Origin of the sequence: Streptomyces coeruleofuscus, assembly GCF_039532725.1 — a bacterium.
GTDB lineage: Bacteria > Actinomycetota > Actinomycetes > Streptomycetales > Streptomycetaceae > Streptomyces > Streptomyces coeruleofuscus.
In genome coordinates this window covers 170,213-624,660 of sequence record NZ_BAAASE010000002.1, presented here as the reverse complement: position 1 = coordinate 624,660, position 454,448 = coordinate 170,213, and the positions used below count along the sequence as shown (strand labels likewise).

At 71.6% G+C, this 454,448-nt stretch carries 409 protein-coding genes, 5 tRNA genes and 7 pseudogenes (2 of these 421 running past the window's edge); 235 read left to right on the top strand and 186 right to left on the bottom strand.

From position 1 onward, the window contains the following. Window positions 1–97 carry the 5' portion of a 50S ribosomal protein L34 gene (gene rpmH, locus ABFX81_RS09945; protein WP_005482975.1) on the bottom strand. The gene continues 41 nt to the left of window position 1, outside the view, so the window shows 97 of its 138 coding nt (coding positions 1–97); its start codon is at window positions 95–97; its stop codon lies beyond the left edge, outside the window. A 374-nt stretch (window positions 98–471) separates the two neighbouring features. Between rpmH and dnaA the strand changes: the two genes are divergently transcribed. The 9 genes from dnaA (at window position 472) to ABFX81_RS09900 (ending at window position 13,561) form a co-directional block, all read left to right on the top strand. Continuing rightward, on the top strand, window positions 472–2,511 hold the full coding sequence (dnaA, locus tag ABFX81_RS09940; RefSeq protein WP_086850641.1) for a chromosomal replication initiator protein DnaA: 2,040 nt from the start codon (window positions 472–474) through the stop codon (window positions 2,509–2,511). Between the two features lie 904 nt (window positions 2,512–3,415). Beyond that, on the top strand, window positions 3,416–4,546 hold the full coding sequence (dnaN, locus tag ABFX81_RS09935) for a DNA polymerase III subunit beta (RefSeq protein ID WP_086850645.1): 1,131 nt from the start codon (window positions 3,416–3,418) through the stop codon (window positions 4,544–4,546). A 163-nt stretch (window positions 4,547–4,709) separates the two neighbouring features. Beyond that, complete coding sequence (gnd, locus tag ABFX81_RS09930) at window positions 4,710–5,585, top strand: phosphogluconate dehydrogenase (NAD(+)-dependent, decarboxylating) (protein ID WP_086850647.1); 876 nt, start codon at window positions 4,710–4,712, stop codon at window positions 5,583–5,585. A 37-nt stretch (window positions 5,586–5,622) separates the two neighbouring features. Then, window positions 5,623–6,744 (top strand): DNA replication/repair protein RecF, encoded by a 1,122-nt coding sequence (gene recF / locus ABFX81_RS09925; RefSeq protein WP_086850649.1) that lies wholly within the window; start codon window positions 5,623–5,625, stop codon window positions 6,742–6,744. Beyond that, window positions 6,741–7,343: a DciA family protein gene (locus ABFX81_RS09920; RefSeq protein WP_086850651.1), complete on the top strand. Its 603-nt coding sequence runs from the start codon at window positions 6,741–6,743 to the stop codon at window positions 7,341–7,343. Before recF ends, ABFX81_RS09920 begins: the two co-directional genes overlap by 4 nt. A gap of 452 nt (window positions 7,344–7,795) precedes the next feature. Next, window positions 7,796–9,868, top strand: a complete 2,073-nt coding sequence (gene gyrB, locus ABFX81_RS09915; protein ID WP_086850654.1) for a DNA topoisomerase (ATP-hydrolyzing) subunit B — start codon at window positions 7,796–7,798, stop codon at window positions 9,866–9,868. A gap of 42 nt (window positions 9,869–9,910) precedes the next feature. Then, a complete protein-coding gene (gene gyrA / locus ABFX81_RS09910) occupies window positions 9,911–12,505 on the top strand; it encodes a DNA gyrase subunit A (RefSeq protein WP_086850657.1) in 2,595 nt (864 codons plus the stop codon). 18 nt (window positions 12,506–12,523) lie between these two features. Beyond that, window positions 12,524–13,351: a DUF3566 domain-containing protein gene (locus ABFX81_RS09905; RefSeq protein ID WP_086850659.1), complete on the top strand. Its 828-nt coding sequence runs from the start codon at window positions 12,524–12,526 to the stop codon at window positions 13,349–13,351. A 133-nt stretch (window positions 13,352–13,484) separates the two neighbouring features. After that, window positions 13,485–13,561 (top strand) — tRNA-Ile (locus ABFX81_RS09900). A gap of 195 nt (window positions 13,562–13,756) precedes the next feature. On the opposite strand, the gene ABFX81_RS09895 is transcribed toward ABFX81_RS09900, so the two are convergent. Beyond that, the gene (locus tag ABFX81_RS09895; RefSeq protein WP_086850661.1) at window positions 13,757–14,131 is read right to left on the bottom strand and encodes a DUF6344 domain-containing protein; all 375 of its coding nucleotides are present in this window, start codon (window positions 14,129–14,131) and stop codon (window positions 13,757–13,759) included. Between the two features lie 337 nt (window positions 14,132–14,468). On the opposite strand from ABFX81_RS09895, the gene ABFX81_RS09890 reads away from it, so the two are divergent. Continuing rightward, on the top strand, window positions 14,469–14,597 hold the full coding sequence (locus ABFX81_RS09890; protein ID WP_003999697.1) for a DLW-39 family protein: 129 nt from the start codon (window positions 14,469–14,471) through the stop codon (window positions 14,595–14,597). 230 nt (window positions 14,598–14,827) lie between these two features. Then, window positions 14,828–16,111, top strand: a complete 1,284-nt coding sequence (locus ABFX81_RS09885) for a hypothetical protein (RefSeq protein WP_346137920.1) — start codon at window positions 14,828–14,830, stop codon at window positions 16,109–16,111. A 27-nt stretch (window positions 16,112–16,138) separates the two neighbouring features. On the opposite strand, the gene ABFX81_RS09880 is transcribed toward ABFX81_RS09885, so the two are convergent. Next, on the bottom strand, window positions 16,139–17,647 hold the full coding sequence (locus tag ABFX81_RS09880; RefSeq protein ID WP_346137919.1) for a serine/threonine-protein kinase: 1,509 nt from the start codon (window positions 17,645–17,647) through the stop codon (window positions 16,139–16,141). Window positions 17,648–17,968: 321 nt separating this feature from the next. Beyond that, complete coding sequence (locus ABFX81_RS09875) at window positions 17,969–18,517, bottom strand: helix-turn-helix domain-containing protein (RefSeq protein WP_086560503.1); 549 nt, start codon at window positions 18,515–18,517, stop codon at window positions 17,969–17,971. Between the two features lie 182 nt (window positions 18,518–18,699). On the opposite strand from ABFX81_RS09875, the gene ABFX81_RS09870 reads away from it, so the two are divergent. Further along, a tRNA-Ala gene (locus tag ABFX81_RS09870) sits at window positions 18,700–18,772 on the top strand. A 193-nt stretch (window positions 18,773–18,965) separates the two neighbouring features. Here the strand turns inward: ABFX81_RS09870 and ABFX81_RS09865 are convergent. Continuing rightward, entirely contained in the window at window positions 18,966–19,667 is a 702-nt protein-coding gene (locus ABFX81_RS09865) for a DUF5324 family protein (protein WP_086846248.1), read from the bottom strand. A gap of 385 nt (window positions 19,668–20,052) precedes the next feature. Between ABFX81_RS09865 and ABFX81_RS09860 the strand changes: the two genes are divergently transcribed. Together ABFX81_RS09860 and ABFX81_RS09855 are read left to right on the top strand one after the other, a co-directional pair. Further along, the gene (locus ABFX81_RS09860; protein ID WP_086846250.1) at window positions 20,053–20,580 is read left to right on the top strand and encodes a peptidylprolyl isomerase; all 528 of its coding nucleotides are present in this window, start codon (window positions 20,053–20,055) and stop codon (window positions 20,578–20,580) included. Window positions 20,581–20,668: 88 nt separating this feature from the next. Further along, a complete protein-coding gene (locus tag ABFX81_RS09855) occupies window positions 20,669–21,559 on the top strand; it encodes a rhomboid family intramembrane serine protease (RefSeq protein ID WP_086846252.1) in 891 nt (296 codons plus the stop codon). 257 nt (window positions 21,560–21,816) lie between these two features. Here the strand turns inward: ABFX81_RS09855 and crgA are convergent, their stop codons facing one another. After that, window positions 21,817–22,071 (bottom strand): cell division protein CrgA, encoded by a 255-nt coding sequence (crgA, locus tag ABFX81_RS09850; RefSeq protein ID WP_086846254.1) that lies wholly within the window; start codon window positions 22,069–22,071, stop codon window positions 21,817–21,819. A gap of 139 nt (window positions 22,072–22,210) precedes the next feature. Here crgA and ABFX81_RS09845 point away from each other — a divergent pair, with 139 nt between their 5' ends. From ABFX81_RS09845 to ABFX81_RS09815, 7 genes are all read left to right on the top strand, one after another. Continuing rightward, entirely contained in the window at window positions 22,211–22,993 is a 783-nt protein-coding gene (locus tag ABFX81_RS09845; protein WP_086846256.1) for a DUF881 domain-containing protein, read from the top strand. A gap of 22 nt (window positions 22,994–23,015) precedes the next feature. Further along, entirely contained in the window at window positions 23,016–23,711 is a 696-nt protein-coding gene (locus ABFX81_RS09840; RefSeq protein ID WP_086846258.1) for a class E sortase, read from the top strand. A gap of 17 nt (window positions 23,712–23,728) precedes the next feature. Next, a complete protein-coding gene (locus tag ABFX81_RS09835; protein WP_167407433.1) occupies window positions 23,729–23,926 on the top strand; it encodes a hypothetical protein in 198 nt (65 codons plus the stop codon). Further along, window positions 23,923–24,561: an aminodeoxychorismate/anthranilate synthase component II gene (locus tag ABFX81_RS09830; protein ID WP_086846260.1), complete on the top strand. Its 639-nt coding sequence runs from the start codon at window positions 23,923–23,925 to the stop codon at window positions 24,559–24,561. Before ABFX81_RS09835 ends, ABFX81_RS09830 begins: the two co-directional genes overlap by 4 nt. Then, window positions 24,558–25,805 (top strand): class E sortase, encoded by a 1,248-nt coding sequence (locus ABFX81_RS09825; protein ID WP_086846262.1) that lies wholly within the window; start codon window positions 24,558–24,560, stop codon window positions 25,803–25,805. The genes ABFX81_RS09830 and ABFX81_RS09825 overlap by 4 nt, the downstream gene beginning before the upstream one ends. Before the next feature lie 13 nt (window positions 25,806–25,818). Continuing rightward, a complete protein-coding gene (locus tag ABFX81_RS09820; protein WP_086846264.1) occupies window positions 25,819–26,571 on the top strand; it encodes a class E sortase in 753 nt (250 codons plus the stop codon). Window positions 26,572–27,061: 490 nt separating this feature from the next. After that, on the top strand, window positions 27,062–27,595 hold the full coding sequence (locus tag ABFX81_RS09815; RefSeq protein ID WP_346137918.1) for a hypothetical protein: 534 nt from the start codon (window positions 27,062–27,064) through the stop codon (window positions 27,593–27,595). A 136-nt stretch (window positions 27,596–27,731) separates the two neighbouring features. On the opposite strand, the gene ABFX81_RS09810 is transcribed toward ABFX81_RS09815, so the two are convergent. The 7 genes from ABFX81_RS09810 to ABFX81_RS09780 form a co-directional block, all read right to left on the bottom strand. After that, window positions 27,732–28,124: a hypothetical protein gene (locus ABFX81_RS09810; RefSeq protein ID WP_086846269.1), complete on the bottom strand. Its 393-nt coding sequence runs from the start codon at window positions 28,122–28,124 to the stop codon at window positions 27,732–27,734. Between the two features lie 164 nt (window positions 28,125–28,288). Next, on the bottom strand, window positions 28,289–30,316 hold the full coding sequence (pknB, locus tag ABFX81_RS09805) for a Stk1 family PASTA domain-containing Ser/Thr kinase (protein WP_086846272.1): 2,028 nt from the start codon (window positions 30,314–30,316) through the stop codon (window positions 28,289–28,291). Window positions 30,317–30,484: 168 nt separating this feature from the next. Continuing rightward, entirely contained in the window at window positions 30,485–31,963 is a 1,479-nt protein-coding gene (locus tag ABFX81_RS09800; RefSeq protein WP_086846274.1) for a penicillin-binding transpeptidase domain-containing protein, read from the bottom strand. Beyond that, on the bottom strand, window positions 31,960–33,399 hold the full coding sequence (locus ABFX81_RS09795) for an FtsW/RodA/SpoVE family cell cycle protein (RefSeq protein WP_086846276.1): 1,440 nt from the start codon (window positions 33,397–33,399) through the stop codon (window positions 31,960–31,962). Before ABFX81_RS09795 ends, ABFX81_RS09800 begins: the two co-directional genes overlap by 4 nt. Window positions 33,400–33,426: 27 nt before the next feature. Continuing rightward, window positions 33,427–34,980 carry a Stp1/IreP family PP2C-type Ser/Thr phosphatase gene (locus ABFX81_RS09790; protein WP_346137917.1) on the bottom strand — a complete coding sequence of 518 codons (1,554 nt, stop codon included), beginning with the start codon at window positions 34,978–34,980 and terminating at the stop codon, window positions 33,427–33,429. A 132-nt stretch (window positions 34,981–35,112) separates the two neighbouring features. Further along, window positions 35,113–35,622: an FHA domain-containing protein FhaB/FipA gene (locus ABFX81_RS09785; RefSeq protein ID WP_020273104.1), complete on the bottom strand. Its 510-nt coding sequence runs from the start codon at window positions 35,620–35,622 to the stop codon at window positions 35,113–35,115. A 10-nt stretch (window positions 35,623–35,632) separates the two neighbouring features. Beyond that, the gene (locus ABFX81_RS09780) at window positions 35,633–36,496 is read right to left on the bottom strand and encodes an FhaA domain-containing protein (protein ID WP_086846280.1); all 864 of its coding nucleotides are present in this window, start codon (window positions 36,494–36,496) and stop codon (window positions 35,633–35,635) included. Between the two features lie 474 nt (window positions 36,497–36,970). On the opposite strand from ABFX81_RS09780, the gene ABFX81_RS09775 reads away from it, so the two are divergent. Continuing rightward, window positions 36,971–37,054: transfer RNA gene (locus ABFX81_RS09775), tRNA-Leu, on the top strand. 103 nt (window positions 37,055–37,157) lie between these two features. Here ABFX81_RS09775 and ABFX81_RS09770 read toward each other — a convergent pair. Genes ABFX81_RS09770 through ABFX81_RS09760 form a run of 3 tightly spaced genes read right to left on the bottom strand, consistent with a single transcriptional unit; the run spans window position 37,158 to window position 40,916 of the window. Then, window positions 37,158–37,691 (bottom strand): winged helix-turn-helix transcriptional regulator, encoded by a 534-nt coding sequence (locus ABFX81_RS09770; protein ID WP_086846283.1) that lies wholly within the window; start codon window positions 37,689–37,691, stop codon window positions 37,158–37,160. A 58-nt stretch (window positions 37,692–37,749) separates the two neighbouring features. Further along, window positions 37,750–40,197 (bottom strand): FtsX-like permease family protein, encoded by a 2,448-nt coding sequence (locus ABFX81_RS09765; protein ID WP_346137916.1) that lies wholly within the window; start codon window positions 40,195–40,197, stop codon window positions 37,750–37,752. Then, window positions 40,191–40,916: an ATP-binding cassette domain-containing protein gene (locus tag ABFX81_RS09760; protein ID WP_086852259.1), complete on the bottom strand. Its 726-nt coding sequence runs from the start codon at window positions 40,914–40,916 to the stop codon at window positions 40,191–40,193. The genes ABFX81_RS09765 and ABFX81_RS09760 overlap by 7 nt, the downstream gene beginning before the upstream one ends. Before the next feature lie 184 nt (window positions 40,917–41,100). Between ABFX81_RS09760 and ABFX81_RS09755 the strand changes: the two genes are divergently transcribed. The 4 genes from ABFX81_RS09755 (at window position 41,101) to ABFX81_RS09740 (ending at window position 45,377) form a co-directional block, all read left to right on the top strand. Beyond that, window positions 41,101–42,345 (top strand): sensor domain-containing protein, encoded by a 1,245-nt coding sequence (locus tag ABFX81_RS09755; RefSeq protein WP_086852261.1) that lies wholly within the window; start codon window positions 41,101–41,103, stop codon window positions 42,343–42,345. Then, window positions 42,335–42,994: a response regulator gene (locus ABFX81_RS09750; protein ID WP_346137993.1), complete on the top strand. Its 660-nt coding sequence runs from the start codon at window positions 42,335–42,337 to the stop codon at window positions 42,992–42,994. Before ABFX81_RS09755 ends, ABFX81_RS09750 begins: the two co-directional genes overlap by 11 nt. 126 nt (window positions 42,995–43,120) lie before the next feature. After that, window positions 43,121–43,870 (top strand): ScbR family autoregulator-binding transcription factor, encoded by a 750-nt coding sequence (locus tag ABFX81_RS09745; RefSeq protein WP_086852265.1) that lies wholly within the window; start codon window positions 43,121–43,123, stop codon window positions 43,868–43,870. A gap of 166 nt (window positions 43,871–44,036) precedes the next feature. Further along, window positions 44,037–45,377, top strand: coding sequence for a cytochrome P450 (locus tag ABFX81_RS09740; RefSeq protein WP_086852267.1), 1,341 nt, complete (start codon window positions 44,037–44,039; stop codon window positions 45,375–45,377). On the opposite strand, the gene ABFX81_RS09735 is transcribed toward ABFX81_RS09740, so the two are convergent. Then, window positions 45,322–46,257: an NAD-dependent epimerase/dehydratase family protein gene (locus ABFX81_RS09735; RefSeq protein ID WP_086852269.1), complete on the bottom strand. Its 936-nt coding sequence runs from the start codon at window positions 46,255–46,257 to the stop codon at window positions 45,322–45,324. The two genes, ABFX81_RS09740 and ABFX81_RS09735, sit on opposite strands and share 56 nt — an antisense overlap. Then, complete coding sequence (locus ABFX81_RS09730; protein WP_086852271.1) at window positions 46,254–47,369, bottom strand: ScbA/BarX family gamma-butyrolactone biosynthesis protein; 1,116 nt, start codon at window positions 47,367–47,369, stop codon at window positions 46,254–46,256. Before ABFX81_RS09730 ends, ABFX81_RS09735 begins: the two co-directional genes overlap by 4 nt. A gap of 159 nt (window positions 47,370–47,528) precedes the next feature. On the opposite strand from ABFX81_RS09730, the gene ABFX81_RS09725 reads away from it, so the two are divergent. From ABFX81_RS09725 to ABFX81_RS09710, 4 genes are all read left to right on the top strand, one after another. Next, window positions 47,529–48,227, top strand: a complete 699-nt coding sequence (locus ABFX81_RS09725; RefSeq protein WP_086852273.1) for a ScbR family autoregulator-binding transcription factor — start codon at window positions 47,529–47,531, stop codon at window positions 48,225–48,227. Window positions 48,228–48,361: 134 nt separating this feature from the next. Continuing rightward, the gene (locus ABFX81_RS09720; protein ID WP_086852275.1) at window positions 48,362–49,795 is read left to right on the top strand and encodes a DUF2252 family protein; all 1,434 of its coding nucleotides are present in this window, start codon (window positions 48,362–48,364) and stop codon (window positions 49,793–49,795) included. Between the two features lie 71 nt (window positions 49,796–49,866). Then, complete coding sequence (locus tag ABFX81_RS09715; protein WP_086852276.1) at window positions 49,867–50,778, top strand: hypothetical protein; 912 nt, start codon at window positions 49,867–49,869, stop codon at window positions 50,776–50,778. 58 nt (window positions 50,779–50,836) lie between these two features. Then, window positions 50,837–51,166: a rhodanese-like domain-containing protein gene (locus tag ABFX81_RS09710; protein WP_086852278.1), complete on the top strand. Its 330-nt coding sequence runs from the start codon at window positions 50,837–50,839 to the stop codon at window positions 51,164–51,166. 86 nt (window positions 51,167–51,252) lie between these two features. Here ABFX81_RS09710 and ABFX81_RS09705 read toward each other — a convergent pair whose 3' ends face one another. Continuing rightward, window positions 51,253–52,386 carry an acyl-CoA dehydrogenase family protein gene (locus tag ABFX81_RS09705; protein ID WP_086852280.1) on the bottom strand — a complete coding sequence of 378 codons (1,134 nt, stop codon included), beginning with the start codon at window positions 52,384–52,386 and terminating at the stop codon, window positions 51,253–51,255. A 430-nt stretch (window positions 52,387–52,816) separates the two neighbouring features. Here ABFX81_RS09705 and ABFX81_RS09700 point away from each other — a divergent pair, with 430 nt between their 5' ends. From ABFX81_RS09700 to ABFX81_RS09690, 3 genes are read left to right on the top strand one after another with little or no spacing between them, the layout of a single operon-like run. Continuing rightward, window positions 52,817–53,590, top strand: coding sequence for a DUF5819 family protein (locus tag ABFX81_RS09700; protein WP_086852282.1), 774 nt, complete (start codon window positions 52,817–52,819; stop codon window positions 53,588–53,590). Continuing rightward, window positions 53,587–54,798: an HTTM domain-containing protein gene (locus tag ABFX81_RS09695; RefSeq protein ID WP_086852285.1), complete on the top strand. Its 1,212-nt coding sequence runs from the start codon at window positions 53,587–53,589 to the stop codon at window positions 54,796–54,798. Before ABFX81_RS09700 ends, ABFX81_RS09695 begins: the two co-directional genes overlap by 4 nt. After that, a complete protein-coding gene (locus ABFX81_RS09690; RefSeq protein WP_346137915.1) occupies window positions 54,795–55,610 on the top strand; it encodes a TrmH family RNA methyltransferase in 816 nt (271 codons plus the stop codon). Before ABFX81_RS09695 ends, ABFX81_RS09690 begins: the two co-directional genes overlap by 4 nt. On the opposite strand, the gene paaN is transcribed toward ABFX81_RS09690, so the two are convergent. After that, window positions 55,607–57,298 carry a phenylacetic acid degradation protein PaaN gene (gene paaN / locus ABFX81_RS09685; RefSeq protein ID WP_086846914.1) on the bottom strand — a complete coding sequence of 564 codons (1,692 nt, stop codon included), beginning with the start codon at window positions 57,296–57,298 and terminating at the stop codon, window positions 55,607–55,609. The genes ABFX81_RS09690 and paaN overlap by 4 nt on opposite strands. Window positions 57,299–57,458: 160 nt before the next feature. Between paaN and ABFX81_RS09680 the strand changes: the two genes are divergently transcribed. Both ABFX81_RS09680 and ABFX81_RS09675 read left to right on the top strand, forming a co-directional pair. Beyond that, entirely contained in the window at window positions 57,459–58,976 is a 1,518-nt protein-coding gene (locus ABFX81_RS09680) for a 3-hydroxyacyl-CoA dehydrogenase (RefSeq protein WP_086846917.1), read from the top strand. Continuing rightward, a complete protein-coding gene (locus tag ABFX81_RS09675) occupies window positions 58,973–59,563 on the top strand; it encodes a TetR/AcrR family transcriptional regulator (RefSeq protein ID WP_086846919.1) in 591 nt (196 codons plus the stop codon). The genes ABFX81_RS09680 and ABFX81_RS09675 overlap by 4 nt, the downstream gene beginning before the upstream one ends. Window positions 59,564–59,565: 2 nt before the next feature. On the opposite strand, the gene ABFX81_RS09670 is transcribed toward ABFX81_RS09675, so the two are convergent. After that, window positions 59,566–60,051 carry a winged helix-turn-helix transcriptional regulator gene (locus ABFX81_RS09670; protein ID WP_086846922.1) on the bottom strand — a complete coding sequence of 162 codons (486 nt, stop codon included), beginning with the start codon at window positions 60,049–60,051 and terminating at the stop codon, window positions 59,566–59,568. Window positions 60,052–60,242: 191 nt separating this feature from the next. Here ABFX81_RS09670 and pdhA (ABFX81_RS09665) point away from each other — a divergent pair, with 191 nt between their 5' ends. The 6 genes from pdhA (ABFX81_RS09665) to ABFX81_RS09640 all read left to right on the top strand — a co-directional run bounded on the left by pdhA (ABFX81_RS09665) (window position 60,243) and on the right by ABFX81_RS09640 (window position 67,311). After that, a complete protein-coding gene (gene pdhA, locus ABFX81_RS09665; RefSeq protein WP_086846924.1) occupies window positions 60,243–61,394 on the top strand; it encodes a pyruvate dehydrogenase (acetyl-transferring) E1 component subunit alpha in 1,152 nt (383 codons plus the stop codon). Continuing rightward, on the top strand, window positions 61,391–62,395 hold the full coding sequence (locus ABFX81_RS09660) for a transketolase C-terminal domain-containing protein (RefSeq protein ID WP_086846926.1): 1,005 nt from the start codon (window positions 61,391–61,393) through the stop codon (window positions 62,393–62,395). Before pdhA (ABFX81_RS09665) ends, ABFX81_RS09660 begins: the two co-directional genes overlap by 4 nt. Beyond that, window positions 62,395–63,768: a 2-oxo acid dehydrogenase subunit E2 gene (locus ABFX81_RS09655; protein ID WP_086846928.1), complete on the top strand. Its 1,374-nt coding sequence runs from the start codon at window positions 62,395–62,397 to the stop codon at window positions 63,766–63,768. Before ABFX81_RS09660 ends, ABFX81_RS09655 begins: the two co-directional genes overlap by 1 nt. An 86-nt stretch (window positions 63,769–63,854) precedes the next feature. Further along, a complete protein-coding gene (locus ABFX81_RS09650) occupies window positions 63,855–64,829 on the top strand; it encodes an NTP transferase domain-containing protein (protein WP_346137914.1) in 975 nt (324 codons plus the stop codon). Further along, window positions 64,826–66,208, top strand: a complete 1,383-nt coding sequence (locus ABFX81_RS09645; protein WP_086846930.1) for a molybdopterin-binding protein — start codon at window positions 64,826–64,828, stop codon at window positions 66,206–66,208. The genes ABFX81_RS09650 and ABFX81_RS09645 overlap by 4 nt, the downstream gene beginning before the upstream one ends. Then, entirely contained in the window at window positions 66,205–67,311 is a 1,107-nt protein-coding gene (locus ABFX81_RS09640; RefSeq protein WP_346137913.1) for a potassium channel family protein, read from the top strand. Before ABFX81_RS09645 ends, ABFX81_RS09640 begins: the two co-directional genes overlap by 4 nt. 65 nt (window positions 67,312–67,376) lie before the next feature. Here the strand turns inward: ABFX81_RS09640 and ABFX81_RS09635 are convergent, their stop codons facing one another. Together ABFX81_RS09635 and ABFX81_RS09630 are read right to left on the bottom strand one after the other, a co-directional pair. Further along, window positions 67,377–68,225 (bottom strand): ABC transporter permease, encoded by an 849-nt coding sequence (locus ABFX81_RS09635; RefSeq protein WP_086846934.1) that lies wholly within the window; start codon window positions 68,223–68,225, stop codon window positions 67,377–67,379. Further along, entirely contained in the window at window positions 68,222–69,247 is a 1,026-nt protein-coding gene (locus tag ABFX81_RS09630) for an ATP-binding cassette domain-containing protein (RefSeq protein WP_086846936.1), read from the bottom strand. The genes ABFX81_RS09635 and ABFX81_RS09630 overlap by 4 nt, the downstream gene beginning before the upstream one ends. A 169-nt stretch (window positions 69,248–69,416) precedes the next feature. On the opposite strand from ABFX81_RS09630, the gene ABFX81_RS09625 reads away from it, so the two are divergent. After that, window positions 69,417–70,406, top strand: a complete 990-nt coding sequence (locus tag ABFX81_RS09625) for a zinc-binding dehydrogenase (protein WP_086846938.1) — start codon at window positions 69,417–69,419, stop codon at window positions 70,404–70,406. A gap of 31 nt (window positions 70,407–70,437) precedes the next feature. On the opposite strand, the gene ABFX81_RS09620 is transcribed toward ABFX81_RS09625, so the two are convergent. Beyond that, window positions 70,438–70,920 (bottom strand): hypothetical protein, encoded by a 483-nt coding sequence (locus ABFX81_RS09620; RefSeq protein WP_346137912.1) that lies wholly within the window; start codon window positions 70,918–70,920, stop codon window positions 70,438–70,440. A 253-nt stretch (window positions 70,921–71,173) separates the two neighbouring features. Between ABFX81_RS09620 and ABFX81_RS09615 the strand changes: the two genes are divergently transcribed. Then, the gene (locus ABFX81_RS09615) at window positions 71,174–71,725 is read left to right on the top strand and encodes a proteasome activator (protein WP_086846942.1); all 552 of its coding nucleotides are present in this window, start codon (window positions 71,174–71,176) and stop codon (window positions 71,723–71,725) included. A gap of 67 nt (window positions 71,726–71,792) precedes the next feature. On the opposite strand, the gene ABFX81_RS09610 is transcribed toward ABFX81_RS09615, so the two are convergent. After that, a complete protein-coding gene (locus ABFX81_RS09610) occupies window positions 71,793–73,439 on the bottom strand; it encodes a protein kinase domain-containing protein (RefSeq protein ID WP_346137911.1) in 1,647 nt (548 codons plus the stop codon). A 354-nt stretch (window positions 73,440–73,793) separates the two neighbouring features. Between ABFX81_RS09610 and ABFX81_RS09605 the strand changes: the two genes are divergently transcribed. From ABFX81_RS09605 to ABFX81_RS09580, 6 genes are all read left to right on the top strand, one after another. Continuing rightward, on the top strand, window positions 73,794–75,383 hold the full coding sequence (locus ABFX81_RS09605) for a protein kinase domain-containing protein (protein WP_086855021.1): 1,590 nt from the start codon (window positions 73,794–73,796) through the stop codon (window positions 75,381–75,383). A 416-nt stretch (window positions 75,384–75,799) separates the two neighbouring features. Continuing rightward, window positions 75,800–76,993, top strand: a complete 1,194-nt coding sequence (pdhA, locus tag ABFX81_RS09600; protein WP_086855022.1) for a pyruvate dehydrogenase (acetyl-transferring) E1 component subunit alpha — start codon at window positions 75,800–75,802, stop codon at window positions 76,991–76,993. A gap of 1 nt (window position 76,994) precedes the next feature. After that, complete coding sequence (locus ABFX81_RS09595; RefSeq protein WP_346137910.1) at window positions 76,995–77,972, top strand: alpha-ketoacid dehydrogenase subunit beta; 978 nt, start codon at window positions 76,995–76,997, stop codon at window positions 77,970–77,972. Window positions 77,973–77,982: 10 nt separating this feature from the next. Then, window positions 77,983–79,416 carry a dihydrolipoamide acetyltransferase family protein gene (locus ABFX81_RS09590; protein WP_346137909.1) on the top strand — a complete coding sequence of 478 codons (1,434 nt, stop codon included), beginning with the start codon at window positions 77,983–77,985 and terminating at the stop codon, window positions 79,414–79,416. Window positions 79,417–79,568: 152 nt separating this feature from the next. Then, window positions 79,569–81,803 carry a glycoside hydrolase domain-containing protein gene (locus ABFX81_RS09585; protein ID WP_086851739.1) on the top strand — a complete coding sequence of 745 codons (2,235 nt, stop codon included), beginning with the start codon at window positions 79,569–79,571 and terminating at the stop codon, window positions 81,801–81,803. Between the two features lie 40 nt (window positions 81,804–81,843). Continuing rightward, on the top strand, window positions 81,844–82,668 hold the full coding sequence (locus ABFX81_RS09580) for a twin-arginine translocation signal domain-containing protein (RefSeq protein WP_346137908.1): 825 nt from the start codon (window positions 81,844–81,846) through the stop codon (window positions 82,666–82,668). 64 nt (window positions 82,669–82,732) lie between these two features. On the opposite strand, the gene ABFX81_RS09575 is transcribed toward ABFX81_RS09580, so the two are convergent. Continuing rightward, window positions 82,733–83,632 (bottom strand): serine hydrolase, encoded by a 900-nt coding sequence (locus ABFX81_RS09575; RefSeq protein ID WP_086851737.1) that lies wholly within the window; start codon window positions 83,630–83,632, stop codon window positions 82,733–82,735. A 209-nt stretch (window positions 83,633–83,841) separates the two neighbouring features. Between ABFX81_RS09575 and ABFX81_RS09570 the strand changes: the two genes are divergently transcribed. Then, window positions 83,842–84,492: an FCD domain-containing protein gene (locus tag ABFX81_RS09570; RefSeq protein ID WP_086851734.1), complete on the top strand. Its 651-nt coding sequence runs from the start codon at window positions 83,842–83,844 to the stop codon at window positions 84,490–84,492. After that, window positions 84,489–85,784 carry an MFS transporter gene (locus tag ABFX81_RS09565; protein WP_086851731.1) on the top strand — a complete coding sequence of 432 codons (1,296 nt, stop codon included), beginning with the start codon at window positions 84,489–84,491 and terminating at the stop codon, window positions 85,782–85,784. Before ABFX81_RS09570 ends, ABFX81_RS09565 begins: the two co-directional genes overlap by 4 nt. 1 nt (window position 85,785) lies before the next feature. Here the strand turns inward: ABFX81_RS09565 and ABFX81_RS09560 are convergent, their stop codons facing one another. Next, a complete protein-coding gene (locus ABFX81_RS09560; RefSeq protein ID WP_086851727.1) occupies window positions 85,786–86,529 on the bottom strand; it encodes a methyltransferase domain-containing protein in 744 nt (247 codons plus the stop codon). 190 nt (window positions 86,530–86,719) lie between these two features. Continuing rightward, complete coding sequence (locus tag ABFX81_RS09555) at window positions 86,720–87,544, bottom strand: maleylpyruvate isomerase family mycothiol-dependent enzyme (protein ID WP_086851725.1); 825 nt, start codon at window positions 87,542–87,544, stop codon at window positions 86,720–86,722. Between the two features lie 192 nt (window positions 87,545–87,736). On the opposite strand from ABFX81_RS09555, the gene ABFX81_RS09550 reads away from it, so the two are divergent. Then, window positions 87,737–88,534, top strand: coding sequence for a nitrilase-related carbon-nitrogen hydrolase (locus ABFX81_RS09550; RefSeq protein WP_086851723.1), 798 nt, complete (start codon window positions 87,737–87,739; stop codon window positions 88,532–88,534). 10 nt (window positions 88,535–88,544) lie between these two features. On the opposite strand, the gene ABFX81_RS09545 is transcribed toward ABFX81_RS09550, so the two are convergent. Continuing rightward, complete coding sequence (locus tag ABFX81_RS09545; protein WP_086851720.1) at window positions 88,545–89,036, bottom strand: LURP-one-related family protein; 492 nt, start codon at window positions 89,034–89,036, stop codon at window positions 88,545–88,547. Continuing rightward, window positions 89,033–90,031 (bottom strand): helix-turn-helix domain-containing protein, encoded by a 999-nt coding sequence (locus ABFX81_RS09540; protein WP_086851718.1) that lies wholly within the window; start codon window positions 90,029–90,031, stop codon window positions 89,033–89,035. Before ABFX81_RS09540 ends, ABFX81_RS09545 begins: the two co-directional genes overlap by 4 nt. Window positions 90,032–90,083: 52 nt before the next feature. Between ABFX81_RS09540 and ABFX81_RS09535 the strand changes: the two genes are divergently transcribed. From ABFX81_RS09535 to ABFX81_RS09525, 3 genes are all read left to right on the top strand, one after another. Beyond that, a complete protein-coding gene (locus ABFX81_RS09535) occupies window positions 90,084–90,476 on the top strand; it encodes a cupin domain-containing protein (protein ID WP_086851716.1) in 393 nt (130 codons plus the stop codon). Between the two features lie 68 nt (window positions 90,477–90,544). Next, window positions 90,545–91,939, top strand: a complete 1,395-nt coding sequence (locus tag ABFX81_RS09530) for a recombinase family protein (protein ID WP_086851714.1) — start codon at window positions 90,545–90,547, stop codon at window positions 91,937–91,939. Continuing rightward, window positions 91,831–93,636 (top strand): thioredoxin-like domain-containing protein, encoded by a 1,806-nt coding sequence (locus ABFX81_RS09525; RefSeq protein ID WP_086851712.1) that lies wholly within the window; start codon window positions 91,831–91,833, stop codon window positions 93,634–93,636. Before ABFX81_RS09530 ends, ABFX81_RS09525 begins: the two co-directional genes overlap by 109 nt. 12 nt (window positions 93,637–93,648) lie before the next feature. Here ABFX81_RS09525 and ABFX81_RS09520 read toward each other — a convergent pair whose 3' ends face one another. The 4 genes from ABFX81_RS09520 to ABFX81_RS09505 form a co-directional block, all read right to left on the bottom strand. After that, window positions 93,649–93,897 (bottom strand): DUF6458 family protein, encoded by a 249-nt coding sequence (locus tag ABFX81_RS09520; protein ID WP_010032488.1) that lies wholly within the window; start codon window positions 93,895–93,897, stop codon window positions 93,649–93,651. Window positions 93,898–93,983: 86 nt separating this feature from the next. Then, window positions 93,984–95,282 carry a M18 family aminopeptidase gene (locus ABFX81_RS09515; RefSeq protein WP_086851710.1) on the bottom strand — a complete coding sequence of 433 codons (1,299 nt, stop codon included), beginning with the start codon at window positions 95,280–95,282 and terminating at the stop codon, window positions 93,984–93,986. Between the two features lie 73 nt (window positions 95,283–95,355). Beyond that, window positions 95,356–97,182 carry an acyl-CoA dehydrogenase C-terminal domain-containing protein gene (locus tag ABFX81_RS09510; protein WP_086851708.1) on the bottom strand — a complete coding sequence of 609 codons (1,827 nt, stop codon included), beginning with the start codon at window positions 97,180–97,182 and terminating at the stop codon, window positions 95,356–95,358. Window positions 97,183–97,316: 134 nt separating this feature from the next. Next, a complete protein-coding gene (locus ABFX81_RS09505) occupies window positions 97,317–98,153 on the bottom strand; it encodes a dioxygenase family protein (RefSeq protein WP_086851706.1) in 837 nt (278 codons plus the stop codon). A gap of 132 nt (window positions 98,154–98,285) precedes the next feature. On the opposite strand from ABFX81_RS09505, the gene ABFX81_RS09500 reads away from it, so the two are divergent. Next, window positions 98,286–98,750: an SseB family protein gene (locus ABFX81_RS09500; RefSeq protein WP_020270440.1), complete on the top strand. Its 465-nt coding sequence runs from the start codon at window positions 98,286–98,288 to the stop codon at window positions 98,748–98,750. 56 nt (window positions 98,751–98,806) lie between these two features. Here the strand turns inward: ABFX81_RS09500 and ABFX81_RS09495 are convergent, their stop codons facing one another. Continuing rightward, window positions 98,807–99,544 (bottom strand): TetR/AcrR family transcriptional regulator C-terminal domain-containing protein, encoded by a 738-nt coding sequence (locus ABFX81_RS09495; RefSeq protein ID WP_086851701.1) that lies wholly within the window; start codon window positions 99,542–99,544, stop codon window positions 98,807–98,809. A 144-nt stretch (window positions 99,545–99,688) separates the two neighbouring features. Between ABFX81_RS09495 and ABFX81_RS09490 the strand changes: the two genes are divergently transcribed. From ABFX81_RS09490 to ABFX81_RS09480, 3 genes are all read left to right on the top strand, one after another. After that, window positions 99,689–101,212, top strand: coding sequence for an MFS transporter (locus ABFX81_RS09490; RefSeq protein WP_086851699.1), 1,524 nt, complete (start codon window positions 99,689–99,691; stop codon window positions 101,210–101,212). Between the two features lie 174 nt (window positions 101,213–101,386). Then, window positions 101,387–102,364, top strand: coding sequence for a pirin family protein (locus tag ABFX81_RS09485; RefSeq protein WP_086851697.1), 978 nt, complete (start codon window positions 101,387–101,389; stop codon window positions 102,362–102,364). 598 nt (window positions 102,365–102,962) lie between these two features. Next, the gene (locus ABFX81_RS09480; RefSeq protein ID WP_086851694.1) at window positions 102,963–104,057 is read left to right on the top strand and encodes an AI-2E family transporter; all 1,095 of its coding nucleotides are present in this window, start codon (window positions 102,963–102,965) and stop codon (window positions 104,055–104,057) included. Here ABFX81_RS09480 and ABFX81_RS09475 read toward each other — a convergent pair. Further along, complete coding sequence (locus tag ABFX81_RS09475; RefSeq protein ID WP_346137907.1) at window positions 104,012–106,153, bottom strand: SpoIIE family protein phosphatase; 2,142 nt, start codon at window positions 106,151–106,153, stop codon at window positions 104,012–104,014. The two genes, ABFX81_RS09480 and ABFX81_RS09475, sit on opposite strands and share 46 nt — an antisense overlap. A 154-nt stretch (window positions 106,154–106,307) precedes the next feature. Between ABFX81_RS09475 and aspS the strand changes: the two genes are divergently transcribed. Continuing rightward, complete coding sequence (gene aspS, locus ABFX81_RS09470) at window positions 106,308–108,071, top strand: aspartate--tRNA ligase (protein ID WP_086841888.1); 1,764 nt, start codon at window positions 106,308–106,310, stop codon at window positions 108,069–108,071. Window positions 108,072–108,282: 211 nt separating this feature from the next. Next, entirely contained in the window at window positions 108,283–109,626 is a 1,344-nt protein-coding gene (locus ABFX81_RS09465; protein WP_086841890.1) for an MFS transporter, read from the top strand. Window positions 109,627–109,696: 70 nt separating this feature from the next. Here the strand turns inward: ABFX81_RS09465 and ABFX81_RS09460 are convergent, their stop codons facing one another. The 4 genes from ABFX81_RS09460 to ABFX81_RS09445 form a co-directional block, all read right to left on the bottom strand. Next, a complete protein-coding gene (locus ABFX81_RS09460) occupies window positions 109,697–110,575 on the bottom strand; it encodes a hypothetical protein (protein ID WP_086841892.1) in 879 nt (292 codons plus the stop codon). A 98-nt stretch (window positions 110,576–110,673) separates the two neighbouring features. Beyond that, window positions 110,674–111,039, bottom strand: a complete 366-nt coding sequence (locus ABFX81_RS09455) for a PH domain-containing protein (protein ID WP_059417055.1) — start codon at window positions 111,037–111,039, stop codon at window positions 110,674–110,676. 243 nt (window positions 111,040–111,282) lie between these two features. Next, window positions 111,283–112,998, bottom strand: a complete 1,716-nt coding sequence (gene metG / locus ABFX81_RS09450) for a methionine--tRNA ligase (RefSeq protein WP_086841895.1) — start codon at window positions 112,996–112,998, stop codon at window positions 111,283–111,285. 150 nt (window positions 112,999–113,148) lie between these two features. After that, window positions 113,149–114,882, bottom strand: coding sequence for a VWA domain-containing protein (locus tag ABFX81_RS09445; RefSeq protein WP_346137906.1), 1,734 nt, complete (start codon window positions 114,880–114,882; stop codon window positions 113,149–113,151). A gap of 280 nt (window positions 114,883–115,162) precedes the next feature. Here ABFX81_RS09445 and ABFX81_RS09440 point away from each other — a divergent pair, with 280 nt between their 5' ends. Further along, a complete protein-coding gene (locus ABFX81_RS09440) occupies window positions 115,163–117,256 on the top strand; it encodes a PhoX family protein (protein WP_346137905.1) in 2,094 nt (697 codons plus the stop codon). Between the two features lie 43 nt (window positions 117,257–117,299). Here ABFX81_RS09440 and ABFX81_RS09435 read toward each other — a convergent pair whose 3' ends face one another. Further along, window positions 117,300–118,298: an endonuclease/exonuclease/phosphatase family protein gene (locus ABFX81_RS09435; RefSeq protein ID WP_346137904.1), complete on the bottom strand. Its 999-nt coding sequence runs from the start codon at window positions 118,296–118,298 to the stop codon at window positions 117,300–117,302. Between the two features lie 76 nt (window positions 118,299–118,374). After that, window positions 118,375–119,214: an alpha/beta fold hydrolase gene (locus ABFX81_RS09430; RefSeq protein ID WP_086849738.1), complete on the bottom strand. Its 840-nt coding sequence runs from the start codon at window positions 119,212–119,214 to the stop codon at window positions 118,375–118,377. A 79-nt stretch (window positions 119,215–119,293) separates the two neighbouring features. On the opposite strand from ABFX81_RS09430, the gene ABFX81_RS09425 reads away from it, so the two are divergent. Further along, complete coding sequence (locus ABFX81_RS09425; RefSeq protein WP_086849740.1) at window positions 119,294–120,640, top strand: aminotransferase class I/II-fold pyridoxal phosphate-dependent enzyme; 1,347 nt, start codon at window positions 119,294–119,296, stop codon at window positions 120,638–120,640. Here the strand turns inward: ABFX81_RS09425 and ABFX81_RS09420 are convergent. Next, a complete protein-coding gene (locus ABFX81_RS09420; RefSeq protein WP_086849743.1) occupies window positions 120,537–121,508 on the bottom strand; it encodes a hypothetical protein in 972 nt (323 codons plus the stop codon). The genes ABFX81_RS09425 and ABFX81_RS09420 overlap by 104 nt on opposite strands. A 97-nt stretch (window positions 121,509–121,605) precedes the next feature. Continuing rightward, window positions 121,606–122,049 (bottom strand): hypothetical protein, encoded by a 444-nt coding sequence (locus ABFX81_RS09415; protein ID WP_086849745.1) that lies wholly within the window; start codon window positions 122,047–122,049, stop codon window positions 121,606–121,608. A 575-nt stretch (window positions 122,050–122,624) separates the two neighbouring features. On the opposite strand from ABFX81_RS09415, the gene ABFX81_RS09410 reads away from it, so the two are divergent. From ABFX81_RS09410 to ABFX81_RS09390, 5 genes are all read left to right on the top strand, one after another. Beyond that, a complete protein-coding gene (locus ABFX81_RS09410; RefSeq protein WP_086849747.1) occupies window positions 122,625–123,686 on the top strand; it encodes a hypothetical protein in 1,062 nt (353 codons plus the stop codon). Between the two features lie 137 nt (window positions 123,687–123,823). Then, window positions 123,824–124,159 carry an effector-associated constant component EACC1 gene (locus ABFX81_RS09405; RefSeq protein ID WP_346137903.1) on the top strand — a complete coding sequence of 112 codons (336 nt, stop codon included), beginning with the start codon at window positions 123,824–123,826 and terminating at the stop codon, window positions 124,157–124,159. Between the two features lie 4 nt (window positions 124,160–124,163). Beyond that, the gene (locus ABFX81_RS09400) at window positions 124,164–126,665 is read left to right on the top strand and encodes a substrate-binding domain-containing protein (RefSeq protein ID WP_086849751.1); all 2,502 of its coding nucleotides are present in this window, start codon (window positions 124,164–124,166) and stop codon (window positions 126,663–126,665) included. Then, on the top strand, window positions 126,665–128,077 hold the full coding sequence (locus ABFX81_RS09395; RefSeq protein ID WP_086849754.1) for an extracellular solute-binding protein: 1,413 nt from the start codon (window positions 126,665–126,667) through the stop codon (window positions 128,075–128,077). The genes ABFX81_RS09400 and ABFX81_RS09395 overlap by 1 nt, the downstream gene beginning before the upstream one ends. A gap of 107 nt (window positions 128,078–128,184) precedes the next feature. Further along, window positions 128,185–128,667, top strand: coding sequence for a hypothetical protein (locus ABFX81_RS09390; RefSeq protein ID WP_086849756.1), 483 nt, complete (start codon window positions 128,185–128,187; stop codon window positions 128,665–128,667). Window positions 128,668–128,903: 236 nt separating this feature from the next. On the opposite strand, the gene ABFX81_RS09385 is transcribed toward ABFX81_RS09390, so the two are convergent. Further along, the gene (locus ABFX81_RS09385) at window positions 128,904–129,341 is read right to left on the bottom strand and encodes an ATP-binding protein (protein WP_086849760.1); all 438 of its coding nucleotides are present in this window, start codon (window positions 129,339–129,341) and stop codon (window positions 128,904–128,906) included. 86 nt (window positions 129,342–129,427) lie between these two features. Here ABFX81_RS09385 and ABFX81_RS09380 point away from each other — a divergent pair, with 86 nt between their 5' ends. Together ABFX81_RS09380 and ABFX81_RS09375 are read left to right on the top strand one after the other, a co-directional pair. Further along, the gene (locus ABFX81_RS09380; protein WP_086849763.1) at window positions 129,428–130,276 is read left to right on the top strand and encodes a Scr1 family TA system antitoxin-like transcriptional regulator; all 849 of its coding nucleotides are present in this window, start codon (window positions 129,428–129,430) and stop codon (window positions 130,274–130,276) included. Then, window positions 130,236–130,433, top strand: coding sequence for a DUF397 domain-containing protein (locus ABFX81_RS09375; protein WP_086849765.1), 198 nt, complete (start codon window positions 130,236–130,238; stop codon window positions 130,431–130,433). Before ABFX81_RS09380 ends, ABFX81_RS09375 begins: the two co-directional genes overlap by 41 nt. Here the strand turns inward: ABFX81_RS09375 and ABFX81_RS09370 are convergent. From ABFX81_RS09370 to ABFX81_RS09360, 3 genes are all read right to left on the bottom strand, one after another. Further along, a complete protein-coding gene (locus ABFX81_RS09370; RefSeq protein ID WP_086849767.1) occupies window positions 130,423–132,423 on the bottom strand; it encodes a YncE family protein in 2,001 nt (666 codons plus the stop codon). The two genes, ABFX81_RS09375 and ABFX81_RS09370, sit on opposite strands and share 11 nt — an antisense overlap. A 159-nt stretch (window positions 132,424–132,582) precedes the next feature. Next, the gene (locus ABFX81_RS09365; protein WP_346137902.1) at window positions 132,583–133,254 is read right to left on the bottom strand and encodes an HAD family hydrolase; all 672 of its coding nucleotides are present in this window, start codon (window positions 133,252–133,254) and stop codon (window positions 132,583–132,585) included. Between the two features lie 366 nt (window positions 133,255–133,620). Beyond that, window positions 133,621–133,791, bottom strand: coding sequence for a hypothetical protein (locus ABFX81_RS09360; protein WP_346137901.1), 171 nt, complete (start codon window positions 133,789–133,791; stop codon window positions 133,621–133,623). Window positions 133,792–133,906: 115 nt separating this feature from the next. On the opposite strand from ABFX81_RS09360, the gene ABFX81_RS09355 reads away from it, so the two are divergent. The 4 genes from ABFX81_RS09355 to ABFX81_RS09340 all read left to right on the top strand — a co-directional run bounded on the left by ABFX81_RS09355 (window position 133,907) and on the right by ABFX81_RS09340 (window position 138,165). Beyond that, on the top strand, window positions 133,907–135,250 hold the full coding sequence (locus ABFX81_RS09355; protein ID WP_086850888.1) for a tetratricopeptide repeat protein: 1,344 nt from the start codon (window positions 133,907–133,909) through the stop codon (window positions 135,248–135,250). 88 nt (window positions 135,251–135,338) lie between these two features. Then, window positions 135,339–136,328, top strand: coding sequence for a permease (locus ABFX81_RS09350; protein WP_086850890.1), 990 nt, complete (start codon window positions 135,339–135,341; stop codon window positions 136,326–136,328). Further along, complete coding sequence (locus ABFX81_RS09345) at window positions 136,325–137,155, top strand: TIGR03943 family putative permease subunit (protein WP_086850892.1); 831 nt, start codon at window positions 136,325–136,327, stop codon at window positions 137,153–137,155. Before ABFX81_RS09350 ends, ABFX81_RS09345 begins: the two co-directional genes overlap by 4 nt. Window positions 137,156–137,376: 221 nt before the next feature. Continuing rightward, window positions 137,377–138,165, top strand: a complete 789-nt coding sequence (locus tag ABFX81_RS09340) for a GAF domain-containing protein (RefSeq protein ID WP_086850893.1) — start codon at window positions 137,377–137,379, stop codon at window positions 138,163–138,165. 17 nt (window positions 138,166–138,182) lie between these two features. On the opposite strand, the gene ABFX81_RS09335 is transcribed toward ABFX81_RS09340, so the two are convergent. Beyond that, window positions 138,183–138,986 carry a hypothetical protein gene (locus ABFX81_RS09335; protein ID WP_086850895.1) on the bottom strand — a complete coding sequence of 268 codons (804 nt, stop codon included), beginning with the start codon at window positions 138,984–138,986 and terminating at the stop codon, window positions 138,183–138,185. Between the two features lie 361 nt (window positions 138,987–139,347). Here ABFX81_RS09335 and thrS point away from each other — a divergent pair, with 361 nt between their 5' ends. Further along, window positions 139,348–140,574, top strand: a complete 1,227-nt coding sequence (gene thrS / locus ABFX81_RS09330) for a threonine--tRNA ligase (RefSeq protein WP_346137991.1) — start codon at window positions 139,348–139,350, stop codon at window positions 140,572–140,574. A gap of 6 nt (window positions 140,575–140,580) precedes the next feature. Here thrS and ABFX81_RS09325 read toward each other — a convergent pair whose 3' ends face one another. Further along, complete coding sequence (locus tag ABFX81_RS09325) at window positions 140,581–141,138, bottom strand: pyridoxamine 5'-phosphate oxidase family protein (RefSeq protein WP_086850898.1); 558 nt, start codon at window positions 141,136–141,138, stop codon at window positions 140,581–140,583. Window positions 141,139–141,267: 129 nt separating this feature from the next. On the opposite strand from ABFX81_RS09325, the gene ABFX81_RS09320 reads away from it, so the two are divergent. Continuing rightward, window positions 141,268–142,224 (top strand): nucleoside hydrolase, encoded by a 957-nt coding sequence (locus ABFX81_RS09320; RefSeq protein WP_086850900.1) that lies wholly within the window; start codon window positions 141,268–141,270, stop codon window positions 142,222–142,224. A 74-nt stretch (window positions 142,225–142,298) separates the two neighbouring features. Here ABFX81_RS09320 and ABFX81_RS09315 read toward each other — a convergent pair whose 3' ends face one another. Continuing rightward, window positions 142,299–143,240, bottom strand: a complete 942-nt coding sequence (locus ABFX81_RS09315) for an LAETG motif-containing sortase-dependent surface protein (protein WP_346137900.1) — start codon at window positions 143,238–143,240, stop codon at window positions 142,299–142,301. A 319-nt stretch (window positions 143,241–143,559) separates the two neighbouring features. On the opposite strand from ABFX81_RS09315, the gene ABFX81_RS09310 reads away from it, so the two are divergent. Beyond that, window positions 143,560–145,221, top strand: coding sequence for an alpha-amylase family glycosyl hydrolase (locus ABFX81_RS09310; RefSeq protein ID WP_086850387.1), 1,662 nt, complete (start codon window positions 143,560–143,562; stop codon window positions 145,219–145,221). Between the two features lie 304 nt (window positions 145,222–145,525). Then, window positions 145,526–146,254 carry a hypothetical protein gene (locus tag ABFX81_RS09305; RefSeq protein ID WP_086850386.1) on the top strand — a complete coding sequence of 243 codons (729 nt, stop codon included), beginning with the start codon at window positions 145,526–145,528 and terminating at the stop codon, window positions 146,252–146,254. Here ABFX81_RS09305 and ABFX81_RS09300 read toward each other — a convergent pair. Together ABFX81_RS09300 and ABFX81_RS09295 are read right to left on the bottom strand one after the other, a co-directional pair. Then, on the bottom strand, window positions 146,248–146,736 hold the full coding sequence (locus ABFX81_RS09300; protein ID WP_086850385.1) for a hypothetical protein: 489 nt from the start codon (window positions 146,734–146,736) through the stop codon (window positions 146,248–146,250). The two genes, ABFX81_RS09305 and ABFX81_RS09300, sit on opposite strands and share 7 nt — an antisense overlap. A gap of 101 nt (window positions 146,737–146,837) precedes the next feature. Continuing rightward, the gene (locus ABFX81_RS09295) at window positions 146,838–147,212 is read right to left on the bottom strand and encodes a DUF6479 family protein (protein ID WP_086850384.1); all 375 of its coding nucleotides are present in this window, start codon (window positions 147,210–147,212) and stop codon (window positions 146,838–146,840) included. A gap of 140 nt (window positions 147,213–147,352) precedes the next feature. Between ABFX81_RS09295 and ABFX81_RS09290 the strand changes: the two genes are divergently transcribed. Both ABFX81_RS09290 and ABFX81_RS09285 read left to right on the top strand, forming a co-directional pair. Continuing rightward, window positions 147,353–148,204, top strand: coding sequence for a hypothetical protein (locus tag ABFX81_RS09290; RefSeq protein ID WP_086850383.1), 852 nt, complete (start codon window positions 147,353–147,355; stop codon window positions 148,202–148,204). 133 nt (window positions 148,205–148,337) lie between these two features. Continuing rightward, window positions 148,338–148,751, top strand: a complete 414-nt coding sequence (locus ABFX81_RS09285) for a DUF5994 family protein (RefSeq protein WP_086850382.1) — start codon at window positions 148,338–148,340, stop codon at window positions 148,749–148,751. A 9-nt stretch (window positions 148,752–148,760) separates the two neighbouring features. On the opposite strand, the gene ABFX81_RS09280 is transcribed toward ABFX81_RS09285, so the two are convergent. Next, complete coding sequence (locus ABFX81_RS09280; protein ID WP_086850389.1) at window positions 148,761–149,123, bottom strand: DUF1304 domain-containing protein; 363 nt, start codon at window positions 149,121–149,123, stop codon at window positions 148,761–148,763. Between the two features lie 884 nt (window positions 149,124–150,007). On the opposite strand from ABFX81_RS09280, the gene ABFX81_RS09275 reads away from it, so the two are divergent. Together ABFX81_RS09275 and ABFX81_RS09270 are read left to right on the top strand one after the other, a co-directional pair. Further along, window positions 150,008–151,906, top strand: coding sequence for a hypothetical protein (locus tag ABFX81_RS09275; RefSeq protein WP_086850380.1), 1,899 nt, complete (start codon window positions 150,008–150,010; stop codon window positions 151,904–151,906). A 211-nt stretch (window positions 151,907–152,117) separates the two neighbouring features. Then, on the top strand, window positions 152,118–152,666 hold the full coding sequence (locus ABFX81_RS09270) for a tellurite resistance TerB family protein (RefSeq protein ID WP_086850379.1): 549 nt from the start codon (window positions 152,118–152,120) through the stop codon (window positions 152,664–152,666). A gap of 93 nt (window positions 152,667–152,759) precedes the next feature. Here ABFX81_RS09270 and ABFX81_RS09265 read toward each other — a convergent pair whose 3' ends face one another. Both ABFX81_RS09265 and ABFX81_RS09260 read right to left on the bottom strand, forming a co-directional pair. Further along, on the bottom strand, window positions 152,760–153,653 hold the full coding sequence (locus ABFX81_RS09265) for a serine hydrolase (RefSeq protein ID WP_086850378.1): 894 nt from the start codon (window positions 153,651–153,653) through the stop codon (window positions 152,760–152,762). After that, window positions 153,650–154,645: a LysR substrate-binding domain-containing protein gene (locus ABFX81_RS09260; RefSeq protein ID WP_086850377.1), complete on the bottom strand. Its 996-nt coding sequence runs from the start codon at window positions 154,643–154,645 to the stop codon at window positions 153,650–153,652. The genes ABFX81_RS09265 and ABFX81_RS09260 overlap by 4 nt, the downstream gene beginning before the upstream one ends. Window positions 154,646–154,729: 84 nt before the next feature. Between ABFX81_RS09260 and ABFX81_RS09255 the strand changes: the two genes are divergently transcribed. From ABFX81_RS09255 to ABFX81_RS09240, 4 genes are all read left to right on the top strand, one after another. Next, on the top strand, window positions 154,730–156,364 hold the full coding sequence (locus tag ABFX81_RS09255) for a penicillin-binding transpeptidase domain-containing protein (RefSeq protein WP_086850376.1): 1,635 nt from the start codon (window positions 154,730–154,732) through the stop codon (window positions 156,362–156,364). A 14-nt stretch (window positions 156,365–156,378) separates the two neighbouring features. Next, on the top strand, window positions 156,379–157,335 hold the full coding sequence (gene bla / locus ABFX81_RS09250) for a class A beta-lactamase (RefSeq protein WP_086850375.1): 957 nt from the start codon (window positions 156,379–156,381) through the stop codon (window positions 157,333–157,335). 66 nt (window positions 157,336–157,401) lie between these two features. Then, a complete protein-coding gene (locus ABFX81_RS09245; RefSeq protein ID WP_086850374.1) occupies window positions 157,402–157,767 on the top strand; it encodes a DUF952 domain-containing protein in 366 nt (121 codons plus the stop codon). 21 nt (window positions 157,768–157,788) lie between these two features. After that, complete coding sequence (locus tag ABFX81_RS09240; RefSeq protein WP_346137899.1) at window positions 157,789–158,505, top strand: DUF4328 domain-containing protein; 717 nt, start codon at window positions 157,789–157,791, stop codon at window positions 158,503–158,505. Here ABFX81_RS09240 and ABFX81_RS09235 read toward each other — a convergent pair. Continuing rightward, a complete protein-coding gene (locus ABFX81_RS09235) occupies window positions 158,502–159,380 on the bottom strand; it encodes a putative RNA methyltransferase (RefSeq protein WP_086855405.1) in 879 nt (292 codons plus the stop codon). The genes ABFX81_RS09240 and ABFX81_RS09235 overlap by 4 nt on opposite strands. Before the next feature lie 193 nt (window positions 159,381–159,573). Beyond that, on the bottom strand, window positions 159,574–161,136 hold the full coding sequence (locus ABFX81_RS09230; protein ID WP_086855404.1) for a carbohydrate-binding protein: 1,563 nt from the start codon (window positions 161,134–161,136) through the stop codon (window positions 159,574–159,576). A 167-nt stretch (window positions 161,137–161,303) separates the two neighbouring features. Here ABFX81_RS09230 and ABFX81_RS09225 point away from each other — a divergent pair, with 167 nt between their 5' ends. Both ABFX81_RS09225 and ABFX81_RS09220 read left to right on the top strand, forming a co-directional pair. Next, window positions 161,304–162,323, top strand: coding sequence for a cytochrome c oxidase assembly protein (locus tag ABFX81_RS09225; protein ID WP_086855403.1), 1,020 nt, complete (start codon window positions 161,304–161,306; stop codon window positions 162,321–162,323). Further along, window positions 162,310–163,056, top strand: coding sequence for a methyltransferase domain-containing protein (locus tag ABFX81_RS09220; RefSeq protein WP_086855402.1), 747 nt, complete (start codon window positions 162,310–162,312; stop codon window positions 163,054–163,056). Before ABFX81_RS09225 ends, ABFX81_RS09220 begins: the two co-directional genes overlap by 14 nt. On the opposite strand, the gene ABFX81_RS09215 is transcribed toward ABFX81_RS09220, so the two are convergent. The 11 genes from ABFX81_RS09215 to ABFX81_RS09165 form a co-directional block, all read right to left on the bottom strand. Beyond that, complete coding sequence (locus tag ABFX81_RS09215; RefSeq protein ID WP_346137898.1) at window positions 163,029–163,556, bottom strand: hypothetical protein; 528 nt, start codon at window positions 163,554–163,556, stop codon at window positions 163,029–163,031. The two genes, ABFX81_RS09220 and ABFX81_RS09215, sit on opposite strands and share 28 nt — an antisense overlap. Then, entirely contained in the window at window positions 163,540–164,031 is a 492-nt protein-coding gene (locus ABFX81_RS09210; RefSeq protein WP_059420328.1) for an RNA polymerase sigma factor, read from the bottom strand. Before ABFX81_RS09210 ends, ABFX81_RS09215 begins: the two co-directional genes overlap by 17 nt. After that, the gene (locus tag ABFX81_RS09205) at window positions 164,028–164,669 is read right to left on the bottom strand and encodes a class F sortase (protein WP_086855432.1); all 642 of its coding nucleotides are present in this window, start codon (window positions 164,667–164,669) and stop codon (window positions 164,028–164,030) included. Before ABFX81_RS09205 ends, ABFX81_RS09210 begins: the two co-directional genes overlap by 4 nt. Then, entirely contained in the window at window positions 164,666–165,115 is a 450-nt protein-coding gene (locus tag ABFX81_RS09200; protein ID WP_346137897.1) for a sortase-dependent protein, read from the bottom strand. The genes ABFX81_RS09205 and ABFX81_RS09200 overlap by 4 nt, the downstream gene beginning before the upstream one ends. A gap of 135 nt (window positions 165,116–165,250) precedes the next feature. Continuing rightward, on the bottom strand, window positions 165,251–168,352 hold the full coding sequence (locus ABFX81_RS09195; protein ID WP_346137896.1) for a hypothetical protein: 3,102 nt from the start codon (window positions 168,350–168,352) through the stop codon (window positions 165,251–165,253). Between the two features lie 88 nt (window positions 168,353–168,440). Next, the gene (locus ABFX81_RS09190; RefSeq protein ID WP_346137895.1) at window positions 168,441–168,563 is read right to left on the bottom strand and encodes a hypothetical protein; all 123 of its coding nucleotides are present in this window, start codon (window positions 168,561–168,563) and stop codon (window positions 168,441–168,443) included. Between the two features lie 627 nt (window positions 168,564–169,190). After that, on the bottom strand, window positions 169,191–169,847 hold the full coding sequence (locus ABFX81_RS09185; RefSeq protein ID WP_346137894.1) for a response regulator: 657 nt from the start codon (window positions 169,845–169,847) through the stop codon (window positions 169,191–169,193). Continuing rightward, window positions 169,844–171,034 (bottom strand): sensor histidine kinase, encoded by a 1,191-nt coding sequence (locus tag ABFX81_RS09180; protein ID WP_346137893.1) that lies wholly within the window; start codon window positions 171,032–171,034, stop codon window positions 169,844–169,846. Before ABFX81_RS09180 ends, ABFX81_RS09185 begins: the two co-directional genes overlap by 4 nt. A 5-nt stretch (window positions 171,035–171,039) precedes the next feature. Further along, a complete protein-coding gene (locus tag ABFX81_RS09175) occupies window positions 171,040–173,244 on the bottom strand; it encodes an MMPL family transporter (RefSeq protein WP_346137892.1) in 2,205 nt (734 codons plus the stop codon). Window positions 173,245–173,354: 110 nt separating this feature from the next. After that, window positions 173,355–175,337: a glycoside hydrolase family 97 N-terminal domain-containing protein gene (locus ABFX81_RS09170; RefSeq protein ID WP_086842552.1), complete on the bottom strand. Its 1,983-nt coding sequence runs from the start codon at window positions 175,335–175,337 to the stop codon at window positions 173,355–173,357. 193 nt (window positions 175,338–175,530) lie between these two features. Continuing rightward, on the bottom strand, window positions 175,531–177,066 hold the full coding sequence (locus ABFX81_RS09165; RefSeq protein WP_428837159.1) for an alpha/beta hydrolase: 1,536 nt from the start codon (window positions 177,064–177,066) through the stop codon (window positions 175,531–175,533). 476 nt (window positions 177,067–177,542) lie between these two features. On the opposite strand from ABFX81_RS09165, the gene ABFX81_RS09160 reads away from it, so the two are divergent. Continuing rightward, window positions 177,543–178,055: a hypothetical protein gene (locus ABFX81_RS09160; protein ID WP_086842555.1), complete on the top strand. Its 513-nt coding sequence runs from the start codon at window positions 177,543–177,545 to the stop codon at window positions 178,053–178,055. Between the two features lie 106 nt (window positions 178,056–178,161). Here the strand turns inward: ABFX81_RS09160 and ABFX81_RS09155 are convergent, their stop codons facing one another. Continuing rightward, window positions 178,162–178,680, bottom strand: coding sequence for a hypothetical protein (locus ABFX81_RS09155; RefSeq protein ID WP_346137891.1), 519 nt, complete (start codon window positions 178,678–178,680; stop codon window positions 178,162–178,164). 104 nt (window positions 178,681–178,784) lie between these two features. On the opposite strand from ABFX81_RS09155, the gene ABFX81_RS09150 reads away from it, so the two are divergent. Continuing rightward, window positions 178,785–180,128 carry a BTAD domain-containing putative transcriptional regulator gene (locus ABFX81_RS09150; RefSeq protein WP_086842557.1) on the top strand — a complete coding sequence of 448 codons (1,344 nt, stop codon included), beginning with the start codon at window positions 178,785–178,787 and terminating at the stop codon, window positions 180,126–180,128. Between the two features lie 25 nt (window positions 180,129–180,153). Here ABFX81_RS09150 and pip read toward each other — a convergent pair whose 3' ends face one another. Next, window positions 180,154–181,122 carry a prolyl aminopeptidase gene (gene pip, locus ABFX81_RS09145; protein WP_086842560.1) on the bottom strand — a complete coding sequence of 323 codons (969 nt, stop codon included), beginning with the start codon at window positions 181,120–181,122 and terminating at the stop codon, window positions 180,154–180,156. A 57-nt stretch (window positions 181,123–181,179) separates the two neighbouring features. Between pip and ABFX81_RS09140 the strand changes: the two genes are divergently transcribed. From ABFX81_RS09140 to ABFX81_RS09125, 4 genes are all read left to right on the top strand, one after another. Next, entirely contained in the window at window positions 181,180–181,686 is a 507-nt protein-coding gene (locus ABFX81_RS09140) for a MarR family transcriptional regulator (RefSeq protein WP_086842562.1), read from the top strand. 223 nt (window positions 181,687–181,909) lie between these two features. Then, window positions 181,910–182,083 carry a hypothetical protein gene (locus ABFX81_RS09135; protein WP_346137890.1) on the top strand — a complete coding sequence of 58 codons (174 nt, stop codon included), beginning with the start codon at window positions 181,910–181,912 and terminating at the stop codon, window positions 182,081–182,083. A gap of 165 nt (window positions 182,084–182,248) precedes the next feature. After that, complete coding sequence (locus ABFX81_RS09130) at window positions 182,249–183,631, top strand: erythromycin esterase family protein (RefSeq protein WP_086842565.1); 1,383 nt, start codon at window positions 182,249–182,251, stop codon at window positions 183,629–183,631. Window positions 183,632–183,775: 144 nt separating this feature from the next. Further along, window positions 183,776–184,705 (top strand): amidohydrolase family protein, encoded by a 930-nt coding sequence (locus ABFX81_RS09125; RefSeq protein WP_086842591.1) that lies wholly within the window; start codon window positions 183,776–183,778, stop codon window positions 184,703–184,705. Window positions 184,706–185,111: 406 nt separating this feature from the next. Here the strand turns inward: ABFX81_RS09125 and ABFX81_RS09120 are convergent, their stop codons facing one another. Further along, entirely contained in the window at window positions 185,112–186,104 is a 993-nt protein-coding gene (locus ABFX81_RS09120) for a substrate-binding domain-containing protein (RefSeq protein WP_086842568.1), read from the bottom strand. Window positions 186,105–186,415: 311 nt separating this feature from the next. Between ABFX81_RS09120 and ABFX81_RS09115 the strand changes: the two genes are divergently transcribed. Then, window positions 186,416–188,467, top strand: a complete 2,052-nt coding sequence (locus ABFX81_RS09115; RefSeq protein WP_086842570.1) for an RICIN domain-containing protein — start codon at window positions 186,416–186,418, stop codon at window positions 188,465–188,467. Window positions 188,468–188,620: 153 nt separating this feature from the next. Beyond that, window positions 188,621–189,490, top strand: coding sequence for an LLM class flavin-dependent oxidoreductase (locus ABFX81_RS09110; RefSeq protein WP_086842572.1), 870 nt, complete (start codon window positions 188,621–188,623; stop codon window positions 189,488–189,490). A 74-nt stretch (window positions 189,491–189,564) separates the two neighbouring features. On the opposite strand, the gene ABFX81_RS09105 is transcribed toward ABFX81_RS09110, so the two are convergent. Beyond that, a complete protein-coding gene (locus ABFX81_RS09105) occupies window positions 189,565–190,185 on the bottom strand; it encodes a TetR/AcrR family transcriptional regulator (protein ID WP_346137889.1) in 621 nt (206 codons plus the stop codon). Window positions 190,186–190,344: 159 nt separating this feature from the next. Between ABFX81_RS09105 and ABFX81_RS09100 the strand changes: the two genes are divergently transcribed. The 3 genes from ABFX81_RS09100 to ABFX81_RS09090 are packed head-to-tail and all read left to right on the top strand — an operon-like array spanning window position 190,345 to window position 194,594. After that, a complete protein-coding gene (locus tag ABFX81_RS09100) occupies window positions 190,345–191,115 on the top strand; it encodes a glucose 1-dehydrogenase (protein WP_086842576.1) in 771 nt (256 codons plus the stop codon). Between the two features lie 60 nt (window positions 191,116–191,175). Beyond that, window positions 191,176–192,978, top strand: coding sequence for an FAD-dependent oxidoreductase (locus tag ABFX81_RS09095; RefSeq protein WP_086842578.1), 1,803 nt, complete (start codon window positions 191,176–191,178; stop codon window positions 192,976–192,978). After that, window positions 192,975–194,594, top strand: a complete 1,620-nt coding sequence (locus ABFX81_RS09090; RefSeq protein ID WP_428837153.1) for an SMP-30/gluconolactonase/LRE family protein — start codon at window positions 192,975–192,977, stop codon at window positions 194,592–194,594. Before ABFX81_RS09095 ends, ABFX81_RS09090 begins: the two co-directional genes overlap by 4 nt. Before the next feature lie 33 nt (window positions 194,595–194,627). Here the strand turns inward: ABFX81_RS09090 and ABFX81_RS09085 are convergent, their stop codons facing one another. Next, window positions 194,628–196,061: a DEAD/DEAH box helicase gene (locus ABFX81_RS09085; protein WP_086842580.1), complete on the bottom strand. Its 1,434-nt coding sequence runs from the start codon at window positions 196,059–196,061 to the stop codon at window positions 194,628–194,630. A 155-nt stretch (window positions 196,062–196,216) separates the two neighbouring features. Next, window positions 196,217–196,420, bottom strand: coding sequence for a cold-shock protein (locus tag ABFX81_RS09080; RefSeq protein ID WP_010032345.1), 204 nt, complete (start codon window positions 196,418–196,420; stop codon window positions 196,217–196,219). Window positions 196,421–196,769: 349 nt separating this feature from the next. Between ABFX81_RS09080 and ABFX81_RS09075 the strand changes: the two genes are divergently transcribed. The 3 genes from ABFX81_RS09075 to ABFX81_RS09065 all read left to right on the top strand — a co-directional run bounded on the left by ABFX81_RS09075 (window position 196,770) and on the right by ABFX81_RS09065 (window position 201,023). Further along, complete coding sequence (locus tag ABFX81_RS09075) at window positions 196,770–198,983, top strand: MMPL family transporter (protein ID WP_346137887.1); 2,214 nt, start codon at window positions 196,770–196,772, stop codon at window positions 198,981–198,983. A gap of 109 nt (window positions 198,984–199,092) precedes the next feature. Next, complete coding sequence (locus ABFX81_RS09070) at window positions 199,093–200,346, top strand: histidine kinase (protein WP_086842583.1); 1,254 nt, start codon at window positions 199,093–199,095, stop codon at window positions 200,344–200,346. Then, complete coding sequence (locus tag ABFX81_RS09065; protein ID WP_086842585.1) at window positions 200,343–201,023, top strand: response regulator; 681 nt, start codon at window positions 200,343–200,345, stop codon at window positions 201,021–201,023. Before ABFX81_RS09070 ends, ABFX81_RS09065 begins: the two co-directional genes overlap by 4 nt. Before the next feature lie 9 nt (window positions 201,024–201,032). Here the strand turns inward: ABFX81_RS09065 and ABFX81_RS09060 are convergent, their stop codons facing one another. From ABFX81_RS09060 to ABFX81_RS09035, 6 genes are all read right to left on the bottom strand, one after another. Next, entirely contained in the window at window positions 201,033–202,205 is a 1,173-nt protein-coding gene (locus ABFX81_RS09060; protein ID WP_346137886.1) for a serine hydrolase domain-containing protein, read from the bottom strand. A 98-nt stretch (window positions 202,206–202,303) separates the two neighbouring features. Further along, window positions 202,304–203,011, bottom strand: a complete 708-nt coding sequence (locus tag ABFX81_RS09055) for a response regulator (protein ID WP_346137885.1) — start codon at window positions 203,009–203,011, stop codon at window positions 202,304–202,306. Beyond that, on the bottom strand, window positions 203,008–204,171 hold the full coding sequence (locus tag ABFX81_RS09050) for a sensor histidine kinase (RefSeq protein ID WP_346137884.1): 1,164 nt from the start codon (window positions 204,169–204,171) through the stop codon (window positions 203,008–203,010). The genes ABFX81_RS09055 and ABFX81_RS09050 overlap by 4 nt, the downstream gene beginning before the upstream one ends. Before the next feature lie 2 nt (window positions 204,172–204,173). Further along, a complete protein-coding gene (locus ABFX81_RS09045; RefSeq protein ID WP_086854200.1) occupies window positions 204,174–205,025 on the bottom strand; it encodes an ABC transporter permease in 852 nt (283 codons plus the stop codon). Next, window positions 205,022–205,996: an ATP-binding cassette domain-containing protein gene (locus ABFX81_RS09040; RefSeq protein ID WP_086854201.1), complete on the bottom strand. Its 975-nt coding sequence runs from the start codon at window positions 205,994–205,996 to the stop codon at window positions 205,022–205,024. Before ABFX81_RS09040 ends, ABFX81_RS09045 begins: the two co-directional genes overlap by 4 nt. Window positions 205,997–206,094: 98 nt before the next feature. Further along, window positions 206,095–206,748 (bottom strand): MerR family transcriptional regulator, encoded by a 654-nt coding sequence (locus ABFX81_RS09035; protein ID WP_086854202.1) that lies wholly within the window; start codon window positions 206,746–206,748, stop codon window positions 206,095–206,097. Window positions 206,749–206,899: 151 nt separating this feature from the next. On the opposite strand from ABFX81_RS09035, the gene ABFX81_RS09030 reads away from it, so the two are divergent. Then, window positions 206,900–207,871, top strand: a complete 972-nt coding sequence (locus ABFX81_RS09030; RefSeq protein ID WP_428837152.1) for a hypothetical protein — start codon at window positions 206,900–206,902, stop codon at window positions 207,869–207,871. Beyond that, window positions 207,868–208,338, top strand: a complete 471-nt coding sequence (locus tag ABFX81_RS09025) for an abscisic acid-deficient protein Aba4 family protein (RefSeq protein ID WP_086854203.1) — start codon at window positions 207,868–207,870, stop codon at window positions 208,336–208,338. Before ABFX81_RS09030 ends, ABFX81_RS09025 begins: the two co-directional genes overlap by 4 nt. Here the strand turns inward: ABFX81_RS09025 and ABFX81_RS09020 are convergent. Next, on the bottom strand, window positions 208,323–208,982 hold the full coding sequence (locus ABFX81_RS09020) for a response regulator (protein ID WP_086854204.1): 660 nt from the start codon (window positions 208,980–208,982) through the stop codon (window positions 208,323–208,325). The two genes, ABFX81_RS09025 and ABFX81_RS09020, sit on opposite strands and share 16 nt — an antisense overlap. 13 nt (window positions 208,983–208,995) lie before the next feature. Beyond that, complete coding sequence (locus ABFX81_RS09015) at window positions 208,996–210,180, bottom strand: sensor histidine kinase (RefSeq protein WP_346137883.1); 1,185 nt, start codon at window positions 210,178–210,180, stop codon at window positions 208,996–208,998. A 111-nt stretch (window positions 210,181–210,291) separates the two neighbouring features. On the opposite strand from ABFX81_RS09015, the gene ABFX81_RS09010 reads away from it, so the two are divergent. Together ABFX81_RS09010 and ABFX81_RS09005 are read left to right on the top strand one after the other, a co-directional pair. Beyond that, window positions 210,292–211,065, top strand: coding sequence for an ATP-binding cassette domain-containing protein (locus ABFX81_RS09010; protein WP_086854206.1), 774 nt, complete (start codon window positions 210,292–210,294; stop codon window positions 211,063–211,065). Then, complete coding sequence (locus tag ABFX81_RS09005; protein WP_086854207.1) at window positions 211,062–213,443, top strand: FtsX-like permease family protein; 2,382 nt, start codon at window positions 211,062–211,064, stop codon at window positions 213,441–213,443. Before ABFX81_RS09010 ends, ABFX81_RS09005 begins: the two co-directional genes overlap by 4 nt. Before the next feature lie 30 nt (window positions 213,444–213,473). Here ABFX81_RS09005 and ABFX81_RS09000 read toward each other — a convergent pair whose 3' ends face one another. Genes ABFX81_RS09000 through ABFX81_RS08990 form a run of 3 tightly spaced genes read right to left on the bottom strand, consistent with a single transcriptional unit; the run spans window position 213,474 to window position 216,195 of the window. Next, on the bottom strand, window positions 213,474–214,901 hold the full coding sequence (locus tag ABFX81_RS09000; RefSeq protein ID WP_086854208.1) for a hypothetical protein: 1,428 nt from the start codon (window positions 214,899–214,901) through the stop codon (window positions 213,474–213,476). After that, window positions 214,898–215,350, bottom strand: coding sequence for a hypothetical protein (locus ABFX81_RS08995; RefSeq protein WP_346137882.1), 453 nt, complete (start codon window positions 215,348–215,350; stop codon window positions 214,898–214,900). The genes ABFX81_RS09000 and ABFX81_RS08995 overlap by 4 nt, the downstream gene beginning before the upstream one ends. A 5-nt stretch (window positions 215,351–215,355) precedes the next feature. Continuing rightward, the gene (locus ABFX81_RS08990; RefSeq protein WP_086854210.1) at window positions 215,356–216,195 is read right to left on the bottom strand and encodes a LamG domain-containing protein; all 840 of its coding nucleotides are present in this window, start codon (window positions 216,193–216,195) and stop codon (window positions 215,356–215,358) included. A gap of 293 nt (window positions 216,196–216,488) precedes the next feature. Here ABFX81_RS08990 and ABFX81_RS08985 point away from each other — a divergent pair, with 293 nt between their 5' ends. Further along, window positions 216,489–220,301 carry an nSTAND1 domain-containing NTPase gene (locus ABFX81_RS08985; RefSeq protein WP_346137881.1) on the top strand — a complete coding sequence of 1,271 codons (3,813 nt, stop codon included), beginning with the start codon at window positions 216,489–216,491 and terminating at the stop codon, window positions 220,299–220,301. Between the two features lie 6 nt (window positions 220,302–220,307). On the opposite strand, the gene ABFX81_RS08980 is transcribed toward ABFX81_RS08985, so the two are convergent. Continuing rightward, complete coding sequence (locus ABFX81_RS08980; protein ID WP_346137880.1) at window positions 220,308–221,228, bottom strand: hypothetical protein; 921 nt, start codon at window positions 221,226–221,228, stop codon at window positions 220,308–220,310. Window positions 221,229–221,360: 132 nt separating this feature from the next. Then, entirely contained in the window at window positions 221,361–221,741 is a 381-nt protein-coding gene (locus ABFX81_RS08975; RefSeq protein WP_086839656.1) for a helix-turn-helix transcriptional regulator, read from the bottom strand. Between the two features lie 118 nt (window positions 221,742–221,859). On the opposite strand from ABFX81_RS08975, the gene ABFX81_RS08970 reads away from it, so the two are divergent. From ABFX81_RS08970 to ABFX81_RS08915, 12 genes are all read left to right on the top strand, one after another. Next, window positions 221,860–223,065 (top strand): MFS transporter, encoded by a 1,206-nt coding sequence (locus ABFX81_RS08970; RefSeq protein WP_346137879.1) that lies wholly within the window; start codon window positions 221,860–221,862, stop codon window positions 223,063–223,065. Between the two features lie 245 nt (window positions 223,066–223,310). Beyond that, window positions 223,311–225,350: an FAD-dependent oxidoreductase gene (locus tag ABFX81_RS08965; RefSeq protein WP_086839654.1), complete on the top strand. Its 2,040-nt coding sequence runs from the start codon at window positions 223,311–223,313 to the stop codon at window positions 225,348–225,350. Then, window positions 225,347–227,185, top strand: coding sequence for a thiamine pyrophosphate-binding protein (locus ABFX81_RS08960; protein ID WP_086839653.1), 1,839 nt, complete (start codon window positions 225,347–225,349; stop codon window positions 227,183–227,185). Before ABFX81_RS08965 ends, ABFX81_RS08960 begins: the two co-directional genes overlap by 4 nt. 57 nt (window positions 227,186–227,242) lie before the next feature. Then, on the top strand, window positions 227,243–227,752 hold the full coding sequence (locus ABFX81_RS08955; protein ID WP_086839651.1) for an AidA/PixA family protein: 510 nt from the start codon (window positions 227,243–227,245) through the stop codon (window positions 227,750–227,752). A gap of 51 nt (window positions 227,753–227,803) precedes the next feature. Next, window positions 227,804–228,352: a GNAT family N-acetyltransferase gene (locus tag ABFX81_RS08950; protein ID WP_086839648.1), complete on the top strand. Its 549-nt coding sequence runs from the start codon at window positions 227,804–227,806 to the stop codon at window positions 228,350–228,352. A gap of 10 nt (window positions 228,353–228,362) precedes the next feature. Continuing rightward, window positions 228,363–229,274 carry a LysR family transcriptional regulator gene (locus tag ABFX81_RS08945; RefSeq protein WP_086839658.1) on the top strand — a complete coding sequence of 304 codons (912 nt, stop codon included), beginning with the start codon at window positions 228,363–228,365 and terminating at the stop codon, window positions 229,272–229,274. 167 nt (window positions 229,275–229,441) lie between these two features. Further along, complete coding sequence (locus ABFX81_RS08940; protein ID WP_086839646.1) at window positions 229,442–230,611, top strand: CoA transferase; 1,170 nt, start codon at window positions 229,442–229,444, stop codon at window positions 230,609–230,611. A gap of 27 nt (window positions 230,612–230,638) precedes the next feature. Beyond that, window positions 230,639–231,415 carry a crotonase/enoyl-CoA hydratase family protein gene (locus tag ABFX81_RS08935; protein ID WP_346137878.1) on the top strand — a complete coding sequence of 259 codons (777 nt, stop codon included), beginning with the start codon at window positions 230,639–230,641 and terminating at the stop codon, window positions 231,413–231,415. A gap of 6 nt (window positions 231,416–231,421) precedes the next feature. Then, window positions 231,422–232,168 (top strand): acetoacetate decarboxylase, encoded by a 747-nt coding sequence (locus ABFX81_RS08930; RefSeq protein ID WP_086853131.1) that lies wholly within the window; start codon window positions 231,422–231,424, stop codon window positions 232,166–232,168. After that, window positions 232,165–233,115 (top strand): 3-hydroxyacyl-CoA dehydrogenase NAD-binding domain-containing protein, encoded by a 951-nt coding sequence (locus ABFX81_RS08925; protein ID WP_086853129.1) that lies wholly within the window; start codon window positions 232,165–232,167, stop codon window positions 233,113–233,115. The genes ABFX81_RS08930 and ABFX81_RS08925 overlap by 4 nt, the downstream gene beginning before the upstream one ends. 1 nt (window position 233,116) lies before the next feature. Further along, window positions 233,117–234,319, top strand: a complete 1,203-nt coding sequence (locus tag ABFX81_RS08920; RefSeq protein WP_086853127.1) for an acyl-CoA dehydrogenase family protein — start codon at window positions 233,117–233,119, stop codon at window positions 234,317–234,319. A gap of 183 nt (window positions 234,320–234,502) precedes the next feature. Then, window positions 234,503–234,925 carry a hypothetical protein gene (locus ABFX81_RS08915; protein WP_086853125.1) on the top strand — a complete coding sequence of 141 codons (423 nt, stop codon included), beginning with the start codon at window positions 234,503–234,505 and terminating at the stop codon, window positions 234,923–234,925. 68 nt (window positions 234,926–234,993) lie between these two features. Here ABFX81_RS08915 and ABFX81_RS08910 read toward each other — a convergent pair whose 3' ends face one another. Beyond that, window positions 234,994–236,934 (bottom strand): protein-arginine deiminase domain-containing protein, encoded by a 1,941-nt coding sequence (locus tag ABFX81_RS08910; protein ID WP_428837158.1) that lies wholly within the window; start codon window positions 236,932–236,934, stop codon window positions 234,994–234,996. A 118-nt stretch (window positions 236,935–237,052) separates the two neighbouring features. Next, window positions 237,053–238,018, bottom strand: coding sequence for a helix-turn-helix domain-containing protein (locus ABFX81_RS08905; RefSeq protein WP_086853123.1), 966 nt, complete (start codon window positions 238,016–238,018; stop codon window positions 237,053–237,055). Between the two features lie 123 nt (window positions 238,019–238,141). Here ABFX81_RS08905 and ABFX81_RS08900 point away from each other — a divergent pair, with 123 nt between their 5' ends. After that, a complete protein-coding gene (locus ABFX81_RS08900) occupies window positions 238,142–239,191 on the top strand; it encodes a saccharopine dehydrogenase NADP-binding domain-containing protein (RefSeq protein WP_086853121.1) in 1,050 nt (349 codons plus the stop codon). Window positions 239,192–239,438: 247 nt separating this feature from the next. Here the strand turns inward: ABFX81_RS08900 and ABFX81_RS08895 are convergent, their stop codons facing one another. After that, entirely contained in the window at window positions 239,439–239,903 is a 465-nt protein-coding gene (locus ABFX81_RS08895) for a hypothetical protein (protein ID WP_086853118.1), read from the bottom strand. A 53-nt stretch (window positions 239,904–239,956) separates the two neighbouring features. Beyond that, window positions 239,957–241,309, bottom strand: a complete 1,353-nt coding sequence (locus ABFX81_RS08890; RefSeq protein WP_346137877.1) for a hypothetical protein — start codon at window positions 241,307–241,309, stop codon at window positions 239,957–239,959. A 114-nt stretch (window positions 241,310–241,423) separates the two neighbouring features. Between ABFX81_RS08890 and ABFX81_RS08885 the strand changes: the two genes are divergently transcribed. After that, window positions 241,424–242,659 carry a molybdopterin-dependent oxidoreductase gene (locus ABFX81_RS08885; RefSeq protein ID WP_086848374.1) on the top strand — a complete coding sequence of 412 codons (1,236 nt, stop codon included), beginning with the start codon at window positions 241,424–241,426 and terminating at the stop codon, window positions 242,657–242,659. Window positions 242,660–243,044: 385 nt separating this feature from the next. Here ABFX81_RS08885 and ABFX81_RS08880 read toward each other — a convergent pair whose 3' ends face one another. The 3 genes from ABFX81_RS08880 to ABFX81_RS08870 are packed head-to-tail and all read right to left on the bottom strand — an operon-like array spanning window position 243,045 to window position 245,196. Then, window positions 243,045–243,809: a methyltransferase domain-containing protein gene (locus tag ABFX81_RS08880; protein WP_086848372.1), complete on the bottom strand. Its 765-nt coding sequence runs from the start codon at window positions 243,807–243,809 to the stop codon at window positions 243,045–243,047. Beyond that, window positions 243,806–244,495 (bottom strand): TIGR04282 family arsenosugar biosynthesis glycosyltransferase, encoded by a 690-nt coding sequence (locus tag ABFX81_RS08875; RefSeq protein WP_346137876.1) that lies wholly within the window; start codon window positions 244,493–244,495, stop codon window positions 243,806–243,808. The genes ABFX81_RS08880 and ABFX81_RS08875 overlap by 4 nt, the downstream gene beginning before the upstream one ends. Further along, on the bottom strand, window positions 244,492–245,196 hold the full coding sequence (locus ABFX81_RS08870; RefSeq protein ID WP_086848370.1) for a glycosyltransferase: 705 nt from the start codon (window positions 245,194–245,196) through the stop codon (window positions 244,492–244,494). Before ABFX81_RS08870 ends, ABFX81_RS08875 begins: the two co-directional genes overlap by 4 nt. A gap of 123 nt (window positions 245,197–245,319) precedes the next feature. On the opposite strand from ABFX81_RS08870, the gene ABFX81_RS08865 reads away from it, so the two are divergent. Further along, window positions 245,320–246,060, top strand: a complete 741-nt coding sequence (locus ABFX81_RS08865) for a response regulator (RefSeq protein ID WP_086848368.1) — start codon at window positions 245,320–245,322, stop codon at window positions 246,058–246,060. After that, window positions 246,057–247,169 (top strand): sensor histidine kinase, encoded by a 1,113-nt coding sequence (locus tag ABFX81_RS08860; RefSeq protein ID WP_346137875.1) that lies wholly within the window; start codon window positions 246,057–246,059, stop codon window positions 247,167–247,169. The genes ABFX81_RS08865 and ABFX81_RS08860 overlap by 4 nt, the downstream gene beginning before the upstream one ends. 346 nt (window positions 247,170–247,515) lie before the next feature. On the opposite strand, the gene ABFX81_RS08855 is transcribed toward ABFX81_RS08860, so the two are convergent. From ABFX81_RS08855 to ABFX81_RS08840, 4 genes are all read right to left on the bottom strand, one after another. Further along, a complete protein-coding gene (locus ABFX81_RS08855) occupies window positions 247,516–248,556 on the bottom strand; it encodes an NAD-dependent epimerase/dehydratase family protein (protein ID WP_086854602.1) in 1,041 nt (346 codons plus the stop codon). 78 nt (window positions 248,557–248,634) lie between these two features. Then, entirely contained in the window at window positions 248,635–249,261 is a 627-nt protein-coding gene (locus ABFX81_RS08850; protein WP_086854603.1) for a glyoxalase, read from the bottom strand. 96 nt (window positions 249,262–249,357) lie between these two features. Then, window positions 249,358–249,555 carry a hypothetical protein gene (locus ABFX81_RS08845; protein ID WP_346137997.1) on the bottom strand — a complete coding sequence of 66 codons (198 nt, stop codon included), beginning with the start codon at window positions 249,553–249,555 and terminating at the stop codon, window positions 249,358–249,360. A 14-nt stretch (window positions 249,556–249,569) separates the two neighbouring features. Beyond that, a complete protein-coding gene (locus ABFX81_RS08840; protein ID WP_086854605.1) occupies window positions 249,570–249,926 on the bottom strand; it encodes a PRC-barrel domain-containing protein in 357 nt (118 codons plus the stop codon). A 342-nt stretch (window positions 249,927–250,268) separates the two neighbouring features. Here ABFX81_RS08840 and ABFX81_RS08835 point away from each other — a divergent pair. Together ABFX81_RS08835 and ABFX81_RS08830 are read left to right on the top strand one after the other, a co-directional pair. Further along, window positions 250,269–250,467: pseudogene (locus ABFX81_RS08835) on the top strand (acyl-CoA desaturase); the annotation flags it as partial. Between the two features lie 41 nt (window positions 250,468–250,508). Beyond that, the gene (locus ABFX81_RS08830) at window positions 250,509–250,907 is read left to right on the top strand and encodes a DUF5994 family protein (RefSeq protein WP_346137874.1); all 399 of its coding nucleotides are present in this window, start codon (window positions 250,509–250,511) and stop codon (window positions 250,905–250,907) included. 43 nt (window positions 250,908–250,950) lie between these two features. Here the strand turns inward: ABFX81_RS08830 and ABFX81_RS08825 are convergent, their stop codons facing one another. Continuing rightward, the gene (locus tag ABFX81_RS08825; protein WP_150482101.1) at window positions 250,951–251,202 is read right to left on the bottom strand and encodes a hypothetical protein; all 252 of its coding nucleotides are present in this window, start codon (window positions 251,200–251,202) and stop codon (window positions 250,951–250,953) included. 168 nt (window positions 251,203–251,370) lie between these two features. Between ABFX81_RS08825 and ABFX81_RS08820 the strand changes: the two genes are divergently transcribed. The 4 genes from ABFX81_RS08820 (at window position 251,371) to ABFX81_RS08805 (ending at window position 253,325) form a co-directional block, all read left to right on the top strand. After that, window positions 251,371–251,883, top strand: a complete 513-nt coding sequence (locus tag ABFX81_RS08820) for a DUF5994 family protein (RefSeq protein ID WP_086855670.1) — start codon at window positions 251,371–251,373, stop codon at window positions 251,881–251,883. A gap of 149 nt (window positions 251,884–252,032) precedes the next feature. After that, on the top strand, window positions 252,033–252,629 hold the full coding sequence (locus ABFX81_RS08815; RefSeq protein ID WP_346137873.1) for a DUF5994 family protein: 597 nt from the start codon (window positions 252,033–252,035) through the stop codon (window positions 252,627–252,629). A 5-nt stretch (window positions 252,630–252,634) separates the two neighbouring features. After that, window positions 252,635–252,850, top strand: coding sequence for a hypothetical protein (locus tag ABFX81_RS08810; protein ID WP_346137872.1), 216 nt, complete (start codon window positions 252,635–252,637; stop codon window positions 252,848–252,850). 34 nt (window positions 252,851–252,884) lie between these two features. Next, window positions 252,885–253,325 carry an STAS domain-containing protein gene (locus tag ABFX81_RS08805; protein ID WP_346137871.1) on the top strand — a complete coding sequence of 147 codons (441 nt, stop codon included), beginning with the start codon at window positions 252,885–252,887 and terminating at the stop codon, window positions 253,323–253,325. Here the strand turns inward: ABFX81_RS08805 and ABFX81_RS08800 are convergent. Next, on the bottom strand, window positions 253,302–254,288 hold the full coding sequence (locus ABFX81_RS08800) for an AraC family transcriptional regulator (protein ID WP_346137870.1): 987 nt from the start codon (window positions 254,286–254,288) through the stop codon (window positions 253,302–253,304). The two genes, ABFX81_RS08805 and ABFX81_RS08800, sit on opposite strands and share 24 nt — an antisense overlap. 82 nt (window positions 254,289–254,370) lie before the next feature. On the opposite strand from ABFX81_RS08800, the gene ABFX81_RS08795 reads away from it, so the two are divergent. Beyond that, window positions 254,371–255,210, top strand: a complete 840-nt coding sequence (locus ABFX81_RS08795) for an NmrA family NAD(P)-binding protein (RefSeq protein WP_346137869.1) — start codon at window positions 254,371–254,373, stop codon at window positions 255,208–255,210. Window positions 255,211–255,226: 16 nt separating this feature from the next. On the opposite strand, the gene ABFX81_RS08790 is transcribed toward ABFX81_RS08795, so the two are convergent. From ABFX81_RS08790 to ABFX81_RS08720, 15 genes are all read right to left on the bottom strand, one after another. Further along, window positions 255,227–255,580, bottom strand: a complete 354-nt coding sequence (locus tag ABFX81_RS08790; protein WP_346137868.1) for a MerR family transcriptional regulator — start codon at window positions 255,578–255,580, stop codon at window positions 255,227–255,229. 453 nt (window positions 255,581–256,033) lie between these two features. Next, the gene (locus ABFX81_RS08785) at window positions 256,034–256,345 is read right to left on the bottom strand and encodes an SCO5918 family protein (protein ID WP_086847775.1); all 312 of its coding nucleotides are present in this window, start codon (window positions 256,343–256,345) and stop codon (window positions 256,034–256,036) included. A 46-nt stretch (window positions 256,346–256,391) separates the two neighbouring features. Further along, a complete protein-coding gene (locus tag ABFX81_RS08780) occupies window positions 256,392–256,739 on the bottom strand; it encodes a CBS domain-containing protein (RefSeq protein ID WP_428837151.1) in 348 nt (115 codons plus the stop codon). Window positions 256,740–256,785: 46 nt separating this feature from the next. Next, window positions 256,786–258,276: a DEAD/DEAH box helicase gene (locus ABFX81_RS08775; protein WP_086847778.1), complete on the bottom strand. Its 1,491-nt coding sequence runs from the start codon at window positions 258,274–258,276 to the stop codon at window positions 256,786–256,788. Between the two features lie 197 nt (window positions 258,277–258,473). Next, complete coding sequence (locus tag ABFX81_RS08770) at window positions 258,474–258,677, bottom strand: cold-shock protein (RefSeq protein ID WP_030730357.1); 204 nt, start codon at window positions 258,675–258,677, stop codon at window positions 258,474–258,476. Window positions 258,678–259,125: 448 nt separating this feature from the next. Then, complete coding sequence (locus tag ABFX81_RS08765) at window positions 259,126–260,367, bottom strand: SpoIIE family protein phosphatase (RefSeq protein ID WP_086847780.1); 1,242 nt, start codon at window positions 260,365–260,367, stop codon at window positions 259,126–259,128. 21 nt (window positions 260,368–260,388) lie between these two features. Next, window positions 260,389–260,691 carry a hypothetical protein gene (locus ABFX81_RS08760; RefSeq protein ID WP_086847782.1) on the bottom strand — a complete coding sequence of 101 codons (303 nt, stop codon included), beginning with the start codon at window positions 260,689–260,691 and terminating at the stop codon, window positions 260,389–260,391. Window positions 260,692–260,840: 149 nt separating this feature from the next. After that, on the bottom strand, window positions 260,841–261,293 hold the full coding sequence (locus ABFX81_RS08755) for a DUF5990 family protein (RefSeq protein WP_346137867.1): 453 nt from the start codon (window positions 261,291–261,293) through the stop codon (window positions 260,841–260,843). A gap of 43 nt (window positions 261,294–261,336) precedes the next feature. After that, on the bottom strand, window positions 261,337–262,155 hold the full coding sequence (locus tag ABFX81_RS08750; protein ID WP_086847786.1) for a hypothetical protein: 819 nt from the start codon (window positions 262,153–262,155) through the stop codon (window positions 261,337–261,339). A gap of 215 nt (window positions 262,156–262,370) precedes the next feature. After that, window positions 262,371–263,906, bottom strand: a complete 1,536-nt coding sequence (locus ABFX81_RS08745; protein WP_428837150.1) for a fused MFS/spermidine synthase — start codon at window positions 263,904–263,906, stop codon at window positions 262,371–262,373. Window positions 263,907–264,050: 144 nt separating this feature from the next. Next, on the bottom strand, window positions 264,051–267,959 hold the full coding sequence (locus tag ABFX81_RS08740) for a hypothetical protein (RefSeq protein ID WP_086847790.1): 3,909 nt from the start codon (window positions 267,957–267,959) through the stop codon (window positions 264,051–264,053). Further along, complete coding sequence (locus tag ABFX81_RS08735; protein ID WP_086847792.1) at window positions 267,956–268,921, bottom strand: hypothetical protein; 966 nt, start codon at window positions 268,919–268,921, stop codon at window positions 267,956–267,958. The genes ABFX81_RS08740 and ABFX81_RS08735 overlap by 4 nt, the downstream gene beginning before the upstream one ends. A 4-nt stretch (window positions 268,922–268,925) precedes the next feature. Continuing rightward, window positions 268,926–269,849, bottom strand: coding sequence for an AAA family ATPase (locus tag ABFX81_RS08730; RefSeq protein ID WP_086847794.1), 924 nt, complete (start codon window positions 269,847–269,849; stop codon window positions 268,926–268,928). An 8-nt stretch (window positions 269,850–269,857) separates the two neighbouring features. Then, window positions 269,858–271,126: a TIR domain-containing protein gene (locus ABFX81_RS08725; protein WP_086847796.1), complete on the bottom strand. Its 1,269-nt coding sequence runs from the start codon at window positions 271,124–271,126 to the stop codon at window positions 269,858–269,860. Between the two features lie 43 nt (window positions 271,127–271,169). Beyond that, a complete protein-coding gene (locus ABFX81_RS08720; RefSeq protein ID WP_346137866.1) occupies window positions 271,170–272,411 on the bottom strand; it encodes a hypothetical protein in 1,242 nt (413 codons plus the stop codon). Window positions 272,412–272,637: 226 nt separating this feature from the next. On the opposite strand from ABFX81_RS08720, the gene ABFX81_RS08715 reads away from it, so the two are divergent. Continuing rightward, on the top strand, window positions 272,638–273,666 hold the full coding sequence (locus tag ABFX81_RS08715) for a hypothetical protein (RefSeq protein WP_346137865.1): 1,029 nt from the start codon (window positions 272,638–272,640) through the stop codon (window positions 273,664–273,666). A 117-nt stretch (window positions 273,667–273,783) separates the two neighbouring features. Here ABFX81_RS08715 and ABFX81_RS08710 read toward each other — a convergent pair whose 3' ends face one another. Then, a complete protein-coding gene (locus ABFX81_RS08710) occupies window positions 273,784–275,157 on the bottom strand; it encodes a hydrolytic protein (protein ID WP_086847802.1) in 1,374 nt (457 codons plus the stop codon). Window positions 275,158–275,407: 250 nt separating this feature from the next. Between ABFX81_RS08710 and ABFX81_RS08705 the strand changes: the two genes are divergently transcribed. The 4 genes from ABFX81_RS08705 to ABFX81_RS08690 all read left to right on the top strand — a co-directional run bounded on the left by ABFX81_RS08705 (window position 275,408) and on the right by ABFX81_RS08690 (window position 282,476). Next, window positions 275,408–276,079: a helix-turn-helix transcriptional regulator gene (locus ABFX81_RS08705; protein WP_346137988.1), complete on the top strand. Its 672-nt coding sequence runs from the start codon at window positions 275,408–275,410 to the stop codon at window positions 276,077–276,079. Window positions 276,080–276,268: 189 nt separating this feature from the next. Further along, on the top strand, window positions 276,269–279,508 hold the full coding sequence (locus tag ABFX81_RS08700) for a hypothetical protein (protein WP_346137864.1): 3,240 nt from the start codon (window positions 276,269–276,271) through the stop codon (window positions 279,506–279,508). Continuing rightward, window positions 279,505–280,212 (top strand): Pvc16 family protein, encoded by a 708-nt coding sequence (locus ABFX81_RS08695; protein ID WP_086853781.1) that lies wholly within the window; start codon window positions 279,505–279,507, stop codon window positions 280,210–280,212. Before ABFX81_RS08700 ends, ABFX81_RS08695 begins: the two co-directional genes overlap by 4 nt. Window positions 280,213–280,361: 149 nt before the next feature. Further along, a complete protein-coding gene (locus ABFX81_RS08690; RefSeq protein ID WP_428837149.1) occupies window positions 280,362–282,476 on the top strand; it encodes an ATP-binding protein in 2,115 nt (704 codons plus the stop codon). Here the strand turns inward: ABFX81_RS08690 and ABFX81_RS08685 are convergent, their stop codons facing one another. Beyond that, complete coding sequence (locus ABFX81_RS08685; protein WP_086853783.1) at window positions 282,477–284,162, bottom strand: eCIS core domain-containing protein; 1,686 nt, start codon at window positions 284,160–284,162, stop codon at window positions 282,477–282,479. It lies immediately after the preceding gene. Between the two features lie 247 nt (window positions 284,163–284,409). Between ABFX81_RS08685 and ABFX81_RS08680 the strand changes: the two genes are divergently transcribed. The 13 genes from ABFX81_RS08680 to ABFX81_RS08620 are packed head-to-tail and all read left to right on the top strand — an operon-like array spanning window position 284,410 to window position 298,333. Continuing rightward, window positions 284,410–285,969 carry a phage tail sheath subtilisin-like domain-containing protein gene (locus ABFX81_RS08680; protein ID WP_086853785.1) on the top strand — a complete coding sequence of 520 codons (1,560 nt, stop codon included), beginning with the start codon at window positions 284,410–284,412 and terminating at the stop codon, window positions 285,967–285,969. 35 nt (window positions 285,970–286,004) lie between these two features. Further along, the gene (locus tag ABFX81_RS08675; protein ID WP_086853787.1) at window positions 286,005–286,445 is read left to right on the top strand and encodes a phage tail protein; all 441 of its coding nucleotides are present in this window, start codon (window positions 286,005–286,007) and stop codon (window positions 286,443–286,445) included. After that, window positions 286,442–286,936: a hypothetical protein gene (locus tag ABFX81_RS08670; RefSeq protein WP_086853790.1), complete on the top strand. Its 495-nt coding sequence runs from the start codon at window positions 286,442–286,444 to the stop codon at window positions 286,934–286,936. The genes ABFX81_RS08675 and ABFX81_RS08670 overlap by 4 nt, the downstream gene beginning before the upstream one ends. Then, on the top strand, window positions 286,933–287,091 hold the full coding sequence (locus tag ABFX81_RS08665) for a DUF6760 family protein (protein ID WP_166681600.1): 159 nt from the start codon (window positions 286,933–286,935) through the stop codon (window positions 287,089–287,091). Before ABFX81_RS08670 ends, ABFX81_RS08665 begins: the two co-directional genes overlap by 4 nt. A gap of 4 nt (window positions 287,092–287,095) precedes the next feature. Further along, on the top strand, window positions 287,096–290,329 hold the full coding sequence (locus ABFX81_RS08660) for a hypothetical protein (protein WP_346137863.1): 3,234 nt from the start codon (window positions 287,096–287,098) through the stop codon (window positions 290,327–290,329). A 41-nt stretch (window positions 290,330–290,370) separates the two neighbouring features. Beyond that, window positions 290,371–290,796: a phage tail protein gene (locus ABFX81_RS08655; protein ID WP_086854629.1), complete on the top strand. Its 426-nt coding sequence runs from the start codon at window positions 290,371–290,373 to the stop codon at window positions 290,794–290,796. A gap of 51 nt (window positions 290,797–290,847) precedes the next feature. Then, on the top strand, window positions 290,848–291,570 hold the full coding sequence (locus ABFX81_RS08650) for a CIS tube protein (protein WP_086854628.1): 723 nt from the start codon (window positions 290,848–290,850) through the stop codon (window positions 291,568–291,570). Then, window positions 291,567–293,390, top strand: a complete 1,824-nt coding sequence (locus ABFX81_RS08645) for a VgrG-related protein (protein ID WP_086854627.1) — start codon at window positions 291,567–291,569, stop codon at window positions 293,388–293,390. The genes ABFX81_RS08650 and ABFX81_RS08645 overlap by 4 nt, the downstream gene beginning before the upstream one ends. 31 nt (window positions 293,391–293,421) lie before the next feature. Then, window positions 293,422–293,739, top strand: a complete 318-nt coding sequence (locus tag ABFX81_RS08640; protein WP_086854626.1) for a PAAR domain-containing protein — start codon at window positions 293,422–293,424, stop codon at window positions 293,737–293,739. Further along, on the top strand, window positions 293,739–294,161 hold the full coding sequence (locus ABFX81_RS08635) for a GPW/gp25 family protein (RefSeq protein ID WP_086854625.1): 423 nt from the start codon (window positions 293,739–293,741) through the stop codon (window positions 294,159–294,161). The genes ABFX81_RS08640 and ABFX81_RS08635 overlap by 1 nt, the downstream gene beginning before the upstream one ends. Continuing rightward, window positions 294,161–296,122 carry a putative baseplate assembly protein gene (locus tag ABFX81_RS08630; RefSeq protein WP_086854624.1) on the top strand — a complete coding sequence of 654 codons (1,962 nt, stop codon included), beginning with the start codon at window positions 294,161–294,163 and terminating at the stop codon, window positions 296,120–296,122. The genes ABFX81_RS08635 and ABFX81_RS08630 overlap by 1 nt, the downstream gene beginning before the upstream one ends. Next, window positions 296,119–296,682, top strand: coding sequence for a phage tail protein (locus ABFX81_RS08625; RefSeq protein ID WP_086854623.1), 564 nt, complete (start codon window positions 296,119–296,121; stop codon window positions 296,680–296,682). The genes ABFX81_RS08630 and ABFX81_RS08625 overlap by 4 nt, the downstream gene beginning before the upstream one ends. 4 nt (window positions 296,683–296,686) lie before the next feature. Beyond that, on the top strand, window positions 296,687–298,333 hold the full coding sequence (locus tag ABFX81_RS08620) for a zinc ribbon domain-containing protein (protein WP_346137862.1): 1,647 nt from the start codon (window positions 296,687–296,689) through the stop codon (window positions 298,331–298,333). A 20-nt stretch (window positions 298,334–298,353) separates the two neighbouring features. Here the strand turns inward: ABFX81_RS08620 and ABFX81_RS08615 are convergent, their stop codons facing one another. Then, on the bottom strand, window positions 298,354–299,664 hold the full coding sequence (locus ABFX81_RS08615) for a hypothetical protein (protein ID WP_086852109.1): 1,311 nt from the start codon (window positions 299,662–299,664) through the stop codon (window positions 298,354–298,356). Between the two features lie 334 nt (window positions 299,665–299,998). Between ABFX81_RS08615 and ABFX81_RS08610 the strand changes: the two genes are divergently transcribed. The 6 genes from ABFX81_RS08610 (at window position 299,999) to ABFX81_RS08585 (ending at window position 307,092) form a co-directional block, all read left to right on the top strand. Next, window positions 299,999–300,637, top strand: coding sequence for a 2Fe-2S iron-sulfur cluster-binding protein (locus ABFX81_RS08610; protein ID WP_086852111.1), 639 nt, complete (start codon window positions 299,999–300,001; stop codon window positions 300,635–300,637). A 13-nt stretch (window positions 300,638–300,650) separates the two neighbouring features. Beyond that, on the top strand, window positions 300,651–301,631 hold the full coding sequence (locus tag ABFX81_RS08605) for an FAD binding domain-containing protein (RefSeq protein WP_086852113.1): 981 nt from the start codon (window positions 300,651–300,653) through the stop codon (window positions 301,629–301,631). Further along, window positions 301,628–303,823, top strand: coding sequence for a molybdopterin cofactor-binding domain-containing protein (locus ABFX81_RS08600; RefSeq protein ID WP_086852115.1), 2,196 nt, complete (start codon window positions 301,628–301,630; stop codon window positions 303,821–303,823). Before ABFX81_RS08605 ends, ABFX81_RS08600 begins: the two co-directional genes overlap by 4 nt. 19 nt (window positions 303,824–303,842) lie before the next feature. After that, on the top strand, window positions 303,843–304,976 hold the full coding sequence (locus ABFX81_RS08595) for an XdhC family protein (RefSeq protein WP_346137861.1): 1,134 nt from the start codon (window positions 303,843–303,845) through the stop codon (window positions 304,974–304,976). 78 nt (window positions 304,977–305,054) lie between these two features. Continuing rightward, the gene (locus ABFX81_RS08590; protein WP_086841558.1) at window positions 305,055–305,429 is read left to right on the top strand and encodes a hypothetical protein; all 375 of its coding nucleotides are present in this window, start codon (window positions 305,055–305,057) and stop codon (window positions 305,427–305,429) included. Between the two features lie 367 nt (window positions 305,430–305,796). Then, a complete protein-coding gene (locus ABFX81_RS08585) occupies window positions 305,797–307,092 on the top strand; it encodes a phosphatase PAP2 family protein (protein ID WP_428837157.1) in 1,296 nt (431 codons plus the stop codon). Window positions 307,093–307,132: 40 nt separating this feature from the next. Here the strand turns inward: ABFX81_RS08585 and ABFX81_RS08580 are convergent, their stop codons facing one another. From ABFX81_RS08580 to ABFX81_RS08560, 5 genes are all read right to left on the bottom strand, one after another. Then, complete coding sequence (locus ABFX81_RS08580) at window positions 307,133–307,570, bottom strand: hypothetical protein (protein ID WP_346137859.1); 438 nt, start codon at window positions 307,568–307,570, stop codon at window positions 307,133–307,135. A gap of 137 nt (window positions 307,571–307,707) precedes the next feature. Beyond that, window positions 307,708–309,114 carry a hypothetical protein gene (locus ABFX81_RS08575; RefSeq protein ID WP_346137858.1) on the bottom strand — a complete coding sequence of 469 codons (1,407 nt, stop codon included), beginning with the start codon at window positions 309,112–309,114 and terminating at the stop codon, window positions 307,708–307,710. After that, complete coding sequence (locus ABFX81_RS08570) at window positions 309,111–309,917, bottom strand: ATP-binding cassette domain-containing protein (protein ID WP_086841562.1); 807 nt, start codon at window positions 309,915–309,917, stop codon at window positions 309,111–309,113. Before ABFX81_RS08570 ends, ABFX81_RS08575 begins: the two co-directional genes overlap by 4 nt. A gap of 68 nt (window positions 309,918–309,985) precedes the next feature. Beyond that, on the bottom strand, window positions 309,986–310,807 hold the full coding sequence (locus ABFX81_RS08565; RefSeq protein WP_086841564.1) for a zf-HC2 domain-containing protein: 822 nt from the start codon (window positions 310,805–310,807) through the stop codon (window positions 309,986–309,988). Then, window positions 310,804–311,343, bottom strand: coding sequence for a sigma-70 family RNA polymerase sigma factor (locus ABFX81_RS08560; RefSeq protein WP_086841566.1), 540 nt, complete (start codon window positions 311,341–311,343; stop codon window positions 310,804–310,806). Before ABFX81_RS08560 ends, ABFX81_RS08565 begins: the two co-directional genes overlap by 4 nt. A 191-nt stretch (window positions 311,344–311,534) precedes the next feature. Here ABFX81_RS08560 and ABFX81_RS08555 point away from each other — a divergent pair, with 191 nt between their 5' ends. The 3 genes from ABFX81_RS08555 (at window position 311,535) to ABFX81_RS08545 (ending at window position 314,675) form a co-directional block, all read left to right on the top strand. Further along, window positions 311,535–312,095, top strand: a complete 561-nt coding sequence (locus ABFX81_RS08555) for a sigma-70 family RNA polymerase sigma factor (protein ID WP_086841568.1) — start codon at window positions 311,535–311,537, stop codon at window positions 312,093–312,095. Continuing rightward, window positions 312,092–313,294, top strand: coding sequence for a CU044_5270 family protein (locus ABFX81_RS08550; RefSeq protein WP_086841570.1), 1,203 nt, complete (start codon window positions 312,092–312,094; stop codon window positions 313,292–313,294). Before ABFX81_RS08555 ends, ABFX81_RS08550 begins: the two co-directional genes overlap by 4 nt. Before the next feature lie 70 nt (window positions 313,295–313,364). Further along, window positions 313,365–314,675 carry a hypothetical protein gene (locus ABFX81_RS08545; protein WP_346137857.1) on the top strand — a complete coding sequence of 437 codons (1,311 nt, stop codon included), beginning with the start codon at window positions 313,365–313,367 and terminating at the stop codon, window positions 314,673–314,675. 96 nt (window positions 314,676–314,771) lie between these two features. Here the strand turns inward: ABFX81_RS08545 and ABFX81_RS08540 are convergent, their stop codons facing one another. Genes ABFX81_RS08540 through ABFX81_RS08525 form a run of 4 tightly spaced genes read right to left on the bottom strand, consistent with a single transcriptional unit; the run spans window position 314,772 to window position 318,442 of the window. Then, window positions 314,772–315,638 carry a TIM barrel protein gene (locus ABFX81_RS08540; RefSeq protein ID WP_086841575.1) on the bottom strand — a complete coding sequence of 289 codons (867 nt, stop codon included), beginning with the start codon at window positions 315,636–315,638 and terminating at the stop codon, window positions 314,772–314,774. After that, window positions 315,635–316,471 carry an alpha/beta fold hydrolase gene (locus ABFX81_RS08535; RefSeq protein ID WP_086841577.1) on the bottom strand — a complete coding sequence of 279 codons (837 nt, stop codon included), beginning with the start codon at window positions 316,469–316,471 and terminating at the stop codon, window positions 315,635–315,637. Before ABFX81_RS08535 ends, ABFX81_RS08540 begins: the two co-directional genes overlap by 4 nt. Window positions 316,472–316,481: 10 nt before the next feature. Next, the gene (locus ABFX81_RS08530) at window positions 316,482–317,558 is read right to left on the bottom strand and encodes a mannose-6-phosphate isomerase (protein WP_086841601.1); all 1,077 of its coding nucleotides are present in this window, start codon (window positions 317,556–317,558) and stop codon (window positions 316,482–316,484) included. Window positions 317,559–317,599: 41 nt separating this feature from the next. Continuing rightward, window positions 317,600–318,442 (bottom strand): SDR family oxidoreductase, encoded by an 843-nt coding sequence (locus ABFX81_RS08525; RefSeq protein WP_086841579.1) that lies wholly within the window; start codon window positions 318,440–318,442, stop codon window positions 317,600–317,602. A gap of 199 nt (window positions 318,443–318,641) precedes the next feature. Between ABFX81_RS08525 and ABFX81_RS08520 the strand changes: the two genes are divergently transcribed. From ABFX81_RS08520 to ABFX81_RS08500, 5 genes are all read left to right on the top strand, one after another. Next, window positions 318,642–320,351 carry an oxaloacetate-decarboxylating malate dehydrogenase gene (locus ABFX81_RS08520; protein ID WP_086841581.1) on the top strand — a complete coding sequence of 570 codons (1,710 nt, stop codon included), beginning with the start codon at window positions 318,642–318,644 and terminating at the stop codon, window positions 320,349–320,351. A gap of 201 nt (window positions 320,352–320,552) precedes the next feature. After that, window positions 320,553–320,906 carry a cupin domain-containing protein gene (locus tag ABFX81_RS08515; protein ID WP_086841582.1) on the top strand — a complete coding sequence of 118 codons (354 nt, stop codon included), beginning with the start codon at window positions 320,553–320,555 and terminating at the stop codon, window positions 320,904–320,906. Between the two features lie 94 nt (window positions 320,907–321,000). Continuing rightward, window positions 321,001–321,204 (top strand): DUF6174 domain-containing protein, encoded by a 204-nt coding sequence (locus tag ABFX81_RS08510; protein ID WP_346137856.1) that lies wholly within the window; start codon window positions 321,001–321,003, stop codon window positions 321,202–321,204. A 76-nt stretch (window positions 321,205–321,280) separates the two neighbouring features. Continuing rightward, on the top strand, window positions 321,281–321,730 hold the full coding sequence (locus tag ABFX81_RS08505; protein ID WP_086841584.1) for a hypothetical protein: 450 nt from the start codon (window positions 321,281–321,283) through the stop codon (window positions 321,728–321,730). Between the two features lie 105 nt (window positions 321,731–321,835). Further along, window positions 321,836–322,492 (top strand): DUF3105 domain-containing protein, encoded by a 657-nt coding sequence (locus ABFX81_RS08500; protein ID WP_086841586.1) that lies wholly within the window; start codon window positions 321,836–321,838, stop codon window positions 322,490–322,492. Between the two features lie 142 nt (window positions 322,493–322,634). Here ABFX81_RS08500 and ABFX81_RS08495 read toward each other — a convergent pair whose 3' ends face one another. Further along, window positions 322,635–323,480 (bottom strand): DUF4394 domain-containing protein, encoded by an 846-nt coding sequence (locus tag ABFX81_RS08495; RefSeq protein ID WP_346137855.1) that lies wholly within the window; start codon window positions 323,478–323,480, stop codon window positions 322,635–322,637. A gap of 365 nt (window positions 323,481–323,845) precedes the next feature. On the opposite strand from ABFX81_RS08495, the gene ABFX81_RS08490 reads away from it, so the two are divergent. Beyond that, window positions 323,846–325,111 carry a PucR family transcriptional regulator gene (locus tag ABFX81_RS08490; RefSeq protein ID WP_346137854.1) on the top strand — a complete coding sequence of 422 codons (1,266 nt, stop codon included), beginning with the start codon at window positions 323,846–323,848 and terminating at the stop codon, window positions 325,109–325,111. Window positions 325,112–325,437: 326 nt separating this feature from the next. Here the strand turns inward: ABFX81_RS08490 and ABFX81_RS08480 are convergent. Then, a pseudogene (locus ABFX81_RS08480) lies at window positions 325,438–325,627 on the bottom strand (ATP-binding protein); the annotation flags it as partial. 316 nt (window positions 325,628–325,943) lie between these two features. On the opposite strand from ABFX81_RS08480, the pseudogene ABFX81_RS08470 reads away from it, so the two are divergent. After that, window positions 325,944–326,222, top strand: a pseudogene (locus tag ABFX81_RS08470) (hypothetical protein); the annotation flags it as partial. 84 nt (window positions 326,223–326,306) lie between these two features. Here the strand turns inward: ABFX81_RS08470 and ABFX81_RS08465 are convergent. After that, on the bottom strand, window positions 326,307–326,831 hold the full coding sequence (locus ABFX81_RS08465) for a GtrA domain-containing protein (RefSeq protein ID WP_086841591.1): 525 nt from the start codon (window positions 326,829–326,831) through the stop codon (window positions 326,307–326,309). 561 nt (window positions 326,832–327,392) lie between these two features. On the opposite strand from ABFX81_RS08465, the gene ABFX81_RS08460 reads away from it, so the two are divergent. The 4 genes from ABFX81_RS08460 (at window position 327,393) to ABFX81_RS08445 (ending at window position 330,711) form a co-directional block, all read left to right on the top strand. Then, window positions 327,393–327,911 (top strand): toxin-antitoxin system HicB family antitoxin, encoded by a 519-nt coding sequence (locus tag ABFX81_RS08460; protein ID WP_086841593.1) that lies wholly within the window; start codon window positions 327,393–327,395, stop codon window positions 327,909–327,911. A gap of 83 nt (window positions 327,912–327,994) precedes the next feature. Then, entirely contained in the window at window positions 327,995–328,843 is an 849-nt protein-coding gene (locus tag ABFX81_RS08455; RefSeq protein ID WP_086841595.1) for a DUF4097 family beta strand repeat-containing protein, read from the top strand. Between the two features lie 60 nt (window positions 328,844–328,903). After that, a complete protein-coding gene (locus tag ABFX81_RS08450; RefSeq protein WP_346137852.1) occupies window positions 328,904–329,896 on the top strand; it encodes an ATP-binding cassette domain-containing protein in 993 nt (330 codons plus the stop codon). Then, window positions 329,893–330,711 carry an ABC transporter permease gene (locus tag ABFX81_RS08445; RefSeq protein ID WP_346137851.1) on the top strand — a complete coding sequence of 273 codons (819 nt, stop codon included), beginning with the start codon at window positions 329,893–329,895 and terminating at the stop codon, window positions 330,709–330,711. Before ABFX81_RS08450 ends, ABFX81_RS08445 begins: the two co-directional genes overlap by 4 nt. A 449-nt stretch (window positions 330,712–331,160) precedes the next feature. Here ABFX81_RS08445 and ABFX81_RS08440 read toward each other — a convergent pair whose 3' ends face one another. From ABFX81_RS08440 to ABFX81_RS08420, 5 genes are all read right to left on the bottom strand, one after another. Continuing rightward, window positions 331,161–331,793 carry a potassium-transporting ATPase subunit C gene (locus tag ABFX81_RS08440; protein ID WP_086844309.1) on the bottom strand — a complete coding sequence of 211 codons (633 nt, stop codon included), beginning with the start codon at window positions 331,791–331,793 and terminating at the stop codon, window positions 331,161–331,163. A 5-nt stretch (window positions 331,794–331,798) separates the two neighbouring features. Beyond that, the gene (gene kdpB, locus ABFX81_RS08435; protein ID WP_346137850.1) at window positions 331,799–333,928 is read right to left on the bottom strand and encodes a potassium-transporting ATPase subunit KdpB; all 2,130 of its coding nucleotides are present in this window, start codon (window positions 333,926–333,928) and stop codon (window positions 331,799–331,801) included. Beyond that, window positions 333,925–335,589, bottom strand: a complete 1,665-nt coding sequence (kdpA, locus tag ABFX81_RS08430) for a potassium-transporting ATPase subunit KdpA (protein WP_086844321.1) — start codon at window positions 335,587–335,589, stop codon at window positions 333,925–333,927. Before kdpA ends, kdpB begins: the two co-directional genes overlap by 4 nt. Window positions 335,590–335,594: 5 nt before the next feature. Beyond that, a complete protein-coding gene (gene kdpF / locus ABFX81_RS08425) occupies window positions 335,595–335,684 on the bottom strand; it encodes a K(+)-transporting ATPase subunit F (RefSeq protein WP_086844305.1) in 90 nt (29 codons plus the stop codon). A 679-nt stretch (window positions 335,685–336,363) separates the two neighbouring features. Then, on the bottom strand, window positions 336,364–338,322 hold the full coding sequence (locus ABFX81_RS08420; protein ID WP_086844302.1) for an APC family permease: 1,959 nt from the start codon (window positions 338,320–338,322) through the stop codon (window positions 336,364–336,366). A gap of 712 nt (window positions 338,323–339,034) precedes the next feature. On the opposite strand from ABFX81_RS08420, the gene ABFX81_RS08415 reads away from it, so the two are divergent. The 4 genes from ABFX81_RS08415 to ABFX81_RS08400 all read left to right on the top strand — a co-directional run bounded on the left by ABFX81_RS08415 (window position 339,035) and on the right by ABFX81_RS08400 (window position 341,484). After that, window positions 339,035–340,327 carry a hypothetical protein gene (locus tag ABFX81_RS08415; RefSeq protein WP_346137848.1) on the top strand — a complete coding sequence of 431 codons (1,293 nt, stop codon included), beginning with the start codon at window positions 339,035–339,037 and terminating at the stop codon, window positions 340,325–340,327. A gap of 66 nt (window positions 340,328–340,393) precedes the next feature. Then, a complete protein-coding gene (locus ABFX81_RS08410; RefSeq protein ID WP_346137847.1) occupies window positions 340,394–340,870 on the top strand; it encodes a hypothetical protein in 477 nt (158 codons plus the stop codon). Next, window positions 340,867–341,166, top strand: coding sequence for a hypothetical protein (locus tag ABFX81_RS08405; protein ID WP_346137846.1), 300 nt, complete (start codon window positions 340,867–340,869; stop codon window positions 341,164–341,166). The genes ABFX81_RS08410 and ABFX81_RS08405 overlap by 4 nt, the downstream gene beginning before the upstream one ends. Window positions 341,167–341,295: 129 nt before the next feature. Next, window positions 341,296–341,484, top strand: coding sequence for a hypothetical protein (locus ABFX81_RS08400; RefSeq protein ID WP_086844300.1), 189 nt, complete (start codon window positions 341,296–341,298; stop codon window positions 341,482–341,484). A 596-nt stretch (window positions 341,485–342,080) separates the two neighbouring features. Here the strand turns inward: ABFX81_RS08400 and ABFX81_RS08395 are convergent. The 3 genes and pseudogenes from ABFX81_RS08395 to ABFX81_RS08385 form a co-directional block, all read right to left on the bottom strand. Continuing rightward, window positions 342,081–342,821: a methyltransferase domain-containing protein gene (locus ABFX81_RS08395; RefSeq protein ID WP_086844317.1), complete on the bottom strand. Its 741-nt coding sequence runs from the start codon at window positions 342,819–342,821 to the stop codon at window positions 342,081–342,083. A gap of 185 nt (window positions 342,822–343,006) precedes the next feature. Beyond that, window positions 343,007–344,374 (bottom strand): cytochrome P450, encoded by a 1,368-nt coding sequence (locus ABFX81_RS08390; RefSeq protein WP_086844298.1) that lies wholly within the window; start codon window positions 344,372–344,374, stop codon window positions 343,007–343,009. A 108-nt stretch (window positions 344,375–344,482) separates the two neighbouring features. Next, window positions 344,483–344,653 (bottom strand): annotated as a pseudogene (locus tag ABFX81_RS08385) (transposase); the annotation flags it as partial. 113 nt (window positions 344,654–344,766) lie between these two features. Between ABFX81_RS08385 and ABFX81_RS08380 the strand changes: the two are divergent. Continuing rightward, window positions 344,767–345,060 (top strand): annotated as a pseudogene (locus ABFX81_RS08380) (tyrosine-type recombinase/integrase); the annotation flags it as partial. Window positions 345,061–345,223: 163 nt separating this feature from the next. Here the strand turns inward: ABFX81_RS08380 and ABFX81_RS08375 are convergent. Then, a tRNA-Gly gene (locus ABFX81_RS08375) sits at window positions 345,224–345,297 on the bottom strand. A gap of 527 nt (window positions 345,298–345,824) precedes the next feature. On the opposite strand from ABFX81_RS08375, the gene dcd reads away from it, so the two are divergent. Continuing rightward, window positions 345,825–346,400: a dCTP deaminase gene (gene dcd / locus ABFX81_RS08370; protein WP_086844296.1), complete on the top strand. Its 576-nt coding sequence runs from the start codon at window positions 345,825–345,827 to the stop codon at window positions 346,398–346,400. A gap of 11 nt (window positions 346,401–346,411) precedes the next feature. Beyond that, complete coding sequence (locus ABFX81_RS08365; protein ID WP_086844295.1) at window positions 346,412–346,924, top strand: phosphoribosyltransferase family protein; 513 nt, start codon at window positions 346,412–346,414, stop codon at window positions 346,922–346,924. 71 nt (window positions 346,925–346,995) lie between these two features. Here ABFX81_RS08365 and ABFX81_RS08360 read toward each other — a convergent pair whose 3' ends face one another. From ABFX81_RS08360 to ABFX81_RS08325, 8 genes are all read right to left on the bottom strand, one after another. Continuing rightward, window positions 346,996–348,012, bottom strand: a complete 1,017-nt coding sequence (locus ABFX81_RS08360) for a YIP1 family protein (RefSeq protein WP_086844293.1) — start codon at window positions 348,010–348,012, stop codon at window positions 346,996–346,998. A 95-nt stretch (window positions 348,013–348,107) separates the two neighbouring features. After that, window positions 348,108–349,544: an FG-GAP-like repeat-containing protein gene (locus ABFX81_RS08355; RefSeq protein ID WP_086844291.1), complete on the bottom strand. Its 1,437-nt coding sequence runs from the start codon at window positions 349,542–349,544 to the stop codon at window positions 348,108–348,110. Between the two features lie 135 nt (window positions 349,545–349,679). Next, entirely contained in the window at window positions 349,680–351,032 is a 1,353-nt protein-coding gene (locus ABFX81_RS08350) for an FG-GAP-like repeat-containing protein (protein ID WP_086844289.1), read from the bottom strand. 18 nt (window positions 351,033–351,050) lie between these two features. Next, window positions 351,051–352,499 carry an FG-GAP-like repeat-containing protein gene (locus ABFX81_RS08345; protein ID WP_086844287.1) on the bottom strand — a complete coding sequence of 483 codons (1,449 nt, stop codon included), beginning with the start codon at window positions 352,497–352,499 and terminating at the stop codon, window positions 351,051–351,053. A 23-nt stretch (window positions 352,500–352,522) separates the two neighbouring features. Then, window positions 352,523–353,950: an FG-GAP-like repeat-containing protein gene (locus ABFX81_RS08340; RefSeq protein ID WP_086844285.1), complete on the bottom strand. Its 1,428-nt coding sequence runs from the start codon at window positions 353,948–353,950 to the stop codon at window positions 352,523–352,525. 71 nt (window positions 353,951–354,021) lie between these two features. Then, the gene (locus ABFX81_RS08335; protein ID WP_086844283.1) at window positions 354,022–355,425 is read right to left on the bottom strand and encodes an FG-GAP-like repeat-containing protein; all 1,404 of its coding nucleotides are present in this window, start codon (window positions 355,423–355,425) and stop codon (window positions 354,022–354,024) included. Window positions 355,426–355,495: 70 nt separating this feature from the next. Then, window positions 355,496–355,666, bottom strand: a complete 171-nt coding sequence (locus ABFX81_RS08330) for a hypothetical protein (RefSeq protein WP_346137845.1) — start codon at window positions 355,664–355,666, stop codon at window positions 355,496–355,498. 191 nt (window positions 355,667–355,857) lie between these two features. After that, a complete protein-coding gene (locus ABFX81_RS08325; RefSeq protein ID WP_086844281.1) occupies window positions 355,858–356,094 on the bottom strand; it encodes a dihydrofolate reductase family protein in 237 nt (78 codons plus the stop codon). Between the two features lie 109 nt (window positions 356,095–356,203). On the opposite strand from ABFX81_RS08325, the gene ABFX81_RS08320 reads away from it, so the two are divergent. After that, window positions 356,204–357,025, top strand: a complete 822-nt coding sequence (locus tag ABFX81_RS08320) for a DUF2382 domain-containing protein (protein WP_086844279.1) — start codon at window positions 356,204–356,206, stop codon at window positions 357,023–357,025. A gap of 192 nt (window positions 357,026–357,217) precedes the next feature. On the opposite strand, the gene ABFX81_RS08315 is transcribed toward ABFX81_RS08320, so the two are convergent. From ABFX81_RS08315 to ABFX81_RS08305, 3 genes are read right to left on the bottom strand one after another with little or no spacing between them, the layout of a single operon-like run. Beyond that, window positions 357,218–357,895 (bottom strand): DUF3618 domain-containing protein, encoded by a 678-nt coding sequence (locus ABFX81_RS08315; RefSeq protein WP_086844277.1) that lies wholly within the window; start codon window positions 357,893–357,895, stop codon window positions 357,218–357,220. Beyond that, the gene (locus ABFX81_RS08310; RefSeq protein ID WP_086844274.1) at window positions 357,871–358,287 is read right to left on the bottom strand and encodes a phage holin family protein; all 417 of its coding nucleotides are present in this window, start codon (window positions 358,285–358,287) and stop codon (window positions 357,871–357,873) included. Before ABFX81_RS08310 ends, ABFX81_RS08315 begins: the two co-directional genes overlap by 25 nt. 3 nt (window positions 358,288–358,290) lie before the next feature. Continuing rightward, entirely contained in the window at window positions 358,291–358,929 is a 639-nt protein-coding gene (locus tag ABFX81_RS08305; protein WP_086844272.1) for an ATP synthase subunit B family protein, read from the bottom strand. Window positions 358,930–359,256: 327 nt separating this feature from the next. On the opposite strand from ABFX81_RS08305, the gene ABFX81_RS08300 reads away from it, so the two are divergent. Continuing rightward, window positions 359,257–360,285, top strand: coding sequence for a CPBP family glutamic-type intramembrane protease (locus ABFX81_RS08300; RefSeq protein WP_346137844.1), 1,029 nt, complete (start codon window positions 359,257–359,259; stop codon window positions 360,283–360,285). A 90-nt stretch (window positions 360,286–360,375) separates the two neighbouring features. Here ABFX81_RS08300 and ABFX81_RS08295 read toward each other — a convergent pair whose 3' ends face one another. From ABFX81_RS08295 to ABFX81_RS08285, 3 genes are read right to left on the bottom strand one after another with little or no spacing between them, the layout of a single operon-like run. Next, window positions 360,376–360,810, bottom strand: a complete 435-nt coding sequence (locus ABFX81_RS08295; protein WP_086844270.1) for a VOC family protein — start codon at window positions 360,808–360,810, stop codon at window positions 360,376–360,378. Between the two features lie 43 nt (window positions 360,811–360,853). Next, window positions 360,854–361,516, bottom strand: a complete 663-nt coding sequence (locus tag ABFX81_RS08290) for a response regulator (protein WP_086844268.1) — start codon at window positions 361,514–361,516, stop codon at window positions 360,854–360,856. Beyond that, on the bottom strand, window positions 361,513–362,640 hold the full coding sequence (locus ABFX81_RS08285; RefSeq protein ID WP_086844266.1) for a histidine kinase: 1,128 nt from the start codon (window positions 362,638–362,640) through the stop codon (window positions 361,513–361,515). The genes ABFX81_RS08290 and ABFX81_RS08285 overlap by 4 nt, the downstream gene beginning before the upstream one ends. 231 nt (window positions 362,641–362,871) lie before the next feature. Here ABFX81_RS08285 and ABFX81_RS08280 point away from each other — a divergent pair, with 231 nt between their 5' ends. Together ABFX81_RS08280 and ABFX81_RS08275 are read left to right on the top strand one after the other, a co-directional pair. Further along, a complete protein-coding gene (locus ABFX81_RS08280) occupies window positions 362,872–363,267 on the top strand; it encodes a DUF6223 family protein (RefSeq protein WP_086843995.1) in 396 nt (131 codons plus the stop codon). Between the two features lie 260 nt (window positions 363,268–363,527). Beyond that, complete coding sequence (locus ABFX81_RS08275; protein WP_086843997.1) at window positions 363,528–364,592, top strand: hypothetical protein; 1,065 nt, start codon at window positions 363,528–363,530, stop codon at window positions 364,590–364,592. A gap of 25 nt (window positions 364,593–364,617) precedes the next feature. On the opposite strand, the pseudogene ABFX81_RS08270 reads toward ABFX81_RS08275, so the two are convergent. From ABFX81_RS08270 to ABFX81_RS08260, 3 genes and pseudogenes are all read right to left on the bottom strand, one after another. Continuing rightward, window positions 364,618–364,776, bottom strand: a pseudogene (locus tag ABFX81_RS08270) (flavoprotein); the annotation flags it as partial. Beyond that, entirely contained in the window at window positions 364,757–365,560 is an 804-nt protein-coding gene (locus ABFX81_RS08265; protein WP_086844000.1) for a UTRA domain-containing protein, read from the bottom strand. The gene ABFX81_RS08265 and the pseudogene ABFX81_RS08270, both read right to left, overlap by 20 nt. Next, window positions 365,557–366,099 carry a UTRA domain-containing protein gene (locus ABFX81_RS08260; RefSeq protein ID WP_086844002.1) on the bottom strand — a complete coding sequence of 181 codons (543 nt, stop codon included), beginning with the start codon at window positions 366,097–366,099 and terminating at the stop codon, window positions 365,557–365,559. The genes ABFX81_RS08265 and ABFX81_RS08260 overlap by 4 nt, the downstream gene beginning before the upstream one ends. Before the next feature lie 393 nt (window positions 366,100–366,492). Here ABFX81_RS08260 and ABFX81_RS08255 point away from each other — a divergent pair, with 393 nt between their 5' ends. Together ABFX81_RS08255 and ABFX81_RS08250 are read left to right on the top strand one after the other, a co-directional pair. Next, window positions 366,493–366,792: a hypothetical protein gene (locus tag ABFX81_RS08255; protein WP_086844006.1), complete on the top strand. Its 300-nt coding sequence runs from the start codon at window positions 366,493–366,495 to the stop codon at window positions 366,790–366,792. After that, entirely contained in the window at window positions 366,789–367,004 is a 216-nt protein-coding gene (locus tag ABFX81_RS08250) for a hypothetical protein (protein WP_086844008.1), read from the top strand. The genes ABFX81_RS08255 and ABFX81_RS08250 overlap by 4 nt, the downstream gene beginning before the upstream one ends. A 39-nt stretch (window positions 367,005–367,043) precedes the next feature. Here the strand turns inward: ABFX81_RS08250 and ABFX81_RS08245 are convergent, their stop codons facing one another. Further along, window positions 367,044–369,359: a heterodisulfide reductase-related iron-sulfur binding cluster gene (locus ABFX81_RS08245; RefSeq protein ID WP_086844010.1), complete on the bottom strand. Its 2,316-nt coding sequence runs from the start codon at window positions 369,357–369,359 to the stop codon at window positions 367,044–367,046. 241 nt (window positions 369,360–369,600) lie between these two features. Here ABFX81_RS08245 and ABFX81_RS08240 point away from each other — a divergent pair, with 241 nt between their 5' ends. The 7 genes from ABFX81_RS08240 to ABFX81_RS08210 all read left to right on the top strand — a co-directional run bounded on the left by ABFX81_RS08240 (window position 369,601) and on the right by ABFX81_RS08210 (window position 377,593). After that, complete coding sequence (locus ABFX81_RS08240; protein WP_086844012.1) at window positions 369,601–370,611, top strand: MraY family glycosyltransferase; 1,011 nt, start codon at window positions 369,601–369,603, stop codon at window positions 370,609–370,611. Between the two features lie 93 nt (window positions 370,612–370,704). Continuing rightward, window positions 370,705–372,570, top strand: a complete 1,866-nt coding sequence (gene dnaK, locus ABFX81_RS08235; RefSeq protein WP_086844015.1) for a molecular chaperone DnaK — start codon at window positions 370,705–370,707, stop codon at window positions 372,568–372,570. After that, the gene (gene grpE, locus ABFX81_RS08230; RefSeq protein ID WP_086844017.1) at window positions 372,567–373,226 is read left to right on the top strand and encodes a nucleotide exchange factor GrpE; all 660 of its coding nucleotides are present in this window, start codon (window positions 372,567–372,569) and stop codon (window positions 373,224–373,226) included. The genes dnaK and grpE overlap by 4 nt, the downstream gene beginning before the upstream one ends. A gap of 36 nt (window positions 373,227–373,262) precedes the next feature. Continuing rightward, window positions 373,263–374,444, top strand: coding sequence for a molecular chaperone DnaJ (gene dnaJ / locus ABFX81_RS08225; protein WP_086844019.1), 1,182 nt, complete (start codon window positions 373,263–373,265; stop codon window positions 374,442–374,444). Between the two features lie 5 nt (window positions 374,445–374,449). Beyond that, window positions 374,450–374,902, top strand: coding sequence for a heat shock protein transcriptional repressor HspR (locus tag ABFX81_RS08220; protein ID WP_086844021.1), 453 nt, complete (start codon window positions 374,450–374,452; stop codon window positions 374,900–374,902). 269 nt (window positions 374,903–375,171) lie between these two features. Beyond that, complete coding sequence (locus ABFX81_RS08215) at window positions 375,172–376,281, top strand: sugar ABC transporter substrate-binding protein (RefSeq protein ID WP_346137843.1); 1,110 nt, start codon at window positions 375,172–375,174, stop codon at window positions 376,279–376,281. A 268-nt stretch (window positions 376,282–376,549) separates the two neighbouring features. After that, the gene (locus tag ABFX81_RS08210; protein WP_346137842.1) at window positions 376,550–377,593 is read left to right on the top strand and encodes a helix-turn-helix transcriptional regulator; all 1,044 of its coding nucleotides are present in this window, start codon (window positions 376,550–376,552) and stop codon (window positions 377,591–377,593) included. Here the strand turns inward: ABFX81_RS08210 and ABFX81_RS08205 are convergent. Both ABFX81_RS08205 and ABFX81_RS08200 read right to left on the bottom strand, forming a co-directional pair. After that, window positions 377,556–378,542, bottom strand: coding sequence for a helix-turn-helix transcriptional regulator (locus ABFX81_RS08205; RefSeq protein ID WP_346137841.1), 987 nt, complete (start codon window positions 378,540–378,542; stop codon window positions 377,556–377,558). The two genes, ABFX81_RS08210 and ABFX81_RS08205, sit on opposite strands and share 38 nt — an antisense overlap. After that, window positions 378,539–379,561, bottom strand: a complete 1,023-nt coding sequence (locus ABFX81_RS08200; protein WP_346137840.1) for a helix-turn-helix transcriptional regulator — start codon at window positions 379,559–379,561, stop codon at window positions 378,539–378,541. Before ABFX81_RS08200 ends, ABFX81_RS08205 begins: the two co-directional genes overlap by 4 nt. Before the next feature lie 104 nt (window positions 379,562–379,665). Between ABFX81_RS08200 and ABFX81_RS08195 the strand changes: the two genes are divergently transcribed. Together ABFX81_RS08195 and ABFX81_RS08190 are read left to right on the top strand one after the other, a co-directional pair. Next, window positions 379,666–379,863, top strand: a complete 198-nt coding sequence (locus ABFX81_RS08195; protein ID WP_346137839.1) for a hypothetical protein — start codon at window positions 379,666–379,668, stop codon at window positions 379,861–379,863. Between the two features lies 1 nt (window position 379,864). Continuing rightward, complete coding sequence (locus tag ABFX81_RS08190; RefSeq protein ID WP_086604769.1) at window positions 379,865–380,200, top strand: Rieske (2Fe-2S) protein; 336 nt, start codon at window positions 379,865–379,867, stop codon at window positions 380,198–380,200. Between the two features lie 191 nt (window positions 380,201–380,391). On the opposite strand, the gene ABFX81_RS08185 is transcribed toward ABFX81_RS08190, so the two are convergent. Beyond that, window positions 380,392–380,808 carry a TIGR03618 family F420-dependent PPOX class oxidoreductase gene (locus tag ABFX81_RS08185; RefSeq protein ID WP_086839341.1) on the bottom strand — a complete coding sequence of 139 codons (417 nt, stop codon included), beginning with the start codon at window positions 380,806–380,808 and terminating at the stop codon, window positions 380,392–380,394. A gap of 104 nt (window positions 380,809–380,912) precedes the next feature. On the opposite strand from ABFX81_RS08185, the gene clpB reads away from it, so the two are divergent. The 5 genes from clpB (at window position 380,913) to ABFX81_RS08160 (ending at window position 387,280) form a co-directional block, all read left to right on the top strand. Then, complete coding sequence (gene clpB / locus ABFX81_RS08180; RefSeq protein WP_086839339.1) at window positions 380,913–383,510, top strand: ATP-dependent chaperone ClpB; 2,598 nt, start codon at window positions 380,913–380,915, stop codon at window positions 383,508–383,510. A 731-nt stretch (window positions 383,511–384,241) separates the two neighbouring features. Beyond that, entirely contained in the window at window positions 384,242–384,769 is a 528-nt protein-coding gene (locus ABFX81_RS08175; RefSeq protein WP_086839337.1) for a hypothetical protein, read from the top strand. 47 nt (window positions 384,770–384,816) lie between these two features. Next, window positions 384,817–385,521, top strand: coding sequence for a peptidase inhibitor family I36 protein (locus ABFX81_RS08170; protein WP_086839335.1), 705 nt, complete (start codon window positions 384,817–384,819; stop codon window positions 385,519–385,521). Window positions 385,522–385,669: 148 nt separating this feature from the next. After that, complete coding sequence (locus ABFX81_RS08165; RefSeq protein WP_010032094.1) at window positions 385,670–386,197, top strand: YbjN domain-containing protein; 528 nt, start codon at window positions 385,670–385,672, stop codon at window positions 386,195–386,197. Window positions 386,198–386,560: 363 nt separating this feature from the next. Further along, window positions 386,561–387,280, top strand: coding sequence for a response regulator (locus ABFX81_RS08160; protein WP_086839333.1), 720 nt, complete (start codon window positions 386,561–386,563; stop codon window positions 387,278–387,280). 10 nt (window positions 387,281–387,290) lie between these two features. Here the strand turns inward: ABFX81_RS08160 and ABFX81_RS08155 are convergent, their stop codons facing one another. Then, window positions 387,291–388,925, bottom strand: a complete 1,635-nt coding sequence (locus ABFX81_RS08155) for an ATP-binding protein (protein WP_086839331.1) — start codon at window positions 388,923–388,925, stop codon at window positions 387,291–387,293. 290 nt (window positions 388,926–389,215) lie between these two features. Here ABFX81_RS08155 and ABFX81_RS08150 point away from each other — a divergent pair, with 290 nt between their 5' ends. Then, a complete protein-coding gene (locus ABFX81_RS08150; protein ID WP_086839329.1) occupies window positions 389,216–389,575 on the top strand; it encodes a hypothetical protein in 360 nt (119 codons plus the stop codon). A gap of 105 nt (window positions 389,576–389,680) precedes the next feature. On the opposite strand, the gene ABFX81_RS08145 is transcribed toward ABFX81_RS08150, so the two are convergent. The 5 genes from ABFX81_RS08145 to ABFX81_RS08125 form a co-directional block, all read right to left on the bottom strand. Beyond that, window positions 389,681–390,862: an FtsX-like permease family protein gene (locus ABFX81_RS08145; RefSeq protein WP_086839345.1), complete on the bottom strand. Its 1,182-nt coding sequence runs from the start codon at window positions 390,860–390,862 to the stop codon at window positions 389,681–389,683. A 125-nt stretch (window positions 390,863–390,987) separates the two neighbouring features. Beyond that, a complete protein-coding gene (locus ABFX81_RS08140; RefSeq protein ID WP_346137838.1) occupies window positions 390,988–391,698 on the bottom strand; it encodes an ABC transporter ATP-binding protein in 711 nt (236 codons plus the stop codon). Then, window positions 391,695–392,993, bottom strand: coding sequence for a peptidoglycan-binding protein (locus tag ABFX81_RS08135; RefSeq protein ID WP_346137837.1), 1,299 nt, complete (start codon window positions 392,991–392,993; stop codon window positions 391,695–391,697). The genes ABFX81_RS08140 and ABFX81_RS08135 overlap by 4 nt, the downstream gene beginning before the upstream one ends. A 17-nt stretch (window positions 392,994–393,010) precedes the next feature. Then, the gene (locus ABFX81_RS08130; protein ID WP_086854376.1) at window positions 393,011–393,589 is read right to left on the bottom strand and encodes a hypothetical protein; all 579 of its coding nucleotides are present in this window, start codon (window positions 393,587–393,589) and stop codon (window positions 393,011–393,013) included. Between the two features lie 207 nt (window positions 393,590–393,796). After that, window positions 393,797–394,987, bottom strand: a complete 1,191-nt coding sequence (locus ABFX81_RS08125; protein WP_346137836.1) for a pyridoxal phosphate-dependent aminotransferase — start codon at window positions 394,985–394,987, stop codon at window positions 393,797–393,799. 1,027 nt (window positions 394,988–396,014) lie between these two features. On the opposite strand from ABFX81_RS08125, the gene ABFX81_RS08120 reads away from it, so the two are divergent. The 18 genes from ABFX81_RS08120 to ABFX81_RS08035 all read left to right on the top strand — a co-directional run bounded on the left by ABFX81_RS08120 (window position 396,015) and on the right by ABFX81_RS08035 (window position 414,694). After that, window positions 396,015–396,545 (top strand): DUF2617 family protein, encoded by a 531-nt coding sequence (locus ABFX81_RS08120; RefSeq protein ID WP_346137835.1) that lies wholly within the window; start codon window positions 396,015–396,017, stop codon window positions 396,543–396,545. A 120-nt stretch (window positions 396,546–396,665) separates the two neighbouring features. Beyond that, window positions 396,666–398,321 (top strand): polyamine aminopropyltransferase, encoded by a 1,656-nt coding sequence (locus tag ABFX81_RS08115; protein WP_346137834.1) that lies wholly within the window; start codon window positions 396,666–396,668, stop codon window positions 398,319–398,321. 124 nt (window positions 398,322–398,445) lie between these two features. Beyond that, window positions 398,446–399,495 carry an SRPBCC domain-containing protein gene (locus ABFX81_RS08110; protein ID WP_346137833.1) on the top strand — a complete coding sequence of 350 codons (1,050 nt, stop codon included), beginning with the start codon at window positions 398,446–398,448 and terminating at the stop codon, window positions 399,493–399,495. Between the two features lie 51 nt (window positions 399,496–399,546). Then, window positions 399,547–400,335 carry an aldose epimerase family protein gene (locus ABFX81_RS08105; protein ID WP_086854908.1) on the top strand — a complete coding sequence of 263 codons (789 nt, stop codon included), beginning with the start codon at window positions 399,547–399,549 and terminating at the stop codon, window positions 400,333–400,335. Window positions 400,336–400,345: 10 nt separating this feature from the next. Beyond that, on the top strand, window positions 400,346–400,894 hold the full coding sequence (gene pyrE / locus ABFX81_RS08100) for an orotate phosphoribosyltransferase (protein WP_086854907.1): 549 nt from the start codon (window positions 400,346–400,348) through the stop codon (window positions 400,892–400,894). 144 nt (window positions 400,895–401,038) lie between these two features. Beyond that, the gene (fbaA, locus tag ABFX81_RS08095) at window positions 401,039–402,061 is read left to right on the top strand and encodes a class II fructose-bisphosphate aldolase (RefSeq protein WP_086854906.1); all 1,023 of its coding nucleotides are present in this window, start codon (window positions 401,039–401,041) and stop codon (window positions 402,059–402,061) included. A gap of 66 nt (window positions 402,062–402,127) precedes the next feature. Then, window positions 402,128–403,597, top strand: coding sequence for an MFS transporter (locus ABFX81_RS08090; RefSeq protein ID WP_346137832.1), 1,470 nt, complete (start codon window positions 402,128–402,130; stop codon window positions 403,595–403,597). Window positions 403,598–403,776: 179 nt separating this feature from the next. Further along, window positions 403,777–404,190 (top strand): DUF3151 domain-containing protein, encoded by a 414-nt coding sequence (locus tag ABFX81_RS08085; protein WP_150482163.1) that lies wholly within the window; start codon window positions 403,777–403,779, stop codon window positions 404,188–404,190. 152 nt (window positions 404,191–404,342) lie between these two features. Further along, window positions 404,343–405,173 carry a tryptophan 2,3-dioxygenase family protein gene (locus ABFX81_RS08080; protein ID WP_346137831.1) on the top strand — a complete coding sequence of 277 codons (831 nt, stop codon included), beginning with the start codon at window positions 404,343–404,345 and terminating at the stop codon, window positions 405,171–405,173. Then, window positions 405,166–406,350 (top strand): kynureninase, encoded by a 1,185-nt coding sequence (kynU, locus tag ABFX81_RS08075; RefSeq protein ID WP_086854736.1) that lies wholly within the window; start codon window positions 405,166–405,168, stop codon window positions 406,348–406,350. Before ABFX81_RS08080 ends, kynU begins: the two co-directional genes overlap by 8 nt. 163 nt (window positions 406,351–406,513) lie before the next feature. Next, window positions 406,514–407,380 (top strand): alpha/beta fold hydrolase, encoded by an 867-nt coding sequence (locus ABFX81_RS08070; protein ID WP_086854737.1) that lies wholly within the window; start codon window positions 406,514–406,516, stop codon window positions 407,378–407,380. A gap of 145 nt (window positions 407,381–407,525) precedes the next feature. After that, window positions 407,526–408,527 (top strand): alpha/beta hydrolase, encoded by a 1,002-nt coding sequence (locus tag ABFX81_RS08065; RefSeq protein WP_346137830.1) that lies wholly within the window; start codon window positions 407,526–407,528, stop codon window positions 408,525–408,527. Further along, window positions 408,520–409,776: an acyltransferase family protein gene (locus tag ABFX81_RS08060; protein ID WP_346137829.1), complete on the top strand. Its 1,257-nt coding sequence runs from the start codon at window positions 408,520–408,522 to the stop codon at window positions 409,774–409,776. The genes ABFX81_RS08065 and ABFX81_RS08060 overlap by 8 nt, the downstream gene beginning before the upstream one ends. Further along, entirely contained in the window at window positions 409,769–411,130 is a 1,362-nt protein-coding gene (locus tag ABFX81_RS08055) for a histidine kinase (RefSeq protein ID WP_086850228.1), read from the top strand. The genes ABFX81_RS08060 and ABFX81_RS08055 overlap by 8 nt, the downstream gene beginning before the upstream one ends. Window positions 411,131–411,140: 10 nt before the next feature. After that, complete coding sequence (locus tag ABFX81_RS08050; RefSeq protein ID WP_086850229.1) at window positions 411,141–411,824, top strand: response regulator; 684 nt, start codon at window positions 411,141–411,143, stop codon at window positions 411,822–411,824. Window positions 411,825–411,921: 97 nt separating this feature from the next. Next, complete coding sequence (locus ABFX81_RS08045; protein WP_086850231.1) at window positions 411,922–413,256, top strand: histidine kinase; 1,335 nt, start codon at window positions 411,922–411,924, stop codon at window positions 413,254–413,256. Next, entirely contained in the window at window positions 413,253–413,918 is a 666-nt protein-coding gene (locus tag ABFX81_RS08040) for a response regulator (RefSeq protein ID WP_086850233.1), read from the top strand. The genes ABFX81_RS08045 and ABFX81_RS08040 overlap by 4 nt, the downstream gene beginning before the upstream one ends. Before the next feature lie 116 nt (window positions 413,919–414,034). Continuing rightward, window positions 414,035–414,694 carry a DUF1326 domain-containing protein gene (locus tag ABFX81_RS08035; protein WP_086850235.1) on the top strand — a complete coding sequence of 220 codons (660 nt, stop codon included), beginning with the start codon at window positions 414,035–414,037 and terminating at the stop codon, window positions 414,692–414,694. 66 nt (window positions 414,695–414,760) lie between these two features. On the opposite strand, the gene ABFX81_RS08030 is transcribed toward ABFX81_RS08035, so the two are convergent. Further along, window positions 414,761–415,597 carry a copper chaperone gene (locus tag ABFX81_RS08030; protein WP_086850237.1) on the bottom strand — a complete coding sequence of 279 codons (837 nt, stop codon included), beginning with the start codon at window positions 415,595–415,597 and terminating at the stop codon, window positions 414,761–414,763. A 120-nt stretch (window positions 415,598–415,717) separates the two neighbouring features. Then, window positions 415,718–415,915, bottom strand: a pseudogene (locus ABFX81_RS08025) (ATP-binding protein); the annotation flags it as partial. Between the two features lie 67 nt (window positions 415,916–415,982). On the opposite strand from ABFX81_RS08025, the gene ABFX81_RS08020 reads away from it, so the two are divergent. Beyond that, on the top strand, window positions 415,983–417,203 hold the full coding sequence (locus tag ABFX81_RS08020) for a cytochrome P450 (RefSeq protein WP_346137828.1): 1,221 nt from the start codon (window positions 415,983–415,985) through the stop codon (window positions 417,201–417,203). A 37-nt stretch (window positions 417,204–417,240) separates the two neighbouring features. Here ABFX81_RS08020 and ABFX81_RS08015 read toward each other — a convergent pair whose 3' ends face one another. Further along, the gene (locus ABFX81_RS08015; protein WP_346137827.1) at window positions 417,241–418,839 is read right to left on the bottom strand and encodes an ABC transporter permease; all 1,599 of its coding nucleotides are present in this window, start codon (window positions 418,837–418,839) and stop codon (window positions 417,241–417,243) included. Continuing rightward, the gene (locus tag ABFX81_RS08010) at window positions 418,836–419,732 is read right to left on the bottom strand and encodes an ATP-binding cassette domain-containing protein (RefSeq protein ID WP_086854274.1); all 897 of its coding nucleotides are present in this window, start codon (window positions 419,730–419,732) and stop codon (window positions 418,836–418,838) included. Before ABFX81_RS08010 ends, ABFX81_RS08015 begins: the two co-directional genes overlap by 4 nt. Window positions 419,733–419,806: 74 nt before the next feature. On the opposite strand from ABFX81_RS08010, the gene ABFX81_RS08005 reads away from it, so the two are divergent. Then, window positions 419,807–420,304, top strand: coding sequence for a MarR family transcriptional regulator (locus ABFX81_RS08005; protein WP_086854275.1), 498 nt, complete (start codon window positions 419,807–419,809; stop codon window positions 420,302–420,304). A 13-nt stretch (window positions 420,305–420,317) separates the two neighbouring features. Here ABFX81_RS08005 and ABFX81_RS08000 read toward each other — a convergent pair whose 3' ends face one another. Continuing rightward, entirely contained in the window at window positions 420,318–421,178 is an 861-nt protein-coding gene (locus ABFX81_RS08000) for a diacylglycerol kinase family protein (RefSeq protein WP_086854273.1), read from the bottom strand. Between the two features lie 185 nt (window positions 421,179–421,363). Here ABFX81_RS08000 and ABFX81_RS07995 point away from each other — a divergent pair, with 185 nt between their 5' ends. Then, a complete protein-coding gene (locus tag ABFX81_RS07995) occupies window positions 421,364–422,647 on the top strand; it encodes an adenylosuccinate synthase (protein ID WP_086854272.1) in 1,284 nt (427 codons plus the stop codon). A 107-nt stretch (window positions 422,648–422,754) separates the two neighbouring features. After that, on the top strand, window positions 422,755–423,048 hold the full coding sequence (locus ABFX81_RS07990) for a hypothetical protein (protein ID WP_086854271.1): 294 nt from the start codon (window positions 422,755–422,757) through the stop codon (window positions 423,046–423,048). A 10-nt stretch (window positions 423,049–423,058) separates the two neighbouring features. On the opposite strand, the gene ABFX81_RS07985 is transcribed toward ABFX81_RS07990, so the two are convergent. The 3 genes from ABFX81_RS07985 to ABFX81_RS07975 all read right to left on the bottom strand — a co-directional run bounded on the left by ABFX81_RS07985 (window position 423,059) and on the right by ABFX81_RS07975 (window position 426,028). Beyond that, entirely contained in the window at window positions 423,059–423,709 is a 651-nt protein-coding gene (locus tag ABFX81_RS07985) for a phospholipase D-like domain-containing protein (protein WP_086604371.1), read from the bottom strand. A gap of 122 nt (window positions 423,710–423,831) precedes the next feature. Next, the gene (locus ABFX81_RS07980; protein WP_086854270.1) at window positions 423,832–424,533 is read right to left on the bottom strand and encodes a GntR family transcriptional regulator; all 702 of its coding nucleotides are present in this window, start codon (window positions 424,531–424,533) and stop codon (window positions 423,832–423,834) included. A gap of 139 nt (window positions 424,534–424,672) precedes the next feature. After that, the gene (locus ABFX81_RS07975; protein ID WP_086854269.1) at window positions 424,673–426,028 is read right to left on the bottom strand and encodes an aminotransferase class III-fold pyridoxal phosphate-dependent enzyme; all 1,356 of its coding nucleotides are present in this window, start codon (window positions 426,026–426,028) and stop codon (window positions 424,673–424,675) included. 161 nt (window positions 426,029–426,189) lie between these two features. Between ABFX81_RS07975 and ABFX81_RS07970 the strand changes: the two genes are divergently transcribed. The 4 genes from ABFX81_RS07970 to ABFX81_RS07955 all read left to right on the top strand — a co-directional run bounded on the left by ABFX81_RS07970 (window position 426,190) and on the right by ABFX81_RS07955 (window position 431,112). Next, window positions 426,190–426,807 carry a DJ-1/PfpI family protein gene (locus ABFX81_RS07970; protein ID WP_086854268.1) on the top strand — a complete coding sequence of 206 codons (618 nt, stop codon included), beginning with the start codon at window positions 426,190–426,192 and terminating at the stop codon, window positions 426,805–426,807. Then, complete coding sequence (locus ABFX81_RS07965; RefSeq protein ID WP_086854267.1) at window positions 426,804–427,298, top strand: MarR family transcriptional regulator; 495 nt, start codon at window positions 426,804–426,806, stop codon at window positions 427,296–427,298. The genes ABFX81_RS07970 and ABFX81_RS07965 overlap by 4 nt, the downstream gene beginning before the upstream one ends. An 80-nt stretch (window positions 427,299–427,378) precedes the next feature. Continuing rightward, on the top strand, window positions 427,379–429,418 hold the full coding sequence (locus tag ABFX81_RS07960) for a serine/threonine-protein kinase (protein ID WP_346137826.1): 2,040 nt from the start codon (window positions 427,379–427,381) through the stop codon (window positions 429,416–429,418). 131 nt (window positions 429,419–429,549) lie between these two features. Next, window positions 429,550–431,112 carry a substrate-binding domain-containing protein gene (locus ABFX81_RS07955; protein ID WP_346137825.1) on the top strand — a complete coding sequence of 521 codons (1,563 nt, stop codon included), beginning with the start codon at window positions 429,550–429,552 and terminating at the stop codon, window positions 431,110–431,112. A 159-nt stretch (window positions 431,113–431,271) separates the two neighbouring features. Here ABFX81_RS07955 and ABFX81_RS07950 read toward each other — a convergent pair whose 3' ends face one another. Beyond that, a complete protein-coding gene (locus ABFX81_RS07950; RefSeq protein ID WP_086848815.1) occupies window positions 431,272–432,021 on the bottom strand; it encodes an SLATT domain-containing protein in 750 nt (249 codons plus the stop codon). Window positions 432,022–432,264: 243 nt separating this feature from the next. Between ABFX81_RS07950 and ABFX81_RS07945 the strand changes: the two genes are divergently transcribed. The 3 genes from ABFX81_RS07945 (at window position 432,265) to ABFX81_RS07935 (ending at window position 433,957) form a co-directional block, all read left to right on the top strand. Next, a complete protein-coding gene (locus ABFX81_RS07945; RefSeq protein ID WP_086848809.1) occupies window positions 432,265–432,606 on the top strand; it encodes a YbaB/EbfC family nucleoid-associated protein in 342 nt (113 codons plus the stop codon). 99 nt (window positions 432,607–432,705) lie between these two features. After that, entirely contained in the window at window positions 432,706–433,305 is a 600-nt protein-coding gene (gene recR, locus ABFX81_RS07940) for a recombination mediator RecR (protein WP_003991835.1), read from the top strand. Then, a complete protein-coding gene (locus ABFX81_RS07935) occupies window positions 433,298–433,957 on the top strand; it encodes a DUF5063 domain-containing protein (RefSeq protein WP_086848808.1) in 660 nt (219 codons plus the stop codon). Before recR ends, ABFX81_RS07935 begins: the two co-directional genes overlap by 8 nt. 14 nt (window positions 433,958–433,971) lie before the next feature. Here ABFX81_RS07935 and ABFX81_RS07930 read toward each other — a convergent pair whose 3' ends face one another. Then, window positions 433,972–434,808 carry a PhzF family phenazine biosynthesis isomerase gene (locus ABFX81_RS07930; RefSeq protein WP_086848806.1) on the bottom strand — a complete coding sequence of 279 codons (837 nt, stop codon included), beginning with the start codon at window positions 434,806–434,808 and terminating at the stop codon, window positions 433,972–433,974. A gap of 173 nt (window positions 434,809–434,981) precedes the next feature. Here ABFX81_RS07930 and ABFX81_RS07925 point away from each other — a divergent pair, with 173 nt between their 5' ends. Further along, entirely contained in the window at window positions 434,982–435,509 is a 528-nt protein-coding gene (locus ABFX81_RS07925) for an SgcJ/EcaC family oxidoreductase (protein WP_086848804.1), read from the top strand. Here ABFX81_RS07925 and ABFX81_RS07920 read toward each other — a convergent pair. Together ABFX81_RS07920 and ABFX81_RS07915 are read right to left on the bottom strand one after the other, a co-directional pair. Then, complete coding sequence (locus tag ABFX81_RS07920) at window positions 435,475–436,860, bottom strand: ATP-binding protein (RefSeq protein WP_086848802.1); 1,386 nt, start codon at window positions 436,858–436,860, stop codon at window positions 435,475–435,477. The two genes, ABFX81_RS07925 and ABFX81_RS07920, sit on opposite strands and share 35 nt — an antisense overlap. Continuing rightward, on the bottom strand, window positions 436,857–437,600 hold the full coding sequence (locus ABFX81_RS07915; protein ID WP_086848800.1) for a response regulator: 744 nt from the start codon (window positions 437,598–437,600) through the stop codon (window positions 436,857–436,859). The genes ABFX81_RS07920 and ABFX81_RS07915 overlap by 4 nt, the downstream gene beginning before the upstream one ends. A 235-nt stretch (window positions 437,601–437,835) precedes the next feature. Here ABFX81_RS07915 and ABFX81_RS07910 point away from each other — a divergent pair, with 235 nt between their 5' ends. The 4 genes from ABFX81_RS07910 (at window position 437,836) to ABFX81_RS07895 (ending at window position 442,490) form a co-directional block, all read left to right on the top strand. Further along, a complete protein-coding gene (locus ABFX81_RS07910) occupies window positions 437,836–439,113 on the top strand; it encodes an aspartate kinase (RefSeq protein ID WP_086848798.1) in 1,278 nt (425 codons plus the stop codon). Then, window positions 439,113–440,198: an aspartate-semialdehyde dehydrogenase gene (locus ABFX81_RS07905; RefSeq protein ID WP_086848796.1), complete on the top strand. Its 1,086-nt coding sequence runs from the start codon at window positions 439,113–439,115 to the stop codon at window positions 440,196–440,198. The genes ABFX81_RS07910 and ABFX81_RS07905 overlap by 1 nt, the downstream gene beginning before the upstream one ends. A 553-nt stretch (window positions 440,199–440,751) precedes the next feature. Next, on the top strand, window positions 440,752–441,327 hold the full coding sequence (locus ABFX81_RS07900; RefSeq protein WP_059415010.1) for a SigE family RNA polymerase sigma factor: 576 nt from the start codon (window positions 440,752–440,754) through the stop codon (window positions 441,325–441,327). A 116-nt stretch (window positions 441,328–441,443) separates the two neighbouring features. Continuing rightward, the gene (locus tag ABFX81_RS07895; protein WP_346137824.1) at window positions 441,444–442,490 is read left to right on the top strand and encodes a hypothetical protein; all 1,047 of its coding nucleotides are present in this window, start codon (window positions 441,444–441,446) and stop codon (window positions 442,488–442,490) included. A 113-nt stretch (window positions 442,491–442,603) separates the two neighbouring features. Here the strand turns inward: ABFX81_RS07895 and ABFX81_RS07890 are convergent, their stop codons facing one another. Together ABFX81_RS07890 and ABFX81_RS07885 are read right to left on the bottom strand one after the other, a co-directional pair. Then, complete coding sequence (locus ABFX81_RS07890; RefSeq protein ID WP_086847225.1) at window positions 442,604–443,398, bottom strand: SURF1 family protein; 795 nt, start codon at window positions 443,396–443,398, stop codon at window positions 442,604–442,606. A gap of 53 nt (window positions 443,399–443,451) precedes the next feature. Continuing rightward, on the bottom strand, window positions 443,452–443,826 hold the full coding sequence (locus tag ABFX81_RS07885; RefSeq protein WP_086847223.1) for a nuclear transport factor 2 family protein: 375 nt from the start codon (window positions 443,824–443,826) through the stop codon (window positions 443,452–443,454). 253 nt (window positions 443,827–444,079) lie between these two features. On the opposite strand from ABFX81_RS07885, the gene ABFX81_RS07880 reads away from it, so the two are divergent. Further along, on the top strand, window positions 444,080–445,933 hold the full coding sequence (locus tag ABFX81_RS07880) for a prolyl oligopeptidase family serine peptidase (protein WP_086847221.1): 1,854 nt from the start codon (window positions 444,080–444,082) through the stop codon (window positions 445,931–445,933). 466 nt (window positions 445,934–446,399) lie between these two features. Here the strand turns inward: ABFX81_RS07880 and ABFX81_RS07875 are convergent, their stop codons facing one another. Continuing rightward, entirely contained in the window at window positions 446,400–448,295 is a 1,896-nt protein-coding gene (locus ABFX81_RS07875; RefSeq protein ID WP_346137823.1) for a potassium channel family protein, read from the bottom strand. A 176-nt stretch (window positions 448,296–448,471) separates the two neighbouring features. Here ABFX81_RS07875 and ABFX81_RS07870 point away from each other — a divergent pair, with 176 nt between their 5' ends. The 3 genes from ABFX81_RS07870 (at window position 448,472) to ABFX81_RS07860 (ending at window position 450,780) form a co-directional block, all read left to right on the top strand. Then, window positions 448,472–449,518 carry a permease gene (locus tag ABFX81_RS07870; RefSeq protein ID WP_346137822.1) on the top strand — a complete coding sequence of 349 codons (1,047 nt, stop codon included), beginning with the start codon at window positions 448,472–448,474 and terminating at the stop codon, window positions 449,516–449,518. Continuing rightward, window positions 449,515–450,222 carry a TIGR03943 family putative permease subunit gene (locus tag ABFX81_RS07865; RefSeq protein ID WP_346137821.1) on the top strand — a complete coding sequence of 236 codons (708 nt, stop codon included), beginning with the start codon at window positions 449,515–449,517 and terminating at the stop codon, window positions 450,220–450,222. Before ABFX81_RS07870 ends, ABFX81_RS07865 begins: the two co-directional genes overlap by 4 nt. An 81-nt stretch (window positions 450,223–450,303) precedes the next feature. Further along, window positions 450,304–450,780, top strand: a complete 477-nt coding sequence (locus ABFX81_RS07860) for a Pycsar system effector family protein (RefSeq protein WP_086854520.1) — start codon at window positions 450,304–450,306, stop codon at window positions 450,778–450,780. Window positions 450,781–451,022: 242 nt separating this feature from the next. On the opposite strand, the gene ABFX81_RS07855 is transcribed toward ABFX81_RS07860, so the two are convergent. Then, complete coding sequence (locus tag ABFX81_RS07855; protein WP_086854521.1) at window positions 451,023–452,048, bottom strand: substrate-binding domain-containing protein; 1,026 nt, start codon at window positions 452,046–452,048, stop codon at window positions 451,023–451,025. Window positions 452,049–452,167: 119 nt separating this feature from the next. Between ABFX81_RS07855 and ABFX81_RS07850 the strand changes: the two genes are divergently transcribed. After that, a complete protein-coding gene (locus ABFX81_RS07850) occupies window positions 452,168–452,950 on the top strand; it encodes a TIM barrel protein (RefSeq protein WP_086854522.1) in 783 nt (260 codons plus the stop codon). Between the two features lie 112 nt (window positions 452,951–453,062). On the opposite strand, the gene ABFX81_RS07845 is transcribed toward ABFX81_RS07850, so the two are convergent. The 3 genes from ABFX81_RS07845 to ABFX81_RS07835 form a co-directional block, all read right to left on the bottom strand. Further along, window positions 453,063–453,136, bottom strand: a tRNA-Pro gene (locus tag ABFX81_RS07845). Window positions 453,137–453,183: 47 nt separating this feature from the next. Then, window positions 453,184–453,957, bottom strand: a complete 774-nt coding sequence (locus ABFX81_RS07840; protein ID WP_346137820.1) for a Pr6Pr family membrane protein — start codon at window positions 453,955–453,957, stop codon at window positions 453,184–453,186. Between the two features lie 179 nt (window positions 453,958–454,136). Then, window positions 454,137–454,448, bottom strand: partial view of a metallophosphoesterase gene (locus ABFX81_RS07835; RefSeq protein WP_086845468.1) — the end only. It continues 615 nt past the right edge of the window; only the last 312 of its 927 coding nucleotides appear in the window; the start codon falls outside the window, past its right edge; the stop codon is at window positions 454,137–454,139.

Sequence of the window (454,448 nt, the reverse complement as noted above, 5' to 3'; positions counted from 1 at the left end):
CGAGAATCGCGCGACCGGCACGGGTACGCATCCGCAGGCGGAAGCCGTGGGTCTTCGCGCGACGACGGTTGTTCGGCTGGAAGGTGCGCTTGCTCACTCGGGGGCTCCAGAAAGAATCGGTAGTTGCGGGGTGCCGTCCTGGCTGTCACCGTGCGCCCACGAGTAGCTCGCAGTTACGCCCGTGTGCACCGCTGACCGATCACCCAAATGATCTGTGCCCATCGGAGGCAGGCGGCAGCAGCCATCGACAACTCGACCTGGTTACGGTACGCGCGGCTACGCCATCCGGTCAAACCGGCAGCAGCCCGGAGACACTTGTCCACAGGCTGGGGACAACAACTTGAACCGTAGTGGCCGCCCTGACTACCGTGACGGAACTCCGATTCGTTCCCTTATCCCTGCCCCACCCGATTTACATCCCGAGCCGTCCCAGAACCACACGTTCGTGGGACCTGTGAGAGAGCGTGCCCTGTGGCTGACGTACCTGCCGATCTTGCCGCAGTGTGGCCACGCGTATTGGAGCAGCTCCTCGGGGAGGGCCGCGGCCAGGGCGTCGAGGCGAAGGACGAGCACTGGATCCGCCGCTGCCAGCCGCTCGCGCTGGTCGCGGACACGGCCCTGCTCGCCGTACCGAACGAATTTGCGAAGGGCGTACTCGAGGGCCGCCTGGCGCCCGTCGTCAGCGAGACCCTGAGCCGCGAGTGCGGCCGCCCGATCCGGATCGCGATCACCGTCGACGACTCCGCGGGCGAGCCCCCGGCCGCACCGGCGCCCCAGGCCCGTCCCCAGCCGCGTTACGAGGAGCCCGAGATTCCGGCGGCGCGCCAGGACCGCGACCGCGACGGTTATGAGGGGTACGGCCGCCACCGCGCCGACCAGATGCCGGGAACGGCCGGTGACCAGCTCCCGCCTACGCGCGGAGATCAACTTCCCACCCCCCGTCCCGCGTACCCGTCCGAGTACCAGCGCCCCGAGCCCGGCTCCTGGCCGCGGCCGACGCAGGACGAGTACAACTGGCAGCAGCAGCGCCTCGGCTTCCCCGAACGTGACCCGTACGCGTCACCGAGCCAGGACACCTACGGCTCACAGGACTCGTACGGATCCCAGGACTCGTACGGATCCCGTGGGTCCTCGCAGGAGTCGTACGGATCCCGTGGATCACAGGGATCACACCGGTCACAGGGACATGGGTCGCAGGACTCCTACGGCTCGTCCTCCCAGGACGCCTACGGCTCCCCGTCACAGGACTACCGCCCGCAGTCCATGGAGCGCCCCTCCTACGACCAGCCGCGCTCCGACTACGACACATCACGCCCCGACTACGACCAGCGCGACCCGGTCCGCCGGGAGCTGCCCGAGCCCCCGGCCGGTTCCGGGCACGTGCACCGCGGCGGTCCCGTCGGCCCGAACCTGCCCACGACCGGTGCGCCCGGCCCGCTGGCCGCGCAGCCCGCGCCGGCGACCGGCCCGGGTGAGCCCACCGCGCGCCTGAACCCGAAGTACCTCTTCGACACGTTCGTCATCGGCGCCTCCAACCGCTTCGCGCACGCCGCCGCGGTCGCCGTCGCCGAGGCACCGGCGACGGCGTACAACCCCCTCTTCATCTACGGGGAGTCCGGGCTCGGCAAGACCCACCTGCTGCACGCGATCGGGCACTACGCGCGCAGCCTCTACCCGGGCACGCGGGTGCGGTACGTGAGCTCGGAGGAGTTCACCAACGAGTTCATCAACTCGATCCGCGACGGCAAGGGCGACAGCTTCCGCAAGCGCTACCGCGAGATGGACATCCTGCTCGTCGACGACATCCAGTTCCTGGCGGACAAGGAGTCGACGCAGGAGGAGTTCTTCCACACCTTCAACACGCTCCACAACGCCAACAAACAGATCGTGCTGTCCTCCGACCGGCCGCCCAAGCAGCTGGTCACGCTGGAGGACCGGCTGCGGAACCGTTTCGAGTGGGGGCTGATCACCGACGTGCAGCCGCCCGAGCTGGAGACGCGTATCGCGATCCTCCGCAAGAAGGCGGTGCAGGAGCAGCTGAACGCGCCGCCCGAGGTGCTGGAGTTCATCGCCTCCCGGATCTCGCGCAACATCCGCGAGCTGGAGGGCGCGCTGATCCGGGTCACGGCGTTCGCCTCGCTCAACCGGCAGCCGGTGGACCTCGGCCTGACGGAGATCGTCCTCAAGGACCTGATCCCCGGCGGCGAGGACTCGGCCCCCGAGATCACGTCCACGGCCATCATGGGCGCGACGGCGGACTACTTCGGACTGACCGTCGAGGACCTGTGCGGCACCTCGCGCGGCCGCGCCCTCGTCACCGCCCGGCAGATCGCCATGTACCTGTGCCGTGAGCTCACGGACCTGTCGCTGCCGAAGATCGGCGCGCTGTTCGGCGGCCGTGACCACACGACGGTCATGCATGCGGACCGCAAGATCCGCAATCTGATGGCCGAGCGCCGCTCCATCTACAACCAGGTCACCGAGCTGACCAACCGCATCAAGAACGGCTGACAGAGCCGGCCGTACGACGTCGAGGGCGCCCCCGGAGCACGTTTCCGGGGGCGCCCTTCGTCATGCGGCGGCCGTCCGTTCGTCGTGTCACGGCCGTCCGTCGTCATGTCGCGGTCGCCGGCTGTTCGAATTACCTGCCGGGTTACGGTCCCTCTCCACAGATTCGGCGACTTTCTCCCGTCCACACCCTGGGGACTGGAAAGTTGTCCAGACTGTGTCCACAGAGGCTTCTGTTGAAGGACCATCAGGCCAGGTCACCCGGGTGTGGATTCGTGGACGAAGGATCTCCACAGGCTGTGGACAACGAAAGCGTCCACAGCCTGTGCATCGAGTTGTCCACCGGCAACCCACAGGCTGGGGCCGGTTGTCCCCAGCGATCCCCAGCTTCTCCACATCGCTGTCCACTGTTCGGCAACATGACGCGCCCCCTCACCGGGTCGAGTGAAAGGCGTCACACGAAGGTGCCGGGTTGGGCTGTGGGAAAGGTGGGTAAACCTGGGGACGGCACTGGGGAGAACTCGGCTCTCCCTGTGCACGGGGTGTGCAGAACTTTCCGTTCTCCACAGATACCCCTGGTTGTCCACCGCCGTCACCCACAGGGCCAGTGGACAAAATTCCCGCTCTGAGCTGGGCAAACGTGGTTATCCACCGTATCCACAGGCCCTACTACTACTCCCGACTAGAGAGAGCTGGGAATTCGTTTCGAAGCGGGTCCTGTGCACAACTCGCCCTCCGGCGCCCGGCCGCCCCTCGTCACGACTTGACCCCGAGAGGCACCTACTGTCAGTGCGGTGCGTCAGACTGGTCCCCGGTGTCCTCCCCATCCCAGGGACCGTCGACACCGAGACAGACGACGAGGGCCAGGCAGAGCGAGAAGCGCCGGCAACAGCAGGAGGCGGCAACAGTGAAGATCCGGGTGGAACGCGACGTACTCGCGGAGGCAGTGGCCTGGGCGGCACGCAGCCTCCCGGCCCGTCCGCCGGCGCCTGTCCTCGCCGGCCTGCTGCTGAAGGCCGAGGAAGGCCAGCTGAGCCTGTCCAGCTTCGACTACGAGGTCTCCGCGCGTGTGTCCGTGGAGGCCGAGGTCGAGGAGGAGGGCACGGTGCTCGTCTCCGGCCGCCTCCTCGCGGACATCTGCCGCGCCCTCCCCAACCGGCCGGTGGAGATCTCCACAGACGGTGTACGGGCGACCGTGGTCTGCGGCTCCTCCCGGTTCACACTCCACACCCTGCCTGTGGAGGAGTACCCGGCGCTGCCGCAGATGCCGAACGCGACGGGCACGGTCCCCGGCGAGGTCTTCGCCTCCGCGGCCGCCCAGGTGGCGATCGCCGCCGGCCGCGACGACACGCTGCCCGTCCTCACGGGTGTCCGCATCGAGATCGAGGGCGACACGGTCACGCTGGCGTCCACCGACCGCTACCGCTTCGCGGTCCGCGAGTTCCTGTGGAAGCCGGAGAACCCGGAGGCCTCCGCGGTCGCCCTGGTGCCCGCCAAGACGCTGCTGGACACCGCCAAGGCCCTGACGAGCGGCGACCAGGTCATCCTGGCGCTGTCCGGCTCGGGCTCGGGCGAGGGCCTGATCGGCTTCGAGGGCGCCGGCCGCCGTACGACGACCCGCCTGCTGGAGGGCGACCTCCCGAAGTACCGCACGCTGTTCCCGACGGAGTTCAACAGCATCGCCGTGATCGAGACCGCCCCGTTCGTGGAGGCCGTCAAGCGCGTGGCCCTGGTCGCCGAGCGGAACACGCCGGTGCGGCTCAGCTTCGAGCAGGGCGTGCTCATCCTGGAGGCCGGCTCCAGCGACGACGCACAGGCTGTGGAAAGGGTCGACGCCCAGCTCGACGGCGACGACATCTCCATCGCCTTCAACCCGACGTTCCTGCTGGACGGCCTGAGCGCCATCGACTCCCCGGTCGCGCAGCTGTCCTTCACGACGTCCACGAAGCCCGCGCTGCTCAGCGGCAAGCCGGCGCTGGACGCCGAGGCGGACGAGGCCTACAAGTACCTGATCATGCCGGTGCGCCTCAGCGGCTGAGGTCCGGCGGCTGTCCACAGGCTGGGGGCAAAGCCGCAGGTGAGGGCGTACGACTGAGCGCGTATGCCCACAGATGTGCGCGAGCGTCCGGGTTTAGGCTCGGCACGGTACGAAAGTGCCGCAACGCCATGTCGGACACCTGCAAACCTAAGGAACACAACTGATGGAGCTCGGTCTCGTCGGCCTCGGCAAGATGGGCGGCAACATGCGCGAGCGGATACGCCGCGCGGGCCACACCGTCTTCGGATACGACCGCAACCCGGACCTCGCCGATGTCCACAGCCTGCCGGAGCTTGTGGGCAAGCTCAGCGGCCCGCGTGTGGTCTGGGTGATGGTCCCGGCGGGCGAGCCCACGCAGTCCACCATCGACGAGCTGGCCGAACTGCTGGAGCCGGGTGACGTCGTCGTGGACGGCGGCAACTCCCGCTGGACCGACGACGAGAAGCACGCCGGGGAGCTGGCCGCCAAGGGCATCGGCTTCGTCGACTGCGGTGTCTCCGGCGGCGTCTGGGGCCTGGAGAACGGCTACGCGCTGATGTACGGCGGCGACGCGGAGAACGTCGCGAAGGTGCAGCCGGTCTTCGACGCGCTCAAGCCGGAGGGCGACTTCGGCTCGGTGCACGCCGGCAAGGTCGGCGCGGGCCACTTCGCGAAGATGGTCCACAACGGCATCGAGTACGCGATGATGCAGGCCTACGCCGAGGGCTGGGAGCTCCTGGAGAAGGTCGACTCCGTGACCGACGTCCGGGAGGTCTTCCGCTCCTGGCAGGAGGGCACGGTCATCCGCTCCTGGCTGCTGGACCTCGCGGTCAACGCGCTCGACGAGGACGAGCACCTGGACAAGCTCCGGGGTTATGCACAGGACTCCGGTGAGGGACGCTGGACTGTGGAAGCAGCCATCGACCACGCGGTGCCGCTGCCGGCGATCACGGCGTCGCTGTTCGCGCGGTTCGCCTCCCGCCAGGAGGACTCGCCCCAGATGAAGATGATCGCGGCGCTGCGGAACCAGTTCGGCGGCCACGCGGTCGAGACCAAGTAAGCAACACCCGACGGTTGGGGAGGTCGGCGAAACGACCATGCACGTCACGCATCTGTCGCTGGCCGACTTCCGCTCGTACCCCCGGGTCGAGGTCCCGCTCGACCCGGGAGTGACGGCCTTCGTCGGCCCGAACGGGCAGGGCAAGACCAACCTCGTCGAGGCCGTCGGCTATCTCGCCACGCTCGGCAGCCACCGCGTCTCCTCCGACGCCCCCCTGGTCCGCATGGGCGCCGAGCGCGCGATCATCAGGGCTCAGGTGCGGCAGGGTGAGCGGCAGCAGCTGGTCGAGCTGGAGCTGAACCCGGGGCGCGCCAACCGGGCCCGTATCAACAGATCCTCGCAGGTCAAACCGCGTGACGTGCTGGGGATCGTACGGACCGTGCTGTTCGCCCCCGAGGATCTCGCCCTGGTCAAGGGCGACCCCGGTGAGCGCCGCCGCTTCCTCGACGAGCTGATCACCGCCCGTTCCCCGCGCATGGCCGGAGTCCGCTCCGACTACGACCGGGTCCTCAAGCAGCGCAACACCCTCCTGAAGTCGGCTGCGCTCGCCCGCCGGCACGGCGGCCGCAACGTGGACATGTCCACGCTCGACATCTGGGACCAGCATCTCGCGCGCGCGGGCGCCGAGTTGCTCGCCCAGCGCCTGGACCTGATCGCCGCGGTCCAGCCGCTGGCCGACAAGGCGTACGAGCAGCTCGCCCCCGGCGGCGGTCCGGTCGCCCTGGAGTACAAGCCGTCCGCGCCGGGCGAGGCGCACACGCGCGAGGACCTGTTCGAGCAGCTGACGACCGCGCTCGCCGAGGCCCGCAAGCAGGAGATCGAGCGGGGCGTCACCCTGGTCGGACCGCACCGCGACGACCTCCAGCTCAAGCTCGGCCAGCTCCCCGCCAAGGGGTACGCCTCGCACGGCGAGTCCTGGTCCTACGCCCTGGCGCTGCGCCTCGCCTCGTACGACCTGCTGCGCGCGGAGGGAAACGAGCCGGTGCTGGTGCTGGACGACGTGTTCGCCGAGCTGGACACCCGCCGCCGGGAGCGCCTCGCCGAGCTGGTCGCGCCCGGCGAGCAGGTCCTGGTGACGGCCGCGGTCGACGACGACGTCCCCCATGTGCTGTCCGGGGTGCGGTTCGCCGTGTCCGAGGGGACGGTGGAGCGCGTATGACGGAAAACACACCGAGGAACGCGCCGGAGAACTCTCCGAGGAACACAGCGGAGAGCACACCGGAGAACCCGTCCGGGAAAGCCCCCGGGCCCCGGTCGCCCGAGCCGTCCGGCGTCGACCTCGCGCGCGTGGCGCTCCGCGCCGCCAAGGAAGCCGCACGTGCGCGTGGGGACGCGGCGCAGCAGAAGAAGCAGGCCCGCCGCGGCGGACTGCGCTCCGGCGCTCGCGCCGACGGCCGCGACCCCATGGCGCTCGGCTCCGCGATCAACCGGCTGATCACCGAGCGCGGCTGGGAGGCCCCGGCCGCCGTGGGCGGGGTGATGGGCCGCTGGCCGCAGATCGTCGGCGAGGACGTGGCCAAGCACTGCGTGCCGGAGAGGTACGACGAGGACGAGCACGTCCTGTCCGTGCGCTGCGACTCGACGGCCTGGGCGACGAACCTCCGGCTGCTCGCGCCAACCCTCGTCGCGCGCCTGAACGAGGATCTGGGCCACGGCACGGTGAAGATGATCAAGGTGCAGGGCCCCGGCGCCCCCACCCGCCGGTACGGCCCGCTGCGGGCTCCGGGCAGCACCGGTCCCGGCGACACGTACGGCTGACGGGAGGCCTCCCGGAGCCTGTCGGGAGGCCCTGCGAGGGCCCGATCGGCGCCCGTTTCCCACCGGTCGGCAACAAGTGACTGACATCACAAAAGTGGGTGTCGATGGCCCGCTGGGAGCCCCGGCGCCCCTCTCTTCGCACCACCGCACACGGTTGCGAATCGCCACCTGACTCCGAAGTAGCCAAGGGTTGACGGCCGGAAGCGCTGAGTGCCTCTGTGAGCCTCTTGGAGCCCCCATCCGTATATCGGGAGTCGGGGAAGACCGGTTGAGGGCGGCACATGCGGACTCAGGTACCGGCAAACCCCCATCAGTGTCAGTGCTACCGGTAGACTGGAGGCAATCCCGCCCCAATCGTGGGGACCGTCCGGGAAAAGCTGAGCAACGCTGATCAAGGCTTACCAACGCAACATGCCGCAGCCGCTCCGGCAACCCGCCGACGAGCCTGGCTCGTGCTGTGCCAGAAAGGGCGCTTCGTGGCCGATTCCGGCAACCCCAACGAGAACATCCCGTCCACCGAGGCCCCGGCCGGAGTCGCCGAGGCCTCCGTAACGGCGTCGTACGACGCCAGTGCCATCACCGTCCTCGAGGGTCTGGACGCGGTCCGCAAGCGACCCGGCATGTACATCGGTTCGACCGGTGAGCGAGGACTGCACCACCTCGTGTACGAGGTCGTCGACAACTCGGTCGACGAGGCGCTGGCCGGCCATGCGGACACCATCGACGTGACGATCCTCGCCGACGGCGGTGTCCGGGTCGTCGACAACGGCCGTGGCATCCCGGTGGGCATCGTCGCCTCCGAGGGCAAGCCGGCCCTCGAGGTCGTGCTGACCGTGCTGCACGCGGGCGGCAAGTTCGGCGGCGGGGGCTACGCGGTCTCCGGCGGTCTGCACGGCGTGGGTGTCTCCGTCGTGAACGCGCTGTCCTCGAAGGTCGCCGTCGAGGTCAAGACCGACGGCCACCGCTGGACGCAGGACTACAAGATGGGCGTCCCCACGGCGCCGCTCGCCAAGCACGAGGCCACCGAGGAGACCGGCACCTCGGTCACCTTCTGGGCTGACCCGGACATCTTCGAGACCACCGACTACTCCTTCGAGACGCTCTCGCGGCGCTTTCAGGAGATGGCGTTCCTCAACAAGGGCCTGCGCATCAACCTCACCGACGAGCGTGAGTCCGCGAAGGCCACCTCCGGGGCGGACGAGGCGGGCGCGGACGAGACCGCCGAGGTCAAGACGGTCAAGTACCACTACGAGGGCGGCATCGTCGACTTCGTGAAGTACCTCAACTCCCGCAAGGGCGAGGCGGTCCACCCGACCGTCATCGACCTGGAGGCCGAGGACAAGGACAGGCAGCTGTCCCTCGAGATCGCCATGCAGTGGAACGGCGGCTACACCGAGGGCGTGTACTCCTTCGCGAACATCATCCACACCCACGAGGGCGGTACGCACGAAGAGGGCTTCCGGGCCGCGCTGACCTCCCTGATCAACAAGTACGCGCGCGACAAGAGGCTGCTGCGCGAGAAGGACGACAACCTCACGGGTGACGACATCCGCGAGGGTCTGACGGCGATCATCTCGGTCAAGCTGAGCGAGCCGCAGTTCGAGGGCCAGACGAAGACCAAGCTGGGCAACACCGAGGCCAAGACCTTCGTTCAGAAGGTCGTCTACGAGCACCTCGCGGACTGGCTGGACCGCAACCCCAACGAGGCCGCGGACATCATCCGCAAGGGCATCCAGGCGGCCACCGCGCGCGTGGCGGCCCGCAAGGCCCGTGACCTGACCCGCCGCAAGGGCCTGCTGGAGACCGCGTCCCTGCCGGGCAAGCTCTCCGACTGCCAGTCGAACGATCCCACCAAGTGCGAGATCTTCATCGTCGAGGGTGACTCCGCAGGCGGCTCGGCCAAGTCCGGCCGCAACCCGGAGTACCAGGCGATCCTCCCGATCCGCGGCAAGATCCTGAACGTCGAGAAGGCGCGGATCGACAAGATCCTTCAGAACCAGGAGATCCAGGCGCTGATCTCGGCCTTCGGCACCGGCGTCCACGAGGACTTCGACATCGAGAAGCTCCGCTATCACAAGATCATCCTGATGGCGGACGCAGACGTCGACGGCCAGCACATCAACACCCTGCTGCTGACCTTCCTGTTCCGCTTCATGCGGCCCCTGGTCGAGGCCGGGCACGTGTACCTCTCCCGCCCGCCGCTCTACAAGATCAAGTGGGGCAAGGACGACTTCGAGTACGCGTACTCCGACCGCGAGCGCGACGCCCTGATCGAGATGGGCCGCAACGCCGGCAAGCGCATCAAGGACGACTCCGTGCAGCGCTTCAAGGGTCTCGGCGAGATGAACGCCGAGGAACTGCGCATCACGACCATGGACCAGGAGCACCGCGTCCTCGGCCAGGTCACCCTCGACGACGCCGCCCAGGCCGACGACCTGTTCTCGGTCCTCATGGGCGAGGACGTCGAGGCCCGCCGCGCGTTCATCCAGCGCAACGCCAAGGACGTCCGCTTCCTCGACATCTGAGTCGGTCTCAGCTGACCGCATCAGGAAGGATCTTCACCAGCAATGACCGACGAGAACACTCCCGTGACGACGCCTGACGGTGACGCCCTGGCCATGCGCGTCGAGCCCGTCGGGCTCGAGACGGAGATGCAGCGCTCGTACCTCGACTACGCGATGTCCGTCATCGTGTCGCGTGCGCTGCCGGACGTCCGCGACGGCCTCAAGCCCGTTCACCGCCGTGTGCTGTACGCCATGTACGACGGCGGCTACCGCCCCGAGCGCGGCTTCTACAAGTGCGCCCGCGTCGTCGGCGACGTCATGGGCAACTACCACCCGCACGGCGACTCCTCCATCTACGACGCGCTGGTGCGCCTGGCCCAGTCATGGTCGATGCGCATGCCGCTCGTCGACTCCAACGGCAACTTCGGCTCTCCGGGCAACGACCCGGCCGCGGCCATGCGGTACACCGAGTGCAAGATGGCGCCGTTGTCGATGGAGATGGTCCGTGACATCGACGAGGAGACCGTCGACTTCACGGACAACTACGACGGCCGCTCCCAGGAGCCGACCGTCCTGCCGGCCCGCTTCCCGAACCTGCTGATCAACGGCTCGGCCGGTATCGCGGTCGGCATGGCGACCAACATCCCGCCGCACAACCTGCGCGAGGTCGCCGCCGGTGCCCAGTGGTACCTGGAGAACCCCGAGGCCTCCCACGAGGAGCTGCTGGACGCACTCATCGAGCGCATCAAGGGCCCGGACTTCCCCACCGGCGCGCTCGTCGTCGGCCGCAGGGGCATCGAGGAGGCGTACCGCACCGGCCGCGGCTCCATCACCATGCGCGCGGTCGTCGAGGTCGAGGAGATCCAGAACCGCCAGTGCCTGGTGGTCACCGAACTCCCTTACCAGGTCAACCCGGACAACCTCGCCCAGAAGATCGCCGACCTGGTCAAAGACGGCAAGATCGGCGGCATCGCGGACGTCCGCGACGAGACGTCCTCCCGTACCGGCCAGCGCCTGGTCATCGTGCTGAAGCGGGACGCGGTCGCCAAGGTCGTGCTGAACAACCTCTACAAGCACACCGACCTCCAGACGAACTTCGGCGCCAACATGCTGGCGCTGGTGGACGGCGTGCCGCGCACGCTCTCGCTCGACGCGTTCATCCGCCACTGGGTGGCGCACCAGATCGAGGTCATCGTCCGCCGTACGCGCTTCAGGCTGCGCAAGGCCGAGGAGCGCGCGCACATCCTGCGCGGTCTGCTGAAGGCCCTGGACGCCATCGACGAGGTCATCGCGCTGATCCGGCGCAGCGACACCGTCGAGATCGCCCGCGGGGGCCTGATGAGCCTCCTGGAGATCGACGAGATCCAGGCCAACGCCATCCTCGAGATGCAGCTGCGCCGACTGGCCGCCCTGGAGCGCCAGAAGATCGTCCAGGAGCACGACGAACTCCAGGCGAAGATCACCGAGTACAACGAGATCCTGGCCTCCCCGGTCCGTCAGCGGGGCATCGTCAGCGCGGAGCTGGCCGCGATCGTCGAGAAGTTCGGCGACGACCGCAAGACCAAGTTGATCCCGTACGAGGGCGACATGTCCATCGAGGACCTGATCGCCGAGGAGGACATCGTCGTCACGGTCACCCGGGGCGGCTACATCAAGCGCACCAAGACCGACGACTACCGCGCCCAGAAGCGCGGCGGCAAGGGCGTCCGCGGCACGAAGCTCAAGGAAGACGACATCGTCGACCACTTCTTCGTGTCCACGACGCACCACTGGCTGCTGTTCTTCACCAACAAGGGCCGCGTCTACCGCGTCAAGGGTTACGAACTGCCCGACGCCGGCCGGGACGCGCGCGGTCAGCACGTAGCGAACCTGCTCGCCTTCCAGCCCGACGAGGCGATCGCCGAGATCCTGGCGATCCGCGACTACGAGGCGGTTCCGTACCTGGTCCTGGCCACCAAGGCCGGACTTGTGAAGAAGACGCCTCTGAAGGATTACGATTCGCCGCGTTCCGGCGGTGTGATCGCGATCAACCTCCGCGCGGGAGAGGACGGTTCGGACGACGAACTGATCGGAGCCGAACTCGTCTCGTCGGACGACGATCTGCTTCTGATCAGCAAGAAGGCGCAGTCGATCAGGTTCACCGCCTCGGACGAAACCCTGCGTCCCATGGGCCGTGCCACCTCGGGTGTCAAGGGCATGAGCTTCCGCGAGGGCGACGAGCTGCTCTCGATGAATGTTGTTCGACCCGGTACGTTCGTGTTCACTGCCACCGACGGCGGGTACGCGAAGCGGACCAACGTCGACGAGTACCGCGTCCAGGGTCGCGGCGGCCTCGGCATCAAGGCCGCCAAGATCGTGGAGGACCGTGGATCTCTCGTCGGCGCTCTGGTGGTCGAGGAGACCGACGAGATCCTCGCCATCACGCTGGGCGGCGGTGTGATTCGTACGCGAGTCAACGAGATCAGGGAAACCGGCCGTGACACCATGGGCGTCCAACTGATCAATTTGGGCAAGCGCGATGCCGTTGTGGGCATCGCACGCAACGCCGAGGCGGGACGCGAGGCGGAGGAGGTCGACGGCGATGTGGTCGTCGACGAGACCGCCGAAGGTGCCGCGACCACCGGCACGGACGAGGGTGAGGCGCCCTCGGCCGAGTAGCACGAGGAGTGAGTCAGCGTGAGCGGAGCCACGGGCGCCGGACCGAGGGGTACCTCGAAGGGTACGGACACGGACGACGGCGGCCGTGGCTCCGCCGCGCGTGCGGCGGACCCGCACACGACCAACCTGAAGGCGATCAAGTCCCCGACCAAGGACTCGCCCTCGCCCTCGCCTGACACGCATGGATCACAGGGGGGAACTGTGACGGACACCAGAGGTCCGCAGACCCAGCACCACACCGCTGGAGCGGGCCCGTCCGCATCCGGCGCCCAGCCGCAGCCCGAGCCGGCCGCGCAGGAGAAGGGCGCCGCGCAGACGGCCTCGCCCCTGCCGGGGGAACGGCAGGCGCAGCAGCAGGCCGGGCCGTACCACCCGCCGCAGGCCTACCCGGCGCAGCCCGCCGCGGGCGGTGCCGGAGCCGGTACGGCCGCCGCGGCCGCACGGCGTCCCCGCACGGGTGCTCGCACCACGCCGCGCGTCCGCAAGGCCCGCCTGCGCGTGGCCAAGGCCGACCCGTGGTCGGTGATGAAGGTCAGCTTCCTGCTCTCCATCGCCCTGGGCATCTGCACGATCGTGGCGTCCGCCGTGCTGTGGATGGTGATGGACGCGATGGGCGTCTTCTCCACGGTCGGCGGCACGATCTCCGAGGCGACCGGCTCGAACGAGTCGAACGGCTTCGACCTCCAGGCCTTCCTGTCGCTGCCCAACGTCCTGATGTTCACGTCGGTCATCGCGGTCATCGACGTCGTCCTGGCGACGGCCCTCGCGACGCTCGGCGCGTTCATCTACAACCTGTCCGCGGGCTTCGTGGGCGGTGTGGAGCTGACGCTCGCCGAGGACGAGTAGATCCCTCGTGGATCCCTCGTAGACCCCTTGGTGACGGCGGATGCCGGTGTCCCGACAACCGATTTTGGGACTGCCCATGTCGTGCGCTAATCTTCAGGAGTCAGCGCGCGGGACACACACCGCAGAGCGCGGCGGGGCTATAGCTCAGTTGGTTAGAGCGCATCCCTGATAAGGATGAGGCCACAGGTTCAAATCCTGTTAGCCCCACCAGCGAAAAGACCCTCGGTCCACCAGGACCGGGGGTCTTTGACATTCACAGCGGACATCGGCCGCCGTCCCGTGCCGCCGCGATGAGCCGGGGGCCCTTTCCTGACACTGTCCGGCCGGCGTCACCGACTGAAAAGGCCCGGCAGCTCCTGGGAGCTGCCGGGCCTGTACGCAGGTCGCCGGGACGTGCTGGGGATCTCAGCGCTGTAGCGGAGTGAGATGGTCCGCTGGGTCGCCGTCGGTGTCGGAACCGTGGTCGGTGCAGTCGGCGGTGGGGGACGCCGTCGTGTCCGCGAGCGTGCGGTGGCGGCAGGTCGGGGACTTGCCGTGGGCCTCGGCGTGGATGCGCTGCTTCATCGTGGGGGGCAGGGCCTTGGCGTAGGACAAGGACCAGGGGGCCGTCGCCGGCGCCGGCGACGTTCGCTGCTGCGGGATGAGCGCGCTGTTGCGCTTCTGCTCGGGCTGCGGTACCGCCGCGGCGGCGGTCGTGGTGACGAATCCGAGAGACGTGCACACCGCGAGGAAGGCGGTGACGATGGCGGTCCACAGCTTCATGACCTTGTTCCGGGCCATAACCCCTCACTTTCGGGTCGGGCGATTTGCGTACTTTCCTCATGATGTGTATGGGGACCGAGAAGTGGTGGACCGACGCCCGTGGCGCGTCGATGTTCGGATGAACACCACCCGTATGGACGCAAGAGGGGTGAAAAGGTGAGGAAACGGGAGGAGAGCGGTCGAAGTAACCGTCCGTCGGTGTGTGATCACTCTCCGGCTGGAGCGGGGTACTCCGCTTCTATCGTGGTTTCCGGGAAGGGAGTTGAGGGCCGACTCAGGTCACCGATCGGTATCGGTCGGTGTGTATAGTCGGGCGGCAGAGGTCCCCTACGTCAAGGAAAGACGAGGTCGCGCGGTGAAGAAGCTTCTCCTGGTCGCACTGGCCGCCATCGGCGGGCTCCTCGTGTACCGCCAGATCCAGGCGGATCGCGCCGAGCAGGATCTGTGGACGGAGGCGACTGACTCCGTGCCCACGGGTTCGTGAGTCACGACATCCCAAACCGAGCACACCCCGGCCGCCTCGCGGTCGGGGTTTTGTGTGTTCATGGGGACGGCGGGACGGTGGGTGTGACGGCGGTGCAGGATGGGGCACGGTTCCACGGTTTGCGGTTTCACGGCGGTTCTGCGGTCCGGTGACGTGAGGGGTGGCGCGTGAGGGGACGGTGTCGTACGGCGTGCGCGCGTGCGGGCGTGTGGCGCGGTCGTAGCCGGTCGGTGGTGGTACGCCTGGGTGTCGTGGCGGTGGTGCTGGGAACGACGGCCGCCGTGGTGCCCGGACAGGCCGCCCTGGCGGCCGGTACGGCGGTGTCGCCGGGCCCGTACGCCTTCGCCGACGGCGCCCGGAGCATCGAGGGGGCGAGGAGCACCGCTGACGCCGTACCGCTGACGCCCGGCACGGCCTACAAGAGCTCCCTCCCGAGCAGCGGCAAGGTCATCTACAGCCTCCAGCTCGACGCCACGTCGAACGCGTACGTCTCCGTCACCGCCGTCCCCTCCCCCGGCAGCACCGTCTCCGTCATCGACGGGCTCAGGGTGTCCGTGCAGGACAACGACGGCACCCCCTGTTCCAGCGACACCGCGAATTTCGGCGCCGCCCGCAGCCCGCACCCGATCGCGGCGTGGGGCCGGCGCGAGATCTCGCCCACCAAGCCGCTGTGCCGGGAGGCCGGGACCTACTACGTGTCCGTCGAGCGCGTCGACCCGAAGGGCGAGGGCTCCTCGCCCGACGCCTGGGATCTGGAACTCTTCGCCACGACGGAGCCACGGACGGCGAAGACCGGGCCGACCAGCGCACCCGAGGTGTGGAACTCCGCCTCGCCCCAGCCGCTCCAGGGGAAGGCCGAGCGCCGCCCGGGCGGCGCGGGATTCGCCGGGGCCACCCCGATGGACCAGGGGGTCTGGCGGGACGACATCCGCCCCGGCCAGACGCTCTTCTACGAGGTGCCGGTCGACTGGGGCCAGCAGCTCCAGGTCACCGCCGAGCTCGCCAGCTCGGCCTCCGGCGGCACCGGCTATACGACCGACGCGCTGGACCTGGACCTGTACAACCCCGCGCGCGGCCGCGTCGCCGACGTGGGCGTCGGCTACAACGGCGACCAGAAGTCCGGGAGTCTGCCTCCCCTGCCGCCGGTCGACCACGCCAACCGTCACTCCGCCATCGGCCAGGTCGGTGCGATGCGCTTCGCCGGCTCCTACTACCTCGTCGCGCACCTTTCGGAGAGCGTCGCCGACAGCTTCGGGGACGGGCCGTTCGACGTGATACTGCGGGTCCGAGTGAGCGGGGCGGCGCAGGGTGGGCCCGAGTACGTGGGGGAGTCCCAGCCGAAGGGCGTCTTCGAGGTCTCCGACCAGGACCGGGAGGCGGCTGCCGAGGGCGTGGCCGGGGGTGACGACACCGCGATGCGGGTCGTCGCCGTGGGCGGCATCGGCACCGGGAGCGCACTGCTCGTGGGGCTCGGGATGTGGACCGTGCTGGCTCGGCGGAGGAGCGCCGCGTAGGGGCGCCGGGCTGATGCCCGCAGGTGCTCAGATGCGGGTCAGGGCCCAGAACCCTACGGCGTAGCAGACCAGGGCGAGGAGCAGCAGCGGGACCGCCACCTTGGCCGGGGGGCCGGGGCGGCGGGGAGGGCGTGGTGCTCGGTGCCGTGAGGGCGACTGTCCGGAGGGCGGGGCTTGCGGGGTCAGCGGGGTTTGAGCGGTGTAGGGGGCGGTGGAGGTGTGGGTGGGCTGCTGTGTTGCGGGGGGCAGCGGTTGGCCGGGATGGCCGGCGTGGCTCGGGTACGGCGGTGGGAGCGGTTGGGACGGGGACAGGCGGTGTGTGGAGTCGTAGGGGGAGTACAGGGCCTGTTGGTGCGAGGGATGCGCCTGTGCGTCGTGGCCCGCTGTGGGGGAGTCGGTGACGGTGGCCTGGGGTGGCGGCAGGTGGAAGCTGCCGGTGTCCGACATGGAGGGCGGCTGAGCCGGGGTGGCCGGCGGGGCGGTGTCCTGGCGGGGGCCGGGCGGCACGACTGCTGCGTCCGGGGCGGACCAGGCGTCGCCGCTGCCGGCGGTGTTCTGCGGGGCCCGCCCCTCGTCCGCCGCCGGACCGGACCTCTCCTCGACCGCCACCGGGCTGGGCGGTCCGTCCTCTCTCGGACCCAGCCCCCGGGCTCTCTCCAGCGGGCCTTCCGGAGCGAACCCCGCTGGAAGCGGGCCGAGTTGGTCGAAGATCTCGATCAGTTCGTCGTCCGGACCGGGCTCGGGGAGGAGCTCCGTGGCGGCGGCGAGCGCCTTGCGCGCCCCCGTGGCCGTACGGAACCGGGCCTGCGGGTCCGGCTGGAGCAACATGGCCACCACCTGCCACAGCGGCTCCGGAATGCCCTTGGGCGGGCCCGGAGTTCCGTGCTCGGCGAAGTACTGGATGAGCGCCTTGCTGTCCGGCTTGGCGCCTTCCAGCAGATACAGCGCGACCAGGCCTACGGCGAACAGGTCGGCGGGAAAGTCGGGCTCCGCGCCCATCATCTGCTCGGGCGCGAGATAGCCGGGCGTCCCCACCACGAGGTTGGTCTCCGTCAGGCGGGGTTCGCCCAGCCGCATGGCGATGCCGAAGTCGGACAGCCGCAGCCGCGGCCGGCCCGTGCCGGTTGCTTCCAGCAGGATGTTGGCGGGCTTGACGTCGCGGTGCACGACGTCCTCCGCGTGCACCGCGGCCAGCCCCGCCAGCAGCTGGTCGAGCAGCGTGCAGACGAAGGCCGGCGGAAGAGGGCCGTAGTCCCCGACGAGGTGGACCAGTGAGCCGCCCGCGACCAGGTCCATGGTGAAGAGGACCTTGTCGTCGTCGGCGGCCCAGCTGGTGGGGGCGAGCACATGGGGGTGGTCGATCCGCAGGGCCTGTTCGCGGACGAAGCGCAGCAGCGAGTGCGCGTCGCTCTGGAGCAGGACCTTGGCGGCCACATAGCGGCGGCGGCGGTGGTCCCAGGCGCGCCAGACGGCGCCGACCCCTCCGCGTCCGATCGGGTCGACCAGTTCGTACCGGCCGGCGAAGACCTCACCCATGGCTGTACGTCGCTCCTCCCCCTGTGGTTTTCCCCCTTGCTTCCCCCTCGACGAGCGTTACGACTCCCCGACGGGCGAAACGGCTCCCCCGATGAGCAATACCGATCAGCGACACCGGTCAGCGACACCGGTCAGCGACACCGGTCAGCGACACCGGTCAGCGACACCGATCAGCGATACCGATGAGATACACGTCCCCCTCGCGTCGACCGGTCCCCCGTACGGCACACGCCCCCTCGTGCCCGCCCGTACCGTGACGCAACCCCCGTCACATCGCCCGTTGCCCGGTGCCGAACCCCCTTCGGCGGCCGGGTGGCGGGGTCAGTTCTGGTGGGACTGGTAGTGCGCGACCGCGTCCGAGGTGCGGCCGGCGCCGTACACCCGGAGGAACTCGGCCAGTTCCGGGTGGGTCGGGGCGAGGGTCTCCGCGGCGTCGATGATGTCGCCCGCCGCCGCGACCGAGCGCAGCAGCGACTGGATCTCCCGGACGACGCGCTTGACCGTGGGCGCCCCCGAACTGCTCGTCGTCTGTGTGGTGTTGCTGAGCACCGAGCCCCCCTGTGACTTCTTGATCTCCTCCATGCGTTCGGTGGCCTCGGCCGCGCTCACGCTGCCGTCCGCGACCTGCCCCGCCAGGTCCTGGAGCAGCTGTACCCGCTGCACCACAGCGGGGTTGCCGATCTTCGCCCGCTGACCGCTCATCAGCTGCGACAGCATCGGCGCGGACAGTCCCAGAACCCCCGCGAGACGAGCCTGGTTGAGACCAAGATCGTCGATAAGCTTACGGAAGAGCGCCCCCAGCGGCTCCCCGTACCAGTTCCGCTGCAGTTCCCGCGCTCTTGCGGTGGCTTCCTGCTGTGCGGCGTCCATTGCGTCTCCCCATCGCTTCCCCAAGTACGGCGGTTCGCGGTAGCGAACCACGCCGAGCATCTTACGGAGAGTGGTCGGCGACGGGGACCCCCAATCTTTTTGCGGAATCCCGGGGGTGACCCGGTAGTCTGGTGTCCGACGCTCGTCGGGACGTGGTTTCTTCCGGCGGACGTTCCTCTTCCGGGGCCTTAGCTCAGTTGGTAGAGCGCTGTCTTTGCATGGCAGATGTCAGGGGTTCGACTCCCCTAGGCTCCACTCTGGAAGGCCCTCCGAGCTGCGGAAACGCGGCTGGGAGGGCTTTTTCTTGGTCTGACAGGTGTCGCCGACGCATGTTTCACGTGAAACAGCACGGCGGGGCGGGAGACTCCCGAGGCTCTCCAGATCGAGCCTCAAGTCTCCCGCCCCGCCGTGCCGTTAAGTCGTGGCCGGGCCTTCGGATCCGCGTCCGTCAGGAACGGTCGTCGCGCCGGGCGGACTCGTCCTCGGCCTGCTTCGCCTCGACCTCCGGGTCCAGAACGGACGCACCAGTGCCGTCCACAGAGGCCAGACGGCCCGACTCGGGAACCTCCGTCGCGGCGGGCGGCTCCACCAGCCAGTCCGGGTTGGCCTGCTTGTCCCACCACTTCCAGGCCGCGAAGGCACCGCCGGCGACGGCGCCCAGGATGACCAGCGTCTTCATGGCCCGGCCGGCCCTCGCCCGCCGTTCATGCTTGCGGATCAGCTTCTGGACCTCCTTAGACGAGACCTGACCGCGCAGCGCGGCCATCGCGGCCACACTCCGGGCAGCGGCCTCGGTCGTGACGGGCACGGCCGCGGCCACCGCCTGCTCGAGCCTCGGCCTGGAGTAGTCCGCCGCCTGCCGGGCGGCCTTGCGTGTGCGGACGGCGGCCTCGTGGGCGGCCTGGTCGACCTTCGGCGGCACATGCGTGCGGGCCTGCTCCAGATACGGCTGCACATGGGCGCCGTACTGGACGCGCGCCTGCCCGGCGGCCTGCGTCACCTTGGGCGCTAGCCGTACGCGTGCCTCGTGTGCGTAGTGCGCGGCCCTGTCCTTGGCCGTGTCGGCGTAGGGCGCCACCACTTCCGCGGCGTGCAGCACGCTGTCCTTCGCCGAACCAGTCGCGGCGCGCACGCTGTCGATGCGGGTCACGGGTTCCTCCTCCTCGGTGGCGTACGGTATTTCGACTTTCCACCCTTTTACGGATCATGCCTCCCGGTGCGCCGCCAGGCATGCGCGGGCGGGCATCCGGGTCACGGGCGCCGGCCCCGGGCCCTCTCCGGTCGAAAACCGATCAAGAGCGGACCGAGCGCTGATCAGGAGCCGATCGCATGCAATAGCGGATGAATAGGGGGCAACAGGAGCTTGTCGTCGACAATGCCACGGATCGACGTCGCGCGCCCCCGCCCCGGGACTACTCGACTGGTTTTCTGCGAGTGATCGGCCCCGTTTACCCCCGGTGAACGGAGGTCGGGCGACGCGGAGCCCCGTCCATGCGAGGATCAGGGAGTCACGGAAAGACAACGGAAGGCAGATCGTGGCTGAGCAGCTCTACGCCACCCTGAAGACCAATCACGGCGACATCGAAGTCCGGCTTCTGCCGAACCACGCCCCGAAGACGGTCAAGAACTTCGTCGAGCTCGCCCAGGGCGAGCGGGAGTGGACCCACCCGGAGACGGGTCAGAAGACCACGGACAGGCTCTACGACGGCACGGTCTTCCACCGGGTGATCAGTGGCTTCATGATCCAGGGCGGTGACCCGCTGGGCAACGGCACCGGCGGCCCCGGCTACCAGTTCGAGGACGAGTTCCACCCGGACCTCCGCTTCGACAAGCCCTACCTGCTGGCGATGGCCAACGCCGGCCCGGGCACCAACGGCTCGCAGTTCTTCATCACCGTCTCCCCGACGGCGTGGCTGAACCGCAAGCACACCATCTTCGGCGAGGTCACCGACGCGGCCAGCCAGAAGGTCGTGGACACCATCGCCACGGCCCAGACGAACCCGCGCACCGACCGCCCGCTCAACGACGTGGTCATCGAGTCGGTCGTCATCGAGACCCGCTGAGCGCGGAAGCCCCCACAGGGAACCAATCGCCCCGCTCGTCCGTAAAGATGAGCGGGGCGGGCTTTCTCATCACGACCTAGGGGATCTCATGGACGACCAGGCTGCGGGCAGCCCGCAGGACGCCCACAGCGTCCCCATGTGCTACCGCCACCCGGGCCGCGAGACCGGCATCCGCTGCACCCGCTGCGAGCGCCCGATCTGCCCCGAGTGCATGGTCAACGCCTCCGTCGGCTTCCAGTGCCCCGAGTGCGTCCGAGGCGGCTCCGGCACCGGTCACGCGCCCACGGCCGCCATGCCCCGGACGATCGCGGGCGGCGCCGTCACCGCCGACCCCCGCCTGCTGACCAAGATCCTCGTCGGGATCAACCTGGCGGTGTTCATCGCCGTCTCCGTCCGCGAGTCGCTCCTGACCGACCTTGTCCTGCTCGGCGCGTGGCCGCCCGCGCCCTTCACGCCCACACAGGGCGTGGCGGGAGGCGAGTGGCACCGCATGGTGACCTCGATGTTCACCCACCAGGAGATCTGGCACATCGCGTTCAACATGCTCAGCCTGTGGTGGCTCGGCGGCCCGCTCGAAGCGGCTCTCGGCCGCGTCCGCTACCTCGCGCTCTACTTGATCTCGGGCCTCGCGGGCAGCGCCCTGGCCTATCTGCTGACCTCCCCGAACACGGCGACGCTGGGCGCCTCCGGCGCCATCTTCGGCCTCTTCGGCGCCACGGCCGTGCTGATGCGCCAGCGCAATTACGACATGCGGCCGATCGTCGCGCTGCTGGTGATCAACCTGATCTTCACCTTCAGCCCGGGCTTCAACATCTCCTGGCAGGCCCACATCGGCGGCCTCGTCGCCGGTGTCGTCGTCGGATACGCCATGGTCCACGCCCCGCGCGAGCGACGCGCCCTGATCCAGTACGGCACGTGTGCGCTGGTCCTCGGCCTTGTCGTCCTGTTGACCCTGTTGAGGACGGCCCAGCTCAGCTGAGCGCGGACGTTGTCCACAGCGGGTGGCGGATCTTGTGCACAGTGTGCGGGAACACATGTACCCCCTGTCACTGACCCACGTTTCCGCAGGTCAGGCAGGGGGCGAACAAGTTTTCGACTCCCGGTACTTCCGTCATACCGGCGTCAACACTCAACGAGTTATCCACAGATCGTCGTTTCTTTTCCACCTGTGGAAAACGGCTGTGGATAACTCAGCGAACAGCCCTGGGCAGAGCTGCGTTCACCTGCGGGTTACCGCTACTTCCACTGGGTCGAGACGCCGAATCCGGCGGCGATGAAGCCGAAGCCCACCACGATGTTCCAGTTGCCCAGCGCGTCGATGGGCAGCGAGCCGTCGGTGACGTAGAAGACCACGATCCAGGCCAGGCCGATGAGGAACATGGCCAGCATGACGGGTGCGACCCAGGCACGGCTGTTCAGCTTGATGGCGGTCGTCTGCTTCGCAGGCGGCGGCGTGTAGTCGGCCTTCTTGCGGATACGTGACTTCGGCACGAGGGTCTCTCCTGTCGATGCGCTGCGTGGCCGCGCAGGGAACTGAGTCGGTCTCGGGGCAGCGTAAGGGGACTCTGAGTGCTCCCCCGGGCGTCCGTTAGCGTAGTGCTTCCGTGGCGCCGAAGGAGATAAGGGTACGTTGAGCAATTCTGCCGACTCCCCCGGGACGGGATCCACCCCTGAGCGCGCGCGCCGTTTCCGGCCCGTGCGGATCCTCACGGCGGCCGTGTTCGCTCTCGCGGGACTCATTTTCTTCACCAGCTTCAACACCGCCAAGGGCACCAACATCCGTACGGACGCCTCGCTGCTGAAGCTGTCCGATCTCATCGAGGAGCGCAGCAGGGAGAACGGCGAGCTGGACGAGACCAACGGGATCCTGCGCGAGGAGATAGAGGCACTCGCCGAGCGCGACGACGGCAGCACCAAGGCGGAGGACGAGAAGCTCGCCGCCCTGGAGAAGCGCGCGGGCACGCAGAAGCTCAAGGGCGAGTCGCTCTCGGTCACCCTCAACGACGCCCCGCCGGACGCCACCGCCAAACTGCCCGGCTATCCCGAGCCGCAGCCCGACTACCTGGTCATCCACCAACAGGACCTCCAGGCCGTGGTGAACGCGCTGTGGCAGGGCGGGGCCAAGGGCATCAAGGTCATGGACCAGCGGCTGATCTCCACCAGCGCGGTGCGCTGCGTGGGCAACACCCTGATCCTCCAGGGCCGCGTCTACTCACCGCCGTACAAGATCACGGCGGTCGGTGACCCGGACAGGCTCCAGAAGGCGCTCGCGGCGTCCCCGGCGATCCAGAACTACATGGTCTACGTCAACGTCTACGGGCTCGGCTGGAAAGTCGAGGAGAACGGGCCGGTGACTCTTCCCGGCTACTCGGGCACAGTGGATCTGCACTACGCGAAGCCCGTGGAGGAGTAGAGCCTGGCCGGGGGAGCCGCCGGTGCGTGTGATCGTCAGGACCGTCAGCGAACTCTGTATCACCGTCGGCAGCGTGATCGTGCTGTTCGTCGTCTACGTGCTGTTCTGGACCGGCGTGAAGGCCGACGGTGTCATGGACGACCAGATCGAACTGCTCCAGGAGCAGTGGGCGCGGTCGAGCGCGCCCCCCGCGGGGGGCGGCTCCTCCACCGCGAACACCGCGAGCCCTCCGAAGCCCGCGCCCTACGCCAAGGGCAAGCCCTTCGCGATCATGTACATCCCGCGTCTTGGTTTCACGTGGAACAAGCCGGTGCTCGAGGGCACGGCGACCGGCACCCTGAAGAAGGGCCTGGGCCACTACGCGGAGACCGCCCGGCTCGGGCAGAAGGGGAACTTCGCGGTCGCCGGCCACCGCCGGACCCATGGCGACCCCTTCAAGGACTTCCCCCAGCTGAGGCGGGGTGACGCCGTGGTGCTGACCGACGGCACGACGTGGTTCACGTATCGGATCGACAAAGGCCCGTACAAAACAGTGCCCTCCGACATCGAGGTGATCGACCCTGTCCCACGTACATCCGGGTACACGCGTCCGGGCCGTTATCTGACGCTGACGACGTGCGAACCGGAATGGGGACACAGTCATCGGCTGATCGTCTGGGCGCACCTGGACTCCACCCAGCCTGTGGAGGCCGGGAAACCTGAGGCGTTGCGCCGTTAGTCTGGTGGCTGTACGGCGTGGGTCTGGTGCCGTGGTACGACGGAAGGGACGGCATGTACGGCTGGATCTGGCGGCATCTGCCGGGGAGCACGTGGGTGAAGGCGCTGATCTCACTCGCCCTGGTCGTGGCCGTGGTCTACGTCCTCTTCCAGTACGTCTTCCCGTGGGCGGAACCGCTGCTGCCCTTCAACGATGTGACGGTGGACAACCAGTGAGCGCGCGCATTCTCGTCGTCGACAACTACGACAGCTTCGTTTTCAACCTGGTCCAGTACCTGTACCAGCTGGGCGCCGAGTGCGAGGTCCTGCGCAACGACGAGGTGTCGACGGCACACGCCCAGGACGGCTTCGACGGGGTCCTGCTCTCTCCGGGCCCGGGCACGCCGGAGGAGGCGGGCGTCTGTGTCGACATGGTCCGGCACTGCGCCGCCACGGGCGTCCCGGTCTTCGGCGTGTGCCTCGGCATGCAGTCGATGCAGGTGGCGTACGGGGGTGTGGTGGACCGCGCGCCCGAGCTGCTGCACGGCAAGACCTCGCCGGTCGAGCACACGAGCCGGGGTGTCTTCGCTGGCCTGCCGTCGCCCTTCACGGCGACGCGTTACCACTCGCTGGCCGCCGAGCCCGCGACGGTCCCGGCGGAGCTGGAGGTCACGGCCCGGACGCACGACGGCATCGTCATGGGCCTGAGGCACCGGGAACTTCCGGTCGAGGGCGTGCAGTTCCATCCCGAGTCGGTGCTCACCGAGCACGGGCACCGGATGCTGGCCAACTGGCTGGTGGAGTGCGGCGACGAGGGTGCGGTGGCGAGGTCGGCGGGGCTCGCCCCGGTGGTGGGCAGGGCCACGGCGTGACGGCGCTGCGCCCCGAGCGCGAGTCCGACACCTCGTACGGGCAGCAGTCGTACGGGGCGTCGGGTGCGTTCGAGGACTGGTCGGGTGGAGGGGCGTACGGTGCTTCTCCGCGGCCGGAACCGCGGCCGCAGCCGCAGGCGCAGTCACAGCCGCAGTCACCGCCGTACATGTCAGGGCCGGAGCCGCAGCCGTACGCCCAGGAGCCGGAGCCGTTCACGCCGGAGCCGTACGCGTCCGGGCCGGAGCCGTACCCGGCGTCGTACGAGACCGTCCCGGACGAGCCGTATCCGCCTGTCGTCGACGAGGAGACGGTGGCGCTGCGGATACCGGATCCGCCGCCCGCTGCCGATGACCCCGTATCCGGTTCTGCGGGCTCTTCCGCCACCCGGCACGATGGACCTGCCCACGGCGGCCGCGCGGCCCGCAGAAAGGCCTCCAAACGCCGTCACGGGCGCCATGGCGGCGCTTCGGACACCCGCTCGGCCCAGGACTCGGCCCAGGAAGCGACTCCGGAGGGGCGGCGGGCGCCGCTGTCGCGGGTCGAGGCGCGACGGCAGGCGCGGGCGCGCAAGCCGGGTGCGGCGGTGGTGGCCAGCCGGGCGATTGGTGAGGTGTTCATCACGACCGGCGTACTGATGCTGCTGTTCGTCACCTACCAGCTGTGGTGGACGAACGTCCGGGCGCACGCGCAGGCCGGCAAGGAGGCCAGCAGCCTCCAGGACGACTGGGCGAACGGCAAGCGCAACCCGGGGGCCTTCGAGCCGGGGCAGGGCTTCGCCATCCTGCACATCCCCAAGCTGGACGTGGTGGTGCCGATCGCCGAGGGCACGAACAGCAAGGGTGTGCTCGACCGGGGCATGGTCGGCCACTACGCCGAGGGCGCGCTGAAGACCGCGATGCCCGGTGACAAGACCGGGAACTTCGGGCTCGCGGGCCACCGCAACACCCACGGAGAACCGTTCCGGTACATCAACAAGCTCGCTCCGGGCGATCCGATCGTCGTGGAGACGCAGGACGAGTACTACGTCTACAAGATGGCGTCGATCCTGCCGGTCACCTCGCCCAGCAACACAAGCGTCCTGAACCCCGTCCCCGCGGGGTCGGGGTTCACCAAGCCCGGCCGCTACATCACGCTGACCACGTGCACGCCGGAGTTCACCAGCAAGTACCGGATGATCGTGTGGGGCAAGATGGTCGAGGAACGGCCGCGCAGCAAGGGCAAGCCGGATGCGCTCGTCAGTTAAGGGCAGATGACCAGTGGCAGCGACCACCGACACGGAGCACGAAGAGCACACCGGCGCGGCGGCGTCCCGGCCGTCCGCGGCCCGGCGCCGTCCCGGCCCGATCGCCATGGCGGTGAGCGTCTTCGGGGAACTCCTCATCACCGCGGGACTGGTCCTGGGCCTGTTCGTCGCCTACTCGCTCTGGTGGACGAACGTGGTCGCCGACCGTGCGGCCGGGAAGCAGGCGGACAAGGTCCGTGACGACTGGGCTCACGGCCGGGGTGGGCCCGGTGCGCTGGACACGAAGAACGGCATCGGGTTCCTGCACGTGCCGGCGATGAGGAACGACGAGGTCCTGGTCGAGAAGGGCACGTCGAACAAGATCCTCAACGACGGTGTCGCCGGGTACTACACCGATCCCGTCAAGTCGGTCCTGCCGATGTCGGGCAAGACCGGCAACTTCTCCCTCGCCGCCCACCGGGACGGTCACGGCGCCGCGTTCCACAACATCGACAAGATCGAGAAGGGCGATCCGATCGTCTTCGAGACGAAGGACAAGTGGTACGTCTACAAGGTCTACGGCATCCTCCCCGAGACCTCGAAGTACAACGTCAAGGTCCTCTCGGCGGTGCCGAAGGAGTCCGGCAAGAAGAAGCCGGGCCACTACATCACGCTGACGACGTGCACGCCGGTGTACACGAGCACGTACCGGTACATCGTGTGGGGCGAGCTGGAGCGGGTCGAGAAGGTCGACGGGGACCGGACACCGCCGAAGGAACTGCGCTGACTGCGCTCCTTGGTGCGGGAGCGGGCCGGGCCAACGGCTCGCCCGCCCCGCCCTGCTGATGAACCGTCCGGTACCCGTCCGACGCCCTCCGGGGCGCGTTGCCCTGCTGCGGGAGAGGCCGAAAGTCGCGGGGATTTCGCGAGTGCCCTTGGTAAGGTAATCGAACGGTTGACCACCTGGGGGGAATGGGTTTTCTGTGGATCTCGCTGTGCTGTCGACACCGAAGTCATCGGTGCATCCGGTGGAGGCGACCGACCTTTCCTTCCCGGCGTTGTCACGGCCAGTGCGACTGGGTCCTTCCTCGGTGCGTCCGGGGCCGGTGGCGTCGTAGCGCGTCTCATCTCCGTGGCCATACCGCCGATGTGACCGTGCCTGGCCGCTCAGGGCTGATCGGCCCTGGAACATCGGCCTTTTCCAGACCCTGTCGGCGGGGCGTTCCCGCAATCCCTCGTGTGGCGTGTCAGGAACACGCCAAGAAGGAGTTATGCGCATGATCAAGAAGTCCGTAGCCGTCGGCGTCTCCGCTCTGACCGCCGTCCTCCTCGGCCTGAGCAGCGCTTCGGCCCAGGCCGCGGCCCCCAGCGAGTCGACCCGCGCGCCGCGTGTGGCCGCCGGGGCCGACACCGAGACTCGGCAGTGGGTCGAGGACAACGCCGCCATGCTGCGCGCCGCGGCCAACCCCTGCGGTGGCCCCTACCAGACCATCGCTTACGTCGACGGACGCCTGCCGGGAGACGGCGGCAACGACGACGGCAGCATGGTCGCCTACGCGGGCGGCACCGGCTACCTCTGCGTCGTCTTCTACAACGAGACGCCGGGCGGGGCGAACGAGATGTACTTCAACGTCTGCCCGGGCAAGACGAGCGGCCCCGGATGCGGCACCGACGACGGGAAGTTCGGGTCACACGCCGGTCCGATCACGATCTCCGACACAGGTTGCTTCACCGCCGCGTACAAGATGCGGAACGAGAAGGACACCGTCTGGCTCATCAACGGCAAGCGCAGCTACGGGGCGCGCTGCTGATCCGTGACGGTGGGCGGAGTGGAAGGGTCTCCGACGAGATGCCGTGCACGACGGGTGACCTGTAAGGGGGCCCTGCCCGCAGGACATGCGGGCAGGGCCCCCTTAGGTCACTCGTCACTCGTCGTTCCGCCGAGGCTCAGGTGGTGAGGTCGTGCTTGAAGCCGCTGAACTTGTCGCCGCTCTTGATGAGCGAGACACGCACGCCGACCTTGATGTTCTCGGGCACCTGGCTCCCGAAGCACTGGTACTTGTGCGACTGGGCGGGCTGCGTCGTCCTCAGTTCGGCGATCGTCTTGTAGTCGCTCATCCTGAAGAGGTGGATCTCGACGGCGTAACCGTCACTCTGGTCGTCGTAGACCGTGAGGCAGTCCCCGTCGTGACCGAAGGCGCCCTTGCCGCCCGGGTCCCAGTCCGTCGTGTAGACGAAGCCGCTGTTGGTCCCGGCGTTCGCGGTCCCCGTGGCAAGGAACGTCAGGGCGCAGGCAGCGCCGACGACGGCCAGAATTCGCTTCTTGATGATGTCCCCCATTGGTCATGTCGCGTTCAAAACGCGATCAAGACGCATCTTAACCGATCATCGAACTCCGAGGCTCGAACAGCCTGTTCGGACACCCCGCTGCCCGGCTCCGAGGACAGCACAGCGCCCCAGCGCTCTGAGAGTGCTGGGGCGCTCGCCGTACGAGAGGCGACCAGTCAGCCGTCTTCGTTGCGGCTGATGGTGCCTCCGAAGATGCCGCCTCCGCCGTTGCCTCCGCCGTTGTCGCCTCCGCCGTTGTCGCCACCGCCGGCGGTCGTCAGCGTGATGGCCTGACCGCCCGGGTTGTCGACCTCGGTACCCGGCTGCGGATCCTGCTGGGTGACCACGGCATTGTCGTCCTGCGCTCCGGCCACCTGGATGTTGGTGAACCCGTTCTGCTGGAGGATCTGCTTGGCCTGGCCCAGGGTCCGCAGCCGGACCTCCGGCACCTTCGCCTTCTGCTGCTGCTTGGCCTTGCCGACGACGATCTGCACCGACGAGTTCTTGTCGACCTGCTGATTGGCCTGCGGGGTGGTGGAGATGACCTTGCCGACCTGGTTGGGGTCGTCGGTCTCCTGCTCGGTGCACTGACCGGTCAGGTCGTTGGCCTCCATCTGGGACTTCGCCGCGTCACAGGTCTGGCCGACGACGTCCGGCACGGTGGCCTTCTCCTCGGCCTTGGCGATGGTCAGGGTGATCGTCGAACCCTTCTCCACCTCTTCGCCCGTGGTCGGGTTCTGCTCGAGCACGGTGCCCGGGTCCTCGGGGGACGTACGGGTCTCCGTCTCGACCTGGAGCTCGTACTTGCCGTCCTCCAGCTTTTCCTTCGCCTCGTCGAGACTCAGGCCGGTGACGCTGGGGACGGACACCTTCGGCGCGCCCGTCGACACCACGACCTCGACGGTGGAGTTCTTCTTGACCTTGGTCGGAAACTCCGGGTTCTGATCGCAGATCTTGCCCTTGCTCTGGTTCTCGCAGGGCTTTTCGGTCGTACTCAGCTTGAGGTCGCCGTTGACCGCCAGTCTCTTGGCGTCGTCCAGTGTCCGGCCGACCAGGTTGGGGACGGCGACCGTGTCGTTGGCCACGCCGTTGCCGCTGAACGCCCACCGCCCGATCAGGATGGCCCCGACCAGGACGAGGATGCCGGCCACGACCAGCAGGATCGTCGAGGTGTTGGACTTGCGCTGCTGCTGGCGGCGCCGGTCGGGGCGGTCGTCGTAGCCGTAGCCGCCGTCGTCCGGGTTCATGGGGGGCAGCATCGACGTGGCGCCCGCGCCGGAGTCCGCGCGCAGGGCTGTCGTCGGCTGGTCGTCGGGGTAGCCGCCGTAACCCGCCGCGCCCATCGCCGCCGTGGCCGCGACCGGCTGGCCGTCGAGGCAGGCCTCGATGTCGGCGCGCATCTCGTCGGCCGACTGGTAGCGGTAGTCGGGGTCCTTGACCAACGCCTTCAGGACGATGGCGTCCGTCTCGGGCGTGATCTCGGGGTCGAAGACGCTCGGCGCCTGCGGCTCTTCCCGGACGTGCTGGTAGGCCACGGCGACCGGCGAGTCGCCGACGAAGGGGGGCCTCACCGTCAGGAGTTCGTAGAGCAGACAGCCGGTCGAGTAGAGGTCCGACCTGGCGTCGACCTGCTCGCCCTTCGCCTGCTCCGGCGAGAGGTACTGGGCCGTGCCGATGACCGCCGCGGTCTGCGTCATGGTCATGCCCGAGTCGCCCATGGCGCGGGCGATGCCGAAGTCCATCACCTTGACCTGGCCGTTGCGCGTCAGCATGACGTTCGCGGGCTTGATGTCGCGGTGGACGATGCCGTTGCGGTGGGCGTACTCCAGGCCCTGGAGGATGCCGATGGTCATCTCCATCGACCGCTCCGGCAGCAGCTTGCGGCCGGAGTGGAGCAGTTCGCGGAGCGTCGAGCCTTCTACGTACTCCATGACGATGTACGGGATCGAGACCCCGTCGATGTAGTCCTCGCCCGTGTCGTAGACCGCGACGATCGCGGGATGGTTGAGCGAGGCGGCCGACTGGGCCTCCCGGCGGAACCGGGCCTGGAAGGAAGGGTCACGCGCGAGATCCGCGCGCAGCGTCTTCACCGCCACGGTGCGGCCGAGGCGGGTGTCATGCGCGAGGTAGACCTCCGCCATGCCACCACGCCCGAGCACCTGGCCCAGTTCGTACCGGCCGCCGAGGCGACGCGGCTCTTCCATAGCTACCTACCAGCCCTCTCCGTCGGTCCCGACCGGAAGCTTGTACGGTCGGAGGCTGCCGTCCGGGCCTACCGTACCCGGCTCGCTTTGTGTGACCTGGCCAAGCCCGTCAGCCGATACAGGACCGGTATCGCAACGTGCACCGTTGTGAAGCAGACGTGAGCGGAGTCACTGCTTGCTCTTGAGGACCGCCTCCATCACGTTCCTCGCGATCGGCGCCGCGAGGCCGCCGCCGGAGATGTCGTCACGGACGGCGTTGTCGTCCTCGATCACGACCGCCACGGCGACCGGCGTGCTGCCGTCGCTGCCCTTGGCGTAGGAGATGAACCACGCGTAGGGGTTCTCGCTGTTGTTCTCACCGTGCTGGGCGGTACCGGTCTTGCCGCCCACCGTGACGCCCGGGATCTTGGCGTTGGAGCCCGTGCCCTTGTCGACGACCGTCTCCATCATCGACTGGAGCTTCTGGGCGTTCTCCGGGGACAGCGGCTGGCTGAGCTCCTCCGGCTCGGTCCTCGCGATGGTGTCGACGCTGCGCGCCTGGAGCTCCTCGACCATGTACGGCTTCATCAGCTTGCCGTCGTTGGCGACGGCCGAGGCCACCATGGCCATCTGGAGCGGGGTCGCGGCGGTGTTGAACTGGCCGATCGACGACAGCGCGGTCTCCGACGGGTTCATGTCGTCGGAGAACACCGAGGCGTTGGAACGGACCGGCGTGAACTGCTCCTCGGTGAAGCCGAACTTCTTGGCCATGTCCAGCATCTTGTCGTTGCCGAGGTCCGAGCCGATCTTGCCGAAGACGGTGTTGCAGGAGTACTGAAGGGCGACCCGGAGGGTCGCGTTCTTGCAGGGGATGTTGCCCTCGTTCTTCAGCGGAGTCGTGGTGCCCGGCATCGTCCAGGGCAGCGGTGTCTCCGTCTTCTCGTTCGGTTCCGTGTAGAGCCCGTCCTCCAGGGCGGCGGCCGCGGTGACCACCTTGAAGGTGGAACCGGGCGGATAGGTCTCCCGCAGCGCCCGGTTGAGCATCGGGTCGTTCGGGTTGTTCTTCTTCTGGAGCTTCTGCCAGGCGTCGGTGTCCGTCGTCGTGGAGTTCCCGGCGAAGGACGACGGGTCGTACGACGGGTAGGAGGCCAGGGACAGGATCTTGCCGGTGGACGGCTCCAGGGCGACGACGGCGCCCTTGCCCCCCTGCTTCTTCAGGCCGTTGTAGGCGGCCTTCTGCGCGGCGGAGTTCAGCGTCGTGACGACGTTGCCGCCCTCCTGCTTCTTGCCGGTGAGCATGTCGAGGGTGTTGCGGAAGAAGAGCCGGTCGTCGTTGCCGGTGAGGATGCCGTCCTCGATGGACTCCAGCTGGGTGGCGCCGAAGGCCTGCGAGGCGTAGCCGGTGACCGGCGCCCACATCGGGCCGTCCTTGTAGGTGCGCTTGAACTTGTAGTCGCTGCCCGACGTCTCGGCGGAACCGGTGATCGGCTTGCCGTCGACGATGATGTCGCCGCGCGGGGAGGCGTAACGCTCGATGGTGACGCGGCGGTTGTTCTTGTCGGTCCTGAGCTCGTCGGCCTGGACGTACTGGATCCAGTTGTCGCGGATGAGCAGTGCCAGGACGAGCAGACCGCAGAAGACCGCGATCCGGCGCAGGGGCTTGTTCACGGGCGGACCACCTGAGTCATCTCGGCGTCGGGATTGCCGGCCGGGGCCGGCGCCGGGCGGCGTGCGGTGTCGCTGATGCGCAGCAGGATGCCGATCAGGGCCCAGTTGGCGATCACGGAGGAACCGCCGTAGGCCACGAACGGCAGCGTCATACCGGTCAGCGGGATGAGGCCCATCACACCGCCGGCCACGACGAAGACCTGGAGGGCGAAGGCGCCGGACAGGCCGACGGCCAGCAGCTTGCCGAACGGGTCGCGGGCCGCGAGTGCGGTGCGTACGCCCCGCTCGACGATCAGGCCGTAGAGCAGCAGGATCGCCATGACGCCCGCCAGGCCCAGCTCCTCGCCGAAGGTGGCGAGGATGAAGTCGGAGTTGGCGGCGAAGCCGATGAGGTCGGAGTTGCCCTGCCCGAGACCGGTGCCGAGCGTGCCGCCGGAGCCGAAGGCCCACAGGGCCTGCATGGCCTGCTCGGAGTGGACGACGCCGTCCTGGACACCGGCGCGGGAGAGTTCGAACTCGCGCATCGGGTCGAGCCAGGCCTGCACACGAGTCTGGATGTGAGGCTCGAAGCTCGCCACGCCGACGGCGCCGACCGCGGACATCAGCAGACCGAAGACGATCCAGCTGGTCCGCTCGGTGGCGACGTACAGCATGATGACGAACATTCCGAAGAACAGCAGTGACGTACCGAGGTCGGTCTCGAAGACCAGGATGAGGATCGAGATGACCCAGACGACGAGGATCGGACCCAGGTCGCGGCCCCGCGGCAGGTACAGGCCCATGAAGCGGCGGCTGGCCAGGGCGAGGGCGTCTCTCTTGACCATGAGGTAGCCGGCGAAGAAGACCGCCAAGGCGATCTTGGCGAACTCACCGGGCTGGAGCGTGCCGAGGCCGGGGATCTTGATCCAGATCTTGGCGCCGTAGATGTTCGCGCCGAGTCCCGGCACGAGCGGCAGGATCAGCAGGAACAGCGCGCCGGCCATGGAGATGTAGGTGTAGCGCTGCAGGACGCGGTGGTCCTTGAGGAAGATCAGTACGACCGCCAGCAGGGCGACGCCCATCGCCGAGTACAGCAGCTGGCGCGGTGCGGCTTCGGCGTAGTTGCTGAGTCGCTTGGACTGGTCCAGACGCCAGATGGCGACCAGGCCGAGCCCGTTCAGCAGCGTCGCCAGCGGCAGCATCAGCGGGTCCGCGTACGGCGCGAACTTTCGTACGACCAGATGGCCGACGCCCGCCAGCAGGCCGAGTCCGAGGCCGTAACTCAACAGGCCCGGCGGCACCGTGTCGTTGAGGGCCAGCCCGACGTTGGCATAGGCGAACACCGGAATGACCACGGCGAACGCCAGTAGCGCCAGCTCGGTGTTGCGCCGGCTCGGCGCACCGATCGCGCCGATCGTGGACGTGTGGTGCGTCGGCGATGTGTTCGTACCGCTCATCGTGTAACAGGGCCTCTCACGGCTTGCCTACTGCTTACCGCACAGCGAGACGACCTTCTGCTCTTCCTCCGAGAGGCTGGGGCCGGGGCTGGGAGTAGGTGCGGTCGTGGACGGGTTCGGGGACTTCTCAGGCGCCGACGGCGAGCCCGACGGGTTCGACGGGTTCGGCGTCGGTGTGGCCTTGGACGTGAAGGAGGCGGGAGTGGTTCCCGTGGTGCCCCCGGCCTCGCCTTCGCCGGTCTTGGAGTTGTTCTGGCTCTCGGCTTGGCGCCGCTGCGCCTCCTTCTTGCACGCGGAGGCCTGCACCGACAGTTCCTGGATCTTCGCCTGGGCGTTCTCCAGCCCGCCCTCGGCGATGGTCGCCTCGACCAGCTTCTGCTGGTAGGGCGGCAGGTACTTGAGTTCGATCTCGGGGTGGTCCTTCTCGACCTTCGAGAGCGACACCCACGCCAGGTCCTGGCTGATGCCCCGGTACAGCGCGACGTGCTCGCCCTCGGCGCCGACGTAGTACTGCGTCTGCGTCCAGCGCCAGCCGCCGTACAGGCCGCCGCCGATGACGGCCAGCGCGAGGGCGCCGTAGAAGGATCTCTTCAGCCAGCGGCCCTTCTTGCGGGGCTTGTCGAAGTCGTCGTCGCCGTAGCCCAGGCCGGCCGCCGGGATGTAGCCGGTGGTGTCGCCGGAGCCGGGCGGGCCGAACTCGCCGCCGCCGCCCTGGCCGTGCCCCTGGCGGCCGAGCCCGGAGGCACGGCCGGCGGGGGTCTGCATGAAGGAGTTGTCCTGCAACTGGTGCTGGTTCTCGGCGACGGCGCCGACCACGACCGGGGTGTCGGACAGCTGCCCCGCGAGGGTGTCACCGGTGTCGAGGTCGAGGACGTCGGCGACGATGACGGTGATGTTGTCCGGGCCGCCGCCGCGCAGCGCCAGCTCGATCAGGTTCTGGACGGTCTCCTGGGGGCCCTGGTAGCTGGCGAGGGTGTCCTCCAGGGTCTGGTGGGACACCACACCGGACAGGCCGTCGGAGCAGATCAGGTAGCGGTCGCCGGCGCGGACCTCGCGGATGGACAGGTCCGGTTCGACGTGGTCGCCGCTGCCGAGGGCGCGCATGAGGAGCGAGCGCTGCGGGTGGGTGGTGGCCTCTTCCTCGGTGATGCGGCCCTCGTCGACCAGGCGCTGCACCCAGGTGTGGTCCTGTGTGATCTGCGTCAGGACGCCGTCGCGGAGGAGGTACGCGCGGGAGTCGCCGACGTGTACCAGGCCGAGGCGCTGGCCGGTCCAGAGCAGGGCGGTGAGGGTGGTCCCCATGCCCTCCAGCTGGGGGTCCTCCTCGACCATCGAGCGCAGCTGGTCGTTGGCGCGCTGCACGGCCGTGCCGAGCGAGGTGAGGATGTCGGAGCCGGGGACGTCGTCGTCGAGCGCGACGATCGTGGAGATGGCCTCGGAGGAGGCGACCTCGCCCGCCGCGGCGCCGCCCATGCCGTCGGCGATGGCGAGCAGGCGCGGGCCGGCGTATCCGGAGTCCTCGTTGCCCTCCCGGATCATCCCCTTGTGCGATCCGGCCGCGAAGCGCAGTGACAGACTCATGCGCACCTCGCCTGTCGGCTCCGGGTACAGCCGGTCGTGTCGAGCCACACTGCCCACCCTCCGGTCGGGAGCGCGCCGGGGCCCGGGGTGGGGCCCGCCACTGCGTGCTCGCTCCGCTCGCTCATTGTCGTACTACTTCCGCAGCTCGATGACGGTCTTGCCGATGCGGATCGGCGCGCCCAGCGCAATCGGTGTGGGAGTCGTCAGCCGGTTCCGGTCCAGGTACGTGCCGTTGGTGGAGCCGAGGTCCTCGACGATCCACTGGCCGTCGCGGTCCGGATAGATCCTGGCATGGCGGCTGGAGGCGTAGTCGTCGTCCAGCACGATCGTCGAGTCGTGCGCCCGGCCCAGGGTGATGGTCTGGCCCTGGAGCGCGACCGTGGTGCCGGTGAGGGTGCCCTCGGTCACGACCAGCTTGGTGGGGGCGTTACGGCCGCGCCGGCCGCCGCCGGACTGCTGGCGCTGCTGCGGCGGCGCCTGGCGGGCGGCCTGCTGCTGCCGGCCGGCCTCCCGGCGCGATCCGCGCTGGGTGACGCGCGTACCGAACAGGTCGCTCCGGATGACCTGCACGGCCACGATCACGAACAGCCACAGAACGGCCAGGAAACCCAGCCGCATGACCGTGAGGGTCAGCTCTGACATTGCCCCCGCTTCACCCTTCGGCTTGCCGGTAAATGATGGTGGTGCTGCCCACGACGATCCGCGAGCCGTCGCGGAGCGTAGCGCGGGTGGTGTGCTGCCCGTCCACCACGATGCCGTTGGTGGATCCGAGATCCTGGATCGTCGAGGGCGTTCCGGTCCGGATCTCACAGTGCCGGCGGGAGACGCCGGGGTCGTCGATCCGCACGTCGGCGTCGGTGCTGCGGCCCAGCACCAGCGTCGGGCGGGAGATCTGATGGCGCGTGCCGTTGATCTCGATCCAGTGGCGGGTGCGTCCGCCGGCCGCCGGGGCGGCCGGGGGTCGCTGGGCGCCCGCGGGCTGCGGGTAGCCGTACCCGCCGGGGCGGCCGCCGGGCGGCGGCGCGGCCGGCATGGGCGGGGCGCCCGCGGGCGCGGCGGCCGGCGGGTAGCCGTACCCGCCGGGGCGTCCGGCGGGCGGGGCAGCGGGCGCGGCGGCGCCTGACGGGGCCTGCTGGCTGCTGGAGGAGGCGAGCGTACGGCTGCGCACCCGGTACAGGCCGGTGTCCAGGTCCTCCGCCTTCTCCAGGTGCACCTTGATCGGGCCCATGAAGGTGTAGCGCTGCTGCTTGGCGTAGTCACGCACCATGCCGGCCAGCTCGTCACCGAGCTGGCCGGAGTAGGGGCTGAGCCGCTCGAAGTCCGGCGTGCTCAGCTCCACGATGAAGTCGTTGGGTACGACCGTGCGGTCGCGGTTCCAGATGGTGGCGTTGTTGTCACACTCGCGCTGGAGCGCGCCGGCGATCTCCACGGGCTGGACCTCGGACTTGAACACCTTGGCGAAGGTGCCGTTGACCAGACCTTCGAGACGCTGCTCGAACTTCTTCAGGACTCCCATGGGGCACCTCCTCCGTCGCTGCCGTCCTGTGTACTGCCCTGCGGGCCGCTTGCCTGGTACTGCTTACTGATCGTATCCACGCGCCGCTCGATCGGCTGGTTCCCCCTGTCAGCACGGCCGACGGATGTCGACGCATGACGAAGTTCCCTGTGGAGCTCCCCTTCGAACTCCTCCGGTGGTACGGCTGCCGCGCAACCGCTCTCGCGTACTCCTGACAAGGATCGTAGAGGCGGCCGGAGACCAGTGTCCCGCACCCGACTGTGGACCCCGACCCCCTGCTGGGGAGACGGGGGGTACCGGTACGAGGTTGATACGTGCAGCGCTACGCGTTGATACGTGGCCAGGACACCGAAGGCTCGGAGGCGGGTCTGCCTGCGGAAGAAGGGATGTGAATCCACCCCGCCCCGCGTGCTAATGTTCTGGGTGTCGGAAGGCGCCGGGCCCCTAGGGGCAGGAGCCCACGACACACCCAATGCGCGGGTGGCGGAATAGGCAGACGCGCTGGATTCAGGTTCCAGTGCCCGCAAGGGCGTGGGGGTTCAACTCCCCCCTCGCGCACCGTCGGAACGGGCGGCATCGATCAGATGCCGCCCGTTTCTCGTGTCTGCGGATGTGATGGTTGTCTCGCGGCACCTGGGGTTGCGCTGGTGTGAGGAAGCTCTCAGGCCTGGCCGGCTCGGGCGTCCCCCAGCGATCGGCCGGGGGCGAAGCGTTCCCGTACGGCGGGGTCGTCGAGGAGGCGGGCCGGGTAGCCGGGGCCGGTGCGGGCGGTCATGTCCTGGTGGCGCAGTTGCTCGCCGCAGGAAGAGCAGACGACCCGGGCCTCGGTGTCGTGGTCGCAGGGCGTGTGGTGCAGGACCACCGGGGCGCCCTCGTCGCCGGCCAGCCAGCGGTCGCCCCAGGCGTTGATCGCGGCGAGCACACCGAAGAAGTCGCGGCCCTTGTCCGTCAGCAGGTACTCGTGGCGGACCGGGTCGCTCTGGTAGGCCTGCCGCCGCAGCAGGCCCTCGGCCTCCAGGCGCCGCAGCCGGTCGGTGAGGGTGTTGCGGGCGATGCCGAGCGAGCCGATGAAGCCGTCGAAGCGGGATTCGCCGTAGAAGACCTCGCGCAGCACCAGCAGGCTCCAGGCGTCGCCCAGGATGTCGGCGGTGCGGGCGATGGAGCAGGGCCAGGTGTCGAACGAGGTCCGTTTCACGGCTGCCAGACTATCGGTTTCATCATGAGATGGACCGGCCTCGGCGTCCCCGGGCCTGTCACTCCCGTACGCCCGCCAGTTCCGCCGGACGGCGGCGCAGGGTGAGGGCGGCCGGGGCGAGTGCGCTGGTCGTGGCGAGGAGGGCGCAGACGGCTGTGGTCGTGCCGAGGGCCTGCCACGGGAGCTCGATCGTGACCGGGGCCGACAGCAGGGCGAGGGCGCCGGCCATGCCGGCCAGGTTGAGGGCGGCGACCAGGAGGCCGAGGAGGGCGCCGGCCGCCACGACCGTCAGGGCCTCGGCGCCGGTCAGCCGCAGGACCTGCCACCGGGTGGCTCCGGCCAGCCGCAGGACGGCCAGGTCGCGGGCCCGGTCGGACGTCGCCATGACCATGGTGTTGGCCACGGAGATGCCCGTGTAGAGGAGCGCGATGCCGAGGACCAGCAGGAGGCCGAGGCGGGTGGTGCGGTTCGTCTCGGGGTGGGTGGCCCGGATCCACGCGTCGCGGGTGAGGACCTGTCCGTTCCCGGGGCCGAGTGCCCTGCGCAGGGCGGTGGCGACGGCGGTCGGGTCGGCGTCGTCGCTCAGGGCCACGTCGATCCGGTCGACGGTGGCGCCGGGGGCGTTGCGAGGGGTGACGTAGACGCCGTTGTCGCCGGTGCCGGTGGTCATCACCGCGGCGATCCGCAGGGTGCGCGGCGTTCCGTCGCCGAGCCAGACGCGGACCCGGTCGCCCACCCGGTGCCGCTGCCACTCCTCGTTGACGATGATCGAGTCGTCGTCGAGGCCGCTCACCTCGCCGGCGGCCAGCGGGAGGCGGGTGGTGGCCGCGAGGGGGCCGGGGGTGGCGGCGCGGGCCTCGGAGCGGACGAGGGCGACGTCGTCCTCCAGGACGTGGACGGCCGTCGACGACGTCGGCGACATCTCGGCGCCCGGGACGGCGCGCAGTCGGCGCAGGGCGGCCTCGTCGAAGCCGGTGCCGGCGGGCGGGGTCAGGACGAAGGCGGCGGTGGTGCGCTCGCTCGTCTCGGTGGTCTTCGCCCGGTTCAGGGTCGCGGTCGCGCCGAGCAGGGAACCCGCGAGGGCGACGGTGACCAGGACGGGGGCCGCGAGCGCGGCGGTACGGCGCATCCCGGCGGCGGTGTTCTCGCGGACCAGCATGGCGCAGGCACCCGGCAGCCGCGTCAGCAGCCGGATCAGGGGGCGCAGCACGAGTGGGGAGAGCAGGGAGGCCGCGGTGATCAGCAGCATCGGGCGGCTGATGTAGGACTTGCGGTGCAGCAGGTCGGCCGGGTCCCCGGCCAGGGACAGGACCAGGGTGACCGCGGCCGTCAGCAGCAGGGCCGTGCCGTACAGCAGGCGGCCCCGGGTGAGCGTCCTGCTTTCCGCCGAGGCCTCGCGCAGTGCCTCGGTGGGGCCGGTGCGGCCGGCCCGCCAGGACGCCGCGGTCGCTCCGCACAGCGCGACGAGCAAGCCGGTCCAGAAGGCCGCGTGGTACGGCCAGGTGTGGTCGCCGATGGTGAACCAGGCCGGGGCGAGGCCGTTGTCGACGACCCAGGACGCCAGGCGGGGCGCCGCGTGGGAGCCGAGGGCGCAGCCGGTGGCCGAGGCGAGGACGCCGACGGCGAGGGCCTCGGCGAGGACGCTCCGGCGGATCTGGCCCGGGGTGGCCCCGGCGGTGCGCAGCAGGGCGAACTCCCGGCGCCGCTGGGCGACCGCGAAGGCGAAGGTCGACGCCACGACGAAGACCGACACGAAGGCGGTGACGCCGCCGGCGGTGCCGAACAGGGAGTTCATCGCCGTGAGCGCCTCGCTGTCCCGGCCGGGGTCGGCGTCGGCGAGCCGGCGGGCGTTCCCGGTGAGGACCTGGGCGCTGCCGCCCACCGCCTCCCGTACGGCTGCCGGATCGGCCTCGACAGCCAGCTGGGTGACCGAGGGGGACAGCTGCGCCGCGCGGGCGTCGGTGAAGAACACGGCGTTCTCGAAGCCGCGTGAGGTGAGCGTGCCGACGACGCGTAGCGGGCCCCGGTCGGTGTGGAGCTGCCGGCCCGGGCGCGTCCAGTCGCCGGTGACGGCGACCTCGTCGGCGGTGCGGGGGGCCCGTCCGGTGGCGAGGTCGTAGGGGGCGAACGCGGCGGTGGACCAGGGGTGGCCGACCAGGTCCGCGGGGGCGTCCGTGGCTTTCGTGGCGCGGACGGTGAAGGACCTGTCCGCCACGACCGGGCCCAGCTCCCGCAAGTCGGCGAGGGTCGCGGCGGGGACCGGGCGCGGGTGGGCGAGCCGGGACTCGCGGTCGCCGATCGGGGTCGGTACGCGCAGCGTGTCCTGGCTCTTGACGACCACCGGCGCCGCCGCGAAGCGTTCGGGGGCGCGCTCCGGGGCGGTGGCCGACGAGGCCAGGGCCAGGCCCGTCACGGTCAGCAGTGCCACGCCCAGACAGAGCGCGACGAAGCTGCCGGTGAAGGTAACCCAGCGGGTGCGCAGGGTGCGCAGGGCGACGCTCAGCACGGCACGGTCTCCAGTCGGGTCATGCGCGCGGCGACGGCGTCGGCGCTCGGAGCGGTCAACTCCCCGTGGACGCGGCCGTCGACGAGGAACAGCACGCGGTCGGCGTGGGCGGCGGCCACCGGATCGTGCGTGACCATGACGACCGTCTGGCCCTCGCGGTCGACCATGCCGCGCAGCAGCCCGAGCACCTCGTGGCCGGCCCGCGTGTCCAGGGCGCCGGTCGGTTCGTCGGCGAACAGCACGTCCGGGCGGGTGATCAACGCACGGGCCAGGGCGACGCGTTGCTGCTGTCCGCCGGACAGCTGCCCGGGTCTGTGCCGGGCCCGTTCGGCGAGACCGACCTGCTGGAGCGCCTGGCGCACCCGGGCCTTCGGGACGCGCCGGCCGGCCAGGCGCAGAGGCAGGGCGACGTTCTGTTCGGCGGTCAGCGCGGGCAGCAGGTTGAACGCCTGGAAGACGAACCCGACGCGCTCGCGGCGCAGCAGGGTCAGCCGCCGCTCGCTCAGTCCGGTCAGTTCCCTACCGGCGACCGTGACCGAGCCGGAGGTGGGCCGGTCCAGGCCGGCGGCGCACTGGAGCAGGGTCGACTTGCCGGAGCCGGAGGGGCCCATGACGGCGGTGAAGCTCCCGGCGGGGAATGCCAAGGTGACGTCGTCGAGCGCGGTCACGGGTCCGTACGCCCTGGTGACGGAGTCCAGCCGGATGGCATCGTGTGTCATGGGTTCCCCCTGGTGTCGGTGTCGCTTCCACGAAACCGAGTGGGGGCGGGTCGGCGCAGTGCGGCGGGGCCTAGACCTGGGGTAGGGCCAGGCATACCCTCCGGCCTCCGCCTGAGCCCATGGCCGCCGCCCCGGCCCGGCTTCTACGGTGATCCCCATGCATCCTCGGAACGTGTGGCAGGCCATGTCCCGCCCCGGCTATCTGCTGCGGGCGTGGCCGTGGCGGTCGGCCGGATACCTGCTCACCGGCGCGGTGACCGGGGCCGTCGTGCTCGTGGGGATCGTGATCTCGGTGGTGGCCGGCGGAGTGCTCGCCCTCGCGCTGGTGGGGCTGCCCCTGCTGCTGGGGACGGCCCTGGCGGGCATACCGGTGGCGGCTCTCGAGCGGTTCCGGCTGCGGCTGGTCGACGCGGAGCCGGCGTCCGACCCGCACGAGACGCCCGGGGAGCCGGGGCTGCGGGCCTGGCTGTCGACCCGGTTGCGGGAGCGGGCCACCTGGCGGGAGCTGGGCCACGCCCTGCTGTTCGCGGGACTGTTGTGGCCGGTCGACGCTCTCGCGTTCGCCGCCTTCCTGCTGGGGCCGCTCTCCGTGGTGGCGACTCCGCTGATCATGGCCGTCCTCGGAGAGGCGAAGGTGCTCAAGGTGTGGCTGGTCACCACCTGGCCGGCCGCCGTCGGGTTCGCCGTCCTCGGACTGGTCCTGCTCGCCCTGGGCGCCTACCTGCTGGGCGTCGCGGCCGGTGCGCGGGCCGGGCTGGCGCGGCTGCTGATCGCCCCGTACGAGGCCGACCTGGGGGCCAGGGTGGTCGAACTGGCCCGTTCCCGGGTGCGGTTGGTGGACGCGTTCGAGGCGGAACGGCGGCGGATCGAGCGCGATCTGCACGACGGGGCGCAGCAGCGGCTCGTCGCGCTGACGATGACGCTGGGCCTGGCCCGGCTGGACGCCCCGCCGGGCCCGCTGGCCGACCAGCTCGCCAAGGCCCACGAGGAGGCGGGCACGGCCCTCGCGGAACTGCGCGAGCTCATCCACGGCATCCACCCCAAGGTCCTCGCCGACTACGGCCTCGAAGCCGCCGTCGCCGACGCCGCCGACCGCTCGGCCGTGCCCGTGGACGTCGATCTGGAGCTGCCCGGGCGGCTCTCCCAAGCCGTCGAGGCCGCCGCGTACTTCGTGGTGTGCGAGGCGCTCGCCAACGTGGGCAGGCACAGCGGGGCGAGCCGGGCGGAGGTGAGCGGCGGACTGAGCGACGGCCGGCTGGTCCTTCAGGTCCACGACGACGGGCGCGGCGGTGCGCGGGCCGGGCAGGGCAGCGGACTGACCGGACTCGCCGACCGGGTGTCGGTGCTCGATGGCAGACTCTCCCTGTCCAGTCCGCCCGGCGGACCGACCCTGCTGCGTGTGGAGATCCCCTGTGGCCCTGCGAGTTGAGCGACCGCTGCGGGTGGTCCTGGCCGAGGACAGCGTGCTGCTGCGGGACGGGCTCGTCGGGCTGCTCGAACGCTGCGGACACGAGGTCGTCGCGGCCGTGGGGGACGCCGGGGCGCTGATCACGGCCGTCGAGGAGCACACCCCCGACGTGGTCGTGACGGACGTGCGGATGCCGCCCGGGTTCCAGGACGAGGGCCTGCACGCGGCGGTGCGGCTGCGCGGGGACCGGCCCACGCTGCCCGTCCTGGTCCTCAGCCAGTACGTGCAGCGCCGCTACGCCGCCGAGCTGCTGGACTCCGGTGACGGCACGGGCGTGGGCTATCTGCTCAAGGACCGCGTCGGCCAGGTCGAAGAGTTCGTCGAGGCGCTCGGCGAGGTGGCCGACGGCGGCACGGTCGTCGATCCCGAGGTCGTACGGCAGTTGCTGCGCCGCCGCCGTGACCCGCTGGAGCGTCTCACCCCGCGCGAGCGGGAGGTGCTGGCGCTGATCGCGGAGGGCAGGTCCAACGGCGCGATCGCCCGCGAACTGGTCGTCTCCGAGGCGGCCGTCGGCAAGCACATCTCCGGCATCCTCACCAAGCTGAATCTGCCGCCGGCGGACGAGACCCATCGCCGGGTGCTGGCCGTGCTGGCGTTTCTGCGGGCGTAGGCGCGCGGTCGGGCCTGGCGGTCGGCCCCGGCCGGACCCAATGCCTTCCACGCATACGCGCGTTGTGGAAAAACCAGCGAGTTGGTTTCATTGCGTCGCCATCAGAGCCCTCCACGGGAGCCAGGGGTGACCAAACAGGACCGGGCCGTCCGGACCCGTCTCGCGCTGATCCGGTCGGCGGCCGAGCACTTCGAGGCACGGGGATACGTCCGGGCCAGTCTGTCGGAGATCAGCGCGGGAGCCGGTGTCAGCTCCGGCGCGCTGCACTTCCACTTCGCGAACAAGGCCGCCGTGGCCGAGGCCGTCGAGCACGCGGCCGCCCGTGCCCTGCGCCGGGTCGCGGGCCGCGGCCGCGGCGGCGAAGGGTGCGCCCTCCAGCGCCTCGTGGACGTCACGCACCACGTCGCCCGGCTGCTGTGCGCCGACGTGGTGGTGCGCGCGGGGTTGCGGCTCAACGCCGAGGCGGTCGCCGGGCGGGTGCGGGACCTGCGCCGGGAGTGGCGGGAGTGCGTGCACGCGCTGCTGGCCGAGGCTGAGCGCAGGGGCGAACTCGCCGCCGGGATGCCGCCGCACCGCTCCAGCGCCGTCGTCCTCGCCGCCACGACCGGCATCGAGGTGCTGGCCCGGGAGGACCCCGGCTGGCTCACCCGTCCCTCCCTGACCGACCTGTGGCACCTGCTCCTGCCGTGCGTGGCCGCCCCGCACCTGGCCGGCGCGCTGGACCCGGCCGGGACGGAGCCGGAGCACGCGGCGCCCGAGGCCGGCAGGAACGCGGACGTCGGCAGGGACGCGGCTATCGGCAGTGACGCGGACGTCGGCAGGGACACCGACGGGGCGTTGGAGGAACCGGGCCGGGCGGGGCTCGCGCTGCGATAGCGAGCGTCCCGGTCGACTTTCGGTCGGCTTTCCGGACGGCTTCCGGTCGGTCTTCCCATGGCCGGCAGTCATTGAAGTGGTGGCCAAAACAAACCGGTTGCCAAGTTTTTTCGTCACTTCGATCGCACGATGGTTCCCCAGCCTCTGGACCAAGGAGCGATGAGTCATGGCACAGCAGGCCTGCCCCTTCCTGGCGATCGACCCGTCCGGCCAGGACCTCTACGACGAGATAGCCCGGATCCGGGCCCGGGGACCCGCCGTGGAGGTCGAACTCCCGGGCGGCGTACGGGCGTGGTGGATCAACGGCCTGGAGCTGAACAAGCGGCTCCTGGCCGGACCCGAGACGAGCAAGGACGCCTTCCAGCACTGGCCGGCCTGGATCAACGGGGACATCTCCCGCACCTGGCCGCTCGCGATCTGGGTGTCGGTGCGCAACATGGTCACGGCCTACGGCGCCGACCACAGCCGGCTGCGCAAGCCGATGTCCGCCGCCTTCACCAAGCGCCGCGTCGACGCGCTGCTCCCACGCGTCCAGGAGATCGTCGACCGGGCCCTGGACGACCTGGAGCGGACCCCCGAGGGCGAAGTCGTCGACCTGAGGGCGGCGTTCGCGGCGCCGATACCGCACGAGGTGGTGTGCGAACTCTTCGGCGTTCCGCCGGGTGAGGACGGTCCGCGAGGGGCCCTCTACCGCATCATCAACCGCTTCTTCGACACGGCGATCTCCCTGGAGGACGCCCAGGCCAACGGGGTCGAGCTGTACGGCACGCTGACCGCGTTCCTCCAGTACAAGCGCGAGCACCCGGCCGACGACCTCACGACGGCCCTGATGACCGCGCACGACGAAGGCAGCCTCAGCGAACAGGAGTTGATGGACAACCTGATCCTGCTGCTCACCGCTGGCTTCGAGACGACCGTCAACCTCATCGACAACACCGTGCACAGCCTGCTCGCCCACCCCGACCAGCTCGAACTCGTCCGCTCCGGGCAGGTGACCTGGGAGGACGCCATCGAGGAGTCACTGCGTTTCGAGGCGCCCGGTGCCATGTCGGGCCTGCGCTACGCCGTCGAGGACATCGAGATCGAACCAGGCCTGACGATCCCGAAGGGTGATCCCGTCGTGGTCTCCTTCGCCGGTGCCGGACGCGACCCAGAGCGGCACGGGCCGGACGCCGAACGGTTCGACGTCACCCGGTCCACCAGCCGCGACCACGTCTCCTTCGGTCACGGCGTGCACCACTGCCTGGGCCGGCCCCTGGCCATGGCCGAGGCGACGGTGGCTCTGACGTCCCTGTTCGACCGGTTCCCGAGGCTGGCCCTGGCCGATCCGTCCCGGCCTCCGAAGCGGCTGCGCTCCATCATCTCCACGGGGCACCAGGAGCTGCCCGTGCTGCTGCACGGCCGCGATGGCGGGCCGGTACCTGGCCCGCGTGCGGAGGAGGCGGAGGCGATCAGGAGGCTTTCCGGCCTTGGAGGAACGAGCGGTACCAGGGTGCCGCGCGTCTGAATCCGGCCGCGAATCCCTCGCCGGGGGAGCAGTCGAGGTCCTTCCAGAAGGCGTCGTCCACGAACCAGTGGTCGACCGTGAGCATGCCGAGGTGATGGAGGGCGAGCGGCTTCCCGGCGGCCCGGTCCAGGGCGGTGGCGACGTCCACCGCCGCACCGCCGCCGGGCTCCCCCAGCAGTGAGCCCGCCGCCCCGAGCAGGTCCGAGGCCCCCACGGGCTCGGGGTGGTTGACGTGGTGCACACCGCCGTCGTGCGCCGGGGACAGGGCCGCGGCCACCACCGCACGGCCCAGGGTGTCCACGTCGATCACCGACTGGAGCGCCTCGCAGCCGGTCAGGGTCGCCGACAACTCGCCCAGGAGCCACACCAGTCCGGGGACGACCCACCGGTCGCCCTCGCCGTACACGAGGTGCGGGCGCAGCACCAGGCCGCCCGCGTCGAGGACGTGCCGTTCGGCGGCGGCCCGGGTGCGGCTGGTGGCCGACGCCGGGGCGATCGGCACTTCCCCGGGGCGCACTCCGCGGAAGGGGCCCCGGCCGTACACGGCGGCCGTGCTCACGTACACGATCCGGCGCACCCCGGCGCGCACGGCCTCCTCGACCAGGGCCCGTGTGCCCAGGTCGTTGACGGCCTCGACGGTCTCGGCGTCGCCGCCGACCCGCGTGGCGCAGTGCACCAGGACGTCGGCGCCCGCGCAGGTGCCGCGCAGGGAGAGCGGGTCGGACAGATCGCCGTGGACGGACGTGCCGGGCGTGGCTCCCGGTGGTGGGGTACGGCGTGACAAGTGCCGTACGCGGACGCCGTGTTGCCGGTGTGCGGCGGCCGCGACCCTGCTGCCGACGAAGCCGCTCCCGCCCGTGACCAGAAGATCGACCGTCACGACAGCGACCGTACCCGGGCCGGCTGCGCGCAGGTCAGCGTGGCGCTGAAGACGGACTCACCGTCCTGCCGCCCGGATACCCGGACGGTCGTCTCTCCTGGATCTTCCGGATCTCCTGGATCCCCCGGGTTTCCCGGGTTCTCGTCGAGCACCTCCGTCTCGATCCAGCACGGGGTGTGCAGCTCGGCGTACCGGGCGAAGGTCGCCGTCATCGAGCGGGGCAGGAAGGGGTGCCGGCCGGACGCGGCGGCCGCCGCCTGCCGGGCCGCCTCGAACAGGACCATGCCGGGCACGTGGTCGTTGGGCCGCGGGAAGAGCACGGGATGGCCGGTGTCCACGCGCAGCCGCCAGACGCCGGGGCGGTCGGAGGGGGCGAGGACGACGTCCTCGGCGCGGGAGCGGCCGGCGAGCGCCGGGGATATGCCCGGCAGCAGCGGCACCGGTGTGCCCAGTGCGGCCAGCTGCTTCTGCCGCAGACGGCGGTAGGCGAGCGGTGAGGTGCAGCCGGTGCTGCCGGTGCCGCGGGCGATGAAGCGTCCCGCACGGCGGAACTCCATGGTGGTCCGCATGCTGTGCAGGCCGCGACCGCGACGGCGTATCTCGGAGCACACGACGTCGACGTCGACCGGCTCGGCGGCGTCCGACAGCAGGAGCGCGGACGGGTCGGTGTGGACCGTCAGGTCCCACATGACGAAGTGGGTGTCGGCGGGGGCTCCGAACTCGGCGTGCGCGAGCACCATCGAGGCCTGCCGCAACGTTTCTCCCACGATCATCGGATCTTGGTGGTGGTCGTCCACGGGGCCGAAGAAGGGATGCGTGGCCGGCCAGTGAGCGGTGAAGCGGAAGCGGGTTTCGGAGATACGGCGCCACTGGGTGGGGAAGACATCTGCTTCTGTGGTGCGGTGGGCGAGTTCCTTGGTGACCGAGGTGGGTTCGGAGGGTTGCGTGGGTTCGACGGCTGCGGCGGCTGCGGCGGCTTCGGGGGGATCGACGGGATCGACGGCTGCGGCTTGTGGCGCGTTCTCGACGGCCGCAGTGGATCTGTTTGCCGGACGGCACTCCTGTCCGGTCTGATCGTCCGTGGGTGCGCTTAAAGGTTCTGACTGCGGCATGAGAACCCCCAGGATCGGCAGCCTGGCTGAGATCGGCGTTTGACTAAGATACGGACGAGCCGGTTTTTTTCAAAGGGTTGGCCGAACCGTTGGGACAGGCTCCCGCGCCCCCGCCGCACAGCGATTTCACAGGAATCGACGGAGATCAGGAGGCACCCGATGGCGCGACAGGAGCGCGCGATCCGCACCCGGCGGACCATCCTCGAAGCGGCCGCGGCCGTCTTCGACGAACGCGGCTACACCTCGGCGACCATCGGGGAGATCCTGGACCGGGCGGGCGTCACCAAGGGCGCGCTGTACTTCCACTTCGGTTCCAAGGAGGAGCTGGCGGTGGGGGTGTTCGAGGAGCAGCTCGCGATCACGCTCCCGGCGCAGTCCAGCAAGCTCCAGGAACTCATCGACTCCGGGCTGGTGCTGGCCCGCCGGCTGCGCTCCGAACCGCTGGTTCGCGCCAGTGTGGGACTCGCCCTCGACCAGGGGGCCATGGAGCTCGACCGCACGCCGGCCTTCCGTATGTGGTTCGACCAGAACGTACAGCGGCTGGGGGAGGCGAAGGCGCAGGGCGAACTGCTGCCGCATGTCGACGTGGCGGAGACGGCGGAGCTGCTGGTCGGCAGCTTCTCGGGGGTGCAGCTGCTGTCCCAGCTGCGGTGCCAGCGGCAGGATCTGGAGCGCCGCGTCGTCGTGATGTTCGAACACTTCCTGCCGAGCATCGCCGTCCCCGCGGTGCTGGCCCGGCTCGACATCTCGGTGGAGCGGGCGGAGCGGGTGCTGGCCCAGGTGCAGCAGGGATCGGGGCGTGAGCGGGTGGGCATGCAGGAGGGGGCTGTGCCGGCCCAGGTCTCGTCGGGGGCGTAGGAGTCGCCTTTCGCCGGATTCCCGCACGGGTTGTCCACAGCTGTGGAGTTGTCCACAGGGTCTGACGCGTTTCGGCCACCGGCTGTACGGTCGCACGAGTTGATGTTCGTTCGCGTGCGGGGGAGGCGGTCGGTGTGACCAGGGACAGTGCCGGGGCTGAAGGCGGGGCGGCACATGGGGAGACCCGTCGGCTGCCCCGGGTGCGGGGTTTCGCCGAGTGGCCCGCCGAGGGCTCGCCCAAGGACGAGGGCAAGGCCTTGCGCAAGCGGATCCCACGCCGCGCGCACGCCACGCTCGATCTGGACACGTCCCGGCCCGACGCGGTGAGCGCGGTCGAGGAGTCGGGCCGCGGCCGGCTCCCCGAGCTCACGCCGATCCGGGTCGGCCGCATGGCCGCCACACCGTTCGCGTTCCTGCGCGGCGCCGCCGGTCTCATGGCCTACGACCTGGCGCGCACCCCCATGACCCGGATCAAGGCGCAGATCTGCGGCGACGCCCACGCGGCCAATTTCGGCCTGTACGGCGACGCGCGCGGCGGCCTGGTCATCGATCTGAACGACTTCGACGAGACGGTGCTCGGCCCCTGGGAGTGGGACGTGAAGCGCCTCGCGGCCTCCCTGGTGCTCGCCGGCCGGGAGGCCGGAGCGGACGAGGAGAGGTGCCGCAAGGCGGCCCACGACGCGGTGGGCGCCTACCGCCGCACCATGCGGCTGCTTGCCAGGCTCCCGGTGCTGGACGCGTGGAACGCCATCGCGGACGAGGAACTCGTCTCCCACACGGACGCCCACGACCTGCTCGGCACGCTGGAGCGGGTCTCCGAGAAGGCCCGCCACAACACCAGCGGCCGCTTCGCGGCAAGGTCGACGGAGGCCACGGAGGACGGCGGGCGCCGCTTCGTCGACGCCCCGCCGGTGCTGCGGCGCGTCCCGGACGCGGAGGCCGCGGCGGTGGCGGCGTCCCTGGAGGAGTACGTCGGCACGCTGCCGGAGGACCGCCTGCCCCTCCTCGCCCGGCACGCGGTGCACGACGTGGCGTTCCGCGTCGTCGGCACCGGCAGTGTCGGCACCCGGTCCTACGTCGTGCTGCTCCTGGATCACCGGGGTGAGCCGCTGGTGCTCCAGGTCAAGGAGGCGCGGGCGTCGGCCCTGGTGCCGCATCTGGTGACGGCCGGTTTCGACGCTCCGGTGGTCGACCACGAAGGCCGGCGGGTCGTGCTGGGGCAGAAGCGGATGCAGGTCGTCAGCGACATCCTGCTCGGTTGGACAACGGTCGACGGGCATCCCTTCCAGGTCCGCCAGTTCCGCAACCGCAAGGGCAGCGTCGATCCGGCCGCCCTGGCCGCCGACCAGATAGACGACTACGGCCGGATGACCGGCGCCCTCCTGGCCCGCGCCCACGCCCACAGTGCCGACCCCCGCCTCGTCGCTGGTTACTGCGGCAAGAGCGAGGAGCTGGACGAGGCGATGGCGGCGTTCGCCGTCGCCTATGCGGACCGTACGGAGGCGGACCACGCGGACCTGGTGGCGGGCGTGCGGGCGGGGAAGGTCGCCGCGGAGATGGGGGTCTGAAACCTGAGGGACATCGGGCGTGTGGTTGTCCGGAGCACGGGAGCGGTCGGGCCGTGGCCTACGCTGGTCGGGTGACGACCCCGGAAGCTGAGCAGGGTGGTGGCGGCGCCGGTGAGGAACAGGTGACGCCCGAAGGTGACGCGGCGCGTGCCGAGGGCGGCGAGGACCGCCCCGAGGGCGGCGCGGCGCATACCGAAGGCGAGGCGGCGCGGCCCGAGGCGCGGCTCGAGCGGGCCGTGCGGGCCGCCGAGCAGGCGCTGATCGAGTACGAGATCGCGGTGGAGACCTTCCGCGTCGAGATCGAGAACTTCTCCCGGCTGCACGAACAGAAGCTCGGTCCGCTCTACGGCCGGCTCGAGGAGCTGGACGCCCGGATCCTCGAGGCCAGGGCCGCCCGCAGCGGCGACCCGGAGGACCGGCGCCGGGCGGAGGAGGCCAGGGCCCGGCTCGCGCCGATCCCCGGCGTCGAGGAGCTGCTGCACGGCTGGATGGACGACAGCGGTCTCTTCCCGGAGGCCGTGGCGATGCTCACGGACCAGGCGGTCCGGCCACCGCAGCGGGTCCGCCCCAGCGAGGAGGCCCGCAAGCTCTACCGCGAGCTGGCCCGCAAGGCCCACCCGGACCTGGCGCAGGAGGAGAAGGAACGCGAGCGGCGCGAGGAGTTCATCACCCGGGTGAACGCCGCCTACGCCCGGGGCGACGAGGCGGAGCTGCGCGAACTCGCCGAGGAGTGGGCCAAGGGGCCCGAGCTGAAGCGGGGCCCGAGCCGCGCCGAGGAGCTCTACGCCCGCCTCGAATGGCTCGCCCAGCGCAAGGAACTGCTCGCCCTGCTCGCCAAGGAGCTGGAGGAGAGCGCCATAGGCCACATGCTCCAGCTGGCCCCGGACGACCCGGACGGCCTCCTGGACGAGATCGGGCAGCAGCTGCTCACGCAGGTCACCGAGCGGGAGCGGGAGCTGGCCGCGCTGCTGGCGGAGGGCTGAGCCGCGGCCCGGCCGGGCCGCTTCGGGTAGCGTCGGAGGCATGAGTTCTGGAGCTGGTGTGCCCACGGTCGAGGTCGCGGACCTCAAGGACGGCGACTTCCTGCTGGACGTCCGGGAGGACGACGAGTGGAAGGCCGGTCACGCCGAAGGGGCGCTGCACATCCCCATCAGCGAGTTCGTCGCCCGGTACGGGGAGCTGACCGAGGCCGCCCCGCAGGACGGCCGGGTCCATGTGATCTGCCGCTCCGGCGGGCGTTCTGCCCAGGTCACGATGTACCTGGCCCAGCAGGGCATCGACGCCGTGAACGTCGACGGCGGCATGCAGGTGTGGGAGGCGGCGGGCCGTCCCGTCGTGACGGACGACGGGCAGCCCGGGTTCGTCCTGTAGCGGCTGAGCGGCTGAGCGGCTGAGCGGCTGTAGCGGCCCTAGCGGCCTGGCGCCCGCCCGCCCGTGGCGCCCGCCCGCCGGTGGGTTCAGGCCAACGGGTGGGCGGCCAGCAGGTCGCCCAGGGCCTCCTCGTGCGCCGCTGCCGGGCCGAGTGACAGCTCCAGGTACTTCGCCCAGGCGTGGTACCGGTGCAGCGGATAGTCGACGTCGGCGCCGAATCCGCCGTGCAGATGCTGTGCCGTCTGCACGACCCGGCGTACGCCCTCCGCCGCCCAGATCTTGGCGACGGCGACATCACCGGCTGCGGGCAGCGCGCCCGGCGCCCCAGAGGCGATCCGCCACGCGGCCTGCCACATTGTCGCCTCCATCGCGCGCAGGTCGATGTAGCGGTCGGCGGCCTGCACGGCGACGGCCTGGAAGGTCGCGATCGGGAAGCCGAACTGCTCCCGCTCGCTCGTGTACTCCCCGGTCATCCGCAGCACGCGTTCCCCGAGCCCGAGCGCCAGCGCACACGTCCCGGTGGTCAGCAGGTCACGCAGCCACTCCCAGGCGCCGTCGGCGTCGATCACGTCCCGGGCGGCCAGCCGCGCCGACTCCAGCCGCAGCTCGCCGAGCCGCTCACCGCTCGTGGAGAACTGCTCGGCCAGGACGGTCCCCTCGTGCCCCCGCGGGACCAGGGCCAGCACGGTCCGCCCGGTCGCCGTGTGCGCGGGGACGACCGTGACGTCCGCGTCGTACGCCCACGGCACCGCCGTCTGCACTCCGTCCAGCACCCACGCCGCGCCGTCCTGCCGTGCGGTCACGGCGAGCTCGGCCGGGTCGTGGCCGGTGCGGCCGTGCGCGGCGACGGTCAGTACGAGCTCGCCCCGGCCCGCCCGGGGCAGCAGCGCCGACTTCGCCTCCTCGCCGCCGAAGGCCTGGACGGCGGCTGCTGCCGCGCTGCTTTCCAGCAGCGGCACCCTGGCCAGCACCCGCGCCGACTCCCGCAGCACCAGGCACAGCGCGATCGCGTCCAGTCCGGCCCCGCCGTACCGGGAGTCCAGCAGCAGGCTCAGCAGGTCGGCGTCGGCGAGTTTCGCCCACAGGGCGCGGTCGCAGGCGTCGGCGACGGCGCCCGGGGTGAGGGCCGGACTGGGCACGGCGTCGGGCGCGACCCCGGCGAACACGCCCTTCGCCGCCTCGGCCGCGGCCTGCTGCTCCTCGGTGAAGGTGAAGTCCACGGTGCCTGTCCTTCCGGCCGGTCCTGTTGAGCTGACGTGAGCTACGTGAGCTGACGGGCCGCAAGATAGAACAGGTTCTAGAAGAAGGGAATGGATGTGCGGGCGGGCACCGTAGGGTGTCACTCCTGTGGGCGACCTGTCCGGGCGCCCTGTGGATAACCTGCGGGGGTCCCCTGTGGACCAGGGGGACCGCCGCTCTCCGGCCGCCGCGAGCGCCGTACGGTCGGCTTCCGATCACCCGCGGGCCGGCTTCGGGCCGGCTTCCGCGATGTGGTGACGGCCACGGTCGGAACCGGCGCAAGAGGCTGTGCCCGGGTGGGCGGCCTGAGTACCGTGCCCGTGCCGACGTCGCGCAGCGGTGCGCGGGCGGTACGACGCCCTCGCGGCCGGGCGGACGGAACGACGGACCGGGATCGTGGAACGGGGCTGAATGGACGCGTACGACGGAGGCTCGGACGCCCGGCACGGGCCGGACGGGCCGGCCGAGCCGGGTGTGCCGGCCGGGTCGGGCGGGCCTGCCGAGCCGCCACCGCCCACCGATCCCCCCGCCGGTGTCGCCGCGCTCTCCCTCCCCTACCGGATCGGTGTCGCGCTGGCGCTCGCGGTCGTAGCGGTGGGGGTCTGTGTGCACGTCGGAATGATGTTCCTGCACGTCGCGCCGCCGAACACCGTCACCAGGGAGCACGGCAAGGCCGTGGACGACTGGATCTATCCGGAGTTCGAACAGAACTGGAAGCTCTTCGCGCCGAACCCGCTCCAGCAGAACATCTCGATCCAGGTCCGTGCCGAGGTCCGGGACGGGGAGGGCGGGACGCTGACGACCGGCTGGTACGACCTGTCCGCCGAGGACGGCCGGGCCATCGACGGCAACCTGCTGCCCAGCCACACCCAGCAGAACGAGCTGCGGCGCGCCTGGGACTTCTTCCTCGCCACGCACGACAGCGAGAACCGCCCGGTGAGTCTGCGCGGCTCGCTCTCCGAGTCGTACCTGCGCCGGATCGTGGTGCTGCGCCTCGACCGCGACGACGCCGTGGCGGCCGCCACCGGGGGCGTCGGCACCATCGAGCGCGTCCAGGTCCGCTCCCGCACCAGCAACGTGCCCCCGCCGAAGTGGAGCCGGGAGAAGGTCTCCACGACACCCGCCTACCGCGAGCTGCCGTGGTGGCCGGTGCCGGAGGACGAGGCCGGGGGTGGCGTGCGGTGAACCGCTTCTCCCTGGCCGCCTCGCGCGGTATAGCCCGGGTCACCGAGGCCGCCCTCGGCCCGTACCAGACCGCCGTGATCCGCATCGGCTTCAGCGCCACCTGGCTGCTGTTCCTGCTGCGCGAGTTCCCCCACCGCCACGAGCTCTACGGCCCCGACGGGCCCTGGAGCTGGGGTCTCGCCGAGCAGCTCATCGGGACCAACAAGGCCTTCACCACACTCATGTGGTCGGACGGCGGGGCCTGGTTCGAGATCGTCTACCTGCTCGCGGTCCTCGCCAGTGCCCTGCTGATGCTGGGGTGGCGCACCCGCACCATGTCGGTGCTGTTCATGGTCGGTGTGCTGTCGCTCCAGAACCGCAGCGTCTTCATGGGCGACGGCGGCGACAACGTGCTGCACCTGATGTCGGTCTACCTGGTGTTCACGCGCTGCGCCCAGGTGTGGTCGCTGGACGCCCGCCGGGCCAGGCGCGCCCGGGCGGCCCACGCGCGGGGCGAGCGGGTCACGGACCGGACCGGCCCGGCCCTGTGGGGTGTGCTGGGGCTCGTGCTGGCCGGGGCGACCCTGGCCGGCCGGATGGAGGGCGACTGGCTGATACCGACGCTGCTGTGGGCCGTGTGGGTGACGCAGGCCCTGTGGTGGCTGGCCGGGCGCCGCGCGAAGCCCGGTCAACCGCGGATCATGCTCGATGTGGTCGCCGACATCGTGCACAACGGCGCCCTGCTCGTGATCATGGCCGAGGCGTGCCTGATCTACGCGACGGCCGGCTGGTACAAGATCCAGGGCTCCCGCTGGCAGGACGGCACCGCCGTCTACTACCCGCTCCACCTGGAGTACTTCTCGCCCTGGCCCGGGCTCGCCGACCTGCTGTCCGCCAGCGGCACGATGGTGATGCTCGTGACCTACGGGACCGTCCTGGTGCAGGTCGCCTTTCCGTTCACGCTGTTCAACCGGCGGGTGAAGAACGTCCTGCTGGCCGTCATGATCACCGAGCACGCCGTGATCGCCGTCGTCCTCGGACTGCCGTTCTTCTCGCTGGCGATGATCGCGGCGGACGCGGTGTTCCTGCCGACGGCCTTTCTGCGCCGCATGGGCGGCCGGGCGGCACGCGCCCGTGACCGGCTGCTGCGGCGCCGCGGGCCCGGACAGGCTCCCGAGCAGCACGTCCATGATCGCCCCGAGGCCACGCACGTAGGCTTCGGGACATGACCGACCCCGTGACCGCCTGGCGCCGGCTCGCCGACAGCACCGTCCTGCTCGACGGGTTCCACGCCCTCAAGCACGCCGTGCGGTTCGGCGCCGAGGTGCCGGTCGCGGTCACCGCCGACCGGGCGGCCACGCTCGACCTCGCCGACGAGCTGGCCCCGGACGTACGGGACGCGCTGGCCGGGCTGCTGACGGAGGTGCCGCACGAGACGTACGCGTCGTTCGTCCCGCGCCCGCACCCCACCGCCGTGGCCGCCCTGGCCGTACGGCCCTCCCGCGAGTCGAACCTCGAGAAGCTGGTGCACACGCCCCGCACGGCCCCCGTCGTCGTCCTCGACAACCCGCGCAACCTGGGCAACGCGGGGGCGGTGATCCGCCTGGCGGCCGGCTTCGGGGCGACGGGCGTGGTCACCACCGGGACGGTCGACCCCTGGCACCCCACGGTCGTCCGCGGCGGGGCCGGGCTGCACTTCGCGACGGCGGTGGAGCGGCTGGAGGTGCCCGGCCTGCCGCCCGGCCCGCTGTTCGCACTCGACCCCGAGGGCGATGACATCCGGGCCATGAAGCTCCCGGACGACGCCGTCCTGGCCTTCGGCTCGGAACGCACGGGCCTGTCGCCCGAGCTGCGCGCCCGGGCCGACCACTTGCTGTCCCTGCCGATGCGTCCTCAGGTCTCCAGCTACAACCTGGCGACGAGTGTCGCGATGACCCTGTACCACTGGAGCTGCGGTGTGGCTCTCAGGGGCGCGGGGAACTGCGCGACGAACCACAACGCACCGGCAGCCGCGCAATCACCGCACCTCCCGAGCTCCTAGGCCTCCCGCCGCACCTCGACCACCCGGAACCGGTTGGCCACGAACGCCCCGTCGCACAGCGCCGCGCTGGCCGCCGGATTACCGCCCGAGCCGTGGAAGTCGGAGAACGCGGCCGTCTGGTTCACGTACACCCCACCGGTGAGATTCAGCGACAACTGCGCCGCCTCCTCCAGGCACACCTCCCGCACGTCCTGCTCGACCTCCGGGTCGGTCGTGTACGCCCCGACGGTCATCGCGCCCTTCTCACGGACGGTCCGCCGCAGCAGCTCCGCCGCGTCCGCCGCCGAGTCGACCGCCACGGCGAAGGAGACCGGCCCGAAGCACTCGCTCATGTACGCGGCCTCGGCGTCCGGCTTGGCCCCGTCCAGCTTCACGATCACCGGCGTGCGGACGACCGCGCCCGGGAAGTCCGGGTTGGCGATCTCCCGGGAGGCCAGGGCGACCTCGCCCAGCCCCGGCGCGGCTTCCAGCCGGGCCTTCACGTCCGGGTTGACGATCGCGCCCAGCAGCGCGTTGGCCCGGGCGTCGTCGCCCAGCAGCCCGTCCACCGACTTCGCGAGATCCGCGACCACCTCGTCGTACGACTTGGGGCCCTGGTCCGTGGAGATGCCCTCGCGCGGGACGAGCAGGTTCTGCGGGGTCGTGCACATCTGGCCGCTGTAGAGGGACAGCGAGAACGCCAGGTTGGAGAGCATGCCCTTGTAGTCGGACGTGGAGTGGACGACGACCGTGTTGACGCCGGCCTTCTCCGTGTAGACCTGCGCCTGGCGGGCGTTGGCCTCCAGCCAGTCGCCGAACTCGGTCGAGCCCGTGTAGTCGATGATCCGGATCTCGGGGCGCAGCGCGAGGGTCTTGGCGATGCCCTCGCCGGAGCGCTCCGCGGCCAGCGCCATCAGGTTCGGGTCGAAGCCGGCCTCGGCGAGCACCTCGCGCGCGACCTGCACGGTGAGGGCGAGGGGCAGCACCGCGCGCGGGTGGGGCTTCACCAGGACCGCGTTGCCGGTGGCCAGGGAGGCGAACAGGCCCGGGTAGCCGTTCCACGTCGGGAAGGTGTTGCAGCCGATCACCAGGCCGATGCCGCGCGGGACGGGCGTGAACTGCTTGGTCATGGCCAGCGGGTCGCGCTTGCCCTGCGGCTTGGTCCACTCGGCGTTGTCGGGCGTGCGCACCTGCTCCACGTAGGCGTAGGCCACCGCCTCCAGGCCGCGGTCCTGCGCGTGCGGCCCGCCCGCCTGGAACGCCATCATGAACGCCTGGCCGGAGGTGTGCATGACCGCGTGCGCGAACTCGTGCGTCCGGTCGCTGATGCGCTTGAGGATCTCCAGGCAGACCACCGCGCGCTGCTCGGCGCCCGCGTCCCGCCAGGCTCGCTGCCCGGCCTTCATCGCGGGCAGCAGCACGTCGAGGTCCGCGTGCGGGTACGTCACACCCAGGTCGATGCCGTACGGGGACGTCTCGCCGCCCACCCAGTCGTCCGTGCCCGGCTGGCCGAGGTCGAGGCGGGTGCCGAGCAGGGCGTCGAAGGCGGCCTTGCCCGCGGCCGCGTCCAGGCTGCCGTTCTCCCCGTAGGCCTTGGGGTGCTCGGGGTGGGGGGACCAGTACGCGCGCGTGCGGATCGCTTCCAGCGCCTGGTCGAGGGTGGACCGGTGCCGGGCGATCAGCTCGTGCGCCGAGAGTGCGGCGGTCATGGGTGACCAACTCCTCGTCTCAAGAACTCCTCGTCGAGTTCATGACCTGGGCAGAAACCTGGGCAGGAACACTCGGACAGAGCTAGAGTAACCGAACGATCGGTCGGTTCAAGGGGGTCCGCCGCATCTGTGGAAAACCCCGTGCGGGAGGATCGCGCACATGACAGCACTCGACCTCAGCAGCCCCGTGGCCGTCGTCGGCACCGGCACCATGGGCCAGGGAATCGCCCAGGTCGCGCTGGTCGCGGGCCATCCCGTACGGCTGTACGACACCATCCCCGGGCGCGCACGGGAGGCCGCCGACGCGATCGGTGCCCGACTGGACCGGCTCGTCGAGAAGGACCGGCTCACCGGTGCCGACCGGGACGCCGCCCGCGCCCGGCTGCTGCCCGCCGAAGACCTCTCCGAGCTGGCGGACTGCGCCCTGGTCGTCGAGGCGGTCCTGGAGCGGCTGGACGTCAAGCAGGACCTGTTCCGCGGGCTGGAGGACATCGTCGCCGACGACTGCCTGCTCGCCACCAACACCTCGTCCCTGTCGGTCACCGCCATCGGCGGCGCCCTGCGCTCCCCCGGCCGCTTCGTCGGCCTGCACTTCTTCAATCCCGCCCCGCTGCTGCCGCTGGTCGAGGTCGTCTCCGGTTTCGCCACCGACGTCACGTACGCCACGCGCGCGTACGAGACCGCCCGCGCCTGGGGCAAGACGCCGGTCGCCTGCGCGGACACCCCCGGCTTCATCGTCAACCGCATCGCCCGGCCCTTCTACGCCGAGGCCTTCGCCGTCTACGAGGCGCAGGGCGCCGACCCGGCCACCATCGACGCCGTGCTGCGCGAGTCGGGCGGCTTCAGGATGGGCGCGTTCGAGCTGACCGACCTGATCGGCCAGGACGTCAACGAGTCCGTCACGCGGTCGGTCTGGCAGTCCTTCTTCCAGGACGTGCGCTTCACGCCGTCCCTCGCCCAGCGGCGCCTGGTCGAGTCCGGCCGGCTGGGCCGCAAGACCGGCCACGGCTGGTACGACCACGGGGACGGCGCCGAGCGCCCCGAGCCGGACACCGCGGAGCAGCGGCAGCCGCCCGCGTACGTCGTCGCCGAGGGCGACCTGGGCCCGGCCGGTGACCTGCTCGCGCTGATCCGCGAGGCGGGCATCCCGGTGCGCGACGAGGACGAGGACAACGGCACCCGCATGGTGCTGCCGAGCGGCGGCCAGCTCGCCCTCGCCGACGGGCAGACCTCCGTGGAGTTCCGGGACGTCGTCTACTTCGACCTCGCCCTGGACTACCGCAAGGCCACCCGGATCGCCCTGTCCGCGTCCCAGGACACCTCCCCGCAGACCCTCGCCGAGGCCGTCGGCCTGTTCCAGGCGCTCGGCAAGAAGGTCAGCGTCATCGGTGACGTCCCCGGCATGATCGTCGCGCGCACGGTCGCGCGGATCATCGACCTGGCGCACGACGCCGTCGCCAAGGGCGTGGCCACCGAGGAGGACGTCGACACCGCGATGCGCCTCGGCGTGAACTACCCCCTGGGTCCCTTCGAGTGGAGCCGCCGGCTCGGCCGCTACTGGGCCTACGCGCTCCTGGACGACCTGCACCTGCGGGACCCCTCGGGGCGCTACGCGCCGTCCCTCGCGCTGTACCGTCACGCCCACGCCTCCGACAAGCGGGAGGGCACAGCCTCATGACCACCGCCAAGCGCGACACCTACACGCCGGACACCCTGCTGTCCGTCGCCGTCCGGGTGTTCAACGAGCGCGGCTACGACGGCACCTCCATGGAGCACCTCTCCAAGGCGGCCGGCATCTCCAAGTCGTCGATCTACCACCACGTCACCGGCAAGGAGGAGCTGCTGCGCCGGGCCGTGAGCCGGGCCCTGGACGGCCTCTTCGGGATCCTCGACGAGGAGCACGCGCGCGTGGGGCGTGCCGCCGAGCGTCTGGAGTACGTCGTCCGGCGCATGGTCGAGGTGCTCATAGCCGAGCTGCCCTACGTGACGCTCCTGCTGCGCGTGCGCGGCAACACGGACACCGAGCGGTGGGCCCTGGACCGCCGCCGCGACTTCGACCACCGGGTGGCCGATCTGCTGAAGGCCGCGGCGGCGGACGGGGACGTGCGCGGCGACATAGAGGTCCGGCTGGTGACCCGGCTGGTCTTCGGGATGATCAACTCGATCGTCGAGTGGTACAAGCCGGGCGGGCGCGGCATGAACGAGCGCGAGGTGGCCGACGCGGTGGTGCGGCTGGCGTTCGGGGGGCTCCGCAAGAGCGCCTGAGCTCAGCCCTGCGGCTCCAGGTCCTCCTCCTCGAAAACCAGCAGCGTGCGCGTGCTGAGCACCTGCGGGATCGCCTGGAGCCGGGTCAGCACCAGCTCGCGCAGCGCCCGGTTGTCGGACACGTGCACCAGCAGCAGTACGTCGAAATCCCCGCCCACCAGGGCGATGTGCGAGGCGCCGGGCAGCTGTCTGAGCTCCTTGCGGACCGTGCGCCAGGAGTTCTGCACGATCTTCAGGGTGATGTAGGCGGACGTTCCCTGACCCGCCCGTTCGTGGTTGACGCGGGCGCCGAAGCCGCGGATGACGCCGTCCTCGACGAGCCGGTTGATGCGGGAGTAGGCGTTCGCGCGCGAGACGTGGACCCGCTCGGCGACCGACCGTATCGAGGCGCGGCCGTCCGCCTGGAGCATGCGCAGGATGTCCTGGTCGATGGCGTCCAGCGGACGCGGCGGTGGCGGCAGGACGCTGTCGTCCTGGCTTTCGGCCATTTGTTCAGATGCCACCTGCGCCCGCCTCCCTGCCATGGACGTACTGCGTCCATCACAGGCTGTGGAGAACCGTTTGTCCACAGCCTGAGGGCACCCGTAGCCAAAATGTGCCGACGACCGAACAATCGGTAGGTGAGGCGCATCACAGCCGACGCGCCTGCACGAAGCCGCTCCCACGAGGAGGTGCCGTCATGACGGTCATGGAGCAGCGGGGCGCGTACCGGCCGACCCCGCCGCCCGCCTGGCAGCCCCGCACGGACCCCGCGCCGTTGCTGCCCGACGCCGAGCCGTACCGCGTCCTCGGCACCGAGGCGGCCGCGCAGGCCGACCCGGAGCTGCTGCGGACGCTGTACGCCCAGCTGGTCCGCGGTCGCCGCTACAACGCGCAGGCCACCGCGCTCACCAAGCAGGGCCGCCTGGCCGTCTACCCCTCCACCACCGGCCAGGAGGCCTGCGAGATCGCCGCCGCGCTCGTGCTGGAGGAGCGGGACTGGCTCTTCCCCAGCTACCGCGACACGCTCGCCGTCGTGGCCCGCGGTGTGGACCCCGTCGAGGCGCTCACGCTGCTGCGCGGCGACTGGCACACCGGCTACGACCCGTACGAGCACCGGGTCGCCCCCCTGTCCACCCCGCTCGCCACCCAGCTGCCGCACGCCGTGGGCCTCGCGCACGCCGCCCGCCTCAAGGGCGACGACGTGGTCGCGTTGGCCATGGTCGGCGACGGCGGCACCAGCGAGGGCGACTTCCACGAGGCGCTGAACTTCGCCGCCGTCTGGCAGGCACCGGTCGTCTTCCTGGTGCAGAACAACGGCTTCGCGATCTCCGTCCCGCTCGCCAAGCAGACCGCGGCCCCCTCGCTGGCCCACAAGGCCGTCGGCTACGGCATGCCGGGCCGCCTGGTCGACGGCAACGACGCCGCCGCCGTGCACGAGGTGCTGAGCGACGCCGTGCGCCACGCCCGCGCGGGCGGCGGACCCACCCTCGTCGAGGCGATCACCTACCGCGTCGACGCCCACACCAACGCCGACGACGCGACCCGCTACCGCGGCGACGCCGAGGTCGAGGCCTGGCGCGAGCACGACCCGATCCAGCTGCTGGAGCGGGAGCTGACCGCGCGCGGCCTGCTCGACGAGGCCGGGAAGCAGGCCGCACGGGACGCCGCCGAGGCGATGGCCGCCTCCTTGCGCGAGCACATGAACCAGGACCCGGTCCTCGACCCCATGGACCTGTTCGCCCACGTCTACGCCGAGCCCACCCCCCAGCTGCGCGACCAGCGGGACCAGCTGCGCGCCGAGCTGGAGGCCGAGGCCGAGGCCGAGCCGGAGGGGGGCACGCACCGATGACCACCGTCGCCGTCAAGCCGGCCACCATGGCGCAGGCCCTCACGCGCGCCCTGCGCGACGCCATGGCCGCCGACCCCGCCGTGCACGTCATGGGCGAGGACGTCGGCACCCTCGGCGGCGTCTTCCGCGTCACCGACGGACTCGCCAAGGAGTTCGGCGAAGACCGCTGCACGGACACCCCGCTCGCCGAGGCGGGGATCCTGGGCACGGCGGTGGGCATGGCCATGTACGGCCTGCGCCCGGTCGTGGAGATGCAGTTCGACGCGTTCGCCTACCCGGCGTTCGAGCAGCTCATCTCGCACGTGTCCCGCATGCGCAACCGCACCCGCGGCAGGATGCCGCTCCCGATCACCATCCGCGTCCCCTACGGCGGCGGCATCGGCGGCGTCGAGCACCACAGCGACTCCTCCGAGGCGTACTACATGGCGACTCCGGGGCTCCATGTCGTCACGCCGGCCACCGTCGCCGACGCCTACGGGCTGCTGCGCGCCGCGATCGCCTCCGACGACCCGGTCGTCTTCCTGGAGCCCAAGCGGCTGTACTGGTCGAAGGACTCCTGGAACCCCGACGATCCGGCGCCCGTCGAACCGATCGGCCGCGCGGTGGTGCGGCGCCCGGGCCGGAGCGCCACGCTCATCACGTACGGGCCGTCCGTCCCCGTCTGCATGGAGGCGGCCGAGGCGGCCCGGGCCGAGGGCTGGGACCTCGAAGTCGTCGACCTGCGCTCCCTGGTGCCGTTCGACGACGAGACGGTGTGCGCCTCGGTGCGGCGGACGGGACGCGCGGTCGTCGTCCACGAGTCGGGCTCCTTCGGCGGCCCGGGCGGGGAGATCGCGGCCCGGGTCACGGAGCGCTGCTTCCACCACCTGGAGGCGCCGGTGCTGCGTGTGGCCGGGTTCGACGTCCCGTATCCGCCGCCGATGCTGGAGCGCCACCACCTGCCCGGAGTGGACCGGATCCTGGACGCCGTGGGGCGTCTTCAGTGGGAGGCCGAGAGCTGATGGCACAGGTGCTGGAGTTCAAGCTGCCCGACCTGGGCGAGGGGCTCACCGAGGCGGAGATCGTGCGCTGGCTGGTCGAGGTCGGCGACGTGGTCGCCGTCGACCAGCCGGTCGTCGAGGTCGAGACGGCCAAGGCGATGGTCGAGGTGCCCTGCCCCTACGGCGGTGTGGTCACGGCCCGCTACGGCGAGGAGGGCACGGAACTGCCCGTCGGCGCACCGCTGATCACGGTGGCGGTGGGGGAGCGGCCGACGTCCGGTGCCGGGTCCGCCAGTGCCGAGGGTTCCGGGAACGTCCTGGTCGGATACGGCACGTCCGAGGCGCCCGCGCGGCGACGCAGGGTGCGTCAGGGCAGGCCGGTGTCCGGTGCGTCCACGGCGGGCTCCGGGGAGGTGAACGGGCAGGGCGCTGTCCCGGCGGCGGTGAACGGGCAGGCCGGTGCTCCCGAGACCGAGGACGGCCCCGTCCCCGTGATCTCGCCCCTGGTCCGCCGGCTGGCCCGGCAGAACGGCCTCGACCTGCGGGAGCTGACCGGGTCCGGCCCCGACGGGCTGATCCTGCGGGCGGATGTCGAATACGCCCTGCGAGCCGCTGCCCGATCGGGTGCGGCGGAGCCTCAGACCCCCGTGCCGCAGCCGACGAGCACGGCCCCCGCACCGCAGCCCGCCGCGACAGCGGCCCCCGGCGAGATCCGCACCCCGCTCAAGGGCATCCGGGGCGCCGTCGCCGACAAGCTGGCGCGCAGCCGCCGCGAGATCCCGGACGCGACCTGCTGGGTGGACGCCGACGCCACGGAGCTCATGCGGGCACGCACGGCCATGAACGCGGCCGGCGGCCCGAAGATCTCCCTGCTGGCCCTGCTGGCCCGGATCTGCACGGCGGCCCTCGCCCGCTTCCCCGAGCTCAACTCGACCGTGGACGCGGAGGCCAGGGAGGTCGTCCGGTTCGACCGCGTGCACCTGGGCTTCGCCGCGCAGACCGACCGGGGGCTCGTCGTCCCGGTCGTCCGGGACGCGCACGCGCGCGACGCCGAGTCGCTGACCGCGGAGTTCGCCCGGCTGACGGAGGCGGGCCGGACCGGGACGCTGACGCCCGCGGAGCTCACCGGCGGGACCTTCACGCTGAACAACTACGGAGTCTTCGGCGTCGACGGCTCCACACCGATCATCAACCACCCCGAGGCGGCCATGCTCGGCGTCGGCCGCATCGTCCCCAAGCCGTGGGTGCACGAGGGCGAGCTCGCGGTGCGGCAGGTCGTCCAGCTCTCGCTCACCTTCGACCACCGGGTGTGCGACGGCGGCACGGCGGGCGGCTTCCTGCGCTACGTGGCGGACTGCGTGGAACAACCGGCCGTGCTGCTGCGGACGCTGTGATTCCTGTTCGGCCCGCGAGCCGGTGCCCCTGATCGTGTCCGTTCCCCCGCGTTCCGTGTGATCGCGGGGGCACGCATACTCGGGGTGTGACCGCCTTCGACCTCCCGGGTGAACCCGGCACCGGTTCCGGCCCCGCGCGGCGGCCGGACCCCGCCGCGTACGACGCCGTCGTGCTCGCCGGGGGTGCCGCCCGCCGGCTCGGCGGCGCGGACAAACCCGGTGTGCGCGTGGGCGGCCGGGCCCTGCTCGACCGCGTGCTCGCCGCGTGCGCGGGCGCCCGCGGCACCGTCGTCGTCGCCGCGCCCCGGCCGACGGCACGGCCCGTGACCTGGGCTCACGAGGACCCGCCCGGCGGCGGCCCGCTCGCCGCGCTCGACGCCGGACTGCGGCACACCACGGCGGAGCATGTCGTGGTGCTCTCCGCCGATCTGCCGTTCCTGGAGGAGCGCACGGTCGCCCGGCTGCTGAGCACGCTCCGGACGAGCGCCGCCGACGGGGTGCTGCTGACCGATCCCGAGGGACGTGACCAGCCACTCGTGGCCGCGTACGCCGCACCGCGGCTGCGCGAGGTGCTCGCACTCCTCACCGACCGGCACGAGGGTCTCGCCGGTCTCCCGCTGAGGCGTCTCATCGCCGAGCTGAACCTCACCCGCGTCTCCGACCCCGTCGCGTCCTTCGACTGCGACACCTGGGACGACATCGCCACCGCCAGGGCACGCATCAGGGAGCATGGGCACGTGTTGGATGAATGGATTTCCGCAGTCAAGGACGACCTGGGGATCGACCTCGACGTCGACACCCGCCTTCTGCTCGACCTCGCCCGCGACGCCGCACACGGCGTGGACCGGCCGGCGGCGCCGCTGACGACCTTCCTCGTCGGCTACGCGGCCGCACGGGCGGGCGGCGGCCCCGAGGCGGTCGCCGAGGCCGCCCGCAAAGCCGCGGCTCTCGCCGCCCGCTGGGCGGAGGAAAGCGCCGCGGAGGCCCAGAGCCCCGGCACCCGGTCCCAGCCCGACGCCGCCCCCGACGCGACGCCCGACACCCGCCCGGACGCCGGATGACCCCGCACGGCACACGCGCCGGTGAGGACGCCGAGGACCTCGACGTCGAGGAGGTGCTCGCCCTCGTGAACAACAGCAACGACCTGCCCGGCCCCGCCGAACGGGGTGAGACGGACAGCCGCCGCGCCTCCGGCCGGCCGGACACCTCTCCCCGGCCCGACGCCCGCCACCACGCCACCCCCTGGCCGGAGGCCCGGGCCACCGCCGGACGCGCCGCCCGGAGCACCACCCGGGCCGCCCGCCGCCAGCCGGTCTCCGTGCCTCTCGAAGCCGCCCTCGGCCTCACCCTGGCCACTCCCCTCGACGCCCTCACCGACCTGCCCTCCTTCGACACCTCCGCGATGGACGGCTGGGCGGTCGCCGGGCCCGCCCCCTGGGACGTACGGGACGACGGTGTCCTGGCCGGGCACGCCGCGCAGGAGCCACTGACCGACGGCGAGGCCGTCCGGATCGCCACCGGCGCCCGCATCCCCCCGGACACCACCGCCGTCCTGCGCAGCGAGCACGGGCGCACCGACGACAAGGGCCGCCTCTACGCGACCAGGGACGTCGTCCCCGGCCAGGACATCCGCCCGCGCGGCCAGGAGTGCCGCAGCGGCGACCAGTTGCTCCCCGTCGGCGCCCTGGTGACCCCGGCCGTACTCGGGCTCGCCGCAGCGGCCGGATACGACACCGTCACCGCCGTCCCGCGGCCTCGTGCCGAAGTCCTGGTCCTGGGCGACGAGTTGCTCACCGAGGGACGGCCGCACGACGGTCTGATCCGGGACGCGCTCGGTCCGATGCTGCCGCCCTGGCTGCGGGCGCTCGGCGCCGAGGTCACCGCCGTACGACGCGTCCGCGACGACGCCGACGCCCTGCACCAGGCGATCACCACGTCCGACGCCGATGTCGTCGTCACCACCGGCGGCACCGCCGCGGGCCCGGTCGACCACGTCCACCCCACCCTGCGCCGCATCGGTGCGGAACTGCTCGTGGACGGCGTCAAGGTGCGCCCCGGCCACCCCATGCTGCTGGCCCGCATCACGGAGACCCAGCACCTCGTCGGTCTGCCGGGCAACCCGCTCGCCGCCGTCTCCGGGCTGCTGACGCTCGCCGAGCCGTTGCTGCGGACCCTCGCGGCCCGGCCGGCCCCGGAGCCGTACACGCTGCCGGTCAGGGACGCCGTGCACGGGCACCCGTACGACACCCGGCTCGTCCCCGTCGTCCTGCGAGGCGACCAGGCCGTGCCGCTGCGCTACAACGGACCGGCCATGCTGCGCGGCATCGCGGCGGCCGACGCGCTGGCCGTCGTACCCCCAGGCGGTGCACGTCCGGGACAGGAGGCGGAACTGCTCGACCTGCCCTGGGCGTCCGGAGGAATCGGGGTGTGTTTCACGTGAAACTTCCGGGCCAGGACGCGATCGCCCGCCAGGCGGACGAGCATCTGGTGACCCATCGGGTGAAACTCCCGAGGAAAGTGGTGGAGCATCCGATCCGCCAGGTCACCAAGAGGCTCTCCATCGCACTGGTGGTCCTCGTCGCGACCGCGCTGATCGTCTACCTCGACCGCGACGGCTACAACGACAACGCGGGTGGCGGGCTCACCCTCCTCGACGCGTTCTACTACGCGACCGTCACCCTCTCCACCACCGGCTACGGCGACATCACCCCGGCCAGTGACGCCGCCCGGCTCACCAACATCCTCGTCATCACGCCCCTGCGCGTGCTGTTCCTGATCATCCTGGTCGGCACCACCCTCGAAGCCCTCACCGAACGCACCCGGGAGGAGTGGCGACTGAACCGCTGGAGGTCCACGTTGCGCGATCACACCGTCGTCATCGGCTTTGGCACGAAGGGCAGGTCGGCGATCCGGACCGTCTGTGCGACGGGCCTGAAGAAGGAACAGGTCGTCGTGGTCGACCCCAGCTCCAAGGCGATCGACGCCGCGGCCGCCGAGGGCTACGTGGGCATCATCGGGGACGCGACGCGCAGCGAGGTGCTGAAGCGGGCCGAGGTGCACAAGGCGCGCCAGATCATCATCGCGACGCAGCGCGACGACACGGCGGTCCTGGTGGCGCTGACGGCCCGGCAGCTCAACCGCGGGGCGAACATCGTGGCCGCGGTGCGGGAGGAGGAGAACGCGCCGCTGCTGAAGCAGTCGGGCGCCGACGCGGTCATCACCAGCGCCAGCGCCGCCGGCCGTCTGCTCGGCCTCTCCGTGCTGAGCCCCTCCGCGGGCATGGTGATGGAGGACCTCATCCAGCAGGGCAGCGGGCTCGACATCGTCGAACGGCCGGTGGTCAAGGCCGAGGTGGGCAAGAGCCCGCGGGAGATCACCGACCTGGTGGTGAGCGTCATACGCGGTCACCGGGTGCTCGGCTACGACGATGCGGCCGTCGGGAAGCTGGAGCTGACCGACCGGCTCATCACGATCGTGCGGGCGACGCCCGGCTCCCAGATCGCGCCCGACACCCGGCCGTTGCCGCCGATGCCCCGCAGCTGACCGGCAGGAATCGGCCGGCCGCACGCACTCACCCCGCGCGCGACGGCCGGCCAAGTCCCCGCGACCTACTTCCGGTTGTACAGCCGCATCGTGATCGGCCCGAAGACCAGCACGAACAGCCCGGTCCAGCCCAGCGTCCAGGCGACCTCGGCGGCCGGCCAGTCACCGCCCATCAGGCCGCGCACCGCCGACGCCAGATGCGTGATGGGGCTGTTGTTGACGAAGGCCTGGAGCCAGCCCGGCATCGTCTTCGGGTCGACGAAGACGTTGGACAGGAAGGTGAGCGGGAAGATCACCATCATGCTGACGCCCATCACCGACTTCTCGGTGCGCAGCATCAGCCCGAACATCGTCCAGATCCACGAGAAGGCGAACGAGAAGAGCACCAGCAGGGCGATCCCGGCGAGCACTCCGACGATCCCGCCGTCCGGTCGGTAGCCGAGGATGATGCCGACGGTGAGCATCACGACGGACGCGATCGTGTACCGCAGGGCGTCGCCGAGCAGATAGCCGACCATCGTCGACGGCCGCCAGATCGGCAGGGTGCGGAACCGGTCGAAGACGCCCTTCTCGATGTCGGTGTTGACCGAGACGCCCGTGTACATCGTGATCATCACGACCGACATCACGAGGATGCCCGGCAGCAGGAACTGGATGTACTCCTTCGGCGAGCCGGCCAGCGCCCCTCCGAACAGGTACGTGTACATCAGCACCATCATGATCGGGAACGCCGTGACGTCGAAGAGCTGCTCCGGCACGTGCTTGATCTTGAGGATCGCCCGCCAGCCGAAGGTCATCGAGGCCGACCAGGCGCTGGGCCGGGGCGGACGCTCCTTGGAGATGAGCAGCGCGGCGAGGGATTCGGTGCTGACGGGGGCGAGTTCCTTGCTCTCCGTGGTCGTCGCGGTGCTCATGCCGCCACCTCGTCCTTCGGGTCGTGGGAGTCGTCGGCGTGGTCGGAGTCGTGCGTGTCGTGCCCGGTGAGGGCGAGGAACACCTCGTCCAGGCTGGGCTGGCCCAGCGAGAAGTTGTCGACGGTGATCCCGGCGTGGGACAGCTCGCTCAGCGCGCGGGACGCCTGCTGGGCCGCGCTGTCGTCGCTCGCCGCCGTACCGAGCCGGGCGGTCAGGGCCACCGGGTCGTGTTCCAGCTGCACCTGCGCGTCGAGAACCCGGCGCAGCAGATCCGCCGCCAGGGTCCGCTGGTCCGGATCTCGCAGCCGTAGGTGGACGGACCCGGCGCCGACGGACGACTTCAGCTCGCCCTTGGTGCCCTCGGCGATCACCCGGCCGCGGTCGATGACGGCGATCCGGGACGCCAGCTGGTCGGCCTCGTCCAGGTACTGCGTGGTCAGCAGCACGGTGGTGCCCTGGGCGACGACGGCCCGCACGATGTCCCAGACCTGGTTGCGGCTGCGCGGGTCGAGTCCGGTGGTCGGCTCGTCGAGGAACAGCAGGTCAGGGGTGTTGAGGATGGACGCGGCGATGTCGATGCGGCGCCGCATGCCGCCCGAGTACTGCTTGACCTGCTTCGCGGCCGCTTCCGTGAGCCCGAAGGCCTCCAGGAGCTGGGCGGCACGGTCCCGGGCGGCCTTCTTGTGGTGGCCGAGCAGCCGGCCCAGCAGGACCAGGTTCTCGGTGCCGGTGAGGTCCTCGTCCACCGACGCGTACTGGCCGGTGAGGCTCACCCGGCCGCGTACCTCGTCGGCCTCGCGGACGATGTCGTGGCCGAACACATGGGCCTCGCCGCCGTCCGGCCGGAGCAGGGTGGCGAGCATCTTCACGGTGGTGGTCTTGCCGGCGCCGTTCGGGCCGAGGACGCCGTAGACCGTGCCCGCGGGCACGGACAGGTCCACTCCGTCTACCGCCCGCGTCTCGCCGAAGGTCTTCACCAGGCCCGCGGTCTCGATCGCCAGGCCGGACGTCTGCGTGCTCATGTTCGGGTCCTTCCGAGTACGTGGGCTACGCATGGCAAGACCCTCACCGTCGCCCAAACTCATCGGTCCCGCACATGGAATTCGGCAAGGACCGGACCAACGACGGAGGCGGAGCCGGCCCGGGGGCGGAGCGGAGTCCGTCCGGCGGCCGGGGAGTACCGTCCCCTTCATGCATGCGATCACGATTCCCGAACCTGGTGGGCCCGAGGCGCTGGTCTGGGACGAGGTCCCGGATCCCGTGCCCGGCGAGGGCGAGGTCCTGGTCGAGGTGGCGGCCGGTGCCGTCAACCGGGCCGACATCCTGCAACGGCAGGGCTTCTACGACCCGCCGCCCGGCGCGTCCCCCTACCCCGGCCTGGAGTGCTCCGGCCGGATCGCCGAGATCGGCCCCGGTGTCTCCGGCTGGAACGTCGGCGACGAGGTGTGCGCGCTGCTCTCCGGCGGCGGCTACGCCGAGAAGGTGGTCGTCCCGGCCGGACAGCTGCTGCCCGTGCCCGAGGGCATCGCACTGACGCGGGCCGCGGCGCTGCCCGAGGTGACCTGCACCGTCTGGTCGAACGTCTTCATGATCGCCCACCTGCGCCCGGGCGAGACGCTGCTCGTGCACGGCGGCTCCAGCGGCATCGGCACCATGGCCATCCAGCTCGCCAAGGCCGTCGGCGCGCGGGTGGCCGTCACGGCCGGTACGAAGGAGAAGCTCGACCGGTGCGCCGAACTGGGCGCCGACATCCTGGTCAACTACCGCGAGCAGGACTTCGTCGAGGAGGTCAGGAAGGCCACGGACGGCGCGGGTGCCGACGTCATCCTCGACAACATGGGCGCCAAGTACCTGGAGCGCAACGTCAGGGCCCTCGCCGTCAACGGCCGGCTCGCGATCATCGGTATGCAGGGCGGCGTCAAGGGGGAGCTGAACATCGGCGCCCTGCTCGCCAAGCGCGCCGCCATCAGCGCGACGTCCCTGCGCGCCCGGCCGCTGGAGGAGAAGGCGGCCATCGTCGCGGCCGTGCGCGAACACGTCTGGCCCCTGTTCGCGGGCGGCCACCTGCGCCCGGTCGTCGACCGCGAGCTCCCGATGCCGGACGCGGCCGCCGCGCACCGGGTCGTGGAGGAGAGCGGCCACATCGGCAAGGTGCTGCTGATCACCCCGCAGGGCGCCTGAGGCCCCGGCGGCCAGGCCCCGGTCGGCAGGCCTAGATCCGCCGCAGCCGCAGGGCGAGGAAGGCGAGTCCGAGGCCGAGGCCGATCAGCACCAGGCCGCTGCCCAGCGGCAGGATGCGCAGGACCGGCCCGGCGGGGCGCTCGGCGCGCCCGGCGGCGGCCTCCCGGACGGGCTGCTCCGTCTGCGCAGGGGTCTCGGGGACGGCTTCCCGGGGCTCCTCGGGGGCGGCGGTGGCCTCACCGGCCTCCCGCTCCCGCTCGGGGTCCTCGGGCCGTCCCGGCCGCTGCCGCCCCTCACCGGCCCGGGTCCCGGCCCGCGAGGGCTCACCCGGGTCGGAGGGGGCGGCGAGGGCACCGCCCCCGGGGGCGCCGTCGTACGCGGGGACAGAGCCGTGCGACCGGACGGACTGGACAGCTCCGTACGAGGCGCCGGCCCCGTACGGTGAGACGACCGCACCCGCCCCCAGGGCGGCCACCAGTCCCGTCGCCCGCAGTGCGCGTTGCCATGGAGTCACGTTGGTGACCCCCTCCCGCCGTGCCCGGTAGGGCGAATGCGGCAAGTTCGGTCAGATGGAGGCAATCAGCCTCACACCGTCCCACTCCTCCGGCACTCCGGGTTCGGCCGACAGGCGGAATCGCCGCACGAGCCGGATTCACCCTTTGGTGAGCAACCCGGGGCCTGACCCGCACGTCTCCTCCCACACGGTGGATCAGCCTCCCGAGGGGGCACCACAGAGGGGAGGTGCAGGCGTGCGAGAGAATGGCGGCATGGAGATGCCGAGGAACGAAAGGTCGCCGGAGAACCCGCAGATCCTGGTCGTGGGCCAGGACGGCATGGCGCTCAGCGGCGGCGGTGACGAGGACTCCCGCGAGACCCCGGTCACGGAACAGGTGGAGCAGCCCGCGAAGGTCATGCGGATCGGCAGCATGATCAAGCAGCTTCTGGAGGAAGTGCGCGCGGCTCCCCTGGACGAGGCCAGCCGGGTCCGGCTCAAGGAGATCCACGCCAGCTCGGTGAAGGAGCTGGAGGACGGTCTGGCGCCCGAGCTGGTCGAGGAGCTGGAGCGGCTCTCTCTGCCCTTCACGGACGAGACGACCCCGAGCGACGCGGAGCTGCGCATCGCGCAGGCCCAGCTGGTCGGCTGGCTGGAGGGGCTCTTCCACGGGATCCAGACCACGCTGTTCGCCCAGCAGATGGCGGCCCGCGCCCAGCTGGAGCAGATGCGCCGCGCCCTCCCGCCGGGTGTCGGCCAGGACGGCCTCGACGAGCAGCACCCGGGCGGGCGTGCCGCCGGCCGTTCGGGCGGGCCGTACCTGTAACGAGCCCGCGTACCGGCCACGCGAAGGGCCCGGCAGCCTCGGCTGCCGGGCCCTTCGCACGGGCGGATCAGGCCGGCGGGTTGCCCGTGGAGACGCCGAGCTCGATCTCGGGCATGTCCTCCGGGTCCACGTCGGTGCCGGCGGACGGGAACTGGTTCATGACCGTGCCGTCGCCGTACGTGTTCTCGTCCATGTTGTTGATCTTCTTTTCCCAGCCGGCCGCCTGGAGGCAGGCCTTGACCGACGTGATGTCCTTGAACTTGAAGCTCGGCATCCGGATCTTCTCGGGGTCGTTGTACGACTCCTGAGGCTCCGTGCACTCCTCGGTCTCGATCGTCCTCGACGTGTCCGGCCCGCGGTAGCCCGGCTTCTTGGCCGCCGCGGTCGAGGCACTCGCGCTGCTGCCCCCGCCGCCCTGCTCGTCCTTGCTGCCGCCGTTCATCAGCAGGGCCGCGACCAGGCCGCCGACCGCGACGACGGACACGAGGACCGAGCCGATGATCACCGGCTTGTTGCTCTTGCCGCCGCCGGAGGAGCCCGGCGCGGTCTGCGGCGCGAGGTTGTACGGGGGCGGGGTCGACGGACCCGGCTGCGGGGAGTACGCGGCGGGGGACGGCGTCTGGTAGCCGCCCTGCTGCGGGTAGCCGTAGCCCGGGGACGGCGTCGCCGGGGCGGGCGTGCCGTACGGGTTCGGGGGCGGAGTCGGCTGGTACGGCGTCTGCACCTGGCCCGAGGGCGCCGGGGCCGCCTGGTCGACCGGCGGGAACACGGCCGAGCCGACACCCGCGCCGCTCGGGGTCTGCGTGCCCGGGACGATGCTCGGCGGGGCGGCCTGGACGGACGCCGCCACGCGCAGGCACTCGTCCCGCATCGCCTCGGCGCTCGGGAAGCGCTCGTTCGGGTTCTTCTTCAGCGCGCGGGCGATCAGCGCGTCCACGGCCGGGGGCAGCGAGCGGTTGACCGAGGACGGAACCGGCGGCTCCTCCTGAACGTGCGCATACGCTATGGCCAGCGGCGAGTCCGCGTCGAACGGCAGCCGCCCGGTGACCAGTTGGAACAGCATGATGCCGACCGAGTACAGGTCGGAGCGGGCGTCCACACCGCGGCCGAGGGCCTGTTCCGGCGAGAGGTACTGCGGGGTCCCCACGACCATGCCGGTCTGCGTCATCGAGGTCACACCGGACTGCATGGCGCGGGCGATGCCGAAGTCCATGACCTTGACCACGCCACGCTTGGTCATCATCACGTTGCCCGGCTTGATGTCGCGGTGGACCAGGCCCATCTCGTGGCTGATCTCCAGCGCCGCGAGCACGTCCCCGGTGATCTTCAGGGCCTTGTCGGCGGGCATCGCGCCCTGCTGCCGCACGTCCTCGTCGAGCACCGAGCCGAGCGGGCGGCCCTCGACGTACTCCATGACGATGTACGGCGTCGTCATGGAGTCGAGGGTGTCCTCGCCGGTGTCGAAGACCGAGACGATGTTGGTGTGCGTGAGCTTGGCCACGGACTGGGCCTCGCGGCGGAACCGCTCGCGGAAGGCCTGTTCCCGACCGAGATCGGTGTGAAGTGTCTTGATCGCGACCTGTCGGTCGAGCACGCTGTCGTACGCGAGGTGCACCGAGGCCATACCGCCCTGGCCGAGCAGATCACGCAGTTGATAGCGGCCGTTGGCGAGCGCCCGCCCCGTGTACTGGCCCTGTGCGCCGTCCTGGCTCATGTTCCGTTTCCCCCGTAGCCCTTGAGGCGCCGCCGACTGCCGCTGATCCGTCGCTGACCGCGGTGATCCAAACCGCCATTCCCGGCCAAGTCTGCCCCAGGGCACCGACACGTCAAGCTCGGTGCCCGATCCGTGACCGTACGCGAAGGAAGCGTCGCGGAAGCGTTACAGGGGATGTCCGGCCGGTACACAGAATTTGCACGACAGTACGGAGTAAAGGTTTCATGACGCGTCCGTACCGTGCCCGCCCTGGTACCCGTCTCGGACCGGCGGCTTGCGCCGAGGCTGTAGCGTGGCCGACGGAGACCGTAACAACACCGCGCGCACCGCGGGCAGAAACGACGGCGAGGACTGATGGCACAGCAGCAGCGCGCTCAGGGCCCGTCCGAACCCGAGGCGACTGGCGGCGGCATGTCGGACGCGCCGGAGTCCTGGGGTAACGGCGGGCTCGTCGGGGACGGCCGGTACCGGCTGACCGGCAGACTCGGCCGGGGCGGCATGGCCGAGGTGTTCGCAGCCGAGGACGTCCGCCTCGGGCGCACCGTGGCCGTCAAGCTGCTCCGTTCCGACCTCGCCGAGGACCCGGTGTCCAAGGCGCGCTTCACACGCGAGGCCCAGTCGGTCGCCGGCCTCAACCACCACGCGATCGTCGCCGTGTACGACTCCGGCGAGGACGTCGTGGGCGGCCAGTCCGTGCCCTACATCGTCATGGAGCTGGTCGAGGGCCGCACGATCCGCGACCTGCTGCTCAACGCCGAGGCGCCGGGCCCCGAGCAGGCCCTGATCATCGTCTCGGGCGTCCTGGAGGCGCTCGCCTATTCGCACCAGCACGGCATCGTGCACCGCGACATCAAGCCGGCGAACGTCATCATCACGCACAGCGGCGCCGTGAAGGTGATGGACTTCGGCATCGCGCGCGCCCTGCACGGCGCGCAGTCCACGATGACGCAGACCGGCATGGTCATGGGCACCCCCCAGTACCTCTCCCCCGAACAGGCCCTCGGCAAGGCCGTCGACCACCGCTCCGACCTGTACGCCACGGGCTGCCTGCTCTACGAACTCCTCTCACTGCGCCCGCCGTTCACCGGCGAGACCCCGCTGTCGGTGGTCTACCAGCACGTCCAGGACATCCCGACGCCTCCCTCCGAGGCCTCCGACGCCTGCCCGCCCGAGCTGGACGGCCTGGTCATGCGCTCCCTCGCCAAGGAGCCGGACGACCGTTTCCAGACGGCCGAGGAGATGCGCGGGCTGGTCCAGTACGCGCTCCAGATGCTCTACGACCAGGGCGGCCACACCGGCACCTGGAACACCGGCCCGGTCGACATGCACGAGGGCCGGCACACCCCGTCGGGCGGCTTCGCCGGTACGGCCGTGATGGGCCACCCCGGGGACCCCTCCGGCACCGCGCAGATCCCGTCGCCGATCCTGCCCGCCGGCTACGGCGGCGGGGACGACGGCGGCTTCGAGGGCCACGGAAACAAGGGCGGCGGCCGCGGCAAGCTGTGGATCCTCGCCGTGCTCGCGGTGATCGCCGTCGCGGCGGGTGTCGCCCTGGCGCTGCAGAACACCGGCGGCGATACGAAGGGGCCCGGCACCAAGCAGTCGCCGACCACCTCGCCGACGGCCGAGAAGAAGACGCCCAGCGAGACGCCGAGCGACGAGCCGACCGACGAGCCGACCGACACGTCCACGGACGACGGCAGCGGTACGAGCTCCGGCGGCGGCGAGTGGACACCGTCGTACACGCCGTCCTACACGCCGTCGCAGAGCGCTCCCCAGTCGCCCACCGGCCAGCCGTCGGACCAGCCGACCTCGCAGGAGCCGACCGACGAGCCCACGGACCCGGAGCCCTCGGACCCGGCGACGCCGCCGGACGACACGGGCGGCACCGACGCGGGCGGCGCGACCGGTGTCGTCGGAGGCACGGGTGGCGAGGGCGGCTGACCCGAGGTCGGCTCCCTGACCGGAAAGCCGGAACAAAACGGATGATCCACGCGCGCGTGGGACCCGGAAACGGGCCCCACGCGCGCGTGCCGTTTCGCCGCGCCGGAAAGTGGACTCTTCCCGTGACCTGGGTCACCGGGTTAACGTGCGGTTGCTCCGGCCTCCTGCAAGGCTGTGACCAGGGCCCCTTCCACGCCTTCCCGATTTACTTGGATATCCAAGCAAAATCCCAGGTCAGAGGGGGTTTCACAGAAATGTGATGCACTGGGTAACGTGCCTTCTGCAGGGCGCTCGCCGGGGCACCTGTCCCGCCTGTTCCCGGTCGAGTGGCACCCACCCCGTGCCCGGTGGTCGGAACAGGTGAGCCGCACTGGCCTACCGGCAACCCCGGGGGCCGGACCGACGGAGGAGCACACGTGACCGTGGAGAGCACTGCCGCGCGCACACCGCGACGCAGCGCCGGAAGCAAGGCCGGCGCCACCGGCACCAAGCGCACCACCCGCACGACCGCCAAGAAGGACGCCGGCACCGAGCCCCAGCTCGTGCAGCTGCTGACGCCCGAAGGCAAGCGCGTCAAGAACGCCGAGTACGACAAGTACGTCGCCGGTGTCACCCCGGAAGAGCTCCGCGGCCTGTACCGCGACATGGTGCTCACCCGCCGCTTCGACGCCGAGGCGACCTCCCTCCAGCGCCAGGGAGAGCTGGGCCTGTGGGCCTCGCTGCTCGGCCAGGAGGCCGCCCAGATCGGCTCCGGCCGGGCCCTGCGCGACGACGACTACGTCTTCCCCACCTACCGGGAGCACGGCGTCGCCTGGTGCCGCGGCGTGGACCCGACCAACCTGCTCGGGATGTTCCGCGGCGTGAACAACGGCGGCTGGGACCCCAACGGCAACAACTTCCAGCTCTACACGATCGTCATCGGCTCCCAGACGCTGCACGCCACCGGCTACGCCATGGGCATCGCCAAGGACGGCGCGGACAGCGCGGTGATCGCCTACTTCGGCGACGGCGCCTCCAGCCAGGGCGACGTGGCCGAATCGTTCACCTTCTCCGCGGTCTACAACGCCCCCGTCGTGTTCTTCTGCCAGAACAACCAGTGGGCCATCTCCGAGCCGACCGAGAAGCAGTCCCGCGTCCCGATCTACCAGCGGGCGCAGGGCTTCGGCTTCCCGGGCGTCCGTGTCGACGGCAACGACGTGCTCGGCTGCCTCGCGGTCACCCGGTGGGCCCTGGAGCGCGCCCGCGCCGGCGAGGGCCCGACCCTCGTCGAGGCGTTCACCTACCGCATGGGCGCCCACACCACCTCCGACGACCCGACCCGCTACCGGGGCGACGAGGAGCGCCAGGCCTGGGAGGCCAAGGACCCGATCCTGCGCCTGCGCCGCTACCTGGAGGCCTCGAACCACGCGGACGAGGGATTCTTCGCGGAACTGGAGGCCGAGTCCGAGGCGTTGGGCAAACGAGTGCGCGAGGCGGTCCGTGCCATGCCGGACCCGGACCACTTCGCGATCTTCGAGAACGTCTACGCGGACGGACACGCCCTCGTCGACGAGGAGCGCGCCCAGTTCGCCGCGTACCAGGCGTCGTTCGCCGACGAGGGGGGTAACTGAGATGGCCGAGAAGATGGCACTGGCCAAGGCGATCAACGAGTCGCTGCGCCGCGCCCTGGACTCCGACCCCAAGGTCCTGATCATGGGTGAGGACGTCGGCAAGCTCGGCGGCGTGTTCCGGGTGACGGACGGCCTCCAGAAGGACTTCGGCGAGAGCCGCGTCATCGACACCCCGCTCGCCGAGTCGGGCATCGTCGGCACCGCGATCGGTCTGGCCCTGCGCGGCTACCGCCCGGTCGTGGAGATCCAGTTCGACGGCTTCGTCTTCCCGGCCTACGACCAGATCGTCACGCAGCTCGCCAAGATGCACGCCCGCTCGCTGGGCAAGGTCAAGCTCCCGGTCGTCGTGCGCATCCCCTACGGCGGCGGCATCGGCGCCGTGGAGCACCACTCGGAGTCCCCCGAGTCGCTGTTCGCGCACGTGGCGGGCCTGAAGATCGTCAGCCCGTCGAACGCGTCGGACGCCTACTGGATGATGCAGCAGGCCATCCAGAGCGACGACCCGGTGATCTTCTTCGAGCCCAAGCGCCGCTACTGGGACAAGGGCGAGGTCAACACGGAGGCGATCCCGGGCCCGCTGCACAAGGCCCAGGTGGTCCGCGAGGGCACCGACCTCACCCTCGCCGCCTACGGCCCGATGGTGAAGCTCTGCCAGGAGGTCGCCGACGCGGCCGCCGAGGAGGGCAGGAACCTGGAGGTCCTCGACCTGCGCTCGGTCTCCCCGATCGACTTCGACTCGATCCAGGCGTCGGTGGAGAAGACGCGCCGCCTGGTCGTCGTCCACGAGGCACCGGTGTTCTTCGGATCGGGCGCGGAGATCGCCGCGCGGATCACGGAGCGCTGCTTCTACCACCTGGAGGCCCCGGTGCTCCGGGTCGGCGGCTACCACGCGCCGTACCCGCCGGCCCGCCTGGAGGAGGAGTACCTGCCGAACCTGGACCGGGTGCTGGATGCCGTCGACCGCTCGCTGGCGTACTGAGGAGAGGGTCGTGACGACGATGACGGAAGCGTCCGTACGCGAGTTCAAGATGCCCGACGTGGGCGAGGGACTCACCGAGGCGGAGATCCTCAAGTGGTTCGTCCAGCCCGGCGACACGGTCACGGACGGCCAGGTGGTGTGCGAGGTCGAGACGGCGAAGGCGGCCGTCGAGCTGCCCATCCCGTACGACGGCGTGGTCCGGGCGCTGCACTTCCCCGAGGGCACCACGGTCGACGTGGGCACGGCGATCATCGCGGTGGACGTGAGCGGAGGTGCCGCCCCCGCCGCCGAGCAGCCCGCTCCCGCCGCCGAGCAGCCCGCCCCCGCCGCCGAGCAGCCGGCGCCCCGGCCGGAGGACGAGCCGAAGGCGGAGGGCTCCGGCCGGCAGCCGGTCCTCGTCGGCTACGGGGTGGCGACGTCCTCCACCCGCCGCCGCCCCCGCAAGGGTCCCGAGGTCCCGGTGCAGCAGGCCTCGACGGCGATCCAGACGGAGCTGAACGGCCACGGGGCGGTGCCCCCGGCCGCCTCCGCCGTCAAGGAGCGCCCCCTCGCCAAGCCCCCGGTCCGCAAGCTGGCCAAGGACCTGGGCGTCGACCTGACGACGGTCGTCCCGACCGGCCCGGACGGCGTCATCACCCGCGAGGACGTGCACGCGGCGGTGGCCCGCACCCAGGCGCCGCAGCAGGAGGCCCCCGTGGCCGCCGCCCCGGCACCCGCGCAGACGGCGGTGTCGTACGACACCACCCGCGAGACCCGGATCCCGGTCAAGGGTGTCCGCAAGGCGACGGCGGCGGCGATGGTCGGCTCGGCGTTCACCGCGCCGCATGTCACCGAGTTCGTCACGGTCGACGTGACGCGCACGATGAAGCTGGTCGAGGAGCTGAAGCAGGACAAGGAGTTCGCGGGCCTGCGCGTGAACCCCCTCCTGCTGATCGCCAAGGCGCTGCTCGTCGCGATCAGGCGGAACCCGGACGTCAACGCGTCCTGGGACGAGGCCGCCCAGGAGATCGTGGTCAAGCACTACGTGAACCTGGGCATCGCGGCCGCTACCCCGCGTGGCCTGATCGTGCCGAACATCAAGGACGCCCACGCCAAGACGCTGCCGCAGCTGGCCGAGTCGCTGGGCGAGCTGGTGTCGACCGCCAGGGAGGGCAAGACGTCCCCGGCGGCGATGCAGGGCGGCACGGTGACGATCACCAACGTCGGCGTCTTCGGCGTCGACACGGGCACGCCGATCCTCAACCCCGGCGAGTCCGCGATCCTCGCGGTCGGTGCGATCAAGCTCCAGCCGTGGGTCCACAAGGGCAAGGTGAAGCCCCGCCAGGTCACCACGCTGGCCCTGTCGTTCGACCACCGCCTGGTCGACGGCGAGCTGGGCTCGAAGGTCCTGGCGGACGTGGCCGCGATCCTGGAGCAGCCGAAGCGCCTGATCAGCTGGGCCTGAAGCGACGGCGGCGGCCCCCTGCCCTCGGGCGGGGGGCCGCCGCCGTCTGCCCTTCGGGTGAACCAGGGGTACGCCGAAGAGCACAAGAAGCTCCTCGTACCTGCCCAAGTACCCCACAGTAAGCGGTTTAGCCGGACATACGATCACTCTTCATGCGCGACCCCATGGTGCTCAGGGCCCAGAGATTCGTGAACTCCGTCTACGCCAGCCGCACCGGTACGACCGTGGAGGAAACCGGCGAGACCGACTGGGCGACCCTGTACGCCCTGACCCGTGCCCTCCAGTACGAGCTGGGCATCACGGCACTGTCCGACAACTTCGGCCCCACCACGCTCTCGACGCTGACCGCCAAGTACCCGAAGCTCAACGCGGACACCGTCCCCTCCCCCGACTTCTGCCGCATCATCCAGTCCGGCCTGTACTGCAAGGGCTACGACGGCGGCGACCTGGACGGCACGTACGGCGAGCGGGTCGAGGCCGCCGTCACGAAGCTCAAGACCGACATGGGCCTCGAACAGGCCTTCCCCGGCGCCGATCTGACGCCCAAGGTGTTCAAGGCGCTGCTGACGATGGACTCGTACGTCCTCGGCCCCTCCGGCACCCCGCAGGTCCGCGCGGTGCAGCAGTGGCTCAACGGGCGTTACCTGAACCGGCAGGACTTCTTCGTCGTCGCCTGTGACGGGCGCGTGTCCCGGGACCTGGCCCGGGCACTGGTCCTCGGCACGCAGTACGAGCTGGGCATGGCCGACGGCACCGCCAACGGCAACTTCGGGCCCGGCACCCAGTCGGCCCTGAAGGCCCACCCCGTGCGGCAGGGCGACAAGGGCGTCTACGTCCAGCTCTTCTCCGCCGGGATGGTCGTGAACCGGCGGCCCGTCGCCCTCACCGACACCTTCGACTCCTACCTCGCCGCGGCCGTACGGTCCTTCCAGACCTTCGTCGCCCTCCCGCCCACGGGCGAGGGCGATTTCCCCACCTTCGCCTCGCTCCTGGCGTCCTACGGCGACCAGTCGCGCCAGGGCAAGGCCTGCGACACCGTCTCCGAGATCACCCCGGCGCGCGCGGCGGTCCTCAAGGCCGCCGGGATCACGTACGTCGGCCGCTACCTCACCAACCCGAGCGCCACGTCCCTGCCGGAGAAGGCCATCCAGCCGGGCGAGTTGCAGGTCCTCGCCCAGCACGGCCTGCGCTGCTTCCCGATCTACCAGACCGTCAACAACGACGCCTCGGACTTCGACTACGTCGCCGGGCGCACGGCCGGGTACGCGGCGGTCAACGCCGCCCTCGACCAGGGCTTCAAGAGGGGGACCCGGATCTTCTTCGCCGTCGACTTCGACGCGATCGACGCCGAGATCACCGCGAACGTCCTGCCCCACTTCAAGGGCATCAAGGAGGCGATGGCGGACTCCGGCCACCCGTACGAGATCGGGGTCTACGGCTCCCGCAACGTCTGCGCGCAGGTCGGTGCGGCCGGCTGGTCGACGGCGAGCTTCGTGGCCGACATGTCCCCGGGCTTCGACGGCAACGCCGGGCGCCCGCTGCCGAAGGACTGGGCCTACGACCAGTTCGTCATCCGCACGCTCGGCTCGGGCGACGGGCAGCTCGAGGTGGACGCTGACATCGCCTCGGGCCGTGACACCGGGCAGGGCTCGTTCGACCGGCCGCGGCCCGCCGTCCCGGACGTCGCCCTCGACGAACGCCGGGTGCCGGCGCTGCGGGCCGACCTCGCGCGCTACATGCGGTCGATCGGACGCCCGGACCTGGGCGGCGTCGGCGGTGACGCAGGGCTCTACACCAACGCCCAGGCGGTGGAGGCGGTCCAGGACCAGGACGGGCTGGTCACCGAGCTGTCGAACACCTACAAGATGCGCAAGGCGCTGGTCCAGACGGCCGTGTACTGGGCCATGCGCGACTACGGCCTCGCCGACCAGGCCACCGACCAGCAGGTCGCCGACCACCACCTCACGGGCTCCGGCTCAGTGAAGGACTCGCACACGGGTATCGGGCAGATCAGCGCCTCCGACGCCATCCAGGCCTGGAACCACTGCATCGGCTGGGGCTTCACCACCGGCGACCGCCGCGACCCGGCCAAGGACGCCGATCTCTGGTCGGTGTGGCAGCGGCTGAGCAAGGACAACGCGTTCAGCGTGCGCACCGCGGCCCTGGTCCACCTGTGGGGCACACGGGGCAGGCCCGGCGGCCAACTGCCCCCCGGCGACCGCGTCACCACTCCGCGGTCCATGCGCCTGGACCTCGCCGAGTTCGAGATCACCGAGCTGCTGCGCCGCTACCGGGCCTGGGACCCCGAGGTGGAGGCGCAGACGCACCAGAGCCTGGCCGTCTACCAGATCTTCGAGAAGTACAACAGCATCGCCCGCAACGCGTGAAGCATCGCCGCACCGCGTGAATCGCCGGAATGAGAGCCCGTTGAACCTCAACCTCCCCCACATACCCCGTCTCACCCGCAGACGGTCCGGACCGGGCGCCACGCACCGCCGGGGCCTGTCCCGCCGCGCCCTGCTCGGCCGTGTCGCCGCCGTCGGCGGTGCCGTGGGCGTCGCCGCCCTGCCCGTCTCGCACTTCCTGTCCCAGGCGTACGCCGACGCGCACAACCCCATCCCGGGCCGCGTACGGGACGCCCTGCGCAGCGCGCAGGACCGGACCCGGCGCGTGCTGGCCGGTTCGCGCTCCCACAACGGCTGGGAGATGGAGAACGTCGCGGACGACGGCGGCACCGTCTACACCCGTCCCGTGCCCGGCACCCCGCTCACGGGCATCGCGGTCCGCATGGGCGACGTGGAGACCGTCCTCGTCCACCTGGTGCGCCGGTTCCACTACGAGGTCGACCGGCTGCGCCGGGGCGACGTCGTCGGCTGGCACGACCCGTCCGGCGTCGGCAAGGGCCGCCCGGAGTCCAACCTGGCGTCCGGCACGGCGGTGCGGATCCGGCCGGGCTTCTACCCGCGCGGCGCCCGGGGCGGCTTCTTCCCGCAGCAGGAGGTCGTGGTCCGCGACATCCTCGCCGAGCTCGACGGCGTCGTCCGCTGGGGCGGCGACGACCCCACGCCCGACGAGTCGCTGTTCTCCGTCGACGTACGGCCCGGCGACAAGCGGCTGGCCCAGGTCGCGGCGCGGATCCGCGGCTGGCAGCTGGAGCCCGGAGCCGGTGCGGGCGCTCCCGTGAACGTACTGGCGGGCAGCCGGCGCAAGGCGGCCCGGGCGCTGGAGCGCCGGCAACGCACCGCGGCGTGACCAACGGAAGGGGGCTCACCGCCATCGGCGGTGAGCCCCCTTCGTGGTGCCCGTCCTGCTTCCGCTACTTCGCGAAGCCGTAGTTCATCAGCTTCGTGGCGTCCGTCTTCCGCGTGGTCTTGTCGGTCGACGCGAGGACCGTGCCGATGACCGTCTTGCCGTTGCGGGTGGCGGCGAAGACCAGGCAGAACCCGGACTGCGGGCCGGAGCCGGTCTTCACACCGATCGCGCCGGTGTAGCTGCTCAGCAGCGGGTTGGTGTTCTCCCACGGGGCCATCGTCCGCGTGCCGCCGGACTTCGTGGTCGTCTTCGCCGTGTACTTCTTCGTCTTGACGACCGTGCGGAACGTGGAGTTCTTCATCGCGCTGCTGGCGAGCTTCGTCAGGTCGCGCGGTGTCGAGTAGTTGGCGCCCTTGCCGATGCCGTCGAACGAGTCGAAGTGGGTGTTCTTCAGACCCAGGTCCTTGGCGGTGGTGTTCATCTTGCCGATGAACGACTTCACGCGCGCCGCCCGCGTCGAGCCCGAGCCGAACTTGTCGGCGAGCGCGTACGCCGCGTCGCAGCCGGACGGCAGCATCAGCCCGTACAGGAGCTGGCGGACGGTGACCTTGTCGCCGACGATCAGCTTGGCGTTCGACGCCCAGTTGTTGTCGACGATGTAGTCGCTGTACGCCTTCTGGATCGTGACCTTGCTGTCCAGGTTGAGCTTCGGCTGCTTCAGCACCACCAGGGCGGTCATGATCTTGGTGGTCGAGCCGGTGGAGCGGCGCGTGTCGGCCGCCTTGGTGTAGAGCGACTTGCCGGTCGCGTTGTTCATCACGTAGCCGCCCTTGGCGGCGATCGTGGGCGCCGTGGCGGCCTGCGCCGGCGCGACGGTGAGGGCTCCGGTCGCGAGCATGGCGCCGGTGGTCACGGCGACGGCCGCGGCTCTGCGGAGACGGGTGCCCTGAATGGCGGTTATCAAGTGAAATACCCCGATTGCGTCGAATGCCCCAACCGTGCGGCCGAGTTGAGGACGAGGGGAAAGGGGGCCGCACGTGTCTGACTCGTAACTAGCACACGTGGTTGTGTCATTGCCGATGAGGACCCCCTCTTTGCCACAGACGTGTGACATTCGAGTCCGCATACTGGACGAATGCATTCATGCGTACCTGTTGTATCTATGCTGTCGGCATGACCCTGGCCGTGAAGCAACCTCCCGCCGCCGACCGCGTCTACACCCACGTCAAGCAGGGCGTCCTGGAGCGCCGTTACGAGGGCGGGACCCTCCTCACCGAGGGCGAGCTCGCGGAGGCCGTAGGGGTTTCGCGCACGCCGGTGCGCGAGGCGCTGCTCCGGCTGGAGGCCGAGGGGCTGATCCGGCTCTACCCGAAGAAGGGCGCCCTCGTCCTGCCGGTCTCCGCGCAGGAGATCGCCGACGTCGTCGAGACACGGCTGCTCGTCGAGGAGCACGCGGCGCGCAAGGCCGTGCCCGCGCCCGCCGGGCTCATCGAGCGCCTGGAGGAATTGCTGGCCCGGCAGAAGAAGCAGGCCGCCGCCGGAGACCTCGCCGGGGCCGCCGTCACCGACCGCTGCTTCCACGCCGAGATCGTCCGCAGCGGCGGCAACGAGATCCTCTCCCGGCTCTACGACCAGCTGCGCGACCGCCAGCTCCGGATGGGCGTCGCCGTCATGCACTCCCACCCCGACCGGATCGCCAAGACCCTCGCCGAGCACGAGGAGATCCTCCAAGCGCTGCGCGCCGGGGACGCCGAGGCGGCCGTCGCGCTGGTCCACCGGCACGTCGGCTGGTTCTCGCACCTGGCCCGGGGGGAGGTCCGATGAGCTCCACCACGCTGCCGGACGATCCGCCGGGCGGCCGCCGCGCGCTGGCCGTCTGGGGCATCGGCGTCTCGGTCTACTTCGTCGCGGTCATCTTCCGCACGTCCCTGGGCGTCGCCGGCCTCGACGCGGCGGACCGCTTCCACGTCAACGCCTCCGCGCTCTCCACCTTCTCCATCCTCCAGCTCCTCGTCTACGCGGGCATGCAGATACCCGTCGGCCTGCTCGTCGACCGGCTCGGCACCAAGAAGGTGCTGGCCCTCGGCGCGGTGCTGTTCACGGCCGGGCAGCTGGGCTTCGCGTTCTCCCCGTCGTACGGCACGGCGCTCGCCTCCCGGGCGCTGCTCGGCTGCGGTGACGCGCTGACGTTCATCAGCGTGCTGCGCCTGGGCAGCCGGTGGTTCCCGGCCCGGCGCGGGCCGCTCGTCGCCCAGTTCGCGGGGCTGGTGGGCATGGCGGGCAACCTCGTCTCCACGCTCGTCCTGGCCCGGCTGCTGCACGGCATCGGCTGGACGGCGGCCTTCGCGGGCAGCGCGGCCGCCGGGGCCGTGGTGTTCGTGCTGGTGCTGCTGTTCCTGAAGGACCACCCGGAGGGCCACGAGCCCGAGCCGGTCCCGCACCAGGGCGCGGCCTACGTACGGCGGCAGATCGCCGCCGCCTGGCGGGAGCCGGGGACGCGGCTCGGCCTGTGGGTGCACTTCACGACCCAGTTCCCGGCGATGGTGTTCCTGCTGCTGTGGGGCCTGCCCTTCCTGGTAGAGGCCCAGGGACTGTCCCGGGCCACGGCCGGCGAACTCCTCACGCTCGTCGTGCTCTCGAACATGGTCGTCGGCCTGGTCTACGGGCAGATCGTCGCCCGGCACCACGGGGCCCGGCTGCCGCTCGCGCTCGGCACGGTCGGGACGACGGCGGCCCTGTGGGCCGCGACCCTCGCCCACCCCGGTCCGCACGCCCCGATGTGGCTGCTGATCGTGCTGTGCACGGTCCTCGGGGCATGCGGGCCCGCGTCGATGCTCGGCTTCGACTTCGCCCGCCCGGCGAACCCGCCCGAGCGGCAGGGCACGGCCTCCGGCATCACCAACATGGGCGGCTTCGTGGCCTCCATGACCACGCTGTTCGCGGTCGGCGTGCTGCTCGACGCCACCGGCGACGACTACACCCTGGCCTTCTCTTTCGTGTTCGTGCTCCAGGCGCTCGGGGTCACGCAGATCCTGCGGCTGCGCAAGCAGGCGGCCCGGCGTGAGCGGGAGCGGCTGGTGGCGAGCCGGGTGGAGACGGTGCACGTGCCGGCGTAGGTCAACGGGCCGCTACCGGTACGAGGGTGAGGTACGCCAGGCCGAGGACGCCGCGGTAGGTGAGCCAGGCGGCTCGGTGCCGGTCGGCGCGCTCCCGGGTCTCGTCGGCCAGGGGGTGGCCGGGGTGCTCGGCGAGCCACACCTCGGTGTCCGCGAGGTACGCCGACTCGAACGCCTCCCATTCGTCGAGGCTCGCGGTCTCCGTCCACTCCGGCCGGAACCCCGCGTCGACGGCCAGGCCGACGAGGGTCGCGAGGTCGGGGTGGTCGGTGGCTTTCGCGTCCGGCCACATCCGGGACAGCTCCGCCTCGGTCGGGGTGCGGTGCCAGAAGCCTTCGCCGAGGAGGACGCGGCCGCCGTCGGAGACGAGCCCGCGGAGCTCGCCGAGGGCTTGGGGGAGTCGGCTGCCGAGGGCCTGGCTCGCACCTACGCACAGGACGAGGTCGGCGGGGCCGTGGGGGGTTCCGGTGGCGGACTCTTCGAGGAAACGGACTCGGTCCGTGAGACCTCGCGCCTCGGCGGCTTGTCGGCCGCGGGCCAGATCCTCGGCGTTGATGTCGATGCCGGTGCCGGTTGCCTTCGGGGTGGCGGTGAGGACGCGGAGCATCAGCTCGCCCCAGCCGCAGCCGATGTCGAGGATGGTCGCGGGGGCGTTGCCGGCCAGGCGCGTCACGAGTTGGTCGGCCCGTGCATCGGACAGGGGGCCGTGGAAGGTGAGGCGGCTGCGGCGGGGCGGGGTTGTCATGTCCAGGGACGGTACGTGGGGTGGGGCTTTGACGGCATGGGGTTTTGCGGCCCTGTCCGTTGTTGCTGAGGCCGGGTGGGTGCGCAGCTCGGCGCGGCGAGGTGCCGCTGCGCCCACCCGGGCCGCCCTGGGGGCACCTCCCAGGCCCTTGAGGAAATGGGGGAGGCACGACTGCCCGCAGCGGGATGCGCTACTTCGTCACCGTGAAGTTGCGCAGGATCGCCGCCGTCAGTTCCGGGTCGCCCTCCGTCTTCAACCTGTCCGTCACCGACTCCGGCGTCACACGGCCGCAGGCCAGGCGTACGTACGTCTCCCAGTCGAGGGTGAGCGTGGCGGCGGGGCCGAGGGCGGGGGCCGTTTCCAGGGTGCCGCGGCCCTGGATGTCGACGCGGATCGTGCGCAGGAACTCGATGGGACCGTGGACGTCGAAGACGACGGCCGAGCTGCGCGGTGCCTGCGCGTCTTCGGCGACCACCCGCGGGAGTTCGCCGAGCAGCACGTCACGGGCGACGTGCGCGCCGGGGGAGTCGAGGTTGCCGGGCCGGCCGAGGGCCGTGCGCAGGTCCTGCTCGTGCACCCACACGTCGAAGGCGTGCCGGCGCATGGACTCCTCGAGGGTCAGCTCCGTGCCGAGCGGGCCGCGCACCTTCGTGCCCGGGTCACGCGAGTCGTTGCGCAGCTGGCGGTTGCGGCGGATGATCACGTACTCCAGCTCGGAGGTCATCTCCGGCGCCGTGTGGTGACGGCGGACGTCGACCTGCATCTCCATGTAGCGCTGGTGGTCGTTCGTCACGTGGAAGAGGTCGCGCGGCAGCGTGTGGATGGGGCGCGGGTCGCCCAGCATCTCGCAGTCCAGGCCGATGACATGGGAGACGACGTCCCGCACCGACCACCCGGGGCACGGCGTCCGCCGGTTCCACTCGGCCTCCGCGAGCGGCTGGAGCAGCTCGGATATCGCTTCGATGGAGTGGGTCCAGGCGTCGGCGTAGGGCTGGAGGGTGGGATGCAGACTCACGGAACGGGACCCCTCGGCGGTCGGTGCACGGGCAGGTGGTGGCGGTTGCCAGTGGGAGGTGGCGGCTGTCGGCGGGTGTCTTGGCAGCTAAGTTACGCTGCTGTGAGGCACCCCGGCAGTGCTTTCGTGTGACGATCGTAGGCCCGTGGGGAACCCCTTGTTGGACGGGCCGAATGCCAGGACGGTGGTAGTGTGCGCGCCTCTGTGATCCAGATCGCCGTAAACGAGGGCGAATCGGTCGAATCACGGCGCCGGCGGGCGGCCTCGATGGTCCGGGATCAGGCCGGGGCCGATCTCGTCGTCCTGCCGGAGCTGTGGACCACGGGTGCCTTCGCCTACGAGGAGTTCGGGCAGGAGGCCGAGCCGCTCGAAGGGCCGACGTACGAGGCGATGGCGAAGGCCGCGAGCGACACCGGCGTGTGGCTGCACGCGGGGTCGATTCCCGAGCGTGATCCGGACGGTCCCCTCTACAACACCTCCCTCGTCTTCTCCCCCTCCGGCGACCTCGCCGCCGTCTACCGCAAGATCCACCGCTTCGGCTTCGACAAGGGCGAGGCCGTGCTGATGGGCGCGGGCGCCGAGCTGGTGACGGTCCGTCTGCCGGGGACCACCCTGGGCCTCGGCACCTGTTACGACCTCCGTTTCCCCGAGCTCTTCCGCGGTCTCGTCGACGCCGGTGCCGAGACGCTCGTGGTCCCGGCGGGCTGGCCGGAGCGCCGCCGGTCCCACTGGACGCTGCTGGCTCAGGCGCGGGCGGTCGAGAACCAGTCGTTCGTCATCGCGTGCGGAACGGCCGGGACGCACGCCGGAGTTCCCCAGGCCGGTCACTCGATCGTGGTCGACCCGTGGGGCGAGGTGCTGGCCGAGGCGGGCGCCGGGGAGGAGGTCCTCACGGTGGACTTCGACGCCGGGAAGGTCGCCACCACCCGTGAGCAGTTCCCGGCGCTGAAGGACCGGGTGCTGGGGCTCCAGCCTCCTCGCAGGCCCTGAGGACGCGCCCTCAGCCCTCCCGCTCCTTCTCCGCCAGGTGGATCACACACACCGCGACCGCGATCAGCAGCGCCGGATCCGCATCCTCGTGGACGACCTCCACGCCGTAGGTCTCCCGTACGGTCAGCCACCGCCGGGAGACCACCGCCAGCAGCTCCCCGTCGTACTCGACGGCGAACTCCCGGTCGAGGATCTTGCCGCTGACGTCCAGCTCGCTGCCGTCGGCAAGGGACACCCGGTAGTGGTTGCGCAGCAGGGACAGCCGTTTGCGGCGGATCGTCGCCAGCGGCTCGCCGCCCCGCTGGAGCACCATCGTGTCGCGCAGGGCGAGCATCTTCTGGTGGATGTCGACGAGGACGCGCCCCTGGGTGTCCTTCAGCTCCCAGGTGTCCCGCAGGCGCAGGGCCTTGCCGTCGACGAGGAAGACCTTGGAGCCGCTGCCGTCCTCGATCCAGTAGTCGTCGCCGAAGCCGAGGAGCCGGTCGTACACGAGGAATCTCATGTCACCAGGGCTTCCCCGGCGCCGCTGCCGAAACGCCGCCGATAGGCCGACGGGCTGAGCCCGGTCACCCGCCGCAGCCGGTTGCGCAGGTTGGCGGCCGTGCCGAGCCCGCTGCGGGCCGCCACCACGTCCAGCCGTTCCTCGCCCCGCTCGATCAGCCGGCAGGCCAGCGCCACCCGCTCCCCCGTCAGCCACGCCAGCGGTGTCGTGCCGAGCTGGGCGCGGAAGCGCCGGTGGAGCGTGGCGGGGCTGACACGCGCGCGTGCGGCCAGGTCCGCCACCGTCAGCGGCTCGCCGAGCCGCTCCTGCGCCCACTCCAGCAGGGGGCCCAGGGACTCGTCCCGCACGTCCGGCACCGGCCGCTCCACGAACTGCCGCTGTCCGCCGTCCCGGTGCGTGGCGAACACCAGCCGCCGGGAGACGTGGTTGGCGATCTCGGCGCCGTGGTCCCGCCGCCAGACGTGCAGCCCGAGGTCGAGCGCGGCCGCGCTGCCGGCGGCGGTGAGGAGGTCGCCCTCGTCCACGAACAGCACGTCAGGCTCCAGCAGCACCTTCGGGTGCAGCCGGCGGAAGGAGTCGGCCCAGCGCCAGTGCGTCGCCGCCCGCCGCCCGTCCAGCAGTCCGGCCTCGGCGAGCGCGAAGGTGCCGGTACAGAAGCTCATGATCCGGGTGCCACGCGCGTGTGCGCGCCGGATGGCGTCGAGCACGGCAGGGGCGCGCGGTACGACGTTGTCCGGCCGGCCGGGCACGACCAACGTGTCCGCCCGGTCCACGGTGTCCAGGCCCCGGACGCCGGTGAGCGTGAAGAAGCCGTGGTTCATCCGGATCTCCGGCGCGGGCCCGCACAGCGTCACCTCGTACAACGGCCCCGGCAGCCCCAGCTCGGGCCGTGGCAGTCCGAACAGTTCGGTGGCCACCCCGACCTCGAAGGGGTTGGTGCCCTCGTCGACGATCACGGCGACCTGGTGCGGGCGGTGCGAGGATCCTTGCGGCATGTGCGATTCCTAGCACTCGTGCGAGACGGGCGGAACCCCGCAGGATCCCCTCATGACCCAGGAACCCGTCTCCCTCGCCCACGCCCTGGCCTCCTTCTCCGAGCGGTGGAGCCCGCGCATCGTCACCGCCGTCAACGACTACGACGTCCGTATCGCCAAGGTCGAGGGCGAGCACGTCTGGCACGTCCACGACCACACCGACGAGTTCTTCCTCGTCCTCGACGGCGAACTCCAGCTCGGACTGCGGGAACCGGCCGGTGAGCGCACGGTCGTCCTGCCCAGGGGCTCGGTGTTCACTGTCCCGCGCGGCACCGAGCACAAGCCGTACGCCCCCGTCCCGACCGCGATCCTCATGTTCGAACCGACCGGCACCCTCACGGTCGGTGACCGCCACGACGAGATCCCGGCCCACGTGGACGCCACGACGGGGCATGCGCTGGCTTAGCGGTCCCAGAAGTTCATTGCCTTCGACACTCATGTTCGTTCACAGGGCGAGCAACTCTGGGAGGGGACATGGGCCCGCGGGATGTCGGCGCCGATCTGTACCTACGGCTTTCCGTGGACCGGGAAGGAAAGACAGCCATCGAGCGACAGGAGGCCGACTGCCGCGCTTGGGCCGCTCGGCACGGGCTGCTGGTTCGCCAGGTGCACGTTGACCGAGGCCGCTCCGGCTACAAGAGCGTGACCAGGAAGGGCTTCGAGGCGGCGGGAAGGGCCGTGACCTCAGGCGTCGTCCGGACGCTGATCGTGTGGAAGCTGGATCGCCTCAGTCGCAAGGGAACGGCAGAAGTCGGCCCTCTCCTGGACGCGTTCGACTTGATCGGCGGTCGACTCGTCTCCGTCATGGATGATCTGGACTCGAGCCGTCCCGGAGACAGGCTCGCCATGGCCTCCCTGTCGGAGTGGGCGCGAGCCGAGGCGGAGATCCGGGGTGAACGCATCCGGCATGCCAAGCGGTATTTGCGCAGTCGGGGGCGGTGGATCGGAGGGCAGCCGCCTTACGGACTGCGTATCGATGCCGAATCAGGACAGCTGACGCCCGATCCCGAGACTGCGGTGTACGCACGCTTGATCGCGGACGAAGCCCTCTCCGGGCGGCCGCTCGTGAAGATCGCCAGGCTGCTCAATGAGCATGAGATCGCCGCCCCCAGAGGCGGTCTGTGGCAAGTGGGATCGCTGTCTCAGTTGCTCCGGGCCCCGGCCTTCGCCGGATTGCTGCCCGAAACGGAGACCGTGTGGGACGAGAAGCGCGATTGCCGCAGGTACACAGGCGTTGTGCGGCCCTATCTGGATCCGCAGACGGGCCAACCGGTCGTGGCAGGCGAGGGGATCATCACTCTGGAGGAACAACAGCGGATCGTCGCGGAACTGGGGTCTCGAACCCGACTGCGAAGCGACGGTCTCAAGCGGCCTGCACGGGGTCCGGCGCACTTGCTGACGGGGCTGCTGTTCTGCGCCGTCGAGGGCTGCGGGACACGCATGAGCAGGAACGGGACGTCGTACGTGTGCCAGGGCGTGCGCCTGGGACACACCTGTCCTGGGGCGCGGGCGATGGCTACCAGTGTTGAAGCGGCTGTCGCGGCGGCGTTGTTGAGCAGGCACCCGGAGATGGTGGCGCGATGGGAGGAAGGCGACGTTCCGCAGAAGCGGGCGTTGCTGTCCGAAGTGGTGGAGCGAGTCTGGGTCGCCAGGGCGACCGGGAGAGGACGTCGGTTCGAGCCGGAAAAGCGGCTCAGGGTCGTCTGGGCCGACGAAGGAGACACGGGAGAGCGGACCGACCGGTGTGATTGGCTGGAGCCATGTCAAAGCGCGCACGTGTCCGTGCTCCCGAACTCATGGGCAAAGGTGGCTGGATCAACACAGGGGGCAAGGAACTCAGCCTGGCGGAGCTCCGCGGCCGGATCGTAATTGTTGATTTCTGGACATTTTGTTGCGTGAACTGCCTCCACGTCCTGGACGAGCTGCGCGAGCTGGAGGACAAACACCGGGACACGGTCGTGGTGATCGGGGTGCACTCGCCGAAGTTCGTGCACGAGGCCGAGCACCAGGCGGTGGTGGACGCCGTCGAGCGGTACGGCGTGGAGCACCCGGTGCTCGACGACCCGGAGCTGGCCACGTGGAAGCAGTACGCCGTGCGCGCCTGGCCGACGCTCGTCGTGATCGACCCCGAGGGGTACGTCGTCGCGCAGCACGCCGGTGAGGGGCATGCGCACGCCATCGAGCGGCTGGTCACGGAGCTGGAGGCCGAGCACGAGGCCAAGGGAACACTGCGGCGAGGGGACGGGCCGTACGTGGCGCCGGAGCCGGAGCCGACGGTGCTGCGGTTCCCGGGGAAGGCGCTGCTGCTGCCGTCCGGGAACTTCCTGGTCAGTGACACCACCCGGCACCAACTGGTGGAGCTTGCCGAGGACGGCGAGAGCGTGGTGCGGAGGGTCGGTTCCGGCACGCGTGGGTTCACCGACGGATTGACTGACACGGCCGCCTTCAACGAGCCGCAGGGGCTCGCCCTCCTCGAGGACGGATCCGTGGTCGTCGCCGACACCGTCAACCACGCGCTGCGGCGGCTGGACCTCACCACCGGTGCAGTCACCACCCTCGCCGGTACGGGCAGGCAGTGGTGGCAGGGCTCACCCACCTCCGGCCCGGCCCGCGAGGTCGACCTCTCCTCGCCCTGGGACGTCGCCCTCTGGCAGGGCAAGATCTGGATCGCCATGGCCGGTGTCCACCAGCTCTGGGCGTACGACCCGGCCGAGGGCACGGTCGCGGTCGCGGCCGGGACGACGAACGAGGGGCTGGTGGACGGCCCGGGGGACGAGGCCTGGTTCGCACAGCCCTCGGGCCTTGCCGCCACCCCCGACCGCCTCTGGCTCGCCGACTCCGAGACGTCCGCCCTGCGCTGGGTGGACCCGGACGGCTCCGTCCGCACCGCCGTCGGCACGGGCCTGTTCGACTTCGGCCACCGAGACGGCGCCGCCGAACAGGCCCTGCTCCAGCACCCGCTGGGCGTCACCGTCCTGCCGGACGGGTCCGTCGCCGTCGCCGACACCTACAACCACGCCCTGCGGCGCTACGACCCCGCGACCGGCGAGGTCACCACCCTGGCCACGGACCTGCGCGAGCCCAGTGACGCTGTGCTCGTCGGCGACGACATCGTGGTCGTGGAGTCGGCCCGCCACCGGCTGACCCGGCTGCGGCTGCCGGAGGAAGCGGTGAAGGTACCCGAGGTCGCCCACCGTACGCAGCGGGAGGCCACCGAAGTCGCCCCCGGGCGACTGCGCCTGGACGTGGTGTTCCAGCCGCCGGCGGGGCAGAAGCTGGACACGCGGTACGGCCCCTCCACCCGCCTGCTCGTCTCGTCCACCCCGCCGGGGCTGCTGATCGACGGCGAGGGCGCGGGAACCGAGCTGTCCCGCGCCCTCGAACTCGATCCCTCCGTGCCGGAGGGTGTGCTGCACGTCTCCGCGATGGCCGCCTCCTGCGACGACGACCCCGACAACGAGTACCCGGCCTGTCACGTCCACCAGCAGGACTGGGGCGTGCCGGTCCGTCTCACCGAGTCGGGGACGGACCGGCTGGCCCTGGTCCTTGCCGGGATGGACACCTGATCCGGGCGGGGGTCACACCCCGTATCCGTCGCTGTAGCCGTCGCGCGTGTGGTGCCGTCCGTCGTCCACGACCGGCGTCGTGGGCGGCACCACCACGCGCCGCCGCCTGGCGATGCTGCTGAACGTCGTGACGCCGATCAGTCCGACGATCATCAGGATGATGCCGACGAGGTCGAGGTTGACCCCCTGCATGTCCCAGTCGGTCGCGAACGTGAGGATGGCTCCCACGGCGATGAGGATGATGCATCCGCCGAGGCCCATGAGTGTCGCCTCCCTGTACGGTCCGGTCGTTCCGGTCCGCACACCGGGTACCCCCGAGGGGAACACCCATGCGGTGACGGCCCGTTCTATCCCTCGAGAAACGCCGTCAACGCGTTCGCGAGCAGGAACGGGTCGTCTGCACCGCACAGTTCGCGCGCGCTGTGCATCGACAGGATGGCCACGCCGATGTCGACGGTCCTGATGCCGTGCCGGGCGGCGGTGATCGGGCCGATCGTGGTGCCGCAGGGCATGGAGTTGTTGGAGACGAAGGCCTGGAAGGGCACGTCGGCCGCCTCACAGGCCGCCGTGAACTCCGCGCGGCCCGAACCGTCCGTGGCGTAGCGGTTGTTGACGTTGACCTTGAGGATCGGGCCGCCGTTGACGCGCGGGTGGTGCGTCGGGTCGTGCCGCTCCGCGTAGTTGGGGTGGACGGCGTGGCCGGTGTCGGAGGACAGGCAGACCGTGCCGGCGAAGGCGCGGGCCCGGTCCTCGTACGAGCCGCCGCGCGCGTACACCGAGCGCTCCAGCACGTTGCCGAGCAGCGGTCCGTCCGCGCCCGTGTCCGACTGGGAGCCGTTCTCCTCGTGGTCGAAGGCGGCCAGGACCGGGATGGAGGCCGGCTCGGACGCGCCGGAGGCCACGGCCGCGAGGGCCGCCGTGCCGGCGTGCACGGACAGCAGGTTGTCCATGCGCGGGCCGGCCAGCAGTTCGCGGTCGCGGCCCAGGTAGGCGGGCGGTTCCACGGAGTGCGTCATCAGGTCCCAGCCGGTGACCTCGCCCGCGGGGATGCCGGCCGTCTCCTCCAGGAAGGCGATCAGGTCGCCGTCGCGCACGTCGTTGCCCAGGCCCCAGACCGGCTGCATGTGCCGCTGCTTGTCGAGCTTGAGGCCGTCGGCCGTCACCGAGCGGTCCAGGTGGATGGCGAGCTGCGGGACGCGCAGCAGCGGGCGGTCGACGTTGACCAGGCGCGTCGAGCCGTCGCGCAGGGTCAGGCGGCCCGCGAGGCCCAGGTCGCGGTCCAGCCAGGAGTTGAGCAGCGGTCCGCCGTAGATCTCCACGGCCACTTGGCGCCAGCCGTGCGCCCCGCTGTCGGGGAGCGGCTTGACGCGCAGGTTGGGGGAGTCGGTGTGGGCGCCGACGATCCGGAACGGCGTGTGCGGTGCGGCGCCCTCCGGCACGTACCAGGCGACGATCGCGCCGCCGCGCAGCACGTACTTGCCGCCGATCGTCCCGTCCCAGGCGTCCGTCTCGGCGACCTGCCTGAAGCCTGCCTTCTCCAGCCGTTCGGCGGCGGTGGCCACGGCGTGGTACGGCGACGGGCTGGCCGCCAGGAAGGTCATGAGGTCGTCGGTGTGGCCGCGGTCGAAGCGGGCTGGTTCGCTCATGGGTTCACCTTAACGACGGACGAGGGCCTGTTCCCCTGGAAGGGAACAGGCCCTCGAACAGAGGACGTGAGGATCAGAACGCGGCCTCGTCCAGCTCCATCAGGTCCAGCTCGACGCCCTCGGCGACCTTGCGGGCCAGGGTGACGCCCGGCAGGACGTTGGCGGCGAAGAACTTGGCCGCGGCGATCTTGCCGGTGTAGAAGGCCTTGTCCTTGGCGGAGGCGGTCTCCAGCTTCTCGGCGGCGATCGCGGCGCCCTTGAGCAGCAGGTAGCCGACGACGACGTCACCGGAGGCCATCAGCAGGCGGGTGGTGTTCAGCCCGACCTTGTAGATGTTCTTGACGTCCTTCTCGGTGGCCGCCAGGTCCGTGAGCATCAGGCCGACGATGGCCTCCAGCTCGACCGCGGCCTTGGCGAGGTGCTCGCGGGCGCCGGCCAGCTCCTCGCCGCCCGTGCCGAGGGCCAGGAACTTCTTGATGTCCTCGGCGAGGGAGTTCAGCGCGGCGCCCTGGTTGCGGACGATCTTCCGGAAGAAGAAGTCCTGGCCCTGGATCGCCGTGGTGCCCTCGTAGAGGGTGTCGATCTTGGAGTCCCGGATGTACTGCTCGATCGGGTACTCCTGGAGGAAGCCGGAGCCGCCGAACGTCTGGAGCGACTGGGCGAGCAGCTCGTAGCCCTTCTCGGAGCCGTAGCCCTTGACGATGGGCAGGAGCAGGTCGTTCAGCGCGTGCTCGGTGGAGGCGTCCTCGCCGGCGGCCTCCTTGATCTGGATCGCGTCCTGGATCGAGGCGGTGTACATCACCAGGGCGCGCATGCCCTCCGCGTACGCCTTCTGCGTGATCAGCGAGCGGCGCACGTCCGGGTGGTGGGTGATGGTGACCTTCGGCGCGGTCTTGTCCATGAAGTTCGCCAGGTCGGGGCCCTGGACGCGCTCCTTGGCGTACTCCAGGGCGTTCAGGTAGCCCGTGGACAGCGTGGAGATCGCCTTCGTGCCGACCATCATGCGGGCGAACTCGATGATGCGGAACATCTGGCGGATGCCGTCGTGCTTGTCGCCGATCAGCCAGCCCTTGGCGGGGTGCTGGTCGCCGAAGGTCATCTCGCAGGTGTTGGAGGCCTTCAGGCCCATCTTGTGCTCGACGTTCGTGGCGTAGACGCCGTTGCGCTCGCCCAGCTCGCCGGTCTCGAAGTCGAAGAGGTACTTCGGGACGAGGAAGAGGGACAGGCCCTTGGTGCCGGGGCCGGCGCCCTCGGGACGCGCGAGCACGTAGTGGAGGATGTTCTCCGACATGTCGTGCTCACCGGACGTGATGAAGCGCTTCACGCCCTCGATGTGCCAGGAGCCGTCCTCCTGCTGCACGGCCTTGGTGCGGCCGGCGCCCACGTCGGAGCCCGCGTCGGGCTCGGTGAGCACCATCGTGGAGCCCCACTGCTTCTCCACGGCGAACTTGGCTATGTGCTTCTGGACCTCGTTGCCCTCCTCGAAGAGGATGCCGGCGAAGGCCGGGCCCGAGGAGTACATCCACACGGCCGGGTTGGCGCCCAGGATCAGCTCGGCGTACGCCCAGATCAGGGAGCGGGGCGAGGTGGTGCCGCCGATCTCCTCGGGCAGGCCGAGGCGCCAGTACTCGGAGTCCATGAAGGCCTGGTAGCTCTTCTTGAAGGACGCGGGGACCGGCGCCGTGTTGGTCTCCGGGTCGAAGACCGGCGGGTTGCGGTCGGCGTCGACGAAGGACTCGGCCAGCTCGTTCTCCGAGAGGCGCGTCAGCTCCTCCAGGATGCTCTTCGCGGTCTCGACGTCCATCTCCTCGAACGGGCCGGTGCCGTACACCTTGTCGCGCCCGAGTACTTCGAAGAGGTTGAACTCGATGTCGCGGAGATTCGACTTGTAGTGCCCCATGGCGACGGCTCCCGGCTCCCTAGAGAGATCGGCGAGGCACTGGCTCCTCGCGCTAGTTCACGTACCAACAAGTAGCTACGATGATGCTACCCGCCAGTAATAAGACGCAACCCCATCCGGTCATCTGTGACAGGTCACACCGGAACGGTCAAGGTCGCGGTGTAGCCGTCGCCCACGCTGCCCTTCATCGCCGCCAGCTGCCGCTCGTGGCCGTCGCTGAAGATGCCGTCGTCCTCCAGGGAGAGGCTGCTCAGGTTCCGCACGCTGTCGCCGTAGCCGTCCGTGGCGTACACCGTGTCGCAGACGTCCTTCGGGAACGCGAGCTGCGAGGTGTTCGTGATGGACGTGGCCGCCGTGGCGTCGGCCAGGCTGCCGTAGACCTCGAAGTGGATGTGCGGCCAGCGGCCGGCGTAGCAGCCGGGGAAGACGCTCTTGAAGGTGACCTGGCCCTTGTCGTCGGTCTCCTGGACGCCCCGCAGGTAGTTCTCGTCGGTGACGCCCTCTGAGTACAGGGAGTAGTTGCCCTCCCGGTCACAGTGCCAGAGGTAGACGGCGGCGCTCTTCTTGGGGGTGCCGCAGCCGGAGGCCGCGTCCACGACGGTCAGCGTGATCGTCAGGGGCACGCCCTCGGCGGTGCCGCCCGCGGAGTCGCCGAAGCTCTTGGTGATGTCGCTGCGGACGACACCGCTCTCCTTCAGGACGTTCACGCCGTTCGAACCGTCACCGGGGAAGGGTCCGGCCGTCTCCTCGGGGATCTCCGCGCACGCGGCGGACGACGAGGACGACGAGGACGACGAGGACGCCGGGGATGCCGGGGACGCCGGGGTCTTCTCCTCTGTCGTGCAGCCCACCAGCGGGATCAGGCTCGCGCCGGCCATCAGCCGGATCATCCGGCGGCGGGCGAGGACGGGAAGGTCGTAGGAGAGGCCTCTGTCGTGCTCGTGCGGGCCCTCGTCGTGGCGTTCGTTCATGGCTCCGACGCTATGAGCCGTGGCTGTGCCGATCCATAGCGGCGACTGTCAGGTCGCTGTCGAGTCACTGTCGATTCGCCGTCGCTGCCGTACCGCACCGCCCGCCCGGCCGCTCTCGGTACTCTTGCGCTCATGTACGGCTACGACCAGACAGCGGGCCCGCAAGGGCAGTACGCCCCTCCGCAGCAGCCGATGTCCGGCGGATACGGACAGCAGCCGCCGCTGTACCCGGAGCCGTCCCCGCCCTCCCTGACGGACGCGGTGCGCGCGTTCACCACCGGGCAGATGACCGCCGAGGACTTCCAGCAGGTCTTCGCGACGTCGAAGGTCTACTGCCCGCGCGGCGACAACCCCGGTTTCCTCGCCCTGCACAACACCCAGCAGCCGGTGATCCCGATGTTCAGCACGCTCAAGGAGCTGCGCCGGTACGCGGGCAAGGAGTCCAAGTACTTCGTGATCACCGGCGCCGAGGTCCTGGACCTGCTGCCGACCGGCTACGGCTTCGTGCTGGACATGGAGGGCGAGCACCGCATGGTGTTCGACGCGAAGGCGGTCGAGCAGATGGTCGAGTTCGCGATGCGCCGGATGTATGGCTAGACGCCATTGCTTCGCAGACGGCTAGCCGCCCCTTGCTTCACCTGCGGCGGCCGGCCCTACTTCGGCAGGCGTAGCGCCAGGCCGTCCAGGACGACTTCCAGGCCGTAGGCGAACTTCATGTCGCGCAGGGCGACGGGGTCGGTGGTGGCTTCCTCGACCTCCGCGTGCGGAATGGCCAGGTGCGTGTGGTCGGCCGCGGCCCGCTGGGCCGCGGGCATGAGGCGGGCGATGAAGTCGGCCTCGGTCTCGCCGGACCGGGCGACCGTGGTGAGCCAGGCGGCCTCCGCGTTGCTCATGCCCATGACGTACGAGAAGACGGTCTCGATCGCGCGGCTCGGCTCGGCGAACCCCGCCGCGGTGAACAGGGCCGCGAGGCGCTCGGAGAAGCTCATGTAGTTGGGCCCGAGGTAGGCGAGCCCGGCCTGGCCGAGGACCAGGGTCAGCCAGGGATGCCGTAGGGCCGTCGTGCGGAAGGACTCCGCGGCCTCGGTCACCGCCGCGCGCCAGTCGGGGCTGTCGGCCGGCGGGACGTGGATCTCGGCGGCGACCTCGTCCACCGCGAGTTCCATCAGCTCGTCCTTCGTGGTGACGTGCCGGTACAGCGAGGTCGCGCCGGCGTTCAGACGGGCGCCGAGCTTGCGCATGCTGAGCGCCTCGATGCCGTCCGCGTCGAGCATCGCGACCGCCTCCCGGACGATCGCCTCGCGGCTGAGCGCCGGCTGGTCGGCGCGGCGCCGTTCGCGCGCCCATACGGACGGGATCGGGTTCTCGTCCGTCGTCTTGCTGCGGCTCATCTGCTCCTCCTGCTGGCACCTGTCGGCACCTACCTGCGAACGGTGTGCGCAATCAGCGTACAGAACTCAAGACTTGCGCACACTGTTCCGCCATGCGTACAGTGTGCGCATCGAAGGAACGGTGTTCGCAGGAGGGGAACTGGAATGGACGCTCGCAATCCGCGGCGCTGGTGGATCCTGATCGTGCTGTGCCTGAGCACGCTGGTGCTGGTCGTCGACAACATGGCGCTGACGGTCGCCGTGCCCGCGCTGACGGAGGACCTGGGGGCGAGTGCCCAGGACATGCAGTGGATCCTCGACTCCTACACCCTGGTCTTCGCCGGGCTGCTGCTGACCTCGGGAAGCCTGGGGGACCGGTTCGGACGCCGGAAGGTGATGCTGATCGGCCTGCTGCTGTTCGGGGCCGCTTCACTGGGGGCGGTGTTCTGCGCCAGTCCGGGTGAGCTGATCGCGGTGCGGATCGCGATGGGCGTCGGCGGGGCGCTGATCATGCCGTCCACGCTGTCGATCCTGATCACCGTCTTCGACGAGGACGAGCGGCCCAAGGCGATGGCGGCGTGGGGTTCGGTGTCGATGCTGGGGCTGGTCGGCAGTCCGGTCCTCGGTGGTGTGCTGATCGACCACTTCGCCTGGCAGGCGATCTTCCTGATCAACGTGCCGATCGTCGCCCTGGCGCTGCTGGCCGGTGTGCTGCTGATGCCGGACTCGAAGGCGCCCTGGCAGAAGCCGGACCCGCTGGGCGCGGTGCTGTCGGCGGTGGGCATGACGGCCCTGGTGTGGTGGATCATCGAGATCCCGCAGCACGGCGCGTTCGGCGGCCGTTCCCTCCTGGTCCTGGCTGTCGCGGTGGTGGCCCTGGCCGGCTTCGTGGTCTGGGAGAACGTCACCCGCTCGCCGATGGTCCCGCTGGTCCTCTTCAAGCACCGCAACTTCAGCGGGGGTTCGCTCTCGCTGGCGCTGGTCCAGATCGGCAACGCCGGCCTGCTGCTGGTCCTGACCCAGTACCTCCAGTTCGTGCTCGGCTGGTCCGCGGTCAAGGCGGGCCTGGCCTTCCTGCCGCTGGCGGTGGCCGCGCTGGCCGGTAACGCGGCCGGGGCGCAGCTCGCGGTGAAGGTGGGAAACCGGTTCGTCATCCTCGCCGGGATGCTTCTGATGGCCACCTCCTTCGGGCTGCTGACCACGCTCACCGCCGACAGCGGCTTCACGGTCCCGGCCGTGGCGCTGGGGATCCTGGGCCTGGGAGCCGGTCTGGCGATGCCGGCCGCGGTCGCCGCCCTGATGAGCACGATCCCGGAGGAGAAGGCGGGCGTCGGCTCGGCCCTCAACGACACCATCCAGCAGTCCGGTACCGCCCTCGGCATCGCGATCCTCGGCGCGCTGCTCTCCGGTGGCTACACGGAAGAGATGCCGGCCGGCGCTCCCGAGCAGGCCAGGGAGTCCATCGGCGGGGCCCTGGCGGTCGCGGGCGGCGACACGGGTCTGGTACGGGCGGCCCGGGAGGCCTTCACCGCCTCGATGTCGACGACCTTCACGATCAGCGCGATCGGTGTCCTGGCCGCGGCGGTCGTGGCCACGCTGGTGATGCGGGACCGCAGGCCCGACACCGAGACCGAGACCGAGACCGAGCCCGCCCGGGCAGGGAGTGAGAAGCCCGAGCTGGTCGCCTGACGCGGACGTACGAAAAGGCCGGTACCCCGAGCGCGGGGGTGCCGGTCTTTCGCCGTGCCGGTGTCCCGTGGTTCGCTGCGCCGTCGCCCGGGAATGCCCACCCGGTTTTCTCTGTTAGGGGTGGCAGAAAGTTCAACGCTCAACTAAACTGGGCGTACACGAGGAGGAACCGACATGCCTGCTGTGACCGTCGAGAACCCGTTGACGCTGCCCCGCGTGACCGCGCCTGCCGACGCCGTGGCACGTCCCGTGCTCGCCGTCACGACCGCTCCGAGCGGTTTCGAGGGTGAGGGCTTCCCGGTGCGCCGGGCGTTCGCGGGGATCAACTACCGCCACCTCGACCCGTTCATCATGATGGACCAGATGGGCGAGGTGGAGTACGCGCCGGGCGAGCCCAAGGGCACGCCGTGGCACCCGCACCGCGGCTTCGAGACCGTCACGTACATCATCGACGGGATCTTCGACCACCAGGACTCCAACGGCGGTGGCGGCACCATCACCAACGGGGACACCCAGTGGATGACCGCGGGCTCGGGCCTGCTGCACATCGAGGCGCCACCGGAGCATCTCGTCATGTCCGGCGGGCTCTTCCACGGCCTCCAGCTCTGGGTGAACCTCCCGGCCAGGGACAAGATGATGGCCCCGCGCTACCAGGACATCCGCGGCGGCTCGGTCCAGCTGCTCAGCACCCCCGACGGCGGCGCGCTGCTGCGTGTCATCGCCGGTGAACTGGACGGGCACGCGGGCCCCGGCATCACCCACACCCCGATCACGATGGTCCACGCGACCCTCGCCCCGGGTGCGGAGCTCACCCTGCCGTGGCGCGAGGACTTCAACGGCCTGGCGTACGTGCTGGCCGGACGCGGCAGCGTCGGCGCCGAGCGCCGCCCGGTCCACATGGGCCAGACCGCCGTCTTCGGCGCGGGTTCCTCGCTGACCGTCCGCGCGGACGAGAAGCAGGACTCCCACACGCCGGACCTGGAGGTCGTCCTGCTCGGCGGACAGCCGATCCGTGAGCCCATGGCCCACTACGGCCCGTTCGTGATGAACACCAAGGAAGAACTCATGCAGGCCTTCGAGGACTTCCAGAAGGGCCGGCTGGGGACGGTCCCGGCGGTGCACGGGATGACCGCGGGCGGACCGCAGGACTGACGCCGGTGTCGTACGGGGGGCGCCGCACACGCGGCGCCCCCCGTCGGCCCTGATGCCGACCGTTCTAGTCCGAGGCGGTCCCGCACTCGGGCAGCCCACGAGTCCGCTGCCGATGCCAGCGGGCCGGATTGGCCGTCGCGGCGGACGGGCGGTCCGCAAGGTTCTGTCGGCGATGGCGCGGAGCCATCCGCTGCCGCGTCCGCTGCCGTTGCCGCTGCTGCTGCCGACGGCCACGCCCGGGCCGGGCTGGTCGCACCGGCGGGCGGGCGGCAGTCTGCAAGGTCGTTGCCGGTGACGGCGCGGAGCCCGTGAGCCGGCTGCCGCTGGCGACGCCCCCGTCCGGGACGGGCTGGTCGTCCCGAGGGGGCGGGCGGCGGCCTCAACGTCCTTGTCGGCGATGGCGCTGAGCTCGTGAGTCCGACGCCGCTGCCAGGCCCTGGCCGGGCTGGGCGTCGCGGCGGGCGGGCGGTGGCCCGCAAAGTCCGTGGCGGTCACGTCGTGACATGAACCGGCGGTCGGGCCGACGGCGCTGACGCTCCGTCACCCGGGCGGGCCCTTCCGGCGGGACGGTCCGCCCCGGGCATGGTCGGGTGGAGGCGTGCAGGACTCCGACCCGACCGCTGACGGAACCAGGCCGCTCCTCCCGGACTCCCTCCGGCGGCTCGCCGCCTGGTGCGCGCTCCTCCTGCTCGTGTCCGGAGTCGTCTACGTCGGGATCCGGCTGTGCGACGAGTTCCGGACCGCCGTCGTGCCCGTGCTGCTCGCGCTGCTCGGGACGGCCCTGCTCGGGCCCCTGCACCGGCGGCTGGTGAAGGCCGGGGTGCAGCGGTCGGTCGCGGCCGGGCTCACCTGTGTCGCCGTCGTGGCCGTGGTCGGCGGGGCCGTGTACATCGTGGTGGCCGCGCTCATCGACACGGGCGACGAGATCGTCGCCTCGCTCAAGGACGCCGCGCGGGGCATCTCCGAGCACTTCGGGGCGGCCGGGACCTCGCTGGACGACCTGGCCTCCAACGCCCGGCAACTCCTGGGCAAGTTCGGCGGCTCCGCCGCCTCCGGCGTGATCAGCGGGGTCAGCGTGGTCGGCGAGACCATCGCCATGGCCGTGCTCGCGCTGCTGCTCGTCTTCTTCTTCCTGCGCGACTCCGACAAGGCCGCCGGGACACTGCGGGCCCTGTCCCCGCGTGGCTCGGCCGACACCCTGGAGGCCATGGCACGGCGGGCCTTCCACGCCGTCGAGGGCTTCATGCGCGGCACCACCTTCATCGCGCTCATCGACGCCCTCTGCATCACCGTCGGACTGCTTGTCCTCGACGTGCCCGGGGCCGCCGGGCTGGGGGCGCTGGTCTTCGTCGGCGCCTACATCCCCTACCTCGGCGCCTTCATCTCGGGAGCCGTGGCCGTGCTGGTCGCGCTCGCCGACCGGGGGTTCGTCATCGCGCTGTGGGTGCTCGGGGTGGTGATCGCGGTGCAGGTGCTGGAAGGACACGTGCTCCAGCCGGCGATCCAGAGCCGGACCGTGCAGATGCACCCGGCGGTGGTGATGGTGGCGATCACGGCCGGGGCGTCGGTGGCCGGAGTGCTCGGCATGCTGCTCGCCGTGCCGCTCACCGCGGCCGCCTTCGGCGTACTCCAGGAGCTCCGCACCCGCTACGGGGACCAGGAGCCGTCGCCCGAGCCGTCCACGGACTCGTAGAGCTCGAACCAGATGCTCTTGCCCTCGCCGCGCGGGTCCACCCCCCAGGCGTGCGCGAGCAGTTCCATCAGCACCAGGCCGCGGCCGGAGGACGCCAGCTCCCCGGGTCTGCGCTTGTGCGGCAGGTCGTCACCGGCGTCGGTGACCTCGATCCGCAGCCGCCGTTCCCCCTCCCCGCCGGTGATCTCGGCGACGAGCAGCGCGTCGGAGTCGGTGTGCACGAGGACGTTCGTCAGCAGCTCGGACAGCAGAAGCACCGCCGAGTCGACCTGGTCGGGGGAGGACCAGTCGTGCAGCAGCTCGCGCAATTGCTGCCGGGCCACCGCGACCCGCTCGGGCTCGGCCTGCGCGACCGTCAGCATGGTCCGCCGCACGGGAGCCCGCACGATCATGGTGTCGCCGCAGCCGCAGCCCTCGCCCTCCCGGCACAGCAGCAGCAGCGCGATGTCGTCCTCGCGGCGGTCGGCCAGCGGGCCGGTGGTGTGGTGCGACGACGGCCCGTGCACGGCCTGCACCAGGGTGTCGGCGAGTTCCTCCAGGTCGCCCTTGTGGTCCTCCAGGATCACGCGCAGCCGCCGCCAGCCGGAGTCCAGGTCGTGGCCGCCGGTCTCGATCAGGCCGTCCGTGCAGATCAGCATGGTCTCGCCGGACTCCAGGGCGAGCCGGGTCGTGGGGTAGTCGGCGTCCGGGTCGATGCCCAGCGGCAGGCCGCCCGACGTCGGCCGCGTCAGTACCGTGCCGTCGGCCATCCGGATCGCCGGGTCCGGATGCCCGGCCCGGGCGATGTCCAGCACGCCGGTCGCCGGGTCGACCTCCACGTACACACAGGTCGCGAAGCGCGGGTCGAAGGGGTCCTCGTCGCTGATGCCGTGCAGGAAGCGGGAGGCGCGGGAGAGGACGGCGTCGGGGCGGTGGCCCTCGGAGGCGTAGGCGCGCAGGGCGATGCGGAGCTGGCCCATCAGGCCCGCCGCCCGCACGTCGTGGCCCTGCACATCACCGATGACCAGCGCGAACCGCCCGCTGGGCAGCGGGATCACGTCGTACCAGTCGCCGCCGACCTGGAGCCCGCCGCCGGTGGGGACGTAGCGGGCGGCGACGCTCATACCCGGGATGCGCTGCGGGCCGAGCCTCGGCAGCATCGTGCGCTGGAGTCCGTCGGTCAGCGCCCGCTCGCTCTCGGCCGCTCCCGCCCGGGCCAGCGCCTGCGCCAGCATGCGCGCCACCGTGGTCAGCACGGACCGCTCGTCGGGCGTGAACGCCACCGGGTAGGAGAAGGCCGCCATCCATGCGCCCATGGTGCGGCCGGCCACCGTCAGCGGCAGGAATGCCCACGAGTGACGGCCGAAGGACTGGGCGAGCGGCCAGGTCAGCGGGTAGCGCGACTTGTAGCGCTCGGGAGACGACAGGTACACGGCCCGGCCGGTCCGTGCGACCTCGGCGGCCGGGTGGTCCGTGGCCAGCGCCATGTGTGTGAACGGGCTCTCGTCCGCGTGCTGGTGCGGGCCGTGGTGGCCGATGAGCGTCAACCGGTCTCCCTCCACGCTGAACACCGCCAGCCCGTCCGGGGAGAACCCCGGCATCGACAGATTGGCCGTGACCCGCAGCACCTCCTGCGTGGAGCGCGCCTCGGCCAGCGCCCGGCCGGCGTCCAACAGGAACGCCTCCCGGGAGCGCCGCCAGTCGCCGGTGACCGCGCTGCGCCCGGCCGGGGTGCCCGGCGCCGGCTCGGTGACCTCCTGGAGGGTGCCGATCAACTCGTACGCCTTGCGCACCTGGTCGAAAGACGGCTTGGAGCGGCTGCGGACGACCCGTACGACCTGGCCCTGCTTGTCCATGACCCGGACCCGCACCTCGGCGAGGGTGCCCTCGGCGACGGCGAGCTGGACCACGCCGGTGATCTCGTTCCAGTCCGCCGGGTGCATACGGGCCCGGGCCTGGGCTTGCGTGAGGCTGGTCTGCTCGGCGGGCAGCCCGAGCAGCCGTGCCGCCTCGGCATCGACCGTGACCAGCCCGGTGGCGGTGTCCCAGTGCCACAGGCCGGTCGCGAGGGCGGCGAGAACCTCCCCCACGGCGGGCAGCGGCTCGCCAGTGCGCATTGCCCCACCTTAAGAAGAGGTCATCGAACACTGCCACCGAAAGCCGAAGGGAGTGATCGTCATATTGGAGAGGCGATCTCCGCCCGAACGGTACGCTGGGGACCAGTTTCACGTGAAACACAGACCCCGATCAGCGAAGACTGGATGAACGACGATGCATCGGTACAGGTCCCACACCTGCGGCGAGCTCCGCTCCTCTGACGTCGGCACCGACGTCCGGCTGAGTGGCTGGCTGCACAATCGGCGCGACCTGGGCGGCATCCTCTTCATCGATCTGCGCGATCACTACGGCATCACGCAGCTCGTGGCCCGTCCCGGCACCCCCGCCTACGAGGCCCTCGACAAGCTCTCCAAGGAGTCGACCGTCCGCATCGACGGCAAGGTCGTCTCCCGCGGCGCCGAGAACATCAACCCCGAGCTGCCGACCGGTGAGGTCGAGGTCGAGGTCGGCGAGGTCGAACTGCTCGGCGCGGCCGCCCCGCTGCCCTTCACGATCAACGCCGAGGACGGGGTCAACGAGGAGCGGCGCCTGGAGTACCGCTTCCTCGACCTGCGCCGCGAGCGCATGCACCGCAACATCATGCTGCGCACGGCGGTCATCTCGGCGATCCGCCACAAGATGACGGCCCTCGGCTTCAACGAGATGGCGACGCCGATTCTCTCCGCGACCTCCCCCGAGGGCGCCCGCGACTTCGTCGTCCCGTCCCGCCTGCACCCGGGCAAGTTCTACGCCCTCCCCCAGGCGCCCCAGCAGTTCAAGCAGCTGCTGATGATCTCCGGGTTCGACCGGTACTTCCAGATCGCGCCCTGCTTCCGTGACGAGGACGCGCGCGCCGACCGGTCGCCGGGCGAGTTCTACCAGCTCGACATCGAGATGAGCTTCGTCGAGCAGGAGGACGTCTTCCAGCCCGTCGAGAAGCTGATGACGGAGCTGTTCGAGGAGTTCGGCGGCGGCCGCCACGTCACCTCGCCGTTCCCGCGGATCCCGTTCCGCGAGGCGATGCTGAAGTACGGCTCCGACAAGCCCGACCTGCGCGCCCAGCTCGAACTCGTCGACATCACCGACATCTTCGAGGGCTCGGAGTTCAAGGCCTTCGCCGGCAAGCACGTCCGTGCCCTGCCGGTGCCGGACGTCTCCGCGCAGCCCCGCAAGTTCTTCGACCAGCTCGGCGACTACGCCGTCTCGCAGGGCGCCAAGGGCCTGGCCTGGGTCCGCGTCGCCGAGGACGGTTCGCTGTCGGGCCCGATCGCGAAGTTCCTGACGGAGGACAACGTCGCGGAGCTCACCAAGCGGCTCTCCCTGGCCGCCGGCCACGCGGTGTTCTTCGGCGCGGGCGAGTTCGACGAGGTCTCCAAGATCATGGGCGCGGTGCGGGTGGAAGCCGCCAAGCGTGCCGGGCACTTCGAGGAGAACGTCTTCCGCTTCTGCTGGATCGTCGACTTCCCGATGTACGAGAAGGACGAGGAGACCGGCGCGATCGACTTCTCGCACAACCCCTTCTCCATGCCGCAGGGTGGCCTGGAGGCCCTGGAGAGCCAGGACCCGCTGGACATCCTCGGCTGGCAGTACGACATCGTCTGCAACGGCGTCGAGCTGTCCTCCGGCGCGATCCGGAACCACGAGCCGGAGATCATGCTCAAGGCCTTCGAGATCGCCGGGTACGACCGCGAGACGGTCGAGGAGAAGTTCGCCGGCATGCTGCGCGCCTTCCGCTTCGGCGCCCCGCCGCACGGCGGCATCGCCCCGGGCGTCGACCGCATCGTGATGCTGCTCGCCGACGAGCCCAACATCCGCGAGACGATCGCCTTCCCGCTCAACGGCAACGCCCAGGACCTGATGATGGGCGCGCCGACGGAGCTGGAGGAGACGCGGCTGAAGGAGCTGCACCTGTCGGTGCGCAAGCCGCAGCCGAAGTAGGCCTTCGGAGAAGTCGTAAGCGACTGGGGTGGCCCGGAACCGGTGTCGGTTCCGGGCCACTGCCATACCCAGGCGCGTCGGTATCCCGCTCTTGTTCACATACATGTACTTCTGCCCAACCCGTTGACCCGGAACCTGTGCCTCCATAAAGTCCCTTCGACAACGCGTACGTGACTTCTGTTCACGTACGTGCACATCGAGGGAGACAACGATGTCAGACGCCGCAACAGCCATCCCCGAGGCCGAGCAGCGTGCGGTCGGCAAATTCCTGCGCCGCATGCTCCCGATCCTGGTCCTGATGCTGCTGGTCAACCAGATGGACCGGACGAACGTCGGCTTCGTCCAGAACGAACTCCGGGCCGACGTCGGCGTGAGCGCCACGGCCTACGGGCTCGGTGCGGGCCTGTTCTTCATCGGATACGCCCTGTTCGAGGTGCCGAGCAACATGCTCCTGGAGCGGTTCGGGGCCCGGGTCTGGCTGACCCGGATCATGATCACCTGGGGTGCGGTGATCGTGGCGATGTGCTTCATCCACAACGTGTGGATGTTCTACGGCCTGCGCTTCCTGCTCGGTGTCGCGGAGGCCGGCTTCTTCCCCGGTGTGCTCCTCTACTTCACCCAGTGGCTGCCGGACTCCAGCCGGGGCCGGGCCAGTGCGATCTTCCTGGGCGGCTCGGCCACGGCGTACATCGTCACCGGCCCGATCACCGGCGCCCTGCTGGAGCTGCACGGCGCGGGCGGTATCGCGGGCTGGCGGTGGATGTTCGCCCTGGAGGGCGCCTTCTCCATCGTGGTCGGCTTCATCGCCGGGTTCTTCCTCGTCTCCCGGATCCAGGACGCGAAGTGGCTGACGCGGGAGGAGAAGGACGCGCTGAGCGAGGCGGTGGCGCGGGACAAGGAGGCACGTGACCGGGCGCCGTCGGTGTCGCGGATGAAGCTGCTCTTCCACCCCCAGGTCGCCGTCCTGACCGCGGTCTTCTTCGCGATGGCACTGACCGGGTACGCGATCACGTTCTGGCTGCCGAGCCTGGTGGAGGAGATCGGCGGACTGTCCCCCTTCCAGATCGGCCTGCTGTCGGCGATCCCCTGGATCTGCGCGGTGATCGCGATGTACACCATGAGCCACTTCACCGACCGGGCCCCGGACCGTCGCCCCTACCTGGCGATCGCCCTGGTCCTGTCCGCGATCGGCACGTTCCTCGCGACCCTCGGGTCCCCCTGGTTCGGCCTCGCAGCCCTCACGCTCGCCGCGGTCGGCGGCAAGTGCGCGGCCACCCTGTTCTGGCCGATGGCCCAGTCCGGCCTCGACCTGAAGATCGCCGCGCCGGGCCTGGCGCTGGTCAACTCCATCGGCAACCTGGGCGGGTTCGTGTCCCCCACTCTGTTCGGGTATCTGAAGGACACGACGGGGAGTACGACCGGAGGTCTGTACACCCTGTCGGCGGCGTCCGTGCTGGCGGTTCTCGGGGTGGCGTTCGTACGGCACACGAGCCGGGGGCCGCGGGCGGGCGCCGGGGATCGTGCGGGGGTGACGGGGAAGACGGCGGTGAGCTGACCCGAGCCGACTCCGGGCCTGCGGCCCGCTCCTTGTCGTGGGAGCGGGCCGCGGCCGCTTCAGGAGGTGATCAGTCCTCGGCGAAAAGACCCTCCACCGTGGTGGCCGTCAGGGAGCGGTCGAACCAGAGGGTGAGGGTGTCGAGGTCGGTGCAGGAGGTGATGCGGTCGCGGGTGTCCTCGGGGACCGGGATGCCGCGCTTCTCCAGCACGCTGAGGATGGACTCGGCTTTACCTTCGGCCTTGCCCTCCAGGTACGTCTCCTCGAAGAGGGTTCCCCTGCCCGGGAAGTATGTGGCGACCATCTTCTCCAGCTCTCTCCATGTCTCCCGGACCGGAGTGTCCTCCAGCCCGACTTCAAGCCATTCGCACCAGTACTTCGCTGTTGCCTTGTCGAACGACCGCATGCCGCGGGCCACCATGCCCAGTATGGCGGGGGCGTCTTCGCTGCCGCTATGCACGATGGCCGAGAACGTGGCCATCGCCGGTTCACGGGCGACCATGGACTCGTCGGTGATCAACGGTACGTTGTCCGGGCCGAGCACGAAGGGACGCGTGGCCTGCGTCGTCCAGCTGCCTACGCGGCACTCGAAGGGTCCGGCTGCCCAGGACGCGGTCGGCCGGTCCCTGCAGACCGCGACGAGCAGCACGGGCAGGTCGAACTTCGCGCGCAGATAAGCCACGTAGTACGACCAGCTGGATCCCTTGCCACGGGTCCGGGCGGTCTGGGCCTCGACGGCGATGAGGAAGCTGTCCCCCTCGGACGGCTCGACCTTCAGCACCGTGTCCACACGGCGTTCCAGCGGCTTGATCTCCGTGGCGTCGGGGGTGAGCGCCTCGATGATTGCCTTCGCGGGCGGCGGTAGGTCCAGCGCCTCGAAGGCGGGGGTGAGAACCTCCGGATGGTCCTGGAAGATCCGGTGTGAGGTCTCATGGGTTGATGTGACCATGGGCGCAAGCTAGGACCATCGAGGGGCGCCGTACTGGACGAACGAGGTTGCGTTCACTCTTTCGAGAGCGGCAAAAACGTTCACTTCATGGAGTGCTGCTACCTCGCCACGAACTGGGTCAGGATCGCCTGGACCTCGTAGATGTCGACGCCCTTGGTGAAGGTCTTCTCGATGGGGGTCGGGGTGCCGGAGATCCAGATCTTCAGTTCGGCGTCGAGGTCGAAGGTGCCGGCCGTTTCCACCGCGAAGTGGGTGATGCTGCGGTAGGGGACCGAGTGGTACTCCACCTTCTTGCCGGTGATGCCCTGCTTGTCGATCAGGATCAGGCGGCGGTCGGTGAAGAGGATGGTGTCGCGGATGAGGAGGAACGCGGCGTGGACCTGTTCGCCGTGGCCGAGGAGGCGGGCGTAGTCCTGCTGGGCCGATGCCGGGTCGACGGTGTGTGCGTTGCCGAACAGTGCCATGGGAGCCCCCGGGTGTGTGGCGGCGGCCGGGTGGCCGCCCTCACGCGATCTTCGCAAAGCACGGGGCCCGGGAGAAGGTTCTCGTTCTCCCGGGCCCCGTGCTGTAGCGAGCGTGTTACGCCCGTCACGCGGTCTGCTACGCCGTCGGCTTCTCCTCCAGGCGCGGGAAGACAGAGATCACGCGCAAGGCGTCTTCGAGGCGGAGCTGAAGGAGTTCCACGGTGAACGCGAGTACGCCCGGGCCTACTCGGGCTCGCCGCCGAAGCGCTCCTTGTACGACTCCAGGTCCTCGTCCGTGATCTTGGCGAACAGGACCGGGGGGACCGTGAAGGGCGTGCCCGCCGGAACCGATGACAGGGCGCGTGCCTCCTCGGCCGACACCCATGTCGCCGTGTCGCCGTTCAGGTCGAAGGCTGAGCGCATGGCAGCCGACGAGGTCGGGATGAAGGGCTCCGATACCACCGCGTAGAGGTGGATCAGGTTCATCGCCGTACGGAGGGTGAGGGCGGCACCGTCCTTGTTGGTCTTGATCTCCAGCCAGGGGGCCTTCTCCTCGAGATACGAGTTGCCCGCAGACCACAGGGCGCGCAGCGCGGCTGCCGCCTTGCGGAACTGGACGGCCTCCATCTGGGACTCGTACTCAGCAAGCAGGCGGGCGATCTCCTCGCCCAGTTTCGCCTCTGCTTCACCCGGCTCGCCGCCCGCGGGGACCTCGTCGCCGAAGCGCTTGCGGGAGAAGGACAGGACGCGATTGACGAAGTTACCGAGGGTGTCGGCCAGGTCCTTGTTGACCGTGGCCGTGAAGTGCTCCCAGGTGAAGGACGAGTCGTCCGACTCGGGGGCGTTCGCCATCATGAAGTAACGCCAGTAGTCGGCGGGCAGAATCTCCAGCGCGTCGTGCGTGAAGACGCCGCGGCGCTGCGAGGTGGAGAACTTGCCGCCGTAGTAGTTCAGCCAGTTGAAGGCCTTGATGACGTCGACCTTCTTCCACGGGGAGCGGGTGCCCAGCAGGGTCGCCGGGAACATCACGCTGTGGAAGGGGACGTTGTCCTTGCCCATGAACTGCGTGTAGTGGACGTTCGCGTCCGACTCCCACCACCAGGAGCGCCAGTCGCGGTTCTCCGGGTCCTGGTCCGCCCACTCCTTCGTCGCGCCGATGTACTCGATCGGGGCGTCGAACCAGACATAGAAGACCTTGCCCTCGGCGGCGAGGTCCGGCCAGGTGTCGGCAGGGACCGGGACGCCCCAGTCCAGGTCGCGGGTGATCGCGCGGTCGTGCAGGCCCTCCGTGAGCCACTTGCGGGCGATGGAGGAGGCCAGCACCGGCCAGTCGTCGGCGCGCTCGTCGACCCATGCCTCGACCTCGCCGGCCAGCACCGACTGAAGAAGGAAGAGGTGCTTGGTCTCGCGGACCTCCAGGTCGCTGCTGCCGCTGATCGCCGAGCGGGCGTCGATCAGGTCGGTCGGGTCCAGGACCCGGGTGCAGTTCTCGCACTGGTCGCCGCGGGCCTTGTCGTAGCCGCAGTGCGGGCAGGTGCCGATGATGTAGCGGTCGGGCAGGAAGCGGCCGTCGGCGTTCGAGTACACCTGACGGATCGAACGCTCCTCGATGAAGCCGTTGGCCTTGAGCTCGCGCGCGATCTCCTGCGTGATCTCGTGGTTCTGCGGGGAAGAGCTGCGGCCGAAGTAGTCGAAGGCCAGGTTGAAGCCGTCGTAGACGGCCTTCTGGGCGTCGTGCGCCTGGGCGCAGAACTCGTCGACGGGGATGCCCTGCTCCTTCGCCGCGAGTTCGGCGGGGGTGCCGTGCTCGTCGGTAGCGCAGATGTAGAGGACCTCGTGGTCACGCTGGCGCAGATAGCGGGAGTACACGTCCGCAGGGAGCATGGACCCCACCATGTTGCCCAGGTGCTTGATCCCGTTGATGTACGGAAGGGCGCTGGTGATGAGGTGTCGAGCCATCGCGGGCTGCTCCCAAGTCGCTACACGGGGTGACGATCTCGTGGTCTCGGTCGTCTACGGAACCTTGAAATCGTAGCTGACATGGGAACGCCGCCCGCCTCCCCTTTTGCTGGGTGAGAAGCGGGCGGCGTCAGGCGGAACGTCTGAGGACTACGGGCGCCAGTTCGCCAGTACGCCCTCGTAGAGCTCCTTGTCCGTGAGCTCGCGGGGGGTTTCGCCGGCGAGGAAGTGGGACGTGTTGGGGGTCTTGAGCTTGCGGAGGTAGTCGAAGGCCTTGTTCTCCGGGTCGCCGAAGGCGACGAAGGAGAAGAAGACGGCGGGGTGGGTCTTCGCGGCCTCGGTGAGGGACTGGGTGGCGGGGGTCTTGGCGTCGGGGGCGCCGTCCGTCTGGAAGATCACCAGGGCCGGGGTGCCGGGGGTCGCTTCCTTGCCGTGGTGGGCGAGGACGGCTTCGACGGCTGCGTGGTAGCTGGTGCGGCCCATGCGGCCGAGGCCGGCGTGCAGGTCGTCGATCTTGTTCTCGTGGTCGGTGAGGGTGATCTCGCCGGTGCCGTCGAGTTCGGTGGAGAAGAAGAAGACCGGGACGGTGGCCTCGGGGTCGAGGTGGGCGGCGAGGGCGAGGGTCTGTTCGGCGAGGGCCTGGGCGGAGCCGTCCTTGTAGTACGGGCGCATGGAGGCGGAGCGGTCGAGGACGAGGTAGACCTTGGCCCGGGTGCCGGTGAGGTTGTGCTGCTTGAGGGTGGTGGTGGCGGCCTTGTAGGCGGTGGTGAGGCTGGGGGCGCGGGTCTTGACGCGGGTGAGGGGGACGGCGGGGGTGGGGGTCTGCTCGGCCTCGCCTTCGGCTTCGGCCGTGTCGTTCCCACCCGCACCACCCGTGCTGCTTTCGTCGTCGGGTGCGGGTGGCCCCTGTGGGGCGGAGTCGCCGTCGGCGGCTGCGGGTGCGGGTGCGTCCACCGCCTCGGGCGTCGGCTCCGCCTCGGGCGTGGTCTCCGCCTCGGACGTACTCTCCGCCTCGGGCGTCGGCTTGTCTTCGGAGGACGACTCGGGCTTCTCGGGCTCCTGGGCCTCGGCGACGGTCGCCTCCTCCGCCGGGTCCGTCGGCGTCGGCTTCTCCGCCGCAGTCGCCTCCGTCGGCTTTTCGGCGGCCGTCGGCTCGTCCACCGTCGGCTTGGGCTCGGCCTCCGGCTTCCCCTCAGCGTCAGCCTCTGCCTCCGGTGCCACTGCCGCAGGCTCTTCGGCGGCCGTCGGCTCCTCCACCGTTGGCTTGGGCTCCGGCTTCGCCTCAGTGTCAGCCTCTGCCTCCGGCGCCACTGCCGCAGGCTTCTCCGCGGCTGTCGGCTCCTCCACAACCTGCGGCTTCTCCGCCACCGGCTCCTCGACAGACGCCGGCTCCTCGATGGCCGCCCGCTCTTCCTCAGCTGCCGGCTTCTCGGTGACCGTCGGTTCCTCTTCAGCCGTCGGCTTCCCGGCGACCGTCGGTTCCTCTTCAAGCGTCGGCTTCCCGGCGACCGCCCGCTCCTCCTCAGCCGCCGGCTCCCCGGCGACCGCCCGCTCCTCACCCCCGGGCTTCTCCGCGGTCGTCCGCTCCGGCTCTTCCTCCGCCGACCGCGCAGGCCTGGGCACCGTCACGTTGTCGAAGATCATCGACACGAGGTCGTGTTCGCCGCGGGGCTCCGGGACGTCGGCCGTCGGGCCGGGGGTCGGTTCCGGGGAGGGGGACGGGACCTTCGGTTCCGTCGCGGCGGGGGTGGGGGGCTGCGGCGTCGGTGAGTCGTGGGAAGGGGTTTCCGCCGTCGGGGTGGTCTGCGCCGCACCCTCCGCCTCGGCGGTCCGTGATTTGCGTGACCGTCCGAACGCGTTCCGCAAGAGAGTGAGAATGCCCATGTGCGCGCAACCCTTCGCGTGAGTTGAAGCCCGTCAATCCCTGGCCAGGACGGACACGTAAGGTTAGCGGCCCTCCTGGGTGATCTTGGGCAGGGTCAGGTGTGCGGGGTACAGGCTGTCAAGAGGGACATCCGGCCTGCGAAGGTGTCGCCGTGCTGAATCGCCGTAACTGCCGTAAGGCTTCCGCAGGTTCACTCGCTGTTCACCCCGGCGCCCGGCTGCCGCACATATGTGCCCCTACGGTCACGCTGACACCATGGGCATCCAAGGAGAGAGCAAAGTGCGAAAGCTGCTGCCGTTGATCGGAACGCCGTCCGGTTCGCACCCTGGCGGCCGGTCCGCCATGACCTGTCGTTTCCGGTGTGGTGACGCCTGCTTCCACGAGGTGCCCAACACCAGCTCCAACGAGTACGTCGGTGATGTGATCGCCGGTGCGCTCAGCCGCCGGTCGATGATGCGGGCCGCGGCCGTGGTGACCGTGGCCGCCGCGGGCGCGGGGGCCGTGGGTGTCGCGCAGGCTCCGCAGGCCGGTGCCGTCCCGGCCGGAACCGTCCCCGCCGACGCCGCCGCCGAGGCCGCGCGGCGCAAACACAAGGGCGCGCGAGGGCTGCGCTTCGCGCCCGTCGCGCCCAACACCACCGACGCCGTGACCGTGCCGGAGGGGTACCGGCAGAACGTCGTCATCCGCTGGGGCGAGCCCATCCTGCGCGGTGCGCCCGCCTTCGACCCGGAGAAGCAGACCGCCAAGGCGCAGGCCGGGCAGTTCGGGTACAACTGCGATTTCCTCGCCCTGCTCCCGCTGCCCGGGGAGCGGAACAGGCAGTTGCTCGTCGCCAACCATGAGTACACCGATGAGGTGCTCATGTTCCGGGGGTACGACGCCGCCAACCCCACCCGTGAGCAGGCCGAGATCGCCTGGGCCGCGCACGGGCTGTCCGCCGTCGTCGTGGAGGGGGACCGGAAGACCGGGAAGCTCACCGCCGTTGCGCGGCACCAGCTCAACCGGCGCGTCACCGCCACCAGCGAGTTCCGGCTCACCGGGCCCGTCGCCGGCTCCGACCTCGTCAAGACCTCCGCCGACCCGAGCGGCACGAAGGTGCTCGGCACCCTCAACAACTGCTCGGGCGGCGTCACCCCGTGGGGCACGACCCTGCACGGCGAGGAGAACTTCAACCAGTACTTCGCCAACAGCAGCCGGGCGACCGACAAGCGGTACGGCATCGGGACCGGGGCCAGCGAGCGGAAGTGGGAGCGGTTCGACAAGCGGTTCGACGTCGCCCAGGAGCCGAACGAGGTGCATCGGTTCGGGTATGTCGTGGAGTTCGATCCGTACGACCCCGGCTCCGCGCCGCGCAAGCACACCGCCCTCGGGCGGTTCAAGCACGAGGCCGCCACCGTGCGGCTCACGCGCGACGGACGGCCCGTCGTGTACTCGGGTGACGACGAGCGGTTCGACTACTTCTACAAGTTCGTCGGCAGCAAGCGGATGCGGCACGGCAGCAGCAGGGCCGTGCGGGAGCACAACCTCTCCCTGCTCGACGAGGGGACGCTGTACGTCGCCAAGCTCACCGGTGACTCCCCCGCCATCGAGATCGACGGCACGGGCAAGCTGCCGAACGACGGCGAGTTCGACGGGAGCGGCGAGTGGATCCCGCTGGCCACCGCCACCGCCGACGGTGCCGTCTCGCACGTGGACGGGATGAGCGCCGAGGAGGTGTTCGTCTTCACCCGTCTCGCCGGTGACAAGGTGGGCGCGACGAAGATGGACCGGCCCGAGGACATCGAGCCCAACCCGGTGACCGGCAAGGTGTACGTCGCCCTGACCAACAACAGCAACCGCGGTGTCGGCTCCAACGCCAAGGCGGACGAGGCCAATCCGCGCAACGCCAACAAGCACGGGCACGTGCTGGAGCTCACCGAGCGCTGGAACCGGCCCGAGAGCACCAGGTTCGCCTGGTCGCTGTTCCTCGTCGCCGGTGACCCGGACGACCCGGCGACCTACTTCGCCGGGTTCCCGAAGGAGGGCGTCAGCCCGATCTCCTGCCCGGACAACGTCGCCTTCGACCCCTACGGCAACCTGTGGATCTCCACCGACGGCGCCCAGCTCGGCTCGCACGACGGCTTGTTCGGCGTGGCGACCCGGGGCGAGCGGCGTGGTGAGCTGAAGCAGTTCCTGACCGTGCCGAAGGGTGCCGAGACCTGCGGTCCGATCATCCAGGACCGGCGCGTGCTGGTCGCCGTGCAGCACCCCGGCGAGATCGACGGCGCGTCCGTGGAGAAGCCGGCCAGCACCTGGCCCGACGGGCCCGGGAAGTACGTCCGGCCGGCGGTCGTGGCCGTGTGGCGTGCGGACGGTTGCGACATCGGCGTCTGAGCGGAGAGTGACGAACGGGGGGCGCCTGTCGGGCGTCCCCCGTCTACTTGTCCCCGTGCAGCGTCAGATCCGTCACCACCGCCCGGTGGTCCGTGTCGGCCACGTCCAGGATGCGCGTGCGGTCGGCCCCGAAGTGCTTCGACACCAGTACGTGGTCGATCTGCGTGCCGAACGTCGGGGCGGTCCGGGCCGGCCAGGTGGCCGTGCGGTCGGCGTCGTCCAGGCGGGCGGCGTCGCTCAGGCCGGTGTCGAGGATGCGGCGGAAGGCGGCGTGGTCCTGGGAGGCGTTGAAGTCGCCCGCCAGGACCAGGGGGGTGCCGCGGTCGGCGGTGGCCGCGTCGCGCAGGGCGCCGAGTTCCCTGTTCCAGAGGTCCACCTGGCCGGGGATCGGGGGCATGGGGTGGGCGAGCTGGAGTCGTACGGGATGCCCGTCGACGTCGGCGATCGCCCCGGGCATGCCCATGGTGCCTGGGACGCCGTCGGTGGGCCGCAGCGGGAAGCGGCTGAGGATGACGGAGCCTTCCGAGCCGCCGCCCTCGACGGCCCGGCGGTGCGGGTAGTCCTGGGAGAGGTCGTCCTTCAGCCGCGCGGCGCACTCGTATTCGCATTCCTGTACGAAGACGAGGTCCGGTTCCTCGCGGCGGACGGCGGCGACCAGGGACCCGGTGCCCTGCCCGAACTCGACGTTCGAGGTCAGTACGCGCAGTTCGGCGACCGGGCGGCCGACGGGGTCGCCGACCTTGCCGTACGGCTCGATGAACCAGGCCAGCAGGCCGAGCAGGACCACGCCCCAGGCCGTCCCGAGCCACCACCGGGACAGCAGGGCGAGCAGCAGCGCCAGGCCGGTGGGGGCGAGCAGCCAGGGGAGGAAGGCGAGGACCTGCGGGACGGGCGTGTTGCCGTCGCTGTCGGCGGTCCGGAAGCCGACGACCACGCTGACCGCGGCGAACAGCAGGGCGGCGCACCAGGCGCCGGACCGCCGTCCGGGCGGACGGTGTTCCGGACCGTCGGTGGCGGTCCACTCGGCAGCGGCGGTGTCCAAGGCCCGGCCTTCCGTTCGCGGGTGGGTGCCCGAATCCTCCCTCAGGGTTCGAGGGGTGGGGTGCCCGAATCCTCCCTCAAAGACGGGGTGGGGCGGTGGAAGGTTGCCGTCGGTCGGCGTCCCCGGGCCGTGCGTCGACGCGGGCCAGGAATTCGCCGAGTGCCTTGTCGAACTCCTCGGGGCGTTCGAGGTTCGGCATGTGGGCCGTGCCGTCGATCACGTGCAGGGCCGAGTCCGGGAGGGCCGCGTGCATGGCCCGGGCGTCGGAGACGGGCGTGTAGGTGTCGTCGGCTCCCACGACGACCAGGGCCGGGACGGTCACGCGAGTCAGCAGGGCGGCGTAGTCGGGGCGCCGGGCGCGGGCGCGCAGGGCCGCCGCGGCGCCCTCGGGGGAGGTGGCCGTCATCATGCGGTGGACGTGCGCCTTGACCTCGGCGGGGGCGTACGGGGCGACCATCCGCTCCAGGACCTCGTCGGCGTAGCCGCGCATGCCCTCCCGCAGGAGGCGGTCCGCCATGGCGTCGCGGGTGCGGACGCCCTCCGGGGTCTCGGCCGCCGGGAAGGTGTCCGCGAGGACCAGGCCGCGGACGCGGCCGGGGAAGAGGCGGTAGCACTCCATCGCGATCTGGCCGCCCATGGACAGACCGGCGAGGACGAAGGAGTCCACGCCCAGCTCGTCGAGCAGGGCCTCGATGTCCCGGGCGAACTGCGAGAAGTCCGTGAGGGCCGGGGTCGCCGGGGAGGCGCCGTAGCCGCGCAGGTCGGGGGCGATGACGCGGCGGTCAGCGGAGAACGTGCCGAGCTGCGGGGCCCACATGGTGCGGTCGAAGGGGTGACCGTGGACGAGGACCAGGGGGACAAGGGGCTGCCGGGAGGTTACGGGGCCTTTGTCCTCGTATGAGAGGAAGGGTGCCATGGGACGACCCTAGGCAGCTCCCCTTACTCAGTGCAATAAGATCTTTGCTCTCGGTGCAATCCAAGGGGGAGACCGATCGATGGGTGACTACCGCCGTATCGCCGACAGGATCGCCGACGACATCGCCAGCGGGCGGCTGAAGCCCGGTCAACGGCTGCCGCCACAGCGGGCGTTCGCCCGGCGCCGGGGGATCGCCTCGTCGACGGCCGGGCGGGTGTACGGCGAACTCGTACGGCGCGGGCTGGTCGTCGGCGAGGTGGGGCGCGGCACCTACGTACGGGCCGCCCCGGACGGGCCCGCGGGGCGGGCGCTCGCCGAGCCCGGACCGGCCGACGCCCCCGTCAACCTGGAGCTCAACTACCCCAGCGCGCCCGGTCAGCCGGAGCTCCTCGCCCCGGTCCTCGCGCCGCTGCTGCGTCCCGACGTGCTGGCCGAGGCGCTGCTGCCGGCCGCCGCCACCGGTACCGAGTCCGCCCGGGAGGCCGCGGCCACGCTCCTCGCCACCCCCGGCTGGCGCCCAGCCCCGGACCGGCTGCTGTTCACCGGCAACGCACGGCAGGCCATCGCCGCCGTGCTGGCCTCCCTGGTCCGGCCGGGCGGCCGGGTCGGCGTGGAGCAGTTGACGTATCCGCTGGTCAAGGAGATCGCGGCGCGGCTGGGCATCACTCTGGTGCCGCTGGCCGGTGACGCGGCCGGGCTGCTCCCGGAGGCCGTCGCCGCCGCGCACCGGACGGCGCCGCTGTCCGCCCTGTACGTGCAGCCGACGCTGCACAACCCGACGTCCCTGACGACGACTCGCCCCCGCTTACTTCAACTCGCCCGGCTGCTCCATGACTTGAACCTGCCCGTGGTGGAGGACCGCATCTGGTCCTTCCTGCACGAGCCGGGCGATCCGCTCGCCGCTCACGCCCCCGCGCTCACCCATGTCGTCGACGGTCTGTCCAAGCGGGTCGCCCCGGGGCTCACCGTCGGATTCCTCGTCGTGCCGCCGCACCGGGTCGGGGCCGTGGCCGGTGCCGTGCGGTCGGGCGGGTGGAGTGCGGGGCGGTTCGCGCTGGAGGCGGCCGTGCGCTGGGCCGGGGAGGGGACCGTGGCGCGGCTGGTGGCGGCCAAGCGGGCGGACGCGGCGCGCAGGCAGAAGATCCTCGCCGAGGAACTCGCGGGCTTCGCCGTACGGTCCGATCCGCGTGCCTACTTCGCCTGGTGGGAGCTGCCCGCCCCGTGGCGCGCGGACACCTTCACCGGGGCCGCCGCCGCGCACGGCATCGCCGTCACGTCCGGTCCCGCCTTCGCCGTCGCCCCCGGCCACACGCCCGACGCCGTCAGGCTCGGGCTCGCTTCGGCTCCGGAGCCGGATCTGCGCCGGGCGCTGCGGACGCTCGCGCACGTCGCCGCGAGGCGAGCCGGGGACCGTACCGGCCCGTGAGCCACGAGCCGAGCGCCACCGTCAGGCCGAAGCCGAACAGCAGCCAGGACACCGTCAGCAGGGTGACCGTCAGGGCGTCGTAGACCGCGCCGGCGGCCGGGCGGTGGAGCGTGTCGGGCAGGTCGGCGAGGGTGAGACGGCGGCCGATCGCGACGGCCAGGACGAGCAGCCCGCCGCCCAGCGCCGTGCCGAGGCCGAGCGCGGTGACCGCGTGGCGGCGGCTCGCGGCGAGGGCGATCCCGGCCATGGCGCTCACGGCGGCGGCGAGCGGCAGCCAGAAGGCGGCGGTGTCCAGCACGTGGTACCCCTTGCGCAGTCGGTCCAGGTCGTCGGCCGGGAGCACCGGGACCCGGGCGTGCAGCACCGGGATGCGGTGGGCGAACGGAACGTGGTCGTCGGTGAGCCGGCGTTTGACCCGGGCGACGACCGGCGCGACGTCGACGGTGACCGGGGCGGCGCGCTTGCCGTCGTCGCGCAGGGCCCGTAGCACCGCGTCGTGGACGGCGTGGTTCGCCGCGTCCCAGCCTGTGCGGAATGCCTCGGTCCGGGTGAACGAGCGCACCGCGTCGTGCACGAAGGGCCCGACCGTGCCGCGCGGCAGGCTGGTGCCGAGCTCGTGCCCGGCCTCGCGCATGATGCCGTCGCCGACGGCATCCGCGACCGCGTGCTGCACGTCCGGGTCGGAGGCGAGCGGCGCCATCGTCCGGACGTAGCGGCCGGTGTCGGTCAGCCCGTGCGCCGCCCAGGAGGCGAGCGTCCCGAACGGCGCGAGCAGGCACGCGAGGGCCAGCAGAACGGCCGACAGGGCGTTCCGCGGTCGTCGGAGGGGCGCCTGCTCGGGTACGGGCGCCCGGTCGTGCTCGGACACCCTTCCAGGCAAGGCGTCAGGGGCCCGGCCCGCGACCGGCGTGACTGCATTCGGGCCCGCATGCCGAGCCGAACGTGTCGCACCGCCCACCGGCAGGTCATCGGTCGAGGCGTCGGCCGGAGGCGTCCTCGTGTGTGTAGTAGCGGTAGAACAACGTCACGAGGACGCCCGCGCCGACCACCAGCCCCAGCCCGGTGGACCGCAGCACGGACTCGCCGGTCTGGCTGTAGAGGAAGCCGATCGCGCAGCCGGTGAAGGCGAACCAGAGCAGCGCGTGGAGTTCGCGCCGCAGCCGCGGGGCGACCTCCCGCACGGCGGTGTACAGCACGGCGAACACGAGCGCGGTGAGGAAGCCGAACAGCAGGTTCCAGCCCGTGATGGGCCCGGCGTCGCGCCGGTTGGCCGCGGCCCAGTAGCCGTAGACGAGTCCGAGGACGACGGGTACCGCGATTTTCGCCATCGCGTGGGTGCGCGGGCTGAAGACATCGGGTGTACGGCGTCGCGTGGTCACCTTGCGTGAGGCGGGTGCCGCATGAGCCATGAGAGCTCTCCTCTCTCTCCCTGCCCCTGCCTACCAGGGCACACCGGTGGGGACCCCCCGGCAAGTCGGCGGCAGGAACTGCCGCGGATGCGGGAGGCCGGGGACGCCGTCGTCTCCGGGCACGAGCCGCCGTGGCGGCCGGGGCGCGGGGAGTGCGCGGCCTGCCGGCGGCGGAGGGGCTGCCGCTCGGCCTCCGGGATCTCGCGCCCGGCCCGCCCGCGGTACCGCGGGTACGGGTGGCCGCCGACGAGACCCTGCTGCCGGTGGCGGACGGCGTGACGGAGCCCGGGACGGCACCGGGGCGTTTCGCCGGCTGGCCGAGGAGCTGCTCCGGGCCGTCGCCGACGACCCCGCACCGCATGGCCGCCTTCGTACGGGACGGGACGGCACGGCGCGGCGCTGCGCTGCGGCGGGTGCCTGGTCGGCGGCACCACCGTCTTCGCCGTGCGCCGTCGGACCGTCCCCGACGAGGGGGGCGAAGCACCCGAAGGCGGACGTTTGAGGTCCTGCGGCCCACCTTTGCAGCCGCAGCGGTTACGGTGCTGCCGTACGTGATCGACAGGGGGAGGGACGAGATGCCCGGAACCGCGCTGCTGCTGGCGGCCTCGCCGGTGGGCAAGGGGCGCCTGGTGGACGCCGCGTCCGTACTCCCCGTCCTGGCCGCCGTCCCACCCAATGTGCTGGCCGGCACGGACACCGCGAACGTCGTCGAACTCGCCGACCCGCTGGAGCCGCAGGCCGTCCTCACCCGGCTCCGTGCAGCCGCGGCGGCCCCCGGCCCGCTCACCGTGTACGTCACCGGCCAGCTCCAGCTCGACCGCCGCCAGCGCCTGCCCCACCTGGCGCTGGCCCGTACCACCGCGTCCACCGCCCGCTACACGGCCTTCCCCTGGCACTGGTTCCGGGACGAACTGCGGCTGAGGCCCGCCGGCGCGACGACCCTTCTGCTCGACCTGCACGCGGACGCCGAGACCTGGGAGCTGCTGCGCGGCACCCCGCTGGACGCGGGCCGCGGCAACGCCGTGTACGGCCGTATCGCGCCCCCGCCGTCCAGACGCGCGGTCGCGGCACCGGCGTACATGAAGGCCGTCGCGACGATCCTGCGCAGCGGCTTCCGGCCGCCGCCGGAGCAGTTGCACCAGCAGGCGCTGGCCCGGATCGCGCCGGAGAGCGCGGGCACGGACATCGTGCTGAGCACGCCGGGCCCCTCGGCCGGTGATCCGCACGCCGCCATCACCGCCGCCGTCCAGTCCGGCCGCCACTTGGACGCCGACGCGCTCGCCGCCCGGCACGAGCAGGCCGCCGTCGCCGCGCACGGGCCTGCCTCCGAGGAGGCCCTGCACTGGGCCGAGGTCCGGGCCGACCTGGCGATGTTCGCCGGGGACGCGGGCCGCAGCTGCCACACCTGGCTGACGGTGGCCACCGTCCGCCTGAACGCCGGGCAGGCGGCGGACGCGCCCGCCGTCGAGGCCGCCGTGGACCGGGCCCACCACCAGTGGGGCCAGGTCCGCGACACCACGCGCGCCCGCGAACTGGGCGCGGCGCTCGCCGAGTTGCGGGGACGGGTCCCCGGGCGGCGCGAGGGGGCGCTCGATCATGTGCAGCGGCAGTTGAGGCAGTTGCAGACCCAGCCCTGACCACGCGTGCGCCGTGTGCGCCTGGCGTGAAGGGGGCGTGCAATCGCTTGCACCGGTCTCGTCACAGGTCTCGTCACAGGTCTGCCGCCGAGGCCTGACCCGGTGTCATGATGTCGAACATGACAGAGGGGGACCGAGTGGCTGTCTTAGGCGTACGCGTGCGGCTGGGCGCCGGCGCGACCGTGGACGATGTCAGAGCCCTGAGGACGTGGCTGGAGCGGGAAGAGCCGCTGGAGCAACTCGTCTCCGAACGCCACCTGACCATCGAGGAGCAGGCCGGCACGGACGGGGCCGACGGGCGGATGGGGCCCGACATCGAACTCGTTCTGAGAGTGCTCGGTGACGTCGTCACACTCGCGGCACTGACCGAGTACACCGCACGCGCGGTGAAGACCTGGACCAACAACCGCCGCAGGCTCCAGCGCGGCGATCCCGATCCACAGATCCGCCCGCTGGACCCCGGCAGGGAGTAGGGCGGTGGTCCGCTTCGACCCGCGCGGCAGGGTGAACCGGGCGCTGCTGGTCGGTGTGTCCGAGTACGACCACACGGCACCGCATCCACAGGGCGTCAACGGCCAGCTCCCCGCCGTGCGGCACAACCGGATGCTGCTCGACGACGCGCTGAAACGGGGCGATGTCTTCGGTGCGGGCGAGGTGAAGACACTGCCCTCACCGACCCCGGACGACTTCACGGGGGCGCTGCGCCGCGCCTGCGACGAGGCCAGGGGACTGCTGCTGCTCTACTTCGCCGGGCACGCCGTCACCTCCACCGCCGGCGACGAGCTGCACCTCCAGATGCGCACCGCGCGGGTGCTCACCGGCAACGGGCTGCCCGGCTCGGTCCCTTTCAGCCTGGTGCTCGGCGAGCTCGCCGAGAGCAACGCCGAGCAGGTGGTGGTGATCCTCGACTGCTGCTACGCGGGCAACGCCGCGGGAATCTGGCACCGCCTGGACGATCCCGATCGGAAGAAGCACAAGGTCCTGCTGCTGATGAGCGTGCAGCCCAACCGCTGCATCCTGGGCGGGGACGCCGACATGGCGACGCCGTTCACCCGCGAGGTGGTGCACGTCCTCGACGGGGGCGGGGAGGTGTGGCTCTCCCAGCTGTACGCCACGGTGAAGCAGCGGATGGCCGAGGCGAAATACAAGGCGGAGGTCAACGACCCGCAGCGGCCGCAGGCGCTGGCTCCCCCCTGGGACTCCGACGACGTCCTGCTGGCGGCGGGCCCGGCCCCGCCACCGCCGCTGCCGAAGCCCTCCTGGCTCCAACGCACACTCGCCCGAGCCGGCAAGGCCGTCCGCCGGCTCGGCCGCACCGGCCTGGTGGCCGTACTGGCGCTGATCGCCACCGGAGCCGGCGGCTACGGCTTCCTGGTCCTGGCCGGCGACTCCGGCGACTGCGCCCCGGCACTGGAACTGCGTCTCCTCACCGACCCCGACCTGGAACCGGCGATGAAGGCGGCCGCGGACGCCTACGTCGCCTCGGACGCCAACACCACGGACGACGGCTGCCGGCGCAGCGGCGTCACCGTCTACAGCTCCGGTGCCGCAGGCGTGGTGACCGCGTTGAGCAAGCGGACCGACGCCTGGCAGCAGCCGCGCGACGACGACAACCCGCAGCGGGACATCGGCCCGCAGCCGGACGTGTGGATCCCCGCCACCCGCGCGGACGTCCGCCGGGTCACCGCGTCCCAGGAGGACCGCGTCTTCGCCCATCTGACGGCGGACGACGAGCCGTTCGCGTACTCACCGGTCGTCCTGGCCGTCCCCAAGGGCCTGGACGACGCCGTCGAGCCCACCGGGCGGACGCTGTCCCAACTGATCACCGATCTCGAACAGGCGCCCGGCGAGGCCGAAGTGCGCCGCCCCGACCCGGCGTTCGCCGACTCGGCACTGCTGGCGACCGTCGGCCTGTACGGCGGCCGAGCCGACGCGCGCGGCGCGGAGCTGCGCATCACGCAGTCCGGCCGGCCCGAGCCCTCGGCCGTCAGGCTGCTGTGCACGCTGGCCGACACCCACGCCGTGGACGACCGCAGCGCGGCCCTGGTCCCGGAGTTCCTGCTCAGGAGCGGCGTCGGCTGCCACCCGGCCACGCGCGCCCCGCGCACCGCCGTCTACCCGGACGACGTCCCCGGCCTGGAACCCACGTTCGTGCGGGTGCGCTGGGAGGACGCCACGCGGGACACCGACGCGCGGACCACCGAGACGGACCGCTTCCGCTCCTGGCTGACCGACGACGAAGGCCGGAAGGTGCTCGGCGAGCACGGCTTCAGGTCCGCACAGGGCGAGCGACGCCTGCTCGACCCGAAGTCGGTTGGTGACGGGCTGATCGACGAGGTCCGGCCGGCGGAGTCCGCCGAACCGAAGGAGATGGACAAGGCGCTGGAGAGCTACGGCAACGCGCACGGCCCCGGCCGGGTCCTGTTCCTCGTCGACAGCTCCGGCTCGATGGCCGGCCTGTGGGACGGATCCAGTGGCGGCCCCGGCATCATCGAGCAGACCCTGACCGGCCTCGGCGGGGAGGACGAGTACGGGGTGTGGGCGGTGCACGGTCTCAAGGGCCGTACGCACACCGACCTCATGCCCTTCGGCACGCACGCCCGGCCGGACGCCGAGCGCGCCCTGGCCGCCGCCCGCGTGCGGAGCGCGGAAGCCGATCCGTCCGCCGCCCTGGTGGACGCCCTGGCGTTCATGCGGGAACGCGGCGCCGGGGACGAACGTCCGCAACTGATCGTGTACCTCACCGACGGCGAGGACGACAACCGCCTGACCGGCGACGGACTCGAGCGGGTGCTCGACCGGGCCCGGACCGCCGGCGTGCCCGTGGCCATGGTGACCCTGAAGAACGGGGCCTGTGACCGGGACCGTCCCGGCACGCGGATCGCGGAGGCCGGCCGGGGCCGCTGCCTGGACGCCGGGGACGACCTGGTGCCCGCCCTGCGCGACGAGGTCGCCCGCACCGGAACGGGGGAGGAATGATGGCCCGACGCCTGACGGCCGCCTCGCTGTCCCTGCTGTCGCTGCTGACGTTCACGGCCTGCACCGGCGGTGACGTACAGGAGCCGCCGGCGGACGCCGACTCCTCCCCCCGGATCGTGGTCGCCAGCGGCCAGGACGTCACCGGCAAGAACGGCATCCGCCAGCAGCTCATCGACGCCTGGAACGCCAAGGAGGGCGAACACGGCTACCGGGCCCGCCTGGTGGAGCTGCCCGGCTCCGCCGACCAGCAGCGCAGCCAGCTGCTCGGCGCCCTCCAGTCCGGCAGCGCCGAGTACGACGTGGTGAACCTGGACGTGACCTGGATCCCGGAGTTCGCGGAGGCCGGCCGGATCCGCCCGCTGGACGACTCGGCGGTCAAGGAGCCCGAGGACCTCATCAAGTCCGTGGACAGGACGTCGTACTGGGACGGCAAGCGGTACGCGGTCCCCTTCAACAGCGACGCGGGCCTGCTGTACTACCGCAAGGACCACCTGGTGAAGGCGAGCGCCTCCCGCACCGACCTCGGCGGCGACGACGTCAGCTGGGACGGGCTCCGGGAACTGCGCGGCCCCCTCGACGACGCCGGGATCGACGACTACGAGGCGATCTGGACCACCCAGCTCGCCGCCTACGAGGGCCGCACCGTCAACGCGATCGAGGCGTTCGCCTCCGCCGTACCGAACTTCCGGCTCACCGACGGCGACGGCAACTACGTCGCTACCGAGGAGCAGTTGACGACGGGGATGACCGAACTGTGGGAGCGCACGCAGTCGCCGTACCTCCTGGAGGGGTCCGCCGAGTCCCGCGAGGCCGAATCGCTCAGCGCCTTCGCCGAGGGCCGCACCACCTTCCTGCGGCACTGGCCGTACGTCTACCCGACCCTGCACGAGACCTTCGGGAAGAACCTCGGTGTGGCCCGGCTGCCCGGCAAGGCGGTGCTCGGCGGCCAGAGCCTGGCCGTCACCTCGTCCACGTCCGAGCAGCGGGCCGCCAAGGCGGCCGAACTGATCGCGTTCCTCACCGACCCGGACAGCGAACGCTGCCTGCTGCGCGCCGGTTTCGCCGCGACCCGCGCCTCGGCCTACGAGGAGCCCGAAACCGCCCCCGACTGCCGGCACGCCCGCGCGTACGCCGAAGGGCCCACGGCGTCCCCCACCGGCGAGGGCACAGGCCGTATGCCGCCCGACCGGATGGCCGACGGCACCAGCTACTTCCGCGGCATCCTGCGCCCGGCCCTGGGCGCGGCGGTGGAACGCCCCCGCACGCCCCTGTACGGAGCGGTGACCCACACGCTCACCACCGAACTCGACGCCCTGTACGGCCCGCCACGAGGCCCGGGCGGAAGCCGGCCGGGCGTCGCGGAGATCGCGAAAAGCCTTGACGAGGCATTGAGGAAGATTTTGCCCGGTTGAATATCCTCCCGGTGATGTTCACATTTTCTCCATTGCTTACGTGTGCCCCCGGTGGGTAGCGTCTTTTTCGCACTGACCATGCAATTCGAAAAAACGCGAAAACGGGGATGGACTTCGTGAGCATACGAAGCAAGGGAATTTCTGCTGCCGTCACCTTCGCCATGACCGGCGCGCTGTGCGGCGCCGGGGCGCAGGCGGCACAGGCGGCACAGGCCCAGCCGGAACTCCGCGCCGGAGCGGACGAGATCTGCGCGGTCCTCGGGATCGGCAGCGGCGCGGCCGGCCTCACCAAGGCGCTGGCCAAGGGCGCTTCGTGGGTGGGGATCGGCGCCAGCATCGGGTGCTATGCGTACACCAAGGCGAAGGAGGCCACGCCCGCGCAGAAGCGGGCCGCCATGATCGCCTCCTACAAGAAGTACCAGGCGATGAGCGACATCAAGAAGCTCGATGCGCTGGGCTACTACTGCCGTAAGAAGAGCGGCGGTGGTGGCGGCACCGATGTCGCGCCCGCCAACCCGACCGTGAAGGTGGGGTACCGCGACATCAAGATGAAGGGCGTGACGTACAAGTGCACGGCTACCGGGGACTGACCGGCCGCCGTGGCCCGGGCTATGGAGAACGCCTGCTGTTCTCCATAGCGCTGGTCGTGGTGAGTCTGTTGTGGATCAGGCAGGACATGGCGGCGTGGGCGACGGCGGTCTGTGCGGTTGGCGCCGCCGGTGGAGCGGTCGGGGTTTGTTACTTCGGCTGGCGTTGCATTCGCGCCCGCGAGAATTCACAGTAGCTGAAATTTTGGGGGGTGAATTGAAGAATTCGCTCGCTGGATTCACCCCCCGAATTCTTTCCTCACGTCGCACTCGAACCAGACGGTCTTGCCGGGCCGGTCGGGCAGTGGATGCCACCCCCACCGGTCCGTGACGGTCTCGACGATGAGTACGCCGCGTCCGTCCTCGGCGAGTTCGTCCACGGCTGTGGACAGCGGCGGCCGCGGGCAGGTGTCCGTGACCTCCACGCGCACCCCACGCCCGTCCGGCCGCCGCGTCATCAGCACCGCGGCGCGCCGGTCGGGCGTGTGGCGTACGACGTTGGCGACCAGCTCGGTGAGCGCGAGACAGGCCGGGTCGCACAGTTCGGTCATCTCCCAGCCGGCGAGATAGACCCTGAGGATGCGGCGCAGGTGCCGGGCGGAGTGTTCACCCAGTGTGAAGTCCGTGCCATACCTGGCGCCAAGTCCGCCGCCTTGGCGGGCAGTTACGTGATTCATGCCACCAGCGTGAAGTCGTGTGGTTACTCTCGGCTACAGACCGAAATGAACGCCGTGCCGCGTTCGGACCTGGGGGTGACCGCTTCATGCCCAACATCCGCCGACTCGACCCCACCGCCTCGCCGCTGGACTACTTCGGCTCGGAGCTCCGCCGGTACCGGGAGAGTGCGGGGCTGTCCCAGAAGGAACTGGGGGACTGCATCTTCTGCACGGGCTCGCTGGTGGGCCAGATCGAGACGGCGCACAAGGTCCCGACCAGGGAGTTCGCGGAGCGGGCGGATGCGGCGCTCATGACGGACGGGTGTTTCTCGCGGTTGGTGGGGCTGGTTCTGCGGAGCCAGCTCCCTACGTGGTTTCAGGCGTATGCGGAGATGGAAGCGAAGGCGACCTACATCTCCACGTACCAGGCCCAGTTGGTGTACGGGCTGCTACAGACGCCGGAGTACGCACGGGCCGTGCTGGCAACCGGCATGCCGGACAACCTCGACGACATGGTGGCGGCCCGCTTGGAACGCCAGCGCATCCTGAAGCGCGAGCAGCCGCCGCTGACACTCGTGGTGCTGGACGAGGCGGCGCTGCACCGCCCGATCGGCAGTCGCGAGATCATGCGCAACCAACTCGCGCACTTGTTGAGTTTCCGGGACCAGCGCTGGGTGAACATCCAGGTGCTGCCCTTCGGGGCGGGTGAACACGCCAGTCTCGTCGGGTCGTTCAACGCCCTGCGCTTCGACGACGACCCGGAGATCGTGTACACGGAGGACATGATCTCGGGCCACATGACGGCCAACCCCGACACTGTCAGGGAAGCCGCCCGCCGTTACGCTTCCTTGCAGGCCGCTGCCTTCTCGGTGAGGGACTCGGCGGCACTGATTGCGCGTGTGATGGAGGAGCGCTATGGGGAGCAGCCAGAACCTGACCAACACGCGGTGGCGTAAGTCGTCGTACAGCGGTAATACGGGGGGCGATTGTGTCGAGGTCGCCGACCTCGGTACTCCCGGCGTCGCCGTTCGCGACTCCAAGAAGCCCGAGGCCGGGATCCTCACCGTCTCTCCGGAGGTCTACGCCGCCTTCATGACCTTCGTCACCGCGTGAAGACGAAGTACTTCCACGCGCCGTACGTCGTCGTGTTGACGTTGTCGCCCGACTTCGTGTCGATGTAGGACGAGCGGATCCGGAAACGCGGACCGACCGGCGGCGTGCCGTCGAGTGTCGCCGCGTCCTTGCCGTAGCGGTCGAGGGCGAAGTACTCCGTGGTCGTGGTGCGCCACGCGCCGTCGGAGTAACGCTGGACCCGGAGCTGGTACTTGCGGCCCGGGTACATCGACATCGTCGTGTTGTGGACCGGGTCCTTGGACTTCCGGAAGTAGAAGTACTTCTGGTTCCACGCGGTCGCCGACTTGTAGTAGCCGCTCAGGGACGTCGAGACCTTGACCCTGGTGTAGACCGAGTTGGTGACCGTCTTCGGGGCGTACCGGGTGTCGCCCGTGAACTTCGCGCTGACCTTCGTGTCACGGGTCAGGCGGATCGTCGCCGAGAGGTCGCCGGCCGAGTTCACCTTGCCCTTCTTCACCAGCGCGTTCGGCTTGTCGGAGCCGTACGGGTCGGCCCAGATCTCGACCGTGCGGTTCTTGTACGTCGTGCCGAGATGCGCGGTGAAGGTGACGTCACGGCCGTAGTCGTACACCTTGCCGTCGTTGCTCAGCGTCAGCGTGGTCGCCGTCTTGGCCACGGTCGTCGAGGCGGAGGCCGTGGCGCCCGCGTGGTCCGCGTCGCCCGCGTACCTGACCGTGTACGTCACCTTGCCGCCAGCCGGCGGGGTGTCCGTGAAGGAGTACGAGCCGTCGGCGGCGACCGTCGCCGTGCCGAGGGGCTTGCCGGAGGGCGACTCGTCGTCGGTGCGGGTGACGGACACCTTCGTGCCCGCCGGGAACGCCGCCGAGGAGGACAGTGTGCCGGTGAGGGTGAGGGACTTGGCGCGCGTGGCCGTGGCAGGCGCGTTCGCCGTGAGGGTGGTCGACGTCTTCGCCGGGGCGTCGAGGATCCGCAGCGAGTAGACGTTGTCGTCGTTCTGGGAGATCGCGAACAGCTTGCTCTCGTCGGGTGCCCAGGCCAGGCCCGCCGGGGCCAGGGTGTCGGAGCCGCTGCTGGTGCCGGTGTTGGGGAAGTCGTACTGCTTCAGCGGCAACGACGTGCCCGGCTTGAAGACATGGACGTCCGGGTCGTACCAGGAGAACGTGCCCGCCGCGACGTCGCCGTTCGGGGCGATGTCCACCGCGTTCGGATAGGTGTTCGTGACGTACTTGCCGTCCGCGGACAGGTCCGAGAGCTTGTAGACCGGCTGGTAGTACGGGGCGCCGCTGGCCGTGACGACGCCCTTGCCGTCCGGCGTGACCGCGAGATCCTGGAGATTGCCGCCGCCCGTGTCGCCCGGGTCGCGTGCGTACGCGGTACGGGTCGCCGTACCGGACGAGACGTCGTACACGGCGAGTTCGACCGGGCTCTGGCCCGGCGCGCCCGCGGCGAGCGTGCCCGGGGCGCCCGGGGAGGCGTCCAGGATCGGGGCCTCGTAGAAGGTGCGGCTGGTGTCCTGGCCCAGGGTCAGGCCCGGGTCGGTGGCGTTCGGGTCGAGCGAGCCGATGTTGCCGTCGCCGGAAGCGCCGTAGCTGAACCACAGCTTGCCGCCGGCCAGGGCGACGTACGCCGGGCCGGCGCCCTGGCCCGTGGACCAGCGACGGTTCTCGGTCGCCGTGGCCGTGTCGATCGCGACGATCGCGGTCGCGTCGTGCACGGCCGCGTACAGGGTGCCCGAGTCGGGCGACAGCTCCAGGCCGTGGACGCCGGGCAGCGAACCGACGGTGGCGACGACCGTGCCCGCGTAATCGGTGACGACGACCTGGCCGGCCGTCGGATCGCTGATGAAGACCCGCTGGTGGACCCCGTCGACGACGATGTCGCCGGTGGACTTCAGGGGCAGGGTCGTACTGGAGTCGGCCACCGCCGACCCTGCGCCGGTCGCGACCAGTGCGACCGAGCTGAAGAGGACCGCGAGCGTCGTCGCGGCCGAGAGAGTGCGTCTGTGCACGGTTTTCGAACCCCCCGGAACGAAAGTGATCAGCAGGAAGAGGTGATCAGCCTGCGCAGGCTAGATCACTCCACTGACAACCGGGAACCGGAAATCAAGACGCCGGTGTACAGGCGCAGTTGGCGTCGGGCACTGTTGGTGTGCGTGGGTAGGAGTGGTTCAGTGGGGCGCGCCTCGCAGTCCTCCGGCCCACGCCAGCAGTCCGGGATCGAGCAGGCTGGTCCCCCGCCAGTCGTGGTCGAGGTCGGCTCCCTGAAGAGACGGCACCACCGCGACGTAGAGACCGGCGGCACGTGCCGAGGCGACGCCCGTGGCCGAGTCCTCGAAGGCGACGGAGCGTCGGGGAGTCGTGCCGAGTGCCTCGCACGCCGTGAGGTAGAGCTCCGGTGCGGGCTTGGGGGAGCGCACTTCGTCGGCGGCGAAGGAGTACGTGAAGCAGTCGGCGAGACCGGCCGACCGCAGGGCCACGTCCAGAAGCTCCCGGGGGCTGTTGCTGGCTACGGCGATGGGTACGGCCGCCCGGCAGGCGCGCACCAGTTCCACCGCCCCGGGGAGGGCCGCGGCGCCTCGGGACAGCTCTTGGCGGACCCTTTCGAGGAGTTCGGCGGCGAGCTCGGCGCCGGCGCGGGGGCGCCCGAGGTACTGCGCCATGGCCTCTCCAGCGGCCTCCACGGTACGGCCGATGACCAGCGCCTTCTGTTCAGGGCCGAAGGGATGGCCGTGTGCCGCGAAGATGGCCGATTCCGCCACGGTCCAGCAGGCTTCGGTGTCGACCAGCAGGCCGTCGCAGTCGAAGACCACGGCCTCGGTGCTGGTGGGGAGCGGGCGCATGCGGATGTCCTTTCGCTCGGGTGGATGCGTGGATCGCGCGGCTCACTGTCCGAGCGCGGAGCCGGATGCCGAAGGCGGCGATATGGCGTCCAGGGTGATCATGAGTGATCACCCTAGGGTCGGGCCCCCTAAAGATCTACATTTCTGCCCGGAATCGGGCAGGGATGGCGCTGTTCGTCTTTGGTTCGGCGCATCACGCCTCAGGTGACGTGCCCGGAGCCGCGAGGCGGGAAAGCTCCCACGGGTCGTGCGCGCTGAAGACGGTGACCTCGTCCGCGTGGTCGTGCCGGAGGGCGCGCAGGCGGTCGCGGGTCGGGCACGGCGCGACGGGACGCCCTCGGCTGATCCCCGAAGCGTGACACGGCCTTAGGGGGTGCCCCCGCCGCCCTCGGCCTCGAACTGGACACCGCGGAGTTCCGGCGGCTCCGCCGCTCTCGCCGGCCCCGCGTTCGCCGCGAGCAGTAGGGTCGCGACGGCGACGACGGCGGCGGCGAAGCCTCGGGCATACCGCTCGGCGGTGCGTGGGCGTTCGAGCACGGCGACCTCGCAACAGGGGCGGCGACTACGACAGCAGCGTGTTAAGCGCGTTTAACTCTCGGTTTAACCTAGGGGCTGTCGGAGCCGAACGGCAAGAGGGGCAGGGGGAGTTGGGGTGGGGGAGCGGGATGATCCGGGGACCATCGGACGCCGGGTGCAGCGGTTGCGGGTCGAACGCGGGCTGACACAGCGGCAGTTGGCGGAGCCCGTGTACACCCCCGCCTATGTCTCCACCCTGGAGTCGGGCCGGGTGCGGCCCTCCGACGACGCCCTGCGGCATCTCGCCGGGCGGCTCGGTGTCGCCTTCGACGAGCTCGCCACCGGGCGTTCGGCCCGGCTCGTGACCGAGTTACGGCTGCGGCTGACCGAGGCCCAGCGCGTCTTCACCGTCGGTGAGGCCGAGGCGGCGGCCGAGCAGTACGCCGAGCTGCTCGTCGAGGCCGAGACGCAGGAGCTGGCCGGGGAGCAGGCCGCCGCGCTGCTCGGGCTCGGCGAGTGCGCCCTGGAGACGGGTGAGCTCGTGGCCGGCCGGCAGTACTTCGAGCGGGCCGAGGCCTGCCTGGCCGGCGCGCCGCTGCTCGCACGGGTCCCGGCGCTGCGCGGGCGGGCCGTCGCGCACTATCTCGCCGGGGAACTCCGGTACGCCGTCTACCTGCTGGAGACCACCCTCGACGAGCTGAATCGCGGCGGGCTGCACGACCCGGACGCCCTCTTGCTGCTCTACTCCAGCGCCATCGGGCCGTACATGGACATGGGCGCGCACGCCCGCGCCGCCCAGGCCGCCGAGCTCGCCCTGGCACTCGCCCCGCAGTCCGGCGACCCGGCCCTGGTCGCGCGCATGCACCGGTCGGTCGCCCGCACCCTGGTCGCCGAGGGCCGCCTCGCCGAGGCCGACGCCTCGCTGGCCAAGGCGGCCGAGCTGTACCGGAGCCTCCAGATCCGCACCGAACTCGCCCACTGCCACTGGATGCGCGGCTACGTCTACGCCCAGGACGGCCAACTGGAGCGGGCGGAGGCCGAGCTGCGGGAGGCCCTCGGCATGCTGTCGGCCAAGCGCGCCGCCCTCTACAGCAGCCAGGTCGCCGTCGAACTGGCCGACGTGCTCCACCGGCGCGGCGAGTCCGACGAGGCGGCGGCCCTGCTGCACGGCGTCCTCGACGACCTGTCCCCCGAGCGCGGCGCCGTCCACTCCGCCGCCGCGCACCGCCTCCTCGGCATCATCGCCGAGGACGCCCGCCGCACCGAGGACGCCGAGGAGCACTACGTCCGCGCCCTGAGCCTGCTGGAGCGGGCGGGCGCGGCCGGCGACCTGGCCGACCTGTGCCGCCTGCTCGGCGACCTGCTGCGCCGCACCGGGCGGGTGGAGGCGGCCCTGGACGCCTACCGGACGGGTCTCGGCCACCGTACGGCCCCCGGCACCACCACCCTCGGGCCCGCTCCCGCACAGCCACCTTTGTGAGGCCACAGGGGCCTCGCACGCTCGTGCGGGTTAGCCTCCTCCCGGGACGCGAACGACCGGGGCGGGGCACGTGGAGAACCAACGGACGATGGCCGACGGCATACGACTGGGCCTGCGGGCCCTGGTGTACGCCGTCCTCGGGGGCGCCGCGCTGATCGCCATCGGGACGGTCGTGTCGGTCCTCGGGCCGATGCTGGCGCTCGATCTCTACACGCCACCCGTCGCGGCCTGGTGGACGGTGTTCACCGCGATCACCGTCCAGGGCGTGCCCTTCCTGCTGCTGGGCACGGTCGTGTCGGCGGCGATCGGCGCGTTCGTGCCCGAGCGGGTCTTCCAGCGGTTGCTGCCCCGCCGTACGGTGCTCGCCGTGCCGGTCGCGGGGGCGGCGGGGGTCGTTCTGCCCGGCTGCGAGTGCGCGTCCGTGCCGGTGGCGGGCAGCCTGATGCGGCGGGGTGTCGCCCCGGCGGCCGCCCTCGCCTTCCTGCTGTCCGCGCCCGCGATCAACCCCGTGGTGCTGGTGGCGACCTCCGTCGCCTTCCCGGGGCAGCCGGAGATGGTCCTCGGCCGGCTGGTCGCCTCGCTCGCCACGGCCGTGGTGATGGGGTGGCTGTGGGCGCGGTTCGGGCGGGAGGAGTGGCTGCGGCCGCCGAAGCGCGGCACCGCGCACGAGCCGGGCGGCGGGCCGCGTGCCTTCGTCTCCGGCCTCCAGCACGACTTCCTGCACGCCGGCGGTTTCCTCGTGCTCGGCGCGGCGGCCGCGGCGACCTTCGGCATCGTCGTACCGACGTCGGTGCTGGAGGTGTTCACCGGGTCGGCCTGGCTGTCGGTGCTGCTGCTGGCCGTACTGGCGGTCGTGCTGTGCGTGTGCAGTGAGGCCGACGCGTTCGTGGCGGCGTCGCTGAGCGGCTTCTCGCCCACGGCGCGGCTGGCGTTCATGGTGGTCGGGCCGATGGTCGACCTGAAGCTGATCGCGCTCCAGACGGGCACGTTCGGCAGGTCCTTCGCGCTGCGGTTCTCCTCCGTGACCTGGCTGGTGGCGGTCGCGAGCAGCGTCCTGGTGGGGTGGTGGCTGCTGTGAGGCGCTACGGACCGGCCGTACTGCTCGCCCTCGTGGGCGCGGCGATCCTGCGGGTGTCGCTCTTCAGCGACCTGTATCTGCGGTACGTGCAGGTCGGGCTGCGGCCGTATCTGGTGGTGTCGGGGGTGGTGCTGGCACTGCTCGCGGTGGTGACGGCGGTGCTGGTGCGGACGGCGGGTGAGCAGGAGGACCCGGAGTATCCGGGGGACCCGGAGCATCCGGAGAAGCCGGAGAACCCGGAGAACCCGGAGAACCCGGAGAACCGGGAGAACCCGGAGAGCTCCGAGGACCCGGAGGATCTTTACTCCCACCCCGGCCACACCCACGGCCCCGCCGGACCCCGCGTCGCCTGGTTCCTCACGCTCCCCGCCCTGGCCCTGCTGCTGTTCCCGCCGCCCGCCCTCGGCTCCTACAGCGCGGAACGCGAGGCCGACCGGCGTGCGGCCCGGGGCATCGGCACCTTCCCGGCCCTGCCGGCCGGGAACCCGCTCGACCTCACCCTCGGCGACTTCGGCTCCCGGGCGGTCTACGACAGCGGCCGTTCCCTGACGGGCCGCACGGTCCGGCTCACCGGCTTCGTCACCCGCGACGCCGACGGCACCTGGTACATCACCCGCCTCCTCGTCTCCTGCTGCGCCGCCGACGCCACCACCGCCAAGGCCGAGGTGCGCGGCACCGGCGCCCCGCCCGTCGACACCTGGGTCACGGTCACCGGCACCTGGCACCCGGAGGGCGAGCTGGGCTCGGACGCCGCCTGGCCGCCGGTCCTCGACGCCACCTCCGTACGGCGGGTGCGGCAGCCGGACAACCCGTACGAGAAGCGCTGAGGGCCGGACCCGCGGCGGTGGCCCGTCGCACGGGTTTCGCCCCATCTGCGACGGGTAGTCGGGGCACGATTCCGGGAGGACGTCGGGGCACGATTCCAGGAGGGCCCGGCGGCCGCCGCACACCGGCCGGCCCGGGCGGGCGGTGCCCACCGGCCCAGCCCGCGGCCGGCGGGCCCGGCCCGGAAGAGCGTCGATGTGAAGGCCGGTGATCGAAGGAGGCGGTGGTCGTGCGGCCCAGGGACGATCCCCGAGGCGCACCGGGCGGCGACCCCGGTCCCCGCCGCACCGGGGGTGACCTGGACCTGGACGGGATCCGGGCCGCCGATGTGATCGCCAGGGGCGTGCGCGGCGCCGAGCCGGGAGAGGTCCCGGGACGGCTGTGCGAGGTGGCCGTCGAACTGCTGCCGGTGGACGGCGCGAGCGTGTCGCTGCGCAGCGACGGCATGCCCGTCCAGCTGAGCGCGAGCAGCGCGCACGCCGCGCACCTGGCGCAGATCCAGGCGACGCTGGGCGACGGCCCCTGCCAGAGCGCGGTGGAGGACGGGGCACCCGTGCTCGCCTGCGATCTGACGACCGGCCGTGACGCGGGCCGCTGGCCGGTCTTCGCCCAGCAGGCCACTGAGGCCGGGGTGCGGGCGGTGTACGCGGTGCCGCTGGGCAGCGACGCGGTGTGCGTGGGCACCCTCGACCTGTACCGCGACAGCCCCGGCGGGCTCACCGACCGGCAACTGCACGTGGCCCGGCTGGTGGCCGGTGTCATGACGGTGGCCCTGATGGCGCTGCCGCGCGAGGCCGAGGCCGAGTGGCGGGACGAGGAGCCCTGGCTGAGCGGGCTGGGCGCGGACCACGAGGAGGTCTACCAGGCCGTCGGCATGATCATGGCGCAGCTCGGCATGAACGCCGACGACGCGCTCGCGCGGCTCCGGGCAGACGCCTTCGCGCGCGGCTGCACGGCCCTCGACGCGGCCCGCGACGTGATCGCCCACCGCAGGCGTTTCGACCGCTACTGAGATCCGGCCGGCGCCGGTCAGATCCGTGCTTCCCCCTGCTTCCTGATCTCGGACAGGCGTTGTGCCCCGAGTTCCGCGGTCTGCCGCGTGACCTCCTCGTGCACCTCGTCGAGACCGGCGTTGGTCAGCGTGATCGCCTCCTCCCCGACCCGCACGGCCGCGAGGTCCATCGTGAGGTACGTCAGCTCCCCCTCCTCCGTCTCGCCGGTCAGGGTGACCCGCAGGGCCTGCCGGGCGTCCCCCACCGGCGGCAGCGGCATGTCGCCGACCTGGACGGTCTGGACGCTGCCGCGCGCGGTGGCGGCCGTGAACTCGCCGCATTTCCCCGGCAGCGACTTCAGCCAGGCCAGGGCGCGGTCGACCTCCGCAGAGGGATGGGCGGCGACGTGGTAGCGCAACTGGGCGTCGCTGTCGGCGTCGTCGAACGCGACCGTCGCCCGCGGGCCGGCCGGGGCGCCGAAGGGCTCCTCCGTGTAGAGGACGTCGAGCAGCCGCTGGCAGTCACGGTCCTGCGTGGTCGCCTTGAGCAGCCCGTCGCGCCAGGTCCTGGCACCCCGCGTCGGTCCCCACGGCTCCCCCAGATCGACCGCGGTGATCAGCGCCGCCTGCGCCTGGGCCTCGGTGAGGCCGGCCCCGGAGCGCGCGGGCCGCTCGCCGGCGGGCGACGCGCCGGTGGGGGTGGCGGAGGCGGAGAACCACCGTGGCCGCGGCTCGTCCTGGACGGAACAGGCGGCCGTGGCCGGCAGTGCCGTCACGGACAGCGCGGTGGCGAGGAGGACGCGGGCACCTGCACCGCGTCGGCCGGCCGGGGGCTGGGGCATCGGAGGGCCTCCTGCGGGAAGTTCATGGAGGTGCCTCGGGACGGGCGGGCTCTCCAAGATCGGGTACGTGCTTTTACGGCACCACCACGAGGGGCGGCACACCAGTGCGACGGGCTGTTCGGGTGAGGGGGCGCACGCGCTGCCGGTGCCCGCCGTAAAGCCGTCGCCCCGCCCGCCGTCCTTCTGTTACGGTCCCGCCCATGAAGCGCGCCAAGCCGTTCCCGTCTCTCACGACGACGCCGGAGAGTGTCCCGGCGCGCTGACAGCTGACGCAGATGTCCGAAGCCCCGGGGCGAGTGCCCCGGGGCTTCGCCGTGCGGTGCTCGCCTCAAGACGCGAGGAGCCCGCCATGCACGACCACATGCACGACCACCGACGGCTCGGCCGTGAACTGCACCTCTTCGACACCGACCCGCTGATGGGCGCGGGGCTGCCGTACTGGCTGCCCGACGGCGCGATCGTGCGGCACACCCTGGAGGAGTACGTCCGCGAGGCGGAACAGCGGGCCGGCTACCGGCACGTGTACTCACCCGTCCTCGGCAAACGCGAGCTGTACGAGATCTCCGGGCACTGGGACCACTACAGCGAGGACATGTTCCCGCCGATGGACCTCGGCTCGGAGCAGGTCCTGCTCCGCCCGAGCCTGTGCCCGCACCACGCCCTGATCTACCGTTCCCGCTCCCGCAGCTACCGCGAACTGCCCCTCCGCATGGCGGAGTTGGGAGGCATGTACCGCTCGGAGCTGTCCGGCGTCCTCGGTGGCCTGACCCGGGTACGGGCCATCACCCTCAACGACGCGCACATCTTCTGCACCCTGGAACAGGCCGTCGAGGAGGCGCGTGCCGCGCTGGAGCTGATCGGCCGGGCCTACGCGGACCTGGGCATCCGTGCGGCCCGCCACCGTCTCTCCCTGCCCGTCGGGGGCGGCAAGTACGTGGCGGACCCGGACCTGTGGCGGCGGGCCACCGCCCTGCTGCGCGAAGTCCTGGACGGCTCGGGCATCCCCTACGAGGCCGCCGAGGGCGAGGCGGCCTTCTACGGCCCGAAGATCGACGTGCAGATCGCCGACCCCGCCGGGCGGGAGGCCACCCTCTCCACCGTCCAGATCGACTTCCACCAGCCCGAACGCTTCGACCTGCACTACATCGGCCCCGACGGGGCGAAGCACCGCCCGGTCATGGTGCACCGCAGCGTCATCGGCAGCGTGGAGCGCGCGGTCGCCCACCTCGTCGAGGCCCACGGCGGAGCCTTCCCGCCCTGGCTGGCACCCGTGCAGCTGGTGGTGCTCCCGGTGGGCGACGACCAGGCGGGCCACGCCCACGAACTCGTCCGCCGCGCCCGCGGACTCGGCCTGCGCGCCGAGGTGTCCGGCCCCGAGCACGGCACCCTCGCCGCCCGTGTCCGCGAGGCCCGGCTCGTCCCGTACCAGGCGGTGATCGGCGGTCGGGAGGCCGCCGCCGGCCTCGTGGCACCCCGGTTGCGTGACGGGCACCGCCCGGACCCCCTCCCCGCTGCCGAGCTGCTGCGCCGTATCGGGGACCGGGTAGCGGCCCGCGCCACCGGCCTGTGGGAACCGGCAGCCGTCTGAGCGGGCTCAGAACGCCCAACGTGTGTGGCTGAAGACCCCGTTGTCGCGGCCGAAGCCGTACGCCGTCGCCGGTGCCAGCGCGAACACCACGTCGTCCCCGCTCCGGATCGCGTCTCCGATGCCGTGGAAGGTGCCCTCGGGGGAGGTGATGTGCGGCCCGTACTTCGTCTCGTACGCCGTGATCACCTCCTCCAGCAGCGCCGGGTCGGTGACCGGCTCCGCCGTGCCCTCGACCACGAGGTCGAGCCCCCGGGCGAGTGAGTTCGCGCCGGTGGTCAGGGCGCAGTGCGCGTCGTGCGCGAGGTTCCTCGCCTTCTGTTCCTCCCTGCCGGTGGAGAAGTACAGCGCTCCGTCGTGCCAGGCGGCGATGCAGGGCGTGACGTGCAGTCTGCCGCCGGGCCGCACGGTGGACACCCAGAAGATCTCGGCGGCCGCCAGATGCCGCTGGGCCTCGGCCCAGTCGGTGGCGGTGACGTCCGAGGCACCCGGGCGCGGATTGAGCGCGGAACTGTAACGGGCGTCGAGCTCGGTCGTGGGCTGCTTGGCGGGTCCTGGTTCGGGCATGGCGGATCTCCTTCGTCGGCTCTCTCCGACAACGATCGGCGGCCCGCGCCGAAACCATCACCACCCCGGGCCGTAGGGTCGCGGGTACCGCTCCACCCCGGAGCGGCCGGAGCGGAAGGAGGCCCAGTCGTGACGGACGGTCAGCGTATTCCGGTGATCATCGACTGCGACACCGGCGTCGACGACGCCCTCGCCCTGCTGTTCGCCGTACGGCACCCGGCACTCGACGTGCGGGCGATCACCTGCGTGGCCGGGAACACGGACGTGGACGGCGTGGTCCGCAACACCCTGACCGTGCTGGAGGTGGCCGGTGCCGGTGACATCCCCGTCGCCCGGGGTGCCGAGCGTCCGCTGATCGAGCCCGTGCGGACGGCACGGCATGTGCACGGGCAGGACGGGATGGGCGATCTGGGGCTGCCCGCGCCGACCCGCGTGCCGGTCGACGTGGACGCGGTGACGCTGCTGCGTCGCGAGATCCTCGCCTCGCCGAGGCCGGTCACGCTGATTCCCATGGCGCCCCTGACGAACATCGCGCTGCTGCTGCGGACGCACCCCGAGGTGACCCGCAACATCGAGCGGATCGTGTTCATGGGCGGAGCGGTCGCGACCGGGAATGCCACGCCGGTCGCGGAGTTCAACGTGTGGCACGACCCGGAGGCCGCCGCGGTCCTGCTCACCGCGGGTGTGCCGATCACGATGTACGGCCTGGACGTGTTCAAGAAGGTTCTGGTGTCCGCGGGGGAGGTGGAGCGGCTGCGGTCGAGCGCCGAGCCGAGCCTGCGGATGGCCGGTGAGCTGCTCGCCCACCGGGACCCGGCCACGTCGGGCGATCCCACGCCCACGGGCGGCCTCGGTGACGCGGGTGCGGTCTGCGCGGTCGTCGACCCGAAGGGCCTGACCACCGAGCGCCTGCCGGTCGAGGTCGTCCTGGCCCCGGGTCCCGCGCGCGGCCAGACGATCGTCGACCGCCGGCCACGGCTCGGGGAGTCCGAGATCCACGAGGGCATGCGCGAGCAGCCGCTGGTGGAGGTGGCGTTGGATGTGGATGTGGAGCGGTACGTGAATCTGTACCTGGAGACGGTGTAGCGCTGCCCGTTCGAAGACCCCGCCCTGACGGGTCCTGGTGGGACACCGTCAGGGCGGGGGGGTGCGCTGAGCGACTAAGCGGCGTTGCGCTTCGCCGCGCGGCGGCGGGTGGTGAGGACGATCGCCGCGCCGCCCGCGAGCAGTGCGGCCGCGCCGATGGCGATCGGGCCCGTGCTGCTGTTGGCGCCCGTCTCGGCGAGGTCGCCACCGCCGCCGTTCGGCTTGGGGGCCGGGGGCGTCGTCGACTCGGAGGCGGACGGGGTGGGGGTGTCCGTTTCCGTGGCGGGGGGCGTCGAGGGCTCGGCGGGCTCCGACGGGGTGGCCGGCGGCGTGGTCCCCTCGGCCGGCTTCGAGGGGGTGGCCGGGGGCGTCGAGCTCGCCGGAGGCTCCGCCGGCGGAGGCGTCGTCGTGCAGTCCTTCGTGCCGCCGTTCCAGGCCGCGATCAGCCTGTCCTTGATGACCGGACGGTCCGGACCCTTGGGCAGCTCGCCGTGCTCGAAGCCGTCCTTCGCCTCGAGGTCGCCGTCGAACTTCACCGCGCCCCGGTAGAGGTCGATCTGCCCGAAGCAGCCCTTGTCCGGGATGGCGATGTCGAGCGAGTCGGTGCCGCCCGGCTTGACCGTGACCGTGTCGAAGTCGACGAACACCTGCTCGCCGGAGGTCTCGAAGGTCGCCCCGTGCGCGAGGTAGGAGGCCAGGGAGGCCGTGCACGTCGTCGCGTCGCCGGCCGTGCGGACCTTGACGTGGACCTTGCCGTCCTCGGTCGGCTTCAGGTTCTGGTCGTCGACCTTCACCGAGTCGAAGAAGTTCACGCCGTCGAGCGAGAACTGGCAGCGGTCGGTCCCGGTCTCCGTGCCCGCGCCGGTCCCGGGCTTGTAGGTGCCGCCGGACGACCAGCCGTCCCCGCCGGGCGTACCGGTGGCGAACGCGGTGGTGGCGGATGCGGCGCACAGGGCGAGGGCCGCGGCGCCCGTCCCCAGCAGGCGGCGCGCGGTGACACGTCTCGCTATGGACATAGGGGTATCCCGTTTCTTGGCGTGTGCCTGAACCCGGGTGACGGCAAGCGGGCAGCGCGCGGCGCACGGCTGCCGGGGGCCACACCGGGGTGAGTGGTCTGAGAAACACTGGGCTCATTGGTCACATGCGCCTCAGTGCGCCCCCATCGTGGCCGTGCCGCAGCAGGCTGTCAACCTGCGGGTATGCAATGAGAGTTGCTCCGTCATCACACTTTCATCACAGCGGGAATGGATTACTCCGATCGATGCCATGGTTCCTTTTTCCGGCATTCTGGACAGATTCAATGCTGTCGCCCGTATGCCCTGCGAAGGAGACCGCGTGACCGATCGCTCCACCCTCGACCTGTCGTCCCGGGACCCCGACTGGTGGCGCCAGGCCGTCGTGTACCAGATCTATCCCCGCAGCTTTGCCGACGCCGACGGTGACGGCCTCGGCGACCTGCGCGGTATCACCCGACGCCTGACCCACCTCGCCGCCCTGGGCGTGGACGCCCTGTGGCTGAGCCCCTTCTACCCGTCCGAGCTGGCCGACGGCGGCTACGACGTCGCCGACCCCCGCGGCGTCGACCCGCGCCTGGGCACGCTCGACGACTTCGACGCCCTGGTCGCCGAGGCCCACCGGCTCGGACTGAAGGTCATCGTCGACATCGTGCCCAACCACTCCTCGGACCAGCACGCCTGGTTCCAGGAGGCCCTGCGCTCCGGGCCCGGATCCGCGGCCCGCGACCGGTACGTCTTCCGCGACGGCCGCGGCGAGCGCGGCGAACTCCCGCCCACCGACTGGCAGTCCGTCTTCGGCGGCAGCGCCTGGAAACGGGTCCCGGACGGCCAGTGGTACCTGCACCTGTTCGCCCCCGAACAGCCCGACCTCAACTGGGAGAATCAGGAGGTCCGCGCCGACTACCGCACCACCCTGCGCTTCTGGTCCGACCGCGGGGTCGACGGCTTCCGGGTCGATGTCGCCCACGCCCTCGTCAAGGACCTGAGCGAACCGCTGCGCGACCTCGGCGCGCCCGAGCTGAGCCGCGAGGAGGCCCTCACCGGCATGCCGCCCGGCTCGCACCCCTTCTACGACCGCGACGACGTGCACGAGATCTACCGCGACTGGCGCAAGATCCTGGACGCCTACCGCCCGCCCCGGATGGCCGTCGCCGAGGCGTGGGTGCCAGGGGCCCGGCGCGCGCTGTACGCCCGTCCGGACGAGCTTGGCCAGGCCTTCAACTTCGAGTACCTGGAGGCCGGTTGGGACGCGGCCGAGCTGAGGCAGGTCATCACCGAGTCGCTGGCCACCGCCCGGGCGGCGGGTGCCTCGGCCACCTGGGTGCTGTCCAACCACGACGTCGTCCGCCACGCTTCCCGGCTGATGCTCCCGCCCGGCACCGACCTCAACGCCTGGCTGCTCTCCGGCGGTCACGCCCCGGCCGTCGACGAGGCGGCCGGGCTGCGCCGGCCCAGGGCGGCCACCCTGCTGATGCTGGCGCTGCCCGGCTCGGCCTACGTCTACCAGGGCGAGGAGCTCGGCCTGCCCGAGGTCGCCGACCTGCCCACCGAGGTGCTCCAGGACCCCATCTGGGAGCAGACGGGCCACGTCCGCAAGGGCCGCGACGGCTGCCGGGTGCCGCTGCCGTGGACCACGACCGGACCGTCGTACGGCTTCGGTCCGGGCGGCGCCTGGCTGCCGCAGCCGCCCGGCTTCGCCGCCTACGCCGTCGAGGCGCAGGACGGCGTCGAGGGCTCGACCCTGGAGCTGTACCGCACGGCCCTGAAGCTGCGCCGCAAACTGCTCGACGGCGAGGAGCTGACCTGGGCGGCGGACGCCCCCGACGGCGTGCTCCAGTTCGACCGCTGCGAGGGCTGGCGCTGCGTGACGAACCTGTCCGGCGCGGCGGTCCCGCTGCCCGCCGGTGAGGTGCTGCTGAGCAGCGCCCCGCTGGAGGACGGCCGGCTGGGGCCGGACACGACGGTGTGGCTCGGGCGGTAGCCCGGGGCCCGGCTCGCCCCGCCGGGTACGGACGCGGCGGGGTGAGCGGAGGCGGCCGGGCCTGACCGTCCGGCACCGGCAGGGGGCCGGACGGCGCTCGGGCGCGGCGGTCCCGGCGGCGTTCAGGTCACGGCGGCCGGCGCGTGCCCTGCGCCGGTACGCGCCCGCGCGGGGCGCCCACCGCTGTGCGGGCGTCCGGCGTCCGCCACCCGCACGGCCCAGCAACAGGTGCCACCTGCGAGGAGGCCCGGCGAGAATCGCAGGCGGAGTGCCGTCGACGTCCGCACAGGGAGCCCCGCCCGCCATGAACAGGTCCAGGAAGACAGCAGCCGTGGCGGGGGCCGTCGTCGCGGGGGTGCTCGCGTTGCCCGGCCCGTCGGCGGCGGCCCGGGACGGTGAGCTGTGGGGTGCCGCGACCATCGCACCAGGCCGGGAGGGCATCGTCGAGGTCGCGGGCGCCCATGGCACGGCGCCGGGGGCCACGCTGACACTGACGGCGCCCCGGGGCGCCCGGGTGACGGCCACGCCGCTCGACGCGCCCGGCTACCTGGGCCGGGTCGCCGCCGACGGCCGCAGCGGGACGTACACCGTCACCGGCGACGCGGCCGGGCAGGGCCGTCGGTTCCCCTTCGTGCTCGCGGTCCCCGCGGACGCCGTGCCCGGCACGCGGCTGCGCGACTGCGTCCTGCTGATCACCGACGCGCACGGCGTACGGCAGGCGGCCGGCCGGTGTGCCGTGACCGTGGGGCTGGCCGGGCCGACGCTGACCCGCCCGTTGTCCGGCGTGCCGCTGGACGTGCGGCCGCCGATCGCCGGTACGGCGCACCCCGGCGCCCGGATCAGCGTCCGCGACAAGGACGACCGGGAGATCTGCGTGACCACCGCCGCCCCCGCCGGCACCTGGGCCTGCACCCCGGGCCCGGCGTTCCCAGCGGGCGCCAACCGGCTCCAGGCCGTCGCCACCCTGAACGGGGTGAGCGCCATGAGCGAGCAGATCGACATCTCGGTGGCGGACGCCGGCGCCGGTCAGTAGCGCACGGCCCGGGCGACCTCGGCCCGGACCTCGCCGGACAGGTCGTGGGTGCTGCGGGCGGTGGCCGTGGCGGAGTCGCCCGCCTGCACGTGCTCCACGGTGACGATCACCGTGTCGATCAGGCGGCCCCCGGCGTCGTTGAAGTCGACCTGGACGGCGAAGGACCTGGCCGAGTCGTCGGTGTTGTCGACGGTGACCTCGGCCCGGGCCCGGTCGTCGGAGCCGACGGTGGGCGCGCCGACCTTCACATCGCCCTTGACGTCGATGCCGCCGCTGATGTCGTCGAGCCGGCGTCCGGCCTCCGCCGTGGCCGACTCCACGGCCTCGGAGGCCTGCGAGGCGATCGACCCGACCGCCGACTCCGCCTTGCGGGCGGTGTCCGCGGGGCTGTCGCCGCCGCAGCCGGTGAGCACGGCGGACAGGGCGAGCGCCAGCGCCGCACCGCCCGTCGCCCAGCGCGTCCGGTGGCGGGCAGCAGCCATGTCGCCTCCCTGGTTCCCTTCCGACACCTTCGGACGTCTTACGGCCTCACGGCGCCACGTATGCCGAGGCCGCGGCGTCACGTGTGTCCGAGGCCGCGGCGTCACGTGTGTCCGATGCCGCCGCCGCCGAACGATCCGCTGGATCCGGGCAGCCAGCGGCGGGGCTTCTGGTCCTTGCCCGTCCTGGTGCTCGCGTGGTGCAGCTCATGGGGCAGCAGCCGCTCGCCGTCGCGCGTCACGACCGGCATCTCGTCGGGCTCCCGCATCTCCCGCATCTCCCGGACCGGCCCGCCGTCCGGGAGGTGCGGCTGCTCCTCGGGAGCGGGGTGGTGCGTGTCCTTGTCCATGACGCGCATGCCGACCCGCACGGACCAGATCAGCGCGAGGGCGATGACCGCCCCGCCGATGAAGGCGATGGTCACGGCGACCGCGTGATCTGAGGACGCCGCCAGCAGTTCATACGTTGCCGTACTCATGCTCCGATTATCGCCGACGTAATGCGATAAAGCGCCCGCAATGTCCAGACCTGGGCATCCGCCCCGGGGCCGGGCAACCTTCGCGGGGCCTGCGACGACCAGACGGTGATACCCCGTCCCCCCACACGAGGGAGATCACCATGCGCAGACACCTCGCACGGCTGCTCACCGTGCTCGCCGTGCTGGCGGCCGCGTTGGCCACCCCCGGCATGGCGAGCGGCAGGGCGCAGGCCGCCGACGAGTGGAACCCGCCCGCGCACCTCGTCCAGCCCCTGAACGAGGTGTGGAACCACGTCGAGTCGACCTACGGCAACCTGTACGGCTTCCGCAACTACGGCTGGGACCAGGTCATGGCCAACCGCGGAAGCGTCAACTACTGCGTCCGCTGGGAGTCCGACGCCCCGGTCAGCGCCGCCCTGCGCGACCGGATCCACGCCGCGCTGAAGAAGCAGTTCGGCAAGTGGATGACGGCCATGACCGAGAACGGCAAGGGGCACAACGCCTGGCCGTACACGAACGTCCCCGTCAACATCGTCGGCTGGGCGGTGAAGAACCGCTCCACCCTCCAGTGGACCGACAACTCCGTCGACATCTACACCGGCATCCTCGACAGCGGCGGCGCCCCGCAGTGCGCCCCGGACTGCGGCCGCTTCTTCCACCAGGACGGCGACTACTCGAAGTGCCCGGGCGGCGCCGCCCGCCACTACGACCAGTCGCTGTGGCTGACCAAGGGCTTCGGCGGCGGCGCGGGCGGTGACTGGGGCCAGCGCATGGGCCAGGAGTACTTCACCGGTGCCCTGAACCAGGAGAACATCCACATCTACCTGCACGAGGTCGGCCACACCTTCGGCCTCGACGACTTCTACGACTGGTCGCCGACCGGCCAGTGCTGCTTCCTGATGAAGGCGGGCAGCGCCACGCAGATCACCGAGTTCGACAAGTGGATGCTGCGTGACTTCTGGCGCCATCTGAAGAGCCGCTACGGCCTCTGACCGACCCCGGGCGGTGCGGGCGGCCCCGGCTCCCGTGCCGCTCTCCGGCGTACGGTGGAAGAACCGGGGGTATTCCGCAACCGGTGGCCGGCGGTCTCCCGGCCACGCCCCCCCGTTCGCAGCAGGAGTCCCGATGACGTCCGCCTCCTCGCCCTCGCCGCCCTTCCCGGCCCCCTCCGAGGTCCGGCTGAGACTCGCGGTCCAGCCGCGCCTCGGCCGCACGGCCCGCCGTATCGACGGGGCGTGGTGGCCCCGGTCGTACGACCTGGCCGCGGAACTGCCCGGGCTGCTGGCCGTGCTGCCACGCTCGTGGGGCCGGATCAGCAGCGTCCTGGTCCACGGGGACACCTGGCTCGACTGCCCGGAGCACCTGGACCTCGCCGGCCAGGAGGTTCACGTGGGCCGCAGGGACTCGTCGACCACCCCGGACACCGTCTGCCTGCTCGCGCCCGGCCGGGGCCGCTGGGACCTGCTGGTGGTGCCGCCCGCGACGACGGAGGCGGAGGCGGTCGGCCTCATGGAGCGGGCCGTCACAGAGGGCGAGTGACGCCGGGCGCTAGTGCGCGAGCAGCACCAGCGCCAGGGCGACCAGGGCCGGGACGGTCTGGACGAAGAGGATCTTCCGGCTGGCGGTGGCCGCGCCGTACACCCCCGCGACCGCCACGCACACCAGGAAGAACACCGAGACCTGGAACCCCACCGGGTCGGACGCCACCGCGCCCCAGAGCAGGCCGGCGGCGAGGAAACCGTTGTAGAGGCCCTGGTTCGCGGCCAGGGCCTTCGTGCCTTCCGCGAACTCAACGCTGGTGCCGAAGGCCGCGCGGGCTCGCGGAGTGGTCCACAGGAACATCTCCAGCACCAGGATGTAGGCGTGGAGGGCGGCGAGAGCCAGCACCGCGAGGGTGGCGAGGGTCGACATGGGCCGCATCATCGCAGTCTCGCCCGGCCGGTCCTCGCCCGGCCGTCCTCGTTCGGGCCCGTCCGAGAGGCGGCGCGGGGCGCCGGATGGCAGATTGCGGGCAGTGGAAGGCCGGTCCGGGCCGTCGCGTCCCCGCGTGTGCCGCTCGGGAGCCCGGCCCGGCCTTCCCGCCCGGGTGGCGGGTCAGCAGCCGATCCGGCGGTGGAGGCGGGGTCGACGTGCAGGGCCTGGCCGGAGCGGCGGAGGGAGCGCCTCGCTCCCGACGACGTGGGGCCCACGGCGATCGACGGCGAACTCCGGCTCGGGTCCGCCCTTCGGCCGAGGGAGTGGCTCGCGTGGTCGCGAAGGGTGGCCGTTCGGCCGAGGTGGCGGGAGCGGTCCCGGCAGGAGATTGAGGGCCGGTCCTCGACCCCGTGACAGGGGTGAGTGAGGGCCCGTCCCTCCGCCCTGTCACAGGAGTACGGCCATGGCCCTTCAGTTCCGGTCCGCGTCGAGCGCGCCGGCGGTCCCCGCCCCGCGCGCGCTCCGTCACCGGGACGGCCCGCGACAGACCCCGCGCGGAGCGCGCCGGGACGGCCTCTACTGGGCCGGGTCGGCGGTGTTCGCGCTCGCGCTGGCCACGGTGACGACGCTGCCCGCCCACCGGGTGTGGGGTGGGTGCGCGGCCGTCGGCTATGCCGGCCACGCGCTTCGGCTACCTCGTCTATCCGCTGGTGCTGGCCGGCGTGGTTCCGACGTGACCGCTTTCTGCCGTCACATGGCCGATTCTCCGTTGCCTATGAGCCTCAACTTTGATCAGCTGTCTCACTGGTCTTGTTCGATTCTGATCGAGCGTTGCACGGCTCCCAGGGGAGGAGCTTGTGACAAGTGGGGGAGTTTCCTTGATGCATCACGATTCCGTCGTGCTGCGCCGCGCCAGATTCCGGCGCGGTGCCGCGGCTCTGACGTTCGTGGCGTTGACCGCCGGCACCGCCCTGACGGGCGTACCGGTCGCCACGGCCGCCGGCAGCGCGGCCCTCGCCGGGAAGACGTGCACGCCGACGGAGGGGTTCTCCGGCTGCCGGCTGTTCGATCCGACGGGCGCCCGCGAGGAGTTCCAGGTCCCGGCCGGCGTCACGGCGCTGGACGTGCGGGCCTGGGGCCAGGGCGGCGAGGGCACCCCCTCCGCCAACGGCGGCGCGGGCGGCTACACCGCGGGCACGCTCAGCGTCACGCCCGGGGAGCGGCTGTCGCTCGCGGTCGGCGTCCAGCGCTTCGGTGACGCGCTCGGCGGCGCGGGCGGCGGCAAGCGCGCCGCGGTCGGCGGCAACAGCAGCGGTGTCCGCACCGGCGACGGCAAGCCGCTGCTCATCGCCGCCGGTGGTGGCGGCGGCGGGTACGGCAGCCCGGAGTCCGGCCAGGGCGGCCCCGGTGGCGGCGAGCGCGGCCAGGACGGCGGCAAGCCGGAGCGCGGCGGCAAGGGCGCGGCCGGTCCCACCGGCGGCGCGGGCGGCGGCAACGGCTCCCCCGGCGGCGACGCGTCCGCGGGCGGCAAGGGAGGTGCGGGCGGTGCGGGCGGCTCCGGTTCGGGCGGCGAGGGCGGAGGCGGCGGTGCCGGCTACGCGGGCGGCGGCGGTGGCGGCGGCACGGACGAGGCCCGGGGCACGGCCGGCAGCGGGGCGGGCGGCAGCAGCTACGTCGACCCGGGCCGGGTGACCGGCGCCCGGCTGCTCAGCGGCGACCGCACCCAGGCCCCGGCCGAGAAGGACCCCTTCTGGCAGGCCTCCGACGAATCGGGGCGCGGCGGCATCGCCCAGGGCGGCGTCAACACCGACCGTTCCGGCCACGGGCGGATCGTCTTCCAGTGGAAGACCTCCGCGATCGCGGAGCTCACCCAGGTCTCCGGAGGCGGCCAGACCGTTCCGCCGGGCGGCGGCGCGGACCCGGTGGCCGTGGTGGCCCGGGACAAGGCCGGCAACCCGGTCGAGAACGCCTCCGTCACCTTCACGGTCGAGGACCCGGACAAGCTCGGCGCCTCCTTCTTCGTCAAGGGCGGCGCCGACACCACCGAGCTGGCCGTGCCGACCGACGCCCGGGGCCGCGCCCGGTCCGCGCCGCTCCGGATGGGCGACGACAAGGAAGGCGCGTTCACGGTCCGCGCCGAGGCCGGCGGCGCCTCGACGGTCTTCACCGTGAAGGTGAAGAAGTCGTCCTACACCGTGACCGTCGCGGGCGGTGACGACCAGCAGGCCGAACAGGGCGAGGACTTCACGGAGGCCCTCCAGGCCCGTGTGGCCAAGTCGGGCGCCACGGCACCGGCCGGCACGGAGGTCGAGTTCCGGGTCGAGGACGACAGCGACGACGCCCCCCGCTTCGAGGACGGCGAGCAGGTCGTCCGCGTCAGGACCGACGACTCGGGCAAGGCCACGGCGCCGACCCTGACCGCCGGTGAGGGCACGGGCACGTACACCGTCGCCGCGTCGGTCGGTGATGCCATGGCCCAGTTCGCGGTCGAGGTCGTCGCGGGTGACGGGCCCTCGGCGTCCCCGAGCCCCTCGGCCGACCCGACCGCCTCGGCGTCCCCGAGCCCGTCGCCCAGCGCGAGCACCTCGGGCACGACCGGCGGCACCGGCTCCTCGACCACGGGCGGCACGTCGACGGACCTCGACGGCGGCAGCCTCGCCTCGACCGGCGCCGGCGGCATCGGCCTCCTCCTCGCGGCGGCCGCGGCCCTGGCCACGGTGGGCTTCGCGGCGTTCCGCCTCGCCCCGCGCCTGAGGCTCCGCTCGCGCGACGACGCGTGACGCGGCGGCACAGCGCCTGACACCACGCGTCACCGCGACTGCCCGTACCCGATCACCGGGTGCGGGCAGTCGCCGTTTCGGGCGCCGGGGAAACAGGTGAGGAGAGAGGTGCGCGTTTTGCGGAACCTTTGCCCGGGGGTCGGGCGTTGGGCCAGTGAGCGCGCGGGAGCGGGTTCGCGAGATGACTTCCGACGATTACCGAGGTGACTCAATGGCAGTCTGGGACAAGCTCAAGGACCAGGCCAAGGCTCTCCAGCAGAATCAGGGCGGGCGTGGCGCCACTGGTGGGCACAGCGGGGGGACGAGGTCCGGCGGAGGCAGCAAGGCCCAGCTGATCGGTGTGCTGAAGACGCAGCTCGGCTCGCTGAAGACCGAGTTGAAGAGCGGCGCCTACCGGGACGCGAGCATGGCGGTGTGCGCGCTGGTCGCGGCGGCCGACGGGCAGGTGGATCCCGCCGAGCGGCAGCAGGTCGAGTCGATGATCCTCAGCAACGACGTGCTCCAGAACTTCCCGCCGGAGCAGCTGCGGCAGCGTTTCAACAAGCATGTCGACCAGCTCACGATGAACTTCCAGCACGGCAAGGCCGAGGCCATGCAGGAGATCGCCAAGGCCGCCAAGAAGCCCACCGAGGCCCGGGCCGTGATCCAGACCGGCATGGTCATCGCCGGTGCCGACGGCCACTTCTCCCAGGCCGAGGCGACGGTCCTGCGCGAGGCCTGCGCCACGCTGGGGCTGTCCCCGGCCGAATTCCAGCTCTGAGTCCAAGCGGAGGGCCTGTCGTTTGGGTCAGGCCGCAGGAAACTGACGGTGCTGGTCGACCCCGCGTCTGCGGCGTGATCCAAACGACAGGCCCTAGGCCCCCCTCGGTCCTGCCTGGGGGGCCCGCAGCGCGTCCACGGCCAGGCGGGCCGCCGTGCCGATGACCGCGTCGGCGGCGGGCTGAAGGGCGGAGGTGCGGGCCGTGCGGGTGAAGACGGCGACGGCGTAGCGGCCGCCGTCGGGATACTCGACCACGCCGACCTCGTTGCGCACGGTCGGCAGACTGCCCGTCTTGCCCGCCACGTGGACGTCGTCGAAGGGAAACCCGGACGCCAGCCGGTGCGGCCACACCTGGAGCCCGAGGACCCGGCGGATGGCCGCGCCGTGCTCGGGCGTGCACGCCTCGTCGCGCCAGACGGCGGCGAGCAGCCGCGTCATGTCACGCGGGGTGCTGTGGTTGGTGCGGGCCGGGTCCAGCGCCCGCAGCCGTGCGACGACGTGCGGGTCGGCCAGCGACCGTGCGCCGCCGGGGCCGGCGTCCTCCTTGATGGTGGCGAGGAGTTCGCCGAAGGTGTGGACGGCGTGCGTGCCGGTGAGGCCCAGGCGGGCCGTGGTGCGGTTGACGGCGTCGAGACCGACGCGGGCCAGCAGCAGGTCGGCGGCGGCGTTGTCGCTGACGGACATCATCAGATAGGCGAGGTCCCGCAGCGACAGCCGGGCGCCGTCGAGCATGGCGGCGAGTCCCGTCGGGCCGGCGGTGCGGCCTTCGGGCGGGCACTCGATCTGCTCGGTGAGGTCCAGGATCCCCGCCGCGGCCTGCTCGTGGAGCGTGACCAGCAGACAGAGCTTGTGGACGCTGGCGGTGCAGACCGGCCGGTCCGCCCCGGCGTCGAGCTGCGCGCCGCTGTCGATGTCGACGGCGTGCAGCCGGCCGGTGACCCCGGCGTCGGCGAAGGCCGCGTGGATGCGGGCGAGGGCGTCGGTCACAGCCAGTACTCCGATGCCGGGCGCAGGTGCAGCGGGCGGGCAGGCAGGTCGGGGGTCGCGCCGGCGGTGGTGCGCAGCGCGTGTGTGGCGGCCTCGGCGAACGCGGACACGGCGGCGTCCCCGCGTCCCGAGGGCCAGGCGACGGAGTGCCGCAGGGCCAGCGGCGCGCCGGTGAGGGGGCGCCATACGACCCCCTTTTCCGTGTCCACGCCCTCTGCGGCCTCGGCGCCCTCTTTCACTTGCCCGTGCGTGTCCCGCGGGCCGAAGGCCACCGCCTCCGTGGACAGCACCAGTCCGCGTACGAAGCTGGAGCCCAGGGCGTGGCGTACGGCGGGTGGGGTGTAGCCGTTGCGGGCGCAGGTGGTCAGGAGGTCGTCGTAGACGGCGGGGGCACCGGCGCGGGGGAAGAGGATCAGGTCGTGGCCGGTGAGGGAGGCGAGCGGTACCTCGTCGAGCCCGGCCGCCGCAGCGCCGCGCGGCAGCAGCACGCCCAGTTCGCGCCGCAGTACCGGGCCCAGTTCCAGCCCGGAGACGTCGCAGGGGTGGTGGATGAGTCCGACGTCCAGCTCGTGCGCGGCGAACCGTTCCAGTTGCTGGGCGGTGGACAGCTCGTGCAGCTCCAGCTCCAGGCCGCTCGCGCCCGCGCCGGTGAAGCCCGCCAGCAGCGCGGCGACGGTCTCCCCGGAGAGGTCCGGCGGCAGCGCGGCACGCAGCAGGCCGGTCTCGCCGTCCCGGATGCGGCGCGCGGTGGCCATGAACGCCTCGGAGCGGGCGAGCACTTCCCGTGCCTCCGCCAGCAGCAGCGCCCCGGGCTCGGTGAGGGCGACCTGGCGGCTGGTGCGTTCGAAGAGCCGGACTCCCAGGTGCCGTTCCAGGCGCTGGATGCGCTGCGAGAGCGGCGGCTGGGCCATGCCCAGACGAGCCGCGGCCCGGCCGAAGTGTGACTCTTCTGCAACAGCCACGAAGCACTCCAGGTGCCGCACCAGGTCCACGAGCAGTAAGCATATCGGTTCGATATTGATCCGAGATCGATAGCGGTCTTGGACAAGATGCCCGGACGCTGCTGTTCTCGTGGCATGGATCACCACGACCACACCAGTGTCACGACCGGGAGTCGCAGACCGCGCCGGACGGCCCTGCGGGCCGTCACGGCGGGCGCGGTGGTGCTGGCCGTCGCCGCCGGCGGGGCGTTCGCGGCCGGTCTCGGTCCCTTCGAGCGGGACACCGGACCCGACCCCGCGGCCGGGAAACAGGCCCGCGCCTTCCTCGCCGACTGGGCCGCCGGCCGGCTGCCGAGCGCGGCCGGCCGTACGACCAGTCCCGGCACGGCACAGCGGGTGCTGGACAGCTTCACCACCGGCCTCGACATCAGCAAGCCGAAGCTCACCGCCGAGTCCGCGGCCGAGGGCGAGGACGGCACGGTCACCGTCCCGTTCACCGCCCGGATGCCCGTCGAGGGCCTGGGCACCTGGACCTACGAGTCGAAGCTGCCGCTGCGCGAGCAGAGCGACGGCAGTTGGAAGGTGGACTGGAAGCTCTCCCTCGTCCACCCGCGCCTGAGCGACACCGAGAAGTTCCGCCTCGAAAGGGAGGAGACGAAGCCCCCCGAGGTCACCGACCGGGAGGGAACGGCCCTGTCGGGTGCGGAATTTCCTTCCCTGGGGCCGGTCATGGCCCGGCTCGGCGGGGGCGGCGAGGGCACCGGCCCGCGCGGGGCGATCCACCTGGTCGACCGGAGCACCGGGAAGGCCGAGCGCACGGAGGCCACATTCGGCGCGCGGACGGTCCGGGACGCGGGCCCGGTGCGCACGACCCTCGACGCCGACTGGCAGGCCGCCGCCGAGAAGGCCCTGGCCGCCCACGCCGACGGCAAGAACGCCGCGCTCGTCGCCCTGCGGATCGACGACGGCGAGATCCTGGCCGTGGCGAACTCCCCGTCGTCCGGCTTCAACCGCGCGCTGTCCGGCACCTACGCGCCCGGCTCCACCTGGAAGGTCGTCACCAGCAGCGCCCTGCTCCTCAAGGACGCCGTCGCACCGGACGACGTGGTGGACTGCCCCAAGTACCTCACGGTGGGGAAGCGGTTCCAGAACGTGGAGCTGTCCGAGCACCCCGGCGCCACCTTCCACAAGGACTTCACCGAGTCGTGCAACACCGCCTTCATCAGCCTGCGCGACCGGCTCGGCGACGGGGAACTGGGCGATGTGGCCCGCACGTACTTCGGCGTGGGCCAGGAATGGCACGTCGGGGCACCGTCGTACGACGGCTCGGTGCCCGTGCCGAAGGACAAGACCGAGAAGGCCGCCTCGATGATCGGTCAGGGCCGGGTGCAGGCCAACCCGCTGATCATGGCGTCCGTCACGGCCACGGCCGTCTCCGGCACCTTCCACCAGCCCTCGCTCACCGAGGGGAACGAGGACACGACCAGCACGACCCCGCTGCCGGAGGGGGTCGTCGCCCAGCTCCGCCAGATGCTGCGCGCCACCGTCACCGACGGCACCGCGCGCGTCCTGTCCGACCTGCCCGGCGAGATCGGCGCCAAGACCGGCACCGCCGAGGTCTCCGACGACCAGGACAACAACGGCTGGCTCGTCGCGCACCGCGGCAACGTGGCCGTCGCCTGTGTCGTCGAGGAGGGCGTCACCGGCGGCGGCTCCGCCGGGCCCGTCGTCCGCGGTCTGCTGGCCGCCGTCCCCGGCGACTCCGAGTGAGAGGAACACGACGCATGCCCGCCGACGCGCCCGCCCCGTCCCGCCGCGCCTTCCTGGCCGCCGCGGCATCGCTCCCCCTCGCCGGATGCGGCACGGCCGGCCGGGACACCGACCGTGCGGGCCGGGCCACCGCGACCACCCGGCCCGCCCCGGAGCCGAGCCGCCGCACCACCGCGCCGCCCGTCCACCGCCCGCGCCTGGCGGACCTGGAGCGCGAGTACGGCGCCCGCGTCGGCGTCTACGCCCTCGCGACCGGCACCGGCGCCACGGCGGTCCACCGCGCCGACGAGCGCTTCGCGTTCTGCTCGGTCTTCAAGGCCCTGGCCGCCGCGGCGGTCCTGCACCACCGCTCCCTCGACGGCCTGGACCGGCGCGTCACCTACACGCGGGCCGACCTCAGGTCCACCACGCCGATCACCGGGAAGCACGTCGCGACCGGCATGACGCTGCGCCGGCTCTGCGACGCCGCCGTCCGCCACAGCGACGGCACGGCCGGCAACCTGCTCATGCGCGACCTCGGCGGCCCGGCGAAGCTCACCGCCTATCTGCGCGGACTCGGCGACACCGTCAGCCGCATGGACCACTACGAACCGGAACTGCACGACGTACCGCCGGAGGACCCCAGCGACACCACCACCCCCCGCGCGGTCGCCACCGACTTCCACAAGCTGCTCCTGGGCACGGCCCTGCCCGCTGGTGAACGCGCGCTGCTGACGGACTGGCTCTCGCACAACGCCACCCCGGTCGGCGCCCGCCGCATCCGGGCCGGACTCCCCAAGGGCTGGCAGGTGGCCGACAAGACCGGCACGGGCAACTACGGCAGGGCCAACGACATCGCGATCGTCCGCCCGCCCCGCACCGAACCGCTCGTCCTGGCCGTCATGACCGACCGGCCCGGCTACGACGCCGAACCCTCGAACGCCCTGATCGCCGAAGCCACCGCCCGGACCATCACCGCCCTGGGGCTCTAGAGGTCCCGGGCCAGAGATCTCCAGGTCCACAGGCCCCCGGGCCCCGAGTGGCCTATAACGGGGGCCATGATCTACCACTCCGTACCGCTCACCGACTGGAACGCCGCCCCCGACGGTCCGTACGCACCCGCCTCCCTCGCCGAGGAGGGCTTCGTGCACTGCTCACCCGACGAGCCGACCACGCTCGCCGTCGTCAACGCCTTCTACCGGGACGCGCCCCGGCCCCTGCTGGTGCTCGCCCTCGACGAGGCCCGCCTCACCGCGCGGGTGGAGTGGGAGGCGGCGGATCCCGCCCCGCCGCCCGGAGTCGACGCGGGCACCCTGTTCCCGCACGTGTACGGCCCCCTCGACCGGGACGCCGTCGACCACGTCCTCGAGGTGCGCTGGGACGAGCAGGGCCGGGCGGTGGGGCTGGTGGCCAGGAACGGGTGAGCGGTACGACAGGATGACCGGGTGAGCGATCAAGAAACTCCCGTCTCCGGCAAGGCCCCCGACCCGCCCCCGGGCCCCGCCCTGCGCCCGGTCCGTGGCGCGGCCCGCTGCGCCGTCGCCGCGCTCGCCCTCGCCGCGCTGGCCTGGGCGGCCCGGGCGGTCTGGCACGTCCGGCTCGCCATGGCCGGGCAGCCGGCGTCCGGCCCGCCGGACCAGGGCGGCGGCCAACACCGCCCGCTGACCGCCCTGGAGGACTCCTACCACCTGGTCAGCTCCTGGGGCGGCGCCGTCACGCTGCTCTGCGCGCTCGCGTTCCTGCTCTGGCTGGACCGCGTCCGCGACAACGCCCGTGCCCTCTCGGGCACGGAACCGCGGTACGGGTATCCGTGGCTCATCCTGGCCTGGATCGTCCCCGTCGTGAACCTGTGGATACCCCGGGGCATCGTCGCGGACGCCCACCGCTCCGTCTTCCCCGACCGGCGGCTGCCGGCCGTCGTGAACTGGTGGTGGGCCCTGTGGCTGGCCGGTCTGGCCGGCGGCGTGGGCCTCGTCTACGCCGACTCCACCGACGAGGTCATCGCCCGCGCCTACACCGACGTCCTGCCCCTGCTCGCCGCGGACATGGTGATCGTGGCGGCGGCCGGAACCGCCGCCCTCATGATCCGCACGCTCACCACCGCGCAGCAGGAGCGCATGGACGAGACCGCACCGACAGGGCGCCCCGGGACCGCCTCCTAACGCTCCCGCGGCCGGTACACCGACGCGACGAACGAGGCGGTCACCCGCACCGGAGCCGCCAACTCCCCGACAACGCGCCGCAGTTCCGCCTCACCGACGTGACGCGCGGCCGGGCTCATGGTCACCAGGGCGGCGACGTCCTCGGCAGTGAGGCTCATGGTGTACTCCAGCGACTCGGCACGCTCGTGCCGGAAGCGGTCCGCCAACGTCCGTTGCAGGCGCTCCTCCTTCCTGGGGTCGACCGCCAGCAGCCCCACCGACCGGCGCAGTTCGCGCAGGTGCCGGTCGCTGGGCGTGACGACGAGCAGGGCGCCGTCCGGCCGGAGGACGCGGTGGAACTCCGGTCCGTTGCGAGGGGCGAAGACGTTGAGCACCAGGTGGGCGCAGCCGGAGCGGACGGGCCACGGCTGCCAGACGTCCCAGCCGGCGGCCTCGGCGCGGGAATGCGCGCGGGCCGAGGCGCGCAGGGCGTGCGCCGAGCTGTCCAGTCCGAGCCCCATGGCCCCGGGGAGCGCGTCCAGGACGGCCGCGAGGTAGTGACCGGTGCCCGCCCCGGCGTCCAGTACGACGCCGTCGGGCGGGGCGAGTTCCGTGGCGAGCCCCGCGAGGGCGCGGGCGAGAGGGTCGTAGTGCCCGGCCCGGAGGAAGGCGCTGCGGCACCTGACCATGTCGGCGGAGTCGGCGCTCGCGGCGCGCCGGTGGCCGGTCAGCAGACTGACGTATCCGTGGCGGGCGATGTCGAAGGTGTGCCGCCCCGCGCACCGCAGCGCACCGTCGGCGCGCTCCAGGTCGGACGGGCACAGGGGGCAGGTCAGGACGGTCAGCAACCGGTCGGACGGGCGGCGTCGGCCGGTTCCCTGATGAGTGGTCGGCATGAATGCTCCTCGACAGCCCAGCGGGCCAAAAGGCCACGGGCCGAGCTGGATGCAGGCGGTGAACGGCGGATCGTCGGCGCGCCCGCGGACGGCGGGCACGCCGAGGACGGCGACGTGACCTGATCACGTCGCCGTCCTCACCGCGGTGTCAGAGGAAGCAGTGCGGAATGCCGGTGCATGCCATACGGCCAGGCTACCGTCCGCCCCCGAACGTCACGACGAGCCGCCCGTCCGAGGCGAAGGACCAGCGCAGGGCCCCGGCGTAGGAGGAGCAGCGGGAGCCGTTCGAGCCGGACCAGAACTGGTTCGAGCCGTCGGAGTCGCCGATGACCCGGTCGTTCGACCCGCTGTCGCACGAGGTGTTGTTCCGGAACACCGACGTGCTGCCCGAGTCGAAGTTGAAGTTGCGCTGCTCGTTGCCGACGCTCACGTTGTCCGAGACCTGCATCGCGCCGGTGTTCCTGTTGTAGGTGAACCCGTGCTTGCCGTTCTGGTAGGCGATGCTGCGCCGGACGATGTGGTTGACGCCGATGTCCTCGCCGCCGAGCTTGTAGCCGTTGCGGTCGCCGTTGCCGGCCTGGGAGCCGTCGCTGAGCGTGCCGTTGTCGTAGGCGAGGGAGTCCTCGATGGTCACCGCTCCGATGGGGCCGGTGTCCGTCTTGGTGTAGAGGTCGTAGCCGTCGTCGATGTTGTTGTGGGCCACGGTGTAGCGGAAGACGTTGCCGGGGCCGACGGTGAGCTTCGGGGCGAAGCCGTCGGCGTCCTCGCCGTCGGAGTCGACGTTGTCGTGCGATTCCGCGCTCAGGATGAGGTTGTGGGACGGCCACTGGTCCTTGGGCGTGCTGGAGAGCGCCCGCGAGAGCTGGAGCCCCGAGTCGCGGTTGAAGCGGGTCACCGTGCGCTCGATGACGTTGTTGCTGCCGCCGACGAAGATGCCGTTGTCACCGGCCCGTTCGACGACGAGGCCCCTGACGTGCCAGTACGACGCGTTGACGGCGAGGCCGCGGTTGGCCGGGTCCTCGCTCTGGGCGGAGAAGTCCAGCACGGGCGTCTCGCCCGGGTAGGCGAAGAGTTCCGTGCGGTCGCCGGAGGTGCCGTTCCGGCCCGCCGGGATGGTGACCGTCTGGGAGTGGCGGTAGGTCCCGCCGCGTACGTAGATCGTGCCGCCGGCGGAGATGCGGCTGATCGCGGAGGTGAGGGTCGTGGGGTTCGCCTCCGTGCCCGCCGCGCTGTCGGTGCCGCCCGGCGACACGTAGAGGACCGGGCCGGTGGGCTGGGGGTTGCTGTCGCCCGTCTCGACGTCGAGGTAGTCGATGTTGGGCAGGCCGCCGGAGGTCGTCGGGGCCAGCCGGACGGTGTTGCTGCCCGACCGCAGCGGCACGGTGAGCGTCTTGGTCGCCCAGGTGTTCCAGGCGCCGGTGCCCTCGAAGGACGCCGTGCCGGCCGTCGTGCCGTTGACCACGATGTTCGCGGTGCGCGCGGCGGTCGTGCCGTTGGCGAAGCGGACCTTCAGGGTCGCCGTGCCGGCGGCGGGCGCGGTGACGGTGAACTGGGCGTAGCCGCCGGTTCCGTTGTCGCCGTTGCAGAAGCCGCTGCCGGAGTATCCGGCCCAGTTCGATTCGATGGCGCCGGCGCAGACGGCCGGCGACGTCTCGGCCTCGTACCGGGTGGTCGCCGCCTGTGCCGTGGTCCCGGACAGCGCGACGAGGCTGCCGGCCAGGAGGCCGACGGACGCGATCACTGGTCTCAGGTGCATCTTCGTCTCCAGGGTGAGAGCGGACGCATGGGGCTGGCTGGAGTAAGCGCTTTCTGGGAACGTAGGAGCTTGCCGTGGACGCGTCAATAGACATGTACATGATTCTCATTCATGGTCATGAACATCCGGCCGCCCGACCTCTTAACTTCGACGGCTACCGTCCGCCCGTGAGCGAACTGTCGGCTGTGTACCTGCCGGAGCTGACCGCCGGGCGGCTGCTCGGCTCCTGGCGGCCGGACGTTCCCGCGCTGCTGCTCGTCGTCGCCTTGGGCGGGCTCTACGGCTGGGGTGTCGCACGTGTCCGCGGCCGGGGCGGCTCCTGGCCGCTAGCTCGCCTCGCCGCGTTCGCCGGACTCGGGCTGGGCACGATCGTCGTGGCCACGATGTCCGGGCTGGCCGTCTACGACCGTGAACTGTTCTGGCCCGCCGCCGTGCAGAACGTCACCCTCGACCTGCTCGCGCCACTGGGTCTCGCCCTCGGCGACCCGCTGCGGCTGGCGGTCGAGGCCCTGCCGGAGGGCGGTGCGGGCCGGCTGCGGCGGGTCATGAGCGGCCGGCTGGTCAGGACCCTGACGTTCCCCCTCGTCAGCACGGTGCTGGTGCCGGCCACGGAACTGACCGTCTACTTCACGCCGTACTTCGCCACCGCGCTGCGCGTGGGCTGGCTGCACGAGCTGATGTATCTCCATCTGCTGGCGGCCGGCTGCCTGTTCGTCCTGCCGGTGCTCACCCGCGAACAGACCCTGCCCGCCTGGTGCACCCACCCCGTCCGGGCGGCCCTGGTCTTCCTCGACGGCATCGTCGACGCCCTCCCCGGGCTGGTCGTCATGACGCACGGCACCCTGATCGCGGGCGCCTGGTACCTGCACCACGCGCCGCCCTGGTCTCCCGACGTCCACCACGACCAGCAGATCGGCGGCGGCGCCATGCTCGGCGTCGCCGAACTGGCCGCCCTGCCCTTCCTGCTGGCGATCCTCGCGCAGTGGGTCCGCGCCGAGCGCGCCCAGACGGCGGCACTGGACCGCCTGCTCGACGCCGAACTCGCCCCCGCCACACCCGAGTCCGAGCCGGGCCCGGCTCCCGGACTGGTGCGGCCCTGGTGGGAGACCGAGCAGAGCGAGGTGGCGGAAAGGGTGCGACGGCAGGGGCGCGACGCCGGGCAGGCTGACCCGTATGGCGACCTATGACATCCTCGGCGCGACCTACGCCCGGACACGGCGGCCCGACCCGCGGATCGCCGCGCGGATCCACGCCGCGCTCGGCGACGACATCGCGGACGTCCTCGATGTCGGAGCGGGCACCGGCTCCTACGAACCACCGGAGACGGTCCTCGCGGTCGAACCCAGCCGGGTCATGCTGGACCAGCGGCCGCCGGGATCCGCACCCGGTGTGCAGGCCGTCGCCGAACGCCTGCCGCTGCGGGACGACGCCGTCGACGCCGTGACGGCGGTGCTGACCGTCCACCACTGGTCCGACCTCGAGGCCGGGGTGAGGGAACTGCGCCGGGTGGCCCGCCGCCGCGTCGTCGTCCTGACCTGGGACCAGGACGTCTTCCGTGACCGGTTCTGGCTGGTACGGGAGTACCTCCCCGAGGCGGCCGCGTTCGACGACACCCGCGCCGTCCCCGCCGGCCGGCTGGCCGCCCTGCTCGGCGGCGCACGGCAGGAGACGGTCCCCGTCCCCCACGACTGCACGGACGGATTCGCCGCCGCGTACTGGCGCCGCCCCCACGCCTACCTCGACCCGCGGGTGCGTGCCGGGATCTCCCTGCTCGCCCAGACCGGCGAGGACGTCATCGCCCCCGGTCTGGCCCGGCTCGCGGACGACCTGGCGAGCGGCCGCTGGCACACCCGGCACGCCGGGCTGCTCGCGCTCGACGCCGTCGACGTGGGCTACCGGCCGCTGGTGGCCGACCTCTGATCCGTGCCCGGCTGGGTCGCCGAGGGGACCGGCCGTGCCGGGGTCGGTGCGGCCGACGGGGTGCGGGGCACGGCCGTCGGGCCTGTCGCGTCCCCCGGCCCGTCCGGGCGGGGACGGGTCGTGGCGGGCGCCGGCGCCTCGGACGGAGAGGCCGCTGAAGGCGTCGGTGAAGGGGAAGCCGCCGACGGACGGGGAGTCGGTGCCGGTGTCGGAGGCGCCGTGCTCGCGGGGGGCGGGGCCATCGGGACCGTCGGGGAACGGGCGGGCTCAGGAGCTGTGAGGCGCAGGGGGAGGGCGATGAGGGCGGCCGCCGCGCAGCACAGGCCCGCTCCGGCCGCGGCGCGCAGCACGCGGCGGCGGGTCGCCCTGCGGCGGACCACCTCGTACTGGCCGGGCGGGGCGCTCAGGTAGTCGGGGGAGGAGGGCCGCAGGATCACGGCGAGCGGGTCGTCGGCGCCGGACTCCCGGTCGTCCGGATCGTCGTCAAGACGTGTGGTCAAGGCTTCTCCTCAGGTGGACGCGGAGCAGTTCCCGGGCCGCGTGCAGGTCGGCCTTGACGGTTCCTTCCTTGCGCCCGGTCAGCACGGACACCTCCCGGATCGGCATGTCAGCGTAGTAGTGGAGGAGGATCGGGACGCGGAGTCGTTCCGGGAGCGACTGCACGAGCAGGCGCACCGACGGGTCGGCCTGCTCGGGGTGGGGCCGTACGGCCGCCTCCGAGGTGACGCGGTGCATGGCCCTGCGCTCGCGCTCCAGTTTGCGCCAGTGGTCCCGGACGAGGTTGGCCGCGGTGACGTAGAGGAACCCGCGGGGTTCCGCCACGGACGTCCACCGGGCCCAGAGCCGGGTGAACGCCTCCGAGGCGATCTCGTGGGCCGTCTCGTCGTCGTCGACGAGACGGCGGCACCAGCCGGCCAGGCGCGGGTAGAGGGCGGCGAACAACTCGGACGCGGCCTTCTCACGGGACCGTTTCAACGCTCTCCAGGTGTGGGGGACTCGGCGCCGCTCAGCGCCGCGAACACGATCACGTTGTCCGTGTATCCGTCGCCGGTACGCGCTCCGCCGCACGTGATCAGCCGCAGCTCCGGGCGGTCCACGTTCCCGTAGACGTCGTCCACCGGGAAGCGGGTTCTGGGGACGGTCCGTACCGCCGTGACGGCGAACTCCGCCACCGTGCCGTTCTCCAGGTGCGCCACGATCCGGTCGCCGCGGCGCAGCCGGGTGAGGTGACGGAAGACGCCGTCGCCGTACGTGCCGACCGAGACGTGCCCGAGGATCACCGACGGGCCGGTCTGGCCCGGGGTCGGCGAGTGCCGGTACCAGCCCGCCCGGTCGTCCGCCGTGACCGGCGGCACCCGCACCGTGCCGTCCGGGGCCAGGCCCAGCCGGATGACCGGGGTGTCGACACCGATGGCCGGGACCAGCAGCCGGACCGGGACCGAACGGGCCAGGGGGCGCGCCCCCTCGGCCGGGACCGGCCGAGGGGAAGACCGAGGCTGTGGTGCGGCGGTTCCGGACTCCGGCGTCGTGCGATCCGTACCCTGGCCTCCGCACGCCGCGAGCAGCGACGCCAGCGCCGCCGTCGTGAACGCGCGCCTGGAGAACGGGGTCATGCCCCGGTCGCCCGGCGACGCCGCACGACGAGGACCGTACCGCCGCCCACGGCCAGCACCGCGGCGGCGCCCGCACCGACCGCCGTACCGCCGAAGCCGGAGCCGGAGGCCGAAGACGCCGACGTCACACCGGTGTCGGGCGCGCCGCTCGGTACGACGGAGACCTGGTCCTCGGCCGGTGCCCGGGTCGGCTCGGCGCTCGGCACCGGCGTGGCGTCGGCCGGTGCCCGGGTCGGCTCGGCGCTCGGCACCGGCGTGGCGTCGGCCGGTGCGCGGGTCGGCTCGGCACCGGCCGTCGGTTCGGCGCTCTCCGCCGGCCCGGGGGTGGGCGCGGCGGCCGTCGGGGCCGGGCTCGGGGTCGTCGCCTCGCTCGCGAACGCGGGCCCGGTGCCCAGGAGTACGGCGGTGCCCGCGAGGGCCAGGGCGGTGAGGACGGTTCGGCGCATGGGAACGCTCTCCTTCGTCGGTCCCGCCCGGTGAAGGGCGGGGTGGGTGACGGGTCGTGCGGAGAGACGAGGCGGCCGGGGGGCGGGTTGTAAAGAGATGGCAAAGTCCGGATCGGCTTCAGGCCCGTGAACCGGTCACAGAACCTGACACCTGAGCCCGGACGTCGGCCTCCCGGACGACTCGAAGTGCCAGGGGCCGGACAGGTCGCCGTCCGCGGTGAGGCCGTAGCGCGGGAGGTCCTCCCAACGTGGGTCCGTCTGGGCGCGTAACTCCGCGAGGTGGGTCAGCGCGCCGCCGTAGCCCGCGTCGACGGCGGCTCTGTGGAGGCGGTCGGCGTCGGTCGGCAGGCCCTTCTCGGCGCACATGCACGCCAGGTCGCACAGTGCCACCACGTGCCCGGCGCAGGCCGCGGCCCGGGCGTATTCCTCCGCCGCGTCGTGATCGCCGGCCTGGTGCTTCAGCCGGGCCAGTTCCCGCAGCGCCTGTGTCTGTCCCTGGTCGGCCGCGTGCTGGTAGAGCCGCTCCGCCTCCGTCCTCCTGCCGTCCGACTCCCAGATCCGGGCGAGTTGGAGCACTACCTTGCCGCCTCCGGCCGTGGCGAGGCGTTCGGCCCCCGCGCTGTCACCGGTCTTCTCCCTGCGCAGGACGAACTCGTTGAGCACCCGGCTGTCACCGGAGCGGGCCGCCTGGAGGACGAGACTCTCGGCACCGTACTTGTCCCCGGCCTTCTCCCGAGACCGCGCCAGCAGGACGAGCGCCCCGGAATTGCCCGCACGGTACGCGGTGTGTGCCAGGCGCTCGGCGCCCTGGCGGTCGCTGGTCTGCTCGCGCAGCCACGACAGTTCGAGCAGCGCGAAGGTGCTGCCTCCGTCGGCGGCGGCGCATGCCATGCGTTCGGCTTCCTCACTGGCCCCCTCCTCCTCCTTCAGCAGAGCGAGGTGGGCCAGCGCGTCCGTACTGCCCCGCTCGGCCGCGCTGCGGTACAGCCGCAGGGCGGCCTGCCGGTCACCGGCCTTGTCCCGCAGCCGGCCCAGCTCGGTCAGGGCGAACATGCTGCCCCGGCTCACAGCCGTGCGCAGGAACTGCTCCGCCCCGTCGTGATCCCCCCACTTCTGCTTGAGGCGGGCGAGCTCGGTCAGGGCGAAGATGCTGCCGGAACCGGCGGCGAGGTCGAGAGCCCGCGCCGCGCCCTGCCGGTCCCTGGCCTGCCACCGCATGCCGGCCAGCCTGATGGCGGGACGCACCTTGCCACGCTCGGCCGCCGCCAGCACCAGACGCTCCGCCGCCGCACCGTCTCCCGCCTTCTCCCGCATCCCCGCCAGCTCGGACAGGGCGTACGTGCTGCCCGTCTGGTCCAGGGCCAGGAACGCGAGGGATTCCGCCCCCGCCCGGTCTCCCACCTCCTCCCTGGACCGGGCCAGTCCGGCGAATGTCCTGATCTTGCCCCTGGCCGCGGCGTTCCTCGTCAGCCGCTGCGCCCCCTCCTCGTCGCCGGCCTCCTGCCGGAGCCGGGCCAGCCGGGTCAGCGACGTGCTGTCGCCCTGGTTCGCGGCCTCATGGGCCAACTCCTCCGCCCTGCCCGGTTCGCCCTTGGTCTCGCGCAGCCGTACGAGCTCCCAGCGTGCCAGGTGATCGTCCCGCCACGCGGCCTCGTAGAACTGCTTCGCCGTGGTGGTGTCCCCGACACCCTCGGCGAGCCCGGCCAGTTCGGGCCGGACAGCGGTGTTTCCGGCCCGCAGGGCCCGCTCGTAGAGCGCCGCCGCGACCCGCAGGCGTCCCCTGCGCTGCGCGGCACGGGCCAGCTCGACGGTGTCGTCGGTGCCGAGGCTGTGACGGACCGCCGCGTTCCAGAAGGAGGCCGGCGGGCACACGAGCCGACGCTCGAGGCGGCCGTGCTGTTCGAGGTAGTCCGCCAGCCGGTACGCCCCGCCCGCGAGCACATCGCCGCGGGACGCGACGGGTGTCAGCGGTCCGGGCACCCCATGGCACGGCATCGCGCAGTACGCCAGGGCCCTGTCCAGCCAGCCGCTTGCGCGCAAGGCCAGCTCCTGGTCCTTCAGATAGCCCTCGGCGGCTTCGACGAGGAGATCATGGGGCAGTACGGGGCCGTGCCCGAGCCTGCGGTAGTCCATGGCGGCGTGGACCAGAGCCTGCTCCGCCGGCGGCGCGCACAGGTAACGCCGCATGAGTTCCGGGACGCCGGCGAGGAACTGCGTGATCTCCCCGTCTGCCGCTCCCGCCAGGGCGCTGGCGAGACGCGGGTCGTCGTGCGCCTTTCGGCGTGCCTGCCGCAGGTCGCTCTCCGAGAACGTCTTGGGCACGGCGATGCACCGGCCGAGATCGGTGAGGAGCTTGCGCTGCTGTTCGAAGCGGTCGTCGTCCGCCCCCGTGGCCGAGGGTGACGTCAGGGGCTCCCAGAATCGTGGCCAGACGGTGGCAAGGACCAGGATCGGGCCACGGCGCCGGTCGGTCAGGGCCGAGCGCAGGCCGGCGGCGATGCCCTCGGCGGTCTTCGTGTCCGGGGCGAGGAGGTAGTGCTGGGCCTCGTTCAGCCAGATCACCGTCTGCGGGCCCACCTCCCCGAGGTGCACGAGGGCGGCGTCCGGACGACTCGGATCGAACGGGTGCCATACGCGCCACCCCCGCGGCAGCCGTCGCAGCGCTTCCCAGCACGCACGGGTCTTCCCGGTCGAGGACTCACCGACCAGCGTGACGAGCAGGCTCTCACCTTCGATCGCCCGGTCGACGAGGGCGGCCAGCTCCGTGTCGTGATCCCTCCGGACGTAGGCGGGCAGCCTGGGCAGTGACCTCTCGCCCGGCACGCTGATCGCCCGGTGCACCTCCAGGGCGAACGGGTCGACGTCGGGCACGGGGATCCCCAACGGCTGGGCGAGATGAGCGGCGACCCACATCCGCCGGACCCGGGTCTCCACCTCGGCCGCGTCCCTGCCAGTCTCGCGGGCGAGCAGGAGGGCGACGGAGACGACGTCCTCCTGCCCGGTGGGGAGTTCCCTGGAGCCGATGATCCGGTGGACGGTGGCCTTCGAAGGGCTGCCCGGGAACACGTCGTCGTTCCCGATCTCGGCCGCCATACGGTGCGTCGGCGGCGCCCCGGCCTCCACGTAGAGCAGATAGATGTAGTCCTTCAAGTCCCGCAGCGGGGCCGGCGTCACGCCCAGGGGCTGCGGAATCCGCCGCTGGCTCCCTTGCCGCGAACCACTCGTGTGACCGGTCATCGAAGCATCCTTGCCTAGGAAAACCGCAGCCGCCCGGACAGTTCACGGATTCGGCTTCGGTGTGGAGCGTGCGCGCGAGCCGGACCGTTCAGGACAGCAACGCCCTGAGGGTCTCGCTGGTGGCCGCGCCGGCGACGGCGGAAACGAAACTGCCCAGAAGGATTCCCATCAGGGTCAGCCGCTCACGGCGGTTCAGCGGGCGTCGGGGCATGGCAGGTCTCCCGTCTCGGTAGGGCCGGCCGGCGAGTGACGGCCAAGACCTACTTTCGCGGACATGAAAGGGCCGTGGACGAGTTGAGACGAGAAGGCGACGACCACACGGCGCGACCGTGCACCGGTCTGCGTCCGCCCGGTGAAAGCGGTCGACTCCCTTGCCGCGAGGGGGAGATACCACCGGTGCCGCCGAGGGAGGATCGTGGTGGACACGAGTGGCGCAGGGGCGGGCGGAGGACCTGAAGCGCGGGTGGTGGCAGGCGCGGTGGTCGGTGTCGTCGCCGCGGAGGCCGAGGTGCGGCGACTCGGCGGCCCTATCCGCTTGCGGTCGCGTGGACCGCGGCCGATCCCTCGGTGAGCGGCTCCATCGCCGCTGTCGGGATCGGGCTGGGGGCCGGTCTGGCACGGGGCTGCCGGCCGGCCCGGCGTTCGACACCTTCGTGGCCACCGACGGATCACTGTGGTGGCGATTCGTCACCCTGCGGTTCCTTCTGGCCGGGCGGGGTCGCAGTCCGTGGCGCCTGGTGGGCTTCCCGGCGGACGCCCACCATCTCGCTCACCGCTACGCGGCCGCCCGGCGACGCTGAGTTCCGCACGGCCTTCCGTCCCGGAGGAACCTTCCGGGTCAAGCGCCCTCCGTGCCGGCAGGCCTGTGCAACAGCCCCCGTTCCATCGCCACCACCACCGCCCTCGTACGGTCGTTGACGTCGAGCTTGGCGAACAGCCGGAGCAGGTGCGTCTTCACCGTGGCCTCGGCGATGACGAGACGGCGGCCGATCTCGGCGTTGGTCAGGCCGTCCGCGACCGCGTTCAGGACGTCCGACTCCCGGGCGGTGAGCGGGATCTGGGCGGGCTGGCGCATGCGGGCGACCAGCCGTTCGGCCACCCGGGGCGCCAGCACCGTCTCACCGCGCGCCGCCGCGTGGATCGCGTCGGCCAGTTGCTCACGGGTGGTGTCCTTCAGGAGGTAGCCGATCGCCCCGGCCTCCACCGCGCGCTCGATCTCCGCGTCGGTGTCGTACGTCGTCAGGATCAGCACCCGGGTGCGGGGGAAGCGCCGCACGATCTCAGCCGTCGTGGCCACTCCGTCCAGCACCGGCATCCGCAGGTCGACCAGGGCGACATCGGGTTCGTGGCGCTCGACGAGCCCGAGGGCCGCGCGGCCGTCGCCCGCCTCGCCGACGATCTCGATGCCGGTCTCGGAGGCGAGGAGGGCCACCACTCCGGCCCGCATGACGGTGTGGTCGTCCACCACGACGACGCGGAGCGCTCCGCCGGTCACGACTGCACCCCCTGGGGAATCAGCGCCAGCACCCGCGTCCCGTCGCCCAGCGAACTCGTCACCGTCAGCCTCCCGCCCAGCTCCGCCAGCCGTTTGCGCATGCCGTCCAGGCCGAATCCCGACGACGACTCCACCACGAACCCGGTCCCGTCATCGGTGATTTCGAGCTCCACGCCGTACGGCTGCCGCGCCAGGACCACACCGACCGTCGAGGCGCGCGCGTGCTTGCGCACGTTGGCCAGGGACTCCTGGGTGCAGCGCAGCAGCGCGATGCGGGTCTGCTGGTCGCACTCCAGGTCCGCCAGGTCGGCGTCGACGGTGAGGCCGGTGTCCTCCGCGAAACGGTCCAGGGTCCGGCGGAGGGTCTGTGCCACCGAGCCGGCGGCCGCCTGGCCGGGGCGCTGGGGCGAGCCGACCAGTTCCCGGGCCTCGGCGAGGTTCTCCCGCGCCGTCGACTCGATCGACCGCAACTGCTGGGCGCTGCGCGCCGGGTCGGAGCCGAGGCCGGCCCGGGCCGCCTCGGCGAGCACGATGATCGAGGCGAACCCCTGTGCGAGGGTGTCGTGGATCTCCCGGGCCATCCGCTCCCGCTCGTCCGCCGCGCCCTGACGCGTGTGGGCCTCGGACAACTCGGCCTGGGTCGCTTCCAGTTCGGTGATCAGCCTCGCCCGTTCGGCGCTCTGCCCGACCACCGAATGCGCCCACAGCCCGATCAGCGCCCCCACGGCGACGACGAGCACGGTGGACACGAGCGTCTCGGTGAAGAACTCCACGGTCCAGCCGTCCTGCCGCAGCACCGTCGCGGCCAGAGTGGCGGCCGTGGCGAGCCCCAGGAACACCATCGAGGCCTTCGGCGTCCGTCCGAACATCCAGTAGTGCGGCAGCGTCACCATGAACAGCGCCGCGTAGTTGCCCCGCAGATACGCCAGCCCGCCGAGCGCGATCACCAGTACCGACAGATAGACGTGCGGCCGTACGACGGGATTGGCCGGGAAGCGGTCCAGGACCGCGTACGACAGCACCACGCCGCCCAGCAGGACCAGCGCCACGTACTTGCTCCCGCCGGGCCGGTCGATGGCGACGAGCCCGACGGCCATCACGGCGAACAGCAGCCAGCACACCGTGTTCCAGCGGCGCAGTGACGTGGCCCAGAGGGCGTCGGGTGTGGCCCCGGCGAGAGCGGTCATGCCGGTCAACGTACGTCGACCGCCGGGCGGGAGGGAGACCTTTTCTCCGGGGCGGCCGCAGCCCGGCGCCCCGGGCGGGAAGGCCACCAGCTCGCCTCGCCCAGCAGCAGCATCGCCGCCGGCAGCACCATCACCCGGACCACGAACGCGTCGATCAGCACGGCCGCCGCCAGGACGAAGCCCATCTGCTTCATCTCGATGATGTGCAGGAAGACGAAGCTCGTGAACACGGTCGTCATCACCACGGCCGCGCTGGTCACCACGCTCGCCGAGGAACGGATCCCGTCCAGCACGGCCTGCCGCGTGGGTACTCCGGCGAGTACCGCCTCCCGGATCCGGCTCACCACGAACACCTGGTAGTCCATCGAAAGACCGAAGAGGATCACGAAGAGGAACAGCGGCACGCGCGACCCGATCGACCCGGTGGACCGGAAGTCCAGCAGCCCCTCGGCCCACGTCCCCTGGAAGACCAGCACGAGCAGCCCGAGCGCCGCCGCGGCGGACAGCAGGTTCAGCCCGACGCCGAGCAGCCCGAGCACCACCGAACGGAAGGCGTACACGGTCATCGCGAACGTCACCAGCAGCAACGCGCCCAGTACCAGGGGCAGTTTGCCGTTCTGGTGGGCCGGATAGTCGGCGTAGCGGGCGACGTCGCCGGACACGCCGTACTCGGCGCCGGTGATGCGGCCGACGGTCGCGGGCAGCAAGTCGTCCCGGAGCCGGTCCAGGGATTCGTACGCCTCGTCGGAGTTGCCGAGGTGCGGCACCTTCAGTTCGAGGGTGCTGGTACGCCCGTCGGCGGAGGACCGGATGCGCGAGGCGTCGGTGAACAGCGGGTCGGCCGCGGCCCGCCTGGCCACCTCCCGCAGGGCGCCGCCGACCTCCGGTGACCGCGAGGCATCGGCACGCACGACGACCTGGTGGGTCACCCGCTGCTCCGGGAACGCCTCGTTGAGCCGGTCGTAGACCTGCATCGCGGGAATGTCGCGGGAGTGCGTGTCCCGGCTCATCTCCGTGATCTTCAGTCCGGCGAGCGGGACGACGAGGGCGAGGAGCGCGACGACCGAGACGCACAGGGTGGCGAGGGGATGCCGGGCGGCGGGCCGCAGCAGAGCGTTCCACACCCGGCCGCCGTTCGTGCCGCCTCGCACCCGCCGCGCCGGCTTTCCGCGTTCCGCCCGCCGCAGCGCCCGGCGTTCCGCCCGCCGCCCCAGCTTGACCAGCAGCGCGGGCAGGGCCGTCAGCGAACTGGCCACCGCGACCAGGACGACCACGATGGTGCCGGTCGCGAGGGAGGAGAAGATCACGTCGGAGGCCAGGTACAGCGTCGCCGTGGAGGCCACCACCGCGAGCCCGGAGACCACGACCGCCCGGCCCGAGGTCGCGGCGGCCAGCTCCACCAGCGCCTCGGAGGAGAGCCGCCCGCCGGAGCGGGCCCGCTCCTCCCGCTCGCGCTTGAGGTAGAAGAGCGTGTAGTCGACGCCCACCGCGAGGCCGATCATCAGGATGACGTTCGTGCCGACCCCGGCGTCGGGCGACAGGTGCGAGACGACCATGGACAGCCCGACCGCCGCCGCGATCGACGACAGCGCCAGCAGCAACGGCACCCCGGCCATGGTCACCGACCCGAACACCACCATCAGCGTGACCAGGGTGACGGGAAGGGTGATCGCTTCCGACAGCGCCAGGTCGTCACTGCGCTGCTGGTCGACCCCCTTGCTGACGGAGGGACTTCCGGTCTCCTCCAGCAGCAGCCCGGGGTGGCTCTTCTGCACCGCCGAGGTCTGCGCCACGAGCGCGTCGACCTTGTCCTTCGCGTCCCGCTCCTCGCCCTTCAGCGCGACCTCGACCATCAGGGTCTGTCTGTTCCCGGACAGCAACGGGTCGGCCACGCCCGCCACTTCGGGCAGTCGCCGCATGCGGTCGGTCAGGTCTTCAGCGGCGGCGCGGGCGGCACCCTCGTCGAGGGCGCCGCCCGAACGGGAGGAGATCAGCACCTGCTCGGCGGCCCTGCGCTCCAGATGCGCCTCGGCCGCCAGGGTCTCGGCGCGGCCGGCCTCGCCGACCCGGTAGTCCGCCGTCTTCGCACTGTTCGTGCCGACGGCACTGCCGGCCCCCAGACACAGCGCCACGAACACCAGCCAGCCGGCGATCGCCCGCCAGGGGTGCCGCGCACTCCAGCGCGCCACGCGCACAGATAATGAGTTCATGCCCGAAATGCTTGCCGAGCTGGGCAGTTGGCGGACAGAGGTACTCGGTTGAACCTGCCGTCCACCAGCCGGTGGACCCGGGCCCTGGGGAAAACCCCACCCGCCCGGGATCAGCTCGGCTTCAGGACGACCGCCTGTCCGCCCGCCGGCGCCATGGCCACGTCGAGCGTGTCGGCGGCGGTGACGGTCCGGGTGCTGACCACGACCGGGGTGCGGAACGGGCTGGTGCCCGGGGTGCCGTCGGCGTAGACCGTCGCCGTGTAGGCGCCGCTGCCGAGGAAGGACAGGGGCAGGGACAGGGTCCTGGAGGACTCGTCGGTCATCGCGCCCAGGTACCAGGTGGAGCCGTTGCGGCGGGCGACCGCGATGTACTCGCCGATCGAGCCGGCCAGGGTGCGGCTCTCGTCCCAGGTCACCGGCACGGCGTTGAACCACGGCAGGCCGGGCCAGTTGGCCGGGTTGGCGTACTTGGACGGCTTGTCGTACCAGAAGAGGAAGTTGAGGGGCTGGTAGTACACCGCGGCCATCGCCATCTGGTGGGCGTTGGTCGTCTTGTCGCGGGACTGGCCGTAGCAGATCGTGTAGTCCATCGGGCCGCCGATGTTGCGCGCGAACGGCAGGGTCACGTTGTGCGTGGCGGTCGGGAACTGCTCGTTGCCGCGTACGCCTTCCAGGCTGATCCAGTTCGGGTACGTCCGCTCGTAGCCGAACGGCCGGACGTCGTCGTGCATGTCGATCAGCAGTTCGTACTTGGCGGCCGCCTTCGCCCAGTCGATGATCTGGTTGGTCATGGTCTGCGTGCCGTCGTTGATGAAGCCGAGCTTGATGCCCTGCACGCCCCAGCTCTTGTAGAGGCCGAAGAGGGAGTCCGCGTCGGTCAGGGCGAGCCGGTTGACGTAGAGGAAGAGGCCGATGCCCTTGCTCGTGGCGTACGAGATGACCGACGGCAGGTCGATGGCGGCGATGGGCCTGGTCGCGTCCGGGGTGGTGAACTCCGGGCCGTACCAGCCGGCGTCGTACTCGATGTACTCGATGCCCCGGGCCACGGCGAAGTCGACGCCCGCCAGCCCGGCGGCGGTGGAGAGCTCGCAGCGGAAGACCTTGCCCGGCCTGATCCAGGACGTGTCGGGGAGGGCGTTCGGCGGCGCCAGGTTGAGCACCAGCTCGGCGTTGTCGACGAGTTCGGCGTGGGTGGCCCCGATCACCACCGCGCGCCACGGCGTGGCGAAGGGCGTGGCGACGGTGGAGGTCGTCTCCACCGGGCCGGTGCCGCGGGCGGTGTGCTCCATCAGGAAGGCGGCGAGGGTGTGGGGCTCGCCGGCCACGGAACCCAGCATCAGCCGCGGATAGTCGACGCGCGAGGACTCGCAGACGCAGGCGATGAGCCCGCCGGGGAGGGTGGCGGTGAGCGGAAGGTCGGTGAGCGGGCCGTTGTCGGTGCCGGCCGCGCCGGTGACCGGTATGGAGCCCGGGGCGACCGGCTCGTAGGCGTTCTCGTCGCGGGCGCTGTAGACGGTGGTGCCGTCGGGGAAGGCGAACGTCGTCAGCTCGTCGGCGACGGTGGCGGTGCCCTCGTCGAGGAGGAGGTAGCGCAGGGCGACGCCGGTCTTGTACGCGCGGACCTGGACGCCGAAGCGGATGCCCGACGCCCGGTCCTCCAGGTCCCAGCGCTGCTCCTGGTAGTGGTCGGTGACGGTGGCGTTGCGGCCGTAGACGGGGGTCCAGGTGGTGCGGTGGGTGCCGTACCGCTGCCCGATGACCCTGACGTCACCGCCGAGGACGCTGCCGTCGCCGAGCCTGAGGCCCAGGGCCGAGGAGCCGATCACCGTCCGGGCGTCGCGGCGGGCGGACCAGCGGAGCGTGCCGTCCACCAGGGACAGGGTGACGGAGGTGCCGCCCATGCGCGCGGTGACGCTCTCGGGGCGGCCCGACGGGTCGTCCGCAGCGCGGGCCGGGCCGGCCGCGGCGATCCCGGCCGCGGCCAGTCCGGCGGTGACGGCGGCGCCCTTGAGCACCACCCGGCGGGACGCGGCCGCCGGGTGACCGGCCGTTCCGTCCGCGGCGAGCTCTTGCCGTTCTCCCGAAGCTCTCATGGCGAGGGACCTTCCCCAGTGGTGGGCAGTAAGTGGTAGTAACCGTTTTCTGCGCGTGGCGAGTGCAGTTGTACGTGCCCACGCAAGGTGGGGTCAAGAGGGAGGAACCGCGGGAACCGCTTCGGGCATACGGGAACACCCCGGGCGCCGGGCCTGATGCGGCCCGGCACCCGGGGTGCCGTGGTGCGGTCGGTCAGCGCAGGGAGCCGAGGCGGTCCAGGCGCTCGTTCACACCGTTGCGGAGCTCGCCGAGGGTCGTGCCCGGCGGGGCCACCTTCGGCGTGGCGGACGGCGGCTGGGTCTCGTCCGCGCAGGTCGTGCCACGCGCCGGGACCTTCAGGTCCACCAGGTAGCCGGTGACGGCGTCCGTCGCGCAGGCGCTGCGCCCGAAGGCGGTGTGGCCCTCGGCCTTGAAGGTGAGCAGCCGGCCGTTGTCGAGCTGCCGGGACAGGGCCACCGCGTCCCGGTACGGGGTGTCCGGGTCGCCGGTCGTGCCGAGCACGAGGATCGGCGCGGAGCCCTTCGCCCGGAAGGAGCCGTCGTAGCGGCTGGGCTTCTCGCCGGTCCACTGGGCGCAGGTGGTGGCGTGCTGGTGGTCGTAGGTCGGCGGGCCGTACGCCATGGCCGGGCCCAGCAGCGGCGCCAGCTCGGCGTTCCTGGTGACCTGCCGCTTCAGCAGGGCCGGGTCACTCGGGTAGTCCTTGTCGACGCACTCGACGGCCACGTTCGGGTTGAGGAAGTCGTAGCTGGCCGGGGACGGCGGCCGCAGCAGGAACGAGGTGTTGTCGCGCTGCTGCGCCTTGCGCAGGGCCTGACCGAGAGACGGCCAGATGACCTTGCCCTCGTTGATGTTGAACATCAGGCGGTAGACGAGGGTGTAGCCGTTCGCCTGCCCGCCGTTCGCGGTCGGCACGGGATTGGCGTCCAGGTCGGCCTTGAGCTTCTCGAAGGCGCCCCGGGGGTCGCCGTCGCCGAACCCGCACGTGTCCTGGTCCGCCTTGCACCAGTCGAGGAAGCGGCTCATCGCGCCGTCCAGGGCCAGGTACTGGGGCCGGTCGTAGGCGTAGGGCCGGTTCGCGTAGTGCTCGGGGTCGTAGCCGCCGTCGAGCACGAGCGCACGCACCCGGTCGGGGAACATGGCGGCGTAGACGGTACCGATGTAACTGCCGAACGACCGCCCGTAGTACGTCAGCTGGTCCTCGCCGAGGGCCTGACGCAGCAGGTCGATGTCCCGGGCGACGTACTCGGTGCCCACGTACGGCGCCAGCTCGCCCGCGTTGTCCAGGCAGGCCTGGCCGAACTCGGCGGCCTGGCGCACGGCGGGCTCGTAGGCGTCCGGGCCGGGGACGCCCTTGGCCGCGGTGATGGCCCGGGTGTACGTCTGGTCGTCCCAGCACGTGACCGCTGAACTGCGTCCGACGCCGCGTACGTCGTACCCGAAGACGTCGAAGGAGTCGCGCATCGCGGCGGGCAGGCCGGCGTGGTTGTTGCGCACGAAGTCCACGCCGGAGTTGCCGGGCCCGCCGGGCTGGAGGAAGAGCGTGCCCTTCTTCTTGGCCTGGTCCGGGGCCTTCTTGCGGATGACCGCCAGCGTGATGGTCTTGCCCTGCGGGTCGCGGTAGTCCAACGGCACGTCGGCGTTCGCGCACTCGAAGCCGCCCTGGCAGTCGGACCAGGACAGGGACGGCACGGGCGGCTGCCCGTCGCTCCCGTCGGGCTCGGCGGCCATCACCTGGGCGGCGGTTCCGGCGAGGGCGAAGGAGACGGCGGCGGCGATGGCGATCCTCAGACGCGGGAGGCGTCTGCGCGCACGGGTGCCGGACCGTCTCGGTCCATGAGCTTGCTCGTTCACTGTGGTGTTTCCCCCTCGGGTGCGACGCATGAGCCGTCGAGCACCCTGTGGTGTGGCTGGGTCGTTGAAGTTTCTAGCTCACTCGGAGGTGGGAGGGGAAGGTGATCGGCCTTGTGGACCTACTTCCACGGGATCTCTCCGATACCCGGCGGTAGTTGCCGTGCCGTTCACTTTCGGAACGCTGGAGCGTGCGCGGCGGTGATGCGGGGTGCCTCGGCTGTTCGGCCGAACCGCGGGGGCCGGGTCACTGCCTGGGATCCGCTGCGTAGCCTGAGGCCATGCCTGGCCAAGGCCGTTGTCCGGCCGACCAGTTCACCCCAGCGAATTCCTCCCCCCACCGAAGGACAACCGACGTGTCGTCGAAGAACAGTCGTATCAGAATCGCCCTCCTTGCCGCCGTCATCGCCGTCACGGGCCTGGCCGCGGCGGGACCCGCCCTCGCGGCCACACCGGCGGTCGCCCCCGCGGCGACGGTGACGTCCACCCAGGCGCAGGACCCCGCCATACCCACCGACTTCGTGGACCTGCCCACGAGCCCCCTCCGGGCCGACGCCCCCCAGGAGTTCACCGTCACCTACCGCAACACCACGCCGACGCCCATGACCGTCGCCCCCCAACTCCTGGTGACGTCCCCGGACACCGGGCCGTTCCTGGAGCCGACGGACATCAAGGTCGAGCGGCGCACGGGGCATGGCTGCTGGGTGGCCGTGGCGCTGGGCAGCCAGACCGGGACGTTGTTCACGGACCTTGTGGGCGCGGAGCGGGCGTTGGGGGCGGGGGAGACGCTCGAGGAGCGGTATCGGGTGACTGTCCTTGATCCGGGGGCTGGGGGGACGGTGGAGCCGCGGGTGGCGTTGTACGGCTGAGTCGGCGCCGTCGTCCCACGCCGCGCGGACCCTCACCGACCCCAGCTGATCGGCGCTCGCCCCATGTGGTGAGGGGGCCCGGAAGCCCGTTCCCGGGCATGCCCGTTCAGTCGATGCGGGCACACAGGTCGTCCGTCGTCCCGTGGAGGAGGCGTACGGACTTGTATCCGGTCGGGCTGATCTCCATCGTGTAGACGCCGTCGACGAGGTACAGGCCGCGCGGCAGACTCCCCTGGTCCTGGCCGACCCCGACGAGCACCGGTCCGTGCACGGCCCAGAGCTGGGAGCCGTCGGGCCGGTGCTCGACGACGGCCGAGCCGCTCGCGTCGGCGTCGTAGGAGGCGCCGGTCTCGCTGTTGGTGACGCGTACGACCAGATCGCCCCTGTACGCGACCCGCCGCACCGAGCCGTCGGGGTAGGTGCTCAGCACGCGTCGCACCACCTCGTCGACGACCGGCTCGCCGTGGACCGGGAAGTCGCACCGCACACCGGCGCCGACGTCCCACGGCGCAGAGGGCGCCGGTTCCCAGCCCTTCGCCGGCGCGGCGAGCGTCTCCGCGGACGCGGGCTGCGTCCCGGCGAGCACGGCGGCAAGTGTCAGCGTCGCGAGGGTGGTTCGTCGCATGGTTCTCCCTGGGCAGAGGTGTGAAGGAAGCGGCGTGCGCCAGTCTCTCCCCGGCCTCTGACCAAAGCCTGACCACCGACGTCCCGTTAGGCTGCCGGACAGCCATGGAGTTCCAACTGCTCGGTCCGTTCGCCGCCCGCCACGAGGGACGGCAGGTGCTGGTGGGCAGCCGCCGCCAGGAGCGGTGCCTGCTGGCGGTCCTGCTGCTGCACGCGGGCCGGGCCGTCCCGACGGACCGCCTCATCGACCTGCTGTGGGACGACGAGCCGCCCGCCTCCGCCCGGGCCACCGTCCACACCTACGTCGGCCGCCTGCGTGCCGCCCTCAGGCCGCACGGGGTGTCCGTCGAGACCCGGCACGACGGTTACGCCGTGGAGCAGGGCCCAGATGGGATCGACGCTCATGAGTTCGTCGGGCTCGTCGATCAGGCGGCCGACGCCGGTGACCCGGCGGAGCGGATCCGCCTCTACGACCAGGCCCTCGGGCTGTGGCGCGGCCCGCTGCTCGCCGACGTCGCCGACGACCGGCTGCGCTCGCGCCTCGGCGGCACGCTCGGCGAACTGCGCCTGTCCGCCGTGGAGCGGCGGGCGGAGGCCCAGCTCGCCATGGGTCTGCACGACCGTGTCGTGGCGGACCTGACACCGCTGCTGGAAGAGCACCCGACCCGTGAGCGGCTGGTCGGCGCCCGGATGACCGCCCTGTACCGGACGGGCCGCCAGGCCGACGCGCTCCAGTTGTACGACCGCACCCGCGCCCTGCTGGCGGACGAACTCGGCATCGATCCCGGCCGTGAACTGCGCAGGCTCCACGAGCGCATACTGAGCGCCGATCCCCGGCTGGACCGGCCTGCCGCGCCCGTCTACGCGGTCCGGGTCGCAGACCAGTGGCTGCCGTGGAGTACGAGCGGACACCCCGCGCTGGAGTTCTGCAACACCTACGCCGGGTGGGGCGGGGAGCGGCTGCCCGGATCGGAGTGGCTGCGCGGCTACGCCGCCCTCGCCGTATGGGCCGGTCACCTCGACCTGATCGAGAACCGGCAGGTCACCCGGCTGCGGGAACAGGCCCTGCGGCAGCCGGCCGAGGCGGCCGCCGTCCTCGCCGAGGCCCGGCGGCTGCGTACGGACCTGTACTCCTGTCTGACCGATCCGCAGGACGGCCGGGCGTTCAAGGCGGTGGCCGCGGCGGTGGAGGACGCCGCGCGGCTGTCGGTCTTCACGCGTGGCGAGGACGGTCTCGGACGCTGGCAGCCGTCGCCCTCAGCCGGTCTGCGCCTGCCCGTCTGTGCGGTGGCCCGCAGCGCGGGCGAACTGCTGTCCGACCCGCGGCGGTTCACCGTCCGCGGCTGCCCCAGCCGGGACTGCGGCTGGCTGTTCCTCGACGAGAGCGGGCGGCGCCGGTGGTGCAGTCTGGCGACGTGCGGTGCCAAGCGGGCGGCCGGGGGCCGGTGACAGGTCACTCCGGCGGGGGCATTCCTCAGGCGGAGCGGACCGGCCGGAACCGGTCCGTGGCCGCCAGCACCGCCCCCGTCGTGGCATCGCCCGACAGCCCGTGCCCCTCCTCGCCGATCAGCACGAGTTCCGCGTCCGGCCACACCTGGGCCAGCCGCCATGCGACGTCCGGAGGACCGCTGATGTCCATGCGGCCGTGGATCATCACGCCGGGGATGCCGGCGAGCTTGCCGGCATCGCGCACCAGCGCCCCGTCCTCCAGGAAGCCGGCGTGCCGCCAGTAGTGCGTGACGAGGCGGGCGAAGCGCAGCCGGAAGTCCGGGTCCTCGTAACGGGGATCGGGCCTGTGCCCGGGGTGTGTGGACACGTGCACGTCCTCCCACCGGCACCACTCCCGCGCGGCCCGCTCCCGTACGGCCGGATCGGGATCGGCGAGCATCCGGGCGTACGCATCCACCAGACTGCCGTCGCGCTCCCCCTCGGGGACGGCGTCGCGGAACCGGGCCCATTCCTCCGGGAAGATCCGGCCCATGTCCCGGGTCACCCACTCCACCTCGCGGCGGGTCGTGTTCGTGACGCTGAAGAGGACCAGCTCGGACACGCGTCCCGGGTGCTGCTCGGCGTAGGCCAGCGCGAGGGTCACGCCCCAGGAGCCGCCGATGACGAGCCATTCCCCGATGCCGAGGTGCCGGCGCAGCAGCTCGATGTCGCCGATGAGATGCGGGGTGGTGTTGGCATCGAGCGAGGTTCGCGGATCCGCGGCGTCGGGTGTGCTGCGTCCGCACCCGCGCTGGTCGAAGAGCACGATGCGGTACGCCGCCGGGTCGAACAGCCGGCGCCAGAACGGCCCCGCGCCTGCCCCGGGCCCGCCGTGCAGTACGAGGGCGGGCTTGCCCTCCGGGTTCCCGCAACTCTCCCAGTACACGCGGTTGCCGTAGCCGACGTCGAGCATGCCGTACGCGTACGGCTCGATGGGGGGATGGAGCTCGGCCACGTGAGACGCACTCTCCTCGACCCTCGGCAGATGTAACAGCGCTGTTAGATTAACAGCGTGAACAGCGCGAGGAATCACCCGGATCCGGTAGCCGTAGGCACTCTCCTCCGCCACGTCCTGGAACTCCTGGACGGCGACGTGGCCAAGGTCTACGAGGAGCAGGGCCTGGCCGAGTACCGGCCCCGCTTCTCCCCGGTCGTCAGGGCACTCCTGGCCGAAGGCCCGCTGTCGGTGCGCGACTTGGCCGCGGCAGTGGGCGTCACGCACTCGGCAGCGAGTCAGACGGCGGCGCAGATGGCCCGAGCGGGCCTGGTCACCCATTCCCCCGACCCGCTGGACGCCCGCCGCCGCCTGGTGGGTCTCACACCGAAGGCACGTGCGCTGCTGCCGCGGATCGAGGCGGAGTGGGAGGCGACGGTGGCGGCGATGGCGGAGCTGGACGCGGAGCTCTCGATGCCGTTGGGGGAGCTGTTGAGGGAGGTGGCGGAGGCGGTGGGGCGTCGGCCGTTCCGGGAGCGGGTCGCGGCGGCGTACCGGTCTCCAAGGGGCGGCCCGAAGCCGTGACCAGGTCTGGGCGGGCCCGTGTACAGGTCGTCCGGTGCCTGCCCCGCTCGAGCGATGGCGCTGCCGGCGTCCTCGTCGCGGCGTACGGTGGCAGCGTGGCAAACGAAGACCTGGGGCGGACTCTGCGTGGCGTGCGCCGTCTGGCCTCCTTGACGCAAGAAGAACTGGCCGAACGCTCCGGTGTGTCCGTCGAACGCGGATGACCGGCGAGCGGAGGCCCTGGGTGGGCGACTTGATCCATGACGAGACCACCGACCGGCGCGGCGTCGTCACGGATGTGCGCGGCGGCGCGGTCTGGGTGCTGCGGCCGGAGTCCGGTGCGGGGCAGTGGACTTCGCGGCAACCCGGCCGCCTGCGTGTGTTGAAGCCGCGCGAGGAGAGGCTGCCGTGGGCATGAGACGCCGCTCCCACTACGACAGGCCCGGGTGACGGTTCCCTCACACAACCGCTCCGTCAGGGCCGGCGCTGCGGAAAACCCCCGTGCCCGCCTGGAGGCCTCCCCCAGCTCAGGTCGGCGGTCAACCGCATGGTTTCCGTGGCCGCGTGGCGGAAGCCTTGGATCATGACACGGCATCGGACCGCCATCGCTCTGACCTTGCTCCTCACCCTCGGCGCAGCCACGGTCGGCATCCCGGCCGTGGCTGCGCCGGCCGGACCGGGAGTCACGACCAGCGCACCGACCACCGCACATGTCACCGCGCCCGACTCCACCGTCGTCGACGCCCTCGACCTCGCCTCCCACCGGTTGCGCACGGTCGAAACGGGCGGGGACACCCGCGACCTGCGCCCCCTCGACCGCATGATCGGTGACGCCCGGGTCGTCGGCCTGGGCGAAGCCACCCACAGCTCGCACGAGTTCTTCACCCTCAAGCACCGCGTCTTCCGCCACCTCGTCGAGGAACGGGGCTTTCGTACCTTCGCCCTGGAAGCCCCCTGGAGCACCGGCCTGCGCCTCAACGCCTACGTGCTGCGCGGGGAGGGGGACCCGCGGCGCATCATGCGGGAGGAGTTCCAGCGGGACTACCTGTGGTGGAACAACACCGAGTATCTGGCGCTCGTGGAATGGATGCGGGCGTACAACCTCCGTCACCCCGACGACCCGGTCCAATTCATGGGCGACGACTTCGCGTGGGCCGGCCCTGAACTGTACGACGAGGTCACCGGCTACGTGGCCCGCGCCCACCCAGGCCTCCTCGCCCGCGTCACCTCGCTGTACCGAGGGCTGCGGCCCACGACGGCGGCGGGCGCGTACATCGAGCAGTACCTGCACCTGCCGTACGCCGAACGCAAGGAAAGGGCGGACCGGACCGGTCAGGCCTTGAGGCTGCTGAAGCAGCAGGCGCCGGGTGCCGACCGGGCGGCGTATGACTGGGCGGTGCGGCACGCCACGGCCATCGACCAGACCGCGCGCGGCTACGCCTTCGACTTCGAGGACCCGGAGCAGCTACGGGCCGCCCTGCGCTTCCGTGACTCGGTCATGGCTGACAACGTGGCCTGGTGGGCGGAGCACACGGGGAACAAGGTCCTGCTGTCGGCGCACAACGGACACGTCGCCTACGTTCCGGACGACCCCGTCCACTACCCGAAGACGCAGGGTGCGTTCCTGCGCGACCGGTTCGGCGACGGGTACGTGAGCATCGGTTTCACCTTCGCCCGGGGTTCGTTCAACGCGACCGGACCCGAGGGCGAGGTGCGGCGGTTCAGCCTCGGCCCTGCGGGGCACGGCAGCAACGAACGGACACTCGACCGGGTGCGCCACCGGGACTACGTCGTCGACCTGCGGACCGCCCCGCAACCGGCCCGGAACTGGCTGCTGGCCGCCCGGCCGACCCGCAGCATCGGCACCGCATACCCGGAGCCGGAGTACGACGTAGCACTCGCCCGCAGCCACGACGTGCTGATCCACCTGCACCGTGTGGAGGCGGCCCACCTGCGCGACCGGTGACCGGCGTCCGGCTCGGCGGCCGGAGTCCGGCCCGGGGCGGTAACACCCGCTCCCACTCCCACACAGCCCGGGTGACGGATCCCTCACGCGGCCCCCGCGCAAGGGAGTGGACTCGCCCCCGCCCCCGGCGCGATCGTGGGCGACATGGACGATCACCGCGCGGCAGCTGACGCGCCCACTGACAGTGACGCGTCCGCGAGCGCGGAAGCCGAGGAGATCCGCCGCTTCTGGGCGCGCCTCCGGCTTCCCGGGCTGGTCGACGTACACACGCACTTCATGCCCGAGCGGGTGCTGCACAAGGTGTGGGAGTACTTCGACGGGCTCGGGCCGATGACCGGCGGGCTGGAGTGGCCGATCACCTACCGGAAGGAGGAGGCGGAACGGGCGGGCATCCTCCGGGAGTTCGGCGTGCGGGCGTTCACCGCGATGGTGTACCCGCACAAGCCGGGCATGGCCCGCTGGCTGAACGGCTGGGCCGTCGACTTCGCCCGCCGCACCCCCGACTGTCTCCACACCGCGACCCTCTACCCCGAGCCGGGCGTCGAGGCGTACGTCCGGGAGGCCGTCGAGGCGGGTGCGCGGGTCTTCAAGGCGCATGTGCAGGTGGGGGCGTACGACCCCGCCGATGAGCTCCTCCAGCCGGCGTGGGGGCTGCTGGCCGAGGCCGGGGTCCCCGTGGTGATCCACTGCGGGTCCGGGCCCGCGCCCGGCAAGCACACCGGCCCCGAGCCGATCGCACGGGTACTGGCCCGGCACCCCCGGCTGCGGCTGGTCGTCGCGCACATGGGGATGCCCGAGTACGAGGAGTTCTTCGATCTCGCCGAGCGGTACGGGGAGGTGCGGCTGGACACGACGATGGCGTTCACCGACTTCTCCGAGAGCTTCATGCCGTTCCCCCGCCGGGCCCTGCCCCGGCTGGCCGGGCTCGGCGACCGCGTCCTGCTCGGCTCCGACTTCCCCAACCTCCCCTATCCGTACGTGGACCAGCTCCACGCCCTGGAACGGCTGGACCTCGGGGACGACTGGCTGCGGGCGGTGTGCCACGACAACGCGGCAGGGTTGTTCGGGCTGTGAGGGCTTGCGCTTGTGCCGCCGTGATCAGTCGGCAGAGATCCCCGGGGGCGGGCATGCCCGGCGACGGGCCGCACGGCATGACGCTGCCGCACGGCTTCGCCGCATCATGAGCAACAGCTGACTCAGGGGGCCAGGCAGCCCGTTGCGGGGACCTCGGCGGGCACTCCCAGGCCGGCAGGGTCGACAAGCCCGGTGACTTCCTGCACGGCGCAGTCCACGGTGGCTACGGGGTCGGGAACAGCGCTGGCGGGAGACGCGAGAACTCCGAGGAGTGCGGCCCCGAGAGAGACAGCGGAAACTACGCGCTTGATGTTGTTCATGGCCTGCCGAACGATCTTGGCCCATTCGGGTCACGCCGGCAGCCGGGATGTCTTCCCACCAACCGCAGGGCCTGCCCCGCCCAGCTTCACGCCCGCGCCCCCGGCGCCCCCGTACTCTCCCGCCGCACCAACCGCGTAGGCACCAGCGTCGTCCCGTGCTCCTCCCCGTCCTGCCGCATCTTGCTCAGTACTCCCTCCACACACAGCCGCCCCACCTCGGCGAAGTCCTGGTGGATGGTGGTCAGGGGCGGCAGGAAGGACGCGGACTCGGGGATGTCGTCGAAGCCGACGACGCTGATGTCGCCGGGGACGCGCAGGCCGCGTTCGTGCAGGGCCCTCAGCAGGCCCAGGGCCATCTGGTCGTTGGCCGCGAACACCGCCGTGCAGTCCGGCTCGTCGGCCAGCCGCAGCCCGGCCCGGTAGCCGGACTCGGCCGACCAGTCGCCCCGGACGAGGGGCGGCGTGACGCGGCCGGCCGCGGTGAGCGTGTCACGCCAGGCGTTGGCGCGGCGCTGGGCGGCGAAGGAGCCCTCCGGGCCCGCCAGGTGCCACACGGTGTCGTGGCCGAGGTCCAGCAGATGCCGTACGGCGTCCCGGGCGCCGCCCGCCTGGTCGGTGTCGACCACGGTGTAGCGGTCGCCGGCGTCCGAGTCGGCCACGACGACCTGCACACCGGGCGGCAGCGACACCGTCGCCGCGTCCAGCAGATGGATCTCCATGATGACGATGACGGCGTCCACGGCGAGTTCGCCCAGCCGGGAGAAGGCGCCGTTCACCTCGTCCTGGGTGGGGACGGCGACCGGCAGCAGCGTGACGGCGTAGCCGTGCTCGGCCGCGGAGGTGGCGATGGCCTCCAGGGTGCGGATGTTGCCCATGGTGGAGAGGGAGAAGGTGATCACGCCGAGGGTGCGGAACTCGCCGCGCTTGAGCGCCCGCGCCGCGCTGTTGGGGCGGTAGCCCAGCTCCCGCATGGCGGCCAGGACCTGCCGGCGGGTGTCCTCCGTGACGCCCGGGAAGCCGTTGGAGACGCGGGAGACCGTCTGTGAGGAGACACCGGCGAGCCGGGCGACGTCCGCCATGGACGCGCCCTGGCGGGGGCGGTCCGGACGCCTTCTCGTACGGCTCGTGCCCATGGTTTCTCCCTCACCGTCCACCGTGCCCACCTGCCCTTCCCTCCCTCGCCGCGCAGCCGGCGCAAATTTCGGTCCGGAACGACTCCTTGACCCCTGAGATTCGGACAGTGTAGACATCCCGCCAGTGGATGTTTACGTAAACATTGCCTAGTCGAAACCGTACGAGAAGGCCGCGAAACAGTACAACTCGCCCCACGCGGGCCCCGATCTCTGCCCCCGCCGGGACACGCGGACGCAGAAGAGCTGGAGTACTCGAGATGGCACACCGCACCCGCAAGAGAAGGCTCCTCGGGGCCATCGGCGTCACCGCCTTGGCGACCGGAACCATCCTGGCCACCGCCACCCTGCCCGCCGCGCACGCCGAGCCCACCGCTCAGGCGGCCGGGGTCACCGTCCGCCCCGACCCCTCCTACAAGCAGGAGAAGTTCGAGGGCTGGGGCACGAGCCTGGTCTGGTTCGCCAACGCCACCGGCGACTACCCGCCCGCCGTCCGCGAGAAGCTCTACAAGCTCCTCTTCGGCGACGAGGGCCTCGCGCTGAACATCGCCCGCTACAACATCGGCGGCGGCAACGCCCCGGACGTCAAGGACTACCTGCGGGCCGGCGGCGCGGTCGAGGGCTGGTGGAAGGCCCCGGCGGGCACCACCCGCGAGGACGTCGACTGGTGGGACGCGGAGGACCCGGCCGACTGGAACAAGAACGCCGACAAGACGCAGCGCTGGTGGGTCGACCGCATCAAGAAGGACATCACCCACTGGGAGACCTTCAGCAACTCCCCGCCCTGGTTCATGACCGAGAGCGGCTACGTCTCCGGCAACTTCGACGCGGGCAAGGACCAGTTGAAGCCGGAGTCCGTCGAGGACTTCGCCAAGTACCTGGTGGGCGCGACCGAGCGGCTGGAGAAGGCGCACGGCATCAAGGTCGACACGCTCGACCCGTTCAACGAGCCGAACACCGACTACTGGGGCACCAAGCTCGGCCCGGACGGCGAGCCGACCGGAGGCCGCCAGGAGGGCGCCCACATGGGCCCCGAGCTCCAGCAGAAGGTGCTCCGCGCGCTCGCCCCGGTCCTGGAGAAGTCCAGGAGCGGCGCGGAGATATCCGCGATGGACGAGACCAACCCCGGCACCTTCGCCACCAACTGGAACTCCTACCCCCAGGAGGTCCGTGACCTGGTCGCCCAGATGAACGTCCACACCTACGGCACCGGCCAGCGCACCACCGTCCGCGACCTGGCCAAGGCCGCCGACAAGCCGCTGTGGATGAGCGAGGTCGAGGGCGACTGGGGCGACGGCCAGAGCTTCACGGACATGCGGCCCGGCCTGGGCCTGGCCCAGCGCATCGTCGACGACCTGCGCGAACTGGAGCCCCGCGCCTGGGTGTTCTGGCAGCCCGTCGAGGACTACGACAACATGAAGCCGGGCGGCGAGTCCGCCAAGGGCGGCAACTGGGGCGAGATCCAGCTCCCGTTCAGCTGCACCTCCAAGGACACGCTCAAGACCTGCCCGGTCTACACCAACACCAAGTTCGACACGGCCCGCAACTTCACGCACTTCATCAAGCCCGGCGACCGGCTGATCAAGACGGACGACACCTCCAGCACCGCGGCGGTCTCCCGCAAGGGCGACGCGGCGACGGTCGTCCACGTCAACAGCACCACCGAGTCCCGCGAGGTCACCCTCGACCTGTCGAAGTTCGGCCGGGTCTCCTCCCGCGCCACCGTCACCCCCGTGGTGACCAGCGCCGACGGCAAGCTGGAGAAGCAGAAGGCGGTCCGGGTCTCCGGCAAGCAGGCCACGGTCACCGTGCCCGCCCAGTCCGTGACGTCCCTCCTCGTCAAGGGCGTGTCCGGCGTCGCCAAGGACGCGGCCGAGCTGAAGAAGGGCCACACCTACCGGCTGACCGGCGTCCAGAGCGGCAAGGACCTCACCCTCGCCGACAACGGCACGGGCCTGGTCATCAAGAGCGCCGACGCCGCCGACCCGAGCGGTCAGCAGTGGCGGGTGGAGCAGATCCGCGGCACGGACAACCGCAAGCGGTACGTCTTCACCGAGGCCGCTTCGGACAAGCGCCTGGCCGTGCGCGCCGGCGCCCTGGTCGCCGAGCCCGACGAGGGCCGCCGCGACAAGGCCACCGAGTGGATCATGTCCACGACCGGCGACGGCACCTGGACCCTGGTCAACGCCGCCACCGGCCAGCTCCCTGACGTCGGGGGCCAGTCCACGAACGAAGGCGCCTCGGTCGGCCTCTGGCAGCCGAACTCCGGCTCCAACCAGCGCTGGAAGGTGACGGACGTGACGGCTGACTAGCCCTTCGTCCCGCACACGCCCTCCATACGACGCCCTCGGCCCGCCGCACCGCATGGTGACGGCCGGGTCGGGGGCGCGGCTGTGCAGCGAAGGGTGCGGAGTCTGGCCGGATGATCCGTTGTCCGTGCCCGTGCCGTGCAGCACGATGCGGGGATGCGTTTCTCGGTCAACATCCCGAACTTCGGTGACTTCGCCGACCCCAGGACCGTGGCGAAGGTGGCCGTGGCGGCGGAGGAGGCAGGGTGGGACGGGCTGTTCGTCTGGGACCACGTGGTGCACCGCAAGCACGAGGACAGGCCGTTCGGGGACCCCTGGATGCTGCTTACCGCCGCCGCGCTGGCGACGTCCCGGATCAGGCTCGGCACGCTGGTCACCCCGGTCGCCCGGCGGCGACCGCAGCAGCTCGCCCGCCAGGTGGCGACCCTGGACGCCGTGAGCGGGGGCCGGGCCACGTTCGGCGCGGGGCTGGGCGGGCCCATCGAGGACGAGTACGCCGGCTTTGGCGATACCACGGACACCAAGGTGCTGGCCGAGCGGCTGGACGAAGGCCTGGAGCTGCTCCGGCGCTACTGGTCGGGCGAGCCGGTGCGGCACGACGGACGGCACTACCGGGTCCGGGACGTGACGCTGCTGCCCGCCACGGTGCAACGTCCCCGGCCGCCGGTCTGGGTCGCGGGCTTCTGGCCGAACCGCCCGCCCATGCGCCGGGCCGCCCGCTGGGACGGTGTGGTTCCCCTGTTCACCGACGCCAGGCACGGTCACGTGCCGCCCCTCGACCAGGTCCGTGACCTCGTCGCCTACGTCCGTGGGCAGCGCGAGGGCGGTCCGTCCGCTGCTCCCTTCGAGATCGTCCTCGGCGGTGCCACGCCGGGCGGTGACGCGTCCGCGACCCGTGATGTCATCGGGCCGTTGGCCGAGGCCGGAGCCACCTGGTGGGACGAGCGGCAGATCCAGACCAGCGAGTCGATCGACCGGCTCGAACCGGTGCTGCGCCGCATCGAGCAGGGCCCGCCCAGCTTGTAGCAGGCGGCCTCAGCCGCTCTCCCTCATGTCCGTCCGTGAACGACTTGGCGGTGAGGGGATCCTGCGCCGAGTCCTCAACCCCGCTCGGCGACGTCGATCATCCGCAGCGCTCGCGTGATGGTCTCCGCCAGGGACGGCCCCGCCACTCCGTCGGACCGCAGGGCCCAGTCCTCCACCGCGACGCGCATCGCGGTGTTCAGCACGCCCGCTTCCACCCGGACCGTGAAATCGCCGGCCGGCCGGCCCGTACGGTCGGAGATCATCGCGGCGAACGCGGCTTCCGCGTCGTAGTGCGCCTCCAGCCACACCGCCCGCAGCCCGGGCTCGTCACGGCACAGCCGCAGCAGATCGCGCAGTGCCCGCAGGCGCGGTGCGGTGTCGTCGTCGTAGCGGATGCCCAGGATCGCCTCGGCGAGCGAGTCGTGGGTGCCCCCGCTGTCGCGCAGGTGGTCCGTCAGCAGTTCGAGGCCCGTGGTGAGCAGGGGGCGTACGCACTCCTCCTTGGAGCGGAAGTACCGCCACAGCGTGCGCGTCGACACCCCTGCCGCGGAGGCGATGTCCTCCGCCGTGACCGCCGCCACGCCCTTGGCGGCGAAGAGCCGGACGGCCTCCTCGGCGATCTCCATACGCGTCTCGGCGCGTCGCCGCTCCGTCAGCGGTGGCCGGCCCGTGGCCCCACCCGATCGTCCGGCCATGCGCCCTCCTCGACTTGCCGCGCGCCCACTCTATTTTACGTCGCGGCATGTCTTCGTGGCGTGAAACGACCTCTTGGCACTCCACGTCTTTATGTCGCACTGAGACAAAAAACAGTACTGTGCCTGACGCCGGGTCAACACGACGAGCAGAGGAGCGCCATGGGTGCCACCGGTCTGTCGGGCAAGAGCGTCATCGTCACCGGAGCCGCCGCCGGCATCGGCCGCGCCACCGCCCTGCGGTTCGCCGAGGAGGGGGCGCGGGTCGTGGTCGCCGACCTGAACGCCGAGGGGGCCAAGAGCGTCGTCGGTGCCATCGAGTCCGCCGGGGGAACGGCCGTCGCGGTCACGGGCGATCTGAGCGACAGCGCCGTCGTCGACGCGGTCGTGGCCGCCGCGGTCGGCACCTTCGGCGGTATCGACGTGCTGGTCAACAACGCCGGAGTCATGGACAGCATGTCCGCCGCGGCGGACGTCACCGACGCCGAGTGGGAGCGGGTCCTGCGCATCAACCTCACCGCGCCGTTCCTGCTGACCCGTGCCGCCCTGCCGCACATGATCGCGGCGGGCGGCGGCGCCATCGTCAACACCGCGTCCGAGGCGGCGCTGCGCGGCAGCGCGGCCGGCGCGGCGTACACCGCCTCCAAGCACGGCGTCCTCGGGCTCACCCGCTCCCTCGCGGTGATGTACCGGGACCAGGGCATCCGCACCAACGCCATAGCCCCGGGCGGCACGGCCACCGACATCACCGCCGACGTCCACATCGACCGGGAGGCCCACGGACCGGCCGTCGTCGGCAGGCACTTCGTCAACATGGGCCGCATCTGCGAACCGGAGGAGCAGGCCTCCGCCATCGTGTATCTCGCCTCCGACGCGGCGAGCGGCGTCAACGGCGTCGTCCTGCCGGTGGACAACGCCTGGGCCGCCGTCTGAGCGTCCCCACGACGCCCCACTACGCCCCACGACGCCCCACGAGAGGAAGAGGAGACACCCATGTCCGCCCCCCACACCCCGGACACCCTCGACTTCGACCCGGACGCCCTGCGCGAGCGGTACCGGGCCGAGCGCGACCGGCGGATCCGCCCCGACGGCAACCGCCAGTACCGGCGTACCACCGGCGAGTTCGGCCACTTCGACGAGGACCCGTACGCCGAGCCCGGGTTCGCCCGGGAGCCGCTGCGCGACCACATGGACGTGGTGGTCGTCGGCGGCGGGTTCGGCGGCCTGCTGACCGGCGCGCGGCTGCGCCAGGCCGGCGTAGAGAACGTCCGGATCATCGAGAAGGGCGCCGACTTCGGCGGCACCTGGTACTGGAACCGGTATCCCGGGATCCACTGCGACATCGAGTCGTACGTCTACATGCCGCTGCTGGAGGAGCTCGGCTACGTCCCGAAGTGGAAGTACGCGCCGGGCGAGGAGATCCGTCAGCACGCGCAGGCGATCGCACGGCACTTCGGCCTCTACCGAGACGCCTGTTTCCGCACGCAGGTGAGAGAACTGCGCTGGGACGAGGGCGAGTCCGCCTGGATCGTCACCACCGACCGCGGCGACCGCATGACCGCACAGCACGTCGTCGCGGCCACCGGGCTGCTCAGCCAGCCCAAACTGCCCGGGATCGAAGGCATCGAGACCTTCAAGGGCCACATGTTCCACACCAGCCGCTGGGACTACGACTACACCGGCGGCGACGCGAACGGCGGGCTGCACAAGCTCGCCGACAAGCGCGTCGCCCTCATCGGCACCGGCGCCACCGCCATCCAGGTCGTGCCGCACCTGGGCCGGGACGCCCGGCACCTGTACGTGTTCCAGCGCACCCCGTCCTCCGTGGACGTGCGCGGCCAGCGCCCCACCGACCCCGAGTGGGCCGGCTCGCTGAAGCCCGGCTGGGCGCGGCGGCGCCGGGACAACTTCCTCGCGGTCGTCACGGGCGGCCCGGCCGACGAGGACCTGGTGGCCGACGGCTGGACCAGCACCGCCCGCCTCCAGCAGAAGCTCATCCCCACCGACGGCTTCACCGGTCTCACGCCCGAGGAGCGCGAACGCCTGGAGGAGATCGCCGACTTCCAGAAGATGAACGAACTGCGGGCCCGGGTCGACGAGATCGTCGAGGACCCGGCGACGGCCGAGAAGCTCAAGCCCTGGTACCGCTACATGTGCAAGCGGCCCACGTTCAGCGACGGTTACCTGGAGACCTTCAACCGGCCCAACGTCACTCTGGTCGACACGTCCGACCACGGGGGCGTGGAGCGCGTCACCGAGCACACCGTCGTCGTCGGCGGGGTCGAGTACGAGGTCGACTGCGTCATCTTCGGCACCGGTTTCGAGGTCGGCGTCTCGGGCCTGCTGTCCGGGCAGCTCCCCGCGTACGGCAGGGACGGCGTCGCCCTGCTGGACGCCTGGCGGCAGACCGGCCCGAGGACCCTGCACGGCTTCTACAGCCGCGGTTTCCCCAACCTGTTCATGCTCGGCTCGGTGCAGTCCGCCAGCTCCGTGAACTACGTGCACGTCCTGGACGAGCAGGCCACGCACGTCGCCGAGGTGATCGGCGAGGCGCGCAGGCGCGGGGTCCGGTGCGTGGAGCCGACGGCCGGGGCGGAGGCCGCCTGGGGGGCCGTGATCCGCGAGAAGTCGGTGGACCTGTACACGTTCCAGTCCGAGTGCACCCCCGGCTACTACAACGCCGAGGGCATGCCGAGACCCCGCAGCGGGTCGTACGGCGACGGCCCGATCGCCTTCTACGAGCTGATCCGGCGCTGGCGGGCGGAGGGCGGCATGGACGAGGTGCTGGGCTCGTGACAGGGCGTTCGAGCAGCTACGAAGCGAGTGGCGTGCGCAGCACCCGCTGGCAGGCCCGCCGCCTCAACTCACCCAATCCCCTCTGGGGTTCCAACGGCGTCGCGTTCGGCCCCGACGGGCGGCTGTACGTCGCGCAGTTCCTCGCCGGGCAGATCAGCGCCGTCGACCCGGCCACCGGGGACGTCGAGGTCGTGGTCCCGCCGGACGGCCCGGTGCAGTCGCCCGACGACCTGGCCTTCGGGGCGGACGGTTCGATGTACATCGCCGACCTCGTCCCCGGCCGGGTGTGGCGCCGCGGTCCCGGCGGCGAGTACGGCCTCGTCTCCGACGAGGTGAAGGTGCCCAACGGCATCACGTGCGTGGGCGACCGGCTGTTCGTCAACGAGATGAGGATGAACGGCCGGCTGCTGGAGCTGTTCCCCGAGGGCGGCGACCCGGTCGTCCTGACCGACGGACTGGCCCTGGGCAACGCCATGCAACTCGGCCCGGACGGCTGCCTGTACTACCCGCACATGGTCAGCCGGCAGGTCTGGCGCATACCGCCCGACGGCGGTGTGCCCGAGGTCGTCGCCGAGGACGTGCACGACCCGGTCGCGGTCCGCTTCGACCAGGGCGGCGTCCTGCACGTCCTCTCGCGCGGCCCCGAGGGCATCGTCACCCGCGTCGACCTGCACGGCACGGGCTCCCGCTCGCTGGTCACCAGCGGTGTCACGGGCCTGGACAACGCCGCTTTCGACGCGGAGAACCGCATGTTCGTCTCCAGCTTCGCGAGCGGCGGCATCACGGAACTGCACCCTGACGGCCGCACCCGCCCCGTCGTGCCGCGCGGCCTGGACGGCCCCTACGGCGTGACGATCGACCTCGGCGGCACGGTGTACGCGGCCGACCACTACCGGGTGGCCCGCCCCGAGGAGCCCGACGAGGGCGCGTCGGGCGACGTCGCCACGGAGATCCTCCAGCCCTTCGCCCACGGCATCACGGCCGACGGCGGAGTCCTGCACACGACCTCGCAGTTCGGCACGGTCCAGACCTACGACCCCGCCACCGGCGCCACCCGCACCAGGGCGACGGGCCTGAACCAGCCCCTCGGCATCACGGCCCGGCCCGACGGCACCCTCGTCGTCGCCGAGACCGGCGCCGGCCGCGTCATCGCCATCGACGAGGCGGACACGGTCACGGTCCTGGCCGAAGGCCTCGACCACCCCGTGGACGTCACGCTCGACGCCGACGGGCGCTGCTACGTCAGCGACGACCGGCGCGGGGCGGTACTGCGTATCGACGACGGCGCGTCGGTGCCGGTCGCGGACGGCCTCGGCGCCCCCCAGGGCCTGGCCGTCCACGGCGACGAACTCTTCACCGTGGACACCGCGAACCGCCGGCTCTGGTCGGTCTCCCTGACGACGGGCGGCACCCGCGTCGAGGCCGAAGACCTGGCGGTCGGCATCCCCCGTGGCAGCAAGCCGCCGCGTCAGGCCCCCGCCCTCTTCGCCCACGGACTGCCCGGCGTGGCCCCCCGCTTCGCGGGTCTCACCACCGCCCCGGACGGCTCCCTGCTCCTGTCGGCGAACGGGGAGGGGACGGTGGTGCGGCTGTCTCCGGCGCGGACCGGCACGTGACGCGGCCGCGCGGCCTCCGCTGCTGAGAGCGGGTCAGCGGCGGCGGCCCCGGGCGGGCCTGCCGCGCCGTGCGCGCGGGGCGGAACCCGTGCGCGCGGGGCCGCTCTCGGAGGGCGGCGGCGTGAGGACGACGGGCACGCCCGACGGTGCCTGAGCACCGGTGATGCGGCTCAGTTCGGCCTCGCCCGAGCGAACCCGGGTGATGCGCGGGGAAATGCCGGCGTCGGCCATCAGGCGGGCCGTCTCGCGGCGCTGGTGGGGCAGGACCAGCGTGACGACGGTGCCCGACTCGCCGGCCCGGGCGGTACGGCCGCCCCGGTGCAGATAGTCCTTGTGGTCGGCGGGCGGGTCCACGTTGACGACGAGGTCGAGGTTGTCGACGTGGATGCCGCGGGCGGCGACGTTGGTGGCCACCAGGACCGTGACCTCGCCGTCCTTGAACCGGGCCAGGGTCCGGGTGCGCTGGGACTGGGACTTGCCGCCGTGCAGGGCCGAGGCGCGCACCCCGACGGCCAGGAGCTTCTTGGCCAGCCGGTCGGCGGCGTGCTTGGTGTCCAGGAACATGATCACGCGGCCGTCGCGGGCGGCGATCTCCGTCGTGGTGGCGTGCTTGTCGGCGTCCTCCACGTGCAGCAGGTGATGCTCCATGGTGGTGACCGCGCCGGCCGACGGATCGACGGAGTGGACCACGGGGTCGTGGAGGTAGGTGCGGACCAGGCGGTCGACGTTGCGGTCCAGCGTGGCCGAGAACAGCAGCCGCTGGCCCCCGGGCTGCACCTGGTCGAGCAGGGCGGTCACCTGCGGCATGAAGCCCATGTCCGTCATCTGGTCGGCCTCGTCCAGGACGGTGACGGTGACCCGGTCCAGCCGGCAGTCGCCGCGGTCTATGAGGTCCTTGAGCCGGCCGGGCGTCGCGACGACGACCTCGGCGCCGCCGCGCAGCGCGCTCGCCTGGCGGCCGATCGACATACCGCCGACCACCGTGGTGAGCCGCAGGCGCAACGCCTGCGCGTAGGGGGTGAGCGCGTCGGTGACCTGCTGGGCCAGTTCCCGGGTGGGGGTGAGGACGAGGGCCACCGGCTGCCGGGGCTCGGCCCGCTGCCCGTCGATGCGGGCCAGTACGGCGAGGCCGAAGGCGAGCGTCTTGCCCGACCCCGTGCGCCCGCGGCCCAGCACGTCCCGGCCGGCCAGGGAGTTGGGCAGTGTCGCCGCCTGGATCGGGAACGGCACGGTCATGCCTTCGGCGCGCAGCGCGGCCAGCAGCCGCTCGGGCAGGCCCAGCTCGGCGAAGTCCTCGACGGGGGGCAGCGCCGGGGTGATGGTGGCCGGCGGCGCGAACTCCCCGCCGGGCGCGGGGCGGCGTCCGTGGCCGCCGCGGGCCGCGCCGGCGCCACGGGCCGACGTGCCTCGGCCCCCGGCCTTACGGGAGTGGGGCGAGCCGTTGTTCTTGCGAACGGTGCGATCCAAGGGGATCCTTCCTCGATGCGGCACGTATCGGGGAATTCCCGGCGGCTGTGAACGGGCCGCACCAGGATTCGCAGACTGAGCCGGGTGTTGGATGAGAACAAGGCTGGGGCCCGCACCTCACGGTGCGGGCCCCGGTCACGTCGGACGCGTCAGCGTCAGGCGGGCACGATGTTCTCGGCCTGCGGGCCCTTCTGGCCCTGCGTGACGTCGAAGGTAACCTTCTGGCCTTCCTGAAGCTCGCGGAAGCCGGAGGTGGCGATGTTCGAGTAGTGGGCGAACACGTCGGGACCGCCGCCCTCCTGCTCGATGAAGCCGAAGCCCTTTTCCGCGTTGAACCACTTCACAGTGCCAGATGCCATGCTGAATCTCCCTTAGGGGGACAAACCCGAGACCCGCACTTTACGGACTCGGAGTTGCTGAAATGATCACCCTCGGAGAGATCCGAAAATCCTCGAAAACTAAAAAGAGTGCTCGTCGACAAAAGGTCGATAGAGCACTCGAAGTCTCTGGGAACCAAAACTGCAACAACAACGACGGTAGCACAGGACTCGCCGGATGGCTCGGGAATCTCGTACCCGAGGTGGACGGCGGCCTCGCTCGTACTGCGTTCTGAGTAGCCAGGATTGTCGGCAGCCGCACGACGACGGGACGGCCCGCTCGCGGAGAGCCTTGGCAGACGATCGACACCAGATGTGGAGACCTGCTGCCGTGGCAACTTTCCTGTATCGAGTGGGCCGACTGGCCTTCCGGCGACGCTGGTACGTCGCCCTGGTCTGGGCGGCCGTCCTGGCCGCCGTCGGGCTCGGCGCCCTCAAGGCGCCGGGGGCCGGCGACGAGGAGTTCTCGATGCCCGGCATCGAGTCCCAGAAGGCGTTCGACCTGATGGAGGAGCGCTTCCCCGGCGCCACGGCCGACGGCGCGACCGCCCGCGTCGTGTTCATCGCGCCCGGCGGCGAGAAGGTCACCGCCGCCGGGAACAAGCAGGCCATCGAGAAGGCCGTGACCGGTCTCGGCGACGGCACGCAGGTCGCGAGCGCCGTCGACCCGTTCCGGGCGAAGACGATCAGCAAGGACGGTTCGACCGCCTTCGCGACCGTCACCTACAAGGTCGGGGCGAACGACCTCACCGACGCCAGCCGGACCCATCTGGAGCGCGCGATCGACCAGGCCCGGGACTCCGGGCTGACCGTCGAGGCGGGCGGCACCGCGCTGGAGTCCAACGCCGGGCCGGGCGGCACGGCCGAGGTGATCGGCGTCGCGATCGCCGCCGTCGTCCTCCTCGTCACCTTCGGCTCCCTGGCCGCCGCCGGGCTCCCCCTGCTGACCGCCCTCGTCGGCGTCGGCGTCAGCATGGCCACGATCCTCGCCCTGTCGAGCGCCCTCGGCCTGTCCACCACCACCGGCACCCTGGCGATGATGCTGGGCCTCGCCGTCGGCATCGACTACGCCCTGTTCGTGGTGTCCCGCTACCGGGAGGAGCGCGCCAAGGGCCGTGCGCCGCAGGAGGCGGCCGGACTCGCCGCCGGCACGGCCGGGTCCGCTGTCGTGTTCGCCGGGCTCACCGTCGTCATCGCGCTGGCCGGGCTCGCCGTGGTCGGCATCCCGATGCTCACCAAGATGGGTCTGGCCGCCGCCGGCGCGGTCGTCGTCGCCGTGCTGATCGCGCTGACGCTCGTCCCGGCCCTGCTCGGTTTCTGGCCGAACGCGGTGCTCACCCGGCGGGCCCGCAAGAGCGGCCGGATCGAGGCGAGCGGCGCCGACAACGGCGGCACCCGCTGGGCCCGGTTCGTGCTGCGCCGCCCGATACCCGTCCTGCTCCTCGGCGTCGTCGGCCTCGGTGCCCTCGCCCTGCCCGCGGCCGGCCTCCAGCTGGGCATGCCCGGGGACGAGGCCAAGCCGACGTCCACGACCGAGCGCCGGGCCTACGACGCGCTCGCCGAGGGCTTCGGGCCGGGCTTCAACGGGCCGCTGACCGTCGTCGTGGACGGCAAGGGCGCCGCCGACCCCAAGCGTGCCGCGGACGAGATCGCCGAGGAGATCGGCGCCACCAAGGGCGTCGTGTCCGTCTCCCCGGCGCGCTTCAACGACGCCGGCGACACCGCCGTCTTCTCCGTCGTGCCGTCCACCGCGCCGACCGACGAGAAGACCAAGAACCTGGTGACGACGATCCGCGACGAGCGGTCCGGCATCGAGTCCGGCACCGGAGCGAGCTACGAGGTCACCGGCACCACCGCGATGAACATCGACATCGCGCAGAAGGTGCAGGCCGCGCTGGTCCCCTATCTGACGGTGGTCGTCGGCCTGGCGATCGTGCTGCTGCTGGTGGTCTTCCGGTCCCTGCTCGTCCCGCTCAAGGCGGCCCTCGGCTTCCTGCTGTCGGTGCTCGCCTCCCTCGGCGTGGTCGTCGTGGTGTTCCAGCAGGGCCACGGCGCCGAACTCCTCGGCGTGGAGCAGACCGGCCCGATCATGAGCCTGATGCCGATCTTCCTGGTGGGCATCGTCTTCGGCCTCGCGATGGACTACGAGGTGTTCCTGGTGTCCCGGATGCGGGAGGCGTACGTCCACGGCGAGTCGCCCGCGCGGGCGGTCACGTCCGGCTTCCGGCACAGTGCCCGGGTGGTCGTGGCGGCGGCCCTGATCATGATCGCGGTGTTCGCCGGGTTCATCGGCGAGAGCGACTCCATGATCAAGATGATCGGGTTCGGGCTCGCCTCCGCCGTCCTGTTCGACGCGTTCGTCGTCCGGATGGCCATCGTGCCCGCCGTCCTCGCCCTGCTCGGCCACAGGGCGTGGTGGCTGCCGAAGTGGCTGGACCGGGTGCTGCCCCGCGTCGACGTGGAGGGCGAGGCGCTCGCCCGCGGGCCGGAGGCGCGGGAACCGGCGGCGGACACCGCACCCGAGCCGGAACCCGCGCGGACCTGACACCTCCCCCGCACCAGGGCCGCCCGTGGCGAAGGACACGGGCGGCCGCTCGGGCGTTCCCGCCCGATGTCGACCACGATGGTCCCCAGCCCACACCCCGGAGAGCCCGATGAGTATCAGCCTGGAGCGGCGCTACGCGGATCGCCTGGAGGAGTTCTCGGCGCGCCACCCGTTCCTCGTCGATCTGGCGATGGTCCTGGCGCTGATGGGCTGCGCGGCCCTCGGCGGCTCGCTCACCCTGCCCAGCGCCGAACCGCCGGACCAGGACAAGACCGCCACCGTCCTCACCGGCGTCGCCTGTCTCGTCCTGCTCAAGCACCGCACCCACCCGCGCACCGCCGTGGTCGTCGCCGGCGGCTGCACGGTCGCAGCGGTCGCGCTCGGCTATCTGGTCACACCGCTGCTACTGGCCCCGGTCATGGCGGCGCTGTACTGGCTCGCCACCCTCACCGACCGCGGGACCACCCGCCTCTACGGCATCATCACCACGCTGGCGGTGATCCTCGCGGCCGTGTTCACCGACTCCATGGACCACCTCTCGCTGCTGCTGAGGACGATCGGCCCGCTCTTCTGGCTGATGCTGCCCCTCGCCGCCGGCAACATGACGCGGCTGCGGCGCGCCTACCTCCAGTCGGTGCAGGCCCGGGCCGAACACGCCGAGCGCACCCGGGAGGAGGAGGCCCGGCTGCGCGTCACCGAGGAACGGATGCGCATCGCCCGGGAGCTCCACGACGTCGTCGCCCACCACATGGCCCTGGCCAACGCCCAGGCCGGAACGGCCGCGCACCTCGCCCTCACCCACCCGGAGCAGACGCAGAAGATCCTCACCGACCTGACCGGCACCACGTCCTCCGCGCTCCGGGAGCTGAAGGCCGCCCTGGGCCTGCTGCGCCACAACGACCACCAGGACGACCCCGGCCCCGGCTCCACGGCGCTGGAACCGGCCCCCGGTCTCGCCCGTCTGCCCGAGCTGGTCGCGGCGTGCGAGTCGGCGGGCCTGGAGGTCAGCGTCACCACGGAGGGGGAGCCCCAGCCGCTGTCACCCGGCGTCGACCTGACCGCGTTCCGGATCGTGCAGGAGGCGCTCACCAACGTCACCAAGCACGCCACCGCCGAGGCCGCCCGCGTACGCCTCGAATACACCGGCTCCCGCCTGCTGATCACGGTCACCGACGACGGCACCGGCAAGCCTGCGGCCGCGGCACCCCAGGGCCGCGGCTTCGGCGTCATGGGCATGCGCGAACGCGCCCACTCGATCGGCGGCCACCTGTGCGCCGGCCCCCGCCCCCAGGGCGGCTTCGAGGTCGCCACCGCGCTCCCGCTGCAACCGTCCCCCCTTCCCGCCGAAGGAACCACGCCATGACCATCAGGGTGCTGCTCGCCGACGACCAGGCCCTGCTGCGGGCCACCTTCCGGATCCTCATCGACTCCTGCGCGGACATGGAGGTGGTCGCCGAGGCCTCCGACGGCGCGGAGGCGGTGGAACTGACCCGCGCCCACCACCCCGACATCGTCCTCATGGACATCCGCATGCCCGGCACCGACGGCCTCACCGCCACCGCCGCGCTCTGCGCCGACCCCGACCTGTCCGCCACCCGCGTCCTCATCCTGACCACGTTCGAGACCGAGGACTACGTCGCCCAGGCGCTGCGCGCCGGTGCCAGCGGCTTCCTCGGCAAGGACGTCACCGCCGACACCCTGCTGGCCGGCCTGCGCACGGTGGCCTCCGGCGAGGCGCTCCTCTCACCCGCCGCCACCCGCTCCCTCATCACCCGCTTCCTCCTGGCCCCCGCCCCGGACACCCACCTGGCACCACCGGAGCGCCTCGCCGACCTCACGGTCCGCGAACGCGAGGTGATGGCCCTGGCCGCGGAGGGCAGGTCCAACACCGAGATCGCCGAGGACCTCGTGCTCAGCCCGCTGACCGTGCGCACCCACATCCACCGCGCCATGACCAAGCTGAACGCCCGCGACCGTGCGCAACTGGTCGTCATCGCCTACCAGACGGGCCTCGTACGGGCGGTGCCGCCGACGGTGTGAGGGTGGCTGCTAGGGGCGCCCGTACACCGCCACCATGATGTGCTCCGCCACCTTGTTCATGTCCTGGCCCTTGGCGTCCGTGGAGTTGACGCTGTAGACGAGGGTGCGCGAGCCGTCGCGGGTGGAGGCGATGGCCGTGTTGTAGCCCCAGCGTCCGCCCGTCTTGCCCCACACCTCGCGGCCGCCCAGCACCTTCATCGAGAGGCCGATGGAGTACGCGGCGGGCTTGCCGGTCCTGAAGTCGGTCACCTCCGGCAGCGTGAACATCTCCTCCAGGAGCGGTCCGCGCACGACGCGGCCCTGGAACAGGGCGTCGGTGAACCGTTCGAGATCCGCCGTGGTCGAGACGATGTCCCCGGCCGCCCAGCCGTCCGTGGCGCTCCACACGGACACGTCGCGCAGCCCGGTCGTGCCGTCGTCCAGCCGCATGGTCTGGTAGCCGTGGTTGTGCCGGCCGATGATGCGCGGGTTCTTCCCGGGGAGGTACGTGTCGCACAGCCCGAGCGGGTGCAGGATCCGCCGGGCGACCTGACGCTCGTACGAGTCACCGGTGACGCGCTCGATCAGCAGACCGGTGATGGTGTAGCCGATGTTGAGGTAGTGCTGCCGCTCGCCCGGCGCGAACTCGCGTTTCTTCGACGTCGCCGAGCGGACCATGTCCCGGGGGTCGTGGACCCGGAAGCGGTCGGCGTACACCTCCTCGACCGTGGTGCCGGGGAAGTCGGGGGCCGGGATGCCGTGCGTGTGGTCGAGGAGCTGCCGGACCGTGACGCCCTCGTACGACGCGGGGATCAGGTCCGGCAGGTAGGAGCGGGCACTGCGGTCCAGGTCCAGTCGGCCCTCGGCGGCCAGTTGCAGGGCGACCGCCGCGGTGAAGACCTTGGTCACGGAGCCGGCGCGGAAGCGGGCGCCGGGATCGGCCGGCCGGCCGGTCCGCAGGTCGTGCACGCCCGAACTGCCGTGCCAGACGCCCTCGTCGCCTCCGACGCGGACGAGTGCGGCGGTCGCGTCGGCGCTGGGGAGGCCGGCGATGGCGGCGGCGAGGGCGGGGTTCCGGGGCTGGGTGGCTGTGAGGGCGGGGGCCTGGTCGGGAGGTGCGGCCGCGGCGGCCGGGAGGGCGGACGGCCCCGCCACGACGCTCACGAGGAGCACGGCGGCCAGCAGGGAAGCGGTACGGGACATGGTCAACTCCGTGAGTGTGAGCCGTCGTTGTGAGGTACGGCTCCATCCTCGGGAGCTGCGCGTGCGCGCGGATCGCCCCCGCGGGGGGTCTCGGAGGGTCAGTTCCTCGCCGACGCGGGGGAGGGGCCGGCCCGGTCCGCTCCCCCGGGCGGGGGATCCCCGGCCGCGACGAGCCCGGTCTCGTACGCGCAGATCACGGCCTGGATCCGGTCCCGCAGTCCGAGCTTGGCCAGCACGTTGCCGACGTGCGTCTTGACCGTGTGGTCGCTGACCACCAGCTCCGCCGCGATCTCGGCGTTCGACAGACCCCCGGCGAGCAGCAGCAGCGTCTCGCGTTCCCGGGCGGTCAGCACGTCCAGCCGGGCGGCGGACCGCGGGTGCCTCGTGGATCGCGTGTACTGCTCGACGAGGCGCCGGGCCACGGTCGGCGCGAGCAGCGAGTCGCCCCGGGCGACGACCCGTACCGCGTGCACGAGGTCGTCCCGGCGGACGTCCTTGAGCAGGAAGCCGCTCGCGCCCGCGTGCAGCGCGTCGTACACGTACTCGTCGGAATCGAAGGTCGTGAGCATCACCGTCCGGCAGTCGCTCGCCGCACTGATCGCACGGCAGGCCTCGATCCCGTCCATGCGCGGCATGCGCACATCGAGCAGCGCCACATCGGGGGCGTGCCGCCGCACCGCCTCGACGGCCTCGTCCCCGTCGCCCACCTCCGCGACGACCTCGATGTCCGGCTGGACGTCCAGGATCAGCGCGAAGCCGCTGCGCACGAGCTCCTGGTCGTCGGCGACCACCACCCGGATCGTCACCGCCCGGCCTCCACCGCTTCCGGTACGGGAAGCCGCACCCGCACCTCGAACCCCCGCCCGTCCGCCGCCCGCCCGGTCACCGCGCTCCCCCCGAGCGCGGCCGCCCGCTCCCGGATCCCGACGAGCCCGTGCCCGCCCCGGCGACCGGCGCCCCCGGCCTGCGGCCCACGCCCGTCATCGGTCACTCGCACACACAAGTCGCTGTCCCCGTAGGTCAGTTGTACGGTCACAGTACGGGCACCGGCATGCCTGACGGTGTTGGTGAGGGCTTCCTGGACCACCCGGAAGACGGTCGCCGCGACCGCCCCAGGCAACGGCCGGGCGGGGCCCTCGGTCCGGTACACGACATCGAGCCCGCTGCCCGCCCGCACCCGGTCGAGCAGATCGAGCAACTCGGCGAGCCCAGGCTGCGGCTCCCGCAGGGGGACACTGTCGCCCTCGCGCAGCACGCCCAGCATCCGGCGCAACTGCACCATGGCGTCGCGCCCGGTCGCGGAGATGGCGTCGAAGGCGGCCTCGGCCCGCTCGGGCGCGGCACGAACGGCCACCGGCCCGGCTTCCGCCTGCACGATCATCAGGCTCACGGCGTGGGAGAGGATGTCGTGCATCTCCCGTGCGATGCGGGCGCGTTCGCGTGCGGCGGCCTGCTCGGCCTCGACGCGGTGGGCCCGCCGACGGGCGTCGGTGAGCCGCCCGAAGACATAGGCGGCCGCGAACACGAAGACGGAGAAGGTCAGTTCACGGGCCGAGCGGGTGTTGAGCCACACTCCCACCGGCACCGCGACCAGCAGCACCGCCCCGGCGACGAGCCGCCTCCGCGCGGGCGACAGCGCGGCAATCGTGTACACGACCACCAGCCCCGTGTACGGCAACGGCTGCCCGGGCCCGTCCACGGTCAGCCGGTACAGCGCGTTCGCGGCCAGCACCGCGAACAGCACGGTGAGGGGCGCACGCCGCCGCCAGACCAGGGGCAGCACGGTGAGCGTGCTGAGCCCGTACGCGGCCCAGGTCGCCGGCGGCGCCCCGGCCGGCCGCGGCACGACGAACGGCATGGTCATCGCGGCCTGGACCAGGAGCGTGACACCGATGTCGACGAGGAGCGGATTGGCCTCCGCCGACGCCCGGCCGCGCTCCCACAACCCCCGCAACTCCCCGCGCATCACTAGCCGACCCGCTGCATCGCCTTCTGGCGGCGTTCCGCCATCGCGGCCCCGGACTCGCGGCGGGCCATCCGGCGCAGGACGGACGGGGCGAGGAGCAGCCCGGCGACCGCCCAGGCGCCCAGTACGCCGGCTGTCTCCAGGTGCTGCCAGGATGCGCCGATCTCGGCGGCGACCGCCTCGGACGGCAGCAGCGCGGCCCGGAGACCGAGGCCGAGCCAGTACACGGGAAAGATCTGCGCGACGGTCTGAAGCCACTCGGGCAGCTCCGACAGGGGGAAGTAGATCCCGGAGATCACGACGAGTCCCATCACCGGGAGCATCAGCAGACCGACGGTGCGCGGACTGCTGACCAGTGAGCCGATGACGGCGCCGATCGGCAGGGTCGCCAGGAGGCCCAGCGGGATCACCCACACCAGCGTCAGCAGCGCTCCGCCGCCCTGCCGGGCCACCCCGTCGACCAGGAACACGCCGACGGCGAAGGGAAGGGCCATGGAGACGAGCGCTGTCCCCGACACCATGACGATTTTGCCGACGAGGTGGCCGACCATGCCGTGCGGCACGGCCTTGGCCCGCAACAGGGTGCCGTCCTCGCGTTCGGTCGCGAGCAGTTGCGCCGTGGTCGTCATCCCGGTGAAGGCGAGCGTCATGCCCAGCAGGCTCGGCAGCATGAACGCGCCGGCCGAGATGCCGGCGCCCTTCAGCGGGTCGTCCCCGGCCAGGAACAGCGGCACCATGACCAGGACCGTCCAGAGCGCGTAACCGAACACGTCCTGGCCGGTGGTGAAGGTCTGCCGGAGTTCCGTCCAGCCGCGCCGTACTCCTAGTCCCGCCGCGTACCACACCGGACTCATCGCGCTTCCTCCCCGAAGGCGTGTGCCGCCGCCCGTTCCTCGGGGACGCTCCCCGCCTCCAGTTCCCGCACCATCGTCAGGTAGGTGTCCTCCAGGCTCGCCCGGCGCACCTCCAGCCCGCCGATCGCGTCGCCGTGCTCCTCGAACAGCCGGCGGACGAACCGGGTGGGCTCGGGCGTCGACTCCTCGAAGGGCCGCCCGTCCCGCGTCCAGCGCACGGTGGCCTCGGCCGACGCCTGCCGGGAGAGCTTCTCGGCCGGGCCGTCGGCCACGATCCGGCCACCGGCCAGGATGAGGATCCGGTCGGCGAGCTTCTCCGCCTCGGCGAGGTCGTGCGTGGTCAGCAGAACGGTGGTGTTCTCGTCCGCGAGCCCGCGGACCAGGCCGTGGAACTCGTTCCTGGCCTCCGGGTCCAGACCCGCCGTCGGCTCGTCCAGGAACAGCAGCTCGGGCCTGCCCACGATGCCGACGGCCACGTCGAAACGCCTGCGCTGCCCGCCGGACAGGGTTCCGATCCGCTTGTCCGCCTGCTCGGTCAGCCCCACGGCGGCGATGAGCTCGTCGGCGTCCCACGGCCGCCGTACGAGGTCGGTGGAGTACGGCGCGTAGTACGAGCCGAGATGGGCGAGCAGTTCCCGCACCCGCCACTTGCCGTGGTCGCGCCAGGACTGCAACACGATGCCCAGGCGCGCACGCCACCGCTCGTCCCCGCGGGCGGGATCGGCGCCGAGGACGCTCACGTCGCCGGCCGAGCGCATCCGGAAGCCTTCCAGGACTTCGATCGTGGTCGTCTTGCCCGCGCCGTTCGGTCCGAGCAGCACGACGACTTCGCCTCGCCGGGCCGTGAACCCGACCCCCTTCAGGACGTCCTGGGTGCGGTAGCGCATCCGCAGGTCCCGTACGTCGATGACCCTGTCGTCCTCCGACGGCGGGCTGCTCCCGGCCTCGGTTAAGGCATGAGCGCTTGTCATCGGTGTTCCCCCCGGTCCGTCTGACAGCAGCCGTTCGGGCCGCCTCGGGCGAACACATTACCGAAGGGTTCAGCACCGGTCGGGGCTCCGCGCCCGGGCTAGCCTTTCTCGCCCTCCGGCACTCCCTCCGCCCCGTACAGCCTGGCCGACGCGTCGACGTGGGCCAGGCGGCGCAGTGCGCTGAACACCGCCTCGCCCAGGACCGTGCCGATGACCACGCCCTCCACCATGTCCTCGACGGCGACCCGCCGGTCCACGTACGCGAGGTCGGCCTGGGCGACCTGTTCGGCGGCCTCGGCGTAGGTTTCGAGGAGTTCGGCGAAGGATCCGTGGCCCAGCCGGGTCAGGGCGGCCAGGGCTCTGGCGAGGTCGTCGGCGGCGGGGTTCGACTCGTGGGTGTGCCAGCCGCGTCGGGAGATGAGGCCGGCCACGGTGGTGCGGGCGGCCGCCGTTTCGGCGTCGTCGTGGCCGGCGGGCGCGCCGCCCATGCGGTCGGCCGCCGCGCCGAGCACCTTGTGCAGCGGGCGTTCCGGGTCGTCGACGGCCGCCAGTACCTCCCCGATCTCCGCCACCTTCATGCCGCCGACGTCGAGCAGGGCGCGGATCAGCCGGAGCCGGCGTTCGTGTGTCTCGTCGTAGCTCGCCTGATTACGGCTGGTCAGCTCGCCCGCAGGGAGCAGCCCTTCGCGGACGTAGTACTTGATCGTCGGCACCGGCACCCCGGTCTTCCGGCTCAACTCTCCGATGCGCAACGCCGGTTCACTCCTTGGAATTCGCCCTGCCCGTGGCGGTGTCGGCCCTTGCCGACCCGGCGCCCATCATAGATAGTGGGGCTATCGGATAGTGGATAGTGCCGGTATCCATTCGGCCCTGTCCACTGGTGTCTAGCTCAGGGGTGGGGCAATGGTGTTACGTACGTCCTGGCATCGGCCGCTGGTGGTGTTCTCGGCCGCGATGGCGGTTCTGGCCGTCGGGTCCGCGGTGGGGCTCCTCGTCGACGACCGCGTCCTCGTGGGGGCGCCGATCTGGGCCAAGCCGTTCAAGTTCGCGGTGTCGTTCGTGGCGTACTGCCTGTCGCTCGCCTGGATGCTGTCGCTGCTCCCCGACCGGCGGCGCGTGGGCTGGTGGGCGGGGACCGTCGTCGCGCTGGCGAGCCTCATCGAGATGGTGATCATCACCGGGCAGGTCGTACGCGGCAAGCGCAGCCACTTCAACCACGAAACACCGTTCGACCAGGCGCTGTTCAACGCGATGGCCGTCACGGTCGTCGTCCTGTGGGCGGGCACGCTGGTCGTCGCCGTGCTGCTGCTCCGCGCCCGGATCACCGACCGGGCGTCCGCCTGGGCCATGCGCTCCGGGATCCTGCTGGCGCTGGCCGGGGCCGCCGTCGGCTTCCTGATGACCCAGCCCGCGCCGGGTCAGCAGCGCGGTGTCTCCAAGGTGGTCGGCGCGCACAGCGTGGGAGTGCCGGACGGGGGCCCCTCGATGCCGCTGACCGGTTGGTCCACGACCGGCGGTGATCTGCGGATCCCGCACTTCTTCGGCATGCACGCGCTGCAACTCCTGCCGCTGCTGCTCATGGTGCTGACCGTCCTCGCACCGCGCTTCGCCCGTCTCGCCGACGAGCGGGTCCGGCTGCGTCTCGTGCTGGCCGCCTCGGGTGCGTACGCCGCCGTCTTCGCGCTGGTCCTCTGGCAGGCGTTGCGCGGCCAGCCGCTGATGCGTCCGGACGGGGCGACGCTGGGGGCGGCAGGGCTGATCCTGCTCGCCGTGGCTCTCGGGGTGTACTGGGCCTTGCGGGCGGGCCGGACGTCTCCTCCGCACGGGGCCACGGACGCGGCCGGTGCTCCCGCCTCGAAGGACCTCGTGTCATGACCGGATTCCTCTTCGAGCTCTCGTTCCTCCTGGCCGCGCCCGTCTGGCTGCTCATGATCTTCGCGCCGGCGTGGGGGCCGACCGCTCGCATCGCCGGGTCACCGCTGACCGTGCTGCCGGTGCTCTTCGTGTATGTCGCGCTCGCGGTACCGGTGTTCCCCGAGCTGTGGACCGCGGTCAGCAGTCCGGACCTCGGCAGCTTCCGCGAGCTGACGGCCCTCCCGGACGGTGCCGGTGCCGTCTGGGCGCAGGTCATCGCCTGGGACCTGCTGATCGGGCAGTGGATGTACCGGGAGGGCCGGCGGCTGGAGATCTCCGCCCTGCTGATGGGACCGCTGCTGGTTCTCACGATCCTTTTGTCGCCGTTCGGGCTGCTGGTGTTCCTGGGGCTGCGTGCGGTGCGGGCGCGGCAGGCGGGGACGAGGTCCTTGAACGGCGCGCCGGAGGGGGGTCAGGCGCGCAGGTAGGCCAGTACCGCCAGGACGCGGCGGTGGTCGTCGGGGGCCGACGGGGGCAGGTCCAGTTTCTGGAGGATGCTCGCGATGTGCTTGGCGACGGCCGCGTCCGTGACGACCAGGCGGCGGGCGATCGCCGCGTTGGAACGACCCTCCGCCATGAGGCCGAGGACCTCGCGCTCGCGGGGCGTGAGCCGGTCCAGGGGGTCCCGGCGGCGGGCGAGGAGCTGGCGTACGACCTCCGGGTCGACGACCGTCGCGCCGGCGGCGACACGGGCGACGGCGTCGGCGAACTCCTCGACGTCGCCGATGCGTTCCTTCAGGAGGTAGCCCGTCCCGACGCTGTTGCCGCGGTCGTCCAGGAGCTCGTCGGCAAAGGTCTGCTCGACGTACTGGCTGAGCACGAGGACCGCCAGCCCGGGCTGCTCGGCCTGGAGCCGACGGGCCGTGCGCAGGCCCTCGTCCGTCTGGCCCGGTGGCATTCGGACGTCGGTGATCACCAGGTCGGGGCGGTGCTCCCGGGCGGCGTCGAGCAGGGCCGGGCCGTCGCCCACGGCGGCGAGCACCCGGTGGCCGAAGCGCTCCAGCAGATGGACGAGACCTTCCCGCAGGAGGACGGCGTCCTCCGCGATCACCAGGCGGAGGGACTGCCGCATCAGGTCTCCGCTCTCAGGAGGACGGTCCGGCGCACGGGATCTCCGCTCTCAGCAGGGTGGGTCCACCGGGTGGGCTGGACAGGAGCATTCTGCCGCCGGCGGCGGCGATCCGGTCGGCGAGGCCGACGAGGCCCGTGCCGCGAGCGGGATCGGCGTCACCGGAGCCGTTGTCCTCGATGTCGAGGCGGAGCACGCCGTCGCGGCAGCGGGCGCTGACGCGGCAGCGGTCGGCACCGCTGTGCCGGGCGATGTTGGTGAGGGCCTCGGCGGTCACGTAGTACGCCGTCTGCTCGACGGCGGCCGGCAGCCGGCCCGGGAGGTCGAGGTCGAGGTCGGCGGGGACCGGGCAGCGCCCGGCGATGTCCCGTGCGGCGGCGGGCAGTCCGCGCTCCGTCAGGATCTGCGGGTGGATGCCCCGGATCAGTTCGCGCAGCTCGGTGAGCGCCTCCTTGGCGAGGGCGTGGGCCTCGCCGACCTGCCGCGCCGCCGCGCTGCCGGGCGGCAGATCGAGGGTGGCCAGGCCCAGCTTCATCGTGAGGGCGACGAGCCGTTGCTGGGCACCGTCGTGCAGGTCGCGTTCGATGCGGCGGCGTTCCGTCTCGAAGGCGTCGACGAGGCGGGCCCGGGACCGTACGACCTCACGCAGTTCGCGGTCCTTCGGGAAGAGCACGGCACGGCCCACCGCCGCTCGGACGGCGGCCCACGCCCCGATGGGATACGCGGCCACGGGCAGCAGGAGCGCGCCCGCGACCGGGCCCGCCACGGTCTGCCAGGGCAGGGCGGTGGGCTGGAAGGGCGTCAGGAGGAGGAAGCCCGGGATACCGAGGGAGACCAGGGCCACGGCGAGGTCCATCCAGCCGACCGCCAGGACGGACACGGCGCCGTATCCGGTGGTGCGGGGACGCTGCGGCGGGTCGCCTCTGCCACTGCCACTGTCGCCCCGGTCGACGAGTGCGAGGCGGCGGTGTTCCAGGGGACCGGCGACGGCGACGGCGAAGACCACCAGCGCTCCGGCGCAGAGCACCCTGGCGAACGTGCCGATGGGGGCGGCGAACAGCCCGCCCACACCCAGGTAGACACCGGTCGCGAACACCCCGCCGGACAGGAGGTACCCCAGTGCGCGCCACGGCCACGCGGTACGGAGGAACCCCAACGGGCTGCGGGTGAGGGCCTCCAGGACGGTTCGAGGGGTGGTCACGCGGTCGACCGTAGCGGCGCCGGAGGGCGGAGGCAGTAGTGCCAGGTGGAGTATCGGCACTCGCCCTGGCGGCAATGTGCCGGGCGGTGTCCGCGTCGTTGCCTTGAGGGCATGACCACAACCCATACGACCAAGGCGCACGGCACTTCGGCCGACCTGCCCGTCCGGCTCCGGTCGCTCACCAAGCGCTACGGCACCGGCGACCGCGCCGTCACCGCACTCGACGACGTCACCCTGGACTTCCCGGCCGGGACGATGACGGCCGTCATGGGCCCGTCGGGTTCCGGCAAGTCCACCCTGCTGCACTGCGCGGCGGGCATCGACCGGCCGAGCGCCGGCGAGGTGCTGATCGGCGGTACGGACCTGGGCGGGCTGGACGAGGACGCGCTCACGGTGCTGCGCCGGGACCGGATCGGATTCGTCTTCCAGGCGTTCAACCTGGTCTCGGCCCTGACCGCCGCGCAGAACGTCGAACTGCCCCTGAGACTGGCCGGGTCACGCCCCTCGGCGGACGAGGTGCACGCGGCACTCGCCGCGGTCGGGCTCGCGGACCGGCACGGACACCGGCCGAGCGAACTGTCCGGGGGGCAGCAGCAGCGCGTCGCGATCGCCCGGGCGATGATCGCCCGGCCCGCCGTCCTCTTCGCCGACGAGCCGACCGGCGCGCTGGACAGCACCGCCTCGCGGGTCGTGCTGCGGCTGCTGCGGGACCTGGTGGACGGGCGCGGGCAGACGGTCGTGATGGTGACGCACGACCCGGCCGCCGCGGCGTACGCGGACCGGGTGCTGCTGCTGGCCGACGGCCGGCTCGCGGACGAACTGCCGGGCGCCGAGGGCGCCGAGGCGATCGCGGCGCGGACGGCCGCCCTGGAGGTGCGGCCGTGATCAGCCTGGCGACAGCGAGAGAGCGGTGGACCTCCTTCCTGGGATCCTTCGTGGCCGTGGCGGTGGGCGTCGCGGTCGTCACCATGAGCGCGCTGGTGCTGCTGTCGGACGGTACGGGCGTGCCGCAGCGGCTCGCGGGGGCGCCGGTGCTGGTGCGGAGCCCGGCGGGGGCGCCGGCCGCCGGGGTGTTCACGGAGAACCCGCCGTGGACGCCGGAGCGCGCCGGGGAACTGCGGCGGGAACTCGCTCGGCTGCCGGGAGTGGCCGCCGCGGTGGCCGACCGGTCCTTCTACGCGCAGGCGCCCGGCAGCGGTCAGCGCGCGGGGGAGCGGCAGGGCCACCCCTGGTCGGCCGCGGCGCTCGCCGCGTACGGCCTGAGCGGGGGCAGACCGCCGGCGGCGGACGGCGAGATCGTCGTGGACGACTCCCTCGGACACCGGCCGGGCGAGTCCCTCACGGTGCTGACGGCGCGCGGACCGCAGCGCTTCTCGGTGTCCGGCACGGTCGACGGCCCCGGCTACTACGTCACCGACCGGCGGGCCGCCGAACTGGCGGGCGGGGTACGGACCATCGGGCTGGTCCTCGAACCCGGCGCCGACCCCGCCCGGGTCGCGGCCGCCGCCCGGAACGCCGTCGGCGCCGACGGCACCGTCCTGACCGGTGCCTCCCGTGACGCGCTCGCGCCGCAGCAGGACGAGATGACCCGCTGGATCGGCGGCCAGGTGCTCACCGCCATGGCACTGCTCTCGGCCTTCGTCACCGTCTTCAACGTGTCGTCGACGTTCGCGTTCGCCGTCGCCCAGCGACGCCGCGAGTTCGGCCTGTTGCGCACGATCGGCGCGACACCGCGGCAGGTGCGGCGGCTGGTGTACGGGGAGGCCCTGGCGGTGGGCGTCGCCGGCGCCGGGGCGGGGGCGGTCGTGGGAGTCGTCATGGCGCCCGCGATGACCGGGTCGCTGATCGACGCGGGCTTCCAGCCGGCCGGCTTCGAGGTGAGCATCCGGTGGTGGGTACCGGCCGCCGCCTGGGCCCTGGGCGTGGCCGTGGCACTCGCCGGAGCGGGCGCGGCGGCACGCCGGGCCTCCCGGGTGAAGCCGCTGGAGGCGATGCGGGAGGCCACGGTGGACAGCCGGCCGATGACCCGCCGCCGGTGGGTCACAGGGGTGGCGGCGACGGGCCTGGGCGCGGCCTGCTCGGCGGGTACGGCCGTCGCGGGGGCCGACGCCATGGTGCTGCTGGTCCTGGGCGCGGCCATGAGCCTGACGGCCGGACTCACCCTCCTGCTGCCGGTATTGACCCGGCCAGTGATCGGGGCGCTGACCCGGCCGCTCGCCCGGCGCCCCGGCGCCACGGCCCTGCTCGTGCGCGAGAACATGCTCACCTCGGTGCGCCGCACCTCCGCCACGATCGCCCCGGTGCTGGCGACCGTCGCCTTCGCCGTACTGATCACCAGCGCCGTGCAGACCACCCAGAGCGCCGACACCACCCGGCAGGCCGCGGCCGTGCGGGCCGAGGCGGCCGTCGTGCCCCGGGGCACACCGGGCCTGTCGGACGCCGTGGTCGACCGGGCCGGGGGCACGGCGCTGCTGTCGACGACGGTCTACGGCGGCGAGGGCGGGGCGGCCCTGTCGGCCGCCGGGGTGACGCCCGGGTTCGAGCAGACGTACCGGGCGCGGGCACCCCGCTCGGACACCGTCGTCGTCACCGCCGCCGTGGCCGCCGCGCACGGCTGGCGGGAGGGCCGTACCGCCACCCTCACCTTCGAGGACGGCCGCACCCGGCAGCTGCGCGTGAGAGCCGTGCTGGACGACTCCATGCCGTACCAGGTGTTCCTGCCGCGTGAACTGGTGCGCGACCACGACCCGTCGGCCCTCGCGGACGTCGTCTACCGCACCACGGCGACACCGGTGCCGTCCCTCTCGGGACTCGGCGCCGAGGAGGTCCCGGTGGCGGTCCACGCGGCCTCGGACGACGCCGAGGAGGACCGGCTGGTGTGGCTGTTCACCCTGATCCTCGTCGCCGTCACGGCGGGCTACACCATGATCGCCGTCGCCTCCACGGTGCTGACGGCGACCGCGGGCCGGGTACGGGACCTGCGCCTCCTGCGCCTGTCCGGTGCGACACCGCGCCAGGTGCTGCTGACGCTCGCGGCCGAGACGTGCTGCGTCGTCGCCCTGGGCGCCGCCCTGGGCCTGGCGGTCGCCGCTCCCGCCCTGTTCGGCATGGCTGAAGGGCTGCGCCGGGAACTGGGGCTGCCGGTCGAGCTGTCGGTGGCCTGGCCCTGGGTCGCGGGTGTGGTGGCCGGCTGTCTGCTGCTCGCCACGGCGGCCACCGTGCTCCCGGCCCGGGCCGCGCTGCGGCGGATGCGGGGGGCGTGACGGGACGGGCCGGGCCGGGAGGACGGGTGGTCACCGTCGGACGACCGGGCGGAAGGCGTCCCGTACGCCGGACTTGGACGTCGAGACGAACTGGTCGCCCGGCCCCAGGTCGTACTGGTAGTACTCGTAGCGCAGCACGCTCGGGCAGCTTCCGCCGCCGATCTGGACCGAGCGCGGGTCGAGGCGCTTGCCGGTGCGCAGTTCGTAGACCTTCAGGGGGATCCTGACCTTGTAGAAGGTCACTTGGTGGGGCAGGTACCTCGACTTGTCGTTCTCGTAGGAACAGGTCTCCACGGCGGCGCCGTTCTCCGCCGCGTCCGCGCAGACCACGAGCGCGGCCTTGGCCGGGTCGCCGGTGCGCCAGGAGCCGGGGAGCTTGTCGGTGTACTCGTCGTCGCCGAGGAACAGGGCGCGGTGGGTGCCCTTGCGGTACGGCGGGGCCGCGCTGTACTTCGCGGGCTCGGAGCAGTAGCCGGAGTCGGCGCCGTAGGTGTTCTCGACCAGGCCGCGCACGTGGGCCAGTTCGATGGCGAGGGTGGCCTCACGGACGCCGTCGCGGGCCTCGTCCGTGCGGGCGTCGTCCGGGTAGGTGTCAAGGAGCCGCTGGTAGTGCGTCCGGGCCTGCTGCCAGGCGTCCTCGGTCATCAGGCGGTCGCCGCAGCCCACCAGGGCGGCGGGTTCCGTGCGCGCCGCCGTGCCGGCGGAGCGGTCCAGGACGTCGTGGCCGGTGCCGCGGTCGCGGAGCCAGGCGGTGAGGGCGGCGGTGTCGCAGGAGTCGTCGGTGGGCAGGCCGTCGAGGAAGGTGTCCAGGACGGTCCTGACGGTCTGCTCGTTGCCGGGCTCGTTGAGGACGCCGGCGAGCGTGCCGAAGCCCCGCCCCAGGTCCTCGGTGCTGCCCCTGCGGGCGGCACGGGCCAGGGTGGCCGCCGCCCCGTCCAGCCGGTGGCACGCCTCCACCACCGCGTCTCCGGGTTCCACCACCGGCGCGCCCGCCAGGCGGTGGCCCCACCACACCTCGCCCTGCGCGGCGACGGCCGCCTCGCAGTCACCGCCCTCGCGGGCCCCGGTCACGCGGTTCTCGATGCCGTACGCGTCGGCACGGAGCAGTACGGCGGTCAGCACCACCGCGAGCGCGAGGCCGAGCGTGCCCGCCCGCTGCCCGCGTCGCACGACGTGCTCCGGGCCGCGACGGGCCAGGAACCAGCCGTGGGCGATACCGGCCGCCCACCACAGGAGCAGCAGGACCTCGTACAACGTCTCGGCGGTGGACGCGGTGAGGTCGAGGAGCAGGGCCGTGCCGAGCACGGCGACGGCGGCCAGGCGCCACCGGCGCAGCAGCAGATAGCCGATGCCGAGCAGCGTGGCGTTGCCGAGGGCGACCGCCGCCGGGTCGGCGTGGGATGCCGGCGGGTCGGCGGGGGCCGTGGGCCGCGGTGCGTCGTACGCGGGGTAGGTCATGTGGTGGTCACCCCCGGGGCCGGAGCGCGTACCGAGAAGTACCGGCGGCCCGTCTCGCCGCTCACCGTCCACAGGGCCGCCAGGTCCGCGAACGCGACCAGGAACGCGGGGAGGCTGGGTGCCCCGGCGACCAGCGAACCGAGGGAGGCGAGGACCATCCCCAGGGCCGCGAAGGACAGGCACACGATGAGCACCACACGGACCCAGAGGCGGCGGCCCCGCGCCAGGACGACGCCGACGACCTGGAGCGCCGCCAGGCCCCAGCAGAACAGCGCCAGGAACCAGGCCAGGGCCATCGGCATGAGCAGGTCCTGCCCGTGGTCCAGCTTGCTCTGGTTCTCGTCGACGACCGCCCAGCCGCCGAAGACGTTGCCGAGCGCGTGTGCGCCGGCCAGGACGAGGACGAAGATCAGGGATTTCGGCATACGCGTCGTCGTGGAGTCCTGCATCACGGTCACCTCACGCCCTCGTCGTCCGGCAGGTCGTAGACCCGCGCCCAGTCCACTTCGTAGACGGCGCTCTGGAGGCCGTCCCCGTGGAAGTTGTCGAGCTGGATGGTCTGGTGCATCGACGGGGCGCACTGGACGCAGTCCCGGTCCGCGTTCGCGCCGCCGGAGAAGCGGAACCACTCCTCGCCGTCGATGAAGCCGCGCAGGTGGTCCGGGGTCCACTCGACGGCCACGTTGTGCCACCGCGACAGGTCCACACCGCACTTGCGGGCGTGTTCCTGCTGTACGGGCACGTCCTGCGGGTGCGGGTAGTGCAGGAACGCCTCGGCGCACTTCTCGCCGGGGGCGCCGTTCTCCAGGTAGTCGTACTCGCCGTCCTCGGGGTGCTCGTTCGAGTCCGGCCACAGGATCAGCAGCGGGTGGTACGGCCTGCCGTTGTCCGGGGCGGTGGCCCGGGAGCGCACGCGGGCCTCCCATCTGCCGTACTTCTGGCCGTACCGCGAGGCGATCCAGCCGGTGTCGCCGTCCGCCTCGCCGGTCATGCGCAGGATCCCGCCGACGACGCGGGTGTCGGCGTCGCAGCGGCGGCCGTTGTCGCTGTGGCCCGGCCAGCACTCGCCGGGACCGCCGCCCGCCAGACGCCATTTGGCGCGGTCCGGTACGGCGGGCCCGGCCTCGGAGCCGTAGCCGAACTCGTCCGACCACGCGGGGAGCGGCTCGCCCCAGCCGTACCGCTCCGCCGCGGTGGTCGCCGAGCGGGGTGCCGCCGTCGCCGTGAGCGTCATCGTGAGCGCCGCCGCGCCCAGCCCCACGGCGAGGTGCCGTTGGCGATGTCGTCCGTGCATGGCTCTCCTCCAGTCTGTCGCGGGTGTGTGCGGACGTGGGCACGGTCCGAGCCCTCCCCTCGCGGGGCTCGGACCGCGCAGCCGCCGGAAAACGGCCCGTCCCGGCCACGTCCTCGGGCCATTCGACCGCCGTGCGCCGTTGTTCGGCTGGCCCCTCACCAGCACCGAACAACCCCGGGGCGCCAACCGGACCGAGTGGCCTGGAGGAAGAGTGAGGATCAGGTGAACGCCCGTGTCACGGCAGCCGATACGGCCGAAAGTCAGGGAGGGCGTACGAGGTGAGGGGGCGGCACGTGCCGGGACAGACAGGGCCGGGTCGAGCCGAGGGCGAGCTGGATCCGGACGCCGGGCCGGTGCAGCGGTTCGCCGCCGGGCTGCGTGCGCTGCGCGAGGCCGCGGGCAGGCCCACCTACCGGGAGATGGCCCGGCGGGCGCGGTACGGGGTGACCACCCTGTCGCAGGCGGCGGCGGGCAGGCAGCTGCCCACCCGCGCGGTGACGCTCGCCTACGTCAAGGCGTGCGGCGGCGACCTCGCCGAGTGGGAGCGGCGCTGGCGCGATGCATCTCTGGAGCTGGCCGCCGAGACGGCCGCCGAGGACACCGCCCGGCCGCCCTACCGCGGCCTGACCCGGTTCGAACCGGGCGACGCCGAACTGTTCTTCGGCCGCGACCGGCTCGTGGAGCGGCTCACCGAGCTGAACCGCAAGCACCGCTTCACCGCCGTCTTCGGCCCGTCCGGCAGCGGCAAGTCGTCGCTGCTGCGGGCGGGACTGATCCCCCGGCTGCGGGCGGCCGGCCACGACGACATGCCGCCGCCCGCGGCCGTACGGATCCTCACCCCCGGCGCCGACCCGCTGCGCACGCACGCCGAGCGGCTGGAACCCGTACCGGACACCGATGCCGACACGTGGCTGATCGTCGACCAGTTCGAGGAGCTGTACACCCTCGGCGCCGACCCGGCCGACCGCGACACCTTCATCGACCGTCTCGTGGCCGCCACCGGCGCCGACAGCGGGCTGCGCGTCGTCATCGCGGTACGGGCCGACTTCCTCGGCCGGTGCGCCGAACATCCCGGGCTCACCGCCGCGTTGCAGGACGCCACGCTGCTCGCCGGGCCGATGAGCCGGGCGGAACTGCGGGAGGCCGTCGTCCGCCCGGCCACCGCGGCCGGGCTGATCGTCGAACGCTCCCTGACCGAGCGTCTCCTGGACGAGGTCGAGGACGCCCCCGGCGGACTGCCCCTGATGTCCCACGCCCTGCTGGAGACCTGGCGCCACCGCAGCGGCCGGGCACTGACCGAGACCGCGTACGAGGCGGCCGGCGGACTGCACGGCGCCGTCGTCCGGACGGCCGAGCAGGTCTACGGCGAACTGACGGAGCCGCAAGCCGAGTTGGCCCGCAGGATCCTGCTGCGCCTCGTCGCGCCCGGCGACGGGACCGCCGACACCCGCCGCCCCACCGACCACGCGGAGCTCGACTTCGGGGACCCCGCCGACACCCGGGTGGTCCTGGAACGCCTGGCCCGGGCCCGCCTCATCACGTTCGACGACGGCACCGCCGACCTCGCCCACGAGGCCCTCATCACCGCCTGGCCCCGTCTGCGCGCCTGGATCGACGCCGAACGCGACCGGCTGCGCGTCCACCGCGCCCTCTCCGAGGCGACCCGCACCTGGCAGGACCTCGGGCAGGAGACCGCCGCGCTCTACGCCGGCTCCCGGCTGTCCGCCGCCCGCGACGCCTTCCCGGCGGACGGCGCGGTGCCCGGCAGTGACGAACTGACCCCGCTGGAGAGGCGGTTCCTCACCACCTCGCTCCGCCGCCGGCACCGTGCCGCGCTCCTGCGCCGCACGGTCGTTGCGGTCCTCGCCGCGCTCGCCCTGCTCGCCACCGGCACCGCCGTCGTCGCCCTCCAGGCCCGCACCACCGCGCAGGCGGAGCGGGACGACGCCGTGTTCGGCGGGCTCACCGCCGAGGCCGACCGGGTCCGGGACACCCACGCCGGGCTGGCCGCCCGGCTGGACGTGGCCGCGTACCGCATGCGCTCCACCCCTGACCTGCGGACCCGCCTGGCCTCGGACGCGGGCAGGGTCCTGGCCACGCGGCTGCCCGGCCACGACGGGACCGGCAGCTCCGTGGCGTACGCGTCCGACGGCCGCACCCTGGCCGGCGGCGGCCACGACGGCACGGTCCGGCTGTGGGACACCGGCGGCAAGGCGCTGGGCGCACCGCTGCGGTTCGGCACGGACCGGGTCGGCGCGGTCGCCTTCGCACCGGCGGACCGCGACCTGCTGGCGGCCACCGGCGAGGGCGGCGCCATCCGCCTGTGGGACGTGCGCGACCGGGAGCACCCCCGCGCCCTCGGCCGCCCGCTGGTGAGCCACGACGAGGAGAACATCGTCTCCGTCGCCTTCGCCCCCGACGGCGACGCCCTGGCCACGGCCGGCGACGACGGCACCGTACGCCTGTGGGACCTGACCGACCCGGCCCGCCCCGCGCCCCTCGGCAACCCCGCCGTGGCCGACGACTCGGAGGACCGCAGCGTCCGCGCGGTCGCGTTCGCCCCGGACGGGAACACCCTGGCGACGGCGGGTTACGACGGCACCGTCCGGATGTGGCGGTACGGCCGGAAGGACGGCATCGCACCGCTGGGCAAGCCCGTGCGCGCCCACACCGACCCGGTCTGGACCCTGGCCTTCTCGCCCGACGGGCGCACGCTGGCCACCGCCGGCTTCGACGAGACGGTGCGGCTGTGGGACGCGTCCCGCCCGGTCCGGCTCACCTCGCTGGGCGAACCGCTCACCGGGCACACCGCGCCCGTCATGTCGGTCGCGTTCAGCCCCGACGGGGAGACCCTGGCGAGTGCCGGCGAGGACGACGCGCCCCTGTTGTGGAACGTGGCCAACCCGGCCTATCCCCAGCGGCTCGGGGAGCCGCTGACCGGGCACACGGAGCCCGTGTGGGAGGTCGCCTTCAGCCCCGACGGCCGTACCCTCGCCAGCACCGGAGCCGACGGCGGCGTCCTGCTCTGGCACCGGCCGCCGACCGTCCTCACCGACTTCACCAACCCGGTGACCGCCGTCGCCTACAGCCCCGACGGCCGCCTGCTCGCCGCCGCCAGCACCGACGACGGGCTGGTCCGTCTGTGGGACGTGCGCCGCCCGGACCGCCCGCGCCGGCTGCCGCGGCCGCTCACCCACGAAGACCGGGTGCTGGCCGTCGCGTTCGCACCCGACGGCCGTACGGCGGTCAGCGGCTCCGCGGACGGCACCGTACGCCTGTGGGACCTCTCCGCGCCCGAACGCCCCGCCCCGCTCGGAGCACCCCTGCGCGCACACGACGGGGAAGCCGGCGCCGTCGCGTTCGCGCCGGACGGCCGCACCCTGGCCACCGGCGGCACGGACGACACGGTACGGCTGTGGGACGTACGCCGCCCGGACCGCGCACGGCCGCTCGGCGCACCGCTGCGCGGCCACACGGACGCCGTCACCTCCGTGGCCTTCGCCCCCGGCGGCCGCCTCCTGGCCACCGGCGCCGAGGACGCCACGGCCCGCCTGTGGCACGTGGACGGCGACGGCCCGCGGGCCCGGCCCGCGGGCGCCGCCCTCACCGGACACGACGAGTCGGTCGAAGCGGTGGCCTTCACCCCGGACGGGAGGACACTGGCGACGGGCAGCGACGACCGCACGGTGCGGCTGTGGGACGTGCGGGACGTCGAACGGCGTGACCGCGCCCGACCGTTGGTGGAGGAACTGACCGGACACCGCGCGGCGGTCAGGGCCCTGTCCTTCGCCCCGGACGGCAAGACGCTGGCGACCGGCGGCGGCGACCACACGGTCCGCCTGTGGGACGTGTCCGACCCGGCCCGTGCCGAGCCGTCCGGCCAGGAACTCACCGGCCATCTCGACACCGTCACCACCGTCGCGTTCAGCCCGCGCGGCGACGCCCTCGCCTCCGCCGGCTACGACCTGACGGCCCGGGTGTGGACGCTGGACGAGGACCGCGCGGCGGAGTACGTCTGCGGGCACACCGGCGGGATCCTGACCCGGGCCGACTGGGAGGAGCATCTGCCGCAACTCCCTTACCGGGAGGCTTGCGGGAGGCGGTAGAGGTGCTCACGGACTGGAGAACTTCACCACGGCACCGTCCTTGTCGTGGGCGACGACGTTCGCCTTCAGGCCGTTGCCGAACCCGGCCTCACCGCCCGCGCCGCCGAACTGCATCACGCCGCCCCCCGACTGGAAGGTGATGGAGTCGTCCGCCACGATGACGTGCACCTTCGTGCCCTTCGCAGTGATGTCCGCCGTGGAGGTCACCAGGACCTCGCACGCACCGTCCGAGCAGGCCCCGTAGTTCTTGCCGTCCGCGGCCTCGGGCAGCGGGCCGGTGGCGTCGGGCGCGGGCGAGCCGCCCTCCCCGGACGACCCGTCGGGCTTCCAGCCCGGCGCGCACTGCTCGGCCCGCTCGTACGCCGCCGCGAGCCGCGGAACCTTCTCGGCCAGCGCGGGCAGGTCCGGCCGGGGCGGGGTGAGGGACTGGACCCTCTTGTCGACGTCCGCGACAGTGCTCTCGGCGTACTCGAGGCCCACCGCCGGTGACTGGGCTTCGAGCTCGTTCGCGACCCTCTTCACCTTCTTCCGCAGGGCGTCGCGCAGCCGGTCGGCCGCGGGAACGCCCGACGCACCCATGGCCTCCAGGTCGCCGGCCACGGTCTCCACGTCCGCCGGTGTCGTCGAGAGGTAGCTGAGGGCGCGGGCGTGGGCGAGCATCCCGGTCTCGTCGTCCGAGTCCCGGATCTCCTTCAGATCCGCGGCGCTCTCCTTCCGCAGGTTCCGGAGGGCGACCGTCGACTCGCACATGTCGCCGGCCCACCCCACGAGTTCGGACGACGGCGACGGCGACGATGACGGCGATCGGGCCGGCTTCGGCTCGGCCGGCGACCTGGCGGCCTTCTCGTCCGCCCCGCCCTCCCCGCACCCCCCGACGGCCAGCACCAGCCCGGCGACCACGACCGCGATACCCCTGCTCCTGCCCATCCGATGACCCCTCTCCGTACTGCGGCCCTTTCCGGCGAGCCCAGTTCAGCCGCGGCACGGATTGTTCAGCCACCCGGTCCGCTGCCCGAACAACGCGTCCGGGCGGTCGTCGGTGGCGGTTCCCGCCTCAGCTCACGGCGACTTCGGGGTCCATGCCGCCACCAGCTCCAGGAGGCCGGGGAAGCGGGCGTCGAGGTCGGCCACGCGGACGTGGCTGCGGCGCTCCAGCCCGTACTGGCGCTGGCGGGTGACACCGGCCTCGCGCAGCGCCTTGAAGTGGTGGGTGAGGGAGGACTTGGGGCGGTCGAGGCCGAACCAGCCGCAGGAGTGGTCGAACGCCTCCGACTCCAACAGGAGCTTGCGCACGATCGTCAGGCGCAGCGGGTCGCTCAGGGCGCCCAGCACCGTCTCCAGGCGCAGCTCCCCGACCGCCGGCTCGGGCAGCGGTTCCGGCAGGTTCTCCGGCTCCGGCAGCACCTTGACGGCCGGCACGTCGTGGGCCGTGGCGGACATGGGCGGCTCCCTGTCATCGTCATCCGAATCGCTTGTACGAGTTTCATCGTACTGCGTGCTAGGTTCGGAAGAACTAGGTTCGAAAAAACTCGTACTGAGCTCGCCGGAGGGATCAACCATGCCGGAACGTCAGGCCGCACCCCGTACCCCCACCTGGTGGGTGTGGCTGGCGGCGTGGCCGGTCACCGCCGTCTTCGTGCTGTCCAACGCGGCGACCCCGCTGTACGTGCTGTGGCAGCGCGACATCGGGTTCTCCAAGGGCACCCTGACCGTCGTCTTCGCGTTCTACATCGTCGGCCTGCTCGGGTCGCTGCTCGTCTCGGGCGTCGTCTCCGACCGACTGGGACGCAAGCCTGTGCTGCTGCCCGCGCTCGCCCTCGCACTCGCCGCCTGCGCGATCTTCGCGACGGCCACGACCGTCACCGCGCTGCTCGTCGCCCGGCTGTTCACCGGGATCGCCGTCGGCGCCGTCGTCTCCGCGGGCATGGCCGCCGTGACGGACGTGGCGGGACCGGAGCGCAGGCGGCTGGCCGCCCTGCTCGCCTCCTGCGCGATGGTCTTCGGGGCCGGCCTCGGTCCGCTGCTCGCCGGCGCGCTGTCCGAGACGTTGCCGGCGCCCACGGTGACCGTCTTCGTCGTCGAGGCGGTGCTGCTGGTCACGGCCGTCCTCGCCGTGCTGCGCATGCCCGTACGCCGTCCCGCCGCGCCCGGTGAGGGCGCCTGGGTGCGCGTGCCCGGCGTGCCGCGCGGCAACGGCGTCCATCTCGCCCTGGGCATCGCGGTGTTCGCCCCCGGCATCACCGCCACGTCCTTCGTGCTGTCGCTCGGCCCCAGCCTGTTGACCGATTTGCTCGGCACCACCAGCCGGATCGTCTCCGGAACCGTGGCGTTCGTCATGTTCCTGGCCGCCACCGGCGTCCAGTTCGCCGTGCGGAAGCTGCCCCGGCGCACCGTTCTGACCGCCGGCGCGGTCAGCACCGCCCTCGGCATGGCCGTCCTGATCGCCGCCGTGCCCGCCTCGTCCGTCGTCCTGCTCGTCGCCTCCGCCCTGCTCGCCGGGGCCGGCCAGGGCATGGGCCAGCTCGGCGGCCTCTCCCTGCTCAACTCCACCGTCCCGCCGCAGCGGCTCGCCGAGGCCAACGCCGCGCTCAACGTGGGCGGTTACCTCCCGGCGGGTCTCCTGCCGGTGTCCACGGGCTACCTCATGGACGCGGTGGGACTGTCCACCGGGGCGACCGTCTTCGGCACCGCCCTGACGGTCCTGGCCGTAGTCGGCGCGCTCTTCGTCCTCGCGAGTCACCGCCGGGTTCCCGAACCCGCGTGACCGTCCGGCGGTGCGCCGTACCTGCGCGCCGGCGCCGAGCGCACCAGGATTTCCGTATTCCGCAAGTGAATTGGCGATGGGGGCCTTTTCGCGCCCCTTTACCTTCCGCCCCTGGCGAATCTCCCGTATTTCGCAAAGGAATTCGAGCAAGCCGAAATCCCGCCAGGAAACGCGATCGCTGTTTTCCGGACTTTATGCGCGGTTAAAACCGCGAAATCGTTTCGGCATATCTACGATCGCAAGCTATGACCGACTTACCTCGGGACGACTCCGCCACCCGTGCCCGCTGGCAGACCTGCCTCAGGCTCGCCCGCGAACTCCTCCTCGTCGGGCCGGACGGCACCGACCTCAAACTCGGCTACCTGCACACCCTGATAGACACGGGCCGCCTCGGCCCCACCCCGCACCCGCGCAAGAAGATCCTCGTCATCGGCGCCGGCATCACCGGCCTCGTCGCCGGCCGGCTGCTCAAGGACGCCGGACACGACGTCACCATCCTGGAGGCCAACGCCAGCCGAATCGGCGGACGCATCAAGACCTTCCGCGCCACCAAACACCACCAGCCCTTCGACGACTCCGCCCAGTACGCCGAGGCGGGCGCCATGCGGCTGCCCGACTTCCACCCGCTCGTCCTCGCCCTGGTCGACAAACTCGGGCTCGGCCGCCGCCAGTTCTACAACGTGGACGTGGCCCCCGGCACCGGCAGCGGCCCCGACGTCCTCGTGCCCCCGGTGACGTACACCTCCTTCACCGGCCGCACCTGGACCTACGGCGACGACAGCCCGGACTTCCGCGAACCCGACAAGCGCGGCAACTCCTGGATCCGCGCCAACCGCACCCAGGTGCGGCGCGCCGACTACGCCGCCGGTCCCGAGCGGATCAACGAAGGCTTCCACCTCACCGACGACGAGGTCCGCGCTCCCGTCGTGAAAATGGTCGACGACGCGCTGGAGAGTGTGCGCGACTACTACTCAGACGTCGTCGACGGCAAGCGCGTCAACAAGCCGTTCGAGGAGTGGGTCGAGGGCTGGGCGCGGGTGATCCGCGACTTCGACGGCTACTCGATGGGCGGCTTCCTGCGCGATCACGCCGGACTCAGCGACGAGGCCATCGAGGCCGTCGGAACGCTGGAGAACATGTCCTCGCGGCTGCATCTGTCCTTCTTCCACAGCTTCCTGAGCCGCAGCGACATCAATCCCGGCGTCCGCTACTGGGAGATACCCGGCGGCAGCTGGCGCCTGCCACACGCCCTCCATCAGGGCCTGCGCGACGAGGTGCGGCTCGGCCACCGCATGATCCGCCTCGAGTACCACGACCCCAGCCGCGACACCGACCCCGAGGGCACCGGCGCCGTCGGGCCCGACGGGTGGGGCGTGGCCGTGCAGACCGTCGCCGAGAACGATCCACAGGCCCCGCCGCGCCTGTGGACGGCCGACCTGGCGGTCGTCACCATCCCGTTCTCCGCCCTGCGCTTCGTGGAGATCGTCCCGTCGATGTCCTACAAGAAGCGCCGCGCGATCATCGAGACCCACTACGACCAGGCCACCAAGGTGCTGCTGGAGTTCAGCCACCGGTGGTGGGAGTTCACCGAGACCGACTGGCGCGACGAACTCGACCGCATCGCACCCGGCCTGTACGAGTACTACCGGCTGGGCGCCCAGGTGGACGCCGAACCCGCCCTCACGTTCGCCGGGCCGGGCACCGACCTGCTGGCGGCCGCCGTCAAGGACAGCAGCGTCACCGAGGAGATGCGGCAGCTGAACAGCACCCTGCCGCTGCGCGGCCCCGCGGTCCGCCCCGCCACCCACTGCTTCGGAGGGGGATCGGCCACCGACAACCCCAACCGGTTCATGTACTACCCCTCGCACCGGGTCGAGGGCAGCACCGGCGGCGTCGTGCTCGCCTCGTACTGCTGGTCCGACGACGCCGCCCGCTGGGACTCCATGCGCCCCGCGGAACGCTACGTCTACGCCCTGCGCAACCTCCAGGCCCTGCACGGCCGCCGCATCGAGGTGTTCTTCACCGGACGCGGCGCCACCAAGAGCTGGGCCCGCGACCCGTACGCCTTCGGCGAGGCCGCCATCTACACCGCGCACCAGATGACCAGCTTCCACCTGGACGTCTCCCGGCCCGAAGGCCCCGTGCACTTCGCCGGGGAGCACACCTCCCTCAAGCACGCCTGGATCGAGGGCGCCCTGGAGAGCGCCGTGCGTGCCGCCCTCGCCGTCCACCAGGCCCCACCGGTCACCACCCCGGGCGCGGACCGGGAGGGGGACCGCTCATGACCGCGATCAACCCCGAGTGCACAGTCGCCCGCTACCTCGCCCTGCGGCTGGCCGAGCTGGGCATCACGCACCTGTTCGGCGTCCCCGGCAACCACCTCGGCCCGTTCCTGACCACCCTGCGAGCCGAAGGCGACATCGAGTGGGTCGGCACCCCCACGGAGGGCGGCGCGGGCCAGGCCGCCGACGCCTACGCCCGTATCCACGGCATCGGAGCGGCCGCCGTCACCTACAGCGTCGGCGCGTTCAACCTGCTCAACGCCTGCGGCGGCGCCTACGTCGAACAGGTCCCGCTGGTCGCCGTCAACGCCTCCCCGCCCTACGAGCAGTGGCAGAACTACCGCGCCGTCGGCCTGCTCACCTCGCACATGAGCCCCCGCCCGGAGAGCAACCTGGACGTCTACCGGCAGGTCACCGTGGACGCCCAGGCCATCTCCAACCCGGGCCTCGCCCCCGGCCAGATCGACGCCGCGCTCACCGCGTGCCTCTCCGAGCGCCGGCCGGTCTACCTGGAGGTCATGGAGGACCTCTGGGACGAGCCCTGCCCCGAGCCCCAGGCGCCGATCGTCCCCCGGGAGCGGCCGTTCAGCGGGCGCAGCCAGACCATGCTCGACAAGGCCGTGCAGGCGGTCCTCACCCTGGTCGAGGAGCACCCCGGCCCGGACGGCAGGCCCCGCCCCGTCGTCTGGGCCGGCGAGGAGATCGACCGGTTCCGCCTCGGCGGGCAGCTCATCGACCTGGTGGAGGCGACGGGCGTGCCGTTCTGCACCACCGTCGGCGCCAAGGCCGTCGTCGACGAGGACCTGCCGCAGTTCCACGGCGTCTACAACGGCGGTGCCAGCCACCCGGACGTGCACGCCGTGTTCAAGGACTGGGCCACCTGCCGCATCGGGCTCGGCGCCTGGTCCACGTCCAAGAACCTCGGCGGGGAGCAGAGCGTCGGCGACGACTGGGTGATGGCCGCACGCGGCGGCGTCAGCGTCGGCACCTCCTACTTCCCCGACGTCCAGCTCACACAGTTGCTGCCCGCCCTCCAGGACGCGCTGGTGAAGGCGTACGGCTCAGGGGGCCTGGCCGCCGACTACTACGCCGAGTCCTACGCCCACCACGGACCGCGCGAGAACCGCCCGGCGGGTCTGGAACACCACCGGGCTTCACTGCGCAGCAGCCGCTCGCCCCACCGGCGCGCCGAACGCCTCACCTACGACGCCGTGTTCGACCGGATCAACCACTTCTTGAACCACGAGACGCGGGAGGACTGGACGGTCGTCTCCGACGCGGCGTTCTCCCTCATCGGCTCGATGAACCTGTCCCTGCCGGCGGGCGGGTTCCTGTCACAGGTCAGCTGGCTGTCCATCGGCTGGTCGGTCGGCGCGGCCACCGGCGCCGCGCTCGCCCCCGAGCGAGGCGACGCCCGCCCGATGGTGTTCGTCGGCGACGGCGCCTTCCAGGAGACCTGCCAGGAACTCTCCACGCACACCAGGCACGGGCTGCGGTCGGTGGTGTTCGTCATGGACAACGGCCACTTCTACGGCGTCGAGCAGATGCTGGTGCATCCGGCGTACTACGCGGACCAGGACGCAGCGGACCCCGACTTCTACAACGTTCTCCACCCCTGGCACTACGACCGCCTCGCGGACGTCTTCGCCGGGAAGCACACCCCGGCGAACGGCGCCACCGTCGCGCACACCGCGGAACTCGACGACCTCCTGGACCGCCTCACCGACCCGGCCGACCCGCTCAACGCCGGACCGCTCCTGGTCCGCGTCCGCCTGCACCGCCACGACTACCCGCGGGCGATGGCGTACAAGGTGCCGAAGTCCGCCCACATCCCGTGAGTCCCGTCGCCCGTAAGTCCCGTCGCCCGTAAGTCCCGTTACCCAAGGGGGAAAGCCATGGCAGAACTCAACGTACTGATCTCGTTCGACGCGGCCACCATCGTCGAACAGAACCCCAACGCCTCCCGAAACCCCGACGCGCCCACGCAGGTCGACGGGCGTCTGATCTACATGACCACCCGCCACGACCACATAGTCGGCACGTCGGGCGCCGAGCTGAACCTGCGCGCCGAACCCGGGGACTTCATCAAGTGGCGCGAGACGACCCTGTCGCTCGGCAGCGAGTACAAGGCCCTGCTGTACCGGTACGTGAGCAGCGACAGCCAGCACCGGCTCATCACGACGCCGGAGATCGAGGTCGTCAGCGGCATCTACCCCCTGCCGAAGGAGGGCTCCGAGGGCAGGCCGGACTTCGAGACCCAGCGCTACCAGGACCACTACTGGCGGACGACCGTCAAACAGCCCGGCAAGGTCGTCTACCACTTCTACTTCCAGATCCTGGACCGCCACCGCCAGTTGAAGGGCTACTTCCAGTGGGATCCCTTCATCACCATCGAGGATTCCTGAGCAGCGGTGGTCTGAGGGACCGCCGTCGGACGAACGTGCGACGATCCCCGGGTGAATGATCTACACGTCCGCCCGGCCACCGAGGCCGACCTGGCCACCCTCGTCCGTCTCCGTGACGCCGCGGCCCGCTGGATGCTGGCCCGCGGTGTCACCGGGCAGTGGCGGCCGGGTGAGCTGGACGAGGACCACTTCCGTCAGGTCATGGCGCGTGGCGAGGTCTGGCTCGCGGAGGCCGGCGGGCGGGTCCTGGGCGCCTGGGAGCTGTGGTGGGAGGACGAGGCCGCCTGGGGGCCGCAGCCGCCCGTGGCCGGGTACGTGCACCGGCTCATGGTGGACCGGAGCGCCGCCGCGCCCGGAACGGGGCGGGTGCTGCTGGAGGCCGCTGAGCGCCGGGTGGCCGAGGCCGGACGGATCCGGGTCCGCCTGGACTGCCTGGCGGGCAACGCGCAGCTCAACGCCTATTACCGGCAGGCCGGTTACCGCGTCGTGGGTCATAAAGAGGGCAAGCCGCAGCCGGGCGGGGCGCCCAAGTCCTTCACCCTGCTGGAGAAGGAACTCTCCGGTCCCACAGCCCCGGGGACCTCGCTCCGCAGCGGTTAGGGTGAACCGTGTGGAGCTCCTGCACCTGCGCTATTTCGTCGCCGTCGCCCAAGAACTGAACTTCTCCACCGCGGCCCGCAAACTGCACATGGCGGCATCCCCGTTGAGCAGGCGGATCAAGGATCTCGAGAACGAGCTCGGACACCGGCTGTTCGACCGCGACACCCATCATGTGCGGCTCACCCCGGCCGGCAGCGCGCTGCTGCCGATCGCCCGCGGAGTCCTGGAGCAGGTCGACTCCATCCAGTGGCGGCTGGACGAGACGGCCCGGCCGCGGCGGACCACCCTGCTGCTCGGTGTTCCGAGCGGCATCCATCCGGACCTGCGTGCACGGATGGACGCCCTCGCCGAGCGGGTCGGCGACCGGTTCGAGATCAAACGCTGGCCGGGCGGCACCGAGCGTCTGGTCGACGCCGTGTGCGACGGCAGACTGGCGCTGACCCTGGCCCGGCTCCCGGTCGGCGGCGACCCGGCCCTGGAGCAGCTGCCGGTGATGTCGGAGCGGCTCGGCGCGGTCGTGCCCAGGGACCGGTTCGCCGGGCGGGAGTCGATCGCCCTGGCGGAACTGTCCGGACTCGCCTACGCGGGCTCGCCCACGGCCGTGACCAACGCGTATTTCCGCGGTCTCGACCAGCAGCTTGCCGAACTCGGCGTCAAGAAGCGTATCGAAATCGGCAGCGCGACATTCGACGGAGTGTCCGAGATAGTGTCCAGTGGCCTGGCGTTCTCCATTTCCATGCTGGATCCGCGAAGCCCCGTGCAGAATCACCGTCTCGACAACGTGGCCGTCCTTCCCTTCTCGGATTTCCATCCCCGGCTGGAGACCGGACTGCTGTGGCGCAAGGACCGTGCGCACGGCGGTGACCTGGAGGAAGTCGTTGCCGCCGCCCGCGAGATCTTCGCCGAGCCGCTCCACACCTGATCCATCCAATTATTCGGAAAGCTTTCTTCAAAAGGCGGTATGACCACTGTGGTCATACCGCCTTTCGTTAATCGGTCACTCCATTCGTTTCCGTTCCTCGCCCCCTCCTTGCTAACTTAGTTTCTAGATACACATACATGACAGAGCGAGGAGTTGAAGGAAAAGCGATGACGGACATCACGGACACCGCCACCGGCCCCCTGGAAGGCATTCGCGTGATCGACCTGTCGACCGTGGTGATGGGCCCCTACGCGGCACAGATCCTCGGCGACCTGGGCGCCGACGTGATCAAGATCGAGTCGCCCGCCGACACCGTGCGCGTGGGCCACTACCGCACCACGCCGGGCATGACCCCGCTGAACCTCAACGTCAACCGCAACAAGCGCAGCGTGGCCCTCAACCTCAAGGACGACACCGACCGGGAGCGGGCGCTGCGGCTGATCGACACCGCCGACGTGCTGATCACCAACATGCGGCCGGGCGCACTGCACCGCCTCGGCCTGTCCCACGACGACATCGCCGCCCGCAACCCGGGCCTCGTCTACGCGCACGCCCAGGGCTTCCGCAGCGACTCGGACCGGGCCGGCAACGCCGCCTACGACGAGACCGTGCAGGCCGCGTCCGGCCTGGTCGACATCGCCGACCGCGCGCTGGGCGAGCCCGTCTACCTGCCGACCATCATCGGCGACAAGGTCTCCTCCCTGACCATCGCCTACAGCGTGCTCGCCGCCCTGCTGCACCGGAACAGGACCGGGCAGGGCCAGCTCGTCGAGATCCCGATGACGGACACCCTCATCGCGTTCAACCTCGTCGAACACCTGGCGGGACACACCCACGTGCCCGAGACGGGCCCCACCGGCTTCGCCCTGTCGATGCTGAAGGGCCACAAGGCGGTCCGCACCAAGGACGGCCTGGCCTGCGTCATGCCGTACAACCCGCGGAACTACCGGGACTTCTTCACCGCCGCCGGACGCCCGGACCTCGCCGAGGACCCGCGTGTGAACGGGGACGCCATCGACAGCGCCGACCACGAGGACCTGGCCGCGCTCCTGGAGACCTGCGCCCCGGCGCTGACCACCGAGGAGTGGGCGGAGGTGTGCGCCAAGCACAGCATCCCGATGGCCCCCGTGCTGGAACTGGACCGCGCCCACGAGGACCCCTACGTCCGCGACGGCCGCCTCCTCGACACCGTCGAGCACCCGACCGAGGGCACGGTCCGCACCATCGGCATCCCGCTGCGCTTCTCCGCCACCCCCGGCTCGATCCGCCGTCTGGCACCGGTCGCCGGCCAGGACACCGAGGACGTCCTCGCCGAGCTCGACACCGCCGTCCGCTGACCGTCCGACCGACACAGGAGGACAACCATGAGCACCCCCACACCTCCCGCCGTACGCACCGAACGGATCGGCACCACCCTGCTGATCACCCTCGACCGCCCCGAGGCCCGCAACGCCGTGAACGCAGCGGTCGCCGCCGGCCTGACCGCCGCACTGGACGAACTGGAGGCCGACCCCGAGCTGCGGGCCGGCGTCCTGACCGGCGAGGGCGGCACGTTCAGCGCCGGCATGGACCTCAAGGCCGCGCTGCGCGGCGAGTCGCCCGAGGTCGAAGGCCGAGGCTTCGGCGGCCTCACCGAGGCCGAGCCGGCCAAGCCCCTGATCGCCGCCGTGGAGGGCTACGCCATGGGCGGCGGCTTCGAACTGGCCCTGGCCTGCGACCTGATCGTCGCGGCCGAGGACGCCCGGTTCGGGCTGCCCGAGGTCAAGCGCGGGCTGATCGCGGCGGGCGGCGGCGTGATCCGGCTGCCCAAGCGCGTCCCGCACCACCTGGCCATGGAACTCCTGCTGACCGGCGAGCCCGTCGACGGCCGCCGCGCCGGCGAACTGGGCCTGGCCAACCGGGTCACCGCCACCGGTCAGGCCGTCGCCGAGGCGCTCCGGCTGGCCGAACGGCTCGCGGAGAACGCCCCGCTCGCGCTCGCGGCTGTCAAGCGCGTCGTCCGCGCCGCCGACGGAGCGCCCGACGCCGACGCCTTCGCCTTCCAGCGCGGGGAGATGAAGACCCTGATGGCCTCGGCGGACGTACGCGAGGGCATGACCGCCTTCGCCGAGCGCCGCCCCGCGCGGTGGACGGGACGGTGAGCCGCCATGCAGGCCGAGGACGTACGACAGCACCTCACCACCCCGCTCACCAGCCCGGCCTACGCGCCGACGGTCCCGCGGTTCACCGACCGGGAGTACCTCAACGTCGTCTACCGCACCGACCCCGACGCGCTGCGGGCCGTCGTCCCCGAACCGCTGCGGATCGGTGAACCCCTGGTCCGCTTCGAGGTCATGAAGATGGGCGACGTCAGCGGATACGGCCCCTACACGGAAGCCGGCCAGGCGATCCCCGTCGGCTTCGAGGGCGAGCACGGCGAGTACCTGCACGCCATGTACCTCGACAACTTCCCGGCGACCGCCTCCGGACGCGAGGTCTCCGCCTACCCGAAGGTGCTCGGCTCCCCGTCGCTCACCGTCGACTCCGGCGCGCTCGTCGGCACCCTCGACCACGGCAGCCTGCGGGTCGCCACCGCGACGATGGGCTACAAGCACCACGAGCTGGACCGGCGCGAGGCCGAGGCGCAGATCACCGTGCCGACGTTCATGCTCAAGACCATCCCCGGCTACGACGGTTCGCCGCGGGTGCAGGAACTCGTCCGCACACGCATCACCGACGTCACCGTCAAGGGGGCATGGACCGGCCCCGCCCGGCTCCAGCTCTTCCAGCACGTACTCGCCCCGCTGGCCGACCTGCCGGTGCTGGAGATCGTGTCGGCCAGTCACCTCCTCACCGACCTGACGCTGTCCGGCGCCGAGCCGGTCCACGACTACCTGAAGGGAGCCGCGTCATGACCCGCACCTTCCGTACGGCCGCGGTGATCGGCGCCGGGACCATCGGACTGTCCTGGACGGCCCTGTTCGCCGCGCACGGCCTGACGGTCCGGGTGAGCGACCCGCGACCGGACCTCGCCGAGGCCGTGGACGAGACCCTGGCACGATCCGCCCCGCAGCTGGCCGCCCGCGGCCTGGACGTGACGGGCCTGGCCGGCCGGGTGCACCTCGCCGCCGACGCCACCGAGGCGGTCCGGGACGCGGACGTCGTACAGGAGAACGGCCCCGAGCGCGTCGGGTTCAAGCAGGACCTGTTCGCCACCCTGGCCCGGGAGGCACCCGGCCACGCGCTGCTGCTCAGTTCCTCGTCGGCCATCCCGTCGACCGAGTTCACCAAGGAGCTGGCGGACGACGACGCCGCCCGCGTCCTGATCGGCCACCCCTTCAACCCGCCGCACCTCATCCCGCTGGTCGAGGTCGTGCCCGGCGAGCGCACCGGCGAGGACGCCGTACGGGCCGCCGTCGACTTCTACACCTCGGTCGGCCGCACCCCGGTCGTCGAGCGCAAGGAGATCCCCGGCTTCGTCGGGAACCGGCTCCAGAACGCGCTCAGCCGCGAGGCCGTGTACCTCGTCGAGCAGGGCGTGGTGACGCCCGAGGAGCTCGACACGGTGATGACCAACTCGCTGGGGCTGCGCTGGGCCACGGTCGGGCCGTTCCTCGGCTCGCACCTGGGCGGCGGACCCGGCGGCTACCGGCACATGGCCGAGCACATCGGCGCCTCGATGAAGCGGATGTGGGCGGACCTCGGCACCCCGTCCCAGAACGACGCACAGCAGGAACGGCTCATCGCAGCCGTGGAACAGGCCTACGGCTCCGCCACGTACCCGGACCTCACCGAGACGCGCGACCGCAGGCAACTGGCAGTCCTGTCCGCCCTGGACAGCGCCGACAAGGAGGAGAACTGAGATGACCACCACGATGCAACCGCTCGAAGACCAGCTCGCCGCGGACTTCTACGCCTACGAGACGCTGCTGCCGGACGAGGAGCGCAAGATCCTCCTCAAGGCCCGCACCCTCATGCGCGACGAGATCAAGCCGCTGGTCAACGACAACTGGGCCAAGGGCGAGTTCCCCCGGGAACTCGTAGGCATCTTCCGCGACAGCGGCCTCGCCGGCCTGCCCTACGAGGGCTACGGCGAGCACCGGCCCGCCGTCAGCAACCTGCTCAGCGGCATGCTGGCGATGGAACTGAGCCGCACCGACGCCTCGGTGGCCACCTTCTTCGGCGTCCACAACGGCCTCGCGATGTACTCCGTCCACTCCGGCGGCGACCAGGAACAGCGCGACCGCTGGCTCCCGCAGATGGCCGCGATGGACAAGATCGGCGCGTTCGCCATGACCGAGCCGCTCGGCGGCTCCGACGTCGCCGGCGGCATGCGCACCACGGCCAAGCGCGAGGGCGACACCTGGATCCTGAACGGCGCCAAGAAGTGGATCGGCAACGCGACCTTCGCCGACTACGTCGTGGTGTGGGCGCGGGACGTCGACGACAACCACGTCAAGGGCTTCGTCGTCGAGAAGGGCACGCCCGGCTTCGACCCCGCGAAGATCGAGGGCAAGATCGCCTTCCGGATCGTCGAGAACGCCGAGATCACCCTCACCGACGTCCGGGTACCGGAGGCGAACCGCCTCCAGAACATCAACTCCTTCCGCGACGTCGCCGAGATCCTGCGCGCGACGCGCAGCGGAGTGGCCTGGCAGGCGCTGGGCGTCATGGCCGGCGCCTACGAACTGGCCCTCGACTACGCCCGGGAACGCCGTCAGTTCGGCCGCCCGATCGGCGGGTTCCAGCTCGTTCAGGACCTGCTGGTCAAGAGCCTGGGCAACATCACCGCGTCGTGGGGCCTGCTCGCGCAGCTCGCCCGCTTGCAGGACGCCGGCGTCTTCCGCGACGAACACTCCGCCCTGGCCAAGGCGTTCGTCACCGCGCGGATGCGGGAGGTCGTGGCCTGGAGCCGGGAGATCTTCGGCGGCAACGGAATCCTCCTGGACCACGACATCGCCAGGTTCTTCGCCGACGCCGAGGCGATCTACTCCTTCGAGGGCACCCGCGAGATGAACACCCTGATCGTCGGCAAGGCGATCACGGGCCAGAGCGCCTTCGTGTGACGCTCCGCCGCCGGGACACGACCCGGTGCGGCTGGACCGGCCGGTCCGGACGAAGCGACCCCAGGTCTTGGACCTGGGGTTTCGTCATGTTCTGCGGCGTCGCCCGACTGTCCGGTTCGAGTGTTTCACTGAACAGCTGTGAGTGGGACCCTGACGAGCACCCTCGGGGAAGGAAGCGCCGGCATGATCGAGTGGAGGCCCCTGGGCACCGGAGCCAGGCCCGTTCCGAGGCCCGTGGCGACACCACTGGTGTGGGCCGGGGCGTTCGGCGGCGCGCTGGTGCTGGTGGCAGTCCTCAACAGCGTGGTGGGGACCGGCCGTCCCGGTCTGGCCCTGCTCGCGCTGTCCCTGCTGGCCGCGGTGCTCGGCCTGTGCGCACGCTTCACGGCGGCCCCCGGAACGGCCGTCCTGTGCTGGCTGTTCCTCAACGGCTTCGCCATCCCGCCCGCGGGCACCCTCACCTGGGCCGGCCCCCGCGACACCACATGGCTGGCCTGCCTGCTCACCGCCACGCTCGTGGGCACGGCCCTGGCCCGCCTCGCCCACGCCCGCGCGGCCTACCGCCGCCTGGCACCCGGGCGGGGCGACGGACCGTACGGCTCCTGACCGTCCGGTTCCGCCGCCCCGGGCCGACGGGCGGCCCGTACCACCCGCCGCCTACCCCGCGTTACGGCTCACCCCACCGGCCGCTGCCACCACGCCGCCGTCGCGTCGCGCAGGGTGTTGGTGCCGCAGTGCACCTCGCCCATGCCGAGGTGGTACGTGTACCAGTCGTCGATGTACGACACCTTCAGGCCGACCCGCTGGTAAGCGGCGGTGACGGCCTGCGTGAAGATGTCCTTGCCGCCGATGACGGGCCCCCACTGGCGCGGGGCGAGGTAACGGTCGCGCCCGAGGAGCACGCCGTTGACCGCTCCGGGAACGTACGCGCTGGTCATCACCGTCGCCGCGGCCTTCGTACGCGAGCCGGCCGGGTTCTCGGCGAGCCACTTCTGCTGGCCGCGGTCCCCGAGGCTGTCCACGAGGTCGGAACCGCCGCCCATGCGCGTCAGACGCGGCACCGGAATCTCGTCGCCGCCGGCGGTCATGACCTCCGACTCGCGGGTGTACAGCGCCGGCACCCGCACGATCTCCCCGTCGGTGACGCCCGTCTCCCGCTTCAGGATCTCCAGGTTGGCCGCGATGCGCCGCGCGGCCATCTCGTTGTCGGCCACCAGGTGCTTGGAGGCGAGCGCCTGGTCGATGGTCTCCTTGGGCGCCGGACTGTCACTGCGGCCCGGGACGGAGAACATCTTCGTCTTGCCGTGGCCGTCGCGCTTGGCGTCGCGCAGCAGCTCCAGCCCCGCCTCCGGGTCGGCGACGCCGAGGCGCCAGCCGCGCGGGGTGTCGGCGGGCAGGAACTGCACGAACTCGTCGACGTGCCCCACCCCCAGCCAGGAAGTGTCCAGCAGCAGCGGGTCCTGCAACCCCTGCGACTTGAGCATCGTCCGCATCACCTTGGACGGCCGCGCCCCGCTGTCCTTGCGCTCGCCCATGATGATCCGCCCGGCCGGGAACGAGCGCCCGCCGTGCGCGTAGGGCGGGATGGTCTCCAGGTTCCCCATGGAGTTGAGCGACCAGTCGTCGGGCTCGGCCCGGTCGGTCACCTGCACCACACCGACGTCCCGGCCGCGCACCTTCTCGAACAGCTCCCGGCCCGCGTCCCGGTCCGGCTGGGCGGAACGCAGCATCACGCGCATCACGTGCCGCTGACCGCCCGGCCCGGTCATGCTGACGTAGGCCGGTTCGACGAAGTCCTGGGCCCAGGGGTCGGCGTACTTCTTGAATTTGACCAGCGGCGCGGTGACCCCGGCGTTCTTGACCTCCTTCGCGAGTTCGGCGACGAACTTCTGCTGAAGACGGCTGTACGGGCCCTCGCCCTGGACCTCGGTCACCATCACCTGCTGGGCGTTCTGGAGGTGATGGTGGGTCAGCAGCGGCGCGACGCGCAGGGTCACGGCGTCGGAGGTGGACTTCTGCCCGGACGTCACCGTCAGCCGGACCACCGCCCGGCCGTCCCACTTCGCGCTGTCCCGGACGACATCGGTGCCTTCGACACCGAACTCCACGCCGGACCGCAGCTCGGCGGCGGTCAGCCGGGTCTTGGCGGTAACCGGGACCCAGTTCCCGGAACGCTTGACGAAGAGACGAGCGTGCTCGCCTCCCGTGGTGACCTTCAGACTGCCCTGGGCGTCCTTGCCCAGCCCCGGCATGGGGACGGAACGGACCCGGGCGAGGTCGGCGGCGTCCGCGCTGCCGTTGACCTTCGTGTCGGAGCCGTCGTTGCACGCGGCCAGCTTGGCGTCGGACAGCGGCTTGCCGCCCGGCCCGGTCACCGGACACCGCTTGCTGTCGTCGTCGAGGTTGGGCAGGTACACAGCTCCACGCCCGACGGACCAGCGGTCCTCACCGTCCTTGTCGCTGCCACCCGTGACATCGACCCGTCCGTCGCGGTTCACATCCGCCCGCAGATCGGCGCGGCCGCCCGTCTCGGCGGCCAAGGCGGAACCGGCCGGCCCCGCCAGCACGGATCCCGCGGCGGCGAGAGCCAGGACGACGGACCCGGCCGGGTACAGGCGCGAAGGTCTACGTGTACGTATCCGCGTACGTGAACGCACAGCATGTTCCTCTCGGTTGGGGGGTTCGCTGAGCAAGAGGAGGAACAGCGGCTGTGCGTTCACTGCGTGGCCGGAGTTACTCCGCTGCCGGCCGGGTGAGTCCGGGCGCGGAGCGGAAGGTCCGGCGGTAGGTGTCCGGAGGCACACCGACCGTGCGGTTGAAGTGCCGGCGCAGCGTCGTGGCGGTGCCCATGCCGGTGGCCGCCGCGATGGCGTCGACCACGTCGTCGGTGGTCTCCAGCAACTCCTGGGCGCGGCGGATCCGTTGGGTCAGCAGCCATTGCAGCGGCGTGGTGCCGGTCACCGCCCTGAAATGGCGGCCCAGGTGGCGCGAGCTCATCCCCGCCCGGCGTGCCAGGTCCTCCACGGTGAGCGGCTGGTCGAGACGCTCGATCGCCCAGGGCAGCAGCGCGGCGAGCGGGTGGTCGTCCCGGCTGGGCACGGGGGCGGCGACGAACTGGGCCTGACCACCGGCCCGGTGCGGCGGCACGACCAGCCGGCGGGCCACGGCGTTGGCGACGAACGAGCCGTGGTCGAGACGGACCAGGTGCAGGCACAGGTCCATCGCGGCGGCCTTGCCGGCCGAGGTCAGCACGCTGCCGTTGTCCACGTAGAGCACGTCCGGATCGACCTCCACCCGCGGGTAGCGGTCGGCCAGCGCCTCCGTGTGCGCCCAGTGCGTGGTCGCGCGCCTGCCGTCCAGCAGGCCGGCGGCGGCCAGCACGAACGCGCCCGTGCACAGGGAGGCCACCCGCGCCCCCGCCTCGTGGGCCGCACGCACGGCACCGACGAGCTCGACGGGCGGCTCCACGTCGGTGTCCGCCCAGCCGGGCACGATCACGGTGTCCGCATCCCGAAGCCCGTCGAGCCCCTGGTCGGCCTCCAGCCGGAACCGCCCGACCCGCACGGCGTCCACCCCGCAGACCCGGAGGTCGTACCAGGGCACGTCCACGCCCACTGGTGCCGACCCGAACACCTCGTAGGCCAGGGACAGTTCGAAGTGCAGCATGCCGTCGGTGACGGCGAGCGCGACAGTGGTCATGTCCGGAACTGTACGGGGCATGTCGTTCCGGACACTCACGGTGGGCGGCAGACGGTGGCCAGGATGTAGGTAACAGCTCGCGGCGGACCGGATGACGTGAGCACTCGACGGGGGAGAGAACCCATGGGAACGGAAACGGGAACGGCTCAGACGGTGCCGGTGACGGTATACGGCGCGTACGGCCACACGGGACGCTTCGTGGTGGCTGAACTGCGCGATCGCGGGTTCGTCCCGATCCTCGCCGGCCGCGACGCGGACAAACTGCGCGCGCTGGCGGCATCCACCCCCGGCGCCGAATCCCGCCCGGCCTCGATCGACGACCCCGCGTCGCTCGACCGCGCCCTGGCCGGCGCGGCCGCCGTGATCAACTGCGCCGGTCCCTTCGCCCTCACCGCCGCGCCCCTGATCGAGGCGGCCCTGCGCGCCGGAATCCCGTACGTGGACGTGGCGGCCGAGATCGAGGCCAACGTCGACACGTTCACGCAGTTCGCGGACCGAGCCCGGGCGGCGGGAGCGGTGATCGTCCCGGCGATGGCCTTCTACGGCGGCCTGGGCGACCTCCTGACCACGGCCGCGATGGGCGACTGGACGACGGCCGACGAAGCGACCATCGCGTACGGACTGAGCGGTTGGTACCCCACCCCCGGAACACGCACCGCGGGCACGGTCTCCCGCGAGCGCCGGTCCGGCCGCCGCGTCCGTTTCACGAACGGCCGCCTGGAGTACCACGACACCGAGCCGACCCTTCTCAAGTGGCCGTTCCCCGCCCCGATGGGCACGAGGGAGGTCATCGGTGACTTCACGATGGCCGACGTGGTCACCATCCCGAGCCACCTCTCCATCCCCGAGGTACGCACCCACATGACGACGGAAGCGGCCGGCGACCTCTCCTCCCCGGACACCCCGGCCCCCACCGCGACCGACGAGACCGGCCGCTCCGATCAGACCTTCCTGGTCGAAGCCGTCGTCCGCTCCGGCGGTGACGAACGCCGCGCCGTGGCAACGGGCCAGGACATCTACGCCGTCACGGCACCGCTGGCGGTGGAGGCGGTCGACCGCATCCTCACGGGCCGCACCCACGCGGTAGGCGTAGCCTCCGCGGGCCAGATCTTCGACGCGGCCGACTTCCTCGGGGCGCTGGCGCCGCACATCGCCTTCGAACCGCTCCAGTGACGGACGCTGGCTGACACGATGCGTTCTAGTGAGCTGGGTTTTGCTCGTCATTGGCCGCCGTGTCTCTCTGCCTCTTCGCCCTGCTCGTGATCGATCCGGTCGAAGGCCCGGACGGCGGATCGTGCGAGTGCCGTGACGGTGTGGCGGCCTGACCAGACAACTGCCCCCGTGCCGTCCGGGGCTTGGACGCCGTCGAGACTGCATCTAGCCCTCCTCCGGGGTGACTCTGTGGACCTGCTCAACTGCCTCAGAGGTGCTGCTTGGCTGTTCTGACCAGTCGGCTGATGTCGTCACGGGTCCGTACCCTGGCATCGTCGAGTTCTGTTCTGCTGTCTGTCTTGGACAGCGCAGTGACGTCTGCGAGCACCTTCTCCGCGGCTTGGCTCAGCGTCTCGTCCTCGGTGAGCATCTGTGCTCGGAACAGTGCCTCCTGGGCGTTGGAGCGTAGGTCGTAGGCACGGATCCGCACCGTGTCGGGGTCTTCATGTGGAGGCTGTTCGTGCTCGCAGAACCAGAGGTGAACCAGGCAGCGGCGGTAGTTGACCAATGCGCCGGCGTAGGCGGAGTAGGCATCGAGTCGTTCTTGTCGCAACTTCTCCCGACGGGTGAGTTCGTGGCTCCTGTCGACGGTGCGCTGCTGGAACGCCAGGGTGATCCCCGAACCGAGCAGCGTTCCCAGGACGGCTATGCCGCTGGCGATGATGGTCTCCACATCCCAAGCTGATCACGCATCGCCGTCCTCCGCGGGGCGTTGCGCTGTCCGCGTCACCACCCCGTCAACAGCAAATGGTTGACCAGCGACGCCAGCACCACCTGCCCGGTGAGCCAAGCACGCGGGTGGGGTAGCAACGCGCAGGACGGGAGGAGCCACACCGCGAAGGGCAGCCAGATGCGTTCCGTTTCCGCCTTGCTCATGCCGGACAGGTCGGCGACCAGCAGGGCGAGGAGGGCGGCGGAGATGAGGAGTGCGAGGCGGGCCTCGGCGGCCCTGTCCGGGTCGGCGGCGCGGCGGTGGAGCAGCGCCGTGCCCGTCCGGCGCAGGCCCGCCGCCGTCGCCAGGCCCGTGATGAGTACGGTGCAGGCCAGGTTGGCCCAGACCCAGTAGCCGTAGGGACGGATGCCGCCCGCGCCCTGGTGGTAGCGCGTCACCAGCAGGTGGTACGCCTCCCACCAGTCGAACCCGGCGAGCGTGAACGCCGCGGGGACCACGACAAAGCCCGCGAGCAGCGGCACCAGCAGGGCGGGGCGCTCCCGGATCCCGTGCCGGCCGAGCAGCAGGACCGCCGCCGCGATCAGTGCGATGAGTGTGAGGCCGTAGGAGAGGTAGCAGGTCAGGCCGAACAGCAACCCCGACGCCCCGGCCCACGACAGCGAGCGCCTCGTGACCGCCAGGGCCAGCAGCGCCACCGCCCACCCCGCCACCGCCGCGAAGTAGGCGTCGGCCGAGGTGCCCATCCACACGGCGGCCGGGGCCAGGACGAGGAAGGGGGCCGCCCTGCGCGCGAGGGTCTCGTCGGCCAGGGCGCGGATCGTGACCAGCACGGCGACGCAGGCCGTCGCGCCGACGGTGATGCACCACAGGCCCGCCCAGCCGCCGCCCCGCAGCCCGACCCGGTCGAGCAGGACGAAGGTGAGGGTGGCGGCGGGCGGGTGGCCGGCGATGTGGGCGGGCCAGTTGTCGGGGGAGTCGAGCAGGATGTGCTGGGTGAAGTCGCGTAGCGCTGCCGGGATGTCGTCGAAGCGGTCGATGACCTGGAGGTACTCGTAGCGGGTGGTGAGGCGGCGTGCGATGCCCCGGTCCCAGCCGTCGACCAGGGCCAGGGAGAAGATCCACGCCGTGGCCGCCGCCCAGGTCACAGGGAGCAGCGTCCGCCAGGGGAGCCGGGCCGCGAGGGTGGGGCCGTACGCGACGGTGGCGATCGCCAGGAGTACGGCCGCCGGAGTGCCGGGGCCCAGGTGGGGGCCCCAGGACGCCAGCAGCGGGGGCCAGTCGACGAACAGGGTGCGGCTGGTGTCCTGGAGGTGGCGGCCGACCAGGACGGCGGCCGTCACCAGCAGGGCGGCGGCCCCGACGGCGTACAGGTCACGGCGCAGGTCAGGGCGGAGGGAGCGGGTCACAGCCGGAACGCTAGGCCGACAGGGCGGGCGCGGACCGCCGTCCGGGCCGGATGTCAGCGTTTCGTCATGGGTCGAGCACCCATTTCCGGGGTGTGCCGGGCCTACGGTCGGGCCATGCGTGACGACCCACGGCTTCCCTCCTCGCCCGGCTTCTGGCGTAGCCCCCTGCGCGGCCCCCGGTTCACCTCGGTGCTGGGCCTCGTCCTGCTCGTCGGCATCACCGTGCTGTTCGTGACGGGGCTGGTCTCGTACGCCGCCTACAACCCGGACCTGTCGCCGGTGAACGACAAGACCCCGGACAAGGGGATCCTCGGCTTCTACCTCTTCGCCTGGCCGACGGACCCGCACTGGCTGTACCGGCTCAACCAGGGCGTCCACGTCACCCTGGGCATCACCCTGATCCCCGTCCTGCTCGCCAAGCTGTGGTCCGTGATTCCGAGGCTGTTCGCGCTGCCGCCGGCCCGCTCGCTCGCGCACGCCCTGGAGCGGATCTCGCTGCTGCTCCTGGTGGGCGGTGCGCTGTTCGAGTTCGTGACCGGTGTGCTCAACGTCCAGCTCGACTACGTCTTCCCCGGTTCCTTCTACCCGCTGCACTTCTACGGAGCGTGGGTGTTCTTCGCCGCCTTCCTCGCCCATGTGCTGCTGAAGATGCCCCTCGCGCTGCGCAATCTGCGGCACCTGCGGGAGGAGGAGAACGACCTCGTGACTCCCCGTCCCGCCGCGCCGACGGTCTCCCGCCGCGGCGCCCTGTGGTTCGTCGGGGGCGGCTCGCTGCTGCTGTTCGCGACGACGGTGGGACAGAACTTCGACGGGCTCCTGCGGCGCACCGCCCTCCTCGCACCGCACGGCGGCGGCGATCCCGGCAGCGGCCCGAACGGCTTCCAGATCAACAAGACCGCCGCGTACGCCGGGATCGACACGGCCGAGACGGGCGAGGAGGCATGGCGGCTCGTCGTGACGGGGCCTGCCGGCACGGTCCGTCTCAGCCGGGACCAGCTCGCCGGATTCCCCCTGCACAGCTCGGCGTTGCCCATCGCCTGTGTGGAGGGCTGGTCGACGTCGGACCAGTGGTGGCGCGGGGTGCGGCTGCGCGATCTCGCGGCGCTCGTCGGCTACGACGCCGACAACCCGCCGGACGTGTTCGTCGAGTCCCTCCAGCGGCGCGGCGCCTTCCGGAGCGCGGCCCTGCGCGCGAACCAGGTGGCCGACCCGCGTTCCCTCCTCGCCCTGTACGTCAACGGCGAGGAGCTGTCCCCCGACCACGGCTACCCGGCACGGATCATCGTGCCCGCGGCACCCGGTGTGCTGAACACCAAGTGGGTGGCCCGCATGACGTTCGGAGACCTGTGATGCGACGGCCTGTGATGCGTCGACCTGTGATGCGTCGGCCTGTGATGCGTCGACCCGTGATGCGCCGGCCTGTGATGCGCCGGCCGCGGATCTCCGTCGGGAGCCCCTTCCAGCTCCTCCTGCTCGCCTGCTCGTTCGCGCTCGCCGCCTACGCGGGCGTACGGCTGCTCGCCGGTGACTGGCTCGGCGTGGCGCTGTGGTTCGTGGGCGCGGCGCTGCTGCACGACCTGGTGCTGCTGCCGCTGTACGCGGCCCTGGACCGGGCGGTCGTCCGAGGGTTCGGCGCACGCCGGGACCGGGTGTCGTACGTACGCGTACCGGCGGCCCTCTCCGGACTGCTGCTCCTGGTGTGGTTCCCGCTGATCAGCGGCATGGTGGAACGGCGCTACCGGTCCGGAACCGGCCTGCCGGCGGACGTGTTCCTCGCCCGCTGGCTGCTGATCACCGCCGTCCTCTTCGGCGGCTCGGCGCTGCTGCTGGCGGTGCGCCTGCTGCGGGTGCGCAGGGCGGCGAAGCGGCGCCCGTCGGCCGTCCACTGACCGGCCCGCGTCCAGCCCCGGGCGTGCCGGAGCAGGGCGGGAGTGCCGAGCCGTGCCCAGGGGAACGGATCGCCGGCACCGCGCGCGTCCGTGAGGCCGACGACCCGCACCTGGGCGCGTTCGTCGATGTCCACCGGCGCGGTCTCGGCGATCAGCAGGCCGCCGGGGCGCAGGAGACCGGCCACCCGGTCCAGCAGGGCGCGCGGGTCGCCGCCGATGCCGATGTTGCCGTCCATGAGCAGGACGGTGTCCCAGCGGCCCTCGCCGGGCAGCGGCTCGAACACCGAGCGCCGCAGTGCCTGGCCTCCCATCCGTACGGTGTGGTCGACGGCGGCGGCGCTGACGTCGATGCCGAGGACGGCCCGGCCCCGGGCGGCGAGTTCCGCCACCAGCCGCCCGGGCCCGCACCCGACATCCAGTACGGCCCCCTCACACCGGTCCAGCACGTCCCGGTCCACCGCGTCGGCCCGGGCACACCACCGCTCCACCTCCAGCGGCAGCAGCCAGCCGTCGGCACGCCGCAGGAAAAGCGGCCCGTGACCGGCGCGCAGGGCAGCGGAGTAGGGGTCGGCGGTCGCCCAGGCGACGGTGGTGGCGGGCGGGGCGCTCATCGGGACGCGGCCGGACGGGAAGCCGGTGTTATGTCAGGCAGGGAGTCGGGGTCCGGGCCGTATTGCCCACCACCCCAACCCCTCCCCGCGCACCGGGCCAGCCGCGTCGCGAACCGTCCCTTCGGAGCCAGCGCGGCGACAGCGTGGGCGTCGGCCTCCGTGTCGACGTCGCGCAGCCGGGGCAGGTCGCGGACCCGCAGGCCCGCCGCGACGAGCCGGTCCCGCTGGACCGCCCCCGTCGCGGAGGTCGACATGGGCACGCCCCGCAGCAGGGCGGGATCCGGGCGGACCAGGCCGAGGGCCCAGAAGCCGCCGTCCTCGGCCGGGCCGAACCAGGCGTCGCAGCCGGTGAAGTCCACGGTGAGCAGCTCCGGCGTCACCTGCGGCGTGTCCATGCCGATGAGCAGGGCCGGGCCGGCGCAGCGCGCGAAGGCGTGCGCCAGCCGCTCGTCGAGACCGCCCGCGCACTGCGGCACGACGTCGAAGCCGTGCGGCAGCCACGGGCCGGGCTCCCCGTCGAGGACGAGGACCCTGCGGTCGGCCGGGGTGGCAGCGACCGCGTCCAGGGTGTCGGCGAGGGACGCCTCCGCGAGGGACGCGGCCTCCCGGGGCGTGAACGGCGGGGTGAGCCGGGTCTTGACCCGGCCGGGGCGTGGTTCCTTGGCGATGACGAGGAGTGCGGTCACCGTGCGTCCCTTCCGACGGCCGGAGTCCCGCCGGGGGCTTCGCCCAGCACGCGGCTCATGTCCCGTACGGCCTGCCAGGTGCCGCGCCACGTGCCCGTCACCTTCGAGGCCCCGGTGCGCGGCAGATACGGCACGTCGTGCTCGGCGATCCGCCAGCCGGCGTCGGCCGCGCGCACCACCATCTGGAGCGGATAGCCGCTGCGCCGGTCGGTGAGACCGAGGGCGAGCAGCGGTTCGCGGCGGGCGGCGCGCAGGGGACCGAGGTCGTGCAGCCGCAGCCCGGTGCGGCGGCGCAGCATCCGCGCGAGCGCGAGGTTCCCGGCGCGGGCGTGCGCGGGCCACGTGCCCCGGCCCTGCGGGCGCCGCCGGCCGAGGACCAGGTCGGCCTCGCCGTCGCGCACCTCGCGCACGAAGGGCACGAGGAGCGAGGGATCGAGGGAGGCGTCGCAGTCGCAGAAGCACACCACGTCCGCGGTGGCCGCGGTCAGCCCGGCGTGGCAGGCCGCGCCGAAGCCCCGGCGCGGCTCGTGCACCACGGTCGCGCCGAACGCGCGGGCGACCCGGTCGGAACCGTCGGTGGAGCCGTTGTCGACGACGAGTGCGCGCCAGCCCGGCGGGATCCGTTCGAGCACCCAGGGCAGGGCCTCGGCCTCGTTCAGGCAGGGCAGCACCACGTCGACGTCGGAAGATGTCGTCGTCACGGTTTCACCCTACGAACACGAACCGGGCATACCGGACTTCGGCTCCTTACGAAACGCGGACGTCGGCGGCCGAGGAGGCCTCCGGACAGGCCGCCGCGGGTCGTCCGGTGCGAGGCTGGAGCCATGCAGCAGCCCCCTCAGCACGAGGACACCCTCGACGGGCCCCCGCGGGTCCTGGTCGTCGACGACGACCCGACCGTGGCCGAGGTCGTCGCCGGGTATCTGGACCGCGCCGGTTATGTCGTCGACCGCGCCGACGACGGCCCGACCGCCCTCACCCGTGCCGCCGCGCACTGGCCGGACCTGGTCGTCCTCGACCTGATGCTGCCCGGGATGGACGGCCTGGAGGTGTGCCGGCGGATGCGGGGACGGGGGCCGGTCCCGGTCATCATGCTCACCGCACGCGGCGACGAGGACGACCGCATCCTGGGCCTGGAGGTCGGCGCCGACGACTACGTCACCAAGCCCTTCAGCCCCCGCGAGCTGGTGCTGCGCGTGGAGTCGGTGCTGCGCCGTAGCCGGCCCGCCGTCCCCGGGCACCGGCTGGGAGCGGCCGGTCTGACCGTCGACCCGGAAGCACGCCGGGCCACCAAGGACGGCACCGAACTCGCCCTCACCCTCCGCGAGTTCGACCTGCTCTCCTTCTTCCTGCGGCACCCGGGGCGGGCCTTCGGCCGCGAGGACCTGATGCGTGAGGTGTGGGGGTGGGACTTCGGCGACCTGTCGACCGTCACGGTCCACGTCCGCCGTCTGCGCGGCAAGGTCGAGGACGACCCGGCCCGGCCGCGACTGATCCAGACCGTGTGGGGCGTGGGCTACCGCTTCGACCCCACGGGAACCACCGGAGAGGAGGCCGGATCGTGAACGACACCCTCCTCATCGCCCTGTACGCCTTCGCCGGTGCCGCGACCACCGGCCTGGCCGGAGCCGGTGCGCTGCGTCTGATCCGGCGCCGTTCGCTCACCGCCTCGCTCGCCGTGGTCGCGACGGTCGGGGTCGTCGCGATGCTCGCGGGCACGCTCGCCGTCGCCTGGGCGATGTTCCTGTCGCCGCACGACCTCTCCGTCGTCACGACCGTCGTCGCCATGGCGGCCGTCGTCTCCCTGGCCACCGCGCTGCTGCTGGGCCGCTGGGTCGTCGCCCGCAGCCGCGAACTCGCCGTGGCCGCGCGCTCCTTCGGCGACGGCGGGAACTTCGCCGCCCCCCTCGGCCCGACGACCGCCGAACTGGACCACCTGAGCCGCGAACTGGCCGCCACCAGCGCCAGACTCGCCGAATCCCGGGAGCGGGAACGCGCGCTGGAGACCTCCCGGCGTGAACTCGTCGCCTGGATCTCGCACGATCTGCGCACGCCGCTGGCCGGTCTGCGCGCCATGTCGGAGGCGCTGGAGGACGGTGTCGCCGCCGACCCCGGCCGCTATCTGAAGCAGATCCGCACCGAGGTCGAGCGCCTCAACGACATGGTCGGCGACCTCTTCGAACTCTCCCGCATCCACGCCGGCGCGCTCGCCCTGGCCCCCAGCCGGATCTCCCTGTACGACCTGGTGGGCGACGCGCTGGCGGGAGCCGACCCGCTCGCCCGGGAACACGGGGTGCGGCTGGTGGGCGGCCGTATCGAGCCGGTGCCGGTGGAGGTGGACGGCAAGGAGATGAGCCGGGTGCTGGGCAACCTGCTGGTCAACGCCATCCGCCGGACCCCGGCCGACGGCACGGTCGCCGTCACAGCGGAGCGCTCCACCGAGGGCGTGGTGCTGTCGGTGACGGACGGCTGCGGCGGCATCCCCGACGAGGACCTGCCGCGCGTCTTCGACACCGGCTGGCGCGGCACGCACGCCCGGACGCCCCCCGCCGGCGCGGGCCTCGGCCTCGCCATCGTCCGGGGGATCGTGGAGGCGCACCAGGGCCGGGCCACCGTACGGAACATCCCCGGCGGCTGCCGTTTCGAGGTGGTGCTGCCCGCCGCCGCTTCGTAACACGGGCAGCACCACCGGTCTTTCGCGGACCGGGCTCCCGGGTCCCTCGTGGTCCCGGCCTCCGGGTCCCTCGTGGTCCCGGCCTGCGGGTCCCTCGTGGTCCCGATCCCTCGGTCTTGCGCGGGCCGGACCCCCCGGTCTTGCGCGGTCCTGGCCCCGGGTCTTGCGCGGTCCTGGCCCCGGGTCTTTCGCGGTCCCGACCCCCGGGTCCCTCGCGGTCCCGACCCCCGGGTCCCTCGCGGTCCGGGCCCTCCGGCCCCTCGCGGTCCCGACCCCTCGGTCTTGCGCGGTCCCGACCCCCGGTCTTCGCGGTCCCGACCCCGGCCTTCGCCGTCCCGACCCCAGGTCATTCGCGAGCCGGACCCCGGGGGGACGCCGGCCGCTCCTGCGCGCCCCGCATCCCGGCCCGCGCGAACTCCGCCATGCCCTCCTCGAATCCGGCCTCCGGCTTCCAGCCCAGCGCGTCCCGCAGCCGTGCGGAGTCGGCGGTGATGTGCCGTACGTCCCCGAGCCGGTACTCGCCGGTGACGACAGGCTCGGGCCCGCCGTACGCGGCGGCGAGTGCCCGGGCCATCTCGCCGACGGTGTGCGGGTCGCCGCTGCCGGTGTTGTACGCCGTGAGCCCGCCCGGGGCGGCCTCCGCCTCCAGCGCCACGGCATTGGCCCGCGCCACGTCCCGGACGTGCACGAAGTCCCTGCGCTGCCGCCCGTCCTCGAACACGCGCGGTGCCTCGCCCCGGGCGAGCGCCGAGCGGAAGAAGGAGGCGACACCGGCGTAGGGGGTGTCACGGGGCATGCCGGGCCCGTACACGTTGTGGTAGCGCAGCGACACCGCCGACCCGCCCGTGCAGCGGGCCCAGGCGGCGGCCAGGTGCTCCTGGGCCAGCTTGGTCGTCGCGTACACGTTCCGGGGATCGGCCGGGGCGTCCTCGCCGACCAGCCCGGGGACGAGGTCCGCCCCGCACACCGGGCACGGCGGCTCGAACCGGCCGGTGTCGAGGTCGGTGACGGCACGCGGCCCGGGCCGTACGACCCCGTGCCGGGGGCACTCGTACCGCCCTTCCCCGTAGACCACCATCGACCCGGCCAGCACGAGACGCCGCACCCCCGCCTCCGCCATGGCGGCGAGCAGCACGGCCGTCCCGAGGTCGTTGTGCGAGACGTAATCCGCCGCGTCGGCGACCCCGTCGCCGAGCCCGACCTTCGCGGCCTGGTGGCACACGGCGTCCACACCGGACAGGGCACGCCCGACGGCGGCCGGGTCCCGCACGTCGGCGCCGGCGTCCTCCCGCACGTCGAACACGACCGCCTCGTGCCCGCGCTCCCGGAGGGCGGCGACCACATGGGACCCGATGAACCCGGCACCGCCGGTGACCAGTACGCGCATACGGCCACGCTAGGCGCGCGACCCGGCCGCACCACGGGACCGCGCCCGTACGTCACGACTCCGTAAGATCGCGCACGGTCACAGCGACGCGGTCTCCGACGCGGTCGCCCACGCGAACCCGTCCGGGTCGGTGAAGGGCCCGGAGTCGCCGTTGACCGTGAGCCGGTGCGATCCGGTGCCGTCGGGGGAGACGCCGACGAGCTTGGCCAGGCCCCGGCGCTTGTACAGCGCCAGCTTGACGGAGCCCGACCCGGTGTCGAACTCGACGTACTTGCTGCCGAAGCTCTTCGCCACGGGGATGCCGTGCTCGACGTAGAACCGCTTGCTGCCGGCCATGTCCTCGACCCCCAGCAGCAGCACGATCTCGTCGATCCGCCGGGTGGCCGGTCCGGTGTCCTTCTTCGACGACGACGCGATCTGCCAGATCGTCCCGTCCGGGGCCTGCACGACGCCCCCGTAGCCCCACAGCGACTTGCTGGCGGGCTTCAGCGTCGTGGCACCGGCGTCCACGGCGGCGCCGACGAGGGCGTTGACGTCGGCCGGCTGGGACACCACGAGCGACAGCGTGAACCCGCGAAAGCCGGTCGTCGGCGCCTGCGAGGCCCGCACGCGTACCTGGTCGCCCAGTCCGAACGCGTTGGTGTAGAAGCGGTGGGCGGCGGCGGAGTCGTCCACTTCGAGGGTGACGGATTCGATGGAAGTCATGACGTTGACGCTAGGCGCCGCACGAGACCCGCGCTTCTCGAATCCTGACCGGAACGAGGAACACAACGAGGAACACCTCGCCGCGACCCGCCGTCGTCAGCGCACAGGCCGCCGCCCCGCGTGCCGGGACAGCCGTACCGCGAAGAAGATCACGTCTATGGCGAGGAGCACGATGCCGATGGCCAGGAGATAACCCAGGCCCTCCGCCGCCACGCCGATGATTCCCAGGACGACGGCCACGAGGACGACCAGAAGGAAGAGCGCCATCATCGCGGACCACCTCTCCTGTGCCACGTGCGTGCGTACGGTCACCTGCGGGCGAGCCGGCGCTCGCCCCCCGCTCCGGGCCGGTACGTCATGCCGTAGTGCTGGAAGATCTGCTCCTCCCGCTCGGCCGGGAGAACGTCGTCCGTCCCGATCGACGGGGCTTTTCTTACCTCTCCCCTGGCGTGGGAGACCTTGACGTAATCCGGTCCGACCACGGCGTCGTCGAGGGGGACGAAGACCAGGCGCCGGCGGCCGGGCACCCCGGTGCGGACGGTGGCCATGGTCGGTTCGTCGGTGGCGGTGTCCACGTAGACGCCTTCGAGCACGCCGATCCTGTGCTGCTTCGGATCGACCACCTCATGGTCGCGCCATTCGCGGATGTCGGCTGAACGGATCATGCCCGTACTCCCTGTCCGGTCCCGCCGTTTCACCCTACTCCGGCCCGGGCCGGAGTACGGTGGGGAGGACGAGGACTTTCCGTATGCCGGAATTCTGACCGGTTCCGGACCACGCACGCCATCCGTCCTCGCATGGGCAGCCCGTGACCCGGCCGCGCATCCGCATCCAGGCCGAGGAGCCACGCATGCCATCGCCCCACAGCCCGAACACGTCCACGACGGTCCCACCGCCGTACCCGTGCCGTCGCCCCAGGGCTACGACGGCACGTCCCCCTTCCCGCCGGACGGCCCGGCTCCCGCCCGCGACGCCGGTGAGCGGCTGTACGTCGCGGTGAGGGGGGTGACCTGTGGCCCCTCCCTGCTCTCGTTCGGCGAGAGCCGGCACAACCTCCACCACGCCGACCCCACCAGCGCCCGTCACGGCGTCGACCGGGGGCAGGTCGACCCCTCCGCCGCCTTCATCCGCCTCCTCGAACGCCTCGGCTGGGTGCACGACGTGCGCCGGCCGACCGCGGACCGGGTCGCGGCCCGTCGCGTCTGACACCGACCACCGGACCCCTCATGAAGTCGGCAGGAGCCCTCATGACCACCGCGCTACCGCCCCCGCTCCCCTCCCACCCGGTCCTCCGGCTGCGTCTCGCCCCCCGCAGCGGCATGCCCCGGCCCATCGACGGGGCGTGGTGGCCCCGCTCCTACGACCTGCTCGCGGAACTCCCGTCGCTGCTCTCGGGGTTGCCGCGGGCGTGGGGGCACGTCACCAGCGTCACCGTCAACGGGGCGACGTGGCCGGCGGCACCCGGCCGGATGCTCGTCTCCAACCAGGTCGTACGACTGCACAGGGCCCTCGCGGCGTCCGCCCCGCACACCGTCGTCCTGCTCGCCCCCGGCCGGGGCCGCTGGGACCTGCTGGTGGTGCCGCCGGACACGACCGAGGAGGCGGCGGAACCGCTGATGGCGGCCGCGGCGAGCGATCAGGAGTGACCGCCACCCGCCCGGCGGTGACCGCCACCCGCCGGGCGCCGTCTCACTTCCGCCGGTGGCTGTCCTCCATGGAGCGGCTGGTGTCCAGCCAGGACCGTGCGGGTTCCGCCGCGCGGCCGGTGTCCACGGTGAGGTCGAGGCGGGTTCCCCCGTCGGGACCGGCCGGGTAGCTGCGCTGCTCGGTGGCGGCGAAGCAACGGCGGAGAACCTCCGCCACCCGCCGGGCGACCTCGGGCGAGGCGGCGACGATGCGGACCTCGGCGTGCCCGTCCGAGGGTGGTTCCGTGGACTGCATGGCGACCTCGGAGTTCGATGTACCGGCGGGAGACGGGCCGGATCCCTCACCCTACTCCGGGCTCTCCGGCCGCCATCGGCCTGAGAGCCCGGAGAGTACCGTGAGATGAGGAAGCCACCCGGCTTCCTCATGCCCGGCAGGATTCCCCCCGGCAGGCAGGCGAGAGCGATGTCCGACTCCGACTCCCCGCGTGTGACCGGGCTCCTGCCGGACGCCGTCCACCAGGCCGTGCGGCCGGGAACGGCCGTCGTACGGCTGGAGACGACCCACGAACGGCAGGGCGTGCTCGACGGGGCGTGGTGGCCGCGCTCCCGTGACATCGCCGTCGAGCTCCCCAGCCTGATCACCGCGCTGACCGAGCACCTCGGGCCCATCACCCGTGTCGGCCTGGACGCCGGTGCCTGGGAAGAGCTGCCGACGCGGATGACCATCGACGACCGTGTCGTCCACATCGACTCCTCCTCGGTCGGCGACGACACCGTCCTCATCACCCGGGGCGGGCAGGACCTCTTCTCCCTCCTGGTGGTCCCGCCGCACGCGACGCCCGACGCCGCGCGCGCCGCCATGACCGAGGCCGTCCGCTCCGGCAGCGTGACCCAGGCCGAACAGATCCTCGTCGACACCGGCACCGGGCATGCGAACCCGAGCGCGACGGACGTCCGGAGCGCCCCCGGCGAATAGCCCCCGGATCCGTACGGCCCGCCGGACCCGTCCGAGGAGTACGGTGGAGCCACCGAGGATTCTTCGCGCACCGGCTTCCAGGCTCGTGTCGTTTTCGGCGATCGAATATGCCGGGCCGGTCGCGGCCGTCCCGGGGCAGGGTTCGCGTCATGACTGCGACCATTTCCCACCCGCCGACAGCCGAAGCCGATGACCGGTCCTCCTCGTCCTCTCCGCGGCTGGCGCTCGCCGCCACCGGTTCCGCACCGGCTCTGCTGGACGGCGCCTGGTGGCCCCGCTCACGCGATCTCGCGGCGGAACTCCCCTCCCTGACGGCCGTACTGGACCCGGTGTGGGGGCGGATCACCCGGGTCACGGTGAACCCCACCCACTGGCCGGTCGTCCCCCGCAAGGTGCCCGTCGCCGGGCGCGTGGTGAAGGTGGGCTGGTTCCGGTCCGAGCAGGACCCGCACGAACTGCTGCTGCTCTCGTACCGCGTGGGGCGCTGGAACCTCCTGGTGATCCCGCCGCAGACGACTCCCGAATCGGCCGCCCGGCTGATGGCCGCCGCGAGCGACCCGCTCGGCACGTCGACCGGGAGCCGGCTGATGGAGGACGAGGCGCGCTCGCGGACGGAGTACGAGGCCGACCGGGCCGTGGAAGCGGTCTGGGACTCCGAAGGAGGACACGAGGCCGGTGACCCGGCAGCAGGTCCGCGGGTCCCGGTCGTGTCCGCCCCGGTGCCGTATCAGCCGATGGGAAGGTGAGGACAGTGGAGGCATTCGTGTCCGTGGCGGTGATCCTCGGGATGATCGTCCTCGGTGTGTTCCTCATCCACCAGCTGAACGCACAGCACGACGACCGCATCGCCGCCTTCCACTACGGCCGCTCCGGGCTGCCTGTCGCGGGACCGGCTCCATCCGGTCGGCGGAAGGCCCGCGGCCGCGGGCGGTTCTCCTGGCGCCGCACCCGTGAGCAAGCCGAGTGAGCCCCGCCCTTCAGGCAGTCCCGACAGAGGAGCCATGCCCCTTCCGCAGCTGAACGTCCACCGGCACGACCACACCACCCGCACGCTGATCATCCTGGCAGGAGAGATCGACCTGGCCACGGCCCCGCTCGTGCACGCCGCGCTCGCCGCGTGCGTGCACGACGGCGTCCGCACCACCGACGTCGATCTCACGGCGGTCACCTTCTGCGACGCCAGCGGGATCAACGCCTTCCTCACGGCGTTCCGCCTCGCCACCGACACCGGAATGATGCTCCGGCTGCACGGCCCGCCCCCGGCCGTGGCCCGCATCATCGAGCTGACCGGCTCCGCCTTCCTGCTCCACGAGCCCCTCATCGTCCGACCACCGTCACGCCGGTTTCCCGTCGCCACGAGGAGCGCGGTGCGCGTGCGTGCCACCGGCCGGGGAGGCCACGGCCTGCACCGGGTGTGCCTACGGCGTCCCCGTACCGCGTGAGGGGACGCGGTCGCGCAGGCGGTACTCGCTCGGGCTGACGCCGTGTTCCCGCTTGAACGCCGCACTGAAGGCGAACGCGTTGGCGAACCCGACGCGGTCCGCCACCACGGCGAGCGTCGCCTCCGTCTCGCGCAGCAGGTCGGCGGCCAGGGCCAGGCGCTGTTCGCGTAGGTAGGTCATGGGCGGCCGGCCGACCAGAGCGGTGAAGCGCCGGGCCAGGCCGGCCCGGGACACGCCGGTCCTCGCCGCCAGGGCCGGCAGGGTCCACGGGTGGGCGGGATCGCTGTGCAGCATGCGCAGGGCCGCTCCGACCACGGGGTCGCTGTGGGCCCGGTACCAGCCGGGGACCTCGGCGCCGGGGCGGGTGAACCAGGCGCGCAGGGCGGTGATGAGCATCAGGTCCAGTGCCCGGTCCAGGAGGAGCTGCTGCCCGGGCTCCTCGCGGGCGATCTCCTCGAAGGCCGACATGCCGAAGGGGCAGGTGCCCACGCTCGCGTCGACGACAGCGAGGGGCGGCAGCGCGGCGAGCAGCCGGCCCGGGGTGCCGCTCTCCAGGGTGTGGAGCCCGCTGATCAGGAGCGTGCCGCCGTCCCCTTCCGCGTCCCGGGCGCCGGTACCCGGAATCCGGGGACGGTCCAGTTCCTCGCCCTGCGGGGTCGTGCAACGGCCGCCGTGACGGATCACCACGTCCGGTTCGGTGCGGAGGTCGTCCGCGATCACGTACGGTGCGCCGCCGCACAGCACCGCGACGTCTCCGGAGCCGATCCGCACCGGGGCGCCGCCCTGGGGCGTGATCCATGCGGAGCCGCGCACGAGGACCGCGAGGGCCAGCGGCGAGCCGTCCTCGAAGCGTGCCCCCCAGGAGCCGGTCAGGGAGGACCGGTGGAAGACGGCGCCACTGGTCCGCACCCCGTTCAGAAGGTCCGTCAGCGGATCCGTGCTGGTCAGACCCATGGGATCCATGCCGGTCAGCGTAGACGAACGCGTATGGACGTGAGTCCGCACGGCATGTCCCGGGCGGACGGCGACTGGTTCGCTGGAGGCCATGAGCGACGAGATGATCCTGGTGACAGGGGCCACGGGCAAGACGGGCCGCCGGGTGGCGCGGCTGCTTCGGGAGCGGGGCGTGCCGGTCCGCGCGGCGTCCCGTTCCGCCACGCCGTCCTTCGACTGGACGGACCGCGGGACCTGGGAGAAGGCCCTGAGCGGGGTGACGGGGATGTACGTCGTCCACCCCGACCTGGGCGGCCCCCGGGCCGCCGACGATGTCGCCGCGTTCGCCCGGCGGGCCGCGGCTGCCGGAGCCCGTCACGCGGTGCTGCTGTCCACGCCCTCCGACGCCTGGGGCCCTGCCGAGGAACACGTCCTGTCCGCCGAGCGGGCCCTCGGACACGCGGGTCTGGACTGGACGGTGCTGCGGGTGCGGTGGTTCTTCCAGAACTTCAGCGAGGACTTCCTCCGCGACCCCGTGCTGAGCGGCGAGGTACGGCTGCCGGCCGGCGACGGCAAGGAGGCGTTCATCGACGCCGAGGACATCGCCGAGGTGGCGGTCGCGGCCCTGACGGAGCCCGGGCACGCCGGGTGGAACTACGAGCTCAGCGGCCCCCGGCTGATGACCTTCGCCGACGCCGTCGCGGAGATCGCCCGGGCCACCGGCCGCGATCTGCGCTACGTCCCGCTGACGCCGGAGGCGTACGCGCAGGAGCAGCGGGCGCAGGGTGTGCCCGAGGAGTGGGTGCAGTTGACGGTCGGCCTGTACGAGCACGTCCGCTCAGGCGGCCTCGCCTCGCTCGGCGACGACGTCCGGAAGGCCCTGGGCCGGGCTCCCCGGGACTTCTCCGAGTACGCCGACACCACCGCCCGGGAGGGTGTCTGGAACAGCTGACCTCGCCCCCGGGCGATCAGCCGGCATCGGCGACGGAACCCTCGGACGCGCCGTGCCTGGCACGGCGGCGGTACTCGGCGTTGATGCGCTGAGCTTCCTCGAGCTGGTCCTCGAGGATGACGATGCGGCACGCGGCCTCGATCGGGGTGCCCCGGTCGACGAGCTCGCGGGCGCGCGCCGCGATGCGCAGCTGGTAGCGCGAGTACCGGCGGTGTCCGCCCTCCGAGCGCAGCGGAGTGATCAGACGAGCCTCACCGATGGCTCGCAGGAAGGCCGGGGTGGTGCCGAGCATCTCGGCGGCCCGCCCCATCGTGTACGCGGGGTAGTCGTCGTCTTCCAGACGATCGCTGAGCGGGGTATCTGCTGTCATGTCACCTCGTAGTGCAACGCGTCGAGGGGCCCTGGTGCCGTACGGCACCAGGGCCCCGAAGGAAATTGAACACCATCTGTCGGCCCTAATGCTGCGCCGACCTTCTGTTTCCGCTACCGGCCCTGTGGGAGGGGGGATGCGGGGATCGCGGCTGCGTGACCGGGGACCACCTTCCAATCCGGGGTCTTGCGGTACCCGGCCGAGCGCCGCTCGGGCCGGGCGATCCTGATGGCGTCTGCTCCTCCGTCCTTCTCGGCTGAGTGATCTCGTGTCAACGAGAAAAAGGCTAACTGCGCCGGAGCCCAATGTCTACTCTGACAAGAGCAGATTTTGTTCGCTGGTGGCGCAGTTAGCCGGTGGCCCGCAAGAGCGGCGACACGACGACGAGGGCCCTGCCGACGCGCGTCGGCAGGGCCCTCATCGGGATCGGGGTGGGCGGTGGTCCGCCCGTCCTCATGCGTCCAGGGGTGCGGCGCCGAGCAGTGCCGACGCGGTCTGGAGCGGGGTGGGGACGCGCACGGGCGCGGCCTCGGGGTGGTCGTGGCAGGTGAAGCCGAGACGGGCCATGGCCCGGACGACCTCGCTGGCCGTGAAGTCGCGGCGGTCCTGTCGGGTGACGACCTGGCCCACCTGCTTGACGGGGTAGCGGCGGCGGCCGATGGTCACGGACTCACCCGTGACGATCTCGGGCGTGACGCCCTTCATCGAGGCCAGCACCCCGCTCTTGGTCAGGTCGAACGGGTACCGGGCGATGACACAGCGCATGATGCCCCCACAGGGAGAAGGAGAACGGCTGACCGGGTGAGGCGGCTCAGCCGGAGAGGGCGAGGACGCCCGGGGTCCGGCCGTGCTCCCCGGCGGCGGTGCGCCGGGGGACGGGCGAGGTGCACGGTCCGTCGAGCACGTCCCGCAGCCGGGTCCGGTCCGTGTACGTGGAACTGCCGCGGTGAGCGACGAGTTCGGCCAGGGTGACCGAGCCCGTGCTCTGGTCGTCCCCGTCGCACAGGACGAGGAACTCGACCCGGGCACCGGCCATGACGGACAGCGCGACCTCGACGGTCATGTCGTCCCCGACCCGGGGGCCGGACGCGTCCATGGCGTCGGCCACGGACACGAGGGAGGGATCAACTTGCTGGCACTGCGTCTGAACCGGTGTCAAAGCTGCCTCCGCGGAGTTGGGTGAGCTGACGATCGACGCGACAGGCCTAGGCCGCCGGGTCGAAGGCGGGTCGCTGCGCCCTGCGCCGCCCCGCCTGTCCGGTGGGGCGCCCCTGGACGGGGCGGTTCCGGCGGCCACGGGACGAGGGCGCCCCGGAAGACCCGGCACGGCGGGGAGCCGGAGCCGGTGCGGTGATGACGACCGGGACACCGGACGGGGTCTGGGCCCCGGTGATCCGGCTCAGTTCCGCTTCACCCGAACGCACCGGGGTGACCTGGGGGGTGATGGCGGCCGAAGCCATCAGCCGGGTCATGCCGCGACGCTGGCCGGGTGTCACGAGTGTGACGACGCTGCCGGACTCGCCGGCCCGGGCGGTACGGCCGCCGCGGTGCAGGTAGTCCTTGTGGTCGGTGGGCGGGTCCACGTTGACGACCAGGTCGAGGTTGTCGACGTGGATGCCGCGGGCCGCGACGTTGGTCGCCACCAGCACCGTCACATGACCGGTCTTGAACTGGGCGAGGGTCCGCGTGCGCTGGGGCTGGGACTTGCCGCCGTGCAGAGCCGCGGCGCGGACGCCGTTGTTCAGCAGGTGCTCGGTCAGCCGGTCCACGGCGCGCTTGGTGTCCAGGAACATGATCACCCGGCCGTCCCGCGCCGCGATCTCGGTCGTCGTGCGGTGCTTGTCCGCTTCGTGCACGTGCAGCACGTGGTGCTCCATCGTGGTGACCGCACCCGCCGACGGGTCGACGGAGTGGACCACGGGGTCCGTCAGGTAGGTGCGCACCAGGCGGTCGACGTTGCGGTCCAGGGTGGCCGAGAAGAGCATCCGCTGTCCCTCGGGGCGCACCTGGTCGAGCAGGGCGGTGACCTGGGGCATGAAGCCCATGTCGGCCATCTGGTCGGCCTCGTCGAGGACGGTGATGGCGACGTCGTCCAGCCGGCAGTCACCGCGGTCGATGAGGTCCTTGAGCCGCCCCGGAGTCGCGACGACGACCTCCGCGCCGGTCCGCAGCGCACCCGCCTGCCTGCCGATCGACATGCCGCCGACGACGGTGGCCAGCTTCAGCCGGACGGAGCGGGCGTACGGGGTCAGCGCGTCGGTCACCTGCTGGGCGAGCTCGCGGGTCGGGACGAGGACCAGGGCGAGCGGCTGTCGCGGCGCCGCACGCCGGCCCGCCGTACGGGCCAGCAGCGCGAGGCCGAAGGCGAGGGTCTTGCCCGATCCGGTACGGCCGCGGCCCAGCACGTCACGCCCGGCGAGGGAGTTCGGCAGGGTCGCCCCCTGGATGGGGAACGGCACGGTCATGCCCTCGTGGCCGAGCGCGGCCAGCAGCGGCGCCGGCAGGTCGAGGTCGGCGAACGACTCGACGGCGGGCAGCGCGGGCGTGGTCGTCACCGGCAGCGCGAACTCCCCCTGGAGTGCGGCCGGCCGGCGCTCGTAGCCCTTGGAACGCCGCGGAGCGCCCGAGCCCTTGGCGGCGGACCCCCTGGAGCGGTCGTAGGAGCGGGTCGGGCGGGCGGTGCGTGCGCGGTTCAAGCGGAACCTTCCTCGATGTGAGCTCGTGGGCACGTAGCAAGGAATTTCCGCCGCGCGAATGAACGGCGCAGAGAATCGCGAGAACGAGCCGGAGATGTTGGGCGCGGATTTGTTGTCACGCGCCCTGAAAAGCAGCGAGCCGGGGCCCGCACCCCAAGGTGCGGGCCCCAGCTGCGAAATATGCGTTGCTGCCGTGATCAGGCGGGAACGATGTTCTCGGCCGTCGGGCCCTTCTGGCCCTGCGCGATGTCGAAGGACACCTTCTGGCCTTCCAGCAGCTCACGGAAGCCCTGGGCGGAGATGTTCGAGTAGTGGGCGAAGACGTCGGCGCCGCCGCCGTCCTGCTCGATGAAGCCGAAGCCCTTTTCCGCGTTGAACCACTTCACGGTACCAGTAGCCATGTCAATTCTCCTTCGGAGACGATGTTCGGAATTCGCCCTGTGCGGATTCCGCGTCGCCGTGCTGATTACCCCGTAGGAAAATGAACCTTCTGGCAACCACACCTGCAACTGAGATCGACAGTAGCATGGCGCGACCGGCGCTGTGTGGATCAGTAATTCCGCCCCGTCCGGAGGCCCAGGAATACTCGCCGGGTGCCGCAGCAATTTCTCATCTCGCAAAAACAGATATTGGTCCCGCACGGACGTACTGTTCCTGTCGCGTGCTCCCGGCCGCAGCGCCATGACCTCCCTCGATGGTCCCCGCGCCGCGGCCGTCCCCCTCAGCGGACGGGACGACGGCGAACGCGCCGGGACGCCACCATCGCGATGAAGGTCACATCGGCATACGGGTGACCTGCCGGAGGGCCCGGTGGCGGTCGGCGGTCCGAAGGGGTCCGCACCGCCGAAGTCAGTCAAGAGTGGCGAGATGATCGGCGCCGCCGCCTCGCCACTCGACGAGGAAGATGGTCGCGTCGTCGCTCGTGGCGCCGCCCCGCTCGTGTTTCAGGGCGTGGGAGAGCGCTCGCACCACCGCCCGCACCTCGGTGCGGTCGCGGAGGACCCGGTTGGTCCACTCGATGAGCTGCTCCTCACCGAACTCTTTTCCGCCGGGCTGATGCTCCTCGATCAGACCGTCGGTGAAGCACAGCAACCGGTCACCGGGCCGCAGCATCCGCTCGCTGACCACCGGCTCCTCACCGCCGAAGCCGACCGGCAACGTGGTCGGGCTCTCCAGCCGGTCCACCACGGCGCGGTCGCGGATCAGGAGCGGAGCCGGGTGGCCGGCGTTGACCCACTGAAGCCGGCCGGTGGCGACGTTCAGCACCATCATCTGCGCGGTGACGAAGTGGTCGTGGCCGAACTGCTCGTTGATGGCCCTGTCCATGAACGCGTACACCTGGGACAGATCGGTGTGGGACCGCCGCGTGTGGCGATAGGCGCCGACGGCCACCGTCGCCATGGTCGCCGCATCCAGCCCGTGGCCCATCGCGTCGAGCATGGCCACGTGCAGGATGTCGCCGTTGAGGGCGTAGTCGAAGCTGTCGCCCGCCACGTCGTAGGCGGGCTCCAGGATTCCGGCCACCTCGACCTGCGGAACGGTCATCGACAGCGGGGGCAGCAACGACCACTGGATCTCGGCGGCCACGCTCATCGGGGCGCTGCGGCGGGCCTGGAAGAACTGGTCGGTGTAGGCGTCCTTGGTGACGATCATGTCCGCGACCAGGCCGGCGAGTCTGCGGAGCAGCCGCCGGTCGTCGTCGTCGACGGTGTCCAGGGTGACGGCCACCACCCCGATCTGGTCGCTGCCGTCCAGCAGCGGCAGGTACATCCGCACACTGCCGTCCAGCGGCACCTCCACCGTTCTGCGGCTGAGGAACGCCTCGCCGGCGGGGGAGTCCTCGACCGATTCGGGGCCGCCGACCCTCAGCCTCCGGCCCGGCAGCGGCACCAGCAGCACCTGTTCGTAGTCCTGGAGGAGGATGGAGACGTCCCGCCCCCCGACCCTGGCCACCTCTTCCGCCACGAGCGGGGCGATCAGGTCCGCCGGCATCTCGTGGGCCCGGTCCAGCAGCACCCCCAGCAACCGTTCACCGAACCCCTCCGACCGGTCCACCCCGATCCTGTCCGGCTTCCGCCCACCGTCCGTCATCGCTGTCCGCCGACGCGGGCGTCAGGCGGCGCCGCTGACGCCCGGGGCGACGAAGCGCCTGTGGACGGGGAAGAACTCCGGCTGGGGGTCGCTCTTCACCCCCAGCTCGCCCTTGAGCACAGGTGCGATCCGGTCGGCGATGAACCGGGCGAAGTGCTCCTCCGACTCCCAGACGTCGAGTACGTTCAGGCCGTCGGCGGTGAACCACGCCACGTGCAACACGCACCCGTCCGGGGACTCCTCTTCCCAGCGCACCCTCTTGCGCGACGCGTCGTACAACTCGGGCGTGATCTCGGGCCAGACGAAGGTCATCACGACTGCCATGAAGGTGCCTCTCAATCGCCTCGGCGCGGCGCGGGTTGCGCGGTCTGTGCGGGTACGCAGGACGACGCTAAGCAGCCCGGGTCCCGGAGGCACTCCGGGGCGGGCCGTTCGTGGCCGCCGGACAGAGGGTGACGTGACGCCCTGGACCGCTACGAGCTCTCCTCACCGGCGTGCGCGGCGCTCCAGCTGATGTGAGGGGGCTCGACGCGTGCGCACAGGGGTCCGCCCTGCGGGTCGGTCAGGCCGAGGCGGCCGACCAGCAGGCCGTCGCGTGCGGCGGCGGTGAGTACGTCGGCGGGGACGGCGTCGAGCATCAGTTTGGCGCGGCGGAACATCGTGAAGACGCCCGACTCGTCGACCGTGCCCCAGGACAGGTAGATGAACCGCCGGCCCAGACGGTCCTGCACGTAAGGGCCTTTGATCTCGATGCCGGCCGGCGAGGTGCTCGTGGTGCACTCCAGCGTCCAGGTCGCGGAGGGTGCGTCGGCGGGCTGTGGTTCGAGGAGTTCGGCCGGGCGGTCGCGGCGTTGTACGGCGACGTGGATGTCGCCGTACTCGGGGAGCCTGCCGGGCAGGTCGACGGCGTCGATGCGGATGCGCATGGCGGCCATCATCCGCCATCGTCCGGCCCGGCCGGACGGCGGCTCAGTGGTCGTCGCGGATGGTGGTCGCGATGCCGTTGCTGATCACGACCTCGGCGGTGAAGCCCTTCTTGGCGGCCTGCTCCAGTTCGGCCTCGGTGCACTCGATGCCGCCCTGGCCGCCTTCACCCGTGTTCGTGTCACCGCAGATGTCGCCGTAGCCCCAGATCTCGGTGTCCTCGGCGACGAGGAACTGCTGCTCAACGCCCTTCATGTCGGAGACCGTGTACTTGCCCGGCGCCAGGTAGGAGACGTTGCCGAACCAGGTTCCGCTGACTCCCTTGCCCTTGTTGATGCCCTCGACGACGGTCTCGCGGGGGCCGGAGTCGGAGTCGGAGCCGGTGTCAGCGCCGGATCCGGCGCCGGTGTTCTGCTGAGCGGCCCGCCGCTCGGTCACCAGCGTCGCGATGCCGTTCTTCATCTTCACGTCGGCGCCCACGGCGTTCTTCTTGGTGGCCGCCTCCAGCTGGTCCAGCGTGCACGGCGCGTCCACCTTGGACCCCGCCTCGCCGCATATCGTGCCGACGCCGTAGACCTCGGTGTCGTCGGCGACCAGGAACTGCTGGTCGCCCTTGCCCGGCACGGACACGATGTACTTGCCCGGGGCGAGATAGCTGACCTTGCCGTTCTTGAACGTGCCGCTGACGCCCTTCGGCTTCTCCGAGCCCGACTTGGAGTCCGACGCCTTCTCCGCGACCGCCGCCGCGCCCGTCGTGGTCTTGCCGGACGAGCTGTCGTCCGTGCCGTTCTGGCACGCCGTCATCAGCAGCCCGGCGGTGATCGCGGCGGTGGCGACAACGGCCTTGCGCAGGTGGCGGTTCATCACGGAGTGTCCTTCCGAAGTGGGGAGTGGCAGGGAGCCGGCGGCGTCCGCGCCGGTTCCCGCTCTGTGCTGACTATGAGGAGCCCCAGAGCCCTCGGGTCGCACCCGTCTTCCCTTCAGGACACCGCCGTGGCACGCCCGTGACACAGCAACACATCGGCTGTGGACGGCGGTTCGCCGACGCGCCGCCTTGCGTCACACGGCCGTGCGCCCTGTCACCGGCCGTTCCCCGGGCTGTAGGGCTGGAGGAGCTGGTCGACGGGTGCGTAGTCGTCGGTGAGGGGTCGGGCGTCGCCGATCCAGGAGGCGAGGTCGTCACCGGTGGCGATCTTCCAGCCGGTCTGCCGGGCGTCCAGCGCTTTCTGGACTGCGCGCAGGTCGACCGGCCGGTCGGAGGCGATCACCACCAGGTTGCCGCCCAGGGCCGTGGCGGTCGGGTCGAGGCCGATATCGGCGGGTTCGCCGACGAGGGCGACGTGCTCGAACGTCTCGCCGAGGGTGGCCGCTTCGGCACGTGCGAAGGCCAGACCACCGTGATCGATGAGGTTGGCGACGTACAGGCCGTCCTCGTCGAGCACCCGCCGCACGTCGGTCATCGCCTCCACCGTGGTGAGGTGCCACGGCACGCTGACGCCCCCGAAGGCGTCGCCGACGACGAGGTCACGGCTGCCGTCGTCCAGCCGCCGCAGGCCGAGCCTGCCGTCCTCGACGCGCACGTCGACACCGGCCGCCGATCCCAGACCGAGTCGGTCGCGGTCGATGGCCACGACCCCGCCGTCGATCTCGGAGACGAGGCTGCGCGTTCCGGGCCGGGTGGCCGCGAGGTAGCGGGGAATGGTGAGCCCGCCGCCACCCACGTGGTGGGCGGCGAGTGGCTCGTCCTCGGGAAAGGCGGCGTCGACCACCGACGCGATGGCGCGCACGTACTCGAACTCGAGGAAAGTCGGGTTGTCGAGGTCGACGTAGGAGTGCCGCAGGCCGTCCAGGACGAGTGTGCGGCCGCTGTCCCGGTCGGGGTCCGCGACGACCCGGGCGCAGTGGTACCTGGTCTCCGTGTCGCAGCCACCGGGCGCGACCGTCATGGCGAGACCGCCGGCAACGACCACGAGTGCCAGGGCGGGGGTGCCGCTCCACCCGCGCCTTCGCCACTCCACCAGCGCCGAGCCGGCCACCAGCAGGGTGCCGAGGCCGATCAGTATGCCGCTGACCGGCAACCGCGACACGAGGACGAAGCCGGTCAGGACGGTGCCGACGATGGCCCCGAAGGTGCCGACGCCGGACAGCCGGCCGACGACCGTTCCGGTCTCGGCGAGGCTGGTGAGCCGCAACTTGGTCACGATCGGCGTCACCGCCGAGAGCAGCGCGCCCGGCACCAGGATGGTCAGCGACGCGATCAGCAGGAGCAACGCCGGCGCCCACTCAGCGGTGCTGCGCAGCACGGCCGGGGTGAGCGCCACGACCGCTCCCGACACCCCGAGCGAGGGGCCGAGGAGCCGGCGTGGATCGACCTGGTCGGCGATGCGCCCACCCAGCCAGGAGCCGACGGCGATCGCGGTGAGGGCGATGCCGATCACCATGGTGCTGGTCTCGAGGGTGAGGCCGAGATAGGGAGCCAGCAGCCGCAGAGCGACGATCTCCACGACCAGGACCGCGGCGGACGACCCGAACACCAGCACCGCGGCGGTACGGGGACCCAGGCCGTCGTTGTGGGGCGTGCCCTCGGCGACAGGCGAGGAAGACGATCCGGTCACGGGCGACATCCTCGCATGGGCGGACCACCAGGAGCCGCCCCCCGGCCGGGCCACTCGCTCCGGGCATCGCCGTACGGAGAGTGGCTGACACCGCTCGGCCGGGCAGTGGCCTCGGCGAGAGAGGAGCTCCACGTTGCCGGGGGGTCAAGGGCCGAGGTGCACGACAGCGGCGAAGGCGAGCGCCCGGCCGGAGGATTCGGCGATCGCCGTCCGTACGACGTGGTGCAGGGCGTGCGCCGAACGCTCCGGGTGAAGCCGTCCGTCCGGGGCCAGCAGCCGGTCGTACACCGCGCGCGAGAGGTCCTCGGCGGCCGGGTCCGCACCCCATACCGGCAGCCCGATCACATGGTCGAAGCCGGCGGTCTGGAAGCACGTCGCCAAGGCCCATCCATCGCTGTCGAAGACCAGGTCGCTGCCTTGCGTCTCGCGGACCGAGAGATAGGCCAGTGCTCCCTCGGCGACGGGACGCAGGGGAAGGCGCTGCTGACCGGGCCCGCCTTCGGCGCCGAACCGCAGTCGTGGGACACCCAGGTGGAGATGGGAACGGCCGACGAAGTGGAAGAAGGGGTGCTCCTTGAGTTGCGCTGCGACGTTCGCACCCGTGGCCTGCGCGCCGTGCAGGACCTGGGCGTGCGGGACACGCCGATGGATCGCTTCGATCTCCCTGCGCCCGTGCGGCAGGTCGTCCTCCGCGAGGACCAGCAGCATCGGCTGGACGGGCTTGCGGCCCGCGTACCTCTCGTGATGGCGTGCGGCCGTCAGTGCCTGAAGGCTGGAGGTGTAGGAATGCACCGCGTAATCCATGGCGTTGTCCCACCGCTGCCCCGCCAGGTGGAGAGGCAGCATCGTGAACGGGTCGGTAGGACACCACCAGACTCGTGGCAGGGCGTCGGACGAGGCTGTGGGGCTGGAGCCGATGGGAGCGGTCATCCCGAGAGCGGAGAGGACCGGCCCCACCACTCTGTCTCGCAGCCAGTCGAGTACGGACCACAGCGCGTGTTCGTCCGGTGGCAGCGGGCCGTGGCCCATCGCGAACCGGTAGCCGTGCGAGTTGTCTCCCAGCGCTGTCAGGCTCACTTCGCGCAGCGGGAGCGCCGACACGCCCTGGCGGGTCACGAGCAGGGCGTCGCAGCGGTGGGCGGCGGCGTTGAGCACGACGACGGGACCTTCGCTCGCGGCCGCCACCAGCCGTTCAGCGGGCACGGGGGCGAGGAAGTCCGTGAAACCGGGAACGGCACGCACCGCCGCGACGAGCTGGTCCAGCCGGGCCGGAGCCGGGTCCTGCCGCGGGTGAGTGCGCGATGCGATGGGCCTGGGGGCGAGATGGAGGAACGCCCACACCCGACGCAGTTCCGCGACGAGAGCCGGTGCGGCTTCCCGCAGCCGGTCCACCTCCGCATGGGAGCCCTGACGCCAGGCTGACAGGAGAACGCCGCGCTGTTCCAGGAACTCCAGTGCGCGTTCCGGCTCCCCCACCTCGATCGCGTGGGCGGCGGCCTCCCTGCTCAGCTCCTCCCAGGCCCTGACGATGTCCGTGTGCTCCTGGCCGGACGCCAGCAGCACCAGGGGGACAAGGCCGGTGACGGTCTCGTAGCTGAGGACGACGTCCTCGGGACGGTTGCGGCGTACCGCCAGCTTGCCCCAGATAAGTCCGGCCCGGAGACGTTGCAACGGGGGGACGTCCCGGCTGACGGCGACCTGTTGCGCTTGGTCGGTCGCACGGCGGAGGGAGGCGTGCGACTGGTTCGGCATGCTGGAGACGAACGCGGCCTGGGCCAGAATGATGGAGACCCACTCCGGGCCGGTGAACCGGAGGTCGAGGTCGTCGTGGAGCAGCAGCGAGTGCAACTCCGAGAGGGCGCTGGTGAGATCCGCCTGCGACGAGTCGAGTGTGTGCAGTTCGAGCAGGGCGGAGGCGTAGGCGTCGCTCCGGGCATCGCGCTGCGCGAGACTGACGTCCCTGATCGCTCTGAGGCTTTCGACGGCCTGGCTCAGCGACGGGCTGTCCCCGGTCGCCTTGTATCTCAGGACCAGGCATTCGCCTTGCTGGATGAGTGCTGTGTGCCGGTAGGGCAGGTCCGGGGCATGCCGGGACCGGGAGACGACTTCCCGGGAGGCGTCGACGGCGCGGTCCAGCGCCGGCACGGCCCCGGTCCGGCGGAATCGGTCGACCAGGCATCGGTTCAGGCCGATGAGCGACGCCATCCTCCAGACAGACCTGCTCGGCAGGGATCTGGCCGCCCGTTCGGCGAGAGTGACCGCCTCGTCGATATCCGCGGGCTCGGACAGCACGGCGGCGCGCACCCGCAGGACGTCACTCAGTGCGTGCTGCAACCGGGCCCGGAACAGCCTGTGGCTCCCCGGACTGAGCCTGACGGCTGCGCGGCACTGCCGCAGCGCCGCGTCGACGGCTTCCCGCGAACCGTCCCTCCAGAAGCGGGCCATGTGCACCGAGGCGAGAACGGCCGCTCGCTCTGCCTGTACGGATCGGGGTTCGTCGGGGGACGCGACAGACTCTGCCAAGTGTTCGGCCTGGTCGAGAGCGGCCGGATGCCCTTCCGCCTCGTACCGGACGACGAAGACCCGGGCGAGCGGCAGCGCGAAAGCCTCCTGGTCGGCAGGTGACCCGAATGCGGTGCGCGCGAGATCCACAGCGTGACGCATCGAGTTCTGGCGCGGCTGGACCTCGTGGAGGAGCAGGTAGGTGTCGAGAAGCTCCGCGGCGAGGCGCCCGACGGGGGCGGGGCCGCCCAGCAGCCGGTCCGTCCAGGTCCTGAGGGTGTCCACGGACCGGTGCAACTGGGAGAGGTCCCCCGTGTGGCAGAAGAGTTCGCGCTGGGCGGCTCCGATGAGGGCACCGGCTCGCATGCTCAGCTCCGGGGCGGGCGCGCCGGTGATGTGATGGGCGACCCGGACGGTTCGTTCGAGTGACTTTCGCGAGCCGAGACGAAGACCGTGGAGATACAGCGCCTCCGCGGCCTCGCAGCCGAGTTCGGGGAAGTCCCGCGGTTCGTATCCGGCGTCGAGGGCACGCTCCGTGAGAGTGAGGGCCTGGCGGAGGGCCTCGGGGTCGTCCGTCCGGCGGGACCGGTCGAGCAGGAGCCGGATCACCCGGGTCAGTCGTGGCACCATCTCGGGTTCCACCCCGGGCCCGATCAGGTCACTCAGCTCCTCGTACGCGGACGCGTCCGGTTGCGGCGTGGCCGGGGCGGGTTCGTCGATGACGTAGACGTCACCCGCACCGGTGCGCAGATTGACCGGGCCGGTCCCCACGACGACCCGGACGACCTCGGCCGCGTCCACCCGCACCGTCTGGACGGTGGTGCCCGCGGTGACCTCGACCACCCGCGGCGAGGTGTCGGGGACGAGGACGGCCGCCGCGTCCTTTCCCCGGACCTTTCCCAGCAGCAGCGCCTCCCCCACCCGCAGCACGCCGAGCGGGGCTTCCCCAAGGACCGAGGCGATGGACGACACGGTGGTGAGGGTGAGATCGGGCGCCGCGCCGGGGGCGAGAGACGGAACGTGCGGGCGAGCCGCGTGGGCGAGGCTCCACGCGGTGGCCGTCGAGAGGGCCTCCGCGGGCAGCCGCCGCGACGCCTCCGCGAACCAGCCGGCCAGACCGGACCGCTCCTCTCGCACCAGAGCGTGCAGAGCCCGGTTGAGGTTCCGGGTCGCGCTCTCGGTGTCACCGCTGAGGCTGTCCCAGGTGACCTGTTCCTCGAGGAGCAGTGCGGGCGACAGGCCGCGGTGGAACTCGGTGACGATGCCCATGGCCTCCCGGAGCCGTGGCTCGCTCTCCAGCTTGTCCACGAGCCCCGCGCGCAGGTAGGGCAGACAGTCCGGGAGCAGCGCGATGGCCTCCGGCGTGCGGGCGCCCACCCAGTCGCAGAACCAGAGATCGGCCTCGGCACCGACGTCCAGGTGCGGCAGGAGCCGGAGCCTGACCGCGCGGATCAGTTCCGGTTCCATGCGGGTCGCGAAGCTCAGCACGGTGGCCAGTTCGATCGCACCGGCCGGCGGTGGGGGCGGCAGTTCCCCCGGTGGTCCGGTCACGGCAGCCTCACCGCGGCCCGGCTCGCGGTGGTGGTGCGGTCCCAGCTCACCAGGGGCAGCAAGTTCGTCATCCACCGTGGCCAGCGCCGCGGGGGATACGGGGAGAGCGCGACTACGCCGCACCCGGCCCGGGTGACGAGACCGACGAAGTGCTCCCAGTCCTGCCGGGCGCCGCGCTGTGGGTCCTCGGGCGGTCCGCCCAGGCCGAGGTCCGACAGCAGCAGGACGGGCCTGCCGGCCTCCGGGGGAACGTAGGCGGTGCGTGTCCAGCGTGCGCCGGGCCCGGTGCCGCGCTGGGGGGTGCCGGAGAAGTAGCCCACCTCGACCAGCGAGGGTCCGACCACCGCGCGGATGCGTTCGAGGAGGTCGTTCTGGTCGCGACGGAAGGGCTGCATTCCCGGGCCTCGGTCGACCAGCACCTGGACTCCGTACCGCATCGTGGGCACGGGGAGGCGGGGCAGGCGGCCGACCGGACGCCCATGGGCGAGTGAGTCGATGAGCGCCGGGATGTCCACCGCGCCCTCGGTCACGCGCCTGGAGACCATGGCTCTGAGGATGGCGCTGGTCCAGCCGGGAACGAACAGCGGCAGATGCGGGAGCGGGACCCGTTCGGCCGTCGGTCGCGCGAGTGGCTCCACCGGTTCACGTGGCGTGTCCACCGCCTCGATGCGGGCGACAGGCCGGAGCAACGGCAGTTCCTCCGTCACGTCGACGTTCCGGGTCTCCTCTTCCGCGGCGGTACTCGGTGTCGGCTCGTGCGCGGGCTCCGGACGCCGTTCCCGACGGGGGGCTTCGACCGGCGTTCGCGGCCCGTCAGGGCCGGCGAAGGGCGTGACGTGGCCCGTGGCCGGTGCGGCACCCGGGACGAACCCCAGCATTTCCAGGACCCGGGCCCGCTGGCCGTCGGTCCGCGCGATCTCCAGGGCACGGACGACATCACTCACCCAGATCTGCGAACGCATCGCGTCACCCGTCCTGTTGCGGGGACTTGGCCAGCGTCAGACTGCGGACCAAAGGCCACTGCGGGTGCCCCGGACGGACATTCAGCTCACGGCAGGCGCGCAGGGCATCCAGGTACTCGGCGGTACTGGGCAGCCGCTCGCGTCCGAGCCGCTCGTTCTCCCGCACGTGTATGAGCTCATCGGCCAGTGCGACGGCGAGATCGAGCGTCTCGTTGTCCCAGGCCACACCCTCGTGTTCCAGATGCAGGCGGGCGATCCGCACCAGGTCCTCGGGGGAGGGACCGGGCAGGGTGTACGTGACACAGCGACGCAGAAACGCCTGAGGGAGCTGCCGCTCCCCGTTTGTGGTGATGATGATCAGCGGGGCGGCGACATCCGGCTCGCGCCGGACGGTCGTTCCGGTCTCGGCGATGGTGAACTCCTGCGAGCCCAGCGGTACGAGCAGGCTGTTCGGGACGTCCGGGTCGGCCTTGTCGATCTCGTCGATGAGGACGACGGCCCCCCTCGTCCAGTGCTCCTGGTGAAACCGGTTCAGCGGGTCATGCCGGTGGACGTCCTGGAGCAGGCCCCCACGGGTGCGGGCCGACTCGGGGGCGAGCGACCACCACAGGACACCGGGATTGACGTAGGCGCCGTCGTTCAGCCTGCCGCGGTGCACCTGGGCGTCTCCCAGCCTGCGCACACTGTCGAACGTCCACAGCAGGTCCGTGGCCTGAGTCCGTGAGGTGACGACGTGTTCGTAGTACCGCAGGCGCTTCTCACGAGCGTAGAACGGGGCCAGGGAGGACTTGCCCGATCCCGGATCCCCGCTCAGCAGCAGCGGCCGGTCGGTGGCCAGAGCGACGTCGATCGCGAGCTGGAGTTCCTGCGACAGGACGTAGATCCTGCCGTCCCGCGGATCCGGGCCACGGGAGACGAATCGGGTCATGAGGGCTCCTAGCACAGGCCGGCGAGACGGTCGGGCAGTTGTCTGAGACGCTTGCTGCGGAGCGCTGCCGTCTTCTCGTCCTCCGCGGTCAGCAGGGGTTCCAGCAGCACCGCGTTCTTGAAGGCGTTCCTGACCTGGTCGTCAGGGGGCGCGGTGCCGGTGGTCACCAGGACGATCAGCCAGGAGAAGGCACGGTGGAGCAGGTTGACGGCTTCGGCGAACTCGGCGTCGGGCGGACACAGTTCGTTGATGACGAGGTAGTGGGTCCGGGTGTCGAGGTCGTTCGGGAACATCCGCTCCTCCTGGGAGTCGGCGTCGAAGAACTCCTTCCACACTGCGTCCTCCCAGGTGCGGATCCGTTCCCCGACCCGGTCCTCGCCCGTGGGCAGGCTTCCGATCGTCTTCGTTTCGAAGCCGTGGATGGCGTTGCACGTGGCCCGGCGTATGTACTGTTCGGCCGTGCTGTTCGAAAAGGCGTTGAGCAGGAGGGTCATCTCCTGCGGCTGTCTGCCCGGGGCCGGGAGAGCCCTGCGGGCGGCCTCCTCGTCGACCCAGGTGGCGTTCAGCGCGCTGGTCAGCCGGCGGATGGTCTGGTCCTGAAGGGACGGAGCGAGTACGTCGAGGGCCTTCTCCATCCGTTCAGGAGGGGCCACGAGGAACTGATGGGCGAGGAAGAGGCAGCCACCGTGCTGAGCGGTGACATGCGCGAGGAACTCTGACTCGACCTTGAGCGCTCTAGCGGCCTCGGCCAGCACGCCCGGCTGTCTGTGGGCCTCGGACAGATACAAGGCCAGTCGTCCGAGCCAGACACTCATCGGGTCCGTGCCCACGGCAGCCTTGGGTAGTTTTGCGAAGCGTCCCAGCACCTTGTCGGCGAGGATCTTGGCGTCCGGCTCGGTACCCTGCGCGGTGCGCGCGAACTGGATCGGCCGGAGTTCCTCCAGGCCCGCCTGTTTCACGGCTCCGGTCGTCAGGCCGTCCAGCAGCACGGGCACCACGAGCAGGGGCGCGCCGAGCGCCCTGCGCCACATGAGGATGTTGACCTCGCGCCGTACCCAGGAGGAGTGCAGGGCCGCCTCGTTGAGGAGGACGACGGCCGCGTCGCAGCGGGCGAGCCAGTCGACGAGCTGGGGCCGCCACTCGTCGCCCGGTTCGATGCCCGACTGGTCCACGAGCGGGGTGTGGGTCTTGCCCCGCAGGCCTTCCTCGATCTTTTCGAGTACGGCCATGGCGAATGCGTCGCCCCGCGCACTGTGACTGATGAAGACGTCCCCCACGCAGCCGATTGTGATCCATCGTCAGTCACGGTGCGGGCAAGTCTCACAAACCTGCGTCGAACTCGGTCTTGGCGACGATGATGCGCCAGCGTCGCAGTTCCTCGGTGAGGGTCGACTCGACCCGGACGACCAGTGAGCGGAAGAGGACGGTGCGTTCGGCGCCGGCGGGTTCGACGAGCAGACGGCGCAGGGTGTGCTCGTGTCCGAGCAGTTCCTGGCGGGTCTCCCGGTAGGAGGCCGCCAAGCGCTGCGAAGCGAAGAGGTTCTGTACGGCCAGGGCCATGTTGCACAGGGGCGGGAGGCCCGCGGCGAGCAGGGCGATGACCGCCGAGGTCGTCGACGGACCGTCGCCGGTCCGGCCCGAGTGGAGGAGCACGGCGTACGCGACGGCGACGGCGACCGCCGCCAGGACCGCGGCCTTGGCCGCCCTGCCGAGCTTGCCCTCGGTACGTTCGCAGGTACCGGCGGCCAGTTCGAAGAACAGACTCTGCCGCTTGATGCGGTAGTCGAGATAGGTCCGCATCGGCTCGGTGGTCTCGGCGTCGGTGGCGGGCACGCCGTCGTCCCCGCGCAGCCAGACGGCGTCCTGCCAGTGCCTCTCCGTGCCGTCCGAGGCCCGGTCGGAGAGCCGGGTGAACGTGCTGAGTTCGGCCGGGCCGGCGGCGGCGAGCAGGCTCAGCCGGGCATCGCGGACCTGCCCGGCCTCCTGGTCGGTCCGCCCCAGATAGGGACCGACGGCTGCGAGGAGGAGGAACATCTCGCGGCGGAAGAGTTCGGCCCTGATCCGGCTGGTGACCCATGGCTGGGACGGCTCCTGACTGGTCCATACCGTCCAGACCATGGAGACGAGGAGCAGGCACTCGGCAAGGACGAAACCGAGGCCCAGGTCGCCGCCGTGCTCCAGGAACACGGTCTGAACGGTCAGGCACGTCACCGCGAGTGCGGGCAGAACGGCGAGACGGATGCCGGTCGCGCGGAACCGTCCCTGCTGGTCCACCGGGGTGTCGCCCGCCGGCCGCGGGAGAATGTTCGGGTAGTCGATCGGCCGGCGTATGTCCGGGGCGGGGGTCCACGCCTCACGTCGTGACCGGGAGACCCGGCGCCGGCGACGGTGTGCCCACTGCCGTCCGAGCAGGTATCCGCAGTCCAGGACGACCAGCAGCCAGCTCGTCCCGGCCAACGGCAGAGACACGACGAGAGCCGGCGCCCTGCTCAGCACCGCCGCCGCGGTCCAGGCCGAGAAGGCGACGCTCGCGCCGACGACCACCCATATCCGCACCGACATTCGCACGTTACCCCCCTCTGTGGCGCGGAGGGTGACGGTACCGAAGACGACCGGGACCGGGCCGGGGAACGCCACAACAGGTCGACCCCGGACCGTCACGCTGTGCAATCTCAACCGTTGAGCAGTCGTGAACAGGACCTACTCATCCGTCGAACGCTTGCTCGCGGCTGACCCCGCTGTCAGTCTTCGCCCCCTGCAGGTCGCCCAGCTCACCCGTGGCTGGGCCGTGGATGTCACCGCGGCCGACCTCGACCTGCTCGCCGCCTCAGTCGACGCTCCGCGCCGGCTCTCGGCCAAGCGCGGCTATCTCAGGGGAACCGGGGCCAACGTGGAACTGGCGCGGATGCTCGAGGAGCGGCCCGAGGACTTCGGCGCCGTCGGGCAGATCGTGCTGGGCGCGGAAGCGGTCGAGGTCCAGCCCGGTCCGCGACTGTTCGCCGACACTCTGTTCGTCGCCGGGCTCGAATGCATCGACGGCCTCCAGCGGTTGAGGGTCATCGCCGATATGAGGGGCCGGCTCTCCCGCGAGCACTTGCGGCGTGCCGTGATCCGCCTGGAGATCCGCTGCGGCCACGAGCGGGACCGCGCCCGTCAGGCCTGCGACATCGAGGACCGCTACCGCAACGGGGCCACCGCCCAGGACGGGTTGATCCGCTGCCCGAACATCCGCCGCCTGATGGCGGGCGACTGGGAGAAGGGCGACTTCGATCCCCGTCGGGGCGTAACCGGGGGACCTCAGGGATCTCGGTTTTCCATGGCCGAGGTGACATCCGCCCTGGCCTGTCTGTCGGACGATCCGCTACCGACTGCGGCGCACCTGGCCGCCACTCCGGAAGGCCAGGAAGCCCTGTGGGGCGACCGCACCTCCGCGGTCTACCGAAGTGTCTTCCACGGGCGGATGAGCCCGGTGGGTGTGATGCGTGCCGTCGAGGCGTGGCGGACGGCTCGTTCGGCGCTGGCTGCGCTGCCGAGGAAGTCCCGGCAGGGACACGGCCATCTCATCGAGTACGCGCCGGAACTGATCTGCTGGAAGGCCTGCCGCTGGCTCCCCCTGCTGTCGCTGCACACCAGGTCGGCCTTCCCCTGGGACCGGGCGATCGAGCGTGAACTGCCCGTCCGCACGGTTCGGGCAGCGGAGTCGCTGGTGGCTCACTACAGAGAACTCCACCCGGAACATGGCCGCCCCGGTAACTCGTACAAGTCGGAGGCACCCAAGCTGGACCTGTGGAGGGAACTCGCGGAGTGCGCGGTGTAACCCTGGGGCCGGGTGTCTTTTTGGTCCCGAGTTATCGATTTCCGGACGGAACAAGATCCAAGTCTTACAGAAGACGCCAAGACTGATCGACAATGTGTGGGAACCGTGGTGCGTGCTTCACCTCTGGGTGCGGCTGAGCACACCGCTCACATTCAGGACCTCGTGGCACCCCTGCGCCCGGCGGCCGGTGGCCGGTGTGCCCGGCTTGTCGCAGGTCACTTCGACGGTCACGGTGTCGTTCTCAGGGATCTTGATGGGGGTCACCCAGTGATAGTCCTGGTTGCGGAAGGTCTCCAGCGCGATCGTGGTGATCTTGCGGTCGCCGAAGGAGATCGTCAACACCCCCTCGTCGCCCTGGAAGTTGGCAACAACGATGTCCGTCACACCGAAGACACTGCCCTCGGGCACCCGGTAGGTACCGGCCTTCGTCTCTCCGCCGGACGTCTGCAGATCGATGGTCGCCGAGCTCTGCTGACCGCCACCGGTCGAGGTGCCTCCACCGATCGATGTGCCGTCACCGGCCGACGCGCCGGCGCCGGTCGAAGTGCCTTCACCACCCGCTCCGGACGGCGCGCCCGACCCCTGGCCGCCGGGCTGGGCGCCCGAACCGGCGCCGGAACCGGCGCCCGGAGACTGTCCGGCCTGTTCCCCGGGCAGCGTGGGACGCGGCTGGACCGCCTCGGTCGCCGCTTCCTTGGCGGCGCTGCGTACCGCGGGGCGTACCAGTGTGAACCAGGCGAGCAACAGCGCGATCAGCACCGCGAGCACCGCGAGCAGCCACTTCGGGAAGACCGGGATCTGGACGAACTCCGCGTCCAGCGGCGCCCGGACGGCGCTCGCGTCCGGTTGCGTCTCCTCCTCGTCACCGGATTCGGCGGTGTCCACGGTGAACGGCCACACCACGGGGGCGCCGAACCACACGGGCTTGCCCGTGCGGACCCGCAGGCCGACCTCCGCCGACTCGCCGGGCTCCAGCTTCGGCTCCGCCGGGCTGAAGGCGAACGCCAGCTCCTCACCGGCCTGCCCGGGGGTGAAGCCCACCTGCACCGGGGTGTTGCCCTGGTTGCGCACCGCCAGCCGGTACCGGCCGCGCAGCCAGCCGCGCCGGCGGCGTGGGGCCAGCTCGGTGCGCAGCTCGTGGAACTCCTCGACATGCACGGTGGTTTCGAGAACCCGCACCGCCTCGGGGTGCTCGGCCGGCAGGACCCGCACGCCGAGGGGCATCTCACCGGCCCGGACCTCCGGAGAACGCGGCGGCTCCAGACGGACCGTCACCGTTTCGGAGGTGCCCGGATAGAGAGAGACCCTCGGCGGGTCCACGGTGGCCCAGGCGGCGCAGTCCCCGACGACCTCCAGGGTGTACGCCTCGACGATGTCGCTGTCGTTGCGGACCGTCAGACTGGTCGTGGCCGTGCCTCCCGGCGCCACGGTCGCTTCCGGAATGTCGAGGCCCGGCGCGCCGGGACTGGAAGAGGCTGCAGAAGGCGTCACGCCGCCACCGTAGGACCGCGTCCGGGCCGTCACGAGAAGCACGAGGGCAACGCCCGGGCAGCCACGGTGCCCCGGAGGTCAAGGACGATCTCCCCGCGTCGGTGAGCCGTCGGCACGGCCCATCACCTCGCGTGCGCCGCCTTCCGGCGGTCGCCCCGCGCCCGCATCATCCCCCGAGAACACATGAAACAGGTATGCCCTTATGTCCACAGAGAAGACCGGACCGGCCGTTTCCGTCACCACCTCACGCATGCCCGCCTCGGCCTGGGCCATGCACAGGACCTCTCGCCCCGATCGCCAGGACCGCGTGACCGTGGCCGTCTACGCCGCTGATCCGGTCCTGCGCCTCGGCGTCGTCCAGCAGTTACGCCAGCGCCCGGAGGTCGAGCTGCTCGCCGACGCCGACGCGGAGCTGGCCCAGGTCTCGCTCGTGGTCGTGGACCATGTCGACGACGACGTCGCAGCCCTGCTGCACCGGCTGCGGCACAACACCGCCACCCGCACGGGCCTGGTGGTCGCCACCCTCGGCTCCGGCTCACTGCAACGCGTCATCGAGTGCGGTGTCGCGGCGGTGCTGCGCCGCGCCGAGGCCGGCCAGGACCAACTCCTGCACCTGGTCCTGGCCATAGCCAACGGTGAGGGCGTGCTCCCCGGCGATCTGCTCGGCAAGCTGCTCACCCACGTGGGCAGCCTCCAGCGCTCGGCGCTCGACCCACGGGGCCTTTCCCTGTCCACGCTGACCACGCGTGAGGCGGACATGCTGCGCATGGTGTCGGAGGGCCTGGACACCGCGGAGATCGCCCGCAAGACCGCGTACTCCGAACGGACCGTCAAGAACGTGCTGCACGAGGTCATCACGCGGCTGCAACTGCGCAACCGGGCCCACGCGGTCGGTTACGCCCTGCGCAACGGGCTGATCTGACGGACCGGACCGCGTCCGACGGGATGATCCGACGGGCTGCCGAGGCGTGGCCGGGAAACCGGCACTGCCCGAAAGCACACCGCCCGCTTCCCCCGCATGTGGCCCCGCCGCCCTGCCGCGCCGCGCGCGCCGCGGCGCAGGGTGGGCGGGGCACATCCGGATGCCGCACCAGAACGCGAGGGGGACCCTATGGGAACCGCTGGGCCCGGCGGGCGGTACCGCCTGGGGAGGCTCGGCACGTCGTTGCTGCTGCTGATCCCGATGCTCGGGGTGACGGCGGCCTCCGGGCAGGGCAGCGCCGAGCCCTCCCGGCCACGCGTGGCCGACGCCGCGGACACCCGGGTCGCGTACGCCGGCACCCGGCACCGCAGTCTCGGCGAGGTCTCCACCACCACCTCCAGCACACCGCTGTTCGGTGCGGGCCCGGCCCACTTCGACGTCCAGCCGTCCGCCCTCGGCGACCGGCTGGTCTTCGCGAGCCGCCGCGACGAGAAGACCCCCCAGATCTACCTGCGGTCCGCCGACGGTTCCGTACGCCGTCTCACCAGCGGCATGGACGCCGCGCACCCCCGGCTGACGCCGGACGGCCGGGCCGTGGTGTTCGACTCGGCCGAATCCGGCGGCCCGGACGGCGGGACGCAGCGCGACCTGTGGCTGGTGCGCACCGATGGCACCGGCCTGACACGGCTGACCGACACCCCCTCGGACGAGGAGTGCCCGACGGTGTCCCCGGACGGGCGGCGGCTGGCGTACTCCAGCGACAGCGATCCGTCGGCCGGACAGCAGATCTACGTACGGGCCTTGGCCGGCGGCACCGCCACCCGGGTCACCGACCCGGTGAACGGCGCGGCCACCGAACCGGCGTGGAACCCCGTGAACGACGACCAGAACCGGAACTGGATCGCGTACACCGCCACGACCACCGTCGACGGGCGGAGCGTGCCCCGGCTGCGAGTGGCGCACGCGGACGGGACCGGTGACGAACCGCTGCTCGGGGGAGCGCAGGCACAGTGGCGCGCCCACGGGGCATCGTGGCTGCCCGACGGGGACGGGCTGGTGTTCCTGAGCCCCGAGATCACCTGTGAGTGCGAGGGCGACTGGGACCACGTGTTCCGGACGACCGCGCACTCCGACCGGGTCCCTTCGCTGGTGCTCAACGAGAACCGGGAGGTCCTCTCGCCCACCTGGCTCGGCCCGCTCGACGGCGGCGGTGTGGTGGTGGAGCGCACCTCGGCGTCCGGGCCGCACGCGGTGACACTCCAGGACGTCCGTTCGGACGGGGCCGACCCCCGCGACCTGGGGCTGACGATCCTGAAGGAGGACCCGGCGGCCGGCACCAACACCGATCCCGCCAAGGACCCGCTGTTCCAGCCCGCCTCCGGCTACGACCCGTGGACCGAGCGGCAGAACTACACGCCGGACGGCCGCCGGATCGTGGTGACCCGCTTCGAGGACACCGCCGACGGCCGTATCGAGCGGATCTGGATGGCGGACGCCGACGGCTCCAACGCGGCGCCCCTGCCGCTCGCGGGGCGCGGCCCGAAGGACTGGGACACCGACCCCACGTTCTCCCCGGACGGCAAATTCCTCGCCTTCACCCGGACTTCGCCGGGCGGCGTCGGCGAGGCCGCGGGACCCAGCCGCATCCTCATCGCGGACGTGGCCACCGGCGCGCTCACCGGTGAGATCATCCCGCCGGCCGGTCAGCTCCGGGGCCAGGACGCCCAGCCCACCTGGTCCTCCGACGGCACCACCCTGGCCTTCACCCGCAACCAGGTGATCGACGGGGGCGGCGGCAACAAGCACATCTGGACCGTGCCGGTGGACGACCTGGGCCGGCAGCGCGACCTGAGCGCCGCGAACTGCCCGGGCGACTGCGAGGTCATCGACGACAGTCCGGCGTTCTCCCCGGACGGGCGGAGCATCGCCTTCAACCGCAAGAACGGCGGCGGCCGGATCGACGAACGCAACGGCATCCTCCTGACGTCCGTGTCGGGCGACGACTGCCGGGTGCTGCTGCCCGCCGCGGCCCGGGACCTGCCCGGCGCCTGCGGCCGGGAGCTGCCGGACACCTCGGCCACCGGCCCGCACCAGCCGCGGGACGCCGCCTGGACGGCCGACGGCACGGGCCTGGTGTTCAGCTCCCGCGCCGGAGCCGCGGTCAACAGCCCCGAGAAACTGCGCGTCCTGGACATCGCGTCCGGCGACCTCACCCCCCTCACCACCGGTCTCCCGGGCCGGCAGAAGGAACCCAGCGTCCAGCAGTCCGTGGACCTGGCGGTCCGGGCACCCGGCACCGCCGACGAGGTCACCGTCGGCCGTTCCACCACGGTCCGGGTCGACGTCGTGAACAACGGCCCCGCCGCCTCGCCCGGCACCCGGCTGACCGTCGCCCCGCCGTCCGGCGTGCGGATCACGCGGCTGACCCGGCCCGGGGGCACCTGCGATGCCGCCTCCCTCCAGTGCGACGTCGGCGTGGTGCCGCCCGGCACCGCGGTTCCGGTGGACGTCACCCTCACCGGGGTCACCCCCGGCGAGGCGCCGGTCGACTGGTCGGTCACCGGTACCGTTCTGGATCCGCGGCCCAGCGACAACGCCGGCCGGACCGTGGTGCCGGTGCGCGAGGCCGCCCAGCCCCCGACGACACCGCCGCCCGCCCCCGAGCCTCCCGCCTCTCCGCGGCCCCCCTCCCGCCCGCCCACCTCCGCGGCGCCGCCGCCCGCGCCCGCCCCGCCCCGGCCCGCGCCGCCCACCACCGTTCCCCCCGAGCCCGACGCGCCCCGGGCCGGCCCCGGGGTGCGCGTCACGGCCCGGCCCAACCCCGGCTACGTCGGCGGACGCGTCGTGGTGACGTACACCGTGCGCAACGGCCGCAACGCGCTGGCGACCGGGCTGCGGCTGCGCATCGGCCTGCCTGAGGGCATCCCGGACAGCGGGCCGCCGCCGGGCTGTGACCGCTCCTGGGTGTGCGCGCTGCCGGACCTCGACCCGGGCGCGAGCACCGTCGTGCGGGTCGTCCTCAGTCCCGACAAGGCGCTGACCGGCCGCGTCACCGGCGAGCTCACCACCACCGGGACGGACGCCGACCGGAGCGACAACACCGCCCGGCAGCGGCTGCGCATCCTCCAGCCGCGCATCGTCGCGGTGCCGGACATCGGCAAGCCCGGCTTCGTCACCTCCGTGCGCGGCAAGGACTTCCCGCCGGGAGTGCCGGTGCGGTTCGCCTGGAAGCCGGGGATCACCGCTGCGGCGGCGCCGACCGTGCCGAGGCCGGACGGCACGTTCATCGGCCAGCTCCTCATCCTCGCCAAGGACCAGACCGGTCCGCGTGTCATCACCGCCAGGGGCCCCGGGTTCTCACCGGTGAAGACCGGCTTCCTGGTGGTCAGCGGCAGCGTGCAACCGCCGGACACGGTGACCCGCCGATGATCCACGAGGTCGACGAGGGGCTGCGCCGCCTGCTCGGCGAGTCCGGCCTGGAGGCATCGGGTGTCGACGTGGTCTTCGACGCCCCCACCCGGGACTGGGCCGCGCGCCGCAGCGCCCCGACGGTCTGTGTCTTCCTGTACGACATCCGCGAGGACGCCGTCCGGCGCGGCAGCGGCGCCGGGGAGGTGTACGACGAGGAGGGGAACCTCGTGGCCCGGCGCACCCCGCCCCGCTGGTTCGAGCTGACGTATCTGGTCACGGCGTGGGCGAGCCGGCCGCAGGACGAACACCGGCTGCTGTCGCAGGTGCTCGCCTGCCTGGTGGCCACCGACACACTGCCCGCGCGGCTGCTCACCGGCACGCTCGCCGAGCTCGGCCTGACCGTGGGACTGGACACCGCCGGGGCGGCGGCCGACGCACCGGCCGCCGCCGATGTGTGGTCGGCGCTCGGCGGGGAGCTGAAGGCGTCACTGGGGGTGCGGGTGCGGGCACCGCTCGCCGGGGTGACCACGGCCGTCGCACCGCCGGTCACCGAAGGCCTCGTCGTGCGCTCCGCCGCCCGGCGCGAGGGCGCGGAAGCGGAGCCGGGACGCCGGCTGCGCTACCTGGAGACCAGCGATCCGGGCCCTGAGGGCTTCGCCGGTCCGCGCGAACGGGGGGCCGCCCCCGCCCGGCGCCGCCGCCGGGGGGACCGCCAGCCGTGACGCACACCGCCGAACCCGCCGCGGACAGCCCAGGCGCCACGGCAACTGTCGTGGGCGGCGAAGCCGGTGCCGCCGTGGCTGCCGAAGCCGCTGTCCGACCCGCCGCCGAGGCAGTCCCGGCGGCCCCGGAGCACACCACGGAGCCCGTCTTGACCACCCGTACCGCCGCCCAGGCCGCCGCTCGGCCCGAAGCCGGGGCCGCCCCCGCCGACGTGGAGCACCTGTGGACGCGGCTTCGGGCGGTCGAGGAGCGGGTGCGGCTCGCGGTGGCGGTGCGGCGGGCCGGCGACCCCGATCCCGACGACCCGTACCGGGGCCAGTACCTCACCCCCGAGGCGGCGGCCCGCATCCTGGACGAGCCGGGCGGCCTGGACGTACCCGCCCACGACCCCTGGCAGCCGCCGGCCGGTTCCGTTCTCGACAAACTCGCCGGGCGGTTCGGTCTGTCCTCGCTGGACATGGACCTGCTCCTGGTCGCGGTGGCGCCCGACCTGGACGCGCGGTTCGAGCGGCTCTACGGCTACCTCAACGACGACCTGACGCGCCGTCGGCCCACGGTCGGGCTCGCCCTGGAGCTGTGCGGGCTCGCCGGGGCGGCATCCGCCCGATTCCGGCTCGCGCCCGGAGCGCCGCTGGTCGCGGGTGGTCTGGTCGAGGTCACCGAGCCGGAACGGCCGCCGCTGTCCCGGGTGCTGGTGGTTCCCGACCGGGTCACCGGGCACCTGCTCGGCAGCGCGCGGCCCGACGCCCGGCTCGCCGGGGTGCTCGGCGAGGCCCACGAGGACCCGACCGCCGAGGCCGCGGAGGTCCGGCGGACGGCGGCCGCGGCCGGGACCGGCGTCGGCCTCGTCCACCTGCGCGGCCGGGGCGGCGATGCCGAGGGCCTGGCCGTCGCAGCCCTGCGCGCGGCCGGGCCGCACCCGCTCGTCCTGGACGCGGTCGCGCTCGCCCGGCGTTCCGGCGACGTACCGGAACTCGCCCGGGCGGCCGCGCTCGAAGCCCGCCTGACCGGTGCCGGGATCGTCCTGGGTCCCCTGGAGGCGCTGCCCGGGGAACCCGTCGAACGGGCCCGGACACTGCGGGCGTTGTGCGCGGCGCTGCGGGGGATCCCGCTGGTCACGCACGGCGCCGTCGGCTGGGATCCGGCGTGGGCGGCCGACAGTCCCGTCGTCCTGACCGTGCCGGGGCCTTCTCCCGAACGGCAGGCCGCGCGCTGGCGGCACGCGCTCGACCGGGCCGCCGGTGCCGCCGGTGACGGCTCCGTGACCGGTGACGCCGAGGCGCTCGCCCGGGCGGTCGCCGCACACCGCCTGGACTCCGGGCAGTTGCGCCGCGCCGCCGACGTGGCGGTGCGCACGGCCGCCCTCGCGGGCCGGCCGGTCCGACCCGACGACCTGCGGACCGCCGTGCGTGCCCAGAACGGCGCGGGGCTCGACCGGCTCGCCCGCCGGGTGGAGCCGCAGGTCGGCTGGGACGACCTGGTGCTCCCGCCGCCCACCCACCGGCGGCTGCGCGAACTCGCGCTGCGTGCCCGTCACCGCGATCAGGTGCTCGGCCAGTGGGGCATGCGGCCCGGCGGCGGCCGGGGGCGCGGCGTGATCGCGCTGTTCGCCGGTGAGTCGGGCACCGGCAAGACCATGTCCGCCGAGGTCGTCGCGGCGGACCTGGGCATGGACCTGTACGTGGTGGACCTGTCCACGGTCGTCGACAAGTACGTCGGGGAGACCGAGAAGAACCTGGAGCGGATCTTCACCGAGGCGTCGGCGGTCAACGCCGTGCTGCTCTTCGACGAGGCCGACGCGATCTTCGGCAAGCGCTCGGAGGTGAAGGACGCGCACGACCGGCACGCCAACATCGAGTCGGCGTACCTGCTCCAGCGCATGGAGTCGTTCGACGGGATCGCGGTGCTGACCACCAACCTGCGGGCCAACCTGGACGAGGCGTTCACGCGCCGCCTGGACGTGGTGGCGGACTTCCCGGTGCCCGACTCCGGACAGCGCCTCGCCCTGTGGGAGCGCTGCCTGGGCGACCGGCTGCCCCGGGCCGGTGACCTGGACCTCGGCTTCTGCGCGGACCGCTTCGAACTGGCGGGCGGCTCGATCCGGGCCTGCGCGGTGACCGCGGCTTACCTCGCTGCGGAGTCCGGGGAGCCGCTCACCATGCGGCAGGTGGTGACGGCGGTCGCGCAGGAGTACCGCAAGCTCGGACGGCTGGTCCTGGAGAGCGAGTTCGGTCCGTACCTGGCGGAGGCCACCGGCGCCTGATCAGTCGGTCTGCATCGGGTCGTAGTCCGAATCGGAGCTGCTGCCCTGCGAGTCGAACTGGATGGTCGCGAACGGCTGTCCCGGCGACGCGGGCTGGGAACCGTCGGACATCGCGACGTCGGAGTCGCTGCTCGACTCGCTGTCGCTGTCGGACGCGGGGGCCGGGACGTCGTGCAGGGTGTAGGTGGTGGCGGGACCGGCGCCGGTCTTGGTCACCCAGCCCGTGGCGATGTACGAGGCGATGAGCTTGTCCCGGCGGTCCTTGGGGATGTCCGAGCGGGACATTCCCTGCGCATGGGCGTCGGCGGTACTGGCACCGGGGGTCTGGCCCTGGGCGCTGTCGTTCTCGTAGTCCCGGTACGCGAGGAAGGTGGCCCGGTCTCCGGCCAGCGCCCTCAGGGCGAACTCCTGCATCTCGTCCTCGGTCAGCGTCGTCCGGCCGTTCAGCCCGTCCTTCACCGTCGTGTAGAACTCCGCCAGGTCGCTCGGGTCCCGGCCCGCCCTGATCAGGTCGTTGATGTCCGGCTCGTTCTCCCAGGTCCGGCTGAGGGCGTTGTTGAGGTAGATGTCGATCCTGTTCGGGACCATCACCCGGCGGTGGTTGCCGCTCGACGTGTCGTAGCTCACCTCGAAACGGAGGTTGCCCCCGCCGACCGCCACCATCTCCTGCTCCATCCGGCGCCACACACCGGTGCCCTGGTTCAGCGACCACTGGGGGACGATGTTCTCGGTGACATCACTGCCGCCCACCTCAAGACCCATCACGTGGCCGCGGTCGTAACCCGCGCCGCCGAACAGGTCCTTCCACACCAGCGCCTCGGAGGGAGCCCCGCGCGTGCCGACCTGGCTCCGGTAGGCCGCGTGGAGTCTCTTGACCGCGACCGGGTTCGGCGCCTGCGCCCGGCCGGCCGTGCCCGTCGGCGTGATGGGACCGGTCACCGTCCTGGGGCGCTGGACGGTCAGGTTCTGTGCGAGCGGGGCGCCGGCCTTGCTGGGCTGGTAGTGCGTCACCACCGCGTTCTCCAGCACGGTGGCGCTGGCCCGCTGCACGGTGTCCGCCGCACCCGCCGTCGTGTCCGGTCCGTCCTCCGCCAGGCGCTGCACGTCCGGCGCCGGCCCGGACATGACCTTGTGCGCGTTGGCCTCCGCGGCCCGCTCGAAGCGGTCATCCGGATCCGACATCGCGAACCCGTGCCCGGTGTCCCTGCCCGACACCGGACCGCCCCGCTGCTGCACGACATGGGTGAGCTCGTGGGCGAGGGTGTGCTTGTCGCCGCCGCCGTCGCCGATCACGACATGGCTGCCGGAGGTGTAGGCGCGCGCCCCGATGGCGCGGGCCGAGCGGGCGGCGGCGGCCCCGGTGTGCAGCCGCACGCCGGAGAAGTCGGTCCCGAACCGGGCCTCCATCTCCTGGCGTACCGGTCCGCCGAGGGGTTTGCCGGCCGAGCGCAGCACCTCCCGCACCCCGGTGTCCGGCTGCTCCGGGGCGGGCGTGGTGCGTGCCCGGCGGGCGATCATGGCCGTCACCGCGGCGTTGCCCGCGCCGCGCTGCGCCGCGCGAAGCGCGTCGGCGGTGAGCGGGGGCGGCACGGCGCCGCCCGAGGGTGTCTCCCGTCGGGCGGTGGCCGGGCCGCGCGCCGGCTGCCGGGTCTCGGCCTGCTCGCTGTGCGCCCTGGACGTCCGCATCTGCTGCCTCCTCGTCGGCGCACCCCTGCCGCGGCCCTCAGTGGACCGTGCCGGGCGACGGGGCGTCCAGGTCCACGCGGGCAGCGGGAGGGCAGAGCCGGGTGACGTCCGGACAGCCCCGGGGGAGTGCGGGAGGCAGCGGCCTTGCCCCCGTCCAGGTCCCCGGGACTCTGCCGCCCGGCGCGGCCGCCGCGCAGACTCGGCCTGGACACAGGTGACTGACCCGCAAGGACGCGAAGGAGCGAGCATGCCGACGTACCTCACCCCGGGCGTGTACGTGGAGGAGGTGCAGTCCGGTGCCCGACCGATCGAAGGGGTCGGCACCGCCGTCGCCGCGTTCGTCGGGTTCGCCGAGAGCGGCCCGTTCCACACGCCGACGCTGGTCACCGGCTGGGACCAGTACACCCGGCAGTTCGGCGGCTTCACCGAGGGCACGTACCTGGCCCACGCGGTCTACGGGTACTTCGCCAACGGCGGTGGCGCCGCGTACGTGGTGCGGATCGGCGGCTCCTCCGAGGACGCCTCCGCACCGGCGGCCGGCAGTGACCGGCGACGCGGGACCAGGGCGGCGGAACCGGCTGAGCTGGGCGGCTTCCTGGTCGCGGCCCGGTCGGGCGCCTCCGGCGTGTCGGTGGAGATCACCGACGCCGGCGGCGAGAACCCGCCGGAGGACCGCTTCAAGGTCCTGGTCCGCCAGGGCGACCAGGTGGCGGAGACGTACGAGGCGTCCACCCGCAAGAACGTCAAGGGTTACCTGGTCAACCAGGCCCGCGCCTCCAAGCTGATCGAGGTCACCGAGCAGCAGGGCGCCAACCAGAGCAGGCCCGCCAACCAGACCGTGACGCTGGCCGACGCCCCGGCCGCGCCCGCCGCGCCCGGCTCCGGCGAGGTGTCCCGTCTCGACCCGGCCGAGTACGTCGGCGACGCCGGTGCCCGCACCGGGTTCGGCGGCCTGGAGACCATCGACGAGATCACCATGGTCGCGGTGCCGGACCTGATGAGCGCCTACCAGCGCGGCGACATCGACGCCGAGGGCGTGCGCACCGTGCAGCTCGCCGTGATCTCGCACTGCGAGCAGATGGGCGACCGGGTGGCCGTCCTGGACCCCCCGCCCGGGCTCTCCGCCCAGCAGGTGCGCACCTGGCGCAACGACGAGGCGGGCTACGACTCCCGGTACGCCGCCCTCTACTACCCGTGGGTGCGGGTCTTCGACCCGGCCGCCGGACGCAACACCACCGTCCCGCCGAGCGGTCACATCGCCGGTGTGTGGGCGCGCAGCGACGCCGAGCGTGGCGTGCACAAGGCACCCGCCAACGAGGTGATCCGCGGTGCGGTGGACCTGGAGCTGCGGCTCAGCAAGGGCGAGCAGGACCTGCTGAACCCGATCGGCGTGAACTGCGTACGGGCCTTCCCCGGCCGGGGCATCCGGGTGTGGGGAGCCCGCACCCTCTCCTCCGACCCGGCCTGGCGCTACCTGAACGTGCGCCGCCTGTTCAACTACCTGGAGGAATCGATCCTCCTGGGCACCCAGTGGGTGGTCTTCGAGCCGAACGACGACCGGCTCTGGTCGAGCATCCGGCGCAACGTCACGGCGTTCCTCACCGAGGAGTGGCGCAGGGGCGCGCTGTTCGGCCGCACCGCCGAAGAGGCGTTCTACGTGAAGTGCGACCGCGACAACAACCCTCAGGAGTCCATCGACCAGGGCCGGGTCGTCTGCGAGATCGGCGTCTCGCCGGTCAAGCCCGCGGAGTTCGTGGTGTTCCGGCTGGCCCAGTTCTCCGACAGCACCAGCCTCATCGACGAGTGACCCGCGGGTTCAGCAAGGGAAGGTGACAGACAGTCATGGCAACGGGCGATGCTCTTTCCACTCACGTCTTCGGCGTGCAGCTCGGCGGCTACCTGGTCGAGTCGATCCAGGAGATCAGCGGGCTGACCGTCGAGGAGGATGTCGTCGAGATCAAGCAGGTCAGCGCCGAGGGCAAGCAGATCATCCGCAAGCAGCCCGGCGGCCGGCAGGCCGGCGAGATCACGATCACGCGGGGACTCGACCAGAGCAGTGAGTTCACCAACTGGATCAAGGAGACCCTGAACAACGGCGCCGTGAACACCGCGCGGCAGAACCTCACCATCGAGATCAAGGATTCCGAGGGCACCACGGTCCGCCGTATCCAGCTGATGCAGGGCTGGGCCTCCAAGTGGGAGGGCCCGGCCCTGAAGGCGGGCGAGTCGTCCGCGGCCACCGAGTCCGTCACGATCGTGTTCGAGGAGATCATCGTCGAATGAGGCGCCGTACGGTGACGGCGGGCAACCTGGAGGAGATCCTCCAGGTCACGGCGCCCGCCCCGGCGACCGAGCAGGCGGCGGCACCCCCCGCCGCCGCCCCGCCGCCACGAGAGGACCACGGGCTGCGCACCGAGTTCGAGTTCGAACTGCCGCGCGGCTACGTCGACGAGGCGGGCACGGTGCACCGCCATGGCGCGATGCGCCTGGCCACCGCTCGTGACGAACTGCGGCCGCAGATCGACCTGCGGGTCAAGGAGAACCCGGCGTACCTGAGCGTGGTGCTGCTGAGCCAGGTGATCACCCGGATCGGCACCATCACCGATGTGCACGCCGGGGTCGTGGAACGGATGTACGCCACCGACGTCGCTTTCCTCCAGGACTTCTACCGCCGCGTCAACAGCGAGGGCCACACTCGCGCGGCGGTGACCTGCCCGCACTGCGAGGGCGGCTTCGAGGTCGACCTCTCGGGTGGGCGCCTGGGGGAATCGTGACGTACGCCCTTCCCCGGCTCCGGGAGGAGATCGCGTACATCGCCTATCACTTCCACTGGCCACGCGAGGAGATCCTCGACCTGACCCACGGCGAACGCCGGCAGTGGGTGGCCGAGATCGCCCGCATCAACACCCGCGTGAACGAAGGCGGTTGAGCACATGGCATGGCGGGACAGGCTGCGCCGCCGGGCCGCCGGACCGTTCGCCGCGGACTCCGCGCGGCGCACGGAGGACTCCGGTGCGGGTTCTGCCGCGCCCGGCGACCCGGGGCCCGCCGTTCCCGGTGACTGGGACGGCGGCTGGCGCCGTACCACGGCGCCGGAACTCACCGTCTCCCGTGCCCCGCTCGGCGTCAGCGACGGCCTCGCCTTCCGCGCGGGCCTCGCCGCTTGGCAGAACCCGTCGTTCGACACCGGCCTCGGCCACGCCCTGCTGCCCACGGCCCCGACCGGCCTGGTGCGCGGCGTCACCCGCGCGGCCGCCCCGCAGCCCGCACACACCGGCGGGGGGCCGCTGCTGCTCCGGGCGCTTCGGCCGGAGGGGGCGGACGGCCCGCGGGACGGTGCACCGGACGCCGGGGCGTCGAACGGCGCGGCCGGGCTGGCGGATGCCCCGCCACCGCAGGTGTCGCACCGGACGCGTCCGGGGGTACGGCCGTCCGGCCCCGCGCGGGCCGCTTCGGTCTCGTCCGGCTCGGTGTCGTCCGGCTCGGGGTCCTCCGGACCGGTGTCGTCCGGACCGGTGTCGTCCGGCTCGGGCTCGTCCGGCTCGGTCCAGTCCGGACCGGTGTCGTCCGGCTCGGTGTCCGCCGCACGGCCTTCCCGTAGCGGCTCCGGCGGTGGGGGGAGTGCGAACACGGGGTCCGGGCCGCAGTCCGTGGTGGCCCGACCCGGCGACAACAGCATCGCGGGGCCGGGCCGTTCGGGCGAGGTGCCTCGGGCTCGGGGCATCGCGTCCGCCGATTCCCCCGCCGTGCTCTCCCCGTCGACTCCCTCCGTCCAACGGGCCGCAGAGCCGGGCTCCGGACCGGTCGTGGCCCCCGACAGCACCGGCCACGGTCCGGCCGCTCCGGGGATTCCCCTGGTACGACGTGTGTCGGCGGTCCCGGGCGCGGCCGTCGACGGCGCCGTGGCCCGGCCCGCTTCCGGCGGGTCAGCCCCGCAGGCACGGTCCGGCGGCCCCACGCCCGACTCCGGGGGCGCATCCCGGCCGACGGCCGGCTCCGAGGACCGTACGCTGTCCGGCCGGCCCGTCCCACGCGCCGCTGAGAGGACGACGGGGACACGGTCCGCCCAGGGGGGCGGTCCGCCGGAAGCATCCCGTGCCGCCGGCGCCGACGTGTCCCACCCGGCCGTCCGACCGCGCCCGCTGGGGCCCACCCTGACCGTCGCCAGGCGCCCGGCCGGACCCGTGCGCCGCGTCCCCGCCCTGCGGCCCGCCACCACCCCGGCTCCCGGCAACGGCACGGCCCCGGACGCGCCCGGCCGCTCCTCCACCACGACCACACCGGCCCGGACGGGGGCGCCTTCGACCGCCCCCGCACAGGGCCGGGCCACGCGCGCGGGCAGCCGCGCGCCCCTCGGCGCCCCGCTGGGCGAACTGCCCGCCACGGCAGCGCCGCCGACGCAGGGCGCCCCCGTCCCGCACCCCACGCCCGGCCCGGCGCTGCCCGTCGTCCAGAGCCGCACGGACGGCACGGCCGGCACCCCGGACGCCTACGCCGGCGGGACGAGGGGAACGGCCCACGGCACCTCGGACGGCCCCGCCGCACCGGCCGACACCCCGCCCCGGCCCCCCGCCCGCACCGGGGCACGCGCGCGCGGCGGCCTGGGCGCGCCGCTGTCCGCGCTGCCGCCGAGCGCCGGACTGCCGGGCTCCACGGCGTCCGGCCCGGAGGTCCAGCGCGCCGCGGTGCGGCAGGACCGGGGACCCGAAGCCGCTCCGGTGCCGCCCACGACGGATCGCGAACCGACCCCCACCGAGGCCGCGTCCCGCGCGACGGGAGGAAGCGGAGCGGACGCGCCGCTTCTGGGGGCGGGCGACGTGCAGCGCCGTCTCGCAACCGACTCGTCCAGGGCGAGCGCCATGGAGCCCGGCCCCGCGCACCATGGGAGCGAGCCCGCCACGCCGCTGGTGACGCCGTCCACCGTCAAGGCCCCCCAGGGCCCGGCACCGGCGGGCGCCGCAGGAGACGCGCGACGACCCGGCACGGCGTCCGGCGGGGCTGGCTCCGGTGGGCAACTGCCTCTGAGCGGCCCTGGCGACGTCAGGTTCGGTCCGGCAACGCCCCGAAGCGGTGTGGGGGTGCCGACGGAGCGTTCGGGCCCCGAGGCCCCGGGCCCGGTCGTCGTCGCCCGGGCCGTGGCTGAAGGCGCGTCAGCAACGTCAGCAACGTCGGGTACGTCGGGTACGTCAGCAACGTCGGGCACATCGGGCGCCTCGGGCACCCGGACTCCCGGCGCGGCCGACCCGCTCCCCCTCACCGTGACCCGTTCCGCAGCGCACTCCGCCCCGGCTGCGCCCCGCACCCTCGCGCTGCTCGCCGCGCGCCCGCTCACTCTCAACACCCGGGCTCCGGAAGGGGTGGCAGCGCCCGCCGCCGCCCGCTCCGGCGACCGTCCCGTGGTGGCGGCGCGCTGGCCCGGCACACCGGCTGCCGCCAGGACGACCCCGGCTGCCGCCCGGACCGCCCCGGCACAACCGACCGCCTCCCGCTCCGGTGTACCGACCGCCCGCCAGGGCGGCTCCGCGCCGCCCGCCGGTCAGCCCGTGCGGCCGGCGCCGGGCGGGGCCGCGGCCGCCGCCCCGGCGACGCCGCGGATCCAGCGGGCCGCGGCCGTCCGCCCCGGACCGCAGGACCCGGGCGCGGGAAGCACCGGCTCCACGACGTCCGTTCAACGCGTCCCGGTCGTCCGGCCCGCCCCGCCCCGCCGGGAGGCACCCGGGACCGGAACGCCCGGCCCGGCCGCCGCCGTACCGGCGGGCTCCCTGCCGGTGACCGCACCGCAGGCGCCGCCGCTCACGCACCGCCCGTCGGCCATGCCGGTACCGGCATCGGCAGCGGCACCGGTGGGGCCTGTCCCCGTCGTCCGGCGGGCGACCCCGGTCCAGCGCGCCGGCTCCGGCGCCGGTGACGCCGTACCCAGGGGCGCACCCAAGGGCGTACCGGCCAAGGCGGTACCGGCGCGTGGCCGCCCGCGGTCGGCCTCCGTGTCCGCCACGCCGTCCGTCTCCGGCAAGGGCGCCGACCGGCGCGCGGAGCCACCGCAGGATCCCGGCCTCGACCTGGACGAGCTGGCGCGCCGCCTGCTCGACCCGGTGGCCCGGCTGCTGCGCACGGAACTGAGGCGCGGCCGGGAACGCACGGGCCGCCCCCACGACGGACGCCGCTGAGGCCACGGAACGGATGAGGTCACGGAACGGATGACGGACGAATGACGGACAGCATCTTCGCGACGAGCGTGTTCTTCCGGCTCGCGATCGGCGGCAACGACCTGGGCGCCTTCCACAGTTGCTCCGGCATGGGCGCCGAGGTCGAGATGGAGAGCTACGCCGAGGGCGGCAACAACGGCTTCACCTGGCAGCTGCCCGGGCGCGTGAGCTGGTCGAACATCACGCTCACCCGGCCGGTCACCGCCGACACGGCGAAGATCGGCCGCTGGCTCGACGAGACGCTGAAGCGGGTGGAACCCAAGGACGGCGAGATCGTGGCGCTGAAACCGGACCTGACCCGGATCATCGGCTGGCAGGTGTTCGGGATCGTCCCGGTGCGCTGGCAGGGGCCGTCCTTCGACCCCGCCAGCTCCGAGCCGGCGGTGGAGACCCTGGAGATCGCCCACGAGGGGCTGCGCCCTTCCTGACGGGCCCTTGCCCCCCACCCCACGTATCCGTCCCGGAAAGGAAGTCCCGGCATGTCCCCAGCTGTCCGCTCCAGCCGGGCCAGGGCCCAGCTGACCCTGAAGGAACCCCCCGCTTCGGTCGGTGCGAAGCCCGGCGGGACGATCGCGCGGCTCGACCTGCAGTTCAACCCCTCCACCCTGGAGCTGCGCAAGACCACCGAGTGGCGGCGCTCCCCGTCCCGGATGGCGGGGCAGTCGGCGCTGCCCGAGTTCGTCGGCAGCGGCCCGCGCGAGCTGAGCCTGGAGGTGTTCCTGGACGCCACCGCCACCCACGACAACTCCGTGGAGCAGGCGGTGGAGAAGCTGATGAAGGCATGCGTGCCGACCCCGGCCAGCCTCGGCCGCAAGAAGCCGGCCAGTCCCTGGGTGCGGTTCGAGTGGGGCACCGCGCGGACGACCTCGTTCGACGGGGTGCTCTCCAGCCTGTCGGTGTCGTACACGCTGTTCGACGTGGACGGCAAGCCGCTGCGGGCCACCTGCGCGCTGTCGATCGAGGAGGCGAGCGTCGACCCGCCGGGCCAGAACCCGACGTCCGGCGCGCGCACCGCCCGCAGCACGCACACCGTGGTGGCGGGCGACAGCCTGGCCCTGCTGGCCTGGCGGGAGTACGGCGACGCGACGGCCTGGCGGGTCATCGCGGAGGCGAACGGAATCGACGACCCGATGGCGCTCGTGCCCGGCACCGAACTGGTGGTGCCGGGGCTGCGGGACGCGGGCGGTGAGGAGGAGCGGTGACCACACCCGAGGCACGGGGCGGCCGGTCGTTCGCGGCGGACCCGGTCATCGAGACGCCCGCCGAACTTCCGCCGGTCTGGGCCGCCCAGCTGGTGAGCTGCGTGGTGGACGAGAACGTGGGCCTGCCGGACGCGGCCGTGCTCACCTTCCGCGACCCCGACCACGAGTTCCTGAGGGCGGCCGGCATCACCATCGGCACCCCCCTGCGCGTGTCGGTGGTGACGGCGGCCGGGCAGGCCCGCGAGCGGCTGTTCAACGGCGAGGTGACGGCCCTGGAGGTGGACCGGGACCGCACGGGCTCGTTCACCGTGGTGCGCGCCTACTCCAAGGCACACCGTCTCCAGCGGGGCCGGAAGGTCGTGGCGTACCGGAACATGACGGCGGCGGCGATCGTCCGCAAGGTGGCCGCCGGGGCCGGGCTGGCCTGCGGGACCGTGGAGGCCGCGCCGGTCACCTACCGGCAGCTGTCGCAGGCGAACGTGTCCGACTGGGACTTCCTCCAGTACCTGGCGGCCGAGAGCGGCGCGCAGGTGCGCGTCGACGACAAGGGGCTGCTCCAGTTCACCCGGCCGCAGAAGGCGTCCGGGGCGCCCGCGCCGTCGACCCCGGCCACCCGGAACCCGATGGTGCTGGAGTACGGGCGGAACCTGCTGGCGCTGCGGGCCTCGCTGTCGGCCGCGGACGGCGCGTCGCAGGTGGAGGTGCGCGGCTGGGACGTCACCACGAAGCGGCCGCTGGTGGCCCGGCAGCCGTCGGTGACCAGTGACACGGTGGTGCCGGGCCTGAGCCCGGCGTTCGCCGCCCGGTTCGGCAAGTCGGCCAAGCTGACGGTCACCGACACCCCCTACCGCACCCAGGCCGAGACGACGGCGGTCGCCGACGCGACGGCCGCTCAGGTCAGCGCGGGCTTCGGGGAGCTGGAAGCGGTGGCCGAGGGAAACCCCCGGCTGCGCGCGGGCAGGCCGGTGGCGCTCGGCAATGTCGGGCAGGCGTTCTCGGGCAAGTACACGGCGACGGCGGTGCAGCACGTCCTGGAGCCGCACGGCGGGTACCGGACGACGGTGTGGGTCAGCGCCAGCCCGGACCGTTCCCTGACGGGTCTGGTGACGGGCGCCAACGCGCCGGGCCGCGGACCGCGTATCCCGGGGCTCGCGATCGGCGTGGTGACGGACGTGCGCGAGCCGGGCGGCGCCGAGAGCGGCGCGGTGAAGCTGAAGTTCCCCTGGCTGGACGACACGTACACCACCGACTGGGTGCGCACCGTGCAGTGGGGTGGCAAGGGCGGCGGAGGCGTGGTGAGCCCCGAGGTCAACGACGAGGTCCTGGTGGGCTTCGAACAGGGCCTGCTGGACAGCCCGTACGTCATCGGAGGGCTCTACAACGGGGTCGACAAGCCGTCGCCGCACGACGTCCCGCTGATCGACAAGACCACCGGGAAGGTCAACCGCCGCTCCGTCGTGTCGCGTTCGGGGCACCGGGTGGAGCTGCTGGACGCGCGGGCCCCGGGCCGCTCCGGGGTGCGGCTGACGACCGGTGACGAACGCCTCGAAGTGTTCCTGGACGACCGGCAGGACCGGATCGAGCTGACGGTGTACGCCAGGGGCCGGCAGCCCCTCACCTCCGTCCTGCTCGACAAGACGGGCATCACCCTGGACGCGGGACGGGGCAACGTGAGCGTGTCGGGCCGGAACGTGGACATCCAGGGCAGGGTCGGAGTGAAGATCGGCGGCCGTTCGGTGAGCGTCACCGGCAGTTCGGACGTCACCGTCGACGGCGGCCTGCTGGGCGTCCTCAAGGCCAAGCTCATCCGGATCAACTGACCCTGTCCCCTACTGCCGTAAGGAGCGCCGCATGCCGGCCGCAGCCCGTACCGGTGACCCCACCGACCACGGCGGTGTGATCGCCACCCCGCCGCCCGCCGCCGCCAGGGCGGTGGCGACCGTACTGATCGGCGGCCGCCCCGCCGCCGTCGTGGGCAGCCTGCACACCTGCCCGATGCCGCCGCACGCGGCCACGGGCCCGGCCAACGTGATCCTGCCCAACCCGGCCGCGGCCGCCGCGGGCACGGTCCTCGTCGGCGGGCTGCCGGCCGCGCGGGCACGCGACCGGACCGCGTGCGGCGCGATGGTCCTGACCGGCGCCCCGAACGTCCTGATCGGGGGCGTGTGATGAGCGAGCGGTTCATCGGGCGTGGCTGGGCGTTCCCGCTGCGGGTCGGGCCGACCGGCGGCATCGCCATGGTCGAGAAGGACCGGGAGATCGAGGAGGCGATCCACCTGGTGCTCGGCACCGCGCCCGGCGAACGCCCCATGCGCCCCGAGTTCGGCTGCGGCATCCACGACTACGTCTTCGCCCCCGGCGACGGCGCCACCGCCGGACGCGTCGCGCAGCAGGTGCGCGAGGCCCTTGAGCGGTGGGAGCCGCGCATCACGGTGGACGACGTGGTGGTCGCCTTCGACGCCGTCGAGGACGGCACGCTCTACATCGACGTGCACTACACGGTGCGCTCCACCAACGACCGGCGCAACCTGGTCTTCCCCTTCTACACGATCCCCTCCGAGGAGGGGGCCGAGGAAACGGTCGCCGACTGATGGCCCTGCCCTCCCCGAACCTGGACGACCGGCGGTTCCAGCAACTCGTCGACGAGGCGAAGCGGTACGTGCAGCAGCGTGCCCCGGAGTGGACCGACCACAACGTCTCCGACCCGGGCGTCACCCTGATCGAGACGTTCGCCTACCTCGTGGACCAGTTGCTGTACCGGCTGAACCGGGTCCCGGACAAGAACTACACCGCGTTCCTCGACCTGTTGGGCATCCGCAGGTTCCCGCCGGCCGCGGCCGTGGCCGAGGTCGACTTCTGGCTGTCGGCGCCGCAGCCCGACACGGTGGCGCTGCCCGCGGGCACCGAGGTGACCACCGCGCGCGGCGAGACCGACGAGGCCGTGGTGTTCACGACCACCGGTGAACTGCGCATCCTGCCCAGTGAGTTGACACGTCTGGTGACCGCGTACCGGTCAGGTGAGCAGACCGACCGGACCGGAACGCTCGCCGAGGGCCGCGACATCCCCTGCTTCCAGGCGGCACCGGAGCCGGGTGACGCGCTGCTGTTCGGCCTGCCGACGGCGGTGCCGCGCTGCGTCGTCGCGGTGCGCCTGGACAGCCGCGTGGAGGGCGTCGGCGTGGACCCGCGCCAGCCCCCGCTCGTGTGGGAGGCGTGGGACGGCGGCGGCTGGCGGGTGTGCGAGACCGGCACGGACACCACCGGCGGGCTGAACCGGCCCGGCGAGGTCATCGTGTACGTACCGGCCGGGCACACGGCGTCGGTGATCGGCGGGACCCGGGCCGGATGGCTGCGCTGCCGCGTCACCGAGGCGGAGCCGGGCCAGCCGTTCTACTCGGAGTCCCCGACGGTGCGCGAGGCGGCGGTGTTCACGGTGGGCGGCACCATGTCCGTCGAGCACGCCGAGACCGTGACCGACGTGCCGCTCGGCACCTCGGAGGGCGTCGCGGGACAGACGTTCCGGCTCGGCCGCCCGCCCGTCCTCCTCGGCGCCGAGCCCCCCGTCGTGGAGGTGTCCTCGCCCGAGGGGTGGCAACGCTGGGGCCTGGTCGAGCACTTCGGCCGCTCCGGACCCGCCGACCGGCACGTCCGCGTGGACGCCACCACCGGGGAGTTCGGCTTCCCCCCGGTGCTGCGCGAGCCGGACGGCACGCTGCGGCAGTGCGGTGCCGTACCGCCCAAGGGCGCCCAGGTGCGGGTGGCCCGCTATCGCACCGGCGGCGGTCCGGCCGGCAACGTCGCCCGTGGCGCGATCTCCGTGCTGCGCAGCTCCGTTCCCTACGTCGCCCGGGTCACCAACCGGGAGGCGGCGCGCGGTGGTGTCGCCGGAGAGACCGTCGAGAACGCCAAGCTGCGGGCGCCGGACGCGCTGCGGATGCAGGAACGCGCGGTGACCGCCGAGGACTACGAGATCATCAGCCGCCAGGCGGCGCCCTCGGTGCGCCGGGTCCGGTGTCTGCCCGCCGCGGACGGTGCGGGCGCGGTGCGGGTCCTGGTGGTGCCGGACGCGGTGGCCGACGAGGGCGACGACCGGCTCCGCTTCGAGCAACTGATCCCCTCCGACCAGGTACTGGAAGCGATCACCCGGAGCCTCGACGAGCGGCGCCTGATCGGCACCCGCCTCGTGGTGGAGCCGCCGGTCTACCAGGGCGTCACCGTGGTGGCCCGGCTCGCGGCGGCACCGGGCGACACGGACCGCGTGCGCGACGCCGCGCTCGCCGCGCTGTTCCGGCACCTCAACCCGCTGGTCGGCGGCCCGGACGGAACCGGCTGGCCCTTCGGGCGGCCGGTTCAGTACGGCGACGTCTTCGGCGTCCTCCAACGCGCCGCCGGCAGCGCGCTCGTGGAGGAGATCCGCCTCTTCCCCGCCGACCCGATCACCGGCCGGCGCGGCGCGCCGACGGACCGCATCGACGTGGCCGCGGGCGCACTGGTCTTCTCCTACCAGCACCAGGTGGTCGTCACGGTCGCCGAGGCGGAGGTACGCGGATGAGCCGCGCCGCCGTACCCGGCCTGCCGAGCAGGTACCCGATCGGCGGGCAACTGCCGGCCCTGTACGCCGACGACGACTTCGCGCAGCGCTTCACCGCCGGTCTCGACACCGTCCTCGCCCCGGTGTTCGCGACCCTCGACAACCTGCCCGCCTACCTCGACCCACGGGTGACGCCGACCGACTTCCTGGCCTGGCTGGCGTCGTGGGTGGGCGCCGCCGACGACCCGCAGTGGCCCGAGGAACTGCGCCGCGAAGCGGTCGTCCGCGCGGTGGAGCTGCACCGGTGGCGCGGCACCAGGCGTGGCCTGGTCGAGGGCCTGCGGCTCACGCTCGGAGTGCACGCCGAGGTGACCGGGGACGGCGGCGCGACGTGGTCGAGCACCGCCGGTGCCGAGCTGCCGCCGGAGCCCTCCGCGGAGATTCTGGTCCGGGTGTGGCCGGGCCGCGAGGCACGGGTGGACCCGGACCGGGCCCGCGAGATCGTCCGGGCCATGTGCCCGGTGCACACCGTCTGCCGGGTGGAGGTCCTGCCCGGCCCGCCCGCCGACGAAGGGAGGTGACGCCATGCGCGCGTGTCCCTCGTGCGGGGCGTCCAACGGCTCCACGGACGACTTCTGTGGCAACTGCGGTGCCTACCTGGGCTGGTCGGACACCGGGCCGGCCCCGAGCCCGCCCTCGGAGCCCGCGGACGCACCGGACCCCACCCCGCCGGTCTCCATCCCGCCCGACGCCACCCCGGCGTCCGCATCACTCCCGGCGGCGGACCGGCCCACGGCCGCCGAGCCCGGCCGCAGCTCGTCGTCCCGCACCTGGCTGACGGGCCTTAGCCGCGGCGGCGGCGAGGCGGGGGCGGCGAACACGGTCGGCTCAGGGCCGGGATACGACGAGGGCCTCGGAGCCGCCCCTGGCCAGGACGCGCGCCCGAGCCCTCCGCCCCGGGCCGACGCCGACGCCGACGCCGACGCCGACCATGCCGGTACCGAGCCCCCCGCTCCCGCACAGGGCCCCACGCCCGGCGTTGGCGAGGGCACGGGCACCGATGGAACGCCCGGCGGTGGCGAGGGCACCCGCACTGGCGGAACGCCCGCCGGTGGTGAGGGCACCCGCACTGGCGGAACGCCCGCCGGTGGTGAGGGCACCAGCACTGGCGGAACGCCCCGCGACGGCGAGATCACCCGCACCGACGGAACACCCCGTGCCGGTGAGGCCCCCCGCACCGCTGGGGCTCCCCCCACCACGGCACCCGTGTCCGCGGCGCCCGCCGGGACCACCGGGTCCGGACCCACCGCGTCCGGGCCCACCGCGTCCGGACCCGTGGCACGGCCACCGCGACGGCCGGCCCCACCGCCCGCCCCCACCCCCGCTCCCGCCACCCGAGACACCCCAGGCCCTCGAACCCCGGCCAGACCCGTCCCCGAGGCGTCGGCTCCCGACCCCATACAGCCCGTACGTCCCGCGAAGCCGGTGGCCCCGCGCCCCGTCGTGCGGCCCGTGGCGGAGCCGGACGAAGCGACGGGGACGCCCTGCCCCGCCTGTGGCACGCCCAACCCGCCGAGTCGCCGGTTCTGCCGGCGCTGCGCGTCCGAGCTGAACCCCACCGCGAAGCCCGCCCCGCTGCCGTGGTGGCGGACCGTGTGGCCGCTGCGCCGCCGGGTGCGGGCGGGCTCGGGCCGGGCGGTGCGGTTCCTGGTGATCCTGGCCGTGGTGGCGGCTCTGTGCGCGGGCGGCCTCCTGCTGCTGCCGGCCGGACGCGCCCTGGTCGAGGACACCCGGGACAAGCTGGGCAAGCCGAAACCCGTGACCCCGGTGGGCATCGAGGCGAGCGTCGAGATCCCCCGGCACCCGGCGACGAACACCACGGACGGGCTGAACAACCGCTACTGGGCCGCGCCCGCGCCGGGTGCTTCGGTGACCTACACCTTCCGCAAGCCGTTCCGGCTGGTCGACCTCATCATCACCAACGGCGCGTCCGCGTCTGCGGAGGCATACGCCCGCCAGGCCCGCGCGCTCCAGCTCGAACTGGAGGTGACGAAGCAGGACGGCAAGCGGCACCACAAGCAACTCAGCCTCAGCGACAAGCCAGGCCCGCAGACGATCCCGACCGGAATCAGCGACGCGAAGACGGTACGCCTGGTCCTGCGCTCGCCCGTCGGCCTGACCGGGGGCCGGCACCTGGCCCTGGCGGAGGTGGAGTTCTTCCAGCGAGGCTGACCCACCACCCGGGCGGTGCTCTACGCCGACTGATCCGCCGGCTGATTCGCCGGTTGATCCGCCGGCCCGCTCCTGGCCAGGCGGGCACGGCTCCGGCGGTCGTACGCCCCCTGGGCCGCCTCCCGCAGACGCACGTAGAAAGGATTGTCCTGGCTGGTCCGCCACATGTGCAGATAGATCAGCATCTGGTTGAGCACGGTGTCGTACTCGACCAGCGCACCTGACGCGTCGCCGGCCGCCCTGCCCCAGCCGACCAGGCGCTCCTTCTGCGCGGCGGTGATCTTGCCCGCCTTCTCGAACGCCTCCGCGTACCGCTCCAGCTTGTGCGGCTGGGCGCCGTAGACCAGCTTTTCTTCCAGCATCCCCTGCTGGAAGTCGTCGAACTCGGGGTTCCCGGCCAGCGCCGCCTTCAGCTCACCGAGCGCCTTCTTGCGTTCCGCCGCCAGCGCCGCGACCTCCTCGTCGGTCGCCCCGGACCGCACCAGCTCCATCACCGGGCTGCTGCCGAACGCCTGATGGGCCGCGACATGGGTCAGTTCGTGGGCGATGTGCCCGAGCAGGAAGGAGGTGCCACCCCTGGTCTGGGTGTCGACGTTGAACGTGTACGCCGCGCTTCCGCCGTCACCGGCCGGGTTGAGCTTCATGCCCGGCATGCCGCCCTGCGGGTACTGCATCACCGTCACCAGGGGCACCACGGCCATCAGTTCCCCGATGACGGCGCGCGTCTCCTCCGGCAGTACCCGGTCCTCGCGCAGCGCCCCCAGCTTCTGGACGAACTCGCCCATCATCGCGTGGAACCGGTCGGCCGAGACGGCCTGGGCCGCCTTCTGGGCCTCACCGGCCGGACCGCGGATGTCGAGGTCGGGGTTCTTCCCCTCGCTCATCATGCGGTCGAGTTCGGTCAGCAGGTCCCGGAAGACCGCCTCGGGGTCCAGCTGTCCCTGTGCCGCTTCGGCCTGCTGGCCGAGCTGCTCGGTGCCCCTGACGCGCGACCCGCCCTCGGACTTGTGGGCGGCGTAGTCGCCGCACGCCCTGACGATGTCCTTGAGGGCGAGCAGCCGGGCGCCCTGTTTGGCACTCGGCAGGGCGTAGAACGCCCTGAGCGCCTTGTCCACCTTGGTGATCTCCGAGCGGCCACGCAGCCCGGAAGCCGCCGTGCTCTGCTTGAACTCGTCCTCGGTCATCATCCGGGACACCGTGATCATCCGCGACACGGCCGTGTTGCCCGCGGTGCTCTGCAGGGCGGCGAGGGAGCGAGGGTCACGGCTGTTCCGTACCGAGGACACGGACGGCGCGCTGTGTGCCTGCCCGGGGGTCTCATGAGTACGCATGGAGCCACGCTAGGCGGGCGGGGACGCGGGCCCCAGGGACAGAAGGGCACGGCGGGGGCAGCCCCCGTTGCCCGGCACCGCGCGCCCGGCCTCGCCCCCGTCACGCGAGTCCGTCGTCCTCCGGGCCGTAGCCCTGTCCTCGCACCGTCGGCGTCGTGCGGAAACCAAGGGGGGACAAAACTCTCCCCGTCACAGGCGCTACTCGCGGTGCCAGACTTCCCACATGGACGGCCGCGGAAAGGCGCGCGGTCGCCCAGGTCTGCGGTGACAACGATCCCGTCTCCTGCCGTGCCGCTCTGTACGGCCGATCCGTCCGTGATGCGAAGGCGTATCCATGTCCATTGACCTCCCTGAATCTGCTGTTCCACCCCCCACCGGACCCGGCGAGTCCTCCTCGGCGCCCAGCCGGCGCACCTTCATCGCCACCAGTGCCGCGGTCGGTGGTGCCGTCGTGGCCGGAGGGACGTTCCTCGCGGTCCCGGACGAAGCCACCGCCGAGGGGGCGTCGCCTTCCAGCCGGGTGTCGTTGACGGTCAACGGCACCCGCCGGACCGTGACGGTCGACAACCGCACCTCGCTGCTGGACCTGCTGCGCGAGCACCTCGGCCTGACCGGCTCGAAGAAGGGCTGCAACGCCGGTGCCTGCGGGGCGTGCACCGTGCTGGTCGACGGCCACCGGGTCAACTCCTGCCTGACGCTGGCCGTGCGGCTGGAGGGCGCCGAGGTCACCACCGTCGAGGGTCTGGCGGACGGTGACCGGCTGCACCCGTTGCAGCAGGCCTTCATCGACGAGGACGCCTTCCAGTGCGGCTACTGCACGCCCGGCCAGATCGTCTCCGGGGTGGGCTGCATCCAGGAGGGGCACACCGGTTCGCCGGAGGAGATCCGGGAGTGGATGAGCGGCAACATCTGCCGCTGCGGCTGTTACGTCAAGATCGTGCGCGCGGTCGAGCAGACCGCGGGCCGGAAGTAAGGAGCGGCCCACCGTGCACCCCTTCGCCTACACCCGCGTCTCCGACACCCGTGAGGCCCTCAAAGCCGGTAGCGCGGGCGGTCGTTACCTCGCCGGCGGTACCACCCTGGTCGACCTGATGCGCGAGACCGTCGAGCGCCCCGGGACCCTGGTCGACATCTCCGGCCTGCCGCTGCGCGACATCCTCGTCACCAAGGAGGGCGGCCTGCGCATCGGCGCCCTGGTGCGGATGTCCGAGGCCGCCGCCCACCCCGCGGTGCGCGCCGCCTACCCGGTCGTCTCCCGGGCGCTGGAGCTGAGCGCCTCGGCCCAGCTGCGCAACATGGCCACCATCGGCGGCAACATCATGCAGCGCACCCGCTGCACGTACTTCCGGGACGTGACGGCCGACTGCAACAAGCGCGAGCCCGGCTCCGGTTGCGCGGCACTGCACGGCGTCAACCGCTCGCACGCGATCCTCGGCACCTCCGGCCACTGCGTCGCCACGCACCCCTCCGACGTCGCCGTGGCCTTCGCGGCACTGGAGGCGCGAGTGCGCCTGCTGGGCCCCGACGGAGAGCGTGTAGTCCCCTTCGCCGACTTCCTGTTGCGCCCGGGGAGCACACCGCAGCGTGAACAGGCCGTCAGGAAGGGCGAGTTGATCACGACGATCGAGATCCCGGCGCTTCCGCGTCCCCTCGAGTCGGGCTACCTGAAGGTGCGCGACCGGCAGTCCTACGAGTTCGCCCTGACCTCAGCGGCGGTCGCCCTGCACATCCGGGGCGGGGTGATCCGGGAGGCGAAGGTCGCCGCCGGGGGAGTGGGCACCGTCCCCTGGAAGCTGCCCGCCGTCGAGCGGCACCTCATCGGCGAGCGCCCCTCGGACGCCCTGTGGGCAGCGGCCGCGGAGAAGGCGACGGAGGGGGCCCGCCCTCTGCGGCACAACCGCTTCAAGGTCGCGCTGCTGAAGCGGACCGTCGAACGCCAGCTGCGCATCGTAGGAGGTACGAAGTGAGCCCCCAGCCGCAGGCAGCCGTGGGCGCGCCGCTGTCCCGGGTGGACGGGCGGCTGAAGGTCACCGGCCAGGCGCGGTACGCCGCCGAGTCCGACGTCGACGGGGCGGTGCACGCGGTCATCGTCGACGCGAGCATCGGCCGCGGGCGTGTCACGGGCGTCGACACGGACGACGCCGAAGCCGTCCCGGGTGTGCTGCGGGTGATCCACCACGGCAACGCGCCGACACTGCCGTACCGCGACAACTCCTCCGGTTCGAACAACCTGCCCGGCCGCAAGCTGCGCGTCTTCCAGGACGACCGGGTCCTCTTCCACGGCCAGCCGGTCGCCGTCGTGGTGGCCACCACGCTGGAGGCCGCGCAGCACGGCGCGAGCCTGGTGAAGGTCCGCTACGACGCCGAGCGGCCCACCACGGACCTCGCCGAGGGCGAGCCGGGCGAGCCGACCAGGTACGCGCGCGGCGACGTGGCAGCCGGCCTGCGCGACGCGGACGTGCGGCTGGACCTGACGTACCGCTTGGCGCGCAACCACCACAACCCGATGGAGCCGCACGCCACCATCGCCCGCTGGGACGGCAACCGGCTGACCGTGTGGGACAAGACCCAGTGGGTGCCCGGTACTCAGCTGGAGCTCTCCACGGTGTTCGGTGTGCCGCTGGACTCCGTGCGGGTCATCAACCCGTACGTCGGGGGCGGCTTCGGCAGCGGGCTGCGCTGCTGGCCGCACACCGTGGTCGCCGCGCTGGCCGCGCGGGTCACGGGCCGGCCGGTCAAGCTGGTCCTGACCCGCAGGCAGATGTACTTCGGCACCGGCTTCCGGCCCTCCTACGACTACCGGCTGAGCCTCGGCGGCGACCGGAACGGCCGCCTGGTCGCCGCGGACCACCGGATCGACGCGGAGACCTCGTCGTACGAGACGTTCACCGAGGCCGTCATGACGCCCGGCCAGATGCTCTACAGCACGCCCGGCGTCCGCCAGGCCTATCGCACCGTGCCGCTGGACGTGCACACCCCGATCTGGATGCGCGGCCCCGGCGCCGCCACGGGGGTCTTCGTCGTCGAGTCGGCCATGGACGAACTCGCCCACGAGCTCGGCATCGACCCGATCGAACTGCGCCGCCGCAACGAGCCGGCCCAGGACCCGTCCGACAACGCGCCGTTCTCCACGCGCCGGCTGCTGGAGTGCTACACGGTCGGCGCCCGCGAGTTCGGCTGGCAGCGCCGCAAACCGAAGCCGCGCTCCACGCGGGACGGCGACTGGCTGATCGGCATGGGCATGGCCGCGGGCGTGTACCACACCGCAGTCTCCCCGGCCCAGTCCCGCGCCCGCCTCAACGCCGACGGCACGGCGGTGATCGAGTGCGCCACCAGCGACATGGGCCCGGGCACGTACACCTCCCAGACCCAGGTCGCCGCCGACGCGCTCGGGCTGGCCGTGCGCGCGGTCGACTTCCGGCTCGGCGACTCCCGCTACCCGCCGACCCCGCCGCACGGCGGTTCCCAGACCATGGCCAGCGTCGGCTCCGCCACGCTCGACGTCTGCGACCAGCTCCGGCGGCAGGCGATCCGACTGGCCGTCGAGGACGAGGAATCCCCGCTGCACGGGGTGTCGCCCGACGACATCGTGGTCCGGGGCGGCCGCCTGCACGTGCAGGGGAACCCGGCGCGCGGCGAGTCCTACCAGCGGCTGCTGACCCGCAACGGCCGCGCCCGCCTCGAAGCGGACACCTCCTTCACCCCGCCGAGGGGCGAGCGGTTCTCCATCAGCGGCTACAGCGCGACCTTCACCGAGGTGGCGGTGGACGCGACGCTCGGTCTGGTGCGGGTGCGGCGGATGCTCTCCGTGTACGACGCGGGCCGCATCATCAGCCCCAAGCTGGCGGACAGCCAGGCCATCGGCGGCATGGTGGGCGGCATCGGCCAGGCGCTGCTGGAGCACACGGTCACCGACCACCGTGACGGCCGGATCGTCAACGCCAACCTCGCCGACTACCTGGTCCCGGTCAACGCCGACATCCCCGACCTCAGGGCGATCTACCTCGACGGGGAGGACTACGACGCCGACCCGCTCGGCGTGAAGGGCCTTGCCGAGCTGGTGATCTGCGGCGTCGCGCCCGCCCTCGCCAACGCGGTCTTCAACGCCACCGGCCGCCGCGTCCGCGAACTGCCCATCACGGCGGAGGCGTTGCTCTGAGGAGCAGGGAGAAGGACCCATGCTGAACATCGCGGACACACTGCACCGCTGGTGCCGCGCAGCACGTCCCTTCGCGTTGGCCACCGTCGTCGACGTCACCGGCAGCGCACCGCTGCCGGTCGGCACGGCGGTCGCGGTGGACGAGGACGGCAAGGCGGTCGGCAGCATCTCCGGCGGCTGCGTCGAGGGCGCGGTCTACGAGCTGTGCCGGCAGGTGCTCCACCACGGGGGAGCTCCCCAGCGCGCCTGGTTCGGCTACTCCGACGACGACGCCTTCGCCGTGGGCCTGACCTGCGGCGGTGAACTCGACGTCCTCGTCCAGCGCGTCGACCCCGCGACGCACCCGCACCTCGCGACCGCCCTCGCCGAGGTCGTGGAGGGCCGGCCCGCCGCCGTCGCCCAGGTCGTCGAGGGCCCGGAGGACCTGGTCGGCGGGACGCTGTACGTCGACGCGGCGGGAGGCGTCCGGCACGGCACACCGCACAGCCCGCTGCCCGCAGCACTGCGCCGGGAGATCGGCGCACGGGCGTGGGCGCTGCTGCGGGCCGGACGCACGGCCCGGGCGGAGGTCGGCGGGGATGGCGGCACCTGCCCGGAACGACTCTCGGTGCTGGTCCACGTCCACGCCTCCCGCCCCCGCCTGCTGGTCTTCGGAGCGGTCGACTTCGCCGCCGCCCTGAGCCGGACCGGGGCCTTCCTCGGCTATCGCGTCACCGTCTGCGACGCCCGCCCCGTCTTCGCCACCCCCGCCCGCTTCCCGCACGCCGACGAGATCGTCGTCGACTGGCCCCACCGCTACCTGGAACGCGCAGAAGTCGACGCCCGCACCGCGATCTGCGTCCTCACCCACGACGCCAAGTTCGACATCCCCCTGCTCCGCCTGGCCCTCGACCTGCCCGTCGGCTACGTCGGCGCGATGGGCTCCCGGCGCACCCACGACGAACGCCTGCGCCTCCTGACCGAGGCAGGCGTGACCGAGGAGCGGCTGGCCCGGCTGCGCTCCCCGATCGGCCTCGACCTCGGCGCCCGCACCCCCGAGGAGACAGCGATCTCCATCAGTGCGGAGATCGTCGCCCACACCAACCGGGGAACGGGCCTGCCCTTGTCCCACCTGTCCGGCCCGATCCACCGGGACCGGGCACCGGTGCCCTGATACGTCTCGCAGCCGGTTCGCGGCCGTTTCCCGCCCGTGGAGGGCCCCGGGACAGGCAGCCGAATAGGATGTGGACTCATGTCGAACCCTGATGAGCTGCTCGTCGCCATTTCCGCCGCGGTGGAATCCGAGCGAAGCAATCAGATGTCACTGACCGTGGTCGTCGGCGGCGCCGTCATCACCGGCCGGTTGGCTCCCGAGGCCGTGTGGAGGGAGCGGGTGGCGGAGGTCCTGAAGGACTCGGACCACCTCGGCCCGTTCTCCGACGTCTTCACCCGCGGCCCGCGCCAGAACCGGCCCGGCCACGGCGAGACCCCCACGCACCTGCACTTCCACCTCGCCCGGATCCTCCAGGGCAGCCTCGGCATCCCCGAGACGGGCGGTATGTACCGAGTCGCGATCGAGGACGTCAGCGCGTGGACCGTGGGCGATTTCAGCTACATCGACCAGTGAGTCGCTGCCCTCGCTCCCTCGCTCGACCGAACTTCCCACCCGGACGCCGGCCGGCCCCTCGGCCGGCCGCGTCCGTCATTCGCTGACCAGTCGTACGGCCTGCCGGGCGAGCTCGGCGTCCAGCGAGCCCGTACGCCGGACGCTGCCCTGGCCCGAACGCGTCCTGCCACCGGCTGCCGTCGGTACCCGTCGTGAACCTGTTGCGAACTCGCGGCGTCTTCTGGTTCACAATGATTGATCCCATTGCCGTTCTCCCATTGAGCCTCTATCGAGCACATCAGCCGAAAAATTCATATCTAGGACGTAGCGGGTGTTTTCGCGAATAACCAACAGAAGTCCGTTGACCGCTCGGCGTCAGTGGCGAGCGTTGCTGTGGGCCACAGTGGCCGTGGCGGCTCTTGGACTCGTTGTCGCACTGGAGATCGCCGCACGCCGCTACGGACAGCCGGGGCCGGTCGCCGACCAGCTCAAAGCGGCGGTGTTCGCCCCGAAACCGGGGCCGCTGTACGGCGGTCTGGTGTTGATGTCGGTGGTGCTCACCTGGCGGCAACGGATCATCGCGGTGGGTGCCGCGATCGGCATGGACGGCGTCCTCCTGCTGGTGCGGTGGACGGCCGGCGTCGAAGTGGCCGACGCTCATTTCTTCGGAAACGGCGCGCTGCTGGTGATGCTGGGCTGTGCGGTCATCGCCGTCACGCGCCGCACCGGCCGGGAACGCGTCCTGCTGTTGAAGGGCGTCGGGCTGGGCCTGCTGCTCGTGGCCGGCCGCAAGTCCGGCGACGCCTGGCTGCTGATCACCTCGAAGACCCGCCCGGCGGTGCTCGACCAGTTCGTGGCGACCGCCGACCACGCGCTGGGCAACCCCTCGTGGCTGGCGGGCCGCATGCTCCAGGCCACCGGCCCGATCGGCATCAACGTTCTCGACCTGGTCTACGCGAAGCTCGCGGTGGCCGCGATCGTCGTCGCGCTGTACCAGCTGCGTCACGTAGCGGTCGAGCGCCGCTTCCCGAGCCATCATCTGGTGCGCACGTTCCTGGTGATCGGCCTCCTCGGGCCGGGCATCTACATGCTCTTCCCGGTGGTCGGACCGGTCTTCGCCTACGGCCCGGGCGCTTCCGGCACCGGCGGCGTGCAGTGGGCGGCGGCCGATCTGTGGCCGCACACGCCGCTGCCGATCGGCACGCCGCACCTGATGTCGTACGACGACATCACCCCGCGGAACTGCATGCCCAGCCTCCACACGGCATGGGCCACCGCGATCTTCATCCACACCCGCAAGGGCCCGAGGATCCTGCGCTTCGCCGGTACGTTCTGGCTGATCGCCACGCTCGCCGCGACGCTGGGATTCGGCTACCACTACGGCGTGGATCTCATCGCCGGCGTGGTGTTCGCGCTCACCATCGAGGCAGCGCTGCGTGCGCTCGACCGTGGCTGGGACCGGCCGGGGATCCAGCTGGTCGTCTACGGCACCACGGTCTTCGCCGCGCTGCTGGTGTCGTACCGCTATCTCCCGATGGAGATGGCGCGGCATCAGGAGCTCTCCGGATCACTGCTCCTTCTGGCGATGGCCTCAGTGGTCTACGGCTACGTACGGACCACCAGACTGTGGGAACCGACGGCTGTCGTCACGCGGCGACCGGAGCCGCAGCCCGAACCGGCTTGACGGGCCGCTCACGCGCAAGACCGCGCACAGCGGGGACCCGTCACCGCCGGGACCCGCGCAGCGTGTAGGCGGCGGTGCCGATGGCGGCGAGGAACAGCGCGGTCCAGGTCGCGGCGGGCGTGCCGGGCGGTTGCAGCATCCAGGTCGCCACCTGGACGGGTACGTCGGTCGCGGGCGGAACGAAGAGCGCGATCGCGAACCAGGCGAACGGGAGTGTCCAGCCGAACTGCCCGGAGAACAGCGTGGCCGCGATCGCGGCGAGTCCCGTCAGCCCGGCGATGTCCCGGATGACGAACCCGGCCCGCGCCGGGTCGCCGGCCGTGGCCTGGAGCCCGGCCAGCACCCCGCCGGCGAACAACCCGATGAGCAGCACGTGCGCCGCCCGTCTGGGAGCCCAGCGGATCGCGGCGGTCCGGTCGAGCGCGGGGTCCTGCCCGCTCAGCCCGATCGCACTCGCCGCCACGGCCCAGGTCAGCACGAGCGCGGCCGTTCCCGCACCGACGGGTCCGGCGCCCTCCGTCGTCCGGGCGAGCCCTCAGATCGCCGCGGCGCCGAGCAGCGTCGCGGCGATCGACGCGGGGACCTGGCGTGAGCGCGCGTACAGGGTCAGCCACCTCACCGGGTGCCGCCCTTCAGCACGTTCAGCAGGTCGCCGTCGCAGGACAGGGCGGCCGCCCGCAGCGCCGCGACCCGGGCTCGCTGTTCCTCCGCCGGCAGGGCGCGCAGCGCGTTCCAGGCGGGCCGGGCGAGCGCGTCGACCTCGGCGCGCACGGAGGACGAGCGGAGGTGGGGGCGCAGGTCCCCGAGGAACCAGGCCGCCGCGACATCACGCGCGGCCAGTTCGCGGACGTACCGGCTTCGGGACTCGTACTCCTCGCCCTCGCACGGCGGTGTTCCGGCACCGGCGAGCAGGCTGCGGGTGAGGTCCGCGCCCGTCAGGTCACCGCGGAAGCCCGCTTCGTCGAAGTCGACGGGGACGACGCCGGCCCTCCGCGACCCCTGCGTGCGGGGCGGCCACGCGCCGGTGGTCTCCCGGACCGATCCCGGTGCGCCCGGTAGCTTCGCCAGCAGCCGCAGCGCGTCACGGCCCGGACCGACGAGCGTGCCGAGCCTGGCCCTGTTCACTTCGGTGACGCAGACCTGGCCGCTGCACACCGGTGCCGCAGCCGCCGTGTCGACGACGAAGGCCCGGGCCGGATCCGACGGCAGGACCGGCAGCGCGACCGCCGCGCCCAGGGCCAGCGGCAGCAGCGCGAGCAGCCGCGTGCGCCGTTCGGCGGCCGCCAGCAGCAGGAAGCCGGTGGCTGCCACGCCGAGCAGCCAGAAGGCCTGTCCGAGGCTGACGCGGCCCGCGACCGTCACGAACACGTCGTTCACCTCCGGCAGTGCCGGGGAGAGCAGCGCGATGCGGTTCGGCACCACGCCACCGGCCCCCTGATCCATCGTCACGGTCAGGGACACCATGGCCAGGAGCGACGCCACGGCGAGCACCGGCGGGGTGAGTGCGGACGGAGCGGTCCGTCCGATGCCCATACCCAGCCAGGCCCCGGCGACCAGCCCCAGCACACCGACCGCCAGGATGGGCAGCCAGGCCAGATGGAAGTATCCGTCTCCCGCGATCACCTGCACCGCTCCGACGAGGAACACCAGCAGGTAGGCGACGGTGAGGGTGAGCGCCGACGCGCCCGCGACCGTGGCCGTCCGTTGCCAGGCGGGGCGCGGCGCGGTCGCGAGCAGCTCCCGCATCCCCGAACGGTGGTCGCGCAGACCCTGAAGCGCCCCGGCGCCCGTCGCCAGCGGCCACAGGAACGCCAGCAGGAACCGCTCCCACCGCGCGGCGGACGTCCACTGCGCCGTCCACAGCTCGGAGCCCTTCCACCACGGCCCGCTGAGCCCGTAGAGGAACGCCAGCGCGACCAGCAGGACGAGCAGGCCCGCCCAGGGCGCGGTCGAACGCCGCAGCTCGATGCGCAGGATGCGCCCGTTCACCACCTGCCCGATGCCCGGGACCCGCCCCTTCACCACGTGCCCCTCTCCGGCTCGGGGCGGGAGAGCAGCGCCGAGTAACCACGCTCGATCGGGCTGTCGCCCACGTCCCGCGGACCGCCCGCCTCGGCCAGTCGATCCGGCGTGCCCTGGAACACGAGGGCTCCGTCGGCGATCAGCACGACGTCCGCGCAGGCGGCCGCGACGTCCTCCACGAGGTGCGTCGAGACGACGACACAGGTGTCGGTGCCGAGCTGCTGGAGCAGTTCACGGAAGCGCAGCCGCTGCGCCGGGTCCAGCCCGACCGTCGGCTCGTCGAGCAGCAGGATCCTCGGGTCGTTGACGATCGCCTGCGCGATCCCGGCCCGCCGCACCATGCCACCGGACAGCGTTTTCATCCGGTCGTCGGCACGGTCCGCGAGGCCCACGCGCTCGACGGCGCGCTGCACCGCCGCCGGGATGTCCTTCCTGGGCACCTCCTTGAGCCACGCCATGTACTCCACGAACTCGCGGACGGTGAAGCGCCGGTAGTACCCGAACTCCTGCGGCAGGTACCCGATCCGGCGGCGTACCTCTCGCCGGCCGGTGTGTCCCCCCGCGGAGACACCGAGCAGTTCGAGGCTTCCGCCGGCCGGCCGGAGAACCGTGGCCAGAGCACGGATGAGGGTCGTCTTCCCGGCGCCGTTGGGCCCGAGCAGGCCGTGCACCCCGGTCCCGAGCGACAGGTCCAGCCCGTCGACGGCCATCCTGCGTTTGCCGGCCCGCACCATCAGCCCCTTGGCCTGGATCTCCCAGGCGTAGGCGGTAGGCGCGATGTCGGCCGTACGTACTGCGGACATCACGAAGTCTTTCCTCTCAAGGTGTCGGCGGCAGGCGCCTCGACTTGTGGGCGTGCGCTCCGGGGGAGTCAGCGGGCGGCGCCGAGGACGGCGTAGGCGCCCTTGCGGACGACCACGACCACCGCCCCGACTGCGAAGAGCGCGCCCCACACGGGCAGGCCGCCCGGTTGCAGAGCGAAGGGGGTACGGCTCAGCGCGACGGCCGGTGCGACGATCACGGCCGCCCACACCGCCGCCAGGGCGATGGCGGCGCGGGTCACCCCGACCAGCCCGCCGAGCGCGAGAGCCGCGGTGGTGAACGCCAGACAGGGCAGCAGCCAGAGCGCGACCGTGGTGCCGGTCATCCACCCGGCCACCAGGAGCGCGGGGACCACCACGACCAGCACCGAGGCCGTGCGCCGGAGCACGAGACGCAGGCCCGCCCTCGGTGTGGCGGTGGTCAGTTCGTACAGCGGGTCCAGCCCGCGCGCCCACGAAGCGGCGACGCCGAGTACGGGCAGCACCGGCGCGATCAGCGGCACCAGCGAGATCCCTCCGAAGGAGGATCCGGCCGAGAGGTCGAACACCACGGCGAGGAGCGTGACGAACAGCGTCATGCCCATCCACGGCACCATCGCGGGTGTCGCCCAGGTCGACGGCCACCGGGCCCACCGTCGCCGGGGCGGCGTCGGGGGGATCCCGGCCAGCAGCGGTCCCAGCTCCGACCAGACGCCGTCGACCAGCGCGGTCACCTCCGGCATCTGCTCCCCGACGACCGTGGAGAGCCGGTCCCGGCACACCGCACACGACTCGAGATGGGCCTCCAGGGCCCATACCTCGTCGGCCGCGACCCCCGTGTCGCCGCGCGCGTAGCGGCCGATGAGCCGCTCGGACGCGTGTTCCACGCTCATGACAGCGCCTTCCGCATCGCGATCCGCGCCCGCCTGGCGCGTGTCTTGACGGTGCCCTCGGGCACCCCGAGCAGGGCCGCGGTCTCCCGGACGGACAGCCCGTCGAGCACCATGGCCTGCAGTACGTCCCGTAACTCCGGGGCGAGCCGGCTCAGGGCGTCCCCGACGTCACCGCCGACCGTCGCCGCCAGCACCTCGTCCTCGGCGGCCGGTACGACGGCCTCGGCGGTCACCGCGACGGGCGGCCGGGCGTGGTGCGCCCGCCGGCGGAAGGCGTCGACGAGACGGCGCGCGGCGATCGTCCACAACCAGCCCACGGCCGACCCGCCGACCGACGCTCCCGCGAACGCGCCCGCGGCACGCCACACCGCCAGGTACGTCTCCTGCATGACCTCGGCGACGATCTGCGCGTCGGCGCAGCGGCGGCGCAACCGCACCGCCAGCCACGGCGACGTACGCCGGTACAGCTCCTCGAAGGCGGCCCGGTCTCCCTCGGCGACGAGCCGTACGAGACGTTCCTCGTCCACACCGTCCATGCCGACCGCCGTCCTCTGACTCGAGCTCACACCGTCCAGACGCCCGCACCGCCCGCACGGTTTTCCTCTGCGGGTGTCCTGCGTCACACAAGGTGGGTGACCCGGACTCGGCAGGGATTTCGGCTCGGCCTGTAATAACCGGGCTGTCACGCGCATTCCTCGGTGACAGAGCCGACACGAGGAGACGGCGCGTGACCCAAGCACAACGCTTCCGGGACGTCTACGAGGAGTGCTATCCGCGCGTACTCGCCTATGCCACGAGCCAGGTGGGACGGCAGGTCGGTGAGGACATCACCAGCGAGACCTTCACCGTCGCGTGGCGGCGGATGCGGGACGTTCCGCAGCCCGCGCTGCCCTGGCTCCTCGGCGTGGCCCGCAACCTGGTGCGGGAGTTACGTCGCCGGGACAGCCACCAGTACGCCCTCGCCGCACAGGAGGCACAGCGCATCAGTACCGGCGCTGGGACCGAGGCGCAGGACGTGGCCACGGGCGTGACCGACCGAGAGGCGGCGCTCCAGGCCCTGGCGAGCCTGTCCGGCGCCGACCGGGAACTGCTGACCCTGATCGCCTGGCACGGGCTGAGCCCCAAGCAGGCGGCCCGCGTCCTGGGCTGCACCACAGCGACCCTGACCGTCCGGCTGCACCGGGCCCGTCGCCGGCTGGAACGGGCCGTGGAGGCCGTGTCCGTACCACCCGCGCCGGCAGTGCGCCGCGCTGACGGCCGTACCGACCGTGAAGGAGCACTCGCATGAGGAAGACATACGACGGGTCCGCGCGGCGGCGCGACGTCATGAAGACGCTCGCGGACGCCCGGCCCGCCGAGCTGGACCCGTCCCGGCTGGCGGGTTCCCGGCGGCAGCGCGAGGACCTGGCCCGGATCACGGCCGCCACGCAGGTCAGGCCCACCCGAGGCTCCCTGGCCTGGCTGCGTCCCCGGCTCCTGCCGCTCGGGGCCGTCGCGACCGTCGCGGCGTCCGCGATCGTGGTGGGCACCCTCCTCCAGCAGGACTCGCGCGGCACCACGAGCGCGCAGCCGGGCACCCGCCCGCCGTCGGCCACCGCGACGGGGCTGGACGGCCGTATGGAACTGCTCGGCGTGGCGAAGGCGGCGGAGGCTTCGGCTACCGAGGGAACGTACTGGCAGGTGACCACGCGGGCGGAGAACCTGGACGTCGCCGGTGAGCCGGGACGGTACTTCGCCGTGCGGAGCACCGAGACACAGGAGTGGTCGGTGGGTGTGCGCCCGGGAACCCGGAGCCTGATGGTCACCGGCCTGGACGCCGAGACCGAGCCGCGCACCGCGGCGGACGAGGAACGCTGGCGGGCCGCCGGTTCACCGCGGCAAGTGGTGAGCCCCGCACGGGCTGACGGCGGGGTCAGGACCGCCTTCACGATCGGACCAGGGCGGCCCCTGGTCATGCGCACCGACAACGACAACAAGATCTACGCCCTCGGCCCGGACAACGTCTCCTACCGGGATCTGCGGAAACTGCCCACGGACAGCGCGCAGTTGCGCCGACAGCTCCAGCCGCTGTACGAGCGGGACGGCGGCGCCGAGAACAGCGGCGACCGTACGGCCTGGATGCTGCGCCAGGCGGCCAATCTCATCACCATGCCGGTGAAGCCCGGCACCCGGGCTGCCGCGTACCGCCTGCTCGCGGACCTGCCGGGCATTCGCGTCCAGGGCTCTGCCACGGACCCGCTGGGCCGCGAGGGCATCGGCGTCACGCTCCCCGGCAACGCGGAAACCCCGCTGGGACACGTCGAGCAGCGGCTGGTCGTGGACCCCTCCACCGGCGCTCTGCTCGCCGAACTCTCCGTCCTGGCCGAACCGTCGGCCACCGCGCGGCAGGCGGGGCTGGACGCGGGCACGACGGTGTCCTACTCGGCGACCACCCGGATGGAGTGGGCGCAGCGGCAGATCACCGTGCCGGAGAACGCCCGGCACTGAACTCCCCCGCGCGGGCCCGGCACCGCGGGGCCTTTCACGGAATCACAACCCCAGAAGAAGGAGCGACTTGATGAGTACCCGCGCAACCCGCGCACAAGGGTCTGCCTCACGCGGCATCCGCGTGGCCACGGCAGTTGCGGCCTGCGCCCTCGCCCTCACACCGTGGGCCGCGCAGGCGCAGACCGAGACCGAGCCAAGGGCTCAGACGCCCTGGAAGCTCGCGATACCGCTTTCGGAGACGGATGCGAGTGTCTTCATGGATGTCGACGCCAGGCACAGGAACGACGCCTGGGCGGTCGGCAGGAAGACGGACGACTCCTTCTCGGCGGCCCCGCTGGCCAGACACTGGGACGGCAAGCGGTGGAGCGACGTCCCGCTCGCGGCGACCGGAGGCAGACCGGCGCAGTTGGACGCGGTGGCCGCCTCCGGCCCCGACGACGTCTGGGTCGCCGGGACGTACACCGACGTGGAGATCGCCGCCGACTCCTCGGCCCGGCTGCCGGACCGCCTGGCGGACCGTCTCTCCGACGCTCCGGCGGACCGGTCCCGCGGCGGCGCCGCGCGTCCCGCGACCGCCGGCCCGATCGTGCTCCAGCACTGGGACGGCACCCGGTGGAAGCGGGTGCAGCGTCCCGCACCCGCCGAGGGCTGGATCCGCTTCGTCGGCGAACTCACCTCGCTGGGCCGGGACTCGGTGTGGCTGACCACCGTCGACTGGAACCCGGTCACCGGTGCGTACGCCGGGAAGCTGGAGCAGTGGGACGGCCGCACGTGGCGGCAGACGGCCCTTCCCCCATCACCGGACGGCAGCCCGGTGGAGCCCTGGGACATCACCGGCACCGGCCCCGACGACGTGTGGGTCACCGCCCAGGCCGGTTCCGACGGCACCGCGACGCCCCTGCTCTACCACTTCGACGGCCGGCGCTGGACCGTGGACACCATCCCCGTCCCGTACGAGTACGGCGCCGGCTGGGTGGCCAACCACGTCGTGACGACGAAGCGCGGCACGGTCCATGTGTTCGGCAAGACCAACGACCCCGGCGTGGCCGACGGACTCCTCGCCACGCGCTGGGACGGCCGCACCTGGCGGCCGGTGCCCACGCCCGGCGTCGAAGAGGTGAGCGCCGCGGGCACGGACGGCTCGGGAACGGTGTGGGTCACGGGCTGGCCCGTGGGCGGCAGCCACGCGGTGCTCTCCCGCTGGGACGGCACCTCCTGGACGGACGAGGGGCTCCCGGAGGAGATCTCGGCCCGGGTGGGCAGTACGCTCCTCGACCTCGACGGTGTCCCCGGCACGCGCGCCGTACTGGCCGTGGGAGACGTCGCCTGTGAGAGCACCACGGGCGGGTGCGGTCTGGTGCTCTCGCGCGGGATCGGCTGACGGGCGAGCCGACGGGAGACGGGCTCGGACCGGACCGGGCCTGCGCGGGCACTCCCGCAAGGGGCCGAGGACACGAACGGCCGCTCCCGCCCGTGCTCAGCCGGCCCGCCAGGCCGATTCGAGGGCCGTCCGGTTGGCGCGCAGAAGCTCGTCCAGGTCCGTCTCGTAGAGCGAGTCCGGCACGTTGTCGGAGAAGATCTCCAGGACGCAGGGGCCGCGGTAGCCGACGTCGTGGGCGGCGTGCAGAAGTCGGCCGACCGGGATGTCACCGGTGCCGACGGCGCGCCGGTCCATCCGCGAGCGGGGTGTGCGCCAGTCGCTGACCTGGAGCAGGAACAGACGGTCTGGGGCGTCCGCGAGGTGGGGGACGAGATCCGGGTCCTGCCACAGGTTCCACAGGTCGAGGCAGACGCCCACGTTCTCCCGGTCGACCTCCTGGACGATGTCGAGCGCCTGCCGGTAGGTCCAGATGGCGGTCTCCGCGTTGAGCAGGACGGGGTTGAGGGGTTCCAGCGCGATCCGTACGCCGTGGTCGGCGGCGATGCCCGCCAGTTCGCGGTGATGGGTGACGACCTGACGGACCGCCTCGTGCAGGTTCCCGTCGGGCGCCGGCCCGGTGTTCGTGACGAAGGCCGCGCCCGGGGCGAACGGTGCGATCAGCTCCACGCTGCGGCGGAAGCGGTCCAGCCGGTCGCGCCGGTCGGCGGGGTCCGGCTGGGTCTCGCTGGGGAACACGGTCCGTACGAGGGGCTGGACCGAGCTGATCGGCAGGCCACTCTCGGCGACCGAGGCGAGTTGGGCCTTGGCACGGTCGTGGTCGTCGTGGAGTTTGGTCTCGCACAGCTCGATCGCCTCGACACCGAGGTCGGCGTAGTGCGTCAGGTCCTCCTCGAAGGACCACGGCATGGTGGTGAACTGGTTGACGCCGTAGGGGAAGGCGAACGGAGGTGTGGGGCTGTTCATACGAGCGCCTCCGTGTCCGTCTCGTTGTCGGTCAGGAAGCCGGTGACCGTCCGGTGGAACTTCTCCGGCTCGTCGAAGAACAGCCCGTGGCCGCTGTGCTCGAAGAAGACGGTCCGGGCACCCGGGAGCGCCTCACCGACCCAGGCGGGGCCCTGCCAGGGGAACACCTGGTCCTGACGTGCCACCAGGACCAGGCTGGGCAGCCGGACCGTGGGCAGCAGGTCGCGCCAGTCGTGGCGGGTGTGGTCGGCCATCAGCGCGTTGCGTGCGTACGGGGGCGACTTGGCCATCTCGGCCAGCAGCAACTCCCTCTCCTGCGGGGTGGGTTCGCCCGCAAAGACGGTGTCGATCTGGTCCTCGTCGAAGGCCGGGGGGTCACAGGTGAGCTGCGTCTGGAGGGCGGCCAGGGAGGGTTCGTCGTAGCAGGTGGCGTGTGCGTGCGGCCAGTCCGGCGCGTAGTACTGGCGGGGTGCCTGTTCGACGTACACCGCGCGGGCCAGGCGGTGGCTGCCGAAGAGTTCGAGATAGCTCCAGATGACCGGGCAGCCCAGTGACCAGCCCAGGACGGTGACGTCGCGCAGGTCGAGTTCTTCGAGGACGTCGAACAGGTCCTTGGCCAGCCTCGACACGCGGTAGCCGTGGCGGGGTTTGCCGGAGTCGCCGTGGCCGCGCAGATCGACGGTGATGACGCGGGCGTGTTCGGCGAGGGCGTCCAGGTTGCGGGTGAAGAAGCGGCCGCTGAAGCCCCAGCCGTGGATCAGGACGAGGGGAGGGCCGGTGCCCTGCTCCTCGTAGTGGATGGTGACGTCGTCGCTGGTGGTGACGGTGCCCATGGATCTCCTTCTACGTGCGTGGGTCGGTGAGGCCCTCGCCGAGCGCGGCCACGGCGGCGGCTCCGTGCCCGGCCGCGAGCAGCGGCGTGCGGATGTCCTGTTCCAGGTCGGGCAGGTAGCCGATGAGGACGTCGGCGGGCCCCTGGATCCGTACGCGGCCCAGCGCGGCCGGCAGCAGCAGGCTCCGGGCCCGCCCGAGCCGCTCGGACCGGCCACCGGACTCCACGGTGACCGGGGCACCGGCGTTGCTGACGACCAGCGCGGTGGAGAAGTCGTGCACCAGCGGGGCCGTGGTGCCCGCCCGCCACCGCTCCAGCGCGAAGTACGGGCCGGCGCACAGCACGGTGCGCTCCACCGCGTCATCGAGCTGGACGCTCAGGCCGGAGTGGAACTCGGGGCGTGGTCCGGGACGCCACTCGGCGAGCAGTCGCCCGAGGTTGGTGTGCCACTCCTCGTCGTCCAGTTCCGAGCCGTCCTCCATGTGCCGGCGCATGGCGTGCTGCTGGATGTCGGAGGTCTGCTCGATCTCGTAGACGAGGGTGCCGGGGCCGAAACTGTGCAGGGTGCCGCCGGGCACGTAGACGGTCTGCCCGGCCCGTACCGGAAGCCGGCGCATGACCGCGTCGAAGTCCTGCGCGAGCAGGGCCCGGTGCAGTGTGTCCCGGTCCACGCCGGCCTTCACCCCCACCAGGGCGGTGGCTCCCGGGGCCGCGTCGAGGACGTGCCACGCCTCGGTCTTGCCGTGGGGCTCGCCCTCCAGCCGGCGCGCTGTGTCGTCGTCGGCGTGCAGATGGACCGGGAGGGCACCGGTGCCGTCGATGAACTTGGTCAGCACCGGGAAGCGCGGGCCGCGCCACCCGCGCCCCACGAGTTCGTCGGGGTGGTCCTCGACGAGCCCGCGCAGCGTGAGTCCGGCCAGCGAGCCTTCCGCGACCCGTGCTCCCTCGCCGTCCACATCGCTGACCTCCCAGGTCTCGGCGACCGGACCGTCGGGCAGGCCGGTACGGCCCAGCCGTTCGGCGATGACCCGGCCGCCGAAGACGTGCTGCTTGACAGGGGTGGTCAACCGCAAGGGGTACCAGTCCACGGTCACTCCTCGTTCCTGCCGGGGCGATTCCTGCCGGGGTGTCAGAGGATGGGCTGGCCGCCGGTGACGGCGATGCGCGCACCGGAGACGTACGCGGCCTCGTCCGAGGCGAGCATGACGTACACGGGGGCGAGTTCGGCCGGCTGCCCGGCGCGCCCCAGCGGTGTCTGGCCGCCGAAGTCCTCGACCTGCTCGGGCGGCATCGTGGCGGGGATCAGCGGCGTCCAGATGGGCCCCGGGGCCACGCTGTTGACCCGGATGCCCCGCTCGGCGAGCGACTGGGACAGGGAGCCGACCATGTTGGCGATGCCCGCCTTCGTCGCGTTGTACGCCAGCAGGCCCGGAGGCGGCGAGTCGGAGTTCACCGAGGTGGACGCGATGATCGACGCACCCGACTTCATGTGCGGCACGGCCGCCTTGCAGAGGTGGAACATGGCGCTGAGATTGGTCGCCAGCGTGTGGTCCCACTCCTCGTCGGGGATCTCCTCGATCGAGTCGCGGAACATCTGGAACGCCGCGTTGCTGACCAGGACGTCGATGCGGCCGAACGCCTCGACGGCCCGGGCCGCCACCTCCCGGCAGTGGGCGGGATCGCTCAGATCACCGGGCACCAGAACCGCCTCGCGACCGGCCTCCTCCACCCAGCGCGCCGTGTCGCGGGCGTCGTCCTCCTCCTCGTCCAGGTGCGAGAGGAGCACATCGGCGCCCTCGCGGGCGTAGGCGATCGCGACGGCCTTGCCGATACCGCTGTCACCACCGGTGATCAAGGCCTTCTTCCCGGCCAGCCGACCCGATCCGCGATAGCTGTGCTCACCGTGGTCGGCCTTGGGCCGCAGGTCCGCCTCGTTACCCGGAGGCTGTTGCTGCTGTGCGGGCTTGGACATGGGGAAATCCCCCTCTTCTCTCTCATCGCGGGGATCGCTGCACCGGCTGGAGGCGGTAGCGCCGCCGTCACCGAACGAAGGGCCGCGTCAAAGTGCGGCAAAGGGATGGGCGCCGGTGCGCCTGTCACGCCGACCGGGGTACCCGGGGCGCCTGGCCGGAAACCAGCCCTACGGCAGTCGTACGACGCAAGGAGAGCCGATGGCACCGCCCCGCAACCGTGCACAGGACGACCACCAGAGGAGGGGGAAGGGACCCCCCGGGAAGGGCCACACCGGCCGCGGGCGACCGGACGGGCGCGCACTGCTCACGGACCCGCTGAGCAACAAGGGTGTCGCCTTCACCCAGGAGGAGCGGGAACGCCACGGACTGGTCGGGATGCTGCCGCCCGCGGTGCTGTCCCTGGAGCTCCAGGCACGCCGCGCCTGGGAGCAACTCCAGGCCCAGCCGGACGACTTGGCGAAGAACGTGTACCTGGAGCAGCTCCACGACCGCAATGAGGTCCTCTACTTCCGGCTGCTCTGCGACCACCTCACCGAGCTCCTGCCGATCGTGTACGACCCGACCGTGGGCGAGGCGGTCAAGCGCTACAGCCACGATTACCGGCGGCCGCGCGGCGTCTACCTGTCCATCGACCGCCCCCAGGACATCCGCCCCGCGTTCGAGGCGCTCGGCCTCGGCCCCGACGACGTCGACCTGCTGGTGGCCACCGACGCGGAGCAACTCCTCGGCATCGGCGACTGGGGCGTCGGCGGCATGCAGCTCGCGGTCGGCAAGCTTGCGGTCTACACCGCCGCCGCGGGCATCCACCCGGGGCGCGCCATCCCGGTGATGCTCGACGTCGGCACCGGAAACCAGGCACTGCTCAACGACCCGCTGTACGTCGGCAACCGGCACAACAGGGTGCGCGGCGAGGCGTACGACTCGTTCGTCGCCGCCTTCGTGGAGGCGGTGGGCGAGCTGTTCCCGCAGGCGCTGCTGCACTGGGAGGACTTCGGCCCCGGCAACGGCCGCCGCATCCTCCAGCAGTACGGCGAGAAGATCTGCACGTTCAACGACGACATGCAGGGCACCGGCGCGATCACGCTGGCCTGCGTCATGAACGCGGCACGCGTCACCGGCACGCCCATGCGGGATCAGCGGATCGTGATTCTCGGCGCCGGGACGGCGGGCGTGGGCATCGCCGACCAGCTGCGCGACGCCATGGTCCGCGACGGACTGGACCGCGAGGAGGCCACCCACCGCATCTGGTGCGTGGACCGCCAGGGCCTGCTGCGGCAGTCCACCGAGGGACTGCGCGACTACCAGCAGTCGTACGCCCGCCCCGACGACGAGTGGCCCGACGACCGGCCGGCCGACCTGGCAGGTGTGGTGGAACGTGTGCACCCGACCGTGCTGGTGGGAACCTCCACCCAGCACGGGGCCTTCACCCAGGACGTGGTGCGCTCCATGGCCCGCCACGTGGACCGGCCGGTCGTCCTGCCGCTGTCCAACCCCACGGAGAAGATCGAGGCCATGCCGGAGGACGTGCTGCGGTGGACCGGCGGCAAGGCCCTGGTCGCCACCGGCATCCCGGTACCTCCGGTGGAGCTGGACGGCACCACGTACGTCATCGGCCAGGCCAACAACGCCCTCATCTACCCGGGCCTGGGGCTGGGCGCCGTGGTGGCCCGCGCAGAGCGGATCACCGACGGCATGCTCCAGGCCGCGGCGGAGGCCGCGGCCAGCCTCGCCGACCTGTCGGAACCCGGCGCCGCCCTGCTGCCGGAGGTGCGGAACCTGCGCACCTCCTCGGCCGTGGTCGCCACGGCCGTCGCCCGCCGCGCCGCCGAGGAGGGCATCGCCCGGGCCCGCCTGGACGACGTGATCCAGCAGATCCAGGACGCCATGTGGCAGCCCGAGTACGGCTGACGGGACGGTGCGGGAGCCTCTCCTTGAGCCGACCGGAGTCGTGCGTGCCGTCGCCCGGCCCCACGCTGGACACAACGTCCGGACATCGTGCCCGAGTCGGACAGATCACGCGTGGGCGCCGTGCGGGGCGGCGCAGATACTCGATGGACCGCAACAGTCGCACGATCGAACAGTCGTTCCCAAAGCTGCTAGAGGACAAGCATGTCGCTCCTGAAGACCATCGATCCCGATCCCTCCTTCGCACCCCGCGAGTCCGGCCCGCTGATCGAACGCCTGATTTCCGGCGACCCGACTTACAAGACCTGGGCCCAGGACGCCGCCCGCGGGGAAACGATCAATACGGGTGTCTGGGAAGCCACGCCCGGCGAGACGCGCTCGATCAAGGGCGAGATCTTCGAGTTCTGCCACATCCTTTCCGGCGTCGTGGAAATCACGCCGGAAGGTGGCGAGCCGGTGGTCTACAAGGCTGGCGACAGCTTTGTCATGAAGCCGGGCTTCGTCGGTGTCTGGAAGACCATCGAAACCGTGCGCAAGATCTACCTGACCGTGGCGTGACGCCGAGTCGGGCGAGGGACGGTCAAGCCTCTGCTTAGGTCTACGTCTGCTCGTTGGACTGACGGGCGGCCTCGACGACCGCGGTCGGCGGGCGGTGAGGCAGCTGCCCGGCGAAGTGCCCACCCTCGGCCGGCTGTTGGCCGAGATGGCGCAGGCCCGGCGCGACAAGGCCGACACCGCAGAGGCGGAGTACGCGGCCGACGGGCACCCCGTGCGGATCCTGGTGGACTGGGACAAGAACGCCGTCGACGACGAGGCCCTGTATGTGATCAGCGCCTACGAATCCGCAGCGGGCTGAGCGATGCCGTGGCCCGGCCGGACCGGCGACGGCTTGGTCGCCCCAGGACCCACAGAAACCGCTTAACATCACCGTGATGACGAGCAGGACGCCGCCGGTGCAGCGCAGACCCCGGGGAGCGTGGTGGACCACGTGGGCCCGGGCCCTCTGCCCTGCCCTCGCCGTCCTGCTCGCAGCTGTGGTGATGTGCCTGGAGGCCGCGGAACACGGCGACAGCCGTGACCGAACCGCTCTCCTGGCCACCATGACCGACGCTTCCGGCCTGCCGGTGCCGGCAGGCCACCCGGCCGAGCACCACGCCAACCCGGCCGTACACCTGGGCGACTGCCCGACTGGCGACGTGTGCTGCGCTACAGCCGTACACGCGGCAGCCGCGGTACTCGCGGCACCCGTTCAGCCGATGCCGGCGATCCTGCCCCGCATGCCGGATCTCCCTCGGCGGCAGGGCGACCCCGGGCTTCTCGCCCAGCCGCCTCCAGCCACCGGCGCTCCCGACCTTCACGTCCTTCAGGTGCTGCGGACCTGAGCCGGATGCCATGACGCCGTGCGCTCACCCGTGCGCACGCGCTCGAAGACATCCACTCCATCCCCGCACTGACCGCCGTACGGCGGGACGGAAGGACACCAAGTCATGAGCAAGACGAGCAAGAAGGCCGCCGCAACGTCCCGCAAGGCCCGCATGGAGGAGATGCGCCGCGTCGAAAGAGCCCGCGAGCGCCGTAACCGCATCATCACCATCACGCTCAGTGCGTTCATCGTCGCCGGAGTGGCGGGCTTCGGCGCGTACGCCCTGAACAAGGCCAACGAGAAGGACGAGCAGCAGGCCGCCGCGGTGAAGAAGCCCGTACGCGGCGAGAAGACGTGGGACGCGAAGAAACTCGGCCGCGACCACGTCCAGTCCGCCGTCGACTACCCGATGAACCCGCCCGTCGGCGGCGACCACAACCAGGCGTGGATGACCTGCGACGGCACCGTCTACACCAAGGCCATCGGCAAGGAGAACGCCGTCCACTCCCTCGAACACGGGGCGGTCTGGGTGACGTACAACGACAAGGCCGCCGAGGCAGACATCAAGAAGCTCAGCGACAAGGTCTCCAAGACCCCCTACACGCTGATGAGCCCGGTCGACGACCAGCCCGGGACGATCACACTGTCGGCCTGGGGCTACCAGCTCACCGTGGACAAGGCGTCGGACCCGCGAGTCGAGCAGTTCCTGACCAAGTACGTCCAGGGCGCGCAGACTCCTGAGCCGGGCGCCGCCTGCACGAACGGACTGACCCAGACGTGATGGGCACACCCGTCATCGAGCACGACACACCGGACGCCGACCAAGCCGGCCGCGACAGGGTGTGCCCGAAGGACCACGTTGCAGGCTCGCCGCGGCCCGGGAGCAGCCGGGCCGCGGCGAGTAGGTGACCTGCGGGAGGGGCTCAGCTCCCGGTGAGGGAGATGGCCAGGTCCGTGATGTTCAGGGGGAACTTGGACGTGAGGGCGTCGGACACGAGCGTGGCCTCGCCGGTGAAGAGGTTGATGCTGTAGAGGGAAGGCCTGTTGGCGCCGGAGGCGGTGAGAGTGGCGAAGGCGGCGTTGCCGACCGTCTTGCCGCCCGACAGGGTGCTGAAGATGTCCATGCCGGTGTTGACCTGCGCGTCGATGCCGAGGCTGCCGGTCGGTGCCAGCGTGCCGTTGTTGGCCGGGGACTGGATGACGACCTGGTCGGCGGCCGTGTTGATGTCGAACAGCGTGGTCCCGGTGGCTCCGTTGAGGTCGTTGTTCGTGTAGGCGGCGGCGGAGACGCCCTTGGTCGTGCCCTCGATCGGCGGGGTGGTGAGGTTCAGGTCCTGGATGGTCGTGTGGTCGTTGAGGTTGTGCCGCAGATTCTGGCCGTTGTCGCTGATCACACGCAGCCGGTCGGCGGCCGGGTTGAAGTCGACGCCGAAGTTCGTGCCGTGCAGGGTGTACTGGAGCTGGGACACCTTGGTGATCACGACGTCCGCGGTGGCCGGCGGGGTCTTGATCGTGTAGATGCCGCCCTTGTTGCCGACGCCGTACATCAGGCCGTTCTGCACCCGGAAGTCGATGCCGATCAGAGCCGTGTCGCCACTGAGCCCGACAACGTCCCTGACCCAGTCGAGCACGTTCGGCCGGTCGGTGGTGAACGTGGCCATCTGGGTGCCGTCACCTGTGATCCCGAACGCGCGCAGGCTGGGAGTGGCGGCGGGAGCGGCCGAGCCACTGCCCGGCGCGCTCAGCATGAGCGCTGTCGACGTGGTCATGACCGCTACCGCCGCCGCGATTCTCTTTCTCGTTCCTGCTTTCATCGGTGTTTCCCTCCCGTTTGGACAAGCACCATTGAGCGGCGCGCAGATGAGAGATTCCCGTACCGATTCCCGCGCTGATCCGGAGTGATGGCCGGAATGAATGCTGTGGTGTTCCCCCACGGGCTGGTACGCGGTTCCCATTAAGGCCAGTTCACAGTGTCTCCACAAGTGGAACAGGCGATGGGAATGTCCCGATCCAGTGATTTTGCGCACTGTGACAAAGTGCCCCAGACGCGGTCGTCTCCGATGTGCGCAGAGTGATGAATGCCGTCCGGATCTCCCCTGTCGGCTTCTTCGACCGGAATGGCATGCTCGCGCCCATGGGGAGCTTCTTCGCCGAGTTGGCCCGGCAGGCGTCGGCCAACGCGCGCCGGGAGGTCGAGGCGTACGCGCGCGAGATTCCGGAGTTCGGGTACCTGGACACGAACTCCCGGGCGCGGGCCGAGACGCTGGAGTACGCGTTGTGGCTGCGGCGTCGTACGGTCGAACTGTCCCCGGACAACAGCGAGTTGAGCGACGACGACCTCGGCTACATCGCGGCGATCGGCGAGTTGCGGGCCGCAGCGGGGATGCCGCTCGACGCACGGCAGCGGGTCCTGCGACTGCACACCTCACTCATGCTGCGCGAGATCAACGAAGCGACCGAAGCTCAGCGCGGCGTCGGCGTCGACGAACTCATGCGGATGATGAACTGGTTCGCCCCCCAGGGAGAACGCGGTATCCGTGCCTACAGTCAGGGATTCGTGACGGCGCTGCGACACCGTCTGCCGTACGTCGAGCAGGCCGCCCTGCTGGCCAGGTCGCTCCTGAACGGAGACCCCATATCGGCGGAACTCGCTTCGGCACTGGGCATGGAACTGCCCGAGCGCTGCGCGGTGACGGTGATCCGGGTGCCGGACCGTCCCGTCGGCGATCGCGATCTGGAAAGCGAGATCGAGGCGCTGGTGAAAACCCACCACGCGCCGATCACGTGGTGCCCGGGCAGTGGAAGCAGGAGCGGTGAGCTGATTGCCCTGATTCCCTTGCATCCCCCCACACCCCAGGCGTCTCCGGGACCCAGTACAGCCGAGACCGTACAGCCGCACTCCGTACCCGACCTTGCACCCGACCTCTTGCCCGACCTCGTATCCGATCTCGTACGGGACTTCGCCCAGGCTCTCGGTCGCCCCTGCGCCGCCGGCACCGCCACCTCACCGCTGTCCGAGGTTGCCGACGCCCTCGACCTGGCCCGGCGGATCAGCAGGGCGGCGCCGCTGCGACGGGCGTCCGCTCGGCTGCGGCCGCACACCGTGTCGGACGTGTTCGTCGAACTCGCCGTCGCAGACGCGCCGTTCGTCGACGAATGGCTCCACGCCGTGGGCCGGAGCCTGCAGCCCGGTCCGGACCTCCTTGTCACGCTTGACGCGTACTATCGCCACGACATGCACCGCGGCGCCACGGCGGCAGCCCTCAACGTCCACGCCCGCACCCTGGACTATCGCCTCCGCCGGGTGCGGGAGCTCACCGGCATCGATCCCGGCTCGACGCGCGGCGTGCGCATTCTCAGCTCGGTCGTCACGCGGCGCCTGTCGGAGGCGTGGCACTGAACCGGGCGATCATCCAGAGCCGAGATACGTGCCGAGACGGGCAACTGGAGGGTACGCGGTCCCGTTGACCGCAGATCCGATGCTTGGACGTGGCCCGCGAATGTTGGTGACGCATTCTTCCGAAGAACGCGGCGCGCTTTGATTGGCGCGGCGCAACACCGTATGGCTCAGGCTGGAGAGCATCGCAGCGGCTCCGCTGTGGACCTCGTCATCGCCGCCACCGCGGCCCATCACGGCCTCGCTGTCCTCCATGATGACGCCGACTACCGGGCCGTTGCCCGGCACGCGTCCGACCTGACCGAGCACAACATCCATGACGTGGCTTGGCGCAGGCGCGCATGCAGGTCGGCGGAGGTGGTTGCTTTCCCGGCGCAGGCGGACGCCTCGGGTGAGGAGGGTGCGGATGGCGCCGTACGCTTGGGGGGTCTTGCCGGTGCCGGTGGGGTCGGCGATCAGCAGCGACGGGCCCTCGGCGATGCCTGGGCCTCCGGGCCCGGGACGTCCTGCTTCGGCGATCTGATCGGCCCGTGCAGGCCCTTGGCGCGGTGGCGTTCGAGTCCCGCCCGCGAAGTCGTCCGCACAGAACGCGACTTGTCGCAACGCCAGCTCGCCGGCCGCGTCACCGCGCTGGGCCACCCGATGTCCAACACCATGCTGTCCCACATCGAACGCGCCCGGCGCCGATGCGACGTCGACGATCTCGTCATGATCGCCGAGGAGCTTCACGTCTCAGCCCCCGTGCTCCTGTGCGGCTGGCCCACCGCCTGAACTGCCGCCGCCATACCGAGGCTCGTACCCCCTGCCGCTCCAGAACGCTCGCTGGCCTGGATCGCCCCCCGTCCCGACGTGGCGAGCAGAGCGCCTGAAGGAGACCGGCGCCACCACGGTGGCCAAGTCGTACCGCCTGCTGAAGGCCATCCTTCAGACGGCGGGCGACGACGACCTCCTGCGCAGCAACCCCTGCCGTATCCAGGGCGCGGGCAAGGCGGAGGCCGACGACTTCTTGCTCCCGGAGCTGCGTCGCCACCTCCAGTGGTTCGCGGAAAAGGAGGGCGACGGCCTGCTGTTCGTGCGAGAGAAGGGTGCTCCCTTCCGTCGCTCCACCTTCGGGTCCGGTCCGCAACGGGCAAACGGCTGCGGGACCGGGCGTCCGAACCCGTCCACGGCCCGCGCGGCACGCCGCCCGGTGGACCAGTCAGGCGGCGTAGCTGAGCACCGCGGGGCCTGCCGGGGCCGCGGTGGGGGCCACGGTCGCGTGCACGGGACGGGCGGTGCGAACGGTGGGCGCGGCCTGCGCGCGGTTCCGCGTGAAGACGACGAGGCGCAGCACCGTGAACCGCGCGACACCGGCGAGAGCGGAGGCGGACAGGTAGACGACCTGCTCCAGCACCGCACCGGGCGCCGCCACCATCTGCTGCAGGACAAGCATCGCCACGCACGTCACTGCGTATGCGGCCGCCGCGGACCCGGCCGATTGCGCATGCTGGCGCCAGGTCGCGCGCCCGCCCGCGCCGAAGGTGAAGCGGGCGTGCAGCTCGGTGGCGAGGAGCGTGGAGACCACGGTGATCAGGGCGTTTGCCAGAACCCAGGGAATCCAGGAGGCGAGGGCCGCCACGGCGAAGCTGGAGATGATCCCCACCCCGCCGCCGCAGAGCACGAAGCGGGCGAAGGCGGTTAAGGCGGCGGGCGCCGCCTGCTCCTGGCTCTGTGCTGTCTTCATGATCCGCCCCTTCTGATGGCTCACTCCGCGAAAACGCGCACCCCTCGGCCTGCGCGGCCGAGGAGTGCGCTGCCAGTGGCGCCACTATGGCACATTAGTGGTGTCATATCGAGCCTGAATGGCGTCACGGAGAGGCGTCAGTCGCGAAAGCGCAGGCCAGGCACTCGCCACAGCTTCGCCAGTCGCCGCAGGCGTGGTGAGGCCGTGGCGCACGCCAGCGCACCCGCCTGCGTCAATGACGGCTGATGCAGGACCGGGACCGCTCCGGGATTCGCTCGGGCCGACACCGTGCCCCGTCGGCGACTCGGAGGGCCCCTATGCCGCTGGCGGGTCACCTTCTCGCGGCATCCGCATGGCGCCACGTGGGCCACGGTGGCGCCGGGCGGCGTCACCCGGCATCATTCCGCGCTCCCAGAAACGCGTGAGCGTGCATGGCGCCACAATGACTCGGGGCCGCCCTACCCACGTTCTCGCAGCTCAGAGCGATCGTCTTCAAGTCTGCCCCATGTGAGGTGTCACCCGGCCTTGCGTGTGGCGCCATTGCGGTGCCATGATGGCGTCATGGACCTCACCCCGTATGTCGACAACCTCCGCCGCGAACTCGCGGTGGCCGCCGAAGCCGGCGGCGACGAAGCCCGAGAGCTGGCCGAGAGGCTCATCGCGCCCCTGGAGTCGGCGACCCGCCTGACCATGCTCAACGTGCTCTCCGCCGCGATGGACGAGATCACCCGCGAACTCGCCCCCGGCTCGGTCGACGTACGGCTGCGCGGACTCGACCCCGACTTCGTGGTGACACCACCGCCCAGTGACGGCGGGGCCCCCGCGGAGCCGGCCGCGCCCGTCGAACCTCTCAGGGCCCCGGCCCCGACCGACGGCGACGAGGGCGGCACCGCCCGCGTCAACCTACGCCTGCCGGCCCACCTCAAGGCCCGCGCCGAGGAGGCCGCGAGCCGCGAGGGCCTGTCGGTCAACGCGTGGCTGGTGCGCGCCGTGTCGGCCGCGGTCGACGGCGGCGCCCGGCCGCGTACGACGGAGAAGACCCAGACCGTCGGGCAGAGCTTCACGGGCTGGGTGCGCTAGCCGCGCCCCCCACCAGCACCACTTCACCCCCACCACGTCCCACCAGCAGGGACGACCCAAGGACTCAAGAGGACGGGACAGCCATGCCTTCTTTCGACACTCCCGAACCGATCTCGGTCACCGCACGCGTGGAGGCCGGTTCCATCCAGTTCACCGCGAGCGGCCGCCCCGACACCGTCGTCGAGGTGCGGCCCCGTGACCCGAAGAAGGACCTGGACGTACGGGCGGCCGAGCAGACCGAGGTCACCTACGCGGGCGGCGTACTGACCGTCAGGACCCCCAAGGGCAATCTGCTCGGGCTCGGCCGCACCGGCACCGTCGACGTGACGGTCGAACTGCCCGCGGACTCGCGCATCGACATGACCGGCGCCTGGGCCCAGGTGCTCGGCGAGGGCCGGCTCGGCGAGGTCCGCGTGAAGACCTCGTCCGGCGACGTCCGCCTCGACACGACGGGTCCGCTCCAGCTGACCGCGTCGCACGGCTCGATCACCGTGGACCGCATCGAGGGCAGGGCCGAGATCACCACCAGTTCCGGCAGCCTGCGCGTCGGTCTCGTCGACGGCCCCGCAGTCCTGAAGAACTCGCACGGCACCACGACCGTCGACGCCGCGACCGGCGAGCTGCGGGTGAGCGGCGCCAACGGCGACATCGAGATCCGGCGCGCCGAGGACTCGCTCACCGCCACCACCGCCCACGGCACCCTGCGGGTGGGTGAAGTGGCCCGCGGCACCATCCAGTTGGAGACCAATTACGGCGCCATCGACGTCGGCGTCCGCGAGGGCACGGCCGCCTGGCTCGACGTCAGCTCGGGCTCCGGCCAGGTGCGCAACACGCTGACCGCGTCCGAGAGCCCGGAGCAGACCGAGGACACGGTCAAGGTCCGCGCCCGCACCAAGTACGGCAACATCGACGTCCGCCGCGCCAGGGCCTGAGCACCACATCGTCAACCGGCCCCTTCTCCCACTCACTCCAGCCTTCGATCGGAGGGCCCCATGCCTTCATCTGTCATGCCCACGCCCAGGCGGGGTGACGGTCCGCAGTCGTCGGCCGCCGTCTCCACCGTCGGTCTGCGCAAGTCGTACGGCGACAAGACCGTCCTCGACGGAATCGATCTGCGCATTCCGGCCGGGTCCGTGTTCGCGCTGCTCGGGCCCAACGGCGCCGGCAAGACCACCGTCGTGAAGATCCTCTCCACGCTCATCACCGCCGACGGCGGACAGGCCCAAGTCGCGGGCCACGACGTCGCCACCTCCCCGGACGGGGTACGCGCCGCGATCGGTGTCACCGGGCAGTTCTCCGCCGTCGACGGGCTGATCACCGGCGAGGAGAACATGCTCCTCATGGCGGACCTGCACCATCTGTCCAAGAGCGAGGGGCGGCGGGTCGCCGCCGAGCTGCTGGAGCGGTTCGACCTCACCGAGGCCGCGAAGAAGCCCGCCTCCACCTATTCCGGCGGGATGAAGCGCCGCCTGGACATCGCCATGACCCTGGTCGGCAACCCGCGGATCATCTTCCTCGACGAGCCGACCACCGGCCTCGACCCGCGCTCCCGCCACAACATGTGGCAGATCATCCGCGAACTCGTCTCCGACGGGGTCACCGTCTTCCTCACCACCCAGTACCTGGAGGAGGCCGACGAGCTCGCCGACCGCATCGCGGTGCTGAACGACGGCAAGATCGCCGCCGAGGGCACCGCCGACGAGCTGAAGCGGCTGATCCCCGGCGGACATGTCCGTCTGCGCTTCACCGACCCGTCCGCATACCAGCGAGCCACCTCCGCGCTGGGCGAGGTCACCTGGGACGACGAAGCCCTCGCCCTGCAGATCCCCAGCGACGGCAGCCAGCGCGAGCTGCGCTCCATCCTCGACCGGCTGGACTCCGCCGGCATCGAGGCCGACGAGCTGACCGTGCACTCTCCCGACCTCGACGACGTGTTCTTCGCCCTGACCGGCGGCACCGACCAGTCCAAGGAGGCTGTCCGATGAGCACCCCTCTGACTCCCGCCCGCCCGGCCCGGCTCTCTCTCGCCCTGCGCGACTCCTCCACGATGCTGCGCCGCAACCTCCTGCACGCGCGGCGCTACCCGTCCCTCACCCTGAACCTGCTGCTCACACCGATCGTCCTGCTGCTGTTGTTCGTCTACGTCTTCGGCGACGTGATGAGCGCGGGCATCGGCGGTGGCGGCGCCGACCGCTCGGAGTACATCGCGTATCTCGTCCCGGGCATCCTGCTGATGACCATCGGCGGCACCCTGGTCGGCACCGCGGTGTCCGTCTCCATGGACATGACCGAGGGCATCATCGCCCGCTTCCGCACGATGGCGATCCACCGCGGTTCCGTGCTCATCGGACACGTCATCAGCAGCGTGGTGCAGTCGGTCATCAGCGTGACTCTCGTCGGTGCCGTCGGCGTGGCCATCGGCTTCCGCTCCACGGATGCCACGGTCCTGGAGTGGATCGCGGCGTTCGGACTGCTCGCGCTGTTCGCCCTGGCGTTCACCTGGATCGCGGTCGGGATGGGCATGGTCAGCCCCAGCGCCGAGGCAGCCAGCAACAACGCGCTGCCGCTGGTCTTCCTGCCGCTCATCTCCAGCGCCTTCGTCCCGGTCGACGCGATGCCGGGCTGGTTCCAGCCGATCGCCCAGTACCAGCCGTTCACGCCCGCCATCGAGACGCTGCGCGGACTGCTGCTCGGCACCGAGATCGGCAACAACTGGTGGATCACCATCGTGTGGTGCCTGGGCCTGGCGGCGCTCGGCTACCGCTGGTCCAAGGCGGTGTTCAACCGCGACCCGAAGTGACCGCGCGGACTGCCTCCGGCAGTTCGTCCCGCTGGAGGGCGGCATACTCCGACACCGCGTCGGCGTACGCCGCCCCATCGGAGTTGTCCGCCGCCTGCCGGACCCGCGACCGCCCGCACCGTCGGCAGGAACTCGCGCTGTACTTTCGGCGACCGGATGCCGACGTAAGCCGGTCTGTTGGAGGTCTGTGCTCGGTTGGCGACGCCAGTCCCATCCGGGGCAACGGTCCACCAGCGTGAGGAAGTCCCTGGCCTGAAGGATCTCGTGGTGATTGGTGTCGACAAGACCGTCCACACCAGGCAGGACGCCCGTACGAGCTGCGGTTCGTCCTCCACCACGAGCACCCGGGTCATGGGTGTGTGCCTCTCCTGTTGTACGGACTTCACGGTGGCGGAAGCCGACGGAGGAGGAAGGTCCTCGTCTCCGTCGGCTCCTGCTCCTTCAGCTCGTCAGCCCTTGGCCATGAGGTCCTTGAGCGCGATGTTGAGTTCGAGCACGTTGACCCGGGGCTCGCCGATGAAACCGAGAGTGCGACCCTCGGTGTGGTCGTCGACGAGCTTCCGCACCTGGGCGACGGTCAGGCCGTTGCGCTCGGCGACGCGGCGGACCTGGAGGTAGGCGTAGGCCGGGGAGATGTCCGGGTCGAGGCCGGAGCCCGAGGACGTCACGGCGTCGGCCGGGACCTGGGAGGGCCTGACCTCGTGGCCGGCGGTGGAGGTGTCCTCGACCACCTTCGCCTTGGCCTCCTCCACCGACTTGACGAGCTTGTCGCTGTCGGCGGACAGGTTGGTGGCGCCCGAGAGGATCAGTTTGTACTGGGTGTTGACCGAGTTCTCGCCGAGTCCGTTCGCCGGGCGCGGCTGGAAGTAGTCCAGGCTGTAGCCCTGTTGCCCGATGAGGGACGAGCCGACGACCCTGCCGTCCGCCCGGATCTCGGAGCCGTTCGCCTTGCCGGGGAACAGCCCCTGGGCGATGCCGGTGACGACCAGCGGGTAGATGACGCCGGTGACCAGGGTCAGTACGAGGAGGGCGCGCAGTCCCGCTCCGAGCAACCGGGCGGTGTTCACAACGGAGTTGTTCATGGCGGTCAGCCGATCCCGGGGATGAGAGAGATGAGCAGGTCGATGAGCTTGATGCCGATGAACGGGGCGATCAGGCCGCCCAGGCCGTAGATCGTGAGGTTCCGCCGCAGCAGGCGGTCCGCGCTGACCGGCCGGTACCGCACGCCCTTCAGGGACAGGGGCACCAGCGCGATGATGATCAGCGCGTTGAAGATCACGGCCGACAGGATCGCGGAGTCCGGCGAGGCCAGGCCCATGATGTTGAGCTTGTTCAGGCCCGGGTGGACCGCGGCGAACAGCGCCGGGATGATCGCGAAGTACTTGGCGACGTCGTTGGCTATGGAGAACGTCGTCAACGCGCCTCTGGTGATGAGGAGTTGCTTGCCGATCTCGACGATCTCGATGAGCTTGGTCGGGTTCGAGTCGAGGTCGACCATGTTGCCGGCCTCCTTCGCGGCCGACGTGCCCGTGTTCATCGCCACGCCGACGTCGGCCTGGGCGAGGGCCGGGGCGTCGTTGGTGCCGTCGCCGGTCATCGCGACGAGCTTGCCGCCCGCCTGCTCGCGCTTGATGAGGGCAATCTTGTCCTCGGGGGTGGCCTCGGCGAGGAAGTCGTCGACGCCTGCTTCCGCGGCGATCGCCTTGGCGGTCAGCGGGTTGTCGCCCGTGATCATGACGGTCTTGATGCCCATGCGGCGCAGTTCCTCGAACCGCTCGCGCATGCCGTCCTTGACGACGTCCTTGAGGTGGATGACGCCCAGGACGCGGGCGCCCCGCTCGTCGTCCACCGCGACCAGCAGCGGGGTCCCGCCCGCCTCGGAAACGCGCTGCGCGATCCGGTCGGCGTCTTCCGCGACCGTGCCGCTTTGCTCCCCGACCCAGGCGATGACCGAGGCCGTGGCTCCCTTGCGGATCTTGCGGCCGTCGACGTCGACGCCCGACATCCGGGTCTGCGCGGTGAACGCGATCCACTCGGCGCCGACGAGCTCGCCCTGGTGGCGCTCGCGCAGCCCGTACTCCTCCTTGGCCAGGACGACGACCGAGCGGCCCTCGGGCGTCTCGTCGGCCAGTGACGACAGCTGGGCCGCATCCGCGACATCCGCCTCCGTCGTGCCGCCCACCGGGATGAACTCGGCGGCCTGCCGGTTGCCGAGGGTGATGGTGCCGGTCTTGTCGAGGAGCAGGGTGGAGACGTCACCGGCGGCCTCGATCGCCCGGCCCGACATGGCCAGCACGTTGCGCTGCACCAGCCGGTCCATGCCGGCGATGCCGATCGCGGACAGCAGTGCGCCGATGGTGGTCGGTATCAGGCAGACCAGCAGAGCGATCAGCACGACCATCGTCAGGTGGGTGCCCGCGTAGTCGGCGAACGGCGGCAGCGTGGCCACCGCGAGCAGGAAGACGATGGTGAGCGACGCCAGCAGGATGTTCAGGGCGATCTCGTTGGGCGTCTTCTGCCGTGCGGCGCCCTCGACCAGGTTGATCATCCGGTCGATGAAGGTCTCACCCGGCTTCGTCGTGATCTTGATGACGATTCGGTCGGACAGGACCTTCGTGCCGCCGGTGACGGACGAGCGGTCGCCGCCGGACTCGCGGATGACCGGGGCCGATTCACCGGTGATCGCCGACTCGTCGACCGACGCGACACCCTCGACGACGTCCCCGTCGCCCGGGATGATGTCACCGGCCTCGCACACCACCAGGTCGCCGACGCACAGCTCCGTACCCGGCACCCGCTCTTCGGTGTCCCGCACGAGACGGCGGGCGACGGTGTCGGTCTTGGCCTTGCGCAGGGTGTCGGCCTGCGCCTTGCCGCGGCCCTCGGCGACCGCCTCGGCCAGGTTGGCGAAGACCACGGTCAGCCAGAGCCAGGCGCTGATGGTCCAGCCGAACCAGTCGCCCGGGTCCTTGAGGGAGAACACCGTGGTCAGCACGGAGCCGACCAGCACGACGAACATGACGGGCGACTTGACCATCACCCGCGGGTCGAGCTTGCGGAAGGCGTCCGGCAGCGACTTCACGAGCTGCCTGGGGTCGAAGGGGCCGGCGCCGACCCGGCCCTCCTTGTGCCCGGTGGGTACATCGCTGTGCGGCGCCCGGGTGGGAGCGGTGGCGGTGGACATGGAGTCCTCTTGCATCTCTGTACGGGTGGTCATGACGCCAGCCCCTCGGCGAGCGGGCCCAGCGCGAGGGCGGGGAAGTAGGTGAGACCGGTGATGATCAGGATCGCGCCCACCAGCAGGCCGGTGAACAGCGGCTTCTCGGTGCGCAGGGTGCCCGCGGTCACGGGCACCGGCTTCTGCTCGGCGAGCGAGCCGGCCAGCGCCAGCACGAACACCATGGGCAGGAAGCGGCCCAGCAGCATCGCGAGTCCGGTCATGGTGTTGAACCAGTCGGTGTTCGCGTTCAGTCCGGCGAAGGCCGAGCCGTTGTTGTTCGACGCGGACGTGAAGGCGTAGAGCACCTCGGAGAAGCCGTGCGCGCCCGCATTCAGCATCGAGTGCGGCGGGGTCGGCAGGGCCATGGAGAAGGCGGTGAAGACGAGCACCAGCGCCGGCGTGATGAGTATGTAGCAGGCGGCCAGCTTGATCTCGCGGGTGCCGATCTTCTTGCCCAGGTACTCGGGCGTACGGCCGACCATCAGGCCGGCGATGAACACCGCGATGACCGCCATGACCAGCATGCCGTAGAGGCCGGAGCCCACACCGCCGGGCGCGATCTCGCCCAGCATCATGCCGAGCATCGTGATGCCGCCGCCGAGGCCGGTGAAGGAGGAGTGGAAGGAGTCCACCGCGCCGGTCGAGGTGAGCGTGGTCGACACCGCGAAGATGGAGGACGCGCCGACGCCGAAGCGGACCTCCTTGCCCTCGTACGCCCCGCCCGCGGCCTGGAGCGCCGGGCCGTGGTGGGCGAACTCGGTCCACATCATCAGGGCCACGAAGCCCAGCCAGATGGTGGCCATCGTGGCGAGGATCGCGTACCCCTGCTTGACCGAGCCGACCATGACACCGAAGGTGCGGGTCAACGCGAACGGGATCACCAGGATCAGGAAGATCTCGAAGAGATTGGTGAAGGGTGTCGGGTTCTCGAAGGGGTGGGCGGAGTTGGCGTTGAAGTACCCGCCGCCGTTCGTGCCCACCTCCTTGATGGCCTCCTGCGAGGCGACCGCGCCGCCGTTCCACTGCTGCGAGCCGCCCATGAACTGTCCGACCTCGTGAATGCCGGAGAAGTTCTGGATCACACCGCACGCCACCAGCACGATCGCGGCGATCGCCGCCGCCGGCACCAGGATCCGCAGGGTGCCGCGCACCAGGTCGGACCAGAAGTTGCCGAGCTCACCGGTACGGGACCGCGCGAACCCGCGTACGAGAGCGACCGCGACGGCCATGCCGACGGCCGCGGAGACGAAGTTCTGCACGGCGAGACCGGCGGTCTGCACGACGTGCCCCATGGTCTGTTCGCCGTAGTACGACTGCCAGTTGGTGTTGGTCACGAACGACACGGCCGTGTTGAACGACTGCGCCGGGTTGACCGAGGAGAACCCGAGCGAACCGGGCAGGACGCCCTGGAGCCGCATCAGCAGATAGAGGAACAGGACACCGGCGGCCGAGAAGGCGAGCACACCGCGCAGGTACGCGGACCACGTCATCTCGGTGTCGGGGTCGGCACCGATGCCCTTGTAGACCCACTTCTCGACGCGCCAGTGCTTGTCGGAGGAGTAGACCCTGGCCATGTAGGTGCCAAGGGGGATGTAGGCGAGAGTCAGCGCGGCTATGAGTGCGAGCAACTGGAGCACGCCGGCGAGGACGGGACCCATCACCCTCAGAACCTCTCCGGGAAGACCAGGGCGAGGACGAGATAGCCCAGCAGGGAGACGGCCACGACCAGGCCGACGATGTTCTCGGTGGTCACAGCTTCGTCACCCCCTTGGCGACGAGAGCCACCAGCGCGAAACCCGCGAGCACTGTGACGACGAAGGCCAGATCGGCCATCGCGAACTCCTGGAGTGAGGTTCGGTGAAACGGACGATTCGAGGAAAGCGCCTCCGCGTCCGGACCGGGTCCGCCCTTGACGGCTCTCTTACGGCGGGACCCACGGCCTTGACGGAACTCTGACGCGGCGTCGGCTGGTATCGGTCCGCTGCGTGGACGGCGTCTCCCAGCGGCTCCTGCTACGGGACGCTCTGGGAGGCCGCGTCGAGATCGACCCCGAGGGTTCTGGTGCGCCATCCGCAGCTGTGGTTCCGCCTGGACGAGGGTGCGCGGAAGTCCGCCGCCGACGGCCTGCTGCTGTGCGGTGTGACCGCCATGCGCCGCGTCTCGCAGCGCGTGGAGCGTGAGACCGCCCGCGCCGTGTTCAGGGGCCTCCGGCCTGGAGTGAGCGTCGAGGTGCTCCTCACGCCCTTCCTGCGCTCTGCTCCTTGGGTCCGGCGCCCATGGTGTCTTGACCCAGTCGGCCGGGGCTTCAGGGCCGGTAGATCATCTCGATGAGAGAGGCGCCGGAGAACGCGGCAGGGTCGTCGGAATCCCTCATCATGCCCGCTCCCTTTTCGGTCGACGTTCTGCCGTGTTTCCAGGCGGAGGTCACAGGTTCAGCCGCCGACGTGAATACCGGGGCGGCGGTCGGGGGCGGGTTCGTTGCTGCGGATGATCTCGCGGGTGACCGGGGCGGTGTCACCGCGGCCGAGGAGGAAGTAACGGATCATGTGCACGAGGGGGCTGCCTTCGGCCCAGGCGAAGTAGCACTGCGGCCGCACGCCGGTGGCGTTGCGCAGGGCGAGAAGGATGGCGGCGATGGCATTGGGGGCGGCCGGCGCCTCGGCGCGCAGGATGCGGTAGCCGTCGACTTCGACGCCGTGGACGGTGAGGGTTTCGCTGAAGTCGGACGGGTCGACCACGTCGATCTCCAGGAAGAGCACGTCAGCGGGGCCCGGTACCGGGTTGGTGCCGCGCTGCTCGCGTTCCTTGGCGCTGTACTCGGCGAGGTCGCCGGCCTGGCGGCGGTTGGCGATGATGTTGATGGACTCGTCGTGGGCGAGGGTGTCGGCGATGAACCGGCGGGCGGCCTCGTCGAAGACGATGCGGTCGGCGCGCAGTTCGGTGGTCCGCGAGACGCGGGAGATCAGCGACACGATGATGATGCCCAGGATGAAGAAGCCGGAGATGGCGATGCCGTCGGGCTTGTCGACGATGTTGGCCACGAGGGCGTAGAGCAGGACCGCGGTGAGCAGGGCGAAGCCGACGGTGCTCGCGCGCCGACGGTTGCGTGCCATGAAGACGGTCACGGCGAAGGCTCCGGAGACCATCATCGCCAGGATCCCGGTGGCGTAGGCACCGGCCTGGGCGTCGACGTCGGCGTCGAAGGCAATGGTGATCAGGATGCACAGGGCGGTGTAGACGATGACGACCGGACGCACCGCGCGTCCCCACTCGGGGGCCATGCCGTAGTCGGGCAGGTAGCGGGGCACGATGTTGATCAACCCGGCCATGGCGGAAGCGCCGGCGAACCACAGGATGAGGATGGTGCTGATGTCGTAGGCGGTGCCGAACGCCTCACTGACATGCTCGTGGGCCAGCCAGGCCAGCGCCCGGCCGTTGGCCGCACCACCGGGCTCGAACTCCTTCTCCGGAATGAGGACGGTGGTCACGAAACTGGCGGACAGCAGATACACGCTCATGATCACAGCGGCCGTGGTCAGAAGCCGGCGGGCGTTGCGGATCCGCGAGCGCAGCCGCTGCTCGGCGTCGGCACCCTCGGCCGCCACGAGCGGCATCATGCTCACACCGGTCTCGAAGCCCGACAGGCCCAGCACCAGCAGCGGGAAGGCCAGCAGCGCCGGACCGGCAAGGTCACCGAAGCCGCCTCCGCCGTCGACGAGCGCGTCGGTCCAGGCCGACAGTGCGCCGTCCGTCGTGAACACATGGACCAGGCCGACGCCGATGACGACCGCGTTGAGCGCCAGGAAGACGGCGACCAGCGGGATGGCGACACTGACCGCCTCACTGAACCCGAGGAGGAAAACACCTCCCAGGATCAGCAGCAGTGCCACGGTCAGGGCGACTTCGTGGCCGTGGAGCGCGGCGGGGAAGAAGGGGTTCTCCACCACGTGTACGGAGGCGTCCGCCGTGGACAACGTGATGGTGATGATCCACGAGGTGGCCACGAACCCGAGCAGGACCAGAACGAACAGCTTGCCCCACCAGAACGGCAGCAGATCCTCCAGCATGGCGACCGATCCGGCGCCGTGCGGGCTCTCCTTGGCCACCTTCCGGTACATCGGCAGCATCCCCAGCAACGTCAACGCCACGATCAGCAGCGTCGCCAGAGGAGAGACGGCCCCGGCGGCCAGAGCGGCGATCGCCGGCACGTAGGCCAGGCTGGAGAAGTAGTCGACGCCGGTCAGGCACATCACCTTCCACCAGGCGTGCTGCTCGGCATGACTCTCACCGGCTGCCGGCCCGACCGGCTGCACCTGGTGACGCAGCAGCCACCGCGCCGCCTTGCTCGTCGGCGGTGTCCGCAGAGCTGGACTGTCCACCGACTCCGGCATTATCGGCCGGTTGCCACCACTCATGTCCCCCATGCCCTTCCTTGTCCGACCACCGAATCGGTCGCGGCAGCCACCGCCCTGACGGCACCGCAACGATCACCGAGTATGCGGCCTCCCGGCCCCGCCACCCAGTACCGAGGCACGTATGAGCCAGCCGACGGCGGGACTTACGTGCCGACAGTGGCTGGCCGAGTTTCCACGGGACGGGATGACACCCGGTCGGCGGAGCACGCGGGTCACGGGGCAGCGACGGCGCTTGGGCAGCTTCAGGGCTCCGACCAGCGAAGATGTCTGGTCATTGGGGTGGTTGTGTGAGTTGGATTGCACCGCTGGTGCCCGTAGCCTTCTGCGCCCACGGGCACGCTCTGGGCGCGACGCGGGCTCCGAGGGGCGGAGAGTCCCGCTCGGCGGCTGACGGTCGTCCGAGCTCCAGCAGCGGTCGCTGGCCGGAAGGCGCCGTCGCAGGAGCATAGGGCAGAGGATCCAGGCCGTGATCTTCGCCTACGACCTCGGGCTCGTCCGCCTGGCCGCGCTCGCGGCGGTGCGGGGTGACCAGGCCGGTGCCCGGGTAGCCCCTGCCCCGTCCGTACGCATGTGACGTTTGAGCATGCAGGTGCGCTGGGTGTTTGGGGGCGGCCTGTGGCGGCTGTGCTCAAGTCACGGGAAGTGGGGGATGAGGGTGGCTCTGCGTGCATCACGTCATCGGCGTTCGGTGAAGCGTCGTGTTCTTGCCGGGTGTTCCGTCGCCGCGGCGGCCGGAATCGCGGTCACCGCGACGATGGCCATGAACGCCGAGGCGGCGTGGACGTCGACGTGGAACGTGTCGGCCTCGGGCTGGACCCCTGACGATTCCCCCACGGTGTCGGTCGACCGGCAGGGCGACGCCCTGCTGGCCTGGAACGCCTGCGACCTGTCGACGCCGGGCTGCTATTACCGGATCCAGGCCAGAGTGAAGACCGCGAGCGGTACGGTGACAGCGATCCGCACCCTGTCACCCGACGGTGCCGCGCCGTCCTGGCCGGAGGCCGCCTCCGACGACACCGGCGACTCGGCGGTGGTCTGGCAGCAGGACAGCCAGGTCGTGGGCCGCCGGCTCTCGGCCTCCGGCAGCCTCGTCGGACCGCTTCAGAAGCTGTCCACCTCGGCGCCCGCGACCACCCCGGTGGTCGCCGTGACCCCGGGCGGCACCGCGATGGCGGCGTGGACGGAGATCCGCGACGGAAGCTGGTACACGGTCGCCCGCCGCCTCAAGCTCGACGGGACGGTCGGCGCGGCCATCACCCTCGGCTCGGGCTCGGCCGAGAAACCGGCCATCGGCGTCGACCGCAACGGCCAGTTCGTCGTCGCCTGGGCGCGCGGCTCGGACGTCGTGGCCAGGCGGATCACGTCGACGTCCGTCTCCTCGACGAAGGTGCTCACGTCGCCCATCGCGTCGTACGGCGGTTTCGGCATGGTGCGGGTCGGCGTGGACCGGGACGGCGACGCGGTCATCACCTACCACTCCGGCGGCGGCTCCGTCTCGCAGGTCTGGGCCTCTCGCTGGAGCCGCACCGGCACCCTGGCGGCTCCCCTGCGCATCTCGGCCTCCACGGACAACGTGGGCTTCCACCACGCCCTCGCGACCGACCTCGACGGCGACTCGATGATCGTGTGGACCCGCTACAGCAGCGGCAAGCTCGAGCTGCTCGGCCGCCGCCTCTCCGCGGCCGGTACCCGGGGCGCCGTCACCAGCCTGGGTCCCGGCGACCGCCCCGACCTGGCCCTCGACGACGACGGCGACGGCATGCTGGTCTTCCACACGGTCGTCCCCAAGTCGACGCCCCCCTACAGCTACACCAAGTCCGGCGCCCGCCTGATCAGCCGTTCCGGCACCTTCGGCACCGTGAAGACACTCACGTCGGACGGCCGGGTACCCCAGGTCGACACCCGCCCGACCTCCCGGTTCACGGTGATCTGGCAGCAGGAGAGCTTCCCGTACACGATCAAGTCGGTCACCGGTCCCTGACGGGCTTCGACCGCCCCGCTGCTCCCGCTCGGCGGGTTCCCACTTTTCACTCTGTGAAGGAGATACATGCGCAAGCGCGCTGCCTTTGCTGTGCTCAGTGCCGTCGCCGCGCTGGCCGGCTTCGCCGCCCCCGGTGCCTACGGCGACGAGACCCAGACCGACGTCCAGATCACCGACGTCACCTTCGACGGTGGCAAGAACATCGTGGTCGGTCTCTACGCCAAGACGATCACGGTTTCAGGGACCTTCACCCACCCGTCGGGCATCCAGGACGCGGACTTCGTCCTGTGGCGCGGACCGGACGGTGCGAACCCCTACGAGACCTACGACGACCGCATCGTGTCGAACCAGTACTACTCCCACGCGGACTGCGTCGCCTCCAGCGCCACCACCTCCACCTGCTCGCAGACGATCTCCCTCGAACCGGAATGGAAGTACGGCGGCACCGCGCTCACCAACGCCCATGCCGGCATGACGACAGCTGGACCCAATCGGCGAGCTACACCACTTCCCGTCTGCAGCGGCAGTCCAACCTCACCGTGAACGCGGGCCCGGAACCGATTTCCAGGGGCAAGACCCTCACCGTCACCGGCAGGCTCACCCGGGCCGACTGGGACAATCTCGATTACCGGGGTTACACCAACCAGCCGGTCAGGCTCCAGTTCCGCAAGGCCGGCACTACGACCTACGCGACCATCAAGACCGTGTACACCTCCAGCACCGGCAACCTGACGACCACGGCCACCGCCTCCGAAGACGGCTACTGGCGCTGGAACTTCGCAGGGACCTCCACCACCCCGGCCGTCAAGGCGACCGGCGACTTCGTGGACGTGCAATAGCCCGAACCTCGCTCTGAGCTGTCCGCGGGTGGTCAGGCGCGTACTCGTTCCGCACCGGGTGTTTCTCTCGGAGTCGTTTGCAATGGGGTCAGGAACGAGCAAGAGTCAGGAGGGGGACAGGAGGCCACCATGACCGTCCTCGCGCTGCTTCTTCTCATCATCGGGACGACGTTGATCCTGGTGGGGGCGGTCTTGATCCTGGTTGGGACGGTCCTGATCGTCCTCGGGACAGTGTTGATCCTCCTGGGGATTGTGCTGATCGCTCTTGCGGCCTTCCTGCTCATCCGGAGAGTGCTGAGGCGGCGACACTCTGACTGACCAGGGCGCGGTTCCCGTGATGAGGACGGCGGCGGTGACCGTGCCGGGAGTGTCGGAGGCGGCTGCTCCCGCCCAGGGCGGCGCCGGCGACTTCCAGTGGATGGTGTCCGGGGGCGACCGCGAGCTGGACCTCGATGTGGCGGCTGGGCGGATCGTCATGGTGCTGCACCTTGATCGGGCGGCTTCCCGGCACGGCGGTGAGGCGGGCGACGCCAGGAACGGCCGCCGCGACGTCGGCCAGTTTCCCGCTCGGTCCCGGCCTGGGTCCTGTTCCGGTCGCGGGGAGCGAACTTCGCGCGGCTGCAGTTTCCGGCCGGGGCCTCATGGTCCTCCCGGTCCGCGACCCGACGGCCGTCTCCGCGCCCTCATGGAGATCTGTGACGCGCAAGTCGGCTGTCACGGTGGTCAGGCCGATCCTGGGGCAACTGAGCCGGGAGACATTCGCGCACGCGCGGGACTCGGCCGGCCTCGACCGCTTCCCGTCGAAGGCCGGACTCCGGGAAGCCCGTTCCCTGATTGCGGATCCGTCGGGAGAGACGCGACGACATCCGCGTTTCAGGACAGGTGCCGCTTACATGACAGCGCGGTGGCCGACCTCAAGTTGGCTTGCGCCACACGGAGATGTGCTTCGCGGAGTCCTGGGTGAACGGCGCCCCGTCCCAGTCCGCGACGCGACGTTCCAGCTCGAGCCCAGCGATCCGTGCCATCAGGTCGAGCTCTGCGGGCCAGGCGTACCGGTGCCGGGACTGGCCGCGACGGTAGCGGCCGTCGTCGCCGTCGCGGGTGAAGTGGTGGGAGACGAGAATCTGCTCCACCAGGTCAAACGTGTCGAAGCCGAGATGCTGCTCGGAGACGTCGAACGGTACCGCGACCTGGCCGGGCGGCAGGAACCGCAGCGGCGGCACGCCCAGCTCGATGACGAATCGGCCGCCGGGCTCCAGATGACGTGCGGCGTTGCGAAAGCACTCGACCTGCTCGTCCTGCGTGAGCAGGTTCGTGATGGTGTTGTAGACGAGATAGACCAGGGTGAACTCGCCGGGGACTACGGTGGTGGCCATGTCCCCGATGGCTACCGGAAGCGTGCTCTCGTCGACCTTGCGCCGCAGAACCGCTGTCATGTGCTGGGACAGTTCGATGCCCGCTACCGGCACGCCGCGTTCCCGGAGCGGGACGCCCACTCGTCCGGTTCCGATGGCGAACTCCAGCGCCCGGCCGTCTCCGGCGAGCTCGGCGAGGAAGTCGAGCGTCGGTCCGAGAACGGCAGCCGAGGACATTTCGGTCTCCTCGGCGTCATAGCGGTCAGCGGTCGCGCGGGTCCACAGTTCACTGCTCGTCACGGGCGGCCACTCCACATCTTGTCGTCGACTTTCCACGGCCTCGGCCGAGTCACACCACACCCCGGATCAACGGACTCTGGAGCGGGTGACGAGAATCGAACTCGCGCTCTCAGCCTGGGACGCTGCGCTTACTGGCGGACTGTTGCAGCGCTGACCTGGGGGAAGACCAAACTGCAACTGGAGTGCTAAAGGCCGACCCCCGCTCGGGGACGGTTCCGGGGGCGGACGGTCATCCGCAGCGCGCGCGGCCGCACGGTGAGCCGGGCGACCTGGCGGACGACCTGGCCCTCGGCGAGTTCCAGCCGTACCGAGCGCAGCATCGTCGCGAGCGCCGTGACCATCTCGGTGAGGGCGAAACGGTCCCCCATGCACTTGTGCTTGCCCTCCCCGAAGGGCAGGAACGCGCCCGGCGGAAGCTCCTGCGCGGCGTCGTTCCACCGGTCCGGGTCGAAGGTGAGCGGGTCGGGGAAGCGCTCGGGGTCGCGGTGCAGGGCGTGCTGGCAGTAGGCCAGTTCGGTGCCGGCGGGCAGCGTCCACTCGCCGAGCCGGGTCTCCTCGGTGGTACGGCGGGTGACCAGCCAGCCGGGGTGGTGCAGCCGCAGGGTCTCGGTGATCACCCGGTTCAGGTACGGCAGCCGGGTCACGTCGTCGAAGGCGACCGGCCGTTCGCCGAGGACCTCGTCCAGCTCGGCCAGGACCCGGGCCTCGATGCCGGGGTGGCGGGCGAGTTCGTACAGGGTCCAGGACATCACCGACGCGGTGGTCTCGGTGCCCGCCACGGCCAGGGTGAGGATCTCGGAGCAGATCTGGTCCCCGGTCAGCGGCTCGCCGGTCTCCTCGTCGACGGCCCGCAGCAGCATGGAGAGCATGTCCCCGGTGTCGTGCCCGGAGGCCTGCAGTTCGTCGACGGCGGTGTTGATGGTGGCGCGTACGCCGGCCCGGGCCCGGTCGAAGCGGCGGTTGAAGGGCAGCGGCAGGCGCTCGGCCCAGTCGGGCAGCATCATGCGCACACCGACGTCGTTCATCACCACCGACAGGTCGCTGCGCAGCCGTCGGAAGACGGCGTCGTCGAGGCTGCCGGAGAACACCGTCTTGGCCAGCATGCCGAGGCTCAGCCCGACCATCGCCTCGCGTACGTCGAGGGGCCGCCCGGGCTCCCAGCCGGCGACTGTGGCCGTCACCTCGGCGCGCATGATGTCGACGTACCGGCTGATCTCGGTGTGGGCGAACGCCGGTTGCACCTGGCGACGTTTGCGTACGTGAGTCCGGCCGGTGGCGGTGACGACACTGTCGCCCAGCAGTTGGCCCAGCTTGTCGTAGAGCCGGCCCTTGTCGAGGGTGGGCGCCAGGGCCTTGAGCATCTGGTGGATCAGGGCCGGGTCCTGGACCACGACGGTGCGCGTCCCGGGTTGCAGGACGATCTCGACGAGTGGTTCCCGTGTCTCGCGCAGCGAGTCGATGAAGCCGAGGTTGTCGCGCATTTTCAGAGCGTGGCCGATGAACGGGAACGATCCTGCGGCCCGAGGTATGGGGGGAGGCGCAGTGGACGTCACGGGTCATCCCTTCACGTCAATCTTGGGCACCCCTATGACTTCCCTGATCTTTCGCCAGCGCAATCCTGTCGAGAACGTGTCCTGCGCCACCTGGGACGAGACGGTGTCCTACTTGGTGAGGCGGACGAGGCGTGTGTAGCGGCAGACTGCTGCGGCGAGGCCGAGAAAGGCGAGGTAGTTGCGGGGATCTCGTCCATAGCGGGGGCTGAGTCGGCGGTAGCCGCACAGCCACGAGAAGGTCCGCTCGATCCCCCAACGCCGTCGGCCCAACCGTTCGCTGGGCACCCACAGCCCACATGCTGAGGACCGAGCCCGCAGGACCCTGCCCCGTCCATTGGCGCCCTCTGCTGTGGCCTTGGCAGAGGGCGCTGGCCGGAGCGGGTGGCTCGTTCGACGAGCTGATCACACGCAATCCGTGCCGGATCAAGGGGTCCGGTAAGGAGCCGGAGCGGATGAACGGGCGGCGGGTCCAGGGCGACACCAAGTCCGAGGCCTGAACGCGGAGTGTGATTCTTCCCGCGTTCCTCCGTCGGGAGTTCCGCCGGCACCTGGAGAGCTATGCCGAGTCGGGCCCCGATGGGCTCCTCTTCGTCGGCGAGAAAGGCGCGCCCTTCCGGTGTAGCACCTTCGTGCGGAGATGTCGGAAGGCGCGTGAGATCGTCGGTATGCCGGAGGGCTTCCGGTTCTAGGGAGGAAGCCGCCGCCGGGCTGGACGCGACGGTTCGGAAGGCTCGTGCCGCTGCCCGTGTGGAGAAGAAGCCTGACAAGCCTTCGGCACGAATCTGGCACGCGACCGCTGATCACCACGGACAGCAAAAAGGCCCGGGTCTCTGACCTGGGCCTTAGTCGTGGAGCGGGTGACGAGAATCGAACTCGCGCTCTCAGCTTGGGAAGCTGATGTTCTACCATTAAACTACACCCGCGTAAGACGCCGACCGGAGTCGGTGTCCGAATGCCCGCTCACTCTACCTCATGCCAGGCCTCCGGTGTTCAAACCGTGAGGCCTCCGCGCGTTTCAGGGGGCGGGATCGGGCTGCGGGTGACCGGAGTTGGGGCGTACGGTGGGGGCGCGGGCGAGGGCCCGGACGGGACCGGAGTGCCGCCTGCAGGGCCGTCCCTTTGATCCCGTACTGTGGCTTTTGTCGTCAGGCAAGCAGTAGCCGGACGCGGCTCTTGGGGAAGGGACTCTTGGACTTGATGGAGCGCACCGTCGTCCGTTGTGCGGATGGGCACGTGTTCACCACCGCTTCGTTCCCGATGCAGCAGGCCGAGCGGCTCGGCCCCGGTCGGCTGCTTCGGTGTCCGCGATGTGCGCGGCTCCGGAGCGTGGTGCCCGTGAGCTACGAGAAGCGGTAGGCGCGGTAGCGGCACGGCCCGCCACAAGCACGCAGGCAGGCGCGCGGAGACGTCCGGTTGTGGTCGCTCCGCGCGCCTTGCGTATCCTCGGGGCGTGCTTCTCTCAGACAAGGACATCCGGGCCGAGATCGACGCCGGGCGGGTACGGATCGATCCCTATGACGACGCGATGGTCCAGCCGTCGAGCATCGACGTGCGGCTCGACCGCTACTTCCGGGTGTTCGAGAATCACCGGTACCCGCACATCGACCCCTCGGTCGAGCAGGCCGATCTGACCCGGCTCGTCGAGCCGGAGGGGGACGAGCCGTTCATCCTGCATCCCGGGGAGTTCGTCCTCGCCAGTACCTACGAGGTCATCTCGCTGCCCGACGATCTCGCCTCCCGGCTGGAGGGCAAGAGTTCGCTGGGGCGGCTCGGGCTGGTCACGCATTCGACGGCCGGTTTCATCGATCCCGGGTTCAGCGGGCACGTGACCCTTGAGCTGTCCAACCTCGCCACCCTGCCCATCAAGCTGTGGCCGGGCATGAAGATCGGGCAGCTGTGCATGTTCAAGCTGAGCTCGCCCGCCGACTTCCCGTACGGGAGCGAGCGGTACGGGTCGCGGTACCAGGGGCAGCGGGGGCCGACCGCTTCCCGGTCCTTCCTCAACTTCCATCGGACCCAGGTGTGAGTGACCCGAGCATGAGCGACGAAAGCACGAGTGGCGTTCGGGAGAACCTGACCTACGAGCAGTTCGGCGTCGCCGTGCGCGAGCTCGCGCAGACCATCGCCGACGACGGGTACGAGCCCGACATAGTGCTCAGCATTGCCCGCGGCGGCGTCTTCGTGGCCGGTGGGCTCGCCTACGCCCTCGACTGCAAGAACATCCACCTCGTGAACGTGGAGTTCTACACGGGCGTGGGGACGACCCTCGACATGCCCGTCATGCTCGCTCCCGTCCCCAACGTGATCGACTTCTCCGAGAAGAAGGTGCTGATCACCGACGACGTCGCCGACACCGGCAAGACGCTCAAGCTGGTCCGCGACTTCTGCCTCGACACCGTCGCCGAGGTGCGCAGCGCCGTCGTCTACGAGAAGTCCCAGTCGCTCGTGAAGTGCGAGTACGTGTGGAAGCGGACCGACGAGTGGATCAACTTCCCGTGGTCCGTGGAGCCGCCCGTGGTGCGGCGGCCCGACCAGGTGCTCGACGCCTGACACCACTCCGAGAGGCACCAGGAAAAGGGGCTCCCCTTCCGGGGAGCCCCTTTCTCACGCCCTGCGCTGCCTCAGACCGTGCCCAGCTTCACGATCGACAGCAGCGCGATGAGCTGGATCGCCGACGCGCCCAGCGCCTTCGGCCAGGGCAGGTCGTGGGAGCGGCTGACCATGAGGGTCAGCAGCGCGCCGCCCGCGATCCAGGTGGCCCAGCCCAGCAGCTGGACGAACGTCGCGTCGCCGCCGGCGAACATCGCGAAGACCAGGCGGGGTGCGTCCGTGATGGACATGATCAGCATGGACAGGCCGACCGTGGGCTGCCAGGCGCCGTCGCCGCCGAGCTGGCGGGCCAGGGTGTGGGTGACCACGCCCAGGATGAACGCGCTGATCACCATCGCGACCGCCGTCGTCAGGACGATGGGGATGGCGTTCGAGAGTGTGGCGTTTATCGCGTCCTTGCGGGCGCCGTCGAAGCCGAAGACGGCGAGCAGCCCGTAGAGGAACGTGACGATGAGGGCCGGGCCCCACATCGTGTAGTCCCGCATCTGGAGGAACGTCTGCCGGGGGGCGAGGACGATGCCCCTCAGCAGGGCCTTCCAGTGCAGGCGCGGGCCGACCGGGCCGGGCGGCGGGGCGGCCGAGCCGGCGCGGTAGGTGTCGCCCTGGTTGTAGGGGTCCTCGCCGACCGAGAAGGCCTGGGTGTGACCCGGGTTGTTCGCCGCGTACGGGTCGGGCGGGCCCTGGGGGCCGGGCGGGTACGCGCCGTCGCCGAAGTACTCCGGCTCCCCCTGGTCGCCGTAGCCGCCGCCGGGCCGCCCGGCGTTCGGCTGCGGCCAGGCGGGGCCGCCGCCGTTGCCGTACGGCGGCTGCTGCTGCGGGTACGGCCCCGGCGCCGGCGGGTAGCCGTACGACGGTCCCTGCGGCGTCTGCTGCCCGTACGGAGGGTTTTGCGGTCGCGTCTGAGGAGCGCCGTTGTTCCGGCCGCGTCCGATCCTGAATCCAGCCACGTCTTCGAACGTACCTGGTCCCGCGCGGTGGTGTGCCGGGCCCGGGCTTACGGGCCCGGCTTTGCGGCCGAGCTGTGACATCCCTTAGGGGGAAGGGGCCTTGGGCGTCCGTGGGCCGTCAGGGTTCCGCCGTACGGGCAGCCGCGAGGGCAGCACCCCGGCCCCTCGGGGCGGCGTCAGCCGAGCATGTCCTGGCCCAGCCTCAGGTAGCCGGTCGTCGACATGCCGAGCGAGCCGCGGCCGAAGCTGATCACGTTCTTCGTCGTCACGCCCGAGGCCGAGCCGCGCAGGCTGTAGACGGCGCCGGAGGGGTGGTTCTCGCCGTCGGAGCCCACGGACAGGTCCGCCTTGCCGTCGCCGTTGAGGTCGGACAGGCGTACGGACGCGCCGAAGCGGTCGGCGGACTCGGCGGTGCCGGGGACGCCGGCCGTGTTCTGGGTGAACGACTGGGCGCCGGTGGCGGTCAGGCCGGCGGCCGAGCCGCGCAGGACCGTGACGCCGCCGGCGATGTCCGCGGTGCCGACGTCCTCGTGGATCGTGCCGACGGCCAGGTCGGCGTAACCGTCGCCGTCGACGTCCGCGATCGAGAGGTCGTTGCCGAACCAGTCGTCCTCCTCGTCCGCGCCGGGGACGCCGGGGGTGTCCTGGTCGATCGTGGTCTGGGGGCTGGTGCGGGCGCCGTCGGTGCCGCCGGGGTACACGCTGACCGAGCCGCCGAGGCTCTTGGCGTCGCCGCCGTAGTCCGCCGTGACGACGTCGTCGTAGCCGTCGCCGTTCAGGTCGCCGACCGTCGCCAGCTCCCAGCCGCCGCTCTTGAGGAACGTCTGGCGGGTGAGGCCGGAGGCGGCGCCGAGGAAGACCATGGCACCGTCCTCGTAGTCCGACGCCTGGCTGCCGGTGGCGACCAGGTCGTCGGTGCCGTCGCCGTTGATGTCGCCGGCGGCGAGGCTCTGGGCGCCGGCGAGACCGGCGCCGCCCCGCAGGCCGGTGGCGAGCTCGGAGCGGGACGTCGAGCCGGAGGTCTTGGTGAAGCTCCGGTGGATCCAGACGTCGCTGCCGGTGCTGCCGGCGGCGAGGTCCGGGCGGCCGTCGCCGTCGAAGTCGCCGACGGTGAGGGACATGCCGTACTCGTCGTGGGCCGACACGGCCGGGTCGGGGACGCCCTTGCCGCCGGACAGGCCGCTCTTGCCGCCCCACACGACCGTGACGGAGCCGCCGTCGGCGTCGGAGCCGACGTCCTCGCCGACACTGCCGATCACGAGGTCGGCGTACCCGTCGGCGTTGAGGTCGCCGGAGGTGAGGGACGTGCCGAAGCGGTCGCCCTGCTCGGCGGTGCCGGGGATGCCGGCGGTGTCCTGGGTGAGGATCGTGCGGCGGGCGGCGCTGATGCCGTTCGCGGAGCCGTAGGTGACGACGACGGCGCCCGCGTCGGTCCTGCCGCCGACGGGGGTGTAGGGCGCGGCGGTGGCGAGGTCGCGGTAGCCGTCGCCGTTGAAGTCGTCGGCGTACTTGGCGGGTGCCGCGGCGGCGGCCGGTACGGCGGTGAAGAGGGCTGCGCCCAGCACGGCCGCGGTGGTCAGGGCCGCGAGGGCGTGGGGGGTGCGGTGAGGCATGCGTGGTCCTTGTGAGGTGAAGTGAGCCGGGGCAGGTGCAGGGCAGGGCGGATCGCGCGTCCGGGCCGGCTACCGGCAGGTGGCCTCGACAGGCCCCGGCCCGGAGCGGTCTGCCCCGGGCCGGTTCCGGGCAGGTCAGTCGGGAAGCGAGCCGCCGAGCTCCGGCAGGACGACCGCTCCGGTCTTCGTCGGCACCGTGGCCGTGCCCCGCATCAGCAGCGCGCCGCCCGCCGCGCCCACGGCCAGGTCGGCCTTGCCGTCGGCGGTCAGGTCGCGCAGGCGGAGGGTGTAGCCGAAGGAGGCGTGGGAGTCGGCCGGGCCGAGCACCGTCTGTGCGATCCAGGAGCTGCGGGCACCGCTGAGGCCGCCGGAGCCGCCGCGGAACACGTGGACCCCGCCCTGGTCCTCCAAGCCCTCGACGTCCTCGTGCGGCACGCCGACCGCGAGGTCCGCGTAGCCGTCGCCGTTGGCGTCGGCGGCCGAGATGGCGTAGCCGAAGTTGTCGTCGGCCTCCGGGCTGCCGGAGACGCCCGAGGTGGCCTGGGTGAACGTGGTCGACGTGCCCGGGCCCGACGCCGTGCCGCGCCAGATGGTGACCGCGCCCTTGCCGTTGTCCTTGTCGGGCACGCCGAGGGCGATGTCGCCGTAGCCGTTCTTGTCGAAGTCGCCGACGACCGGGCTCGGGTAGAGGCCCTGCTGCCGGTCGCTGAGGGTCCTGGACGCGCCGGAGGCGAGGCCGGTGGACGTGCCCTTCAGGAACCAGGCGCGCTCGCGGATGTCGCTGCCGGTGATCTCCGTGCCGATGACCACCAGGTCGGTCTTGCCGTCCCCGTCGACCTTTCCGGCCCCGAGAGCGGAGGAGTACCAGCCGCCCGACCCCTTGTCGATCTTGCTGACCTTCCCGGTCGTGCCCGACTTGGTGAACGGGCCCCGGTACAGCCACGCCTCCTCGCCGCCGATCACGGCCAGGTCGGGCGAGCCGTCGCCGGTGAAGTCGCCGGTGGCGAGGTCGCGGCCGAAGTAGCTGCCCGCGCCGCCGGTGGGCGTGAGGTTCGTGCCGCCGGACAGGCCGGACTTGGAGCCCCAGAGGACCGTGACCGTGCCGCGGTAGTCGGTGCTGCCCACGTGCTCGAAGGGGTTGGCGACGACGAGGTCCGCGTAGCCGTCCTTGTTGAGGTCGGCGCTCGCGAGGGACGCGCCGAACTGGTCGTCCTCCTCCCCGGACCCGGGGACGCCTGCGCTGTCCTGGTGGAGGAACTTCGGGTGGGCGGTGTCGAGGCCGGTGGCGGTGCCGTACACGACCGTCACGGTGCCACCCTCGCGGTCCACGTCGTCGTAGCCGCCGTAGGCGAGGTCGCGGCGGCCGTCGCCGTTGAAGTCGTCGTAGTGCTTGGCCACCGCCGCGGAGGCGGGGCCGGTGAGGAACACGGGGGTGACGCCGGTCGCCAGCAGGGCGGCGACCAGGGCGGTCGTAGTGGATCTGCGCATGGGAGTCTCCCTGGTTCGTCAGCCGGTGAGGCCGGTGCCGAAGGCGCCGTAGGAGCGGGTCTGGCCGAGGCTGCCCGGGCCGAAGGAGCGGGCGCCTGCGGTGACTGGGCCGGTGGCCGAGCCGCGCAGGGCCGTGACGGAGCCGATGCCCTCGTCCTCGAAGCCGGCGCTGACGGTGAACTCGGCGCGGCCGTCCTTGGTGACGTCGGCCAGCAGGACGTCCGAGCCGAAGTAGTCCATGGCCTCGGCGGTGCCCGGGACACCGGCGGTGGCCTGGGTGAGGGTGCGGCCGCCGGTGCGCGAGACACCCGAAACCGAGCCGTTCATCAGGACCGTGGAACCGGCGTCCTCGAGGGTGCCGACGTCCTCGAAGACGACGCCGATGGCGAGGTCGCCGTAGCCGTCGCCGTTGGCGTCGCCGATGGAGACCGAGCCGCCGAAGCCGTCGTTCGCCTCGTCCGCGCCGGGGACACCGGTGGACGCCTGGGTCAGCTCGGCCATGGGGGCGTCGCCGTTGACCGGGCCGCCCTCGGAGCCGCGGATGACGACGACCTCGCCGCCGAGGGAGCCGCTGTGGTCGTCGTCCTTGGTGAAGACGTTGCCGAGGGCGATCTCGTCGTAGCCGTCGCCGTCGATGTCGCCGAGGGCCAGGGAGGTGCCGCCGTTCAGGGGGCGGGGGACCGAGGTGTCGGGGCCGGTGGGGGAGCCGAGGTAGGCGACGCCCTTGGACCAGCTGCCCGACTCGCTGGAGTCGAGACGGACGCGGTAGGTGAGGACCAGGTCCGACCTGCCGTCGGCGTTGGTGTCGCCCGCCTTCATGGCGTCGACGCTGTACGCCGTCTCGGGGGTGTTGACGCGCTTCGCGGCGCCGGTGGTGCCGGTCGTGGTGAAGCCGCCGCGGATCACGTAGGCGTGGGAGGAGCCGGTGCCGACGGCCAGGTCCTTCTTGCCGTCGCCGTCGAAGTCGCCCGCGGTCAGCAGCCGGCCCCAGTGGTCGTGCCCGGAGACCGCCGGGTCCTTGACCGAGGTGCCGTTCTTCAGGCCGCTCGCCGAGCCCCACAGCACGGTGACGGAGCCGCCGTCGGTGTCGGTGCCGACGTCCTCGCCGGAGGAGCCGACGGCGAGGTCGGTGTAGCCGTCGCCGTTGAGGTCCGCCACGGCGAGCGCGTCGCCGAAGGTGTCCTCGGCCTCGGCGGCACCGGGCACCCCGGCGGTGTTCTGGCTGACCACGGTCCGCTTGGCCGGGTCGAGGCCGGTGGAGCCGCCGTAGACCACGGCGACGTAGCCGGCCATGCCCTTGCCGTCGACCTTGGCGTACGGGGCGGCGAACGCGACGTCGCCGTAGCCGTCGCCGTTGAAGTCGGCCTTCGGGCCGGTGGCGGGCGCGGCGGTGGCCGCCGTCGCGGGCAGGGCCGTGAGCAGGCCGGTGGTGAGGGCCGTGGCCAGGAGGAGGGTGCGCTTGCGCATCTGTGGAGTCCCGTTGTCGGTGATCAGGAGTTGAGTGCGGTGCCGTAGCCCGGCGTGCCGGCCGTGGAGACGCCGGTCGTGCCCGGGCCGAAGCTGACGGAGCCGGTGGCCGTCGGGCCGGTGGCGGTGGCGCGCAGGGACCAGACGGCGCCGTCGCCGGCGTTCTCGCCCGGCGCGGAGACGGACAGGTCGGCGCGGCGATCGCCGGTGTGGTCGGTGAGGGTCACGCGGGCGCCGAAGCGGTCGCCCTGCTCCGAACTGCCGGGCACGCCCGCGGTGTTCTGGGTGTACGACGTCGCGCTCTTGGTGGTCAGGCCGGACGCCGAGCCGTACAGCACGGTGACGGCACCGGCGGCGGAGTTCTCGCCGGCGGCGCCGATCGCCAGGTCGGCGAAGCCGTCGCCGTTGACGTCGCCGAGCGCGACGCCGCTGCCGAAGCGGTCGCCCTTCTCGGAGGCGCCGGGCACCCCGGCGGTGTCCTGGGTGAGGACGCGTGGGGCGCGGTTCGTGTCGAGGCCGCCGTCGGGTCCGCCGTGGACGACGGTGACCTGGCCGCCGAGGGCGCCCTCCGGGTCGGCGGACGGCTCCCGGTCGTTGCCCACGGCGATGTCGTCGTGGCCGTCGCCGTCGATGTCGCCCACGGCGGAGACGGACCCGGCGGGCAGTCGCTCCAGCCAGTCGACGTAGTTGCCGATCTTCAGGTCGGCGAGGGCGGTGGTCGCGGCACCGGTGCTCACGGCACGGCCGTGCAGGACCACCCGGGGCCGGCCGTCGCCGGTGACGTCGCCGGAGGAGAGGTGCGTGACACCCGTCGAGGAGGACCACCAGTCGTTGCGCGAGCCCGAACCGCCGTTGGACGCGCTCGTTCTGGTGATCGGGCCCTCGACGAGGGAGAGGGTGACCGGGCCGGTGGAGCCGACCGCGACGTCCACGTCCCCGTCGCCGTCGAAGTCGCCCGCGGCCAGCGTCTGGCCGTACCGGTCGTAGTCGGTGCTGAAGAAGCTGAACAGCGAACGGGCGCCGGACAGTCCGGACTCGGAGCCCCAGACGATGGTGACCGTGCCGTCGTTGCTGTCGCTGCCGTCCTCGCCGGGCGTGCCGATCAGCAGGTCGGCGTAGCCGTCGGTGTTCAGGTCGGCGGAGGCGAGCGCGGAGCCGAAGGCGTCGTCGGCCTCGGCGGCACCGGGCATTCCGGCCGTGTTCTGGGTCAGGAGCGTGCGGGTGGAGCTCTTCGGCCCGCTGGTGCTGCCGTAGACGACGGACACGGCACCCGCCTTCGCCTGCCCGGCGACGGTGGCGCCCGGCGCGCCGATCGCGAGGTCCGTGCGGCCGTCGCCGTTGAAGTCGTAGGGGGCGGCGGGGGTCGCGGCGTGCGCGGCCGGGGCGGAGAGGGTGAGGGCGAGCGGGGTGAGGGCCGCCGCGAGGACGGCGGCGGTGATACGGGTACGCATGGGTGTACGTGCCTCACAGAGGAGTCGACGGGGCGTCACGGGGCGACGGGACGTCACTGGGCGGCGGGGCGTCACTGGGCGACGACGGAACCGAGGCTGCCGTCCTTGAGGGAGACGGCGGTGGTGGTGATCCCCTGGGCCCCGCTCGTGGTCAGGCCGGAAGCGGAGCCGCGCAGGGTCCACAGGCCGCCCGTGGAGTTCTCGCCGTCGACGCCGATGACGAGGTCCGCCTTGCCGTCCTTCGTCACGTCGGTCAGGCCGACCGCGGAACCGAAGCGGTCCCAGGACTCGGCCGAGCCGGGCACACCGGCGGTGTCCTGGGTGTACGACTTCACGCCGCTGCTGGTCCTCAGGCCGGAGGCGGAGCCGAACAGCACGGTCACCGAGCCCGCGTCCTTCGCCGAGCCGACGTCCTCGCCCGCGGCGGAGACCACGACGTCGGCGTACCCGTCGCCGTTGATGTCGCCGGTGCTCACCGCCGTGCCGAAACCGTCGTAGGCCTCGCCCGAGCCGGGCACGCCCGCGGTGTCCTGGTGGACGACGGTCGGCTGCTGCGCCGGGTCGGGGCCGTTCGGACCGCCGTACCAGACGGTGATCTGGCCGCCCTTGTGACCGCCGGGCTTGAGGTCGTACGGGTCCGTGTAGTCGCCGAGGACGAGGTCGCCGTAGCCGTCGCCGTCGATGTCGCCGATCGAACCGGGGTAGCCGTCGGCGTCCGGCAGCTGGGCCATCTTGTACGTCGAGCCGGTCCAGCGGAAGTAGTCGATCTGGCCGCCGGTGTCGCCGTCCACGTTGAACGGGTAGACGCGCTCGGCCGCGCCGTCGCCGGTCATGTCACCCGCGATCACCTCGTACGTCGTGCCCAGCTCGCCGACGACGGAGTGGCTCAGCGGACCGCCGGCGCGGGTGAAGGGGCCCCGGTAGATGCGCGTGTGGGTCTGGCCGGTGAGCGTGACGTCCGTGTCGCCGTCACCGTCGAAGTCGCCGGTCGCGATGCCCCGGGAGAAGCCGCCGTACTCGGAGAGCGACGTCGGCTGCGGCAGACCCTTGCCGCTGGTCAGGCCCGACGTGCTCCCCCACAGGATCGTGCCGGAGCCGATGCCGTCCCGGTCGCCGATGCTCTCGCCGGTGGCGCCGACGACGAGGTCGGAGTAACCGTCCCTGTCCAGATCGCCGGTGGCCAGGGCGGCGCCGAACACGTCGCCCGACTCGGCGGTGCCGGGCACGCCCGCGGAGTTCTGGGTGATGACGGCCTTGCGGGCGGCCGACACACCGGACGCCGAGCCGTACAGCACGACGACCGCGCCGGCGCAGGAGGCCGAGCCGACGTTGGCACAGGGGGCGCCGGCCGCGACGTCCCGGTACCCGTCGCCGTTGAAGTCCCCGGCGAGGCCCGAGGGCGCGGCGGCGGCCGGGGTGGTGGTGAGCAGGCCGGTGGTGAGCGTGGCGGCCAGGAGGAGGGTGCGCTTGCGCAAGGTGGGGCTCCGGGTGGGAAACGGCGGGCCGGGCCTAAGGGCCGGTCCCGGGTGAGGAGAGCGGGGCGGCTCAGGTGGTGAGGCAGGCCTGCGGGGCGGAGTCCCGGTGTGTCGCCGTGCCGGTCGCGGGCACGGACGGCCCGCCCGTCGGCGTGGCCGGGCCGGCGACCGTCGCGAGGGCGGTGCGCGGGTGCGGGCGCCCGTGGGGGCGCCGCCGGTGCAGTGGCTGGTGCTGATGCATGCGGGGGTCTCCTGCGGCATGCGGGATGCCTGGCGGGCATCCACAGTCGATGAGGCGCCGGGACCGTCCGTGTTCGCCGGGAGTTGTACGGGCGTTCACGGGTGGTCGGCGATCAGGAGACCTGTGTGGGGACGTAAGGGTTGTACGTGAGTTCGGTTAATTTCCGAGGCCTCTGAGAGGCAGGGCTCATGTCACTCGCCGGGCACCGGCCGGTACCGCACATCGACCGCCGCCTTGCGGTCGTCCCCGACGAGCAGCTCCAGCGGTACGGGCGCACCCCCGGGGTTGTCGAACAGCCGGACCCCGTCGCCGAGCAGTACGGGCACGATGTGCAGGTCGATCTCGTCGATCAGCCCGCGTTCCAGGAGCTGCCGGGGCGGCCCTTGTGCATCCGTAGACCGGCCGCACGCCGAATACTCATCGCGCACCGCTCCTCGGACAGAGGAGCCAAAATGTTCCGATTTATTCGGATTACGTGCTTTGGCTCTTGAGTGAGTGGTTACGCGTGAGAGGGCTACAGAAACAAGGAGAATGCCAATGATCACTCGCGACCAGATCTCCACAGTGCTGGATCATCCCGTCTACGACGCGCACGGCAACAAGATCGGTGACGCCAAGCACGTCTTCTTCGACGATGTGACCGGCGAGCCCGAGTGGGTGAGCGTGCAGACCGGCTTGTTCGGCACCAGCGAGTCGTTCGTGCCGATCCACGACGGGACCGTGGTGGAGGACCACCTGGAGGTGCCCTTCGCCAAGGACACGGTCAAGAACGCACCGAACGTCGACATCGATGCCGGAGGCCATCTGTCCGTAGAGGAGGAGCACCGTCTGTACGAGCACTACGGCATCGACTGGGACACGGCTTGGCAGCAGGCCAACCAGCGAGACCAGGGCGGCTGGGCCCAGACCGGCACCGCCGGGCAGACCGGGATGGCGGCCGGGAGAGAGCCCGCCGGCGACGACGCGATGACGCGCTCCGAGGAGCAGATGCACGTCGGTGTCGAACGCCGCGAGACCGGCCGGGCGCGCCTGCGCAAGTACGTCGTCACCGAGGAGGTCCAGAAGACCGTCCCCGTACGCCACGAAGAAGTCCGCGTCGAACGCGAACCGATCACCGACGCCAACCGGGACGCGGCGATGTCCGGCGCCGACATCACCGAGGCCGAACACGAGGTGATCCTCCACGCGGAGCGTCCGGTCGTGGAGACGGAAGCCGTCCCCGTCGAACGCGTCCGCCTGGAAACCGAGGAGCGCACCGACGAGGCAACCGTTCGTGGCGAGGTCCGCAAGGAGCGGATCGAGACCGACGTGTCCGACGAGACCGGCGTCGCCGACGAGACCGGCCAGAGTGATCGGTGACGGAAGGGCAGCCGAGTCGGAAACCGAGCGGCACAACGTCGAAGGGCCCCACTGCACGCAGTGGGGCCCTTCGACGGCAGCAGGGACAACTGCTGGCAGCCGTGCGGGGCAGTTGAGTCGCGCGGGCTGGAGGCGCCTTCGGGCCCCGGACCGATCACGCGTGGTCCGGGGCCCGGGGCGCCTGCACGGTCCTCAGCCGGGGCCTGACTGCCGCCGGGTTTCGCCGGCGACCTGCTGCCCGGAGTCGCGTGCCTGCTCGGCTACCTGGCCGGCCTGGCCGCGGGCCTCGTCCTGCGTGGTGCGGGCGGCCTCCGCGGCGGTGTCCTTCACCTCCTGCGCCGCACTCTGGGCGACCTCCTTGGCCCCCTCCTTCAGGTTCTGTGCCGAATCCTGGGCGGCCTGCTTCACGGGTTCCAGCGCCTCGCCGCCGCGTTGTATCAGGTCGGTGGTCCTCTCCTGCTCCATCTGGGAGACGGGCAGCATCGAGGCCGCCAGCATGCCGGCGCCGAAGGCGATCAGACCGGCGGCCAGCGGGTTGCCCTGGGTCTGGCGCATCGCCTGTTCCGGAGCCTGCCGTACGGCTTCACCGGCCTGGCCGGCAGCCTCCCGCGCGGTGCCGGCCGCCTGCTGGGTGCCCTCCTGCAGCGATCCGGCCATCGACTGCGCGCTGCCGCTGACGCCCTGGGCGGTCTGGGAGGCGGATCCCATGACCCGTTCCCGCATGCCCGAGACGGTGCCGCGCATCCTGCGCGTGCGGCGACGGGCGATACGCCGGGGACTGGTCCGGTCCGCGAGCCGGTCCATGTCGGCGGACAAGCGGTCCCGCGTGGCGGTGATCTCGGCCCTCATCTGGTCGGGTGACGTGCCCATTGCGCATTCTCCTTCAGCGTCTCGACTGTCTGCCCTGGCTTCGGCGTCACGGTGCGCATCCGGGTACGGCCCCGTGCGTACAGCACCGCCGCGACCACGGCCCACACCCCGGTGACGATCAGGGCGGCCCAGCCGCCGTCCATCACGTTGGCCAGGCCCAGCACCGCGGCCAGTGACAGGAACAGCAGGACCATGTAGCCGGCGAACCCGGCGCCGCCGTACATGCCGGCCGCCTTGCCCGCCTTGGTCGCCTCCTGCTTGACCTCGGTCTTGGCCAGCTCGACCTCCTGCCGGAACAGGGTCTGGACGTCGGAGGTCACGGCGGACAGCAGCTCGCCCACCGAGGTGTCCCCACCGCGCGCCTCCACTCGGCGGGACTGGATCGAGGCCATCGCTCACACCTCCGGGTACGGACGGGCCGACGCACCGCCCGGGGGCATCCCGACGGACGGCTGCATCTCCGGGGGAGGACCGGACGGCAGCGCCGTGGGCTGCCCTTCGTCCGGAGCCGCAGGCTGCTGTGTGCGTTCGGAGGACCCGTCGGACTTCCCCGCCGCCTTCACCATCCGCCCGACGGCCAGCCCTGCCAGCAGCGCGCCGCCCAGGAATACGCCGGGGCGTCGGCGGGCGAAGTCCTGCACATCGGTGAGGACGCCGTCGACTCCCTGTCTGTCCAGATAATCGGCCGCCCGGTGCCCACCGTCGGCCGCCTGAGCCGCGAGGCTACGGGCAGGCGAGTCGCTCTGGGCGTTCTCCGCCAGCCCGGCCAGGTCGTCCGCCCACTGGCGCAGCGAGCCTGCCGCCCGCCTGGTCTGCTCCTCGACCTCGCTCATCGCTCGGCTCCGCAGGTCCTGGGCGGCCGCGCCGACCTGCTGCCGGGCCTCGCCCGCCACGGTCTTGGCCTGGTCCACGGCGGTACCCGCGACCTCTCCCGCGGCCTGCCTGGCCTGATCGGTGGTGGCCGACGCCTCCGCTCTGGCCGTCTCCCCGGTCTGCCGCAACCTCGTCGTGCCGCCCTGCGCTGCCTCGCTCATCAGCCACTCCTCCTCACAAGATCACTTCACTAGTGGTCCGCTATGTACGCGAGTGACTGTTTCGTCAATATTCACACCCTTGAAGGGCGATTTATCGAGATTGATGCGATACCTGGCGATGGGCGTCGGTGGACGGCAGCGGGCGGGACCGTGCGGCCGCTCGCGCCTGCTCGAACGGCGGGTCTGGCCCGTCGCGGAAGTGGTGCACTCCCACACTGTCTTGCAGTGTCGTAACGCTCATGCCACTTCTCCCAGTTCACGGGCCTGACACCACGGGGGGCTGCAAATCTGCGGCGACGACGGTCCCCGCCTGGGAAGCTACTGATCATGACGATCCCGTTACCACCGCACCCCACCGGCCTCCCTTACCACCGCATGGGCCACAGCACCGGCCGTCACAGCTGGTGGCGGCCAGTGCTCGGCACGCTGCTGGCTCTCGGCGCCTACGCCGTACTCAACCTCCTGCTGTTCGCCCTCTCCTACGGCTTCGGGGCGGCGGCCGGACTTCGCGAACTGCCCGACGGCGGCTACGACTTCGGCACAGCCGTCAACACGGCCCTGGACCTCACCTTCATCGCGATCGCCCTGCCCGTGATTCTGCTGGCCGTGTGGTGGCCGGGGCGGCGACCGCCCGGCACCCTGTCGTCGGTCGCCGGACGGCTGCGGTGGCGCTGGCTGGTCCGGTGCCTGCTCGTCGCGGTGCTCCCCGTGACCGTGCTGGCGGTGTCCGCGTTTCTCCTGCCCGACGGCGGAGGCGACTCGGGGGAGTCCGACGTATGGGTGGGCTGGCGTTCGTTCCTCGTCTCACTGGTCTTGCTGGCCGTCTTCGTCCCGGTGCAGGCCGCGGCCGAGGAGTACGTGTTCCGGGGCTGGCTGACGCAGGCGGTCGGCGCCTTCTTCCGTTCCCCGTGGTTCGCGGTGATCCCGCAGGCCGTGCTGTTCGCCGCCGCCCACGGCTGGGGCACCACGTGGGGCTTCACCGGCCTGCTGGTCTTCGGTGGGGTCTGCGGTTGGCTGACCATCCGCACCGGCGGCCTGGAGGCTGCCGTCGCGCTGCACGCCCTGAGCAACCTGCTGGCCTTCGGCGTCGCGGCCGCTTTCGTCGACGGGCTGTCGTCAGACGAGACCGCCGCCGACGCACCCTGGCAACTCGCCCTCGTGGACGTGGGAACGACAGTGATCTACGCCGCACTCGTGCTGTGGCTCGCCCGACGCCACCACCCCCAGCGCCTGTCACCCCCGGTGTCCGGGCCCGCCCCATGGCCCGCGCCGCACCTGCAACCGCAGGGGGCTACGACGCTCAAGGTCCCGCCCGGCCACGCCGGCAGTGACGTTCCGCCTTCCCCATGGCCGTAGCTCGATGGGATGTCCGGCGTCCGAGCAGCCGAGGAACTACCGGTACTCCACCAACCAGCAGGTCGTCATCGACGCCGACAGCCGACTCGCTCAGTCGATACAGAACTCATTGCCCTCGATGTCCAGCATCGGGATGCACGACTCGTTTTCCTCATCGGCATACAGCGTTCGCACGTGTACTGCGCCGATCGCGACCAGTCGTGCGCATTCGGCCTCGAGTGCGGCGAGGCGTTCTTCACCCACGAGTCCGGTGCCGACCCGCACATCAAGATGCACCCGGTTCTTGACGGTCTTCCCTTCGGGGACGCGCTGGAAGTACAGCCGCGGGCCCACACCTGAGGGATCTGTGCAGGCGAACCATGAATCCCGCTGCTCAGGCGGCTGCGAACGCTTGAAATCATCCCAAGTGGCAAACCCCTCCGGTGGCGGTGGTACGACGTACCCCAACACCTCGCACCAGAAACGAGCAAGGCGCTCAGGTTCTGCGCAGTCAAAGGTGACTTGGAACTTCTTGATCGCTGACATCGGTGCACCGTACCGTGCGGACAGAATTTGCCGCCCTTGGATTTCAGAATCCGCGCGGAGTCACCAATCCGGACTCGTAGGCAAGAACGACGAGTTGGGCGCGGTCGCGGGCGTGGAGTTTGGTCATGGCCCGGTTGATGTGGGTCTTCGCGGTGAGCGGGCTGATCACCATGCGGTCGGCGATCTGGTCGTTGGACAGGCCCTGCGCGACCAGCGCTACGGCCTCGCGCTCGCGGGCGGTCAGCTCGTCCAGCCCGGTGCCGGCGACGGTGGGGAGTGGCTGGGTGACGTACCGGTTGATCAGCTTGCGGGTGATGGACGGGGCGAGCAGCGCGTCACCGCGTGCGGCGACGCGTACGGCGTGCACGAAGTCGTCCGGCACGATGTCCTTGACGAGGAATCCGGCGGCGCCGGCGCGCAGCGCGTCGAGGACGTACTCGTCCATGCCGTAGTTGGTGAGGATGACGACGTGCACCTGGGCCAGGTCCGGGTCCGCGGCGATGCGCCGGGTGGCCTCGATGCCGTCGACGACCGGCATCTGGATGTCGATCAGCACGATGTCGGGCAGGTACTGCCTGGCGAGCGCCAGACCCTCCGCGCCGTCGGCGGCCTCGGCCACCACCTCGATGTCGTCCTCGAGGTCGAGGAGCGCACGGAATCCGCTGCGAATGAGCGGCTGGTCGTCGACGAGCAGGACACGGATCATGAGGCGGGCTCCACGGGGAGTTCGGCCTGGACGGTGAAGCCGTGCTCGTCGCGCGGCTGGGCACGCAGCAGGCCGCCGAGGGCGGTGACGCGTTCACGCATGCCGAGCAGTCCCAGGCCGGGCGTCGGCACCGTGTCCGGCGTGGCCTTGCCGTCGTCGTCGACCTGGACGACGACTGAGTCGGCCCGGTAGTCGATGCGGACCGACGCGGTCGCGGCGGAGGCGTGCCGGGCGATGTTGGTCAGCGACTCCTGGACGATCCGGTAGGCGGTCCGGCCCACCGCGGCGGGCACGTCGGACCGCTCTCCCTCGATGGTCAGCGTCGCGTCCAGGCCGGCCCTGCTTGCCTGTTCCACCAGCTCCGGGATGTGGTCGAGCCCGCGGGGCGGGGCGGTGTCGTCGTCGCGCAGCGCCTCCAGGGTGGCGCGCAGTTCCCGGGTCGCCTCACGTCCGGCCTCCTGGATGGCCAGCAGGGCCTCGGGCACCTGCTCACCCCGCCGTCGGGCCACGTGGACGGCGACTTCCGCCTGCACCTTGATGATCGAGATCTGGTGGGTGAGCGAATCGTGCAGCTCCCGGGCGATGCGCAGCCGTTCCTCATCGGCGCGGCGCCGCGCGGTCTCCTCCCGGGTGCGTTCGGCCTCGTCCGCCCGCCGCTCGGCCTGGCGCAGCGCCTCCCCGGCGGCGAACGCGGCGATCAGCCAGGCGATCTCGAGGACGTGCCGGGCCCGCGCCAACGCCTCGCCCGCGGGCCCGTCGTGGAGGACCAGCGCGGTGAGGGGGAGAACAACCAGCATGGTCACGGACGCCGCCACCGTGAGAGCGCGGTGCCCGGCCCGTACCGCGCCGTACACCGCGACCAGGTACGAGACGGCGAGCACGTCGAAACCGGCCGCCTGGTAGCCCACCGCGCACAGCCCCGTGACGGCCAGGACGGCCAGTGGAGCGCGGCGACGCGCGGCCAGCGCGAGACCGCCGGCCGCCAGCAGCGCGTAGCCGGGCACGCCGGGGTCCGCGCCGGCGTGCTCCCCGGACAGTCCGGTGCCCAGCAGCAGGGCCGCCACGCCGAGGGCGATCGCCCAGTCCCTGACCGCGGCCGGGACGCCGAACCGTCCTTTGTCCATGCGCGCACCTTAGCCAGGTGCCGCCGCGGGCGAGTCCCGCTCGCGGACGAGCGGCCGGCTACCGCGCTCGCGGTATCCGCGCGGATCCTGCCGCATCCGCGGCAGGAGCCTGCGGCGTGGGCGGCAGCGCGAAGTGTCTGCGCCTGCGGGACGACCGGCGGCGGGGCCGGCGGACACGATCGGGACGTATCCGAATCCCGGAACCGAAACCGCGTGAAAGAGGAGAGCGACATGAACTCCCCGGAAGCCCTGACGATGTCGATCCAGCTCGTGACCGCCGCCGAGGGGTACGGCGTCCAAGGGCGAGGTCCGTCCATCGTGGCCGATCTGGTGGCGCTGGCCGGCGTGGCCATCGGCGCGCTGGCGCTGGCCCGCGCCAAGGGACGTGTCGGCACCGGCACCGGCAGCGGGCGAACCGCTGCCGTCGTGGCCATGGCGCTTGGGCTGACCGGCATGATCCTCGCGGGGGTGGCGCTGGCCATCGCCGACGGCGGCCCCGGCACCGGGAACGGCGTGGTCGGATCCGCCTTCGCCCTCGCGCTGGGGCTGTTCGGCATGGTCCTCGGGGGGCGGGCTCGGGCGCGCTCGCGCCGCACCGGCCTGTCGGCTGACGGGCTGGCCGGCTGACCGGCCGCGCTTCCTTGCAAGAACTCCACAGACTTTGGTCGCCGTGGAGTCGACCATCGGCGGATTACCGGCCGTCCTGGGCAGCGACAGACTCGCGGATATGAACGTCCGTCAAGTGGGCGAGAGGGAGTCATCGCAGCCCATGACGGCTCGTCAGCGCCTACGTAGCGCCGCCGCCTGGGTGCCGTCCGGCACGGCTGCTGGTGCGCATTGACGGGGATGGCGGCCGGCAGGTGAAACAGAGGACCAGGAGCGTGGGAATGAAGACGCCACCCGATCCACCGACCGCCACGGATGCCGACCAGGTCAGCTCGGGTGGCCGTCGGCACCGGGTGGCCCCGGTGGTGACGCTGTTTCTCATGGCTCCCCTGCTGGGCGAGGTGGTGGGCGCGGCGTTGCGCCTGAGCTATTTCGTGGAGCCCTTGCGGGTGGTCTCGATCCTGTGCTTCTACGGCGCCGGTGTCGTCCTGGTGCGCGAGATCGCGCAGCGCCTGCGGCTCAACGGGTGGGGGATGGTTCTGCTCGGTGTCGCCTACGCGCTGATCGAGGAAGGCCTCGCCCTCCAGACGATCTTCAATCCGCAGGGTATGGACGGCGAGACGATGTACGGCCGCGCCGCCGGGGTGAACTGGTTCTGGGCTGTGCTCGTGTGCGGGTACCACGTCGTCTGGAGCGTGCTCATTCCCATTGGCGTGGTGCACATCCTGTTCCCCCGGGAGAGCGGGTCCCCGTGGTTGTCGCCACGGAAACTGCCGGTCTTCGGTGGGGTGTTCGCCCTCGGTACGGCGCTCTTCGCGCTGATTTCTCTCCTGCGGTCGGATTTCCGCCTTTCCGTCGTCGAGATCGGCGCGGTGCTCGCGATCGTGGGATCGCTGATCGGTGCCGCGTCGCGCTGCCGGGCCCGAGACACACCGCGTGTACCGCGGCGGCTGCCTGGGACGGTGCGTGCCGGGTGGACGGGGTTTGGCTTCGGACTGGTCTGGTTCGCCTTCCACCTGATGGCATTCATCGGTGGCGGCATACCGTTCGTATGGTGGGTGCTCGCGGCCGTGCTGGTCGCCATCGCCGCCGCGGTGATCGTGGCCCGCTGGATGCGGCACGGCTGGACGGCGCGGCACCAGTTGGCGGCATCCTTCGGCGCGGTGCTCGCTGCTGGACTGTTCGGACTGCTGCTGGTTTCCCTCGGGGACCGCTTGGTGGATGTGGTCTTCGAGGTGATCGTGATCGGCGGGCTCGTCGCCGGTTACGTCTGGATTCATAGTGCGTCCGGGCGAGAAGGTCGTACTCACGGAAGAAAGCGGAGTCTCAGCGAGCCCCCTGAGTAAGCCTCGGCTCCAAAATGTCGATGGCCTCCAGGAAGCCGAGGCCTTGAGGAGTGGCGATGACGCCTACGTCCCATTGCCGTTCCTGTGCGTGAGTAATCAGCTTGCCGACATCACCGGCGACTCAGGCCGCGCACACGACGACGTACAGGAAGGGTTTCTTGTCGTCAGCGTTCTGCGCGGTCACCCGAGGCCTCCGGCACGAACTCGTACTGCAACTCGTAGAGATGTCCCGCCTTCACCATCGATGTCGCCTCGATCGGGCGTCCGTCTGCCGCGTAGACGACCCTCAGCGTGCACAGGACCGGCAGGCTGCCGGGGAGGCGTAGGGCCTCGAACTGCTCCTGGGTGGGGACTCGGGCCGAAACGCGGTCCACGCAGTGGTGGGGTGTCTGGCCCAGTTGCCGGAGCAAGGTGGCCGTTCCGCCCTTGATGCGCTGGTGGTCCGTCAGAGGCGTATCCCGGGCGATGTCCAACGGGTAGTAGGACTTCACGAGTTCGGCCGGTTCGTCGTCGATCAGCAGCAGTTGGCTGCGCAGTACCGCCGTGTCCTCGTCCCGGAGGCCGAGAGCCGTTCGGATGTCCGCGGGCGGGTTCGTCTCCGTCACGTCGAGGAGGTTGATACGGGCGTCCGTGCCGTGCTTGGCCGCCTCGGTGAGCCAGGGATATGACTCGCCGGGTGCCGCCGGTGTGAGGGACGTGGCAGGACGCATCGTCCGCTGCCTGTGCTCGCGGACCGTTACCGCCGCACCTGCGCGTCCGACCACCAGACCCTCGTCCTTGAGAAGTTGGAGGGCCTTCTGGATCGTTGCGTTGGAGGCGTCGAAGCGGCTTCTGAGCTGCGCGGTGGAGGGCAGGTTCGCGCCCGACGGCAGTTCGCCGCTCATGATGTCGTCGCGCAGGTCGGCAGCGATCCGTTCGTGCAGCGAGCGGCGGTCGTGGGCTTCCGGTTCGGCCTTTGGCACGGTCATCCGATTCTGATCTCGTAGCGCAACTGCTGGCGCTGGGCGGGCATCACCATACGGTCGACCTGGATCGGTCGGTCTTCGCGGTCCAGGGTCAGCCTGGTGAGGCGCAGAACAGGGTCCGTCTCGGCGAGTCGCAGGGCCTCTTGCTCCTCTTCAACCGGCAGGCCGGCCGTGACGTCCTCTCTGACCAGTGCGCCGACATGTCCCAGCTCGGCGAGCAGGGTGACAGCTCCGCCCCGGATCTTGGCCGTTCCGGCAAGGGGCGTGCCCCGGGCAATGGCGGCGGGGTAGTAGGTGTCGGTCAGTTCGTTCGGCTCGTCGTCGAGGAGGATCAGGCGGCGGCGTACGACGACCGGTTCTCCTTGCTGAACCCCGAGCAGCAGTGCAACCTCAGCCGGAGCGGGCGCCTCTCCGGCATGGATGATGCGCTGGGAACCACGTCGACCCTTGGCGGCCGCGTCCGTGCTCCAGGCGTCGCCCTGTTCCTGCTCGCGCGGCGTCAGATACGGCATCGAAGTGCTGATCCACCTGCTCGCGCTCACGATGTCCTCCCGCGGCCGACGTCGGCAAACACCTTGCTGCTTTACACGGTAAGCGACTTGGTGGCCAAGGGTTCATGGCGGTCCCGATCTCCACCTTGCCGCCTTTCGCGAATAGCGATAAGGTTTCTCCATGACCGAGCTGCTTCGCCGTCTCGTCGCTTGGGCCGGCCTTTCGCGTCAGCCCTGCCAGGCCCTCCAGCACCCGTTACATGAGCCCTGCTCCGGCACTACGTCTCTGCGGTACCCCCCGCTCCCCGCCCACCGCAGCCCTTACCGTTCGGACACGTTCCTCGACGGCACCTCGACGGTGACCGTGCGCCCCTACCTCGTCGCCCACGAGCAGTGGCAGCAGTGCAGTGAAGCGGGCGACCCCGACGCTGCCGAGGCCGCCTGATGAACACCGACCCGCGTCGCACGCTGCGGCTCCTGCCCTGGAGCAGCCCAGAAGCCAAGCCGTGCTTTCTGATCACCGACGACGGGGGCGGACGCGTATCCCGTCTGGCCGACATCATCGAAGCGACCCAGCTCGACATGGGTGCCCAGCTCCTCGCCCACGCCGACGACCTGCTCCGCGACGCCACCGAGGCACAACTCCGCTTCCTCGCCGAGCGGCTGGCCGAGGCCCTGCGGGACATCCTCCGTGTCGCGGAAAGCCGAGGGCAGAGGTACGACGAGGAGCGTCTCGCCCCATGACGCCCGCCACCGACCGGACTCCCGCGTCACCCGAGTGCACCCTCGCCGCCCGCCCCGGCTACCAGGAGCTGCACACCGACTGCCGGCAGACCCGCGACCTGCCCCTCCCCTTCGCCCTCGGCATCCTGCTCCAGCCCCGCTGTGGCTGCCCGTGCCACCCGTACGGCAGCGGCAGCGGCAGCCGTGGAACGCCGACGCCCCCCGCCCGATGACTCGGACAGGGGGCGTCAAGAACTACCCGCAGCAACCGCCTACTTGACCGGCTCCGGCTCCGGCGCACTCGCGGAGTCCGCCGTCCCCGCCGGGGGCTCGCCCCCGTCGTCGCCCTCGCTCTCGTCGGACACCGGCGTCTTCACCGAGTCCAGCAGCAGCTGAGCCACATCCACCACCTGGATGGACTCCTTGGCCTTGCCGTCGTTCTTCTTGCCGTTGACGGAGTCCGTGAGCATCACGAGGCAGAACGGGCACGCCGTCGACACGATGTCGGGGTTCACCGACAGCGCCTCGTCGACACGCTCGTTGTTGATGCGCTTGCCGATCCGCTCCTCCATCCACATCCGCGCGCCACCCGCGCCACAGCAGAAGCCCCGCTCCTTGTGGCGGTGCATCTCCTCGTTGCGGATGCCGGGGACGCTGGCGATGATCTCGCGCGGGGGCGTGTAGATCTTGTTGTGGCGGCCCAGGTAGCAAGGGTCGTGGTAGGTGATGATGCCCTCGACCGGGGTGACCGGGATGAGCTTGCCCTCGTCCACCAGGTGCTGGAGCAACTGCGTGTGGTGGATGACCTCGTAGTCGCCGCCGAGCTGCGGGTACTCGTTGCCCAGCGTGTTGAGGCAGTGCGGGCAGGTGGCGACGATCTTCTTCGAGGACTTCGGCTTCGCCGACTCGGGCGTCACCTTGCCCTCGTCGTCCATCTCCTCGCCGAACGCCATGTTCAGCGCCATGACGTTCTCCATGCCGAGCTCCTGGAACAGGGGCTCGTTGCCGAGACGCCGGGCGGAGTCACCGGTGCACTTCTCGTCGCCGCCCATGATCGCGAACTTGACGCCCGCGATGTGGAGCAGCTCCGCGAAGGCCTTCGTGGTCTTCTTCGCGCGGTCCTCCAGGGCGCCCGCGCAGCCGACCCAGTACAGGTACTCGACCTCGGACAGGTCCTCGATGTCCTTGCCGACGACCGGGACCTCGAAGTCGACCTCCTTGAGCCACTCCAGGCGCTGCTTCTTCGCCAGGCCCCAGGGGTTGCCCTTCTTCTCCAGGTTCTTGAGCATCGTGCCCGCCTCGGACGGGAACGCGGACTCGATCATCACCTGGTAGCGGCGCATGTCGACGATGTGGTCGACGTGCTCGATGTCCACCGGGCACTGCTCGACGCAGGCACCGCAGGTGGTGCAGGACCACAGGACGTCCGGGTCGATGACGCCGTTGTCCTCCAGCGTGCCGACCAGGGGGCGCTCGGCCTCCGCCAGGGCAGCGGCGGGCACACCGGCCAGCTGCTCCTCGGACGCCTTCTCCTCGCCCTCCATGGTCTTGCCGCCGCCGGCCAGCAGGTACGGCGCCTTGGCGTGCGCGTGGTCGCGCAGCGACATGATCAGCAGCTTGGGGGAGAGGGGCTTGCCCGTGTTCCACGCCGGGCACTGCGACTGGCAGCGGCCGCACTCGGTGCACGTGGAGAAGTCCAGCAGGCCCTTCCAGGAGAACTGCTCGACCTGGGAGACACCGAAGACGTCGTCGTCGCCCGGGTCGGTGAAGTCGATCGGCTTGCCGCCGGAGGTCATCGGCTGGAGGGCGCCCAGCGCCGTCTCGCCCGTCGCCTCGCGCTTGAACCAGATGTTCGGGAAGGCCAGGAAGCGGTGCCAGGCGACACCCATGTTGGTGTTCAGGCTGACCGTGATCATCCAGATCATGGTCGTGCCCAGCTTGATCATCGCGAAGAAGTAGACGAGGTTCTGAAGCGCCGCCACGCTCAGGCCCTTGAAGGCCAGGACCAGCGGGTACGAGGCGAAGTACGCGGCCTCGTAGTGGTCCACGTGGTGGAGCGCGCCCTCCAGGCCCCGCAGGACGTAGATGGCCAGGCCGATCGTGAGGATGACGTACTCGACGAAGTACGCCTGGCCCATCTTCGAGCCGGCGAAGCGGGACTTGCGGCCCGGCCGTGACGGCAGGTTCAGCAGGCGGATCACCATCAGCGTGGCGATGCCGAGCGTCGTCATGGCCGCGATGAACTCGATGTAGAGCTCGTAGGGGAGGAAGCCGCCGAGCACCGGCAGCGTCCAGTCGGCCTGGAACAGCTGGCCGTACGCGGTGATGATCGTCGGCGGCAGCGTCAGGAAGCCGATCGCCACGAACCAGTGGGCGATGCCGACGATGCCCCACCGGTTCATGCGCGTGTGGCCGAGGAACTCCTTCACCAGGGTCACGCTGCGCTGGTAGGGGTTGTCGGTCCGGGTACCGGCGGGCACGGGCTGGCCCAGCTTGAAGTACCGGACGAACTGGCCGATCGCGCGTGCGAGCAGCGCGACGCCGACCACGGTCAAGACCAGCGACACGATGATCGCGGCGAGTTGCATGGGGGCTCCTCGGGCCTGCGAGGGTCTGTCGGGGGAACCTGTCGTTATCGAGGGTTCCCCGAGATTACTAAGCGGTAACTTATGCAGTCCGTCTGAGACTACCCCTATCTTCCGCCGCACTGTAGCCGGGTGGGCAGTGATCTGAATCGCTGAGGGTTGCCTCAGGAACCGCCCGGATCCGCATCGCGATCCCGCCGTGTTATTCGTACCGAATTGTCATAATGACGCCTAACTTATATCCGTGCTCTATGGGATCGCTGCCGCCGCCACCGCCCTCCTCCTCACCGCCCTGCTCGCGGCCCTCCTCCGGATCCCCGCCCTGCGCCTCGGCATCCTCGACCGGCGGCGGCAGCGGGAGGTGCCGTTGTCCGGGGGTGTGGCCGTGGTGGTGGTCGCCGGGGCGGTCGTGGGCGTCAAGGACTGGGCATCGGCCGGGAGCGGGATCCGCGGGCTGCTCGTCGCCGGCGGCGTCGTCGCCCTGCTCGGGCTCGTCGACGACGTGTGGCGGCTGAGGCGGCGGGTGCTCGTCGCCGGTACGGGCGTGGCGGCCGCGTGTGTCGTGCCGTACGCGGAGGCGGGGGTGGGCACCGGGCTGCTCGGGGTCCTGTGGGTCGTGGGGGTGACCTTCGCCTTCCGGGGGCTCGACCACGCCGACGGGCTCGCGGGGGCGGTCGGGGTCGTCGCCGCCTTCGGGGTCGCGGCCTGTGCCGCCGTGGACGTGATGGACGGGATCGCGGCGCTGATGAGCGTGCTGGCCGCCGCGCTGACCGGGTTCCTGCTGCACAACTGGCACCCCGCGCGCGTGGCGCTGGGCAGTTGCGGGTCCATGTCCGCGGGGTTCGTGATCGCCGTGGCCGCCGTGCACGTCCGGGCCGGGTTCGGCGTCGCGGAAAGTGCCGGGGTGCTCTTCGCGCTGACCGCCGTGGTGTGTGCCGACGCCGTACTGGTGCTGCTGTCGCGGCGGTTGGGCGCCAGGGCGGTTCTCCGGAGCGGGCCGGATCATCTCGCGCACCGGCTGCGGCGGCTCGGGCTCACCGTGCCCGGAGTCACTCTGCTGCTGGGGGCCGGGGCGGTCTCCGGTGTGCTCGTCGGGGTACTCGCGCATGCCGGCCGGGTCGGTGGCGACGCCCTGTGGTGGGTGGCCGGAGTGGCTGTCGTGGCCGTGTTCGCCCTCTCCCGTGTTCCTGTCTACGCCGATCGACGCACCGTATCGCCGCAGGTGAGAGCGTCGTTGCGTGTAAGGAACGGATAAGACTTGAGCCAGGTCGACTCAGCTCTGTTGACCGGTGGGGAGCCGTCGTGCACACTTGAGTCCGTTCCACTCAAGTCAGCTGGAGGATCAACCATGGCACGTGCGGTCGGCATCGACCTGGGCACGACTAACTCCGTCGTCAGCGTTCTGGAGGGCGGCGAGCCCACCGTCATCACCAACGCCGAGGGCGCCAGGACCACGCCGTCCGTCGTCGCCTTCGCCAAGAACGGTGAGGTGCTCGTCGGAGAGGTGGCCAAGCGTCAGGCGGTCACCAACGTGGACCGGACCATTCGCTCGGTCAAGCGGCACATGGGCACCGACTGGAAGATCGAGCTGGACGGGAAGCCCTTCAACCCGCAGCAGATCAGCGCCTTCGTGCTCCAGAAGCTGAAGCGTGACGCCGAGTCCTACCTGGGCGAGAAGGTGACCGACGCGGTCATCACCGTCCCGGCGTACTTCAACGACTCCGAGCGCCAGGCCACGAAGGAGGCCGGCGAGATCGCCGGTCTGAACGTGCTGCGCATCGTCAACGAGCCCACCGCGGCCGCGCTGGCGTACGGCCTCGACAAGGACGACCAGACCATCCTGGTCTTCGACCTCGGTGGCGGTACGTTCGACGTCTCGCTGCTGGAGATCGGCGACGGCGTCGTCGAGGTGAAGGCCACCAACGGTGACAACCACCTCGGTGGTGACGACTGGGACCAGCGCATCGTCGACTACCTGGTCCAGCAGTTCCAGTCCGGCCACGGCGTGGACCTGGGCAAGGACAAGATGGCCCTCCAGCGTCTGCGCGAGGCCGCCGAGAAGGCGAAGATCGAGCTGTCCTCGTCCACCGAGACCTCGATCAACCTGCCCTACATCACCGCTTCCGCCGAGGGCCCCCTGCACCTCGACGAGAAGCTCACCCGCGCCCAGTTCCAGCAGCTGACCGCGGACCTGCTGGAGCGCTGCAAGACGCCGTTCCACAACGTCATCAAGGACGCCGGCATCTCCATCAGCGAGATCGACCACGTCGTCCTCGTCGGCGGCTCGACCCGTATGCCCGCCGTCGCCGAGCTCGTCAAGGAGCTGACCGGCGGCAAGGACGCCAACAAGGGCGTCAACCCGGACGAGGTCGTCGCCATCGGCGCCGCCCTCCAGGCCGGTGTCCTCAAGGGCGAGGTCAAGGACGTCCTGCTCCTCGACGTCACCCCGCTGTCCCTCGGCATCGAGACCAAGGGCGGCATCATGACCAAGCTCATCGAGCGCAACACCACGATCCCGACCAAGCGGTCCGAGATCTTCACGACGGCCGAGGACAACCAGCCGTCCGTGCAGATCCAGGTCTACCAGGGCGAGCGCGAGATCGCGGCGTACAACAAGAAGCTCGGGATGTTCGAGCTGACCGGTCTGCCCCCGGCGCCGCGCGGCGTCCCGCAGATCGAGGTCTCCTTCGACATCGACGCCAACGGCATCATGCACGTGACCGCGAAGGACCTGGGCACGGGCAAGGAGCAGAAGATGACCGTCACCGGCGGCTCCTCGCTGCCGAAGGACGAGGTCGACCGCATGCGCCAGGAGGCCGAGCAGTACGCGGAGGAGGACCACAAGCGCCGCGAGGCCGCCGAGTCCCGCAACCAGGGCGAGCAGCTCGTCTACCAGACGGAGAAGTTCCTCAAGGACAACGAGGACAAGGTCCCCGGCGACATCAAGACCGAGGTCGAGGAAGCCGTCGGTGAGCTGAAGGAGAAGCTCAAGGGCGAGGACACGGCCGAGATCCGCACCGCCACGGAGAAGGTCGCGGCCGTCTCGCAGAAGCTCGGCCAGGCCATGTACGCCGACGCCAACGCCGCGCAGGCCGCCGGCGGCGACTCCGACGGAGCCGGCGCGGGTGCCGCCGGTGCCGGTGACGCGAAGGCCGACGACGACGTGGTCGACGCCGAGATCGTGGACGAGGACCGGAAGGATGGTGCCGCGTGACGGAGGAGACCCCGGGCTTCGACGAGCAGCAGCCCGACGTCCCTTCCGGCGCCACCTCCGACGACGCCGAGCCGAAGGCCGCCGACTCCCCCTCGACGGAGGAGGGGGCGGCCCCGGCCGGGGACACGGGCCAGGACGTGGCTCTGGTGGCCCAGCTGGACCAGGCCCGCACGGCGCTCAACGAGCGCACGGCGGACCTCCAGCGCCTCCAGGCCGAGTTCCAGAACTACCGCCGCCGGGTCGAGCGTGACCGGATCGCGGTCAAGGAGATCGCCATCGCGAACCTCCTGACCGAGCTCCTGCCCGTGCTCGACGACATCGGCCGCGCGCGTGAACACGGCGAACTGGTCGGCGGCTTCAAGTCCGTCGCCGAGTCGCTGGAGAGCACGGCGGCCAAGATGGGCCTCCAGCAGTTCGGCAAGGAGGGCGAGCCCTTCGACCCGACGATCCACGAAGCCCTGATGCACAGCTACGCACCCGACGTCACCGAGACGACGTGCGTCGCGATCCTGCAGCCCGGGTACCGGATCGGCGAGCGCACCATCCGCCCCGCGCGGGTGGCGGTGGCCGAGCCCCAGCCGGGGGCGCAGACGGTCAAGGCGGACGAGACCGCCGAAGCCGACGACAAGGAGAGCGGTGGCCCGGAAGAGGGCTGACGTCATAGCGGACGAAGGGAAGGAGGGGCGTCGAGGATGAGCACCAAGGACTTCATCGAGAAGGACTACTACAAGGTCCTCGGCGTCCCCAAGGACGCCACCGAGGCCGAGATCAAGAAGGCGTACCGGAAGCTCGCCCGCGAGTTCCACCCGGACGCCAACAAGGGCAACGTCAAGGCGGAGGAGCGCTTCAAGGAGATCTCCGAGGCCAATGACATCCTCGGCGATCCCAAGAAGCGCAAGGAGTACGACGAGGCACGCGCCCTCTTCGGCAACGGCGGCTTCCGCCCGGGGCCCGGCGCGGGCGGCGGCTCCTTCAACTTCGACCTGGGCGACCTCTTCGGAGGCGCCCCGGGCGGCGGCCAGGGAGCCGGCGGTTTCGGCGGTGGACTCGGTGACGTCTTCGGGGGCCTGTTCAACCGTGGCGGCGCGGGCCCGGGGACGCGCACGCACCCCCGGCGCGGCCAGGACATCGAGTCCGAGGTCACGCTGAGCTTCACGGAGGCGATCGAGGGCGCGACCGTCCCGCTGCGGATGTCCTCGCAGTCGCCCTGCAAGGCCTGTTCCGGCACCGGCGACAAGAACGGCACACCGCGGGTGTGTCCGACCTGCGTCGGCACCGGGCAGGTCGCCCGGGGCAGCGGCGGTGGCTTCTCCCTCACCGACCCCTGCCCGGACTGCAAGGGCCGCGGCCTGATCGCGGAGAACGCCTGCGAGGTCTGCAAGGGCAGCGGCCGGGCCAAGTCCTCGCGGACCATGCAGGTGCGCATCCCCGCCGGCGTCAGCGACGGCCAGCGGATCCGGCTGCGCGGCAAGGGAGCGCCGGGCGAGCGCGGCGGCCCGGCGGGCGATCTGTACGTGGTCGTGCACGTCGACTCCCACCCGGTGTTCGGCCGCAAGGACGACAACCTCACCGTCACCGTCCCGGTGACCTTCGCCGAGGCGGCCCTCGGCGGCGAGGTCCGGGTGCCGACGCTGGGCGGCCCGCCCGTCACGCTGAAGCTGCCCCCGGGCACGCCGAACGGCCGTACGATGCGCGCTCGGGGCAAGGGCGCGGTCCGCAAGGACGGCACCCGCGGCGACCTTCTGGTCACCGTCGAGGTGAGTGTCCCGAAGGACCTGACGGGGAAGGCTCGTGACGCGCTCGAGGCGTATCGCGAGGCGACCGCGGGTGAGGATCCGCGGGCGGAGCTGTTCCAGGCCGCGAAGGGAGCATGAGTCAGATGGACGGTCGTCGACGCAACCCGTATGAACTGACCGAGGAGACCCCGGTCTACGTCATCTCGGTGGCGGCCCAGCTGTCCGGCCTGCACCCGCAGACCCTGCGCCAGTACGACCGCCTGGGGCTGGTGTCTCCGGACCGCACCGCGGGCCGGGGCCGCCGCTACTCGGCCCGGGACATCCAACTGCTGCGCACCGTCCAGCAGTTGTCGCAGGACGAGGGCATCAACCTGGCGGGTATCAAGCGCATCATCGAACTGGAGAACCAGGTCGCCGCGCTCCAGGCCCGGGTGGCCGAGCTGGAGGACGCGCTCGACGGCGCGGCGGCGGCCATGCGGCAGCGCGAGGCGGCGGTGCACGCGTCGTACCGCCGCGATCTGGTGCCGTACCAGGAGGTCCAGCAGACCAGCGCGCTGGTCGTGTGGCGGCCGAAGCGGCAGCAGCAGTCGGACTGACGCGCGTACGCCTGCGAAAAGGGCCGGGAGGACACTCCCGGCCCTTTTCGTATGTCTTGGGTGATTTCGCTGGTCCTCCTGTGGATGACCGAATGATGCAAGTCACTTGGAGGTGATTCCGCAGAGTCTTCACAACTGCTGCGGAGCGTGGTGTTGTCATCTCGTTAAGTGGTTCCGCTTGACGCTGAGGGGCGCGTCCGCGTTGGCTTTTCAGTCACATGGGCCACAAAGTGTGCCCACGTCCGAATCACACGCGAAGTGAGCTCCGCATGCGTCGTCGTATCTCCATATCCGTGGCCGCGGCCGCGATGTCCGTCACGCTCGCCGGCTGCGGCGTGCTCAACGCGACCGGGAGCAGTGACGACGCGAGCCCGACGAAGGGCAACGACATCACGGTGGGCCTGCTGCTCCCGGAGAAGGCGAACACGCGGTACGAGAACTTCGACTACCCCATCATCAAGAGGAAGGTCGAGTCCCTCACCAACGACCGGGGCCGCGTCGAGTACGCCAACGCCGAGGCGAGCGCCGACAAGCAGGCCGACCAGTTGCAGCAGATGATCGACGACCGGGTCGACGTGATCCTGCTGGACGCCGTCGACTCGCACGCCATCGCCGACGGAGTGACGAAGGCCAAGGACGCCGGCATCCCGGTCATCGCCTACGACCGGCTCGCCGAGGGCCCGATCGACGCGTACATCTCCTTCGACAACGAACTGGTCGGCGAGGTCCAGGGACGCACCCTGCTGGAGGCCATCGGCGAGAAGGCGAGCCTCGCCGACAAGATCGTCATGATGAACGGCTCGTCGACGGACCCGAACGCCAAGCAGTTCAAGGCCGGTGCGATGTCCGAGCTGAACGGCAAGGTGACGATCGCCCAGTCCTTCGACACCAAGGACTGGAAGCCGGAGAACGCGCAGGCCAACATGGCCGAGGCGATCGAGAAGATCGGCAAGGACAACATCGACGCGGTGTACTCCGCCAACGACGGCATGGCCGGCGGCATCGTCAAGGCGCTGGAGGCCGCGGGCGTGACCGACCTGCCGCCGATCACCGGCCAGGACGCGGAGCTCCCGGCGGTGCAGCGGATCATCGCCGGCGAGCAGTACATGAGCGTGTACAAGTCGTACCCGCAGGAGGCCGAGAACGCCGCGGAGATGGCCGTGGCCAGGGTCCAGGGCCGCGACATCCAGTTCGCCGCCCTCACCCGCGACAAGGTCGACAGCCCCACCCACAAGGGCATCCCCGCCCAGCTCGTGCCGGTGGTCGCCCTGACGAAGTCCAACATCAAGGACACGGTCGTCGCCGACGACGTCTACAAGCTGTCGGACATCTGCACGGCGAAGTATGAGGCGGCTTGCGAGGCCATCGGCCTGAAGTAACCACGCCGTTCGCCGTCTTCCGCCCCCTTGGAGTCCTCCGCCTCACCCCCGGAGTGATCCGGTCGGCACCGGAGCGATCCGGCTGACCTCCGGCGGGATTCGGTCACCCCCCGGCCATTTGCTGCAACGCGACGAGCTGAGGCGCGGAAATACCGGTGTGTACCGGTGGTTTCCGGCGAGGGCGGCGCGGGGAGCCGTGTTGCGGAGCAGGTCCCGTCCGCGCATAGTTGCGCTGCGAAGGACGGCGAAACCGGGGGTGGGATGGGCGATGGCCGGGCACGGGGCGGAGGAGCATCCTCACGGTGCTGACCGACTGTGCGAGGCGGGGGATCGTGTGTACTCCCGGGCCGTACGGCGGGGCCGCGTGGCGCGCCGGGACGCGGATCCGGTGCCCTGCCTGCTGGAACTCGCCCTGCTGCACCCGGACCCCGACGACATGGACTGGCTGGTGCCGACCTCCCCGCAGGAGGTCATGACCCGGCTGCTGCGCGGGATGTACGACGAGGTCAGCGCGAGCCAGCGGCGGGTGGGTTCGGCCGTGGCGGCGTTCGAGTGGTACGCCGGGCTGGGGCGTCAGGTGCAGCAGGCCCCGTCGGCGGGCGAGGGCTCGGCGATCCGGGTGCTGGACGGCCTCGCCCGGATCCAGGCCGCGATGGACGAGGCGACCCAGGCGTGCACGACCGAGGTGCTCACGGTGCAGCCCGGCGGCATCCGGCGCGAGGCGGAACTCTCCGAGGGGCTGCACCGGGCGCTGACGCTGCGCGGCCGTGGCGTGCGGATGCGGGACCTGTACACGCATGTCGCCCGGCACGGGCAGGGGCTGCTGAACTATCTGGAGCTGATGGGCGACGCGGTGGAGGCGCGCACGCTGGACGAGGTGATCGACCGGCTGATCCTCTTCGACCGGACGGTGGCCTTCATCCCCGCCAACACCGACCGCACGATGGCCCTGGAGCTACGGCACCCGGCGATCGTCGAGTACCTGGTCACGGTGTTCGAGCGGCTCTGGCGCCTGGCCATCCCGCTGACCGCCCCGCTCCCCGACACCGGCATCGAGGGCATCTCCCACCGCGAGCAGTCCATCGCCGCGCTGCTGGCGGAGGGACACCAGGACGCGGTGATCGCGGAACGGCTCGGGATAAGCGTGCGGACGTGCCGGGCGCACATCGCCCGGCTGTCGGAGACGCTGGGGGCGGCGAGCCGTACGCAGTTGGGTGTGCGGATCGCCCAGGTGGGCCTGGACGGCCCTCCGCGGCCGGCTGCCTCCCCGACCCTCAGCCTTCCTGGTCAAGAATCCCGGACTGCCCGATGAGATAGCCCAGTTGGGCCCTGCTCTGGCTGCCCAGCGTCGCGGCGAGCTTGGCGATGTGGACGCGGGCCGTGCGGATGTTCATGCCGAGCCGGTCTGCGATGACGGCGTCGGTGTGGCCTTCGGTGAGGAGGGCGGCTATGGCGCGTTGGCGGGGGGTGATGCCATTGCTGGAGGGCGGGGGGACAGCCTCGGGGTACATGGGGGTCGCCAGGCGCCACAATCGGTCGAAGGTGGTGGCGAGGTGGCGGACGATCGCCGGGTGCCGGATCTCCAGGGCGACGGTGCCGTCCGGGTTCGCGGGGATGAAGGCGACAGCAGCATCGATCAGGATCATCCGGTCGGTGACCTCGTCGAGGCTACGGGCCTCGACGTCTCCCACCAGTCGCTCGTGGCGGGCCGCGATGCTGGGGAAGTGGCGCAGTGTGTGCGGGTACAGGGTCCGGGCACGTGCTCCGCGATCCAGTACCTCCTGGTCCCGGACCATCGCTATCGCGTCGGATTCCTCACCGCGTCGTCCGGTGAGACCGGTACGGGGCTGGACCGTGAGCACCTCCCGGGACGCTTCGGCCATGGCCTCGGTGATGGCCCGGTTGATCTGCTCCGTGCCGGAGAGCGTACGGAGGAGCGGGGTGTCGGTGGCCTCCGGACAACCGGCGAGTCGCATGAGGGGGTCGAATGTCTCCGTCAGCCGTGCCTCGCGCCGCCGTTGCCGGGCGATCTGCTCCTCCGAGGCACGCAGGAGCTGCTGCAGAGCGACGACCGGCGCGACCGGCTCTAATCGGCTCGGGCTGTCGGCGCTGGGGCGGAGCAGTCCCAAGTCGATCAGGCACGGGGCCGCGTCGGCAGCCTCCGTTGCCAAGTCGCCCTGACACAGGGCCTCTTCGTACAGCTGTCTTCCCTGCGAGCACAGCTGTTCCGCGCTGTGCCGCGGATGCCGCGCCGAGGTCACTGGGCAGCTCCCTCACGTTCCAGGATCCCGGACTGGGCGATGAGATAACCGAGTTGGGCACGGCTGCCACTGCCGAGAGTGGCGGCGAGCTTGGCTATGTGAGCCCGGCACGTGCGCACGTTCATGCCGAGGCGGCGGGCGATGGCCTCGTCCACGTGCCCCTCCACGAGCAGTTTGGCAATGGAGTACTGGATGTCCGTGATGCCGTCCGCCGTCGGTTCGTACGGGGCGCCGGCGCTCAGTGGAACGGACCGGCTCCACATGAACTCGAAGACCTTGACCAGGTACCGGACGAGTCCGGGATGACGGAGCTCCAGGGCGACCTGCTGGTCATCGCGGGCCGGAATGAACGCGACGCTCTCGTCACAGACGATGAGACGTTCCACCACCTCGTCGATGGTGCGGTACTCCGCCTTGCCGTTCGCGAGTTGGGAGACATAGGCCAGCTTCTGGGGGCTGTGGCGCGCCGTGTGCTGGTAGAGCGTCCGGATCCGGACGCCGCGCTCGATCATGGCTCTGTCCCGTCCGAGTCCCTGGGTGAGGCTGCGCTCGGAGAAGCGGTCGTCACTGGGCTGGATGGTGAGCATCTCGGTCTGGCACTGGGCCGTGGCCAGGTTGAGGGCCGCGTTGATCCGGTCGCCGCCCTCCAGCACCGTGATCGAGTGGTCGGTCGCCGCCTCCTGGGCGCCGAGGGCCATGAACGGCTCGAACACCTCGGCGAGTGTGATGGACAGCCGTCGGCGTTCCGCGATGTCGCGCTCGATGGGGTGCAGACGCTGGGCGAGAGCGACCGCCGGCGGCACCGGACGCAGCAAGTTCTCGTCATCCGGGTCCGGGTGGAGAAGGGCCAACTCCATCAAGCAAGGGGCGTCGACCACGTCTGTGCGGGCGATTCGCCCCGCACGCAGGGCATTCGCATAAAGTCGGTTACCTTCCTCGCACAGTTCGGTCACCGCATGGGGATGCGCCGCCTTAGTCTGATTTGCCACGAAATCTCCACCCCCCAGGGTCCTGAACATGCAGGAACATGATGCACCGATTGTGTGGCCATGACGTGTTCGAATGAGCCATCGTCTTATCTGACGGGGGAAGAGGAGACTCACAAGTGAGGACGAAGCCGACTATGCGCAAGAGACTGCTTCGCTCGGTGCTTGCTGCCGCCTTCTCCGCCGTCGCGCTCATCGGAGTGAGTGGTTACTCCGACGTGAAGGGTGACAACCGGGCGGACAGCCATTGGCCTGAGAGCGTCGCAAGCGATGCCGAGAGCAATGTCCTGGCGGACAGTCACTGGCCGGCGATCGTCGCGGACTCGGAGCGTTGATGTGACCACTCCACCCGACGACCGCTCCTTCCGCCGCGAAATGGCCACCGCCTACCGCTCCGGCTGGCACTTCATCGACCTGGTCACCGCCATCCCCCACAGCGGTGACTCGTTGATGGTGACCGTCTTCGGCGAGCCGGTGGTCGTCACGCGGGACGAGGACGAGGACGTACGGGCTTACCGGTGTCTGCGGCGGCCTCGGGGGGCGCCGCAGCCCGTGCGGTGTGCCGTACGGTACGGAATGATCTTTGTGAACCTGGACCAAAGGGACCACGAGCAGGTGGAGGCCGACTCTCCTGCCCCGAGGACCATCTCTGCCACCCCCCGCAGTGCCTGACGCGATTCCCCCGTCGTAACAGATCGCTCAGGTGCTTCCCCCCGCAGCGGCGTCACCGTGACCTGAACACGGTGACGCCGCTGCAGTTTCTGGCGACATTTCCGGTTATCACCGCAGTCACGCAGTGGCCGGATCCAGTCGATCACCGGTGTGGATTTTCACTTCGGCCAACCTCGGCATCAGCCGCGGCATCAGCCTCGCCCCATCGCTCGCGTCAGCTCGATCTCGATCACCACGCGTGCTGGGTTCGGCGAGGGCATCCGTCCGTAGCGCTCGGCGTAGCGGCGTACCGCCTCCGCGACCCGGTCCGGCTCGGTGCGGACGAAGGCCCGGCCCTCCAGTGTCGCCCAGCGCCGGCCCTCCATCTGGCAGACGGCGACCGCCGCCCCCTGTTCCCCGGCGGCCAGCACGTGCCGCGCCTTGGCGCTCGCCTTGTTGGTGATCACCCGAGCGAGCCGGGCCGCAGGATCGTATGTGACCCCGACGGGTACCACGTGCGGAGTGCCGTCCGGGCGGGGAGTCGTCAGGGTGCACACGTGCCGTTCCCGCCAGAAGCTGAGGTACGGCTCGTCCGGAGCGCCGGGATCGACGGAGTACTTGGTCGCCATGCCCCGGAACTTAACCCCTGCGACCCTCCCCGAACGGTCCTTGAGTGGACTAGACTCAACTTTGTGTAAGTCGTTCGGGTCAGTGCAAGGAGGAGAACGCGAACGTGGACGCCGAGCTGACCAACCGGAGCCGGGACGCGATCAACGCGGCCAGCAACAGGGCCGTCACGGAGGGGCACCCTGATCTCACCCCCGCCCACCTGCTTCTCGCGCTGCTCCAGGGACAGGACAACGAGAACATCACCGATCTGCTCGCCGCGGTCGACGCCGACCAGGCGGCCGTGCGCGCCGGAGCCGAGCGCGTGCTCGCCGGGCTGCCCAGTGTGACCGGATCCACCGTGGCGCCGCCCCAGCCCAACCGCGAGATGCTCGCCGTCGTCGCCGACGCGCAGGCCCGCGCCAAGGACCTGGGGGACGAGTACCTCTCCACGGAGCACCTCCTCATCGGCATCGCCGCGAAGGGCGGCGCGGCCGGCGAGGTGCTGTCCCAGCAGGGCGCCGACGCCAGGAAGCTCCAGGACGCCTTCCAGAAGACGCGGGGAGCGCGCCGGGTGACCACGGCCGACCCCGAGGGCCAGTACAAGGCCCTGGAGAAGTTCGGCACGGACTTCACCGCCGCCGCGCGGGAAGGAAAGCTCGATCCCGTCATCGGGCGGGACCAGGAGATCCGGCGCGTGGTGCAGGTGCTGTCCCGCCGTACCAAGAACAACCCCGTGCTCATCGGTGAGCCCGGGGTCGGCAAGACCGCCGTCGTCGAAGGGCTCGCCCAGCGGATCGTCAAGGGGGACGTGCCGGAGTCCCTCAAGGACAAGCGGCTCGTCGCGCTCGATCTGGGGGCCATGGTCGCCGGGGCGAAGTACCGGGGCGAGTTCGAGGAGCGGCTGAAGACCGTCCTCGCCGAGATCAAGGACTCCGACGGGCAGATCATCACCTTCATCGACGAGCTGCACACCGTCGTGGGGGCCGGTGCCGGCGGCGACTCCGCCATGGACGCCGGGAACATGCTGAAGCCCATGCTCGCGCGCGGTGAGCTGCGCATGGTGGGCGCCACGACCCTCGACGAGTACCGCGAGCGGATCGAGAAGGACGCCGCCCTGGAGCGGCGCTTCCAGCAGGTGCTGGTCGCCGAGCCGAGCGTCGAGGACTCCATCGCGATCCTGCGCGGGCTCAAGGGCCGCTACGAGGCCCACCACAAGGTGCAGATCGCCGACAGCGCGCTGGTCGCCGCCGCCACCCTCTCCGACCGGTACATCACCTCCCGCTTCCTGCCCGACAAGGCCATCGACCTCGTCGACGAGGCGGCCTCCCGGCTGCGGATGGAGATCGACTCGTCCCCTGTCGAGATCGACGAACTCCAGCGCGGCGTCGACCGGCTGAAGATGGAGGAGCTGGCGATCGGCAAGGAGACCGACGCGGCCTCCCGCGAGCGTCTGGAGAAGCTGCGCCGCGACCTCGCCGACAAGGAGGAGGAGCTGCGCGGCCTCACCGCCCGCTGGGAGAAGGAGAAGCAGTCCCTCAACCGCGTCGGTGAGCTGAAGGAACGCCTCGACGAACTGCGCGGCCAGGCCGAACGCGCCCAGCGGGACGGCGACTTCGACACCGCCTCCAAGCTGCTCTACGGCGAGATCCCCGCCCTGGAGAAGGAACTGGAGGCCGCCTCCGAGGCCGAGGAGGAGGTCGCCACGGACACCATGGTCAAGGAGGAGGTCGGCGCCGACGACATCGCCGACGTCGTCGCCTCCTGGACCGGCATCCCCGCCGGGCGGCTGCTGGAGGGCGAGACGCAGAAGCTGCTGCGCATGGAGGACGAGCTCGGCAAGCGGCTCATCGGCCAGACGGAGGCCGTGCGGGCGGTCAGCGACGCCGTACGGCGGTCCCGTGCCGGGATCTCCGACCCCGACCGCCCCACCGGCTCCTTCCTCTTCCTCGGCCCGACCGGTGTCGGCAAGACGGAACTGGCCAAGGCCCTCGCCGACTTCCTCTTCGACGACGAGCGGGCGATGGTCCGCATCGACATGTCGGAGTACAGCGAGAAGCACAGCGTGGCCCGGCTGGTCGGCGCCCCGCCCGGATACGTCGGTTACGAGGAGGGCGGCCAGCTCACGGAGGCGGTGCGCCGCCGTCCGTACTCCGTCGTCCTGCTGGACGAGGTGGAGAAGGCCCACCCCGAGGTCTTCGACATCCTGCTCCAGGTGCTCGACGACGGGCGTCTCACGGACGGGCAGGGCCGCACGGTCGACTTCCGCAACACCATCCTGGTGCTGACGTCGAACCTGGGCAGCCAGTTCCTGGTCGACCCGCTCACCAGTGAGGCGGAGAAGAAGGAACAGGTGCTGGAGGTGGTGCGGACCTCCTTCAAGCCGGAGTTCCTCAACCGCCTGGACGACCTGGTCGTCTTCGCCGCCCTGACCAAGCCCGAGCTGGAGCGCATCGCCAGGCTCCAGATCGAGCGCCTGGCCAAGCGCCTCGCCGAGCGGCGCCTCACCCTGGACATCACGCCCGAGGCCCTGGCCTGGCTCGCGGAGGAGGGCATGGACCCGGCGTACGGCGCCCGCCCGCTGCGCCGCCTCGTCCAGACCGCCATCGGCGACCGGCTCGCCAAGGAGATCCTCTCCGGCGAGATCAAGGACGGCGACACGGTCCGCGTCGACCGTTTCGGCGACGAACTGCTCGTGGGACCGGCGGCCGCCAAGACCCTCTGACCGGCCGCTCAGGCACCCTGGCGGCGGCCCGCCCCGCACTTCCGGGGCGGGCCGCCGCATGCCGTGCTCCACGAGCTGCTCCCCGGCGCCATGCCGGGCGGGGGCCGCCCAGGCCTCGGTGTCATGCGGTGCGGGGGCCGCCCAGGCCTCGGTGTCATGCCGTGGAGCCGGCCTGGGCCGCCGCGGCCGGCGGCGAACAGCAGCAGCCACACGCCGTGCAGCGGGGTCCGCCCACGCCTCCTCGGTGCACGCGGTATTCGGCCAACTCGGTGCCCCATCCGCACACTCCGCACCCTTCCGCTTCACGGCGTCTTCACCATGTCCGGCATGAGTCGAACGACTTTTCGTATCTGGTCGTCGATTCCGTTCACGGAGCGGTTCTCGGCCACGCCTGCTCGGCCCTCTGTCGGCGTGTTGCCGCTGTGCCTAGAGTGACCGGGCGCCCAGTGAAGTGGACCTGACCAGTCCGGCCTGGGGCGCTGACCATTCACGGGGGGATTCAGCCATGCACGTCATCCTGCGCGCCTTCACGCCGCCACCTGTCCGCTGACGGGGAGAGAGCACATCGCGGCACGCGCCGGTACAGCGGCGGCTCCCGCACCCTCTCCCGCTTCTGCGAGAACGCGTTTCCGGTCCACCGGGCCGACATTCCGTCCGCACCGGTGACCAGCCCCCGGCCGGCGCCCTGCCCGGCCCTCGCGTGCACCCACTCCAGCCCAGAAGGAATGCCCATGCGCAAGATCCTGACCGCAGCCGGTCTCACCACGTCCGCCGTCGCGCTCGGCGTGCTGCTGGCCGGCCCGGCGGCCGCCTGGACGGCCTCTTCCCAGTTCGACGTCGTCTTCCCCGGCCAGAAGCCGCAGACGACCTACTACGTGGAGAACACCGGCGCTAACACGACGTCGAACGGCAACATGACCGGGAAGTCGGTCGTCTACTGGCAGCTCGGCGTCGACCAGGTGATCGACGGCTCCAAGCGGTTCACCAGCTTCAAGATCACGACACGGATCGAGGAGCGCCTCACCAAGACCAGCGAGGACCACATCGTCACCAAGAAGACGTGCGACATGACCGAGATCGTCAACAACAACTACGCCTGGTCCTACGACGCCCCGGAGAACACCTGCGTCGCCCCGCCCACCACCTACGACGGTGAGCTGTGGTGGTCGTCGGACGCCACGGTCGTCTACGACGTCGAGGGCGACGGCAAGGGCGCCATCACCCAGGAGCTCGAGGGCACCAGGCTGGTCCACGGCTGACCGTCGGAACCCGCCACCCGTCAAGGACACCGCTCAGGAGAACAGACGTGATACGCAGATCGCTGACGGCCGCCCTCGTCGCCACCGCCTCCGCCACCGTGCTGGTGCTCACCGGCGGCACGGCGGTGCACGCGGGCGAGGAGCCCACCGCCGAACCGTCGGTCACCGCCGAGCCGTCGCCCACCGCCACGCCGGCGGACGAGGCACCGGCGAACCCCGTGATCGCCGAGTACAACGGGCGGGAGATCAACCTCGCCGAGTCGTGGGAGGGCGCCGAGAGCTGCACCGAACTGCCCAGCGGTGAGGTGCACTGCTACGACTCGGACGCCGAGGCGCTGGCCGACCCCGAGCTGCCCGCCGAGATCCGCGAGCAGACGCTGAAGGCCGCCGCCGCCGCTCCCGCCGGGGCCCGCGCGGCCGCCGCGCCGCCCGCCCGCTGCGTCGCCGACTACTGGTGCCTGTACATGAAGGTCGGCTACAAGGGCAGGCTCCTCCGGCTGTACTCCGACGGGAAGAAGGACCTCGCGGAGTGGGGCTGCCGGGACAAGTTGAGCGCCGTCTACTACTGGGTCGGCCGCTACTCGCTGAACTACGGGGACGCGAAGATCACCGACCTGCGCTCCTGGCCCGTCGAGGACCGGGTCCGGCGGCTCGACCCGCCGGGCGGCTGGTCCGACTTCACCAACCTCGACTACCCGGGTGGCGGGCACTGGAACAACAAGGTCGACATCTTCGAGGTCCGGCGCAACTGACAGGTGCCCGAAGGCTCCGGGGAGGTACCCGGTGCATCCCCCGACCGGCCGGATCCTGTCAGCCGAGGGCTGACGGGCCCGTTTGGGGTTGCCACCCCCCTCCCCGCATGGGGGAGGATGGCGGGATCCGTACGAAGGGAAAATCACGGTGACCATCGACCCGTCCTCGATTCCGAACTTCGGGGGCCAGCCCGAGCCGCAGCCGCAAGGACCGGCGGGCCCCGTCGTCCCGGATCAGGACCTCGTGAAGCAGCTCCTCGACCAGATGGAGCTCAAGTACGTCGTCGACGACGAGGGAGACCTCGCGGCGCCGTGGGAGCAGTTCCGCACCTACTTCATGTTCCGGGGTGAGGGAGACCAGCAGGTCTTCTCCGTGCGGACGTTCTACGACCGGCCTCACGAGATCGAGGCCAAGCCGCAGATCCTTGAGTCCATCGACGACTGGAACCGCCGCACCCTGTGGCCCAAGGTCTACAGCCACACCCACGACGACGGCACGGTCCGCCTGATCGGCGAGGCCCAGATGCTGATCGGCATGGGTGTGAGCCTGGAGCACTTCGTCTCCTCGACGGTCAGCTGGGTGCGGGCCGCGATCGAGTTCGACAAGTGGCTCATCGAACAGCTCGGTCTCGAGGAGGAGATCAACGAGGCGGAGAAGCCCGAGGACGAGGAGTAGGCCCCAGCAGGCCCCGCCCCCAGCGGCGCGTCGGCGCGTACGAGCAGAGCAGGTACGTGCTGTACGCGCCGTACGCCTTTTCTGGGGCCCGTCAACGCCCAGGCATGGTGGACGTTGCCCGGGACCGAGCCACCGGCGAAAGCCCCGACGGCAGGCGGATCAGGCGGCTTCCCGAGAACGCCGGCCGGCGCGGCCTCGTCCCGACCGGCTCATGAGGCAGCCCAGGGCCCTGGAGGAGCTGCTCCCGGCCTCCGACGACCAGGTGATCACCACTCCGCATTTGTTTTCCCGGAGGCGGGAATTCCGGGGGCGCGTTGGTATCAACGGTGTTGGAATCATGCCGGGCCTGGCTGAGGAGAATCGTTGAGCGCGCGCATCCTGGTCGCCGAAGACGACGGAAAACAATCTCGTCTCATTCGGATTTATCTGGAACGGGAAGGCTACGCCGTGCAGGTCGTGGCCGACGGCAGGACAGCGCTGGAACGGGCGCGTTCGACGGGGCTGGATCTCATCGTTCTCGATGTGATGCTGCCGCTCGTCGACGGCCTCGACATATGCCGCATTCTGCGTGCCGAGGCCTCCGAGGTGCCGATTCTGCTGCTGACCGCCCGCAGCACCGAGGAGGACATGCTTCTCGGCCTCGATCTGGGGGCCGACGACTACCTCACCAAGCCCTACAGTCCCCGCGAACTCACCGCGCGGGTACGGGCGCTGCTGCGGCGCTCCAGGAAAGGCGGCGCGGCCGGGAGCGAGGTGCTGCGGGTCGGCGCGGTCGAACTGGACACCGCACGCTTCGAGGTCCGGGTGGCGGGCCGTCCGGTGGCGCTGACCTCCAAGGAGTTCTCGATCCTGGAGGCTCTGGCCCGCAAGCCGGGGCGGGTGTTCACCCGGGCCCAGATCATCGAGTGCGCCTTCGGCTTCGACAGCGACGTACTCGAGCGCACGGTGGACGCCCATGTGCGCAACCTGCGCCGGAAGCTGGGGGACGACCCGGCCCGGCCACGCCATCTGGAGACCGTGTACGGCCGGGGGTACCGCCTGCTGGACAGCTCGGCCCCCACCCGAGCGCTCCCTGGATCCTGACCGGGGTTGATCAGTCGGCGTCGGCCGGCGGCCGGACCGTGGAGAGCGTGACGGTGAAGGTCGTACCGACGCCGACGGCGCTCTCCACGTCGATCGTCCCCTGGTGATCGGTCACGATCTGGCGGGCGATGGACAGCCCCAGGCCACTCCCTCCGGTGGCGCGGCCCCGTGCGGCGTCCGCCCGCCAGAAGCGGTTGAAGAGATGCGGCAGGTCCTCGGCGGGTATGCCCTTGCCGGTGTCCCGCACCTGAATGACCGCAAGATCGCCGCTCCGGACCAGGGCGAGCGTCACCGTGCCGCCCGGTGCCGTGGCCCTCAGGGCGTTGCCGACCAGATTGCCGACGACCTGACGCAGACGGTCGGCGTCGGCGACGACGTACACAGGTTGCGGCGCCTCCAGCCTCAGCGCGACACCCGCCGCGTCGGCCTGGGCGCGGTGGGCCGTGCCGGCGGCTTCGAGGAGCTCGCGCAGGTCGACGCTCGCGCGGTGGTAGGTGAGCGCACCGGCCTCGGCCAGCGCGAGAACCTGCAGGTCGTCCACGATCCGCTGCTGCAGCAGTGCCTCCTCGTGGAGGGAGTCGAGCAGCTCGGGGGTCGGTTCCACGATCCCGTCCCGCAGGGCCTCCAGATAGCCGCGCAGATTGGCCAGCGGGGTGCGCAGCTCGTGGGCGATGTCACCGGTGAGGCGGCGCTGGCGTTCCTCGCCAGCCTGTATGGAGTCTGCCATCCGGTTGAAGGCACGGCCGAGCTGGGCGATCTCGTCCCGCCCGGAGACGGGGACCCGCCGCCCCAGGTCTCCCTCGCCCAGCCCCCCGGCGGCCAGGGTCATGGCACGGACCGGGCGCAGCACGGCCCGGCTCAGGAGCAGGGCGCCCACCACGGCGGCGAGGGCGACGCCCCCGGCGACGGCCACCGTGGGGGCCGCGGCCAGAGTGGGCGGGGACTCGTCCCGGACGCCGAGACGGATCTCCAGGCGTGGCGGGGCGGCGGAGCCCACGCGCTCGTTGAACACCCGTTGCAGGCAGGTGATGAACCGCTGCTCGGACTCGCACGTCCTGATCGCCTCGAGGTCCTGCGAAGTCCGCGGATCCGGTTCGCCTGTCGGCTCCCTGCACTGTTTCGGCCGGTGCTCCGTGCGGATCCGCGGCACGCCGGTGTCGTCCGGCCGGGCCGTCACCTTGGCCCCCGCCCGGGTCAGACAGGCCGCGTAGGCCGCTTCGGCGCGGTACTGGGCGATGGCTGTCGCCGTCAGCTTCATCGAGGTCCGCGGTATCTGTCCCGCGGGGATCCGCAGGAGGGGACGCGGGTCGACCAGCACCGGCGGCTGGCTGCTCACCGGGCGGGGGGCACGGCCCTGGAGCGCGTCGGAATCGGCGAGCAGGACGTCGTTCTCGGTGGCGACCCGGATGCGCTGGCCGGTGTCCTTGGCGAGGCGGCTCACCGTCGGTGAGAGGCCCTCCCAGGTGCCGTGCGCGACCCCGTACGCGCGGAGCTCGCCGGTGATCCGGGAGACCTCCTGCCGTCCCGCGGCGACACTCTCCTGGACCTGGCGGTTCGCCTGACGCAGGGTCAGCCAGGCGGTGGCGGCGGTGGCGGTCATCGCGACCAGCATCAGGAGGCCGAGTACCCGGAGCCGGAAGCTCATCGCGTGCCACCACTGGGAGTCGTGAGGTGCGGGCGTCGGATGCTCGTCAAGGGTGCGGCTCGGGCCAAAAAGGCTGGAGAGCGGCGCATTTTCGCTCGTGACATTTTCGGTCCCCCGTCGACGAGAACTGGACAGTTGCGGGCGGAATTATTTCTTCAGGATTTTTGTGACTGCGATTGTACTGACGCCACTTGCACACCGATTGATGCAGTGGTGGCTGTTTTGCTCAGGCACGAAAACGGTGCCCGGGGAAGCAGTGCCAACAGAAAAAGGATTCGTGGGGGTAAGAAATGAAGCGTCGACTCGCGGCTGTCGTACCTGCCCTTGCGGCGGTGGCCATGGCCGTCCCGCTCGCCCTCTCCACCCCGGCCTCCGCCGCCGCGTCCTGCGGCAGGACCGCCTCCGACATGGACAGCAGCTCCTGGGACAGGACGGCCAACGGCGCCAACCAGAGAAGCGGCTCCAGCACCGGCTGCGCCATCCTCGGCATCGCCTACAACACCCACAACCTGGACTACCACTGCTACACGCGCATCGGAAACACCAGCGAGACCTGGACGTACCTCCGGAACGACACCACCGGTACGACCGGCTGGGTCCGCGACGACCTGCTGAACGACGGCGGCAGTCTCAACTACTGCGGCTTCTAGTACGCCCGCCGGCACTCCCGCGGGAGTGCTGACCAGGCCGGATTCATCGTGCGTCAGGGGCGGTCTCACCGAGGCCGCCCCTGACCCGTACGTCGGGCGGGCCGCTCAGGAGCCGGACAGGGCCTCCGTCGGTGACAGCCGGCTCGCCCGTACCGCCGGATACAGCCCGGCGATCATGCCGATGACGAGGGTGCAGCCGATCCCCGCCGCACTCGCCCACACCGGGACGACCGTCGGCCAGTCGCGGCTGAGGGCGTAGGCCGCCGTGATCGCGGTCCCCAGCACCGTCCCCCCGAGGCCGCCGATGAGCGACAGCAGCAGCGACTCCGTGACGAACTGGGTCCTGATCTGGCCGCGGGTCGCCCCCAGCGCCCGGCGCAGGCCGATCTCCGGGCGCCGCTCCAGCACCGAGATGACCATCGTGTTGCCGACCCCCACGCCGCCGACGAGCAGGGCCACGCCACCGAGGCCGAGCAGCAGCCCGGTCAGCGCCGACTCGGTGGCCTCGCGGGCGGCGAGGGCGTCGGAGGGCCGGGAGATGCGGACCTGGCCCGGTTTCTCCGGGTACGCCGTGGCCGGCAGCACGGCCCGTACCTCCGCGACCTGGCTGTCCTCGGCGCGGACATAGACCGTCGACGGATGGCCGTCGAAGCGCAGGTACGTCCGGGCCGCCGGCCAGCCGACCAACGCCGCGCTGTCGAGCTCCGGCGCGAGCGGTACGGGATCGAGGACGCCGACGAGGGAGAACCAGCGGCCTCCGAGCCAGACCCGGGTCCCCGGGGTGTACACGTCGAGCCGCCCCGCGGCCGTGGAGCCGAGCACGACCGCCGGGTACTTCTCGGTCGCGGAATCCAGCCAGCGGCCCCGGCGGACGTGGCCGCCGACTGCCGGCAGCAGGTCCCTGTCGGCCGCGAGGACCTCGAGGGAGCCGGTGCGACCGATGGCGATGTGCTCATTGCGGTAGATGTGCGCGGCGGTCGCGCCGGTGGCGGCGACCTGCCGCACGGGCGGGATGCGGCCGATCATCGCGACGGCCTCGTGGGGCAGCTTGGCCTCGGTGCCGTCGAGTGCGTCGCCGGGGGCGGCCCGCAGCAGGTTGGTGCCGAGCGCGTCGAGCCGGCGGTCCACCTCCGCCCGGCCGGAGCCCGAGATCCCGACCACCGCGATCATGGCGGCGACGCCGATGGCGATCCCGAGGGCGGAGAGGAAGACCCGCAGGGGACGAGTCCGCAGCCCGGTCCCGCCGAGTCGCACGATGTCCCGGGGACCGAGGCGGGCGGCCCGCAGCCCGCCGCCCGTGCCACCGACGGCACCGCTCGCCCGTCCGCGGCCGCGGACGGCACGCCTGCGGGGGCCGGTCGGCAGAGTGGGTGGGGCGTCGTCCCTGGGGAGGCCGTTCGTCGTACCGTCGGTCACCGGACCGCCTCGCTCGGCGCGTTCGCGGTCACGGTGTCCGCCACCACGCGGCCGTCGCGCATCTCGATGCGGCGGGGCAGCCCGGCCGCGATCTCCCGGTCGTGGGTGATGATCACGACCGTGGTCCCGGCGGCGTGCAGCTCGCGCAGCAGACCGAGTACGGCCTCCCCGGAAGCGGAGTCCAGGTTGCCGGTCGGCTCGTCCGCCAGCAGGACCGCCGGTTCGCCGATCACCGCCCGGGCCACCGCCACCCGCTGGCGCTCGCCGCCGGACAGCTGGTGCGGGAGGTGGTGGACGCGGTGGCTGAGGCCGACCCGCTCCAGCGCCACCGCCGCCCTGGCCCGGCGGCGGCGCAGCGGTACCCCGGCGTACAGCAGCCCGTCGGCCACGGAGTCCAGCACCGGAACCCCTACCGCCAGATGGAACTGCTGGAAGACGAAGCCGATCCGGGTCGCCCGCAGTGCCGACACCTCACGGTCCGTCAGCTTCGCCACGTCGTGGCCGTCGACCAGCACCCGCCCGGCGGAGGGCCGGTCGAGGCTGCCCATGAGGTTCAGCATGCTGGACTTGCCCGAGCCAGACGGGCCGACGACCGCGACGAGTTCACCGCGCCCGATGCTCAGGCTCACGTCCCGTACCGCCGCCACACCACCGGGGTACGTCTTGGAGACCCCGTCGAACTCCACGACCGCCGACGCTCCGCTCACTCGGGGATCCTCACCTTCATGCCTTCGCGAACCGCGCTTCCGCTCACTTCCACCCGGCCGTCCGCGAAGAGCCCGGTCTTCACCGCGACGAACCGGCCGTCCGCGGTCTCCAGGCCGTGGCCGCCCTCGGCGAGGGCGACCAGCGCGGCGACCGGGACGGTGAGGACGTCCGCCCGTTCCCGCCCCACGTACTCCACGGTGACCGGCGCGCTCTCCAGCCTGCCCACGGATTTCTGGTCCTTGATGGTGATGGTCACGGGAACCGTCGGTGTCCCGGAGCCGCCCTCCCCGCCGCCCTCCTCGGGGTCGGTCGCCTTCTTCCCCACCGAGGCCACCTCGCCCTTCACCGATTTCCCGTCGGGCAGCCCGATCGTGACGGCGGCGCCGCGCACAGCCCAGGAGTCCTCCGCCGCCGAGGCGTTGACGACGACCTTCCGAGACGTACCGGTGTACGGGAGGACGTCCTCGGTGACTGCCGAGCCGAGCCGGACACCGGCGCGGCCGATCCGCACCTTGCCGGCGGAGTAGACGACGTCCCCGACGCCGACCGTGCCGGTCTGCGGAAGCCCGAGGGATTTCTGCCAGCGCTTGACCGCGCGGGCGGTGGCGTCGGTGAACTCCTCGTCGATCGTGAAGCCGGTGTGGCCGAGAGCGGCGAGATTGCTCTCGAACTGCAGGACGTCCATCCCGCGCAGAGTGCTCGCTGTCCCTGCTGTCCCTGCTGTCCCTCCGGTCCCCCCGGTCCCTCCTGTCCCGGCGCCACCCGGCGTCGGCGATCCGGAGGGAGCCGGGGCCTGGGAGGTGTCGTCCGTGACGCCCTTGTCACCCGTGCCCTGGGCGTCCCCCTTGTTCCCGGCGTCCTGCCGGGTGCCCTGTCCGGTGCCCGCGGTCAGGCCCAGATCCCGGTACATCGGCAGCGTCCCGTACAGCAGCACCACCGGCCGGTCGTCGACGCGCAGCAGAGTGCCGCCGCGCTCCACCGTCCTGCCCTCGGTGGGCAGCCAGGTCACGGTGCCCGTCGACTTGATCGGCAGCGGTATCTCAGTGCCGTAGCCCAACTGGCCGTCCACCGTGGTGCGTTCGGTCAGCGTTGCCCGGGTGACCGGGACGGTGGAGCCCGAGCGGGGCGGGGCGGAGGAGCCGTCCTCCGCCCCGCCCCCGCCGAGGCCCAGCGCACCGACCACGGCGACTGCCGCCACGACGACCAGAGCCGAGGCCACCAGGACCGTACGCCTCCCGCGCCGGCCGCGCGGCGGCGGCGCGGGAGCCGCCCCGCGCTCGTGATCGGTCTGCATGACCGTCTCCGTCATCGTCAGCCCTTGCCCTCGGGCTGGTCCACCGGGTCGCCGATGATCGGAGCGCAGACACGGGTGGCGCGCTTGGCTCCCGCCGACGTCTGGTCCCACTCGGAGCCCTGCGCGGTCCCGCTGGGGCCGGGACCGGGGAAGTCGGGCGCGCCGTTCTTCTGCATGCAGTCGGCGTAGTCGCGCTTGACCTTGATCTGCTCGGGAGTGAGCTCGGGCTGGTTGGCGTTCTCGAGGCTCTCGGGGACGGCCGCCACGAGCGAGGCGCACTTCTCGGAGGCGTTCAGGAACTTCGTGTCCTTCTTCAGCGCCGCGTTGTCGCCGAAGTCGACCTGCCCCTTGGCATCCGGGTCGGGGGCGTCGACCCCGTTCTCCCGCAGGCACTTCACCCACTCGCGCTGAGCGTTCACGTACGCGGACACGTCGTCGCCACCGCCCGGGGCGGCCGTCTTGCCGGACGACGCGGACGCGTTGTCGCCGCCGGCCGTCGGGACCTTCGGGGTATCGCCCTCGCCGCCGCAGCCGGCCAGAGTGATCGCCATGACCGACGCCGTCACCACGGCCATCAGCACCCGGTTCGTCCTCATCGGTTATCCCGCCTCCTGTCGGGCCCGACCGCGGGCGCGGCGGGCAGCCCGACCGTAGGCCGGAGGTGATGAAGAACCTTTGAAGAACCTGTTACCCGACCATGCGGGCGCGCTTCGGGCCGGACGTTGGGCGCCGGACGGTGGGCCTCGAGGTCCGCGTCGGCGAGGCGCACGGCGAGCGGGTCGTGCCGTCAGGGGAAGGGGATGTCACGAAGCCAGGCGCCGCAGCCGAACGGCGGCCTCGTGGAGAACGTCGTCCCTCTTGCAGAAGGCGAAGCGGACCTGGCTGCGGCCGGCGGCCGGGTCGTCGTAGAAGACGGAGTTCGGGATGGCGACGACGCCGCAGCGTTCGGGCAGTGCGCGGCAGAAGCGGTGGGCGTCCTTCTCACCGAAGGGCGTGATGTCGGTGGTGATGAAGTACGTGCCCTGGGGTTGGTAGACCTCGAACCCGGCCGCGCGCAGGCCGTCGCCGAGCAGGTCGCGCTTGCGGCGGAGGTCCGCGCGGAAGCCGTCGAAGTACGAGTCCGGCAGGCGCAGCGCCTCGGCGACCGCGTACTGGAACGGGCCCGCGCTGACATAGGTCAGGTACTGCTTGGCCGTCCGGACGGCGGTCACGAGTTCCTGGGTGCCGGTCACCCAGCCGACCTTCCAGCCGGTGAACGAGAACGTCTTGCCGCTGCTGGAAATGGTGACCGTCCGCTCGCGCATCCCCGGGAACGTCGCCAGCGGCACGTGCTCGGCGTCGTCGAAGACCAGGTGCTCGTACACCTCGTCCGTCACCACGAGCAGGTCCCGCTCCACGGCCAGCTCGGCGATCGCGGCCAGCTCCGCGCGGGTGAGGACCGTGCCGGTCGGGTTGTGCGGGGTGTTGATCAGCAGCAGGCGGGTGCGGTCGGTGACGGCGTCGCGCAGCTCGTCGAGGTCGAGGCGGAACCTGTCCTCGTGCGGGCGCAGCGTGACCGGCACCCGCGTGCCGCCCGCCATCGCGATGCAGGCCGCGTACGAGTCGTAGTACGGCTCGAAGGCGATCACCTCGTCACCCGGCTCCACCAGGGCGAGCAGCGAGGCGGCGATGGCCTCCGTGGCGCCTGCGGTGACCAGGACCTCCCCGTCCGGGTCGTACGACAGGCCGTAGCGCCGCTGCTGGTGGGCGGCGACCGCGGTGCGCAGCTCGGGGATGCCGGGCCCCGGCGGGTACTGGTTGCCGAGGCCGTCCCGCAGCGCCCGCACGGCGGCCTCCCTGACCTCCTCGGGACCGTCGGTGTCGGGGAAGCCCTGCCCGAGGTTGATGGCGCCGGTGCTCAGGGCCAGGGCGGACATCTCGGCGAAGATCGTCGTCCCGAACTCGGCGAGCCGGCGGTTGAGGAGGGGGCGCGCGCTGGAGGTCATGCGGGTCATCCTCCGCCGAAGCTCTGGAGTTCCTCAACTCTGCTTTGGGGCGTGCCGGGGGCGGGCATCCCCTGTTCACGCAAGAGCGAGGCGCCCACGGGGGGCCGCTTCGGGGGAACGGAAGGAGGGTGACGCCATGGTAGTCGGCATCATCCTGGCGGTGATCGGAGTCGTCCTGGTCGGGGCGCTGGTGTCCAAGGCCCGCAGCGGCGGATCCGGACGGACGACCCGTCGCGGGGCGGGGGCGTCCACCGGATCGGGCCACGCCAGTGGCGGCAGCTGGTGGGCCGGGGGCGGAGACTCCGGCTCGTCCGGCGGAGACAGCGGGGGGCACTCCTGCGGCGGCGGGTCGTCCTGCGGCGGGGGTGGAGGAGGAGGTGGCTGCGGCGGCGGAGGCAGCTGACGTACGTCGGCCGCGCTCCCGACGGGGGAGCCGCACCCACCGAACGCGGGGTCCGCACTGGAGCGGGCCCCGCGTTCTCGTGCCGGCCGGAGCGGGCCGGTGTTTTCGTGCCGGTCGGAGGGGGCCGGTGTTCTCCTGCCGACCGGAGTTTCGATGTTCCCGTCCGGAGGACGTGTAGAACTCCTGTCGGGCAATTCGCAGTGTGTTCTGGCAATTTCGCATGCCTGTAGGACAACTGCCGCCGAAGGGAACGGACCGAGGTGGGATTCCGGCAACTGCGTCGGTCGATCGGGCACTTCGGGAGGACGGCGAAAGCCCGGGTGCCCGCCCGTCCCGGATCCCGGCGTGAGCCACGGCGCACCGGCGCACGCCTCCCCGGCAAGGGCGCACGCCGTAGTTGAACAGGTGAGCTGTGGAGCCCTCTGAGGGATGGAAACCCTACGAACTTGGGTAAAGACGCTGTTGCAGCGCCACAGTTCATGATTCCCTCTAAAACACCGACGCAGCCTCCCGGACGTTCTGCGGACACCTTCCCGAAACCGGCCGACCGGTTTGCCCCGGGCCGAATCCCCCGGTGCGACCGGGGTGCAGCGGACCCATCTCCCTCTCCTTGTGTGCTTGCGGAGCCGATCCATGCTCACGACTCTGAACACCTCCTACACCGACACGCGCGCGGCCGATCTCGCCTGGGCGCTGGGGCGCGAGCCGCTTCCCGCACTGGCCACGCTCGACCTCGAACTGGCGGGCGTCAAAGTTCAGTTGCGACTCCTCGGCGCCTCCCACCAGGTTCTGCTGGAGGAAGAGGGGGGCGTCTGCTCGGAGACGGTGGCGTGCATTCCCGGCAGCAGCACGCCGCTTCCGCTCGGCGTCGCCAAGCGGGTGGGCGACTGGGAGTACGAGTTCGCGGCCCGGGTCGAGGTCCTCTCGCCCGGCTCCTTCGCGGGCCGCGCCCAGGAGTTGCTGGCCCTCGTCTCCGACCACCCGCACGGCCTGGCCGGCGTCTTCCCCGGCAGCCCGCACGCCTTCACGGCACTGCTGGCCCAGCACCACGAGGGACAGGTGCACTGGCGGACCTGGCACGCGTACCCGCAGGACGGGCAGTTGGTGGCGACCCGCACGAAGGTGGGCGTACGGGTGCCGGCGTCGGCCGCCGCCGCCAACTGAATCTCCCCGGCACCTCGCTCACGCGGCGAACCGGATCTCATACCGTTGTCGGGCCTCTGTAAACCAGCACCACACGTGTGGGTGACGAACCGCAGTGGAGGCGTGACGTAACGTCGCAGCGTGATCGAGCCGCACGCGCCCGCCCCGCCCGGTTCCCCGCCGCCCTGGAGCGCCCCGGGCGGCCCCGGCGGCCCGGCGCGGCTGCCCGTCCGGCCGGGCACCGGACGGTTCCTGGTCCTGGCGGGCGTGTTCGTCTGCGCGGCCTGCGGACTGGTGTACGAACTCGAACTGGTCGCCCTCGCCTCGTACTTGATGGGCGACTCCGTCACCCAGGCGTCCGTCGTGCTGTCCGTCATGGTCTTCGCGATGGGCATCGGCTCCCTCGGCGCGAAGCGGCTGCGCGGGCTCGCCGCGGCCGGCTTCGGCGCGGTCGAGGCGACCCTCGCCCTCGTCGGCGGGTGCAGCGCGATGGCCCTGTACGCCGTCTTCGCCTGGACCGGCGACTGGGGCGGGATGTGGGCCAGCGGGCCGCGCTGCCTCCTGGTCGCCTTCTCCCTCGCGACGGGGCTGCTCATCGGCGCCGAGGTCCCGCTGCTGATGGAGCTGATCCAGCGCATCCGCCGCCAGGACGCGGGCGGCGCGGTGGCCGACCTCTTCGCCGCGGACTACGTCGGTGCGCTCGTCGGCGGACTCGCCTTCCCCTTCCTGCTGCTGCCGTTCCTCGGCCAGCTGACCGGCGCGCTGATCACCGGCGCCGTCAACGCGGTCGTCGGGGGCGCGCTGGTACTCGGCCTGTTCCGCCGGGACCTGACCCGGCGCGCCCGCTTGCTGCTGCTGCTCGCCAACGCGCTCGTGCTGGCGATCCTCGCCTCGGCCGCCGTCCTCGTCGACGACTTCGAGCGGGCCGCCCGGGAGGCGGTGTACGGCGGGGACGTACGGGTGGCGCTCCAGACCGGTGTGCAAGAAGTGGTCCTCACCGGGGGCACGCACGGCCGGCCCCTCGACCTGTTCCTCGACGGCCGGCTGCGGGTCAGCGGGCGGGACGATCCGCGCTACCACGAGGCACTCGTCCACCCGGCCATGACCGGGCCGCACGCGCGCGTGCTGATCCTCGGCGGCGGTGACGGACTGGCGGCACGCGAGGTGCTGCGGCATCCCGGGGTGGACCGGGTCCACGTCGTCGAACTCGACGAGGAGGTGGTGCGGCTGGCCCGCACCGACCCGGCCCTGTCCGCGCTGAACGAGCACGCGTTCGGCGACCCGCGCGTGCGCGTGACCACGCAGGACGCCTTCGGCTGGCTGCGCGGAGCGCCCGCGGCGTCGTACGACGTGGTCCTCTCGGATCTGCCGGACCCTGGCATCACGGCCAGTACGAAGCTGTACTCGCAGGAGTTCTACGGCCTCGCGCGGCGGGTGCTCGCCCCCGGTGGCCGGCTCGTGGTGCACGCCGGGCCCGTCGCGTCCAGCCCGCGGGTGTACTGGACGGTGGACGCGACCCTCCGCGCGGCCGGTTTCCGCACCGCCCAGTACCGCACGGGCGGCCGCCACGCCGGTTTCGCCGCCGGCCCCGACCGCACCCCCGCCGACCGCTCCCGGGCGCCCCGGGACTGGGGCTTCGTCCTGGCCGCCCGCACGGAACCGCGGCCCCGTCTCGACCCGGACGGCCCGCGCCCGTACGTCCTCACGGACGCGTCCCTCGCGGCGGGGGAGCGGGCGGCGCGGGGCACGCGGATCGCGGGGCTGCCCGCCTCCACGCTGGTGCATCCGCGCTACTGAGCGGCCCGGGGCGGCCTGGCGAGGCAGGGAGAGGGTGGTGAGGATACGCCTGGTGGGGGCGTATCGGGGGCTAATCCCGAAGGCGGGGGTGCGTTTCGGCGCGTGCTGGGTAGAGTCCGTCCACATGGAGCACGAGGTGTTCGTTCCGGTTCCGGCCGAGCGGCTCAGGGAGGTGCTGGACGACCCCGCGCGGGTCGCCCGGGCGGTTCCGGGGCTCCAGCAGGACGCCGGCGCCGAGCCCGTCACCGGGCGGCTGAAGATCCGGGTCGGCAGCCACTCCGTCACGTACCGGGGTGCCGTACGGGTGTCCCGGGCGGACGACGGGGCGTACGCCGTCGAGGGCGACGCCACGGAGGCCCGCGGCAGCGGCTCGGTGAAGCTCGCGCTGCGGATCGCCCTGCGGGACGCGGAGGACGGCACGACGGTCGTCTTCGACGGTACGGCCGCCGCGGACGGACGGATCAAGGACCTCCCGTCCGACGCGGTGGAGGGCGCCGTCATCCGCCTGCTGAACCGTTTCGCGGAACACCTGGCCGCGGCAGCCCCGGAAACGACAGCCCCGGAAACGACGACACCCGTCGCCACCCAGGACTTCGAACCCCGCGCCACGACCGACCACGAGACGACCCCGGACGCGGACGACGCGGCTCCGCCGCCTCCGCCTCCGGCGGGGGTCGAGGGAGGCGTGATGGCCGAGGCCGACGAGGAGGCCGGGGCTTCGTCGGCCCCGGGACACGTCGGCGAGGCGTCGGCTCGTGGTCACGCCGACGACGCTCGCGCCCCTGGAGCCGGAGACGAGTCCTCCGCTCCGGGTAACGCCGACGAGCCCCCTGCCCCCGCAGCCGACGACGACGCCCCCGCCTCCGAGCCCGCCGCCCCGGCCCCCGAGCCCCCCGCCGTCTTCGGGAGCGATATTCCGCCGTCCTCCCTCGGGCCCACGGACGAGGAAGACGAGGACGACGAGGACATCGCCGAGGCGGCGCATGCGCGGCGGACGATGATCGGGCGCAGTGCCGAGGAGGTCGATCACGCCCCGCCGCGAGGCCGGTACGCGCCGGTGCCCGCGCCGCAGACCGTGATGCCCGCCGCCCCGCTGCGCTGGGCGGCCCCCGCGGCGGCGCTCGCGCTGGCGTCGGCCATCGTGGCGGTCCGGGCGCTGCGCAGGCGCCGCTGAAAAGACCCGCACCGGGTGATGCCCTCTTGATCACCCCAGTAGGGTCGTCCCGTGAGTGACGAAGACATCACGCTGACCGCGGGCGACGCGGAGGTGACCGTGCAGCCGGGCAACGGCGGCCGGGTCGGAGGGCTGCGGATCGGCGGCGTCGAGGTGCTCCGGCAGGGGGAGCGGTTCGGCTCCTTCCCGATGGTGCCGTGGTGCGGGCGGATCCGTGACGGGCGCTTCCTCGACGGCGCCGTCGTACGGCAGATGCCCCTCAACGCCCCGCCCCACGCCATCCACGGCACCGCCCGCGACGGCGACTGGCGCACCGCCCGCACGAGCACGGCCGAGGTCGTCCTCACCCACGAGCTCGTCGACCCCTGGCCCCACCCGGGCCGCGTCACCCAGGTCGTCGCCCTCACCGAGGACGCGCTGACGCTGACCATGTCCGTGGAGACGTACGAGTCGTCGTTCCCGGCGCAGATCGGCTGGCACCCGTGGTTCAACCGGAACCTCGGCGGCGAGGACGTGCGCATCGACTTCGACCCGGCCTGGCAGGAGGAGCGCGGCGACGACCACCTGCCCACCGGGAACCGCGTCGAGCCGAAGCCCGGCCCCTGGGACGACTGCTTCGGAATGCCCGGCGGCGTCGACGTGACCCTCACCTGGCCCGGGCAGCTGGAGCTGAAGGTGGCCAGCAGGCAGGAGTGGGTCGTCGTCTACGACGAGCAGGAGGCGGCCGTGTGCGTGGAGCCGCAGACCGGGCCGCCCAACGGGCTCAACAGCATGCCGCGCCTGGTCACGCCCCTGGAGCCGCTGGAGGCCACCACGACCTGGAGCTGGCGCCGCCTCTAAGCTGGGCGGCATGACGGACACACGCGGCGCGCTGCTGCAGCAGATCAAGGACAAGGCCGTGGTGCACGGCAAGGTGACCCTGTCGTCGGGTCTGGAGGCCGACTACTACGTCGACCTGCGCCGCGTCACCCTCGACGGCGAGGCAGCGCCGCTGGTCGGGCAGGTGCTGCTCGACCTGACCGCCGACCTGGAGTTCGACGCGGTGGGCGGCCTCACCATGGGCGCCGACCCCGTCGCCGCCGCCATGCTGCACGCGTCCGCCGCGCGCGGGCGGCGCCTGGACGCCTTCGTCGTGCGGAAGGCCGCGAAGGCGCACGGCCTGCAGCGCCGCGTCGAGGGCCCGGACATCGCGGGCCGCCGTGTGCTGGTCGTCGAGGACACCTCCACCACCGGCGGCTCCCCGCTCACCGCCGTCGAGGCCGTGCGCGAGGCCGGGGCCGAGGTCGTCGCCGTCGCGACCATCGTCGACCGGGCCACCGGCGCCGCGGAGAAGATCCAGGAGGGCGCCGGGGTGCCGTATCTCTTCGCGTTCTCCAAGGACGAGCTGGGCCTGGACTGAGCCCGGACCGACCAGGGCGTGGACGGTGGCCTGGACCTTCCGGCCAAGTCTGGAAAGATGGGGCCGACGATGACGTCGCACCCCAAGGTCTAGGTCAGGGCCGAGAACGCAGTACGCCAACCCGCAGATACAAGGAGCGGACGCATGCCCATCGCAACTCCCGAGGTCTACAACGAAATGCTGGACCGGGCGAAGGCAGGAAAGTTCGCCTACCCGGCCATCAACGTGACCTCCACCCAGACCCTGCACGCGGCCCTGCGCGGTTTCGCTGAGGCGGAGAGCGACGGCATCGTCCAGATCTCCACGGGTGGCGCCGAGTTCCTGGGCGGTCAGTACAGCAAGGACATGGTGACCGGCGCGGTCGCCCTGGCCGAGTTCGCGCACATCGTCGCCGAGAAGTACCCGGTGAACATCGCGCTGCACACGGACCACTGCCCGAAGGACAAGCTCGACGGGTACGTACGCCCGCTGCTGGCGCTCTCCAAGAAGCGCGTCGAGGCCGGCCTGGCCCCGCTGTTCCAGTCGCACATGTGGGACGGCTCCGCCGAGACCCTCGCCGACAACCTCTCCATCGCGCAGGAGCTGCTGGAGCAGGCCCGCGCCGCGAAGATCATCCTCGAGGTGGAGATCACCCCGACCGGTGGCGAGGAGGACGGCGTCTCCCACGAGATCAACGACTCCCTCTACACCACGGTCGACGACGCGATCCGCACCGCCGAGGCCCTGGGCCTGGGCGAGAAGGGCCGCTACCTGCTCGCCGCGTCCTTCGGCAACGTGCACGGCGTGTACAAGCCGGGCAACGTCGTCCTGCGCCCCGACCTGCTGAAGGAGCTGAACGAGGGCGTCGCCGCGAAGTTCGGCAAGGGCTCCCCGTTCGACTTCGTCTTCCACGGCGGCTCCGGCTCCACGGAGGAGGAGATCCGCACCGCCCTGGAGAACGGCGTCGTGAAGATGAACATCGACACCGACACCCAGTACGCGTTCACGCGTCCGGTCGCCGACCACATGTTCCGCAACTACGACGGCGTCCTGAAGGTCGACGGCGAGGTCGGCAACAAGAAGACCTACGACCCGCGCACCTGGGGCAAGCTGGCCGAGGCCTCCATGTCCGCGCGTGTCGTCGAGGCCTGCGGCCACCTGCGCTCGACCGGCACGAAGATCAAGTAAGTCCCGGTCCGCTCGCGTCGAGCCCGGCACCTCCTCGGGTGCCGGGCTCTTCCGTATGCTCCCTGCATGCCCGATGTGCGGCTGACCTCGTCCCAGGGCCGATGGATCCTGCTCACCACCGTCCTCGGCTCCAGCATGGCCCTGCTGGACTCGACCGTCGTCAATGTCGCGCTGCCCCGCATCGGCCGTGACCTCGACGCGGACATGGCGGCTCTCCAGTGGACCGTCAACGCGTACATGGTCACGCTGGCCGGGCTGATCCTGCTGGGCGGGGCGCTGGGCGACCGTTTCGGGCGCCGGAAGGTGTTCGTCGTCGGTGTGGTGTGGTTCGCGGTGGCGTCCCTGCTGTGCGGGATCGCGCCGAACGCCGGGGTGCTGATCGCCGCGCGTGCCCTGCAAGGGGTGGGCGGTGCGCTGCTCACACCGGGGTCGCTGGCGCTGATCCAGGCGTCCTTCCATCCCGACGACCGGGGCCGCGCGGTGGGCCTGTGGTCCGGCTTCGGCGGGGTCGGGGCGGCGGTCGGGCCCTTCGTCGGCGGCTGGCTGGTGGACGGGCCGGGCTGGCGCTGGGTGTTCCTGCTGAACGTTCCGCTGGCGCTGCTGTGCGTGCCCGTGGCGCTGCGGCACGTGCCCGAGTCGGGCGGCGAGGGGGCCCGGGGCCGGTTCGACGTGCTGGGGGCGGTGCTGGGCGCGTCGGCACTGGCGCTGCTGACGTACGCGTTGATCGAGGCGGCCGGTGCGGACGGCCTGGTGGTGGCGGGTACGGCGGTGGCGGGGGCGGTCGCGGCCGTGGCGTTCGTGGTCGTCGAGCGGCGGCGGTCCGAGCCGATGATGCCGCCGGACATCTTCTCCTCCCGCCAGTTCACCGCGGTCAACCTCGTCACGCTGTGCGTGTACGCGGCCCTCGGCGGGTTCTTCTTCCTCGCCGCGCTCCAGCTCCAGGTGGTGGTGGGTTATTCGGCCCTCGCGGCCGGTACGGCGTTGCTGCCGACGACCGCGCTGATGCTGCTGCTGTCGGCACGGTCCGGCGAGCTGGCCGACCGGATCGGGCCGCGGCTGCCGCTCACGGTGGGGCCGCTGCTGTGCGCCGCGGGGATGCTGCTGATGCTGCGGGTCGGGCCGGGGGCGTCGTACGTGGCTGACGTGCTGCCGGCGCTCATGGTGCTCGGACTGGGCATGGTCACGCTGGTGGCGCCGCTCACGGCGACCGTGCTGGGGTCGGTGGATGTGTCCCGGGCGGGCCTGGCCAGCGGGATCAACAACGCGGCGGCCCGGGCGGCGGGGCTGGTGGCGGTGGCGGCGTTGCCGTTGCTGGCGGGGATGGGGGAGGAGGCGTACCGGGAGCCGGGTGCGTTCGACGTCGCCTTCGGGAAGTCGATGGCGTGGTGTGCGGGGGCGCTGGTGGTGGGGTCGGTCGTCGCGGCCGCGGCGGTACGGAGGCCGCCGCCGGGCTGCAAGCGGCCGGAGTGCCTGAGGCAGGGCGGTGTGACGGCACCGCCGCTGGAGGGGGAGCCGGTGCGGAAGCGGTTGTCGTAGGTGATGCCCCAGCTGCGGGCAGTCGTGCCGCTAAGGGCGGCACGGGTGGGCGCAGCGGCACCCCGCTCCGTCGGGCTGCGGACCCACCCGGCCCCAGCAACAACGCCGTGCACCTCGAAGCACGGCGTTGTCCACCCCGGCACTGCGCCGCAGCCTTCCTCATGACGCAGACTTGGGGCATGTCCATTCACGAGAACCTCCTCGGGGGCCCGCCCCCGACCCACCTCCCCGACGACCCCGGGCCACGGGAACTGCTCGCGTCGGGTACCGCGCCGGTCGACGTCGCCGCCGCGCACCCCACCTCCTCGCTCGCCTGGGCGCAGCTCGCCGACGAGGCGTACGAGCGGGGCGCGACCGTCGAGTCGTACGCCTACGCCCGCACGGGCTACCACCGCGGCCTGGACGCGCTGCGCCGCAGCGGCTGGAAGGGCCACGGCCCGGTCCCGTGGGAGCACGAGCCGAACCGCGGCTTCCTGCGTGCCCTGCACGCCCTCGCCCGTGCCGCACAGGCGATCGGCGAGCAGGAGGAGTACGAGCGCTGCTCCCAGTTCCTGAAGGACTCCTCGCCGACGGCGGCGCAGGTCCTGGGCTGACGGCGGTCCGTGTGTGTGAGGTCCGTCCGCCGAGCGGGCGGGCCTTGCGGTTCCGGGGGACGATTGCGGAGTATGCCCGTGGGGACCGGGGCCCCCGTGCCGGCATCGGCAGGGGCGGACCGCTACCCGGAGTTACAAAGCAGGAGACAGCGATGTCCCACGAGGCCCACGAGCCCGAGACCCCGCATCTCGATTTCCACGGCACGACGCCGTACGAGGACTACGTCAAGGCGGACGTCCTCACCCACCTCCAGCACACCCTCTCCGACGACCCCGGAGAGATGGTCTTCCTGGTCACGACCCAGGTGATGGAGCTGTGGTTCACCGTCATCGTCCACGAGTGGGAGACGGCGGCACACGCGCTGCGCGGCGACGACGTACCCACCGCGACCGCCGCGCTGAAGAGGTCCGTGCGCGAGCTGGAGGCGCTGAACGCCTCCTGGAAGCCGCTCGGCCAGCTCACGCCGGCCCAGTTCAACTCGTACCGCAGCGCCCTCGGCGAGGGCTCCGGCTTCCAGTCGGCGATGTACCGGCGGATGGAGTTCCTGCTCGGCGACAAGTCCGCGTCCATGCTGGTCCCGCACCGGGGCGCGCCGCGCGTGCACGCCGAGCTGGAGAAGGCGCTGCACGAGCCGAGCCTGTACGACGAGGTGGTGCGGCTGCTCGCGCGGCGCGGGTACGACATCCCGCAGGCCGTGCTGGGGCGTGACGTGTCGCAGCGCTACGAGCCGTCCCCGCAGGTGGAGGCCGCCTGGACGGCCGTCTACTCGGGTGACGAGAGCGACGAACTCGCCCGGCTCGGCGAGGCGTTGAGCGATGTCGCCGAGCTGGTGTGGCGCTGGCGCAACGACCACCTCGTCGCCACCCGCCGCGCGATGGGCGCCAAGACCGGCACGGGCGGCTCCGCCGGAGTGGCCTGGCTGGAGAAGCGGGCGCAGAAGCAGGTGTTCCCCGAGCTGTGGACGGCGCGGTCCTATGTCTGAACTCGCGATGCGCGCGGAGAAGCTGGACGCCGCCGACGACCTGCGCGGCAAGCGGGACGCCTTCGTCCTCGACGACGTTGTCTACCTCGACGGCAACTCGCTCGGCGCGCTGCCGGCCGTCGTGCCCGGGCGGGTCGAGGACGTCGTACGCCGCCAGTGGGGCGAACTGCGCATCAGGTCCTGGGAGGAGAGCGGCTGGTGGACCGCGCCCGAGCGGATCGGTGACCGGATCGCCCCGCTGGTCGGGGCGGCGGCGGGGCAGATCGTGGTGGGCGACTCGACCAGTGTCAATGTCTTCAAGGCAGTTGTAGGGGCGGTGCGGATGGCCGGGGAGGGCCGGGACGAGATCCTCGTCGACGCCACGACCTTCCCCACCGACGGGTACATCGCCGAGTCCGCCGCCCGGATGACCGGCTGCACGCTGCGGCCGGTCGCACCGGCGGACGTGCCGGGCGTGCTGGGCGACCGTACCGCCGCCGTCCTCCTCAACCACGTCGACTACCGCACCGGCCGGCTGCACGACCTGCCGGCGCTGACGGCCGCCGTGCACGGGGCGGGGGCGTACGTCGTCTGGGACCTGTGCCACAGCGCGGGCGCGCTGCCGGTGGGGCTGGACGAGCACGGCGTGGATCTCGCGGTCGGCTGCACCTACAAGTACCTGAACGGCGGGCCGGGTTCACCGGCGTACCTGTACGTGCGCCGGGAGCTCCAGGACCGCTTCGACTCCCCGCTGCCCGGCTGGAACTCCCACGCCGAGCCGTTCGGGATGCGGAGCGGGTACGAGCCGGCCCCCGGCGCCCTGCGCGGCCGTGTCGGCACGCCGGACATCCTCTCCCTGCTCGCCCTGGAGGCGGCCCTGGAGGTGTGGGACGGGGTGCCGGTCGAGGCGGTGCGGGCCAAGTCGCTCGCGCTGACGGACTTCTTCCTGGAGTGCGTGGCCGCGCACGTGCCCGAGGGCAGGGTCGAGTGTCTGACGCCGGTGCCGCACGCGGAGCGGGGCAGCCAGATCGCCCTGCGCTGCGACGAGGCCGGTGACGTGATGAAACGGCTCATCGAGCGGGGTGTGGTCGGCGACTTCCGGGCACCGGACGTGCTGCGCTTCGGCTTCACACCGCTGTACGTGGGCTTCGCCGACGTCGAGCGGGCGGCGCGGGTGCTGGCTCAGACGCTGGGGTGAGTTCCCCGGCCGAACGGCCCCTGCCGCCGCGGGGGCCGTTCGGCCTTCACCCAGCGTGACATCACCCCGTGTCCGCCCATGTCACCTGCCTGATACCGTCCCGGCCAACGGCCGGATCCCCGCCTGGTCCGCCAAACACATCTGATCGCTGAGAGGTTGGAGCATGACGGACGACGTCGCAGCAGCACGGGCCGCCGCCGAGGAGAAGTCGGCGTTCTCCCACGCGCCCGTCGCCCCCGACGCCACCGCCGCCTACGGCGACCACCCCGACCAGGTGATCGACTTCTACGCCCCGCGCCGGCAGGGCGGCCCGGGCGGGCCCGCCCCGGTCGTCCTCGTGCTGCACGGCGGTTCCTGGCGGGCGCCCTACGACCGCCGTCACATCAGCCCGTTCGCGGACTTCCTCGCCCGCCGCGGGTTCGCCGTGGCCAGTGCCGAGTACCGGCGCGGTCGTGACGACGACTCCGTCGCGGGCCGCTGGCCCGACACCTTCGACGACGTCGCGGCCGCGCTGGACGCCCTTCCGGCGCTCGTCCGGGAACTGCTGCCGCAGGCCGACCCGCGCCGTACGGTCCTCACCGGGCACTCGGCGGGCGGGCACCTCGCCCTGTGGGCCGCTGCCCGGCACGTCCTGCCGGCCGGCTCGCCCTGGCGCGCCGGCAGCCCGACGGCTCTGCGCGGTGTGGTCGCCCTCGCCCCGATCGCGGACCTCGCGGTCGCCGACAAGCTGGACGTGTGCGGCGGTGCCGTACGGCAACTCCTGGGCGGGGACGAGCACTTCGCCGAGCGGCAGCCGTACGCGGACCCGGCGCTGCTGCTGCCCACCGGCATCGCCACCACCCTCGTCCAGGGCCGCACGGACCTCGACGTGCCGCAGGTGGTCGCCGAGTCCTACGCGGACGCGGCGGCGAAGGCCGGGGAGATGGTGGGAGTGACGCTGCTGGAGGACGTGGGGCACTTCCCGCTCATCGACCCTGCGGCGGACGCGTGTGCCGTGGTGGTGGAGGAGATCGCGCAACTGGCGTGGTGAGCGGGCCTCCCCCTCAGGTCCTACCCGTAGTACCTGAGAGCCAGGCCGCAGGTGAGCTCCCCGGTGTGACGCGAACGACGAGTCCTGATCCGTAACTTCCCTTCCGAGCGGACCCGATGGCCGGGTGCGCCGGAGGGGGACGACCATGGGGCTCGCAGCGAAGTACCGCCGTGGGGACGGCGGTCGGCACCGCGGCGGCCGATGGCGTCGGGCCGCGCTCGCCGTTCTCGTCACCGGCGCGGTGGTGTTCCCCCTCTCCGCGGCGGGGCGCCCGGAGATCCCCGCGCCGGCCCCCGCCTCCCTCGCACCCCTCAGCGCGTCGACGCTCGACGAGGCGTACGCGGCCAACCGTGCCAACGCCGCCGAAGCGGCCCGGATGGCCGCCGCCCACCAGGACCGGGACCGTGCCGCGAGGGACCGCGCGCTGGCCGCCCCGGCCCGGCGTCTCCTCGGGTTCGACGGCCGCGGCTCCGGCCGGGTGACGGAGGTCCTGGGCGACCTCGCCCGCGCCGACCGCATCGCCGTCCTGGTCCCCGGCTCCGACACGAGCCTCGACACCTACGGCCGGTTCCACGCGGCCGCCGCCGCCCTGTACGGGCAGCTCGCACGGGAGGCCCCCGCGGGCACGCGCACGGCGGTCGTGGCCTGGCTGGGCTACGAGACGCCGGGCACGGTCAGCGCGACGGTCACGACGACCGGCAGGGCGGAGCAGGCGGCCCCGCGACTGCGCGCGCTCGTCACCGACCTGCGCGCCATAGCGGGCGGCGGACCGCGCGTCTCGCTGCTGTGCCACTCGTACGGCTCGGTCGTCTGCGGCCGTGCCGCCGCCGGGCTCGCCGTCGACGACATCGCGCTGGTCGGCAGTCCCGGAACCGGCGCGGACTCCGCGGCCGCCCTGCACACCCGCGCCCGCGTCTGGGCGGCCCGCGGTGGCGACGACTGGGTGGAGAACGTCCCGCACCTCAGCGCGGACCTGTTCGGCACCACCGTCGGCTTCGGCACCGACCCCGTCTCACCTGACTTCGGCGCCCGGGTCTTCGCGGCCGGCGACGGCGGCCACAGCGACTACTTCAGGCCCGGCTCGACCTCCCTGACCAACCTGACCCGGATCGTCCTGGGCGAGACCAAGGCGGTGACCCATGACTGACGTCGGAGTACGCGACGTACGCGGCGTACGTGAAGTGCGCGAAGTGCTCGGAGTACGAGGTGTCCGGCACGCGGTGCGCCGCGGCGCCGAACGCGTCGGCGCCGCCACCCCGGCCGGCCGCGACCGGGCCGTGGACGCCCTGCGCGCCGCCGCGGTCCTCGGTGTCGTCCTCGGGCACTGGCTGGTCACGGCCCTGGTCGCCGACAGCGGCACCCTGCGCACGGCGAGCCCCCTCCAGCACATGCCCTGGCTGACGCCCGTCTCCTGGATGTTCCAGACGCTCGCCGTGTTCTTCCTGGTCGGCGGGCATGTCGCGACCCGCAGCCTGGCCTCGGCCCGGGCCCGTGGCGTTCCGTACCACCACTGGCTGACCGCCCGGCTGACCCGGCTGTTCGCACCGGTCGCCGCCGTCCTCACCCTGTGGACGATCGCCGCGCTCGCCCTGCTGCTGTCGGGCGCCGAGTTCGGGACGGTGCGGACGCTGGTGAAGCTGGCGCTGTCCCCGCTGTGGTTCCTGGTGGTGTTCGCGGCCCTGACGGCGGCGACCCCGCTGCTGACCCGGCTGAACCCGCTCTGGCCGCTGGCCGTCGTACTCCATGTGGACCTGCTGCGCTTCGGCCTCGGCGGCCCCTCCGGGCTGGGCTGGGTGAACGTGGCCGCGGGCTGGCTGGTGCCCTACACGCTGGGCGCGGCCTGGACCCGGGGCGAGCTGGAGCGCCGCCGCGCGGGCTGGATCCTGCTCGCCGGCGGTGCGGCGGCGACGGCGGGGCTCGTCGCGTGGGCGGGCTATCCGGCGTCGATGGTCGGCGTCCCGGGGGAGGGCACGTCCAATCTGGACCCGCCGACGCTGGCCGTGGTCACCTTCGGGCTGGCCCAGTGCGGTCTCGCCCTGCTGCTGCGCGAGCGGCTCCGGCGGGCGATGCGCCGGCCCGTGGCGTGGGCGGCGGTGGCCCTCGTCAACCTCTCCGCGATGACCGTCTTCCTGTGGCACCAGACGGCCCTGATGGCCACGACGGCCACCGGCCTCCTCGCCGGGCACCTCCCCGGCCTGCACACGGTGCCCGACAGCCTCGGCTGGGTCGGGGCCCGGCTGCTCTGGCTGCCCGTGTTCGCCCTGGCCCTCGCGGTCTGCTGGGCCGCCTTCCGGTCCTTCGAGCAGGGCGCGGGCGGCCGGGGCCGCAGGTCGCGGGTGGTGCGGGCGCACCGTCCGTCCGACCGGGGCGCAGCGGTGGAAGCGCGCCATGTCTAGGCTGGGGCGCGTGACGGACACGGGGGTGGGCCGCGCGCTGCGGGCGCGCGTCGGGGGCTGGCTGCGGGTGCTGCGCGACGACCTGTGGACCGCCCGGGCGGACCCGATGCCCCCCTCCACCTGGCTGCGCTGGCTGCCGCACGGGCTGGTGTGCCTGGTCGCGTTCGGTGTCACCGTCGGCGCGGTGGGGCAGCTCGTCGACAACGGCGGGGTGGGTACGCAGATCGCCTTCCCGCTCGGACTGGCGCAGGGCAGTGCCATGGTGCTCGCGCTGTGGCGGCCCATCCCGGCGTGGTGGCTCTCGACGGCGGCCATGCTGCTGGGCGCCCTCGAGGTGCGCCGCCAATTGCTGGCCGGTGGCGCCTCCGACTTCACCTGGCCCTGGACGTCGGCGGGGATCATCGGGCACATGGTGGTGCTGCTGCTGCTCGCCCTGCGGGTGCGGACCCGGGTGTCCGTCGAGGCGCTCGCGCTGACCGCGCTCCTCACCTACGTCGTCCAAGGGCTGCTGGGCGCGGGGGGCTATTCCTCCACCGGGGTGCTGGCGGTCACCCTGTTCGCCGTCGTCGTGGTCGTCGGCACCGCCCTGCGCGGCCGCCGCGAGGCCCGTGCGGAACTCGTCGAGCAGACCACGCTCACCGCCGAGGAGCGCACCCGGCGGACCCTGCTGGAGGAGCGCAGCCGCATCGCGCGGGAGCTGCACGACGTGGTGGCCCACCACATGTCGGTCATCTCCATCCAGGCGCAGGTCGCCCCGCACCTGGTGGAGAACCCACCCGACGAGCTCAAGGAGAACCTCGCGGGCATCCGGCAGAACGCCCTGGAGGCGCTGACCGAACTGCGCCGGGTGCTGGGCGTGCTGCGCTCGGAGCACACCGGGCCGGGACAGCCCGCCGGCCCGGACGGCGACGCCGCCGGCCACGCCCCGCAGCCCACCCTCGACCGGCTGGACGCGCTGGTGGAGAACACCCGGGCCGCCGGACGCGAGGTCGTCACCGAGATCAACGGCGAGCGGCGGCCGCTGCCACCCGGCGTGGAGCTGTCCGCGTACCGGATCGTGCAGGAGGCGCTGAGCAACGTCCTGCGGCACGCGCCCGGCGCGAGCGCCAAGGTCCGGCTGACGTATCAGCCGGACGGGCTGGAGGTGGAGATAGTCAACTCCCGGCCGACCGGCCCCGCCCCGCCGTCGACGGGAGCGGGACACGGACTGCTCGGCATGCGGGAGCGGGTCGCGATGCTGGGCGGCACCATGACGGCGCACCCGTGGCACTGGGACGGCTTCAAGGTCACCGCGTTCCTCCCGGACGTCCCGCCCGCCGACGCCCCGGGCACCCATCACCCCACGGCCCCTTAGGAGGGACCTCATGACGAGCGGTACCGGCAAACCCATCCGGGTTCTCATCGTCGACGACCAGGCGATGGTCCGGCAGGGCTTCACCGTGCTGCTCGGCACCCAGCCCGACATAGAGGTCGTCGGCGACGCGAAGGACGGGGAGGGCGGTGTCGCGAAGGCCGCCGAGACCGCCCCGGACGTCGTTCTGATGGACATCCGCATGCCCGGGATCGGCGGCATCGAGGCCACCGAGCGCATCACGACCGCCAACCCGGACATCAGGGTGCTGGTGCTCACCACCTTCGACCTCGACGAGTACGTGTACGACGCGCTGCGCGCCGGAGCCTCCGGGTTCCTGCTGAAGGACGCGTCGTCGGAGCAGCTCGCCGAGGCGGTCCGGGTGATCGCGGCCGGCGACGCGCTGCTCGCCCCGGTCATCACCCGCAAGCTGATCGCCGAGTTCTCGCGGCTGGACGACCGGCCCCGCGCCCCGCTCAAGGAACGGATCGGTGATCTGACCGAGCGCGAGACGGAGGTGCTCGCCCTGATCGCGCAGGGCCTCTCGAACGCGGAGATCTCCAAGCACCTCTTCGTCGCCGAGCAGACGGTGAAGACCCACGTGGGCCGGATCCTCGTGAAGCTGGGCCTGAGGGACCGGACACAGGCGGCGGTGTTCGCGTACGAGTCGGGGCTGGTCCGTCCGTCGGGCTACTGAAGCCCGGCCAGGGGGCCCCGTAGTACCTGAGAGGGACGCTGGGGAACCCCTCTCACTGGTGACGACCGCGTCCCGGGGGGCGCATACCGTTCTGTAGGTGACCGAGACGACTCACTCGCAGACCACGCCACCGCGGGGCGGGGCCAAGCCACGCAGCCCGGAGTACCGGCTGGCCGTGGACGCCTTGCGCGGGCTGCGGCAGGACCTCATCCATGACGCGTTCGCCTACCGCCTGCTGCCGCGCATGCGCGTCGACGGCCCCCTGACCAGGAGGCTGCCCGGCCGCCTGCGGGAGCTCGCGGCCTGGACGCCGCACGCCGTGACCTGCGCGGCCGCCCTGATCGCCCTGTCCATCGCCACGGTCGACCAGGGCATGGCTCTGGCGCTCGGCCTGCTCGCCGCGGTCCCGGTCCTGCTGACCCTGGTCCGGCCGGTCGGCGCGTTCTGGGTGTCCCTGGCGGCCACCCCGCTCGCCCTCCCGTTCGGCGACCCGTGGGGCGACTGGCCCTGGCTGCCGGGCAGCTTCGCCTGCCACCTGACGGTGCTGACGGTCGTGGCCATCCGCACCAGGCCGCGCACGGCCGCCTGGATGTGGGCGCTGACAGCGGTGTACGGCATCCTCGCGGACACTGTCTTCGGATCGGACCGCCACAGCACCAACACCGGCCCCATGCTGGTCGTCTCCGCGTTCGTCCTCCTCGCCGTCACCGTGTGGCACATCCGCCGCCACGCGGAGCAGGAGGTCACCGCCCAGCAGACGGTCACCGCGCACGAGCGCTCCCGCCGCACCCTGCTGGAGGAGCGCACGACGATCGCCCGCGAGCTGCACGACGTGGTCGCCCACCACATGTCGGTGGTCGCCATCCAGGCGGAGGCCGCGCCCTACCGGGTGGAGAACCCGCCGCCGGAGCTGGAGAAGGCCTTCGCCACCATCCGGGAGAACGCGGTGGCGGCCCTGACCGAGCTGCGCCGCGTCCTGGGTGTCGTCCGCGCCGAGGACTACGAGGCCCCGGACGCCCCGCAGCCCACGCTCGCCGACCTGGAAGGGCTGCTGGCCAATGTGCGGGAGGCCGGACTGGGCGTCGAGAAGGTGGTGACCGGCGCGGTCCGCGAGCTGCCGCAGGGCGTGGAGCTGTCGGCGTACCGGATCGTGCAGGAGGCCCTGAGCAACACCCTGCGGCACGCGCCCGGTGCGAGTGCCCGCGTCGAGATCGGGTACGTTCTCGGCGGCCTGGGCCTGCGCATAGTCAACGGCCCGCCGCCGAACCCCGGCCTGATCAAGCCCTCGCCGGGCGCCGGGCACGGCATCACGGGCATGCGGGAGCGCGTGACGATGCTGAACGGCGAGATGACGGCGGGCCAGACGGACGACGGAGGCTACGAGGTGGCGGTGTTCCTGCCGGTCGCACTGCCGGACGAGGACGACGCATGACCATTCGCGTGCTGATCGCGGACGACCAGATGATGGTGCGCGAGGGCTTCTCGGTGCTGCTGAACGCGATGCCGGACATCGAGGTCGTAGGCGAGGCGGTGAACGGCCGGGAGGCCGTCGCGAAGGTCCGCGAGCTCGCCCCGGACATCGTGCTGATGGACATCCGCATGCCCGAGCTGAACGGCATCGAGGCGACCCGCGAGATCGTCGCCGCCGACGGCGCGGCGAAGGTGCTGGTGCTCACCACCTTCGACCTCGACGAATACGTCTACCAGGCGCTGCGCGCGGGAGCCTCCGGGTTCCTCCTCAAGGACGCCTCGGCCCGCCAGCTCGCCGACGGCGTGCGGGTCGTGGCCGCCGGTGAGGCCCTCCTGGCCCCGTCGGTGACCAGGCGCCTGATCACCGAGTTCTCCAAGCTCTCCGAGACCCCCCGTCTCATGCCCTCGGCGCAGGCGGCGTACGGCGACCTCACCGACCGGGAGACGGAGGTGCTGGTCCTCATCGCGCAGGGCCTGTCGAACGCGGAGATCGCCGAGCGGCTGGTGGTCGCCGAGTCGACGATCAAGACGCATGTCAGCCGGATCCTGGTGAAGCTGGGGCTCAGGGACCGGACGCAGGCGGCGGTGTTCGCGTACGAGGCGCGGCTGGTGACGCCGGGGTGAACGCTCACCAGCACCACCAGTCACACATGCCTGGTACCACCTCGCCCGCGGAACGGACGAGGAGCAAGCTGGAACGAAGGGAGTGATGTGCCGCGAACCAGGCGGAGGGCAGCGAGATGACGGAGCAACCCACCACCGGTCACCCGCCGTGGCATCTGGCAGGCGACTGGTTCGATGTGTGCAAGTGCGCGATCCCGTGCCCCTGTACGTTCGCGCAGGCCCCGACCTACGGCGACTGCGAGGGCGTGCTCGCCTGGCACGTAAGGGAGGGCAACTTCGGCGACGTGCGGCTCGACGGCCTCAACGTACTGATGCTCGGCTCATTCGTGGGCAATGTCTGGGCCCACGAGCACACCGACGCCTACGCCGCCGTCTTCTTCGACGAACGCGCCGACGAACAGCAGCGCGCCGCCCTCCAGGCGATCTTCGGCGGTGAGGCGGGCGGATGGCCCGCGGAGTTCGGCGAGATGCTCGGCCCCGAGATGCGGGGCATGGACTTCGCCCCCATCCGCATCGAGGTCGACGAGGACATGTCCGCCTGGCGTGCGGAAATCCCCGGAAAGGTGATGGCAACCGCCGAAGCGCTGACCGGCCCGACCACCCCGGAAGGGGCACGGGTGCAGGTGCACAACGCCCCCGGTGCTGAGGTGGGACCCGGCCAGATCGCCACCTGGGGCCGGGCCACCACTGATCGGGCCGACGCCTTCGGCTTCACCTGGGACCGGTCGGGAAAGTCGAGCAAACACTTCTCCTTTGACTGGACCGGCCCCACCTGACCGGCTGTTCCTCACCCGGGTCCGGTGCCGTTCTGTGTGCCGTCGAACTCACGATGACCAGGTGAGTCACATGCCGTCCATCGGCGGCATCGAATCCTGCAGCCCCGGCAGCAGCCAGTCCTGGAACGGCGCGAGCACGGCCAGGACGAGGAACGCCAAGCCCACGACCCGGGCGAGCAGCGGGCCCCTGGACCACAGCTTCTCCACGAAGATCACCAGGGCAAGTCCGGCCATGGCCGCCACGTTCATCACGCCGACTGGGATCAGGACCACCATCAGCCCAGTGCAGCAGCCGACGCAATAGGCGCCGTGATGGACGCCCACCCGCAGGTCGCGCGCCGGTGCCCGGAAGCCGGCGTAACGCATCAGGTGGCTCATGGGAGCGCGGCAGTGCCGCAGGCACACGTACTTCAGCGGGCCGAGCTGATAAAGACCCGCCAGCAGGAACGCGGTGAAGCCGATCCAGCGCCCCGCGGCCGGGTGATCCGCCACCAGATCGCCGGTGAAGGCCAGGCCCGCATAGGCGAGCGCACCGAAGGCGGTCCACACCAGCAGGTACCCGCCGAGGAACTCGGCGGTGCGAGCGGCCCGCGTCCAGCCGGAGGACTGACGGCCGATCCCCCGCACCCACGTGATGGCCACCGGCGCCATCGACGGCAGCATCATGGCCGTCATCATCGTCACCCACAGCAGCAGGAACAGGGGTAGTGCTGTCCCCATGGTGCCGGGCTCGACCCCCATGTCCCGGGCCTGGCCGATCGTGAGCGCCCACGCAGGCACCGCGATCAGGACGACGAGGAACCAGGCGGCTGCGAGATCCCGCTTCGGCAGCAGCCCTCCGCCGGTTCCGGTCGGCGCGGGCGTCCGCGTGGGGACGAGGACGGAGTTCCGGGTGAAGCGCATCGGCACGCCCTCCTACGTGCTACATCCAGCAGACCACCCCTGAATCCACGGTGCGACCTCGCCCGAACACACGCCGAGTGAGGGACCGCCCGTGCCGGGAGGGCAGCGCGCGACCAGCCCCTACGCGGCGGTCAGCTCGGACCACACGTACTTGCCCCGATTGCCGTCTCTGGCCGGCGGCTGCCAGCCCCAGAGGTCGGCGCAGGCGCGGACCAGGGCGAGGCCGCGGCCGGGTTCGGCGTCGGTGAGGCAGGTCAACGCTCCTGGAGGTTCGGGCGGTTCGGGGTTTGCGTCCCACGCGCCGATACGGAGGGCCCCGGTCGTCGAGGCGCTCAAAGCACAGCACCCTTGGTCAGAGCCCGGTCTGACGGGCTAGCGTCCGTCCATGGCAGCTGTTTCCGACCTCGCGTTCGACCCGTGGGACCCGGCGTTCCTCGCCGACCCGTACCCCGCCTACGCCGAGCTGCGTGCCCGGGGCCGCGTGCACTACTACGAGCCCACGAACCAGTGGCTCGTCCCGCACCACGCGGACGTCTCGGCGCTGCTGCGCGACCGGCGCCTGGGCCGGACGTACCGGCACCGGTTCACGCACGAGGAGTTCGGCCGCACCGCGCCCCCGCCGGAGCAGGAGCCGTTCCACACGCTCAACGACCACGGGATGCTCGACCTGGAGCCGCCGGACCACACCCGGATCCGGCGCCTGGTGTCGAAGGCGTTCACGCCGCGCACGGTGGAGCGGCTGAAGCCGTACGTGCGGGGCCTGGCGGACGAGCTGGCCTCGGCCCTGGCCGAAGCGGGCGGCGGCGACCTGCTGAAGGACGTCGCCGAACCCCTCCCGGTGGCGGTGATCGCCGAGATGCTCGGCATCCCGGAGTCCGACCGGGCCCCGCTGCGCCCCTGGTCGGCGGACATCTGCGGGATGTACGAGCTGAACCCGTCCGGGGAGACGGCGGCGAGGGCGGTCAGGGCGTCGGTGGAGTTCTCCGACTACCTGCGCGAACTGATCGCGGCCCGCCGCAAGGAGCCGGGCGAGGACCTCGTCTCGGGCCTGATCGCGGCCCACGACGAGGGCGACCGCCTCACCGAACAGGAGATGATCTCCACCTGCGTCCTCCTCCTGAACGCCGGCCACGAGGCCACGGTGAACTCCACGGTCAACGGCTGGTACGCCCTGTTCCGCAACCCGTCCCAGCTGGAGCTGCTGCGCGCGGACCACACGCTCATCCCCTCCGCCGTGGAGGAGCTGATGCGCTACGACACCCCGCTCCAGCTGTTCGAGCGCTGGGTCCTGGACGAGATCGAGATCGCCGGCACGACGATCCCCCGCGGCGCGGAGATCGCCATGCTCTTCGGCTCCGCCAACCATGACCCGACGGTGTTCGAGAACCCGTCCGCCCTCGACCTGACCCGCCAGGACAACCCCCACATCTCCTTCAGCGCCGGCATCCACTACTGCATCGGCGCACCCCTGGCCCGCATCGAACTGGCCGCCTCGATGGGGGCGCTGCTGGAGAGGGCGCCGACGCTGCGACTGGCCGCCGAGCCGGAGAGGAAACCGAACTTCGTGATCAGGGGGCTGGAGGGGCTGGCCGTGGAGGTGGGGTGACCGGTGCAGGCGCCTTGTCAGGCAGTACGTCGACTGCTCACGTGGTTATGTCCCGCCTCCGCAACCCCGCCAGCCCCCCGGCCACCAGCACCACCGCCAGCCCGGTCAGCACCACCACCGGCCCCCACTCCATGGCTCCTCCCGGCAGCTTCGGCAGATGCCCGAACGGCGAGAGGTCCAGCACCGCCTGCGGTACATCGAGCGCGGGGCCGACCCAGCCGATCAGCAGGACCGCCCCGGCCACGCCCCAGGCCGCCGCTGCCGCCCGGGGCAGCAGGCCGTGCAGCAGGACGGCGAGGCCGCCGATCACCCAGATCGCCGGCAGCTGCACCAGGCACGCCCCCAGGATCGGACCGGTCCCCTTGCCGTAGCCGGCGGCCAGGCCGAGGCCGGCCAGGAGCATGATGAGCGCCGAGCCGCCGAAGGCGATCACCAGGTGGCCCGCCGCCCAGCGCAGGCGCCCGACCGCGTTCGCCAGGACCGGTTCCGCCCGGCCGGAGGTCTCCTCGCCGTTGAGGCGGAGCACCGACGCCACGATGTACAGCGCCGCTACCAGGCCGAGCATGCCGACCATCGACGCCAGGAACGCGTCCGTCAGGCCGGACCGGCCGCCCATCCGCTCGAAGATCCGCCGGGCGTTCTCGTTGTCGCCGACCAGGTCGGCCGCGCCCTCGGTCATGCCGCCGTAGACGACCCCGGCAAGGAGGAAACCGATGCTCCAGCCCAGCACGCTGCCGCGCTGCAACCGCCAGGCCAGCGCCCCCGCGCTGCCCAGGCGTCCGGTCGCCGGGCCCGGCCGGGTGGGCAGGAAGCTCATGCCCAGGTCCCGGCGGCCGGCCAGCCCGTACGCCACCGCGCCCTGGACGAGGACCGCCCCGGCGAGCAGCGCCAGCACCCACCAGCGTTCGCCCGCGTACGGGCGCAGGTTCTCCAGCCAGCCGAGCGGCGACACCCACGTGAGCACCGACGAGCCGTCGTCCGTCGCCGAGTCGCCCGCCGCGCGCAGCACGAACGCGGCGCCCAGCGCCGCCGCCGTCAGACCACGGGCCAGCCGCGCGCTCTCCGTCAGCTGGGCGACGATCGCCGCCATCGTGGCGAAGACCATTCCGACACCGGCGATGCCGAGTCCGAGAGCCAGTGCCCCGGCCGTGCCCTGACCGGCCAGGCCGGCCGTCAGCAGCAGCGCCAGCACCGCGTTCGCGACCGCCGCCGCCAGCAGGGCCGCCGTCAGGGCGGCCCGGCGGCCCACCATGCCGGATGCCACCAGCTCCTGACGGCCGCTCTCCTCCTCGTCCCGGGTGTGCCGTACGACGATCAGCAGGCTCATCACGGCGGCCAGGGCACCGGCGTAGACACCGGCCCGCCACGCCGTCAGCGCGCCCAGCGAGTCACCGAAGACCGGGCCGACCATCGCGCGCAGCGAGGAGTTGGTCTCCATCTGCCGGACGAGATCGGCGCGTTCGGCCGGGGTGCCGTAGAGGCCCTCCAGGGTGTTCGGCATGGAAAGGACCATCAGGGCGTTCACCGCGATCCACACCGGGATCATCAGCCGGTCCCGGCGCAGGGCGAACCGCAGCAGTGTGCCGGTGCCGGCCAGCTGGCGTGAGCTGCCGGGCCGCACCGCGAAGGTCGTCATCGGGAAGCCGCCTCGTCCTGGTAGTGGCGCAGGAACAGTTCCTCCAGCGTCGGCGGCGTCGACGTCAGCGACCGTACGCCCGACTCGCTCAGGGACCGCAGGACGGCGTCCAGTCCGTCGGTGTCGACCTGGAGCCGGACCCGGCGCCCCTGCACGTCGAGGTCGTGGACGCCGGGCAGGTCCGCCAGCCCGTCGGGCGGGCCCGCGAGTTCGGCGACGACACTGGTGCGGGTCAGATGGCGCAGGTCGGCGAGCGAACCGCTCTCGACCGTGCGGCCCTTGCGGATGATGCTCACCCGGTCGCACAGCTCCTCGACCTCGCTCAGGATGTGGGAGGAGAGCAGGATCGTGCGGCCCCGGTCGCGCTCTTCCGCCACACAGCGCTGGAAGACCTCCTCCATGAGCGGGTCCAGGCCCGAGGTCGGCTCGTCCAGGATCAGCAGGTCGACGTCGGAGGCGAACGCGGCGACCAGGGCGACCTTCTGCCGGTTGCCCTTCGAGTACGTACGGCCCTTCTTGGTGGGGTCGAGTTCGAACCGCTCGATCAGCTCCGCGCGGCGCCGGGGGTCCAGCCCTCCGCGCAGCCTGCCGTACAGGTCGATGACCTCGCCGCCGGAGAGGTTGCGCCACAGCGTCACGTCCCCGGGGACGTAGGCGATACGGCGGTGCACCTCCACCGCGTCCGTCCAGGGGTCGTGGCCGAGCACCTGCGCGGCGCCCGAGTCGGCGCGCAGCAGGCCGAGCAGGACCCGGATGGTGGTGGACTTGCCCGAGCCGTTGGGGCCGAGGAAGCCGTGGACCTCGCCGGTGGCGACCTCCAGATCCAGCCCGTCGAGTGCGTGGGTCCGTCCGAAGGACTTGTGCAGTCCGGAGACGGTGATGGCCTTCGTCATGCTTCAGAACGTACGCTCGCTTCAGAAATTTGTGAAGTTAAGGAAGCGTATGAATCGCGGATAGGATGAGCCTCATGACGGAATCAGCCGGGAACGCGCGGGACACGGAGGCCGTGTCGAGGTTCGTCGAATCCTTCGCGGCGCATCTCGTCGAGGCCGGGATGCCGCGGATGCCCGCCCGGGTCTTCGCCGCGCTCCTCTCCTCGGACGAGGGCTCGATGACCTCCGCCGGACTGGGAGAACAGCTGCGCATCAGCCCCGCGGCGGTGTCCGGGGCGGTGCGCTACCTGGCCCAGACGCACATGGTCTCGCGCGAACGGGAGCCCGGCTCCCGCCGGGAGCGCTACCGGGTGCGCGGCGACCAGTGGTACGAGGCCCTGACCAACCGCGACGCCGTCCTCAAGCGCTGGGAGACGGCCCTGCGCGAGGGCGTCACCAGCCTCGGCGCCGACACCCCGGCCGGCCGCCGCATGTCCGAGACGCTCGCCTTCTTCGAGTTCCTGGAGGGCGAGCTCGCGGAGCTGATGGAACGCTGGCGCGTGCACCGGGAGAAGACGTTCGGGCAGGAATGACGAGCGGCGCGACTCACGGCGCCGCCGGCACCGTCAGCCCCCAGGCCCCCTCCCGGACCACCCACGTCCGGGTCCGTACCGGCCCCGACACCACCGTGTCCGCCCGGTAGCGGAAGTGGGCACCCGACACCGTCACCGTCCGGCCCTCCGCGAGCAGGGGTGAGGCCTCGGCGCCCACCGACACCGGGCGGACCTCCACCGAGGCCACGCCGGAGGCCGAGGGCGACACCGACACCGCCTCGACCGGCTGGTCCAGGTCGACGAGGGTTTCGCCGTCGACCTCGACGCGCAGCCGGGAAGGGCCGGGCTCGGGAGCGGAGACGAGCCGGGACGGGCGGGCGGCCGGGACCAGGGTGCGCACCAGGGACTGGCAGGTCCGCAGCCATGGACGGCCCGGCGCGGCCTCGTCCGGCTCCTCCGGGCCGGCCTGCAACGGCGGTATCCGCAGCGCGCCGAGCACCACCCCGTCGCTGTCGTCGACCATCAGGTCCATCCGCCGCTCGACCCCGTCGAGCACCGCCCGGGCCGCCGCCACCGTCCCGGTCGGCACCCCCAGCGACCGGGCGAGGGACAGCACGCCCCCGACCGGTACCACCGACAGCGCGCATCCGGTCAGCTCCCGATGCCGGTGCAGCAGCGACACCGCGCGGATCAGGGCCCGGTCGTCGCCGACCACGACCGGGCGCCGCGAGCCCCGCCGGGCCAGCGCCCGGGCGAACTCCTCCGGCCCCTCCGGCAGGCACAGCTTCACGGTCGCACCCGCTCCGAGCACGTCTTTCGCTATCCGGACGGACTCGCCGTCCGACCTACGGGCGACCGGGTCGACCACCACCAACAGCTGCTCGGACGTCGCGGAAGTCGCCACCTCGGCCATGCCTCGCTTCCTCGGGTAGCATCTTTGTGCAAGAGCCCCTTGCGCTATTGCGCCAGGGGCTTCGTCTATTCCGGGGCATCCGGTCCGACGGTTGGCGGCCAACGGCGGTCGCGGTGTACGCGGCTTCATACCTCCGCGTTCGCCCTCGACCATGGACATGCCCCACCCGGAAGGGGTGTACGCGCGTGCCCGCACTTGTGCTGCTCGGTGCTCAGTGGGGTGACGAAGGCAAGGGAAAGGCCACCGACCTGCTCGGTGGATCCGTGGACTATGTAGTGCGCTACCAGGGCGGCAACAACGCCGGCCACACGGTGGTCGTCGGAGACCAGAAGTACGCACTGCACCTCCTCCCTTCCGGAATCCTGTCCCCCGGCTGCACGCCGGTCATCGGTAACGGTGTCGTCGTCGACCCGTCGGTCCTGCTCTCCGAGCTGAGCGGTCTGAACGAGCGTGGTGTCGACACCTCCAAGCTCCTCCTCAGCGGTAACGCGCACATCATCACGCCGTACAACGTCACGGTCGACAAGGTGACGGAGCGCTTCCTCGGCAAGCGGAAGATCGGCACGACCGGGCGCGGCATCGGACCGACCTACGCCGACAAGATCAACCGTGTCGGCATCCGCGTGCAAGACCTGTACGACGAGTCGATCCTCACGCAGAAGGTCGAGGCGGCCCTCGACATCAAGAACCAGATCCTCACCAAGCTCTACAACCGGCGCGCGATGGCCGTCGACCAGGCCGTCGAGGAACTGCTGGGCTACGCCGACAAGCTCGCGCCGTACGTCGCCGACACCGTCCTGGTCATCAACCAGGCGCTGGAGGAGGACAAGGTCGTCCTGTTCGAGGGCGGCCAGGGCACCCTCCTCGACATCGACCACGGCACGTATCCCTTCGTCACCTCCTCCAACCCGACCGCGGGCGGCGCCTGCACGGGCGCGGGTGTCGGTCCGACGAAGATCAGCCGCGTCATCGGCATCCTCAAGGCCTACACGACCCGTGTCGGCGCGGGCCCGTTCCCGACGGAGCTCTTCGACGAGGACGGCGAGGCGCTGCGCCGCATCGGCGGCGAACGCGGCGTCACCACCGGCCGTGACCGCCGCTGCGGCTGGTTCGACGCGGTCATCGCCCGCTACGCGACCCGCGTGAACGGCCTGACCGACTTCTTCCTCACCAAGCTCGACGTCCTCACCGGCTGGGAGCAGATCCCGGTCTGCGTGGCGTACGAGATCGACGGCAAGCGGGTCGAGGAGCTGCCCTACTCCCAGACCGACTTCCACCACGCCAAGCCGGTCTACGAGATGCTGCCGGGCTGGAGCGAGGACATCAGCAAGGCCAAGTCCTTCACCGACCTGCCGAAGAACGCGCAGGCGTACGTCAAGGCGCTGGAGGAGATGTCCGGCGCCCCGATCTCCGCGATCGGCGTGGGTCCGGGCCGGGACGAGACGATCGAGATCAACTCGTTCCTGTAGGCCGCAGGGCCGTCAGCTCCCTCACCGGCGCCCCGCGCGGGCGCCGGTGATCGGGCTTAGGCTGAAAGTCCTAGCCCGCGTGCGTCGACCAGAAGAAGGTGAGTGCGATGCGCGTCATGCTGAAGGCCTCCATGGACACGGAGAAGGCCAACGAAGCCATCCGGAACGGCACCTTGGGGAAGCTGATCCAGGAGTCGCTGGAACAGATCAAGCCCGAAGCGGCCTACTTCACTTCCGAGCACGGCAAGCGCACGGCCTTCCTGTTCTTCGACATGCAGGACAGCTCGCAGATGCCGGTGCTCAGCGAGCCCTTCTTCCTCCAGCTCAACGCGGAGGTCAGCTACACGCCGGTGATGAACGTGGAGGACGTCCAGAAGGGCCTCTCCCAGCTGGGACGCTGAGCCCCGCGGTTCAGCTGAACACGATCATCGACCCCTGGGCCAGACTCCGCGTCACGGCCGCGTGCAGACCCAGCCAGACGTGGCGTTCCCGGGCGAACGGGCTCGGATCGTACGGGGCCGGGACGGCGGGTTCCTCCAGTTCCGTGGGAACGAGCGGCGGTTGCGGCGCGGCCGGCGGGTTGGCCGGGTCGATCCCGATGACGGGGGCGACCACCTCCAGCTCCCGCAGCAGGGCGTGCGAGGAGCCCAGCGGACCGCCGCCCGCGAGGAGCTCGTCGTCGGCGAGCGGGCTGGGGAAGTCGACGGGGACGTAGGCACCCGCGTGGTCGTAGTGCCAGACGAGGTGCGACTGCTGGGCCGTCGACTCGAACATCTCCAGCAACTGCTCGTAGTCGCCGCCGAGTTCGTCCACGGGCGTCACCGGCAGGCCGCACACCTGGAGCAGGTAGGCGCGGCGCAGGAAGTGCAGCGCGTCGTAGTCGAAGCCGGCGACCGGGGCGACGTCGCCCGACAGGCCCGGCATGTACTGGTACACCGGCACCGGCGGCAGCCCCGCCTCGGCGAGCACCTTGTTGTATTGCGCGAGTTCCTCGGCGAACGGATTGTCCGGCGTGTGGCACAACACGTCGACGAGCGGTACCAGCCACAGGTCACAGGCCAAAGAAGGCTCCTCGCTCAGCTCGGTCGGTCGGGTGGCACGGTGGTCAGAAGGGTATCGGTGCGGCACGAAAAGCGGCTCCCGCCGTGCATGTCCCATACCCATACGGAGAGATGCGACGCAGGTCATCCGGAGGCGAGGCGCTCGATCAGGGCGACGGAGTGGGCGTTGTAGCCGGCGATGATCGACCGGGCGGTGTCGTTGTCGCGGGCGATCAGGGCGTCGACCAGTTCGGTGTGCCGGGCCCACAGCTCACCGCGCAGGTCGGTGAGCCGGCGCAGGTGCTGCACCGCGCAGACCCAGGTCTGCAGTCGCAGCCGGTTCAGGAAGTCGGCGAGGTAGGGGTTGCCGAAACAGGCGCCGAGCTCGCGCCAGAAGCGCAGGTCGTAGCCGATGAGGACGGTGAGGTCACCGGCGGCGGCGGCCCGCTGCGCCTCCTCGCCGCGCCTGCGGACCCCGGCGACGACGGCGGCGGCCCGGGGATCGTCCGGCCGCACGGCTCCGGGGCGCCCCTCGGTCAGCGCGAGGAACATCCCCTCGATGACCAGGCCGCGCGCCTCGATCATGCCGCGGAAGTCCTCGACCGAGTATTCGTGGACGCGGAAGCCGCGGTGCTGGTCGGCGTCGAGGAGCCCCTGGGCGGAGAGGTCGACCAGCGCCTCGCGGACCGGCGTGGCGGACACCCCGTACTGCTCGGCGATCTCCTTGACCGTGAACTCCTGCCCCGGCTGGAGCCGCCCCGCCAGCACCTCGTCACGAAGCGCGTCGGCGATCTGCTGCCTCAGGGTGCTGCGCGTCACGGCGCCGTTGCCGGAGCTGCGGGGCATGGTCAGGGCGTCTCCCTCGTCGCGTTCGGGTGGCGTGCACGTATATGTCTACGGCCACGCCACCTTACGCGTTCGAACGAGGAGTGAGGCGGTCGCCTACTGACGGGTTGTGGTCGGCTACGGACGGGACAACGGCTGTTTACTCGGTGTACTCGTCCGCCACCGAGAGCGCCGCGTCCAGGGCCGCGAGACCCTCCTTGAGTTCCGCCTCGGTGATGTTGCAGGGCGGCACCACATGCGTCCGGTTCATGTTCACGAACGGCCACAGCCCGCTGCCCTTCGCGGCGGCGGCGAAGGCGGCCATCGGCGCGTTCGCCTCCCCGGCCGCGTTGTAGGGCACCAGCGGCTCCCGCGTCTCCTGGTTCCGGACCAGCTCCAGAGCCCAGAACATGCCGACACCGCGCACCTCGCCCACGCTCGGGTGCCGCGCCGACAGCTCCCGCAGTTCCGGCCCGAGGACGGACGCGCCCAGCCGGGCCGCGTTCTCCACGACGCCCTCCTCCGCCATGACGTCGATCGTCGCGACGGCGGCGGCGCATGCCAGCGGGTGCCCGGAGTACGTCAGACCACCGGGGTACGGCCGCTTCCCGAAGGTCTGCGCGATCGCGCCGGAGATCGCCACACCTCCCAGCGGCACATACCCGCTGTTCACGCCCTTGGCGAAGGTCAGCAGGTCGGGCGTGACGTCGAACAGGTCCGCCGCGAACCACTCGCCGGTCCGCCCGAACCCGGCCATGACCTCGTCCAGGACGAAGACGATCCCGTACTTGTCGCACAGCTCCCGCACCCCGGCGAGATAGCCGGGCGGCGGGACCATGATCCCGGCCGTCCCGGGGATCGTCTCCAGGATGATCGCCGCGACGGTCGAGGGCCCCTCGAAGGCGATCGTGGTCTCCAGGTGCTCCAGCGCCCGCGCGCACTCCTGCTCCTCGGTCTCGGCGTAGAAGCGGGAGCGGTAGAGGTAGGGCGCCCAGAAGTGCACGACCCCGGCGGTGCCGCTGTCGGAGGCCCAGCGGCGCGGGTCGCCGGTGATGTTCACGGCCTGCTGCGTACCGCCGTGGTACGAGCGGTACGCCGAGAGCACCTTCGGGCGGCCCGTGTGCAGCCGGGCCATCCGGATCGCGTGCTCGACGGCGTCGGCGCCGCCGTTGGTGAAGAAGATCTTGTCCAGGTCACCCGGTGTCCGCTCGGCGATCAGCCGGGCCGCCTCCGACCGGGCCTCGATCGCGAACGCGGGCGCGAAGGTCGTCATCCTCGCCGCCTGTTCCTGGATCGCGGCGACGACCTTGGGGTGCTGGTAGCCGACGTTCGTGTAGACGAGCCCGCTGGAGAAGTCGAGGTAGCGCCGGCCGTCGTAGTCCCAGAAGTACGACCCCTCCGCCCCGGCGACGGCGAGCGGGTCGATGAGCTCCTGAGCGGACCAGGAGTGGAACACGTGGTCACGGTCGGCGGCCTTGACGGCGGCACCGGCTTCGGGGTTCGGCTGAGGGGTCATGCGGGCGAGCGTAGGCGCGGGGGAGAGGGCGGTGAAATCGGCGGCCTGTCTGCCGTCGGCGGCATTCCGCGACAGGTTGTCCAGGCCGAACCAACCAGTTGACAGCGTGCTGTCGAAATGTCAGCATGTTGTCATACGGCACGGGGTCCCTAGGAGGAACCATGAACGCCACCGCAGACCGCAAGCCCGTCCATCTCGCCGTCTACGACACCCTCGCCGACTGGGAGACGGGCCACGCCACGGCCCATCTCGCCCGCGCCGGACACGAGATCCGGACCGTCGGGCCGTCCACCGGCCCGGTCACCAGCACCGGCGGACTGCGCATCCAGCCCGGCACGGCCCTGGACGACGTACGGCCCGAGGACAGCTCCCTGCTGATCCTCCCGGGCGCCGACCTCTGGGACACGTCCGGTGACCTGGCGCCCTTCGCCCGCAAGGCCCGGGCGTTCCTGGAGGCCGGCGTGCCGGTCGCCGCGATCTGCGGCGCCACCGCCGGGCTCGCCCGGGAGGGCCTGCTCGACGACCGGTCCCACACCAGCGCGGTCTCCTTCTACCTGGCCGCGACCGGCTACGCGGGCGGCGAGCGCTACGTCGAGACCGACGCCGTCACCGACGGAAACCTCGTCACCGCGGGCCCGACCGAGCCCGTCGCCTTCGCCCGGGAGATCTTCCGGCTGCTCGGCGTGTACGAGGGCGAGGTGCTCGACGCCTGGTACCGGCTGTTCCACGACTCCGACGCGGCGGCGTACGCCGTGCTGGAGAAGGCCGGGGCGGCATGAGCCGGGAGCGTCAGGACCTGTTCAGCCGCAGCGCCCTCGGGGTCTTCCGGCTGAACGGCCAGTTCCTCGCCGTCGCGGAGGAACTGGCCCGGCCCGCCGGCCTGACCGCCGCCTGGTGGCAGGTGCTCGGCGCGGTCCTCGGCGAGCCGCTGCCCGTCTCCGGCATCGCCCGCGCCATGGGCATCACACGGCAGAGCGTGCAGCGCATCGCCGACCTGCTGGTGGAGCGCGGGCTCGCCGAGTACCGGCCGAACCCCGCGCACCGCCGCGCCAAGCTCCTCACCCCGACCGAGGAGGGGCGTGCGGCGATCGCCTGTATCGGCCCCGGACACGCGGCGTTCGCCGACCGGCTGGCGGAGGCGTTCGGGGAGGCGGAGCTGGCGGAGGCGGTGCGGGTGCTGGAACGGCTGTCGAAGGTGCTCGACCAGGAGGGACTGCCCGTCACGGAGCCTCCACCCGGCACGCCGCCTCCGCCTGTTACGGAACCGTAGACAGCGTTCGGGCCTGCCCCGCCCGGACCCCGCACTATTCTCGATCTGTTGCTCACGTGTGGGGGGAAGGCGGCTGAGCGATGGAGAAACTGGGGCCCGGGGATCCGCAACGTATCGGTGCGTACCGGCTGCTGGCGCGGCTCGGGGCGGGCGGCATGGGGCACGTGTATCTGGCCCGCTCGGAGCGGGGCCGTACGGTCGCCGTGAAACTCGTGCGCGAGGAGCTGGCCGCGCAGGAGGAGTTCCGGGAGCGGTTCCGGCAGGAGGTGCGGGCCGCGCGGCGGGTCGGCGGGTACTGGACGGCGCCGGTGCTGGACGCGGACACCGAGGCGGCGGTGCCGTGGGTGGCCACCGGGTACGTCGCCGGGCCGAGCCTCCAGCAGGTCGTCGGACACGACCACGGCGCCCTGCCCGAGCGGACGGTCCGCATCCTCGCGGCCGGGCTCGCGCACGCGCTCAAGGACATCCACGCCGCCGGCATCGTCCACCGCGACCTCAAGCCGTCCAACGTCCTGGTCACCATCGACGGCCCGCGCGTCATCGACTTCGGTATCGCCCGGGCCCTCCAGACCGTGACGGACGGCGGACTCACGCGCACCGGCGCGCTCGTCGGATCGCCCGGTTTCATGGCGCCCGAGCAGGTGCGGGGTGACCGCATCACCCCGGCGTGCGACGTCTTCTGCCTCGGCTCGGTCCTCGCCTACGCCGCCACCGGCGCCCTGCCCTTCGGCACCGCCAACAGCGGTGTGCACGCCCTGATGTTCCGCATCGCCCAGGAGGAACCGGACCTGGAGGGCATCCCCGAGGGCATCGCCGACCTGGTCCGCGACTGCCTGCGCAAGGACCCCGCCGCACGCCCGTCCCTCGACCGCGTCCTGGAACGCACCGGCGCGGACGACACCGTCTCCGACGGCCGCGCCCTCGACCCCTGGCTCCTGAGCGCCCTGGTCGCCCAACTCGGGCGGCACGCGGTGCGGTTGCTGGACGCGGAGGACCCGGAGGGGGAGGCCGCGGGGGAGCGCGAGGCCGCGGGGGAGCGGGCCGGTGCCGCCGGCCTCCCTGTCCAGCGGCAGGATTCCGGTTCCGACGGGAGCCGCGGGAGCCCCGGCCCGACACCCGAACACGCCCCCGCCGCCGACGAATCCTCCCCGAGCCCCGCGCCGCCCCCGGCCCCCGCGACGGTGCCCGCCGCACCCCCGGTCCCGCCCCCGCCGGGCCGCCCGGGCGAGGGGCCGCCGCTGAACCATCTGCCCACCATGGTCGCGGGCCAGAGCACCGCCCCGGCGCCCCAGCAGCCCCCGGGCGCCCCGTCCCACCCCCAGACGCCCCCGCCCCCCTACCCGGCGTACGGCTACCCCCAGCAGCACCCCCAGCCCGGCGCGCAGGGCACCGCCCCGCCCTTCCACCCCGCCTACGGCGGCCTCGGCTCCACACCGCCCTACGGTCCGCCCCCGTACGGAACGGGCCAGCCCTACGGCCCGACCCCGCCCTACGGCCCGACCCCGCCCTACGGCCCGACCCCGCCCTACGGTCCGCCGCAGGAGCCGGCGCGAAGAGACGGCCGTTCCACCGCGCTGCTTGTCGTGATCGCCCTGGTCGTCGCGCTGGCCGCGGGCGGCTCGGTCTACGCGCTGATGCAGGGCGGCGACGGCGACCGGGCCGGCGGCGACCCCACCCCCACGCAGAGCACCGACGCGTCCCCGACCACGCCGGGCCCGTCCCCGAAGACCTCGGAGCCGGACACCTCCGTCTCCCCGGCGGACGGTTCGATCCCGACGGCGTACCTGGGCACCTGGGCCACGACCATCGACAACGCCGACGGAGCGCACAGCCGCTCACTGACCATCCAGCAGGGCGAGCCGGGCGACACGGTCCTGTCCCTCGTGGCGGACGGCCCGACCAAGGGCGGCGGCAGCTACCACTGCGTGTTCGAGGGCCGGCTGACCACGGCACCCGGCGCCGACGGCGCGCTGAAGATCGGCCCGTCCACCGTGAAGGCCGGGCAACCGCGCAGCGCGTGCACCCCGGGCGCGGCCACCGAGGTCACCCTCCTCCCGGACGGCACGCTCCAGCGCGTCAACACGAGCAGCGGGGAGCGGCTGACGTACACGAGGGAGTGACCAACTCGCGTTTCCCGTGAGGCCGTTGAACGTACGGCGAATTCCGGCCGACGAATTCCGGGTACCCGCTCGTACGGCCGTACGGTGGCCGGACGATCGATTTCGTCCGGGCGGCGGCGGGGGCACCGACGATGGAGTGGCTGAGCGCGGAGAACCTCGTGGCCGTCGCGACGGCCGTCCTCGGCATCATCGCCTCGGGTGTCATGGTCTGGTACGAACGCCGGGTGCCGCGCCGCAAGCGGATCGGCTACCGCGTACAGATGGACAACCCCATCGGCGACGACGTGCGCTCGGGCCGCGCCAACCGCCGGCTGGGGCTGTTCGACGAGGCGCCCGACATGACGGACGCGACCCTGGTTCTGCTGCGCATCGAGAACGACGGCTCACTGGCCATCGACCGCGACGACTACACGGGCCCCGAAGTCCACGGCCTCACCGCGGTGTTCACCGACCGCACCATCCGCGGGGTCTCGGTCACCCAGCCCTCCGACACCGACCACCTCATGGACCACTTCACCGCGGCCCGGGGCTTCGGCTACGAGGACAACGCGCTGCGCATCCCGCGCGTCCCGCTCAACCGCGGCGACTACTTCAAGCTCCTCGTGCTGCTGTCCGGCGGCGACGTGGGCCGCGGGGTGCGGCTGGTCGGGGGCCTGCGGGAGGGCGAGGTGCGCCCCAACCGCGCGGCCGCCCCGGACGACAAACCACCGCTGTTCAGCCGGGCCGCCCGGCTGATCACCATCATGCTCACGCTGTGCGTGGTCACGCTGGCCGCGATCGTCGTCGCCCAGGACGACACCCCGCCCCCGATCGGCTGCGCGAGCGGCAGGCTCACCCTCACCGGTTCGACCGCGTTCGCGCCCGTCCTGCGCGAAGTGGCCGGGAAGTACGAGCGGGACTGCGGCGGCGACCCGGTCATCGACGTGGACCCGCACGGCTCGACGGCCGGAATACGGGAGCTCGCGGCGGCCGGCGCGCAGGCGGCACGGGACGGGAAGGGCTCACCCCCGGTGGTGGCCCTGTCGGACGGCCCCAAGCCGCCCGGACTGCCCGAACTGCGCGAGAACAGGGTGGCGGTGTCGGTCTTCGCGCTCGTGGTCAACGACGACGTACGCCTGAAGGACCTGTCCACGAACGACGTACGGCGCCTCTACCGGGGCGAGATCCGCAACTGGCGGCAGCTCGGCGGCCCGGACCTGCCCGTGCACCTGGTCAGCCGGGACGCCAACTCCGGGACGAGACAGGTGTTCCAGCGCCGGGTGCTGGGACGCGGCGAGATCGCCAACTCCTCCGTCGACTGCGTCCACAAGGACGACCCGACGGCGGCCGTCATCCGCTGCGAACTCGACTCGACGGACCAGGTGCTGAGCACGGTCGCCGAACTCCCGGGCGCCATCGGCTACAGCGAACTCAACCTGGCCGCCCGCGCCAAGGGCCTGCACTCCCTGCGCCTGGACGGCGATCCCGCCTCCGCCGACGCCATCGAGGACGGCACCAGCGAATATCCCTACCGCGAGATCGAGTACGCCTACACCTACGGCCGTCCCCCGGCCGACTCCCTGGCGTCGAGCTTCCTCACCTACCTCTCCCGCGGCAACGGCCAGGACGTCATCCGCACGCACGGCCACCTGCCGTGCTGGACCCCGGAGGGCCTGACCCTGTGCGCGCAGGACAACGGGGGACCGCCTGACTAGGCCGTGTCCTCACGTGCTCAACGCGGAAACCGGCCGCGCGGGCATCGAGGTCCTGAGAGATCACCGCGATATCAAGGTGGTGCTGGTGGACATCATGATGGGCTTTCGACGGCCGGCTCGGCCGGACGGGCGCCCGGGCAGCTCTGACGCCCGGCGTCCTCACCGCGGCTCCGGCGGCCGTTGCCGGGGCATGTTCGGCCGTGCACTCCCCGGTGGCATCGGAAACCGCCCGTTCAAGGTTCCCGCGTCCGGGCCTCGCGCCCCTGACGAAACAGCCGCGTGAATCCCTGTCGGTACGGCCCCGGTCCGGAACTCCACCATCCAGTCGGCGGTCTCCACCCGTACCAGCTCCGTCATGTCCTCGGAGAACCTCCGCAGCACCCCGAGGCACCGCTCGGCCGCCTCGCTCGCCGTCCCCTCCGCCGGTCCCAGCACCTCCCGCACGCACTCCGCCGCCCAGTCGAACTGAAGTGCCTGCAACCGCCGCTGCACCGCCTGCGCGGTGGCCACGTCCCGCATCCAGCCCGACGTCACGCCGAAGTACCGGTCGACGGCCACACACGCCACCCCCAGCAGCAGCGCCAGACACCCCCAGGGCGCGATGCCGCCCGCGACCCCGGTCAGATCCAGCAGGGGCAGCGCGACCCCGATGACCGCCCCCGCCGCGGCCCCGCAGCGCAACACCCGCGCGCACCGCCGCTTCCACACCCGGTCCTCGAGATACCAGGCCGCCGTCCGGAGCGCCCCGCGCTCCACCCACCGGTACAGCTCGTCCAGCCGGACCGCCGGCTCCCCCCAGTCCCCGAGCGGGAAGGCCCGCCCGGTCAGATCGCCCGGCCGCAGCCGGGCCGCCCCCTCGCCCCGTCCGTCCTGAAGCGGCCCCTCGGGCTGCATCTCCGGCTGACCCACCCGGCACTCCCAACTGACCACGCTGCGTGACAAGAGGCACACACGACGCACACGCGCCGGACCCTTCCTACCCCCCAATGGGTGGCGAAGATGTAGCTTTCGCCGCTTTTCCGCCCGGAAGTATTCCTTGATCAGTTATAGGGCGCGAGGGAAACTCACTCGAAAGAGTGCTGGGGCGACGGCAGGCCCGACCACGTAGGCTCGTGCCGAACGGGAAAACCCGTACCGAGCAAGGAGCTGATCGTGATCCCCGGTGGTGGCCAGCCCAATATGCAGCAGCTGCTCCAGCAGGCCCAGAAGATGCAACAGGACCTGGCACAGGCGCAGGAGGAACTGGCGCAGACGGAGGTCGACGGCCAGGCGGGCGGCGGCCTCGTGACCGCGACCGTCACCGGCGCCGGCGAGCTGCGCAACCTGCGGATCGACCCGAAGGCGGTGGACCCGGAGGACACCGAGACCCTCGCCGATCTGGTCGTGGCGGCTGTGCAGGCGGCCAACGAGAACGCGCAGGCGCTCCAGCAGGAGAAGCTGGGCCCGCTCGCGCAGGGTCTGGGCGGCGGCGGCATCCCCGGTCTGCCGTTCTGAGACGCCTACCGCTTCCTCGGACAGGCGGCTGACAACTACGGTACGTACGGGAAGGCCGTACGGCGCGAACGACCTCGATGATCCACGAAAGGCAGTCCGTTGTACGAAGGCGTGGTCCAGGACCTGATCGACGAGCTGGGGCGGCTGCCCGGCGTCGGTCCGAAGAGCGCCCAGCGGATCGCCTTCCACATCCTCCAGGCTGAGCCCACGGACGTACGACGGCTCGCCCAGGCCCTCATGGAGGTCAAGGCGAAGGTCCGCTTCTGCGCGACCTGCGGCAACGTCGCGCAGGAGGAACTGTGCAACATCTGCCGCGACACCCGCCGCGACCCGGCCGTCATCTGCGTCGTCGAGGAACCGAAGGACGTCGTGGCGATCGAGCGCACGCGTGAGTTCCGGGGCCGCTACCACGTCCTGGGCGGCGCGATCAGCCCGATCGACGGGGTGGGGCCGGACGACCTGCGGATCAGGGAGCTCCTGGCGCGCCTGGCCGACGGCACGGTCACGGAACTCATCCTCGCCACCGACCCGAATCTCGAAGGCGAGGCGACCGCCACGTACCTCGCCCGCATGATCAAGCCCATGGGCCTGAAGGTCACCCGCCTGGCCAGCGGCCTCCCGGTGGGTGGCGACCTGGAATACGCGGACGAGGTGACCCTCGGTCGCGCCTTCGAGGGGAGACGACTCCTAGATGTCTGACGCCACGCTGCACGCGACCGACCAGAACCCGGACGACTTCGCCGTCCAGATCGCGGACCAGGTCGAGAGCTTCCTGGTCGCCGTCATGGAGATCGCGAAGGGCGACGAGCCGGAATCGGCCGTTCCCTTCCTGCTCCTGGAGGTCTCCCAACTCCTCCTGGCCGGCGGCCGCCTCGGCGCGCACGAGGACATCGTGCCCGACGAGCGCTACGAGCCCGACCCGGGCCCCGAGCCGGACGTCGACGAGCTCCGCGAGAACCTGTCGCGGCTCCTCGACCCCATCGACGTCTACTCGGAGGTCTTCGACCCCTACGAGCCCCGCAAGGCGCCGGTGCCGGCCCGTATCTCCGACGACCTCACCGACGTCATCACCGACCTGCGCCACGGCATGGCCCACTACCGGGCGGGCCGCACCACGGAGGCCCTGTGGTGGTGGCAGTTCTCCTACTTCTCCAACTGGGGCTCCACCGCCTCCGCGACCCTCCGGGCCCTCCAGTCGGTCCTCGCCCACGTCCGCCTCAACCAGCCCCTGGCCGAACTCGACGGCCTGGACACGGACCAGGCCATGGGCGACGACACGCTGGAGATCGAGGCGGGCAGGGTGATGGTGGAGGAGATCGCGGAGCCGCTGGGGTTGCGCCCGGCCAAGTAGGAGGCCGAGGTCTCTCAGAGTCGTACGGCCGTGCCGGTCACGCCGATGCCGGTGTCCGCCTCCGCGGGTACCGTCACCGTGATCGTGCTCGGCCGTCCCATGTCCACGCCCTGGTGAACCGTCAGGGTGGCGGGGGTGCTCACGAGTCCGAGCTCACGCAGGTAGCCACCGAACGCGGCAGCCGCCGCTCCCGTGGCCGGGTCCTCGACCACACCGCCGGGCGGGAACGGGTTGCGGGCGTGGAAGACCGTGGGGGACTCCCGCCAGACCAGGTCGATCGTGGTCCAGTCCTCGCGGGCCATGACGGCGCCGAGCGCGGCCATGTCGTAGTCCAGGCCGGCCAGCCGGTCCCGGCTCGCCGCGGCGATGACCGGGTGCCAGGCTCCGGCGAAGGCCGCCCGGGGCGGCAGCGCCGGGTCCAGGTCCCCGGCGGTCCAGCCCAGAATCCCCAGCAGCTCGGCCAGACCGGCTTCCCCGAGTGGTGCCGTACGCGGTGCGACGCTCACCAGGGTCGCCACGAGGGTGCCGTCGGCCGCCCGGTCGGTGGTGACGGTGACCGGGCCCGCCGCCGTGCGCAGCCGCAGGTGTCCGGTGCCGTGCCGCTCCGCGTGGGCGACGGCCGTGGCGATCGTCGCGTGGCCGCAGAACGGCACCTCGGCGAGCGGGCTGAAGTACCGCACGTCCAGGGATCCGTCGCCGGACTCCACCACGAACGCCGTCTCGGAGTAGCCGACTTCGGCCGCCGTCGCCAGCATCGTCGCGTCGTCGGCCCCGGTCGCGTCCAGCACCACCCCCGCGGGGTTGCCGCCCTTGGGATCCGTGCTGAACGCCGCGTAGCGCAATATCTCCATGGCCAGACAGTAGCGTCCGGCTCCCCGCTCACGCTGCGTGTTTTGGGCGCTCCTTGTACGGCCCCTGTACGGCGGCTGCACGGCCGCTAACCGGTGACACGCGAGTCTGGAGTCACTTCCACCGCAGAAGAAGCGGAGGCAAGTCGACTCCCCTCGATCTCACTGGAGATGTCATGGACCGCCGCCCCGTACGCCGTCGCATAGCCGTCGCCACCGCTGTCGCCGCCCTGGCCGCCGGTGCCTTCGCCCTCGGCGCCGGGGCCGCCGGAGCCGACTCGCGCGGCACGTCCGGGAAGAACTCCGCCAAGACGGCCACCGAGGCGCAGGTGCTCGGGCTCTTCGACCAGTGGAACGCGGCGCTGCGGACCGGCGATGCGCAGAAGGTCGCCGACCTGTACGCCAAGGACGCGGTCCTGCTGCCGACCGTGTCCGACAACGTCCGTACGGACAGAGCCGAGATCGTCGACTACTTCGAGCACTTCCTCCGGAACAAGCCGGTCGGCACGAAGGTCGAGTCGGTCGTCAACGTCCTCGACCGGGACACCGTCATCGACACCGGCGTGTACGAGTTCGCGCTCACCGACCACGAGACGGGCGCGAAGAACACCGTCAAGGCCCGCTACACGTACGCCTACGAGAAGCAGGCCGACGGCAAGTGGCTGATCGTCAACCACCACTCCTCGAAGATGCCCGAGAGCTGACCGCCCGCAGGGTGATCGTCACGCACAGGCCGCCTCCGGGCGCGTCCGTCAGGGCCACGGTCCCGCCGTCGTCCGTCGCCAGTTGCTTGACGACGGCGAGACCGAGACCGGAGCCGCCCCTGCCGGTCAGGCCCTGACCGCGCCAGAAGCGGTCGAAGGCGCGGGACTTCTCGGCGTCCGACATGCCGGGTCCCTCGTCCAGGACCGACACCCCCACCACATCGCCCCGGGGGTCCACCCGCACGGTGATCGTCCCGCCGTCCGGTGAGACCTCCAGGGCGTTGGAGAGCACGTTGTCCAGCATCTGGTCCAGATGACCGGGGCTGGACAGCACAGACGGCCGGCCGTCGATACTCCCCCTGAGCGCGATGGTGACTCCGCGCTCGTCGGCGGCCGGTCTCCACACGGCGAGCCGCTCCCGCAGGATGTCCAGCAGCGGGAGCGGCTCGGCGGCCGTCACCTTCGCTTCGGCTCGGGCCAGCACCAGCAGGCCGTTGACCAGCCGGTTCATGCGCACGACCTCGGCGGTGGCCTGCTCCACGTCCTCCCGCACGAACTCGTCGTCCACACCGTCCGCGATGTTGTCCAGGGACAGCCGCAGGGCCGTGAGCGGGGTGCGCAGCTGGTGCGAGGCGTCCGCCACGAAGATGCGCTGGGCCGCGATCAACGTGTCCAGGCGTTCCGCGCCCTGGTTGAGGGTGCGTGCCAGCGTCTGGGTCTCCGGGGGGCCCGTCACGGGGGAGCGGGCGGTCAGGTCGCCGTCGCTGAACTTGCTCGCCATGTCGTTGAGCTGGCGCAGCGGGCGGGTCAGGCGGCGCGCCACCCCCACGCCGAGCAGAGCGGCCACCACCAGGACCAGCACCGCGAGAATCGCCCGGAAGCCCCAGATCGTCCACAGGCGGTCGGTCATCCCGTCCGTCGAGTAGACGATGCGCACGGCGCCGACGGGGCGGTCTTCCCCGGCCTTCTTGGCGGGGACCGTGATCACCAGGTCGGGACCCCAGATGAAGGAGGAGCCCAAGTCGGTCGTCGGACGGTTCCGGTCGAGGGCCGCGGTCAGGGCCGCGTCCTCCCGCGCGCGGAGCAGGCCCGGCGCGCAGCCCGGAGCTCCGGTCACCTGGACGTCGCCGGGCGTCTCGGCGGCGTACGCGGTGGCCATCTTCTGGAGTGCCTCGCACGAGGTGGGGTCGCCGTTGGCCAGCAGCAGCGCCATGGTCTTGGCCTCGCGCACCACGGAGTCCGCGGTGTCGCCCCGCAGCTGGGAGGTGAGCGAGAAGGCCACCGGCACCGTGAACAGGGCGATGGCGATCGCGACGAGGAAGATGTAGCTGCGGACGAGCTGGCGGATCATGAGGCGCCGCTGTCCGTTCCGGTGCCCGGGTCGCCGTCGCCGTCCTTGTCGTCGCCGCCGTCCTTGACGATCTCCAGCCGGAAGCCGACCCCGCGCACCGCCTCGATCGTGATCGCGCCCGCAAGCTTCCGCCGCAGTGCCGCCACGTGCACGTCGAGCGTCTTCGTCGGCCCGAACCAGTTCGCGTCCCAGACCGCTTCCATGATCTGCTCGCGCGACATCAGTGCCCCGGGCTCCTCGGTGAGGAAGGCCAGCAGATCGTACTCCTTGGGGGCGAGGGCCACCTCCTCGTCGTCGAGCCGCACCCGGGCCGCCTTGCGGTCGACGGTCAGGCGGGGGCCGTAGCGGTCGGGGCCGTTCCCGGGTCCCCCGGCCGCGGGGGTGCGGGGCCGCGCGCGGCGCATCACCGCCCGGATGCGGGCGATGACCTCCCGGACGCCGAACGGCTTGGAGACGTAGTCGTCCGCGCCGATCTCCAGGCCCACCACCCGGTCCGTCTCGTCGCTGCGGGCGCTGATCACGATGATCGGGACGTCGCCGCGCTCGCGCAGCGCCTTGCAGACGTCGAGGCCGTCGGTGTCGGGCAGGCCGAGGTCGAGCAGGACGACGTCGTAGGGGCTCGTGTGGTCCAGCGCCGCCCGGCCCGTGGCGACCCACTCGACCTCGAAGCCGTAGCGCTTCAGGCCGCGTCTGAGGGACTCGGCGACCGGTTCATCGTCTTCCACCAGAAGTACGCGCACAGGCGAACCCTAGTGCTTGAAAGTTTGGGCACACGGTTCGGCCCACGTGCGATTGTGACGCCGGGCACTTTCTCGCGTGGCCGGTGCCGAGATGGGCATGAGCAGCTCTGAGCGAGTACCCCGGAAGTCTCACCATGCGATATCGCGGAAGGGATTTTCGGACGCTCGTTAGACTGAGCCGACCGCGGTACGAATGCGTATGAGCGGATAGAGACGGATTGAGCGAGGAGCGCACGTGGGCCTTGTCGTGCAGAAGTACGGAGGCTCCTCCGTAGCCGATGCCGAGGGCATCAAGCGCGTCGCCAAGCGAATCGTGGAAGCGAAGCAGAACGGCAACCAGGTGGTTGCCGTCGTTTCCGCGATGGGCGACACGACGGACGAGCTGATCGATCTCGCCGAGCAGGTTTCCCCGATGCCTGCCGGGCGCGAGCTCGACATGCTGCTGACCGCCGGAGAGCGGATCTCCATGGCACTGCTGGCCATGGCGATCAAAAAGCTGGGCCACGAGGCCCAGTCGTTCACCGGCAGCCAGGCAGGTGTCATCACCGACTCGGTCCACAACAAAGCCCGGATCATCGACGTCACGCCGGGCCGGATCAAGACCTCGGTGGACGAGGGCAACATCGCGATCGTGGCGGGTTTCCAGGGTGTCAGCCAGGACACCAAGGACATCACCACCCTCGGCCGCGGCGGCTCCGACACCACCGCGGTGGCCCTCGCCGCCGCCCTCGGCGCCGATGTGTGCGAGATCTACACCGACGTCGACGGCGTGTTCACCGCCGACCCGCGCGTGGTGAAGAAGGCCCGGAAGATCGACTGGATCTCCCTCGAGGACATGCTCGAGCTGGCGGCATCCGGGTCGAAGGTGCTGCTCCACCGCTGTGTGGAGTACGCCCGCCGGTACGACATCCCGATCCACGTCCGGTCCAGCTTCAGCGGACTTCAGGGCACATGGGTCAGCAGTGAGCCGATTACGCAAGGGGACAAGCAGGTGGAGCAGGCCATCATCTCCGGTGTCGCGCACGACACCTCCGAGGCCAAGGTCACGGTCGTCGGCGTGCCGGACAAGCCGGGCGAGGCGGCCGCGATCTTCCGGACGATCTCGGACGCCGAGATCAACATCGACATGATCGTGCAGAACGTGTCCGCCGCCTCCACGGGGCTGACGGACATCTCCTTCACGCTCCCCAAGGCCGAGGGCCGCAAGGCCATCGACGCCCTGGAGAAGAACAAGGGCGGCATCGGCTTCGACTCCCTGCGCTACGACGACCAGATCGGCAAGATCTCCCTGGTCGGCGCCGGGATGAAGACGAACCCGGGCGTCACGGCCGACTTCTTCAAGGCGCTGTCCGACGCCGGTGTGAACATCGAGCTGATCTCGACGTCCGAGATCCGCATCTCGGTCGTCACGCGCGCCGACGACGTGCCCGAGGCCGTCCGTGCCGTGCACACCGCGTTCGGGCTCGACTCCGACAGCGACGAGGCCGTCGTCTACGGAGGCACCGGCCGCTGATGACCGGTCTCCGACGGGCCGACCGGCCCGGCCGCTCCGGGCGGCCGACGCTCGCCGTCGTGGGAGCGACCGGGGCCGTCGGCACGGTCATGCTCCAGATCCTGTCCCAGCGGGCGGACGTCTGGGGCGAGATCCGACTGGTCGCCTCCCCGCGCTCGGCCGGCCGCAAGCTGGCCGTGCGCGGCGAGGAGACCGAGGTCGTCGCGCTCACCGAGGAGGCCTTCGACGGGGTCGACGTCGCCATGTTCGACGTCCCCGACGAGGTCGCCGCGCGGTGGGCGCCCCTGGCCGCCGCCAAGGGCGCGGTGGTGGTCGACAACTCCGGCACGTTCCGGATGGACCCGGACGTGCCGCTCGTCGTGCCCGAGGTCAACCCGCACGCCGTGCGGATGCGCCCGCGCGGCATCATCGCCAACCCCAGCTGCACGACGCTCTCCATGATCGTGGCCCTGGGCGCGCTGCACGCCGAGTTCGGGCTGCGCGAGCTGGTGGTCTCCTCGTACCAGGCGGTCAGCGGCGCCGGCCGCGCGGGCGTGGCGACACTGCGGCAGCAGCTCTCCCTCGTCGCCGGCACGGAACTGGGGACCAGCCCCGGTGACGTACGGCGGGCCGTGGGCGACAGCACCGGGCCGTTTCCGGAGCCGGTCGCGCTGAACGTCGTCCCGTGGGCCGGGTCTCCGCGCGAGGACGGCTGGTCGTCGGAGGAACTGAAGGTCCGCGACGAGTCCCGCAAGATCCTCGGGCTGCCCCGCCTGCCCGTGGCCGTCACCTGTGTCCGCGTTCCGGTGATCACCACGCATTCGCTGACCGTGCACGCCCGCTTCGAGGGCGAGGTCACCGTCGACAAGGCCCGCGAGATCCTCGCCACGGCGCCCGGGGTCGTGCTGTTCGACAACCCGGCCGCGGGGGAGTTCCCGACGCCCGCCGACGTGGTCGGTACCGATCCGACGTGGGTCGGGCGGGTACGCCGGGCGCTGGACGACCCGACGGCGCTCGAACTGTTCGTCTGCGGGGACAACCTGCGCAAGGGCTCCGCGCTCAACACCGCCCAGATCGCCGAACTGGTGGCCGCCGAGCTTTTGTGACGCGCCGGGCCGGTGGCCGAACGCGCCGTGCCGGTGGCCGGCGCCCGGGTTTCGAGAAGTTTCGCCCCGCGGAAACCCCCCGGCCGCTGTCATAGGTGGTTTGTAGGATCTGTGTACGACATGTGAGCCGGTCGATGGTCCGGACCACTTGTCCCGAACCCCATCGGCATCCGAGGATTTACCTCCCCGCCCTCCGCAACCGCGCGGAGGGCGGGGAGCGTCTTTGCGGTCGCCCTTCCGGGCCGCGGGACACATACAGGCGTGGGGACGCCTGGAACCGGGCGTGGGGACGCCCGTTCATATCTGGACATAGGGGAAGAGCGGGACGCATGAGGGCAATTGATGCACCATCGGTTGTGCTGCCTGACGCGGGTAGACCTTCGACAGCGAAGGTCGGCGTGAAAGTGATGCCCGGCGCGTACAACCCTGACAGGGGTGAGCGTGTCCAACAGGCGTGGCAGAGGTACTCGACTTCAGCGCGGCACGCGGCACGGTCATCCGACCGCCCCGTCCGGCGGCTCTACGACCCCGCATGTCCGGTACTCCCGGCGGCATGCCGGTGATCGCGCCCGTGCCCGCAGCGCGGCCGGCCCGCATCCCGAACCAGCGTGAAGGCGCCGAGGACGGTGTCGCGGCCGGGACCACCGTCGACCACCTCACCGAGACCTACCGGGCGCACTACCGCTCGCTGCTCGGTCTCGCCGCCCTCCTCCTCGACGACACCGCCTCCTGCGAGGACGTCGTCCAGGAGGCCTTCATCCGCGTCCACTCGGCCCGCAAGCGGGTCCGGGACCCCGAGAAGACCTTGGCGTACCTGCGCCAGACGGTCGTCAACCTGTCGCGCTCGGCGCTGCGCCGCCGCATCCTCGGCCTGAAGCTGCTGTCGAAGCCCATGCCCGACATGGCGAGCGCCGAGGAAGGCGCCTACGACCAGCTGGAGCGCGACTCCCTCATCAAGGCGATGAAGGGCCTCCAGCGCCGCCAGCGCGAGGTGCTGGTGCTGCGCTACTTCGCGGACATGACCGAGGCCCAGGTCGCCGAGACCCTCGGCATATCGCTGGGCTCGGTCAAGGCGTACGGCTCGCGCGGTATCGCGGCGCTCAGGCTGGCCATGGAGGCGCCGGTATGAGCGACGGCGACGGCGCGCGCCGCGACGGGCGCGACCGGCACGAGCCCTTCGAGTGGCACGAGCCGACAAAGCTGCACGGGCAAGATCCGAAGCAATCGCACGCTGGGAACGGAACTGTGAACCACGGCCTGGACGAACAGAGCCCCGAGGGGCTCGAATCGGACGAGCTGGATCTGCGCAGGATGCTGCAGGAAGCGGTGCAGGAGGTGGAACCGCGCGACGGCACGCTGGACTATCTGCGGAAGGCGGTGCCCCAGCGGCGGACCCGCAAGCGGCAGGCCGTCGTCGGCATGGCAGCCGCCGCACTGTTCATCGGCACGGCCGTCCCCGCCCTCGTGCACGTCTCCAACTCCACCGGCTCGGAGGCCAACCCGTCCGCGATCGGCCACGCTTCCGAGGCCCAGGGCGGCGTGAGCCAGGGCAAGGGCCCGGACGGCGGCGAGAGCACCGCGGGCAGCTCCCCCGGCAAGACCGAGGGCAAGGACAAGGGCGACAGGAAGCCGAAGGACAAGGAAGGCAAGAGTCCCGGCGCCTCGGCCGGAGCGTCCCAGGGGGCCGGCCCGTCCTCCACCGCCGCGGCCGGCATCCAGGCCTGCACCGCCGCCCAGCTCGGCCCCGCCGCTGGAAGCAGCGCCGCACCCGACTCCACCGGCGCGGTCTACGGTTCCTTCCGCGTCACCAACGTCTCTGCGGCGAGCTGTACGGTCACCGACCCCGGCTCGGTGAGCGCGCTGGCGCAGGGCGCGGCCGACGTCAGCAAGGTCGGACAGGCCCGGCACACGGCCGGGGACGCGGCGGCCGGCCTGCCCGACCCGTCCCTGGAGGCCGCCCAGCTGGTGCTGGCGCCGGGCGCCGCCTACGACGTGAAGTTCGCCTGGGTCCCCAGTGAGACCTGCCCCGTCCCCGGCGGCGACCCCGACCCCGATCCCGACCCCACTCCCGACCCCACCCCGACGGAGGGCAGCGCGGCCGCGGGCGGCACCTCCACCGGCGGCGACACGGGCACGGGCACGGCCCCGCAGCTGGCCAGGGAGGACGGCACGGTCGACGGCAGCGTGGCGGTGACGTACACACCGGCGACCGGCTCGGGCGCGGGTTCGGTGACGGTGTCCAACGCGTGCGCGGGGACGGTCTACTGGACGGGCGTACTGGCGGCGTCGTAGCCGCGCAGCTGCCTCAGCTGCGGGCAATCGTGCCGCTGGGGCGGCACGGGTGGGCGCAGCGGCACCCCGCTACGCCGGGCTGCGGACCCACCCGCCCTCAGCAGCGACGCCGCTCACTTTGCGCCGACGTCCGCAGCGACAGGCTCCTCCTCCGGCACCAACCCCAGCTCCGCATCCCGCGCGAACTCGATCTCGCGCCGCAGCAACCGGAACCACATGAAGATCACAAACCCCACGAAGGCGAACCACTCGGCGGTGTAACCGAGGTTCTGGAACGCCTTCAGATCCAGCCCGGTGTCCGGCGGCGCGCTCGCCGGCACCGCCTTCATCCCCGAGTCACCCTTCGCCAACGTGACCCACGCGTCGTACACGTCGTACGGCACCAGGTTCACCAGAGACGCCGCACTGATCGCCGCGGTCTGCCCGGCCGGCAGGCCGCCCTGCGCGCTGACGCCGTTGTCACCCGGTGTCTCGGACGCCTGGAGCGCCCCCGTGACCGTGACCTCTCCGGCGGGCGGCGCGGGCGCCTTCGCCGCGTCGGCGGCACCGGGCAGCCAGCCGCGGACCACCGGCAGCGCCTCGCCGGAGTCGGTGTGCAGCAGCGTCAGGACGTAGAAGCCCTGCTTGCCGTCGAGCTCCCGGCCGGGCACCAGCAACTGCTTGCCGTAGCGGCCGGTCGCGGTGACCTGCTTCCCGGACGTCGCCTTGGTCACCGGCAGCATCTCCCCGAGCGGCCGAGGCGCTTCGTGCCGGGCCTCGGAGACCTGCTCCGTCGCCGTGCGGTGGTCCTGCACACGGTCCTCGAACCGGCCCAGCTGCCAGGACCCCATGAAGATGCAGAAGGGGATGGACAACAGCACGAAGACGTTGATCCCCCACCATCGGGGCGTCAGCAGAAACCGGTACACACCCTTACCGTACGGGTTTGCCGGGCGGGTCCGGCCCGCGGGGTCGGTACCACTCAATACCGCTCCGCCAGGTGCTCCCGGCCCGCCGGGGGCTCGTACGGCTCGGGCCAGAAGTCGGTGACGGTGGATATCCGGCCCTCTCCGTCCCCGGTGAAGAAGGAGATGCCGTACATCTCCTCCAGGCCCACCGTGAAGTGGATCCAGGTGACGACCTGGCCCGGCTCGGCGACGACGCGCTCGACACGCAGATGCCAGTCGCCCGGATACTCGCGGTTGAACCGGACGTACCGCTCCCGCCCGCTGATGCGCTCGCGGGTCTGGGGCAACGTGTAGACGACGTCCTCGGCCAGGGTGCCGGCGAACGCGGCCCAGTCCCGCGCCTCGGCAGCGGCCCAGAACCTCTCGACGGTCTCGCACAGATCGGTCATGCCGAGAAGTGTGCACACCGCCACTGACAATCGGCTCTGACCTGCGCGAACGCCCCTACCGGCCGTTGCCCGGTCAGTCCTTGCGGGCGCGGATCGAGTACATCTCGACGACTCGGCGAGCCTCGTGCCGGTCGGCCGGAGTGGGGGAGTACATGGTCACTCCTGACCTGCTGGGAAGGGGGACCGGTGGAGGTTATCCACAGGCTGAGGACCTCGCCAGCGAATTGTCGGCGAGGGCGTGCACTATGGGGCCATGACTGAGAGCAACCGATCCGACGCGCGGGAACAGCGGGACCAGCACGAGCAAGGGGTAGCGGCGGGACAGCAGGAGCGGATGCCGGACTGGGAGAAGCGCTTCCGGGCGCCCCGGGTGTCCCTGCCCGACTGGGCGGAGGACGCGCCGGACCGCTCCCTGTTCGTGTCGAACGCGACGGGGACGTACGAGCTGTACGCGTGGGACCGCAAGACGGGCGAGCAGCGCCAGGTGACGGACCGGCCGAACGGCACGACGGACGGCGTGCTGTCACCGGACGGCGCCTGGATCTGGTGGTTCGACGACAAGGACGGCGACGAGTTCGGCGTCTGGCGCCGCCAGCCCTTCACGGGCGGCCCGGACGAACTCGCCGCCGACGGCCTGGACGCCTCCTACCCGGCGGGCCTCGCCCTCGGCCGTGACGGGCGCACGGCGGTCGTCGGCCGCTCGACCGACGAGGACGGTACGACGATCCACCTCGTCCGCACCGGCGAGGAGCAGGTGGAGATCTACCGCCACCGCGAGTCGGCCGGCGTCGGCGACCTCTCCCACGACGGCTCGCTCATCGCCATCGAGCACACCGAGCACGGCGACGCCATGCACTCCGCCCTGCGCGTCCTGCGCACCGACGGCACGCCGGTCGCCGACCTCGACGACACCGAGGGCGGTACGCGCGAGCTCGGCCTGGAGGTCCTCGGATTCGCCCCGGTCGACGGCGACACCCGCCTCCTCATCGGCCACCAGCGCCGCGGCCGCTGGGAGCCCCTGGTCTGGGACGTCACCTCCGGCGAGGAGACGGACCTGGCGCTGGAACTGCCGGGCGACGTCAGCGCCGAGTGGTACCCGGACGGCAGCGGCCTGCTCATCGCGCACAGCTTCGAGGCCCGCAGCGAGCTGTTCCGCTACGACCTGGCGAGCCGCGCCCTGACCGAGATCCCGACCCCGCCCGGCACGGTGTCCGGCGCCACGGCCCGGCCCGACGGCAGCGTGGAGTACATGTGGTCCTCGGCCGCCGAACCGTCGGCGGTCCGCTCCACCGCCGGCGGAGTCGTGCTCGACCCGCCCGGCATGAAGTCACCCGGCTCGGTGCCGGTGCAGGACGTGTGGGTGGAAGGCCCCGGCGGCCGCATCCACGCACTCGTCCAGAAGCCGCAGGGCACCACCGGCCCGCTCCCCACGGTCTTCGACATCCACGGCGGCCCGACCTGGCACGACAGCGACTCCTTCGCGGCGGGCCCGGCGGCCTGGGTCGACCACGGCTACGCGGTGGTCCGGGTCAACTACCGCGGCTCGACGGGCTACGGCCGTGCCTGGACGGACGCCCTGAAGCACCGCGTGGGCCTCATCGAACTGGAGGACATCGCCGCGGTCCGCGAGTGGGCCGTCACCTCCGGCCTCGCGGACCCCGAGCGTCTCGTCCTGACCGGCGGTTCCTGGGGCGGCTACCTCACCCTCCTCGGCCTCGGCGTCCAGCCCGACGCGTGGGCCCTGGGCATCGCGGCGGTCCCCGTCGCCGACTACGTCACGGCGTACCACGACGAGATGGAAGCGCTGAAGGCAATGGACCGCACGCTCCTCGGCGGCACCCCCGAAGAGGTCCCCGACCGCTTCGAGGCGTCCTCCCCCCTCACCTACGTCGACCAGGTCAAGGCCCCGGTCTACATCTCCGCCGGCGTCAACGACCCGCGCTGCCCCATCCGCCAGATCGAGAACTACGTCAAGCGCCTGGAGGCGAGAGGCGCGGTCCACGAGGTGTACCGCTACGACGCCGGGCACGGGTCACTGGTGGTGGACGAGCGGATCAAGCAGGTGCGGCTGGAGCTGGAGTTCGCGGAGAGGTATCTGAAGCACTAGGGCGTGTCCGCAAAGTCCCGCCTGCCCTGCGACGCCCGGCACGCTCCCCCACTGCCTTAAGGGCGTGGGAGGTGCCCCCACTCGCCGCACCGTGCGAACACCCGCGTACAACCAGTACGCGGGCGTCCGCCCGGCACTCCCCCAGCCTTCGGCCGGGGGTACCCCCAGAGCACGCACCGAACGCCGCGGGGCCCGCCCTCCGGGCGGACGACGGGACTTTACGGACACGCCCTAGCCCGCCAACCCGCGGGCAGTCGTGCCTCCCCAGTGCCTTAAGGGCCTGGGAGGTACCCCCAGGGCGGCACGGGTGGGCGCGGGCGGCACCCCGCTGCGCCGGGTTGCGCCACGCCCCGGCCTCAGCTCCGACGCCGAGCACCTCGTGACGCCGGGTGGCGCAACCCCTCGCGCCTCAGCCGCAACGCCGAGTACCACGTAACGCCGAGCAGTGAACCCCACCGCTCGGCGACTACGCCCCCGCCCGCTCCCGCCGCCTCCGCCCCAGCAACTCCGCCAACCCCCGCCGCGTAGCCGCCAGCACCACCCGATCACCGGCCCCCAGCACATACGTAGGAGGCAGATCCCACACCAGCCCCGAAGCCGGCGCGCCTTCCTCCTCCGGACTCTCCCCCTCACCCCGCCGCCCCCCAGGAGGTGCCGTGTTGAGCGCCAGCACCCGCCACGCCCCCGCTCGGAACGCCTGCCCCACCGTCCGCCCCTCCAACTGCGGATGCCCGGCCACCTCCACCTCCGCGAACAGCAACACCCGCCGTTCCACCGGAATCGCCCCCAGGATCTGCCGGCCCATCATCGCCCCGGCGAACGCGGGCGCGGCCAGATGCGACACACTCCTGCTCCGGGTGAGGGCGAACGGGTGGGCGGCCCGGAGCGTCCGGTACACCGCGGTCGCGAAGTCGTCGTCGTACAGCCGCAACACCACCCGCAGATCGGGCCGCACGGACCGCGCGTACAACGCGGCCTCCAGATTCGTCGTGTCCGCACTGGTCAACGCCAGCAGCGCATGCGCCCGATGGATCTTCGCGGCCTCCAGCACGCCCTCCTGCGTGACGTCCCCGAGCACCACCGGCACCCGCAGCCGCCGCGCCGTGGCCATCCCCCTGGCCTCCGGGTCGGACTCGACGCACACCACGGGAATGTGCAGCTCCCGCAGCCGCGTCAGCACCCGCGTCCCGATCTTGCCGAGCCCGAGCAGCACCACATGCCCGCCCAGCCCCCGCGGCGGCTTCCGCAGCGCGGAGGCGCTGCGGAACGTGCCCAGTGCTTCCAGCACCGCGGCCAGCAGCACCGGCAGCAGCAGCAACCCGACCAGTCCGGACAGCAGTTGCAGCACCTGCCGCCCGGTCGACTCGTGGAACGCGGGATCGTTGATGCCGAACAGGTCGAGCAGCGTGACGTACGTGGCGTACAGCGGATGCTCCCCGGTCACGAACATCAACGCGACGGCGAGCGCGAGCACACACCCCACAAGACCGGCCAGCGACCACCGCAGCCGGCGTGAGAACAGCGAGGCGAACGGCGGCACACCGCCCCGCCCGGAGGGCAGGGACGGACCCGAGTACGACACCTGCTCCAGGACGACGGTCCCGCGCCCGGTCGCCGACGCCACCGCGGCCTCGTCCGGCAGCAGCCGCGGCCCCTGCTCCCCGCTGCCCTCGGAACCGTCCGCGCCGGCCGGGTCGTTGCTCGTCGCGGACAGCAGCGCCAGGGTGCACAGACCGGGGTCGGCCACCTCGCCGGGCCGCGGCGGCTGCCGCTCCACGGCACGCAGGACGAGCCCCTCGGTCTGGACGACCTTGCTGGTCCCGACGAGGGCTGTGGCGGCCAGTGCGGGCGCGGCCGTGTCGGCGTCGGACAGCACGGTCGTCGACGCGTCCAGCCCTGCCGTTCCGGGCCCGGTGCCGGAGGCCACCGCCGCGGTCTGGTCGAGCAGTTCCTCGATGTGCTGGCCCAACCGCCGGTTGTACAAACGGAGGACGAGCCTGAGGCGGGGGTTGAGCCGGCGGGCGGTGAGCGCGGCGCGGATGTTGGTCTCGTCGTCGTCGTACACGAGCGCCAGGGCCGCCGCCCGGTCGGCGCCCACCTCGGTGAGCACGGCCTCGGTGACCTCGGCGGCCTCCACCACCTGCTCGTTCGCGGCCGGTTCGGCGCCGCCCGCCCCCGTCCGGTTGACGGCCGCGCTGAACCGGTCGAGCAGGGCCGCCGAGGCGGCCCGGGCGCGTCCGACCACCGGCTGCCGCACCCGCCGCACCGAGGGCGGCACCACGAGCGTGACCTGCTCGCCGTACACACCACGGAGTTCGGCGGCCAGCCGGTGCGCGAGCCCGTCGTCCCCGCACACGATCATGTGCGTGGCCGGGTCACCTGGCAGACCTTGGTTCGGAACGCTCCCCACAAGGGAGAAGACTGCCTCACCGGGACGGCTGGTTCCAGAAGGGAACCACGGTGACTGAACACCCGACGTGGCCCGGCCGTACAGAAGGGGAGGCAATGCCCGTGCGCACGACCGGAGGTACCGGGCCCGTGGCCACCACGAAACCCGCCCCGCGGGACACCGACGAGACGGTCAGCGACGAGCCCACCCCACCGGTCACCGACAAAGGCCCGGGCCCGGACGACGCCCGCCACCTCAACTCCCCCCTCCTGCTCACCCTTCTGCTGCTCACGGCCGTGATGCTCCAGGACCCGATCCGCGGGGCCCTGTCCGCACCGGTGATGCAGAGCTGGATGACGGTGTTCGTCGCGGTCATGGTCCAGGCGCTGCCGTTCCTGGTGCTCGGGGTGCTGCTGTCGGCGGCGATCGCGGTGTTCGTGCCGCCGTCCTTCTTCGCCCGGGCACTGCCGAAACGCCCGGCCCTGGCGGTCCCGGTCGCGGGCGCGGCGGGCGTGGTGCTGCCGGGCTGCGAGTGCGCGTCGGTGCCGGTGGCCGGGGCGCTGGTCCGCCGCGGGGTCACACCGGCGGCGGCGCTGGCGTTCCTCCTCTCGGCGCCCGCCATCAACCCGATCGTGCTGACGGCGACGGCCGTCGCCTTCCCCGGCAACCCGGAGATGGTCCTGGCACGCTTCGTCGCGAGCCTGCTGGTGGCCTGCGTGATGGGCTGGCTCTGGCACCGCCTCGGCCGCACGGACTGGCTGCGCCCGCCCGACAGACCGTCGTACGAGGGCCGGGGCAGGGGAGCGGCCTTCTGGGGCTCGGTGCGCCACGACGTGATGCACGCCGGCGGTTTCCTGGTGGTCGGTGCGATGGCCGCGGCGACGCTGAAGGCGGTGGTGCCGGAGGAGTGGCTGCGCGTGGCGGCCGGGCATCCGGTGCTCTCGGTGCTGGCCCTCGCGGTGCTCGCCGTCCTGCTGTCCATCTGCTCGGAGGCGGACGCGTTCGTGGCGGCGTCCCTGACCCAGTTCTCGCTGACGGCCCGTCTGACGTTCCTGGTCGTGGGGCCGATGATCGACCTGAAGTTGTTCGCGATGCAGGCGGGCACCTTCGGCCGTGCCTTCGCCCTGCGCTTCGCCCCCGCGACGTTCGCCCTGGCCGTCGTCGTGTCGGCCCTGACCGGAACGGTCCTGCTGTGAACCGCCTGGCCCAGACGGCCCTCCTCTTCCTGCTCGGCGCGACGCTCCTGCACGCCGGCCTGACCGACCTCTACCTGCGCTACGTCAAGGCGGGCCTGCGCCCGCTGGTCCTGCTGGCGGGCGTGGCGCTGATCGCGACGGCGGCGGCGACGCTCTGGTACGAACGCCGCCACTCAGCCGCACGACAGCAGCACCACCACGAGCCCCGCATCTCCTGGCTCCTCGCCCTCCCCGTCCTCGCCCTGATCCTGGTCGCCCCGCCGGCCCTGGGCTCCTACAGCGCGGCGCACACGGGCACGGCCCTGACGAAGCCCTTCGGGTTCCCGGACCTCCCCGCCGGCGGGCCCCTCCGCCTGGGCGTGGCCGACTACGCCGGGCGCGCGGTCTACGACGACGGCCGCTCCCTCCGCGACCGCGAGCTGAGGATCACCGGCTTCGTCACCCTGGACCGGACGGGCGCCCCCTACCTGGTCCGCATGGGCCTCAACTGCTGCGCGGCGGACGCCCAGCCGGTCAAGATCGCCCTGACCGGCAACGTCCCCCCGGTCCTGAGCCCGGACACCTGGCTGGAGATCACCGGCCGGTACACGCCCCGCCGGACCAAGGACCCGGTCAACGACGGCCCGATCCCGTACCTCGACGTCACCAGAGCCAGGCCGGTACCGGCACCGGCCGACCCGTACGACGAGACGTGGAACAACTGAGCCCCGCGTACCGGCGTACTCGCGTACTAGAAGAGCAACTTGCGGGTACTCGGGAATGCCGCTGATCAGCGAGGGGGAGGCATGACCACACCGAGCGGCCAGACCGGGACGGTGAGGGGGACCGGGACGCAGACCGACCGCGCGGCGGAACTCACCCGGGACCTCCTGACCGAGGCGCGCGAGCAACTCGCGCAGGCCGACAGCAAGGCCGGACTGATGCTGGCGACGCTGGGCGCGGCCCTGACCGCCCTGCTCGGCGCGATCGCCGGCGGCCTCATCGCACCCGGCCAGTACGCAGTGATTCCCCAGCTCCTGGTATGGGCCGGCTGCGCCGCCTGCGCCCCGTCCCTCGTCCTCCTCGGTCTGGCCGTATCCCCCCGAGGCCCCTCCCAGGCCTCCTCCTCCGGCTCCTCCGGCTCCTCAGACGATGCGGCACAGCTGGAGGTCCTGTCCCGCACCGCGTGGATCAAGTACCGCTGCATACGCCGGGCGATGGCCTGGGGCGCGGTCTTCCTCACCCTCACCCTGGCGGGGACGCTGGCCGGGGTCCTGTCCTAGCGGTCCAGGACGTGGGGGTTGTACACCCACACCGCGACCTCACCGCCGCAGTCAAGACACGCGGTCATCGCGAGCGCCCGGTTGACCTGCCTGGCGCCGTCCGCGCTACCAGGTTGGCCGGGTAGGTTCGCAGGCACGTCGCGCACCGGAGCGGGGCGCGCAGGGCAGCCCGGGCCTGCGGTGCCTGATCGCCGAAGATGCCGCCGCAGCGCCCGGCGCGGGGCGCTGAGCGAGTCCAGATTTCAGCGAGGCGCGCCCGTCGTCCCCCGCACGACAAGCCGAGGCGCGACGACGTCCTCCCCGGCCGCGGCCTCCTCACCCTCCAGGCGTGCGACGGCCCGGCCGACCGCGAGCCGGGCGAGGCGCGCGCTGTCCTGGCCGACGGTGGTGAGGTCGATGTGGGCCAGCCGGGCCAGGTGGCTGTCGTCGAAGCCGACGACGGAGATGTCGCCGGGAACCGTCACACCGGAGCGGAGGAACACGTCGAGGACGCCGGTCGCGCAGCGGTCGTTGAAGGCCAGTACGGCGGTGGAGCGCGGGCGGGCCGCCAGCAGGGCCCGGGCGGCCGAGGCGCCTTCCTCCTCGGTCAGCCCGCCGGGCAGGACACGGAGGTGTTCACCCAGGCCGTGGCGGTTCATGGCGGTGCGGTAGCCGCGGCGCCGGTCGGCCGCGCCCGGCGCCAGGCCGCCGTCGACATGGGCGATGTCCCGGTGCCCGAGGCCGACGAGATGGTCCACCGCCTGCCGGGCTCCCTCGTCGTCGGCGGTCCGTACGACCTCCAGCCCCGGGATCGGCGACCGCAGCCGGCGGGCCACGGAGACGACCGGCAACTGCCCGGCGAGTTCCGCCAGTCGCGCGGCGGGGGCCTGCGGACCGAGCAGGACCAGCGCCTCGCAGCGGTCGGCGAGCAGCGTCTCGGCGGCACGCTGCTCGCCGCGCCCGGCGGCCACGGCACTCAGCGCGATCTGGTACCCGGCCGGTTCGGCCGCCGCGTAGATGCCCTCCACCAGGTCGGCGTGGAACGGCTGCTGGAGGCCGAACTGCACCCCGAGCAGACGGGAGCGCTGGCTGCGCAACAGCCGCGCCCGGGCGTCCGGACGGTAGCCGATGTCCCGCGCCGCCTGGAGGACGCGCTCGCGTGTGGCCGCACTGGCGCCCTTCGCCTCCCGCATCACGATGGAGACCAGCGCCGTGGACACACCGGCCCGCGCCGCGACGTCCGCGAGCGTCGGCCGCTTTCCGTCGGGGACCGCCGGGGTCTCTGGCACGGGTCCTCCCTGTCGGGTCGTCATCGCAGAGCCTGATTGTAGAACGTTCTAGCTCTTGGGCAGCCGGGGGTGCTAGAACGTTCTAGTACGGAAGTCGCCGTGGCGAGAGGAAACGGGCCATGTACACACTGGCGGTCTGCGCCGAAATGCTCTTCCTGGACCTGCCGATGGACGAACGGGTCCGGCGCATCCACGACGCCGGCTTCCAGGCCGAGATCTGGGACTGGACCCGGCACGACCTCGACGCGCTCGCCCGCACCCCGGCCGAGTTCTCCTCGATGACCGGCTACATCCGCGGCAGTCTGACCGACGAGGAGGGCGCGGCGGAGCTCCTGCGCACCGCTGAGGAGTCGATCCGGGCGGCAGAGCAACTCGGCTGCCCCCGGCTGAACCTGCACGGCACCGGCCTGGACGACAAGGGCCTGCCGGTTACGCCCGCGACCGGCGACCCCACGGGCCCGATGTGGATCACCGCCCACCACACCCTCACCCGCCTCGCCGAGCTGGCCGAGAACGCCGGCGTGGTCTTCACACTGGAGAACCTCAACACGGCCGTCGACCACCCCGGCGTCCCCTTCGCGACCGCGGCCGACACCCTGGCCCTGGTCCAGGCGGTGGACCGGCCCGGGCTGCGGATGAACCTGGACCTGTACCACGCCCAGATCGGCGAGGGGAACCTGATCCAACTGGTCCGCAAGGCCCACGCCCTGCACCTGATCGGCGAAATCCAGGTGGCCGACGTCCCCGGCCGCCGCGAACCCGGAACCGGCGAGATCAACTACCCTGCGGTCGCCCGCGTCCTGAAGGAGATCGGCTACGAGGGCACGGTCGCGATGGAGGCCTGGGCCTCCGGCGACAGCGAAGTGGCCCTGGAGCGCTTCCGCTCGGCTTTCACGCCCTGATCAAGGCGAGATCGACGCGGCCCTGCCACCAGGCGTGTCCCAAACGATCTCAGGAACCCGTCAGGGGCCTGATCCACTCACTGGATCAGGCCCCTGACCTGGTACTTCACTGTCGGGGTGGCGGGATTTGAACCCACGACCTCTTCGTCCCGAACGAAGCGCGCTGCCAAGCTGCGCTACACCCCGATGTCGCTGCTGTCGCGGCGACGACGTTTACTTTAGCCCACTGGTGGCTAGAGACGAAATCCGGTTTTCCAGGGGTGGCGGAGGGGGTTCGGGCGGGCGTGGTCGAGGGCCACGAGGAGGGTCGCGAGGGCGTAGAAGGAGAGGCCGAGGAGGAGGGCGTTGCCCAGGACCTTCTTGTAGCCGTCCTGGTCGACGTCCAGGAAGGGGTAGAGGTAGCGGTCGGGGGTGCCCGGGAGGAGCAGTTCACCTCGGGTGAGGGAGAAGGCCAGGTAGGCCAGGGGGTAGAGGAGCCAGGTGCTGGCCTGACGCAGGTGCAGGCGGCCCGGGGTCGTGAGCAGGAGCCAGTCCAGTACGGCCGCGATCGGGGTCAGCGTGTGGAGGGTGTGGTGGGCGATGGCCTGCCAGCCCGTCGGTGCCGCCGCGGCCTCGCCCGTGAGGGAGAAGGGGCTCGCCTCGTTCGCCAGGAGCAGGTGGTGCACCAGGGCCGCGATGACGACGTAGAGCAGGGTCGCGCCCAGCACGGAACCTGGTAGCGGGCGGCTGGCCGTCCACGCGCGGCGGGCCGAGAAGGCCATGACCAGCGCGAGCAGGATGTTGCTCTGGATCGCGAAGTAGCCCAGGGTCCGGGACGGGTCACCCAGGAGCAGTTCGAGCGTCACGCCGACGGTCGCCGCCAGGGTGACCAGCAGGCGGAAGACCGCGGCCGCCGGGCGGCGGACCGGGGTGACGACGGCCGTGGCGGGTACGGGGGAGGGCTTCAGCGCGGGCTTGCCCGGAATCGCGGGGAGATCCGGTATGTCCCTGGGTATCGGGGCGGTCATGCCCCCACGCTGGCAGAAGCGGACATAGGGGGCTATTTGAGCGGGCTGTGTGGGTTAACGGGATCGCAACGTCTCTCCCCGCTTCCCATGGCCCCCAGGACTCCCACATGCCCCACGGCCAGGCCCCACGGGCTGCCCACGAGCCCTGCCACGAGCCCTGCCCTGGGGCAGCGACTCCGCTACTCCCGCCCCACCAACGTCAACAACGTCGCCTCCGGCGGGCACGCGAACCGTACCGGCGTGTAGCGGTTCGTGCCGCAGCCCGCCGAGACGTGCAGATACGACGTACGGCCCTCCGCCGTGTGCGTGGACAGGCCCTTCACGCGGTCCGTGTCCAGGTCGCAGTTGGTGACCAGGGCGCCGTAGAAGGGGATGCACAGCTGGCCGCCGTGGGTGTGGCCGGCGAGGATCAAGGGGTAGGCGTCGGCCGTGAAGGCGTCCAGGATGCGCAGGTACGGCGCGTGGACCACGCCCATGGAGAAGTCGGCCGA

What these genes read in the sequence shown, in the direction of transcription:
- ABFX81_RS08300 (WP_346137844.1), top strand. Translation starts at nt 359,257, where the DNA reads ATGACGATCCCGTTACCACCGCACCCCACCGGCCTCCCTTACCACCGC.
- ABFX81_RS07860 (WP_086854520.1), top strand. Translation starts at nt 450,304, where the DNA reads ATGACCACACCGAGCGGCCAGACCGGGACGGTGAGGGGGACCGGGACG.
- ABFX81_RS09010 (WP_086854206.1), top strand. Translation starts at nt 210,292, where the DNA reads ATGACCACAACCCATACGACCAAGGCGCACGGCACTTCGGCCGACCTG.
- ABFX81_RS09195 (WP_346137896.1), bottom strand. Translation starts at nt 168,352, where the DNA reads ATGACCGGTCACACGAGTGGTTCGCGGCAAGGGAGCCAGCGGCGGATT.
- pknB (WP_086846272.1), bottom strand. Translation starts at nt 30,316, where the DNA reads ATGGAAGAGCCGCGTCGCCTCGGCGGCCGGTACGAACTGGGCCAGGTG.
- ABFX81_RS09630 (WP_086846936.1), bottom strand. Translation starts at nt 69,247, where the DNA reads ATGAGCACGCAGACGTCCGGCCTGGCGATCGAGACCGCGGGCCTGGTG.
- ABFX81_RS09295 (WP_086850384.1), bottom strand. Translation starts at nt 147,212, where the DNA reads ATGAGTACGGCAACGTATGAACTGCTGGCGGCGTCCTCAGATCACGCG.
- ABFX81_RS08730 (WP_086847794.1), bottom strand. Translation starts at nt 269,849, where the DNA reads ATGACCCGATTCGTCTCCCGTGGCCCGGATCCGCGGGACGGCAGGATC.
- ABFX81_RS07885 (WP_086847223.1), bottom strand. Translation starts at nt 443,826, where the DNA reads ATGACCGATCTGTGCGAGACCGTCGAGAGGTTCTGGGCCGCTGCCGAG.
- ABFX81_RS08320 (WP_086844279.1), top strand. Translation starts at nt 356,204, where the DNA reads ATGATCACTCGCGACCAGATCTCCACAGTGCTGGATCATCCCGTCTAC.
- ABFX81_RS08490 (WP_346137854.1), top strand. Translation starts at nt 323,846, where the DNA reads ATGGGGAGCTTCTTCGCCGAGTTGGCCCGGCAGGCGTCGGCCAACGCG.
- ABFX81_RS08925 (WP_086853129.1), top strand. Translation starts at nt 232,165, where the DNA reads ATGACCCGCACCTTCCGTACGGCCGCGGTGATCGGCGCCGGGACCATC.
- ABFX81_RS09300 (WP_086850385.1), bottom strand. Translation starts at nt 146,736, where the DNA reads ATGGCTGCTGCCCGCCACCGGACGCGCTGGGCGACGGGCGGTGCGGCG.
- ABFX81_RS08185 (WP_086839341.1), bottom strand. Translation starts at nt 380,808, where the DNA reads ATGGCGACCAAGTACTCCGTCGATCCCGGCGCTCCGGACGAGCCGTAC.
- ABFX81_RS09670 (WP_086846922.1), bottom strand. Translation starts at nt 60,051, where the DNA reads ATGGCCGAAAGCCAGGACGACAGCGTCCTGCCGCCACCGCCGCGTCCG.
- ABFX81_RS08120 (WP_346137835.1), top strand. Translation starts at nt 396,015, where the DNA reads ATGCTCACGACTCTGAACACCTCCTACACCGACACGCGCGCGGCCGAT.
- ABFX81_RS09425 (WP_086849740.1), top strand. Translation starts at nt 119,294, where the DNA reads ATGGGTGACTACCGCCGTATCGCCGACAGGATCGCCGACGACATCGCC.
- ABFX81_RS09100 (WP_086842576.1), top strand. Translation starts at nt 190,345, where the DNA reads ATGGGTGCCACCGGTCTGTCGGGCAAGAGCGTCATCGTCACCGGAGCC.
- ABFX81_RS08670 (WP_086853790.1), top strand. Translation starts at nt 286,442, where the DNA reads ATGAGGCGCCGTACGGTGACGGCGGGCAACCTGGAGGAGATCCTCCAG.
- ABFX81_RS08590 (WP_086841558.1), top strand. Translation starts at nt 305,055, where the DNA reads ATGTCGAACCCTGATGAGCTGCTCGTCGCCATTTCCGCCGCGGTGGAA.
- ABFX81_RS09040 (WP_086854201.1), bottom strand. Translation starts at nt 205,996, where the DNA reads ATGACAAGCGCTCATGCCTTAACCGAGGCCGGGAGCAGCCCGCCGTCG.
- ABFX81_RS09410 (WP_086849747.1), top strand. Translation starts at nt 122,625, where the DNA reads ATGCCCGGAACCGCGCTGCTGCTGGCGGCCTCGCCGGTGGGCAAGGGG.
- ABFX81_RS08295 (WP_086844270.1), bottom strand. Translation starts at nt 360,810, where the DNA reads ATGTCAGCGATCAAGAAGTTCCAAGTCACCTTTGACTGCGCAGAACCT.
- recF (WP_086850649.1), top strand. Translation starts at nt 5,623, where the DNA reads ATGCACGTCACGCATCTGTCGCTGGCCGACTTCCGCTCGTACCCCCGG.
- ABFX81_RS08365 (WP_086844295.1), top strand. Translation starts at nt 346,412, where the DNA reads ATGAGCGACGAAAGCACGAGTGGCGTTCGGGAGAACCTGACCTACGAG.
- ABFX81_RS08125 (WP_346137836.1), bottom strand. Translation starts at nt 394,987, where the DNA reads ATGACCCGCATGACCTCCAGCGCGCGCCCCCTCCTCAACCGCCGGCTC.
- ABFX81_RS09615 (WP_086846942.1), top strand. Translation starts at nt 71,174, where the DNA reads ATGGAGATGCCGAGGAACGAAAGGTCGCCGGAGAACCCGCAGATCCTG.
- ABFX81_RS09065 (WP_086842585.1), top strand. Translation starts at nt 200,343, where the DNA reads ATGACCATCAGGGTGCTGCTCGCCGACGACCAGGCCCTGCTGCGGGCC.
- ABFX81_RS08065 (WP_346137830.1), top strand. Translation starts at nt 407,526, where the DNA reads ATGGGGCTCGCAGCGAAGTACCGCCGTGGGGACGGCGGTCGGCACCGC.
- ABFX81_RS08625 (WP_086854623.1), top strand. Translation starts at nt 296,119, where the DNA reads ATGAGCCGCGCCGCCGTACCCGGCCTGCCGAGCAGGTACCCGATCGGC.
- ABFX81_RS08495 (WP_346137855.1), bottom strand. Translation starts at nt 323,480, where the DNA reads ATGACCACGTCGACAGCGCTCATGCTGAGCGCGCCGGGCAGTGGCTCG.
- ABFX81_RS09315 (WP_346137900.1), bottom strand. Translation starts at nt 143,240, where the DNA reads ATGTCCATAGCGAGACGTGTCACCGCGCGCCGCCTGCTGGGGACGGGC.
- ABFX81_RS08330 (WP_346137845.1), bottom strand. Translation starts at nt 355,666, where the DNA reads ATGCATCAGCACCAGCCACTGCACCGGCGGCGCCCCCACGGGCGCCCG.
- ABFX81_RS09680 (WP_086846917.1), top strand. Translation starts at nt 57,459, where the DNA reads ATGACAGCACTCGACCTCAGCAGCCCCGTGGCCGTCGTCGGCACCGGC.
- ABFX81_RS08255 (WP_086844006.1), top strand. Translation starts at nt 366,493, where the DNA reads ATGAACACCGACCCGCGTCGCACGCTGCGGCTCCTGCCCTGGAGCAGC.
- ABFX81_RS08220 (WP_086844021.1), top strand. Translation starts at nt 374,450, where the DNA reads ATGGACGGTCGTCGACGCAACCCGTATGAACTGACCGAGGAGACCCCG.
- ABFX81_RS08110 (WP_346137833.1), top strand. Translation starts at nt 398,446, where the DNA reads ATGGAGCACGAGGTGTTCGTTCCGGTTCCGGCCGAGCGGCTCAGGGAG.
- ABFX81_RS09155 (WP_346137891.1), bottom strand. Translation starts at nt 178,680, where the DNA reads ATGCGACGAACCACCCTCGCGACGCTGACACTTGCCGCCGTGCTCGCC.
- ABFX81_RS08960 (WP_086839653.1), top strand. Translation starts at nt 225,347, where the DNA reads ATGACCGCGATCAACCCCGAGTGCACAGTCGCCCGCTACCTCGCCCTG.
- ABFX81_RS08635 (WP_086854625.1), top strand. Translation starts at nt 293,739, where the DNA reads ATGAGCGAGCGGTTCATCGGGCGTGGCTGGGCGTTCCCGCTGCGGGTC.
- ABFX81_RS08995 (WP_346137882.1), bottom strand. Translation starts at nt 215,350, where the DNA reads ATGCAGGACTCCACGACGACGCGTATGCCGAAATCCCTGATCTTCGTC.
- ABFX81_RS09170 (WP_086842552.1), bottom strand. Translation starts at nt 175,337, where the DNA reads ATGAGAGCTTCGGGAGAACGGCAAGAGCTCGCCGCGGACGGAACGGCC.
- ABFX81_RS08155 (WP_086839331.1), bottom strand. Translation starts at nt 388,925, where the DNA reads ATGAGCTTCCGGCTCCGGGTACTCGGCCTCCTGATGCTGGTCGCGATG.
- ABFX81_RS09730 (WP_086852271.1), bottom strand. Translation starts at nt 47,369, where the DNA reads ATGCCGCAGTCAGAACCTTTAAGCGCACCCACGGACGATCAGACCGGA.
- ABFX81_RS09645 (WP_086846930.1), top strand. Translation starts at nt 64,826, where the DNA reads ATGACCCCGCACGGCACACGCGCCGGTGAGGACGCCGAGGACCTCGAC.
- ABFX81_RS09335 (WP_086850895.1), bottom strand. Translation starts at nt 138,986, where the DNA reads ATGCCCCAGCCCCCGGCCGGCCGACGCGGTGCAGGTGCCCGCGTCCTC.
- ABFX81_RS08175 (WP_086839337.1), top strand. Translation starts at nt 384,242, where the DNA reads ATGCGCAAGATCCTGACCGCAGCCGGTCTCACCACGTCCGCCGTCGCG.
- ABFX81_RS09790 (WP_346137917.1), bottom strand. Translation starts at nt 34,980, where the DNA reads ATGAGTCTGTCACTGCGCTTCGCGGCCGGATCGCACAAGGGGATGATC.
- ABFX81_RS09070 (WP_086842583.1), top strand. Translation starts at nt 199,093, where the DNA reads ATGAGTATCAGCCTGGAGCGGCGCTACGCGGATCGCCTGGAGGAGTTC.
- ABFX81_RS08340 (WP_086844285.1), bottom strand. Translation starts at nt 353,950, where the DNA reads ATGCGTACCCGTATCACCGCCGCCGTCCTCGCGGCGGCCCTCACCCCG.
- ABFX81_RS08855 (WP_086854602.1), bottom strand. Translation starts at nt 248,556, where the DNA reads ATGCGCGTACTGGTCACCGGCGGTGCCGGGTTCATCGGGTCCCATGTG.
- ABFX81_RS09235 (WP_086855405.1), bottom strand. Translation starts at nt 159,380, where the DNA reads ATGCCGACCACTCATCAGGGAACCGGCCGACGCCGCCCGTCCGACCGG.
- ABFX81_RS08060 (WP_346137829.1), top strand. Translation starts at nt 408,520, where the DNA reads ATGACTGACGTCGGAGTACGCGACGTACGCGGCGTACGTGAAGTGCGC.
- ABFX81_RS08355 (WP_086844291.1), bottom strand. Translation starts at nt 349,544, where the DNA reads ATGCCTCACCGCACCCCCCACGCCCTCGCGGCCCTGACCACCGCGGCC.
- ABFX81_RS09220 (WP_086855402.1), top strand. Translation starts at nt 162,310, where the DNA reads ATGGCGACCTATGACATCCTCGGCGCGACCTACGCCCGGACACGGCGG.
- gyrA (WP_086850657.1), top strand. Translation starts at nt 9,911, where the DNA reads ATGACCGACGAGAACACTCCCGTGACGACGCCTGACGGTGACGCCCTG.
- ABFX81_RS08700 (WP_346137864.1), top strand. Translation starts at nt 276,269, where the DNA reads ATGGGAACCGCTGGGCCCGGCGGGCGGTACCGCCTGGGGAGGCTCGGC.
- ABFX81_RS08805 (WP_346137871.1), top strand. Translation starts at nt 252,885, where the DNA reads ATGCCCCTTCCGCAGCTGAACGTCCACCGGCACGACCACACCACCCGC.
- ABFX81_RS09150 (WP_086842557.1), top strand. Translation starts at nt 178,785, where the DNA reads ATGGAGTTCCAACTGCTCGGTCCGTTCGCCGCCCGCCACGAGGGACGG.
- ABFX81_RS09025 (WP_086854203.1), top strand. Translation starts at nt 207,868, where the DNA reads ATGACCGGATTCCTCTTCGAGCTCTCGTTCCTCCTGGCCGCGCCCGTC.
- ABFX81_RS09415 (WP_086849745.1), bottom strand. Translation starts at nt 122,049, where the DNA reads ATGGCTCATGCGGCACCCGCCTCACGCAAGGTGACCACGCGACGCCGT.
- ABFX81_RS08930 (WP_086853131.1), top strand. Translation starts at nt 231,422, where the DNA reads ATGCAGGCCGAGGACGTACGACAGCACCTCACCACCCCGCTCACCAGC.
- ABFX81_RS09000 (WP_086854208.1), bottom strand. Translation starts at nt 214,901, where the DNA reads ATGACCTACCCCGCGTACGACGCACCGCGGCCCACGGCCCCCGCCGAC.
- ABFX81_RS08150 (WP_086839329.1), top strand. Translation starts at nt 389,216, where the DNA reads ATGAAGCGTCGACTCGCGGCTGTCGTACCTGCCCTTGCGGCGGTGGCC.
- ABFX81_RS09535 (WP_086851716.1), top strand. Translation starts at nt 90,084, where the DNA reads ATGACCCAGGAACCCGTCTCCCTCGCCCACGCCCTGGCCTCCTTCTCC.
- ABFX81_RS08545 (WP_346137857.1), top strand. Translation starts at nt 313,365, where the DNA reads ATGAGTACCCGCGCAACCCGCGCACAAGGGTCTGCCTCACGCGGCATC.
- thrS (WP_346137991.1), top strand. Translation starts at nt 139,348, where the DNA reads ATGCACGACCACCGACGGCTCGGCCGTGAACTGCACCTCTTCGACACC.
- ABFX81_RS09290 (WP_086850383.1), top strand. Translation starts at nt 147,353, where the DNA reads ATGCGCAGACACCTCGCACGGCTGCTCACCGTGCTCGCCGTGCTGGCG.
- ABFX81_RS08935 (WP_346137878.1), top strand. Translation starts at nt 230,639, where the DNA reads ATGAGCACCCCCACACCTCCCGCCGTACGCACCGAACGGATCGGCACC.
- ABFX81_RS08455 (WP_086841595.1), top strand. Translation starts at nt 327,995, where the DNA reads ATGCCTTCTTTCGACACTCCCGAACCGATCTCGGTCACCGCACGCGTG.
- ABFX81_RS08085 (WP_150482163.1), top strand. Translation starts at nt 403,777, where the DNA reads ATGTCCATTCACGAGAACCTCCTCGGGGGCCCGCCCCCGACCCACCTC.
- ABFX81_RS08825 (WP_150482101.1), bottom strand. Translation starts at nt 251,202, where the DNA reads ATGCAGTCCACGGAACCACCCTCGGACGGGCACGCCGAGGTCCGCATC.
- ABFX81_RS08675 (WP_086853787.1), top strand. Translation starts at nt 286,005, where the DNA reads ATGGCAACGGGCGATGCTCTTTCCACTCACGTCTTCGGCGTGCAGCTC.
- ABFX81_RS08280 (WP_086843995.1), top strand. Translation starts at nt 362,872, where the DNA reads ATGAACTCCCCGGAAGCCCTGACGATGTCGATCCAGCTCGTGACCGCC.
- ABFX81_RS09445 (WP_346137906.1), bottom strand. Translation starts at nt 114,882, where the DNA reads ATGGGCATTCTCACTCTCTTGCGGAACGCGTTCGGACGGTCACGCAAA.
- ABFX81_RS09655 (WP_086846928.1), top strand. Translation starts at nt 62,395, where the DNA reads ATGGCACAGGTGCTGGAGTTCAAGCTGCCCGACCTGGGCGAGGGGCTC.
- ABFX81_RS08360 (WP_086844293.1), bottom strand. Translation starts at nt 348,012, where the DNA reads ATGTCACAGCTCGGCCGCAAAGCCGGGCCCGTAAGCCCGGGCCCGGCA.
- ABFX81_RS09675 (WP_086846919.1), top strand. Translation starts at nt 58,973, where the DNA reads ATGACCACCGCCAAGCGCGACACCTACACGCCGGACACCCTGCTGTCC.
- ABFX81_RS09045 (WP_086854200.1), bottom strand. Translation starts at nt 205,025, where the DNA reads ATGAGTCCGGTGTGGTACGCGGCGGGACTAGGAGTACGGCGCGGCTGG.
- ABFX81_RS08285 (WP_086844266.1), bottom strand. Translation starts at nt 362,640, where the DNA reads ATGGACAAAGGACGGTTCGGCGTCCCGGCCGCGGTCAGGGACTGGGCG.
- ABFX81_RS08210 (WP_346137842.1), top strand. Translation starts at nt 376,550, where the DNA reads ATGGCCGGGCACGGGGCGGAGGAGCATCCTCACGGTGCTGACCGACTG.
- ABFX81_RS09520 (WP_010032488.1), bottom strand. Translation starts at nt 93,897, where the DNA reads ATGGGCCTCGGCGGATGCATCATCCTCATCGCCGTGGGAGCCATCCTC.
- ABFX81_RS08720 (WP_346137866.1), bottom strand. Translation starts at nt 272,411, where the DNA reads ATGTCGGTGCGGATATGGGTGGTCGTCGGCGCGAGCGTCGCCTTCTCG.
- ABFX81_RS09275 (WP_086850380.1), top strand. Translation starts at nt 150,008, where the DNA reads ATGCATCACGATTCCGTCGTGCTGCGCCGCGCCAGATTCCGGCGCGGT.
- ABFX81_RS08550 (WP_086841570.1), top strand. Translation starts at nt 312,092, where the DNA reads ATGAGGAAGACATACGACGGGTCCGCGCGGCGGCGCGACGTCATGAAG.
- ABFX81_RS09020 (WP_086854204.1), bottom strand. Translation starts at nt 208,982, where the DNA reads ATGCGGCAGTCCCTCCGCCTGGTGATCGCGGAGGACGCCGTCCTCCTG.
- ABFX81_RS08570 (WP_086841562.1), bottom strand. Translation starts at nt 309,917, where the DNA reads ATGTCCGCAGTACGTACGGCCGACATCGCGCCTACCGCCTACGCCTGG.
- ABFX81_RS08820 (WP_086855670.1), top strand. Translation starts at nt 251,371, where the DNA reads ATGTCCGACTCCGACTCCCCGCGTGTGACCGGGCTCCTGCCGGACGCC.
- ABFX81_RS08000 (WP_086854273.1), bottom strand. Translation starts at nt 421,178, where the DNA reads ATGGCCGAGGTGGCGACTTCCGCGACGTCCGAGCAGCTGTTGGTGGTG.
- ABFX81_RS07935 (WP_086848808.1), top strand. Translation starts at nt 433,298, where the DNA reads ATGTCTGACGCCACGCTGCACGCGACCGACCAGAACCCGGACGACTTC.
- ABFX81_RS08765 (WP_086847780.1), bottom strand. Translation starts at nt 260,367, where the DNA reads ATGACGGACGGTGGGCGGAAGCCGGACAGGATCGGGGTGGACCGGTCG.
- ABFX81_RS09395 (WP_086849754.1), top strand. Translation starts at nt 126,665, where the DNA reads ATGGCCCGACGCCTGACGGCCGCCTCGCTGTCCCTGCTGTCGCTGCTG.
- ABFX81_RS09465 (WP_086841890.1), top strand. Translation starts at nt 108,283, where the DNA reads ATGTCAGACGCCGCAACAGCCATCCCCGAGGCCGAGCAGCGTGCGGTC.
- ABFX81_RS08685 (WP_086853783.1), bottom strand. Translation starts at nt 284,162, where the DNA reads ATGCGGACGTCCAGGGCGCACAGCGAGCAGGCCGAGACCCGGCAGCCG.
- ABFX81_RS09205 (WP_086855432.1), bottom strand. Translation starts at nt 164,669, where the DNA reads ATGACCCCGTTCTCCAGGCGCGCGTTCACGACGGCGGCGCTGGCGTCG.
- ABFX81_RS09245 (WP_086850374.1), top strand. Translation starts at nt 157,402, where the DNA reads ATGATCTACCACTCCGTACCGCTCACCGACTGGAACGCCGCCCCCGAC.
- ABFX81_RS09785 (WP_020273104.1), bottom strand. Translation starts at nt 35,622, where the DNA reads ATGTCAGAGCTGACCCTCACGGTCATGCGGCTGGGTTTCCTGGCCGTT.
- ABFX81_RS08940 (WP_086839646.1), top strand. Translation starts at nt 229,442, where the DNA reads ATGACGGACATCACGGACACCGCCACCGGCCCCCTGGAAGGCATTCGC.
- ABFX81_RS07840 (WP_346137820.1), bottom strand. Translation starts at nt 453,957, where the DNA reads ATGACCGCCCCGATACCCAGGGACATACCGGATCTCCCCGCGATTCCG.
- ABFX81_RS09165 (WP_428837159.1), bottom strand. Translation starts at nt 177,066, where the DNA reads ATGGCCGCCGAGCCCGACGGGAGCGACGGGCAGCCGCCCGTGCCGTCC.
- ABFX81_RS08920 (WP_086853127.1), top strand. Translation starts at nt 233,117, where the DNA reads ATGACCACCACGATGCAACCGCTCGAAGACCAGCTCGCCGCGGACTTC.
- ABFX81_RS09175 (WP_346137892.1), bottom strand. Translation starts at nt 173,244, where the DNA reads ATGAACTCATTATCTGTGCGCGTGGCGCGCTGGAGTGCGCGGCACCCC.
- ABFX81_RS08785 (WP_086847775.1), bottom strand. Translation starts at nt 256,345, where the DNA reads ATGCGCTGTGTCATCGCCCGGTACCCGTTCGACCTGACCAAGAGCGGG.
- ABFX81_RS09700 (WP_086852282.1), top strand. Translation starts at nt 52,817, where the DNA reads ATGGACGCGTACGACGGAGGCTCGGACGCCCGGCACGGGCCGGACGGG.
- ABFX81_RS09490 (WP_086851699.1), top strand. Translation starts at nt 99,689, where the DNA reads ATGGACGCTCGCAATCCGCGGCGCTGGTGGATCCTGATCGTGCTGTGC.
- ABFX81_RS08400 (WP_086844300.1), top strand. Translation starts at nt 341,296, where the DNA reads ATGACCGTCCTCGCGCTGCTTCTTCTCATCATCGGGACGACGTTGATC.
- ABFX81_RS09485 (WP_086851697.1), top strand. Translation starts at nt 101,387, where the DNA reads ATGCCTGCTGTGACCGTCGAGAACCCGTTGACGCTGCCCCGCGTGACC.
- ABFX81_RS09525 (WP_086851712.1), top strand. Translation starts at nt 91,831, where the DNA reads ATGTCAAAGCGCGCACGTGTCCGTGCTCCCGAACTCATGGGCAAAGGT.
- ABFX81_RS08050 (WP_086850229.1), top strand. Translation starts at nt 411,141, where the DNA reads ATGACGAGCGGTACCGGCAAACCCATCCGGGTTCTCATCGTCGACGAC.
- ABFX81_RS07850 (WP_086854522.1), top strand. Translation starts at nt 452,168, where the DNA reads ATGTACACACTGGCGGTCTGCGCCGAAATGCTCTTCCTGGACCTGCCG.
- ABFX81_RS08955 (WP_086839651.1), top strand. Translation starts at nt 227,243, where the DNA reads ATGGCAGAACTCAACGTACTGATCTCGTTCGACGCGGCCACCATCGTC.
- gnd (WP_086850647.1), top strand. Translation starts at nt 4,710, where the DNA reads ATGGAGCTCGGTCTCGTCGGCCTCGGCAAGATGGGCGGCAACATGCGC.
- ABFX81_RS08705 (WP_346137988.1), top strand. Translation starts at nt 275,408, where the DNA reads ATGCCCGCCTCGGCCTGGGCCATGCACAGGACCTCTCGCCCCGATCGC.
- ABFX81_RS09285 (WP_086850382.1), top strand. Translation starts at nt 148,338, where the DNA reads ATGACGTCCGCCTCCTCGCCCTCGCCGCCCTTCCCGGCCCCCTCCGAG.
- ABFX81_RS09660 (WP_086846926.1), top strand. Translation starts at nt 61,391, where the DNA reads ATGACCACCGTCGCCGTCAAGCCGGCCACCATGGCGCAGGCCCTCACG.
- ABFX81_RS09635 (WP_086846934.1), bottom strand. Translation starts at nt 68,225, where the DNA reads ATGAGCACCGCGACGACCACGGAGAGCAAGGAACTCGCCCCCGTCAGC.
- ABFX81_RS09920 (WP_086850651.1), top strand. Translation starts at nt 6,741, where the DNA reads ATGACGGAAAACACACCGAGGAACGCGCCGGAGAACTCTCCGAGGAAC.
- ABFX81_RS09610 (WP_346137911.1), bottom strand. Translation starts at nt 73,439, where the DNA reads ATGAGCCAGGACGGCGCACAGGGCCAGTACACGGGGCGGGCGCTCGCC.
- aspS (WP_086841888.1), top strand. Translation starts at nt 106,308, where the DNA reads ATGCATCGGTACAGGTCCCACACCTGCGGCGAGCTCCGCTCCTCTGAC.
- ABFX81_RS08305 (WP_086844272.1), bottom strand. Translation starts at nt 358,929, where the DNA reads ATGAGCGAGGCAGCGCAGGGCGGCACGACGAGGTTGCGGCAGACCGGG.
- ABFX81_RS08250 (WP_086844008.1), top strand. Translation starts at nt 366,789, where the DNA reads ATGACGCCCGCCACCGACCGGACTCCCGCGTCACCCGAGTGCACCCTC.
- ABFX81_RS08770 (WP_030730357.1), bottom strand. Translation starts at nt 258,677, where the DNA reads ATGGCTACTGGTACCGTGAAGTGGTTCAACGCGGAAAAGGGCTTCGGC.
- ABFX81_RS08245 (WP_086844010.1), bottom strand. Translation starts at nt 369,359, where the DNA reads ATGCAACTCGCCGCGATCATCGTGTCGCTGGTCTTGACCGTGGTCGGC.
- ABFX81_RS08345 (WP_086844287.1), bottom strand. Translation starts at nt 352,499, where the DNA reads ATGCGCAAGCGCACCCTCCTCCTGGCCACGGCCCTCACCACCGGCCTG.
- ABFX81_RS08655 (WP_086854629.1), top strand. Translation starts at nt 290,371, where the DNA reads ATGACGGACAGCATCTTCGCGACGAGCGTGTTCTTCCGGCTCGCGATC.
- ABFX81_RS09255 (WP_086850376.1), top strand. Translation starts at nt 154,730, where the DNA reads ATGGATCACCACGACCACACCAGTGTCACGACCGGGAGTCGCAGACCG.
- ABFX81_RS08215 (WP_346137843.1), top strand. Translation starts at nt 375,172, where the DNA reads ATGCGTCGTCGTATCTCCATATCCGTGGCCGCGGCCGCGATGTCCGTC.
- kdpA (WP_086844321.1), bottom strand. Translation starts at nt 335,589, where the DNA reads ATGGGTCCCGTCCTCGCCGGCGTGCTCCAGTTGCTCGCACTCATAGCC.
- ABFX81_RS09690 (WP_346137915.1), top strand. Translation starts at nt 54,795, where the DNA reads ATGACCGACCCCGTGACCGCCTGGCGCCGGCTCGCCGACAGCACCGTC.
- ABFX81_RS08915 (WP_086853125.1), top strand. Translation starts at nt 234,503, where the DNA reads ATGATCGAGTGGAGGCCCCTGGGCACCGGAGCCAGGCCCGTTCCGAGG.
- ABFX81_RS07975 (WP_086854269.1), bottom strand. Translation starts at nt 426,028, where the DNA reads ATGACCCCTCAGCCGAACCCCGAAGCCGGTGCCGCCGTCAAGGCCGCC.
- ABFX81_RS09605 (WP_086855021.1), top strand. Translation starts at nt 73,794, where the DNA reads ATGGCACAGCAGCAGCGCGCTCAGGGCCCGTCCGAACCCGAGGCGACT.
- ABFX81_RS08660 (WP_346137863.1), top strand. Translation starts at nt 287,096, where the DNA reads ATGGCATGGCGGGACAGGCTGCGCCGCCGGGCCGCCGGACCGTTCGCC.
- ABFX81_RS08970 (WP_346137879.1), top strand. Translation starts at nt 221,860, where the DNA reads ATGCCGGAACGTCAGGCCGCACCCCGTACCCCCACCTGGTGGGTGTGG.
- ABFX81_RS08615 (WP_086852109.1), bottom strand. Translation starts at nt 299,664, where the DNA reads ATGCGTACTCATGAGACCCCCGGGCAGGCACACAGCGCGCCGTCCGTG.
- ABFX81_RS07990 (WP_086854271.1), top strand. Translation starts at nt 422,755, where the DNA reads ATGCGCGTCATGCTGAAGGCCTCCATGGACACGGAGAAGGCCAACGAA.
- ABFX81_RS09560 (WP_086851727.1), bottom strand. Translation starts at nt 86,529, where the DNA reads ATGACAACCCCGCCCCGCCGCAGCCGCCTCACCTTCCACGGCCCCCTG.
- pdhA (WP_086846924.1), top strand. Translation starts at nt 60,243, where the DNA reads ATGACGGTCATGGAGCAGCGGGGCGCGTACCGGCCGACCCCGCCGCCC.
- ABFX81_RS09280 (WP_086850389.1), bottom strand. Translation starts at nt 149,123, where the DNA reads ATGTCGACCCTCGCCACCCTCGCGGTGCTGGCTCTCGCCGCCCTCCAC.
- ABFX81_RS09125 (WP_086842591.1), top strand. Translation starts at nt 183,776, where the DNA reads ATGGACGATCACCGCGCGGCAGCTGACGCGCCCACTGACAGTGACGCG.
- ABFX81_RS08030 (WP_086850237.1), bottom strand. Translation starts at nt 415,597, where the DNA reads ATGCGCTTCACCCGGAACTCCGTCCTCGTCCCCACGCGGACGCCCGCG.
- ABFX81_RS08040 (WP_086850233.1), top strand. Translation starts at nt 413,253, where the DNA reads ATGACCATTCGCGTGCTGATCGCGGACGACCAGATGATGGTGCGCGAG.
- ABFX81_RS08840 (WP_086854605.1), bottom strand. Translation starts at nt 249,926, where the DNA reads ATGATCCGTTCAGCCGACATCCGCGAATGGCGCGACCATGAGGTGGTC.
- ABFX81_RS08965 (WP_086839654.1), top strand. Translation starts at nt 223,311, where the DNA reads ATGACCGACTTACCTCGGGACGACTCCGCCACCCGTGCCCGCTGGCAG.
- ABFX81_RS08815 (WP_346137873.1), top strand. Translation starts at nt 252,033, where the DNA reads ATGACTGCGACCATTTCCCACCCGCCGACAGCCGAAGCCGATGACCGG.
- ABFX81_RS08640 (WP_086854626.1), top strand. Translation starts at nt 293,422, where the DNA reads ATGCCGGCCGCAGCCCGTACCGGTGACCCCACCGACCACGGCGGTGTG.
- ABFX81_RS08695 (WP_086853781.1), top strand. Translation starts at nt 279,505, where the DNA reads ATGATCCACGAGGTCGACGAGGGGCTGCGCCGCCTGCTCGGCGAGTCC.
- ABFX81_RS08595 (WP_346137861.1), top strand. Translation starts at nt 303,843, where the DNA reads ATGCTGAACATCGCGGACACACTGCACCGCTGGTGCCGCGCAGCACGT.
- ABFX81_RS09190 (WP_346137895.1), bottom strand. Translation starts at nt 168,563, where the DNA reads ATGCCCCGACGCCCGCTGAACCGCCGTGAGCGGCTGACCCTGATGGGA.
- ABFX81_RS08080 (WP_346137831.1), top strand. Translation starts at nt 404,343, where the DNA reads ATGTCCCACGAGGCCCACGAGCCCGAGACCCCGCATCTCGATTTCCAC.
- ABFX81_RS08790 (WP_346137868.1), bottom strand. Translation starts at nt 255,580, where the DNA reads ATGACAGCAGATACCCCGCTCAGCGATCGTCTGGAAGACGACGACTAC.
- ABFX81_RS09460 (WP_086841892.1), bottom strand. Translation starts at nt 110,575, where the DNA reads ATGGTCACATCAACCCATGAGACCTCACACCGGATCTTCCAGGACCAT.
- ABFX81_RS09120 (WP_086842568.1), bottom strand. Translation starts at nt 186,104, where the DNA reads ATGGCGGACGTCGCCCGGCTCGCCGGTGTCTCCTCACAGACGGTCTCC.
- ABFX81_RS08900 (WP_086853121.1), top strand. Translation starts at nt 238,142, where the DNA reads ATGGGAACGGAAACGGGAACGGCTCAGACGGTGCCGGTGACGGTATAC.
- dnaK (WP_086844015.1), top strand. Translation starts at nt 370,705, where the DNA reads ATGGCACGTGCGGTCGGCATCGACCTGGGCACGACTAACTCCGTCGTC.
- ABFX81_RS07875 (WP_346137823.1), bottom strand. Translation starts at nt 448,295, where the DNA reads ATGATCGTGTGCGGGGACGACGGGCTCGCGCACCGGCTGGCCGCCGAA.
- ABFX81_RS07925 (WP_086848804.1), top strand. Translation starts at nt 434,982, where the DNA reads ATGGACCGCCGCCCCGTACGCCGTCGCATAGCCGTCGCCACCGCTGTC.
- ABFX81_RS09595 (WP_346137910.1), top strand. Translation starts at nt 76,995, where the DNA reads ATGGCCGAGAAGATGGCACTGGCCAAGGCGATCAACGAGTCGCTGCGC.
- ABFX81_RS08610 (WP_086852111.1), top strand. Translation starts at nt 299,999, where the DNA reads ATGTCCATTGACCTCCCTGAATCTGCTGTTCCACCCCCCACCGGACCC.
- ABFX81_RS09895 (WP_086850661.1), bottom strand. Translation starts at nt 14,131, where the DNA reads ATGGCCCGGAACAAGGTCATGAAGCTGTGGACCGCCATCGTCACCGCC.
- ABFX81_RS09855 (WP_086846252.1), top strand. Translation starts at nt 20,669, where the DNA reads ATGGACGACCAGGCTGCGGGCAGCCCGCAGGACGCCCACAGCGTCCCC.
- ABFX81_RS07905 (WP_086848796.1), top strand. Translation starts at nt 439,113, where the DNA reads ATGACCGGTCTCCGACGGGCCGACCGGCCCGGCCGCTCCGGGCGGCCG.
- ABFX81_RS09325 (WP_086850898.1), bottom strand. Translation starts at nt 141,138, where the DNA reads ATGCCCGAACCAGGACCCGCCAAGCAGCCCACGACCGAGCTCGACGCC.
- ABFX81_RS08520 (WP_086841581.1), top strand. Translation starts at nt 318,642, where the DNA reads ATGGCACCGCCCCGCAACCGTGCACAGGACGACCACCAGAGGAGGGGG.
- ABFX81_RS08630 (WP_086854624.1), top strand. Translation starts at nt 294,161, where the DNA reads ATGGCCCTGCCCTCCCCGAACCTGGACGACCGGCGGTTCCAGCAACTC.
- ABFX81_RS09060 (WP_346137886.1), bottom strand. Translation starts at nt 202,205, where the DNA reads ATGTCCCGTACCGCTTCCCTGCTGGCCGCCGTGCTCCTCGTGAGCGTC.
- ABFX81_RS09115 (WP_086842570.1), top strand. Translation starts at nt 186,416, where the DNA reads ATGGCACACCGCACCCGCAAGAGAAGGCTCCTCGGGGCCATCGGCGTC.
- ABFX81_RS08265 (WP_086844000.1), bottom strand. Translation starts at nt 365,560, where the DNA reads ATGACCGTGCCAAAGGCCGAACCGGAAGCCCACGACCGCCGCTCGCTG.
- ABFX81_RS07930 (WP_086848806.1), bottom strand. Translation starts at nt 434,808, where the DNA reads ATGGAGATATTGCGCTACGCGGCGTTCAGCACGGATCCCAAGGGCGGC.
- ABFX81_RS08130 (WP_086854376.1), bottom strand. Translation starts at nt 393,589, where the DNA reads ATGAGGACGAACCGGGTGCTGATGGCCGTGGTGACGGCGTCGGTCATG.
- ABFX81_RS08885 (WP_086848374.1), top strand. Translation starts at nt 241,424, where the DNA reads ATGCGTGACGACCCACGGCTTCCCTCCTCGCCCGGCTTCTGGCGTAGC.
- ABFX81_RS09350 (WP_086850890.1), top strand. Translation starts at nt 135,339, where the DNA reads ATGGCCGACGGCATACGACTGGGCCTGCGGGCCCTGGTGTACGCCGTC.
- ABFX81_RS09625 (WP_086846938.1), top strand. Translation starts at nt 69,417, where the DNA reads ATGCATGCGATCACGATTCCCGAACCTGGTGGGCCCGAGGCGCTGGTC.
- ABFX81_RS08865 (WP_086848368.1), top strand. Translation starts at nt 245,320, where the DNA reads ATGCAGCAGCCCCCTCAGCACGAGGACACCCTCGACGGGCCCCCGCGG.
- ABFX81_RS08500 (WP_086841586.1), top strand. Translation starts at nt 321,836, where the DNA reads ATGAGCAAGACGAGCAAGAAGGCCGCCGCAACGTCCCGCAAGGCCCGC.
- ABFX81_RS07970 (WP_086854268.1), top strand. Translation starts at nt 426,190, where the DNA reads ATGAACGCCACCGCAGACCGCAAGCCCGTCCATCTCGCCGTCTACGAC.
- ABFX81_RS08070 (WP_086854737.1), top strand. Translation starts at nt 406,514, where the DNA reads ATGACGGACGACGTCGCAGCAGCACGGGCCGCCGCCGAGGAGAAGTCG.
- ABFX81_RS09380 (WP_086849763.1), top strand. Translation starts at nt 129,428, where the DNA reads ATGCCCAACATCCGCCGACTCGACCCCACCGCCTCGCCGCTGGACTAC.
- ABFX81_RS08195 (WP_346137839.1), top strand. Translation starts at nt 379,666, where the DNA reads ATGCGCAAGAGACTGCTTCGCTCGGTGCTTGCTGCCGCCTTCTCCGCC.
- ABFX81_RS09760 (WP_086852259.1), bottom strand. Translation starts at nt 40,916, where the DNA reads ATGACACACGATGCCATCCGGCTGGACTCCGTCACCAGGGCGTACGGA.
- ABFX81_RS08540 (WP_086841575.1), bottom strand. Translation starts at nt 315,638, where the DNA reads ATGAACAGCCCCACACCTCCGTTCGCCTTCCCCTACGGCGTCAACCAG.
- kdpB (WP_346137850.1), bottom strand. Translation starts at nt 333,928, where the DNA reads ATGACCACCCGTACAGAGATGCAAGAGGACTCCATGTCCACCGCCACC.
- ABFX81_RS08055 (WP_086850228.1), top strand. Translation starts at nt 409,769, where the DNA reads ATGTCTAGGCTGGGGCGCGTGACGGACACGGGGGTGGGCCGCGCGCTG.
- ABFX81_RS08850 (WP_086854603.1), bottom strand. Translation starts at nt 249,261, where the DNA reads ATGACTTCCATCGAATCCGTCACCCTCGAAGTGGACGACTCCGCCGCC.
- ABFX81_RS09545 (WP_086851720.1), bottom strand. Translation starts at nt 89,036, where the DNA reads ATGAGATTCCTCGTGTACGACCGGCTCCTCGGCTTCGGCGACGACTAC.
- ABFX81_RS08410 (WP_346137847.1), top strand. Translation starts at nt 340,394, where the DNA reads ATGCGCAAGCGCGCTGCCTTTGCTGTGCTCAGTGCCGTCGCCGCGCTG.
- metG (WP_086841895.1), bottom strand. Translation starts at nt 112,998, where the DNA reads ATGGCTCGACACCTCATCACCAGCGCCCTTCCGTACATCAACGGGATC.
- ABFX81_RS08090 (WP_346137832.1), top strand. Translation starts at nt 402,128, where the DNA reads ATGCCCGATGTGCGGCTGACCTCGTCCCAGGGCCGATGGATCCTGCTC.
- ABFX81_RS08735 (WP_086847792.1), bottom strand. Translation starts at nt 268,921, where the DNA reads ATGCGTTCGCAGATCTGGGTGAGTGATGTCGTCCGTGCCCTGGAGATC.
- ABFX81_RS07880 (WP_086847221.1), top strand. Translation starts at nt 444,080, where the DNA reads ATGACTGAGAGCAACCGATCCGACGCGCGGGAACAGCGGGACCAGCAC.
- ABFX81_RS08315 (WP_086844277.1), bottom strand. Translation starts at nt 357,895, where the DNA reads ATGGGCACGTCACCCGACCAGATGAGGGCCGAGATCACCGCCACGCGG.
- ABFX81_RS09810 (WP_086846269.1), bottom strand. Translation starts at nt 28,124, where the DNA reads ATGGGGGACATCATCAAGAAGCGAATTCTGGCCGTCGTCGGCGCTGCC.
- ABFX81_RS09815 (WP_346137918.1), top strand. Translation starts at nt 27,062, where the DNA reads ATGATCAAGAAGTCCGTAGCCGTCGGCGTCTCCGCTCTGACCGCCGTC.
- ABFX81_RS09050 (WP_346137884.1), bottom strand. Translation starts at nt 204,171, where the DNA reads ATGCGCGGGGAGTTGCGGGGGTTGTGGGAGCGCGGCCGGGCGTCGGCG.
- ABFX81_RS08440 (WP_086844309.1), bottom strand. Translation starts at nt 331,793, where the DNA reads ATGAACAACTCCGTTGTGAACACCGCCCGGTTGCTCGGAGCGGGACTG.
- ABFX81_RS09540 (WP_086851718.1), bottom strand. Translation starts at nt 90,031, where the DNA reads ATGCCGCAAGGATCCTCGCACCGCCCGCACCAGGTCGCCGTGATCGTC.
- ABFX81_RS08135 (WP_346137837.1), bottom strand. Translation starts at nt 392,993, where the DNA reads ATGCAGACCGATCACGAGCGCGGGGCGGCTCCCGCGCCGCCGCCGCGC.
- ABFX81_RS08990 (WP_086854210.1), bottom strand. Translation starts at nt 216,195, where the DNA reads ATGCACGGACGACATCGCCAACGGCACCTCGCCGTGGGGCTGGGCGCG.
- ABFX81_RS09080 (WP_010032345.1), bottom strand. Translation starts at nt 196,420, where the DNA reads ATGGCATCTGGCACTGTGAAGTGGTTCAACGCGGAAAAGGGCTTCGGC.
- ABFX81_RS09530 (WP_086851714.1), top strand. Translation starts at nt 90,545, where the DNA reads ATGGGCCCGCGGGATGTCGGCGCCGATCTGTACCTACGGCTTTCCGTG.
- ABFX81_RS09030 (WP_428837152.1), top strand. Translation starts at nt 206,900, where the DNA reads ATGGTGTTACGTACGTCCTGGCATCGGCCGCTGGTGGTGTTCTCGGCC.
- ABFX81_RS07955 (WP_346137825.1), top strand. Translation starts at nt 429,550, where the DNA reads ATGGAGTGGCTGAGCGCGGAGAACCTCGTGGCCGTCGCGACGGCCGTC.
- ABFX81_RS09305 (WP_086850386.1), top strand. Translation starts at nt 145,526, where the DNA reads ATGAACAGGTCCAGGAAGACAGCAGCCGTGGCGGGGGCCGTCGTCGCG.
- bla (WP_086850375.1), top strand. Translation starts at nt 156,379, where the DNA reads ATGCCCGCCGACGCGCCCGCCCCGTCCCGCCGCGCCTTCCTGGCCGCC.
- ABFX81_RS08880 (WP_086848372.1), bottom strand. Translation starts at nt 243,809, where the DNA reads ATGAGCGCCCCGCCCGCCACCACCGTCGCCTGGGCGACCGCCGACCCC.
- ABFX81_RS09795 (WP_086846276.1), bottom strand. Translation starts at nt 33,399, where the DNA reads ATGAGCGGTACGAACACATCGCCGACGCACCACACGTCCACGATCGGC.
- ABFX81_RS07900 (WP_059415010.1), top strand. Translation starts at nt 440,752, where the DNA reads ATGCCGGTGATCGCGCCCGTGCCCGCAGCGCGGCCGGCCCGCATCCCG.
- paaN (WP_086846914.1), bottom strand. Translation starts at nt 57,298, where the DNA reads ATGACCGCCGCACTCTCGGCGCACGAGCTGATCGCCCGGCACCGGTCC.
- ABFX81_RS09095 (WP_086842578.1), top strand. Translation starts at nt 191,176, where the DNA reads ATGTCCGCCCCCCACACCCCGGACACCCTCGACTTCGACCCGGACGCC.
- ABFX81_RS08460 (WP_086841593.1), top strand. Translation starts at nt 327,393, where the DNA reads ATGGACCTCACCCCGTATGTCGACAACCTCCGCCGCGAACTCGCGGTG.
- ABFX81_RS08420 (WP_086844302.1), bottom strand. Translation starts at nt 338,322, where the DNA reads ATGCCGGAGTCGGTGGACAGTCCAGCTCTGCGGACACCGCCGACGAGC.
- ABFX81_RS08650 (WP_086854628.1), top strand. Translation starts at nt 290,848, where the DNA reads ATGTCCCCAGCTGTCCGCTCCAGCCGGGCCAGGGCCCAGCTGACCCTG.
- ABFX81_RS08980 (WP_346137880.1), bottom strand. Translation starts at nt 221,228, where the DNA reads ATGGGCAGGAGCAGGGGTATCGCGGTCGTGGTCGCCGGGCTGGTGCTG.
- ABFX81_RS08200 (WP_346137840.1), bottom strand. Translation starts at nt 379,561, where the DNA reads ATGTTCAGGACCCTGGGGGGTGGAGATTTCGTGGCAAATCAGACTAAG.
- ABFX81_RS07965 (WP_086854267.1), top strand. Translation starts at nt 426,804, where the DNA reads ATGAGCCGGGAGCGTCAGGACCTGTTCAGCCGCAGCGCCCTCGGGGTC.
- ABFX81_RS08975 (WP_086839656.1), bottom strand. Translation starts at nt 221,741, where the DNA reads ATGTCCGCCACGGCCCACGACGTGCCGGCCGTCAAGGTGCTGCCGGAG.
- ABFX81_RS09740 (WP_086852267.1), top strand. Translation starts at nt 44,037, where the DNA reads ATGGCACAGCAGGCCTGCCCCTTCCTGGCGATCGACCCGTCCGGCCAG.
- ABFX81_RS09505 (WP_086851706.1), bottom strand. Translation starts at nt 98,153, where the DNA reads ATGAACGAACGCCACGACGAGGGCCCGCACGAGCACGACAGAGGCCTC.
- ABFX81_RS08565 (WP_086841564.1), bottom strand. Translation starts at nt 310,807, where the DNA reads ATGAGCGTGGAACACGCGTCCGAGCGGCTCATCGGCCGCTACGCGCGC.
- ABFX81_RS08445 (WP_346137851.1), top strand. Translation starts at nt 329,893, where the DNA reads ATGAGCACCCCTCTGACTCCCGCCCGCCCGGCCCGGCTCTCTCTCGCC.
- ABFX81_RS08535 (WP_086841577.1), bottom strand. Translation starts at nt 316,471, where the DNA reads ATGGGCACCGTCACCACCAGCGACGACGTCACCATCCACTACGAGGAG.
- ABFX81_RS09880 (WP_346137919.1), bottom strand. Translation starts at nt 17,647, where the DNA reads ATGGGTGAGGTCTTCGCCGGCCGGTACGAACTGGTCGACCCGATCGGA.
- kynU (WP_086854736.1), top strand. Translation starts at nt 405,166, where the DNA reads ATGTCTGAACTCGCGATGCGCGCGGAGAAGCTGGACGCCGCCGACGAC.
- ABFX81_RS09570 (WP_086851734.1), top strand. Translation starts at nt 83,842, where the DNA reads ATGACCCTGGCCGTGAAGCAACCTCCCGCCGCCGACCGCGTCTACACC.
- ABFX81_RS09515 (WP_086851710.1), bottom strand. Translation starts at nt 95,282, where the DNA reads ATGAGCGAACCAGCCCGCTTCGACCGCGGCCACACCGACGACCTCATG.
- pyrE (WP_086854907.1), top strand. Translation starts at nt 400,346, where the DNA reads ATGACGGACACACGCGGCGCGCTGCTGCAGCAGATCAAGGACAAGGCC.
- ABFX81_RS09585 (WP_086851739.1), top strand. Translation starts at nt 79,569, where the DNA reads ATGCGCGACCCCATGGTGCTCAGGGCCCAGAGATTCGTGAACTCCGTC.
- ABFX81_RS09180 (WP_346137893.1), bottom strand. Translation starts at nt 171,034, where the DNA reads ATGACCGCTCTCGCCGGGGCCACACCCGACGCCCTCTGGGCCACGTCA.
- ABFX81_RS07960 (WP_346137826.1), top strand. Translation starts at nt 427,379, where the DNA reads ATGGAGAAACTGGGGCCCGGGGATCCGCAACGTATCGGTGCGTACCGG.
- ABFX81_RS09105 (WP_346137889.1), bottom strand. Translation starts at nt 190,185, where the DNA reads ATGGCCGGACGATCGGGTGGGGCCACGGGCCGGCCACCGCTGACGGAG.
- ABFX81_RS09780 (WP_086846280.1), bottom strand. Translation starts at nt 36,496, where the DNA reads ATGGGAGTCCTGAAGAAGTTCGAGCAGCGTCTCGAAGGTCTGGTCAAC.
- ABFX81_RS08830 (WP_346137874.1), top strand. Translation starts at nt 250,509, where the DNA reads ATGACCACCGCGCTACCGCCCCCGCTCCCCTCCCACCCGGTCCTCCGG.
- ABFX81_RS08800 (WP_346137870.1), bottom strand. Translation starts at nt 254,288, where the DNA reads ATGGATCCCATGGGTCTGACCAGCACGGATCCGCTGACGGACCTTCTG.
- ABFX81_RS08760 (WP_086847782.1), bottom strand. Translation starts at nt 260,691, where the DNA reads ATGGCAGTCGTGATGACCTTCGTCTGGCCCGAGATCACGCCCGAGTTG.
- ABFX81_RS08350 (WP_086844289.1), bottom strand. Translation starts at nt 351,032, where the DNA reads ATGCGCAGATCCACTACGACCGCCCTGGTCGCCGCCCTGCTGGCGACC.
- ABFX81_RS09430 (WP_086849738.1), bottom strand. Translation starts at nt 119,214, where the DNA reads ATGGCACCCTTCCTCTCATACGAGGACAAAGGCCCCGTAACCTCCCGG.
- ABFX81_RS09390 (WP_086849756.1), top strand. Translation starts at nt 128,185, where the DNA reads ATGGACTTCGTGAGCATACGAAGCAAGGGAATTTCTGCTGCCGTCACC.
- ABFX81_RS09375 (WP_086849765.1), top strand. Translation starts at nt 130,236, where the DNA reads ATGGGGAGCAGCCAGAACCTGACCAACACGCGGTGGCGTAAGTCGTCG.
- ABFX81_RS09755 (WP_086852261.1), top strand. Translation starts at nt 41,101, where the DNA reads ATGTCCCGCCCCGGCTATCTGCTGCGGGCGTGGCCGTGGCGGTCGGCC.
- ABFX81_RS08515 (WP_086841582.1), top strand. Translation starts at nt 320,553, where the DNA reads ATGTCGCTCCTGAAGACCATCGATCCCGATCCCTCCTTCGCACCCCGC.
- ABFX81_RS09455 (WP_059417055.1), bottom strand. Translation starts at nt 111,039, where the DNA reads ATGGCACTGTTCGGCAACGCACACACCGTCGACCCGGCATCGGCCCAG.
- ABFX81_RS09365 (WP_346137902.1), bottom strand. Translation starts at nt 133,254, where the DNA reads ATGCGCCCGCTCCCCACCAGCACCGAGGCCGTGGTCTTCGACTGCGAC.
- ABFX81_RS09875 (WP_086560503.1), bottom strand. Translation starts at nt 18,517, where the DNA reads ATGGACGCCGCACAGCAGGAAGCCACCGCAAGAGCGCGGGAACTGCAG.
- ABFX81_RS09475 (WP_346137907.1), bottom strand. Translation starts at nt 106,153, where the DNA reads ATGCGCACTGGCGAGCCGCTGCCCGCCGTGGGGGAGGTTCTCGCCGCC.
- ABFX81_RS08620 (WP_346137862.1), top strand. Translation starts at nt 296,687, where the DNA reads ATGCGCGCGTGTCCCTCGTGCGGGGCGTCCAACGGCTCCACGGACGAC.
- ABFX81_RS09565 (WP_086851731.1), top strand. Translation starts at nt 84,489, where the DNA reads ATGAGCTCCACCACGCTGCCGGACGATCCGCCGGGCGGCCGCCGCGCG.
- ABFX81_RS09385 (WP_086849760.1), bottom strand. Translation starts at nt 129,341, where the DNA reads ATGAATCACGTAACTGCCCGCCAAGGCGGCGGACTTGGCGCCAGGTAT.
- ABFX81_RS08560 (WP_086841566.1), bottom strand. Translation starts at nt 311,343, where the DNA reads ATGGACGGTGTGGACGAGGAACGTCTCGTACGGCTCGTCGCCGAGGGA.
- ABFX81_RS08015 (WP_346137827.1), bottom strand. Translation starts at nt 418,839, where the DNA reads ATGACGACCTTCGCGGTGCGGCCCGGCAGCTCACGCCAGCTGGCCGGC.
- ABFX81_RS08750 (WP_086847786.1), bottom strand. Translation starts at nt 262,155, where the DNA reads ATGAACCGCCACCTGCGCAAGGCCGTTGTCGCCACCGCCGCGATCACC.
- dnaJ (WP_086844019.1), top strand. Translation starts at nt 373,263, where the DNA reads ATGAGCACCAAGGACTTCATCGAGAAGGACTACTACAAGGTCCTCGGC.
- ABFX81_RS08035 (WP_086850235.1), top strand. Translation starts at nt 414,035, where the DNA reads ATGACGGAGCAACCCACCACCGGTCACCCGCCGTGGCATCTGGCAGGC.
- ABFX81_RS09230 (WP_086855404.1), bottom strand. Translation starts at nt 161,136, where the DNA reads ATGCACCTGAGACCAGTGATCGCGTCCGTCGGCCTCCTGGCCGGCAGC.
- ABFX81_RS08005 (WP_086854275.1), top strand. Translation starts at nt 419,807, where the DNA reads ATGACGGAATCAGCCGGGAACGCGCGGGACACGGAGGCCGTGTCGAGG.
- ABFX81_RS08465 (WP_086841591.1), bottom strand. Translation starts at nt 326,831, where the DNA reads ATGAAGACAGCACAGAGCCAGGAGCAGGCGGCGCCCGCCGCCTTAACC.
- ABFX81_RS08795 (WP_346137869.1), top strand. Translation starts at nt 254,371, where the DNA reads ATGAGCGACGAGATGATCCTGGTGACAGGGGCCACGGGCAAGACGGGC.
- ABFX81_RS08450 (WP_346137852.1), top strand. Translation starts at nt 328,904, where the DNA reads ATGCCTTCATCTGTCATGCCCACGCCCAGGCGGGGTGACGGTCCGCAG.
- ABFX81_RS09270 (WP_086850379.1), top strand. Translation starts at nt 152,118, where the DNA reads ATGGCAGTCTGGGACAAGCTCAAGGACCAGGCCAAGGCTCTCCAGCAG.
- ABFX81_RS09510 (WP_086851708.1), bottom strand. Translation starts at nt 97,182, where the DNA reads ATGGGGCACTACAAGTCGAATCTCCGCGACATCGAGTTCAACCTCTTC.
- ABFX81_RS08680 (WP_086853785.1), top strand. Translation starts at nt 284,410, where the DNA reads ATGCCGACGTACCTCACCCCGGGCGTGTACGTGGAGGAGGTGCAGTCC.
- fbaA (WP_086854906.1), top strand. Translation starts at nt 401,039, where the DNA reads ATGCCCATCGCAACTCCCGAGGTCTACAACGAAATGCTGGACCGGGCG.
- ABFX81_RS08505 (WP_086841584.1), top strand. Translation starts at nt 321,281, where the DNA reads ATGACGAGCAGGACGCCGCCGGTGCAGCGCAGACCCCGGGGAGCGTGG.
- ABFX81_RS07980 (WP_086854270.1), bottom strand. Translation starts at nt 424,533, where the DNA reads ATGCCCCGCAGCTCCGGCAACGGCGCCGTGACGCGCAGCACCCTGAGG.
- ABFX81_RS09130 (WP_086842565.1), top strand. Translation starts at nt 182,249, where the DNA reads ATGACACGGCATCGGACCGCCATCGCTCTGACCTTGCTCCTCACCCTC.
- ABFX81_RS08275 (WP_086843997.1), top strand. Translation starts at nt 363,528, where the DNA reads ATGAAGACGCCACCCGATCCACCGACCGCCACGGATGCCGACCAGGTC.
- ABFX81_RS08905 (WP_086853123.1), bottom strand. Translation starts at nt 238,018, where the DNA reads ATGACCACTGTCGCGCTCGCCGTCACCGACGGCATGCTGCACTTCGAA.
- ABFX81_RS08755 (WP_346137867.1), bottom strand. Translation starts at nt 261,293, where the DNA reads ATGCGCATCCGCATCGACGCCGTCGACCTGCCCGGCAGGCTCCCCGAG.
- ABFX81_RS08290 (WP_086844268.1), bottom strand. Translation starts at nt 361,516, where the DNA reads ATGATCCGTGTCCTGCTCGTCGACGACCAGCCGCTCATTCGCAGCGGA.
- ABFX81_RS08310 (WP_086844274.1), bottom strand. Translation starts at nt 358,287, where the DNA reads ATGGCCTCGATCCAGTCCCGCCGAGTGGAGGCGCGCGGTGGGGACACC.
- ABFX81_RS07920 (WP_086848802.1), bottom strand. Translation starts at nt 436,860, where the DNA reads ATGATCCGCCAGCTCGTCCGCAGCTACATCTTCCTCGTCGCGATCGCC.
- ABFX81_RS09500 (WP_020270440.1), top strand. Translation starts at nt 98,286, where the DNA reads ATGTACGGCTACGACCAGACAGCGGGCCCGCAAGGGCAGTACGCCCCT.
- ABFX81_RS08010 (WP_086854274.1), bottom strand. Translation starts at nt 419,732, where the DNA reads ATGACGAAGGCCATCACCGTCTCCGGACTGCACAAGTCCTTCGGACGG.
- ABFX81_RS09725 (WP_086852273.1), top strand. Translation starts at nt 47,529, where the DNA reads ATGGCGCGACAGGAGCGCGCGATCCGCACCCGGCGGACCATCCTCGAA.
- ABFX81_RS09110 (WP_086842572.1), top strand. Translation starts at nt 188,621, where the DNA reads ATGCGTTTCTCGGTCAACATCCCGAACTTCGGTGACTTCGCCGACCCC.
- ABFX81_RS08525 (WP_086841579.1), bottom strand. Translation starts at nt 318,442, where the DNA reads ATGTCCAAGCCCGCACAGCAGCAACAGCCTCCGGGTAACGAGGCGGAC.
- ABFX81_RS09495 (WP_086851701.1), bottom strand. Translation starts at nt 99,544, where the DNA reads ATGAGCCGCAGCAAGACGACGGACGAGAACCCGATCCCGTCCGTATGG.
- ABFX81_RS08020 (WP_346137828.1), top strand. Translation starts at nt 415,983, where the DNA reads ATGGCAGCTGTTTCCGACCTCGCGTTCGACCCGTGGGACCCGGCGTTC.
- ABFX81_RS09200 (WP_346137897.1), bottom strand. Translation starts at nt 165,115, where the DNA reads ATGCGCCGAACCGTCCTCACCGCCCTGGCCCTCGCGGGCACCGCCGTA.